Source organism: Rhizobium anhuiense (genome assembly GCF_003985145.1).
Lineage (GTDB): Bacteria > Pseudomonadota > Alphaproteobacteria > Rhizobiales > Rhizobiaceae > Rhizobium > Rhizobium anhuiense.
In genome coordinates, this window is the sequence record NZ_ML133521.1 from 907,175 (window position 1) to 1,256,117 (window position 348,943).

At 62.0% G+C, this 348,943-nt stretch carries 329 protein-coding genes, 3 pseudogenes and 2 riboswitches (1 of these 334 only partly in view); of the genes and pseudogenes, 143 read left to right on the plus strand and 189 right to left on the minus strand.

Annotation, left to right across the window (positions count from 1 at the left end; translation table 11 throughout):
• The 4 genes from kdpB to EEQ99_RS04425 form a co-directional block, all read right to left on the minus strand.
• Nucleotides 1-288, minus strand: partial view of a potassium-transporting ATPase subunit KdpB gene (gene kdpB, locus EEQ99_RS04415; protein WP_028755698.1) — the beginning only. The gene continues 1,773 nt to the left of window position 1, outside the view; only the first 288 of its 2,061 coding nucleotides appear in the window; its start codon is at nt 286-288; the stop codon falls past the left edge of the window.
• 44 nt (nt 289-332) lie between these two features.
• Nucleotides 333-488, minus strand: a complete 156-nt coding sequence (locus tag EEQ99_RS34460; protein ID WP_164735899.1) for a hypothetical protein — start codon at nt 486-488, stop codon at nt 333-335.
• Nucleotides 489-497: 9 nt separating this feature from the next.
• Nucleotides 498-2,201, minus strand: coding sequence for a potassium-transporting ATPase subunit KdpA (gene kdpA / locus EEQ99_RS04420; protein WP_127430055.1), 1,704 nt, complete (start codon nt 2,199-2,201; stop codon nt 498-500).
• A gap of 68 nt (nt 2,202-2,269) precedes the next feature.
• Nucleotides 2,270-2,359 carry a K(+)-transporting ATPase subunit F gene (locus EEQ99_RS04425; RefSeq protein ID WP_047614909.1) on the minus strand — a complete coding sequence of 30 codons (90 nt, stop codon included), beginning with the start codon at nt 2,357-2,359 and terminating at the stop codon, nt 2,270-2,272.
• 493 nt (nt 2,360-2,852) lie between these two features.
• Here EEQ99_RS04425 and EEQ99_RS04435 point away from each other — a divergent pair, with 493 nt between their 5' ends.
• On the plus strand, nt 2,853-3,896 hold the full coding sequence (locus tag EEQ99_RS04435; protein ID WP_028755700.1) for an NAD(P)-dependent alcohol dehydrogenase: 1,044 nt from the start codon (nt 2,853-2,855) through the stop codon (nt 3,894-3,896).
• A 25-nt stretch (nt 3,897-3,921) separates the two neighbouring features.
• Here the strand turns inward: EEQ99_RS04435 and EEQ99_RS04440 are convergent, their stop codons facing one another.
• From EEQ99_RS04440 to EEQ99_RS04455, 4 genes are all read right to left on the minus strand, one after another.
• Complete coding sequence (locus tag EEQ99_RS04440; RefSeq protein WP_028755701.1) at nt 3,922-4,491, minus strand: DedA family protein; 570 nt, start codon at nt 4,489-4,491, stop codon at nt 3,922-3,924.
• Between the two features lie 41 nt (nt 4,492-4,532).
• On the minus strand, nt 4,533-5,894 hold the full coding sequence (locus EEQ99_RS04445) for an FAD-containing oxidoreductase (RefSeq protein ID WP_028755702.1): 1,362 nt from the start codon (nt 5,892-5,894) through the stop codon (nt 4,533-4,535).
• The gene (locus tag EEQ99_RS04450) at nt 5,891-6,352 is read right to left on the minus strand and encodes a DUF4126 family protein (RefSeq protein WP_047612945.1); all 462 of its coding nucleotides are present in this window, start codon (nt 6,350-6,352) and stop codon (nt 5,891-5,893) included. Before EEQ99_RS04450 ends, EEQ99_RS04445 begins: the two co-directional genes overlap by 4 nt.
• A gap of 82 nt (nt 6,353-6,434) precedes the next feature.
• Nucleotides 6,435-7,622 (minus strand): acyl-CoA dehydrogenase, encoded by a 1,188-nt coding sequence (locus EEQ99_RS04455; protein WP_028755704.1) that lies wholly within the window; start codon nt 7,620-7,622, stop codon nt 6,435-6,437.
• Nucleotides 7,623-7,795: 173 nt separating this feature from the next.
• Between EEQ99_RS04455 and EEQ99_RS04460 the strand changes: the two genes are divergently transcribed.
• The gene (locus EEQ99_RS04460; protein WP_028755705.1) at nt 7,796-8,134 is read left to right on the plus strand and encodes a cupin domain-containing protein; all 339 of its coding nucleotides are present in this window, start codon (nt 7,796-7,798) and stop codon (nt 8,132-8,134) included.
• Here EEQ99_RS04460 and EEQ99_RS04465 read toward each other — a convergent pair whose 3' ends face one another.
• Nucleotides 8,135-9,085 (minus strand): LysR family transcriptional regulator, encoded by a 951-nt coding sequence (locus tag EEQ99_RS04465; protein ID WP_047614914.1) that lies wholly within the window; start codon nt 9,083-9,085, stop codon nt 8,135-8,137.
• 174 nt (nt 9,086-9,259) lie between these two features.
• Here EEQ99_RS04465 and EEQ99_RS04470 point away from each other — a divergent pair, with 174 nt between their 5' ends.
• The 7 genes from EEQ99_RS04470 to mmsB all read left to right on the plus strand — a co-directional run bounded on the left by EEQ99_RS04470 (nt 9,260) and on the right by mmsB (nt 16,461).
• The gene (locus EEQ99_RS04470) at nt 9,260-10,465 is read left to right on the plus strand and encodes an ABC transporter substrate-binding protein (protein ID WP_028755707.1); all 1,206 of its coding nucleotides are present in this window, start codon (nt 9,260-9,262) and stop codon (nt 10,463-10,465) included.
• A 5-nt stretch (nt 10,466-10,470) separates the two neighbouring features.
• Entirely contained in the window at nt 10,471-11,253 is a 783-nt protein-coding gene (locus EEQ99_RS04475) for an ABC transporter ATP-binding protein (RefSeq protein WP_028755708.1), read from the plus strand.
• Complete coding sequence (locus EEQ99_RS04480) at nt 11,253-11,954, plus strand: ABC transporter ATP-binding protein (RefSeq protein WP_028755709.1); 702 nt, start codon at nt 11,253-11,255, stop codon at nt 11,952-11,954. The genes EEQ99_RS04475 and EEQ99_RS04480 overlap by 1 nt, the downstream gene beginning before the upstream one ends.
• Before the next feature lie 4 nt (nt 11,955-11,958).
• The gene (locus EEQ99_RS04485; RefSeq protein WP_028755710.1) at nt 11,959-12,846 is read left to right on the plus strand and encodes a branched-chain amino acid ABC transporter permease; all 888 of its coding nucleotides are present in this window, start codon (nt 11,959-11,961) and stop codon (nt 12,844-12,846) included.
• Nucleotide 12,847: 1 nt separating this feature from the next.
• Nucleotides 12,848-13,837 (plus strand): branched-chain amino acid ABC transporter permease, encoded by a 990-nt coding sequence (locus EEQ99_RS04490; RefSeq protein ID WP_028755711.1) that lies wholly within the window; start codon nt 12,848-12,850, stop codon nt 13,835-13,837.
• A gap of 137 nt (nt 13,838-13,974) precedes the next feature.
• On the plus strand, nt 13,975-15,570 hold the full coding sequence (locus EEQ99_RS04495) for a GMC family oxidoreductase (RefSeq protein ID WP_028755712.1): 1,596 nt from the start codon (nt 13,975-13,977) through the stop codon (nt 15,568-15,570).
• Nucleotides 15,571-15,579: 9 nt separating this feature from the next.
• The gene (mmsB, locus tag EEQ99_RS04500; protein WP_028755713.1) at nt 15,580-16,461 is read left to right on the plus strand and encodes a 3-hydroxyisobutyrate dehydrogenase; all 882 of its coding nucleotides are present in this window, start codon (nt 15,580-15,582) and stop codon (nt 16,459-16,461) included.
• A gap of 13 nt (nt 16,462-16,474) precedes the next feature.
• Here the strand turns inward: mmsB and EEQ99_RS04505 are convergent, their stop codons facing one another.
• From EEQ99_RS04505 to EEQ99_RS04540, 8 genes are all read right to left on the minus strand, one after another.
• Nucleotides 16,475-17,233, minus strand: a complete 759-nt coding sequence (locus tag EEQ99_RS04505) for a fumarylacetoacetate hydrolase family protein (RefSeq protein WP_028755714.1) — start codon at nt 17,231-17,233, stop codon at nt 16,475-16,477.
• Between the two features lie 79 nt (nt 17,234-17,312).
• Nucleotides 17,313-18,692 (minus strand): FGGY-family carbohydrate kinase, encoded by a 1,380-nt coding sequence (locus EEQ99_RS04510; RefSeq protein WP_127430056.1) that lies wholly within the window; start codon nt 18,690-18,692, stop codon nt 17,313-17,315.
• Entirely contained in the window at nt 18,689-19,009 is a 321-nt protein-coding gene (gene rhaM / locus EEQ99_RS04515; protein ID WP_028755716.1) for an L-rhamnose mutarotase, read from the minus strand. Before rhaM ends, EEQ99_RS04510 begins: the two co-directional genes overlap by 4 nt.
• Nucleotides 19,006-20,013 carry an ABC transporter permease gene (locus tag EEQ99_RS04520; RefSeq protein ID WP_028755717.1) on the minus strand — a complete coding sequence of 336 codons (1,008 nt, stop codon included), beginning with the start codon at nt 20,011-20,013 and terminating at the stop codon, nt 19,006-19,008. Before EEQ99_RS04520 ends, rhaM begins: the two co-directional genes overlap by 4 nt.
• Nucleotides 20,010-21,011 carry an ABC transporter permease gene (locus EEQ99_RS04525; protein WP_028755718.1) on the minus strand — a complete coding sequence of 334 codons (1,002 nt, stop codon included), beginning with the start codon at nt 21,009-21,011 and terminating at the stop codon, nt 20,010-20,012. Before EEQ99_RS04525 ends, EEQ99_RS04520 begins: the two co-directional genes overlap by 4 nt.
• 9 nt (nt 21,012-21,020) lie before the next feature.
• Entirely contained in the window at nt 21,021-22,556 is a 1,536-nt protein-coding gene (locus EEQ99_RS04530; RefSeq protein WP_028755719.1) for a sugar ABC transporter ATP-binding protein, read from the minus strand.
• 72 nt (nt 22,557-22,628) lie between these two features.
• On the minus strand, nt 22,629-23,624 hold the full coding sequence (rhaS, locus tag EEQ99_RS04535) for a rhamnose ABC transporter substrate-binding protein (RefSeq protein WP_028755720.1): 996 nt from the start codon (nt 23,622-23,624) through the stop codon (nt 22,629-22,631).
• Nucleotides 23,625-23,672: 48 nt separating this feature from the next.
• A complete protein-coding gene (locus EEQ99_RS04540) occupies nt 23,673-24,485 on the minus strand; it encodes a DeoR/GlpR family DNA-binding transcription regulator (protein ID WP_028755721.1) in 813 nt (270 codons plus the stop codon).
• A gap of 199 nt (nt 24,486-24,684) precedes the next feature.
• On the opposite strand from EEQ99_RS04540, the gene EEQ99_RS04545 reads away from it, so the two are divergent.
• Complete coding sequence (locus EEQ99_RS04545; protein ID WP_097661271.1) at nt 24,685-26,781, plus strand: bifunctional rhamnulose-1-phosphate aldolase/short-chain dehydrogenase; 2,097 nt, start codon at nt 24,685-24,687, stop codon at nt 26,779-26,781.
• 217 nt (nt 26,782-26,998) lie between these two features.
• Nucleotides 26,999-28,291 (plus strand): L-rhamnose catabolism isomerase, encoded by a 1,293-nt coding sequence (gene rhaI / locus EEQ99_RS04550; protein WP_028755723.1) that lies wholly within the window; start codon nt 26,999-27,001, stop codon nt 28,289-28,291.
• 90 nt (nt 28,292-28,381) lie between these two features.
• Here the strand turns inward: rhaI and EEQ99_RS04555 are convergent, their stop codons facing one another.
• The gene (locus tag EEQ99_RS04555; RefSeq protein ID WP_047613475.1) at nt 28,382-28,840 is read right to left on the minus strand and encodes a carboxymuconolactone decarboxylase family protein; all 459 of its coding nucleotides are present in this window, start codon (nt 28,838-28,840) and stop codon (nt 28,382-28,384) included.
• Nucleotides 28,841-28,966: 126 nt separating this feature from the next.
• Between EEQ99_RS04555 and EEQ99_RS04560 the strand changes: the two genes are divergently transcribed.
• A complete protein-coding gene (locus tag EEQ99_RS04560; protein WP_097543453.1) occupies nt 28,967-29,836 on the plus strand; it encodes a sigma-70 family RNA polymerase sigma factor in 870 nt (289 codons plus the stop codon).
• A 266-nt stretch (nt 29,837-30,102) separates the two neighbouring features.
• On the plus strand, nt 30,103-31,311 hold the full coding sequence (locus EEQ99_RS04565; RefSeq protein ID WP_097543538.1) for an amidohydrolase/deacetylase family metallohydrolase: 1,209 nt from the start codon (nt 30,103-30,105) through the stop codon (nt 31,309-31,311).
• Between the two features lie 22 nt (nt 31,312-31,333).
• Here EEQ99_RS04565 and EEQ99_RS04570 read toward each other — a convergent pair whose 3' ends face one another.
• Nucleotides 31,334-32,182, minus strand: a complete 849-nt coding sequence (locus EEQ99_RS04570; RefSeq protein ID WP_097543537.1) for an IclR family transcriptional regulator — start codon at nt 32,180-32,182, stop codon at nt 31,334-31,336.
• 157 nt (nt 32,183-32,339) lie between these two features.
• Between EEQ99_RS04570 and EEQ99_RS04575 the strand changes: the two genes are divergently transcribed.
• A complete protein-coding gene (locus EEQ99_RS04575) occupies nt 32,340-33,197 on the plus strand; it encodes an SDR family oxidoreductase (protein ID WP_097543452.1) in 858 nt (285 codons plus the stop codon).
• Between the two features lie 41 nt (nt 33,198-33,238).
• Here the strand turns inward: EEQ99_RS04575 and EEQ99_RS04580 are convergent, their stop codons facing one another.
• Nucleotides 33,239-36,850: a hydantoinase B/oxoprolinase family protein gene (locus tag EEQ99_RS04580; protein ID WP_097543451.1), complete on the minus strand. Its 3,612-nt coding sequence runs from the start codon at nt 36,848-36,850 to the stop codon at nt 33,239-33,241.
• A gap of 88 nt (nt 36,851-36,938) precedes the next feature.
• On the opposite strand from EEQ99_RS04580, the gene EEQ99_RS04585 reads away from it, so the two are divergent.
• Entirely contained in the window at nt 36,939-37,466 is a 528-nt protein-coding gene (locus EEQ99_RS04585) for a winged helix DNA-binding protein (RefSeq protein ID WP_097543450.1), read from the plus strand.
• A gap of 59 nt (nt 37,467-37,525) precedes the next feature.
• Here the strand turns inward: EEQ99_RS04585 and EEQ99_RS04590 are convergent, their stop codons facing one another.
• Nucleotides 37,526-37,741 (minus strand): hypothetical protein, encoded by a 216-nt coding sequence (locus tag EEQ99_RS04590; protein ID WP_097543449.1) that lies wholly within the window; start codon nt 37,739-37,741, stop codon nt 37,526-37,528.
• Between the two features lie 127 nt (nt 37,742-37,868).
• Between EEQ99_RS04590 and EEQ99_RS04595 the strand changes: the two genes are divergently transcribed.
• A complete protein-coding gene (locus tag EEQ99_RS04595; protein WP_097543448.1) occupies nt 37,869-38,492 on the plus strand; it encodes a TetR/AcrR family transcriptional regulator in 624 nt (207 codons plus the stop codon).
• Between the two features lie 133 nt (nt 38,493-38,625).
• Nucleotides 38,626-38,814 (plus strand): hypothetical protein, encoded by a 189-nt coding sequence (locus EEQ99_RS04600; RefSeq protein WP_047612978.1) that lies wholly within the window; start codon nt 38,626-38,628, stop codon nt 38,812-38,814.
• On the opposite strand, the gene EEQ99_RS04605 is transcribed toward EEQ99_RS04600, so the two are convergent.
• Together EEQ99_RS04605 and EEQ99_RS04610 are read right to left on the minus strand one after the other, a co-directional pair.
• Nucleotides 38,811-39,245: a DUF1810 domain-containing protein gene (locus EEQ99_RS04605; RefSeq protein WP_097543447.1), complete on the minus strand. Its 435-nt coding sequence runs from the start codon at nt 39,243-39,245 to the stop codon at nt 38,811-38,813. The two genes, EEQ99_RS04600 and EEQ99_RS04605, sit on opposite strands and share 4 nt — an antisense overlap.
• Nucleotides 39,246-39,312: 67 nt before the next feature.
• Nucleotides 39,313-39,591, minus strand: coding sequence for a hypothetical protein (locus EEQ99_RS04610; RefSeq protein ID WP_052213315.1), 279 nt, complete (start codon nt 39,589-39,591; stop codon nt 39,313-39,315).
• Between the two features lie 273 nt (nt 39,592-39,864).
• Here EEQ99_RS04610 and EEQ99_RS04615 point away from each other — a divergent pair, with 273 nt between their 5' ends.
• Both EEQ99_RS04615 and EEQ99_RS04620 read left to right on the plus strand, forming a co-directional pair.
• Complete coding sequence (locus EEQ99_RS04615) at nt 39,865-41,235, plus strand: amidase (protein ID WP_127430057.1); 1,371 nt, start codon at nt 39,865-39,867, stop codon at nt 41,233-41,235.
• A 65-nt stretch (nt 41,236-41,300) separates the two neighbouring features.
• Nucleotides 41,301-42,161 carry a sugar phosphate isomerase/epimerase family protein gene (locus EEQ99_RS04620; protein ID WP_097543445.1) on the plus strand — a complete coding sequence of 287 codons (861 nt, stop codon included), beginning with the start codon at nt 41,301-41,303 and terminating at the stop codon, nt 42,159-42,161.
• Nucleotides 42,162-42,176: 15 nt separating this feature from the next.
• On the opposite strand, the gene betC is transcribed toward EEQ99_RS04620, so the two are convergent.
• Entirely contained in the window at nt 42,177-43,691 is a 1,515-nt protein-coding gene (betC, locus tag EEQ99_RS04625) for a choline-sulfatase (RefSeq protein ID WP_097543444.1), read from the minus strand.
• A gap of 95 nt (nt 43,692-43,786) precedes the next feature.
• Here betC and EEQ99_RS04630 point away from each other — a divergent pair, with 95 nt between their 5' ends.
• The 3 genes from EEQ99_RS04630 to EEQ99_RS04640 all read left to right on the plus strand — a co-directional run bounded on the left by EEQ99_RS04630 (nt 43,787) and on the right by EEQ99_RS04640 (nt 45,880).
• Nucleotides 43,787-44,689: a choline sulfate utilization transcriptional regulator gene (locus tag EEQ99_RS04630; RefSeq protein ID WP_097543443.1), complete on the plus strand. Its 903-nt coding sequence runs from the start codon at nt 43,787-43,789 to the stop codon at nt 44,687-44,689.
• Nucleotides 44,690-44,784: 95 nt separating this feature from the next.
• Entirely contained in the window at nt 44,785-44,988 is a 204-nt protein-coding gene (locus tag EEQ99_RS04635; protein ID WP_047613481.1) for a hypothetical protein, read from the plus strand.
• Nucleotides 44,989-45,088: 100 nt separating this feature from the next.
• On the plus strand, nt 45,089-45,880 hold the full coding sequence (locus tag EEQ99_RS04640; RefSeq protein ID WP_047612985.1) for an HpcH/HpaI aldolase family protein: 792 nt from the start codon (nt 45,089-45,091) through the stop codon (nt 45,878-45,880).
• A 3-nt stretch (nt 45,881-45,883) separates the two neighbouring features.
• On the opposite strand, the gene EEQ99_RS04645 is transcribed toward EEQ99_RS04640, so the two are convergent.
• The 11 genes from EEQ99_RS04645 to thiM all read right to left on the minus strand — a co-directional run bounded on the left by EEQ99_RS04645 (nt 45,884) and on the right by thiM (nt 55,922).
• Nucleotides 45,884-46,564, minus strand: coding sequence for a spermidine synthase (locus EEQ99_RS04645; RefSeq protein ID WP_063476043.1), 681 nt, complete (start codon nt 46,562-46,564; stop codon nt 45,884-45,886).
• A 71-nt stretch (nt 46,565-46,635) separates the two neighbouring features.
• Nucleotides 46,636-47,535, minus strand: a complete 900-nt coding sequence (locus EEQ99_RS04650) for an ABC transporter ATP-binding protein (protein ID WP_047614919.1) — start codon at nt 47,533-47,535, stop codon at nt 46,636-46,638.
• Nucleotides 47,532-48,335, minus strand: coding sequence for an ABC transporter ATP-binding protein (locus EEQ99_RS04655; protein ID WP_047614920.1), 804 nt, complete (start codon nt 48,333-48,335; stop codon nt 47,532-47,534). Before EEQ99_RS04655 ends, EEQ99_RS04650 begins: the two co-directional genes overlap by 4 nt.
• Complete coding sequence (locus EEQ99_RS04660) at nt 48,332-49,210, minus strand: ABC transporter permease (RefSeq protein WP_097543442.1); 879 nt, start codon at nt 49,208-49,210, stop codon at nt 48,332-48,334. Before EEQ99_RS04660 ends, EEQ99_RS04655 begins: the two co-directional genes overlap by 4 nt.
• 1 nt (nt 49,211) lies before the next feature.
• A complete protein-coding gene (locus EEQ99_RS04665; protein WP_097543441.1) occupies nt 49,212-50,189 on the minus strand; it encodes an ABC transporter permease in 978 nt (325 codons plus the stop codon).
• A 58-nt stretch (nt 50,190-50,247) separates the two neighbouring features.
• Nucleotides 50,248-51,894 carry an ABC transporter substrate-binding protein gene (locus EEQ99_RS04670; protein ID WP_063476046.1) on the minus strand — a complete coding sequence of 549 codons (1,647 nt, stop codon included), beginning with the start codon at nt 51,892-51,894 and terminating at the stop codon, nt 50,248-50,250.
• 43 nt (nt 51,895-51,937) lie between these two features.
• Nucleotides 51,938-52,960, minus strand: a complete 1,023-nt coding sequence (locus tag EEQ99_RS04675) for a glycoside hydrolase family 3 N-terminal domain-containing protein (protein WP_029868279.1) — start codon at nt 52,958-52,960, stop codon at nt 51,938-51,940.
• A gap of 24 nt (nt 52,961-52,984) precedes the next feature.
• Nucleotides 52,985-53,464: a GNAT family N-acetyltransferase gene (locus EEQ99_RS04680; protein WP_029868278.1), complete on the minus strand. Its 480-nt coding sequence runs from the start codon at nt 53,462-53,464 to the stop codon at nt 52,985-52,987.
• A 216-nt stretch (nt 53,465-53,680) separates the two neighbouring features.
• Entirely contained in the window at nt 53,681-54,490 is an 810-nt protein-coding gene (gene thiD / locus EEQ99_RS04685; RefSeq protein WP_029868277.1) for a bifunctional hydroxymethylpyrimidine kinase/phosphomethylpyrimidine kinase, read from the minus strand.
• Complete coding sequence (gene thiE, locus EEQ99_RS04690; RefSeq protein WP_029868276.1) at nt 54,487-55,122, minus strand: thiamine phosphate synthase; 636 nt, start codon at nt 55,120-55,122, stop codon at nt 54,487-54,489. The genes thiD and thiE overlap by 4 nt, the downstream gene beginning before the upstream one ends.
• On the minus strand, nt 55,119-55,922 hold the full coding sequence (gene thiM / locus EEQ99_RS04695; RefSeq protein WP_029868275.1) for a hydroxyethylthiazole kinase: 804 nt from the start codon (nt 55,920-55,922) through the stop codon (nt 55,119-55,121). Before thiM ends, thiE begins: the two co-directional genes overlap by 4 nt.
• A gap of 50 nt (nt 55,923-55,972) precedes the next feature.
• Nucleotides 55,973-56,069, minus strand: a riboswitch (TPP riboswitch).
• A 72-nt stretch (nt 56,070-56,141) separates the two neighbouring features.
• On the opposite strand from thiM, the gene EEQ99_RS34465 reads away from it, so the two are divergent.
• From EEQ99_RS34465 to EEQ99_RS04730, 7 genes are all read left to right on the plus strand, one after another.
• The gene (locus EEQ99_RS34465; protein ID WP_164735900.1) at nt 56,142-56,519 is read left to right on the plus strand and encodes a hypothetical protein; all 378 of its coding nucleotides are present in this window, start codon (nt 56,142-56,144) and stop codon (nt 56,517-56,519) included.
• A 255-nt stretch (nt 56,520-56,774) separates the two neighbouring features.
• On the plus strand, nt 56,775-57,413 hold the full coding sequence (locus tag EEQ99_RS04705) for an invasion associated locus B family protein (protein WP_097594828.1): 639 nt from the start codon (nt 56,775-56,777) through the stop codon (nt 57,411-57,413).
• Between the two features lie 12 nt (nt 57,414-57,425).
• Nucleotides 57,426-59,147 (plus strand): ShlB/FhaC/HecB family hemolysin secretion/activation protein, encoded by a 1,722-nt coding sequence (locus tag EEQ99_RS04710; protein WP_097594827.1) that lies wholly within the window; start codon nt 57,426-57,428, stop codon nt 59,145-59,147.
• A gap of 13 nt (nt 59,148-59,160) precedes the next feature.
• A complete protein-coding gene (locus EEQ99_RS04715; protein WP_029868271.1) occupies nt 59,161-59,628 on the plus strand; it encodes a hypothetical protein in 468 nt (155 codons plus the stop codon).
• A 45-nt stretch (nt 59,629-59,673) separates the two neighbouring features.
• Nucleotides 59,674-60,225, plus strand: coding sequence for a hypothetical protein (locus EEQ99_RS04720; protein ID WP_063476049.1), 552 nt, complete (start codon nt 59,674-59,676; stop codon nt 60,223-60,225).
• 98 nt (nt 60,226-60,323) lie between these two features.
• Nucleotides 60,324-69,701, plus strand: a complete 9,378-nt coding sequence (locus tag EEQ99_RS04725) for a hemagglutinin repeat-containing protein (protein WP_244604759.1) — start codon at nt 60,324-60,326, stop codon at nt 69,699-69,701.
• Nucleotides 69,701-70,501: a hypothetical protein gene (locus tag EEQ99_RS04730; RefSeq protein WP_025554451.1), complete on the plus strand. Its 801-nt coding sequence runs from the start codon at nt 69,701-69,703 to the stop codon at nt 70,499-70,501. The genes EEQ99_RS04725 and EEQ99_RS04730 overlap by 1 nt, the downstream gene beginning before the upstream one ends.
• Nucleotides 70,502-70,535: 34 nt before the next feature.
• Here EEQ99_RS04730 and EEQ99_RS04735 read toward each other — a convergent pair whose 3' ends face one another.
• Complete coding sequence (locus tag EEQ99_RS04735; RefSeq protein WP_025554449.1) at nt 70,536-71,120, minus strand: DUF1349 domain-containing protein; 585 nt, start codon at nt 71,118-71,120, stop codon at nt 70,536-70,538.
• A gap of 229 nt (nt 71,121-71,349) precedes the next feature.
• Here EEQ99_RS04735 and EEQ99_RS04740 point away from each other — a divergent pair, with 229 nt between their 5' ends.
• The 8 genes from EEQ99_RS04740 (at nt 71,350) to EEQ99_RS04775 (ending at nt 79,951) form a co-directional block, all read left to right on the plus strand.
• Nucleotides 71,350-72,876, plus strand: coding sequence for an ABC transporter substrate-binding protein (locus EEQ99_RS04740; RefSeq protein WP_025554447.1), 1,527 nt, complete (start codon nt 71,350-71,352; stop codon nt 72,874-72,876).
• An 83-nt stretch (nt 72,877-72,959) separates the two neighbouring features.
• Nucleotides 72,960-73,901 carry an ABC transporter permease gene (locus EEQ99_RS04745; RefSeq protein WP_164735901.1) on the plus strand — a complete coding sequence of 314 codons (942 nt, stop codon included), beginning with the start codon at nt 72,960-72,962 and terminating at the stop codon, nt 73,899-73,901.
• Complete coding sequence (locus EEQ99_RS04750; protein WP_025554443.1) at nt 73,901-74,773, plus strand: ABC transporter permease; 873 nt, start codon at nt 73,901-73,903, stop codon at nt 74,771-74,773. The genes EEQ99_RS04745 and EEQ99_RS04750 overlap by 1 nt, the downstream gene beginning before the upstream one ends.
• Nucleotides 74,774-74,822: 49 nt before the next feature.
• Complete coding sequence (locus EEQ99_RS04755) at nt 74,823-75,335, plus strand: RidA family protein (RefSeq protein ID WP_029723068.1); 513 nt, start codon at nt 74,823-74,825, stop codon at nt 75,333-75,335.
• Between the two features lie 70 nt (nt 75,336-75,405).
• Nucleotides 75,406-76,602: an aminotransferase class V-fold PLP-dependent enzyme gene (locus tag EEQ99_RS04760; RefSeq protein ID WP_025554439.1), complete on the plus strand. Its 1,197-nt coding sequence runs from the start codon at nt 75,406-75,408 to the stop codon at nt 76,600-76,602.
• Between the two features lie 17 nt (nt 76,603-76,619).
• Nucleotides 76,620-78,455 (plus strand): ABC transporter ATP-binding protein, encoded by a 1,836-nt coding sequence (locus tag EEQ99_RS04765; protein WP_025554438.1) that lies wholly within the window; start codon nt 76,620-76,622, stop codon nt 78,453-78,455.
• A 124-nt stretch (nt 78,456-78,579) separates the two neighbouring features.
• Nucleotides 78,580-79,398 (plus strand): bifunctional allantoicase/(S)-ureidoglycine aminohydrolase, encoded by an 819-nt coding sequence (locus tag EEQ99_RS04770; protein WP_025554437.1) that lies wholly within the window; start codon nt 78,580-78,582, stop codon nt 79,396-79,398.
• Nucleotides 79,399-79,417: 19 nt separating this feature from the next.
• Nucleotides 79,418-79,951: a GNAT family N-acetyltransferase gene (locus EEQ99_RS04775; RefSeq protein WP_025554435.1), complete on the plus strand. Its 534-nt coding sequence runs from the start codon at nt 79,418-79,420 to the stop codon at nt 79,949-79,951.
• 102 nt (nt 79,952-80,053) lie between these two features.
• Here EEQ99_RS04775 and EEQ99_RS04780 read toward each other — a convergent pair whose 3' ends face one another.
• A complete protein-coding gene (locus tag EEQ99_RS04780) occupies nt 80,054-80,971 on the minus strand; it encodes a LysR family transcriptional regulator (protein WP_049809800.1) in 918 nt (305 codons plus the stop codon).
• Nucleotides 80,972-81,096: 125 nt separating this feature from the next.
• Here EEQ99_RS04780 and EEQ99_RS04785 point away from each other — a divergent pair, with 125 nt between their 5' ends.
• From EEQ99_RS04785 to EEQ99_RS04810, 6 genes are all read left to right on the plus strand, one after another.
• Nucleotides 81,097-81,885 carry a transporter substrate-binding domain-containing protein gene (locus tag EEQ99_RS04785; protein ID WP_047613024.1) on the plus strand — a complete coding sequence of 263 codons (789 nt, stop codon included), beginning with the start codon at nt 81,097-81,099 and terminating at the stop codon, nt 81,883-81,885.
• 71 nt (nt 81,886-81,956) lie between these two features.
• A complete protein-coding gene (locus EEQ99_RS04790; RefSeq protein ID WP_047613026.1) occupies nt 81,957-82,667 on the plus strand; it encodes an ABC transporter permease in 711 nt (236 codons plus the stop codon).
• Nucleotides 82,668-82,670: 3 nt separating this feature from the next.
• Nucleotides 82,671-83,360: an ABC transporter permease gene (locus EEQ99_RS04795; RefSeq protein ID WP_047613028.1), complete on the plus strand. Its 690-nt coding sequence runs from the start codon at nt 82,671-82,673 to the stop codon at nt 83,358-83,360.
• Between the two features lies 1 nt (nt 83,361).
• Nucleotides 83,362-84,327: an agmatinase gene (gene speB / locus EEQ99_RS04800; RefSeq protein WP_097594824.1), complete on the plus strand. Its 966-nt coding sequence runs from the start codon at nt 83,362-83,364 to the stop codon at nt 84,325-84,327.
• A 1-nt stretch (nt 84,328) separates the two neighbouring features.
• On the plus strand, nt 84,329-85,825 hold the full coding sequence (locus tag EEQ99_RS04805; RefSeq protein ID WP_097594823.1) for a M81 family metallopeptidase: 1,497 nt from the start codon (nt 84,329-84,331) through the stop codon (nt 85,823-85,825).
• A complete protein-coding gene (locus tag EEQ99_RS04810; RefSeq protein WP_097594822.1) occupies nt 85,818-86,954 on the plus strand; it encodes an NAD(P)/FAD-dependent oxidoreductase in 1,137 nt (378 codons plus the stop codon). Before EEQ99_RS04805 ends, EEQ99_RS04810 begins: the two co-directional genes overlap by 8 nt.
• 12 nt (nt 86,955-86,966) lie before the next feature.
• Here the strand turns inward: EEQ99_RS04810 and EEQ99_RS04815 are convergent, their stop codons facing one another.
• The 3 genes from EEQ99_RS04815 to mug all read right to left on the minus strand — a co-directional run bounded on the left by EEQ99_RS04815 (nt 86,967) and on the right by mug (nt 88,736).
• Nucleotides 86,967-87,185 carry a hypothetical protein gene (locus EEQ99_RS04815; protein WP_047613034.1) on the minus strand — a complete coding sequence of 73 codons (219 nt, stop codon included), beginning with the start codon at nt 87,183-87,185 and terminating at the stop codon, nt 86,967-86,969.
• Nucleotides 87,186-87,245: 60 nt separating this feature from the next.
• Entirely contained in the window at nt 87,246-88,091 is an 846-nt protein-coding gene (locus EEQ99_RS04820; RefSeq protein WP_047613487.1) for a pirin family protein, read from the minus strand.
• An 81-nt stretch (nt 88,092-88,172) separates the two neighbouring features.
• Nucleotides 88,173-88,736: a G/U mismatch-specific DNA glycosylase gene (gene mug, locus EEQ99_RS04825; RefSeq protein ID WP_047613036.1), complete on the minus strand. Its 564-nt coding sequence runs from the start codon at nt 88,734-88,736 to the stop codon at nt 88,173-88,175.
• A 181-nt stretch (nt 88,737-88,917) separates the two neighbouring features.
• Between mug and EEQ99_RS04830 the strand changes: the two genes are divergently transcribed.
• Both EEQ99_RS04830 and EEQ99_RS04835 read left to right on the plus strand, forming a co-directional pair.
• On the plus strand, nt 88,918-89,403 hold the full coding sequence (locus EEQ99_RS04830; protein ID WP_063476070.1) for a DMT family transporter: 486 nt from the start codon (nt 88,918-88,920) through the stop codon (nt 89,401-89,403).
• Entirely contained in the window at nt 89,400-89,840 is a 441-nt protein-coding gene (locus EEQ99_RS04835; RefSeq protein ID WP_047613040.1) for a DMT family transporter, read from the plus strand. Before EEQ99_RS04830 ends, EEQ99_RS04835 begins: the two co-directional genes overlap by 4 nt.
• A gap of 40 nt (nt 89,841-89,880) precedes the next feature.
• Here the strand turns inward: EEQ99_RS04835 and EEQ99_RS04840 are convergent, their stop codons facing one another.
• The gene (locus tag EEQ99_RS04840) at nt 89,881-90,339 is read right to left on the minus strand and encodes a helix-turn-helix domain-containing protein (RefSeq protein WP_047613041.1); all 459 of its coding nucleotides are present in this window, start codon (nt 90,337-90,339) and stop codon (nt 89,881-89,883) included.
• 353 nt (nt 90,340-90,692) lie between these two features.
• On the opposite strand from EEQ99_RS04840, the gene EEQ99_RS04845 reads away from it, so the two are divergent.
• From EEQ99_RS04845 to EEQ99_RS04865, 5 genes are all read left to right on the plus strand, one after another.
• Nucleotides 90,693-91,895: an MFS transporter gene (locus tag EEQ99_RS04845; protein WP_047614933.1), complete on the plus strand. Its 1,203-nt coding sequence runs from the start codon at nt 90,693-90,695 to the stop codon at nt 91,893-91,895.
• Nucleotides 91,896-92,069: 174 nt separating this feature from the next.
• Complete coding sequence (gene msuE / locus EEQ99_RS04850) at nt 92,070-92,630, plus strand: FMN reductase (RefSeq protein ID WP_047613488.1); 561 nt, start codon at nt 92,070-92,072, stop codon at nt 92,628-92,630.
• A gap of 243 nt (nt 92,631-92,873) precedes the next feature.
• On the plus strand, nt 92,874-93,707 hold the full coding sequence (locus tag EEQ99_RS04855) for a MetQ/NlpA family lipoprotein (RefSeq protein WP_047613490.1): 834 nt from the start codon (nt 92,874-92,876) through the stop codon (nt 93,705-93,707).
• A gap of 90 nt (nt 93,708-93,797) precedes the next feature.
• Nucleotides 93,798-94,883 carry a methionine ABC transporter ATP-binding protein gene (locus EEQ99_RS04860; protein ID WP_097594820.1) on the plus strand — a complete coding sequence of 362 codons (1,086 nt, stop codon included), beginning with the start codon at nt 93,798-93,800 and terminating at the stop codon, nt 94,881-94,883.
• On the plus strand, nt 94,864-95,517 hold the full coding sequence (locus tag EEQ99_RS04865) for a methionine ABC transporter permease (RefSeq protein WP_097594819.1): 654 nt from the start codon (nt 94,864-94,866) through the stop codon (nt 95,515-95,517). The genes EEQ99_RS04860 and EEQ99_RS04865 overlap by 20 nt, the downstream gene beginning before the upstream one ends.
• Here EEQ99_RS04865 and EEQ99_RS04870 read toward each other — a convergent pair whose 3' ends face one another.
• Entirely contained in the window at nt 95,518-96,876 is a 1,359-nt protein-coding gene (locus tag EEQ99_RS04870) for an LLM class flavin-dependent oxidoreductase (protein WP_097594818.1), read from the minus strand.
• A 233-nt stretch (nt 96,877-97,109) separates the two neighbouring features.
• Here EEQ99_RS04870 and scpA point away from each other — a divergent pair, with 233 nt between their 5' ends.
• Nucleotides 97,110-99,248 carry a methylmalonyl-CoA mutase gene (gene scpA, locus EEQ99_RS04875; RefSeq protein WP_097594817.1) on the plus strand — a complete coding sequence of 713 codons (2,139 nt, stop codon included), beginning with the start codon at nt 97,110-97,112 and terminating at the stop codon, nt 99,246-99,248.
• A 1-nt stretch (nt 99,249) separates the two neighbouring features.
• On the opposite strand, the gene EEQ99_RS04880 is transcribed toward scpA, so the two are convergent.
• Nucleotides 99,250-100,410, minus strand: coding sequence for a fumarylacetoacetate hydrolase family protein (locus tag EEQ99_RS04880; protein WP_097594816.1), 1,161 nt, complete (start codon nt 100,408-100,410; stop codon nt 99,250-99,252).
• A gap of 17 nt (nt 100,411-100,427) precedes the next feature.
• Between EEQ99_RS04880 and EEQ99_RS34900 the strand changes: the two genes are divergently transcribed.
• The 4 genes from EEQ99_RS34900 (at nt 100,428) to EEQ99_RS04900 (ending at nt 103,324) form a co-directional block, all read left to right on the plus strand.
• Nucleotides 100,428-100,643, plus strand: a complete 216-nt coding sequence (locus EEQ99_RS34900) for a hypothetical protein (protein ID WP_127430059.1) — start codon at nt 100,428-100,430, stop codon at nt 100,641-100,643.
• Nucleotides 100,644-100,776: 133 nt separating this feature from the next.
• Nucleotides 100,777-101,787 carry a Gfo/Idh/MocA family protein gene (locus EEQ99_RS04890; RefSeq protein ID WP_097594815.1) on the plus strand — a complete coding sequence of 337 codons (1,011 nt, stop codon included), beginning with the start codon at nt 100,777-100,779 and terminating at the stop codon, nt 101,785-101,787.
• A 10-nt stretch (nt 101,788-101,797) separates the two neighbouring features.
• Complete coding sequence (locus tag EEQ99_RS04895) at nt 101,798-102,895, plus strand: Gfo/Idh/MocA family protein (protein WP_047613058.1); 1,098 nt, start codon at nt 101,798-101,800, stop codon at nt 102,893-102,895.
• Between the two features lie 18 nt (nt 102,896-102,913).
• Nucleotides 102,914-103,324, plus strand: coding sequence for a VOC family protein (locus tag EEQ99_RS04900; RefSeq protein WP_047613059.1), 411 nt, complete (start codon nt 102,914-102,916; stop codon nt 103,322-103,324).
• A 97-nt stretch (nt 103,325-103,421) separates the two neighbouring features.
• Here EEQ99_RS04900 and atzF read toward each other — a convergent pair whose 3' ends face one another.
• The 8 genes from atzF to EEQ99_RS04940 form a co-directional block, all read right to left on the minus strand.
• Nucleotides 103,422-105,221 carry an allophanate hydrolase gene (gene atzF, locus EEQ99_RS04905; protein ID WP_097594814.1) on the minus strand — a complete coding sequence of 600 codons (1,800 nt, stop codon included), beginning with the start codon at nt 105,219-105,221 and terminating at the stop codon, nt 103,422-103,424.
• 1 nt (nt 105,222) lies between these two features.
• Nucleotides 105,223-108,762, minus strand: coding sequence for an urea carboxylase (gene uca, locus EEQ99_RS04910; protein WP_097594813.1), 3,540 nt, complete (start codon nt 108,760-108,762; stop codon nt 105,223-105,225).
• Between the two features lie 3 nt (nt 108,763-108,765).
• Nucleotides 108,766-109,416 carry an urea amidolyase associated protein UAAP2 gene (locus tag EEQ99_RS04915; RefSeq protein ID WP_127430060.1) on the minus strand — a complete coding sequence of 217 codons (651 nt, stop codon included), beginning with the start codon at nt 109,414-109,416 and terminating at the stop codon, nt 108,766-108,768.
• Between the two features lie 12 nt (nt 109,417-109,428).
• The gene (locus EEQ99_RS04920; RefSeq protein WP_097594812.1) at nt 109,429-110,250 is read right to left on the minus strand and encodes an urea amidolyase associated protein UAAP1; all 822 of its coding nucleotides are present in this window, start codon (nt 110,248-110,250) and stop codon (nt 109,429-109,431) included.
• Between the two features lie 2 nt (nt 110,251-110,252).
• Entirely contained in the window at nt 110,253-111,077 is an 825-nt protein-coding gene (locus tag EEQ99_RS04925; RefSeq protein ID WP_097594811.1) for an ABC transporter ATP-binding protein, read from the minus strand.
• Nucleotides 111,074-111,892 (minus strand): ABC transporter permease, encoded by an 819-nt coding sequence (locus EEQ99_RS04930; RefSeq protein ID WP_127430061.1) that lies wholly within the window; start codon nt 111,890-111,892, stop codon nt 111,074-111,076. Before EEQ99_RS04930 ends, EEQ99_RS04925 begins: the two co-directional genes overlap by 4 nt.
• 65 nt (nt 111,893-111,957) lie before the next feature.
• Nucleotides 111,958-113,031, minus strand: coding sequence for a putative urea ABC transporter substrate-binding protein (locus EEQ99_RS04935; protein ID WP_028757493.1), 1,074 nt, complete (start codon nt 113,029-113,031; stop codon nt 111,958-111,960).
• A gap of 74 nt (nt 113,032-113,105) precedes the next feature.
• Nucleotides 113,106-113,214: riboswitch (guanidine-I (ykkC/yxkD leader) on the minus strand.
• Nucleotides 113,215-113,427: 213 nt separating this feature from the next.
• Nucleotides 113,428-114,345: a helix-turn-helix domain-containing protein gene (locus EEQ99_RS04940; protein ID WP_028757494.1), complete on the minus strand. Its 918-nt coding sequence runs from the start codon at nt 114,343-114,345 to the stop codon at nt 113,428-113,430.
• Nucleotides 114,346-114,431: 86 nt separating this feature from the next.
• Here EEQ99_RS04940 and EEQ99_RS04945 point away from each other — a divergent pair, with 86 nt between their 5' ends.
• The 5 genes from EEQ99_RS04945 to EEQ99_RS04965 all read left to right on the plus strand — a co-directional run bounded on the left by EEQ99_RS04945 (nt 114,432) and on the right by EEQ99_RS04965 (nt 120,626).
• Nucleotides 114,432-115,706 (plus strand): extracellular solute-binding protein, encoded by a 1,275-nt coding sequence (locus tag EEQ99_RS04945; RefSeq protein ID WP_028757495.1) that lies wholly within the window; start codon nt 114,432-114,434, stop codon nt 115,704-115,706.
• A gap of 83 nt (nt 115,707-115,789) precedes the next feature.
• Entirely contained in the window at nt 115,790-116,650 is an 861-nt protein-coding gene (locus EEQ99_RS04950; protein WP_028757496.1) for a carbohydrate ABC transporter permease, read from the plus strand.
• Entirely contained in the window at nt 116,647-117,483 is an 837-nt protein-coding gene (locus EEQ99_RS04955; RefSeq protein WP_028757497.1) for a carbohydrate ABC transporter permease, read from the plus strand. Before EEQ99_RS04950 ends, EEQ99_RS04955 begins: the two co-directional genes overlap by 4 nt.
• A 20-nt stretch (nt 117,484-117,503) precedes the next feature.
• Entirely contained in the window at nt 117,504-118,586 is a 1,083-nt protein-coding gene (locus EEQ99_RS04960) for an ABC transporter ATP-binding protein (protein WP_097594810.1), read from the plus strand.
• A gap of 36 nt (nt 118,587-118,622) precedes the next feature.
• Nucleotides 118,623-120,626 (plus strand): aldo/keto reductase, encoded by a 2,004-nt coding sequence (locus EEQ99_RS04965; RefSeq protein ID WP_097594809.1) that lies wholly within the window; start codon nt 118,623-118,625, stop codon nt 120,624-120,626.
• 41 nt (nt 120,627-120,667) lie between these two features.
• Here the strand turns inward: EEQ99_RS04965 and cydX are convergent, their stop codons facing one another.
• The 7 genes from cydX to EEQ99_RS05000 all read right to left on the minus strand — a co-directional run bounded on the left by cydX (nt 120,668) and on the right by EEQ99_RS05000 (nt 128,601).
• Complete coding sequence (gene cydX / locus EEQ99_RS04970; protein WP_097594808.1) at nt 120,668-120,790, minus strand: cytochrome bd-I oxidase subunit CydX; 123 nt, start codon at nt 120,788-120,790, stop codon at nt 120,668-120,670.
• A gap of 98 nt (nt 120,791-120,888) precedes the next feature.
• Nucleotides 120,889-122,043 carry a cytochrome d ubiquinol oxidase subunit II gene (gene cydB, locus EEQ99_RS04975; protein WP_097594807.1) on the minus strand — a complete coding sequence of 385 codons (1,155 nt, stop codon included), beginning with the start codon at nt 122,041-122,043 and terminating at the stop codon, nt 120,889-120,891.
• A gap of 5 nt (nt 122,044-122,048) precedes the next feature.
• A complete protein-coding gene (locus EEQ99_RS04980) occupies nt 122,049-123,629 on the minus strand; it encodes a cytochrome ubiquinol oxidase subunit I (RefSeq protein ID WP_097594806.1) in 1,581 nt (526 codons plus the stop codon).
• Between the two features lie 72 nt (nt 123,630-123,701).
• On the minus strand, nt 123,702-125,390 hold the full coding sequence (locus tag EEQ99_RS04985) for an amino acid ABC transporter ATP-binding/permease protein (RefSeq protein ID WP_127430062.1): 1,689 nt from the start codon (nt 125,388-125,390) through the stop codon (nt 123,702-123,704).
• Entirely contained in the window at nt 125,387-127,132 is a 1,746-nt protein-coding gene (cydD, locus tag EEQ99_RS04990; protein WP_063476087.1) for a thiol reductant ABC exporter subunit CydD, read from the minus strand. Before cydD ends, EEQ99_RS04985 begins: the two co-directional genes overlap by 4 nt.
• 4 nt (nt 127,133-127,136) lie before the next feature.
• The gene (locus EEQ99_RS04995) at nt 127,137-127,715 is read right to left on the minus strand and encodes a GbsR/MarR family transcriptional regulator (protein ID WP_047613087.1); all 579 of its coding nucleotides are present in this window, start codon (nt 127,713-127,715) and stop codon (nt 127,137-127,139) included.
• 286 nt (nt 127,716-128,001) lie between these two features.
• A complete protein-coding gene (locus EEQ99_RS05000; RefSeq protein ID WP_127430063.1) occupies nt 128,002-128,601 on the minus strand; it encodes a HupE/UreJ family protein in 600 nt (199 codons plus the stop codon).
• Between the two features lie 295 nt (nt 128,602-128,896).
• Here EEQ99_RS05000 and EEQ99_RS05005 point away from each other — a divergent pair, with 295 nt between their 5' ends.
• Nucleotides 128,897-129,928 carry a hydroxyacid dehydrogenase gene (locus EEQ99_RS05005; RefSeq protein WP_127430064.1) on the plus strand — a complete coding sequence of 344 codons (1,032 nt, stop codon included), beginning with the start codon at nt 128,897-128,899 and terminating at the stop codon, nt 129,926-129,928.
• A gap of 26 nt (nt 129,929-129,954) precedes the next feature.
• Here EEQ99_RS05005 and EEQ99_RS05010 read toward each other — a convergent pair whose 3' ends face one another.
• Nucleotides 129,955-130,977 (minus strand): Tim44 domain-containing protein, encoded by a 1,023-nt coding sequence (locus EEQ99_RS05010; protein WP_063476090.1) that lies wholly within the window; start codon nt 130,975-130,977, stop codon nt 129,955-129,957.
• Nucleotides 130,978-131,061: 84 nt separating this feature from the next.
• Complete coding sequence (locus EEQ99_RS05015) at nt 131,062-131,520, minus strand: YbaK/EbsC family protein (RefSeq protein WP_047613092.1); 459 nt, start codon at nt 131,518-131,520, stop codon at nt 131,062-131,064.
• A gap of 247 nt (nt 131,521-131,767) precedes the next feature.
• Between EEQ99_RS05015 and EEQ99_RS05020 the strand changes: the two genes are divergently transcribed.
• The 7 genes from EEQ99_RS05020 to EEQ99_RS05050 are packed head-to-tail and all read left to right on the plus strand — an operon-like array spanning nt 131,768 to nt 138,950.
• Nucleotides 131,768-133,114, plus strand: a complete 1,347-nt coding sequence (locus tag EEQ99_RS05020; protein WP_063476091.1) for an extracellular solute-binding protein — start codon at nt 131,768-131,770, stop codon at nt 133,112-133,114.
• Nucleotides 133,115-133,172: 58 nt separating this feature from the next.
• Nucleotides 133,173-134,474: a carbohydrate ABC transporter permease gene (locus EEQ99_RS05025; RefSeq protein ID WP_063476092.1), complete on the plus strand. Its 1,302-nt coding sequence runs from the start codon at nt 133,173-133,175 to the stop codon at nt 134,472-134,474.
• Nucleotides 134,475-134,476: 2 nt separating this feature from the next.
• Nucleotides 134,477-135,319 (plus strand): carbohydrate ABC transporter permease, encoded by an 843-nt coding sequence (locus EEQ99_RS05030; protein WP_047613097.1) that lies wholly within the window; start codon nt 134,477-134,479, stop codon nt 135,317-135,319.
• Nucleotides 135,319-136,374, plus strand: coding sequence for an ABC transporter ATP-binding protein (locus EEQ99_RS05035; RefSeq protein WP_047613098.1), 1,056 nt, complete (start codon nt 135,319-135,321; stop codon nt 136,372-136,374). The genes EEQ99_RS05030 and EEQ99_RS05035 overlap by 1 nt, the downstream gene beginning before the upstream one ends.
• Nucleotides 136,374-137,153, plus strand: coding sequence for a glycerophosphodiester phosphodiesterase (locus EEQ99_RS05040; RefSeq protein WP_097594801.1), 780 nt, complete (start codon nt 136,374-136,376; stop codon nt 137,151-137,153). The genes EEQ99_RS05035 and EEQ99_RS05040 overlap by 1 nt, the downstream gene beginning before the upstream one ends.
• Entirely contained in the window at nt 137,137-138,141 is a 1,005-nt protein-coding gene (locus EEQ99_RS05045; protein ID WP_047613100.1) for a LacI family DNA-binding transcriptional regulator, read from the plus strand. Before EEQ99_RS05040 ends, EEQ99_RS05045 begins: the two co-directional genes overlap by 17 nt.
• Nucleotides 138,141-138,950, plus strand: a complete 810-nt coding sequence (locus EEQ99_RS05050) for an inositol monophosphatase family protein (protein WP_127430065.1) — start codon at nt 138,141-138,143, stop codon at nt 138,948-138,950. Before EEQ99_RS05045 ends, EEQ99_RS05050 begins: the two co-directional genes overlap by 1 nt.
• A gap of 77 nt (nt 138,951-139,027) precedes the next feature.
• Here EEQ99_RS05050 and EEQ99_RS05055 read toward each other — a convergent pair whose 3' ends face one another.
• The 11 genes from EEQ99_RS05055 to EEQ99_RS05105 all read right to left on the minus strand — a co-directional run bounded on the left by EEQ99_RS05055 (nt 139,028) and on the right by EEQ99_RS05105 (nt 152,174).
• Nucleotides 139,028-140,683 (minus strand): sensor domain-containing diguanylate cyclase, encoded by a 1,656-nt coding sequence (locus EEQ99_RS05055; protein WP_127430066.1) that lies wholly within the window; start codon nt 140,681-140,683, stop codon nt 139,028-139,030.
• Between the two features lie 128 nt (nt 140,684-140,811).
• Nucleotides 140,812-141,675, minus strand: a complete 864-nt coding sequence (locus EEQ99_RS05060; protein WP_174824430.1) for a glycerophosphodiester phosphodiesterase — start codon at nt 141,673-141,675, stop codon at nt 140,812-140,814.
• A 165-nt stretch (nt 141,676-141,840) separates the two neighbouring features.
• Nucleotides 141,841-142,935 (minus strand): pyridoxal-phosphate-dependent aminotransferase family protein, encoded by a 1,095-nt coding sequence (locus EEQ99_RS05065; protein ID WP_063476098.1) that lies wholly within the window; start codon nt 142,933-142,935, stop codon nt 141,841-141,843.
• Nucleotides 142,936-142,946: 11 nt separating this feature from the next.
• Nucleotides 142,947-143,729 carry an ABC transporter ATP-binding protein gene (locus EEQ99_RS05070; RefSeq protein ID WP_063476099.1) on the minus strand — a complete coding sequence of 261 codons (783 nt, stop codon included), beginning with the start codon at nt 143,727-143,729 and terminating at the stop codon, nt 142,947-142,949.
• Complete coding sequence (locus EEQ99_RS05075) at nt 143,726-144,520, minus strand: ABC transporter ATP-binding protein (RefSeq protein WP_097594797.1); 795 nt, start codon at nt 144,518-144,520, stop codon at nt 143,726-143,728. The genes EEQ99_RS05070 and EEQ99_RS05075 overlap by 4 nt, the downstream gene beginning before the upstream one ends.
• Nucleotides 144,517-145,350: an ABC transporter permease gene (locus tag EEQ99_RS05080; RefSeq protein ID WP_127430067.1), complete on the minus strand. Its 834-nt coding sequence runs from the start codon at nt 145,348-145,350 to the stop codon at nt 144,517-144,519. The genes EEQ99_RS05075 and EEQ99_RS05080 overlap by 4 nt, the downstream gene beginning before the upstream one ends.
• Complete coding sequence (locus EEQ99_RS05085; RefSeq protein WP_097594795.1) at nt 145,347-146,336, minus strand: ABC transporter permease; 990 nt, start codon at nt 146,334-146,336, stop codon at nt 145,347-145,349. The genes EEQ99_RS05080 and EEQ99_RS05085 overlap by 4 nt, the downstream gene beginning before the upstream one ends.
• A gap of 40 nt (nt 146,337-146,376) precedes the next feature.
• On the minus strand, nt 146,377-147,987 hold the full coding sequence (locus tag EEQ99_RS05090; RefSeq protein WP_127430068.1) for an ABC transporter substrate-binding protein: 1,611 nt from the start codon (nt 147,985-147,987) through the stop codon (nt 146,377-146,379).
• Nucleotides 147,988-148,216: 229 nt separating this feature from the next.
• The gene (locus EEQ99_RS05095; RefSeq protein ID WP_127430069.1) at nt 148,217-149,614 is read right to left on the minus strand and encodes an LLM class flavin-dependent oxidoreductase; all 1,398 of its coding nucleotides are present in this window, start codon (nt 149,612-149,614) and stop codon (nt 148,217-148,219) included.
• 17 nt (nt 149,615-149,631) lie between these two features.
• Nucleotides 149,632-150,693, minus strand: a complete 1,062-nt coding sequence (locus EEQ99_RS05100) for an ABC transporter permease (protein ID WP_127430070.1) — start codon at nt 150,691-150,693, stop codon at nt 149,632-149,634.
• On the minus strand, nt 150,690-152,174 hold the full coding sequence (locus EEQ99_RS05105; RefSeq protein ID WP_127430071.1) for a sugar ABC transporter ATP-binding protein: 1,485 nt from the start codon (nt 152,172-152,174) through the stop codon (nt 150,690-150,692). The genes EEQ99_RS05100 and EEQ99_RS05105 overlap by 4 nt, the downstream gene beginning before the upstream one ends.
• A 233-nt stretch (nt 152,175-152,407) precedes the next feature.
• Between EEQ99_RS05105 and EEQ99_RS05110 the strand changes: the two genes are divergently transcribed.
• Together EEQ99_RS05110 and EEQ99_RS05115 are read left to right on the plus strand one after the other, a co-directional pair.
• On the plus strand, nt 152,408-153,454 hold the full coding sequence (locus tag EEQ99_RS05110; RefSeq protein WP_127430072.1) for a substrate-binding domain-containing protein: 1,047 nt from the start codon (nt 152,408-152,410) through the stop codon (nt 153,452-153,454).
• Nucleotides 153,455-153,532: 78 nt separating this feature from the next.
• Nucleotides 153,533-154,741: an acyl-CoA dehydrogenase family protein gene (locus tag EEQ99_RS05115; protein ID WP_127430073.1), complete on the plus strand. Its 1,209-nt coding sequence runs from the start codon at nt 153,533-153,535 to the stop codon at nt 154,739-154,741.
• 81 nt (nt 154,742-154,822) lie between these two features.
• Here the strand turns inward: EEQ99_RS05115 and EEQ99_RS05120 are convergent, their stop codons facing one another.
• Nucleotides 154,823-156,040, minus strand: coding sequence for an SfnB family sulfur acquisition oxidoreductase (locus EEQ99_RS05120; protein ID WP_097622796.1), 1,218 nt, complete (start codon nt 156,038-156,040; stop codon nt 154,823-154,825).
• A gap of 323 nt (nt 156,041-156,363) precedes the next feature.
• Between EEQ99_RS05120 and EEQ99_RS05125 the strand changes: the two genes are divergently transcribed.
• Entirely contained in the window at nt 156,364-157,698 is a 1,335-nt protein-coding gene (locus EEQ99_RS05125; protein ID WP_127430074.1) for an LLM class flavin-dependent oxidoreductase, read from the plus strand.
• A 63-nt stretch (nt 157,699-157,761) separates the two neighbouring features.
• Here EEQ99_RS05125 and EEQ99_RS05130 read toward each other — a convergent pair whose 3' ends face one another.
• Entirely contained in the window at nt 157,762-158,805 is a 1,044-nt protein-coding gene (locus EEQ99_RS05130) for a substrate-binding domain-containing protein (RefSeq protein WP_127430075.1), read from the minus strand.
• Nucleotides 158,806-159,043: 238 nt separating this feature from the next.
• On the opposite strand from EEQ99_RS05130, the gene EEQ99_RS05140 reads away from it, so the two are divergent.
• The 16 genes from EEQ99_RS05140 to EEQ99_RS05215 all read left to right on the plus strand — a co-directional run bounded on the left by EEQ99_RS05140 (nt 159,044) and on the right by EEQ99_RS05215 (nt 174,585).
• Nucleotides 159,044-160,078 carry a Gfo/Idh/MocA family protein gene (locus EEQ99_RS05140; protein WP_063476112.1) on the plus strand — a complete coding sequence of 345 codons (1,035 nt, stop codon included), beginning with the start codon at nt 159,044-159,046 and terminating at the stop codon, nt 160,076-160,078.
• An 11-nt stretch (nt 160,079-160,089) separates the two neighbouring features.
• On the plus strand, nt 160,090-160,992 hold the full coding sequence (locus EEQ99_RS05145; RefSeq protein WP_127430077.1) for a sugar phosphate isomerase/epimerase family protein: 903 nt from the start codon (nt 160,090-160,092) through the stop codon (nt 160,990-160,992).
• 62 nt (nt 160,993-161,054) lie between these two features.
• The gene (locus EEQ99_RS05150; protein WP_047613135.1) at nt 161,055-162,287 is read left to right on the plus strand and encodes an ABC transporter substrate-binding protein; all 1,233 of its coding nucleotides are present in this window, start codon (nt 161,055-161,057) and stop codon (nt 162,285-162,287) included.
• Nucleotides 162,288-162,461: 174 nt separating this feature from the next.
• Nucleotides 162,462-163,364, plus strand: coding sequence for a carbohydrate ABC transporter permease (locus EEQ99_RS05155; protein ID WP_127430078.1), 903 nt, complete (start codon nt 162,462-162,464; stop codon nt 163,362-163,364).
• Complete coding sequence (locus EEQ99_RS05160; protein ID WP_047613138.1) at nt 163,361-164,188, plus strand: carbohydrate ABC transporter permease; 828 nt, start codon at nt 163,361-163,363, stop codon at nt 164,186-164,188. The genes EEQ99_RS05155 and EEQ99_RS05160 overlap by 4 nt, the downstream gene beginning before the upstream one ends.
• Complete coding sequence (locus EEQ99_RS05165) at nt 164,185-165,255, plus strand: ABC transporter ATP-binding protein (RefSeq protein WP_063476115.1); 1,071 nt, start codon at nt 164,185-164,187, stop codon at nt 165,253-165,255. Before EEQ99_RS05160 ends, EEQ99_RS05165 begins: the two co-directional genes overlap by 4 nt.
• A gap of 226 nt (nt 165,256-165,481) precedes the next feature.
• A complete protein-coding gene (locus EEQ99_RS05170) occupies nt 165,482-166,504 on the plus strand; it encodes a LacI family DNA-binding transcriptional regulator (RefSeq protein ID WP_127430079.1) in 1,023 nt (340 codons plus the stop codon).
• A 38-nt stretch (nt 166,505-166,542) separates the two neighbouring features.
• Nucleotides 166,543-167,496 (plus strand): ABC transporter substrate-binding protein, encoded by a 954-nt coding sequence (locus tag EEQ99_RS05175; protein ID WP_097544007.1) that lies wholly within the window; start codon nt 166,543-166,545, stop codon nt 167,494-167,496.
• Nucleotides 167,493-168,314 carry an ATP-binding cassette domain-containing protein gene (locus EEQ99_RS05180; RefSeq protein ID WP_047613142.1) on the plus strand — a complete coding sequence of 274 codons (822 nt, stop codon included), beginning with the start codon at nt 167,493-167,495 and terminating at the stop codon, nt 168,312-168,314. Before EEQ99_RS05175 ends, EEQ99_RS05180 begins: the two co-directional genes overlap by 4 nt.
• A complete protein-coding gene (locus EEQ99_RS05185; protein WP_063476118.1) occupies nt 168,311-169,315 on the plus strand; it encodes an ABC transporter permease in 1,005 nt (334 codons plus the stop codon). The genes EEQ99_RS05180 and EEQ99_RS05185 overlap by 4 nt, the downstream gene beginning before the upstream one ends.
• Nucleotides 169,316-169,319: 4 nt before the next feature.
• Complete coding sequence (locus EEQ99_RS05190; protein ID WP_127430080.1) at nt 169,320-170,399, plus strand: phosphotriesterase family protein; 1,080 nt, start codon at nt 169,320-169,322, stop codon at nt 170,397-170,399.
• Between the two features lie 36 nt (nt 170,400-170,435).
• A complete protein-coding gene (locus EEQ99_RS05195) occupies nt 170,436-171,209 on the plus strand; it encodes a glutamine amidotransferase (protein ID WP_127430081.1) in 774 nt (257 codons plus the stop codon).
• A gap of 35 nt (nt 171,210-171,244) precedes the next feature.
• On the plus strand, nt 171,245-172,087 hold the full coding sequence (locus EEQ99_RS05200; protein ID WP_127430082.1) for a BtpA/SgcQ family protein: 843 nt from the start codon (nt 171,245-171,247) through the stop codon (nt 172,085-172,087).
• Between the two features lie 2 nt (nt 172,088-172,089).
• The gene (locus EEQ99_RS05205) at nt 172,090-172,737 is read left to right on the plus strand and encodes a TenA family protein (RefSeq protein ID WP_047613150.1); all 648 of its coding nucleotides are present in this window, start codon (nt 172,090-172,092) and stop codon (nt 172,735-172,737) included.
• Nucleotides 172,738-172,760: 23 nt separating this feature from the next.
• Nucleotides 172,761-173,654: a PfkB family carbohydrate kinase gene (locus EEQ99_RS05210; RefSeq protein ID WP_127430083.1), complete on the plus strand. Its 894-nt coding sequence runs from the start codon at nt 172,761-172,763 to the stop codon at nt 173,652-173,654.
• Between the two features lie 97 nt (nt 173,655-173,751).
• Entirely contained in the window at nt 173,752-174,585 is an 834-nt protein-coding gene (locus EEQ99_RS05215) for an inositol monophosphatase family protein (RefSeq protein WP_127430084.1), read from the plus strand.
• A gap of 19 nt (nt 174,586-174,604) precedes the next feature.
• Here the strand turns inward: EEQ99_RS05215 and EEQ99_RS05220 are convergent, their stop codons facing one another.
• From EEQ99_RS05220 to EEQ99_RS05235, 4 genes and pseudogenes are all read right to left on the minus strand, one after another.
• Nucleotides 174,605-175,684, minus strand: a complete 1,080-nt coding sequence (locus EEQ99_RS05220) for an ABC transporter ATP-binding protein (protein ID WP_127430085.1) — start codon at nt 175,682-175,684, stop codon at nt 174,605-174,607.
• Between the two features lie 34 nt (nt 175,685-175,718).
• Nucleotides 175,719-176,546 (minus strand): ABC transporter permease, encoded by an 828-nt coding sequence (locus tag EEQ99_RS05225; protein WP_047613158.1) that lies wholly within the window; start codon nt 176,544-176,546, stop codon nt 175,719-175,721.
• Nucleotides 176,543-177,433 (minus strand): annotated as a pseudogene (locus EEQ99_RS05230) (ABC transporter permease). Before EEQ99_RS05230 ends, EEQ99_RS05225 begins: the two are co-directional and overlap by 4 nt.
• Complete coding sequence (locus EEQ99_RS05235; RefSeq protein WP_127430086.1) at nt 177,433-178,578, minus strand: extracellular solute-binding protein; 1,146 nt, start codon at nt 178,576-178,578, stop codon at nt 177,433-177,435. The pseudogene EEQ99_RS05230 and the gene EEQ99_RS05235 overlap by 1 nt, the downstream one beginning before the upstream one ends.
• 187 nt (nt 178,579-178,765) lie before the next feature.
• Here EEQ99_RS05235 and msrA point away from each other — a divergent pair, with 187 nt between their 5' ends.
• Nucleotides 178,766-179,275, plus strand: coding sequence for a peptide-methionine (S)-S-oxide reductase MsrA (gene msrA / locus EEQ99_RS05240; RefSeq protein ID WP_127430087.1), 510 nt, complete (start codon nt 178,766-178,768; stop codon nt 179,273-179,275).
• Nucleotides 179,276-179,281: 6 nt separating this feature from the next.
• Here the strand turns inward: msrA and EEQ99_RS05245 are convergent, their stop codons facing one another.
• Nucleotides 179,282-180,154, minus strand: a complete 873-nt coding sequence (locus EEQ99_RS05245) for a LysR family transcriptional regulator (protein ID WP_063476130.1) — start codon at nt 180,152-180,154, stop codon at nt 179,282-179,284.
• A gap of 93 nt (nt 180,155-180,247) precedes the next feature.
• Here EEQ99_RS05245 and EEQ99_RS05250 point away from each other — a divergent pair, with 93 nt between their 5' ends.
• Together EEQ99_RS05250 and EEQ99_RS05255 are read left to right on the plus strand one after the other, a co-directional pair.
• Nucleotides 180,248-181,033, plus strand: coding sequence for an SDR family oxidoreductase (locus EEQ99_RS05250; RefSeq protein WP_127430088.1), 786 nt, complete (start codon nt 180,248-180,250; stop codon nt 181,031-181,033).
• 27 nt (nt 181,034-181,060) lie between these two features.
• A complete protein-coding gene (locus tag EEQ99_RS05255; protein WP_127430089.1) occupies nt 181,061-181,759 on the plus strand; it encodes a ribonuclease activity regulator RraA in 699 nt (232 codons plus the stop codon).
• Nucleotides 181,760-181,822: 63 nt separating this feature from the next.
• Here the strand turns inward: EEQ99_RS05255 and EEQ99_RS05260 are convergent, their stop codons facing one another.
• Genes EEQ99_RS05260 through EEQ99_RS05285 form a run of 6 tightly spaced genes read right to left on the minus strand, consistent with a single transcriptional unit; the run spans nt 181,823 to nt 189,054 of the window.
• Nucleotides 181,823-183,112, minus strand: a complete 1,290-nt coding sequence (locus tag EEQ99_RS05260; RefSeq protein WP_127430090.1) for an amidohydrolase family protein — start codon at nt 183,110-183,112, stop codon at nt 181,823-181,825.
• A 25-nt stretch (nt 183,113-183,137) separates the two neighbouring features.
• Nucleotides 183,138-184,082, minus strand: coding sequence for an ABC transporter permease (locus EEQ99_RS05265; RefSeq protein ID WP_127430091.1), 945 nt, complete (start codon nt 184,080-184,082; stop codon nt 183,138-183,140).
• On the minus strand, nt 184,079-185,128 hold the full coding sequence (locus EEQ99_RS05270) for an ABC transporter permease (RefSeq protein ID WP_097543991.1): 1,050 nt from the start codon (nt 185,126-185,128) through the stop codon (nt 184,079-184,081). Before EEQ99_RS05270 ends, EEQ99_RS05265 begins: the two co-directional genes overlap by 4 nt.
• Nucleotides 185,118-186,650, minus strand: coding sequence for an ABC transporter ATP-binding protein (locus EEQ99_RS05275; protein WP_127430157.1), 1,533 nt, complete (start codon nt 186,648-186,650; stop codon nt 185,118-185,120). Before EEQ99_RS05275 ends, EEQ99_RS05270 begins: the two co-directional genes overlap by 11 nt.
• Nucleotides 186,647-188,059, minus strand: coding sequence for an amidase (locus EEQ99_RS05280; RefSeq protein ID WP_127430092.1), 1,413 nt, complete (start codon nt 188,057-188,059; stop codon nt 186,647-186,649). Before EEQ99_RS05280 ends, EEQ99_RS05275 begins: the two co-directional genes overlap by 4 nt.
• Before the next feature lie 8 nt (nt 188,060-188,067).
• Nucleotides 188,068-189,054, minus strand: a complete 987-nt coding sequence (locus EEQ99_RS05285; RefSeq protein WP_047613180.1) for a BMP family protein — start codon at nt 189,052-189,054, stop codon at nt 188,068-188,070.
• Nucleotides 189,055-189,288: 234 nt separating this feature from the next.
• On the opposite strand from EEQ99_RS05285, the gene EEQ99_RS05290 reads away from it, so the two are divergent.
• The 3 genes from EEQ99_RS05290 to EEQ99_RS05300 are packed head-to-tail and all read left to right on the plus strand — an operon-like array spanning nt 189,289 to nt 191,461.
• On the plus strand, nt 189,289-189,918 hold the full coding sequence (locus EEQ99_RS05290) for a CDP-alcohol phosphatidyltransferase family protein (RefSeq protein ID WP_127430093.1): 630 nt from the start codon (nt 189,289-189,291) through the stop codon (nt 189,916-189,918).
• Nucleotides 189,915-190,535 carry a lysophospholipid acyltransferase family protein gene (locus tag EEQ99_RS05295; RefSeq protein ID WP_127430094.1) on the plus strand — a complete coding sequence of 207 codons (621 nt, stop codon included), beginning with the start codon at nt 189,915-189,917 and terminating at the stop codon, nt 190,533-190,535. Before EEQ99_RS05290 ends, EEQ99_RS05295 begins: the two co-directional genes overlap by 4 nt.
• On the plus strand, nt 190,532-191,461 hold the full coding sequence (locus EEQ99_RS05300) for a phosphatidate cytidylyltransferase (RefSeq protein WP_097543988.1): 930 nt from the start codon (nt 190,532-190,534) through the stop codon (nt 191,459-191,461). The genes EEQ99_RS05295 and EEQ99_RS05300 overlap by 4 nt, the downstream gene beginning before the upstream one ends.
• 18 nt (nt 191,462-191,479) lie before the next feature.
• Here EEQ99_RS05300 and EEQ99_RS05305 read toward each other — a convergent pair whose 3' ends face one another.
• The 9 genes from EEQ99_RS05305 to EEQ99_RS05345 form a co-directional block, all read right to left on the minus strand.
• Entirely contained in the window at nt 191,480-192,190 is a 711-nt protein-coding gene (locus tag EEQ99_RS05305; RefSeq protein WP_164735902.1) for a NapC/NirT family cytochrome c, read from the minus strand.
• 5 nt (nt 192,191-192,195) lie between these two features.
• Entirely contained in the window at nt 192,196-192,696 is a 501-nt protein-coding gene (locus EEQ99_RS05310) for a nitrate reductase cytochrome c-type subunit (RefSeq protein ID WP_097622801.1), read from the minus strand.
• Complete coding sequence (gene napA / locus EEQ99_RS05315) at nt 192,666-195,170, minus strand: periplasmic nitrate reductase subunit alpha (protein ID WP_127430095.1); 2,505 nt, start codon at nt 195,168-195,170, stop codon at nt 192,666-192,668. Before napA ends, EEQ99_RS05310 begins: the two co-directional genes overlap by 31 nt.
• Nucleotides 195,145-195,429 carry a chaperone NapD gene (locus EEQ99_RS05320; protein WP_097543985.1) on the minus strand — a complete coding sequence of 95 codons (285 nt, stop codon included), beginning with the start codon at nt 195,427-195,429 and terminating at the stop codon, nt 195,145-195,147. The genes napA and EEQ99_RS05320 overlap by 26 nt, the downstream gene beginning before the upstream one ends.
• Complete coding sequence (locus tag EEQ99_RS05325; RefSeq protein ID WP_097543984.1) at nt 195,422-195,925, minus strand: ferredoxin-type protein NapF; 504 nt, start codon at nt 195,923-195,925, stop codon at nt 195,422-195,424. Before EEQ99_RS05325 ends, EEQ99_RS05320 begins: the two co-directional genes overlap by 8 nt.
• Before the next feature lie 3 nt (nt 195,926-195,928).
• Nucleotides 195,929-196,123, minus strand: a complete 195-nt coding sequence (napE, locus tag EEQ99_RS05330; protein ID WP_097544073.1) for a periplasmic nitrate reductase, NapE protein — start codon at nt 196,121-196,123, stop codon at nt 195,929-195,931.
• Between the two features lie 151 nt (nt 196,124-196,274).
• Complete coding sequence (locus tag EEQ99_RS05335; protein WP_097594764.1) at nt 196,275-196,598, minus strand: chaperone modulator CbpM; 324 nt, start codon at nt 196,596-196,598, stop codon at nt 196,275-196,277.
• 2 nt (nt 196,599-196,600) lie between these two features.
• Nucleotides 196,601-197,515 (minus strand): DnaJ C-terminal domain-containing protein, encoded by a 915-nt coding sequence (locus tag EEQ99_RS05340; RefSeq protein WP_097543982.1) that lies wholly within the window; start codon nt 197,513-197,515, stop codon nt 196,601-196,603.
• A gap of 141 nt (nt 197,516-197,656) precedes the next feature.
• Nucleotides 197,657-198,124: a universal stress protein gene (locus EEQ99_RS05345; protein ID WP_127430096.1), complete on the minus strand. Its 468-nt coding sequence runs from the start codon at nt 198,122-198,124 to the stop codon at nt 197,657-197,659.
• A 160-nt stretch (nt 198,125-198,284) separates the two neighbouring features.
• Here EEQ99_RS05345 and EEQ99_RS05350 point away from each other — a divergent pair, with 160 nt between their 5' ends.
• The 3 genes from EEQ99_RS05350 to yghU all read left to right on the plus strand — a co-directional run bounded on the left by EEQ99_RS05350 (nt 198,285) and on the right by yghU (nt 200,522).
• Entirely contained in the window at nt 198,285-199,187 is a 903-nt protein-coding gene (locus EEQ99_RS05350) for an NAD(P)-dependent oxidoreductase (RefSeq protein WP_127430097.1), read from the plus strand.
• Nucleotides 199,188-199,233: 46 nt separating this feature from the next.
• Nucleotides 199,234-199,491: a hypothetical protein gene (locus EEQ99_RS34470; protein WP_164735875.1), complete on the plus strand. Its 258-nt coding sequence runs from the start codon at nt 199,234-199,236 to the stop codon at nt 199,489-199,491.
• A gap of 155 nt (nt 199,492-199,646) precedes the next feature.
• On the plus strand, nt 199,647-200,522 hold the full coding sequence (yghU, locus tag EEQ99_RS05360; RefSeq protein ID WP_063476155.1) for a glutathione-dependent disulfide-bond oxidoreductase: 876 nt from the start codon (nt 199,647-199,649) through the stop codon (nt 200,520-200,522).
• 83 nt (nt 200,523-200,605) lie between these two features.
• Here the strand turns inward: yghU and EEQ99_RS05365 are convergent, their stop codons facing one another.
• Genes EEQ99_RS05365 through EEQ99_RS05385 form a run of 5 tightly spaced genes read right to left on the minus strand, consistent with a single transcriptional unit; the run spans nt 200,606 to nt 206,574 of the window.
• On the minus strand, nt 200,606-202,120 hold the full coding sequence (locus EEQ99_RS05365) for an ABC transporter substrate-binding protein (protein ID WP_047613196.1): 1,515 nt from the start codon (nt 202,118-202,120) through the stop codon (nt 200,606-200,608).
• A gap of 19 nt (nt 202,121-202,139) precedes the next feature.
• Entirely contained in the window at nt 202,140-203,849 is a 1,710-nt protein-coding gene (locus EEQ99_RS05370) for a dipeptide ABC transporter ATP-binding protein (protein ID WP_127430098.1), read from the minus strand.
• Nucleotides 203,846-204,697 (minus strand): ABC transporter permease, encoded by an 852-nt coding sequence (locus tag EEQ99_RS05375; RefSeq protein ID WP_127430099.1) that lies wholly within the window; start codon nt 204,695-204,697, stop codon nt 203,846-203,848. The genes EEQ99_RS05370 and EEQ99_RS05375 overlap by 4 nt, the downstream gene beginning before the upstream one ends.
• A complete protein-coding gene (locus EEQ99_RS05380) occupies nt 204,694-205,632 on the minus strand; it encodes an ABC transporter permease (protein WP_047613202.1) in 939 nt (312 codons plus the stop codon). The genes EEQ99_RS05375 and EEQ99_RS05380 overlap by 4 nt, the downstream gene beginning before the upstream one ends.
• A gap of 51 nt (nt 205,633-205,683) precedes the next feature.
• Nucleotides 205,684-206,574: a proline iminopeptidase-family hydrolase gene (locus EEQ99_RS05385; RefSeq protein ID WP_127430100.1), complete on the minus strand. Its 891-nt coding sequence runs from the start codon at nt 206,572-206,574 to the stop codon at nt 205,684-205,686.
• Between the two features lie 128 nt (nt 206,575-206,702).
• On the opposite strand from EEQ99_RS05385, the gene EEQ99_RS05390 reads away from it, so the two are divergent.
• The 4 genes from EEQ99_RS05390 to EEQ99_RS05405 all read left to right on the plus strand — a co-directional run bounded on the left by EEQ99_RS05390 (nt 206,703) and on the right by EEQ99_RS05405 (nt 210,447).
• Entirely contained in the window at nt 206,703-207,500 is a 798-nt protein-coding gene (locus tag EEQ99_RS05390) for a helix-turn-helix transcriptional regulator (protein WP_047613206.1), read from the plus strand.
• A gap of 64 nt (nt 207,501-207,564) precedes the next feature.
• On the plus strand, nt 207,565-208,467 hold the full coding sequence (locus EEQ99_RS05395; protein WP_127430101.1) for a proline iminopeptidase-family hydrolase: 903 nt from the start codon (nt 207,565-207,567) through the stop codon (nt 208,465-208,467).
• Between the two features lie 82 nt (nt 208,468-208,549).
• The gene (locus EEQ99_RS05400) at nt 208,550-209,407 is read left to right on the plus strand and encodes a helix-turn-helix transcriptional regulator (protein WP_063476159.1); all 858 of its coding nucleotides are present in this window, start codon (nt 208,550-208,552) and stop codon (nt 209,405-209,407) included.
• A 101-nt stretch (nt 209,408-209,508) separates the two neighbouring features.
• Nucleotides 209,509-210,447: an NAD(P)H-binding protein gene (locus EEQ99_RS05405; RefSeq protein ID WP_052213333.1), complete on the plus strand. Its 939-nt coding sequence runs from the start codon at nt 209,509-209,511 to the stop codon at nt 210,445-210,447.
• 16 nt (nt 210,448-210,463) lie between these two features.
• Here the strand turns inward: EEQ99_RS05405 and EEQ99_RS05410 are convergent, their stop codons facing one another.
• Entirely contained in the window at nt 210,464-211,372 is a 909-nt protein-coding gene (locus tag EEQ99_RS05410; RefSeq protein WP_047613208.1) for an acetamidase/formamidase family protein, read from the minus strand.
• Between the two features lie 161 nt (nt 211,373-211,533).
• The gene (locus EEQ99_RS05415; RefSeq protein ID WP_047613209.1) at nt 211,534-212,151 is read right to left on the minus strand and encodes an outer membrane protein; all 618 of its coding nucleotides are present in this window, start codon (nt 212,149-212,151) and stop codon (nt 211,534-211,536) included.
• Nucleotides 212,152-212,554: 403 nt separating this feature from the next.
• On the opposite strand from EEQ99_RS05415, the gene EEQ99_RS05420 reads away from it, so the two are divergent.
• Nucleotides 212,555-213,787 carry a protein-L-isoaspartate(D-aspartate) O-methyltransferase gene (locus EEQ99_RS05420; protein ID WP_127430102.1) on the plus strand — a complete coding sequence of 411 codons (1,233 nt, stop codon included), beginning with the start codon at nt 212,555-212,557 and terminating at the stop codon, nt 213,785-213,787.
• A 10-nt stretch (nt 213,788-213,797) separates the two neighbouring features.
• Nucleotides 213,798-214,250: a DUF421 domain-containing protein gene (locus EEQ99_RS05425; protein ID WP_064248489.1), complete on the plus strand. Its 453-nt coding sequence runs from the start codon at nt 213,798-213,800 to the stop codon at nt 214,248-214,250.
• 35 nt (nt 214,251-214,285) lie between these two features.
• Here EEQ99_RS05425 and EEQ99_RS05430 read toward each other — a convergent pair whose 3' ends face one another.
• From EEQ99_RS05430 to EEQ99_RS05460, 7 genes are all read right to left on the minus strand, one after another.
• Nucleotides 214,286-215,050, minus strand: a complete 765-nt coding sequence (locus EEQ99_RS05430) for a FadR/GntR family transcriptional regulator (RefSeq protein WP_047613211.1) — start codon at nt 215,048-215,050, stop codon at nt 214,286-214,288.
• An 85-nt stretch (nt 215,051-215,135) separates the two neighbouring features.
• Nucleotides 215,136-216,200: a four-carbon acid sugar kinase family protein gene (locus tag EEQ99_RS05435; RefSeq protein ID WP_097544703.1), complete on the minus strand. Its 1,065-nt coding sequence runs from the start codon at nt 216,198-216,200 to the stop codon at nt 215,136-215,138.
• Nucleotides 216,197-217,189 (minus strand): ABC transporter ATP-binding protein, encoded by a 993-nt coding sequence (locus EEQ99_RS05440; RefSeq protein ID WP_097544702.1) that lies wholly within the window; start codon nt 217,187-217,189, stop codon nt 216,197-216,199. The genes EEQ99_RS05435 and EEQ99_RS05440 overlap by 4 nt, the downstream gene beginning before the upstream one ends.
• Nucleotides 217,189-218,196, minus strand: coding sequence for an ABC transporter ATP-binding protein (locus tag EEQ99_RS05445; RefSeq protein WP_047613216.1), 1,008 nt, complete (start codon nt 218,194-218,196; stop codon nt 217,189-217,191). The genes EEQ99_RS05440 and EEQ99_RS05445 overlap by 1 nt, the downstream gene beginning before the upstream one ends.
• Nucleotides 218,193-219,152, minus strand: coding sequence for an ABC transporter permease (locus tag EEQ99_RS05450; RefSeq protein WP_047613218.1), 960 nt, complete (start codon nt 219,150-219,152; stop codon nt 218,193-218,195). Before EEQ99_RS05450 ends, EEQ99_RS05445 begins: the two co-directional genes overlap by 4 nt.
• 2 nt (nt 219,153-219,154) lie before the next feature.
• Complete coding sequence (locus EEQ99_RS05455; protein ID WP_047613496.1) at nt 219,155-220,111, minus strand: ABC transporter permease; 957 nt, start codon at nt 220,109-220,111, stop codon at nt 219,155-219,157.
• Nucleotides 220,112-220,240: 129 nt separating this feature from the next.
• On the minus strand, nt 220,241-221,878 hold the full coding sequence (locus EEQ99_RS05460) for an ABC transporter substrate-binding protein (RefSeq protein WP_047613219.1): 1,638 nt from the start codon (nt 221,876-221,878) through the stop codon (nt 220,241-220,243).
• 321 nt (nt 221,879-222,199) lie between these two features.
• Between EEQ99_RS05460 and EEQ99_RS05465 the strand changes: the two genes are divergently transcribed.
• The 4 genes from EEQ99_RS05465 (at nt 222,200) to pdxA (ending at nt 226,795) form a co-directional block, all read left to right on the plus strand.
• The gene (locus EEQ99_RS05465) at nt 222,200-223,105 is read left to right on the plus strand and encodes a dihydrodipicolinate synthase family protein (protein WP_028757420.1); all 906 of its coding nucleotides are present in this window, start codon (nt 222,200-222,202) and stop codon (nt 223,103-223,105) included.
• A gap of 11 nt (nt 223,106-223,116) precedes the next feature.
• Complete coding sequence (locus tag EEQ99_RS05470) at nt 223,117-224,301, plus strand: sialidase family protein (RefSeq protein ID WP_127430103.1); 1,185 nt, start codon at nt 223,117-223,119, stop codon at nt 224,299-224,301.
• Nucleotides 224,302-224,644: 343 nt separating this feature from the next.
• The gene (locus EEQ99_RS05475) at nt 224,645-225,778 is read left to right on the plus strand and encodes an iron-containing alcohol dehydrogenase (protein WP_127430104.1); all 1,134 of its coding nucleotides are present in this window, start codon (nt 224,645-224,647) and stop codon (nt 225,776-225,778) included.
• Nucleotides 225,779-225,808: 30 nt separating this feature from the next.
• Nucleotides 225,809-226,795 (plus strand): 4-hydroxythreonine-4-phosphate dehydrogenase PdxA, encoded by a 987-nt coding sequence (pdxA, locus tag EEQ99_RS05480; RefSeq protein ID WP_047615003.1) that lies wholly within the window; start codon nt 225,809-225,811, stop codon nt 226,793-226,795.
• A gap of 65 nt (nt 226,796-226,860) precedes the next feature.
• Here pdxA and EEQ99_RS05485 read toward each other — a convergent pair whose 3' ends face one another.
• The 7 genes from EEQ99_RS05485 to EEQ99_RS05515 all read right to left on the minus strand — a co-directional run bounded on the left by EEQ99_RS05485 (nt 226,861) and on the right by EEQ99_RS05515 (nt 232,006).
• Nucleotides 226,861-227,343 (minus strand): RES family NAD+ phosphorylase, encoded by a 483-nt coding sequence (locus tag EEQ99_RS05485; RefSeq protein WP_047615005.1) that lies wholly within the window; start codon nt 227,341-227,343, stop codon nt 226,861-226,863.
• Nucleotides 227,340-227,771 (minus strand): antitoxin Xre-like helix-turn-helix domain-containing protein, encoded by a 432-nt coding sequence (locus EEQ99_RS05490; RefSeq protein ID WP_047613499.1) that lies wholly within the window; start codon nt 227,769-227,771, stop codon nt 227,340-227,342. Before EEQ99_RS05490 ends, EEQ99_RS05485 begins: the two co-directional genes overlap by 4 nt.
• 159 nt (nt 227,772-227,930) lie before the next feature.
• Nucleotides 227,931-228,701 (minus strand): ABC transporter permease, encoded by a 771-nt coding sequence (locus tag EEQ99_RS05495; RefSeq protein WP_047613228.1) that lies wholly within the window; start codon nt 228,699-228,701, stop codon nt 227,931-227,933.
• Nucleotides 228,698-229,486 carry an ABC transporter ATP-binding protein gene (locus EEQ99_RS05500; RefSeq protein ID WP_063476181.1) on the minus strand — a complete coding sequence of 263 codons (789 nt, stop codon included), beginning with the start codon at nt 229,484-229,486 and terminating at the stop codon, nt 228,698-228,700. The genes EEQ99_RS05495 and EEQ99_RS05500 overlap by 4 nt, the downstream gene beginning before the upstream one ends.
• A gap of 8 nt (nt 229,487-229,494) precedes the next feature.
• Entirely contained in the window at nt 229,495-230,541 is a 1,047-nt protein-coding gene (locus EEQ99_RS05505; RefSeq protein ID WP_127430105.1) for an ABC transporter substrate-binding protein, read from the minus strand.
• A 56-nt stretch (nt 230,542-230,597) separates the two neighbouring features.
• On the minus strand, nt 230,598-231,035 hold the full coding sequence (locus EEQ99_RS05510) for a VOC family protein (RefSeq protein ID WP_127430106.1): 438 nt from the start codon (nt 231,033-231,035) through the stop codon (nt 230,598-230,600).
• A gap of 107 nt (nt 231,036-231,142) precedes the next feature.
• Nucleotides 231,143-232,006, minus strand: a complete 864-nt coding sequence (locus tag EEQ99_RS05515) for an AraC family transcriptional regulator (protein ID WP_047613232.1) — start codon at nt 232,004-232,006, stop codon at nt 231,143-231,145.
• Nucleotides 232,007-232,050: 44 nt separating this feature from the next.
• Here EEQ99_RS05515 and EEQ99_RS34475 point away from each other — a divergent pair, with 44 nt between their 5' ends.
• From EEQ99_RS34475 to EEQ99_RS05540, 5 genes are all read left to right on the plus strand, one after another.
• The gene (locus EEQ99_RS34475) at nt 232,051-232,227 is read left to right on the plus strand and encodes a hypothetical protein (protein WP_155295713.1); all 177 of its coding nucleotides are present in this window, start codon (nt 232,051-232,053) and stop codon (nt 232,225-232,227) included.
• A gap of 208 nt (nt 232,228-232,435) precedes the next feature.
• The gene (locus EEQ99_RS05525; RefSeq protein WP_047615008.1) at nt 232,436-233,446 is read left to right on the plus strand and encodes a sugar ABC transporter substrate-binding protein; all 1,011 of its coding nucleotides are present in this window, start codon (nt 232,436-232,438) and stop codon (nt 233,444-233,446) included.
• A gap of 64 nt (nt 233,447-233,510) precedes the next feature.
• Complete coding sequence (locus tag EEQ99_RS05530) at nt 233,511-235,061, plus strand: sugar ABC transporter ATP-binding protein (RefSeq protein WP_127430107.1); 1,551 nt, start codon at nt 233,511-233,513, stop codon at nt 235,059-235,061.
• Nucleotides 235,051-236,070 carry an ABC transporter permease gene (locus EEQ99_RS05535; protein ID WP_127430108.1) on the plus strand — a complete coding sequence of 340 codons (1,020 nt, stop codon included), beginning with the start codon at nt 235,051-235,053 and terminating at the stop codon, nt 236,068-236,070. Before EEQ99_RS05530 ends, EEQ99_RS05535 begins: the two co-directional genes overlap by 11 nt.
• 2 nt (nt 236,071-236,072) lie before the next feature.
• Nucleotides 236,073-237,074, plus strand: a complete 1,002-nt coding sequence (locus tag EEQ99_RS05540) for an ABC transporter permease (RefSeq protein WP_097630939.1) — start codon at nt 236,073-236,075, stop codon at nt 237,072-237,074.
• 15 nt (nt 237,075-237,089) lie between these two features.
• Here EEQ99_RS05540 and glpK read toward each other — a convergent pair whose 3' ends face one another.
• From glpK to EEQ99_RS05590, 10 genes are all read right to left on the minus strand, one after another.
• Nucleotides 237,090-238,592 carry a glycerol kinase GlpK gene (gene glpK / locus EEQ99_RS05545; protein WP_097622813.1) on the minus strand — a complete coding sequence of 501 codons (1,503 nt, stop codon included), beginning with the start codon at nt 238,590-238,592 and terminating at the stop codon, nt 237,090-237,092.
• A gap of 149 nt (nt 238,593-238,741) precedes the next feature.
• A complete protein-coding gene (locus tag EEQ99_RS05550; protein WP_097544686.1) occupies nt 238,742-240,466 on the minus strand; it encodes an ABC transporter substrate-binding protein in 1,725 nt (574 codons plus the stop codon).
• Nucleotides 240,467-240,547: 81 nt separating this feature from the next.
• A complete protein-coding gene (locus EEQ99_RS05555; RefSeq protein ID WP_018246653.1) occupies nt 240,548-240,844 on the minus strand; it encodes a DUF2160 domain-containing protein in 297 nt (98 codons plus the stop codon).
• A complete protein-coding gene (locus EEQ99_RS05560) occupies nt 240,844-241,755 on the minus strand; it encodes a carbohydrate ABC transporter permease (RefSeq protein ID WP_003552208.1) in 912 nt (303 codons plus the stop codon). Before EEQ99_RS05560 ends, EEQ99_RS05555 begins: the two co-directional genes overlap by 1 nt.
• Nucleotide 241,756: 1 nt before the next feature.
• Nucleotides 241,757-242,623: a carbohydrate ABC transporter permease gene (locus tag EEQ99_RS05565; protein ID WP_047613241.1), complete on the minus strand. Its 867-nt coding sequence runs from the start codon at nt 242,621-242,623 to the stop codon at nt 241,757-241,759.
• A gap of 2 nt (nt 242,624-242,625) precedes the next feature.
• Nucleotides 242,626-243,696 (minus strand): ABC transporter ATP-binding protein, encoded by a 1,071-nt coding sequence (locus tag EEQ99_RS05570; protein WP_047613243.1) that lies wholly within the window; start codon nt 243,694-243,696, stop codon nt 242,626-242,628.
• Nucleotides 243,697-243,705: 9 nt separating this feature from the next.
• Nucleotides 243,706-244,785 (minus strand): ABC transporter ATP-binding protein, encoded by a 1,080-nt coding sequence (locus tag EEQ99_RS05575; RefSeq protein ID WP_047613245.1) that lies wholly within the window; start codon nt 244,783-244,785, stop codon nt 243,706-243,708.
• A 41-nt stretch (nt 244,786-244,826) separates the two neighbouring features.
• Nucleotides 244,827-246,338 (minus strand): glycerol-3-phosphate dehydrogenase, encoded by a 1,512-nt coding sequence (gene glpD / locus EEQ99_RS05580; RefSeq protein WP_097630938.1) that lies wholly within the window; start codon nt 246,336-246,338, stop codon nt 244,827-244,829.
• Between the two features lie 234 nt (nt 246,339-246,572).
• Nucleotides 246,573-247,346 carry a DeoR/GlpR family DNA-binding transcription regulator gene (locus tag EEQ99_RS05585; RefSeq protein ID WP_063476188.1) on the minus strand — a complete coding sequence of 258 codons (774 nt, stop codon included), beginning with the start codon at nt 247,344-247,346 and terminating at the stop codon, nt 246,573-246,575.
• Nucleotides 247,347-247,444: 98 nt separating this feature from the next.
• Entirely contained in the window at nt 247,445-248,362 is a 918-nt protein-coding gene (locus tag EEQ99_RS05590; RefSeq protein WP_174824432.1) for a DMT family transporter, read from the minus strand.
• 72 nt (nt 248,363-248,434) lie between these two features.
• Between EEQ99_RS05590 and EEQ99_RS05595 the strand changes: the two genes are divergently transcribed.
• A complete protein-coding gene (locus EEQ99_RS05595; protein WP_097630936.1) occupies nt 248,435-249,364 on the plus strand; it encodes a LysR family transcriptional regulator in 930 nt (309 codons plus the stop codon).
• A 33-nt stretch (nt 249,365-249,397) separates the two neighbouring features.
• Here the strand turns inward: EEQ99_RS05595 and EEQ99_RS05600 are convergent, their stop codons facing one another.
• The 3 genes from EEQ99_RS05600 to EEQ99_RS05610 form a co-directional block, all read right to left on the minus strand.
• Nucleotides 249,398-249,865, minus strand: coding sequence for a GNAT family N-acetyltransferase (locus EEQ99_RS05600; protein ID WP_244604770.1), 468 nt, complete (start codon nt 249,863-249,865; stop codon nt 249,398-249,400).
• 100 nt (nt 249,866-249,965) lie between these two features.
• Entirely contained in the window at nt 249,966-250,487 is a 522-nt protein-coding gene (locus tag EEQ99_RS05605; protein ID WP_028756513.1) for a DUF992 domain-containing protein, read from the minus strand.
• A 335-nt stretch (nt 250,488-250,822) separates the two neighbouring features.
• The gene (locus EEQ99_RS05610) at nt 250,823-252,034 is read right to left on the minus strand and encodes an MFS transporter (protein WP_097630934.1); all 1,212 of its coding nucleotides are present in this window, start codon (nt 252,032-252,034) and stop codon (nt 250,823-250,825) included.
• A 195-nt stretch (nt 252,035-252,229) separates the two neighbouring features.
• Here EEQ99_RS05610 and EEQ99_RS05615 point away from each other — a divergent pair, with 195 nt between their 5' ends.
• Nucleotides 252,230-252,859, plus strand: a complete 630-nt coding sequence (locus EEQ99_RS05615; RefSeq protein WP_097630933.1) for a GNAT family N-acetyltransferase — start codon at nt 252,230-252,232, stop codon at nt 252,857-252,859.
• 192 nt (nt 252,860-253,051) lie between these two features.
• Here the strand turns inward: EEQ99_RS05615 and EEQ99_RS05620 are convergent, their stop codons facing one another.
• The 4 genes from EEQ99_RS05620 to EEQ99_RS05635 all read right to left on the minus strand — a co-directional run bounded on the left by EEQ99_RS05620 (nt 253,052) and on the right by EEQ99_RS05635 (nt 256,125).
• Nucleotides 253,052-253,216 (minus strand): DUF1328 domain-containing protein, encoded by a 165-nt coding sequence (locus EEQ99_RS05620; protein ID WP_028756510.1) that lies wholly within the window; start codon nt 253,214-253,216, stop codon nt 253,052-253,054.
• 99 nt (nt 253,217-253,315) lie between these two features.
• Nucleotides 253,316-253,906, minus strand: coding sequence for a hypothetical protein (locus EEQ99_RS05625; protein WP_028756509.1), 591 nt, complete (start codon nt 253,904-253,906; stop codon nt 253,316-253,318).
• Nucleotides 253,907-254,009: 103 nt separating this feature from the next.
• Nucleotides 254,010-254,402 (minus strand): VOC family protein, encoded by a 393-nt coding sequence (locus EEQ99_RS05630; protein WP_097630932.1) that lies wholly within the window; start codon nt 254,400-254,402, stop codon nt 254,010-254,012.
• Nucleotides 254,403-254,502: 100 nt separating this feature from the next.
• Nucleotides 254,503-256,125 carry an ABC-F family ATP-binding cassette domain-containing protein gene (locus EEQ99_RS05635; RefSeq protein WP_127430110.1) on the minus strand — a complete coding sequence of 541 codons (1,623 nt, stop codon included), beginning with the start codon at nt 256,123-256,125 and terminating at the stop codon, nt 254,503-254,505.
• 204 nt (nt 256,126-256,329) lie between these two features.
• On the opposite strand from EEQ99_RS05635, the gene EEQ99_RS05645 reads away from it, so the two are divergent.
• Together EEQ99_RS05645 and EEQ99_RS05650 are read left to right on the plus strand one after the other, a co-directional pair.
• Nucleotides 256,330-256,659: a DUF6665 family protein gene (locus EEQ99_RS05645; RefSeq protein WP_049813404.1), complete on the plus strand. Its 330-nt coding sequence runs from the start codon at nt 256,330-256,332 to the stop codon at nt 256,657-256,659.
• 119 nt (nt 256,660-256,778) lie between these two features.
• On the plus strand, nt 256,779-257,648 hold the full coding sequence (locus tag EEQ99_RS05650) for an aldose 1-epimerase family protein (RefSeq protein WP_097630930.1): 870 nt from the start codon (nt 256,779-256,781) through the stop codon (nt 257,646-257,648).
• Nucleotides 257,649-257,687: 39 nt separating this feature from the next.
• Here EEQ99_RS05650 and EEQ99_RS05655 read toward each other — a convergent pair whose 3' ends face one another.
• Together EEQ99_RS05655 and EEQ99_RS05660 are read right to left on the minus strand one after the other, a co-directional pair.
• The gene (locus EEQ99_RS05655) at nt 257,688-259,277 is read right to left on the minus strand and encodes a DHA2 family efflux MFS transporter permease subunit (protein ID WP_127430112.1); all 1,590 of its coding nucleotides are present in this window, start codon (nt 259,275-259,277) and stop codon (nt 257,688-257,690) included.
• 23 nt (nt 259,278-259,300) lie between these two features.
• Nucleotides 259,301-260,485, minus strand: a complete 1,185-nt coding sequence (locus EEQ99_RS05660) for an HlyD family secretion protein (protein ID WP_097544679.1) — start codon at nt 260,483-260,485, stop codon at nt 259,301-259,303.
• A 135-nt stretch (nt 260,486-260,620) separates the two neighbouring features.
• Here EEQ99_RS05660 and EEQ99_RS05665 point away from each other — a divergent pair, with 135 nt between their 5' ends.
• Nucleotides 260,621-261,268: a TetR/AcrR family transcriptional regulator gene (locus EEQ99_RS05665; RefSeq protein ID WP_127430113.1), complete on the plus strand. Its 648-nt coding sequence runs from the start codon at nt 260,621-260,623 to the stop codon at nt 261,266-261,268.
• Nucleotides 261,269-261,334: 66 nt separating this feature from the next.
• On the opposite strand, the gene uxuA is transcribed toward EEQ99_RS05665, so the two are convergent.
• Nucleotides 261,335-262,522 carry a mannonate dehydratase gene (gene uxuA / locus EEQ99_RS05670; protein ID WP_127430114.1) on the minus strand — a complete coding sequence of 396 codons (1,188 nt, stop codon included), beginning with the start codon at nt 262,520-262,522 and terminating at the stop codon, nt 261,335-261,337.
• A 43-nt stretch (nt 262,523-262,565) separates the two neighbouring features.
• Nucleotides 262,566-263,288, minus strand: coding sequence for a GntR family transcriptional regulator (locus tag EEQ99_RS05675; protein ID WP_028756500.1), 723 nt, complete (start codon nt 263,286-263,288; stop codon nt 262,566-262,568).
• Between the two features lie 166 nt (nt 263,289-263,454).
• Between EEQ99_RS05675 and EEQ99_RS05680 the strand changes: the two genes are divergently transcribed.
• Complete coding sequence (locus EEQ99_RS05680; protein ID WP_028756499.1) at nt 263,455-263,859, plus strand: DUF2934 domain-containing protein; 405 nt, start codon at nt 263,455-263,457, stop codon at nt 263,857-263,859.
• A 39-nt stretch (nt 263,860-263,898) separates the two neighbouring features.
• Entirely contained in the window at nt 263,899-264,150 is a 252-nt protein-coding gene (locus EEQ99_RS05685) for a hypothetical protein (RefSeq protein WP_028756498.1), read from the plus strand.
• Between the two features lie 137 nt (nt 264,151-264,287).
• Here the strand turns inward: EEQ99_RS05685 and EEQ99_RS05690 are convergent, their stop codons facing one another.
• Nucleotides 264,288-266,282: a polysaccharide biosynthesis protein gene (locus tag EEQ99_RS05690; protein ID WP_028756497.1), complete on the minus strand. Its 1,995-nt coding sequence runs from the start codon at nt 266,280-266,282 to the stop codon at nt 264,288-264,290.
• 123 nt (nt 266,283-266,405) lie between these two features.
• A complete protein-coding gene (locus EEQ99_RS05695; RefSeq protein ID WP_028756496.1) occupies nt 266,406-266,972 on the minus strand; it encodes a sugar transferase in 567 nt (188 codons plus the stop codon).
• Nucleotides 266,973-267,081: 109 nt separating this feature from the next.
• Between EEQ99_RS05695 and EEQ99_RS05700 the strand changes: the two are divergent.
• Nucleotides 267,082-267,162 (plus strand): annotated as a pseudogene (locus EEQ99_RS05700) (DMT family transporter); the annotation flags it as partial.
• A 141-nt stretch (nt 267,163-267,303) separates the two neighbouring features.
• Here the strand turns inward: EEQ99_RS05700 and EEQ99_RS05705 are convergent.
• The 16 genes from EEQ99_RS05705 to EEQ99_RS05780 form a co-directional block, all read right to left on the minus strand.
• Entirely contained in the window at nt 267,304-268,464 is a 1,161-nt protein-coding gene (locus EEQ99_RS05705; protein ID WP_097630924.1) for an amidase family protein, read from the minus strand.
• A gap of 12 nt (nt 268,465-268,476) precedes the next feature.
• Nucleotides 268,477-269,184, minus strand: coding sequence for an ABC transporter ATP-binding protein (locus tag EEQ99_RS05710; RefSeq protein WP_097630923.1), 708 nt, complete (start codon nt 269,182-269,184; stop codon nt 268,477-268,479).
• A complete protein-coding gene (locus tag EEQ99_RS05715) occupies nt 269,177-270,934 on the minus strand; it encodes a branched-chain amino acid ABC transporter ATP-binding protein/permease (RefSeq protein WP_244604760.1) in 1,758 nt (585 codons plus the stop codon). The genes EEQ99_RS05710 and EEQ99_RS05715 overlap by 8 nt, the downstream gene beginning before the upstream one ends.
• Nucleotides 270,927-271,760, minus strand: coding sequence for a branched-chain amino acid ABC transporter permease (locus EEQ99_RS05720; RefSeq protein ID WP_028756474.1), 834 nt, complete (start codon nt 271,758-271,760; stop codon nt 270,927-270,929). Before EEQ99_RS05720 ends, EEQ99_RS05715 begins: the two co-directional genes overlap by 8 nt.
• A gap of 51 nt (nt 271,761-271,811) precedes the next feature.
• Nucleotides 271,812-272,960 carry a substrate-binding protein gene (locus EEQ99_RS05725; protein WP_097630922.1) on the minus strand — a complete coding sequence of 383 codons (1,149 nt, stop codon included), beginning with the start codon at nt 272,958-272,960 and terminating at the stop codon, nt 271,812-271,814.
• 29 nt (nt 272,961-272,989) lie between these two features.
• Nucleotides 272,990-273,835 (minus strand): nitrilase family protein, encoded by an 846-nt coding sequence (locus tag EEQ99_RS05730; protein ID WP_097630921.1) that lies wholly within the window; start codon nt 273,833-273,835, stop codon nt 272,990-272,992.
• A 188-nt stretch (nt 273,836-274,023) separates the two neighbouring features.
• On the minus strand, nt 274,024-274,647 hold the full coding sequence (locus EEQ99_RS05735; RefSeq protein WP_028756477.1) for an ANTAR domain-containing response regulator: 624 nt from the start codon (nt 274,645-274,647) through the stop codon (nt 274,024-274,026).
• Nucleotide 274,648: 1 nt separating this feature from the next.
• Nucleotides 274,649-275,782, minus strand: coding sequence for a transporter substrate-binding domain-containing protein (locus EEQ99_RS05740; RefSeq protein ID WP_097630920.1), 1,134 nt, complete (start codon nt 275,780-275,782; stop codon nt 274,649-274,651).
• A 145-nt stretch (nt 275,783-275,927) separates the two neighbouring features.
• The gene (locus EEQ99_RS05745; RefSeq protein WP_127430116.1) at nt 275,928-277,376 is read right to left on the minus strand and encodes a M20 family metallopeptidase; all 1,449 of its coding nucleotides are present in this window, start codon (nt 277,374-277,376) and stop codon (nt 275,928-275,930) included.
• Between the two features lie 134 nt (nt 277,377-277,510).
• Nucleotides 277,511-279,055: an ABC transporter substrate-binding protein gene (locus EEQ99_RS05750; RefSeq protein WP_097630918.1), complete on the minus strand. Its 1,545-nt coding sequence runs from the start codon at nt 279,053-279,055 to the stop codon at nt 277,511-277,513.
• A 24-nt stretch (nt 279,056-279,079) separates the two neighbouring features.
• Nucleotides 279,080-279,943, minus strand: coding sequence for a serine hydrolase (locus EEQ99_RS05755; RefSeq protein ID WP_127430117.1), 864 nt, complete (start codon nt 279,941-279,943; stop codon nt 279,080-279,082).
• A 1-nt stretch (nt 279,944) separates the two neighbouring features.
• Nucleotides 279,945-281,573 carry an ABC transporter ATP-binding protein gene (locus EEQ99_RS05760; RefSeq protein ID WP_097630917.1) on the minus strand — a complete coding sequence of 543 codons (1,629 nt, stop codon included), beginning with the start codon at nt 281,571-281,573 and terminating at the stop codon, nt 279,945-279,947.
• Nucleotides 281,570-282,388: an ABC transporter permease gene (locus tag EEQ99_RS05765; RefSeq protein WP_017992060.1), complete on the minus strand. Its 819-nt coding sequence runs from the start codon at nt 282,386-282,388 to the stop codon at nt 281,570-281,572. The genes EEQ99_RS05760 and EEQ99_RS05765 overlap by 4 nt, the downstream gene beginning before the upstream one ends.
• Complete coding sequence (locus tag EEQ99_RS05770) at nt 282,385-283,329, minus strand: ABC transporter permease (protein WP_127430118.1); 945 nt, start codon at nt 283,327-283,329, stop codon at nt 282,385-282,387. The genes EEQ99_RS05765 and EEQ99_RS05770 overlap by 4 nt, the downstream gene beginning before the upstream one ends.
• A 178-nt stretch (nt 283,330-283,507) precedes the next feature.
• The gene (locus EEQ99_RS05775) at nt 283,508-284,413 is read right to left on the minus strand and encodes a LysR family transcriptional regulator (protein WP_127430119.1); all 906 of its coding nucleotides are present in this window, start codon (nt 284,411-284,413) and stop codon (nt 283,508-283,510) included.
• A 37-nt stretch (nt 284,414-284,450) separates the two neighbouring features.
• Nucleotides 284,451-285,425, minus strand: a complete 975-nt coding sequence (locus EEQ99_RS05780; RefSeq protein WP_174824433.1) for a LysR family transcriptional regulator — start codon at nt 285,423-285,425, stop codon at nt 284,451-284,453.
• A gap of 39 nt (nt 285,426-285,464) precedes the next feature.
• Between EEQ99_RS05780 and EEQ99_RS05785 the strand changes: the two genes are divergently transcribed.
• Entirely contained in the window at nt 285,465-286,838 is a 1,374-nt protein-coding gene (locus EEQ99_RS05785; RefSeq protein ID WP_127430121.1) for an MmgE/PrpD family protein, read from the plus strand.
• Between the two features lie 69 nt (nt 286,839-286,907).
• Here EEQ99_RS05785 and yghX read toward each other — a convergent pair whose 3' ends face one another.
• Nucleotides 286,908-287,795: a YghX family hydrolase gene (gene yghX / locus EEQ99_RS05790; protein ID WP_028756487.1), complete on the minus strand. Its 888-nt coding sequence runs from the start codon at nt 287,793-287,795 to the stop codon at nt 286,908-286,910.
• A gap of 319 nt (nt 287,796-288,114) precedes the next feature.
• Here yghX and EEQ99_RS05795 point away from each other — a divergent pair, with 319 nt between their 5' ends.
• From EEQ99_RS05795 to EEQ99_RS05820, 6 genes are all read left to right on the plus strand, one after another.
• Nucleotides 288,115-289,272: a Gfo/Idh/MocA family protein gene (locus EEQ99_RS05795; RefSeq protein WP_047613509.1), complete on the plus strand. Its 1,158-nt coding sequence runs from the start codon at nt 288,115-288,117 to the stop codon at nt 289,270-289,272.
• Between the two features lie 13 nt (nt 289,273-289,285).
• Nucleotides 289,286-290,170, plus strand: coding sequence for a carbohydrate ABC transporter permease (locus tag EEQ99_RS05800; RefSeq protein WP_047613282.1), 885 nt, complete (start codon nt 289,286-289,288; stop codon nt 290,168-290,170).
• Nucleotides 290,167-291,024: a carbohydrate ABC transporter permease gene (locus tag EEQ99_RS05805; RefSeq protein WP_047613283.1), complete on the plus strand. Its 858-nt coding sequence runs from the start codon at nt 290,167-290,169 to the stop codon at nt 291,022-291,024. The genes EEQ99_RS05800 and EEQ99_RS05805 overlap by 4 nt, the downstream gene beginning before the upstream one ends.
• Nucleotides 291,025-291,097: 73 nt before the next feature.
• Entirely contained in the window at nt 291,098-292,303 is a 1,206-nt protein-coding gene (locus EEQ99_RS05810) for an ABC transporter substrate-binding protein (protein WP_047613511.1), read from the plus strand.
• Nucleotides 292,304-292,393: 90 nt separating this feature from the next.
• Entirely contained in the window at nt 292,394-293,527 is a 1,134-nt protein-coding gene (locus EEQ99_RS05815) for an ABC transporter ATP-binding protein (RefSeq protein ID WP_097544666.1), read from the plus strand.
• A 9-nt stretch (nt 293,528-293,536) separates the two neighbouring features.
• Nucleotides 293,537-293,839: a hypothetical protein gene (locus EEQ99_RS05820; RefSeq protein ID WP_097544665.1), complete on the plus strand. Its 303-nt coding sequence runs from the start codon at nt 293,537-293,539 to the stop codon at nt 293,837-293,839.
• Nucleotides 293,840-293,871: 32 nt separating this feature from the next.
• Here EEQ99_RS05820 and EEQ99_RS05825 read toward each other — a convergent pair whose 3' ends face one another.
• Genes EEQ99_RS05825 through EEQ99_RS05835 form a run of 3 tightly spaced genes read right to left on the minus strand, consistent with a single transcriptional unit; the run spans nt 293,872 to nt 296,961 of the window.
• Nucleotides 293,872-294,972 carry a D-TA family PLP-dependent enzyme gene (locus EEQ99_RS05825; protein WP_097544664.1) on the minus strand — a complete coding sequence of 367 codons (1,101 nt, stop codon included), beginning with the start codon at nt 294,970-294,972 and terminating at the stop codon, nt 293,872-293,874.
• On the minus strand, nt 294,973-296,448 hold the full coding sequence (locus EEQ99_RS05830; protein WP_097544663.1) for a M81 family metallopeptidase: 1,476 nt from the start codon (nt 296,446-296,448) through the stop codon (nt 294,973-294,975).
• Between the two features lie 30 nt (nt 296,449-296,478).
• Nucleotides 296,479-296,961 (minus strand): hypothetical protein, encoded by a 483-nt coding sequence (locus EEQ99_RS05835; protein WP_047613290.1) that lies wholly within the window; start codon nt 296,959-296,961, stop codon nt 296,479-296,481.
• Between the two features lie 111 nt (nt 296,962-297,072).
• Between EEQ99_RS05835 and EEQ99_RS05840 the strand changes: the two genes are divergently transcribed.
• The 5 genes from EEQ99_RS05840 (at nt 297,073) to EEQ99_RS05860 (ending at nt 301,799) form a co-directional block, all read left to right on the plus strand.
• Nucleotides 297,073-297,462 (plus strand): RidA family protein, encoded by a 390-nt coding sequence (locus EEQ99_RS05840; protein ID WP_012555064.1) that lies wholly within the window; start codon nt 297,073-297,075, stop codon nt 297,460-297,462.
• 21 nt (nt 297,463-297,483) lie between these two features.
• On the plus strand, nt 297,484-298,347 hold the full coding sequence (locus EEQ99_RS05845) for a MurR/RpiR family transcriptional regulator (RefSeq protein ID WP_127430122.1): 864 nt from the start codon (nt 297,484-297,486) through the stop codon (nt 298,345-298,347).
• A gap of 25 nt (nt 298,348-298,372) precedes the next feature.
• Nucleotides 298,373-299,149: an SDR family oxidoreductase gene (locus EEQ99_RS05850; protein WP_047613294.1), complete on the plus strand. Its 777-nt coding sequence runs from the start codon at nt 298,373-298,375 to the stop codon at nt 299,147-299,149.
• Between the two features lie 163 nt (nt 299,150-299,312).
• Entirely contained in the window at nt 299,313-300,512 is a 1,200-nt protein-coding gene (locus tag EEQ99_RS05855) for an MFS transporter (RefSeq protein WP_097594721.1), read from the plus strand.
• Between the two features lie 84 nt (nt 300,513-300,596).
• Nucleotides 300,597-301,799: an ROK family transcriptional regulator gene (locus tag EEQ99_RS05860; protein WP_127430123.1), complete on the plus strand. Its 1,203-nt coding sequence runs from the start codon at nt 300,597-300,599 to the stop codon at nt 301,797-301,799.
• 91 nt (nt 301,800-301,890) lie between these two features.
• Here the strand turns inward: EEQ99_RS05860 and EEQ99_RS05865 are convergent, their stop codons facing one another.
• A complete protein-coding gene (locus tag EEQ99_RS05865; protein ID WP_127430124.1) occupies nt 301,891-302,805 on the minus strand; it encodes a DMT family transporter in 915 nt (304 codons plus the stop codon).
• Between the two features lie 154 nt (nt 302,806-302,959).
• On the opposite strand from EEQ99_RS05865, the gene EEQ99_RS05870 reads away from it, so the two are divergent.
• Entirely contained in the window at nt 302,960-303,820 is an 861-nt protein-coding gene (locus tag EEQ99_RS05870; RefSeq protein ID WP_483251937.1) for a helix-turn-helix domain-containing protein, read from the plus strand.
• An 80-nt stretch (nt 303,821-303,900) separates the two neighbouring features.
• Here the strand turns inward: EEQ99_RS05870 and EEQ99_RS05875 are convergent, their stop codons facing one another.
• Both EEQ99_RS05875 and EEQ99_RS05880 read right to left on the minus strand, forming a co-directional pair.
• The gene (locus EEQ99_RS05875; protein WP_127430125.1) at nt 303,901-304,902 is read right to left on the minus strand and encodes an NADP-dependent oxidoreductase; all 1,002 of its coding nucleotides are present in this window, start codon (nt 304,900-304,902) and stop codon (nt 303,901-303,903) included.
• Nucleotides 304,903-304,954: 52 nt separating this feature from the next.
• On the minus strand, nt 304,955-305,770 hold the full coding sequence (locus EEQ99_RS05880) for an oxidoreductase (RefSeq protein ID WP_127430126.1): 816 nt from the start codon (nt 305,768-305,770) through the stop codon (nt 304,955-304,957).
• Between the two features lie 90 nt (nt 305,771-305,860).
• Here EEQ99_RS05880 and EEQ99_RS05885 point away from each other — a divergent pair, with 90 nt between their 5' ends.
• Nucleotides 305,861-306,337, plus strand: a complete 477-nt coding sequence (locus tag EEQ99_RS05885) for a winged helix-turn-helix transcriptional regulator (RefSeq protein WP_097630902.1) — start codon at nt 305,861-305,863, stop codon at nt 306,335-306,337.
• Nucleotides 306,338-306,422: 85 nt separating this feature from the next.
• On the opposite strand, the gene EEQ99_RS05890 is transcribed toward EEQ99_RS05885, so the two are convergent.
• The 6 genes from EEQ99_RS05890 to EEQ99_RS05915 are packed head-to-tail and all read right to left on the minus strand — an operon-like array spanning nt 306,423 to nt 313,843.
• Nucleotides 306,423-308,444, minus strand: a complete 2,022-nt coding sequence (locus EEQ99_RS05890) for a beta-N-acetylhexosaminidase (RefSeq protein WP_127430127.1) — start codon at nt 308,442-308,444, stop codon at nt 306,423-306,425.
• Nucleotides 308,445-308,496: 52 nt separating this feature from the next.
• Nucleotides 308,497-309,441 carry an ABC transporter ATP-binding protein gene (locus EEQ99_RS05895; RefSeq protein ID WP_097630900.1) on the minus strand — a complete coding sequence of 315 codons (945 nt, stop codon included), beginning with the start codon at nt 309,439-309,441 and terminating at the stop codon, nt 308,497-308,499.
• The gene (locus EEQ99_RS05900; protein ID WP_127430128.1) at nt 309,438-310,253 is read right to left on the minus strand and encodes an ABC transporter ATP-binding protein; all 816 of its coding nucleotides are present in this window, start codon (nt 310,251-310,253) and stop codon (nt 309,438-309,440) included. The genes EEQ99_RS05895 and EEQ99_RS05900 overlap by 4 nt, the downstream gene beginning before the upstream one ends.
• Nucleotides 310,250-311,152 carry an ABC transporter permease gene (locus EEQ99_RS05905; RefSeq protein WP_127430129.1) on the minus strand — a complete coding sequence of 301 codons (903 nt, stop codon included), beginning with the start codon at nt 311,150-311,152 and terminating at the stop codon, nt 310,250-310,252. Before EEQ99_RS05905 ends, EEQ99_RS05900 begins: the two co-directional genes overlap by 4 nt.
• Entirely contained in the window at nt 311,152-312,132 is a 981-nt protein-coding gene (locus EEQ99_RS05910; protein WP_127430130.1) for an ABC transporter permease, read from the minus strand. The genes EEQ99_RS05905 and EEQ99_RS05910 overlap by 1 nt, the downstream gene beginning before the upstream one ends.
• A 19-nt stretch (nt 312,133-312,151) precedes the next feature.
• The gene (locus tag EEQ99_RS05915; protein WP_127430131.1) at nt 312,152-313,843 is read right to left on the minus strand and encodes an ABC transporter substrate-binding protein; all 1,692 of its coding nucleotides are present in this window, start codon (nt 313,841-313,843) and stop codon (nt 312,152-312,154) included.
• A gap of 381 nt (nt 313,844-314,224) precedes the next feature.
• Here EEQ99_RS05915 and EEQ99_RS05920 point away from each other — a divergent pair, with 381 nt between their 5' ends.
• The 3 genes from EEQ99_RS05920 to EEQ99_RS05930 all read left to right on the plus strand — a co-directional run bounded on the left by EEQ99_RS05920 (nt 314,225) and on the right by EEQ99_RS05930 (nt 320,350).
• Nucleotides 314,225-315,133, plus strand: a complete 909-nt coding sequence (locus EEQ99_RS05920) for a flagellin N-terminal helical domain-containing protein (RefSeq protein WP_063476216.1) — start codon at nt 314,225-314,227, stop codon at nt 315,131-315,133.
• Between the two features lie 282 nt (nt 315,134-315,415).
• Nucleotides 315,416-316,957: a DHA2 family efflux MFS transporter permease subunit gene (locus EEQ99_RS05925; RefSeq protein WP_127430132.1), complete on the plus strand. Its 1,542-nt coding sequence runs from the start codon at nt 315,416-315,418 to the stop codon at nt 316,955-316,957.
• Between the two features lie 105 nt (nt 316,958-317,062).
• Nucleotides 317,063-320,350, plus strand: a complete 3,288-nt coding sequence (locus tag EEQ99_RS05930; RefSeq protein WP_127430133.1) for a GH36-type glycosyl hydrolase domain-containing protein — start codon at nt 317,063-317,065, stop codon at nt 320,348-320,350.
• A 6-nt stretch (nt 320,351-320,356) separates the two neighbouring features.
• Here EEQ99_RS05930 and EEQ99_RS05935 read toward each other — a convergent pair whose 3' ends face one another.
• From EEQ99_RS05935 to EEQ99_RS05995, 12 genes and pseudogenes are all read right to left on the minus strand, one after another.
• Nucleotides 320,357-321,100, minus strand: a complete 744-nt coding sequence (locus EEQ99_RS05935) for a FadR/GntR family transcriptional regulator (protein ID WP_127430134.1) — start codon at nt 321,098-321,100, stop codon at nt 320,357-320,359.
• A gap of 337 nt (nt 321,101-321,437) precedes the next feature.
• Nucleotides 321,438-321,995 carry a GNAT family N-acetyltransferase gene (locus tag EEQ99_RS05940; RefSeq protein ID WP_127430135.1) on the minus strand — a complete coding sequence of 186 codons (558 nt, stop codon included), beginning with the start codon at nt 321,993-321,995 and terminating at the stop codon, nt 321,438-321,440.
• A gap of 291 nt (nt 321,996-322,286) precedes the next feature.
• Nucleotides 322,287-323,330, minus strand: coding sequence for a flavin-containing monooxygenase (locus EEQ99_RS05950; RefSeq protein WP_127430136.1), 1,044 nt, complete (start codon nt 323,328-323,330; stop codon nt 322,287-322,289).
• A 319-nt stretch (nt 323,331-323,649) separates the two neighbouring features.
• Nucleotides 323,650-324,021: an ArsR/SmtB family transcription factor gene (locus tag EEQ99_RS05955; RefSeq protein ID WP_127430137.1), complete on the minus strand. Its 372-nt coding sequence runs from the start codon at nt 324,019-324,021 to the stop codon at nt 323,650-323,652.
• 245 nt (nt 324,022-324,266) lie between these two features.
• Entirely contained in the window at nt 324,267-325,031 is a 765-nt protein-coding gene (kduD, locus tag EEQ99_RS05960) for a 2-dehydro-3-deoxy-D-gluconate 5-dehydrogenase KduD (RefSeq protein ID WP_280178053.1), read from the minus strand.
• Nucleotides 325,028-325,864, minus strand: coding sequence for a 5-dehydro-4-deoxy-D-glucuronate isomerase (gene kduI / locus EEQ99_RS05965; protein ID WP_127430138.1), 837 nt, complete (start codon nt 325,862-325,864; stop codon nt 325,028-325,030). The genes kduD and kduI overlap by 4 nt, the downstream gene beginning before the upstream one ends.
• Before the next feature lie 615 nt (nt 325,865-326,479).
• Nucleotides 326,480-326,626, minus strand: a complete 147-nt coding sequence (locus tag EEQ99_RS05970; protein ID WP_003548073.1) for a DUF1127 domain-containing protein — start codon at nt 326,624-326,626, stop codon at nt 326,480-326,482.
• Nucleotides 326,627-326,815: 189 nt separating this feature from the next.
• Nucleotides 326,816-327,799 (minus strand): 3'-5' exonuclease, encoded by a 984-nt coding sequence (locus EEQ99_RS05975; RefSeq protein WP_127430139.1) that lies wholly within the window; start codon nt 327,797-327,799, stop codon nt 326,816-326,818.
• 12 nt (nt 327,800-327,811) lie between these two features.
• A pseudogene (locus EEQ99_RS05980) lies at nt 327,812-329,211 on the minus strand (sensor histidine kinase).
• Nucleotides 329,208-329,882, minus strand: coding sequence for a response regulator transcription factor (locus EEQ99_RS05985; RefSeq protein WP_097622828.1), 675 nt, complete (start codon nt 329,880-329,882; stop codon nt 329,208-329,210). The pseudogene EEQ99_RS05980 and the gene EEQ99_RS05985 overlap by 4 nt, the downstream one beginning before the upstream one ends.
• A gap of 146 nt (nt 329,883-330,028) precedes the next feature.
• The gene (locus EEQ99_RS05990; protein WP_063476223.1) at nt 330,029-330,628 is read right to left on the minus strand and encodes a class I SAM-dependent methyltransferase; all 600 of its coding nucleotides are present in this window, start codon (nt 330,626-330,628) and stop codon (nt 330,029-330,031) included.
• 95 nt (nt 330,629-330,723) lie between these two features.
• The gene (locus tag EEQ99_RS05995) at nt 330,724-331,614 is read right to left on the minus strand and encodes a haloalkane dehalogenase (protein WP_063476224.1); all 891 of its coding nucleotides are present in this window, start codon (nt 331,612-331,614) and stop codon (nt 330,724-330,726) included.
• Nucleotides 331,615-331,703: 89 nt separating this feature from the next.
• On the opposite strand from EEQ99_RS05995, the gene EEQ99_RS06000 reads away from it, so the two are divergent.
• From EEQ99_RS06000 to EEQ99_RS06010, 3 genes are all read left to right on the plus strand, one after another.
• The gene (locus EEQ99_RS06000) at nt 331,704-332,126 is read left to right on the plus strand and encodes a MarR family winged helix-turn-helix transcriptional regulator (RefSeq protein ID WP_097622830.1); all 423 of its coding nucleotides are present in this window, start codon (nt 331,704-331,706) and stop codon (nt 332,124-332,126) included.
• 58 nt (nt 332,127-332,184) lie between these two features.
• Nucleotides 332,185-333,453, plus strand: a complete 1,269-nt coding sequence (locus EEQ99_RS06005; protein WP_127430140.1) for a flavin monoamine oxidase family protein — start codon at nt 332,185-332,187, stop codon at nt 333,451-333,453.
• A gap of 224 nt (nt 333,454-333,677) precedes the next feature.
• The gene (locus tag EEQ99_RS06010) at nt 333,678-334,709 is read left to right on the plus strand and encodes an aldo/keto reductase (RefSeq protein WP_097622832.1); all 1,032 of its coding nucleotides are present in this window, start codon (nt 333,678-333,680) and stop codon (nt 334,707-334,709) included.
• Nucleotides 334,710-334,817: 108 nt separating this feature from the next.
• Here the strand turns inward: EEQ99_RS06010 and EEQ99_RS06015 are convergent, their stop codons facing one another.
• Entirely contained in the window at nt 334,818-336,602 is a 1,785-nt protein-coding gene (locus EEQ99_RS06015; RefSeq protein WP_047613331.1) for a trimethylamine N-oxide permease, read from the minus strand.
• A gap of 248 nt (nt 336,603-336,850) precedes the next feature.
• Between EEQ99_RS06015 and EEQ99_RS06020 the strand changes: the two genes are divergently transcribed.
• From EEQ99_RS06020 to EEQ99_RS06035, 4 genes are all read left to right on the plus strand, one after another.
• On the plus strand, nt 336,851-339,220 hold the full coding sequence (locus tag EEQ99_RS06020) for a trimethylamine N-oxide demethylase (protein WP_063476226.1): 2,370 nt from the start codon (nt 336,851-336,853) through the stop codon (nt 339,218-339,220).
• A gap of 272 nt (nt 339,221-339,492) precedes the next feature.
• Nucleotides 339,493-339,702 carry a cold-shock protein gene (locus EEQ99_RS06025; protein ID WP_097630893.1) on the plus strand — a complete coding sequence of 70 codons (210 nt, stop codon included), beginning with the start codon at nt 339,493-339,495 and terminating at the stop codon, nt 339,700-339,702.
• A gap of 127 nt (nt 339,703-339,829) precedes the next feature.
• Nucleotides 339,830-340,051: a hypothetical protein gene (locus tag EEQ99_RS06030; protein ID WP_047613334.1), complete on the plus strand. Its 222-nt coding sequence runs from the start codon at nt 339,830-339,832 to the stop codon at nt 340,049-340,051.
• Between the two features lie 36 nt (nt 340,052-340,087).
• Nucleotides 340,088-340,468, plus strand: a complete 381-nt coding sequence (locus tag EEQ99_RS06035) for a DUF6481 family protein (protein ID WP_047613336.1) — start codon at nt 340,088-340,090, stop codon at nt 340,466-340,468.
• 40 nt (nt 340,469-340,508) lie between these two features.
• Here EEQ99_RS06035 and minE read toward each other — a convergent pair whose 3' ends face one another.
• The 10 genes from minE to EEQ99_RS06085 form a co-directional block, all read right to left on the minus strand.
• Entirely contained in the window at nt 340,509-340,769 is a 261-nt protein-coding gene (gene minE / locus EEQ99_RS06040; protein WP_003574994.1) for a cell division topological specificity factor MinE, read from the minus strand.
• Nucleotides 340,766-341,581 (minus strand): septum site-determining protein MinD, encoded by an 816-nt coding sequence (gene minD / locus EEQ99_RS06045; RefSeq protein WP_018448670.1) that lies wholly within the window; start codon nt 341,579-341,581, stop codon nt 340,766-340,768. The genes minE and minD overlap by 4 nt, the downstream gene beginning before the upstream one ends.
• 85 nt (nt 341,582-341,666) lie before the next feature.
• On the minus strand, nt 341,667-342,386 hold the full coding sequence (gene minC / locus EEQ99_RS06050; RefSeq protein ID WP_097544639.1) for a septum site-determining protein MinC: 720 nt from the start codon (nt 342,384-342,386) through the stop codon (nt 341,667-341,669).
• Nucleotides 342,387-342,596: 210 nt separating this feature from the next.
• A complete protein-coding gene (locus EEQ99_RS35355) occupies nt 342,597-343,199 on the minus strand; it encodes a methyl-accepting chemotaxis protein (protein WP_063476227.1) in 603 nt (200 codons plus the stop codon).
• Nucleotides 343,200-343,316: 117 nt separating this feature from the next.
• Nucleotides 343,317-344,654, minus strand: coding sequence for an NAD(P)-binding domain-containing protein (locus EEQ99_RS06060; protein ID WP_097544638.1), 1,338 nt, complete (start codon nt 344,652-344,654; stop codon nt 343,317-343,319).
• 83 nt (nt 344,655-344,737) lie between these two features.
• Nucleotides 344,738-345,778 (minus strand): heme-dependent oxidative N-demethylase family protein, encoded by a 1,041-nt coding sequence (locus EEQ99_RS06065; RefSeq protein ID WP_127430141.1) that lies wholly within the window; start codon nt 345,776-345,778, stop codon nt 344,738-344,740.
• 34 nt (nt 345,779-345,812) lie between these two features.
• A complete protein-coding gene (locus tag EEQ99_RS06070) occupies nt 345,813-346,778 on the minus strand; it encodes a PDR/VanB family oxidoreductase (RefSeq protein WP_097630892.1) in 966 nt (321 codons plus the stop codon).
• Nucleotides 346,775-347,380, minus strand: a complete 606-nt coding sequence (locus EEQ99_RS06075) for a dimethylamine monooxygenase subunit DmmA family protein (protein ID WP_097630891.1) — start codon at nt 347,378-347,380, stop codon at nt 346,775-346,777. The genes EEQ99_RS06070 and EEQ99_RS06075 overlap by 4 nt, the downstream gene beginning before the upstream one ends.
• An 11-nt stretch (nt 347,381-347,391) precedes the next feature.
• On the minus strand, nt 347,392-348,525 hold the full coding sequence (locus EEQ99_RS06080) for an aminomethyl transferase family protein (protein WP_097630890.1): 1,134 nt from the start codon (nt 348,523-348,525) through the stop codon (nt 347,392-347,394).
• Between the two features lie 173 nt (nt 348,526-348,698).
• Nucleotides 348,699-348,943, minus strand: a 245-nt coding sequence (locus EEQ99_RS06085; protein ID WP_280178055.1) for a formyltransferase family protein, incomplete at its 5' end; no start/stop codon positions are given.

The following is a 348,943-nucleotide window of genomic DNA, read 5'->3' on the forward strand; positions in this document are numbered from 1 at the left end:
CGAATCCGCCTGCGCCTTGCCGCGGCCTTCGGCGACGGCTTCGGCGAAATTGGCAAACAGCACGGTGAACCAGAGCCAGAGATTGATCTGGAACGAGAAGCCGAGATTGCCGTTGCCGGCCACAAGATCGCGCAGGAAAAGCACGGTGGTCAGCACCGAAACCGTGGCGACGACAAACATGACCGGATTTCTGGCAAGCGCCCGGGGGTTGAGCTTTTTGAAAGCGGCGCTCACCGCCGGAATGAGGATGCGAGAATCCATGATGCTCGCGGATTTTGCCTGGCTCACAAGAGACTCCAGCTTTGAAACGAGGATGGCGAACCGGAAGCCGGTCAGCCCTGTAGGATTTTGAAGATGGCGGCGATGACGAGGAGGCCTGCCATCATCACCAGGATGATGTCGGAGGCCTGGGGCCCCGGGCCATTCCCGCGTCCCGGCGCACCGGGACGTGGGTGGAAGGCATTGCGAAGCCTCTGACGGAGGATCATGGCATCACCTCAGAAGGTCTGGCCGGCGATCATGACCAGGTGCTCGACGATGGGGCCAAGGGCCAAGGCCGGGAAGAAGGTCAGGCCGCCGACGATCAGGATCGTGCCGACGAGCAGGCCGACGAAGAGCGGACCATCCGTGGGGAAGGTGCCCGCCGAGGCCGGAACCGACTTCTTGGCGATCAGCGAACCGGCAATGGCAAGAGCCGGGATGATGACCAGGAAGCGGCCCATCAGCATGCCGAGGCCAAGGGTGATGTTGTACCAGGGCGTATTGCCGGTCAGGCCGCCGAAAGCCGAGCCGTTGTTGGCCGCAGCCGACGTATAGGCATAGAGGATTTCGGAGAAGCCGTGCGGACCGGAAGTCCCGACCGATGCCACTGCGCTCGGAAGGACGCTTGCGATCGCGGTGAAGACCAGCATGGCGAGCGGCAGGCAGAGGATGGCGAGAACGGCCATCTTCATTTCCTTCGCCTCGATCTTCTTGCCGAGATATTCCGGGGTGCGGCCGACCATCAGGCCGGCGACGAAGACGGCGACGATGATGAAGAGCAGAATGCCGTAAAAACCGGCACCGACGCCGCCGACAATGACTTCGCCGAGCTGCATGTTGATCAGCGGGATGAGGCCGCCAAGGGCGGTGAAGCTGCCGTGCATGGCGTTGACCGCGCCGCAGGAGGCGGCCGTTGTGATGACCGCAAACAGCGAGGATAGGGCGATGCCGAAGCGGACTTCCTTGCCTTCCATATTGCCGCCGCCAAGACCAAAGGCATGCATCAGCGGATTGCCGGCGGCTTCCGCCCAATAGGTGACGGTGACGCCGGCGACGAACAGGACGCCCATCGTGGCGAGGATCGCCCAGCCCTGGCGCTGATTGCCGACCATGCGGCCGAAGACGTTGGTCAAAGCCGCGCCGATCGCGAAGATCGACACCATCTGGATGAGGTTGGAGATCGCATCGGGGTTTTCGAACGGATGGGCCGAATTGGCGTTGAAGAAGCCGCCGCCATTGGTCCCGAGCATCTTGATGGCAAGCTGCGAGGCGACGGGGCCGACGGCGATCGTCTGCTGCGCGCCTTCAAGCGTCGTCGCATTGACGTAGGGGCCAAGCGTCTGCGGCACGCCGAGATAGACATAGACCAGCGTCAGCACGATGCAGATCGGCAACAGCACATAGAAGGTGGCCCTCGTCATATCGACCCAGAAATTGCCGATGGCCTTGCCCGAGGCGCGCGAGAAGGCGCGGATGAAGGCAAGCGCAATGGCAATGCCGGTCGCCGCGGAGACGAAGTTCTGGACGGTGAAGCCGGCCATCTGCGTCAGATAGGACATGGTGCTTTCGCCGCCGTAATTCTGCCAGTTGGTGTTGCTGACGAAGCTGACGGCGGTGTTGAAGGAAAGCTCCGGCGGGACGGCTGCCATGCCGGCCGGATTATAGGGAAGGCCGGCTTGCAGGCGTTGCAGCGCGTAAAGCACGATGACGCCCAGAAGGTTGAACATCAGCATGGCGAAGGCATAGGAGGTCCAATGCTGCTCCTCGCCTTCGCGGGTGCCGGCAATGCGGTAAAGTCCCCGTTCGATCGGAACGAGGACGGGTGAGAGGAGGGTGCGCTCGCCGTTGAAGACACGCGTCATATAGCCGCCGAGCGGTTTGACGAGCACAAGAACGATCCCGCAGTAAAGCAGGATCTGAAGCCATCCGTTGAGGGTCATGGGGTAAACTTTCAATACCCGGCTGCATCTGAGGTCGCGCATGCGCGACCGAGAAGCGCCGGTTCTCTTCAAAAGCGTTCTGGGCGAAGGAGAGCGTAGGTGAGGTAAATGGTGAGAAACACGGTTACGGCACCGCTCAAGACATAGTCGAGGATCATCGTCGGTTCTCCTGTCAAAGCCTGTCGCAGGCTCTGGTATAGGCAAAGCACAGCGCGAAGAATATGATCGGCGTGGCGAGTAGAATGATATCCATCATGATCGTGACTCCTGTTGTTCTTCTTGGAGTCAGACAAGACAAAGGGCGCTATCCGGATTCAGGCCGGATCCAGGGACGTCGCCTTTCATGCTTTCTGGCGTGGAGATGATCTTTTCGATCTCTCGGACATCAATATGGAGCCGAACGGCATAAAGGTTCGAGACGGGCGACGGACCGTCAATATAAAAATCTTATAAATGCCCTTGCGAGGCCGACCGCCATCGGACCAGCGGGCGAGCCGATCCTCGGCTCTGGATCTTTGCTGTGAGCATTTTTTCATTTGTTGAGCAAAAGCCTTCGCAATCCGGTTGAATTGGGACGGCTTCGGGCCTTATAGTCAGCTTCGACGCTGCCCGATGGAGTCATGGGCAAGCCACTAGGGAAGGAAACCGACGATGACCAAAGTCCGCGCGCTTGTCCTCGAGCGCCAGCATGAGCTTGCGCTTCGCGATATCGATCTGCCGCTCGAAACCGGCCCCGGCGAGGTGAAGATCCGGATCCACACCGTTGGTGTCTGCGGTTCGGACGTGCATTATTATACGCACGGCAAGATCGGTCCCTTTATCGTCAACGCGCCGATGGTGCTCGGCCATGAAGCGGCGGGCACGGTGGTCGAGGTTGGGGCCGGCGTCACGCATCTGAAAGTCGGCGACCGCGTCTGCATGGAGCCCGGCATTCCCGATCCGAATTCCAAGGCAAGCCGGCTCGGCCTGTACAATATCGACCCGGCCGTGACCTTCTGGGCGACCCCGCCGATCCACGGCGTGCTGACGCCGGAGGTCGTGCATCCCGCCAATTACACCTTCAAGCTGCCCGACAATGTCAGCTTTGCCGAAGGCGCCATGGTCGAGCCCTTCGCCGTCGGCATGCAGGCGGCAGCCAAGGCGAAGATAACGCCTGGTGATACTGCCGTCGTTCTCGGCGCCGGACCGATCGGCACGATGGTGGCGATCGCCGCGCTTGCCGGCGGCTGCGCCCGGGCGATCGTTGCCGATCTCGCCCAGCCGAAGCTCGATATCGCCGCACAATACCAGGGCGTCATTCCGGTCAATATCCGCGAGCAGAACCTGAGCGAAGAGGTCGGCCGGTTGACCGACGGCTGGGGCGCCGATGTCGTCTTCGAATGCTCCGGTTCGCCGAAGGCCTGGGAGACGATCATGGCGCTGCCGCGCCCGGGCGGCGTCATCGTCGTCGTCGGCCTGCCGGTCAACCCGATCGGCTTCGACGTCTCGACGGCATCCACCAAGGAAATCCGCATCGAGACGGTGTTCCGCTACGCGCATCAGTATGAGCGGTCGATCGCGCTGCTTGGCTCGGGCCGCGTCGACCTGAAGCCGCTGATATCAGAGACCTTCAAATTCGAAGATTCGATCAAGGCGTTCGATCGCGCCGTCGAGGCGCGGCCAAGCGATGTGAAGCTGCAGATCGTGATGGAATAGAGCCAGTCTGCTCCCCAGTCTGCTCCTATGAGTGCCTGGCACTCAGTTTCATCTTGCGAAAGGCAAGCGCCGCGGCTGCGACGACAGCCGCGGCTCCGACTGCGATCAGCAGGTGGCGGTGAAGCGGAAGGTGGCCCAATGTCTGTTGGACGCCATGCCCGAAGAGATAACCGAGCCCCGTGAACAGCTGCCCCCACACCAACGCGGCTGCGGCATTCATGACGACGAATTTTCCGGTCGGAATCCGCGTCGTGCCGATGACGATCGGACTGATTGTCCGCAACCCCACCAGAAAACGAAACGCAAAGATGAAGCCGGTGGGATATCTTTCCAGAAGCCCGGTTGCGCGCGCCAGGGCCGGCTTTTCCATCAGCCGGCGGACAAAGCCCCATTGCGCGGCGTAACGACCGACGAAGAACCATAGTTGATCGCCGGCGAAGGAGCCCGCCGTTGCCGCAAGCGACGCCGCCCCATAAGTCAGCAGCCCGCGATGGGAAATCACGCCTCCGAGAAACGCGGCTGTTTCGCCTTCGAAGGCGGCGCCCAGGAAGATGGCCAGCAGACCGTAATTCTCGATCAGCAGTTCGATAGACACGCAGTCCGCCTCCAGCCGTCCTTGCCCCTGGGTTTCTACCGCTAAACCGGCTTCAAATCCCCAAGCAGGGTCGGGATCAGCTCCGACACCGTCGGATGGATCGGCACCGACCATTGCAATGCGGGATAGGTCGTTCCCGCATTCATCGCATCGATGAGGCCGTGGATCACCTCGTCGCCCTCGATGCCGAGGATCGCCGCGCCGAGGATTTCCTTTGTCTCGGCATCGGCAACCACCTTCATGAAACCCTTGGTCTCGCCGCGTTCATTGGCGCGGCCGACTCGGCTCATCGGCCGGGTCGATACCATGATCTTGCGTCCGGAAGCGCGCGCCTGTTTTTCCGTCATGCCGACGCGGCCGAGCGGCGGGTCGATGTAGAGCGCATAGGCCGGGATGCGGCTCGAGAGCTTGCGGTCGTCGCCATCGAGCAGGTTGGCGGCGGCAATCTCGAAATCATTGTAGGAGGTGTGGGTGAAGGCGCCGTGGCCGTTGCAATCGCCGAGCGCCCAGATGCCCTCGACATTGGTGGCGAGCCTGTCGTCGACGGTGATGAAACCGCGTTGATCGGTAATGACGCCGGCGGCATCGAGGCCGAGATCGTCGGTATTCGGCTTACGGCCGGTGGCGATCAGCACATGGCTCGCATCGATCCTCGCTGAATCGGTGGCGACCGTTATCCCGTCGCTGCTCCTGGCGAAGGCGATGTCGCTGACGCCGGTATGAATGTCGATGCCCTCCGAGCGCAGCACATCGGCGATCGCGTCGGATATATCCTCGTCCTCGCGCGACGCGAGCTTCGGGCCATGCTCGATGACGCTGACCTCGGCGCCGAAGCGGCGATACATCTGCGCGAATTCCAGCCCGATATAACTGCCGCCGATGATGGTGAGATGCCGCGGCACCGTGTCGAGCTGGATGATCGAGGTGCTGGTGAGGTAGTCGATGTCGTCGATGCCCGGCAGCGCGGGGATGACCGGCCGCGCCCCGACGTTGAGGAAGATGCGCGGTGCCGTCAGTGTGTCGCCGTTGACGCTGACGGTCTTCGGGCCTTCGAAACAGGCGTGGCCGTAGACCACCGTCATGCCGTCCATGCCGGCGAGCCAGCCGATCAGGCCGTTGCGGGCATTCATCGTCACCGTTTCGGCGCGAGCCCTGACCACCTTCATGTCGATGGCGATCTCGCCCGGGATATTGACGCCATAGGCGGCACCGGTTCTTGCGACATGGGCGGCGCGGGCGCTGGCGACCAGCGTCTTCGTCGGCATGCAGCCGGCATTGACGCAGGTGCCGCCGAGGAATTTGCGCTCGATCAACGCCACCTTCATGCCCTTTTCGACCATGCGGGCGGCAAGCGATGGACCGGCCTGGCCGGCGCCGATAACGATGGCGTCGAAGCTCTTCATGGCACGGCCGCCACGATCAGTACCGCGCCGATGACGGCGACGGCGTCTTCGATGAGAGCCGCCGGCAGGTCCTTGCCAAACGAGGCGGCAAGCCGGCTACGGGCGGCAGCGCCGCCATATGTGCCGATGACGGCGCCGATCACCCCGGCGATCAGCCCGCCGAAGAGCAGGCTACTGGCGGCGCCGATCGTCGCCCCTGCCAAGGCGCCTGAAACGATGCGGGCGCCGAACTGCATCGGCACCTTGCGCGACGGCGTGGACGGCAGCTGGTCGGCGATCAGTTCGACGATGGCGAGAACCGTGAAGATCCACGGCGTCCATCGGTACCCCATGAAGGCAAGCGGCGTCTGCGACACGTCGAACCAGCCGAGTGCTGCGCCCCAGGCGACGGCGGCCGGTGCGGTCATGGTGCGAAGGCCCGATATGACACCGATCAGCAATGCAAGAAGCAGAAACATGCATGACCCCCTTTTTGCCGGCGCTTGCCGCAATTAAGGAAAGTTGCACATTGTCAGGCGCGTGGCAATTCGCCTTCCCGGCCTAGTTCGCAAAGGCGGCGATGCCGGTGATTGCCCGGCCGATGATCAGTGCGTGGATGTCGTGTGTGCCCTCGTAGGTGTTGACCACTTCGAGGTTGACGAGATGACGGGCGATGCCGAATTCGTCGGAGATGCCGTTGCCGCCGAGCATGTCGCGGGCTGCTCGCGCGATCTCCAGCGCCTTGCCGCAGCTGTTGCGCTTGAGGATCGAGGTCAGTTCCACCGGCGGATGGCCTTCCTCCTTCATGCGGCCGAGCCGCAGGCAGCCCTGAAGGCCGAGCGAGATCTCAGCGGCCATGTCGGCGAGCTTCTTCTGGATCAGCTGGTTGGCGGCAAGCGGCCGGCTGAACTGCTTGCGCTCCAGCGTATATTGCCGTGCTCTCGCATAACAATCCTCGGCCGCGCCGAGCGCGCCCCAGGCGATGCCGAAGCGGGCCGAGTTCAGGCAAGTGAACGGTCCCTTGAGGCCGGTGACGCCAGGCAAAAGGTTTTCCGCGGGCACGAAGACACTGTCCATCACCACTTCGCCTGTTATCGACGCGCGTAGGCCGACCTTGCCGTGGATGGCGGGCGCCGAAAGCCCTTTCCAGCCCTTTTCGAGGATGAAGCCGCGGATGAGCCCATCCTCGGTCTTTGCCCAGACGACGAAGACATCGGCGATCGGCGCGTTGGAGATCCAGGTCTTCGAGCCGGTGAGGCTGTAACCGCCGTCGACCTTTCTGGCGCGCGTCGCCATCGAGCCGGGGTCGGAGCCGTGATCGGGCTCGGTCAGGCCGAAGCAGCCGATCCATTCGCCGGCGGCGAGTTTCGGCAGGTATTTCAGCTTCTGCGCCTGCGACCCGAAGGTTTCGATCGGCACCATCACGAGTGAGGACTGGACGCTCATCATCGAGCGGTAACCGCTATCGACCCGTTCGACCTCGCGGGCGATCAGGCCGTAGGCGACGTAACCGAGGCCGGCGCCGCCGTAGTCGGGAGAGATCGTCGGGCCGAGCAGGCCGAGTTCGCCCATTTCGCGGAAGATTTCGGGATCGGTCTTTTCATGGCGGAAGGCGTCGAGAACCCGGGGCGCCAGCTTTTCCTGCGCATAGGCGTGGGCGGTGTCCTGCACCATGCGCTCTTCACTGGTCAGTTGCTCCACCAGCCGGAATGGATCGGCCCAGTCGAAAACTTCGCGCGTATGCTGCATGGCCGCGTCTCCTCATCCCGGTTCTGGCTTGCCTCGCTTAAGTGGCCATAGACCCGCCAGCCGACCGCGTCAACAGAAGGCGGCAGTCTCGAAAAGACGGGCCGCGCCATCTTTTCAAAAGTCTCGGCATGCTCCACTTTGCCCGCGATCGATTCTGCAACGAGGAGGCGGAAATGTCGTCAAGCGATCTGTTCGTATCGGCCGAAGGCGCCGAATGGGTCAACCCGGAGCCCGGCGTCGTGAGGCGCATTATGACCTATCTGCCCGAGATGATGATGGTGGAAGTGGCCTTCGAAAGCGGCGCCGTCGGGGCTGCCCATTCGCATCCGCATATCCAGGCAAGCTATGTCGCCGAAGGCAGTTTCGAGGTGACGATCGATGGCCGGACCGAAGTCCTGCAGCAGGGTGGCAGCTTCATCGTGCCTCCCAATCTCGTCCACGGCGTCAAGGCCCTGGAAAAGGGCCGGCTGATCGATACGTTCACCCCGCACCGGGCTGAATTCCTGAAATAATCAGCTTTCCCTTGCCCGGCGCGCCGGGCCGGCGGCGGTGACATAGGGCGGCACGAAGCGCGTATCCTCGCCGCGCACCGCCTCGCGCAGGAAATCGATGACGGCGCGCACGCGCGGCGCCTGTTTCAGGTCGCGGTGGCAGGTAATCCAGTAATGGCGCTTGAGGTCGATTTCCTCGGGCAGCACGCGCACCAGTTCGGGATAACGGCTGGCGAAGAAATAGGGCAGGATGCAGAGGCCGAGACCGTTTCTCGTGGCGGTGAGCTGCGCGAAGATGCTGGAGCTCTGGAATTGCGGCTTGATGCGCGGATGCACGTCGCCGAGATAGTCCAGGCCCGGCGCGAAGATCATTTCCTCGATATAGCTGACGAAGGGATGCTCAAGCAGGTCTTCGCGGCAGGTGATCGCAGGCGCCTTCGCCAGATAGTCGCGCGAGCCGTAGATCTGCAGATGGTAGTCGGTCAGTTTCTCGGCGAAATAAGGCCCACCCTTCGGCTCGTCGAGCACGACGGAAAGATCGGCCTCCTTGCGCGACAGCGACATGATCTGCTGGATCGTCACCAGTTCCAGCGACAGATGCGGATGCTGGGCGGCAAACTGCGGCAGCACGGTCGCGAAGAAGAAATTGGCAAAACCTTCTGGCGCGCTGAGGCGCACCAGGCCGCGCTGCGCCATCGAGCCGTCGGCAAGGTCGGCGCGCAGCCGTTCGGTCTCCTGCTCCATCCTTTCGGCCGTCTCGACGAAGCGCGTGCCCATGGCGGTCAGCACATAGCCGCGCGGATTGCGCTCGAACAGCTTGACCTTGAGGGTGAACTCCAGCCGGTCGATGCGGCGCGAGACGGTGGCATGGCTGGAGCGCAGCTGGCGCGCCGCCGTCGACAGCTGTCCGGTGCGGGCGACGGCTAGAAAAAACTGCAGATCGTCCCAAGTAAACTGCGGTGGATTGTTCATCGCGATCCCCTCTGTTCAAAAATGAACAGATACTGTTTGGAATTAGTTGTAAACCACCCGTTGCCTCAGGGCGGAATTTCCGTGATCGTAAGGTGAGGGTCCGTCGTTCTGAGGAGTGCGGCTGGCCAAATTTGAACAGATCCGCAATCTGGCCAATCTCTGGGAGGAGAGAAAATGCGTAAGAATCTTATTGCATCAGTTGCATTTCTGCTTGCGAGCAGCACCGCAGTGCTCGCGCAGAGCGCGACCGACGGCAAGGTCAAGATCGGCATCCTGAACGACCAGTCGGGTGTCTATGCCGATTTCGGCGGCAAGTCCTCCGTCGAAGCCGCCAAGATGGCGGTCGAGGATTTCGGCGGCAAGGTGCTCGATGTGCCGGTTGAGATCGTCGATGCCGACCACCAGAACAAGCCGGATATCGCCTCCAACATCGCCCGCCAGTGGTACGACACCGAGCAGGTGGATGCGATCATGGAACTGACGACTTCGTCGGTGGCGCTCGCCGTGCAGGCGATCGGCAAGGAGAAGAAGAAGATCGATATCGTCACCGGTGCGGCGACGACCGATCTCACCGGCAAGGCCTGCTCGCCTTACGGCTTCCATTGGGCCTACGACACCCATGCGCTCGCCGTCGGCACCGGCGGCGCACTCGTCAAGCAGGGCGGCGACAGCTGGTTCTTCCTGACCGCCGACTATGCTTTCGGCTATTCGCTCGAGCAGCAGACCAGCGATTACGTCAAGGCGAGCGGCGGCAAGGTCGTCGGCGCCGTCCGGCATCCGCTGTCGAGCCAGGACTTCTCGTCCTTCCTGCTGCAGGCGCAATCATCCGGCGCCAAGGTGATCGGCCTTGCCAATGCCGGCCTCGACACCTCGAATGCCATCAAGCAGGCGGCCGAATTCGGCATCACCCAGGGTGGCCAGCATCTGGCGGCGTTGCTGTTCACGCTCGCCGAAGTGCACGGCCTCGGGCTCGAGGCGGCGCAGGGGCTGACGCTGACGGAAGGTTATTACTGGAACCGCGACGACGAGAGCCGCGCCTTCGCCAAGAAGTTCTTCGCCCGCACCGGCAAGATGCCGAACATGATCCATGCCGGCACCTATTCGGCGGTGACGCAATATCTGAAGGCGGTGCAGAAGGCTGGCACCGACGAAACGGAAGCCGTCGCCAAGCAACTGCATGAAATGCCGGTCGATGACGTCTTCGGCCGTGGCGGCACGGTCGGCGCCAACGGCCGCATGATCCACGACATGTACCTGCTGCAGGTCAAGAAGCCGTCCGAAAGCAAGGAGCCGTGGGATTATTTCAACGTGCTCGCCACCATTCCCGGCAAGGAAGCCTATATCGATCCCGCCAAGAGCGGCTGCGATCTGGTGAAGTAAGCACGATGGCGGTTTCCGCAATAGAAACTCAGGTAAAGCCGCGGGTGGTACTCTCCGCCCGCGGCCTGCGCCGCGATTTCGGCGGCTTCACGGCCGTCAAGAATGTCGATCTCGACGTGCATGACGCCAGCGTGCATGCACTCATCGGCCCGAACGGCGCCGGCAAGACCACGGTCTTCAACCTGCTGACCAAGTTCCTGCAGCCGACATCGGGCACGATCACGCTGATGGGCACCGACATCACCGGGACGCCGCCCGACAAGGTGGCGCGGATGGGACTGGTGCGCTCCTTCCAGATCTCGGCGGTCTTTCCACACCTCACCGTTCTCGACAATGTGCGGGTGGCGCTGCAGCGGCCGAACAATCTCTCCACGCAGTTCTGGCGGCCTCTGTCGGCGCTCGACCGGCTGAACGAGTGCGCCGAGCAACTGCTCGCCAGCGTCGGGCTCTCCAAGGAGCGCGATCATATCGCCGCCGATCTTTCCTATGGCCGCAAGCGCGTGCTGGAGATCGCCACCACGCTGGCGCTCGATCCCAAAGTGCTGTTGCTCGACGAGCCGATGGCCGGCATGGGGCTGGAGGATGTCGGCGTCGTTTCATCCATCATCCGCGAGGTTGCCCGCGAGCGCGCGGTGCTGATGGTCGAGCACAATCTCTCCGTCGTCGCCAATATCTGCCAGCACGTCACCGTGCTGCAGCGCGGCGAAATCCTCGCCGAGGGCGACTATGCCACCGTCAGCCAGGACGAGCGCGTCCGCGTGGCTTATATGGGCACGGAGGAGCATTGATGGCCGCTCTCCTCGAAGTCCAGGGGCTCAATGCCTGGTACGGCGAAAGTCACGTCCTGCACGGCGTCGACATGCGGGTGGCCGAAGGCGAGACGATCACCATTCTCGGCCGCAACGGCGTCGGCAAGACGACGACGCTGCGCACCATCACCGGCATCGTCCGCGCCCGCAAGGGCAAGATCAGTTTTGCGGGCAGCGATATGATGCAGGTGCCGCTGCACAAGACGGCGCATCGAGGCATCGGTTTCGTGCCGGAGGAGCGCGGCATCTTCTCGACGCTCACCGTTTCGGAAAACCTGCTGCTGCCGCCTGTCGTGGCAGAGGGCGGCATGACGCTCGACGAAATCTACGAACTCTTCCCCAATCTCTACGAGCGCCGCGGCAGCCCGGGCACCAAGCTTTCCGGCGGCGAGCAGCAGATGCTGGCGATCGCCCGCATCCTGCGTACCGGCGTCAAGCTGCTCATTCTCGATGAGCCGACGGAAGGGCTTGCCCCCGTCATCGTCCAGCGCATCGGTGAGGTGCTGAAGACGTTGAAGGAGCGCGGCATGACGATCCTGCTCGTCGAGCAGAATTTCCGTTTCGCCAGCCGTATTGCCGATCGCTTCTATCTGATGGATCATGGGCAGATGGTGTCGGAATTCCCGGTCGGTGAACTGCCGCAGCGCATGGACACGCTGCACAAGGTTCTGGGAGTGTGACCAGATGATGATGATCTTCGGCATTCCCCTGCAGGCGCTGTTCGGCCAGCTGCTGATCGGCCTGATCAACGGTTCGTTCTATGCGCTGCTCAGCCTCGGCCTCGCCATCATCTTCGGCCTGCTACGGGTGATCAACTTCGCCCATGGTGCGCAATATATGCTCGGCGCCTTCGTCGCCTACCTCTTGCTGACCTATGCCGGCATCGGCTACTGGCCGTCATTGATCGTGGCGCCCGTCATCGTCGGCCTTGCCGGTGCCATCATCGAGCGGCTGTTCCTGCGCCGGCTCTATGATCTCGATCCGCTCTACGGCCTGCTCTTCACCTTCGGGCTGGCGCTCGCGGTCGAGGGCACCTTCCGCTATCTCTACGGCTCTTCCGGCCAGCCCTATGCGACGCCGGCAGCGCTTGCCGGCGGGGCCAATCTCGGCTTCATGTTCCTGCCGATCTATCGCGGCTGGGTGGTCGTCGTCTCGCTCGTCGTCTGCCTCGGCACCTGGCTGCTGATCGAGAAGACCAAGCTCGGCGCCTATCTCAGGGCCGCCACGGAAAACGCCGTGCTGGTGCAGGTGTTCGGCGTCAACGTGCCGGTGCTCTTGACGCTCACCTACGCGCTCGGCGCCGGTCTTGCCGCCTTTGCCGGCGTGCTGGCGGCGCCGATCTACCAGGTCTCGCCGCTGATGGGATCGAACATGATCATCGTCGTCTTCGCCGTGGTCGTCGTCGGCGGCATGGGATCGATCATGGGCGCGATCATCACCGGCTATGTGCTCGGCATCGCCGAGGGTCTGACCAAGGTCTTCTATCCCGAGGCTTCCAACATCGTGATCTTCGTCATCATGGCGATCGTGCTTCTCATCAGGCCCGCGGGCCTCTTCGGACGGGATGCTTGACATGGCTGACATCACCGAAACCATCCGAACGGAAAAAAACCGAACCGCTCTGTCGGTGCAGGCGGGTTTCCTGCTGGCGGGGCTGCTGCTCCTGCTCTTGGCGCCGTTCTTCTTCTATCCGATCTTCCTGATGAAGCTGCTCTGCTTCGCCCTCTTTGCCTGCGCCTTCAACCTGCTGCTCGGCTATACCGGCCTGCTTTCCTTCGGCCATGCCACCTTCTTCGGGGGAGCGGCCTATTTCACCGCCTACACGGTGAAGACATGGGGCCTGCCGCCGGAACTCGGCATTCTGATCGGGGTGGTGGGTGCGGCGTTTCTCGGCCTGGTCATGGGCTTCTTCGCCATCCGCCGCCAGGGCATCTATTTTGCGATGATCACGCTGGCGCTGTCGCAGATGTTCTTCTTCTTCTGCCTGCAGGCGGAGTTCACCGAGGGCGAGGACGGCATCCAGTCCGTGCCGCGGGGCCATCTCTTCGGTTTCATCGATCTGAACAGCTCGACCAACATGTATTATTTCGTGCTGGCTGTTTTCATCATTGGCGTCTTGATCATCTGGCGTTTCATCAACTCACCCTTCGGCATGATCTTGAAATCGATCCGTGAAAACGAGCAGCGGGCGATCTCGCTCGGTTATTCCGTGGCGCGCTACAAGCTCGGCGCCTTCGTCATGTCGGCAGCGCTTGCGGGGCTCGCGGGTGCTGTCAAATCGATTGTCTTCCAGTTCGCAACGCTGACCGACGTTGCCTGGCAGATGTCGGGCGAGGTGATCCTGATGACGCTGCTCGGCGGCATCGGCACGCTGATCGGCCCGCTCTTCGGCGCCGGGTTGGTGGTGGCGCTGGAAAACTACCTGGCCACCTCGGAATTCCCGGTGACGATCATCACCGGCATCGTCTTCATGGTCTGCGTGTTGATCTTCCGCCGCGGCATCATCGGTGAATTCTACGCCTCGCGGCTGGGGCGGAAACTGGGCTTCGTCTATCGCCGCTGAACGGGCGGACCTCTCTTTTTCCAGGAAAGAATCCCTCTTTCCCGGGAAAGGAGACGGGCGGCGGCGCTGCGACTCTTCCTCTCCCCGCGCTGCGGGGAGGGGGAAGCGGCAAGCATCTGGAGTTTCGTGCAGGGCACATGGATCGTTACGACTACATCATCATCGGGGCAGGCAGCGCCGGCTGCGTGCTCGCAAACCGGCTGTCCGCCGATAACAGGAGCCGGGTGCTGCTGCTCGAAGCCGGCGGCAGCGACAACTACCACTGGATCCATATTCCGGTCGGTTATCTCTATTGCATCAACAATCCGCGCACCGACTGGTGCTTCACCACTGCGCCGGAAGCCGGTCTGAATGGCCGGGCGCTGAACTATCCGCGTGGCAAGGTGCTCGGCGGCTGTTCGTCGATCAACGGCATGATCTACATGCGCGGTCAGGCGCGCGACTACGACCTCTGGCGGCAGATGGGCTGCAGCGGCTGGGGCTGGGACGATGTGCTGCCCTTCTTCCGCAAGTCCGAGGATTTTTATCGCGGCGAAGACGAGATGCATGGCGCCGGCGGCGAATGGCGCATCGAGAAGGCGCGTGTGCGCTGGGCCGTGCTCGATGCCTTCCAACAGGCGGCCAGGGAAGCGGGCATCCCGGAGATCGCGGATTTCAACCGCGGCAGCAACGAAGGGTCCGGCTATTTCGACGTCAATCAGCGTTCCGGCATTCGTTGGAACACCTCGAAGGCCTTCCTGCGCCCGGCGATGAAGCGCTCCAACCTGACGGTGCTCACCAAGGCGCAGGTCCGGCGGCTGCTGGTGGAGGAAGGCGCCGTTGCCGGCGTCGAATTCCAGCATCGCGGTGAGGCGAAGCGCGCCTATGCCGCCAAAGAAACCGTCCTTTCAGCCGGTTCGATCGGCTCGCCGCATATCCTGGAACTGTCCGGTATCGGCAGGGGCGAGGTTCTCAGCCAAGCCGGCGTCGATGTCGTCGCGGAAGTGAAGGGTGTCGGCGAGAACCTGCAGGATCATCTGCAGCTGCGTCTCGCCTATAGGGTGACGGGTGTTCCGACGCTGAACGAGAAGGCGACGAAGCTGATCGGCAAGGCGGCGATCGGGCTTGAATATCTCGTGCGCCGCTCCGGGCCGATGGCGATGGCGCCGAGCCAGCTCGGCATCTTCACCCGCTCCGGCCCGGACCGGGAAACGCCGGATCTGCAATATCACGTGCAGCCGGTCTCGCTGGATAAGTTCGGCGATCCCGTCCATCCTTTCCCGGCGATCACCGCGAGCGTCTGTAATCTCCGGCCGGAAAGCCGGGGTTCGGTGCATCTGTCGAGCCCGGATTTTGCCGCCCAGCCGACGATCAGTCCGAAATACCTCTCGACGCAGCGCGATCGTGACATAGCTGTCCGTTCTATACGGTTGACGCGCAAGATCGTCGCGCAGCCTTCCTTTGCCCGTTTCAGGCCGGAAGAATTCAAGCCGGGGCCGAGCTATCAGACGGAGGCCGATCTGGAGCGGGCGGCGGGCGATATCGGGACGACGATCTTCCATCCCGTCGGCACCTGCCGGATGGGCGCCGACAGGGACAGCGTCGTCGATCCCAGGCTGAAATTCCGGGCGCTCGGAAAGCTCAGGATCGCCGACGCCTCGGTGATGCCGTCGATCACCTCGGGCAACACCAATTCGCCGACGATCATGATCGCCGAAAAGGCGGCAGCGATGATCCTCGAAGACAATCGATAGGAGAAGACCATGGCAAGGATCGCATTCATCGGGCTTGGCAACATGGGCGGGCCGATGGCGGCCAATCTGGTCAAATCAGGTCACGAGGTCCTCGGCTTCGATCTCGCGGCGTCGGTGCTGAAGGCGGCCGAGGAGAGCGGGGTCAAGCCGGCTAGCCATGCCAGCCAGGCGGTCAAGGACGCCGACATCGTCATCACCATGCTGCCACAGGGCAAACATGTGCTGACGGCCTGGGCCGATATCCTGCAGTCGGCTGCGCAAGGCACGCTGGTCATCGATTGCTCCACAATCGATGTCGAAAGCAGCCGCAAGGCGCATGAGATGGCCAAGGCCGCCAGCTGCCTGTCGCTCGACGCCCCCGTCTCCGGCGGTACCGGCGGGGCGACCGCCGGCACGCTGACCTTCATGGCCGGCGGCGCGGAAGAGGCCTTCACCAAGGCAAAGCCGATCCTGGAGGCGATGGGAAAGAAGATCGTCCATTGCGGTGAGGCCGGCGCCGGCCAGGCGGCGAAGATCTGCAACAACATGATCCTCGGCATTTCGATGATCGGCGTCTGCGAGGGTTTCGTGCTTGCCGAGAAGCTCGGGCTTTCGCATCAGGCACTGTTCGACGTCGCCTCGACCTCGTCGGGCCAATGCTGGTCGCTCAATACCTATTGCCCGGTTCCGGGGCCGGTGCCGACCTCGCCCGCGAACAACGGCTATAAGCCGGGCTTTGCCGCGGCTTTGATGCTGAAGGATCTGAGACTCTCCCAGGAAGCGGCGCTGACGAGCGGCGCTTCCACGCCACTCGGCGCGGAAGCAGCACAGCTTTTTGCGCTCTTCGAGAAGCTGGGCAATGGCGGAAAGGATTTTTCCGCGATCATTGAGATGTTTCGCGAGAAGGCTTAGGCACCGCGGTCAATCAATCCTTCGACACCGAGAAGCTGAGCCTGGCGTCACCGAGCAGGATGTCGATGTCGCCGGGTTCGGTCAGTTCGATCGCGCCGCTCAACGTGCCCGTCGTGATGAGCGCGCCTGCCTTCAGCGATGTCTCGGGGCGCAAACCGTCATTGGCGTAATCGATCAGCCAGGTGAGAACGTCGCCCTTCGGATGCTGCGCCGGGCCATCATAGATCGTGCGGCCGGCATGGGTGACCTTGAGCGGCGTTCCGCCGACGGTGTCGACGACGCTTTTTTCGAGCGTCGGACCGAGCACATAGCCGCTATTGCCGAGGCGGTCGGCGACGAACAGCAGAAACGAAACGCTGCCGCTCTCGCTGACGGCGCTGACCAGCAGCTCGGCGCCGAGATGGACAGCGGAGATCGCCCCGACCACTTCGGTGCGGCTGTAGGCTGTGCCCGCGCGGATCGGCAGGTCGCTGCCGAGGCGCACCGCGATCTCGGTCTCGAATTTCAGGCCCGGATACCAGGGAATATCAGCGCCCGAAACGGCTTCGGCATAGGGATGCAGCGGAGCAGCGACCGCTTGGCCCTGCGGCGAGACCGTCACCTTCCAGGCATTGCTGGAAACGCCGTCTGCGGCGGCCAGCAAATTCTGCACCTCCATCGCCTGATGCAGATCGGCTGGCAGCGCGAAAGTGCTCGTTGCCTCCTGGTGACCGGCCTGGTGCAGGCCGTGAAGCCTGGCTGCAAGGGCGCGCGGATCGAATGTCTCTGTCATGCTATCTCCTCGACCTGATTTTCGAGGTGCACACTAACCACAAGACAGGGATGAACAAGGTCCGTTCTTGGAAAAGCTCCTATTTCGTCGCCGCGTACCAGTGGGTGCGATAGGCGGCCAGACCCGGGATATCGGTCGGCGGAATATGCGTTTCGGCACCCGACGCCGGCCGGATGCCGGTCAGAAGGGCCGCCCCCTGGCTGGTGCCGGTCGAGCCCGGAAGGGCCATGACTTCACGACCGGTTAGGGCGGCGAGCAGCTTGAGATAGGTGCCATTCAGGGCAAAAGGCCCTTCGACGATAACCGGGCCTTTGGCGCCGATCAGACCGAGGCAGGCATCGGTCATCAAAGCGAGATAGAGGCAGGCAGTTGCATAGCGCTGCTCGCGGCTTGCCTCTTCGGCGCCGATCCAGCGGCTTGCCTTTCCCGGAAAAGGCCCGGAACCGGCGGCGATATTCGGCAAGAGCATCATGCCCTTGTCGATGACCGGGCCGATTGCGGCCTGGACGGCCTTTTCGTCGACTGGGCCGATTTCGGCAGAAAGGATCTCGAATTCCCGGCCGCCCATGAAACGCGACGAGGGGACGGCCCGGCCATAGGCATCGACATTGGCGAGCGCATCGCGGTTGGGGTCGAGATGGTCGAGATCGCCGCCGACGCCGAAATTGATCACCCATGTGCCGGTGGAGACGACGGCGAAGGGCGCCTCCCGATGGACCAGATGCGGCAGCAGCGAGGCATTTGAATCGTGAATGCCGCAATAGACCGGCACGGGTGCGGCAAGGCCGAGTTCTGCGGCGATCTCGGGCAGGACCGGGCCGAGCGCATCGAAGGCGGAGCGGATCGGCGCCATCAGGTCGCGGATCCCGAGCCTGTCGACGAGTGAGGAATAGCTGCCGACTCTCGGGTTCCACAGATCGGTATGGCAGCCGAGCGAGGTCAGCTCATTGGCGGCAACACCCGTCAACCGCGCCGTCCAATATTGCGCATAGGTGAGGATGGTCGCAGCTTTAGCGAATTCCTCGGGAAAGGCGGTCTTCTGGTAGTGCAGCTGCGCGCCGACATTGAGGCCCATCGCAAGGCGCGGCGAGAAGGTTTCGTCGAAGGAGGGACGCAACGCCGTATAGGCATCGCGGATCTCCTGCGGATATTCGTGCTCGTAGTCGATAACAGGCATGGCAAGCGCGCCGTCCCGGGCAAGGAGTGCTGCGGAAGCACCATGGGTGGTGATCGAAATGGCGTCGAAGCCCGGCTCACGCGCAAGGCTCTTCAGCGCATCGAGGGCGAAGGACCAGAGCGCCTCTATATCGTAGTGCGGATAGAGACCGGTTTTGATCGCGATGTTCGGCCGCTTCAGCACGGCGATTTCGGCGCCGGTCTCGCTGTCGAGCACGACGACCTTGGCATTGGTCTTGCCGATGTCGAGGACGGCGATGCGGTGATAGGAGGGGGCGTTCATGGCATATGGAAGAGGGTGACGAGGTCGCTTTGCACGGGCGAATTATCCGGATTCGTCGCCATGATATCGGCCATATGGGCCCACCATTTCTTCATCACAGGGTGGTCCGGCAGGCTCGCCATCGTATGGTCGGCCGGCCGCGTCAGCACGCCGAACAGCGTGTTGGTCTCGCGGTCGAGATGGATGGAATAGTCGCTGGCGCCGGACTTGTGCAGGAGATCGACCAGTTCCGGCCAGATCTCGTCATGCCGCCTGCGGTATTCGGCTTCCATGCCGGGATGGAGCTGCATCTTGAAGGCGTGTTTTTCTGCTGTCATCGGGAACTCATGAGCTTGACGCGGCGGGCGATGATCGGGATGGCGATGGTGATGATCAGAAGCAGGCCGATGAAGATCGACATGACGATGCCGGGCACGTTCAAGAGGCCGAGGCCGAAGGTGACGAGGCCCATGACGAAGGCGGCGATGACGACGCCACCGATCGTGCCGGAGCCACCGAGGATCGAGATACCGCCGAGCACGACCATGGTGACGACTTCGAGTTCCCAGCCCTGGGCGATCGACGGCCGGGTCGAGCCGAGGCGCGAGGTCAGGCAGACGGCGGCGACGCCGCTCATGACGCCGGTCAGCAGGAAGAGGATGAATTTGACGCGCTCGACCGGGATGCCGGAGAAGCGGGCGGCGAAGTCGTTATTGCCGATCGCATAGACCTGCCGGCCGAAATTCGTCGCATGCAAGAGGATGGCGAAGAGGATCGCCAGCACGATGAAGAGCACGAATTCGAAGGAGAACACCCAGACGACATAACCCTGGCCGAAATAGGCAAAATCGGCCGGGTATTTGCCATAGGCCTGGTCGCCGAGCACGATATAGGAAATGCCGCGGAACAGGCTCATCGTGCCGATGGTGACGACGATCGACGGCAGTTTCAGCACCGAGACCAGCACGCCGTTGAAGGTGCCGCAGGCAAGACCGGTGCCGATGCCAATCGCGACCAGGCCCGGCGTGCCGATCCCGACTTGCGCCGCCGCGCCCATCGCCGTCGAGGCGAGCGCGATGATCGCGGCGACCGAGAGGTCGATTTCGCCAGCGATGACCAGCAGTGCCATGGCGAAGGCGATCATCGCCTTTTCGGTAAAGTTGAAGGTGGCGTCCGAAAGGTTCCAGGCATCGAGGAAATAGGGCGAGGCCAAGGAATTGAAGATGAAGATCAGGACGGCGACCGCAAAGAGCAGCACTTCCCAGCTTGCAAGGATGCGGCGGAAGGGTGTGCCGAGGCGGTCGGGAATGACCCGCTTTTCATGTGTGGACACGGTGCTCATGCTGCTGCCTCCGTTCTGACCTCGGCTGCCGCGCGGTCGCGCAGGATGATGCGGCCGCGGTTGCGCTCGCGCCGAGCATTGAAGGCGACGGCGAGAATGATGACGGTTCCGGAGATCGCCATCTGCGTGAAGGGTGAAATGCCGATCACCGGCAGCGCATTCTTGATGACGCCGAGGAAAAGTGCGCCGAGCACGGTGCCGGCGACCGACCCGACACCGCCGGCAATCGAGATGCCGCCGATGACGCAGGCCGCGACGCTGTCGAGTTCGAAGCCGTTGGCGATATCGACATAGGCGACGGCGTAACGCGATACCCAGAGATAGCTCGCCAGGCCGGCGAGCGCGCCCGACAGGACGAAGGCGAGGAATTTCGTCCAGCCCGTATCGATGCCGGCATAGACGGCCGCGGTCGGATTGCCGCCGGTCGCATAGGCCGAGCGGCCAAACTGGGTATATCGGAGCAGGACATACATCAGGAGCACGATAACGATCCCCACCCAGCCGAGGACGGGCAGGCCGAGGATCGGCGTGCGCGGCACCGACAGGAAGACCGGCGTCATCTGATGGGCGTTGACCCAAGCCCCACCCGACAGCACGAAGGCCATGCCGCGATAGATGGTGAGCGTGCCAAGCGTGACGACGATCGGCGGAATTTCGAGCGCCCAGACAAGAAAGCCGTTGATGGCGCCGAGGCAGGCGCCAATGACGATCGCGGCAAGGATGAGCAGGACGAGCGGCAGGTCGGGATAGGCGGCATTCATCATCGCGATCGCCATGCCGGTGAAGGCGAGGTTGGCGGCAACCGACAGGTCGATCGATTTTGTCAGGATGACCGTCATCTGCGCCAGCGCCAGGATGATCAGGATGGAGGTATCGTTGAAAATGCCGGCGAGATTCTCCGGCGTTGCGAAATCGGCAGCGCGCGTCGAAAAGATCGCGATCATCACGACGATGATGGCGAAGAGCAGGGTTTCGCGTTTTCTGATCAGTCTTGCCATGTGTCTACCTCATGCATTGCCGGTGGCGGCGCGCACCAGCGCTTCCGGTGACAGTTCGGCGCGTTCGAAAATTCCGGCAGACAGGCCTTCCTTCATCACCAGCACGCGGTCCGACATGCCGATGATTTCGGGCAGTTCGGATGAGACCATGATGATCGACAGGCCCTCGGCGGCGAGTTCGCTGATGAAGCCGTGCACGGCCGCCTTCGAGCCGATATCGATGCCCTTGGTGGGTTCGTCGAGGATGATGACCTTCGGCGCGGTCGCCAGCCATTTGCCGATGACGACCTTCTGCTGGTTGCCGCCCGACAGCGTGCCGACCGGCACGGAAAGGGCCGCGGCGCGCAAATCCAGCCGCTCGGCATATTTGCGGGCGAGCGCGAATTCTTCGGCCGCCCTGAGGAAACCCCGGCGCGAGGTGCGGGCCAGTGACGGCAGTGTCATGTTCTGGAAGATCGGCATCGGCAGCGCCAGTCCATGGCGGCCGCGTTCCTCCGGCACGTAAACGATGCCGGCGCGGATCGCATCCTGCGGCGAATGGATGGTGATCTCGCGGCCTTCGAGCATCATCTTGCCGGAGAGCGGCCTGGTGATGCCGAAGAGCGATTGCGACAGTTCCGAGCGGCCGGCGCCGATCAGGCCGTATATGCCGAGAATCTCGCCCTGGCGCAGGGTGAAGGAGATGTCGCGGAACTCGGTGCGATGGCTGTAATGACTGATCTCGAGAACCGGGCCGCCAATGGCGACATCGATCTTCGGAAAGGCGTTTTCGACGTCGCGGCCGACCATCATGCGGACGATCTCGTCCTGCGGCGTCTCCTTGAGCCGGCCCTGGCCGACGGCGCGGCCGTCGCGGAAGACGACGAAGTCGTCGGCGATCTCGTAAACCTCGTCGAACTTGTGGCTGATGAACAGGATCGCCTTGCCCTGTTCCTTCAGGCCCCGGACGATGCGGAAGAGATCGTCGATCTCCTTGCGGGAGAGGGCTGCCGTCGGTTCGTCCATGATGACGATGCGGGCCTCGATCGAGAGTGCGCGCGCAATCGCCACCAGATGGCGCTGCGCGATCGAGAGGTCCTTCAGCCGGATCGTCGGATCGATATTGCTTTCGAGCGCGGTCAGCAGCGCCTTGGCGCGGCTGTTCATCGTCTGCCAATCGATGGTGCGCCAACGTGTGCGCGGCGCATGGCCGAGGAAGATGTTTTCGGCAACCGTCAGCTCGTCGAACAGCACGGTTTCCTGATGGATGGCGGTGACGCCGGCATCGATCGCGGCCTGGGCGCTGGCGAAGGTTACCGGCCGGCCGTCGACGAGGATCTCGCCTTCATTCGGCCGGTAGATTCCGGTCAGGATCTTGACGAGCGTCGATTTGCCGGCACCGTTTTCGCCGATCAGCGCCGTCACCGTGCCGGGATGCAGCGCGATGCTGACATTGTCGAGCGCCTTCACGCCCGGGAAGATCTGGGAGATGCCGCGCATTTCCAGAATGGCTGGCGCATCACCGGTTTTGCTGTCCGTGGCGGTTTGTTGAAAGGCGGCGTTCATCAAGCTTCTACCAGTGTCGAATGAGAATCCCGGCGGCCGTCGAGCCGCCGGGCTTTTATGCGTCGCTCCGGATCAGAAGACCTTGGAGAACTGGTCGATGTTCGAAGCATTGTAGACGAAGGGATCGGCCATGGCGGCTTCGCCGTTGTCGCCGACCTTGATCTTGCCCATGCGGCCGACTTCGATCTCGCTGCCCGGCTTGCCGTCGGTTTCGCCCTTGACGAGGCGATAGGCGATCTGCGTTGCGGAGTAGCCGAGGTCGATCGGGTTCCAGATGGCGAATTCCTTCGTGGCGCCCGACTTGATCGCGCCGGCCATTTCGGAAGGCAGACCGAGGCCGGTGACGTAGACCTTGCCGACAAGGCCCTTGTCTTCGACGACCTTCGAAGCAGCGAGAACGCCGACCGTCGTCGGAGCGACGATGACCTTGACGTTCGGGTTCGACTTCAACAGGCCTTCGGCTTCACGATAGGACTTGTCCGAGAGGTCGTCGCCATAAACTGTCGTGACGAGGTTGAGGCCCGGGAAATCCTTGAGCTGCTTCTTCATCTGGTCGATCCAGATGTTCTGGTTGGTCGAGGTGGTCGTTGCCGACAGGATGGCGAAGTCGCCCTTGCCGCCGTCGAGATGGTCCTTGGCGAGCGTCAGGCACATCTTGCCGATCAGCTCGTTGGACGACGGGTTGAGCTGCAGGATACGGCCTTCAGGCGCGACGCCCGAATCCCAGGAGATCACCTTGATGCCGCGTTGCGCCGCCTTCTTCAGCGCCGGAACGAGCGCGTCAGGATCATTGGCCGAAACGGCGATGGCGTTGACGCCCTGGGCGATCAGCGAATTGATGACTTCGATCTGGCCTTCGGCCGTCGTCGACGTCGGACCGGTATAGATGACCTCGACACCGCCGAGTTCCTTGGCGGCTTCCTGCGCGCCCTTGTTGGCGGCATCGAAGAAGCCGTTGCCGAGCGACTTGACGACGAGGCCGATCTTGATGTCGGCGGCGCTGGCCGTTCCCGCCATCATGGCGACGGCAAATGCCACGCCGATTGCGAGTTTCTTTGCGAGTTTCATGCTTTCATCCTCCCACTTGATTGACACTCTTCACACCTGGCCGGCGCCTCATGCGACCGACGAGGAATCCTCCTTGATTGCCTGTGCGACCGGGCTCGCGACAATGAGCCTGATGCCGGCATTTTCGATCATCCTGGCGGCTTCCTCCGGAATGCCGTCATCGGTGATCACAGTCGACACACGCTCGAGCGGGCAAAGAATGAGGCTCGAGCGGCGATGGAACTTGCTGGAATCGGCCATGACGACCAATTCGTCGGCCTGATGCATCAGCTTCTGTTCGCTCTGGATGATCAGCGCGTCGGCTTCCATGATGCCGAGCGGGCCGATACCCTGCGCGCCGATGAAGAAACGGCGGGCGTAGAAATTGCGGATCGCGTCATTGTCGAAGGGGGAGAGGATCAGGCTCTGTTCGCGATAGATCGCGCCGCCCGGCACTGTCACCGTGTTCTTCGAATGCTTGACCAGATGTTCGGCGATCGCGAAGGAGTTGGTCATCACCTGCAGGCGGTGCGCCGCCATGAAATGCACCATCTGGAAGGTGGTCGTGCCGCCATTGATGATGATCGCGTCACCCGGATCGCAAAGCTCGACCGCCTGGCGGGCGATTGCGCGTTTCTTGTCGATGTTGACCGATTCCGAAACACGGAAAGGGCGCCCGGCAAGATTGCCGAGCTGCGGTGGATGCACCGCCTCGGCGCCGCCGCGCACACGCCGGATCTTGCCCTGGACATGAAGAGCCGCGATGTCGCGCCGGATCGTCGCCTCGGAAGCCTCGGTCAGTTCGGAAATATCCTGAACCGTCACGACGGACTTTTCCTGAACGGCGCTCAGAATAATGCGATGGCGTTCGCGTTCGTGCATGGGGCTCCTCCTTCAATCGTTTATTTCCCACATATGACAATGTGTCAATCAAAAACGATCATAAATTTTCATATTGCGCTGCACAATAATCGAATTTGATCGTTTTCGATTGACAAGCTGCGTTTTGATGAGCGATACCGTCAACGAAAAGGGGCGCGAACCCTCGCGCCCCGATGACGATTTCATATGGGAGGATGACATGGCGGCGAACGTCCGGCTTCTGGAAAACCGGTGGGATGATGGTTACGCGGCAGGTCTCGACGAGCCCGGCAAGCTGCTTTATCGCTCCAACCTGCTCGGCGCCGACAAGCGCATCACCAATTACGGCGGCGGCAACACCTCGGCGAAGGTAATGGAAACCGATCCGTTGACCGGCGGCAAAGTCAAGGTGCTCTGGGTCAAGGGTTCGGGCGGCGATGTCGGCACGATCAAGCTCGACGGTTTCGCGACACTCTACCAGGACAAGCTGGAATCGGTGAAGGGCATCTACAAGGGCGTCGAGGATGAGGACCGCATGGTCGGCTTCCTGCCGCACTGCACCTTCAACCTGAACGCCCGCGCCGCCTCGATCGATACGCCGCTGCACGGTTTCGTGCCTTTCACCCATGTCGACCACATGCATCCCGATGCGATCATCGCGATCGCCGCATCGAAGAATTCCAGGGAGCTGACGCAGCAGATCTTCGGCGACGAGATCGGCTGGCTGCCCTGGCGTCGCCCGGGCTTCCAGCTCGGCCTCGACCTCGGCGCTTTCGTCGCCGCCAATCCGAATGCCAAGGGCGTCGTGCTCGAAAGCCATGGCCTCTTCACCTGGGCTGACGACGCCAAGGCCTGCTATGAGCTGACGCTCGATATCATCAACAAGGCGATCGTCTGGTTTGCCGGAAAGACCGAGGGAAAGACGATTTTCGGCGGCGCCGTCACGCAGAGCCTGGCCGTTGCCGAGCGCCGCGCCATCGCTGCCCGGCTGATGCCGGAAATCCGCGGCCGCATCGGCAAGCAGGAGCGCAAGCTCGGCCATTTCGACGATCAGGACGCCGTGCTCGAATTCGTCAATTCCAAGGATTTGCGCCCGCTCGGCGCGCTCGGCACCAGCTGCCCGGATCATTTCCTGCGCACCAAGATTCGCCCGCTGATCGTCGATTTCGATCCGGCCAAGCCGGATGTCGACGCGATCGTCGCCGGTCTCGACCAGGCGCTGGAGGACTACCGCGCCGATTACGCCCGCTATTACAACGACTGCAAGCATGACAATTCGCCGGCCATGCGCGACGCCAATCCGGTCATCTTCCTCGTCCCCGGCGTCGGCATGCTGTCCTTTGCTCGCGACAAGGCGACGGCCCGCATCGCCAGCGAATTCTACGTCAACGCCATCAATGTCATGCGCGGGGCGTCGACGGTCTCGGAATATCAGGGCCTGCCGGAGCAGGAAGCCTTTGATATCGAATACTGGCTGCTTGAAGAGGCCAAGCTCCAGCGCATGCCGAAGCCGAAGAGCCTCGCCGGCCGCGTCGCCTTCGTCACCGGCGGCGCCGGCGGCATCGGCCGGGCGACGGCGGCGCGCCTCGTCGGCGAGGGCGCCTGCGTGGTGCTTGCCGATATCGACCAGGCGGCGCTCGAGGGCACCGAAGCTGATTTCGTCAAGAAATATGGCGCCGACGCCGTCCGCAGCGTCCGGCTCGACGTCACCCAGGAACATGCGGTGATCGCCGCCTTCGTGGAAGCCTGCGTCGAATTCGGCGGCGTCGATATTCTCGTCTCGAATGCCGGCATTGCCTCCTCCGCGCCGATCGAAACAACCGAGCTGTCGACCTGGAACCGCAATATCGATATTCTGGCGACCGGTTATTTCCTCGTCTCGCGTGAAGCGTTCCGCCTGTTCCGCCGTCAGGCGCTCGGCGGCAACGTCATCTTCGTCGCCTCGAAAAACGGTCTTGCCGCCTCGCCGAACGCGTCTGCCTATTGCACCGCCAAGGCTGCCGAAATCCATCTCGCCCGCTGCCTGGCGCTGGAAGGTGCCGATGCCGGCATCCGCGTCAACACGGTCAACCCGGATGCCGTCCTGCGCGGCTCGAAGATCTGGAGCGGCGAATGGCGCGAGCAGCGCGCCGCCTCGTCGAAGATCGAGGTGGACGATCTCGAGGAACATTACCGCAAGCGTTCGATGCTGAAACTCAACGTGTTTCCGGAAGATATCGCCGAGGCGATCTATTTCCTCGCTTCGGACCTCTCGGCAAAATCGACCGGCAACATCATCAACGTCGATGCCGGCAACGTGCAGAGCTTTACGCGCTGATTTTGATTGACGGCGGATGCGTCGGCCCCTCACCCTAACCCTCTGCCCGTCATGACGGGGAGAGGGGACTTGCCTGACGAAGCGTTGGAGCGGGACGGAGACGGCGCGGCAAATTCCCTTCTCCCCGTCTGAACGGGGAGAAGGTGCCAGCAGGCGGATGAGGGGCTGCCCCTACGGCAAAGTCCCAATGTTTAAAATGCATAACCGGGAGGAAGACATGGCCGAATTCAGGATCGCGCAGGACCTGGTCGCAACGGATAACGACAAACGGGCAACCGCGCTGAAAGCCGATTACGAGGCGCTGGGCGCAGCGCTTGCCCGCCGCGGCGTCGATATCGAGGCGGTCACCCGCAGGGTTGCCGAATTCTTCGTCGCCGTTCCCTCCTGGGGTGTGGGCACCGGCGGCACGCGGTTTGCCCGTTTCCCCGGCACCGGCGAGCCGCGCGGGATTTTCGACAAGCTCGACGATTGCGCCGTCATCAACCAGCTGACGCAAGCGACGCCGAATGTCTCCCTGCATATCCCCTGGGACAAGGCGGATGCACGGGAGTTGAAGGCCAAGGGCGACGCGCTCGGCCTCGGCTTCGATGCGATGAACTCCAACACCTTTTCCGATGCGCCCGGCCAGGCCCATTCCTACAAATACGGTTCGCTCAGCCATACCGACGCGGCAACGCGGGCGCAGGCAGTCGAGCACAATCTCGAATGCATCGAGATCGGCAAGGCGCTCGGCTCCAAGGCATTGACGGTCTGGATCGGCGACGGCTCGAACTTCCCCGGCCAGAGCCATTTCACCAAGGCTTTCGAGCGTTACCTCGCCTCGATGGCTGACATTTACAAGGCGCTGCCCGATGATTGGAAGCTGTTCTCCGAGCACAAGATGTACGAGCCGGCCTTCTATTCCACCATCGTGCAAGATTGGGGCACCAACTACCTGATCGCCCAGACGCTCGGCCCCAAGGCCTACTGCCTCGTCGACCTCGGCCACCATGCGCCGAACACCAATATCGAGATGATCGTCGCCCGCCTGATCCAGTTCGGCAAGCTCGGCGGTTTCCACTTCAACGATTCGAAATATGGCGACGACGATCTCGATGCCGGCGCGATCGATCCTTACCGGCTGTTCCTGGTGTTCAACGAGCTGGTCGATGCCGAGCAGCGCGGCGTCAACGATTTCAACCCGGCCCATATGATCGACCAGTCGCACAATGTCACCGATCCGATCGAAAGCCTGATCAACAGCGCCAACGAAATCCGCCGCGCCTATGCGCAGGCGCTGATCGTCGACCGCAAGGCACTCTCCGGTTACCAGGACGACAATGACGCGCTGATGGCGTCGGAAACGCTGAAGCGCGCCTATCGCGCCGATGTCGAGCCGATCCTCGCCGAAGCGCGCCGCAGGGCCGGCGGCGCGATCGACCCGATCGCCGTCTACCGCGCCAGCGGTTACCGCAGACAAGTGGCGGCCGAGCGTCCGGCTTCCGCTGCCGGCGGCGGCGGTATCATCTGAGCGTCAATCGTCTCGCATGATCTGAGGTCATGCCAACAAAAAGCGGCCGCCGGCAGCGAAGAGGTGATGCACCGCCGGCGGCTCGCCGTTTTACGGCTTCCATTGCCCCGCGACCTGTCGGGTGGCGACGTTCAGCCGGTTCCAGACATTGATATTGGCGATGGCGACGACGAGGGCCGCAAGGCTTTTGCCATCGTAGTGCCGGGTCGCTTCATCCCAGATATCATCCGGCACCGGATCCGCCCGATCGCTGAGGCGGGTGATCGCCTCGGTGAGCGCAAGCGCGGCGCGTTCGGCATTGCTATAATAGGGGGCGTCGCGCCAGCCGGCGACGGCAAAGAGCCGCTCGTCGGTCTCGCCGTGTTTGCGGGCAATGCGCCAATGACCATCGATGCATACGCTGCAGCCGTTGATCTGGCTGGCGCGCAGATTGACCAGTTCGAGCAGCTTTGGCGAAAGACCGGTTTCTGTCGGCACCTTGCTGAGCGCATTGAGCGCCTGCATGGCCGCGGGAAGGACAAGGGCTGGATTTCCCATTCTCTCCTGCATGACCAATTTTTCCTGCATGATATGTCTCCTTGATGCGTTTGTCGTTTGACGATCCGCCGGCGCTGTCACATCGGCCGGGTTTCATGCGTCATGGCTCTGACGGAACGCAGCGGAGGAATGTGACACATGGACGAGAAAAAATGGCTGGCCGATGAATTCGAGGCGAACAGGGCGCATCTGGGGGCTGCCGCTTATCGCATGCTCGGCTCGCGCAGCGAGGCAGATGATGCCGTTCAGGAGGCCTGGCTGCGGCTCAACCGCACGGACACGACAGGGGTCGGCAATCTCGGCGGCTGGCTGACGACGGTGGTGGCGCGCATCTGCCTCGACATGCTGCGCGCCCGCAAGAGCCGGCGCGAGGAGCCGCTGGAGGCGCCGCTCCATGCCGGGATCGCCGATCCGGCGAAGGATCCGGAGCGTGAGGCCGCCTTTGCCGATTCGGTCGGCATGGCGCTGCTCGTGGTGCTGCAGACATTGGCGCCCGCCGAACGTGTCGCCTTCGTGCTGCACGACATGTTCGATCTGCCCTTCGACGAGATCGCCCCGATCATCGGCCGTTCGTCGGCCGCCACCCGCCAGCTCGCAAGCCGCGCCCGCCGCCGGGTGCAGGGCTTGGACGAAGCGCCTGATGTCGATCTCGGTCGCAAGCGGACGATCGCCGAGGCCTTTCTGACGGCGTCGCGGAACGGCGATCTGGAAGGCTTGATCGCGGTGCTTGCTCCTGACGTCGTCTTCCGGCCGGATGCGACGGCCGCCCGCTTCGGCACCATTGGCGAGATGCGCGGCGCAGCTCAGGTGGCCGAAGCCTTCAAGGGCCGGGCCCAGGCAGCCGAAATCGCCATCGTCGACGGCGAGCTCGGATTCGTCGTGCAGATCGCGGGCCAGCTGCGCGTCGTGGTGGCGCTGACGATCGACGATGGCAGGATCGCCGCGATCGACGCCATCGCCGATCCGGATCACCTGGAACGGCTCGACTATTCGATCCTTCGAGATTGAAAACAAACGTCAATTTTCCGGATCTTCGAAACAGGCGCGCTTCGAAAGGAGCGTGCCCGCTGGCGTTTCCTCAGTGGCGAGGGCCGTGTCATTTTCCTTGACAGCGGTGTGTCCGGCTTTATTCTATTATAAAGATTTATATAGCATAATTATGGAATTATGATGGGTATGCGCTGCGGCATCATCTCCAGCCCCCCACCTTTTCCATGATGACAAGAGATGACCGAGAGTGATCCCGGTCCGAGACTTCGAAAGGAATGCATATCATGTCCGGCGATCAGGCGAAGAAGCCGCTCCTCCTCACCAATGTCAGACCGATGGCTTTCGGTGCGGGCACATCCGAGGGGATGATCGACATTCTCGTCAATGCCGACGGCAGGATCGCCGAGATTGGTCCGTCGCTTGCGGTCTCGCAGGATGTGACGCGCATCGACGGCAAAGGCGCCTTCATCTCACCCGGCTGGGTCGACCTGCACGTGCATATCTGGCACGGCGGCACCGACATCTCCATCCGCCCCTCCGAATGCGGTGTCGAGCGCGGCGTCACCACGCTGGTCGATGCCGGTTCGGCCGGTGAGGCGAATTTCCATGGCTTCCGCGAATATATCATCGAGCCCTCGCGCGAACGCATCAAGGCCTTCCTGAATCTGGGCTCGATCGGCCTCGTCGCCTGCAATCGCGTCGCCGAACTCAGGGATATAAGAGATATCGATCTCGACCGCATCCTCGAAGTCTATGCCGAAAACAGCGAGCATATCGTCGGCATCAAGGTGCGCGCCAGCCATGTCATCACCGGCTCTTGGGGCGTGACGCCGGTCAAGCTCGGCAAGAAGATCGCCAAGATTTTGAAAGTGCCGATGATGGTGCATGTCGGCGAGCCGCCGGCGCTCTATGATGAGGTGCTGGAGATCCTCGGCCCCGGCGACGTCGTCACCCATTGCTTCAACGGCAAGGCCGGTTCGAGCATCATGGAGGACGAGGACCTCTTCACTCTCGCCGAGCGCTGCGCCTCCGAGGGCATCCGTCTCGACATCGGCCATGGCGGCGCCTCCTTCTCCTTCAAGGTCGCCGAAGCGGCAATCGCGCGCGGGCTGCTGCCATTCTCGATCTCGACCGACCTGCACGGCCATTCGATGAATTTCCCGGTCTGGGACCTGGCGACGACGATGTCGAAGCTGCTGAGCGTCGGCATGCCCTTCGACAAGGTGGTGGAAGCCGTCACCCATGCGCCGGCATCCGTCATCAAGCTGTCGATGGAAAATCGGCTTTCGGTCGGCTCTCAAGCCGAATTCACGATTTTCGACCTGGTCGATTCCGACCTCGAAGCGACGGATTCCAATGGCGACGTCTCGGTTCTCAACAAGCTGTTCGAGCCGCGCTACGCAGTGATGGGCGCCGATGCCTTCGCCGCCAGCCGCTACGTGCCGCGGGCACGCAAGCTGGTGCGCCACAGCCACGGCTATTCCTACAGGTAGGATTGGCTGAAGAGGGCGAGGATCAGCGGTTACGCCAGCCCATCAGCTTTTCGATCCGTTCCGCCGAACTGCGCACATGCGCGGTGTAGTGGTTCTCGTCGGAAAAGGCCTTCTGCTCCGGCAGCACGATGGAAATGGTGGCGACGCACTGGCCGTCGCGATCGCAGATCGGCGAGGCGATGCAGGCAACCGCATAATCCGATTCCCCCGCCTGGATCGACAGGCGCGACTCGAAGGCCTTGCCGGCGGCTTCCGACAGTGTGCCCGGGTCGATCTCGGCGCGGCCGGTCGGTGAGGAGCGGGCGCAGCGCTTGAACAGTTCGATGCGCTCCTCCTCGGGCAGGTGGCCGACGAGCAGGCGGCCGGAGGCCGTCCAGTTCAGCGGCACACGGGTGCCGACGCGCGACGCCACCTGGAAATGGCTCGGGCCGTCGGCCATGGCCAGCACCAGCATATAATCGCCGTCGCGGCCGCAGACCTGCACGGTTTCGCCGGCCTGGCGGCAGAGATCGTGCATTTCATGGGTGGCGATGCTCATGAAATCCAGCGATCGCGCATAGGCAAGGCCGTAATGATAGAGCCGCGCGCCGAGCCAGATCGAGCCGTCCGCCTGCCGCGTCAGCATGTTCTTCTCGACGAGATCGTCGACGATGACGTAGACGGTCGACAGCGGCGCCTTGACCGCCTTGGCGATGGCATAGACGCCGGCCGGCGATCCGGTCTCATAGAGATGATCGATCACCTGAAGCGCGCGATCGATACCGCTGACGCGCGCCCGCCGCGCGCCCTTGCCGCCTGCCTCGCCGGCAACGCCCTCATCTTCGGAGTAAACTGCGGATGATGTCTTTCCGTCCAATTCCACGCACCTCATGAAAACTGCGATCATGTTACATTACTATGGCATAGCTGTCGCCGTGGCAAATCGCAACATCTTGTAGGTTGATCGTCTGGGCGGATGTGGCGGAGGGGGAATGACGTTGGAACAACCAACCGCAGCCTGAGTTTGCCGTTAAACCCAGGAGGTCATGATGACGAATTATCCAACACCACCGTTCCCATCCCAGAAACAACCGATGCCGGGTTTTACTGCGCAGATGGACCCTATTCCCGATCACGGTGAGAAGAGCTATCGGGGATCCGAACGACTAAAGGGCAAGCGGGCGATCATCACCGGCGGCGATAGCGGCATCGGTCGGGCCGTGGCGATTGCCTATGCCCGTGAAGGCGCCGATCTGCTGATCTCCTATCTCGACGAGGATGAGGATGCCGATGAGACGAAACGGCTCGTCGAGCAGGCCGGGCGCAAGGCTGTGCTCGTCAGCGGCGACATCCAGGATCCCGCCCACTGCAGGCAGATCGTCGAGACGGCGGTCAAGGAACTGGGCGGTATCGACATTCTCGTCAACAACGCCGCGCATCAGGCGAGCTTCAAGAGTATCGACGAGATCAGCGACGAGGAGTGGGAACTGACTTTCAAGGTCAACATCCATGCGATGTTCTACCTGACCAAGGCAGCCGTCGCCCATATGAAGCCCGGCAGCGCCATCATCAATACGGCCTCGATCAATTCGGACAATCCGAACCCGACACTGCTTGCCTATGCGACGACCAAGGGCGCGATCCAGAATTTCACTGCCGGCCTTGCCCAGCTTCTGGCCGAAAAAGGCATTCGCGCCAATGCGGTGGCGCCGGGCCCGATCTGGACGCCGCTCATCCCTTCGACGCTGCCGGAAGAAAGCGTCAGCAATTTCGGCAAGCAGGTGCCGATGAAGAGGCCGGGCCAGCCGGCCGAGCTTGCCACAGCCTATGTGATGCTGGCCGATCCCTTGTCGAGCTATGTCTCCGGCGCGACAATCGCGGTCACCGGCGGCAAGCCCATTCTCTAATGCATGTCGCCCGGAAGTGTTCAGCGGTTCCTGGATAGGAGCTAAACCGGCTTGCCGTAGCCACCCCCGGTCGGCGTCGTGATGATCACGGCGTCACCGGCTGCGAGTATCGCCTGATCGCAGCCTTCCAGCTTTTCGACTTGGCCGTCGCCGCGGCGGATCTCGGTTTTCCCCAACTGCCCGTTTTCCCCGCCGAACAGGCCGAAAGGCCGGATGGTACGGTGCGAGGAGAGGATGCTGCAATCCATCGTCTCCAGGAAGCGGATGGTGCGCTCGGTACCGCCGCCGGAACTATATTGCCCCTTGCCGCCGGAACCGCGGCGGATGTGGAAATCTTCCAGCACGACGGGAAAACGGAATTCCAGCACCTCGGGATCGGTCAGCCGCGAATTGGTCATGTGGCTGTGCACGCCATCGGCGCCGCTGAAGCCGGTGCCGTCATTGAGCACGCCGGCGGGGCCGCCGGCGCAGATCGTCTCGTAATATTGATAGGTGGCGTTGCCGAAAGTCAGGTTGTTCATCGAGCCCTGGGCTGCCGCCAGTGTTCCGAGCGCTCCGAACAGCGCATTGGTCACATGCTGGCTGGTTTCGACATTGCCGGCGACGACGGCAGCCGGATAGGTCGGGCGCAGCATCGAGCCGTCGGGCACGATGATGCGGATCGGCCGGAGGCAACCGGCATTCATCGGGATCGGCTGCTCGACCATGACACGGAAGACATAGAGCACGGCGGCGCGTGTCACCGGTTCCGGCGCATTGAAATTGGTCGGCTGCTGTGCGCTCGTGCCGGTGAAGTCGACCGTTGCCTCGCGCGCTTTCCTGTCGACGGTGATCTTCACCTTGATAACGGCGCCCTGGTCGGTGGGGTAGGTGAATTCGCTGTCGCTCAGCCGGGCGATGACCCGGCGCACGCTTTCTTCGGCATTGTCCTGGACATGGCCCATATAGGCTTCGACGACGTCGAGCCCGAAATGGGCGACCATCTTGCGCAATTCGTGCACGCCCTTTTCGTTGGCGGCGATCTGCGCCTTCACGTCGGCGACATTCTGGGCAGGATTGCGGGCGGGGTAGGGGTGGTCCGTCAACATCGCCGCGAAGTCGGCCTCACGAAAACGCCCCTTATCGACCAGCAGGAAATTGTCGATCAGCACGCCTTCCTCATCGACCTTCGTCGCCCGCGGGGTCATCGAGCCCGGCGCCTTGCCGCCGATATCGGCATGATGGCCGCGCGAGGCGACATAGAAGAGGATGACCTCTCCGGCATCGTCGAAAACAGGCGTGACGACGGTGATGTCGGGCAGATGCGTGCCGCCATTATACGGTGCGTTGAGCGCGAAGACGTCGCCCGGGCGGATGTTGCCTTGGTTGAGGCGGATGATCGTTTCGACCGAACGGTCCATGGAGCCTAGATGCACCGGCATGTGCGGTGCGTTGGCGACGAGCGCGCCGGTGCGGTCGAAGACGGCGCAGGAGAAATCGAGCCGCTCCTTGATATTGACCGAATGGGCCGTGTTCTGCAGCGTCACGCCCATCTGCTCGGCGATCGCCATGAACAGGTTGTTGAAGACTTCGAGCATCACGGGGTCGGCGCTGGTGCCGATCGCCGCATTGCGCGACAGCGGGATCTCGCGGATGAGGACGATATGGTTGCGGCCGGTGAGCCTTGCCTGCCAGCCCGCCTCGACGACGATCGTCTGATGCGGTTCGATGATCAGCGCGGGGCCTTTGAGGACGGCGCCCGGCTTTAGCGCCTCGCGCTTGAAGATGCCGGCCTCGTGCCATGTTCCACCGGAATAGAAGCGGGTGGTGCGCAGCGCTTCCGGCACCGAGGCGTCCGCCTGAATGTCCGCCTCCTCGATGTCGGCGCCGCCGCCGATGCCCTCGACTTCGATGGAATCGACGACAACAGGCCGGTCGTCGAAGATGAAGCCGAACTGCTTCTTGTGGGCGACGGCAAAGGCTTGCGCCATCTCCTCCTGCTGCCCGAAGGCAACGGGCAGGGCCGTGTCGGTGCCCTTATATTGCAGGTGCAGTCGGGTGACGATCTCCAGATCGGCCGCCTCGACGCCTTGCAGCGTCATTTCCCCACGCACCTCCTCTTCCAGCTCGGCCCTGACGGCGCCGATCGTCGTCAAGGCCGTGTCGAGTTCGGTCAGGACGGCGCGCTGGCGCGTGGCGCGGATATCGGCGAGACCCATGCCATAGGCCGAAAGGATGCCGGAGAAGGGGTGGATCAGCACGGTCTTCATGCCGAGGCTGTCGGCCACGAGGCAGGCATGCTGGCCGCCGGCGCCGCCGAAGCAGGTGAGCGCATAGTCCGAAACGTCATAGCCGCGCTGCACGGAGATTTTCTTGATGGCATTGGCCATGTTCTCGACGGCGATGGCGAGAAAACCGTCGGCGACGTCTTCCGCCGTCCGCCCGCCGCCGATCGTCTGCGCCATCTCGGCAAAGGCGCTGCGCACCGCCTCGGCATCGAGCGGCTGGTCCTGCCCCGGCCCGAAGATTTCAGGGAAGAAATCCGGCAGCAGCTTGCCGGTCATGATGTTGGCGTCGGTGACGGCAAGCGGACCGCCGCGGCGGTAGGATTTCGGACCGGGCGTCGCCCCGGCTGAATCGGGACCGACGCGGAAGCGCGAACCGTCATAACTCAGGATCGAGCCGCCGCCGGCAGCAACGGTGTGGATCTTCATCATCGGCGCGCGCATGCGCACACCGGCGACCTCGGTCTCGAAAGCGCGTTCCAATTCACCGTCGTAATGCGAGACATCGGTCGAAGTGCCGCCCATGTCGAAGCCGATCATTCGGTCAAAGCCGGCGATGCGCGAGACCTCGACCGCGCCGACCACGCCGCCGGCGGGGCCGGACAGGATCGCATCCTTGCCCTGGAAGAGATGCGCGTCGGTCAGTCCGCCGGAAGACTGCATGAACATCAGCTTCGGGCCCTCTGCGTCGCCGGTGCCGAGCTCGGCGGCAACCTGATCAACATAACGCCGGAGAACCGGAGACAGATAGGCATCGACGACGGCGGTGTCGCCGCGCCCGACGAGCTTGATCAGCGGTGAAACGACATGCGAGGGCGAGATCTGCGTGAAACCGATTGCGCTGGCGATGGCGGCGGCCTGCTGCTCATGCTCGGGATAGCGGTAGGCATGCATGAAGACGATGGCGACGGCGCGCAGGCCGCTGGCATAGGCGGTTTCAAGCGCTTGTCGCAGGTCATGCTCGTTAAGGGCACGTTCCACTGTGCCGTCCGCCAACACCCGCTCGTCGGCCTCGATGACATCGGCATAAAGCAGTTCCGGCTTGACGATCTTCTTGGCGAAGATATCGGCGCGGGCCTGGTAGCCGATCTCCAGCGCATCGCGAAACCCCTTCGTCGTCACCAAGAGGGTTGGATCGCCCTTGCGTTCCAGGAGGGCGTTGGTGGCGACCGTCGTTCCCATCTTCACCGCGCCGATGAGGTCGGAAGGGATCGGTTCGCCCGGATCAAGGCCAAGCAATTCACGGATGCCGTGCACGGCCGGGTCGCGATAGGCTTCCGGATTTTCTGAGAGCAGCTTGTGGGCGATGAGCGAACTGTCCGGACGGCGTGCGACGATATCGGTGAACGTGCCGCCGCGATCGACCCAGAAATCCCATTGCCTGCCCATCGTCCGGTCTCCTGTTAAGCTGAAATTTTATTGACGATTTATCGATAAAATGTCAACGTTCTCCCTCTTGGATCATGGAGGGATGCGCATGTCGGATGGACACGGACGACGGGAAATCGGACCGATCGTCTCCTCAGCCCATCTCGCCGATGGCGCGCTTCCGGCCCTTTCGGAGCTCGAGTTCGGCCTTATCCTCGCCGGCAACGCCTTCGACCGCTGGATGGTACGCTGCATGACGGCCGCGGGCGAGCCCGGATGCGCCGCGATCGACGTGCTGGTGCTGCATTCGGTGGCTCACCGGCAGCGGCCGAAGCGGCTCGGCGATCTCTGCAGCGTGCTCGGTGTCGAGGATACGCATCTGGTGATTTATGCAATCAAGAAACTGGAAAAGCGCGGCCTGGTGACAAGCACCCGGGCGGGCAAGGAGAAGCTGGTTGCCGCTACCGAAAAGGGCGTTGAAACCTGCCTGAGATACCGGGCGGTGCGGGAGGCGCTGCTGGTGGAATCGGTCAAGGGGCTGGGTCTCGACGCCGCGGCGACATCGGCGGTGGCGGCGACACTCCGGGCGCTGTCGGGCCATTACGATCAAGCGGCAAGGGCCGCCGCCTCTTTCTGACGGCAGCCCTTGACGGGGGCAGGGAGAGATCCCCAGCTCTTTAATTTAGAACAGGTTGTTCAGCCGAAGCAGGGCATGGCCGGCAGATTGGCGCGGTTTGCAAGCGCTCCGATCACCTTGCCCACCGAAGTCGGCCGCGGTTCGCGTTTGCCGGCGGCCGTCTCCAGGAGTTGCTTGAAGTCTTCAAGCTTCACGCCGTCGGCGCGCAACACCATGGCGATCAGGGGGTCGCGAAGAGCTTCGGATATCGTCAGGTCGTCTCTGGTCTTTCTCATGGTTGTCCTCCTTTCGTGGGCGGTCGCCCGTGTTCCACTTGCCGCTGCCATACCCTCGGCATTGACTTTCGCAGTTCGTGGTGTTACCGGTAAGTAACAATGCATTTGTTACCGATCGGTCACATTGATGTCAAGGACTACGTCCGCAAAAAAATCAGAAACTTCGAATGAAATCTCCGTAGTCGTTTCAGAAGATCGCATCCCGCCGCGGGAGCGTATCGTCTCGACCGCCTCGGAGCTTTTCCGCGAGCGCGGCATTCGCGGCATCGGCGTCGATGCCATCGCCGACGCGGCGCTCACCAACAAGATGACGCTCTACCGGCATTTCGGCTCAAAGGACGAGCTCGTATGCGAAACGTTGCGCCGCGCCTCCGAAAAGGCCGGCGCCATCTGGCACGATCTGGAAGTGGCCTATCCCGGCAATCCGCGCGCCCAGCTCTACGCCTGGGTGGAGACGCGGGCGCAATGTCTGAACGGCGAGCCTGCCGGCTGCGATCTCGCCAATGCCGCCATCGAGTTGAAGGGCGAGGGCCATCCCGCCCACGAGATGATCGAGCGGCACAAGGCCGAACAGCGTGATCGCCTGGCCGCGCTCTGTTCGGCGGCCGGTGCACGCGAACCCGAGCTTCTTGCCGATACGTTGACACTGCTGCTCGAGGGTGCGCGCGTCACCCGCCAAGCCATGGGCACTGCCAACTGCTGCGGTCATTTCGCCAAGGCCTGCAACGCAGCGATTGCCTCTTTCGCCTGACCGCCACTCTAAAGCGCCGCGCGTCTTTTCAGACGCGCGAAGGACACCGTAGCATTTTGAACCATGCAGTCGGGGAACCTTACCGCTTCCGTGTCGTTTTTCCATCACCGGAGGGCAATGTGGAGGCAGGGAGATGAACTACGTCTATCTCAAGCGCCTATATGCCAAACGCGCCGAGCTCGAAGCCAAGCTGGAGCTTCATGATGCGCGCTATTGTTTCGGCGAGGAAGAAGTCGATGATGGCACCGACAGCGATCTGCGTCAGCGGTTGAGCGAGATCTCTGAGGAAATTGCGACGCTGGAGAGCAGGCCGGGCGGCTAATCCGCGCCAAGGATCTCCGTCGTCCGCTCGTCGAATTTTCCCTGATAGAAATGCTCGATCACCCGGTGGAAGGGCGACCCATGGTCGCTGATGGCGGCAAACAGGGTCATCGAGGAGCGCAGCTTGAGGTCGTCGGGCGAGCCCAGGATTTCATGCGCTGATCGGCCGTCAACCGACAAGATCGCCTCGACACAGCGCAACAGCCGGCTTGAGAGAATGGGATCGGCGAGATAGGCGGCGGCTTCCGCAGCCGAACGGATCGCATATTTTTCGGCCATTGCAGAGGTGCCGAGACCGGCGATCTGCGGAAAAATAAACCACATCCAATGGGAGGTCTTGCGCCCGGCCTTCAGTTCCGACAGCGCCTGTTCATAGACGCCGTTCTGGGCATCGATGAAGCGGTCGAAGTCGTAGTCGATGTCACCGGCCATGGTCCCTTTTCCTGCTGTCAACGCAGCCTGGGCCAAGGTCTCCATGCCCGGCGAGCTAGCTTTTCTGTTAGCAGACCCTTTCAGCGTAGGGGCTGCTGTCACGGCAATGGCCGTAAGCCGGATGATGCGGCGTGTTATCATCTGATGTGGCGGCAATGGCCGATGTCGTCATCGGGTCCGTACCACCGGAAGAATATGCGGCGAAGCCCGCAAAGCTCAAGAGAACCAAGGCTCCGACCACGACGATGCGCTCGAAGGGCGAAAGTTTCTGGGCGCTGACATGGTCGACATAGTCGCGCTCGCCCAAGCCGGTGGTTTCATCCTCTTTCGCATGGAGGGTCACCATATCCTGGCGACGGCTCAAAGTTTCACAATCTGTCATTTTAATTACTCCTGCAACACATGCGCAGCCGGCCTCTCAAGAATAAGCTCTCACCCTCATGCCGAAGCGGCTTCGCATGCGTGCAGCATGTGTGTCTTCGATCGTGGCAATTGAAGGGGCGATATGCAAACTCAGTGTTCAAAAAATCGCACTAATAAACGCAAAATATCGTGAAGCTCTGGCCCGTCGGAATGATCCGGGGTAGTTCAGAGGATCATCTTTTTTCTGGATCGTCTCATGAGCAAATCCTTCGGCGCGATGTCGGTCGCCCAGCTTTCTCTCCTCATTCAAGGCGGTGCGGCCGATCCGCTTGAAGTGGCCGAGACGGTCTTCGATACCATCGCGCATTATGCCGACAAGGCTGTCTTCACTGCACTTACCGAAAGCCGGGCGATGGAGGAGGCGCGCGCCGCCTCGAACCGTCTGCGGGAAGGGCGCTCGCTGGGATTGCTGGACGGAATTCCGATCGCCTGGAAAGATCTTTTCGACATGGCGAGCGTGCCGACGACAGCCGGTTCCGTCGTCCTGGCGACGGACGCGCCCGCCAAGCGCGATGCGGCCGTCGTCGGTTTGCTCAGGCACGCGGGCATGGTCGCCGTTGGGCGCACCAATATGAGCGAATTTGCCTTTTCCGGCCTCGGAATCAATCCGCATTACGGCACGCCGGTTAATCCGCGTGGCACCGATCTCCCGCGCATTCCCGGCGGCTCCTCCTCCGGCGCCGGCGTCGCCGTCGCGGCCGGGTTGGTGCCGGTCGCCATGGGCACGGATACCGGCGGCTCGGTGCGCATCCCCGCTGCATTCAACGGTATCGTCGGCTACAAGGCGACACGCGGCCGCCATGCGATGGCAGGCGTCTATCCGCTGGCAAAGAGCCTGGATTCGCTGGGGCCGCTCTGCCGCAGCGTCAGGGATGCGGTCTGGATCGATGCGGCGATGCGTGGATTGACGGCGCCGGCGGTCATTGAACGCCCCTTGCAGGGGCTGGAACTGATCGTGCCTGAGAATGTCGTCTTCGACGGAGCCGAACCCGGCGTCGTCGCTGCGTTCGAGGCGGCTCTGGAACGTCTCCAAAAGGCCGGCGCCCATGTCGCCCGCACTGTCATCCCCGCCTTCAACGAGATCTTCGATCTGATGACGAGATACGGTCCGCTGGTGACGGCGGAGGCTTTTGCACTTCACCGCGAACGCTTGGCCGGGCCGGATGCGGACAGGATGGATCACCGTGTCGTCATGCGCACGCGGCTCGGAAGCAAGACGACGCTGCCCGATTACCTCAGAATTCTTGAGGCGCGCAGCCGCCTGATCGCCGATGTCGAACGCCTTGTCGGCGACCGGCTGATCGCCTTTCCCACCGTTGCCCATGTCGCGCCGCCGATCGGACCGCTGGAGCAGGACGACGAGCTGTTCTTCGCAACGAACAACAAGACGCTGCGCAACACCGCACTCGGCAATTTCCTCGACGGGTGCGGCGTTTCCGTTCCCTGCGGCACGGGAGAGGCCGGTATGCCGGTCGGCCTGCTGCTGTCGGCGACCCGCCATCGCGATGAGGCGCTGCTGGGGTTTGCCCTTGCCGCCGAGGCGGTCATCCGCGGCGATTTCGCCTGAATTGCAATTGAACCGCCGGGCTTTTATTGCCATTGATGGCAGGGGGAGATCCTGGAGGAAGACACGTGCAGGTTTTGCAAAACGGACGTTTCGCGGTTTCGACATGGTCGCTGCATCGGCTGCTCGGCGCCGTGCATGCCTATAGCCCCGATCCTGATAAAAGTGCCGCGCCGAAGGAACCCTATGGCTCCGGCGTCGCAGCGCTGATCGACGTGCCGGCGGCACTCTCGGCGCGCGGCATCAACCGGCTGGAGATCTGCTCCTTCCATCTGCCGAGCCTCGATGCTGCCTATATAAGCGAGTTGCGCGATGCGATGGCGGTCTCGAACGTGTTGTTCCAGACGCTGCTCGTCGAGGACGGCGATCCGAGCCATCCCGAGACGGCCGAACGCGACGTCAAATGGATGGCGGAGTGGATCGATATCGCCGCTGCCCTTGGAGCGCAAAGGATGCGCGTCATCGCCGGCAAGCAGAAACCGACGGAGGAAAACCTTGCCCGCGCCGCCCGTCATCTGAGCTGGCTGGGCGGAAAGGCAGAAGGCAGCGGCGTGCGCGTCGTCGTCGAGAATTGGTTCGACCTGCTGCCGTCGCCCATCGAGATGAACTGGCTGCTGGACCGGCTGGACGGCAAGGTCGGCCTCAACGGCGACCTCGGCAACTGGGCGGCGCCGGCGAAATATGAAGGCCTGGCCGACATCATGGGCCGGGCGGAAATTTGCCACGCCAAGGCCGATTATGGCGTCACCGGCCTCGATGCCGACGATTATCGCAAGTGCCTGGAGATGTGCGAGCGGGCCGGCTATGACGGTCCCTTCACGCTGATCTACGACTCGCCCTTCTTCCCCGATGAATGGGACGGCATTCTGCTGCAAAAGGCGTTCATCGAGGATTTCCTGCGCGAGGTGCCGGCGCGCAGGACGGCTTAATCAGACGCGTTTCGCTCATTCCTGGCGCGGGAACCTCTGGTTTTCCTCCAGCACGTTGAGATCCATGTGGTTGCGCATATAGCGCTCCGAGGCTTTCTGCAGCGGCTGGTAGTCCCATGGATAATAGGCGCCGTTGCGCAGCGCTGCATAGACCACCCAGCGGCGCGCCTGGCTTTCGCGCACGGCTGCGTCGAAAGCGGCAAGATTCCATCGGCGCCCGGCCTGTTCGGCAAGCCTTGCCAAGATGTCGGCGTGCGCCGGGTCGGCCGCCAGATTGTCGAGTTCTTGGGGATCGGCCTCGAGGTCAAACAGCATCGGCGGGTCCTTCTCGCAGAGCGAGAGCTTGTACCGTCCGTCCCGAATGCAGACGAGCGGTGCTTCGGAACCCTCCGCGGCATATTCCATCGGCACCGGGCTGCGATTGCCGGTGCCTTCGGCAAGCAATGCCAGATCCTCGCCCTCGGTCCATGGTTTCAACGAAGCGATATCGATCCCGGCAAGACCGGCGAGCGTCGGCGTCACGTCGAGCGTGGAGACGGGCTGATCGATGCGTTTGGGCTTCCAGCCGGGGACTGCGATCATCAGCGGAACGCGGGCCGATCCTTCGAAGAAGTTCATCTTGAACCAGAGGCCGCGATCGCCGAGCATGTCGCCATGGTCCGAGGCGAAGAGAATGATCGTATTTTCCGCCATGCGCGTCCGTTCCAGGACGCCGAGAATCTCGCCGATCTTGTCATCGACATAGGAGACATTGGCGAAGTAGCCCCGCCTTGCCCGCCTGATTTGCTCATCGCTGATGTCGAAGGCATCGTGGTCACAGGCTTTCATCAGGCGCTGCGAATGCGGGTCTTGCCGCTCGAAGGCAATCGGCGCAACGGCCGGATCAAGGGCCGGGCAATCCTCATAAAGGTCCCAGAATTTGCGGCGCGCGACGTACGGGTCGTGCGGATGGGTGAAGCTGACGGTCAGGCACCAGGGGCGTCCGTCGTGGCCACGCGAGAGATCGAACAGCTTGCGGGCGGCATGGTAGGCGACCTCGTCGTCATACTCCATCTGGTTGGTGATTTCGGCAACACCGGCGCCGGTCACCGAACCGAGATTATGATACCACCAGTCTATGCGTTCGCCGGGCTTGCTATAGTCGGGTGTCCAGCCGAAATCGGCCGGGTAGATGTCCGTCGTCAGGCGCTCCTCGAAGCCATGCAGCTGGTCGGGGCCGACGAAATGCATCTTGCCTGATAGCGCCGTCTGGTATCCGGCAGCGCGCAGATGATGCGCGTAAGTCGGGATGTCGGAGGCGAATTCCGCCGCATTGTCATAGACGCGCGTCCGGCTCGGCAATTGTCCGGACATGAAGGAGGCTCGCGCCGGCGCGCAGAGCGGGCTTGCCGTATAGGCGTTGGTGAAACGCACGGAGCGCTCTGCCAATGATCTCAGATGCGGCGCATGAAGGAAATCCGCGGGGCCATCCGGAAAGAAGGTCCCGTTCAGCTGGTCCACCATCAGGATGAGGATATTCGGACGCGGCATGGAATTCCTCTTTTGCTATTTGAGAAATTTATTCAATCGCTTATTGTTGCGGCTGTAAAGACAGCTTTTTTCGATGGGTGACTAAAGGATTTTTTATGTCAGACCGCCCGCCCGAGCTTGGCTGGATGCGCATCTTCGTCGAGGTCGCGACACTCGGGAGCTTTTCGTCGGCGGCAGCACGTCTCGGGCTTACGCAACCGGCCGTCAGCTATCAGATGCGGCGGCTGGAAGAGCAGTTCGGGGTCGGCCTGTTGCGCCGCCAGCATCGCGGCGTCGAGCTGACCGCGGAGGGCGAGCGGCTTTTCCAGGTCGCTGCCAAGACCGTCGGTGACATCGATGCGCTGGCGCGAAGCTTCCGCACCGAGGCTCAAAGACCGGTCGTCAGGCTGAGAACAGACTATGCTTTTTCAGCCCTTTGGCTGATCCCGCGCATGCATGGCTTTCGCCAGCTTCATCCGGAAACGGATATACAGATCGTCGCGACCCAGCGGCTCGAGCCCGGCTTTCGTGACGACGCAGATGTAGTGGTGGTTTTCGGGACGCGGGCGGAATTCGGCGCCTTCGGATCGCTGCTGTTGCAGGAAAAGGTCGTGCCCGTCTGCACACGAGGATTTCTCGATCGCAACGGCCCGTTCGACGATCCGCAGCAGCTTGCCAGGACGATCCTGATCCACCTCGATTCGCCGATGCCGCCACCCTGGTTCGATTGGCGAAGCTATCTTGCCGAATTCTCCGTCACGCGCGATCTCCATGCCGGCCGCGGGGATATCAGCTTCAACACCTATTCGCTGGTCGTCCAGGCTGCTCTCAGCGAGCAGGGCGTGGCGATCGGCTGGATGGGGCTGGTCGACACGCTTCTCTCCGCGCATATGCTGGTGGAAGCCGGGCCGCCGCTCGAGGCGCCCGACCGCGGTTACTGGCTGATACCGCCGCAATCGGCAAATATTCATAGCGAAAGGCTCAGCACCTGGCTGGTGGATGAAGTCGGCAGGACATGACATTCGGGAATATCGTCGCGTTTGGGAGAGAAGCCTTGTCATCAACGATGCCGGTCGACATTGTGACACTGATTCATAAGAAGGGTTGCCGAAGCATGTGGCGCACAATCGGATATGTCGTGGGATTGCTGATGATCCTCTCGGGGCTGATCTGGGTCGCCCAGGGAAGCGGCTATTTTCCCTATCCGTCATCCAGCTTCATGATCAACCAGAGCATCTGGATTCTCTGGGGAAGCATCACGGCTGCAGCTGGGCTTGCCGTGACAATCATCGTTTCACGGCTGCGCCGGAGAGGATGAGCCGGCAGAACATGCATGGCTTCGAGGAAATTCGACACCGAAGAGCTCCTCGAGGTGAAATATCTGGCCGCTGACGGCCTGTCGAAGTAAGGAGGATGGCATGAGCGCAGCTGAAATCGACGGCTTTGCGGAGCGGATCAGGAGCCACCGGGGCGGCATGATCTCCGCCTGGGTCGGCATTCCCGACGCCACGCTCGTCAATCATCTGGCGCAGGAGGCCTTCGATGCCGTCGTGCTGGATATGCAGCATGGCATGTGGGACATGCCATCGGCGGCGAACGCCGTCGGTCAGGTGCGGCTTGCCGGCAAGCCGGCGCTGGCGCGCATTCCGGTCGGCGATTTTGCTTCCGCCTCGCGCCTGCTCGATGCCGGCGCCTCCGGCATCATCGCGCCGATGATCAATTCGGTCGAAGACGCGCAAGCCCTGGTGCGGACCACGAAATACCCGCCCGCCGGCGAACGCAGCTGGGGACCGTCGCTGGCGCTGAATTATACCGGCCTGTCGGGTGATGATTATCTGAAGAACGCCAACGCGCTCACCGTCGCCATCGCCATGGTCGAGACCCGGGCGGCGCTCGACGCGATCGACGGTATCCTGGGTGTTGCCGGCATCGACGGCATTTTCGTCGGTCCGTCCGATCTTTCGATCGCACTGTCGAATGGCGACCAGGTGGCGCCGAACGCCGCCGAGATCGACAGCGCCATGCAGCATGCGGTTTCGCGCTGCCGCGCTCACGGCAAATTCGCCTGCGCCTATGCCGGCGACGGCGAACGAGCCGGCGAACTCCTGAAATTCGGCTTCGATCTGGTCATTGCCGGTGCGGAGACCACGCAATTGCGCTCCGGCGCCCGCCGGGCCATCAATGCCGCCCGCCGGATTGCTTCTGCTTGAGCGTCATTTTGCCGGCTTGACGGCCAGCCAGATGACGTGGCGGGCGCCGCCGCGTTTGCCGTTGGCGCGGGTGCTGACCGCATCGACGGAAAAACCGCTGTCCTTGAGACGCCGCGTGAAATCCGGGTCGGGGCCGGACGACCAGACGGCGAGCACGCCGCCGGGGCGAAGCGCATCGCGGGCGGCGCGAAGGCCGGGGAAATCATAGAGCCGGTCGTTGGATTTGCGGGTCAGGCCATCGGGGCCGTTGTCGACATCGAGCAGGATCCCATCATAGGCAGCCTTGCCGGCGCGGATCGCCTCGCCGACATCGCCCCGATGGATGTCGACGCGCGGATCGTCGAGGCAGCCCTGGAAGACCTCCGCCATCGGCCCGCGTGCCCAGGCGACGACGGCCGGTACCAGTTCGGCGACGGTGACACCGGCATCTTCAGGCAGGACGGCGAGGGCGGCGCGCAGGGTGAAACCCATGCCGAGCCCGCCGATCAAAATCCTCGGCTTCGGGTGCGTCTTGATCCGTTCCCAGGAAAGCGTTGCCAGCGCTTCCTCCGAGCCGCTGAGGCGGCTGTTCATCAGCTCGTTGGCGCCGAGCATGATCGAGAACTCGCTGCCGCGCTGTTTCAGCCTGAGTTCCCCGCCTTCGCCGGGAATGGTCGCGGAATCGAGCTGGATCCAGGGCAGCATGACGGCTTCGCCTCATATGAAAGGAACCGTCCCCCTAGCATAGGCCGAGGAGTGAGGCCAGCAAGCTGGCCTTAGATCATCCGCATGAAATGTCCCTGCTCCACTTCGACGGTCTCGTCCTGCGGCACGGCCGAACGGCGGCGGATATCCTCCACTTCGTCGGGCCTCAGCCGGGCTTTCGGGTCCTCGAAGCGGACGTCGGGATCGGGCACGGCCGAGAGCAGCAGCCGCGTATAGGGATGCAGCGGATTGTCGATCACCTTGGCGACGCTGCCCCATTCGACGATCTGGCCGGCATACATTACGGCGATGTCCTCGGCGACATAACGGGCGGTGGCGATATCATGGGTGATGTAGAGCAGGCCGAGTTTCATCTCCTGCTTCATCTCGTTCAACAGGTTCAGCACGCCGAGGCGCACGGAGACGTCGAGCATCGAGGTCGGCTCGTCGGCGACGATGACCTCCGGCTTGACGGCGAGCGCGCGGGCGATGTTGACCCGCTGGCGCTGGCCGCCGGAAAGCTCGTGCGGATATTTCGGCGCGACGAGATCGGGATCGAGCCTGACGCGCTGCAGCAACTCGCGGACTGTCGCGTCGATCTCAGTTCCCTTGATGTCAGGACGATGCAGCTTCAGCGGCCGCCGGAGATGATGCGCGATGGTATGGGCTGGGTTCAGCGAGGCGAAGGGGTCCTGGAAGATCATCTGCACCGAACGGCGGTAGCGGGCGATCTCGGCGGATTTCGCCGCCTCGACCGGCCGGCCCTTGTAGAGGATCCGGCCGGATGTCGGCAGATATTCGCGCATCGCCATGCGGGCGCAGGTGGTCTTGCCGCTGCCGGATTCGCCGACGAGTGCCAATGCGCGGCCGGCATGCAGGGAAAACGAGATGGCGCGTGCCGCATGCACGGCCCCGGAGCCATGGCCGAAGGTCTTGCTCACCTGATCGAGTGCGAGAATGGCGTCTGTCATAGCAGCACTCCTCCATGCAGCGACGGGAAGGAGGCCCAGAGCTTTTTCGTGTAGTCATGCCTGGGCGTCCTGTAGATCGCCTCGGCCGTGTTCTGCTCCACCAGCCGGCCTGACAGCATGATGCCGATGCGGTCGCAGAACTGCACCATCAGCCCGAGATCGTGGGTGATGAACAGCACGGAAAAACCGAAGCGACGGCGCAGTTCGTTGATGCGCTGCAGGATTTCGCGTTGGACGACGACGTCGAGCGCCGTCGTCGGCTCGTCCATGACGACGAGTTTCGGATCGAGCGCCATGCAGATGGCGATGACGATGCGCTGGCGCATGCCGCCGGAGAATTGGTGCGGATAGTCGCGCATGCGGTCCGGCGCGATGTCGACGAGCGTCAGCATCTCGGCGGTACGCTCGCGGGCCGCTGCACGGCTCATGCCTTTGTGGGTGCGCAGCATGTCGTAGAACTGCGCCTCGATGCGCAGCACCGGGTTCAGCGAGTTCATGGCGCTCTGGAAGACCATGGCGACATCGCGCCAGCGGAAGGCGCTGAGCGCCTGCCGGTCGAGGCCGAGCACATCGCGGCCGTCAAGCAGGATGCGGCTTTCCTTGCGGATCAGCGCCGGCGGCTTGTGCAGGCGGCTGATGGCAAAAGCGATGGTGCTCTTGCCGCAGCCGGATTCGCCGGCAAGGCCGAAGACCTCGCCGGGCGCGACGTCGAAGCTGACATCATTGACGGCGCGGAAATCCTTCTCCTCGCCGATATAGTCGATGGTGAGGTTCCTCACCGAAAGCAGCGGCTGCGTCACAGGCGGCCCTCCCCGGAACGAACGAGCAGGGACCAGCGCTTCAGGTGATTGCCGGTGCGTAGTCGCGGATTGGCGATCTCGTCGACGGCGAAGTTCAACAGCGACATGCCGATGCCAAGGAAGGCGAGCGCGAAGCAGGGGGTGAGAATATCCCACCAGGCGCCGACCGAAAGGGCTGAAGCCTTCTGCGCATTATAGAGCATGGTGCCCCAGGAGATGGCTCGGGGATCGCCGAGGCCGAGGAACTCCAGTGTCGCCTCGGTGATGATTGCGAAGATGACGCTGCCGATGAAATTGATGCCGACGATTGAAATCACGTTGGGGAAGATCTCGAATGTCATGATGCGCCATTGCGGCTCACCCATCATCTCGGCCGATTTGACGAAATCCTTCTGCTTGACGGAGAGCGTTTCGGCGCGGGTGACGCGGGCTCCCCAGGCCCAGGAGGTGGCGCCGAGGATGAGGGCGATGACGAGGGGGCTTGCCTGGCCGATGAAGGCGGCGAGCACCAAGAGCAGCGGTAGGTTGGGAACGACCAGCACCATGTTGGTGAAGAAGCTGATGATCTCGTCGGTCCTGCCGCCGCGATAGCCGGAGATGATGCCGAGCGCGGTGCCGACGAGGGTGATCAGCAGGCCGGCGCCGAAGCCGACGGCAAGCGAAGTGCGGGCGCCGTAGATCAGCCGGGCGAAAACATCCTGGCCGATGCGGGTCGTGCCGAGGATGTGGTCGAGCGACGGCGGCTGATGCGGCCGGCCGGTGCGGGCGGCCGGATCGTATTGCGTGAGCAGCGGCGCGGCGATCGCGACGATGACGATGAGGGCGATGATGACGAGGCCAGCCAGCGCCTTGCGGTTTCGAAGCAGGGTCTTCATCTCACGCTCCCTTTAGCCGCGGGTCGAGCAAGATATAGCTGACGTCGACGATGAAATTGGCAATCAGCATGGTCGCGGTCATGATCAGAAGCTGGCCCTGGATGACGGGATAATCGCGGGCGAGGATCGCCTGGTAGAGAATGTTGCCGAGGCCGGGATAGTTGTAGACGACCTCCGTCACCAGCGAGCCGCCGAGGATGGTGCCGATCGCGATGGCAAGGCTGGAGACGGTTGGCAGCAGGGCGTTGCGCGCCGCGTACCAGAGCATCACATGCCGGTCGGAAAGACCCTTGGCGCGGGCCATGACGATATAGTCCTCACCGAGCAGGTTGATCATGTTGTTGCGCATGGTGACGGTGAAGCCGCCGATCAGCACGGTGCAGAGCGTCACCATCGGCAGGATGCCGTGATAGGCGACGCTGCCGATATATTGCAGGCTGAGGGCCGGATCGAGCGAAGGATCGGCGGCATAACCGTTCGGAAACCAGCCGAGCGTGAAGCCGAAAATGAAGAGCACGATCAGCGAGGTGACGACGGCCGGTACCGAGGTGGCGAAGATCGCGCCGACCGAGACGACGACATCGAACCTGCTGCCGCGCCGCCAGGCGGCGACGATGCCGAGCAAGGTGCCGAGCGCGAAGCTGAAAATCGTCGCCGTTCCCATCAGGCCGACGGTCCAGATGAGGGCATGGCCGAGCACCGACGTCACCGGCAGCGGGAAATATTTGATCGAGCGGCCGAGATCGCCGGTGAAGATGCTGCCGAGATAGGTGAGGTACTGCTGCCAGAGCGGACCGTCGACGAAGCCGAAAGTGAGCTTCAGCGCCTGCAGGCTTTCCGGCGGCAATTCGGTGCCGGCGCTCGAGAACATGATCTGCACGGGATCGCCCGGCATCAGCCGGGGCAGGAAGAAATTGATCGTCGCTGCCGCGATGAAGGCTGCCATGTAGAAGACGAGGCGGCGAAGCAGGAAAGCCATGGGAACTCCGTCGTCGCGGAAGCGGCGTTTTCTGCGCCGCTTCCGGAGATCATGATGCCTACTTGACCGGCTCGAGAGCGAGCAGGTTCAAGAGGCGTGCCGGATTGGTCCGCGAGATCGACGGATTGACGAAGGGGTTTTCCTTGGTCGACCACCCGGTGAAGCGCTTGGTGTTGTACTGATACCAGTTCGGATTGTTGAACACCGGAATCATCGGCATGTTTTCGGCGACGATGCGCTGCGCCTTGTTCATCGCTTCCTTCTGCTTGGCAAGGTCGGCGGTCTGGGTGAACTCGGTGACGAGTTTCTCGACCTCCGGGTTGAACCAACGCTGCGCGGTGAAGCGGGTCTTGCCCTTGTCCGAAGCGCTGAAGGCGCGCTTGTAGGGATAGTAGGGCGAGGCCGATGCCGGCAGGCTGTTGATCGCCGCATCGAAGGTGCCGTTGATGAGGTTGCCGGTCCAGACGGCTTCCTCAGGCGTTTCGATCTTGGCGTCGATGCCGACCGCCTGCATGCCCTCGACGGCGAGGTTGACGGTGTCGATCCAGTCGGTCCAGGCGCTGGGGACGATGATCGAGAAGGAAATCTTCGTGCCGTCGGGATTGTCGCGGAAACCGTCGCCGTCCTTATCCTTGTAGCCCGCCTCGTCGAGCAGGGCCTTGGCGGCATCGGCATCATAGGTTGCGAACTTGCCGAAGTCGGCCTTGACGGACGGGTCCGCCCAGCTCTTGTAAAGCTCGCCCATCAAGCCAGGATCTTCGTTCAGCGTCGGATAGCCGTAGCCGGCGACGTCGATCATCGTCTTGCGGTCGAGCGCCATGCTGACAGCCCGGCGGAACTTCAGATCGTTGAAGGCCTTCTTGTTGTTCTCGTTCGCCGTTTCCAAGTTGAAGAGGAAGGCGACCATGCTGCTCGGCGAATACCAATAGTGGAAATGCGCCGGATCCTTGGATACATAGACATTGTCGATATCGGGAATGAAGGAGACACCCCAGTCAAGCGTGCCGTCGGCTGTCGCGGTCAGCATCTGGTTGTTGTCGGCAAGCTGCGGGAAGCGCATGCAATCGACCTTCAGGTGCTCGTTGTCCCAGTAGTTTGGGTTGCGGCACTGGTCGTAGGTCTGGCCGGTAAAGCGCGGCACTTCCGTCAGCGGGCCACTGCCGACCGGGGTTTCGTTGGCGAAGGTGACGGGATCGGCGACATCCTTCCAGACATGTTCCGGGACGATCGGCAATTGCGAGATCTGCTCGGCGGCGAGCGAGCTCGGATTGGCGAGCGTGAAGCGCACCGTCTGGGCGTCGACCGCCTGCACATCGGTGATGAAGGTCCAGATGCTGACGAAGTCGAGCGCCGGGAACTTCTTCAGGTAATCATAGGTGAACTTGACGTCGGCTGCGGTCAGCGGCTTACCGTCAGACCATTTCAGGTTCGGGCGCAGCTTGAACTCGATGCTCTTCAGATCGTCGGAGAGCTTGAAGCTTTCGGCTAGACGATAGACCGGCTTGTTGCTGTCGAAGCGGTTGAAAATAACCAGCGGCTCGTAGATGAAGTCGAGCGTCGACTGGCGCGATGAGGTCTGGTTGAACGGGTTGAAGTTGCGAACCCAGGTCGTCGCAGGTTCGATATTCGCCGTCAGAATCGTCTGCGCCATGGCCGATCCCGAAAGCAGCGTCAGCGCGGCGGCGGCAAGAAGATATTTTTTCATGTTTTATTCCCCTTTTCTTATGCGGTGAGAGTTGACGGGCCGGTCAGGAGACCAGCGCGCTGGCAAACATGTCTTCGACTTCTGCGTGGGCGGCGCGGACATCGACTTTGAGATTGCCGAGGCGCGCCTTGCCGGCGACGATCCGCTTGAGGGCGGCTTCCGTCAGCGGACGGGCGGCCTTGGCGGCAGCTTCGCTTTCCGGAATGTCGCCGTGGCTGTGGAGCGCGATGTCGAAGCCTGCGTCGAGCACCTGTTTGACGCGTTCCGGCAAGGTACCGGAGAGCGACTCCATGAAGATGCAGTCTGATATCAGCACGCCCTCATAGCCCATGTCCTTGCGGATCACGTCGTGCATGATGGGCGAGACGGACGCCGGCAGCTCCGCGTCATAGGCCGAGTAGACGACATGGGCGACCATCGCCCAAGGCGTATCCTTCAGCGCGACGAAGGGTTTGAAATCGGTCGCGGTGAGCGTCTCGCGGCTGGCGTCGACCACCGGACGCTCCTTGTGGGAGTCGAGTGTCGCACGGCCATGGCCGGGAATGTGCTTGATGACGGGCATGTTGCCGGTCTCGAGCAGGCCATCGACCACCTCGCGGCCGAGGGCAGCGATGAAATCGGGATCAGGGCCGAAGGAGCGGGCGCCGATGACCGCGCTCGTCGTCTCGAAGACGAGGTCGAGAACGGGCGAGCAGCCGCTGGAAAGGCCGAGTTCCGTCATCATCGCGCCCATGGCCTGGGAGGAAAGGCGCAGTGCTTTTTTGCCGAGATCGAAATCGCGGCGCGCAAGTTCGGCAAACTGGCCGAAGCTGCGAAAGAGCGGCCAGGGGCCGGCATCGAGATGCTGAACGCGGCCGCCTTCCTGGTCGGTGAAGACAGGTGCGTCGTCGCGGCCGACGGCTTCGCGGAAGCGGGCGATCAGCCGCTTGGTCTGCTCCGGCTCGCGCTGATTGCGCCGGCCGACGAACAGGCCGAGCGGATTGGTGTCGCGAAAAAGGGCGAATTCATCATCCGAAATCGTGGGAGTGGGAAGGCCGACGAAAAGGGCGAGCGGGGTCGAGGACAATTCTGTAGCTCCGGGATCAGATGGTCATTTCGGCGTGCTTCTCAGCATGCCTTCGTAGATGCCCTTGTCGGGGGCGGGGATGATGGTTGCGCCTGCGGTCTTGGCGTAGAAATCGACCGGCCCGGCATCGCCGATGAAGGCATAGGCGTGGCCGAGCGTCTTCATCGTCTGCAGGCAGGCGGAGAAGAGGGCGAGCCCGATACCTTTGCCGCGCGCTTCCGGGTCGACGCCGGTCGGGCCGAAGAAGCCGCGCGCCGTCGTGTCGTAGCAGGCAAAGCCCAGCAGCTTGCCGTCGTCGACGGCGATCAGGCAGGCAACCGGCTGGCGGGAGAAGGCGACGGTGACTTCGCTTGCCCAGTTCTCGCTGAACTGTTCGCGAACCCAAGTGGCGATGAGATGCAGTTCCGGGGGGAGGGCCGGACGGATGGAGATGCCGACATCATCGGCTTTCCGTTTCAGGTCGGCGAGCTCAGCGGAATACAAGCTCACAAGCAGGTCTGGCACCTGTCACTCCTCCAGTTATTCCGTTATTGCGGAATGTATCCCCTTTTAGTGTTATAGATTTGGCCATCTGACCGGGCTTGTCAACAAGGTTTTTCAGAAGGTCAAAGGGACTGCCCGCACTGCAACTGCGGTTTCAACGCAAAGTAGCTGCCGAACGAAAAAACGGCCGGGAGGGCCGGGCCGTTTCGATTGGCTGCATCTATGCCGAGCGAGCGCTTATTCGCCGTCTTTCCACAGCGCATGAAAATGCTGCACCGGGCCGTGGCCGGAGCCGACGGTGAGGCTTCCGGCTGCCGCGACCGCGCCGGCGAGATATTGCTTTGCGATGGCGACCGCCTCCCGCGCCGAGGCGCCCTTGGCAAGTTCGGCGGCCAGCGCGCTGGAGAGCGTGCAGCCGGTGCCGTGCGTGTTCTTGGTCGGCACGCGCATGGCTTCGAACCAGTGCAGGCCAGCGGCGGTGGCAAGGACGTCAGGACTTTCGTCGCTATCGAGATGGCCGCCCTTGACCAGCACTGCGGCCGGGCCAAACGCCCGCAGCTGTTCGGCCTGCGCCGCCATCTCGGCTCGGTTTGTCGCCACCGGCTGGTGCAGCAGTGCGGCGGCTTCCGGCAAGTTCGGGGTCAGGAGTGTCGCAAGCGGCAGCAGCCGGCGGGTCAGCACGTCGACCGCCTCAGGCGCGAGCAAGGCGGCGCCACCCTTGGCGATCATCACCGGGTCGATGACGATCGGAATGTCGCGGTGGTCAGTCAGTGCACCGGCAACGGCATCGGCGATGCCGGCATTGGCGATCATGCCGATCTTGACGGCATCGACGCGCACATCGGCAAAGACGGCATTGATTTGGTCGGCGACGAATTGCGGCGGCACCAGATGCACGCCGCTGACGCCTTGGGTGTTCTGCGCCGTCAGCGCGGTCAGCACCGCCATGCCGTAGACGCCGCGGGCGGAAAAGGCCTTGAGATCGGCCTGGATGCCGGCGCCGCCCGAGGGATCGGAGCCGGCGATGGAGAGAACGTTGCGGATCATGCGCGGGCCTTTCGAATTTCTGCGGCGATGCGGCGCGTGGCCGCTTCGGGATCCGGCGTACCGCAGATGGCGGAGACGACGGCAAGGCCCTTGGCGCCCGCAGCAAATACTTGGGCGACATGATCCGCCTTGAGGCCGCCGATCGCAACCGACGGCACCGGCGAGGCCTTTACCAGCATGGCAAGACCGTCAAAACCGATCGGCTGCTTGTGATCGGCCTTGGTCGGCGTCGCAAACACCGGCCCGACGCCGGTATAATCGACCAGATCCGGATCGACGGCGGCGGCAAGCGCCGCGGTCTCGACCGAGAGGCCAAGGATCATGGCAGGGCCGATCATCGTCCGCGCCGTGCGCGCATCCAAATCCTCCTGGCCGATATGCAGACCGTCGGCGCCGATGGCGATTGCCGCCTCGACATCGTCGTTGACGATGAACAGGGCGCCGGTCCCGACAAGCGCCTGTTTCAAGGCGCGGCCGGTCTCGATCATCCCGACGGTGCCGGCATGTTTGTCACGCAACTGCACCATCGTCGCGCCGCCGGCAACGGCAAGGCGCGCCGTTTCCACCATGCCGATCCCCGCGCAGAGATCGGGGTCGAGGACGAGATAGAGCGAAAGGTCGAAAGCCTTCATGCCGCCGATATCCTTGCCCTGGCGTCAAGCGTTTCGGCGTCGAGCGCTGCCAGCGCATCGAGGAAGCGCCAGGAGAAGGAGCCGGGGCCGGCGGCGCCGAGTGCCGCGTCTTCGCCGGCGATGGCGAAGGTCGAAAGGGCGGCGACCGTGGCGCCGAAAATGTCCTCGGGCGCCGTTGCCGCAAAGGCGCCGACGAGGCAGGTGAGCGAGCAGCCGAGCGCGGTGACTTGCGGCATCAAGGCCGATCCGCCTTCGATGCGCACGGCCCGCTCGCCGTCGGTGACGAAATCCATGGCGCCGGTCACGGCGACGACCGCCCGCTGACGCTCGGCGAGCCATCGCGCCGAACCTTCCGCCTGCTCGACTGGGTCGCGGCTGTCGACGCCCTGGCCGCGGCTCTCTCCGCCGGCCAGCGCGATGATTTCGGAAGCGTTGCCGCGGATGATGGTCGGATGCAGCGCCAGGAGATCGGCGACGGCGTTGCGGCGGAAGGCCGTTGCATAATGAGCGACCGGGTCGAGCACCCAGGGCTTGGCGGCTGAAGCCGCCGCCTTCGCCGCCGCCTGCATGCCGTCGATCCATTGCGTCGACAGCGTACCGATATTGATGGTCAGCGCACTGGCGATCCCGGCGAATTCGCCGGCTTCTTCCGCGGCATGCACCATGGCGGGCGAGGCGCCCGCGGCAAGCAGAACATTTGCGGCGATGTTCATGGCGACGTAATTGGTGATGCACTGAACGAGCGGCGGCTTCTCGCGCATCGCCTTCAGCATCGCTCCGGGTGTGGTCTTGGTCTGCATATGGCCCCTTTCAGGCGGGGGCGGCCACGGGGCGGTTCGTGCGGGCGATGCCGCGACCCCGAGCGACTCCCTCCGCCGGCATTATCCGGTTCAGGTTCGAAGGGTGCTTCTCAGCCCGTCTGTCGACGAACGCCCCTGTCTCTCATCGCGTTTCTTTTCGCAGAGAACGGGGCTGATGTCACCTCGAAAATGACAATCATGCGACCGACGCGGCGCGCGATGGCTATGGATGATTTATGGGTCGGGATCGCCTTTCATGAAGGACGAGAGATCGCCGCCGATTCGGGTCTTGACCAGGTTTTCCCGAAAGTCGTCTGCCGGTTCTCTTCCGGGTTGGCCGGGTCCTTGCCTTTTCGCCATGCGGCTATCCTCTCCTTTTTCAAAAGGAATAACCGCAGCAACCGTGGGTGCAATCAATTTCTAAAATACATCTTCGTATTTGTGAGGGGTTGGCTGCCAGCATTGGTGAGGGTGCTGATGCGGGAAAGCAGTCTTTTCTTTGAAAGAATGAAGTTCATCTTCCCAAGACTTTTCTGCATTTGGAATAGCGCGAAGTTATTCACCCTATCCGTTCATCGATGGAATTTTTCAATGTAGCCGAGCACGAGAACAGCTTCGCGTAAGTTGCGTGTCGTCTCATCGCCTCGCCATTCAGTTTTATTCCGGCTGTCGAAATTTGGTGGCGATTTCGTTGCGGTAAGCCTCTCCCAGGGCGTGGAATCAAACTCCCAGAACGCGAAGTAAATATCTAACGGAAACTTTACCGTGCTGACACGCTTAGGTTGACCAAACGATGGATTGTAGCGATATGACTTTACACGCCAATAAAATCTTCCTGAAGTTGTATTTTCAATGAGAAAATTTTTGAAAGCCGATACGAAGTGTGGCCTCCAGACTGTCGCCTCCGTTCTGATATTCATCGCCTGGGCGAATCCTTCCTTTTCGCAAACTGCTGTTCCTGCCGATCAGGAAGCGGGGCAGGTGCAGGCGCCGGCGATAAAATCCCAGAAATTCGACGACTGGTATTATCGCTGCTCGGGTTCTGAAGGCACCGAGGCCTGCGAAGTCGCCCAGATCGCGCAAGTCGCCAAAGATGGCGAGAACGTCAATGTGCTGACGCTGGCGATCGCAGCTGCGCCGGCCGGGTCCCAAGGCAAGGGCGAGAAGGGCAGGGGCGAGAAGGGCAAGGGCGAGAAAGGCAAGCCGGGGCTGACGCTGACCGCTCTGCTGCCGCTCAACGTCTTCCTGCCCTCGGGCCTGTCGATCAAGGCCGACGGCAAGCCCGTTGCGAAACTTGACTACCGCAATTGCAACCAGGCCGGATGCTGGGCGCAGCTGGCGCTGGATACGAAGACGGCGACGGCGCTCAAGAAGGGCTCGACCGCCGAAGGGTTGGTGCGGCTGATGAACGGCCAGGACGTCAATATCCGTTTCTCGCTGAAAGGGCTGCAACCGGCCCTCGACGAACTTCAATCCATCGCCGCGAAGTAGCCGAATTTCAAAATGACCACTGAAATTCGATACTCCTTGGTCGCTGGCGCCGTCCTGGCGATGGGTGTCGCACCCGCTTACGCGCAGTCGCCTGCCGATGATTTCAACCGCCGCCAGGAGCAGCAGTCGCAGACGCAGCGGCTGGATGCCCTGCGCCGCGCCACACCGGGTGGCGGTGCGGATACGGAAGACGGCTCTTTGCCGGCCAGCCAGGCAAATGCGGCCTGTTTCGACATCACTCGCGTCGAGATCGATGGGGCAAATCTGCTATCGGCGCAGGAGATCGGCAAGGTGACGGCGCCTTACGGCAACCGATGCGTCGGCCTGGCGGAGATCAATGCCGTTCTCAGGGATGTGACGCACCTCTATATCGATCATGGCTATGTGACCTCGCGTGCCTACGTGCCGCAGCAGGATATCGCCAAGACCAGGGTCCTCCGTCTGCTCGTCGTCGAGGGCACGCTTTCCGACATCTATCTCAATGGCCAGAAAGTGACCGGCAACGGTTCGCTGGCGACAGCCTTTCCCGGGCTGATCGGCCGGGTCGTCAATATCCGCGATATCGAGCAGGGCCTCGACCAGATGAACCGGCTGCAGGCCAACGACGCCAAGTCGGCCATGCTGCCCGGCCCCAAGGACGGAACCTCCATCCTGAACATCGAAAACCACCCGCGCCGCCCCTGGCATGTCTCCTTGGGCAACAACAATATGGGCCAGGAAAGCACCGGCTTTTCCAGAAGTTCGGCATCGCTCGGCTTCGACGATCTGCTTGATATCAACGATCAGTGGTCGTTCTCCTACGAGCATAGCGGTCCGGACTATCCGTGGAGCAACGACGGAAACGGATATGGCAACAGCTATTCCGGCAATGTCAGCGTCCCCTACGGCTATTCCACGGTTTCGCTGAACGGCTCCTGGTACCAGTATGAAAGCACGGTCGAAGGAAATTTCTCATCGCTCGATACCTCGGGCAATTCAGGGCAGGCAGGCCTCGGCCTCGATCGCGTCGTCTTTCGCGACAAGGATTCGATCACGACGGTCCGCAGCAGCCTGACCTACAAGCAGACCAACAACTTTCTGCTCGGCAATCTGATCGAGGTCGGCAGCCGCCGCTATACGGTCGGCGATATCGGCATTTCCCACTCCCGCCGTATGTTCGGCGGCATTTGGGTGTTCGACGTCAGCTATGACAAAGGGCTCGGTCTCTTCGATGCCGTGGACCCCGGAGATCCGGGTGCCGGAAATGCAGACCCACGTTTTTCCAAATTCAACGCGACGGTCAGCGTGACGCAGCCATTCCAGGCCGCCGGCCGGCAGTTCGAACTGACATCGCTGGTCAGCGGTCAATATTCCCCCGACAATCTCCTCGGCGCCGAGCAGATCTCGCTTGGCAGCTACAGCAATGTCCGCGGCACCCGCGAAAGCGTGCTCTTCGGCAATAACGGCATGTTCAGCCACAACGAGATCGTCTGGAGAACGGGGTCCAACCAGGGTGGCGGCGCGGCTGCGAAGGCATTCGGCGAGCTGCGCCCCTATCTCGGCTTCGATTACGGCCACATCTACGCGCAACAGCGCCTCGATATATCAGGCGGCGATCTCGCCAGCTGGACGGCCGGCATCAGGACCGTCGGCGGCAATCTCAGCGCCGACCTCGGCTATTCCGACATTGTTGCAAGCAGCCTCGACGGGGTCGACGGCGGGCTCTTTTATTTCAGCGCATCGGCTCATTGGTAACGAAAGCAGGAAAATGATCATCCGCAGCATCTCGACGAACAAGTCCGTCAAAACCCTTTCAAGATCGACGGCGCTGATCCTTGCTTTTTCGATGGCGCTTGCCGGCTGTGCCGGACGGGAGGCGCGGCCGGTCGCTTCGACCAACCCGACCGACAGCGCCTTCGATTGCGCCGGCATCACCCGTGAATTCGAGGCGAACGAGCGGCAGATCACCTCGACGGTGAAGGAGCGGACCGATGCGCAAGGCAAGAACATCGTTCTTGGGGCGACCGGTGTGCTCCTGTTTCTGCCGGCGCTGTTTTTCATGGATCCGAAATCGCCTGAGAAGGTCGAGATCGACGCATTGCGCAACAGGAACAATGTCCTGACCAGCATTGCCAAATCGAAAGGGTGCCCCGCGCCCAAGTCCCAGTTGACCGAGCTCTACAAGCATCTCGACGCCAAGGCCAAGCCTGCATCGTCGTCGGACAACAGGAACTGAATTCGCTGACATTCGAACCTTATGCCTGAATCCCGGAGCTTCTGTATGCGTATCGTGCGTTTTCTAACCCTTCTGCTTCTGGCGGCGACGCTTGCGTCCTGCGTCACGACAACCGATCCCCGGCTGATTGCGGCTCTCCAACGAACCTCTGTGCGCGAAATCCGGGTTGAGTTGGCGCCCGACGTCAAGACATTCGGTTTCGGCGACAAGGCGGACCAGCAGGTGCCGGAGGCGGTTCGCACGCTTCAGGCGACGATGGCGAAGGAATTGATCGGCGTGCCCGGCGGCCCCACGCGCGGCAGGCTGGTCGTGACGCTGCACGTCTTCGATGTCACCACCAAGCAGGCCCGGATCATCGGCGGCCATGACAGCATGATCGATGGGACCGTGCGGCTGGAGAACGCCGAAACAGGGCAACTGATCGCCGAAGCGCAAAACATTCATGGCGAAGACCTCTCCATGCGCGGGAGCGGCTACGGCGTGATCGTCGCTGTCGCGATCAACGCGGCAACGACGTCAGGGGCGCCTGACATTATGGCGCAGCGCCTGTCCAAGTCCTTTACCCGCAATGTGAAGACCTGGCTCACCCAGAAATAGGCCTGCGATGAGGCTCAGTGCCGCCGCAGTGGCGGCGGCGCCGAGCGACGATTGATATCGAGACACAAAACCAGTTGTGCGTTTGGGAAGACAAAACGATGCGTGAGAAAACCGGTCCTGGTTCTGAAGCAAGGGGTCTTGGCTGCCGGCTCGGCAGATTTGCCAATCGCTCGCTTGCCGTCGTGCTCAGCGCACTCTTGGTCTTTCAGCCGATGCTGGCCAATGCCCAATCGGTTTCTGCGAGCACCACGGCGCCCGTCGCCAACCAGCCGGGCGTCGGCACCGCCCCGAACGGCGTGCCGCTCATCGACATCGTCACCCCGAATGCGAGCGGCCTGTCGCATAACAAATACGACAATTTCAACGTCGGCACACCGGGTCTCATCCTCAACAACTACAAGGGCGAGGTCGGCACCTCCAATCTCGGCGGCTTGACGCCGGGCAATCCCAATCTCAACACATCAGGTCCCGCATCGGTCATCCTCAACGAGGTCACCAGCGGCAACCGCTCGGGATTGAACGGCCCGATCGAGGTGTTCGGCGGCCGGGCGGATGTCGTCATCGCCAATCCGAACGGCATCACCTGCGACGGCTGCGGCTTCATCAACACGCCGCATGCGACACTGACCACGGGCGCGCCTCAAATCGGCGCCGATGGCAAGCTCAACGGCTTTACCGTCAATGGCGGCGACGTCACCATCGGGCCGAACGGCGGCAATTTCTCCGCCGGGTCTGGCGCCGTCGACCTCTTCGACATCGTTTCTCGGGCGGTCCACGTCAACGGTCCTGTCTATGGCAAGGATCTTCGCGTCACGGCTGGCCGCAATCAATTCGATTATGCCACCGGCAACGCCACGGCACTTGCCGCGACATCAGGCACGCCGGAATATGCGATCGACGGCACAGCACTCGGCGCCATGCAGGCCGACCGCATCAAGATCGTCGTCACCGAAAAGGGTGCCGGTGTGCGCATGAGCGGCAATCTTGCCGCCAACACCAACGAGCTGTCACTGTCGGCCGACGGCAAGATCTCGCTCGGCAACGTCTCCGGCCAGCAGGGCGTTTCGATCTCCTCGAAGGCGAAGGTGACGGCCGCCAAGGTGGCCTCTAAAGCCAAGGTCGCAGCTCAGGCGGGGCAGGGCATCACGCTGGATACGGTCGCCGCCGATGGCGACATCGTGCTGTCAAGCGGCAGCGGGCTGTTGAGTGTCGGCGGCGAGGTGAACAGCGCCGCCAACGTGCTGATGTCGTCGGCGGCCGGCATTGCCGCCGGCAGCATTACCGCCGGCAATGCGCTCTCTTTGTCCGCTACGTCGGGCGACATCCAGGTTGTCGGTGCGGTCAAGGGCACCGGCGCGCTCTCCATCACCGCCACATCAGGCGCGATCTCGGCTGCCTCGCTCGTCAGCAGCAACAATATCGCGCTTTCCGCCGGCGCCGATATCGGCGTCTCCGGCGATATTCTGGCGCAGGGCAACGTCACGGCGTCAGGCCGCTCGATCTCGGCCGATACGGTCGTTTCCGGCCTCGACATCGCTGCGACCAATGCGGCAAACGGCAGCACGGTTCTATCAGGCGCGGGTGACATCCAGCTTGCCGCCAGCGGCGGCGCCGTCGATGTCGAGGCACTCCTGTCGGCCGGCGATACGTCGGTCACATCAGCGGTGCTGACGGCCCAGAGCGTCATCGCGCATGGCGCCATTGCGATCAACGCGGCCACAGATGTAAGCGGTCAGATCCTCAGTGCCGGCAACATCGACATCACCGGCTCGGCCATCTCGGCCGACGCCATCATCGCCGGCATCGACTTTGCGGGAACGGAAGCGGCCGGCGGTAATATCGTGCTGACGCAGAGCGGCGATCTCTCCCTTGTCGCCAGCGGCGACATCGATGCCGGCACCCTGCTTGCGGCCGGCAATCTCTCGGCTTCCGCCGCCAACCTCAGTGCCGCTGCTATCACCAGTCATGGCGCGATCACGCTTTCCGGCAACACCGACGTCACCGGCCAGCTCCTTGGCGCCGGCGATATATCGATCAGCGGCGGCTCGATTGCGGCGGGCACGATCGTCGCCGGCATGGACTTTGCCGCCACCGCCGCCTCGCCGAGTGGCGCCATCGCCGTCGGCTCGGCCGGCGACTTGACGCTTGATGCCGGTAGCAGCGGGAGCGTCGATATCGACACGCTGCTTGCCGCAGGCGCGCTCCTCGTCGATGCCGGCCGTTTCCAGGCCGACAATGTCAGCGGTCACGGTGCCGTTGCCATCAACGCCGATACATCGGTCACCGGCCAGATCCTTGGCGCCGGCGACGTCTCGGTCACGGGTCCCGCCATTCAGGCCGGCGCCATCGTCTCCGGCGTCGATTTTGCCGCCACCGCCCAGTCGGCCAATGGCGACATCGCGCTGGGGCAGGCCGGCGATCTCACGCTCGAGGCGACGGGCACCGACATCAGCGCCGGCAACCTGCTTGCCGCCGGAAGCGTCGATGCCGGAGCAGCGGGTGATGTCAGCGCCAATGTTGTCGCCCATCAGGATATGACGATCGTTGCCGGCGGCACGATCGACCTTACCGGCCAGTCGCTTGCCGCCGGCAACGCCAGCCTCTCGGCGCGGGACATCACCGTCGATACTCTCGTTTCCGGCCTCGACTTCGCCGCCACCGCCGCATCCGCCGGCACGCTGAAGCTCCAGCAGACCGGCAGCATGAACCTTGCCGCAACAAGCGGTTCGATCACCGCCGGCAACGCCCTGCTGAGCAGCGGCGCTCTTTCGGCCAGCGCCAGCCAGAATATTGCCTATAACAAGCTCCAGAGCCTCGCCAGCGCTGCGCTCACGGCGTCGGGCGGCCAGATCAGCTACGGCAATCCCACCCGCACTGCCGGCAACCTGACGCTCAGCACGACCAATATCGATCTCTCCAATGGCCGGGCGAGCAACCTCGCCGCCGGCGGTACGCTGACGCTCAATGCGGCGAGCGCCAACCTTGCCAACAGCAGCCTCACTCTCGGCGGACTGGCTCTCAATCTCTCCGGCACGGCCGATCTCAGCGGCGCCCGGGTCAATGCCGTCACCAGTGCCGGCGGTTCGGGCGATATCGCCATCAAGGCGGGCGGTCTTACCACGACGGCCGGCACCGCGCTGCTCGCCGCCAACGACCTGACGTTGACACTGCCGTCGCTGACCAATGCCGGACAATTGGCAGCCCGCAACGATCTCACATTCAACATTTCCAGCAACTTCACCAACAATGCCACGGGCCTCGCCTATGCCGGCAACGACGCCACCCTCTTCGTCGGCGGCGTGCTCACCAACAATCAAGGCGCCATCCTCGCCAACCACGACCTTCAGATCGCCGGAGCGGCGGCCGGGCTGAGAAACACGGGCGTCACCAATATTTCCGGCATGATCCAGGCCGGAAACGACATGTCGATCCTGACCAGCAACCTGACCAACCAGCGGGCCGCCACACCGCAATGGACCACCGGGACGCTGGTGTCTTCAGGCGTCGTCAGCGGCTTCACGCTGAATCCCGTCGCCGCCGGCCTGCCTTTCGGCTATCTCGAGACCGCAGACCAGAACATGTACCAACTCTACGCCGGCGTCGATCCGGCGCTGTGGCAGGATTATGAGCCGCTGCTCTGGTCGAAGGCGACGCTTGCCGACGGCACGACCTATCATGCATGGACCTGGATTTCGGCCGATGGACCCGAAAAGGTCGGGCCGATCATCGACTGGATCAGGGACCGGGTGCCGACGGACGCGAACGGCAATCCCGTTGTCGATCCCAACAATCCGTCGCGTTATTTCATCGTCGACGAGGTAAATTTCAGCGGCTCGGACGAAAGCACCACCTATACCTGGGATTGGTCGTCCAATCTCAGCCAGTCGGTCTATGAGGACCGCTTGGTCGGCACGCTCAGCCCGGAAGCGACGATCCGGGCGGGCCGCAACCTTTCGATCGACGCCACGAATCTGACCAATGCCTACAGCTCGATCGAGGCCGGCGGCAACGCGACGCTGAAGGGCTCGACACTCAACAATACGGGCGTCACGCTCTTTCGCACGACGACGACGACCTGCAACGCGCAGGGCGCGTGCACGGCCTATGATGCCAATGGCAACGCCAATCCCTCGAAGAACATCGCCAACGGCTCGACGATCGTCAGCTCCGTCCAGGCGATCGGCGGCGTCTCGGCCAACATCAAGGCCGGTGGTGCGCTTTCCGTCGATTTCGGCAGCGTCAACAACACGTCCGCAGCCGGCTCGATGGCCGGCGGCGCCAGCGTGGCGGCGACAAGCAACCCCGGTGATCCGCTTTCGGCGCTCACCGGTCTGACGGCCGGCGGCGCGTTGTTCAACGTCAACGCGGCGCTCGGCGGCGTCACCGCCAACGGCGGCAGCCTGCTTGCCGGGCTCGGCAATATTGCCGAGCGCATCCGCGTCGACGGCGCAGCCCTTGCGGCCGCCGCCAAGCCGCAATCGGGCGGCTTCGGCGGCACCATACGCGGACAGATCTTCCTGTTCGAAACCCGCGCCGAATTCCTCGACGTCGGCAAGTTCTACGGCTCCGGCTATTTCATGAACAAAATCGGCTACGTGCCGGAGACGACGGTTCCGTTCCTGGGTGATGCCTATTTCGAGAACCAACTGATCGACACGCAGTTGCGGCAGCTTGTCGGCGAAGGCCTCGGCAGAAGCACCTTTATCGCCGGCAATGACGCCATCCAGCAGATGAAGACGCTGCTCGACGAGGGTGCCAACTATGCCAAGGAGCACGGCCTGGCCATCGGCCAAGGGCTCACGCCTGAGCAGGCGGCAGCCCTCACCAAGTCGATTGTCCTTTACCAGTGGCAGACCGTCGAGGGCGTGCAGGTGCTCGCGCCCGTCGTCTACGTCGCCGCTGCCGACCGGCAGAAGCTGACCGGCGCCGGCGCCGTCATGGCGGGCGGCTCGGTCGATATGAATGTCGGCAATCTCGACAATTCCGGCCTGATCGCATCCGCTGGCGGCCTGACCGTCTCCGGCAGCTCCATCCAGGGCAGCGGCACTTTCCTGTCGCGCGGCGACACGGCGCTCAATGCCACCAACGGCATCACGCTGGCCGCCCAGACGATGACGATCGGCGGCCAGAACGTCGTCAACACCAATGCCGGTGTGACGGCAGGCGGCAATCTGCAGCTCGCCGGCGGCAGCGGCGATCTGGCGCTGAAGGGCGTCAAGGTCAATGCCACAGGCAACGCCTCGCTCACCGGCAACAATGTCACGCTGGCTGCAGCCAAGGTCGATAATTCAGGCCAGCAGAATGCCACCGGCAGCCAAGTTGCCAGCGGCGCAGCCCTGACGATCAAGGCAACCGACAACGTCAACGTCATCGGCAGCTCCGCCAAAGCGGGCACGACGCTCGATGTGACCGCCGACAAGGGCTCGGTGGCCGTGGTGGCGACCGATGTCGCCCGCAACAACCAATCCGGCTACACCAGGACCCTCTCCACCGACCAGCAGCAATCGCAGCTATCCGCCGGCACGAATGCGACGATCAAATCAGGCGACGACATCCTGCTCTCCGGCTCCTCCGTCAAGGCCGGCGGCAATGTCGCGCTCAGCGCCGACGACGACATCGATATCACCGCCGCGCAGGAGCATTCCGCATCCACCTTCGGCAAGAAGTCCTCCTCGTCGATCACCCATGTCGGCTCGGAGATATCAGCCGGGGGCGACCTCTCGGTGACCGCAGGCAACGGCAGCGGCGATCACGACCTCAACATCGTTGGCAGCAAACTCGCCGCCGACGGCAAGCTCGCTCTCGATGCCGACGGCGACGTGACGATCGCCGAAGCCACCGACACCGCGACCCTCGACACCAAGCTTAGCACCAAGGGCGGTTCCCTCGGCAAGAGCGAGAAGACGACCACGCATCTGGAAACGACGACGGCCGTCGGCTCGTCGATTAGCGGCGGCGCAGGCGTAGATCTTCAGTCGGGCAAGGACATGGTCATTTCCGCCTCGAAGATCGAAGCCGGCAAGGACGACGGCACCGACCCGGCGGACCTCAACATCAACGCCGGCGGTGACCTGATCATCGCCTCCGGAATGGATACCAGCGCCAAGGACGACAAGGGCTCGCGTAGCGGCTTCCTGTCGAAAGGCTCATCCAGCCACAAGAGCTACGACGAGACGACGGTCGGCTCGCAGCTGAGCGCCAGCGGCGATGTCAATCTTGACGCGGGCAAGGCAGCTGTAATCGCCGGTTCAAAGGTCGATGCCGACGGCTCGATCAACGTCGCGGCCGACAGTGTCTCTATCATCGGGGCGCAGGAGACGCACGAGCTCGAGGAGCAGCACAAGAAATCCGGCATCGGCGTCGGTTCCGGCGGCGGGTTTATTTCGATCTACGGCAGTCAGCAGAACAAGGGCGCACAGGCCTCGACGCTGAATGTCGGCTCGGCGCTTTCCGCCGGCGAGGACGTCAACCTGACGGCGCGGGCAACCGACCTGAACATCATGGGCTCTTCGGTCGATGCCGAGCGCGACATCAATCTGTCGGCCGCGCGCGACGTCAACATCACACCAGGGGCGGAAAGCTTCTCGCAGTCGGAAGAGGAGAAGAAGTCCGGCTTCGGCCTGTCCTTCTCCGCTGGCAATGGCGGCTTCTCGGTCGGCATCGGCGCGCAGACGAGCAAGGACAGCTCGGCGCAGCAATCCGACACCAACGCCACGTCCATGCTCTCGGCCGGCCGCGACCTCAACATCTCCGCCGGCAACAATGTCAACCTGCAGGCCGCCCAGGCCTCGGCCGAGCGCGATGTCAACCTGTTCGCCACCAAAGACATCAATCTTCTGTCGGCCAATGACGTCACCAATTATCAGGAGGTGCACGAGAGGACGTTCGCTGGCGTGACGCTCAGCGTCTCCAGCCAGGTCGGAAGTGCCGCCCAGAGCATCGTGAACTCGGCGGAGCGGCTGTCGGATCCGGGCGGCGTCAATGCGCTGACCAACACTGCGATTGCCGGGCTTGGCTTCTATGAGGGACTCAAGGGCCTTAAGGGCGTCTCCGACGACCTCGTCAGCGGTAAGGGCCTGTCCTTTAGCATCGGCCTGAACGCAGGTGTCAACCATCAGCAGAGCGCGTCCTCGACGACGACGTCTACGCCTGTCGTCACGGATATCCGCGCCGGCCGCTCCATCACCATGGATGCGCAGAACGGCTCCATTACGAGCGACGGCGCCCAGATAGCGGCTGGCTATGACAAGTTCGGTCTGCCGACCATCTCCGACGATCCGTTGGCCGGCGACATCATCCTATCGGCGAGGAATGGCAACATCAATCTCAATGCCGCCACCGGCGCGTCGGATTCGACGAGTTCGAACAGCTCATGGAGCGCCGGCGTCGGCGTTAATTTTGGCTGCAACACGAAGATCGGCTGCGATGCCAGTGTCGGCGCCAGCGGCTCTTACGGCAAAGGCGGCTCCGACACCACCGCCGTCACCCACACCAACACCCATCTCAACGGCACCGGCGATGTTACCATTCTTACTAACGACCTTGCCCTAAAAGGGGCGACCGTTACGGGCAATTCCGTCGTGGCCAACGTCAGGAATCTGACAATCGAGAGCCTGGTTGATAGCGCCACAGCCAATGCCGATCAGCTCAGCCTTTCGGGCCAGATCGGTTTCGGTTCCACCGGCATCTCGGGCGTCACGCAGAGCGCTAAAGGCGATGCCATAGTCGTCTCGGAGCAATCCGGCATTCATGCCGGCACCGGCGGTCTTTCCATTGACGTGAGCGGTCAGACCTCGCTGGTTGGCGGCTTGATCACCAGCGAAGCGGTTGAGGGGCGCAATAGCTTCTCCACCGGTACGCTGACGGTCGCCGATATCGATACGCATTCGACCTGGAAGGCCGACACCTATGGCGGCTCGATCGGCACGAGCGGTCTTTCGCTCGCGCCGCCGGTCAAGGCCGGGGAGACCGAGACCGGCAAGGCTTATTCGGTCATCGGTCCGAACATTGGCATCATCATCACCGATCCGGAGCACCAGACGCAGGATCTCGGCACGATCCGTCGCGACACAAATAACACCAACACCTCGCTGCCTGGTCTGCCGGACCTGCAGAACATCCTAATGGATCAATACAAGACCCAAGCCGATCTTCAGGCGGCGCAGAAGACCATGGCGGGATTGGTCGGGGACATTGCATCCGAATTGTATAAACAAGCCGTCATCAACCACGATCAAGCAGGCATGGATTATTGGAGTGAAGGCGGTCTTGGTCGCGCAGCCCTACATGCGATCGGCGGCGGCATCCTCGGTGGAGTCAATGGCTGGGAAGGGGCTGTTAAGGCCGCTCTCGGGGGCGCCGCCTCCACGCTGTTCGGTCCGGCGATCGAGCGGCTTGTCAACGGCATGCTCAAAGGCACCAAGTACGAAGGAACAGAAGAAGGCGCCGCTCTCGCAAAGCTAATTGGCGCAAGCCTTAGCGCTGCTGTCGGCGGTGTAGCTGGCGGCGGGGAAGGGGCGGCCTACGGCGCCGCAAACTACCAAAACAACTATCTCAATCATGCCGACAACGACGCTCTTGCCGCCGCGAAAGCCGCATGTGACGGGGGCAAGGGTGATCCTAAAGACTGTGGAGAGCAAACGCGACTCGAACAGAAAGACACACAGCAGCAGGCCGCCTATGTCGCTTGCCGAGCAAACGGCTACAGTGGTTCCGGATGCGTTGCGGTCTTGAGTGACGTGGTTGCATCGCTGTCGAGCTACGCAGGTACAATTTCTTTTTGGGCGTCACAAAACGATCAGGAAGCCGCCAAGCAACTGCTAAATAACACCGGTGGGGTTGATCAAATCCTGAAAATTCTCGCGCCCAATGGCGTCGAGAATCTGACGGCCGAACAGAAGCGCGACCTTCCAGCGATTTACGGGCTCTTGGTCACAGATCCCGCCGGCGTTTTGGGTATCCCGTACATGATCCAGCAGGCAAACAATGGCGATCCTGCTGCCATGGCTCAAGTTGTCGCGTTGGCGACCAAGCTCAAGATCTTCGGATCTTCAACTCTGGGCGAGATTACCAAGACGAACGGGGCTGCCACAAATCCGCAGTCGAGTGTTTGGTCGCTCAATCCGATTGACAGGGGTAAATCAATCGAGTCATCGCTCGCACGAACCGAGTACAGCAATACGAATGGCTGGTTCAATATCGGTGCCGAGAATAATGGATATTTTCCGCTGATCGATTTCCAGAAGGGGAGTACGGTAGTCAGCCTGAAGACCATCGACACTACGGGATCGGCATGGATGGCCAGGATGAAAAATACGATTGACCAACTTGATGAGGCCGCCATAACGGTCGATGGCAGCCTAGCGACCAAAGTGCTCGATATACGAGTTCAGCCAGGCGGCGCGGACGCTGCGAAGGCCCTTGTCCGGTACGGCACAGATAAAGGCGTTACAGTGATAATTAAGGAGTTTCAATAGTGGAACGCACTAGGCGAGAGCGATTAGAGCTGATTTTCACCCTATTTCCCGATAGTGGGCGAACGACCGTCATCGCAGAAAAGCCGAGAATTGAAGTGGGTGAACGGCGACGTGGCGCGCTAACGGCGGTTGAAGCGCTGGAGACTATTCTCTCGGTGCTGCGTGCGCTTCAACTCGACGAAAAATTCCAAGCTCACGGGGCCTCTCTGCAACTCAAAAAACTCCTAACGTCAGCTAGAAATACTGGTCGACTCGGAGAAATCGAAACTTCAACGCTCATTTTTAATTACGGCGCCGTGGCAAACGCTGAGCTTTGCCACATCATAGTAACAGAGAAAGTCCCAGGCGCGTCAATCGATTGGGAGCGATGGACGTCGCCGTTTGTCGTGTCGCCTTACTTCGTTCAGGGATGGGTTGCTGACGTTGAATATAACGAATGGCAAAATGCTGAGGACACACTCCTCTACAAGGCCGAGAAGCGGGATTACTCCTCCTTGCCCATGCGCTCTAATGGATTGCCACCGCCGCTTGAACAGATGGTGATCGACATCTCGCAGAACCCTGGTCGTCGGCAATTTCGCTCGGGGTATATGGAAGCGGTAGGGGCAGTCATGTGGCTAAGTGAACTATTTTGGCGCTATGTCGGTGTCGATCACAAGGAGCGGCTGGCCGGGTTTTCAGGAGCCAAGATCAAGCAGGTAACAGATGATGTGGTCCGTATCATCGTCTCTGAAACCAGCTTTACCGACGATTCCACTCGTGATTTGCAGGAGCGCTTGCGCAACGTTTTGTATAAATAGGCATTTCCCACGCGCTATTTTCTGAAGTTGCCTCCTAGCTCAAATCATGCAGCCCCGTCGTAATCGCCGCCCCAATCGAAAACTCCGAAAACCGCACCCTCAACCCGCTGCGCTCCGGCGTGCAGGCGGTCGGTCCGACCTCGTAGTGCATGGCTGCCGGAAAGGGCGCTAACCGCAGCAGCGGCCAGAAGCTGCCATCACGTGAAGCCTGGATGCGCATCGCGCCGTTTTTGACGGTCACGCGGATGCGGAAATCCTCCAATTCCTTGAAGGGCTGCGCCACCGACCAGTCGGATTTGCCGTCGGTGACGACGGTGCTGAGGAAGGCTTCGCCGTCGGTGAATTCGACGCCGGTTTTCACCCAGCGTTTTTCATCGATGCGCACCATCAGGCCGGCCTGGTCGTAGAGGGTGCGGAATTCGCCCTGGACGCGGATTTGTGCGGTGAAGCCGTCGGCCCTCGGAAAGGCGAGGAAATGGCCGCTGTCGCGGATGAAACCGTAATGGGTCTCTCGCCAGAAATCGGTTTTCTCATCGGTCGTCAGGGTGAGGGCGGCTTCGTCTGCCCGCCAGTTGGCCGGCTCGTTCAGCCATTTTCCGGCGTTGAAATCGATGCTCATCCTGTTCTCCCGTTCCGTTGAAGCCTTGCCGCAGGGCGATCGCCTTACCTTGGCATAATGCCCGGCCGTCGTGCAGAGGGCGCGCCGCAGCCGAAGATGGTGTTTTTCCGGCGTCGTGCTACCCGCGAGGGCATAATCCGTCGCGCGTGCTTGACAGGATCGATGCATCTCTTATTCTCTTACAAAAATATGAATTACATAATTGTGGAACTAAATCGGGAGATCTCGCATGAAAACACTGGTCGCATTCCTGCTCGGCACTGCGCTCGTCGCCCTGCCTTCGACGCTCCTTGCTCAGGAAAAGGGCGGCGTCATCAACGTCGCGACGATCGGCGAGCCGCCGACGCTCGATCCGATGTCGTCGACGGCCGATCTGGTCGGCATCGTCACGCAGCATATTTTCGAAACGCTCTATACGTTCGACAAGAGCTGGAACGTCACGCCGCTGCTGGCCGAAAGCCTGCCCGAGATCAGCGCCGACGGCAAAACCTATACGATCAAGCTCAGGACCGGCATCAAGTTCCACGACAATAGCGACATGACCTCGGACGATGTCGTCGCCTCGCTTGGCCGCTGGATGAAGATCGCCTCGCGCGGCAAGCAGGTGGCCGGTTTCATCGACAAGATCACCGCCGTCGATCCGGCGACGGTCACGATCACGCTGAAGCAGCCCTATGCGCCGCTGACCTCGCTGCTCGCCTTCAACAATTCGGCCGCGATCATCATCCCCGCCGAAAAGCAGGACGAACCGATGAAGGAATTCATCGGCACCGGTCCCTATATGCTGAAGGAGCGCAAGGCCGACCAGTATATCCAGCTCGTCCGCTTCGACGGTTACAAGTCCCGCGAAGGCGACAGCAATGGTTACGGCGGCGCCCGCCATCAATATCTCGATGAGATCCGCTTCGTGCCGGTGCCGGATCCGAACACCCGCGTCGAGGCCGCCGTTTCCGGCCAGTATGATTATGTCGACTCGATCCCTGTCGAATCCTACGACAAGCTGAAGGCCTCCACCGCCTCGCAGCCGATCATCCTGAAGCCCTTCGGTTATCCCGTCTTCGTCTTCAACACGGCCGAGGGCATCAACAAGAACGTCGAAGTGCGCAAGGCCATCCGCCAGGCGCTCAGCATGGAAGACATGCTGGCCGCGGCTTTCGGCAGCACGGATTTCTACGCGCTCGACGGCGCCATCTATCCGAAGACCTTTGCCTGGTCGACGGATGCCGGCGTCGAGGGCGCCTATAACGTCGCCGATCCGGAAGGGGCGGCGGCTGCCGCCAAGAAGGCCGGCTACAATGGCGAACCGATCCGCATCCTGACCAGCCGCCAGTACGAGTTCCACTACAAGATGGCGCAGGTCGCCGCCGAATATCTGAAGCTTGCCGGCTTCACCGTCGATATGCAGGTGGTGGACTGGGCGACGCTGACGCAGCGCCGCGCCGATCCGAAGCTCTGGGATATCTACATCACCCATAGCCCCTTCCTGCCGGAGCCGGCCCTCATCGGCTCGCTCTCGACCAGCTCGCCCGGCTGGTGGGATACGCCGGCCCGCAAGGCCGCCGTCGATGCCTTCACCTCGGAAGTCGATCCGAAGAAGCGCGTGGCGCTCTGGGCCGATGTCCAGAAAGCCGTCTATGCCGACGCACCCTTCATGAAGATCGGCGACTTCAACGCCGTCTCGGCCGAGTCGACCAAGCTCGAAGGCGTCGATCCGGCGCCGTGGCCGTATTTCTGGAATGCTTCGATCAAGAAGTAAACATCGCCACCGGTACCGGCCTTCCGCGGCCGGTACCGATCGTCTTTTCTGCCGCATCCGCAAAGGCTTAAGGCCAGGCATTCATGATACGCTACATCTTCCAGCGCCTGTTCGGCATGATCGTCGTGATGTTTCTCGTCGTCACGATCGTCTTCGTCATCGTGCGCGTGACGCCGGGAGATCCGGCCGCCGTCATGCTCGGGCCGGATGCAACGCCGCAGGATATTGCCGACCTCCGATCCCGGCTCGGCCTCGATCAATCGCTCGGCCTGCAATATGTCTATTATATCGGCCAGCTGCTGAAGGGCGATCTCGGCCAGTCGATCTTCCTCAACATGCCTGTCACCTCGGCCCTGCTCGACCGCGCCGAGCCGACCTTCTTCCTGACGCTGTTCTCGCTTGCCATCGCCAGCGTCATCGCCCTTCCGATCGGCATCTATGCCGCCTATCGTCGCGGCTCCTTCGTCGACCAGGCGGCAACGACACTCGCCATGTTTGCCGCCAGCATTCCAAGCTTCTGGCTCGGCCTCATCCTGATGCAGTTTTTCGCCGTCCGGCTCAACCTCTTCCCGGTTTCAGGTTATGGCGGTCCCGGCTCGACCTTCTTCGACCGCATGTATCATCTGACGCTGCCGGCCTTCGCGCTCGGCATTGTCTCCTCGGCGCTGATCCTGCGCTTCACCCGCGCCTCGATGCTCGATGTGCTCGGCGACGATTATATCCGCACGGCGCGCGCCAAGGGGCTGATCGAGCGTCGGGTGATCCTCAAGCACGCGCTGAAAAATGCGCTGATCCCGATCCTGACGGTGATCGGCCTGACGGCGGCGGTGCTGATTTCGGGCGCCGTCGTCACCGAGACCGTGTTCGGCCTGCCGGGTGTCGGCAATCTCGTCGTCTCGGCGGTGCTGCGCCGCGATTATCCGGTCATCCAGGGCGCGCTGCTCGTCATCGCCGCGCTCTACGTGCTGATCAATTTTGCGATCGACATGCTCTATCTGCTGATCGATCCGAGGGTGCGCTACTGATGGCCGATATCGCAATCAAATCAGCCGTCGAGGGCGAGCGCAGCAAATTCCTCCGGCGCCTGCTGAAACGCAAGACGGTCGCCTGCGGCCTCTTGATCCTGACGATCTTCGTGCTTCTGGCGGTCTTCGCACCTGTCGTCGCGCCCTATTCGCCGTCGAAGCTTTCCATCGTCAACCGGCTGAAGCCGCCGAGCGGCATGTTCTTCTTCGGCACGGACGAGTTCGGCCGCGATGTCTTTTCGCGCACGATCTTCGCCGGCCGCCTGTCGCTGCTCGTCGGTGTTGCGGTCGTGACGCTCTCGGCCGTGATCGGCGTGACGCTCGGGCTACTGGCCGGTTTCTTCCAGAAGCTCGACACACCGATCGCCCGGCTGATCGACGCGATGATGGCGTTTCCGGATATTCTGCTGGCGATCGCGCTCGTCGCAGCCCTCGGTCCCTCTCTGACAACCGTGATCATCGCGCTGTCGATCGTCTATGCGCCGCGCCTTGCCCGCATCGTCCGCGCGTCGACGCTGGTTATTCGCGAACTGCCCTATGTCGAGGCGGCGAGGGCGCTTGGCATTTCGACCTTCCATATCATGACGCGGCATGTGCTGCGCAATCTGCTGTCGCCGATCCTCGTGCAGGCCACATTCCTCTTCGCCAGCGCCATGCTTGCCGAAGCCGGCCTGTCTTTCCTCGGCCTCGGCGTCAGCCCTGAGATCCCGACCTGGGGAACGATGATCGCCGCCGGCCGGCAATATATCGGCCAGGCCGATTGGATGACGCTGTTTCCCGGCATCGCCATCATCCTCTCGGTGCTGTCGCTGCAGATGGTTGGCGATGGCCTGAGGGACATGCTCGATCCAAGACTTCGCAAGGATCTCTAATCCGCCGACCGTGGGTCGGCCTATTCCAATTCGCCAAATCGAAAATTGCATGACAGGAGTTTGCGTGAATCAGTTTCCCACCGCCGCCGGCAAGGTCGAGAACTCGCCTTACGAGCGGCTTGCCGCCCTCGGCATAACGCTTCCGCCGCCACCGCCGCCGATCGCCAATTTCGTCACGCATGTGCTCGAAGGTAATATGCTTTATCTCTCCGGTCAGGGACCGCGCGAGGCTGACGGTTTCCTGCATGCCGGCAAGGTCGGCGGCGGCATCAGTGTCGACGAGGCCTATGGCCATGCGCGGCTGACCGGCATCAATCTGCTTGCCGTCATGCAGGAGGCGCTGGGTGATCTCTCCCGTGTCAAGCGGGTGGTCAAACTGCTCGGCATGGTCAATGCCGTGCCCGAGTTCGAGGATCATCCGAGCGTCATCAACGGCTGCTCGGATCTGTTGATCGCAGTCTTCGGGCCGGCCGGCGAACATGCCCGCTCGGCCGTCGGCTTCGGCTCGCTGCCCGGCAACATCACCGTCGAGATCGAGGCGATCGTCGCCTTGCACGGCTGACGAGAACTTTCATATTTGGAGTAGCGTCCCATCTTATCCCGCTACCCGCCCCAGAATTCTGGAGAACTTCATGTCCACTGATATGAGACCATCAATCGGTCTTCGCCCTGTCATCAACGTATCCGGCACGATGACGAGCCTCGGCGCCTCGATCGTCGTGCCGGAAGCGATCGAGGCGATGGCATCGATCCTGCCGCACTTCGTCGAGATCAACGACCTGCAGCGCAAGGCAAGCGGCGTCATCGCCCGGCTGACCGGCGGCGAGGCGGGCTTCGTCACCGCTTCCTGCTCGGCCGGCATTTCGCTGGCTGTTGCCGGGGCAATCACCGGCAACAATCTGCTGGCGATCGAGAGGCTGCCGGATGTCGTACCGGAGAAGAACGAAGTGCTGGTGCAGATGGGCCATGTGGTCAGCTATGGCGCACCCGTCGACCAGGCGATCCGGCTGGCCGGCGGCAAGGTCGTGCTTGTCGGCCAGGCGACCTCGACACATCGTTTCCACATGGAAAACGCCATCACCGACAAGACCGCAGCCGCCGTCTACGTCGTCTCGCACCATGTCGTCGATTACGGACTTTTGAACCTGAAGGAATTCGTCGAGATCGCCCATGCCAAGGGCGTGCCCGTCATCGTCGATGCGGCTTCGGAATATGATCTGAAGATTTTCCTGAAGCAGGGCGCCGATATCGCCCTTTACTCCGGCCACAAATTCCTCGGCGGTCCGACTACGGGCATCGTTGCCGGCAAGAAGGAGCTGGTGCGTCATGCCTTCCTGCAGAACATGGGCATCGGCCGCGGCATGAAGGTCGGCAAGGAGAGCATTTTCGGCGTCATGGCGGCACTCGAAGCCTGGGAGAACCGCGACCATGCCGGCATCCGGGAGCGCGAAACCAGCTATCTCAACCTGTGGAAGCGCACGCTCGACGGCCGCCCTGGCCTCACCACGCTGATCGAACCCGACCCGACCAACAATCCGCTCGATCGGCTGCGCCTGATCATCGATCCCGAGCAGGCGCATATCACTGCCTGGGATCTGGCCGATGCGCTTGCCAAGGGCAGCCCGCCGATCATCGTGCGCGATCACGAAGTGGAGCACCGCTATTTCTACCTCGATCCGTGCAATCTGCATCCGGGCGAGGAGAAGATCGTCGCCGAGCGCCTGGCGCAGGAACTCGACAAGGCGCGCGCCTCCAACGAGATCATCGCAACGCCGATCGAAAACCGCAGCAAGCACCGCTTCGACGGGCTGCTGCGCTGGCCGGATTGAACCGTAGAGGAGCAGACATGGCCAACGTCCAAGCGCAACCGATCCAGACGACGACCGACGTTCTTGCCGTCGACAGGCTGACGACGTCCTTTCTGGTGGATGGCGTCTGGAAACCGGTCGTGCGCGACGTCTCCTTCACCGTGGCGCCGGGTGAGACGGTGGCGATCGTCGGCGAATCCGGCTCGGGCAAGAGCGTCACCTCGCTCTCGATCATGCGGCTGCTGCAGGCGGAGACGAGCCGCGTCGAGGGCCGGGTCATGCTCGGCGGACGTGACCTGCTGGCATTGCCGGAAAATGCCATGCGGCAGGTGCGCGGCAATGAGGTGGCGATGATCTTCCAGGAGCCGATGACATCGCTCAATCCGCTTTTCACCATCGGCGATCAGATTTCCGAGGCGCTGCTCTGCCATTCCGATATGAGCAAGGCGGACGCCAAAGCCGAGACCATCCGGCTGCTGGAAAAGGTCCGCATTCCCTCGGCCGCCTCGCGCTTCGGCGAATATCCGCATCGTTTCTCCGGCGGCATGCGCCAGCGGGTGATGATCGCCATGGCGCTCGCCAGCCGGCCGAAACTGTTGATCGCCGACGAGCCGACGACGGCGCTCGACGTGACGATCCAGGGCCAGATCCTCGATCTCATCAAGATGCTGCAGGACGAGGAGGGGACCTCGGTTCTGTTCATCACCCATGACATGGGCGTCGTCGCCGAGATCGCCGACAGGACGGTGGTGATGTATCGCGGCGAGCAAGTCGAAAGCGGCGCCACCGCCGATATCTTCCACCGCGGCAAACACCCCTATACCCGGGCGCTGCTATCCGCCGTGCCGGTGCTTGGCTCGATGCAAGGCAGGCAAAGGCCCCTGCGCTTTCCGGTGGTCAACACGGCAACGGGAGAATCGGACGTTCCCGCCGAGGCCGCCGATACCGTCGCTGCAATGCCGGTCCTTGAGGTGAAGAACCTCACCAAGCGCTTCGACATTCATACCGGCCTGTTCGGCCGGTTGACCAGCCGGGTGCACGCGGTCGAAAACGTCTCCTTCGATCTTCATGCCGGCGAGACGCTGTCGCTCGTCGGCGAATCCGGCTGCGGCAAATCGACGACCGGCCGCGCCATCATGCGTCTCATCGAACCGCAGGCCGGTTCCGTTCTCGTCGAGGGCAGGGAGGTGCTCGGCCTCGACAAAAAGGATCTGCGCGAGATGCGCAAATCCGTGCAGATGATCTTCCAGGATCCCTTTGCCAGCCTCAATCCGCGCATGACAGTCGGTGCTGCGATCGCCGAACCCTACCTCGAACATAAGATGGGCAATGCGAAACAGGCAAAGGACGTCGTCGCTGATCTGCTGATGAAGGTCGGTCTGTCGGCGGATATGGCCGCGCGTTATCCGCATGAGTTTTCCGGCGGCCAACGCCAGCGCATCTGCATCGCCCGCGCGCTCGCCTTGCGGCCGAAGGTCATCGTCGCCGACGAAAGCGTCTCGGCGCTCGACGTCTCGATCAAGGCGCAGGTCATCAACCTGATGCTCGATTTGCAGCAGAGCCTGAACCTCGCCTTCCTGTTCATCTCGCACGACATGGCGGTCGTCGAACGCGTCAGCCACCGGGTGGCGGTGATGTATCTCGGCGAGATCGTCGAGATCGGCCCACGGGCCGCGGTCTTTGAAAATCCGCAGCATCCATATACGAAAAAGCTCATTGCGGCGGTGCCCGTGCCCGATCCCGACCGCCGCCATGAAAAGCGGATGGTGGCGAATGACGAGATCAAGAGCCCGATGCGCCCGGTCGACTATCAGCCGGCGAACGCCTCCTATCGCGAGGTCGGACCGGGACATCTGGTGATGGCCGATCGGTAGGTTATAGCACCCGCGCTTTTCGAGCCCCGAGCTCGGAGGGCGCCGCTCGACCCATTGGGAGTTGCCTAACGCGGCAACGGCGCATAAAGCAGATGCACAATCAAAAGCCGCGAAGCCTGGACCGATGAACAGAGATTATTATTCCAAACTCGGCGGACTGCCGCCGCAAACCGAGCTGCTTTCCAGCAAGGCCGTCTTCACCACAGCCTATGCAGTCATTCCGCGCAGCGTCATGACCGACATCGTCACCAGCGTCCTTCCCCATTGGACGGGGACGCGGGCATGGGTTCTCTCCCGGCCGCTCTCCGGCTTCTCCGAGACCTTTTCGCAATATGTGATGGAGGTCCAGCCGGGCGGCGGAAGCGATCGGCCGGAGCCCGACAAGCGGGCCGAAGCGGTTCTGTTCGTCGTCGAGGGCGACATCACGGTGGAACTCGACGGCGTCAGCCATGCACTTCGCAGCGGCTCGTTCGCCTATCTTCCGGCAGGTTCAGTCTGGCGCCTGAAAAACGACGGTTCGACCGCGGCAAAATTCCACTGGATTCGAAAGGCCTTTCAGGCGGTCGACGGGCTGGAACCGCCGCCGGCGATCTTCACGCATGAGGACGAGCACGCCATCTCGGCAATGCCCGACACCGATGGCCGCTGGGGGACGACCCGGTTCATCGATCCGGCCGATGTCCGCTACGACATGCACGTGAATATCGTGACGTTGGAGCCGGGTGCCGTGATCCCCTTCATGGAAACCCATGTCATGGAGCATGGTCTCTATGTGCTGGAAGGCAAGGCGGTCTATCGCTTGAACCAGGATTGGGTCGAGGTCGAGGCCGGCGACTTCATGTGGTTGCGCTCCTTCTGCCCGCAGGCATGTTACGCCGGTGGGCCCGGCCGGTTCCGCTACCTGCTCTACAAGGACGTCAACCGTCATATGACGCTCTGGTAGGATCTGTCGCGGAGGGACGATGAGGCTCGAAAGCGAACGACTGATCTTGAGACCCTGGCGGCAGGAGGATCGCAAACCCTTTGCTGCGATCAACGCCGAACCCGACGTCGTCCGATATCTCAATCCTCTGACAGATGAACAGTCGGATGCGATGCTCGACCGCATCGACCGTCACTTCGAGGATCATGGCTGGGGGTTCTGGGCGCTGGAGGAGAAGGCAGGCGGCGCATTGATCGGCCTCTGCGGCCTCAACAATGTTTCGCCGGCTTTGCCGTTTGCCCCGGCAGTCGAAATCGGCTGGCGGCTTTCAGCGTCGCGGCACGGCGCCGGATACGCGCGCGAGGCCGCGGAACGGTCTCTGGATTTTGCCTTCAACGATCTGAAACTTGACCGCATCGTCAGCTTCACGGTGCCCGCAAACAGCAGTTCCTGGGGTTTGATGAGGCGATTGGGAATGAACCGGATCGGTGACTTCGATCATCCCAATTTGGCCGAAGGGCATCCGTTGCGCCCTCACGTGCTCTACGAACTGCGATCACCAAACGGTATTTGAAAGCGGATATCAGGGCTCGTGCCGGCACGACGGCGCGGCAACCATGGAGCACGATAATTCATGATCAATTCATGGCTGTAACGATATATTGCAAAGCATAGCTCAGAGTCCGAAATCGATCTTCGAAAGCTCCTTCAGGAACAACGTCTCGGGCACCGAGAGCCCGATTTGCGGATTGGTGACGACATAGGCCGATGCGCAGGGCTCGTCCCGATAGGGCGGCAGGCGCCACAACTTTCCCTGGTCGACATACGGTTCGGCGAGATGCAGCGGCAGGAAGCCTATTCCGAGGCCGCATTCGATCATCCGCCGTATCTCGCTGACATAGCTCGACTGACCCCGTACCCGTTGACCGATCGAGGCGCTGGCGCGGTAGGCGGTGACATCGCCCATGTGCGTGCCGCCGAGCACATCTGCGGTGAAGCCGATAAATGGTTCGGCACGCAGTTGTGCGACGGTCAGGTCCCTGCGGCCAGCCAGCCGGTGGATTGCGCCGCAAAACAGGCCGAACCTCTCTCGCATCAACTCGCGGGAAGCCAGGAAATCCGGAATCACCCCGTCCGAGATACCGAAGGTACAATGGCCGAGTTCTACGGCACGGATGATGGCCGCCGTGGTGCTCACTGTGATTTCCAGATCCACGCCTGGATACCGTGCGAAGAAAGACGTCAGCGCACGATCCAAGGTCTCGTTCACCACTTGGTCGATCATGGCGATCTTCAACCTGCCGGACAACGCCGCCGGCGCCGCTTCGAAACCGACCGGCAAGCGGGAAATCGTAGCGAAAATCGATCGGACCTGTTCGAGCAGCATTTCGCCCGCGGGCGTTGGTATCAGGCCGGTACGACTGCGTTCCAGAAGCTTAGTGCCGGCCGTTTCCTCAAGCCGCTTGATCCCCTGGCTGATCGCCGGCTGGGTGCGGTGCATCACGTCGGCGGCCCGCGTCATGCTCCGTTCCTGCGCCACGATCATGAAAGTGTGCAGCAGGTTCCAGTCAAGTTGCCGGACGAAGTCGACCATCTGGCATGTCTCCATAAGCGAAATTTATTTCTAGAAGAAGAAATAAGAATTTTCAATATTCACCATCTTCCGGAATCCTGAACCGCCCTCGGAGCAAAGCCCGCACCCATCAACAGGAGACCGCCATGCGATATCTTAGAATCCTCGCCCTGATTGCCGCTGCCGCCGCGACCAATGCGGCGGCGGAAGACGGTGTCGTCCGAATGGGAACTGAGGGCTATTACCCACCGTTCGAGTATTTTGACAGCGCCGGCAATCTGAACGGCTTCGATATCGACATCGGCAACGCGCTGTGCGAGGCGATGAAGGTGAAGTGCGAATGGGTGTCCACCGATTGGGATGGGATCATCCCGGCGCTGAATGCCAAGAAATTCGACGCCATCCTCTCCTCGATGGCGATCACCACTGAACGCGCGAAGGTAATCAGTTTCACTGCTCCCTACTATTTCAACCCCGACCGCTTCGTCGCCTCCAAGGATTCGGGACTGAAGAACGCGCTGCCAGCCGATTTGAAAGGGCTGGTGGTCGGCACCCAATCAGGCACGACCGAGGTCGCGATCCTCAAGCAATATTTCCCCGAAGCAGAGGTGAAGCTTTATCCCAAGCTCGATGACGCTCTGCTCGACCTCGACAATCAAAGGCTTGATCTGGTCCTGGCCAGCCAGTTCGTGCTGGCGGATTGGCTCGCCAAGGACAGCGGCGCCTGCTGTGATTTCGTCGGAGAGGCCTTCGGCGATGACGGCATGAAGGGCACCGGGATTGCCGTCCGCAAGGACGATGAGGCGCTGCTGAAGCGGCTGAACGACGCGCTGGCCGAGATCCAGGCCAACGGCACCTATGGCAAGATTCGCGCGCGCTACTTCAAATTCGACATCATGACACAACCGAAGCTCGCCGGCGAAATCTTCAGGTAGTCCGCAACCAGGTTGGACGCCACACAGTCAGCGTCCAGCCAGCCCGCCAAGCAATCGGAAGATAATTCGCGATGGAGTTCATCTCACTGCTGTTATTCAGCGACGAGGGCTGGGGAGACGAGTTGCTGCGAGGCCTGAGTGTAACACTCGCACTCGCCTTCGCCACCGCTCCGCTGGCCCTGGTCCTATCCTTCCTGCTGGCTTGGGGCAAAAACGCCCGCAGCCCGATAGCCCGCTGGTTGGCGTTCGCCAGCACGACAGTCTTTCGCAGTCTGCCCGAGCTGTTGACCCTCGTCATCATCTACTACCAGCTCCAAGTGCTCATTGACTGGGTGGTGCATCTCGCTTTCCCGAACGCCAGCATTTCACTCAATGCCTTTGCGGCTGGCGTGGTGGCGCTGACGCTCGTTTTCAGCGCACTCGGCAGCGAAGTCGTCCGTGCCGCCTATCAGGCGGTCGGCAGGGGACAGGCAGAGGCGGCGGCATCGCTGGGCCTGCACCGGAGACAGGCCTTCTTCCTGGTCGTCCTCCCCCAGATGTGGCGGCATTGCATTCCCGCTTTCGGCAATCTGTGGCTGATCCTTCTGAAGGATACGTCGCTGGTTTCGATCATAGCGGTGAACGACCTCGTCCGTTACACCAATATGGCGATCTCGACGACCAAGAAGCCGTTCTTCTTCTATACCGTGCTCGCCCTGATCTACGTCGCGCTTGCTTTGCTCTCGGGCATCGGTCAGGCGCTGTTGGAACGACGCACGGCTCCTCGCGGTAGGGGGCGTTAGAAGATGCTGACGCTTCTCACCGACAATCTCGCCCTATGGGCGCAAGGGCTTCAGAATACGGTTACGCTTACATTGCTGAGCGCGCTCATGGGCTTCAGCTTGGCGCTGCCACTCGCACTGGCCCGGCTCAGTCGCAACCGGACAATCTCCGGCATGGCCTATGGATATATCTACCTCATGCGCGGCACGCCGCTGCTGGTTCAGGTTTTTCTGATCTATTATGGCCTTGGCTCCTTCAGCCGCGAACTGCGGGATATTGGCCTTTGGTGGTTCTTTCGCGATGCGTTCTATTGCGGCCTCCTCGCCTTCGCGCTCAATTCCGCGGCCTATCAGGCGGAAATTTTGCGCGGCGGTATCCAGGCCGTGCCGCGAGGGACGATCGAGGCAGGGCGGGTGCTCGGCCTTTCGACCGTGCAGATTTTCCGCAAGATCGTGCTGCCGATCGCCACGGCACGGATGCTGCCGACCATCGGCAATGAACTGGTGCTGCTGCTCAAGGCCTCGGCCATCGTCAGCGTGATCACCGTGCCCGATATCATGGGCCAGGCGCGATCCCTTTACGCCCAGAGCTTCGACCTCACCGTCTTCTACGTGGCGGCGCTTAACTATCTGGCCGTCGTCCTCCTGATCGAAGCGCTCTGGCGCCGCCTCGAGGGTCGCAACCGATGGCTACATTTCGCAGGAACAGTTTGAAATGAAAATACAATCCAATCAGAGCATCTTCGGCCATGAAGGTGTGTTCCAGACCGCGCCCGGTCCGGACGGGACCTATGTGGAAATGCCTTATTCCGGCATCCGCACCTTCCTTCGGCGCCGTCCCAGCCTGGATTTCACCGGCGTCGATCTTGTCGTCTATGGCATTCCCTTCGATCTGGCGACCTCCGGCCGCTCGGGTGCACGCTTCGGCCCGTCCGCGCTACGCGAAGCCTCGACCCAGTTGGCCTGGGGCGAGGTCTGGCCCTGGGGTTTCGACCCCTTCGACCGGCTCTCGGTGGTGGACGCTGGCGACGTGCCGTTCCGGCGCGGGCAGCCACAAAAGATGCTGGAAAACGCGGTGGAATTCGCCCGCCGGATCGTCGAGGAGGGGGCCGGAACGGTCATGCTGGGCGGCGATCACAGCACCACTTTCACCGCCTTGAAGGCCCATGCCGAGCGGCACGGGAAGCTCGCCTATGTCCAGTTCGACGCCCACCGTGACACGCAGGCGAGCAAGGAATTCGACCATGGCACATTCGTGCATCATGCAATGTGCGATGGATTGATCGACCCCGCTCACGCAATCCAAATCGGTATCCGCACCCATTACGACCATACCGACTCGATCACCGTGCTCTACCGTGACTGGCTGCACGAACATGGTTGGCAGGGTGCCCTTGCTCGCCTGCGCGAAGTGGTGGGTGACAGGCCCACCTATCTGAGCATCGACATCGACTGCCTCGATCCTGCCTTTGCTCCCGGCACAGGCACCCCGGTCGTCGACGGACTGGCGCCGCACGAGATCCTTTCGATCCTGCGCCGGACGACGGATGTCAATTTCGTCGGCATGGACCTCGTCGAGGTGGCGCCACCCTATGATCCGACCGGCGTGACAGCGCTCCTGGGCGCCTCGCTGATCCTGGAATATATCTGCGCCCGCGCGGCAGGCCGGCAAGGAGTATAAGATGGGCTTTCGCGTCGCTCTGATCGAATTCTCTCACGAAGGAAACACCTTCACCATTCGCTCGACCCCGATCGAGGCCTTCCATGCCAGTCGCTATTTCCAAGGTGTCGAGATTGTCACGAAGATGCGCGGCACCAATTCCGAGATTGGCGGCGCCCTCGATCTGGCCGAGGCGAGGGGTTGGGAGGTTGTGCCGATTCTTGCCGCTCATGCTCAGCCGGGCGGCACGGTCACCGAAGCCGCGCGCCGCACGATTACCGCAGATGTCGTTCACGGCCTTGAAACGGCCGGGCCGATCGACGGGATTTTCGTCGCACTCCACGGCGCGATGGTCACCGAGACATCCGAGGATGGAGAGAGCCAGTTTCTCGCCGCCATCCGTTCGGTGGTAGGGGCCGATCTCCCGATTGCGGTGACGCTCGATCTGCATGCCAATATCTTCGATGCAATGGCAGGGCTTGCCGATATCGCGGTAAGCTTCAGGACCTACCCTCATGTCGACATGCGTGAGCGCGGACGCGAGGCCTGCACGCTGCTTCATGCGGCAATGGCAGGCGAGACGGCGCCGCGCCTGCTCATCGCCCGGCCGGCGATGCTGGTCGGCTGTGACGACGGACGAACGACGCAGGACGGGCCGATGTGCCGGCTGCTGGAAGATGCAGCGCTGGAAATGATGACGCCGGGCATCCTCAACGTCTCCGTCAACGCCGGTTTCACCGATGCCGATGTCTGGGCGGCAGGCCCGAGCGTTCTCGTAAATTACGACGCAAAGATCGTCTCCGCCGTCACGGCTCAAGCAACTGCCGACAGGATCTGCGCGCGGATATGGGACTTCCGCGACGACTGGGCCCGGCCGATCCCTCTCTGGGAGTGTATCGCCCGGCTGAAGGCGCACAAATCCACCGACAAGCCGGTCGTGGTGGCCGACTTCTCCGACAACCCGGGCTCAGGCGGCTATGGCGACAGCACGACATTGTTGTCTGCACTGCTTGACGCAGGGCTGGGCAATATTGCTCTCGGTGTGCTCTACGACCCGGAGGCGGCTGACCTGCTGGCATCCGCAGGTGTCGACGCAGAATGCACGGTATTGCTCGGCGGCAAGACGGATCCGAGCATGGGCGGTGGGCCGATCGAAGTCACTGGCACTGTTGCGGCCGTCTCCGATGGGGCCTTTACTTTTGAAGGACCGATGTTCACCGGCCTTCCCGGCACGATCGGCCGCTCCGTTTCTTTCCGGGTCGGCGGGATAGAGGTGCTGATCGCATCTGAAAACCAACAGATGCTCGACGCCAACATCTTCCGCGCGCTCGGCATCGAACCGACGGCGAAGGCGGTCCTGGCGGTGAAATCCATGCATCATTTCCGCGGCGCCTTCGCCCCGCTCGCAAGTGAGATCCTGGTGACCGATGCCGGCGGATTATGCTCGCCGGATCTCACCCGCCGCAACTACCGCAATATTCGACGCCCAATTTTTCCACTGGATCCAATCAATGGCTGAACATTTTGACATTGCCATCATCGGCGGCGGCATCGTCGGCGCCGCACTGGCACATACCATCGGCAATCGCCGTTCGGTCGTGCTGCTGGAGCGGGAGGAGGCATGGGGCTATCATTCCACCGGCCGCTCGGCGGCGGAATTCTCGCTGCGCTTCCAGTCCGAAGGCGCGGGGCGGCTGATCCGGGCGAGCGCCGGATTTCTCCAGACGCCTCCGGATGGGTTCTGCGACCTGCCGCTCATCCGGCCGCGCGGAAACCTCTGCATTGCCCAGGCCGAGAAGGCCGGGCATCTCCATCACATCTTCGAAGCCGAGCGCAACAAAAGCGCGCCCATGGCCCGGCCGCTTCAATTGCTCACGGTTGCCGATGCGCTGGCGCTGGTCCCGTTTCTCGACCCCGACTGGGTCGCGGCTGCGCTCTATGACCCGGATTGCTGGGACATCGAGGTCGACAGCCTGCTGCAGTCCTATCTGAAATCGGCGCGACACGCCGGGGCCGACCTGCGCCGCAACGCCGAGGTGACGGGCGCCCGAATGGAAGGATCGGCATGGCGGCTGGAGACGAACGGCGCCGATCTGCTGGCCACGACAGTGGTGAACGCGGCGGGCGGCTGGGCCGATCCCGTGGCGCTCCATTTCGGCGCGACGCCTCTCGGCCTGGTGCCTTATCGCCGAACCGCCATCACCGTGCCAGTTGAGGGTTACGATGTTTCGGCCATGCCCGAAATCAACGAAATCGACGAGGATTTCTACTTCAAACCGGATGCGGGCCGCCTCCTGGTTAGTCCGGCGGATGAGACGCCGGTCACCCCGCATGACGCCTGGCCGGAAGAATTGGATATCGCCCAGGCGGCGCAGTATCTGAGCGACTGCACCAAGCTCGAAATCCATCGGATCTCCCATAGTTGGGCGGGCCTGCGCACCTTCGCACCGGACCGGCTGCCGGTCATCGGTGCCTCAAAGCGGGCGCCGGGCTTCTTTTGGCTGGCCGGGCTCGGCGGGTTCGGTATTCAAAGTTCGCCAGCGGTCGCTGCGCTCGCGTCGTCGCTGCTTCTGGAAACCCCGATTCCGGCAGCCCTGCGTCAGGAGGGGATCACTGCAGAAACTTTCTCGCCGATCCGCTTTGAATAATGGGCTTATCGGCTAAGTCGTTCGTCCAAGGGTGGAAAGTGCGTCCTGTAGCCTGAGTGCTGCCAGTGCCTCGGTTGCCTCCTCGGGAGGCCAGCCCGCTTCCAGCGCCGCAGCGAGGACCAGCGATTCGGTTTGCAGCTCGAGCTTCTCATAAAGCGGCTCGATGGCTTCGCGCGCTGTGACAACATGCTGGTCAGGCGGGGTGATGGGTGTCGCGGCAACCGTAGGCATGAAATGCTCCTCCTATTGAACGCTAAGGTTCGAAACCCGTTAGGGGCATCCTTGTTCCATTTATATCGCCTTTTCGGTGTTCGAGCGGCGATGCGAAAGATGACGACGCCACATCTGGCGGAATTTCCTCCATCGCAGGAACGCGCGAATGAGGATTGCCGGTGGGATCTTCTTGTGGTCGCCGACAGTTCCCTGCCTGGTGATCGCTGCGTTCGGATCGAGCAGAAACGCGACCAACATGCTTGCACTCTGCGCCTCTACTTCGAGCTTGTCATCCAATAAATGCAGCCCCTGCTCGCCTTCGGCGAATGTCTGCTTATCGGCGACGACACAACCGCTGAAGACATAGAAATAGAGGTCTCGGCCTTGCTTGCGCGGAAATTCCACCCTTGCGCCCGCGTCCAGCCGCATATCGAAGACGTCGATCGTGCTGCGGACATAGAAGGGCGCGCCCTCCGCTTCCGGCCCGACCAGGTGTCGCCAGGTGTTTGCCGCGGCAACTGGCACCGGTCCGTGTTGGACCTTCGGTTCGAGGTCGATGGCGCGAGGGCGAATGAGGATTTGCAGCATCCGCAGAGGCGGATCGGATGCCAGCGTTTCTTCGGAATGCCAAAAGCTTGCTCCGGCATTCATCACCATGAGATGGTCGCGGTCGATCACCAGTCGGCCTGCAGCCTTGTCGTCGTGACGCATGACGCCTTCGGGCACCCAGGAAATGATCTCGTCATTTCTATGCTCATGCATCGCGATCAGGCGACCGGGATCGAGGATGGATTCTACGATCATGGCGAGGGGGCCATGGCCGTGATCGGTCGGCTTCGGCGTCAACCAGCCCGGCATGTTGACGTGCGCGACGAAACCTCCCGCATCCCGCACCACGAAGGTTCGTTCGCCCTTGAGCAGCATCTCATCCTCCATGCAAGGCAATGATGACACTAGGCCATTAGCCATCTGCTGGAAGGGCGCGTCAGCGCATTCGTCCAGGCATTATGATGGCTTGAGCGTCGCTCTCAGCTCGAGATAGCGTTCGGTCAATGTCGTCAAGGTGAAGGCTCTGTTGAGGCCACTCGGATTTGGCAACAACCAGACGACGGCGCCGGCAAATTCCTCGGCTTGCCGACCCCATTCGACATTGGCTCGAAGACTGATTGCCGCATATGCAGCCTTTCCAAGAAAGGCCAGATTGGCCGGCGCAAACGTTCGTATCTTGCTTTCCAGAGCAGGTGCTGCGCTGAGGTAATCCTGCTTCTTAAGCTCGCCTGCGCTTTTCGTCGGGCGTGAAACCGCGGACGTCAGGCCACAGCCATATTGCAGCAACGCGCGCTCTTCATCTGCTCGCAGCAAGCGCGGCGTAAATCCAGCCAGATGCAAGACCCGCCAAAAACGGTTGCTCGGGTTCGAGAAATTATGTCCGTCGCGAACTGCGGACAGAGCCGGATTCAATCCGCAGAAAACCACGGAAAGGCCGGGCGCGAGGATTTCCGACAATCCGGTCCGTGGTATTGCAGGGTCGTCTGGACCATCGAGGTCCTCGGACGTGGCATCTGGCATTGTAAAACCATTGTTCGGATTAAATGGGTCGCGTCGATCGAAACGAGCTTCATCAGCGCCATCAAGGAGGGCCGATCCGAGAGACACACGGTGCTAATCATCTTGCTGAAAATGCCGATGAATGGCCTTAGTGGCAATTTGAAAAATATCGGGCGCAATCGATTCTTTGACAGGATCCGCAATGACCACCGAAGCAGCGCGTAATTCGCATCCCATCTATTTCATCGGTGCTTTTGCCACGGGTGGGCTCCTGACGTTCATGGTGCACTTCAACGGGGAATTGGCCCATTATGGCAATCCCCTGTTCTCCTCCTGGACCGCTCATGGCACAGGCATCATCGCAGCCGTCATTCTTCTCTTGCTGGTCCACCGCCGGCGCAGGCCGACGGTGGGAAAAGCCCCCAACGCGCCTTGGTGGGCTTACTTCGGTGGGATATCCGGCGCGGCAACGGTCATTCTGACCTCGACCGCGGTCAACTCGCCGCTCGGGCTCTCCGGCACCTTGGCCTTGGGTTTGGCAGGCCAGGTCGCCTTCAGCGTTGCGGCCGACAGTTGGGGACTGTTCGGTCTGCCGAAGCGGCGTCCAGATATGCGAGACATCGTAGCACTCGGCCTGGTCGTCACCGGGGGTGCGCTCATCATCCTGTTTGGACGAGGTGCGGCGTGACACTATTCATTCTCCTGGCGTGCCTCGGCGGCGCGCTCGTCGGTCTCAGCCGCCAGCTCAATGGGCGGTTGAGCATATCCACCACGCCGCTGATCGCATCCTTCTGGAATCATGCCATAGGCTTTGCCGTTCTCACATGCCTCGGTCTCTTCGTCGGGGGCCTGCTTCCTGCAGGCGCCGCCGAGGCGCCTTGGTATGCCTATCTGGGCGGCTCCATCGGTGTTGTTTTTGTGGCGGCGGGCAGTTGGGCGATTGCGCGCATAGGCGCGGTCAATTCGGCTCTGCTGATCATCGGTGGCCAGATGGTGACAGGGGTGGCGCTTGATTATATCAGCGCCGTTCCAACGTCGTTTTGGGCGAACGCGACCGGAATCGTCCTCATCGTCGGCGGCATGATGGTCAGCCGGAGGCGACGCAAAGGCGACGGCTCGCAATAACCAAGCGCTTCATGCGGTTATTGCCTGCCGATATGCCCAGCTATTCTCCGAGCGGAAGAGTGACGTCCGCTATGGAGGCGCCCAATGTCACACCGTGACTTTCTGCCTGCGCCATCGCCTTCACCAATGCGATGACCGTTTCGCGGATATTGCGGTCGGCGATCTTCAGAAAGGCGCGATTCAGCACCAATCCTTCCTTCGTTCGCAGGAATTCGGCGACCGGATCGGAATTCGCCGACAGATCCAGCCCTTGCAGCGTCAACGGCTCGGAATTCTCCTGTTCGAAAAAGAAACTTACCGAGGTGTGGAGCACATCGGCGATCCGCTGCAGGCGGCTCGCGCCGATGCGGTTGATGCCCTTCTCGTATTTCTGAACCTGCTGAAAGGTTACGCCGATCTGCTCGGCAAGCCGTTCCTGGCTCATCCCGAGCAACTGCCGACGCATTCTTATGCGCGCTCCGACATAGCTGTCTATTGCATTCGGTGTCTTGACATTCATCGCGTGTTTTCAGCCTCGATCGCATTTTCAATCGGCGCAGCTGTAGTATTCCCCGCTTCGGTTTTCCATGGTTGTTTTCATATAGCGTACCCAATATGCGATGATCGCGACTGACTGTGATATGAAAGCCCCCGTCCGGAAAGACATAAAGCCACGCTGGAATCGGTCGACAAAAGGGCAAATCAAACAAAAGCCGTACCAATCCCGATAAAACTGGGCTGTGATTGCCGCCCAGCTTACGCTAAATGCAATTCAGCGACCGCCGCTCGATAGTCTTCCCAGCCCCGATCGCCTAAAATCCATCGAAAAAAGACGCGGCACGGCACCGACCGGCCTGTGCAGGAGGAATATTGATGGCAACGGTTGCCGAAGGCGCGCCCCGTTTCGAAAAAACAACGATGTCTATCCTCATGGCGGTCAGCTTCTGCCACATGCTGAACGACATCATGCAATCGCTGCTCGCCTCGCTCTATCCGCTGTTCAAGGCGAATTACGATCTCGATTTTGTGCAGATCGGCCTCCTCACCATGACGTTCCAGGTCACCGCTTCGCTGTTGCAGCCGCTGGTCGGCATTGTCACCGACCGCTGGCCGATGCCCTATTCGCTGCCGGTCGGCATGGCGAGCACCTTCTGCGGCCTCATCCTGCTCGGCAACGCCGGCAGTTTCGCGCTGCTGCTGGTTGCCGCAAGCCTGATCGGGTTTGGCTCAGCCGTCTTCCATCCGGAATCCTCGCGCGTCGCCCGTCTGGCCTCCGGCGGTCGCCACGGTTTCGCGCAGTCCTTCTTCCAGGTCGGCGGCAATGCCGGCCAGGCGATCGGTCCACTGCTCGCCGCCTTCATCGTGCTGCCGCTCGGGCAACACAGCGTCTCCTGGTTTGCCGCCATCGCCATGGTCGGCATGGTCGTGCTGAGCTGGGTGGGCACCTGGTACATGAGCCACCGACGTCAGAATGCCAGCAAACCGGCGGTGAGCCGGGCCCTGCCGCTGCCGCAGAACAGGGTCGTCTGGGCGCTGCTGATCCTCGTGCTGCTGACGGCGACGAAGAATGTCTACATGGCGAGCGTGTCGAGCTACTTTACCTTCTATGTCATCGACAAGTTCGAGCTCAGCGTGCAGCAGGCACAGCTGATGCTCTTCCTGTTCCTCGGCTCGGTCGCCGTCGGCACATTCCTCGGTGGGCCGATCGGCGATCGCTTCGGTGCGCGGTTCGTCATCTGGTTCTCGATCCTGGGCGTCATTCCCTTCGCGCTCCTGCTTCCTTATGCGAATCTCCTCTGGACGGGCGTGCTCAGCATCGTCATCGGCCTGATCTTCGCTTCGGCCTTCTCGGCGATCGTCGTCTTCGCGCAGGAACTGGTGCCCGGGCGCGTCGGGCTGATTGCCGGCGTCTTCTTCGGCTTCGCCTTCGGGGCGGGGGGGCTTGGTGCTGCGCTGCTCGGCGATTTCGCCGATACCCACGGCATCGATTTCGTCTACCGGATCTGCTCCTACCTGCCGCTGCTCGGTCTCCTGACGGTCTTCCTTCCGCGCATACCCAAGCAGAAATCGGCCTAGAGTATTCCGGCTCGACGCATCATGCGGTTCACACGTCGCTATCGCGACAGGCACGAACGTATTTTTCTCCTCATATGGGGAAGAGGGATCACCATTCCTTTAATCCACTATTTTTATAGATAATATTCGTTGGAGAATGACATCGGTTTCGGCACGATATTGGAAGGAAATGGCATGTCTGCTCACAAACTGGTCGGCCTTGCGGGTAGCTTCAACCGCCCCTCGAAGACCTTCGCGCTCGTCGAAAACGTTGCCGGCCTCGCCGGCGAGAAATACGGCTTCGACAACACCATCTACGACCTGACCGATGTCGGCCCCTCACTTGGCCAGGCGCTGCGGCGTGACGATCTCGACAGCCGTGCCAAGGAGGTCATAGACGACATCGTCAATGCCGACGTGCTGGTCATCGGAGCGCCAACGTACAAGGGCAGCTATCCCGGCCTCTTCAAGCATCTGATCGACCTGATCGACCCGCATGAGCTGCGCGCCAAGCCGATCATCATCACTGCGACCGGCGGCGGCGACCGGCATGCGCTGATGGTCGAGCACCAGCTCCGTCCGCTCTTCGGTTTCTTCATGTCTCACACGCTGCCGACCGCCGTTTACGCGTCCGACCGTGACTTCACCGATTACCGTGTCTCATCCGAACCGCTTTCCAAGCGGATCGGGGAGGTTATCGGTGAGCTCTCGGCCTTCTTTCCCAGCCGGAATCAGGCGCTTATCGCCGCCGAATGAAGAGTTAGGGATAGGCTTGAAACGGCGCCGCGGAGGCGCCGTTTTCGTTTTTGGACCACCCTTCTCACGTCGTCATAATCCACAAATTTGATGGAAATTTATCCTGCCGATACCAATGGCAGGGCAAGAGTTTTTCCGACCTTTCCTCCACATCGGACAATCGTGCTTCGCTACCGATGCGCGCATTTGCCATGATCGGCCTGGTCGGGGCGCATGGCCTCACTCAGTCAGACGGGATATAAAATGACCAAGAATAAAAATCTTCACGACTTCCACCTTTCGCGCCGGGCGGCTCTTGTCGCCGTTTCCGCTGCCGCGCTCTTCACCTTTGCAGCACCAGCTCCTTCCTTTGCCGAGGACAAGTCGATCAAGGTCGGCATCATGGCCGGCGAGGATGAAGACGTCTGGCGCGTCGTCACCAGCGAGGCGGCCAAGAAAGGCCTGAAGATCGAGACGATCACCTTCAACGATTATACGCAGCCGAATGAAGCACTGGAGCGCGGCGAAATCGACGCCAACGCCTTCCAGCACCAGCCCTATCTCGACAACCAGATCAAGCAGCACGGCTACCACATCGCTCGCGTCGGTTATACCGGCGTCTGGCCGATCGGCCTCTACACCAAGAAGTACAAGTCCGTCGCCGAGATCCCGGAAGGTGCCGTCATCGGCGTGCCGAACGATCCCTCCAACGAAGGCCGCGCTTTGCGCGTTCTCCAGAACGAAGGCCTGATCAAGCTGAAGGACGGCACCGGCATTCTCGCAACTGTCGCCGACGTCACCGACAATCCGAAGAAGATCGAAATCAAGGAACTCGACGCGGGTATCGTCGGCCGCTCGATCGACGATCTGGATGCCGGTGTCGTCAATACCGACTGGGCGCTGAAGAGCGGCCTTTCGCCGGCCGAGCGCATTGCGCAGGAGCCGATTGCCGACAATCCATATCGCAACTTCATTGCCGTCAAGGCCGACAATAAGGATGCCGAGTGGGTCAAGACGCTTGTCTCTTCCTATCAGAACGAGACCGTCAAGGCCGAGTTCGACAAGGTTTACAAGGGAACGGGTCTCAGCGCCTATTGATCCGAAGCGGGGCGGGGGGTTAAGCCCTGCCGAGAGGCGGTCCAGGCGTTCCTTGCCCGGGCCGCCTTCAGTGTTTGTAAGGAAAAGCACATGAATTCCTTTGTTTCTACCACGGCGATCGAGACACAGCCGCAAGCGGCGGCCGAAGACGTGGTGAGGCTTGCCAATGTGAAGCGGCGGTTCGGAACCACGGCAGCACTCGACGGTATTTCGCTGACGGTGAAGAGAGGTGAGATCCTCGGCATCATCGGCCGCAGCGGCGCCGGCAAATCGACGCTGATCCGTTGCCTCAACGGCCTGGAGCGCGCCGATAGCGGCGAGATTCTCATCGAAGGCCGAGAAATCACCGGACTTTCAGAACAGGAACTGCAGCCGCTGCGCCGCCGCATCGGCATGATCTTCCAGCATTTCAACCTGCTTTCCGCCAAGACCGTCGAGGAAAATGTCGCGCTGCCGCTGAAGATCGAGGGTGTTGCAAAGAACGAGCGCTTGAAACGGGCGCATGAGCTGCTCGATCTGGTCGGGCTTGCCGACAAGGCGAAAGCCTATCCCTCATCGCTCTCCGGCGGGCAGAAACAACGCGTCGGCATCGCTCGGGCGCTTGCGGCCCGCCCGGCACTGCTTTTGTCCGACGAGGCGACGTCGGCACTCGATCCGGAAACGACCCGGTCGATCCTGGCGCTGTTGAGGGATATCAACCGTAAGCTCGGGCTGACCATTCTGCTGATCACGCATGAGATGGAAGTGGTGCGCGGCATTGCCGATCGCGTCGCAGTCATCGACGCCGGGCGGATCGTGGAGGAAGGGCAGGTCTGGTCGGTCTTCGCCAATCCGCAGGCTGACATCACCGGGAGCCTGCTCGGCGGTATCCGCCCGCAGCTTCCGGATCACATCGCCGGTCGGCTGTCGGCAACGACGGGGAGCGAGGCGATCCTCAGCGTTGATCTCGCCGGGCCGCAGGCGCAGGGCGCGCTGTTTGCCGAACTCTCGGCGGCGCTGCCGCATTCCTTCCGCCTCGTCCATGGTGGCATCGACCACATCCAGAACCAGCCGGTGGCGCGGTTCTTCATCGCCGTTCCCATGCGCGACCCCGCGCTTGCCGGAAAGGTCGAACAATTCCTGACGGCCCGGTCCGCCCGGGTGGAGGTGCTTGGTTATGACACCGATCATGCTTGAACTGCTTCTTCGCTCCCTTTGGGAGACGGTCCTGATGACCGTCGCCTCGGGAATGATCTCGCTCGTCGCCGGCCTGCCGCTCGGCCTTGCCCTGGTGGCGACGGCGCGCGGCGGCATCGCCGAAAATCTGTGGATCAATCGCGTGCTCGGTGGGATCATCAACGGCTTCCGCTCGGTGCCCTTCATCATCCTGCTGGTGGCGCTGATCCCGCTGACGCGGCTGATCGTCGGCACGGCGCTCGGCACCTGGGCGGCCATCGTGCCGCTCGCCATCGCCGCAACGCCCTATTACGCTCGCATCGCCGAAGTGTCGTTGCGCGAGGTCGACCGCGGGCTGATCGATGCCGTCCGCGCCATGGGCGGCAATCGCTGGACGATCATCCGTGAGGTGCTGGTGCCCGAAGCTTTGCCGGGCATCGTCGCCGGCTTCACCGTCACGCTGGTGACGCTGATCGGCGCCTCGGCGATGGCGGGCGCGATCGGCGCCGGCGGTCTCGGCGATCTCGCCATCCGCTATGGCTATCAGCGCTTCGAAACCAATGTGATGATCGCGGTGGTGGCCGTCCTCATCGTCCTCGTCTGCGGCATTCAGTGGCTTGGCGACCGGCTGGTCGCCAAGCTGGACCATCGATAGTCAGTGCCGGAACTGGGCTGCGGGATGCGCGGCGGGCAACCTGCCGTCCCCGCCGCCGAAAAGCTTCTGCCGCAAAGGTCCTTCCACGTAGTCCGCCTTGAAGAGACCGCGCTCCTGCAGCACCGGCACCACCAGGTCGACGAAATCGCGCAGGCTTTCCGGCGCCACGGTCCGCGCCAGATTGAAGCCGTCTATGCCGCCCTCCTCGATCCATGCCTCGAGATGATCGGCGATTTGCTCGGGCGAACCCACCACCGGCTTCATCCGGCTGCCGAGTATCATCTGGTCGATGATGTCGCGCAGCGTCACCGGCTTCGCCGCCTGTTTCGTGATGGCCGCAAGCGCCGACTGATTGGCGTTCGTCGAGCTTTGATCGATGACGTCATCGAGCCCATATTTCGAAAAATCGATGCCTACGGAGGCGGAGTAATGCGCAAGCGAGGCCTCGACGCTCGCATGGCGGCGATACTCCTCCAGCCTGTCCCGTGCTTCCTTCTCCGTCCGCCCGACGACAACAGTGATCAGGCTCAGGATCTTCAGTGCGTCGGCGCCGCGGCCGAATTCCTCGGCCTTCGCCCGCAGCGCATCCACCGTCGGCCGCATCGCCCTGGGGTTTGAGCCGGCGAGGAAGACGCATTCGGCGTGCCGGGCGGCAAAGTCCTGGCCGCGTGCGGAGGCGCCGGCCTGGAAGAGCAGGGGCGTGCGCTGTGGAGAAGGTTCGGAGAGATGGATGCCCTCCATCCGGTAATATTGACCGTCATGACGGACAGTGCGCACTTTGGAGGGATCGGCATAGATGCCGCCCACCTTGTCGCGCAGCACCGCATCGTCATCCCAGCTGCCTTCCCAGAGCTTGTAAACGATCTCGAGATATTCCTCGGCTGCGTCGTAACGCGCGTCATGTTCCGGCAGCCTGTCGAAACCCATGCTGCGGGCAGCACTATCGAGATAACCGGTGACGATGTTCCAGCCGATCCGTCCCTTGGTCAGATGATCGAGCGTCGACATGCGCCGCGCCAGCAGGAAGGGTGGCTCATAGGTGGTGTTGACGGTGACGCCAAAACCCAGATGTTTGGTGACATAGGCCATCGCCGAAATCGGAATGAGCGGATCATTGACCGGGATCTGCGCCGCCGTCGTGATCACCGGCGCCGGGCTTCCTCTGAAGATGTCATAGACGCCGACAATATCGGCAAGGAAGATGCCGTCCAGCTTGCCGCGTTCGGCGGTCTTGGCAAACTCCGTCCAATAGTCGAGATCGGTATAATGCGCTGAGCCGTCGCGCGGATGCGTCCACAGGCCGTGGTTGATATGCCCGACGCAGTTCATGTCAAAGGCATAGATCTGCATGGTCTTCATGAGGCGGGTCCCAAAACCGGCAATAGAAATCAAGGATTTGCCGCATTAATTATCCTAGAGCATGATGCCGAAAAGTGCGTGCGGTTTTCGCACGACATCATGCTCTAACTATATAATGTAGAACAGGATTCAGATTTTAGGCCGGCTCGGCCCAAAATCATCCTGTTCGGGCTCTATCGCACGAAGAGCCTGTGAAATGGTAGGGTTGGGATGAAAAAAGCCGGAGGAAACGCATGACGAAGAAGACGCTGTCGGATTGGGCGGAGCTTGCGCAAAAGGATCTGCGCGCTTCACCTGAAACGCTGACCTGGCAGACGCCGGAAGGCATCGCCGTCAAGCCGCTCTATACGTCCGAGGATCTGGACGGTGCCGAGCATCTCGGCTCGCTTCCCGGTTTTTCGCCTTTCACCCGCGGCCCACGCGCGACGATGTATGCCGGCCGGCCCTGGACGATCCGCCAATATGCCGGCTTCTCGACGGCAGAAGAATCGAACGCCTTCTATCGCCGCAATCTGACAGCCGGCCAGAAGGGCCTGTCGGTCGCCTTCGATCTTGCCACCCATCGCGGTTACGACAGCGACCATCCCCGCGTCGAAGGCGATGTCGGCAAGGCAGGTGTGGCAATCGACAGCGTCGAGGACATGAAAATCCTGTTCGACGGCATTCCGCTCGGAGAAATGTCGGTGTCGATGACCATGAACGGCGCCGTCATTCCGATCCTCGCCTCCTTCATCGTGGCCGGCGAAGAGCAGGGGGTGCCGCGGGCCGAGCTCTCCGGCACCATTCAGAACGACATCCTCAAGGAGTTCATGGTCCGCAACACCTATATCTATCCGCCAGAACCCTCCATGCGGATCGTTGCCGACATCATCGAATATACCGCAAGGGAGATGCCGAAGTTCAATTCGATCTCGATCTCCGGCTATCACATGCAGGAGGCCGGCGCGACGCTGGTGCAGGAACTCGCCTTCACGCTTGCCGATGGCCGCGAATATGTCAGGGCGGCGATCGCCAAGGGTCTCAATGTCGACGATTTCGCCGGAAGGCTCTCCTTCTTCTTTGCGATCGGCATGAATTTCTTCATGGAGGCGGCCAAACTTCGCGCCGCCCGGCTGCTCTGGACCCGCATCATGGAAGAGTTCCAGCCGAAGAAGACTTCCTCGCTGATGCTGCGCACCCATTGCCAGACGTCGGGCGTCTCGCTGCAGGAACAGGACCCCTATAACAACATCATTCGCACCGCCTTCGAGGCGATGTCGGCCGTGCTTGGCGGCACGCAGTCGCTGCACACCAATTCCTTCGACGAGGCGATCGCGCTGCCGACGGAATTTTCCGCCCGCATCGCCCGCAACACGCAGCTCATCCTCCAGCATGAGACCGGCGTCACCAAGGTGGTCGATCCGCTCGCCGGCTCCTATTACGTCGAAAGCCTGACGAAGGAGCTTGCCGACAAGGCCTGGGCGCTGATCGAGGAGGTGGAGGCGCTCGGCGGCATGACCAAGGCCGTCAATGACGGCCTGCCGAAACGGCTGATCGAGGAAGCGGCCGCGCGCCGCCAGGCGGCCGTCGACAAGGGCGAAGAGGTCATCGTCGGCGTCAACCGCTACAGGCTCGACAACGAACAGCCGATCGACATTCTGGAGATCGACAACAGTGCGGTGCGGATCGCGCAGATCAAACGGATCGAGGAAACCAAACGGCGCCGCGATGGCGGGGCCGTGCGCGAGACGCTGGCCGCCCTGGCGGAGATCGCCCGGACCGGCAAGGGCAACCTGCTGGAAGCCGCCATCGAGGCGGCCCGGGCTCGTGCCACGGTCGGCGAGATATCGGACGCGATGCGCGATGCCTTCGGCGATCATGCCGCGATCCCTAATGTCATCAAAGGCGTCTACGGCGAGGCCTATAGCGACGAACCGGAACTCGCCGTCTTGCGGACCCGCATGACTGAGGTGACGGAAGCGATGGGCCGCCGGCCGAAAATCATGGTCGCCAAGCTCGGCCAGGACGGGCACGATCGGGGCGCCAAGGTGATCGCCTCGGCCTTCGGCGACATCGGCTTCGATGTGCTCGCCGGTCCCCTGTTCCAGACCCCTGACGAAGCCGCCGGCGTCGCACTCAGCGAAAAGGTCAATGTCGTCGGCGTCTCGTCATTGGCGGCCGGCCACAGGACCCTGCTGCCGCAGCTGATCGACAGGCTGAGGGAAAAGGGCGGTGGCGATATCATCGTCGTCTGCGGCGGTGTCATCCCGCGGCAGGACTATGACTTCCTGCACGAACACGGCGTTGCAGCCGTGTTCGGGCCCGGCACGAACGTTCTCGAGGCGGCAAACTCCGTTCTCGACCTGTTAGAGGGCAAGCGGCGAAACCAGTAGCTTACAGCAATCCACGCTTTGCGAGGTTACTCATCAGCGCCGAAATGCCGAAGGTCCAGGGCGGGCATTCGGTGGAGAGCCGAACGGTGTTGACAAGCGCGCCGAGCCCTGCCGAGGAAATCTCGACGACATCGCCGATCTTGTGGGTGAAGCCCTGCTTCGGCGCGTCGCGATCCTGCGTCGGCGCAAACAGCGTGCCGAGGAAAAGCATGAAGCCGTCAGGATATTGGTGATGCGCGCCGACCGTCTGTTTAACGAGATCGGTCGGATCGCGGCTGATCTGCGACATCGAACTCTTGCCGCGCAGCACGAAGCCGTCCCGGCCGGTGACCTTCAGATCGAGTTCGGCCTTGCGAACATCATCCAGGCTGTAGCCGGCATCGAACAGGCGGATGAAAGGACCGATCGAGCAGGAGGCATTGTTGTCCTTGGCTTTACCGAGCAACAGTGCCGAGCGGCCCTCGACGTCGCGCAGATTGACGTCGTTGCCGAGCGTCGCGCCCTTGATTTCGCCGCGGCTATTGACCGCGAGCACGATTTCCGGCTCCGGATTGTTCCAGGTCGAGATCGGATGCAGGCCGACATCCGCACCCCAGCCGACCGAGGAAAGCACCGGGGCCTTGGTGAAGACTTCGGCATCCGGCCCGATGCCGACTTCGAGATATTGCGACCACATGCCCTCGTCGATCAGCGCCTGCTTGACCTTGGCAGCCTCCGGCGAACCCGCCTTCAGATTGGTGAGGCTGCCGCCGATCAGCGTGCTGACACGTTCGCGGATGGCGGCGGCACGTTCCGGATTGCCGGCAGCCTTCTCCTCGATGACGCGCTCGATCATCGACTGGGCGAAGGTGACGCCGCAGGCCTTGACGGCCTGCAGGTCGACGGGCGCCAGGAGATAGGGACGCGCTTCGTCCGGCTTGCCGGTGCTGTTGGCGACGATCTGCTCCACTGAACCGACCGCCTTGCCACTTGCGGCGCGGACGAAGCCGGCGGCGTCCTGCCGCTCGAAGAGAGCGCTCAGTGTCGGCGCCTCGCGCGAGGTGATGTCGACCAGCACGCCCTCGCGTGATGTCACAATGCTCGGTCCGGCAACGTCGGGATTCCAGACGCGGCCGACGAAAAGACCATCCGAAGCGGCGACATCGAGAAGAGCTTGAGACATGGTGATCTTCCGTCAAGGTGAGCGAGAAGCGCTCTTTTGAGAATTGCGGGGTGTTGCCGCCCTCCGACCCGGCGACCGCCGAAATCGATCACATTCATGAAGGCGGGGCAAGATGCACTGGGGAAAAAGACTTTTGCCCGATCGGCTCAAGCGGTGGTCTTTCCCGTAAATCCAATCGCAAAAGCCCGCAAAATAACTATTTAGATACAAAATACATCTTTTATTTCAAATAGTTAAATACATGGTGCGGCGATTTTTCCCCTCATCTCGCCTTGACAGGAGCCGGCTTTCGTTATCTGTTTTGCCCGACATGGAGGCTGCTGGCGTCAGCCGGCGCTCAGAGAATCCCGGGAGGATATTACAGCGATGTTGAGATTTGCCGTCGTCGGAATCGACCATGGGCATACGTTCGATCATGTGAAGGGATTGCTTGCCTCTGGCGGCGAGTTCGTCGGCTATTGCCCGCAGACTTCGGTGCCGGCATTGCGCGAGGCCTTCGAGAAGACCTATCCCGATGCGCCGCAGATCGACCGGGAAAAGCTGTTCGACGATCCGTCGATCGATGTCATCTGCATTTCAGCGATCCCGCGCGATCGTGCCGGGCTTGCCATCCGCGCGATGAGATCGGGCAAGGACGTGATGACCGACAAGCCTGGTGTGACGACCTTCGCCCAGCTTGAGGACATCAAGCGCACCGTCGCCGAGACCGGCAAGATCTTCTCGATCTGCTTTTCCGAGCGCCATTGCGTGCGCTCCGCCGTCAAGGCCGGCAAGCTCGTCGCCGACGGTGCGATCGGCAAGGTCATCCAGACGCTCGGTGTCGGTCCCCACCGGCTGCAACTGCCGACGCGGCCGAACTGGTTCTTCGATCCGGAAGCCTTCGGCGGCATCATCGTCGATATCGCGTCACACCAGGTCGACCAGTTCCTGTTCTATACAGGCTCGACCACGGGCGAGGTCATCGCCAGCTCGATCGGCAATTTCGGCATGCCCGACAAGCCGGCCTTCGAGGATTTCGGCGAGGTGCTTCTGCGTTCCGACAAGGCGGCGGGTTATGTCCGCGTCGACTGGTTCACGCCGGAGGCGCTGCCGACCTGGGGTGACGGGCGCCTGACCATTCTCGGCACTGAAGGCTATATCGAGCTGCGCAAATATATCGATATTGCCGGCCGGCCGGGCAAGGATCATCTCTTCCTGGTCAACGGCAAGGAAATGACCCATATCGATTGCAGCGGCGAAAAGCTCGATTATTTCGACGCTTTCACCACCGACGTCGGCAACCGCACGCAGACGGCGATGACGCAGGATCACGTTTTCGAAGTCTGCCGTCTTTCGCTCGAAGCCCAGACGAAAGCCGCGCGCATCGGCGCTCGCTGAGGAGGATATCATGACCAGGAAATTGCGCGTCGGTGTCATCGGCGCAGGCATCGCTGCGCGGCATCTGGCCGGCTTCGGCTGGAACAAGGAGCTTTTCGAGGTTCCCGTGCTCTGCTCGCTCGACGAGGAGCGCGGCAGGGCGCTGTGCGAGGAGTACGGCATAGCCGAATACACCCAGGATGCCGATTCGCTGTTTGCCCGTGACGATCTCGACATCATCGACATTTCGACGCCGCCGAGCTCGCATTTCGAACTCTGCCGCAAGGGCATCGAATCCGGCAAGCACGTGATCTGCGAGAAGCCGCTCTTCGGCTCGATTGCCGAGGTCGACGAGATGGGCCGCATCCTTGCTCGTTTCCCCGGCAGGAAGCTGATGCCGATCTTCCAGTACCGCTACGGCTCCGGCCTGCAGAAGCTGAAGCTGCTGATCGAGCGCGGTCTTGCCGGCAAACCGTTCCTGACGACGATCGAAACCCATTGGTGGCGCGGCCCGGATTATTATGCCGTGCCATGGCGCGGCAAATGGGCAAGCGAACTCGGTGGCGGTCTTCTTGGTCACGCCATCCACGCGCATGACATGCTGAATTATGTCCATGGCCCTTGCGCCGAAGTGTTTTCCTATGGCGCGACACTGGTCAATCCGATCGAGGTCGAGGACACGGCAGCCCTTTCGGTGAAGATGCAGAACGGCTCGCTGGCGACGCTGTCGATGACGCTGGGTTCGCGCAAGGAGATCTCGCGGCTGCGCTTCTGCTTCAACGACCTCGTCGCCGAAAGCATCATCGAACCCTATACGATGGGCCGTGATCCGTGGACGTTCGTCGCCGGAACGGAGGAGCATCAGGCGCGGATCGACGCGGCGCTCGCTGGCTATGTGCCAGGCGAAGATGGCTACACCCGTCAGTTCGAGCTCTTTCATAAGGCGATCGTTGAGGACAAGGAGCCGCCGGTGACGCTGCAGGATGCCCGCAATTCGCTGGAGCTGGTGACAGCCGCCTATTTCTCGCAGCGCACCGGCCGGCCGACGCCGATGCCGATCGCCGCCGATCATCCGCTCTATCGCTCCTGGCTTCCGGCGGGGGAGTGGCGCAGCGCCGCTACGGTCTGAATCGGGAAGGGCTCTCTCATGCTGAAATCCTTCGAGCATGTCGGCATGACGGTCGGCGATATGGACCGCGCTATCGATTTTTACTGCGGCCTGCTTGGCCTCAGCCTCGTGCTGCGCAAGACGATGGCGAATGGCATGCAGGTGGCGTTCCTCGATGCAGGCGGCGGCATGCTGGAGATCTTCGCGCCGCCCGGCGGCGCTTCGCGGGCGGTCGACGTGCCTGAAGATACGGCCGGCGTCCGGCACCTCACCTTCCATTTCGACAATGTCGAGGAGACCTTCGCCCGCCTTGAACAGGCGGGCGTCGAGATCAAGGAGCGGCCGCGCTTCGCCGTCCACTCCGAGATGCTGAACAAGATCGCCTTCGTTCGCGACCCCGACGGCATCATCGTCGAGCTTGCCGAACGCTCCCAGAGCCGCCAGGGTTGACGCAGGTGCTGCCGATCGCTTCGCTGCGGGCGGCCAGACCGTCCCGCAGCAGATCGATCAGGCGCCGGATGAGCTTTGCCGCCATGAAAGGCTCCCCTCAGCTCGCCAATTTGGCGCGGATATAGTTGCGCCAGCCGCCAAGCGCGGTGATTTCCTCGGCACCCTTCACCGCATGCGCTTCGCAGACGAAACCGGAGACGCTGGAGCCATCTTCGAGCACCAGCTTGCCGATGCCGAGGGGTGCCGGAATCTTCTGTACGAACCTGCCGAAAGCATCGGCCGGCAGTGCCCAGACCTCGACCTCCAGCCCCTGACCCTTATGGCCGGGTTCGCGCAGCAGCCCCGGTTTCGGCGGCGTGGTGTTGGGCAGAACGAAGAGGCGATAATCGCCTGATGTGCGGCAGGTCTTGACCAGACGCCCGCCGGCCAGTTCGTGATTGAGCGGCATGCCGGTCAGATGCGCCCCGACGACCGCGATTTCGATGAAACCGTCATCGCCAGGCGCAACACGACTGGCTTCGGGGATCGCCGCCTGCCGGTCGATGCCCATGCCGAAACCTGCGGCACGGTGCAGCGCATCGGCAAGCGGCGCCAGCGCATCGTCGGTGAAGGCGGGGGCGATCACCGTCACCCCACCTGGCAGGCCACCCTTTCCGAAACCGGCCGGAACGGCGATCGCAGCGCAATCGAGCAGGTTGACGAAATTGGTATAGCGGCCGAGGCGGCCGTTGAGCACGACGGGATTGGCCTGCATGTCGGCAACCGTATAGGTGGTCGGTGCGGTCGGCAGCAGAAGCACATCGGCCTTTTCCCATTCGGCTTCGGTCTTGCGGCGCAATTCTTCCAGCCGGTATCGGCCGTTGAAGGCCTCGACCGCGGTCTTGCCTCTGGCGCCTTCGATAATCCCGCGCACCGTCGGATCGAAATCGGCCGCGTTCGTGGCGAGGAAGGCCTCGACCGCCGCCAGGCGTTCGGCGACCCACGGCCCGTCATAGAGAAGGGCAGCCGCCTCGCGGAACGGCGCGTAATCGAACGGCACGATGGTCGCGCCGAGCGCTCTGGCCCGCTCGATCGCCTGATCGTAGAGCGCCTCCACCTCCTTGTCGCCGAAGAATTCCCGCTCGGCGCCAGCAAGGACGCCGATGCGCAACCCCGATACCGGCAGGTTCGCCGGCTTGGCGTGGCGGGAAAAAGCATCGGCGGCATCGAAGCCTTCGGCGACCTTGCGGATCGCAACACCGTCGCCGACGGTCGCGGCAAAGATCGTGATGCAGTCGACGCTCTTGCAGGCCGGTATGGCGCCGGTATTCGGCAAGAGACCCGGGGTCGGCTTGATGCCGACCAGATTGTTGAAGGCAGCCGGCACACGGCCGGAGCCGGCCGTATCGGTGCCGAGCGCAAAGGCCGCGAGGCCGGAGGCCACGGTGACCGCCGATCCGGAACTCGAACCGCCTGAGATATAGGCCGCATCGAAGACCGAACGCGGCGCGCCATAGGGCGAGCGCGTGCCGTTGAGGCCGGTCGCGAACTGGTCGAGATTGGTCTTGCCGATGACGAGCGCGCCGGCGGCCTTCAACCGTGCAACGACGGTGGAGTCCGCCTCCGGCCGATACGCATAGGCCGGGCAGGCAGCAGTCGTCGGCAGGCCGGCGGCATCGATATTGTCTTTCACCGCGAAGGGCACGCCCCAGAGCGGCAGGCTGTTTGCCTCGGGCGCACGTGCCATCAAGGCTTTGGCGGCGGCGCGCAGCTCTTCGTCGGGCACCGGGGTGATGAAGATTGCCGGATCTTTCGAGGCGGCACGCCGCGCAATCACCTCTTCGATGGCGTCGAGCGGCGTCAGGCCGGATTGATAGGCGGCGCGAAGGCTTGAGAGATCGAGAATGGTCGGCAGCATGTCAGCATTCCTCCAGAACGACGATGATATCGCCCGCTTTGACGTTTCTTCCCGGCCCGGCGCGCAGGTCGCGGACGCGGCCTGCCGCATGGGCGGTGACGTTGATTTCCATTTTCATCGATTCGATGATGGCGAGTGTATCGCCGGCCGCAACCGGGGCGCCCGGCTCGACCAGCAATTTCCAGATATTGCCGGGCACGGCGCTGGCAACTCCGAAGCAGCCGTCGGGAATATCCCCATCTGGGCTTTCGCCTGTGCCTTCATCGGTGACGAAGCTGTCGAGACCGGCGTCCTTCCAGCGCTGGCGTTCGGCCTCGAAGGCGGCCTGCTGCGTTGCCTTGAAGCGGCCGATCGACGCCGCATTCGCCTGCAATTCCTTCTCATAGGCGGCATAGGAGAATTCCGTCTCCTCGATCCGGATCGGATAACCGCCATGCGGGAAGGCGGCGCGCGCCTCCGTCAGCTCCTGATTGCTCACGGGGAAGAAACGGATCTGGTCGAAGAAATTCAGCAACCAAGGTTTGCCCCTGGCAAAAGCCGGTGTCTCCCGCCACGTGTTCCAGACCTGGATGGTGCGGCCAAAGAGCTGGTAGCCGCCCGGTCCTTCCATGCCGTAGATGCACATATAGGCGCCGCCGATGCCGACGGAATTTTCCGGCGTCCAGGTGCGGGCGGGATTATATTTCGTCGTCACGAGGCGGTGGCGCGGATCCGTCGGGGTCGCAACCGGCGCGCCGAGATAGACGTCGCCGAGACCCAGCACCAAGTAGCTGGCATCAAAGACGATATCGCGAACGGCCTGTTCATCGGCAAGGCCATTGATGCGGCGGATGAACTCGATATTCGAGGGGCACCAGGGCGCATTCGGGCGCACGAGCTCCTGATATTTGCTCATGGCAAGCTTCGCATCCGGATCGTTCCAGGAAAGCGGCAGATGCACGATGCGGCTCGGCACCGTGACCTCCTGGGCCGCCGGAAGCGTCGCCTCGATCTCGGAGAGCAGCCCGAGCAGGCGCCGGCGCGTCAACTGCGTGCCGTCATAATGGATCTGCAGCGACCGGATACCGGGGGTGAGGTCGATGACGCCGGGGAGGCGGGCCTCCACGACCGCCTGCATCAATAGGTGCACCCGCAGCCGCAGCGCGATATCGAGCGTCATTGGCCCGTATTCGACGAGCAGATTGTCGTCGCCCTGACGGCGATAGACGACCGAAACCGGGCCATCCTCGCTGGCGCCGACGATCGGCGAACCCATCTCTTCCGCGACCCGCCGCACCGCTGGACCGGCGATCGGATCTTCCGGCCGCGCTGCGGCATGAAAACGGATACGGTCGCCGGGCTTGAACTGGCCCATCTTCCACTGCTCGTCGCGGGCAATCACCGCCGGGCAAACGAAGCCGCCAAGGCTTGGACCATCAGGGCCAAGAATGATCGGCATGTCGCCGGTGAAATCGATCGCCCCGATCGCATAGGCATTGTCGTGCAGGTTGGAGGGATGCAGACCCGCTTCGCCGCCATCACGGCGCGCCCAAAGCGGGGCCGGGCCGATGAGGCGCACACCGGTGCGGGCGCTGTTGAAATGCACTTCATAGGCCGTCGAGAACAGCGTCTCGATATCGCTGTTCTCGAAGAAATCGGGCGCACCATGCGGGCCATAGACGACGCCGACATCCCATTCGCGCGTCAAGGCGGCGGGCTCCGTCGCAGGGCTTACCGGTTCGACCGGTGCCTGGCGCGCAAAATGCAGCACATGCCCTGTCTTCAGCGTACCAGTGGCGTTGCCGCCGAACTGGCCGAGGCCGAAGGTCGCGCGGGAGCCGAGCACAACGGGAGCGGCAAAACCACCGGCGACGGCGAGATAGGCGCGTTGTCCCGGTCCTTCGATAGAGCCGATCGACAGAACCTCACCCGCCCGGATTGTCACCGGGGCGTCATGTGGCAATTTTACGCCGTCGCATGTCATTGGCATCCGCGCGCCGGCAAGGGCGATCGTCTGGTCGGCATAAAACCGCAGTGTCGGGCCGGACACCGTCAACTCCAGCGAAGCCGTCACATCGGCATTGCCGACGAGGCGGTTGGCATGGCGGAAGGAGCGCTCGTCCATCGGTCCGCTCGGCGGCACGCCGACATGCCAGAGGCCGAGCCGGCCCGGCAGTTCCTGAATGCTCGATTGCGCGCCGGGCGCGAGAACCTCGACGACATCGGGAACGAAAGCGAAGTCGCGCAGCGCCGTCGTCGCCACCTTGGCGCCGGCAAGCAGTTCGGAAGCGGCGATCGCCCTGAGATAGGCGAGATTGGTCTCGATGCCGGATATCGATGTTTCGGCGAGGGCTGCCTTCAGCTTCGCGATCGCCGCCGGCCGGTCTTCCGCCGCCACGATCAGCTTGGCGAGCATCGGGTCATAGAAGGGCGTGACCTCGGTTCCCGTCTCGATCCAACCGTCGACGCGGGCATTGTTGGGGAAAACGACTTCGGTCAGCAGGCCGGCGCTCGGGCGGAAATCGGCATGCGGCATCTCCGCATAGATCCGCATCTCGATCGCCGCACCCTTCGGCGTCAGGGCCCGAGCAGCCGAGAGCACATCCTCGCCCGCCGCCTGACGGATCATCCATTCGACGAGGTCGATGCCGAAGACGGCTTCGGTGACGGGATGCTCGACCTGCAGGCGGGTATTGACCTCGAGGAAATAGAATTCCTCGCGCTGGGGATCGTAGATGAATTCGACAGTGCCGGCCGATTCGTAGGACACCGAGCGTCCCAAGTCGACCGCCGCCTTGTGCAGTCGCGCCCTTGTCTCCGCGGAAAGGCCAGGCGCAGGCGTCTCCTCGACGACCTTCTGGTTCCGCCGCTGCAGCGAGCAGTCGCGTTCGCCGAGCGCAATCACTCCGCCCTTGCCGTCGCCGAAAATCTGCACCTCGACATGGCGCGCTTCGGCAACGAAACGCTCGATATAGACCCGCGCGTCGCCGAAGCTGGCGCGCGCGGTCCGCTGCACGCTTTCGAAAGAGGCCTTGAGGCCGGCCGCATCGGTGCAGAGCTGCATGCCGATACCGCCGCCGCCCGCCGTGCTTTTCAGCATGACGGGATAACCGACGGTCTCGGCAGACGAAAGCGCCTCTTCGACGCTCTGCAAGAGATCGGTGCCGGGCAGCAGCGGCACGCCGCTCGCTTTCGCCAATTCGCGCGCCGTGTGCTTCAGGCCGAAGGCCGACAAATGCTCCGGCCGCGGGCCGATGAAGGCGATACCTTCGGCGGCGAGCCTCTCGGCAAAGCCGATATTCTCCGACAGGAACCCATAGCCCGGATGCACGGCCTCAGCGCCCGTCGCCTTGCAGGCGGCGATGACGGCATCGACGTTCAGATAGCTTTCCCCGGCAGGCGCCGGGCCGAGGCGGACGGCCTCGTCGGCGGTCAGCGCCGGCTTTGAGAACCGGTCGGCATCGGAATAGACGGCGACCGAGGCGATGCCCATCTGCTTCAATGTGCGAATGACTCGAACGGCGATTTCGCCGCGATTGGCGATAAGGACCTTGGTGAACATCGGTCAGTCCTCGCCGTCCCAGATCAGCACCCGGATCGGCGTCGGATCGAAGCCGTTGCAGGGATTGTTGATTTGCGGGCAATTGGAGATGACGCAGAGCACGTCCATTTCCGCCACCAGCTCAACATAGTCACCCGGTGCCGAGATGCCGTCGACGATGGTCATCTCGCCATTCGGCTTGATCGGTACGTTCATGAAGAAATTGATGTTCGGCACGATGTCGCGCTTGCTCATGCCGTGTTTGGTCACCTCGAGCACGAAATTGTCGCGGCAGGCATGCAGGTATTTCGTGCCGTGGCCGAAGCGCACGGTGTTGCTCTCGCAGGAGCAGGCGCCGGCTGATGTGTCATGGCGGCCGCAGCTGTCGGCGGTCATGACCAACATGACGTTGCCTTCGTTCGAGATGATCTTCGTGCCGGTGCCGATATAGGCGCCACCCTGCGCCCGCATCGTATCCTGGTTGGAATAACGCTCGGCAAAATCGTCGGCGCGATAAAACAGCGTGTCGATCGCCTGCTGGCCGTAGCTGTCCTCGATGCGGATGGTCTGGCCCTTGCGGATGATACCGGACCATGGCGCCTCGGCCGGAATGAAATGATCCTGCACGGCGTTTTCGGGGCTGCGCGAAGCTGAAGTCTTGATGAAATCGGTCATTACAATCCTCCCTCAGGCCAGCATCGCGGCATTGTTCTCAAAGCCGCGAAGGGCTTCAGCGGTCGCCGTGCGCGAGAGATCGTCGGCTGCGGGCGAAGGCGCGCGATAGCGCGTGACGATCACCGGCTTCGGCGCGTAGACCGGGTCGGGATCGAGCGGATGCGGGCAATTCGAGAAGCCGACGATCATGTCCATTTCGGCGCGCAGCTCGGCATAATCGCCGCTGTTGGAGAGCTTGCCGCGCCAGTGGAAGCCGCCGGCGTCGTCGACGCGGACAGGCGCAAAGAGATTGAGAATCCCCGGGATGTCACGCCTGGCAAGACCAAGCTTGCCGGCGACGAGCACGAGATTGTCGCGGGTGTTGCGGGTCCTGACGTGAGGATATTTTGTGGCATTCGAAGCTGCCGTCGATCCGCCCATCAGGCAGTCATGGGCGCCCGAACTGTCCTCGATCAGCGAAAACATCACTCGGCCCATATCCGAGAAGATGACGCGGCCCTTGCCGAGGGCGGTTGTCCACTGCACCTTGACCGTATCGACGAGATTGAGCCGTTCGCTGGTGTCAGCGGCGTTCCAGGCAACCAGCGCCACGGTCGATCCGCCTTCGCCCTGGTCGATGCGGAGCGCTTCGCCGCGCTTGACCGCAGTCGACCAATACCAGCCGCCGGGGATGGTTTCCTGATGGATGATCGCAGCCGCATCGATTGCGGGGGCGGGCAGGGGGCTCGGCGCCGGCAGGGCCTTCGGCGCAAATTCCAGCCCCTTCTTCTGATGTTCTTCGTAACGCTGCCGGTTGGCGGCGATCTCTTCGGGCGAACGTCTGACATGCATCATGGTTATTCTCCTGACGGACTGGAAGCCGGGTCGTCCCGGCGAGGGCCCAGAGAAATGACCGGGCCGTCCCGGTCGGGGCTGAAGACGGAGGGCGCGCCGGCAAGCCTGGGCGGCCAGATCGAAATGTCCTTGGTGATCGTCGCGCCGTAGCGCTCCTTTTCCTCCGGGCGGTCACGCCGACGCTCGAAGGCGACGACGCGCGTCGCCAGCGTGAAGGCCTCGCGCATGTCGTGCGTTACCATGACGACGGTCATCTGCGTTTCGTGCCAGAGCCGCTTCATCAAGGTGTGGATCTCGGCGCGGATGCCGGGGTCGAGCGCGCCGAAGGGCTCATCGAGCAGCAACACCTTCGGTTTCATGATCAGCGCCTGCGCCAGCGCCAGGCGCTGCTGCATGCCGCCTGACAGTTGCGCCGGATATTTGTCCTCGGCGCCGGAAAGGCCGACTTCACCGATCAGCCGCCGGGCTTCGTCAATGGCGTTGCGACGGGCAGCGCCGAAAAGCTTGGCCTTATAGCGAGACCCCGAGAGTTCCCGCCCCAGCAGCACATTGCCGAGCACAGTCAGATGCGGGAAAACCGAATAGCGCTGGAAGACGACGCCCCGATCCGGACCTGGCTCCTGCGGCAGAGCTTCGCCGTCCAGCAGGATCGTGCCGCGCGTTGGCCGTTCCTGGCCGAGCAGCATGCGCAGGAACGTCGACTTGCCGCAGCCGGAGGGACCGACGAGGGCGACGAAGGCGCGCGAGGCGACAGTCAGCGACACATCTTCCAGGACGATCTGGTCGCCGTATTCCTTCCAGACCTTTTCGATCACCAACTCGCTCATGCCTGCTTCTCCAGTTCCGACCAGGGGAAGACGGCAATGCGGATGCGATCGAGAATGTAATTCATGACCACGGCGAGCAGCGTGATCCAGACGACATAGGGAAAGATGACGTCCATCGAGAGGTAGCGGCGCACGAGGAAGATGCGGTAACCGAGGCCGGAATCCGACGAGATCGCCTCGGCCGCAATCAGGAACAGCCAGGCGGGGCCGAGCTGAAGCCGGAGGCAGGTGATCAGCCGGGGCAGGATCTGCGGCAGCACGACACGGAGGCCGATCTGCCAGGAGGAGCCGCCGAGCGTTTCAGCTTTGACGATCTGCTCACGCGGCAGCTCCAGCGCCTTCAGCGCAAGGTCGCGGATCATCGTCGGCGCAACGCCGATGACAATGAGCGCGATCTTCGAGGCTTCGCCGAGCCCCATGGCAATTAACAGGATCGGCAGCAGCGCCAGCGGCGGCACCATCGAGATGACGGCGACGAAGGGGGAGAGCAGCGCCCGGAGATATGGCAGCATGCCGATCAGCATGCCGATGACGAGCGCGGTGATCGTGGAGATGCCGAGACCTGCAAGCAGGCGGATCAGGCTCGCCCCCGTATCGGACCAGAGCAGATATTCGCCGGTGCGCGGATCGGCGACGAAGGCCAGGCGATCGATCGCATCGGCAAACCCGGCAAGACCGGGCAACAGCTTGTCATTGGCGTTTTCCGCCAGCCGTGCCGCCGAGCCCATCGTGTAGGCAACGATCAGCAGCACGAAGGGCAGCAGCGTCAAGGCAAGCTGCGCGCCCCGGCTCGGCCTCGTGTTGATCCAGCGCATGAGGAAAGCTCCGCTGATGAAGATTGGGCGGCGCGGTCAAGACCGCACCGCTGCTTGGACATCGCTCAGAGCGAACCGTCGGCCGCCGCCTTCATGTAAGTGTCGGTGAAGCGCAACTTGACGTTGCCACTGTCGCCGAGGATCTTGCCATCCGGCATTTCGATGCCGATGACGTCGGCCGATGGCGCGCCATTGCCGAGCAAGCCTTTTTCGAACAGGAAGTTGCGGACAAGATCCATTGTCTTCGGCAGGCTGCCTGAGGCAGTGAAGGCAACGGCATCGGCCGGCTTGGCAAACAGCTTGGTGGCGGCAAGCTGGGATTCGAAACCCTTGAGATCGGTGCCCGATGCCTGGCCCATCGCTTCGCGCGCAGCCTTGCCGTCGGCACTGTCGGCAGTCAGCAGTGCAGCGGTTTCATACCAGATGCCGGCGAGTGCCTTGCCGAAATTTGGATTGTCCTTCAGCACGCCTGAATTGGCGACCATCAGGTCGATGATCTCGCCCGGCACCTGCGAGCTGTCGAACACCTTCTTGGCGGTGGGATCCTCGAGGATGGTCGAGACCAGCGGGTTCCAGGTGACAACTGCGGTCACGTCAGCCGTCTTATAGGCGGCGACCATGTCGGCATCGGAGGTGTTGACCACCTTGACGTCGCGCTCGGTCAGCTTGATGCTTTCGAGCGCGCGGGCCAGCAGATAGTGCGAAACGGAAAATTCGACGAGATTGACGTTCTGTCCCTTGATGTCGGCAAGGCTTGCCTTGTCCTTGAGGATAACGGCATCATTGCCGTTCGAGAAATCGCCGACGATGACCGCTGTCGTATCAACGCCGCCGGCGGCCGGGATCGACAGGCCGTCCATATTGGTCAACGTCACGGCGTCGAAGGCGCCTGCGGTATATTGGTTCATCGATTCGACATAGTCGTTGAACTGGGTGACCTCGATCTTGATGCCGTATTTGTCGGCCCATTTCTTGACGATGCCGTGATCAGCAGCATAACCCCAGGGCATCCAGCCGACATAGATCGACCAGGCGACCTTGAAATCGGCCTTCTGTTCGGCCTTGGCGATGGAGCCGAGCCCGAGCGCCAGGGACGCCGTCAGGGCGGTGATCGATAGGATCTTCGAAAAAGTCTGCATTGAAATTCCCCTTTTGCTTTTCTTCAAAAGGGATCGGCAATGACCATCGTGCCGCCAATCCCTTGGCTTACGAGGTCTCCCGGGCTTTTGTCCCGCCGTGCACCCGGCGGGATGTCTCCCCTGCCGGTGGTAGCTCTCGGACCAGCCACGCCTTGCGACGCCGGAACCCTAGCCACCAACTCTGCAACTATCGAAGCAAAGTGCGTGCCAAATTATAAACCGTTGATTTTATTGAGAGGTCGATGGCGCCAATTCCCCAGAAAATGCAATAGTGCATGCACTTGCACAGAAAATGTGCGTATTCTGCCGCCAGCTTAGGCGCTGGTTCTTTTTTGCCCAGCGGAAAACAAGGGCCCAGGCAGAACGCACAGAACGCCGAATTGCGGCTGCCCTGAGTTAGTTCCGGAAAGCGCCGGCCGGGACCGTCGTCACCAGCCGGATGTCACGGCGGAAGTCCGACGGCGACATGCCGGCGATGTGGCGGAAGGATTTGTTGAAGGCGCTGATCGAGCCGAAGCCGCTGTCCATCGCCACCTGCAGCACGTTGGCGCCCTCGCTCATCAGCATCGCCTGAGCGCGCGACAGCCGCAGCAGCGTCACGTATTTGCTGAGCGTCATGCCAGTCGATCGCTTGAACAGGTTCATCGCATATTTCGGATGCAGATCGGCGGCGCGGGCGATATCGACCGAATCGATGTCCTGCAGGAAATTGGCGGCGATGAAATCGCACATGCGCGCGACGCTGCGCGAGGAATGCGGATAGGGGTGATCGCCGTCGAGATTGATGGCCGCCTGCGACGTCATCGAATAGGGTTCGAGCGCGATCCGCTCGATGCGCAGCAGCAGCTCGTCGACGGCGTGCTGGGCCTTGGCGGGATCGCCTGAGTTGGCATAACGGAACCAGCGGGTGAAGTTCTCGCTGTCGGCGGCATCCGTTGCCGAAGTCAGCAGCGTCTCGCCCTTCATCAGTCGGCTGGAAACGCTGATCGGCAAGCGCAGCCGGAAGAAATAGACGAGCGGCAGATGGGCGCCGGCATAGAGCGAATCATCCGAAGATTCGTCCATCTGATGCGGCTGACCACCCCAAAACAGGCACATTTCGCCGGCGTTCAGCCGGAATTCGTGGTCGCTCATCCGGTAGTGAACGGTTCCGCGCATCACGTAGTTGACCTCGACCTGCGCATGCCAGTGCGGCATCGCCATAACAGGCGGATGGGCATGAAACATCTGCAGCGCGGTCGGCAAACCCTCGATGCTGCTCGCGCCGGGCTGGTAGATTGCACGTGTGCCGACCTTACTTTCCGCCAAATTCATGTTCCCTTTTTAGGAGACACCCGCTCCCTTACAGATAGTCTAACCGCGTTCGTGAAAGATCGGCAATTGAAAAGGGAGGATTTTCAATGCGCTTCAAACTTCTCGCTGCGACCGCAGCTGTTGCATTGCTTGCTTCCGGCTCCGCATTCGCGCAGTCGGCCAATCTCACCATCTGGAGCTGGAATGTCGCCGCATCGGCATTGAAGTCCACGCTTCCAGGCTTCAACAAGCAGTTTCCCGATATCAAAATCACCGTTGAGGACCTCGGCAACAGCCAGGTCTTCGACAAGACGCTCGCTGCCTGCGCCGCCGGCGGCGACGGCTTGCCTGACATCGTCAGCATCGAGAATTTCGAGGCTGAAATCTTCTGGAGCCGATTCCCGGATTGTTTTGCCAATCTGAGAGAGCTCGGCTATACGCCCGAGATCCAGGCAAAATTCCCTGACTTCAAGCGCACTGAGCTCGAGGTCGGCGATGTCGCTTACGCCATGCCGTGGGATTCCGGCCCTGTCGCCGTCTTCTACCGCCGCGACCTCTACGAAAAGGCCGGCGTCGATCCGAGCACCATCAGCACCTGGGACGATTTCATTGCCGCCGGCAAGAAGATTTCCGCCGCCAATCCCGGCGTGGTCATGGCGCAGGCAGACTTCAATGGCGACAGCGAATGGTTCCGCATGATCGCCAATGAACAGGGCTGCGGCTATTACTCGACCGACGGCCAGAACATCACCATCAACCAGCCGGCCTGCGTCGCTTCGCTGCAAAAAGTGAAGGAAATGAAGGACGCCGGCACGCTGACGGCGGCCAACTGGGACGAAAAGATCCAGGCCAATACCGCCGGCAAGGCCGCAAGCCAGTTGTATGGCGGTTGGTATGAGGGCACCGTGCGCTCGACCTCTCCCGATCTCAAGGGCAAGTGGGGCGTCTACAGAATGCCGAGCCTGACGGCTGATGGCCCGCATGCGGCCAATCTCGGCGGTTCGTCGCTCGCCATTTCGGCGACGTCCGCGAATAAGGAAGCCGCCTGGAAATTCGTCAACTACGCTCTCGGCACGGATGAGGGTCAGATCACCATGCTGAAGGAGTTCGGTCTGGTTCCGTCGCTGCTTTCGGCCGAGAAGGATCCCTTCGTCAATGAGCCGCAACCCTATTGGGGCGGCCAGAAGGTCTGGGCTGATATCCTGGCGACACTGCCGAAGATCGTGCCGAGCCGCGGTACCGCCTTCCAAAGTGATGCCGAAGCCATCTTCAAGGCGACGCAGGCGAAGTTCTTTGCCGGCGGCTATCCCGATGCGAAGGCCGCTCTCGACGATGCCGCCAAGCAGATCGCTTCAGCGACCGGCCTTCCGATCGCGCAATGAATGACGATGCCGGGCGCTTCAGGCGCCCGGCTTTCCCCCGGCTTGCAAAGCGGCCGGTCATTCGTTCGTGAGGAGGAGGCTTGATGCCGTTCAGAACCCGGAGCGCCTATGCGTTCCTTGCCCCCTATCTGCTGGTCTTTGCCACCTTCTGGGTCTGGCCAATCATCAATTCGTTCCTGATTTCCTTTCAGAACACCCGCATCAACCCGTGGAAATACAGTTTCCAGGCCAATTGGGGCCGGCTCTTCTACGACCCGGCCTTCTACAATGCTCTTTACAACACGCTGATCATCCTGCTGATTCAGGTGCCGGTGATGATCGCGCTTGCGACGGTCATGGCCGTAATGCTCAATTCGCCGCTGCTGAAAGCGCGGCCGCTTTTCCGCTTCGCCTTCTTTGCGCCTGTCGTCGTCGGCGAGGTCGCCTATGCTGCCGTCTTCCGGCTGATGTTCAGCCTCGATTTCGGGATCATCAACAAGCTGATTTCCGCCGTCGGTCTCAGCCCGGTCTCCTGGTTCGACAACGCGAATGCCGCCATGGCGCTGATCATCCTCGCCGTCACATGGCGCTGGGCGGGCTACAACGCCATCATCATTCTCGCCGGGCTGCAGTCGATTCCCGACGATGTCTACGAGGCGGCGACTCTCGACCGGGTGAGCAAGATCCAGCAATTCTTTCATATCACCCTGCCACTTCTGAAGCCGATCATCCTCTTCTGCGTGGTTCTTTCGGTGATCGGCACCATGCAGCTCTTCACCGAGCCCTTCCTGATCACCAATCGCGGCGGTCCCGGCGGCGGCACCGAGACCCTCGGCCTGCTGCTCTACCGCCAGGGCTTCACTTCGCTGAACTTCGGCTATGCCTCGGCGATCGCCTATACGATGGCTGCCCTTGCCGTGGCGATCTCGCTTCTCAATCTCTGGGTCGGGAGGGATCCGAAATGAAGTCCAAATCGCAATCCCTTCTGCTGCGCCAGATCGCGTTGCATGCCGCACTGGCGCCGCTTGCGGTAATCTGGCTGTTTCCGCTCTGGATGATGTTCGTCTTCTCGACCATGCCCGACAACGGCATCTTCAGCCCTGATATCGTGCTCTGGCCATCGACCAATTTCGTCGAGAATTTCAAGAACCTGCAGGCCGATACCGATTTCATCGGCGCCATGGTGATCTCCGTCGGCGTCGCGCTCATCTATACCGTCCTGTCGGTACTGCTGACCTCGATGGCGGGCTGGGCGCTGGCGCGTTACCGTTTCGTCGGCCGCTCCATCGTCATCGCCATCATCCTCGGCACGATCACGCTGCCGTTTTCGGTGGTCGTCATCCCGCAATTCATCATGGTGGCACGCGAATTCAAGCTGGCAAACACCTGGGTGGCGCTGATCGTGCCACCGTTGTTCAATTCGCTCGGCGTGCTGTTCATGCGGCAATCCTTCTCGATGATGCCGGGCGAGCTCTTTGATGCGGCCCGGGTCGAGGGCGTCAAGGAATGGCAGATCTTCCTGCGCATCGCGCTGCCGCTGGCGCGTCCGACCATGGCGGCACTGGCGATCATCCTGTTCCTGGCCTCGTGGAACAACTACCTATGGCCGCTTCTGATCAATTCCAAACCGGGAATGATGACAGCGCCGGTGGCATTGGGAACGCTGATCGGCCTCACTAAGGTCTCTTGGGGCGGCATCATGGCCGGCGCGGTGCTGCTGACGGCGCCGATCCTCGTCGTCTTCGTGGCTCTCCAGCGCCATTTCATCGCCGGCATCGCGGCCGGCGCAATCAAATAATCGAACAATAGGGAGGCCGCATGGCAGAGCTTTCACTCAGCAACATCGTCAAGCGCTTCGGCGGCTTTGAGATCATCCACGGCGCCAATCTGGAGGTGAAGGACGGCGAATTCGTCGTCTTCGTCGGCCCCTCCGGCTGCGGCAAGTCCACGCTGCTCAGGATGATCGCCGGCCTCGAGGACATCACCTCGGGCGAGCTTCAGATCGGCGGCAGGGTCGTCAATGATGTCGAGCCGGCCGATCGCGGCATCGCCATGGTGTTCCAGTCCTATGCGCTCTATCCGCACCTGACCGTCGAGGAAAATCTGAGCTTCGGCCTGCGCATGAACGGCAATCCGAAAGCCGACACTGAACGGCGCGTGCGCCATGTCGCCGAGATCCTGCAGATCACCGAGTTGATGAAGCGGCGGCCGAAGCAGCTTTCCGGCGGTCAGCGCCAGCGCGTCGCCATCGGCCGCGCCATCGTCCGCGAACCCCAGGTCTTCCTGTTCGACGAACCCTTGTCGAACCTCGATGCGGAACTGCGCGTGCAGATGCGCGTCGAAATCTCCCGGCTGCACAAGCAGCTCGGCACGACGATGATTTATGTCACCCACGACCAGACCGAGGCGATGACGCTCGCCGACAGGATCGTCGTGTTGCGCGCCGGCAATATCGAGCAGATCGGCGCGCCGCTCGACCTTTACGACGACCCCGCCAACCAGTTCGTCGCCGGTTTCGTCGGCTCGCCGAAGATGAATTTTTTGAAGGCCGTGGTGATCGAGGCGCAGCCGGGCAGGGCGGTGATCGCGCTGGAAAGTGATACCAATACACGGCTGTCGCTGCCCGTCGCCGATCCGATCGAAGCCGGCGCGAAGGTGACGCTCGGCATTCGTCCCGAACATTTCGTCGATGCGGGCATGAGCGATGCCGACCTCACCGTCACCATCGACGTCGCCGAACACCTCGGCAATACCAGCTACATCTACGCCACCATCGGCCCCGAGCAACTGATCATCGAGCGGCCGGAATCCCGCGTCGCCGGCAATCGCGAGACGCTGACGGTCGGCCTTCCCGCCAACCGCACATTCCTTTTCGACGGCGCCGGCAGGCGGCTTCGCTAACCTATCCCAAGACCGAAAGACGAAAGAGGATTTTCCATGAGTTCAGATCAACCGATCCGCTGGGGCATCATCGGCCCCGGCACCATCGCCCGCACCTTTGCCGACGGCGTCGCCCATTCTCGCACGGGAAAGCTGGTGGCGATCGCCACCCGCAATCCTGCAAAACCCGGCCTTGCCGAAAATTTCCCCGGCGCCCGCATCGTCAATGGCTACGAGGCGCTGCTTTCCGACCCTGAGGTTGATGCCGTCTATATCTCCGTGCCCCATACCGGCCATGCCGAATGGGCGATCAAGGCCGCCCGCGCCGGCAAGCACATCCTGGTGGAAAAGCCGATCGCGCTGTCGGCCTATGATGCCGAAGCCGTTTACTACGAGGCGAAAAAGGCCGGCGTCTTTGCCGGCGAGGCCTTCATGTACCGCGTGCATCCGCAGACGGAGAAGCTGGTCGAGCTCGTCAAAAGCGGCGTCATCGGCACCGTCCGCATCATCCGTTCGAGCTTCGGCTTCAACATGGGCAGCTATAGGCCGGAACACCGGCTTTTCGCCAATGATACCGCCGGCGGCGGCATTCTCGATGTCGGCGGTTATCCGGTTTCGATGGCCCGGCTGATTGCCGGCGCGGCGCAGGGCAAGGCCTTCCTCGAACCGGAGAAGGTCTCGGGCGTCGCCCATCTCGGAGAGAGCGGCGTCGATGAATGGGCCTCTGCCGTGCTGAAGTTCCCGAACGAGATCATCGCCGAAGTCTCTTGCTCGATCATGGCGAATCAGGACAATGTGCTGCGCATCATCGGCTCGGAAGGCCGGATCGAGGTCCAGGACTTCTGGTTCGCCTCCGGCCACAAGGGCGGCGTCGGCAAGATCGAGATCTTCAAGGGCGGCAGCCGGGAAACCGTCGAGCTCAGGGAAGACCGCTGGCTTTACTCCTTCGAGGCCGATGCGGCGGGTGACGCCATCCGCGCCGGTAAGACGGAATTCAGCTCTCCCGGCATGAGCTGGGCGGATTCGATCGGAAACCTGCGCGTGCTCGACCAATGGCGTGCCTCGGTCGGTCTGGAATACGGCGTTGAGAAAGCCAGTAAGCGCACGGCAAACATATCAGGCGGCACGGTCGCGCGTGGCAACAGCATTCCGCAGCGTCAGATCCCCGGCATTTCCAAGCCGGCCTCGGTCGTCACGCTCGGCTTCGAGTTCTTCCCGAACTTCGCCTCTGCCTCGCTGACGCTCGACGCCTTCTACGAAGCCGGCGGCAATGCCTTCGACACGGCCTATGTCTATGGCGGCGGCAAGACGGAAGCGATCTTCGGCGACTGGCACACGAGCCGAAAGGTGCCGCGCGAAGAGATCGTGCTGATCGGCAAGGGTGCGCATTCGCCGCTCTGCTATCCCGATATGATCGCAAAGCAGCTCGACCAGTCGCTTTCCCGGCTGAAGACCGATTATGTCGACATCTATTTCATGCATCGCGACAACACCGACGTGCCCGTCAGCGAGTTCGTCGATGCCATGGATGCCGAGGTCAAGCGTGGCCGCATCCGCGGCATCTTCGGTGGCTCGAACTGGACAAGGGCGCGTTTCGACGAGGCGATCGCCTATGCCGAAAAGACCGGCAAGGCGGCGCCGGCAGCACTCTCCAACAACTTCTCGCTCGCCGAGATGCTCGATCCGATCTGGGCCGGTTGTGTCGCCGCTTCCGACGACGACTGGAAGAAGTGGCTGAACGAGAAGCAGATCCCGAATTTTGCCTGGTCGAGCCAGGGTCGTGGCTTCTTTACCGACCGCGCCGGCCGCGACAAGCGGGATGATGAGGAGATCGTGCGGGTCTGGTATTCCGAGCGCAACTTCGGACGCCGCGACCGCGCCATCGAGCTGGCCAACAAGCTCGGCCGCAATCCGATCCATATCGCGCTCGCCTATGTGATCGCCCAGCCTTTCCCGGTCATTCCGCTGATCGGGCCGCGCACCGTCGCCGAGCTGGAAGACAGTCTCTCGGCGCTCGACATCAAGCTGACGCCCGATCAGGTGAAGTGGCTGGAAGGTTGACCAATAGGAAAGGGCGCCGTTCAAGCCGCGCCCTTTCCATTCTACTTGCGTGACGCGGAAGCCCTCTTCCGGGCGGCATCGTCCATCAGCTCATACCACATGGCGTTGAGGACGGCGAAGGCGGCGGCCAGCGGCAGGCCGAGCATCCATGCAAAATACCACATCGTTTCGTCTCCTTCAGAGCAATTCCAGGCAAAGCGTGAAGCGCTTTTGCCGGGAATTGCGTAAAAACAAAAGGTTAGAGCGGTTCTACTGAGCCGCTCTAGTAAGCGTGGCTATTTTTGTCGGTGATGGACTTCTCATCGACCTTGCCCCACAGAACCTTGTAGACCCAGGCCGTGTAGGCGAAGATGATCGGCAGGAAGATCACCGTCACCACCAGCATGATGAACAGCGTCATGTGGCTGGAGGATGCATCCCAGACCGTCAGGCTCGATCGCGGATCGAGTGAGGAGGGCAGGATGAACGGGAACATCGACAGGCCGACCGTGGAGATGATGCCAAGGATCGCCACCTTGCTGAACAGCAGCGTCATGACCTCGCGCTTTGCCCGCATGGCAATGAAGGCCAGTGCCGCGCCGACGAAGCCGAGGACGGGCGCGATGATCATCCACGCATGGGCAGCGTAGTTGGTCAGCCATGCCCCTTTCTCCAGCGCCACGGTCTTCAGCAGCGGGTTGGAGGGACCGATCGGGCTGATATCGCTGGTGATGCGATAGCCGCCGACACCGATCCACAGGAAGAGGCCGCCGAGTGCGAAAAGCACGATGACGGCAAGAGCGGCGATGCTGCCATAGCGTCTGGCACGTTCGGCCACCGGGCCGCTTGCCTTCAACACCAGCCATGCCGCTCCATGCATCGTCAACATGGCTAGGGAAAGCAGGCCGCAGAGCAGCGCATAGGGGTTGAGCAGGGCGAAGAACGAACCTTCGTAGAAGATCCGCATATCGTCGGCAAAGCGGAAGGGCACGCCCTGCAGCACATTGCCGACGGCAACGCCGAAGATCAGCGACGGCACGAAACCGCCGATGAAGAGCGCCCAGTCCCAGCCGCTCCGCCACGTGGCGCTTTCCCGCTTCGACCGGTATTTAAAACCGACCGGGCGCAGGATGAGCGCGAAGAGGATCGCAAACATCGCCAGGTAAAAGCCCGAGAAGGAAACCGCATAGAGCGGCGGCCAGGCGGCGAAAATGGCGCCGCCGCCGAGGATCAGCCAGACCTGGTTGCCCTCCCAGGTGGCGCCGATGGTGTTGATCGCCACGCGCCGTTCCGTGTCGGTCCTGGCGACGAAAGGCAGAAGCGTGCCGACGCCGAGGTCGAAGCCGCCCGTCGTTGCAAAGGCGATCAGCAATATGCCGAGCAGCAGCCACCAGATGAGACGCAGGCTTTCATAATCGATGAGTTCGTGAAGGATCATGACAGTCACTCCGCGGCGGGGACGAGGGTTTCGGAAATCAGAACGGCTTCCGGCTCGTCGTCCGGCTCCGGTCCTTGGCGGATCGCCTTGATCATCAGGCTCATCTCGATGACGATCAGCACCGTATAAAGTGCGCCAAAACCGATGATGGTCAGAAGCACCGTGCTGGCGCCGAGACTGGAGACGGCGGCAGCCGTCGGCAACACGCCTTCGATCACCCAGGGCTGGCGGCCGAACTCGGCGACGACCCAGCCGAGTTCGATGGCGACCCAGGGCAGGGGGATCGCCAGCACGGCAATCTTCAGAAGCAGCGGATATTTGTCGAGATGGCGGCGCGCCGACAGCCAGAAGAAGGTGGCGGTCAACAGGATGAAGAAGATGCCGAGGCCGACCATGATGCGGAACGACCAGAACAGCGTCGGCACGTGCGGGATCGTATCACGCGCGGCCTGGACGATCTGCTCGTCGGTCGCCTGGCGAGGATCGTCAACGTAGCGCTTCAGAAGAAGGGCATAACCGAGATCATGGCCGAGATCCTCGAAGGAGCTGCGCGCTTCCTGCGCAACCTGATCCTGCGCCGGTGCCGAACGGATCTGCATCAGCGCGTCGTAAGCCTTGATGCCGTCGCGGATGCGGGTTTCGGCTTGCTGTTCGAGCTTGTCGATGCCGGGGATCTCGGTCGTCAGCGACCGTGTGCCGATCAGGCCCATGACCCAGGGAATATGCACGGCAAAATGCGTTTCGCGCGCCTCCTGATCGGGAAAACCAAAGGCGGTGAAGGCCGCCGGAGCGGGCTCCGTCTTCCACATGCCCTCGATCGCGGCGAGCTTCATCTTCTGGTTTTCGGTGGCGAGATAACCGCTCTCATCGCCGAGCACGACGACGGAAAGTGCCGAGGCGAGGCCGAAGGAGGCGGCCACCGTCATCGAGCGCTTGGCAAGCTCGATATGCCGGCCCTTCAACACATACCAGGCCGAGACGCCGAGCACGAAGATCGAGGCGCAGACGTAACCCGCCGACACCGTGTGGACGAATTTCGCCTGGGCCACCGGGTTAAAGACCACGTCGAAAAAGCTGGTGATCTCCATACGCATCGTCTGCGGGTTGAGCGCCGATCCCACCGGGTTCTGCATCCAGCCATTGGCGATGAGGATCCAGAGTGCCGAAAAATTCGAGCCGAGCGCCACCGCCCAGGTGGCAACGAGATGCCCGACCTTCGACAGCTTGTCCCAGCCGAAGAAGAACAGCCCGACGAAGGTCGCCTCGAGGAAGAAGGCCATGAGGCCTTCGATCGCCAGCGGCGCCCCGAAGATGTCGCCGACATAATAGCTGTAATAGCTCCAGTTCATGCCGAACTGGAATTCCATGACGATGCCGGTAGCGACGCCGATCACGAAGTTGATGCCGAACAGCGTGCCCCAGAATTTCGTCATCTGCCGCCAGATCTGGCGGCCGGTCATGACATAGACGGTTTCCATGATCGCCAGGAGCACGGACAGGCCGAGCGTCAAGGGCACAAACAGGAAGTGGTAAAGCGCCGTCAGCGCGAATTGGAAGCGCGATAGCGCGACGATATCTAGTTCCATTGTCTTTCTCCCACGGTCCCACGGGATACAAAGCGTTCCTCCGCGCCGGCCGGCGCGTGAGGGCATGCTTGCTCAATCCGGCCGAAGCCGGTTAAGCGCCTTTTCGAACGCCGCCTCTCCGCGGCGCGAAATCTCTGAGATGCGGCCGTCTTCGATGACGGCGATGCGGTCGGCGATATCAGCCTCGCGGCGGATATGCGTGGCGATCACCAGCGACCGGCCTGCCGCCATGTTCGACAGCCGGCCGATCACGTCACGGGCGGTGGCGCCGTCGAGACCCTCTGTCGGCTCATCGAGCAGCCAGAGCGGCGTGTCGCGCAGGAAGAGCCGGGCAAGCGCCAGCCGGCGCGACTGGCCGCCGGAAAGACCGATCCCGCCTTCGCCGAGCGGCGTATCGATCCCCCGCGGCATGGCCTCGATATCGGCAAGCAGGCCGGCGGCGGCGAGCACCTCAAGAAGACGGGCCTCGCTGGCATCCGGGTTCGCAAGACAGAGGTTGCCGCGCAGGCTGTCCTCGAAGAGTTCCGTCCGTTGCGTCAGCAGGGTCGCCGTTGTCACGGCAACACTTCCCGTCCGGGCCGGCAACTCGCCGGAAAGGAGAGCAAGCAGACTCGACTTGCCGGCGCCGCTGCTGCCGATGACGGCGAGACGTTCGCCCTGTTGAAGCGTGAGTTCGATACCCTCAAGCGCCGGCGCGGCGGAGTTTTCATGGAAGGCTGACACATCAGCCAGTGAGAAAGCATATCCCGGCAAAGGCGCTGCCAATGGTTCGGGTTCTGTCGCGGCGACAAGCCGCGGCGCGATCCGCGCTGCCGCGAGCAGCGTTCTGCCGAGTTCCAGGGCGCCGCGGCGTAGTGCTGCAAAAGGTTCGACCGCGGCAAAGGCGACGAGCAGGCCGAGCGCGGCGAGGGGAGCGGTAATCACCTTGGCTTCCGCAAGCGCTGCAACGGCAAGCAGCGATGCCGTCAACAGCAGCGTCGAAACGAGGCCGAAGCCGAATGTCAGGCCGGTTTCGACGCGGTTCAGCCGGTCGTCGGCGTGGGCGGCATAGCTGTCGGCTGCCATGATCGCGTGTCTCTGTGCGGCAAGCCGACCGGCCATCAGGAGATCGGTCTGGCCGGCGACGAGATCGATCGTCCGCGACCGCAACCCCTCAATGCCATGGGCGCGCCTGCGGGCATGTTTGCGCGCCCCCCGGCCGGCGATCAGAGGCAGGCCGAGCCCGGCGCCGGCGAGAAAAAGGCCGAAACACAGACCGAACACGGGATGCATCAGCCCCAGTGCGAGGCTTGCTGCCAGCGCTGCGCCGATCGCCACCGTAGCCGGCACGAGAATGCGCAAATAGAGGGAATCGAGTGCATCGATATCGGCCGTCAGCCGGAAGAGCAGCCTTGCGGGACGATAGAGCAGGGTGCGAGCCGCACTCGGTTCGGCAAAGCCGCGAAACAGCCTTTCGCGCAGGGCGGCGAGCACGCCGAGCGTTGCATCATGCGTCGCAAGCCTCTCGCCGTAGCGCGCGGCCGTCCGGACGATGGCGAGCAGGCGGATGCCGGCCGACGGCGCAAAGACGTCGAAGGTGATGGCGGCGGCGGAAAGACCGGCGAGCGAGGTGGCGGTGATGAACCAGCCGGACAGGCCGAGCAGGGCGATGCCGGCCGTCACCGTCGCCGCTGAAAGTGCTGCGCCCAGCAGCAGCGCACGCCGGCGTTCGGCAAAGAAGAGTCGCAGGAGCGGCTTGAGGTTTGTAGCAAATGTGCTCATTCGGCGGCCTCCCTCATGACGAGGTCAGTGTCGATGCGCATGATGCGATGCATGCGGGCGGCAAGCAGCGGATCGTGGGTCGCAACGATCAAGATACGGTCCCTGGCGAGCGAAAGTAGGCTCTCGGTCACCTCGGCGGCGGTGGCGGCGTCGAGATGCGCAGTCGGCTCGTCGGCAAGGATGATCCTAAGATGCGGATTGCAGGCGGCCCGCGCGATCGCCAGCCGCAGCGCCTCGCCGCCGGAAAGTCCGATTCCGCCCTCGCCGAGCGGCCGGCTGCCATAGGCCTCGGCAACCTTCCGCAGTCTCGCGGCATCGAGCGCATCCGTCAGATCGCCGCGCAGCATGCCGGGCCTGCCGAGCGCGATATTGCTAGCGATGGTACCGGCAAAAATATGCGGTCTCTGGCCGATCCACGCCATGCTGCCGCGCAGGACGGCGGCGGTATCGTCCGCAAGCTCGATGCCACCGATGACGATCCGGCCACCGGTGCAGGGCGCCAGTCCTGAAATCAACGAAAGAAGCGTCGACTTACCGGAACCGCTGGCGCCGAGAAGCGCCAGATGTTCGCCGGCTACGATATCGAGGTTGAAATCGTCGAGCACCAACGGTTCGTCGGCGGCGTAGCGAAAGGCGAGATTTTCAAGGTGGATATCAGGCGCTTTGGCGACGGCAGGTACCGCCGGCGCGACTTCGACTGCTCCTTGGATGGACAGGCCGTCGGCAGCGATGGCGTCCATGGCTTTCAGCGCCGCTTCGCCCGCCGCCCGATCGTGCCAGACGGCCGAAAGTTCACGCAACGGTTCGAAGAAGGCCGGCGCCAGCAGCAGGATGAACAATCCCTCCGTCAGGTCGAGCCGGCCTACCCAAGTGCCGAAGCGGATTTCGCCGAGCAGGCTGAAGCCGACGTAGACGGCTATCATCGCCACGCCGAGGGCTGCGAAAAGCTCAAGCACGGCCGAGGACAGAAAGGCGATCTTCAGAACCGCCATGGTGCGCACTCGCAGCGACTCCGCTTCCGAACGCAGCCGCAGGGCGGTTGCATCCACCGCGTCGAGCGCGCGGATCGTCGCCAGTCCACGCAGCCGATCGAGCAGGAAGCCGTTGAGGCCGCCGGTCGCAACCAGCTGTCTTTCGCTGGCCGCCTGGGCACGCCAGCCGATCAACGCCATGAAGATCGGGATCAGCGGCGCGGCGAACAGCAAAACCAGCGTGGCGATCCAGGAGACCGGAAGGATGAAGGCAAGGATGATGAGCGGCACGAGGCTCGCCTTCATGCGCGCCGGCTGAAAACGGGCGAGGTAAGGCACGATGAGTTCGGCCTGTTCGCCAAGCACACTTGCGGCTTTGCCGGAGGCCGGCCGGCTGCGATCGATCGGCGACGACATGGAAAGTGCCGCGGCGGCAATCTTCCGCCTGCGGCTGAGCTCGCCGCGCGCGGCATGAAAGGCCAGGCGGCCGCCGGCCGCGTCGAGACAGCTTCTTGCAAACCCGAGGACAAGGATGCCGAGGGCCGGCCATAGAACGTCATGCCATCCGCCGCCATCGGCGATGCGGCCGACCGAGACGGCCAGCAACCCGGCCTGCGGGATCCAGATGGCGGCGCCCAGCGCCTGCAGCATTGCCGCTCTGCGCAGCCCGCCTTTCGTACCGTTGGGACCTGTGACAGGCGAGACAGGATCGCCCTCCGGCATTGGCTCGGCCTCTTGTCTGTCCTTCGCGTCGAAGAAAGCAGTGCCCATGGCGCTAACTCTTGTTCGCAGGATTTGGCCGGCGGCTGCGGCCGAGCGAAACGACCCGGTCCTTGGCCTCCAGAAGCTTGGTCACTTTCGCACCCAGCGAGAGTAGCGTTGCGAGCCTTTCCGTTTCAAGTTGTTTTACGTCGTCATACCAATGCGTCAGCTGCTCGATCAGCGTGTGCATCTCGCTCATCCGCTGCTGCGCATGGCGCTCGGCGTCGCTCGCCGGCCGCTGCATCAGGATTTCGCGCAGAACAGACAGCGTCGGATCGACTTCCCGCTTCTTTCTCTCCTCGGCAAGCGTCCTCAATATGTGCCAGACATCATCTGGCGTCGTGAAGAAATCGCGGCGATCATCCGGCCTGTGTTTGAGAAGAACGAGGTTCCAGGCTTGCAGTTCGCGCAGGCTCATCGACACATTGGAGCGCGAGATACCGAGCGACTCGGCAATCTCCTCGGCGCAGAGCGGCGCCGGAGAAACGAAGAGCAGGGCGTAGATCTGGCCGACCGTGCGGTTGATTCCCCAGCGGGATCCCATTTCGCCGAAATGGAGAACAAAGGACTGGACGAGAGGCGGAAGGTTCATGGTCGTTTCCGTTGCGTCTGAGATTTCAGAAATTTCTGAAATTACTATACTGACTTTCGCGTCTCGCCGGCAATCGGCAAGGCGGCCCTGCGTCAATTTGGGTGTCCCGTCGTTGATCGTTGGCTATCTATAGCCGGGCGCAACGCCGCTGAATTTGACTTGGGTCAAATCCGGAGCCCTTTGCAGCGAGACGCAGAAACGCCCGGCGATGCGCTAGGCATGCCGGGCGTTCTGTCGGATTGAGATGTCTAGGACGCCGCCTCGTATTTGTTCAGAAATGCCAGGCTCAGATCAAGCCGGCCAGGATACCGACGCCCGATATGGCGGCAATGCCGCCTGCCGTACGCGTCACAAAAAGCCCCTGACGTTCACCGGCGCGGCCGATGAGGTAACCAAGCGTGAGGCCGGCGGCATGCAGCAGTGCGGTCGCGATCATGAAGCCGGCAGCATAGGCAGCACCGGCGGCATTTTCCGGCATTTCGGCACCATGTGCATGACCGTGGAAGATGGCGAAGAGGCCGATGACACCGAGTGTTGCGGCGAGCGGCGCCTTGACATTGAGCGCAACGATGGCGCCGAGGACGACGACGGAAAGCGCGATGCCGGTTTCAACGAAGGGAATATTGACGCCGGTAGCGCCGAGGAAACCACCAAGTGCCATCACCAAGACGAAGGTCGTCGGCACGAGCCAGGTGGCGCGGCCGCCCAGCTGAAATGCGAAAACACCGACCATCACCATGGCGAGGACATGATCGAGGCCAGAGATCGGATGGGCAAAGCCATGGCTGAAGCCGGCGGCTTCGCCGATGGCGGGATGGGCGTAGGCGGCGGCTGGAAGCGCTGCGGCAGCCAAGGCAAGCAGACCGCTCTTGAGTGCTGATTTCATTGCTCATTCCCTCATGAGTTTTCGAATATCCTGCGGCCGCCGAACACAGGTATGGTTCCAAGTCGCGTGCACCACGCTAGTTCAAAGAATTCCCGCCGTCAACGAAAATGCCGCGAAATAACAAGCCAATTCAATTGCTTATCTGATAGGCAGATGCCGCTTTCGACAGCGCCTCCCAACGCCGAGCGCCCCTCGTTTTCTAAAGTTCTTTTCCGCGAACTGGAAACGATCCCGCACAGCGGCTATCAATCGTCCGGCGGAGATGGCGAAAGCCGCCGCGATGGAGGAGATGCCTATGACGAATACCGAACGGCCGTTGGCAATCAGCGCCCCCGAGCCGCGCACGCTCGACCTGATCTTCAGCGACAAGGCGCGGGCCGAACTGCATGTGAAATACGAGATCGTCGAGGCCGACCCCGAGAATATCGCCGGGCTCGGCGACGGGATCCTCGGCAAGGCGCGCTACATCATCGGCCAGCCGCCGCTTTCGGCGGAAACGCTGGGACGTATGCCGGCCTTGCGCTCGATCCTCAACGTCGAAAGCAATCTTCTCAACAACATGCCCTATGAGGTGCTCTTCGAGCGCGGCATCCATGTCGTGACCACAGGCCAGGTCTTTGCCGAGCCGGTCGCCGAAATCGGTCTCGGTTTCGCGCTGGCCTTGGCGCGCGGCATCGTCGATGCGGATGTCGCCTTCCGCCAGGGCAGCGAACTCTGGGGCGGGGAGGGCAATTCGAGTGCGCGGCTGCTCGCCGGCTCCGAGATCGGCATTGTCGGCTTCGGCGATCTCGGCAAGGCGCTGCGACGAGTGTTGTCCGGCTTCAGAACCCGCATCCGGGTGTTCGATCCCTGGCTGCCGCAATCGATCCTCGAGGAAAACGGCGTCGAGCCGGCAAGCCTGGAGGACGTTCTGACGAAGAGCGATTTCATCTTCGTCGTCGCCGCCGTCACCAGCGAGAACAGGGGATTTCTCGGCGCGGAGGCTTTCGCCAGCATGCGCAAGGGCGCCGCCTTCATCCTGCTCAGCCGCGCCGATGTCGTCGATTTCGATGCGCTGATGGCGGCCGTCTCGTCAGGCCATATCGTCGCGGCGAGCGACGTCTACCCTGAAGAGCCGTTGCCGGCCGATCATCCGGTGCGGCGCCTGAAGGGCTTCATCCGCTCGGCGCATCGCGCCGGCGCACTCGACAGCGCCTTCAAGAAGATGGGCGAGATGGTGCTCGAAGACATGGACCTGATGGATCGCGGCCTGCCGCCGATGCGCTGCAAGCGGGCGGAACGCGAGACGGTTTCCCGCATGCGTTCCAAACCGGTCGCAGTGAATTAAAGAGAGTATCGGCTTTGCGCGCCGCATCACGCGGCGCGTTGCTCCGTGCCCTGGATCGCGGCGAGCTTCCAGTCGGCGCCCGGCTTGCGCACGAAGGTCCAGACCTCGACGCTTTCGCTCGGGCGGCGGTCGTCGCCGGAAACGACACGGCCGCTGTCGCGTTCGATCATGGCGTCGATCGAGGAGTAGCGCATGGCGAGCGTGGCAAATTCCTGCCCGTCCTCGCGCCAGGCTTCGGCAATGTCTCCCTGCAGCAGCTTGACGTCGGAAACGCGGTTGCGCACGCCGTTGGTGGCGTTTTCGCCGAGTTCCTCGGCAAGATAGGACATGGCCTCGGGCGTCGTCAGGCGCCGCAACGTGCCGTAATCTTCGGCGCCGTAGGCGGTCTGAACGCTGGTCAACAGTTCCTCGAACTGATCGAGATCGGCCTGCGCCAGCCCGATCTCGTCGCTCGGGCGGTTGCCGCGCGAAGACGAAGCTGAACCGGCGCCCGAACCGATCGCCGGGATGTGGAAGGACGAATTGCCGGCAGGCGACATGCTATAGGATTGCTGGCCATAGGACTGTGGCGAGGATCGGCTCTGGCCGCCGACGCCGTAGGAAGGCTGGCGGCGATTGGCGAAATAACGCATGGCGAGCATGACGGCGCCGCCGATCAGCGCGATCTGCAGCAGCATGCCGAGAAAGCCGAAGCCGCCGCCGAAACCGTGACCGAGCAGCATGCCGAGAAGGCCGCCGGCAATCAAGCCGCCGATCATCGAACGGCCGAAGCCGCCGAAGAGACCAGGGCGCTGGGTGCCGAAGGGTTGCTGCGCGGTCGCCGGTGCCGTGGTCGGTGGACGCGGCGTCATCGATCTTTCGATCGGTGCCGCAGTCCCGGGCGCGGTGCTGGTGACGGGCGGAGCCTGGAAGGTGCGCGTGCCGCGACTTCCGAAACCGCCGCTACCGGCGCGGCGCGCCTCGGCATCGTCGAGGGAAGCAAAAACGGTAGCGCTCGTCAGTGCGGCAATTGCCGCGATCTTGGCAAAACGCGAAACGGCACTCGGCATTCCTGATCTCCTGTCATGCACAATGACGGCATGTCGAGAGGTAATATAGGTAGTCTTTGCCCGGTGTGAAGTTCTTCGGCCATTTTACTGGCAGACATCGACCCAGCTGGCGCCTGTCAGCTCCGCCAGCCGTCCGGTTTCGATGCGCACGGCCGAATTCGTCGAGCCGGCCGCCGGCACGACTTCATCGAAGCGTTTCAGCGAGATATCGCAATAGATGGGCAGCGGCGAGGGCAGGCCGAAAGGGCAGACGCCGCCGACCGGATGGCTGGTGACCGCCACCACCTCTTCGGCGTCGAGCATGCGCCCCTTGGCTCCGAAGGTGTCCTTGAACTTGCGATTGTCGAGCCTTGCCGTGCCGCCGGCAACGACCAACATCATCTGCTCGCCGACGCGCAGGCAGATCGTCTTGGCGATCTGGGCCGGCTCGACGCCGTGGGCTTCGGCGGCAAGCGCCACCGTCGAGGAGCTCTCGGCGGTTTCGATGATTTCGATATCGGGTGCGTGGACGCTGAGAAAGGCGCGGACGGATTCGAGGCTCATGGCGGGACGTTAACGCAGGAAAAGCGCAATTTGAAGCGTAAAAGACGCCCGTCGAAAACCGCCGCTTGCAAGTCTTCCGGACATCGTCATAATAAATTTGCACACGTGCTCAATTTTGTCATTCGGCCGTTACGTTCAGTCCATAAAGCGGACATTGTCACGTTTTCGTGGGGTTTCGGAGCGGTCATCATCAGCAGTGCTGACCCGTCAAGAGGCTTCACACTGCTCTTCTAGGGAGACGAAGAAGATGACTATTCTGCCGAGCTTGAAATCCCTCACGATCGCGGCCACCATTCTGGCCTCGACCTCCGCTTTCGCCTTTGCCAAGGACGTTACCATCAGCGTCTGGGCCGGCGGTACCGGCCCGAACGACGTCTATCGCCTCGACGCCATCGAGATCGCGGCCCAGCAGCTGCAGCGCCAGGCCGCCCTCAAGGGCGAAGACCTGAAGATCACCGTCGACAAGAAATCCTACTCCGCCTGGGAGGACTTCAAGCAGGCGCTGACCCTTGCCGCGGAAGCCAAGACCGCGCCGAACATCGTCGTCAGCGGCCATGAAGACATCGCGCCCTGGTCGCAGGCCGGCCTTATCGTCCCGATCGAGGATTACGTCGATCTCGACTCCTGGCCGCTCAACGGCATCTATGAAAATCTGCTGCAGATCGCCTCCTACAACGGCACCGTCTACGGCATTCCGCAGGATGCCGAATCCCGCCCGATGTTCTTCTGGAAGCCTTACATGAAGGCGATCGGCTACAGCGACGCCGATCTGGATGCGTTGCCGCAGAGCGTCCAGGACGGCAAGTACACCATGAAGAACCTCCTTGAAGACGCCAAGAAGATGCAGGACAAGGGCCTGGTCCAGGCCGGCTACGGTTTCTATCCGCGCGCTAGCAACGGACCCGATTACTGGCAGTTCTACACCAGCTTCGGCGGCACGATGGAAGAAGGCGGCAAGCTCGTTTTCGACAAGGCGGCAATGACCCGCACCTACCAGTTCTTCGCCGATGCCGTTAAATCAGGCGTCACCAAGAAGAACCACATCGGCATGCCGGGCGACCAGTGGTGGAAGGAAGTCGCCACCGGCAAGGCCGGCATCTGGGACGGCGGCACCTGGCACTATGCCCGCCTTGTCAACCAGGAAGGTCTCAAGGATTTCTTCGGCAACGTGATCTTCACGCTGATCCCGGCCGGCGAAGGCGGAAAGGCCAACACGCTGACTCACCCGCTCGTCTACCTGCTGACAGCGGGTCACGACAAGGAAGACACCGATATCGCCGCCCAGCTGATCACGATCGCCTCCGAGCCGCGCATCAACGCGCTGCATGCGGTCAAATCGGCCCATCTCGGCATTTCCGAGGCGGAATCGCAAGTCGATTTCTACTCGGCCGACCGCTGGACCCGCGAAGCCACCGAGCGCCTGCTGCCGCATGCCAATGCCATGCCGAACAATTCCGATTTCGGCAAATATTGGAACATCATGTGGAAGAACCTCGAAGCATCCTGGACCGGCGCCAAGACCGTCGACGCCGCCATTGGTGATGCCGAGAGCGAGCTGAAGAGCACGCTCGGCGACAAGATCGTCATCCGCTAAGATCGAAGCTCCGGGCGGCGGCACCCGCCGCCCGGTCGGTTCGCGATGAGGGGCTTCCATGAAATCGTCCAGAACGCTCGGACTGGTGATGATCGCGCCTGCGGCGATCATGATCGTCCTGTTCTTCCTGATGCCGGTCGTTCTGACGGCAGTCTTCTCGATGACCAGCATGACGACGGCGACCGGCATATCAGGCGGTGTCTACCAGATCGCGCCCAATTCCCTGATCGCGCTGAAATCGGCGCTGCCCGACATCGCCGCCGAGATGGCCGAACCGCGTTACACGGTCGACGAAGCTGGCCTCAAGGCCGTCGAGGGCCTCGGACTTGCGCCTGGGATCGCGGCGGAATTGCGTGCCAAACATATGGGCGAGGTCTTTCCAGCGCGCCGGGACGTCGAGCGCATGCTCAAGGATCTCGCCGAGCGGCCTTCGACGCGCGAGGTCAAGCAGATCTCCGAACAGTTCAACCGCTCCGTCCTCAACACTCGCTTCGATAGCAAGGGGCAGCTCTTTTCGGCGCTGGATTCTCTGGGTTTCAAGCTGACCCCGGAAGAGAAGGAAACCGTCGCCACGGCCACCTATACCGGCTGGATCTGGACGACCGACAATTTCTCGCGCCTGGTCACTTCACCCGACATGGCGCGCGTGCTCTTGAATACCGTGCTCTATGTCGCGCTGGTGCTGACGCTTTTCAATGTCGGCTATGCGCTGCTACTGGCGATCTGGACGCATTACATGCCGCCGACGCCAGCCTCGATCTTCCGCGGCATCTGGCTCCTGCCACGCATCACCCCCGTCGTCATCTATGTGATGCTGTGGAAATGGCTTGCCTGGGATACCGGCTTCATTTCGATCCTGATGGGCAAGTTCGGCTATCCCCCGAAGAACTATCTGCTCGACAACGCCTATAATGCCTGGATCTTCGTTGTGCTGATCAACGGCTTCATCGGCGCCTCGATGGGCATGCTGGTCTTCTCCTCGGCGATGAAAGCCATTCCGAAGAGCCAGTTCTATGCGAGCGAGGTCGACGGCGCCTCACGCTGGCAGCAGATCCGCTACATCATTCTGCCGCAGATGCGCTGGCCGATCCTCTTCGTCACCTGCTATCAGACGCTGTCGCTGCTCGCCTCCTTCAATGAAATCCTGCTTGCCACCAATGGCGGACCGGGCAACTCGACCGAGGTCTGGGCGCTGGCCGCCTATCACACCGCGCTCAGGAATTATGCCGGCAATCTCGAATATGGGCTGGGTGCCGCCATGGCGCTGGTGCTCGTCGTCATCGGCGTGGTGCTGTCGCTCCTCTATCTGCGCGTCTTCAACTACGGCACGCTTGTCGCCAAGCCCCTGATCGAGGATTGACCATGGCCGAACAATCGCAGCCCTCGGCAAATTACCGCAGCTGGCCCGTCATATCGGCACTGACAATCGTCAGCCTGCCGCTGCTCCTGATGTATGCCTATCTCTTCCTCGACACCGTGACGGTAAGGCAGCCGGATGCCTTGCTGCCCTCCGGCTTGACGCTCGAGCACTGGCGTTTCCTGTGGCAGACGACGGCGGGCAAGGCGAACATCTGGCAAGTGACGGTGAATACGCTGCTCTTTGCAGCCTGCACCACCAGCGTCGTGCTCATCGTCTCGTCGATGGCGGGCTATGTGCTATCGCGGCTGAACGTCCCGGCGCGCGGCTTCTTCCTTGCCGGCGTCATGGTGCTGCATGCCTTCCCCTCGGTGACGCTGATCATCGCCATCTTCATCGTGCTGCAGATGATCGGCCTCTACAATTCGCTGATCGGCGTCATCCTGGTAAAGGCGGCGATCGACCTGCCGCTCGGCATCTGGCTGATGAAAGGCTTCTACGACACCGTGCCGTGGGAAATCGAAATGGCCGGCGTCGTCGACGGCGCCTCGCGTTTCCGCGTCTGGCGCAGCCTTGTGCTGCCGCAAGTCAAGCCCGGCATCATGGCGCTCGGCTTGTTCTCCTTCCTCTCCGGTTGGGGTGAATTTATCCTGCCGCAGGTGCTGGCGCCTGGCAATCAGGTGCAGGTGCTGTCGGTCTATCTCGCCGGCTTCCTCGTCGACGACAATAATTATGATTTCAACATGTTCAAAGCGGTCGGCATCTTCTACTTCCTCCCGGTTCTGATCGCCTATGCACTCTTCAACAAATATCTCATGAACATCTACGGCGGCGGGAGCAAAGGCTGATGCGCATCCTCCTCGACAATTTTTCGAAGAGCTTCGGCTCCACCAAGGTCATCGAGAACATGCGGCTCGAAGTCGGCGACGGCGAGATGCTGGCGCTGCTCGGGCCTTCCGGCTGCGGCAAATCGACGACGCTTTTTGCGGTCTGTGGCATTCACCGGCCGACCGGCGGACGCATCCTCTTCGGTGACCGCGACGTCACCGATCTGCCGAGCCAGGCCCGCAATGTCGGCGTCGTCTTCCAATCCTATGCGCTCTACCCGCACATGACGGTTGCAGAAAACATCGGCTTTCCCCTGAAGGTGAAGGGCGTGTCCGCCGCCGAAATCCGAAAGGAGGTCGACCAGATCGCAGCCCTCGTGCAGATCGGCAACCTGATGGGGCGCCGGCCGGCCCAGCTTTCCGGCGGCCAGCAGCAGCGCGTGGCGCTCGCCCGCGCGCTGATCCGCAAACCCGACGTGCTGCTGCTCGACGAACCGCTCGCCAATCTCGACGCCAAGCTGCGCCTCGAAATGCGCTCGGAAATCCGCCGCCTGCAGCGCGAGACCGGCATCACCGCCATTCTCGTCACCCATGACCAGGTGGAGGCGATGAGCATGTGCGACCGCATCGCCATCATGAAGGAAGGCGAGATCGTTCAGATCGCCACGCCGGCCCAAATGTACAACGATCCGAAGACAGCCTTCGTCGCCGGCTTTCTCGGCAACCCGCCGATCACCTTCCTGCGCGGCGTCGTCGACAAGGGCGCCTTCACGATCCCGGAAAGCGAGATCCGCGTGCCGCTGCCCGATACCATCGGCGCTGCCGAGGGCACGAAGCTGATGCTCGGCGTCCGGCCAGAGCATTTCACGCCGGCGGGCGACATCCCCGTGCCCGGCAAGATCACCTTCGCCGAAACGCAAGGCCGCGAGAACCTCTACGATGTGGCTCTTGCCGGCGGACCGCTGCTGCGCTCCATCCAGCCGGTACGCAGCGATATCCATGTCGGCGACGACGTCCGCTGGGCGATCGACAGCCGCGGCATATTCGTCTTCGATGAACATGGCAGGAGGCTCTGATGCCCCGCGATTTTTCGAGATTTTTCGAGCGTTACGGCTGGCCAGCGGCCAAGGGCCGGCTTCCCTTTTGCATCGGCCATCGTGGCGCCAGCGGCCATGAACCCGAGAACACGCTTGCCGCCTTTCGCCGCGCCGCCGAACTCGGCGCTGAGATGTGGGAGCTCGACACGCAGCTGACCAGCGACGGCGTGGTCGTCGTCTCGCATGACGATCATCTCGAGCGCGTCTTCGGCATCGACCGCCGCATTTCCGAAATGACGGCAGCGGAGCTTGCCGGACTCGATGGTGTCGACGTGCCGAGTTTTTCGGAGGTCGCCGCTCTCGGCCGCGAGACCGGGACCGGTCTCTATGTCGAGCTGAAAGCGCCTGGGACCGGCATGCGCTGCTGGCGGCATCTTGCCGAGATGAACCAGCGTTTCGCCTGTCTCGGCTCCTTCGACACGGCGCAGGTGCGCGAACTCCGTGACGCGGCCTGCGATTTTCCGCTCTCGGTGCTGATCCGCGTCGGCCACGATCCGCATGTGCTCGGCGACGAGGCCGGCGCCGATATCCTGCATCTGTGCTGGGAGAGGGCAGGCGAGCGTCCGCAGGATCTGGTCACCGAGGCGCTGATGCGCCGCGCCTTCGAGGCGGGCCGCGAGATCGTGCTCTGGCACGAGGAGCGACCGGCCATTCTCGACGACATCATGAAGCTTCCCGTTCTCGGCATCTGCACGGATCTGCCCGATCTGATGCGGTCGCCTGCGGTTAAGGAAAAAGCAGTTGGCAGACAGGGATAAGGGACCGCGCAAGGTAACCTCCTTCGATGTGGCGCGTGTGGCCGGCGTCTCGCGCGCCGCCGTGTCGCGCGCCTTCACGCCGGATGCCAGCGTCTCGCCGAAGACGCGCGAGAAAGTCTACCAGGCCGCCAAGGAACTCGGCTACCGGGTGAACTATCTTGCTCGAAGCCTGACCAACAAACGCTCCGATCTCGTCGGCGTTGTCGCTGCCGGCCTCGACAACCCGTTCCGCACGCTACAGATCGAGAATCTCGCAAGAGTGCTGCTCGCCCGCAATTTCCGTCCCATCCTGCTGCCGACCTCGCCGGAGGCCGATACTTCGACGGTCATCGGTCAGCTGCTGCATTACGCCGTGTCAGGCGTCATCGTCACCTCGGACGCACCGCCGACCGAGATCTGCGAGCAGTGCGCGGCCGAAGGCGTGCCGATCGTGCTGATCAACAAGGGCAATGACATCCCCTTCGTCGACCGCATCATTTCCGACGACCGGATGGCCGGCCATCTCGCCGCCACCCAGCTGATCGACAGCGGCGTGCGAAAGCCCGCCGTGATGGCCGCACCTGCCGTATCCTATACGGCGCGACGGCGCAGCGAGGCCTTCATCGCGCGTTGCAGGCAGCTCGGCGTCGAGGCGCAATTCCTGCAGGTAAGGATCAACAACTACCGGAGCGGTTATGATGCGGCAGCCGAACTTGCCGCATCGGGCATCGACGGACTGTTCTGCGCCAACGACTACATGGCCTGCGGCGTGATCGACCGCGTCATGCAGGGCCGCGGCCGCGATGACGCGCCGCCGCTCCGCATCATCGGCCATGACGACATTCCGCAAGCGAGCTGGACCGCTTACGATCTCACGACCATCCGCCAGCCCTGCGACGTCCAGGCTGAAAAGACGGTCGACCTGCTGATGAGCCGGATGGCCGAGCCGGACCTGACGGCGCGTGTCGAATTCACGCCGGTGACATTGATCAGAAGAAGGACTGCCTGATGAATTCCGCATTCGATGCCGCCGCCATCCGCGCTCGGGCGGAGGTCGCCATGTCAGTTGCCCTCGAGGTCGGACGGGAAGCGGCCCGGTTTCGGCGCGACTCTGACCCCGGCATTCTCGCCGTCGAGAACAAGGGATTGCAGGATTTCGTCACCATCGCCGACAGAAAGGCCGAGCAGGCAATCCGCGACGGGCTGTTGTCGCGCTTTCCGGACGATACTTTCATGGGCGAAGAGAGCGGCGGACGATCGGGCGAGGGCGGCACCTGGGTCGTCGATCCGATCGACGGCACCACCAATTATATCAGGGGTTTCCGGCACTGGGGCGTATCGATCGCCTTCGTCGTCTCGGGAAAGGTTGAGATCGGCGTGGTCTATGACGCCGCCGCCGACAAGGTCGTTCACGCCGTGCGCGGCGGCGGCGCCTTCAAGGACGGGCTTCCGGTGCACGCGGCTGCGACCGTCGATCCGGCCGATGCGCTCGTCATTCTCGGTCATTCCCGCAAGACGAGCTTTGAAGACCATCTCGCGCTTTCGCGGCGGCTCCACGAACGCGGCATGGATTATCGCCGCATGGGCGCGGCCGCGATCGACCTCGTCCGCGTCGCCGAGGGCGCTGCCGATCTCTATTACGAACGCCACCTCAATGCCTGGGACATGCTCGCCGGCGCGCTGATCGCCGAAGAGGCCGGCGCTGTGGTGGCGATGCCGCCGGTCGACAGGCTGCTTGCGCAAGGCGGGCCTGTCATAGCCCACGCGCCGGGGCTTGCCGGCGAATTCGCCTTCATCCTCGACATTGAAGGGCTATAAATAGACCATTCCCAAAGAGGCGACCCGCCCGATTTGGCGTAACTGCGACGTTGACCCGAAAGCTGCGGAAACGCCGGTTACGAAACAACGCGATTGCGGCCGCTCTTTTTCGCCGCATAGAGATTCTGATCGGCGATCGCCAGGATCTCGTTCGGAGAAGTGGCAGACAGGGTGCCGGCGACACCGATGCTGATCGTAATGTGCAACCCGTTGCAGATCTCGGACCAGGCCCACTGTTCAACGGCCAAACGCAGCCGCTCGCAGACATCGGCGGCGCCCCGGGGAGCGCCGGCGAGCAGGACGACGAATTCCTCGCCGCCAAAGCGAATTGCCTGATCGGTAATGCGCAGTTGGCCGCGCAATATGGTGCCAATGGCACTGAGGACCTGGTCGCCGATCATGTGAGAGAAGTTGTCGTTGACCGACTTGAAGTGATCGACATCCAGCATAGCGATGGAATATGGGCGCTTCTCGGACGTCAGCTCTTTGAAACGGCTGTCGAGATATTTGCGGTTATAGAGGCCGGTCAGCGGGTCCACATAGACGGCACTGGCAAGGATATCGGTTTGCTCCTGCAGCTTCTGATAGGAGGCCTCCAGCGTTTCTGCGCGCTTCGTCTCCGTTTCGGCAACTTCCTTGAACCGCTTGGTTTCATAGTAGATTTCGGCAAGGCGGGCGCGCTGCTGGGTTCTCTCGGCGCTATTGCGCAAATAGGCTTGGTGATATTTTTTATGGGCCGCCAGCGCCGGATCGAACTGTCCCAGCCCCTCATAGGCTTGCGACAGATGAAGATAGATCTGGATATAGGAATCGAAACTGCCGCCATCGTCTATCAGCTCCACCGCCTCGAGCAGCGGCGCTAGAGCTTCCGCGAATTTGCCGGAATTGTTGTAGATCTGGCCCAAGGTGTAGAGATATTGCTGCCTGTCCCTGACATAGCTGTTCTCCTGCAACAGCCGGTAGCGGACCATGCACTGGAGCGCCTTGTCATGCTCGCCCAGGTGGCTGTGGAACTCGGCTTTGTTGCCGAGACAGATGCGGGCAGCCCAGCGATCGCCAGTCTCGGTTGCGATGTCGAGCGCCTGTTCGGTCAGTTCCAGCGCTCTCACCAGCATCTGGTGGCCTTGCTCCGGCTGATCGAGCGCCTGCGCGATATATCCGGCTTCCGAATGAGCGCCGCCGAGATTGATGAGCCACCAGCATTCATAGGTCTTGTCGCCGATCGATCTGGCGAGTTCGACAGACCTCTCGCTCATCAGGATGGCCCGGTCGGGCTGCTTGTTGTACCAGAAGATAATTCCAATGACGTTGGTGGCCAGGCTTTGCGCTTTCGGGTCTGCTGTCTTGTCGGCCAGATCCAACGCGTGCGTGGCTTCTTCGATCGCTTCCTCCGGCAGGCCCAATTCCAGCAGCAGCCATCCGAAATAGGCCCGGGCATAGGCTTCCTGTCTGGGCTCCCCGTTCGTTTTCCAGAAGTCTACCGCCCGGCGGACATGCGTCAGGCCAAGTTCGGCCTTGCCGATCTGAAAACAGTACCAGCCAATGTCGGTGTCGCATTGAGCAGCGAGCCGATCGTCGCCCCGCGCCGTGGCATCCGCAAGGATCTGGCCGGCCAGTGTGAGTGCCTCGACGGAGCGGCCTGTGCACCCAAGATGCCACGCTTCCTGCAAGCTGGAATTTGCTTGTTGCGCAATTGCTTTAGTATCAACAACTTGCATATCGAACACCAACATTTGTCTGCTGGATATGGATAGCATCAGAAGTTTAAAATGATGCAAATTACGCAAAACATGCGACAGGCCGAGAAATAGAGTCCCGACAGCGGCTCACACCTTTCGAAATGATACTCCGATGCTTGTTGTTAGACTGCCATGCGGCGGCGCCAGGCGCGTTCGGTCGCCGGTGCCTCGTCGGTCGTGATCTGATCCGGCTTCAGGGCCATCAGCGCCGAGAAATTCAACCGTTCCGCTTCGCTGAAACCAGCCTCCGGATCCTTCAGGGTGAAGGTCCAGGCATCGACGCGTTTGCCTTGGTCCTGGCAGAGCGCGATCATGTCGAGACCGTCCCTGGCGGCGTCCAGGATCAGTGACCACTGCAAATAAATCGTGTCCGGTTCGGTCGGGCCGCGCAGGTCGGCGCGCAATTCCGCCTCGACAGCCTTCCAGCCGCGAGCCTTGCTGATATCGTAGAGCTTGTCGGTGGGATCGATGCCACGCAGCAGATGCGGAAGCTTCTCCTTGACCGCGACGATGAGATCGAGACTGCCGCCGCTAACGATCACCGAGGCGGCGATATCGCGGAAATGCGCGGCAAGATGCTCAATGCCCCTGGCGCCGATCGCCTCGTAGTCGTCCTTCATGTCGAATTGCAGCAGCGCGGCCGGATGGGCCGATTGCAGCATGGCGGCGAGATCTTCGCTGAGGATCAGCGGCCGGTCGCCCTCCTGCATCCTGATATCGCCGAGGTCACCAAGGCTTTTTTCGGCAATCGGTCCATGCCCGGTCGTTTCACCTTCGAGGTCCTCGTCGTGCAGCACGACGAAACCGCTATCGGCGCGCACGCGCAGATCGAGCTCCATCGAAGCGCCGGCGGCAAATCCTTCCGCCATGACCTCGGCTGAGAACAGCGGATCGGCAAACCGTTTGCGCAACCTATGCCATTTCAGGCGGGTGCGGTGCCCCTCATGCGAAATCTCCAGGCCCTGCGCATCCAGCAATCTCGTCATCTGCACCAAGTCTCCACGATGCCTCTCTCCTGCCTTGGCGAGCGACGATTATCAAGGACTGAATACGGCTTTATCGGGATGCCGGAGGGTTTTTGCCGGGCCAAGCGTAAGCCGGGCGGCGGCCTTGTGGTCATCGACATGCCGTCCCGGTTCCGGGAACATCTCTCAGCGGCTATAGGCCGACGAAATCGCCTCGGAAGCGGCTGATATATCCGCGAGATGACCGGCCTGCCTGAGGGCCGCGCCATAGGCCACGACATTCGACAGCACCGTCTGGAATGTGGCGCGCGGACCTGTGTGGTTCAGCCGCACGAGACGGGCCGGCGCGGTTCCGACACCTTCGGTCAGCTCGACCCCCAGTCGTCCGGCGGCAGTGATCAGCACGGCAGGTGCCAGCGCCTCCGGCACCGGCACCGCCGTCACCAGGTTCGACGCCTTTGCTGCCGGCACCCAGACCGGAGTTCCGAGTGCCGCAAGCCCCGCCCGTGTTGCCGATGCGGCAAGCGCATGGCGGGCGACCACATTCTCCAGGCCTTCGGCTTCGATGCGGTCGAGCGACGTTTCCAGCGCGAAGAATTCCAGCGGCGCCGGCGTTCCCGGCAGGCCGAACCGGCCGCTATCGACCCAGCTCTTCATGTCCGCCAAAGACAAGATCGAATCGCGCGGTGCGCCATCTCGGAGAATGAAATCCCAGGCACGGCGGCTGACCGAGAGCGCGGAGACACCAGCCGGACCGCCGAGTGCCTTCTGCGGGCCGATCACCGCGATGTCGATGCCGAGATCGTCGACATCGAGCCCGTGGCCGCCGACCGAGGCGACCGCATCGACGACGGTGACGATGCCGTGATCACGCGCAAGCGCCAGTATCTCGGGCAGGGGATTGAGAATGCCGCTGGCGGATTCGGCATGAACCAGAGCGAGCACATCGATGCGAGAACCGGCGTCGAGTGCTTTGGCGACGGCATCGATCTCGATCGGCAGGCCTGGTTCGGCGACGATATCGGCAACCGTTGCACCGCCCCGCCGCAGCCATTGCCCGAACCAACCGCCATAGAGGCTGGTGACGATGTTGAGTGCGGTAAGGCCGGGGCGCGCAAGGCTGACCGCTGCCGCCTCCAGCGCCACCACTGCCTCTGCCTGCACAAGCAATATGTCGCCACGGCTGCGCAATAGGCGGCCGATCCTGTCGGCAAGGGCTGCGTAGCGTTCCGCGGGATAGGAGGGTACGCCATGCAGGGGATTCCAACCAAGATCGGACATGGATACTTCCTTCAGCAGGGATCGGTCGCGAGACGGGGGACGGCGGCAACGAGCGCGCGAGCGGCATCGGATTGCGGCGCGGCAACGAGCGCCGCGGCCGGACCGGTCTCGACGATCCGCCCGCCATCCATGACGGCGATGCGGTGGGAAACGGCGCGGACGACGGCAAGATCGTGTGAAATGAACAGACAGGCAATGCCCTGTTCTTTCTGCAGATCGACCAGAAGTTCCAGGATCCTGCCGCGCACGGTGACGTCGAGGGCCGATACGGCTTCGTCCAGCACCAGCAGCGAGGGCCGTGCCGCAATCGCCCGGGCGATCGCCACGCGTTGGCGCTGGCCGCCGGAGAGCGAACGGACCGGCCGACCGGCATAATCGGCAGGCAGGCCGACGCGTTCGAGCAGCATGACGATCTCGTCGCGGCGGCGGTCTTTCGCGACGACCCCGTGGATGCGAAGCGGATCGTCGAGCACGGCGCCAACGCTCGCCAGCGGATTGAAGACTGCGAGCGGGTCCTGGAACACCATCTGCATGCGCGCCCGCCGGCGGCGCAACGACGCACCGTTCAGGGCAAGCCAATCCACCCCCTCGAAGCGGATCGACCCGGCATCGGCGCTGAGAAGCCGCAGCAGGAGGCGCGACAGCGTCGATTTCCCGCTGCCGGAGGCGCCGACGAGGCCGAGCGTTTCGCCGGCTGAGATCGTCAGCGACACATTGTCGAGGGCTGCAACCTGGCGCGCGCCGGAAGAAAACCCTTTCGACAGGTTCTCGACGGAAAGCAGCGCATCGTTCATGGCTGCACCTCTGCGATCAGCGGCGGCGTCGCGAGGTCGCGATGGCTGGCAATGAGGGCGGCGGTGTAGTCGCTTTTCGGCGCCGAAAGCACGGAACGGACGGGGCCAGCCTCGACCAGCCTCGCATTGCGGAAGACGGCGATGCGGTCGACGAAACCGGAGGCAAGCGCGATGTCGTGGGTGATGAACAGCAGCGTCATGCCGTCCTCGCGCACCAGCCCGTCGAGCAGACGGACGATCTCGGCCTGGACGACCACGTCGAGCGCGCTGGTCGCCTCGTCGGCGATCAGCAGCGCAGGCCTCGCAGCAATGGCCGCGGCGATCGCCACGCGCTGGCGCTGGCCACCGGAAAGCTGATGCGGAAAGGCCCGCATGGTCCTGTCAGGCTGCGGTATCCGCACCCGTCCGAGCAATTCCTCGGCCCTGACATAGGCTTGTTTCCAGCTGAGACCGAGATGGCGCCTGGCGCCCTCGGCGACCTGTTCGCCAATCGTCAGGACGGGATTGAGGCTGGAACCGGGATCCTGGAAGACGAAGCCGAAATCGCGCCCCGGGCGAGGCGGATGGCCGAGTCCGGGCCACAGCATCTCGCCACCGACCCTTGTGCCCTCCGGCAGCAGGCCGGTAAGGGCGCGGGCGAGCGTGCTCTTGCCGGAGCCGCTTTCGCCGATGATCGCCAGCCTTTCACCGGCTGTGATATCGAGATCGATACCGTCGAGCGCGGCTACGCCGTTCCTCCTGCGCTCATAGGTGACCGAAAGCTGTCTGAGGCTGCAGAAAATGCTGCTCATGGCGCGCTCCCGCCGTCATGACCAAGCGCCTTGCCGAGACCCTCGCTGAAGAGATGGACGCCGAGCACGGTCACGGCAAGGGCAGCGCCCGGTATCACCGAGAGATAGGATGCCGAACGCAGTACGCTGCGGCCCTCGGCAATCATCGAACCCCAGGTGGCGATATTGGGATTGCCGAGGCCAAGGAAGGACAGCGCGGCCTCGGTGAGAACAGCACCGGCGACGTTGGTGGCGGAAAGCGCCAGTACCGGCGGCAGCGCGTTCGGCAGGATTTCCCGAAAGGCGATCTCGGCCGGATGCATGCCGATCACCCTTGCCGAGGCGACATAATCCTGCTCGCGGATCGCAAGCACCTGCGCTCGCGTCAGCCGTGCCGGATCGGCCCAGGTCCCGAGTGCGATGGCAAGGACGACAATGGGCGTCGACACCCCGATGGTGCTGACGAAGGCAAGGGCGAGCAGGAAAGCCGGCACGATCTGGAAGGCGTCGACCACCCGCATCAGCGCCTCGTCAATAAGCCCGCCGGCAAAACCGGCCGCCATGCCGACGCAGAGCCCCAGCACCATGGCTGAAAACGCCGCCGCCAGACCGACGGCAAGCGACGTTCTGGCGCCGTAGAGCAGTCCCGCCAGGACGTCGCGGCCGAGACGGTCGGTGCCGAGCGGAAAAGCCGGATCGGTGAACGGCGCCAGCAGCGCGCGGCCGGCGATCCTCAGCGGATCGCCCGGCGAAACGACGGGAGCGAGCAGCCCGGCCGAAAGCAGGATGAGAAGGATCGCAAGTCCGGCCGCACCTTCCGGCGTGCGCAGCAGGCGCCGCAGCCAGTTCATACGCCGCCCTCCGATGCGCCGATGCGCGGGTCGAGCGCGGCATAGACGAGATCGACGAGGACATTGACCGATATGACGAGGACGGCACTGGTGACAACGATGCCCATCAACAGCGGCGCGTCGCGACCGTTGACCGCCTCCTGCGCCAGCCGGCCGAAACCGGGGATCGCAAAGACACTCTCGATCACCACGCTGCCGCCGAGCATGGCCGCCGATTGCAGCCCGAGCATGGTGACGAGCGGCAGCAGCGCATTGCGCGCCACGTGACGCAGCACGATACGGCTGCGCGACAGGCCCTTGGCGCGGGCGAAGAGCACGAAATCGAGCTTCCAGGCCTCGGCCATACCGCTGCGCATCACCCGCAGGAACAAGGCGAGATAGATCAGCGCGAGCGCGCCCACCGGCAGAACCAAATGATCAGCAATGTCGAGCGCGCGGGCAAATCCCGTCTTGCCGGAAGCGATTGTTTCCACGCCGGCGATCGGAAACCAACGCAGCTTCACCGAGAAAACGATACTGAGAACCAGGCCGAGCCAGAAACTCGGAATGGCATAGACGATCAGTGAGCCGATCGACAGCATCCGATCTCGCACGCTACCCGGCCGCGCCCCGGCAAGGATGCCGAGCGCCGAACCGACGCCGAAGGAAAGTGCCGTCGCGCTGCCCATCAGCAGCAGCGTATTGGGCAGGCGTTCTGTGATGAGCGCCCCGACCGGCCGGTTGAAGGCGACCGACCAGCCGAGATCGAGCCGCGCCAGCGAGGAAAGATAGAGCCAGAGGCGCGCAAACATCGACTGGTCGAGGCCGTAGCTCTCGCGCAGCGACTGCCTGAGTGCCGCATCGCCGCCGCCGATCGAGCCGAGATAGGCGTCGACGGCATCGCCCGAGGCGGATTCGAGCAGGAAAAAGGTGAAGATCACCACGATCAGCAGCACCGGAATGCTGCTGATTGCCCTGCGCCTCAGGAGGATGATGGCTCGTTTCACGCCGGACAGGGCCTCTGGAAGAGAATTGCTGCCGATCCTATCACGATTGCAGCGCGGTATCGCCCCAGTTCGAGACCGCCCAGCGCGGATTGTCCGCAACATTGAGCACGGTGTCGCGCGCGACGGTGATGAACCCCCATTCCACCACGTTGATCAGCGGCAGATCGGCGACGACGAGCTGCTGAAACTTGCGGTAGAGATCCGTGCGCGCCGCCGTGTCGACCGTCTCGGAGGCCTGTTTGATGACCTTGTCGAGCTCCGGATTGACGTAGCCGCCCTGGTTGGAGAAGGGCACGCCGGCTGGCGTCCCGGACTGAACGAGAATCGTGGTGGAGATCGCCGGATCGCCGCGGAAGACCGGCGGGCCGACGGCAAGGTCGAAGTCGTGGTCGGTATAAACAGCCTTCTGGTGCGCGGCCGCATCGGCATTAACGATCTCGGCATCGATGCCGATGACGGCGAGCGCTTGGCGAAGGTAATCGCCGAACTGGCGGGTCTCGTTGAAATAGGGTGCGGGGCGCAGCTTCAGCGAGAAACGGTTACCATCAGGCCCTTGTTTGTAACCGGCCTTGTCGAGAATATCGTTGGCGGCGGAGGGGTCGAACGCATAGGTCGCGACATCGGATGTATAGAATTCCGGCGCATTCTTCGGCACCGGGCCGGTCGCAGCGGCGGCGTAACCGAGGAAGATGGTGTCGACCACGAATTTCTTGTCGATCGCCTGGGCGATCGCCTGACGGACCCGGAGATCGGCCAGTTCCTTGCGGCGGTGATTGATCTCGACGACGAGCTGGTAGGTCAAAGCCTCGTAGCCTTTGGAGATCACCTTGATGCCCTCGACCTTGGAGATGCGGTCGAGATCGGCAAGCGGCACCGCCGAAAAGGCGGCAAGCTGGATTTCGTCAGCCTCGAGTGCTGCACCCGCAGCCTCGCGATCGGGCAGCACGCGGAAGATGATCTCGTCGAGTTTCGGCTGCTCCTTGTCCCAGTAACTCTCATTGCGCACCAGCCGGTAATATTCGCCGGATTTGTGTTCGGCGAACTTGAACGGCCCGGTACCGACAAGCGTGGTGTTAGCCGGATTGGTGGCAATATCGGTACCGTCGAAGATGTGTTTGGCGACGACGCTGGTGACGACAGGCAGGGCGTTACGGATCAGCTGGAACGGCGTCGGCTTGGAGAAGCGGAAGATGGCGGTGTAGTCATCGGGCGTATCGACGGCTTCGAGATTGGCAAAGACCAGACGGCCGAGATTCTGCAGCGGCTTCCAGATGTTGAGCGCCGAGAAGGCGACATCGACCGAGGTGAACGGCTTGCCGTCGTGCCAGGTCACGCCGTCGCGCAGCTTGAAGGTGACGGAGAGGCCGTCGGCCGACCCCTCCCAGGCGGTGGCGAGACGCGGCGCAAGCCCGTCCTTGCCGTCGAACGAGGCTTCGGCAAGCGGCTCGATCACCTTGCTCGCAACGAAGAAGACGCCGTTGGAGGCGACGATCGCCGGATTGAGGTTCTTCGGTTCGGAATCGGCCGCAACGATCAGCCGGCCACCGGCAGGCGCCGCCTGCGCCAGCGCCTGGCGAGCGAGCGCCGTCGAAGCGAGGAGCAGGGCGGTGCCCTTCATCAGTGTGCGCCGCGAGATAGATGGTACGGTCATGACCCCTCCTGATCGATCGAATTTCAAGCGCCCATATTCAGGGTGAAACGCCGATTGTCATAGAGGTTAAATTCTAAACCTCGGACACCGCGAGACATTTTTTGTCACCCAGAGCGCCGCGCGTCCAACAGGACGCGCTAAGGACGCTCTATCACTTTGATTGGCGCATCATCCTCCCCGAAAATCGGATCCGATTTTCGGGGAGGATGATGCGCCGGTCATTATTCACTCAGCCACTGGCGGCGACGCGGGTGGGCTCGCCGAAGAGATTGCGATAGGCAGCCCCGGGATGCGGCGCAACGAGCCGCGGCCCCGCTCCCCCGAGTTTTTCCCGCAGCGTTCCCTTGGCATAGTCGGTCTTGTAGACGCCGCGCTTTTGCAGTTCCGGCACCAGCAGATCGACGGCATCCTCGAAACTTTCGGGTGTCACGGCATAGGCGAGGTTGAAGCCGTCGACATCGGTGTCCTCGACCCATTCCTGCATCAGATCGGCAACCGTCTGCGGCGAGCCGACGAAGACCGGGCCGAAACCGCCGACGCCGACCCAGTCGGCCATTTCGCGCACCGTCCATTCCTTGGTGGGATCGATGGTGGTGAAGGTTTCGACAGCCGATTGCACCGCATTGGTATGGCGGTGCCGCAGCACCTCGTCCGGCCCGAACTGGCCGAAATCGATGCCGGTCCAGCCGGAGATCAGCGTCAGCGCGCCTTCGAAGGAGGCGTATTTGCGGTATTCGTTGAATTTCCGCTGTGCCTCCGCATCCGTTTCACCCAGGATCACGGTCTGCAGATTGAAAGCAAGGATTTCGCGCGGGTTGCGGCCGACGCGTTCGGCCGCCTCGCGGACATTGGCGACGTAACGCTTCAGCACGGCTTTCGACGGGGAGGCGACGAAGATGCATTCGGCATGGGCGCCGGCGAAATCCTTGCCGCGGCTGGAGGCGCCGGCCTGGTAGAGCACCGGCGTGCGCTGCGGCGAGGGTTCGCTCAGGTGAATGCCGGGCACGTTGAAATGCCTGCCGGAATGGCGGATCGGATGGACCTTTTCCGGATGGGTGAAGATGCCGGTTTCGCGGTCGCGCACGACGGCGCCATCCTCCCAGCTTCCCTCCCAGAGCTTGTAGCAGACTTCCAGATATTCCTCGGCGAGATCGTAGCGGTCATCGTGCTTCGTCTGCGCCGGCTGGCCGATATTGAGCGCGCCGCTGTTGAGGTAGGAGGTGACGATATTCCAGCCGACGCGCCCCTTGGTCAGATGGTCGAGCGTCGAGATGCGGCGGGCGAAGGTGTAGGGGTGCTCGAAGGAGAGCGACGCCGTCAGGCCGAAGCCGAGATGTTCGGTCTCGTAGGACATGGTGGGGATCAGCTGTAGCGGGTCGTTGACCGGCACCTGCGCCGAATGGCGAAGGGCGGCATCGACATTGCCGTTCAGCACATCATAGACTCCGAGCACGTCGGCGATGAACAGCCCGTCGAACTTGCCGCGTTCCAGCGTCTTGGCCAGATGCACCCAGTAGTCGAGATCCTTGTAGGTCCAGGACTTGTCGCGCGGATGGCGCCAGAGCCCCGGCGACTGGTGTCCGACGCAATTCATGTCGAAGGCGTTGAGCCTGATTTCGCGGGTCATGTCTTTCTTCCTTGGAATTAGGGATTGCTGCGGCCAAGGCCGTAGGTCAGCGCTAAGGCTCCGACGAGCACGGCGCCCTTGACGAAATCCTGGGTGTAATAAGGGGCGTTCAGCATGGTGAGACCGTTCAGCAGCACCCCGACGAAGACGGCGCCGGCAATGGTGCCGAGCACGTTCGGGCGGCGCAGATTGAGGACGGCAAAACCGATCAGCGCGGCGGCGACGGAATCCATCAGCAACGAGCCGCCGGAGGAGACATCGCCACGCCCGACGCGGGCGGCGATGACGATGCCGCCCAGCGCCGCCAGCGTGCCCGAAATCACATAGGCGAGCGTCTTCAGCCGGACTGTGGACGCGCCGGCAAGCCGGGTCGCGACCTCGTTGCCACCGGTCGCAAACAGCAGCCGGCCGATGCGGGTGCGTTCGGTGAGAATGAAAAGCGCGACGGCGACCACCGCCATCAGTACCACGGCAACCGGCAGGGTGCCGAGGATGCTGTAGCGGCCGATCAGAAGAAAGGCCGGGTCGTAGGCGCCGGTCGCCTTCGAGCCGTCGGGCAGGGTGAGGCCTGCCGAAATCGACCGGCCGGCGGTCGGGATCAGTTGCAGACCGGAAAGCAGGAACATCATCGCCAGCGTCGCCAGGAGATCTGGCACCTTCAGGCGCACGATCAGGAAGGCGTTGACGAGACCGATCAGGGCGCCGAAGGCGAGCACCAGCGGCACCGTCACATAGGCATCGAGGTGCCAGACGATCATCGCATAACTCGCCGCCATCACGCTCGATGCGGCGACCGCGCCGATCGACAGGTCGAAACCGCCGACAGCCAGCGTCACGGTGACGCCGGCGCCAAGAATGGCAACGACCGATACCGCCTGCAGAATGCTCATCAGATTGGCGATATTGATGAAGGCGGGCTCGGCGATGGTGAAGCCGATGACGAGAGCCGTAAGCAGGATGAACACCGCACCCGCCCGGAGGAACGCCCCGAAGGCGGCAAGACGACCATTATCGGCTTGCAGCGATGCCTTCGGCCGGGCGCTTGCCTGCGGAAGAGTGTCGTCGTCGATCGTCGTCATGCGGGTATTCCCTGGATTGCGGAGGCAAAAGCGGCCCCGTGTGCCGCGGGCCTCAACACGTGGCGGTCGATGACGAGGATGCGGTCGGCCACTTCATAGGCCTCCTCCGGGTCGGAGGTCGCGATCAGCGTCGCCCGGTCGGTGCGGGCGCGGATCGCCCGGATGATGTCATGACGGGCGCCGACGTCGACACCCTGGAAGGGTTCGTCGAGCAGCAGCAGCCGGCTCGGTTCAGCCTCCCAGCGGGCGATCACCGCCTTCTGCTGGTTGCCGCCGGAGAGCGACCAGATCGAGGCGAGGGGTCCGGCGGCCTTGATGCCGAGACGGACGATCGCCTGCTCGGCCTCGCGTCGTTCACGGCCACCGACCAGGAAACCGCGCGGATACCATTTGCCAAGATGCGGCAGGCTGATCGTCGCCGACAGCGAATGGCCGGGCCACGCCGGCGGCATCAGCGATGAACGGTGCCGGTCTTCGGCCGCCATCGCCACACCGGCGGCGATCGCTTCGGCCGCGTTTTTTGGCCGGTAAGACCGGCCGTCGAGCAACATCGCGCCGCGCTCAAGCGCGGTCACGCCGAAGATCGCCTGGAGCAACCGGCTCTTGCCGGCGCCGAGCACGCCGGTAACCGCCACCACCTCGCCCTCATGCAAGGACAGATCGAAGGGCTCAGCTTCGGGGAGCAGGCTGATGTCGCGCATCTCGAAAATCGCCGGACCGGTCGCAGGCCGCGCATCCGGCCGGGCCGCATCCAGTCGGCGGCCGATCATCGTCTCGATGGCGCTCGAAAAATCGATCGGCCGCGAGAAGGTGCCGACGACGCGACCGCCGCGCATGACGAGCGCATGGTCGGCGATGGCTTCGAGATCGGCGGTGCGGTGCGAGATATAAAGGATCGCCAGGCCGCGCTTGCGCAGGTTGAGAAGAATATCGAAGAGGCGGCGGCTTTCCTCTCCGGAAAGGCTCGCCGTCGGCTCGTCGAGGATGAGCAGATCGGCGCGGTTGGCAAGCGCCCGGGCGATCGCCACCAGTTGCCGGTCGGCGCTGCTGAGGTCGCCGAAATCACGATCGATCGGCAGGCTGAAGCCGGCGGCATCGAGCATTGCCTGCGCGGCGCGGCGGATGCCGGTGCGCGAGACGAAGAAGGGCGCGCTCCGATCGGCGAACCGGTTGAGCAGCAGGGCATCGGCAACGCTCAGGCCAGCCGCGCCGACGAGATCCGTCGATTGATGCACCGTGACGACACCGGCCTTTGCCGCGTCGGCCGGGCTGCGCGGCGCAAAGGGGCGGCCATTGAAACTGACCGTGCCGCCATCGGCCGGAAGGACGCCGGACAGGATCTTTACCAGCGTCGATTTGCCCGCACCGTTGGCACCCATCAGCGCCACGATCTCACCGCGCTCCAGCGACAGTTCAGCACCGGCAAGCGCCCGCGTCGACCCGAAACTGCGGGTGATATTTTCAATGTGAAGAAGCGGCATCGATCATGTCCGGGACTGCATTTGTATCAGGAGTGTGCCCCGTCCGGGTGGTCGAACTCCAGGCACGCCTTTCCCTCACAAACTGTCCCCGGGAAACAAAGAATCTCCCGCAGCCCGGAAAATCGGATCATTTACTCTACTAAAAACATAGAGATTATATCTAAATAATCCGATGCGTCGCGGGGCTCCCAACCCGTCAGACGACGCTTCCGATTGCTAGAAGGAACGCGACGATGAAATCCCTCGCACGGCTCGCACTGTCTGCCGCCGTCATTCCGTTCATTTTCATTCAAGGCGCAAAAGCCGACGGCCTGTCCGGCGCTCCGGCCCCCTTTGATAAGGGCGGGGTCAAGGTGGCTCTGATCAGCTACATCTCGGCCGGCGATTTCTTCCAGGCCTACCAGGCCGGTGCGGAAGCCCAGGCCAAGGCGCTGGATATCGACCTGCGCGTCTTCCCCGGACGGCAGGACGCCGCCGAGCAGCGCGAGCAGATCCTGCAGGCGATCAATCTCGGCGTCTCCGGCATCGTCATCGACCACGGCCTTCCGGAATCGCTCGGCGACGTCGTGCAGCAGGCGCTCGACAAGGGCATCAAGGTCGTGGCCTTCGACGTCAACCTCAACAACCCCAAGATCCCGCAGGTGGAACAGAGCGATCACGAGCTCGCCTCGCTGGCGCTCGAACAGGTGGTGAAGGACAACGGCAAAGACTTCAACGCCGGTTGTGTCTATGTCGCGGGTTTTGCGCCGCTCGACCGCCGCAATGAGGTCTGGGACAAGTTCAAGTCGGAGAATAAGGACGTGGTCGAAAAGGCCCGTTTCGGCAATGTCAGCGACACGACGGCGACCTCGACCGCCGACCAGGCGAAGGCCGCGCTCACCGCCAATCCCGATATATCGGTCGTTTTTGCCCCCTATGATGAATTCGCCCGCGGTGTGAAGCTCGCCGCCAACGATCTCGGCATTTCAGCTAAGCTGAAGATCTATTCGGCCGACGTCTCGACCGCCGATATCCAGGAAATCACCGAGGAAGGCAGCCCCTGGGTTGCGACCGTCGCGACCAATCCGGCCGTCGTCGGCGCCGTCTCCATCCGTGCCGCTGCACTCGAGATCGCCGGTCAGACGGTTCCCCATCAGATTACCGTGAAGCCGACGCTTCTGACGCAGGAGAGCCTGCGGGCGGCCGGCGTCAAGACGATCGAGGAACTGGCTGCGAAGGTCCCGGCCTTCAGCACGAGCGATGCGGCAACCGCGAGCTGGATTCCGGACAAGCTTTTCTGAGGAGGTCACCCTCGATCCTTCCGGCGGGAGCTTGACGCTCCCGCCGGATCATCTTTTTGGAGAATTGGAGTCCCGCCCATGAGCCAGTCCAATGTCGTCTTCGCGGTGAACCGCAATCCGACGCGAGAAGACCTCTTTGCCCGTGCCGAGGAGATCTCTGCCGACCTTTCCCGGCGCGCCGCAGACCTCGACCGTGAAGGCCGTCCGCCGCTCGCCGAGATCGTCAAATTGAAGAATGCCGGGCTGCTCAATGCGTTGCATCCCACCCAAATCGGTGGCGGCGGCCTCGACTGGGTCGATGGACTGAGGCTGGTGCGCATTCTCGCCCGCGGCGAAAGCTCGATCGGTCAGCTGCTCGGCTACCACTATGTCAACAGCCAGTATATCTATTGGGCCCTCGATGCCGCCCGTGCCCATGCGCTGGGCAGCGATACCGTCGCCAGGAACCTCTATTGGGGTGCGGCGGTCAATCCGCGCGATCCCGGGCTGATGCTGACTCGTCGTGGCAACGGCTATGTGCTGAACGGACGCAAATCCTTCTCCACGGCGGCACGGGTCTCCGACTACATCAACGCCAATGCCACGCTCGACGACAAGATCGCCGGCTTCGCCGTGCCGACCAATCGCCCCGGCTATGTCGCCAATGACGACTGGGACAATATCGGCCAGCGCCTGTCCGACAGCGGCAGCGTCGAGTTCCGCGACTTCCCGGTCTACGAGGAGGATTTCGTCGGTGCGCCAGCTGCCCCCGACGCAGCGCCGCCTGTATTGTCGACCTTCAACACGCCGTTCATCCAGCTGGTCTTCGTCAACTTTTATCTCGGCACCGCCGAAGGCGCGCTGCAGGCGGCCGTCGATTACGTCAGAACCACCACCCGGCCGTGGATCACGTCAGGCGTCGAGCGGGCGGCCGACGATCCCTATATCCTCGAACGCGTCGGCGAATTCACCGCGGCGCTGAAGGCCTCGGCAGCCCTTGCCGACCATGCGGCGTCAGCCGTGCAGGCGGGTCTTGCCCGTGGCAGCGACGTGACGGCGCGCGAGCGCGGCGAGGCGGCGGCGGAAGCTTATACCGCCAAGGTGCACGCCACCCATGTCGCGCTCGACATCACCTCGCGCGTCTTCGAGCTGACCGGCGCCCGCTCGACGGCAGACAAATACCGTTTCGACCGGTTCTGGCGCAATGTCCGTACCCACACGCTGCACGACCCAGTCTTCTACAAGGCGAAAGAAGTCGGTGAATTCGTGCTGAACGACCGGATACCGGAGGTCAGCCTCTATAGCTGAGGCGGCCACGGCTTCATCGACAATGAAAAACCCCACTGCCGGCAGCGGCGGTGGGGTTTTCGTTTGAAAGCGACGAAGGCTTCAGAGCGCACCGTTCTTCGGCGGCGTCACGCCGTTCAGATGGTAGTTGCCGACGACATGGTATTTCCAGCGCACGGGATCGTGCAGCGTATGGGTGCGGGCATTGCGCCAATGGCGGTCGAGATTGAGACCTGTTTGTACCGACGAGGTTCCGGCAAGCTCGAAGAGCGTATTCGCCGCCTCGATCGCCACCTCTGTTGTCAGCACCTTGGCGGCGGCAACCGCAAGTGTGGCCTCAACCACCTTTTCCTCGGTCGTCTCGACCTGCGCGGCATCGACCTTGTGGCCAGCGCGCTCGACAAGAGCGGTTGCGGCTTCCAGCCGGATGGCGATCTGGCCGACCTTGGCGATCGTCAGCGGGTCGTCGGAAGCGCGATCGAGGCCGCTATCCATCCACGGGCGGGATTTCGTCCTGACGAAATCAAGCGTTTCGGCAAAGGCCGCCCGCGCGATCCCGAGATCGACACCGGCATGGATGATCTGGCCGACGGAACCGATCGTCGTCGGCCGCTCGAAACCCTTGTGATGGAAGACCACGGAATCGGCGCTGACATAGACATTGTCGAGGATCGTCGTGCCGCTGCCGGTGGTGCGCTGGCCGAAGCCGTCCCAGTCGTCGACGATCTCGACGCCTTCGGTGCCCTTCGGCACGAAGGCCATTGTCAGCCGATCCTCCGGATCGAGCGCGAAGACGGTGACCCAGTCGGCGAAGAGAACGCCGGTCGAATAGAATTTGCGGCCGTTGATCCGGTAGCCCGGACCATCGCGGGTGATGCGCGTGTTGTAATGGCCGACCGTCTTGGTGCCGCGCTCGGAAAGCGCATTGCCGAAACGATCGCCGGCCAGCACACGGCCGAAGAAATAGCGCTGCTGCTCCTCGCCGCCATCGGTTCTAAGCGCCTCAAGAATATAGAAATGGTTCTGCGGGATCTGGCCGATCGAACCATCCGCCTCCGACAGGATCGCAGTGATCTCGGCAAGCACGGCGTTGGAGACGTCGAGCCCGCCATATTGCGCAGGCACGGTGATCGCGAGCAGACCGGACTGGGCGAGAAGATCGAGTTCGGTAAACGGCAGGATCCGGTCGGCATCGCGCTCGGCGGCGCGCGCGGCAAATTGCGCCGCCAGTCTGCGGGCGGTGGCGATCGCTTCCTCGTCGCTGCCGATACGGGCGGCCACGGGCCGGATCTGATCTGTTGACCTCAGCACTGTGTTCATCGATGTCTCCAATTCTGACGAGCCTATCGGTGAAAGAAATCGAGCGTCGAGATAAGAGCACAAATTCTATAGAAGCCATCGAAAATGAAAAGTGTTTGCTTATCAGTCTCCAACCGCCGCGATTAGGGTTTGCGTTCTGCACCGGCGCGGCCAAGGTAGCTTGGCAAGCGATAAAATTCCCACCCGGAATTGCCGCTTCCGGTCTCGATTTGATTTCGGCGACTTCCTACGTAACCGATATCCCGCTGCGTCGCCGCGACGGTTGCAGAAAGAACGCCCAATGCGGGGCAGGCGACCGCCTTGCCCGATCCATGAGGAAAGTCATGACCCCACGGCAGTTGCGCCTCGGCGCCTTCATGCGTCCCGTCAGCCTGCACACCGGCGCGTGGCGCTATCCCGGTTCCTATCCCGACGCCAATTTCAATTTCGCCCATCTGAAGTCCTTCGCGCAGGCGCTGGAACGGGCGAAATTCGACGCCTTCTTCATGGCCGATCACCTTGCCGTGCTCAACATGCCTGTGGAGGCGCTGAGGCGCAGCCACACCGTGACCTCCTTCGAGCCCTTCACGCTGCTATCGGCGCTGGCGGCGGTGACGGAGCGTATCGGCCTCGTCGCCACCGCTTCCACCACTTTCGACGAGCCCTATCACATCGCTCGTCGCTTCGCCTCGCTCGACCATATCAGTGGCGGCCGCGCCGGCTGGAATATCGTCACGACGTCCAACCCCGACGCCGCGCTCAATTTCGGCCTGGACGAACATGTGGAGCATGGCGAACGTTATCACCGTGCGCGGGAATTCTACGATGTCGTGACCGGGCTGTGGGACAGTTTCGCCGACGATGCCTTCATCCGCGACCGGGAGAGCGGCCAGTTCTTCGATCCGGAAAAGATGCATGTGCTCGCCCACAAAGGCGAGGAACTCAGCGTCCGCGGGCCGCTCAATATCGCCCGGCCGCCGCAGGGCTGGCCCGTCATCGTCCAGGCCGGCCAGTCCGATCCCGGCCGCCAGCTTGCCGCGGAGACCGCCGAGATGGTCTTCTGTTCGCCGCGCGATCTTGCCGCCGGCAAGGCGCTCTATGCCGACATCAAGTCCCGCATGGAAGCCATCGGCCGCAAGCGCGACCATCTGAAGATCCTGCCCGCCGCCTTCGTCATCGTCGGCGACAGCATCGAGGAGGCGCGCGCCAAACGCGCCACGCTCGACAGTCTGGTGCATTACGACAGCGCCATCGCGTCGCTTTCGATCGCGCTCGGTCACGACGCTTCGGGCTTCGATCCCGATGCGCCGCTGCCGGCCGATATTCCCGACACCAATGCCAGCAAGACCGGCCGCGCTCAGGTGCTGAAGCTTGCGGCGGAGGAAAATCTGACCGTGCGTCAGCTGGCGCAGCGCTATGGCGGCTATGCCGGCCTTGCCTTCGTCGGTACCGCGGCCAGTATCGCCGACGAGATGGAACGCTGGCTCGACGAGGAAGGTTCGGACGGCTTCAACGTCGTCTTCCCCTATCTGCCGCAGGGTCTCCTCGACGTCACCGAACGGCTGGTTCCCGAGCTGCAGCGCCGCGGTCTGTTCCGCAGCGAATACGAAGGCACGACACTGCGCGAACATCTCGGATTGCCGCGGCCGGAAAACCGGTTCTTCCCTGCTGGCACATGAGGCGTCGCCGCCGCTGGAATGGACGAACCTCGCTTCCGCTTTCCGGAAGCGAGCCGATAGCGCTCAGGCCATGACCCCGACCTGAAACGCATCGCTCTCACCCATTATCAGTTCGAGAGGCCAGACGATGTTGCGGCTCTCGTTCGGATAGAATTCCCGATAGGCCTGCATGTTGGCGAGAAGCATCCGGCCGAGCGCGACGCCGAGATCGTAGAGCGAGATACGGAAGCAGCTGAGCGACGGCTGCAAGAACCGTGCACGAGGAGCGTCGCGGAAGCCGATCACCGCAAGATCGCGGCCGGGCATGACACCTGATTCCATCAGGCGGCGGTAAAGGCCGATCGCCATCAGCTCATAGATCAGGATCACCGCCGTCGGCCGTTCTTCGAGCAGCAGCAGTTCATGGGCCGCCTGGTAACCACCCCGTTCGCTCGACTTGACGCGGATGACGAGTGCCGGGTTGAATGCGATACCGTGTCGTTCGAGTGCGCGGCGATAACTTTCGACAAAGAGATAACCGAGATTGGCTTCGCTCGACGGCGCGGTGATCGCGATCCGACGATGCCCCAGCGCGACCAGCCGCTCGACGGCATGGTCGGCCACGCCCTCGAAATCGAGATCGATCCATGGAAAATCGCCGGCCGAAAGGCTGCGGCCGAGCGCCACGAAGGGGATCTTCGCCCGCGACAGAAAGTCGATGCGCCGGTCGACGCGCTGCGTGTCCGCGATGATCATCGCATCGACGATGCGCCGTGCCACCATCCGCTTCAGATATTCGTGCGGGTCCTCGTCGCTCGGGCAGGGCAGCATCACGAGGTCGAGCTTGTGGCGGGCAAAGACGCTCTGCAGGCCGCTGGTGACGCCAAGGAAGAAGTTGTCGGCATTCTCGACCGTCTCCTTGCTGGATTCGATCATCAACCCGATGACCTTCGTCTCTCCCTGACGCAGGCTCCGCCCAGACTGGTTGGCGACATAGCCGAGTTCCTCGGCCGCAGCCAGCACGCGCCGGCGGGTTTCCTCGTTGACATCGGGCTTGCCGTTCAGGGCGCGCGAGACCGTGCCGATCGAAATATCCAGGTGGTCGGCGAGCTGGCGAATCCCTTTCATCGGTGGCGATTTTCCCCAGAGCATGATGCCGAAAAGTGTGCGCGGTTTTCGGACGACATCATGCTCTGTTTCTTTGGTTTAGATCAGGATTCAGATTTTAGGCCGACCCGGCCTAAAATCGTCCGGATCAATTTGGCATCTGACCTCTATTGACACGGCAAAAAGTTTCCGCATACAGTCGTAAACGTTTACGGAGTGCGTGTCACTAGGAGTTGGCGCCATTCTCTCGGAGGAAATCGTGAAATTTAGTGCCATTCTGTGCGGGTGCGGAGCTATGTCCAAAGGTTGGTTGCGCGCGATCGCTTCCAACCCTCTGCTGGCCGATGCCATCACCATTGTCGGCCTCGTCGACCTGAACCGGAAGACGGCGGAAACGCTTGCCGCGGAATTCGGCCTCGAGGACGCCGTCATCGGTTCGGACCTGGCTGACGTCATCGCCGCCACCAAGGCCGATCTGGTCTTCGACATCGTCATTCCCTCGGCTCGATACGACGTCGTCTCGACGGCGCTGAAGGCCGGCTGCCATGTGCTCAGTGAAAAGCCGATGGCCGCTTCGCTTGCCGAGGGCGCTACGCTGATCGATCTTGCCGCCGAGACCGGGCGCATCCACGCTGTCATCCAGAACCGCCGCTTCATATCGGGGGTCCGGCGTCTTCGCCGTTTCGTCGACAGCGGCGCGATCGGCGACCTTACCGGCATCCATTGCGACTTCTTCATCGCGCCGCATTTCGGCGGCTTCCGCGAAGAGATGGACAACGTCCTGCTTCTCGACATGGCGATCCACACCTTCGATGCGGCGCGCTACGTCGCCGATAGGAAGCCGCTCGCCGTCTATTGCGTCGAGCGCAATCCAAAGGGTTCGTGGTATCGGCACGGCGCCTCGGCCAACGCCATTTTCGAATTTTCCGACGACATCGTCTTCACCTATCGCGGCTCCTGGTGCGCCGAGGGTGAGCGAACCAGCTGGGAAAGCCAGTGGCGCCTCGTCGGCTCGAAGGGAATGCTCACCTGGGATGGCGAAGAGAATTTCAAGGCGGCCGTTGCCGGCGAAGAGCCCGGCCTTCTGCATGGCTTTGCAGCCGTAAACGTTCCCGGTCCGGAACACGATGAAGAAACCCATGGCCATGCCAGCGTCATCGCCGATTTCATCGCGGCGATCAGCACCGGCAAGCAGCCCGAGACGGTCAATTCCGACAATATCAGAAGCCTTGCCATGGTCTTCGGCGCAATCGAAAGCGCTAAGACCGGCAAGCGCGTCGAAATTTCAGCATAGGATGACATGACGTGAGCAACCCTGCAAAATCCATTCGCATCGGCACCATGGTCAGCGGCAACAAGGGCGATACCGCAAGCCGCATCGGCGATATCGCCGATATGGGCTTCGAAAGCTTCGAACCCTTCTTCTGGCAAACGACCAAGGGCCAGGACCTTGCCGAACTCGGCAAGCGTTGCCTCGATGCGATCGGCAACCGCGACATCACCATCTCGACGCTCGGCATGTTCGGCAATCCGCTTGAGGAAACCGAAATCGACCTCGAAACGCTGCAGGGCTGGAAGGATTGCATCGACAATGCCCATCACTTCGGCGCCACCTGCGTTGCCGGCTTCACCGGCCGCATCCGCGGCAAACCGCTGACCGACAGCCTGCCGCGCTACAAGCAGATCTGGAGCGAGCTTGCCAAGCGCGCCGCCGACAAGGGCATCAAGATCGCCTTTGAAAACTGCGCCATGGACGGCAATTGGGCGACCGGCGACTGGAACATCGCCCACAATCCCGATGCGTGGGAACTGATCTTCAACGAGACCCCTGATGATAATATCGGCCTGGAATGGGAACCGTGCCATCAGATGGTCTATCTGATCGACCCCTTGCCGCAGATCCGCAAATGGGCGCACAAGTTCTTCCATGTCCACGGCAAGGACGCGACCATCCGCTGGGAGGTCATCAAGGAACACGGTATCTTCGGCAAGGAGAAGTTCGTCTTCATGCGCACGCCGGGCTTCGGCGACAGCAACTGGACCGACATCATTTCCGAGCTGCGCCTGGCCGGCTGGTCGGGCTCGATCGACATCGAGGGCTGGCACGACCCTGTCTATCGCGACGCGCTTGAAATGACCGGCCAGGTCTATGCGCTCAACCACCTCAAGCATGCCCGGGGCGGCGAATTCGTCGTCGATCCGGCCTGATGACATCGTTTCCGGCAAGGAGGAATTGCCGGACACGGGGATAACCACAAAGGAGGAGAACCATGGCTATCCGCAAATATGCAATTCTGGGAGCGCTTGCCCTTGCAGGCGTCTCGCTGTTCGGTCTTTCGGCCAAGGCCGAGGACGTCACGCTGACGCTCTGGTCGCTTGACAAGGACACCCAGCCGGCGCCGAACCTCGTCAAGGAGTTCAACGCCCAGAACAACGGCATCAAGATCGAATACCGGCTGATCCAGTTCGACGACGTCGTCACCGAGGCGATGCGCGCCTATGCCACCGGCCAGGCGCCCGATATCATCGCCGTCGACAATCCCGAGCATGCGCTGTTCTCGTCGCGCGGCGCCTTCCTCGATCTTACCGACATGATCGCCAAGTCGACCGTCATCAAGCCGGAGAATTATTTCCCCGGACCGCTGAAATCGGTCGAGTGGGACGGCAAGTATTTTGGTGTGCCGAAGGCGACCAACACGATCGCGCTTTACTACAACAAGGATATGTTCAAGGCGAAGGGCCTCGATCCGGCGAAGCCGCCGCAGACCTGGGACGAGCTGGTCGAGGATGCGCGCAAGCTGACCGACCCCGCCAAGAACGTCTACGGTCTCGCCTTCTCGGCCAAGGCCAACGAGGAGGGCACCTTCCAGTTCCTTCCCTGGGCCCAGATGGGCGGCGGCAGCTATGAGCACATCAATGCCGACGGCGCGGTGAAGGCGCTGGAGATCTGGAAGACGATCATGGACGAGAAGCTCGCTTCTCCCGATACGCTGACGCGCGGTCAGTGGGATTCGACCGGAACCTTCAACTCGGGCAATGCGGCCATGGCGATCTCCGGTCCGTGGGAACTCGACCGTATGACGCAGGAAGCGAAATTCGATTGGGGCGTCACTCTGCTCCCAGTTCCGAAGGAAGGGGCCGAACGCTCCTCGGCCATGGGCGACTTCAACTGGGCGATCTTCGCCACCAGTAAACATCCGGCCGAAGCCTTCAAGGCGCTCGAATATTTCGCCTCGCAGGACGACAAGATGTTCAAGAACTTCGGCCAGCTTCCGGCCCGTTCCGACATCTCGATCCCCGAAAGCGGCCAACCGCTGAAGGATGCCGCCCTCAAGGTCTTCCTCGAACAGCTGAAATACGCCAAGCCGCGCGGTCCGCATCCGCAATGGCCGAAGATCTCCAAGGCGATTCAGGACGCCATCCAGGCGGCATTGACCGGCCAGATGAGCCCGAAGGACGCGCTCGACCAGGCCGCCGACAAGATCAAGGCAGTACTAGGCTGATCATTGGCTGCGAGCGAGCCGCTTGCTCCCTCTTCTCCCCGCGGGGAGAAGAGGGACCGGAAGCAACGCGTCTTTTAACCGGATGAGCCTCGGTTCATCTCTTCATTTCCTCCCGGCAGGGGCCGTCTTCCGCATCATGCGCCAGGCGGCCCCGTTCGGAGTATCGGAGGACCCATGAAAAGGATCCTGATGAGCGTCAGGGACGGTCGCGGTTTCGATATCGTGCTGGTCGCTTTCCCGCTCGGCTTTCTGTTCCTGATGGCGGGGCTGCCGCTGATCTACAATGTCGTGATGAGCTTCCAGGAGGTCGACATGTTCAGCCTCGGGACCTTCTCGCGTCCTTTCGTCGGCTTCAAGAATTATACTGACCTCTTCGCGCAGCCGGAAACGCTGCCGATCCTCTACAACACCATCATCTTCGTCACCGGCTCCATCGCCGGCCAGTTCCTGATCGGCTTCGGGCTGGCGCTGTTCTTCTGGGTCAATTTCCCCGGCGCCTCATGGATGCGCGGACTGTTCCTCGTCTCCTGGGTGATGCCCGGCCTCGTCGTCGGCGCCATCTGGAACTGGATTCTCTCGGGCGATTTCGGCGTGCTGAACTTCATCCTCAGGGAAAGCGGCATCATCTCCGGCAATATCTTCTGGCGCTCGGACCCGCATTATTCGCTCTATGCCGTCATCATCGCCAATATCTGGCTCGGCACCTCCTTCAACATGATCCTGTTGTCCGTCGGTCTCGCCGGCATTCCCGCCGATCTCTACGAAGCGGCCGAACTCGACGGCGCCAATATCTGGCAGCGCTTCTGGACGATCACGCTGCCGATGATGCGCTCGACCATCGGCGCGATCATCGCGCTCGGTCTGATCTTCACCCTGCAGCAGTTCGATCTCTTCGCCGCGATCACCTCGGGCGGGCCGAACAACTCGTCGAACGTCACACAATACTGGGCCTGGGATCTCTCCTTCCGACAATACGACTTCGCCAAGGGTGCGACGATCTCCGTCATCATGATTGTCTTCGTCATGTTCGCCTCCGTCGTCTATGTCCGGTCCACACGCCACGAGGTGCGCGGATGAATACGACCAACCGCGACCGCCTGATGCTCGCCATATCGGTCGTCATGGCGGCGATCTATCTCTTCCCGCTCTACTGGATGTACATCACCGCGCTAAAAAGCGGCTCGGAGATGTTCGCGACGCCGCCGAGCTTCTGGCCGGCCGCGCCGCAATGGGCCACCTATGCCTATGTCTGGGAAAGCCGTGACATGGGCCGCTATCTCTGGAATTCCCTGGTGATCGCACTCGGCTCCATGGCGCTCATCACCCTGCTCGGGGTCGGCTGCGCCTATGTGCTCGCCAGATACCGCAATGTCTGGGTGGATATCGGCCTGTTCCTCATCCTCATGCTGCAGGTCTTGCCGGCCTCGCTGATGATCACGCCGATCTTCGTCGGCTTTTCGCAGATCGGCATGCTGGACTATCCAAGGCTTGCCGTCATCATCGCGGTCGCGGCAAAGAGCATGCCCTTCTTCGTCATCCTGGTGCGCGCCACCTTCATGAGCGTTCCCCAGGAGCTCGAGGAGGCGGCCCTCGTCGACGGCAATTCACGTGTCGGCGCTTTCTTCAACATCGTCCTGCCGCTTGCCCGCAACGGCATCCTGGTCAGCGCCATCCTGATCTTCATGCAGGCCTTCGGCGAATTCGTCTATTCGAAGTCGATGATCCAGGCGGTCGAGCTTCAGCCGGCAAGCGTCGGCCTCAATTCCTTCATGGGGCCGAACACCAACGAGTGGAACAACATCATGGCCTACGCCACGATGTATGTGACGCCGATCCTCGCCATCTTCGTTCTCTTGCAGCGCCGCATCGTATCCGGCCTCACCTCTGGAGCCCTCAAATGACCACGCAGATCGAGCTCAGAGGCGTCAACAAATATTACGGCGCCTTCCATGCCCTGAAGAATATCGACCTTTCGATCGCCAAGGGCACCTTCGTCGCGCTCGTCGGCCCGTCGGGCTGCGGCAAGTCCACGCTGCTGCGCTCGCTTGCGGGCCTCGAAAGCATTTCGACGGGCGATCTGAGGATCGCCGGCGAGTTGATGAACGGCGTGCCGCCGCGCAAGCGCGATGTCGCCATGGTCTTCCAGTCCTATGCGCTCTATCCGCATATGACGGTCGAGGAGAACCTGACCTACAGTCTGCGCATCCGCGGCATCGCCAAGGCAGAGGCCAAGAAAGCCGCCGAGGACGTGGCGGCGACGACAGGTCTTTCACATCTGCTGAAGCGCTATCCGCGTGAGCTTTCCGGCGGTCAGCGCCAGCGTGTTGCCATGAGCCGGGCCATCATCCGCCATCCCAAGGCCTTCCTGTTCGACGAGCCGCTGTCCAACCTCGATGCTGCGCTGCGCGTCCACATGCGCAAGGAAATCCGGTCGCTGCACGACCGGCTGCACGCAACCTTTGTCTACGTCACGCACGACCAGGTCGAAGCGATGACGATGGCCGACCATGTGGTGGTGATGCGCGACGGCATCATCGAACAGCAGGGCGCGCCGCTCGATCTCTACGACCGGCCGGCGAACCGCTTCGTCGCCGGTTTCATCGGTTCGCCGGCGATGAATTTCATTCCCGCGATCGCTGCAGAAGACGGCAGGAACCTGATCCTGGATTTTGGCGCGGTGAAGCAAAAGCTTGCGATATCCCGCGCCATCGAACCCGGCCGCAAGCTCATCGCCGGCATCCGCCCGGAGCATATCGGCGTCGTCGCGCCCGGGCAGGGCAGTTTCGATATACCGATCGCCTTCGTCGAATCGACAGGCTCCTCGACCTTCATCGTCGCGGAGACCCAGCCGGAGCTGACGATCGTCGAAACGCGGCGCGACAGGGTCAAGGCGGGAGACACGATCGGCGTGTCGGTCGATCCGGATCAGATCCATCTCTTCGACGCCTCGACGGACCGTGCCATATAAGGGCAACGGCCTGTCGGCTGTAATTGTCATAAAATCGAACCGGGCACCACCGGCGCCCGGTTGCGCGACAAGCTCGACCCGACGATTGCCAACGAGGATCGCCGGTCGAGCTTCCATCGGTTTATAAGAAAACAGATCCCGCACAGTCATTGCTGTTGACAACAGCGAACATTCGATATTGTCTTGTAAAGCGTTTTACTAAACCGCTTTACAACAGGTCCAGTCAATGGCCAAGGGAACGACCCCAAGCTTGAAGGATGTTGCGGCCGCCGCCGGCGTGTCGGTCACCACGGTGTCCCGTTTCGTCAACGGAAGCCTCGATCTTCCCTTTCAGACGAAGAAGCGCATCGAGGATGCGATCCAGACGCTGAACTACCGGCCGAACCCGCATGCGCGCCGCTTAAGCAGGGGCCGCTCCGACACGATCGGCCTTGTCGTGCCCGATATCGCCAATCCCTTCTTCTCGACCCTTGTCGCCGCTGTAGAGCAGGCGGCCGATGAAAGGAAACTCGCCGTCTCGCTGCATGCCACCCTCAATCGGCCGGGGCGCGAAATCGAATATCTGCAGCTGATCGAGCGCAATCACGTCGACGGCTTGATCTTCATCACCAACCATCCGGATGACGGTGCGCTGGCCGCCCTCATCAACGGCACCGGCAAGGTCATCATCGTCGACGAGGACATTCCCGATTCGAAGGCGCCGAAGCTGTTCTGCGACAACGAGCAGGGCGGTTATCTCGCCGGCCTGCATCTGGCCGAGCAGGGTCATCGCCATGTCCTCTTCATTGGCGGCGACGAGCGCATGATCAGCGCCCGCAGGCGTTATGGCGGCCTGCTGAAGGCGCTCAAGGAGCGGCATGGCGGCGAGGCCCGGGCCGACCGCTATGCCGGCGAATATACGATCGAATACGGCCGGGCGGCGGCGGTCGACTATCTCGCCGGAGACCGAAAAGCGACGGCGATCTTCGCCAGCTCCGACGAGATCGCCATCGGGCTGGTCGAGGTCTTCAGAAGCCAGGGCGTCTCGATCCCTGATGACATCTCGGTCATCGGCTTCGACGATGTCGGCCCGCTTCATCTCTTTGCGCCACCGCTGACGGCCATCCGCCAACCGGTGCGCCAGATCGGCCGGCGGTCGCTGGAGCTGCTTCTGGAAACCAATTGGCACGAGTGGAAACCATCCGCTTCGGAGGAACTGGTGCCTGTCGAAATCGTGGTGCGGAACTCCGTTGCGCCGCCTGCGAAATAACAATCAGCAACGTCAAAAAACCAAAAGAGGATGAGAACATGACATTGAATTTGACGAGACGAACGATGATCGCAGCCGCCGGCTTCACGGCATTGACCTTTATCGGCCTGTCCAGCGCCGCGGCACAGGAAAAGAAGACCATCGCATTGGTGCAGATCAACCAGCAGGCGCTTTTCTTCAATCAGATGAATGAGGGCGCCCAGAAGGCGGCCGACGCCGCCGGCGTCAAACTGGTGATCTTCAACGCCAATAACGAGACAACAGCGCAGAACAGCGCCATCGAAACCTACGTCCAGGAAAAGGTCTCCGGCCTTGCCGTCGTGGCGATCGACGTCAACGGCATCATGCCGGCGGTCAAGCAGGCCGCCGATGCCGGCATTCCGGTCGTCGCCATCGACGCGATCCTGCCTGATGGTCCGCAGAAGGCGCAGATCGGTGTGGACAATGCCGCAGCCGGCGCCGACATGGGCAAATACTTCCTCGACTACGTCAAGGCGAACATGGGCGGCAAGGCCAAGCTCGGCGTCGTCGGCGCGCTGAACTCGTTCATTCAGAACATCCGCCAGGAGGGCTTCGAGAAGACCCTGAAAGGCGTCGACGGCATCGAAATGGCCGGCGTCGTCGACGGCCAGAACATCCAGGACAACGCTCTTGCGGCGGCCGAAAACCTGATCACTGCCAATCCTGACCTGACCGCGATCTACGCCACTGGCGAACCGGCCCTGATGGGAGCGATCGCCGCCGTCCAGAGCCAGGGCAAGCAGGACAAGATCAAGGTATTCGGCTGGGATCTGACTGCCGAAGCCATTGCCGGCATCGATGCCGGCTTCGTCGTCGCGGTCGTCCAGCAGGATCCGGCCGCAATGGGCGGTGCCGCCGTCGACGCGCTCGTCAAGGCTTCGGCCGGCGAAGCCGTCACCAAGACGATCTCTGTGCCGATCACCATCGTGACCAAGGAGAATGTCGAGCCGTATCGGGCCGTCTTCAAATGATCGAAAGCGGACAGCGTGACATCGCTGCCGCCGGTTCCGGAGGGGTCGCATCCTCCGGAACCGGAACATCCGGCGGCCCCCGATCCGACCCGCGCATCTCGCTGCGCGGCATCCGCAAGTCCTTCGGCTCGCACCAGGCCCTGCGCGGCGTCGATCTCGATATCTTCCCCGGCGAATGCCTGGGGCTTGTCGGCGATAACGCCGCCGGCAAGTCGACGCTGACGAAAATCATCTCGGGAACCTATATTCCCGATGCCGGCACCATCACCATGGAAGGCGAAGAGGTTCGCTTCTCCGGTCCCGCGGATGCGCGCGGCAGAAACATCGAAATGGTGTTCCAGGATCTCAGCCTCTGCGACCATATCGATGTCGTCGGCAATCTCTTCCTCGGCCGCGAACTCAGCCGCGGGCCGTTTCTCGACACCAGGACGATGCTGTCGGAAGCCCGTAAGATGCTGGATTCGCTTGAGATCCGTATCCCTAGACTGACCGGCAAGGTCGCCCAGCTCTCCGGCGGACAGCGTCAGGCGATCGCCATCGCACGCGCCGCCTCCTTCAAGCCGAAGGTGCTGATCATGGACGAGCCGACGTCAGCGCTTGCCGTCGCCGAGGTCGAGGCGGTTCTGGCCCTGATCAACCGCGTCAAGGCGAACGGGGTCTCGGTGATCCTTATCACCCACCGGCTGCAGGACCTCTTCCGGGTCTGCGACCGCATTGCGGTGATGTACGAGGGCACGAAGGTGGCTGAACGGCAGATCGGCAGCACCAACCTTGAGGATCTCGTTCATTTGATCGTCGGTGAAGGAGCCAGGCAATGACGGCTTATACGGAACGCGGCCATGGTTCGCGCGTCGCCGATTTCTTCGGCGAACATGCGCAGGTCCTGTCGATCGCCATCTTCTTCCTGGCCTGCATGATCTTCTTCTCGATCGGCAGTGAAACCTTCTTCACGCTCGGCAACATCCTGAACATCGTCCGGCAGGCGGCACCCATCCTGATCGTCGCCATCGCCATGACCTTCGTCATCATCACCGGCGGCATCGATCTTTCGGTCGGCTCGCAGGTCGCCCTCGTCAATGCGGTCGCAGCGATCGTCATGGCGATGGGGATACCCTGGCCATCCGTCGTCATCGGCATGCTCGTGCTGGGCGCCTTCATGGGATTGGTCCAGGGCTGGTTCACCGCCTATCAGGGCATTCCAGCCTTCATCGTGACGCTCGCTGGCCTCTCGATCCTGCGCGGCCTGGCGCTCTATCTGACCCAGGGCTATTCTATCCCGATCAAGGACGCGCCGGGCTTCTTCGCGCTCGGCCGGGGCGAAATCCTCAGCTTCCCGATCCCGGCCATCATCGCCGTCATCATCGCCATTCTCGGCTATGTCGTCATCACCGCGACCAAATACGGCCGGCAGGTCGTGGCGGTCGGTTCCAACATGGAGGCGGCGCGGCGTGTCGGCATGCCCGCCAAATGGATCATCGCCTCGGTCTATATCATCTCCGGCGTCGCCTGCGCGGTCGCCGGCCTGCTGATTGCCGCCCGGCTCGGTTCCGGATCGTCCAATGCCGCTGTCGGTTTCGAGCTGCAGGTGATCGCTGCCGTGGTGCTCGGCGGAACGTCACTGATGGGCGGACGCGGCACCATCCTCGGCACCGTACTCGGCACGCTGACCATCGCGGTCATCGGCAACGGCCTGATCCTGATGCACATATCGCCGTTCTTCACCCAGATCGTTACCGGTGCCATCATCCTCGTCGCCATCTGGCTGAACACGCGCATCTTCACGGCCAATTTCCATTTCGGAATGCGCAGGAAAGGATGAGGCGATGAGCGAGCAGACAGCTGAGAGCCTCTCCGAAGCGCATATCCGATCCGGCAAGGTGATGACCGTCACCGGCCCCGTTTCGGCCGATGCGCTCGGCGTGACACTGATGCACGAGCATATCCTCAACGACTGCCGCTGCTGGTGGCATGCGCCGAAGACCCCGGAGCGGCAATATCTCGCCGAAAGCTTCGTCTGCATGGAGATCCTCGGCGAACTCCGGCAGGATCCCTTCGTCAACAAGCACAATATCACGCTCGACGACGAACATCTGGCGATCTCCGAACTCCAGGATTTCGCAACAGCCGGCGGTCGCACGGTGGTGGAGCCGACCTGCAAGGGCATCGGCCGCAATCCGCTGGCGCTGCGGCGCATCTCGAAAGCATCCGGTCTGAACATCGTGATGGGGGCGGGTTATTACCTCGGTTCCTCGCATCCGGAAGGCGTCGCGGCAATGGGGGTTGATGACATCGCGCGGGAAATTGTTCGCGAGGCACGGGAAGGCGTCGACGGCACCGACGTCAGGATCGGCTTGATCGGTGAGATCGGCGTCTCCTCGGATTTCACCGCCGAGGAAGAGAAATCGTTGCGTGGTGCGGCGCGGGCGCAGGTGCTGACCGGACTTCCCCTGATGGTGCATCTGCCGGGTTGGTTCCGTCTCGGCCATCGCGTGCTCGACGTGGTCGCCGAAGAAGGGGCGAATCTCCGCCACACCGTGCTTTGCCACATGAACCCGTCGCATGACGACATTGCCTATCAGAGCGAGCTGGCGGAGCGCGGCGCCTTCATCGAATACGACATGATCGGCATGGATTTCTTCTATGCCGACCAGCAGGTGCAATGCCCGAGCGACGAGCAGGCGGCGCGCGCGATCGTGCGTCTCATCGAGGCTGGTTATCTCGACCGGATTCTGCTGTCGCACGACGTCTTTCTGAAGATGATGCTGACGCATTACGGCGGCAACGGCTACGCCTACATCCTTCGCCACTTCCTTCCCCGTCTTCAGCGCCACGGCATCGACAGGACGGTTCTCGACGAGATGATGCGCAGCAATCCGCGCCGCGTCTTTTGTGCCGGAGCCTAGCTCCACCAATTCAATCGATCACAGGTACGGCAGACCATGACAAAAAAAATCCTCCTTGTCGGCGAGAGCTGGGTCAGCTCCGCCACGCACTACAAAGGCTTCGATCAGTTCGGCAGCGTCACCTTCCATCTGGGCGCCGAACCGCTGGTCAAGGCACTCGCCGGCAGCGCCTTCGAGCTCACCTATATGCCGGCGCACGAGGCGGTGGAGAAATTCCCTTTCGAGATGACCGGGCTCGACGCCTATGACGCCATCATCCTCTCCGATATCGGCGCCAATTCGCTGCTGCTGCCGCCGGACGTGTGGCTGCACTCACGCACCGTGCCGAACCGGCTGAAACTTCTGAAGGCCTGGGTGGAGAAGGGCGGCGGCCTGCTGATGGTCGGCGGCTATTTCTCCTTCCAGGGCATCGACGGCAAGGCACGCTGGCGGCGTACCCCGGTCGAAGACACGCTGCCCGTCACTTGCCTGCCTTACGACGACCGCGTCGAAATCCCCGAGGGAACCGTCGCCGAAGTGGTGAAGCCTGAGCATCCGACGATGCGGGGTCTCGAAGGCGCCTGGCCGGTGCTTCTCGGCGTCAACGAGGTCGAAGTGCGCGACCGGGCCGATGTCGAGATCGTTGCACGCCTGCCTGACGATCAGGGCGGCCATCCGCTGCTCGTCCTCGGCACGCATGGCACCGGCCGGACGGCGGCCTGGACCTCGGATATCGGCCCGCACTGGCTGTCGCCTGCTTTCTGCGAATGGGAAGGTTATGGCCGGCTCTGGAAAAACATCCTCGGCTGGCTCACCGAAAAGCAGGCGTGATGCCTGCACGCGGCGGGAATTGGAAAGGGAATGACATGCAGGAAATTTCAGACAGGCCGTCCAACGTCATCCGGGACATCTTCGGCAGGGACAAGGTTCTGATCGGCATGATCCATTGCCCGGCCTTTCCGGGCGCCCCCCGCTACAGGGGTGCGGCAATGGACGCGATCTACGACGCGTGCATGCGCGACGCCGAAGCCTGCATGGAAGGCGGCCTGCATGGGCTGATCATCGAAAATCATGGCGACGTGCCGTTCTCGAAGCCCGAAGATATAGGCCCTGAGACGACGGGTTTCATGTCCGTCGTCACCGACCGGATCGCGCGCGCGGCCGGCATCCCGCTTGGTATCAACGTGCTGGCCAACGCGCCGATCCCGGCTTTCGCCATCGCCATGGCCGGCGGGGCCAAATTCATCCGCGTCAATCAATGGGCCAATGCCTATGTCGCCAATGAAGGTTTCATGGAGGGCAGGGCGGCCGAAGCCATGCGCTACCGCTCGCTGCTCAGGGCCGAGCATATCAAGGTCTTTGCCGACAGCCACGTCAAACACGGCAGCCACGCCATCGTCGCCGACCGCTCGATCCAGGAGCTGACGCGCGACCTCGCCTTCTTCGATGCCGATGGCGTCATCGCCACCGGCCAGCGAACCGGCCATTCGGCGACGATGGAGGAGATCGAGGAGATCGGCGCCGCCACGCATCTGCCGCTGCTCGTCGGCTCCGGCGTCAACAAGGACAATATCGTCGATATTCTGAGCCGCACCAATGGCGTCATCGTCGCCTCCTCGCTGAAGCACGGCGGCGTCTGGTGGAACCCTGTCGATATCGAACGCGTGCGGGCCTTCCGGGCAGCAGCCGAGCCAGGACTGGAGGGCTGAGCATGGCGGCAGAGAGCCTTTCAGCCCGCATCCTGCGCGAGAACGATGCCGTCTTCCGCGCGATGCTGAGCCACCGCTTCGTTGAGGACGTCAAAAGCGGCACGTTGAGCAGGGAGGCTTTCGAACGGTACCTCGTCTATGAAGGCGCTTTCGTCGACAGCGCCATCTCGATCTTTGCCTATGCGGCGGCGACCGCCAGGACGATGGCGCAGAAGCGCTGGCTGATCGCGGTTCTCGATGCGCTTGCCAACGAGCAGATCAGCTATTTCGAACGCACCTTCGCCAGCCGCGGCATCGATCCCTCGTCCTTCGACACCGGCATCGCCGAGGTCGAGGCCTTTCGCGCCGGCATGTTGGAGATCGCCCGCCGAGGCGGCTTCCTCGACACCGTCGCGGCGATGTTTGCAGCCGAGTGGATGTACTGGACCTGGTCGAAGGAAGCCGCCAATTGCCCGATCGGCGATCCGCTGCTGAAGGAATGGGTCGACCTGCATGTCGATCCGAATTTCGCCGCCCAGGCGCAATGGCTGAAGAATGAACTCGACATGGCAGGAGAAACGCTGGAAGAGGATGAAAAAGCGCGGCTCAGCGCGATCTTCGGCCGGGCGATGCAGCTCGAGATCGATTTTCACGATGCGCCTTACCTTTAGCTTCACCTTGCGAAAGCAGATGCATGCGCGCCTACATAGTCGGTAACGTCGCCATCGACGAAACCATCGCCGTTTCCGAACTTCCCGTCATCGGTGCCTCCATCCTTGGCAATGCCGGTGGCAGCGATCTTGGCGGCAAAGGCACGAACCAGGCTGTTGTCATGGCCCGCTGCGGCGTTCCGACAACGCTGGTGGCGCCTATTGGCAGGGATGCGCGGGCCGATACGATCCGCCATTATCTCGCCGACGAGCCGCTTCGGAGTGAACTGATCGAAATGGACGGTGTATCGAGTGATGTCTCGATCATCTTCCGGCTGCCCGGCGGCGAAAATGCCATCGTCACGACGACGGAATCGGCGCAGAGCCTGTCCCTCTCCCATGTCAGACGGATCCTGTCGACGGCCCGTCCCGGCGATCTGATGATGCTGCAGGGCAATCTGTCCGACCAGTCGACCCGCGACATCCTCGAACATACAAGAGCGATCGGCATGGTCACCGCCTTCAATCCCTCGCCGGTGCGTTCCTATTTCTCCGATCTCTGGCACCTCATCGACATCGCCTTCCTCAACAAGGGTGAGGCACAGGCTTTGACGGGAACGACAGGTGGAGATGCTGCCCAATATCTGCTCGGCCGGGGTCTGCGTGAAATCGTCCTGACGCTGGGCGGAGACGGCGCGACGCTCGTGAACCGGAACGGCAGCATCGACGTGCCGGCCCGCGCCTGCGATGTTGTGGATACGACGGGTGCGGGCGATACCTTAATGGCCGCAGCCCTGGCATCCTGCGCGTTGCGCGATCAGCGGCTGGACAGGCTGGCCATCGAGCACGCGGCCGCAGCCGCGGCCATCACCGTCTCAAGGCATGGAACAAGAAAGGCGTTTCCGACCATTCCCGAGCTTGAAGCGATCCTGAGATAACCGCCCCGCTATGGCGGGCAGCTTCATAAAACTATCATCAGCCTCTGCGAAGGGATGGGCTTCTCGCGATTCCCTCCGTTACATCCGGACATTACCCATGACATCACTCTCAATTTCCGCGCGTCTTTCCCCGACTGCCTCGTCCCGCCTCGTCGTACTTGCCGAAACCGCATTGAAGGCGGGCGAAACCGCCCGCGGCTCGTTGCGGCGGCGGACATCCCAGGAAATGCTCGCCAAGGCGCCGCGCGACTATCAGACCGAAATCGATGTCGCCGTCGAGCGGATCATCGTCGACGAGATGACGATAGCCTTCCCGGATTATGCCATCCAGGGCGAGGAAGCTGTCGGCAACCGCACGGCCGCACCGGAAACGCCGATCATCTATATCGACCCGATCGACGGCACCACCAATTACGCCTGGGGCATTCCGCATTTCGGCATGACGATCTCGATCGTCGAAAACGGCAGGCTGGTCATCGGCGTCGTCTATGACGCCATGCAGGACGAACTCTTCAGCGCCGAAATCGGCGGCGGCGCCTATCTCAACGGCGAACGCATCCGCTGCGCCAATGTCGGCGACATCGAGAACGTGCTTGTCGGCGCCGGCCTGCCGATCCCCGGCCAGGTCAAGGCGGTTGCCGAAGACACCTATTTCGACGCCATCAAACGCCTGATGGCCAACACGGCAGGCGTGCGCCGCCTCGGCTCGGCGGCGCTGTCGATCGCCTATGTCGCCTGCGGCCGTCTGGACGGGTTCTTCGAAGACGGGCTCGCGATCCATGATTTCGGCGCGTCAGCGCTGCTGGTCGAAGAGGCGGGCGGCATCGTCACCCGGTTTTCCGGGGCCGAAATCGACGGGCGAGGCGATATCCTGGCTGCCAGCAAGGCGCTGCATCCCTGGCTGCTGGAAGGTTTCCAGAGCAAGGCGTGAACCTGTGCATTCCGGCGGTTCAAACCCGCTGGAGCGCCTCGATCTCGGCTTTGGCGGCGGCCGGCATCGACTGATGGACGAGTTCATTGTCGCGGAAGACGAAAAAGCTGGCGAGGCTCGGTTCGACCCTCATCCCGGGCCGGATCCGATCGTCCGGCGCCACCATGGCCTTCAGACGGGTGCCGTCGGCAAGATCGACATCGACCATCTTGTGGGTGCCGAAATCGACGATGCGATGGACAGTCGCGGCCTCCGCCCGATCCGAGGGACGGATCGTCAGCGCTTCCGGGCGGGCTGCCAGCGTCACCGGCCCATCCTCGATGGGGATTGCAAGCGGGAAGAGCGGATGTTCGCAGACCCCATTTCTGGTGCGCCCCTGGACGAAATTCATCGAGCCGATGAAGCCGGCGACGAAGGCCGTCTGCGGCTGCCGGTAGATGGTGCTCGGCGGCGCAATCTGTTCGGTGCGCCCATCGCGCATGACGACGATGCGGTCGGCGAGCGCCAAGGCTTCATCCTGGCCGTGGGTGACGAAGAGCGTGGTGATGCCGAGGCGCTGCTGGATATCGCGCACCTCCTCCCGCAGCCTTTCGCGTAAGTGCTGGTCAAGGCTGGCGAAGGGCTCGTCGAGCAAAAGGATCTTCGGCTCGAGCACCAGCGAGCGGGCAAGGGCGACACGCTGCTGCTGGCCGCCGGACAATTGCGTCGTCATCCGCCTGCTGTAATCGGCAAGGCCGACCAGCGCCAATGCGCTCTCGACACGCTCGCGGACTTCCGCCTTCGGCAGCCGGCGCAGCTTCAGGCCGAAGGCGATATTGTTGAAGACATCCATATGCGTCCAGAGCGCATGGCTCTGGAACACCATGCCGGTCGGGCGCCGCTCGGGCGGCAGCGTCGTCACATCCTTCGCGTCGATGCGGATCGTCCCGCCGCTTGGGCGCTCGAAGCCGCCGATCATTCTGAGCAGCGTCGACTTGCCGGAGCCGGATGGGCCGAGCAGGCAGACGAGCTCGCCGTCGCCGACTTCGAGCGAGAAGTCGCGAACGGCAAAACTGGTCCCGAACAGTTTCGAAACGCCCTCGATCGCCAGATGTGCCATTCTCAAACCCTTCCCTGGACTGACGCGTGGCATTTCATGCGCCGAAACCTCTCGCAAAGGCGCCGGTGCCGATCACGCGGCGTGCAAACATCAGCGCGATGAAGGACGGCACCCACAGCATGACCGAGAGCACGGCGCCGTATTGCACGACGATCTGGTTGTTGATGAAGCTGATCATCAGCACCGGCATGGTGCGAATCTCCGGCGCGCCGATCAACCAGGCGCCTTCGGTCTCGTAGAAGGTGCCGACGAAGGTCAAAAGCAGCGCCGCTGATATCGTCGGTGCCGCCTGCGGCAGGGTGATCGACCAGAAAACGCGCAGCGGTGTGGCGCCGGCATCGCGCGCCGCCTCTTCCATGCGCCGGTCGACATTCTGGAAAGCGGCGACCGGGATCCAGATCATCAGCATCAGCGTGCCGACGAGCTGGATCAGCACGACGCCCCAGAAGGTGCTGATCAGGCCGAGCTGCAGGAAGATGCCGGCAATAGCGACGAGCAGGCCGAATTTCGGAAAGGCATGCGATGCGAGGAACGACAGGAACAGAATGTTCCTGCCGGGAAAACGCATGCGCGCGAAGGCGTAAGCCGCGGGAAGGCAGATGACGGCGGAAAGAATGGTCACCGTCGTCGTCAGCCGCAGGCTGAGGAAGAGCGCGTCCCAGACATCCCCCCGCGCCAGCGTCTGCCCCCAGAAACGCAGGCCGAACTGCTGCGGGATGACCGAGGGATAACGCCAGACTTCGGTGAAGGCCCATGTGCCGACGACGATCAACGGCAGCGCGATGAACAGCGTCAGCAGGCACGCGAAGAGCAAGCCGATCCAGTCGAAGCGAAGATCCATGCTCGATCTGCCGGTCGTCATAGCTGGGCCTCGCGGTTGCGGGCGATCGACCGGATGTAGAAAATGCCGAAAACCAGGCAGAAGCCGAATGTGATGACGGCCTGGGTCATGGCATCAAGCGGGTCGTTCATATCGGCGAAGGTGCGCTGCATGAACGGCCCCATCATCTCCGGCGATGCCGAGCCGAGCACATAGGGCAGGGTGAAGGCGGAAAAGATGCCAAGCACCGCAAAGGAAGCCGTCACCAGCAGCGAATTGCCCATGCGCGGCAGGATGATCGAGATGAAGACCCGAAACGGCCTTGCGCCGACATCGCGGGCGGCCTCGACGGCGCTGTTCGAGATGGAGGAGAGCCCGGCCGTCAGCATCAGCACCGTCAGCGGAAGATTGTCCCAGACAAGGCCGATGACCGGTCCCCACGGGGTCAGATAGGGCGTGCGCAGCTTGGGCAGGCCGACTGAATTCAGCAGCAGGTCGACGGTGCCGTTCGGCCCGATCGTCCGGATCAGCGCATAGGCGAGGATGATCGACGGCACGAACATCGGGAAGATCGCAAGAGCCTGCACATAGGCGGCAAGACGCCCCTGCGAGAAGCGAAGGTAAAGCGCGATCGGAAGGCCGATCGCCAGAAGCAGGATGCCGCAGACGGCGGTCGTCCAGAGCGTCAGCCAGAGATTGCCGAGGCTGTAGCCGTCGGTGAAGAAGAAGCGATAGGAGGCAAGCGAGACTTCTGTCGCTCCGTCAGGACCGCGAACGAAGATGGTGCCGACGACCGCCGAAAAGATCGGAAAGATGATCAGTCATGCGAGCAGGAAGACCGGCAGGGCGACGAGGAGGAGCCCGATGGAGCTCCCCATGTTGATGGACGGGTGACGGCTGGAAACCGCCGGCGCAGTGTCGGTGGACATCAGGTTCGGCTGATGCCCGGAGCGACGTTGCGGTACCAGCCGTCGGCGATTGCCTTTTCCCAGTCGCCGCCCGGGAAGGTCGGGATGGTCGATGGAATGACGTCGGCATATTTCTTGCGGAGATCGTCGGAGATATGGTCCCAGGAGATACCGGGGAAGCCGCCGATCTGAGTGATGATCGCTTCCTGCATTTCCTTCGTCAGCATGAAGGCGGCCAGCTTCAGCGCCGCATCCTTGTTGGCGCCATTCGAGAATACGGTGATGCCGGAAAAGCCGCCGCAAAGGGCGAGATCGGAAAGCTGCACGAGGCCGGTCGTCTCCGGCAGCACGCCCTGGGAGATCGCCTGCAGCACCTGGTCGGACCAGACCGGCACCATGGTGACGACGCCCTGGGCGAGCAGCTGGATCGACTGGGTGTTGCCGGCGGTATAGGCGCCCTTGTCGTAGAGCGCGGGCTCGAGGTCGTTGAGGATCTTCCAGGCCGGCGTCAGCGCTTCCGTGGCGAAGTCGGCGGTGAAATTGTCGATCTTGAACTTCTTCGGATCGCGGCCATTGGCCTCATGGATCGCCCGGCGGACGAAGTTGCCGCCCGAGCCGCCCTTGTCCGGACGGTTGTAGATGAACTGGCCGGGATTGGCCTTGATCCATGCGGTGAGCTGCTCCCAGCTCTTCGGTGCATCCTTCGGATCGAGCTTGGTGGTGTCGTAGGCGAGAAGCACCTGCGAACCGCGGTAGGGAAGCGAGTAAGGGGTATCGAAGGCAAGCGGATTGATATGGTCGTAGGCTTCGATATTCTCGGCGGAGAACTTAACCCAGAGGCCGGCATCGATGCCGCCGGACGGCAGGCGCGGATCGAACACCTCGAACAGGTCGGCCTGCGGATCGGTCTTCGTCTTCAGTGCGGCGAGCGCACGGTCGGCGATGGCGCGCAAACCGTTATTGTCGCCAGCATCGGTCACCTTCAGGGCAACGCCTGGATGCGCCTTTTCGAAGGCGGGGCGGATGGTGTTGTTCCAGAGGTCGACGATATTGGCATCCGAACCGCTGTAGAGATCGATCGTGCCGGCCGCGGCCGATGCGAAACGCGGAAGAGCCAGCAGACCGGCTGCAGCTGATGATGTGATCAGAAATTCGCGTCTATTCATAACCCGTCTCCATCAGGTGTCGAGGCTCAGCCTCCGCAGGAATGTTCAAGGCCTTGCTAGCGCCGGCGCGTAACATCGACATGACAGATCGGGCGTATCTGAGGGAAATTGCACAGCTGTGCTGAATTCCGCCGTATGGAAATCTTCGGCGGGAAACACTATCTCTCGGCAAACAAGGAGATATCCAATGACCGAAGAACGTGCAGTCCTCGCCGGCGGTTGCTTCTGGGGCATGCAGGACCTGATCCGCCGATACAAGGGCGTGATTTCGACTCGCGTCGGCTATACCGGCGGCGATGTGCCGAATGCCACCTACCGCAACCACGGAACCCATGCCGAGGCGATCGAGATCATCTTCGACCCCTCAAGGATCAGCTATCGGGAAATCCTCGAATTCTTCTTCCAGATCCACGACCCGAGCACCCGCAACCGCCAGGGCAACGATGTTGGCTTGAGCTACCGCTCGGCGATCTTCTACGTCACCCCCGAGCAGGAGCGCGTCGCCAAGGATACGATCGCCGATGTCGACGCCTCAGGCCTGTGGCCCGGCAAGGTCGTCACCGAAGTCGTGGCGGTCAGCGATTTCTGGGAGGCCGAACCCGAGCATCAGGATTATCTGGAGCGGATTCCGAACGGCTATACCTGCCATTTCGTCCGGCCCGGCTGGAAACTGCCGGTTCGTCAGAAGATCGCCTGAAATTGATCAGGCTCCCATCGCCGCGCGGCTGGTTTCCAGAAGCGCGGCGACGAGATTTGCCCGTGGCGAGGATCGCGTCGCCACGATGCCGACGGTGCGCATAGCGGACGAGCGGGGCAGGGGCAACTTGAGGATATCAAGGCCAGCCGGCCAGGGCGGCGCCCAATCCGGCACGATCGAGATCCCGAGACCGCGGTCTACCATCACCGCGATCGCCTCCAGCGCGTCGAGTTCGTAACGCTCGACCGGATGGATGCCGATCTCGCGCAGATATTCATCGGCGATGTGACCACCCCATTGGTTGCGGTCGTAGCGGATGAAGGGCAGGGTCTTCAACAATTCGAGCGGATCCACCCCCTTACAGTCCGGCGGAGCGATCAGCACCAGGGGTTCCTGGCGCAGCTTGTTGAAGGTCAGCGTCTTCTGCATCGGAAATCGCGGTTCGATGATGAAGGCCGCGTCCAGCGCGCCGTTCAGAACCTCGGCATAGAGGTCCATCGAAGAGCCCGGCTTGAGGAAGATCTCGATCAGCGGGTAATCCTGGGCGAGGCGGTGGAGAATGTCGGGAACGAGACCGGTCAGCGCCGTATTGATCGCCCCGATCCGCATCTCGCCCGAAATCGTCGCGGTGCCGGCCATCGCCTTCAGGTCGCGTGTATCGCGCACCAGCTCCCTGCAACGTTCGAGAATGGCAAAACCCGCCTCCGTCGGCCGCATGACGCGACCGGAACGCACCAGCAGCCGCACCCCGAGCTCGGCCTCCAATGCGCGGATGCGCTGGGCGACGGCCGCAGGCGTGAGGTTCAGTCGCTGGGCTGCCTCCGCCAGCGAGTGCCGCTCGGCAACGATAATGAAGGTTTCGAGAAAACGTGTGTCCATCGATAGTTTTTTTATCTCTTGAACGAAGCAGAAGCCATATTTTATTTATGGTCCACTGCTCCGAAAGATGGCCCGACCATGTGAGGAGATGAAATGGATTTCGGCTTGAAGGACAAGACGGCCCTGGTGCTTGGCGCCGGCGGCGGACTGGGCAGCGCGATTGCCGTCAAGCTTGCGCGTGAAGGCGCCAGAATTGCCGCGGCGGATATCGATCTCGCCGCCGCTGAGAAGACCACGGCTGCGATCGAATCCGAAGGTGGCAAGGCGCTGGCGCTGCAATGGAACCTTTCCGATCTCGGTTCGATCGATGCGCATGTCGCTGCAATCGAGCGCCAGTTCGGACCGGTCGATGTCCTCGTCAACAATACCGGCGGCCCACCGCCGACCACCGTCTCCGGCCAGGATCCGATGCTCTGGAACCAGTATTTCCAGAGCATGGTACTCTCCGTCATCGCCATTACCGATCGCGTGTTGCCGCAGATGCGGGCGCGCAAATGGGGGCGCATCGTCACCTCGACCTCGTCGGGCGTGGTCGCGCCGATTCCCAATCTCGGCATCTCGAATGCGCTGCGCCTTTCGTTGGTCGGCTGGTCGAAGACGCTGGCGCGCGAGGTCGGGCGTGACGGCATCACCGTCAACATCGTCCTGCCGGGCCGCATCGCCACCGGCCGCATCGCCTTCCTCGACGAGCAGAAGGCCAAACGCGAAAACCGCCCCATCGATGACGTCGTCACTGAGAGCACCGGCAGCATTCCGCTCGGCCGCTATGGCCGGCCGGAAGAATATGGCAATGTCGTCACCTTCCTGGCGAGCGAGCCTGCTTCCTATCTCACCGGATCGGTGATCCGCGTCGATGGCGGCATGATCCAGAGCATCTGACAGAAACCCAATTGGAACTGACAACCGATGGCCCTCAGCGCTGAAGCGATAGCAACCCTCAAGACCATTTCGACGGCGACATTAACGACCGTTCTTCTGAAGAAAGGCCTGCGAAACGTCTGGATTCGTGGTGCCGTTCCCTTGAAGCCCGGCCAGCCGCGCATCGTCGGCCCGGCCTTCACCCTGCGCTTCGTGCCCGCCCGCGAGGATCTGGCGACGCCGGCGTCCTGGGCCTCGCCGATTTCGACGCGCGCTGCGATCGAGGCGATGCCGGAAGGCTGCGTCGCCATCGTCGATGCGATGGGAGTCACCGAGGCCGGCATCTTCGGCGATATCCTCTGCGCCCGCATGCAGAAGAGAGGCGTTGCCGCACTCGTCACAGACGGCGTGGTGCGCGACCTTGCCGGCGTGCTCGACACCGGCCTGCCGGTCTGGTGCCGCGGCGTCGCAGCCCCCCCTTCGGTCGCCGGTCTGACCTTCGTCGCCTGGCAGCAGCCGATCGGCTGCGGCGGCGTGGCGATCTTTCCCGACGACATCATCGTCGTCGACCAGGACGGCGCGGTGCTGATTCCGGCCGATCTGCTCGAGGCGGTGCTTGATGACGCGCCGGAACAGGAGCGCATGGAAGCCTGGATCATGACCAGGATCGATGAAGGCGTGCCGCTGCCAGGCCTCTATCCGATGAACGCCGAAACCAAGGCGCTCTACGAGGCCTCGAAGAAATAGGCTCCGGGCCAGGTGGATCGAGGAGGGTCCGCGGTTCTGCGGCCCTTTTGCCGCCACAACACCTCAATAACGAGGCACGTAATCCAGACCGCCGTCGATCCGGGCCGGGCGCCTGTCCAGGAAAAGCTCGCCGATGCGCGGCGCCGAGCGGGCGATGACCTTGCCGCGACGGATCACCGCCAGCCGGTTCGGCTTCAGCCGCAGCGCTTCCAGCGTGTCGCTCGCCTGGAGGATGACCAGATCGGCGTTGCATCCCTTTTCCAGGCCGTAGCCTTCAAGCCCCATCGTCTTCGCCGAATTGACGGTCAGCGCGTCGAAGATCCTCTTCTTGTCGTCGATGCCGGCCATCTGTGCGACATGGATTGCCATATGGCCGACCTCCAGCATGTCGCCCGATCCCATCGAATACCAGGGGTCCATGACACAGTCGTGCCCGAAGGAAACATTGAGCCCGGCATCCATCAGCTCCCGCACGCGGGTCATGCCGCGGCGTTTCGGATAGGTGTCGTGCCGGCCCTGCAGCATGATGTTGATCAGCGGATTGGGGATGACGTTGATCTTAGCCTCCGCCATCAGCGGAATGAGCTTGGAGACATAATAATTGTCCATCGAGTGCATCGAGGTCAGATGCGAGCCGGCGACGCGTCCCTGTAAGCCGAAGCGGATGGTTTCCGCAGCCAGCGTCTCGATATGGCGCGAGAGCGGATCGTCGGTTTCGTCGCAATGCATATCGACCGGCAGGCCGCGATCGGCGGCGATGCGGCAGAGCGCCTCGACCGACACCGTGCCTTCACCCATCGTCCGTTCGAAGTGGGGAATGCCGCCGACGATATCGACGCCCATGTCGAGGGCGCGGTTGAGCGCGTCGATCGCGCCCGGCGAGCGGTAATAACCGTCCTGGGGGAAGGCGACCAGCTGCAGATCGATATAGGGCGCGACCTTCTCGCGCACCTCGATCATCGCCTCGACGGTCACAAGCTTGGGATCGCTGGTGTCGACATGGCTGCGGATGAAGAGCAGGCCCTGCGTGACCGCCAGATCGCAATAGCGCAGTGCACGATCGACCAGTTCCTCCTTCGTCACGATCGGGCGCAACTCTCCCCAGAGCGCGATGCCCTCGAGCAGGGTGCCGGATAGGTTCATGCGCGGCAGGCCGAGCGACAGGGTCGCGTCCATATGGAAATGCGGATCGACGAAGGGCGGGCTGGCCAGCCGGCCTGTCGCATCGATCTCTTCTCCCGCCTGCGCCTGGAGATTGGGCTCGACAGCGATGATCCTGCCGCCTTGGATGCCGATATCGACGCCCTTTCGGCCATCAGCGAGATTTGCATTTCTGACGATCAGATCGAACATCGGAGCCTCATTGGACAGAAGTGGTTCAGCGTTCGCCGCGACGATAGGGCTGCATCAGCGCCTGCGGAACACGGGCACGGCGAGCCATGACCGCAAGGGCGGCAATGGAAAGGATATAGGGCGTCATCAGAAAGAGCTGATAGGGCACAAGCCCGCTCAGCGCGGTTTGCAGCCGCAGCTGGAACGCGTCGAAGAAGGCGAAGAGCAGGGCGCCGAACAGCGCGCGGCCCGGCCGCCAGGAAGCGAAGACGACGAGCGCGATGCAGATCCAACCGCGCCCCTGCACCATGGTCGGGAAAAAGCTGTTGAACGCCGACAAGGTCAGGAAGGCGCCGCCCATTCCCATCAGTGCGCTTCCGGCAATCACCGCGACATAGCGCACCTTCATCGGATTGACGCCCTGCGCTTCCGCCGCATGCGGATTTTCGCCGGTCATGCGGATCGCAAGCCCGACCGGCGTGCGGAAGATGATGTAGGCCATCAGCAGGGCGATAGCGATCGCGAGATAGGTCGGCGCCGTCTGGGTGAAGAAGGCCGGCCCGATGAAGGGCAGCGTCGAAAGACCCGGAATGGCGATCGGCTGGAACGGCACGATGGTGGGCGGCGTATTGGCAAGCGGCACGATCAGCCGGAAGACATAATAACTGAAGCTGGAGGCAAACAGCGTGACGCCGAGGCCAGCAACATGCTGGGACAGCCCGAGCGTCACAGTCAGGCCCGCATGCAGCAGGCCGAAGACGCCGCCGGCAATGGCGGCAATCAGCAGGCCCGTCCAGAGATCGGCGCCGTGATAGACGGAAAGCCAGCCGATCATCGCGCCGAAGGTCATGATGCCCTCGATGCCGAGATTGAGCACGCCGGCCCGTTCGCAGAGCAGGGCGCCGAGCGTGCCGAAAATCAGCGGTGTGGCGATCCGCAGGATTGCCGCCCAGAGCCCAGCGGAGGCGATGATATCGAAGAGCTGCATCATCGCCGGATCCTGTATTGGGTGAAGAACAATGCGATCAGCATCGTCAGCAGCGACAGCGCCACGGTGACGTCGGCGATATAGGTCGGGATGCCGAGGCCGCGGCTCATGCCATCGGCGCCCACGAACATGGTGGCGGTGAAAATGGCGGCGAAGACGACGCCGAGCGGATTGAGGTTGGCGAGCATGGCGACGACGATGCCGGCATAGCCGAAACCGGGCGACAGGTCGGTCGTCACGTAACCCTTGACCCCCATCACCTCGATCGCTCCTGCCAACCCTGCAAGCCCGCCGGAGAGGCAGGCGACCTTCACCAGCGTTCTGCCGAGGGGCACGCCCGCAAAAACAGCGCCGCCCGGATTGAGGCCGGCCGCGCGCGACTGCATGCCGAACACGGTGCGCGACTGGATGAAATGGACGAGGATCGCCAGCGCGATTGCGATCGCAAAGCCGATATGCAGGCGCGAACGGGCGATCAGCTTCGGCAGCATGGCGTGATCGCTGACCGATTGCGACTGCGGCCAGCCGAAGGCGAGCGGATCTTTGAGAACGCCATCGATCAGCATCGAGACGAAGAGCACGGCGATGAAGTTCAACAGCAGGCTGGTGACGACTTCATCGACCGAGAAGCGCAGCCTGAGCCAGAGCGGGATCAGGATCAGCACCATGCCGGCAATGGCGCCGATCAGCAGTAGCAATGGAATGAGAATGGGGGCGGGAAGATTGCCGAGCAGTTTCGAGCTTGCCGCTGCAACGGCGATGGCGCCGAGATAGAACTGGCCCTCGGCGCCGATATTCCAGAGCCGTGCCCGGAAGGCGACGGCCGCGGCAAGCCCGGTCAGCATCAGCGGCGTTGCCCGCGTCAGCGTTTCGGTTGCCGACAGCCGCGAGCCGAAAGCACCGGTCAGGATGCGCCAATAGGCATCGAGCACGGGCGCGCCGGCAATTGATATCAGGATGCCCGAAAGCGCCAGGGCTGCGATCACCGCGATGACGGGCGTGACGATCAGCAGGGAAAGCGGACGGTGTTCGCGGCGCTCAAATCGCATGGCCGGCCTCCGGGTTTTGCTGCCATTCGCCGGCCATCATCAGCCCCAGCCTGCGCGCATCGGCGTCTTCAGCCTCGACGGGCGGCGACAGCCGGCCGCCGACGATCGCCTGGATACGATCGGCAAGCGCGATCACCTCGTCGAGGTCTTCGGAGATCAGCAGCACGGCGGTCCCCTGCCGGCGGGCTTCGAGCAAGCGGGCGTGCACGGCCGCCACCGCCCCTTCATCGAGACCGCGCGCCGGCTGCGCCGCAATCAGGATCCGCGGCCGCCGATGCAGGTTGCGGCCGAGAATGAGCTTTTGCATATTGCCGCCGGAAAGCAGCCGGGTGCGAATGGCAGGGCCGCCGCCGCGGACGTCGAACCCGTCGATAATTTCCCTGGCGAAGGCCATGCCCGCTTTGCGGTTGACGAGGCCACGGCGCGAAAAGGCCGATGAGGCGATGCGCTCCAGTACGGCGTTTTCCCAGATCGCCATTTCGCCGATCACGCCTTCCTCGTTGCGATCCTCGGGAATGCGGCCGATGCCGGCGTCGACGACATCGGCGACACCGAGATTGCCGACGGCTTCCCCGAACAGCAGAAGGTCGCCGGCACTGCGCGCCAGCATACCGGAGAGAAGATGCGCCAATGTCGCCTGGCCATTGCCCGAAACACCGATGATGCCGAGGATCTCTCCCTGGTGCAGCCGGAAGCTGATCGACTTCAGACGATCGACGCCGCCGCTGCGCACCGTCACATCGGCCGCTTCGAGGGCAATGGCGCCGGGTGTCGACGGCTCGCGCACGGGCCGCGTCACACGGTGCCCGACCATCAGTTCGGCGAGTTCCTCCTTGCTGGTGTCCGACGTCTTGCGTTCGGCGACCATCTTGCCGCCGCGTAAGACCACGATGCGGTCGGCCGCTGCCATCACCTCGTCGAGCTTGTGCGAGATGAAGATCAACGACAGGCCCTGGCGGGCCATTTCCCTCAGCGTCGTGAACAGTCGTTCGGCCTCGATATTGGTCAGCACCGCCGTCGGCTCGTCGAGGATCAGGATGCGGGCATCGTTATAGAGCGCCTTGAGGATCTCGACGCGTTGCTGCTCACCGACCGACAGGTCGCCAAGGCGCGCATCCGGATCGACCTTGAGGCCGAAGCGCTCGGATATCGCCAGCAGCTTCTTGCGCGCCGCGGAAGTTCCCGAGCGCCAGGACCACAGTCTTTCCGTGCCGGTCATGACATTTTCGAGAACGGTCAGATTGGGCGCGAGCGAGAAATGCTGATGCACCATGCCGACGCCGGCCTGGATCGCCGCGCGCGGCTTGCCCTGCGGCACCTCTCTGCCTTCGATCAGAATTCGGCCGGCATCCGGCATGTAATGGCCGAAAAGGATGCTCATCAGCGTGGTCTTGCCCGCACCGTTCTCGCCAAGCAGCGCCACGACCTCCCCCTTGGCAAGAGTCATGGAAATATCGTCATTGGCGAGATTGGCGCCGAAACGCTTGCTGACGCCTGTGATCTCCAGCACCGGCCCGGTCATGACGGCAGTCCCGCGACGGGAAACCGATGCTGCCACCGCCCCTCGGCCTCCAGGCGTGCGGCAAGCGACAGCAGACGCAGCTCGCGACCCATCGGCGCCATGATCTGCACCGGCAGCGGCAGGGCGTGCTCATCCTGTCCGAAAGGCAGCGTCAAAGCAGGAAAACCCGAAATATTGGCGAGGCAGGCAAGCGGCGCAAAGACCGCCATCCGCTCGAGATGCAGATCCGTGTCGGCATGATCGGACGGAAAGGAGCCAATCGCAAGAGGCGCAGACGAAAGCATCGGCATGAGGATGCAATCGACCTTGTCGAACAGAGTCCAGAGCTTATGGCTCACCAGAACGGCCTCGTTCAGCGTGTTCCATAGCGATGTGACCGAAAGCCCTCGTCCGCGCGCAGCAAAGGCCTGCGTCAGAAGCTCGGCCCTGCTTTCATCCAGAGCCGCCGCCTCGATGAACGCCGCGAGGTTGACGGAGACGATATCGGCGAAGACGCGGCCGCTTGACGTGACGCTCCCTTCGAACTCGGTCCAACTCAACGGAACGATCAGGTGTCCGTCATTCTCGAGCGCACGCGCCGCATCCTCGACGGCTGCGAGCCGATCACTATCCGTCGGATAGGCCGAACCGGTATCGATCAACAGGCCGATCCGCAAACGGCCGCTGTCGATATCGACAGGGGAGGGATCCGCAAAGGGACCTCGTGAATTTCCACTCAGGCTGCCGAAGATCAGCGCCGTATCCCGCACCGAACGGCAGACCGCGAGTTCGCTGGCGATACCGGCGAGGTGGTTGCCGAAGGAGGGGCCGCCCGGGATGGCGCCGCGCGTCGGCTTCATTCCGACGAGGCCGCAGCAGGCGGCGGGCACACGGATCGAGCCGCCGGCATCGGTCGCATGCGCAATCGCGACGATCCCGGCGGCGACCGCGGCCGCCGCACCGCCGGAGGAGCCGCCGGCGGTGCGGGCCGGATCGAGCGGGTTGCGGCAGAGAGGCCCGATTGCCGGTTCGCTGGCGAGCGACAGACCGAATTCCGGGCTCGTCGTCAGGCCGAACAGGCAGAAGCCAGCGTCGCGGAAACGAGCAGCGAGATCGGAATCCGCTTCGCCGCCCTTTCTTTCGAAGAGGCGGGAACCGGCGGTGACCGGCAGCCCGGCGAAGGGGCCGCCAAGATCCTTCGCCAAACTCGGCACACCGGCAAAGGGCCTGATGGAAAAGCGACCGGGCACGCTCCGCCGCTCCCGGTCACGCTCCTCTGCCGAGGCAAGGCCCATGGCGGCATCGACATAGGCGAGCGCGCCGAGCGGCGCCTGCCGCACTGCGGCCTCAAGAGAAGCCTGCATCGCCTCAGTTGCGCTCAGCTTGCCATGCCGGATCGCTGCCGCCAGGTCGGTCGCATCGCTTTGCATGAGCCGAATTACTTCGGCTCGTCCATCATCTTCGGAACCTCGAAGGTACCGGCCTTGATCTCCGCCCGCTTGGCTTCCATCGCAGCCTCCGCATCGGCGGGTGCCACGCCCTTCACGAAGACGATATCGCTGCCGCCTTCCTTCATCAGGCCGTAGGAGGTGTAGTTCCGACCGACCGGTTTTCCGGCCGCGACATCGGCGATCGCAGCGTTGAGGATCGGGCGGAAATACCACATGGCGTTGGCAAACACCGTGTCAGGGTAGCGCGGTGTATAGTCGATCAGCGAGCCGACCGATTTGATGCCGCGCTCCTTGGCAGCATCGGCGGTACCGATACGTTCGCCGAACAGGATGTCGGCGCCGGCGTCGATCTGGGCGAGACCGGCTTCGCGGGCCTTCGGCGGATCGAAGAAGGTGCCGATGAAGGAGACGAGGTGTTTTGCCTCCGGGTTGACGGCCTTGACGCCGGCCGCGAAGGCGTTGATCAGCATGTTGACCTCGGGGATCGGAATGGCGCCGACCGAACCGACGATATTCGACTTGGTCATCTTGCCCGCCAGCATGCCGGCAAGATAGGCGCCGTCATGGTTCCAGGTGCCGAAGACGCCGAAATTGTCGCCGGCCTGCTCGCCGCTCGAACCCAGCACGAAGGCGGTATCGGGATAGTCGGCCGCGACCTGCCGGGCCTCTTTCTCCACCGCATAGGCCTCGCCGATGATCAGCTTGTTGCCCTGTTCGGCATATTCGCGCATGGCGCGGGGATAATCGGTGCCGGAAACACCTTCGGAGAAGACATATTCGATAACGCCTTCCTTGGCCGCGTCCTGCAGGGCCTTGTGCAGACAGGAGTTCCAGGCATTTTCAACCGGCGAGGCATGAATGCCGGCAACTTTCAGCGGCGCGGCCGCTCTTGCCAGCGGGGCAAAGCCGCTGACCCCAAGCGCAATGCCGGATGCGATCACTGCCCGGCGTGAAATCAGGATATCTTTGGTCATTGATTGCTCCCTTTTTTACCATTTGGTTCAAAAATCATAGTAGCGCCTAAAAATGTGTCAAGCCGCGACTGGGCTTAAAAATCAGGCTGATCGGCCACCGCGACCTGACTGAAAAACCGAGACACGACAGGCTGCACGCCCGGCGCCACCGTGCTTGCCGGGCAGGATCTACAGGGGCTTGGCGCGACGACTCCGGCAGGATATGCATAGAACTATTGGGTTGGGGAAATTGGAATGGGTGATGAAGAAGACGCCTCGCGGCGGCCGATCGCGAGCCGGTCGTCGTCCTGGGCGATCGGCCTGAGTGCGTGGCTGGCACGCACCGGTGTCACGCCAAACAGCATTTCGCTTTTCTCGATCCTGTTTGCCGGCCTCGGCGCGGCGCTCATCCCCTTCACGGCCCATCCGATCGCCATGGTTTGTGCCGCGATCTCGGTGCAGATGCGGCTCGTCTGCAATCTGCTGGACGGCATGGTCGCGATCGAAGGCGGCAAGAAAACCAAGAGCGGGCCGCTCTACAATGAATTCCCCGACCGGATCGCCGACAGCCTGCTTCTCGTCGCAGCCGGTTATGCCTGCGGCTTTGCCTGGCTCGGCTGGCTTGCTGCGCTGCTCGCCGCACTCACCGCCTATATCAGGGTCTTCGGAGGAGCGGTCGGTCTTCTTCAGGACTTCAGCGGCATCATGGCCAAGCAGCGCCGCATGGCGGTACTGACGGCGGGCCTCGTCGCCCAGAGCGTGGAGACGGTGATATCCACCAGCCGTTGGTCGCTGCTCCTTGCCTCCGTCATCATCGCGGCGGGAAGCCTCGTCACCTGCACCACGCGCACGATAAGACTTGCCCGCTCGCTGGAGAGATTATGATCGCACTCGTCCGTCGCCTTCTCGTGCTCTTCGTCCGCATCGTGGTCGGCGCCCGCAGCGAGTGGCGGGGCTGTTCGCCCGACCCCCGCCGCCGCATCTATTTTGCCAATCACAACAGCCATGTCGACACCGTCGCCGTCATGGCCGCCCTGCCGTGGCCGGTGCGACGGCTGACCCATCCGGTTGCGGCGCGCGATTATTGGGGAACGACCGCCTTTCGCCGTTTCATCGCCGAGAAAGGCCTGCGCGCCGTCCTGATAGACCGCAAGCCTCTGCCCGACAGCAACCCGCTGGAGCCGATCGAGCGCCTGCTCGAGGAGGGGCGCTCGGTCCTGATCTTCCCGGAAGGCACGAGAAGCGCCAGCGATGAGATCGCCCCCTTCCGCAGCGGCATCTATCGCCTTGCATGCCGTTTCCCTGATGTCGATCTCGTGCCGATCCATCTCGACAATCTTCAGCGCATCCTGCCCAAGGGAAGCTGGCTGATCGTCCCGATCACCTGCACGGCGCGCTTCGGCAAGCCGCTGCGCGTCGAACCGGGCGAAGGAAAAGACGCGTTCCTGGCCCGCGCCCGTGCCGCGGTCATCGAGCTAGCAGACGGAGAACGCATCGCATGACCAGCCATTTCTCCATCGTGCTTGCCGCGATCCTCGGCCTGTTGGCCGTCGCCTCGGCCATTGGCTTCACCCTTCAGCGGCGGGCGACCGAGCCCGGATCCGTCGCTACCGTCCACAATCTCAATGCCCGAATTCGCTCATGGTGGATCATGGTCGCTATATTCGGCGGCGCGATTCTGCTCGGCGATACCGCGGTGGTCGTCCTGTTCGCATTCCTGTCCTTCATGGCGCTTCGCGAATTCTGGACGCTGACGCCATCGCGGCGCGGCGATCACCTGGCGCTGTTCCTGTCCTTCTTCGTCGTCCTGCCACTTCATTACCTGTTGCTCGGAACGGCGTGGTACGGCCTATTTGCGATCTTCATCCCGGTCTATGCCTTCCTGATCCTGCCGGCGGTGGCGACCTTGACGGGCGACGTCAACGAATTCCTGGCCCGGACCGCCAGGGTGCAATGGGGATTGATGCTGACGGTCTATTCGATCAGCCATGCTCCCGCACTTCTGATGCTGCAGACCGGTACGCCATCCGCCCTGCTTCTCGTCTATCTCGTCATCGTGGTGCAACTCAGCGACGTCTTCCAGTATGTCTGGGGCAAGCTCCTGGGAAAGCATCGCTTCTCGCCGAACATCAGCCCATCGAAGACGCTCGAAGGCCTCTTCGGTGGCGGCGCCTCGGCCATCCTTGTGGGAACGCTGCTCTATCGCCTGACGCCGTTCTCGCCGCTGCAGGCGGCGGCCATCAGCACGGTCATCGTCGTCGCGGGCTTCTTCGGCGGCTTCGTGCTCTCGGCCATCAAACGCGATCTGAACGCCAAGGACTGGGGCTATGTGATCGAGGGTCACGGCGGCGTGCTCGACCGGCTGGATTCCATCACCTTCGCAGCGCCGCTGTTCTTCCACATCGTCCGCTACTGGTACACCGTCTGACAATTCATCCGCGAAAGCCTATCTCGCATCCTCCATGGATGACGCGTGAGCCCTCGCCATGGCCTCCTGAAGGTCGGCGATAGGCGTCGCATTCACCATCTTCCTGCCCTCGAGTTCCTTCGGCATTTTCCAGCCGGGATCGATGCCTTCCATGTTCGGCAATTCGTGAGCGATACCCTTGTGGCAGTCGATGCAGGTCGCCTGGCCGGAAAGCAGATATCGGGTATGGATCTCGGCGGCGCGTTGTGTCTGCTTCTGCAGATCCATCGCCACCGACGAATGGCAGTTGCGGCATTCCAGACTGTCATTGGCCTTCATGCGCGCCCATTCATGCTGCGCAAGTTCCAGCCGCTTTTCCAGAAACTTCGGCCGGGTGTTGATCGTGCCGAATATCTTGCCCCAGACCTCCTTGGAGGCCTGCATCTTGCGGGCGATCTTGTCGGTCCATTGATGCGGCACGTGGCAGTCCGGGCATGTCGCCCGCACCCCCGATCGGTTGGAAAAATGGATGGTGCGCGAAAGCTCCTGATAGACGTTGTCGTGCATTTCATGACAGGAGGTGCAGAAGTTTTCGGTATTGGTCAGTTCCAGCGCGGTATTAAACGCGCCCCAGAAGAGAACGCCACCAACGAAGCCGCCCAGCGTCAGGACGCCGAGCCCGATCGTTGCCGCCGGCGTCGTCAGGATCGACCACGCCCACAGAACCGCTTTCCTGATAAATGCGATCATGACGGTCACTCGCTTCCGGCCGGCTTGAAACCGAGCTCGCTCATGTCCTTGAACGCATTGGGGACGAGTGGCTGGGTGTCCGCCTGCGGCACATGGCACGCCGTACAGAAGTAGCGGCGAGGGGAGACGTCGGCGAGCATCTGGCCGTCGCGCGTCATATAGTGGGTGACGCTGATCATCGGCGCGCCGCTATCCTGCGTGAACTCCCGCTTGTGGCAGGAGAGGCAGCGGTTGGCGTTGACCGACAGTTCGTAACCTTCGATCGAATGCGGAATGATCGGCGGCTGGTCGGGATAGGCGCGCATCCTGCGCTTGTCGTCGACGATCCATTTCGGCAGCGGCTTGGCGGCCCCTGTTTCCATCGAGGGCGTCGGGCCCTCCAGCTGGGGGACGGTTTGCTGCATCACCTGACCGAAGGCGGCCGTCGCGAGGAAAACGACGACGCCGGCTGCGATTGCCTGCCATTCCGGTCGCCTTAAACGGCGGGGAGAATCTTGACCGCGCATTTCTTGTAATCCGTCTGCTTGGAGATGGGATCGGTGGCGTCGAGCGTGACCTTGTTGATCAACTGGCTGGCGTCGAACCAGGGGACGAAGATGACGCCGGGCGGCATTCGATTCCTGCCCCTGATATCGATGCGCGAGCGGATCTCGCCGCGGCGGGAAACGATCCGCACCTCCGCCCCCTGATTGATGCCGCGCTTGCGGGCATCCTCGGCATTCATGAAACATCGCGCGCCGGGAAATGCCCGGTAAAGCTCCGGCACCCTCATGGTCATCGATCCCGAGTGCCAGTGTTCGAGCACACGGCCGGTAACCAGCCAAAAATCGAATTCGTCGTCGGGAGATTCGGCCGGCGGCTCGTAGGGCACGGCCAGAATGACGGCCCTGCCGTCCTTCTGACCATAAAATTTCACGCCCTCGCCGGGCTTCACATAGGGGTCGTAACCTTCCCGGTATCGCCAGCGCGTCTCCTGGCCGTTGACCACCGGCCAGCGCAGTCCACGGACCTCATGATAGAGGTCATAGGGCGCCAGATCGTGTCCGTGCCCGCGCCCGAAGGAGGCATACTCCTCGAACAAGCCTTTCTGGATGTAGAATCCGAACGCCTTGGCCTCGGCATTGTCGTATTCGGCGCTGATCTCATCAAGCGGAAACCGGTCGACCTCGCCATTGCGAAAGAGCACGTCGAAAAGCGTTTTTCCTCGATACGCCGGATTGGCATCGAGGATTTCCTTCGACCAGACCTCATCGGTGGTAAATCGCTTCGAGAATTCGACGATCTGCCAGAGGTCGGATCGCGCCTCGCCCTTGGCCTGAACGAGTTGATGCCAGACATGGGTGCGCCGTTCGGCGTTTCCATAGGCGCCTTCCTTCTCGACCCACATCGCCGCAGGAAGGATCAGGTCTGCGCTCATCGCCGTTATGGTCGGATAGGCATCCGAAACCACGACGAAATTCTCGGGGTTGCGATAACCCTGCCAGGTTTCGTTGCTCGTATTCGGTCCGGCCTGGACGTTGTTGTTGACCTGCACCCAATAGAAATTGAGCTTGCCGTCCTTCAGCATGCGGTCCTGCTGGACTGCATGATATCCTGGCTTCTCCGGAATGATCCCCTGCGGGACACGCCAGATTTCTTCGGCATGTTTGCGGTGCTCGGGGTTCGTCACCGTCATGTCGGCGGGAAGGCGATGCGCGAAGGTTCCCACTTCACGGGCCGTCCCGCAGGCCGAGGGCTGACCGGTGAGGGAGAACGGGCTGTTGCCCGGTTCGGAGATCTTCCCGGTGAGCAAATGCAGGTTGTAGACCATCTGGTTCGCCCAAACGCCGCGGACATGCTGATTGAATCCCATCGTCCAAAGCGACATCACCTTGCGGTCAGGATCGGCATAGAGTTCCGCAAGCTGCTCCAGGAATTCGGGATCGACCCCGGTGAGTTCGGACGTCTTCTTCAGCGTGTACTCGCTAACGAACGCCTTGAAGGCGTCGAAATCCATCGGTTCGGTCTTGCCGGGATCGCTGGCGTTGGCCGCTGCGATTTCAACCGGATTGTCCGGGCGCAGGCCGTAGCCGATATCGGTGACGCCTTTTGCAAACTTCGTGTGGTCGCGGACGAAGTCCTCGTTCACACGTCCTGTTTGAATGATGTGGTTGGCAATGAAATTCAGAATCGCCAGATCTGTTCCCGGTTTGAAAACGATGGGAATATCGGCGAGATCCATGCTCCTGTGCGTAAAGGTCGAAAGCACCGCGACGCGCACATGCGGTTGCCCAAGCCGGCGGTCGGCGAGGCGTGTCCAGAGGATCGGATGCATCTCCGCCATGTTCGAGCCCCAGAGCACGAAGGCGTCCGCGTTTTCGAAATCGTCGTAACAGCCCATCGGCTCGTCCATGCCGAAGGTCCGCATGAACCCGTAAGCGGCCGAGGCCATGCAGTGTCTGGCATTGGGGTCCAGATTGTTGGAACGAAAGCCGGCCCGCATCAGCTTTGTCGCGGCATATCCTTCAAAGATCGTCCACTGGCCGGAGCCGAACATGCCGACAGCCGTCGGGCCCTTGTCCTCGAGCACTTTCTTGCACTGCTCGGCCATCACGTCGAAGGCCTCGTCCCAGCTCACCGGTTCGAACTCGCCGTCCTTGGCGTAGCGGCCGTCCCGCTTTCGCAGCAGAGGGGTCTGAAGCCTGTCCTCGCCATACATGATCTTGGAGAGAAAATAGCCCTTGATGCAGTTAAGGCCGCGATTGACCTCCGCCTGCATGTCTCCATGCGTTGCAACGACCTGACCTTGCTTGACGCCCACCATGACGCCGCAACCGGTGCCGCAGAAGCGGCAGGGGGCCTTCGACCATTTGATTTCCAATGCACCGACGCCGCCGGGCACCGGCTGCGCGACAGCCGGCATCGCTATTCCGGCAGCGGCCGCGGCGATGGCGGCGGCCTGGGCCTTCAGAAGCTCACGCCTGTTCAATTCTCCCGTCATGGCCTTGCATCTCCTCCTCGACATGCTCGAACACCATGTTTGCCGCAATCACGCCGTCCAGGAGCGAGATTTGCGATAGACGATCGCCGAGCATGCCCGTGCTCGTTCCCTCGATAGTGACGACGATCTTTCCGTTGGCGTGAGCGTGGACTTCCACATTCCGCATCTCGGCGATGGCCGCCAGCACAGCCCCGGTGCGGGCCGGCATGGTCGCGATCACGGCACTCGATATGTGATAGCGCAGACCCCGCTCAGGCATCGGCCGCCTCCATCCCGCTCGGCTGCAACACGATGGCGTTGACGGGACATCCGGCGATGCACCCTCCGCATCCATTGCAAATGTCGGTGCGAAGTTCCGGAAGAAACGGGCCGCCGACGCGGGGCCGGAAACGGATCGCCTGCTGAGGGCAAGCTTCTCCGCAGGACTGACAGGTGATGCCGCGCTTCGCCAGGCAGGTATCACCAACCGCGGCGACATGGGCAAAACGATCGATCCGCTCTGTGGTGAAAACGGGTTGCGGGCACGATGCCGCGCATTCACCGCAAAACGTGCATTCGCCTCGCATAAAGTCGAGCAACGGCAGTCCGTCCACCAGACGGATTATCTTGGTGGGACATCGCTCCTCGCATCGTCCGCACCCCGTGCATGCCGCGGCAAGGCTTTGCATCGATGCTCCTGGCGGACAAATCCTGTGATCGGTCGTTGCCGGCCGGACTGAGAGGAATTGACGTCGAGACATCGGCACTTGGGACATGGCTCAATGCCCCGCCGGCGGCCCCGGAGGGCCGAACACGATTTGAAACATCCATACGAGGAAACCGTAGCCGCCGACGACACCCACGGCGACCAGAGGCCATATTCCGAATGCAAGGATAAGGAAAGCCAGCACTTCCGCCCGGCGCTTCGCGCGCGGATCGCTCTGCCCCGATGCTTTTTGAAGCAATTCAGACATGACAGGCCCCCAGGCGCGGACGATACCATGCCCAGTCATCCATGACCAGATGACTTGCATTCCACTAGCCTGCTGCCTCCTCTCGCAGGCAGCAGGCTCGCATTGTCGCCGTCATGGAGCGTCGTAAGAAAACGCCTGCACGCAAGTAACTCTAGACCCGGTCGACCTCCTCGAGGCTGTCGAACAGCCGGCGCTGAACATCCCGCTCCTGCCTGCCGATGGCGGTCATCAACTTGCCCATCGTTCCCCGCAGGCCGTGCAACTCGTCGACCAGCTCCATGACGATATCGACGCCGGCTTCGTTGACGCCCATGTTTCCCATGAGGTCCAGGATCAGCCGCGCTCGCGCGACGTCGGCGTCGCGAAATTGCCGTTGGCCGCCTGAGGTCTCGGGGATCAACCAACCCTGTTCGATCCAGAGGTCGAGCTGGTCGATGTCGATTTTCAAGTAAAGACGGAATTCGAGATCATCCATGATCAAGCCTCCATGTTCTTTCTCGGATCATACGAGTTTGCCGTCGCCCATTCCTTCACCAGGTCCGTCAGCCGCTCGTTGGGATTGTCAGGCAGCACGATCTTCAGGGAGACATAAACGTCGCCATGTCCGCCGCTGCGTTTTGCAACACCCTTGCCCTTGAGGCGCAGGACCTTGCCGGTGTTCGAATGCGGCGGCAGCGTCAGATTGACCGGCCCAGACGGCGTCGGCACACGAACCTTGCCGCCGAGCACGGCCTCATTGAGCGAGATCGGCAGTTCCAGGCGGATATCGTCGCCGTCTCGCGTGAAGAAGCGGTGCGGGCCTACACGGATTTCGATCAGGGCATCACCCGCCGGACCGCCTCCGATGCCCGGCTCGCCCTTGCCGCGCAGCCGCAAGGTCTGGCCATCGCGCGTTCCCGGCGGGATCTGCACGTCAAGCGCTGGGCCGCCAGGAAGCTTGACCTCGGTCCTGGTGCCGTTGACGGCCTCGAGAAAATCGACCTCCATCGAGAACTGGCGGTCCCGGCCACGACCACGGCTCTGGCCGCCTCCGGCCCGGCGTGAAAAGAAGTTGGCAAAGACATCGTCGGCATCGCCGAAATCGGCAAATCCGGCACTGTTGTGGTAGGGATCGCCAGGGCCGCTCTTCGAGGCATAGTCGCGGTAATAATTGCGCTGCGCCCGCTCGGCGCCTGAAATATCGATCTCGCCGCGGTCGAAACGCCCGCGTTTTTCCTCGTCGCTCAAGATCTCATAAGCGGTTGAAATTTCCTTGAACCGCTCCTCTGCCTTTTTGTCGCCGGGGTTGAGGTCGGGGTGAAGTTTCTTGGCGAGCTTGCGGAACGCGCTTTGAATATCCTTTTGCGTCGCATCCCGTTTCACGCCCAGAAGCTCATAGGGATCCTGGCTCATACATATCTCCTGAGGGCAGCGTATACTGCTGGTTGGCTTGGGGATGATATAGGTTGCCGGGCCGCCGCCGGGGAGGGTAAATTGGTCGCCGGACGATATCAGCGCGACAAAGCCACTGCGGTCACGCCAGCGCAGTGGAGATTAGAACAATGCCATGTCTTCGGCTTGAGACGCCGCGCCCTCATATGCGTGATCTAAACGCCGATCGATGAGAACCGAGCACCCGGCGTGGCGCACGACTTTGTCGACAATCGAGGAGAAGACGTAGTCGGTGATATCGGTCACATGCGACGACAGCAGGATGAGATCGGCCGACTTCTCCCTTGCGACGGAAACGAGCTGGGAAGCGGCAATGCCGATGCGAACCTCGATCGTCGCCAAAATCCCCATTTCCTTGCAGAGCGATGCAAGTTTCTTTTCGGCGTCGACGATGGCGGTCGTTTCGAATGCCTCGGGAAGCTCCGTCAGGTGACGGCGCGGGATATTCTCGATGACATGCATGACGACGATGCTTCCGCCTTCATCCGCCAATGCCGCAGCCCGGCGCAAAAGCCGGATTGCCGTTTGCCTCGAACCCGTGCCGATGCCGCAGATGATTGTTCGATACATTGAAATCCATATCCTCGAATGCGAATGATAGCGCCGATCATACCGGTCTCAACCGTCGCGGCATTGACGAATGTCAAGGAAAGGCCTCGCAACGGTAGCCCTCACAAAACCGCCATTTGCTTAGAACGGGACCTCCGGCTGAATCGTCGCAGTTGACGATATGGCCATCAGCAACAGTTCTAACCCGATGTCGTCACTTATTGAGGTTCACATGCCGCATTTTGCGATTATCGGATCGGGTGCGATGGGAAGCGCTGTCGCCAAACGGCTGATCGACCGCGGCGCCACGGTGCTGACCCATCTCGAGGGCAGAAGCGAGCAGACGATTGCGCGGGCAATGGCAGCCGGCATGGTACCGGTCGGACGCCAGGAGCTGACAAAGGCCGAGCTGATCCTGTCGATCGTTCCGCCGGCGCAGGCGATCAAGGTCGCCGAATTCGTCGCGGACATATCGTCGAGGATGCCGGCGCCGCCGCCCTTCATCGACCTCAACGCGATTGCGCCAAAAACCATGCAGGCTTTGGCGGCACGGTTCGACGGCAGCGGCGTGGAGGTGCTCGATGGCGCGATCATCGGCGGGCCGCCGGTTCCCGGCAAATCAGGTCCGACCATCTATATCAGCGGCGATCGTGCCGAGCGGAGCCGGCTGCTTGAGGATTGCGGCCTCAGGATCCGCAGGCTCGACGGACCGCTCGGCGCCGCCTCGGCACTGAAGATGTGTTATGCCGGCATCAACAAGGGATTTATCGGCCTCGGCACTGCCATGCTGCTTGCCGCATCGCGTTCGGGTGCTGCCGAAAGCCTGAAAGCCGAACTCTCCGAAAGCCTTCCCGACGTCGACCGCAAGCTGTCGAAATCCATTCCCGACATGTACCCGAAAGCCTATCGATGGGTCGCCGAAATGCAGGAGATTGCCGATTTCCTGGGAGAAGATGATCCGGCGGCGACCATCTTCCGCGGCATGGCGGAGCTCTTCTCCAGGATGGCTTCCGACGTGGAGGGCAGCCGTGTTCTTGTCGGTCAGCTGGACGAGATCCTTGGCTCCACGGAAACCGACAACTGACCTTTGCTGCCGGCACCCCACATCGGCGGAGCCGGCAGCAGGCCTCGTGCCCGATCCAGGCCATGCCTATATCGTCGCGAATTGCTCGACCTGTGCCCGGATCGCGACCTCGGTCGGCAAGCGCTCCACACGCGCCATAGAAGCCGTTGCAACCCTTGGGGCGGGCGAGCACATCGGTCGCATCCGCGGCATGGCGATCGGCCCGCCATGGCCGGGCGACACGATCCGCTTCGCCTTGCGGTCTGCCAGCGAACATCTGTTTTCAGCGGCAACAGGCAGGCGTCTTCCCGACGCGGATGCCTGAAGCAGCGGTTTTCTTCAGCTTTGCCAAGACTCTGACGATTGCGTGAAACCGCGCCGACACCTGTGACAAAACCTCATCGCCTCTGCTATGTCAGGAAAAATGCGGCAACCCAACCTGCGCCGCACTCTGTCTGACCAATCCCAGGAGTTTGAAAGATGAGCGGTTCTTCCGATTATACACCCCCGAAGGTCTGGACCTGGAACAAGGCGAATGGCGGCCAGTTCGCCAGCATCAACCGCCCGATCGCGGGAGCGACGCATGACAAGGAACTGCCGATCGGCCGTCATCCGCTGCAGCTCTATTCGCTCGGCACCCCGAACGGCCAGAAGGTCACCATCATGCTCGAGGAACTGCTGGCGCTCGGCCACAGCGGCGCCGAATATGACGCCTGGCTGATCAAGATCGGCGATGGCGACCAGTTCGGCAGCGGCTTCGTCGCGGTCAACCCCAATTCCAAGATCCCGGCGCTGATGGACCGCAGTGGTCCGAAGCCGATCCGTGTCTTCGAATCCGGCGCCATCCTCACCTATCTCGCCGAGAAGTTCGGCGCCTTCCTGCCGACCGAGCCAGCCGACCGCGCCGAATGCCTGTCCTGGCTGTTCTGGCAGATGGGAAGCGCCCCCTATCTCGGCGGCGGCTTCGGCCATTTCTACGCCTATGCGCCTGTCAAGATCGAATATGCGATCGACCGCTTCGCCATGGAGGTGAAGCGGCAGCTCGACGTGCTCGATCGTCGCCTTGCCGAAAGCGAGTATCTGGCGGGCAGCCAATATACGATCGCCGATATTGCCGTCTGGCCCTGGTATGGCGGCTTGGTGAAGGGCTGGACCTACGGCGCGGCCGAGTTTCTGCAGGTCGAGGACTATAAGAACGTGCTGCGCTGGGCCGACGCCATTCATAGCAGGCCGGCCGTGCAACGCGGCCGGATGGTCAACCGCCTCTCCGGCGAGCCCGCAAGCCAGTTGCACGAGCGCCACGACGCCAGCGACTTCGACACCAGGACGCAGGACAAGCTCGCGGCCGCCGAGTAGCAAGCGGCCTCATCCACGTGTCGCAGCAATAAATGAGGCTCCGCCGCCTTTACGGCGGCGGAGCATTTGCATGCTGCCCGAACTCAGTTCTTGACCGTATCTTCCAGGAAAAAACGGCCGAGCGGGTTCTGGTAGAAGTTCTCGATATTCTTGCGCGAGACGTTGATATAGGGGCTGTAATAGAGGTCGATCCAGTTGACGTCGTCCTTCGCCATCTTCTGCAATTCGACATACATCTGTTCGCGCTTCTTCGGGTCGAGCTCGAGACGAGCCTTGGCCACCAGTTCTTTCACCGCCTCGTTCTTGTAATTGGTCGAGTAGTTGTTGTTGGAATCGTGGCCGAGGACGAAGGTGGTCTTCTGGTCCGGATCGAGAATGTCGTTGGTCCAGTAGTTGACAGAGACGTCGTAGTCGCCGGCAACGATCATGTCCCATTCCTGGCTCGGGTCGACCTTCTGCAGATTGGCGGTGATGCCGGCCTTCTGCAGCTGCTGCTGGACGAGCACGGCCGTCTGTTCGTCGACTTCGTCGCCGGCGCGCACCAGATAGTTCAGCGTCAGGTCGGAGGCGCCAGCAGCAGCCAGCATCTCCTTTGCCTTTTCGGGATCATAAGGCCGCTGCAGATTGTCGGCATAGTAATAGAGCGCGCCCTTCGGAACGTAGGAATTGGCGACCGTGCCCTGGCCGAAGGTGACGGTATCGACGATCGCCTTCTTGTCGATCGCAAGATCCAGCGCCTGGCGGACTTCCTTCTTGCCGAGCGCGCCATGCGCATGGTTGATCAGAAGATGATCCTCGCGGGTCGAGGCATCGATATCGACGTTGAGGTTCGGGTCCTTCTTCAGCTCCTCGACGCGGGAGAAGGGAACGAAGATCGCCGTGTCCAGCTCGCCGGCCTGAACGTTCAGCATGCGGGTGTTGTCGTCAGGCACCGAGATCCACTCGACGCCGTCGAGCTTGACGCGGTCGGCCTGCCAGAAGTTCGGGTTCTTCTTCAGAATGACGCGGTCGCCGCGCCGCCATTCCTCGACCACGAAGGCGCCGGATGCGATCGGCTTCTCGCCGTAGGCATCGGCACCCAGCGTTTCCATGCCCTTCTTGGAGATGACGGAGGCATTCGGAAGCGCCAGCGTCGAAAGGAACGGCGCAGACGGGTTCTTGAGCTTGATCGTCAGCGTGTGCGCGTCGGTCGCGACCGCCGTATCGATCACCTTGTAGGAATCGCTCCAGAGCGAGGCGGGGTCGTCGCGGATGCGCAGCAGGCTGTAGGCGGCATCTTCCGCGGTCAGCGGCGAACCGTCGGAGAATTTCGCGTCGCGGATCTTGAACGTGTAGGTCAGCCCGTCATCCGAGGCGGTCCAGCTTTCGGCAAGGCCCGGCTCCAGTTTCGTGCCCGTCTTGTCGACGCGGATCAGCACGTCGTAGACGTTGGAGAACACCCAGTTGTCGATGTTCTGCGCGGTTTTGATCGGATCGAATGTCGTCGAATCCTCGCGGCGGCCGATGGTCAGCACACCGGCGGCTTCGGCATAACTTGCACTGAGCGTCAGGCCGGCGAGCAAGGCTGCAAGCCCGATTGATTTCCACCTGTTTGTCATGAATTCGTTCCCTTCGTTGTTATGGCATGCGTTTGATGGGCTGGATCGGTATCGATTGCGGATCGTCCTTGCCACCGGCGCCTTGCAGCAGCGGTTTGTCAGGATCGATGTCGGGAATGGCGGCGATCAGCGCCGCCGTATAAGGATGCTTCGGCCGCGCGAACACCTCTTCGGAACGGCCTTCCTCAACGATCTCGCCGCGATACATCACAACCACGCGTTCGCAGAGATTGCGGACGATCGCGAGATCGTGGGCGATAAACATCAGCGTGAGGTTCATCTTCGCCGTGAGCTCGCGGAAGAGCTCGATGATCTGCGCCTGGATGGTGACGTCGAGGGCGGCGACGCACTCGTCGGCGATGATCAGTTTCGGGTCGACGGCCAGCGCGCGGGCGATGCCGGCGCGTTGGCACTGGCCACCGCTCATGCTGCGCGGCTTGCGGCCGGCAAATTCGCGTTCGAGGCCGACGAGGTCGAGCAGAGCATTGATCCGCGCCGGGATATCGGCTTTGGCGACCTTGCCCTGCACCTTCAGGACCTCGGCCAGCATCTGCCCGATGGTCAGCCGCGGATTGAGCGCGTTATAGGGGTCCTGGAAGACCATCGCCGTCTCGCGTCTCAGCTTTGCGAGGCCCGCGCTCTTCTGCAGCGCCAGATCGACGCCGTCGAAAGTGACGTGGCCTGAGGAAAGCGGTGTGAGGCCGAGCACGGCGCGGGCAAGCGTGCTCTTGCCGCTGCCGGATTCGCCGACGATGCCGACCGTCTCGCCCGGCATGATCTGCAGGCTGACGCCGGCAACGGCGCTCACCGTCTTGGCGCCGCCCTTAAGCAGGGCGCCACCGGCTCTGAAACGTACGTGGAGATCATCGATTTCGAGCAAGGGCCTCGCCGGCTGGCCGGCCTCGGCAATTTCGGGCAGCGGCGCCGCTGTCTCGCCCGGCAGGGAAGGGTGGCTGTTGATCAGGTTGATCGTATAGGGATGCTGCGGCCGCGCCAGGATCGTCCGCTTCGGCCCCTCTTCGAGCAGTTTGCCGCCGCGCAGCACGGCGATGCGGTCGCAGGTCTGGGCGACGATGCCGAGATCGTGGGTGATCAGAATAATCGAAAGGCCGCGCCGGTCGCGAATGTCGATCAACAACCGCAGGATCTGCGCCTGGATGGTCACGTCGAGCGCCGTCGTCGGCTCGTCGGCGATCAGTACCTTCGGATTGCAGGACAGCGCCACGCCGATCATCGCCCGCTGCCGCATGCCGCCGGAAAATTCATGCGGATAGCTGTCGTACTGGCGCGCGGGATCGGGGAAGCCGACCTGCGCCAGGATATCTGTCGCCGCGGCGCGGGCCTCGCGGGCGCCGAGACCCTGATGATAGCGGATGCCCTCGGCAATCTGATCGCCGATCCGCATCACCGGGTCGAGATGGCTGGTCGGGTTCTGGAAGATCATGCCGATCTCGCCGCCGCGCACTTTCAGCATCTCGCCATCATCGACCCGCATGAGGTCGCGCCCTTCGAGCAGCACGCTGCCGCTCTCGATCTTCAGCAGCGAAGAGGGCAGCAGGCGCACCAGGGAGCGGCAGAACAGGCTCTTGCCCGAGCCGCTTTCGCCGACGAGACCGAGGATCTCGCCTTTGCCGAGATCGAGCGAGACGGCATCGAGCAGCGTGCGCGGGCCGGAATCGACATGCGCCCTGACGGTAAGATCACGGACGGAGAGTACGGAGCCGCTCATTCGTGCACCCCCAGCAGCTCGCCGAGCGCATCGCCCAGCATGCTGAAGCCGAAGGCGAGACAGACGATGGAAAGGCCGGGAAACAGCGTGATCCACCAGGCCGTGGTGATGAAACTCTGTCCTTCCGCGACCATGACGCCCCATTCGGCGATCGGCGGCTGGACGCCGAGGCCGAGATAGCTGACGGCGGCGCCGCTAAGCAGCACCAGCGTCGCATCCGACATCGAAAAGACGATCGAGCCGGCGATCGCGTTCGGCAGCAGATGGCGAAACATGATGCGCGTGCGGCTGAAGCCGAGGCTGACGGCGGCGACGGCATAGTCGCTGCTTTTCAGCACCAGCATCTGCGCCCGGATCAGCCGCGCATAGGAGACCCAGCCGACCAGCGCCATGGCGATATAGAAGCTGCCGAGGCCAGGGCCGAGAATTGCGATGATCGACAGCATCAGCACCAGGATGGGGAAGGCAAGAATGATATCGACAAGACGCATGAACAGCGCATCGACGATCCCACCGAAGAAGCCGGCAATCGTGCCGACCGTCGTGCCGATCAGGAAGGGAAAAATGACGCCGATCAGCGCCATCTGCAGGTCGAGGCGCGCGCCCCAGATAACGCGAGAGAGGATATCGCGGCCGAAATTGTCGGTGCCGAAGGGATGCAACAGCGAAGGCGCCTGCAGCCGCACATCGGCATTCTGCATGATCGGATCGTAGGGTGCGACAATGGGCGCGCCGATCGCCAGCAGGACGAAGAACAACAGCAGGCCGGCACCGACGGCAAGCATCAGCCGCCGGCCGAAGAACCGGCGCCAGCCGAGAGATGCGGGAGCAATCGCCTCGATGCTCATAGCTTCACCCTCGGATCGACGGCGACGGTGACGATGTCGGCGATGAAGTTGATGAGCACGGTGGCGCAGGCAAAGACCATGGCGACACCCTGGACCACCATATAGTCGCGCGAGAAGATCGCCCTGACGAGCAGCTGTCCCATGCCGGGCAGCGCAAAGACGCTCTCGACCACCACCGTGCCGCCGATCAGCCAGCCGATGTTGACGGCAAGCAGGTTGATCGTCGGTACCAACGAATTCGGCAGCACATGTCGCCAGAAGACGATGCCTTCGGGCATGCCACGGGCGCGCGCCGCCGTCGCGACATCCGATTTCAGCTGCTCGATCATCGCCGCCCGCAGGCTGCGCGTCAGCACGGTCGAAAGCGACAGCGCCACCGTCAGGCTCGGCAGCACGAGATGCGACAGCTTTTCGCCAATCGTCGCGCCGTAGCCCGAAACCGGCAACACGCCGAGTTCGACGCTGAAGAGGATGATCAGCATCAGTCCCAGCCAGAAGGGCGGAAAGCCGATGCCGAAGGTCGAGACGATGCGCACCGCATGGTCCGGCGCCCGGCCGGCATTGCGCGCAGCGATCGCCGCCATCGGCACCGCGATCAGCACCGACAGCACGACGCTCGCGGCGACGAGCGCAAGCGTCGGCTCGATGCGGGTAACGATCAGCTTCAGCACGTCGATCTTGTAGAGGATCGACTTGCCCATCTCGCCATTGGCGAGGTTCTTGAGGAAATAGACATATTGCAGCCACATCGGCTGATCGAGGCCGTATTGGGCGCGGATGCTGGCAAGGGCCGCCGGCGTGGCGCGCGTGCCGAGGATGTTGCGCGCCGGGTCTCCGGGGATCAGCCGGACCAGAATGAAAGTGATGATGCTGATGCCGAAAATGACGGGCAGGAACTGCAGCGGTCGCGTCAGAACGAATTTATAGCGATGCATGACGGCGATCGCCTCTCTGTTTTCGTCGGCTTCGCTCCGCTTTGTGCTGCATCAGTGTGCCTCGTGCCGGGCGAGAAAATCGAGAAGCGCCGGATAATAATCCTGCGGGTTCTCATAGAACGGCATATGGCTGGCATTGGCAAATACCTTCAGCTCGGCATTCGGCAGCGCAAGCTTCATCCTGAGCGCACAGGCCGGCGTCAACTCGTCATGCTCTCCCGTCGTGATGAGCACCGGCAGCGTCAGCCGCGGCAGATCGGGGATGCGGTTCCAGTCCTTGAGGTTGCCGATATAGAGAAACTCGTTCGGTCCCTGCATCGTCTCGTAGGGCGCCATGTTCCAATCGTCGAGCGAGCGGCGCACCGGCGCCGGCCATTCCGGCAGACGGCAGACGTGGCGGTAGTTGAGGATCGTGACGGCGGCGAGATATTCCGAATGATTGTAGGTGCCCTGCGCCTCGTGTTTCTGCATCATCGATACGGTTTCGGGACCGAGTGCTGCACGCAGCCGTTCCAGCTCCGAGATCAGATGCGGCATGTCGGCGACGGTATCCTCGAGAATCAGCGTCTTCAGGTTCTGAGCGTAAGTCAGCGCATATTCGATCGCCAGCCACCCGCCCCAGGAATGGCCGAGCATGTGGACCTTACCGAGCCCCAGCGCCTTGCGCACCGTTTCCGTCTCCTCGACATAACGGCCGATTGTCCAGAGCGAGAGATCGTCCGGCCGGTCGGAAGCGCCGGTGCCGAGCTGATCGAAAGCGACGACACGATAGCCCTTGTCGACGAGACAGGAATGCGCCTCGCGCAGGTAATCGCAGGGCAGACCCGGCCCGCCGTTCAGGCAGAAAACCGTCTCACTGCCGGCTCCGAAACTGTAAGCAACGATGCGATAACCATCGACATCGATCTCGAATCGCTCGTCCGGCTGTATTTCACGCCACATTGATCGCTCCGGCAGAAGGTTTCACTTGCTCAATATTTGGGCGTGGTTATTTTTTTATCGTAAATCGCGTTCCGTGCCAGCTATAAGAAGTGATAGGGTAGGGCGCCACGTCGAAACTGGAGCAGCCCGTGCTTGACGATATCGGAACGATCAGAGCGCAGTTCACAGCGCATGAAACGCTGGACGGCCGGATCGATCAGGCCTTCGAGGCGATGAAGCAGATCGGCTTCGAGGCGCTGATCTACGACTACACGCCGGTGCCCTACGATCTCGACGGCGCGATCATGATACCGTCGCTGCTGAAGCTCAGGAACATTTCCGACGACATGCACGACTACTGGTTCAATCAGGGCTATTTCCGTATCGATCCGGTGCAACAGGTGGCGCTGCGCACCTCCGCACCCTTCTTCTGGAACTACGACCCGGACGCCGACACGCTGATCAGGGGTTTCATCAACGAGGACACGGCGCCGGTGACGCGCTATTTGAGCGAACGCGACATGTCGACCGGCGTCACCGTCCCGGTCCATATGCCACGCGGCGACTATGCGACGGTCACCGGCATCCGCTTCGGCGGTAACGACGAGTTCGAACGGCACGCCCTGCGTTATATCGCCGACTTCAACCTGCTGGCCCACGTCTTCCATGAGAGCGCCTATACGCTTTTCGACACGCGGGCGAAAAGCGTCGGCACGATCCGGCTGACCGAGCGGGAACGCGAATGCCTGCGCCATTCGGCGGAAGGTTATTCCGCCAAGGAAATTTCCCGCATCATCGATCGTTCCGTGCCGACCGTCGTCATGCATCTGAACGCCGCGGCCAAGAAACTCGGCGCCCGCAACCGCACCCAGGCCGTGGTGCGCGCCACCCATTACCGCCTGCTCGAAGACCGGCCGACCCATCATTGGCCACCCTATAACTTGTGATAGCTGCCTTCACCGTTGCCGCCGCGTTATGCTTTTTTCATACGGCCAAGAGATGGAGACGCCCGTGGGCGAAGTCACGACCAAAGAAGCCTATTTGCCCTTTCGCGACTATCGCACCTGGTATCGCGTCACCGGTTCGCTTGCCAGTGGCAAGCTGCCGCTCGTCGTCGCCCATGGCGGACCTGGCTGCACCCATGATTATGTCGATTCCTTCAAGGATATCGCCGCTCTCGACGGCCGCCCGGTCATCCATTACGACCAGCTCGGCAATGGCAATTCCACCCGCCTTCCGGAAAAGGGTCCGGATTTCTGGACGGTCGGCCTGTTCCTCGAAGAACTGGATGCGCTGCTTTCCCATCTCGGCATTCAGCATCGTTATGCCTTTCTCGGCCAGTCCTGGGGCGGCATGCTCGGCGCCGAACATGCGGTGCGCCGGCCTGAAGGCCTGAAGGCGCTTGTTATCGCCAATTCGCCGGCCAACATGCACACCTGGGTTTCGGAGGCGAACCGGCTAAGGCAGGAACTGCCACAGGAGGTGCAGGACACGCTGCTGAAGCATGAGCTGGCGGGAAGCCTCGCCGATCCGGACTATATCGCCGCCTCGCGCGTCTTCTATGACCGCCATGTCTGCCGCGTGGTGCCGTGGCCGCCTGAAGTGGCGCGCACCTTCGCGATCATGGACGAGGACAATACCGTCTACCGCAACATGAACGGCCCGACCGAGTTTCACGTCATCGGCACGATGAAGGACTGGACGATCGAAACAAGGCTCGACCGCATCGAGGCCCCGACGCTGCTGATCTCGGGAAAATACGACGAGGCGACACCCCTGGTGGTAAGGCCCTATCTCGAACACGTTCCCGGCTGCGAATGGGTGCTCTTCGAAAATTCCAGCCATATGCCGCATGTCGAGGAAAAGCAGCTTTGCCTGACGACCGTTTCCACTTTCCTGTCACGGCACGATTGAGAACTCACCCAATCCGCTTCTTGCCGCGGAAATGACGCTTGGGATAGTCTCCGTCCCATTCGAAAGCGAATGGGACGGACCAATGAACGATCATCCGCAAGCAGGAAGCGCGACCATCCTTGCAACGAGCAGGGGGCGTGGCTGGCGCGGCTTGGAGGCCGAGCTGCTGCGCATTCCGCCCGGCCGCACCCATATTGCAGGGACACCCTATCATCGCCTCGGAATCCACGTCGGCCGACCTGTGCGAGCGCAATGCCGCTGTGACGGGCGGGAGCATCGCCGGCTGCAGAAGCATGGCGATATCGATGTGGTGCCAGCCGGCCTGGATGGCGTCTGGGAGGACGACGGCGAATGCATGATCCTGCGGCTGAAGATCAGCAAGGATCTTTTCCATCAGGCTGCCATCGACCTCGGACGCGATCCCGCGGAAGCGATGGCGCCGAAATTTCAGCTCCGCGATCAGCGGCTCGAGGCAATCGCCTGGGCCTTGAAAGCGGAGCTCGAAGCGGACGAGCCGTCCGACCATCTCCATGCCGATACGCTGGCAACAGCCTTGGCGCTCCGTCTGGTCGAGGCCGGCAGCGGCAGTTCTCGCCCGGCGGATGCCGGTAGAGCGCTCTCGCCCCGGCAGAAGCGGATACTTACCGACTACATCGAGGACAATCTCGACGCGCTGCTTTCGCTTGCCGAACTTGCCGGTCTTGCCGGACTCAGCCTCTCGCACCTGAAGACGCAATTTCGAAATAGTTTCGGCATACCGCCGCATCAATATGTGATGCAACGCCGGGTCTCGCGCGCCGAGGCATTGATTCGGACCTCCGGCCTGCCGCTGAGCCAGATCGCGCTGGCGGCAGGCTTTGCGCATCAAAGCCATATGGCAAACAGCATGAAGCGGCTGCTCGGCATCAGCCCAGGCACCATCGCCCGCTTGGTCAATTGACGAAAAATGGCCGATCCTGCAACGGATCGGCCGAATGCGCAGGCCAGATCCACGACATCAAGGCATCCTCTTTCGATAGCGAACAAGCGAAGGAGAGAACCATGTTTGTCATCTTCGGCGCCACCGGCAAGGTCGGCAAGGCAACGATAACAAAGCTTTCGGCCGAGGGCGCTCCCGTCAGGGCGGTGCTCCGTGATCCCGGCAAGGCTGCACCACTTGCAGCACTCGGATGCGAGATCGCCATTGCCGAGATTGGCGATGCCGATGCCATGGCCGGCGCGATGAGGAATGCGACAGCCGTCCAGCTCATCTGCCCAATCAATCCGCATGCTGCCGATGTCAGACGCCAGATGCTGCGATCAATCGAGCGGATGGCGGACGCGATCGACGCCGCCCGGCCGCCGCGCGTCCTGGCGATCTCGGATTACGGCGCACATCTGACGATCGATACCGGCATTACCAGCCTGTTCCATGCGATGGAGGAACGGTTCCGGCAATGCGCTACCGAGATGGTCTTTCTGCGCTCGGCCGAACATATGGAAAACTGGGCACGCTACCTGAAGATCGCTGGCGAGACCGGCATAATGCCGAGCATGCACCAGCCGCTATCGCGGCCTTTCCCGACGGTCTCCGCCGCCGATATTGGCGGTATGGCAGCCGACCTTCTGCTGGCCGGCGAGGAACACGGACATTCGCCGCGGATCGTCCATGGCGAGGGGCCGCGCGAATACACGGCGCTCGAGATCGCTGCGGCCTTGGGGCGGTTAATGACCCGGAGCGTCGTCGCACGCGAACTGCCGCGTGCCGATTGGCCGGCAACGCTGACGCGCGCAGGACTTTCGTACAATTACGCCGATCTGATCGTCAGGCTCGCCGATGTGCACAATAAAGGCCTGATCGGAGTGGAAGCCGGCGACGGCGAAATCCGCCGCGGCCGCACGGACCTTTCCGCTGCTCTTGAACTGTTTCTTCCCCATGCTCCGCGGGCTGAGGTAGTCGATCATGTCAGGCGTGGAGAGGAGCCCAACCAGGGATGGTAGGTTCCGATGATCTCTATCAGCCGACCAGCCATTTCTTGGCGACACGGCATGCCATCGTATAGGCCGGATCGAAGACGTTGCCGACGTCATAGCGCACCACCTGGCCGAGCAGATGGCTGGCCGCCGTCCTGTCCAGGCCATAGTCCGATGCCAGCCAGGTCAGCATTTCGCTGGTCGCATGCTGGAGCGCCTGATCGAGGGGCCGGGCATTGCCGATGGTGAAGATATCGTCGGCGGTTTCCCCGCGCGGCCAGACCAGGCCGGCCTTCTTCTCCACCGTCAGCCGCACCGTGACGTCGAAGGTGGTCTCGACACCGGTGCCGACGATCTCGCCATCCCCTTGCACCGCATGGCAGTCACCGAGAAAGAACAAGGCGCCGGGCGCCGCGACCGGGAAGCGGACCGTGGTGCCCGGGCCGAACAGCCGATAATCCATGTTGCCGCCATATTCGCCGCTGGTCGCGGTCGATATCGCCTGGCCGAGGCTGGGCGCCACGCCGAAACAGCCGATCATGGGGGCGAGAGGCAGAACGAAATTTTCGAGGCCGGAGACGGGCTCGGAAAGCCGGACGGTCAATGCCTCGCGGTCGATCGCCCAGATGGCGACATCGCGCGGCGGCAGGTCACGAACCGCTTCGGGATCGACGACATTGGCGGCAACGACGCTGCGTGTAAAACCCGTATCCCTGGTCGGGGTCATGCTGATGATCTCGACTCGCAACGCATCTCCGGGCTCAGCCCCTTCCACGAAGATCGGGCCGTTCATCGGATTGCCGCCAGGCGCCTGCTTGATACCGTCCTTGTCATGCCCGGCAGCGTCGAGCGTCTCGGTGACGACCGTATCGCCGTCGGCAATATGCAGGGCCGGCTGAAGAGAGCCGATGACATTGTGAAAGCTTGTCGGAATGAAGCGGTGCGTGGTCATGAGAATACAGCTCTCGCTCGTTTCGAATATCAGGAGCCTGCGGCTGGACTGCCCGGCGGAGAGAGTTCGAGACTAGATCAGAGATTGCCTGCAATGCCAATATTCGCACACCAGGAGATGATCACGCCTCAACCGATGTCGAGGCGTGATCGGATCGACGTTCAGAATTTGAAGCTGGTGCCGACCGTGACCTTTTGCTGATTGACCTCGAAATCGCCAAGCGCCGAGCCGAAATCCTTGCGTCCGAAGTCGTCATAACGATATTCGGCGCGCATCACTATATTGTCGGTCAGGGCATGTTCCACGCCGCCGCCGGCTGTCCAGCCGATCAGAATGTCGTCCTTCTTGCCAACGCCGGGCACGTCGACTTCTCCACCGGCCGCGGCCAAACCTCCGGTTCCGTAGATCAGTGTACGGTCCAAGGCATATCCCACGCGCCCGCGCGCCGAGCCGTCCCATTTGAGGGAAACGTCGCTCCCGTCCTTCCAGTTGTAGTTGAAGTCATTCTCGATACCGAAGACGAAGGGACCGTGCTGGAAATTATATCCACCATAGATACCCGTCGAACCTCCATCCAGATCCTGCTCGGAACCGTTGAGATAGCTCGCATGTGTCGAGGTGTATCCGCCTTGAAGCCCGAGATAAAATCCCGACCAGTCGAAGGCCGACTGGGTCTGTGCCTGCTGGATGTAAGCGGGATCTTGAACCACGGCATCGGCGGCAAAAGCCGGCACGGCCGAGAAAGCCACGGCGGCCAGCGTGATTATCTTTGTGTACATTAAAGTGCCTCGTCATTTCGATGATTGGAAAGGGCGTCAGCAAACCGGCAAGTCGGCTGGGAGCGATGCATTATGCTGCGGTTCGGTGTTGCGGTTTGCGCTTTATTGTTGCGATATGTTGTGACGGGGAGCGTCTTGGAACGCGGGGCGGCCGCGCGCGATTTAATACAAGCTATTGTAATTTAAAATATATTTTAGTTCCATAACATGCATTATGCAACTTTTTCATGTAGCGGGGTGGGTTCCAGGATGAAGTGCGACCCATCGGATGTCGCTTCACCCGCGCCCTCGCCGCTTGTCAAAATCTGCTCCGCGCAGGAACTCCCTCGTCGCCCATTTGTTTTACAGTCTGCACCATCAGGACGTTTGCCCAAGGTGCAATCGGCGACAGTGGAGCTGATCCGTGGACATGACGCGCATCCGAGAACGCATGGTGGAGCACCACGTAACCGGTCGTGGTATTCGCGATCAAAACGTCACCAGGGCAATGCTCATGGTGCCGCGCGAAAAATTCGTCGCTCCGGGCTCCGAGGAGTTCGCCTATGAGGATGCGCCGCTGTCGATTGGCGAAGGCCAGACAATTTCGCAGCCGTTCATCGTGGCTCTGATGCTCGAAAAGGCCGATCTGGATGCCGGCGACAAAGTGCTCGAGGTCGGAACGGGCTCCGGCTATGCTTCAGCCCTGATGAGCCGGATAGCAGGCCACGTCTATTCCATCGAGCGCCATGAAAGACTGGCGCTTCAGGCCAAGGAACGCTTCGAGAAGCTGGGATACCGCAACATTGACGTTCGCGTCGGCGACGGCAGCAAAGGCTGGGCGGAAGCCGCTCCATTCGATGCCATTATCGTTTCTGCGAGCGCACCCGAGGTGCCAAGCGCATTGAAAGAGCAGTTGGTCCTCGGAGGACGGCTCATCGTCCCGGTCGGCCGCGGTGAAGCGCAACGCCTGAAACGCCTCACGCGTACCGGAGCCGCCGCATTCGAGGAAGACGATCTCGGCGGGGTGCTCTTCGTTCCCCTGATTGGCGAAGACGCCTGGACTGCTACACACCCAATGTACACGGCGACGGCCCCGTCATCGCCGGAAACTTTTGCGTCCGAGCCAAACTCTCCGCAAGACGCAAAGGCAGGAGGCATGGGAAAGATCCTCCCATTGCCCGCATTACCGGAAGGTGTTCTCGATCATAGCGAATTTCAGCGACGGTTCTGGGCTATTCAACGTATTTCCTGGATCGTGTTCACGCTTCTTCTGGTTACCTGCTTGCTGGGTTTGCTGGGACGAGGTGGTCCGCTTTCACGGCAAACACTTCTGTTGCCGGACGGCTCCGTGGACTTTCCGGTCATCTCCCGATGGAATGCTCCGGAGTATATGACCGTGAACTTCACGCCGTCATCCGACGACAGGATCTTCACGATCGATGCGGCCTTTCTTCAAACCTTTTCGATTGAGGGCGTCGATCCGCCTCAAAAGGCGACCTTCGCGCGCGCGGGCCGAATAGGCTACGTGTTCCCCGCTGACCCGGCAGGACCGACGCAAATCGTGTTCCGTCTGCAAACGCAACTCCCCGGCCCTCTTCGCGCCACCATTGGCATGGGCGGGGAGATCCGCAGCCAATCCACTTTCATCTTTCCATGAGGACGGCACGGTGGATGCGGTATTACGCGGACTGGCAATCTATTTCACCCTGCTCGTGATCATCCGCCTGTCGGGAAGACGGACATTGGCGCAGATGACGCCGTTCGATCTGGTCATCGTGCTGGTGATCTCGGAAACCACGCAGCAGGCGATGCTCGGCGATGACTTCTCGATCACCAACGCCGTCATCTTGATCTTGACGCTGTTTACGACCGACATCGGCCTGTCCTACGTCAAGAGGTGGTGGCCTCGCGCAGCTCATATCATCGATGGCGTTCCGACCGTTCTGGTGACGGATGGCGTCTACGACGAACGCGCGCTCAAAGGAGCCCGGCTGCAGAAGGAAGATGTCATGCAGGCAGCGCGAAGCCAGGAAGGTATCGAGAGCGTGACGGAGATAAAATTTGCCATCCTCGAAGTGAGCGGCAACATCAGCATCATCAAGAAGCAGAAATCCGGCTGACTCATTTCGAGCGTTTAGCCGCTTGGGGATGCGCTTCAGAAGGACAGGTCAAGCACCCTGCCCTCGAACAGGCGGTCCCGGGAGCCTTCGAGATGCGCCTTCATCAGCCTCTGCGCATCGTCAGGCCGGCCATCGGCGATCGCCTTGTAGATGGCGTTGTGCTCTTCATAGACCTGTTCCAGCCCCTGGCGGGGACCGAGCAGGGAGAGGCCGTGGAGATGCATGCCGACGGCGATATGGGCCTTCAGCGCATCGATCGAGGCCGTGTAATAGTGATTGTTGGCGGCTTCGGTGACGGCACGATGGAACATGAAATCGGCGTCGGTGCGGTGAAGCTGATGGCTGGTCGCTTCACGCAGATCCGCAAGCGCGCTGGCGATCTTCTGGATCGCCTGTTCATTGCGCCGCTTGGCAGCGAAATAGGCCGCCGCCGGCTCGATCGTCAGGCGGAATTCGTAACAGCGCTGAATATCGGCGATCGTCTTGACTGGCGAATAGGCAAGCTGCGTCGTCGGCGATCCATGCGCGCTGACGAAAGTGCCGGCGCCCTGCCGGGCATAGACCATGCCCTGATCGCGCAGGCGTGCCAGCGCATCGCGGACGATCGGCCGCGACACACCCAGCATCGAGGCAAGCTCATGCTCGCCGGGAAGGCGTGAATCCGGCGGATAGTTTCCGCCGCGGATACGCTCGAGCAACTGGTCGAAGACGCGATCGACCAACTTGACGGCCTTGCCGCGTTCCGGCTTGCCCGGCGGGCCGGCTTCCGCGTTCAAAGATTCGCCATTCACTTCAGCCACGTCATTCTCCCCGGCGGTATCTTACTAGAGCATGATGCCGAAAAGCGTGAGCCGTTTTCTGACGACATCATGCTCTCATCCTGTTCTATGCCGCCCGATTCCAACGAACCAGTCTTAGCAAACTATCGGGCTTGCCGAAGCCCCCGGACTTCACGGCGCACCGAAAATGCCGACCATCGGCGGCCGTGACATCGAACCATGGCACGCCGGCTTCGATCTCGCCCTTCGGGGCGAGCACCCTGACCCCGAGCGCATGGAAAACGGCAAGCGCCGTGTCGCCACCCCCGAGCATCAGCATGTCAGGCCCGGTATCGTCGATAACCGTTTTGACGCCTGCCGCAAAACGGTGGGCGACCAGTGTTGCATCGGCTGCCATATCGCCGGAGCAGCGCAGCAGCGCCGGCAGCGCCATGCCCTCCCCGCCTTCGATCTCCCCCATCGGCGCGTCCACCACCATGCGCAGGACGCCCGAAGCTTCGAGCCGGTCCATCTGGGCTATGGTAATCGGGTCGCGCGAGCCGAAGGCAAATAGCGTACCTGGGGTCGCTGCAAATTCCGGCATTGGCTGTCGCTCCTCTTCGCCAAGCCGGCGGGCAAGTGCGGCGCCGAGACCCCGGGCGCCCACCGCAAGTGTCAGCCGCCAGTCATGATCGGCAACGATCTGGTCGAGATCCATGTCGTCCTCCGCATCGGCAACGGCAACATTGCCCGCGCGGCCGTTGAACAGATCGGCGATCGGCAGCGGCCCGTCGACGCCGCGGCCGACGACGCAGCCCCGGTAGGTCACGCGCTCCTGATCGGGAATGGCGGGCGCCACGAGAATGGTCTCCAGGCCGAGCACCTCCGCCAGCGCCAGGCTTTCCGCCGCGACATTACCCTTCAACCGGGAGTCGATCTTCTTCATGACGATATCAGGCTTTGCGCCGCGAAGCGCCCCAGTCGCGTGGCGCACCCTCTCGGCAGCTTCGCGCTCGCCAATGGCGCGCGATGCAGTATTGACGACGACGACATCACAACCGGTGGCGACCGCATCCTGAGCAGCCTCGACATCGACGGCGACCGAAACCGAGAGGCCGGCTTCGACGAAGGGCGTGCCGGTATCGAGCGCACCCGTCAGATCATCGGCGATGATAACGGCCTTCAGCGTCATGCGGTCTGTCCGGTGTTGACGGCGTGGCAGGCGACGAGATGGCCGGGTTTCGCCTCCTTCCACGCGGGAATGATTTTGCTGCAGACATCCATGGCGATCGGGCAGCGCGTGTGGAAACGGCAGCCCGACGGCGGGTTCAGCGGGCTCGGCACGTCGCCCTGCAGGATCTGGCGCTGACGCGTGCGCTCATGCTCCGGATCGGTATCCGGAACGGCCGACAGCAGCGCTTTGGTATAGGGGTGCAGCGGGTTGTCGAAGAGTTCCTCGCGGGTGGCAAGTTCGGCCAGCCGCCCAAGATACATGACGCCGACGCGGGTGCTGATGTGGCGCACCACGGCGAGGTCATGGGCGATGAAGAGATAGGTCAGCCCATATTTCTCCTGCAGATCCAGCAGCAGATTGATGATCTGTGCCTGGATCGACACGTCGAGCGCCGAGATCGCCTCGTCGCAGACGATGAATTTCGGCTGGCAGGCGAGCGCGCGGGCGATGACGACGCGCTGGCGCTGGCCGCCGGAAAGCTCGTGCGGGTAACGTTGGGCAAATCGCTTGGGCAGGCCGACATCGGTGAGCAGCGTCGCCACCCTCTCCTTCAGCTCCGCCTTGGTGCAGAGCTTGTGGAAGAGGATCGGCTCGCCGATCGCTTCGCCCACCGTCATCCGCGGATTGAGCGTCGAATACGGATCCTGGAAGACGATCTGCAGGTCGCGGCGGAAGGGCCGCATCTGCTTTTCGTCGAGCGTCGCGAGATCCTGACCCTTGTAGACGACCTTGCCGCTGGTCGCCTTGTAGAGGTTGAGGATGGTGAAACCGGTCGTGGACTTGCCGCAGCCGGATTCACCGACAAGGCTCAGCGTCTCGCCTTCCATGATGTCGAGGTTGACATTGTCGAGCGCATAAACGGTCGCCGAACGCTCCCCGAAGGCGCCGAGCTTGACGTGGAAATGCTTGACCAGGTTTTCGACCTTGAGCAGCGGTTCGGCACCCATCATGCGGCCTCCTGCATTCTCTGGACGACGAAACAGGCGGCGCGATGATTGCTGCTGCCGCTCAGCGGTTCGAGTTGCGGCACCTTCTCGTGACAGATGTTTTCCACAAGCGGACAACGCGGCGCAAACGGGCAGCCCTTCGGCCGGCGGCCAGGCTCCGGCGGCGTGCCGCCGATCGAGCTCAACCGGCTTGCCGGCGGGTCTGACAGTTTCGGGATCGAGGACAGCAGACCGCGCGTATAGGGATGGCTCGGGCGGGCATAGAGTTCGTCGACCGGCGCGTCCTCGACCACGGTGCCGGCATAGAGCACGGCGACGCGATCGACGAGGCCGGCGATCAGCGCCAGGTCATGGGTGATCCAGACCACCGACATGCCGAGCTTGGCGCGCAGATCCTTCACCAGATCAACGATCTGGGCCTGGATGGTGACGTCAAGCGCCGTCGTCGGCTCATCGGCGATCAGAAGTTTCGGGTTGCAGGCAAGGCCGATCGCGATCATCACCCGCTGGCGCATGCCGCCGGAAAGTTCGTGCGGATAGGCCTGCAGGCGCTCCTCTGGGCCGGGAATGCCGACCAGGCGCAGAAGCTCGACAGCGCGCGTGCGGGCTTCGGCCTTTTTCATGCCGCGGTGGTAGATCAGCGGCTCGCAGATCTGGTCGCCGACGCGCATGACGGGATTGAGCGAGGTCATCGGATCCTGAAAAACGAAGCCGATATCGCCGCCGCGCACCTTGCGCAGCTCTCGATTGGACATTGTCTGCAGGTCGCGCCCGTCGAACGTCGCCGATCCCCTGGTGACCTTGATCTTGTTCGGCAGCAGGCGCATCAGGCTCAACATGGTCAGGCTCTTGCCGCAGCCGGATTCGCCGACGACGCCGAGGGTCTCGCCCTTATCGACATGGAGATCGATGCCGTCGACGACGACGGCCGGGCCGTTACGGCCGTCGATTTCGACGGTAAGGCCTCTGACATCGAGCAGGCGGTCGGTGCTTTTGGTGTCCATCATTTGCTGCCCCGCGGATTGAGCGCGTCGTTGAGGCCGTCGCCGAGGAAGCTGAAGGCAACCGAGGCAAGGCCAAGCACGGCCGCCGGAGCGGCGAGAAGATGCGGATAATGCTGCCAGACGCGAAGCCCGTCCGAGATCATGTTGCCCCAGCTGGGCGTCGGCGGATTGACACCCACGCCGAGGAAGCTGAAGGCGCTTTCCAGCACCATCGCCGTGCCGAGACCGGCGCTGACCGAGACGATCAACGGCCCCAGCGCATTCGGAATGACATAACGCTTGATGATGATCCAGTTCGACAGGCCGAGCGCCTGGGCCGCGGTGATATAGGGCCGGCTGCGGATCGACAGCACCTGGGCGCGGACGAGACGGGCATAGGGCGGCCAGGAGATCAACGCCATCGACCCGAAGACGAGGATGAAATCCACCCATATCGTCTGGCGGTAGAAGGGATTGAGGGTCTCGAGGTAGCGCGCCTCCATCCATTTGCTGATCGGCGATTTCAGCGAGGCGTTGATGACGACGACGAGCAGCAGGTTGGGAACCGACATCGTCACATCGGTCAGCCACATGATGGCGCGATCGAAGGGATTGCCGAAGAAACCGGCCACCGCGCCGAGCGTGAGGCCGATCACCACCGCGAAAAAGGTGACGATGACGGCGACGAGGAAAGCGGTGCGCGTGCCGAAGACCACACGGCTGAAGACGTCGCGGCCGAGATCGTCGGTGCCGAAGAGGTGGCTCATCGACGGCAGTGCGTTGCGGGCGTTGAGGTCCTGGCTCAGATAGTCGTAGGGCGTGAGATAGGGCCCAAAGATCGCCGTGAAGGCGAGGATCAGGACGACGACGAGGCCGAAGATGGCAAGCTTGTTGCGCTTCAGCCGGTACCAAGCGTCGCGCCAGAGGCTGACCGGCGGCTCCTCGATGGTTTCAGCGGTGGAAAGAGGGACGGCGGACATGGTCAGCGGCTCCTTCTTGAATCATTGGCGCGTGGATCGAGCAGCGGGTAGAGCACATCCACCAGCAGGTTCGACACCATCACCAGGAACGATCCGATCAGCGTGATGGCCAGAATGACCGGATAATCGGAATTGATCAGCGCCTGCACGGTCAAGCGGCCAAGGCCCGGCAGGCCGAAAACGAGTTCGACGAAGATCGCGCCGTTGACGATGGTGATCATGATCAGGCCGAGCTGGGTGACGACGGGTGTGAGCACCGGCCGCAGGATATGGCGCAGCGCCACGACGATCTCGGGCACGCCCTTGGCGCGGGCGGTCCGGACGAAATCCTCAGACAGCACCTCGATGACGGCGGCGCGCGTCTGCCGCACGATCAACGCGATCGGCTGGAAGGACAGGACGAGCAGCGGCAGCAGTATCCGGACATCGAATATGCCGCCCCAGCCGTAGGGCACGCTTGCACCCGGCAGCAGCACGATGAGGCCGACCATCAGCAGCGGACCGGCGACATAGGCCGGGATCGCCCAGAGGAAGAGCGCCGAGCCCAGAATGGCATAGTCGATGCGCGAATTCTGGTTCAGCGCCGCGATCATGCCGAGCGGAATCGCAACGACGGCTGTCAGGATGATCGAACAGAGAGCCAGCTGGAAGGAGACGGGTGCAGCCGCCGAAACCATTGCCCAGACGGAGCGGCCCGAGGTCAGCGAATTGCCGAACTGGCCGTGCAGCAGGTTCCAGATGTAAAGGCCGAACTGTTCGATGAAGGGCTTGTTGAGGCCGGCACTTTCGCGAATGGCTTCGATGCGCTGCGGATTATAGGCGACATCACCGGGCGCGCGCAGGAAGATCAGCTTGATCGGATCGCCGGCGCCATAGAAGGCCAGCGCATAGACGGCCAGCATCACCACCAGAACCGACGGAATCCAGATGGCAAACCGGGTTAGCACGTAGCGCAGCAAGGCCACCTCCCACCTGTTGTTCGATGCGTTCCCGCTTTTGGCTGCGATCGCATCTCTTCTTCTTGAAACTTGCGCGAAGGCCTTGCAGCCTTCGCGCGGGTTAGTGCCGACAGGGACGGTTTCCGCCGATCAACCGATGGAAATGTTCCAGGGTTCGACCACCTGCCAGTCGAGGTTCTTTTCCAGGCCCTTGACGTCCTTGGTGGCCCAGCGCGACATCGCCTGAGAATACCACGGGATGAAGGCCCAATCGTCGCGGAACGCCTTCTGGGCTTGCTGGGCGAGAGCGATGCGCTGCGGATCATCCGCAGCCTTGGTCGTCGCTTCGGCAAGGGCGCTGTCGACCTTGTCGTTCTTGTATCCGCCGAGCTTGTTCTGTGCGTTCGACGAGGTCGAGGCGATGGAGCCCGCGAGATAAGAGACCGCATCGGGCACCCGGGTGCCGACGTCGTCGCGGAAGATCTGGACCGAGTTCTGGTCCGGACCGGCATAGGAGTCCTGCTGCGGCTTCATGTCGACGGCCGTGATGCCGAGATTCTGGCGCCACTGCTCGGCAATGAACTGGGCGGCGGCTTGAATGGCCGGCCCCGAGATGCCGACGAACAGGATCTTCGGCAGGCGCTCCGGCCCGCCATAGGTCGATTCCGCAAGCAGCTTTTTTGCGCCTTCCGGATCATAGGGATAGGGCTCGAAGCCGGAATTGTCAGCGCCCGGAACCGAATTGAGGATCTGGTCGGCCTTCTTGTGCGGCCCATCGGGATAGGACGCCTTGAACAGCCCGTCGCGATCGACCGCCATGATCAGCGCCTGGCGAACCTTCGGATCGTCCATCGGCGCACGGGAGATGTTGAACCAGAAGTGCTGGCTCGTCGGAATCAGTGGTCCTGCCGAGAATTCCGGGCCGAGATCCTGGATGATGGTCGAGGTGATGAGTTCGGTATGGGCGTTGAACTCTCCCGACTTGATCAGCGACGTCGCGCTGACATTGTCTTCGATCGAGGTGATGTCGATGCGTGCAAGCTTCGGCTTCGGCCCGAAGAAATTCTCGTTCGGCTCGAAAGAAAGCTTGCCGGCGTCGATATCGAGGCTCGTCAGCTTGAAGGGGCCGGAGAAGACCGGCTTACTATCCGGCTTGTACCAGTCGATGATCTCCTCGCCGTCGCTGCCGCGCGATTGCGATGCCTTGGTGATCGGCGCGATGTGGTTTGCGAGCCGCATGAAGAAGATCGGATCGGCGGCCGCCAGCGTCACGACGACCGTTCCCTCGTCGGGCGTTGCGACACCCGTCAACTCGTTGCCGGAACCGGCGGCGATTTCGGCATAACCCTTGACCTTGCTCAGCACCTGGTCGGCGCGCTGGTTCTTGGTGTTCGGCATCGAGGCGACTTCCCACGATCCCTTGACGTCGGCCGCGGTGATCTTGCTGCCGTCGGAGAAGACGGCCTTGGGGTCGATCTTGAAGGTCCAGACGGTGTTGTCGGCCGATTCCCAGCTGGTGAAGACGTAAGGCTTGATATTGCCTTGGCTGTCGAAATACATCGGCGAGGCCCACCAGATCGAATTCCAGCGGAATGTCCTGCCGCCGCCGCGCAATGGCGACCAGTCCTGGTCGAAGGCCGGATGCGCGACCTTCAACACCTGGCCTTCATCGGCCATCACGATGCGGGCATTCATCCCGAACACGGTCAGGCCGACGCCGGCCGCAAGGCCGAGCTTCAGCGCGTTGCGACGCGATAGATTGGTTTTATCCGTTTGGTCAAAAGACATGGCATTCCCTCCCACGGTGAATTCGGCAGCGCTCTCCCTGCACCTGCCAGGCGCAGCACAATCCGTCCCGTATCGTTCTCTCGTTATTGTAAATATGTCAACAAAAAATCGTTATTTTGATCCGAACAAAATTTCGTTGTAAAAATATATAAACAATAACAGATAGATAAGTTTTCTAATCTGCACCGCAGCACTTTGTCTTCTTGACAAAATGGCCGCAATGGAAAAGTTCTTTGCACTCCATCACGACAGATGAATGACATTTCCATGCGCCATCGGGCGGTTCATCGCCCCCAGACAGGACGCGCCGAGGAGGGCGAAATGAGCCATCACAGGATTACAGGCGTTTTCAGCGCATCGGCAACGCCGCTGACGGCAGACAATACACCTGATCTCGCCCTTTTCACCGATCATTGCCGGCAGTTGCTGGCCGAGGGATGTCATGGCGTGGCGCTGCTCGGCACGACGGGCGAGGCCAATTCCTTCTCCGCAGCCGAGCGCCGCACGATTCTGGAAGCGGCATTGAAGGCCGGCATTCCGGCCGACAGGCTTTTGCCGGGCACCGGTGTCGTCGCCATCCCCGAGACCGTGGAGCTGACCCGGCACGCGCTGTCGCTTGGCGTGACCAAGGTGGTGATGCTGCCGCCCTTCTACTACAAGGGCGTCACCGACGATGGGCTCTTCGCCGCCTATTCGCAGGTGCTGGAAAAAGTCGCCGATACCCGCCTGCAGGTCATCCTCTATCATATCCCGCAGGTCTCCGGCGTGCCGCTCTCCCTTCCGCTGATCGGCCGGCTGATTGCCGCCTTCCCGGAAACGGTCGTCGGCATCAAAGAATCTGCCGGTGATTTCAACAACATGCAGGCAATCATCGCCGCCCATCCCAGTTTTTCGGTGCTGGCGGGCGCCGATCCGCTGCTGCTGCCGCTCTTGAAGGCGGGCGGGGCCGGCTGCATCACCGCCACCTCCAATCTCGTGGCGAATTCGCTGCGCACTGTCTACGACCATGTCCATGACGAGACGCGTGCTGGCGATGTCGAGGCGGCGCAGGCCCGCATCAACGCCTATCGCACGCTGTCCAATTCCTACGTCCAGATCCCCACCATCAAGGCAATGGTGGGGCTGAAAACCGGCAATCCCGCCTGGAGGCGCACGCGCGCGCCGCTGATGCCGCTCGGCGATGCCGACTATGCCGCACTCGCCGATAGCTACGCCAAGCTGCCTTGAGGAGATCCGTCATGCGTTTTACCGGCCTGCCTCCGGAAGCCGTTCCTGCCCTGATGACAGGGGCCATCGCCCCTCACCCCACGATCGAGGGCCGCGCCGAGGCCTACCTGCCCTCCCCTTGCATCCAGAACCATGCGGCCAATCTTGCCTTTCTGCCAGACGGCACGCTGACCTGCGTCTGGTTCGGCGGCACCATGGAGGGCATGGGTGACATCTCGATTTACATGTCGCGGCTGGCGCCCGGCTCCGAGTGCTGGTCCGCACCGGAAAAGATGAGCGACGATCCGCAGAAATCCGAGCAAAATCCGTTGATTTTCAATGCTCCGGACGGAAAGATCTGGCTGCTCTATACCTCGCAGACCTCGGGCAATCAGGACGGTTCGATTGTCAAATGCCGGATTTCAAGTGATGGCGGCCGGAGCTTCGGCGCTGTCCGAATCCTCTGCGACAGCCCCGGCACCTTCGTTCGCCAGCAGATCGTCGTCAACGGCAGGGGCGACTGGCTGCTTCCGGTCTTCCGCTGCGTCGGCCTGAACGGCCAGCGCTGGAGCGGCGATGCCGACACGGCTGCCGTGCTGATATCGCGCGATGGCGGCGCGAGTTGGCAGATGCGGGATGTTCCGGACAGTCTCGGCGCCGTACATATGAACATCCTGCCGCTCGGCGGCGACGAAATGATCGCCTTCTATCGCAACCGTTTCGCCGTAAACATCCTGTCGAGCCGATCTTCCGATGGTGGCGAGAACTGGAGTGCGCCCGAACCCACCGACCTGCCGAACAACAATTCCTCGATTCAGGCCACGATCCTGAATGATGGAGCAATCGCAATGGTTTACAACCATTCGAATGCCGGCATGTCGGATGCGCGGCGCCAGTCGCTCTATGATGAAATCGAGGATGGCGCTGCCGGCGAGACCGTCGTTGCAGCCGATGGCGGCCGCAAAGCCATTTGGGGTGTTCCGCGGGCGCCGCTGAGCCTGGCGATATCGTGGGATGGCGGCAAGAGCTTTCCACACCACATCGATCTCGATACCGGCGACGGCTTCTGCCTCAGCAACAATTCGAAGGATTCGCTGAACCGCGAATTCTCCTATCCCTCGGTCCTCCAGGGTCGCAACGGCACGCTCCATATCGCCTACACCTACTACCGGCGCGCCATCAAATATGTCAGCCTCGCCCCGCAATCCCTGCCGTGAGCAAAGCGGCAGCCGGAAAATTGTAAACCTGCGTCCAATCGCATGCGAAAAATGCAGGATACAACGGCCGTCGACCGGCAGCGGGATGGTAGTTGACAACAGGATCGGATTATTCATCGCCGTCGGCGTGGCGGCCGGCCCTTTGCGCCGAACTGCAGTCGCCATCGATATAGACTCAATAACCCACTGATATATTTATTGATACTGATACGGAGCCCCGTCTCAAGGCGCAAGCAAGCCCATATCTGCCGATAAAAATCTCCACCCTTTGGAATGCCGGCTTGACATTGATCTTACAACTTTACATTAAAGAGAGGGACGATATTGCAGGGAGGACTGGTTCATGGCCAGCTTGGGTTCGCCAATCACGATCGTTCGGCCGCATCTGATCGAATTCGGCGTCGGCACGGCGGGAAAGCTCGGCAAATGGGCCGCCGATAAGGGCTATCGGCGCACACTTGTCATCTCCGATGCCTTCAACGCCTCGCGCATCGACGTGCTGGAGCTGAAGGGTGAGGTGGCAGTCTTCTCCGATGTGATGCCTGAACCGGATACGGCCAATCTCGAAAAGGTCCTGGCGGCGGCAAACGCCGCCGATGCCGAGCTGGTCGTCGGCTTCGGCGGCGGCAGCGCCATGGATCTGGCAAAACTGGCGGCCGTGCTTGCCGGCTCCACGCAGACGCTGCATGAGGTCGTCGGCCCGAACAGGGTGCATGGGCCGCGCAAGGTCGCTCTCGCCCAGGTGCCAACGACATCGGGCACCGGCAGCGAGGCCGGCATCCGCGCGCTGGTCACCGATCCCACCACGAAGGCAAAGCTTGCGGTGGAAAGCCTGCACATGCTGGCCGATATCGCCGTCATAGATCCGGCTTTGACGTTCAGCGTACCCGCCCGTACGACGGCCGCCACCGGCGTCGACGCGATGGCCCATTGCGTCGAGGCCTTCACCAACCGCAAAGCCCATCCGATGGTCGATATCTATGCGATCGAGGGAACGCGCCTCGTCGGCAAATATCTCGCCCGTGCTGTCAAGGACGGCAACGACACCGAAGCGCGCGCCGGCCTATCACTCGCCTCGCTATACGGCGGCCTTTGCCTGGGCCCGGTCAACACCGCCGGCGGCCATGCGCTCGCCTATCCCCTCGGCACCCGCTGGCATGTGGCCCATGGCGCGGCCAATGCGCTGATCTTCCCGCATGTGCTCGCCTTCAACACGCCGGCTGCCCCGGAAAAGACGAAGGCGGTGATGGACGCGCTCGGTTATGAGACCTCGGAGAACACCGCATCCGTCTTCGATGCGGCTTACGCTTTCTGCGCCGAGCTCGGCATCGAAATGAAGCTCTCCGGCCTTGGCGTGCCGGAGAGCGATCTCGATGCCATGGCCGACGACGCCTTTGCCATTCGCCGTCTGCTCGATAACAATCCGCGCGACCTCTCGCGCGCCGACATTCGCTCGATTTACGCCGCCGCTTTTTAGGCGGCAAAGTTTTCAGAAGGGACTCGCTCGATGGACAGGAATGCGAAAGTCGCCGTGACGCTGGGCGATCCGGCCGGCGTCGGCCCCGAAGTGATCGTCAAGGCCTTGGCAGCTCTTCCGATCGAAGAGCGCCGCGATTTCGTCATCGTCGGCAATGTCGAAGCGTTGGAGCGCGCCGACCGCGCCACCGGCGCCGGGCTGAAATTCGGCCCTGCAGATGCCGCCGGCAACGACAGGATCGCCGTCGACGAGGTGCCGCTCGGCGCGGCCCTGCCCGAAATCGGCAAGATCAGCCCCGTCGCCGGCGATGCCTCGGTGCGCTATATCACCCGCGCCGTCGATCTCGCCATGTCGGGCCAAGCCGATGTCATCGTCACCGCGCCGATCAACAAGGAGGCGATGAACCTCGCCGGCCATCACCATGACGGTCATACCGGGCTGCTTGCGCATCTCACCGGCTCGAAAAGCTCCTTCATGCTGCTCGCTTCCGAGCGGCTGAACACCATCCACGTCTCCACCCATATCTCGCTGAAGGGCGCGATCGAGCGCGCCAAGACCGAGCGGGTGCTGGCGACCATCGAAGCCGGCCACAGGCACTTCCTGCGGCTCGGCCGCAAGGCGCGCATCGCCGTCGCCGGCCTCAATCCGCATTGCGGCGAAAACGGCCTGTTCGGCACCGAAGACATGGAGTTTCTCGCGCCCGCCGTCGAGCAGGCGCAGGCAAAAGGCATCGACGTCGTCGGGCCGATCTCGGCCGATACGGTGTTTGCCCGCGCCTATAACGGGGCTTTCGATCTGGTCATCGCCCAGTATCACGACCAGGGCCATATCCCGATCAAGCTCGTCGCCTTCGAGACTGCGGTCAACGTCTCCCTCGGCCTGCCGATCGACCGCGTCTCCGTCGACCACGGCACCGCCTTCGACATTGCCGGCACCGGCAAGGCCAACCATGTCAACATGCTGTCGGCCATCGCCTATGCCAGGCTGATGGCCCGCTCGCCGCGGCGGGAGGTGTGATTGCGGCAATCCGGGAGAAATGCTGCGCCGGTCGTCACCGAAACGTTGATTGCACCCTCAACCCTTCAGATGCCGAACAGACGGCGATCCCAGAAGACGGGTTGGTGGAGGCTCGCGGTGATCGAGGGGAATTCCGGGTGGGCCGGGTTGATCAATATGTTGCGGTCGACGCGGGCGACGACGCTTGGCACCAGCAGGATGACGCTGCGTTTTTCCTGGCACCATTTTTCGCCGAAAGCCTTGCTGACAACAGCCGGCATGCTGTCCCAGCCGGGCAGCGCGGGCTCGGAGAAGACCTCGTAGCTTAACCCACGCGGTATTGTGATCGTCACATAGTGCTGGTTGGGCGGCAGCCGCCCGCTGCCGTGGACGAGCTTTTCGAGCAGCGCCGTCGAATAATGCTCGCTGGTGTAGATGATCGGGCTGCCCGATGTGTTCCACCGTCCCGGCGCGATGGTCGAGCCGGTGGCGTCGAAGATCGGATAGGTTCCGGCGGGATCGCCGATGCGGACGGATGTCAACGTCCGGTCGAGATGCTGTGCGCTCACGCAGCGCTGCCGTATTTCAGGCTTCCGAGGATATCGAGTACCAGCTCGCCGCCGATCTCGCTCTGGATGACCACGTCGATCGGCCGCCTGTCCTCCAACATTGCATGCGGGCGAAACAGGAAGTCGCGCGCCTCAGCCTCGCTCTGCCAGACATCGAGTGCCAGGCCCCAGACACGGGCAAGACGGGCGAGCTTTATGCCCTCGTCGGAAGAGAGCCGATGCTTGGACTTGCGCCGCTCATAGGTGGCCTTCGGAACGAGGCGGTATTTGAACTGGACATCATCGGGCGCCAGAAGCAGCGCCATGCGATCGAGCGCCTTGACCGGCAAACCTTCTTCGATGCTGGAGAGCAGGCCGAAGGCCGAACGCGATGCCGGTTCCCTGGCAGGCAATCCGAGAACATCGGCGATGAGCGCAAATCCCATCATGATCATGGATCCTTTTCACTTGAGGTTATATTTAGTCTCAAGTGATACAATGTTCAATAGCGCCGATCCGGCTTATCTTCGATAGCTGCCAAATATCTGCGTCTGCGTGATCGGCATCTGGACATGAGTTCGGACTGGTGGTTCGTTCGTACCGGGGCTTCAGCTTTGCCCCTGATGCAGCCGACGGAAAATCCGCTCGATCTGGGCAACGACGGCGAAAAAGACGATGCCGGAGAGAGAAGCGAGCACGACGGCGGCAAAGAGCCTTTCCGCCTGATAGTTGAATGTCGACTGGATGATGACAGCACCCAGCCCCTGGTTCGAGCCGATCCACTCCCCGACGATCGCGCCGATCACACAGGTGGTTGCCGAAATGCGCAATGACGCAAAGAGCAAGGGGGCGGACCGTGGTGCGCGCAGGCGCCAGAACGTTTCCCATCCGCTCGCCGAAAGCACATGCATCAGGTCAAGCTCGCTCGCAGTCGCCAGATTGAGGCCCCGGGCGGTATTCACCAGGGTTGGGAAGAAGCAGATGAGAGCGGCGATGATGATCTTCGGAAGCATGCCGAGGCCGAAGATGAGGATGATGATCGGCGCGAGCGCCAGCACCGGGATGGTGTTGAAGAGCAGGACGACGGGAAAATAGGCGGCCTGGAACCGCGGATTATAGACAAAGGCAATCGCCATGATCACGGCGAGACCGTTGCCCAGGAGGAAGCCGAGACCCGCCTCCCCCCATGTCGGAACGGCATTCGACAGCAGGAAGCGCCATTCGATGCCAAGCGTGCGCAGGATCGCCAGCGGCGTGGGAACGATATAACTGGGAATACCGAGAGCCGGCACCAGCCATTGCCAGGCGAGAAGCAATGAGAGGGCACCGATAACAGGAAGGCCGATCGCCTCGATGATGGATAACGGACGGTGCGTCATGCAGCCGAACTCCCCTCCTGCAGCAATTGGCGCAGACGGGCGGCGGTCTCCTGGACATCGAGGCTCTCACGCCGACAGAGGCCGCGCTCGTCTTTCAGCGGCGCAAGGTCGATCAGCGCCTGGACGCGGCCCGGATTGGCGGCCAGGACCAGCACGCGTCCGCCGAGATAGATCGCCTCGATGACGCTGTGAGTGACGAACAGGATGGTCGTGCCGGTCCGGCGCCAGACGTCCAGAAGCTCGTCGTTCAGTCGTTCGCGGGTGATCTCGTCGAGCGCACCGAAGGGCTCGTCCATGAGCAGGATATCCGGCTCGCATTGAAGCGCACGCGCTATGGCGACGCGCTGGCGCTGTCCGCCGGACAATTGATGCGGATAGCGGTCGGCCAGATGCGACAGGCCGACCAGCTCGATCCAATGGTTGGGCCGCGGATCGACCAAGCGCGAGACGCTCTTCTTCCCCACCTGGAGCGGCAGCGCGACATTCTCCCTCACGGTCCGCCAGGGTAACAGCGTTGCGTCCTGAAAGACGAAGGCGACCTCGCGCCGCCGGCGCGCCTCCGAAGCTGTCCTGCCGAGCACCGACAGCCGCCCGTCAAGCGGCGGAAGAAGATCCGCCACCGCACGCAGGAAGGTCGACTTGCCACAACCGGAAGGGCCGAGAATGGTCAGAAACTCACCCCTGCCGACGCTGAGGTCGACGCCGGACAGAATGCGGGTCGTCTCGACAGCGCCGGCATAGCCGATAGCCAGATCCTTGGTTTCGATGGCCGCTGCTTCAGGCAAATCCGCTCTCACGCAATCTTCGGGCGGTCGCCCGCCGTCATGTCCAGTATCTCCGTCGTATAGCAATCCTCCAGCTTCGGAGCGCCGCTCTTGAACTGACCGATCTTGTCATAGACGGAAATCTGCTCGGCAAGCGCGGCTGGATCGAAGCTGCCCCAGCCATCCTTGCCGGTCGCAGAGTCGAAGCTCAGCGACAATATACGCGGCACCGTCTTCAGCTCTACGGCAAGATCGAGCTGCGGATAGGCCTCGACTGTCAACTTCACCGCCTCTTCGGGATGTTCATGCGTCCAGGCCCAGCCCTTGGCGACGGCACGCAGCACCTTTGCCAGCGTCTCGGCGTTGCCGCTCACGGCATCGTCGGTGGCGAAATAGACATTGGCATAGGATGGCAGGCCCGTGTCCTTCATCATCAGATCGATGCGGTCGGGGCCGATGACGGAAAGGGCCTGCGTGTTGGTGATCCATCCGGTGACCGCATCCACCTGGCCGGTCATCAGCGACGTCATGTCGAAGCCGATATTGGTGATGGTCAGGCTCGAGGGATCGATATTGTTCTTCAGCAGGATGGCATCGAGCACATAACGGGCCGTCGGCTGGATGCCGATGCGCTTGCCGACCATATCCCTGACGGTGCGGATCGGCGCTTTGGGCAGCGAGTAGAAGGCGAAAGGCGCCATGCGGAAACCGCAGGCGAAGATCTTGATCGGCACGCCGGATGACCTGGCAAGAAGAAGCTGTGCTGAATCCGAGAATTGGCCGAGCTGCGCATCACCGGTGATCACAGGCGGCACCGTTGCCGAATTGGGACCGCCAGGGGAAAACTCGACGTCGAGACCCTCGGCCTCAAACAGGCCTTGCTTGACGGCAACGATATCGCCGATCTGTCCGTTGCTCATCAGCCAATCATATTTGATGACGACTTTGGATGCCGCGGCGTTCGAATGACGCGGTACGAATACGCTGATCCCCGCCGTCGCCGCGGCGAGAGCAAAGGCTCCGCCCTTCAGGACGGTACGCCTGCCGACCGCGATTTGTTTGTCATCCCCGTTCATTTGCTTGCCTTCCCCTTGTTGGTTTATCGGACGGCTGGCTGGGCCGCTTATGCTCGTTACTGCGGGTCGATGTCGCCGATCGGGCCGCCTTCGGACCACGCATAGATCTCCCAGAGATTGTCGTCGGGATCGGCGAAATAGCAGCATCGCGCATTCCAGACGTAATTCTGCGGCGGCGCGTGGAAGAGCACGCCCGCGGCCTTCAGCTCCGCATAGGCAGCATCGACCTGCTGTGGCGAGGCAAGCTCGATGGCCGCGCAGGCCTTGTGCACGCCCGGAGGCGCCCGGCGGTTTGAGACACCGGTATTCTCGGCGATATGCGCGATCTCCCAGAGCGCCAGCGTCACGCCCGCGCCTTTGAAATCGGCAAAGCCGGGAGCGCGGCGGCGCGGCTTGAAGCCAAGCCGCTCGACATAGAAGGCAGATGCTCTTTCGATATCCTCGACCAAAAAACAGATGTCGGTAATCGGATTGGTTTGGGCAAAAGCGGTCATACGGGCCTCCTGATGGGAAAAGCCTCGCAGACCGCAGCCTCAAGAGATTTCAAATTCGTGCGGTTATCTTTCGCAAAATTGCTGATTTGCCATCGGCGGGCGCCGGCTCAAAGACGGACCGAACGCTGGTATTCCTTCGGTGTCGCCCCCATCAGACGCCGAAAGACGCTGGAGAAATGCGCCTGGCTGGAAAAGCCTGTGGTATAAGCGATGTTTGCAAGCGTCTCCTTGCCATCGGCAAGGTAAAGTCGCGCCCGCTCGATCCTGCGTTCGAGGACGAAGCGATGCGGCGCCATGCCCGCCGCCCGTTTGAATTCCCGACTGAAGTGAAAGGGGCTCATATGGGCCACACCGGCCAGCTCCTCAACACTCAAATCGGATTTGCCAAGCAGGTCCTCGATGTAATCGATCACGCGCCGGAGATTCTCCGATGTCAGCGGACGATCGCCGGCTTCAGGTTTGGCGCCCAGCAGTTTTACAACACAACAGGCGAGCGCCATTCCCAGATGCTGCATCAAAAGCGGGTCGTCGCGCCCGGTCTTCTCGGCGGCAAATGCAAGAGAAAGCGCAACCTGCAGCGTTGTCGGATCCGTCGTCGCGCTCAGCGCATCACTATCCCAATGCTCGGGATCGAAGCGAGAACCCCCGATGCCGCTGTAGAGCGCCGGTGACTGGAAGATCGAGATATAATCCGCCGCATCGCCCTCGACCTCAAGGACCGTGGCAGCCGGTTGAAATCCCAGAGTGAAGGGCGGCCTCTCAACTTTGCAGAATGCCCCGCTTCCAAACCGATAGGCATATTTGCCGTGCGCCGTACGGTTGATCGAAATTCTATGAAGCGAGCCCCTTGAAACCATTTGCCCCGCGGCACTGCGATAGGTCTCGACGATCATGTCGCGTTGAACGAAGGCCTTGTAGCCTCCGAGGGATGGCCGGCTTATTGAGAAAATCTGCGGATCGATATCGGGCATTGTTTCATTCTCCCTGACAGGGAGAGAGGCAAGTTGCGCGCCAAATGGAAGCCAAGCTTCGCGCTGGATATCAACGTCGTGGGATAAAACCCGACCGCGCCCATGTAAATCGTGATTTTATGACTGCTGTCGCGCCACACGGCACCACGGCCTGGCAGGCGTTCACCCTCGGCAAATCTGGTCGCATGCGCAAGAATTATGCAGTGCGTGTTTCTTCCTGATCGGTGGCTGTGGACTGTCGACTCATCTGATCGCTCTCAAAACCGCCGAGACATCCGAAATCATTCCCGGTCATGGGAAACCGCAGCCAGGGATCAGCTTTCGTTCCCTCCACTCTTTTCCCCGGAGATCGTTCTTTTGGAAATTCGTTCCTCCTCATCCGCATTAATCCATTTAATCTATAGACATAATTAATTGGAGAGAATGGCAATGAGCATCGAAAAATCCGGAAGCGGTCTCGGAAGACGAGACCTGTTGAAACTGTCCGCCGCGGCCGGGGTTGCCGTCGCCGGTGCCTCCCTCATCGGGCAGAAGCCGGTTTTTGCAGCCGAAGAGCTGTCGCTGAAAGGCAAGCGCATAGCCATCAGCGCCACCGGCACCGATCACTTCTTCGACCTGCAGGCCTATAATGCCCAGATCGAAGAGGTAAAGCGCCTCGGCGGCGAGCCCATCGCCGTCGATGCCGGGCGCAATGACGGCAAGCTGGTTTCGCAATTGCAGACGCTGATCGCCCAGAAGCCGGATGCGATCGTCCAGATCCTCGGTACGCTCAGCGTCATCGATCCCTGGCTGAAGAAGGCGCGCGATGCCGGGATCCCGGTTTTGACCGTCGACGTCGGCTCGACCAATTCGATCAACAACACGACTTCCGACAATTGGGGCATCGGCAAGGACCTGGCGCTACAGCTCGTCTCCGATATCGGCGGCGAAGGCAATATCGTCGTCTTCAACGGCTTCTACGGCGTCACCCCCTGCGCGATCCGCTACGACCAGCTGGTCAATGTCGTCAAATATTTCCCGAAGGTGAAAATCCTCCAGCCGGAACTGCGCGACGTCATCCCGAACACCGTGCAGGACGCCTTCACGCAGATCACGGCCATCCTCAACAAATATCCGGAAAAGGGTTCGATCAAGGCGATCTGGTCGGCCTGGGACATTCCGCAGCTGGGCGCGACTCAGGCTCTGACGGCCGCCGGGCGGACCGAGATCCGCACCTACGGCGTCGACGGCAGCCCGGAAGTGCTGCAGCTCATCGCCGATCCGAATTCGCCGGCCGGCGCCGATGTCGCCCAGCAGCCGGCGGAAATCGGCCGCACCGCCATCCGCAACGTCGCCAAGCTGCTCGCCGGCCAGACCCTGCCGCGCGAAACCTATGTTCCGGCGCTGCTCGCCAACAAGACCAATGTCGGCGAAGTCACCAAGAAACTCGGCATCGGCTGACACTGAACACGAGCGATCCGGCCCTGCCGGATCGCTCGGAATCTGCCCGCCCGGAGAGATCGACATGACGGCCATTTCGTTGAAGCAGCCGGTCACGGCACGCAACGACATCATCCGCTTCGAAGGCATCGTCAAGCATTTCGGCGGGGCGCAGGCGCTTGCCGGCGCGTCGCTGATCGTCAGGCGCGGCACCATCCACGGTCTCGTCGGCCAGAACGGCGCCGGCAAGTCGACGCTGATCAAGCTGCTGGCCGGTCTTCACCAGCCGGATGGCGGCCGGATCGAGATCGAAGGGCGTACATTCGACAGGCTGACGCCGCATCTTGCCGAAGAGCTCGGCATCCACTTCATTCACCAGGATCGGCTGCTGGTGCCGACCTTCACCGTCGGCGAAGCCCTGTTCCTCGGCCGGGAACCGCGCATATCTGGCACGCCGTTCCTCGACCGGCGACTGATGCAGCGGCGCGCATCCGACATTCTCAACGACTATTTCGGTATCCGCTTGCCGAACAGCGCGCTGATCGGCGAATTGTCGACCGCCGAAAAGCAGATCGTGCAGATCACCCGCGCCCTCCTCAATCAGCCGAAAGTGCTCGTCTTCGATGAGCCGACCGCCGCCTTGGTGCGCCGCGAGGCCGATATCCTCTTCCAGCTGATCCGTCGTCTGCGCGACGAGGGCGTCACCATCATCTATATCTCGCATTACCTGAACGAAATCGAAGAGCTCTGCGACCACGTCACCGTGCTGCGCAATGGGCTTGATGTCGCCTCCCTGCCGATCGGGGACACCTCGGCCGGTGCGATTGCGCGGCTGATGGTCGAGCGCGACATCAAGGAGATGTTCCCGAAGCCACAGGTGACGCCTGGCGAGGAAATCCTCAAGGTCGAGCAACTGTCGGCGCCGGGGAAATATAGCGACGTCAGTTTCACGCTTCGCCGCGGCGAGGTGCTCGGCCTCACCGGCCTGCTCGGCTCCGGCGCCAAGGAGCTGGTCCGCGCGCTCTTCGGTCTGGAGACAGCGGCGTCCGGCCGTATCGAGGTCAGCGGCAAGGCTGCCCGTTTCACCAATCCAACGCAGGCGACCGGGCGCGAGATCGCGCTGGTGCCGGAAGACCGGCGACGCCACGGCATCGCGCTCGACCTCAGCGTCGCGGAAAATATCAGCCTTTCCAGCCTTGGCCGTTTCACCCGTTTCGGCTTTCTCGATCGCAAACGCGAACGGGACGAAGCCGATGCCCTGATTAGTCGGCTGCAGGTGAAAACCAATGGGCGCGATGCCCTGCTGCGCACGCTTTCAGGCGGCAACCAGCAGAAGATCGCCATCGCCAAATGGCTGAGCCGCCGCTCCGAGGTCTATCTCCTCGACGAGCCGACGGTCGGCGTCGATATCGGCTCCAAGGTCGAGATCTATACGCTGATCGGCGAACTCGCGGCGCGCGGCGCCGGTGTGATCGTGCTGTCTTCGGATCTGCCCGAACTCGTCGGCATCACCGACCGCATCCTCGTGCTCTTCCGCGGGCGGGTGGTGCGGGAATTCATCTCGTCGGAGACCACGGCGGATGCCGTGCTGGCGCAATCGACCGGATCATCCGAGGGACAACGCCATGTCGGCTGAAGTGGAATTCGCGCCTTCCGGTTTGTCTGCTGCGGAACCGCCTCCCCGGCCGGCCGGCAATATTGCAGCGGCCGCGCTACGCTTCGGATCGTTGATCGCCTTCGCCGCCATTCTGATCGTCTTCTCGCTGACTGCGCCCTATTTCCTCAGCATCGGCAATATCGGTAATGTGCTTGGCCAATCGGCCATCTCAGGCGTGCTTGCCATCGGTCTGACGATCGTGCTGATCGCCGGCGGCTCCAATGTCGTCACCGGCGGCATCGACCTGTCGCTCGCCGCCAATATGGGTCTCAGCGCCGCAGTCTATGCGAGCCTGACGCAGCTCGGCTACGGCGACGCGACGGCGATTGCGGCGGCGATCTTGACCGGGGCGCTAATCGGCACGGTGAATGCCATTGCCGTCGTCTATGCCGGCATCGTGCCACTGCTTGCCACGCTTGCCGTCATGAACGTCGTCGCCGGCCTGGAATTGGTGCTGACCGGCAATACCGTCCTGCCGGCCTCGACGCCCTTCCTCTCAGCGCTTTCGGCCTCGGATCCTTTCGGCATACCGGTTCTTGCCTATGTGCTCCTCGGCTTCACGGCGATCGCGACGGCGATCGTGCAATATACTCCGCTCGGCCTGCGTCTCTATGCTGTCGGTGAGTTTCCGGATGCGGCGCGTGCCGCCGGTCTGCCGCTTCGCCGGCTACTATCAGGTGCCTTCGTCGCCAGCGGCGTTTCCGGCGGCATCGCCGGCATCCTGTCCGTTTCCTATCTGAGCGGCAGCACGACCGGCGCCGGCGAGATGCTGCTGCCCGTCGTCGTCACCGCCCTGCTCGGCTCGGTCTTTTCGCGCCGGCTGGTTCCGACAGTCACCGGGACGCTGCTTTCGGCCCTTTTGGTCGGCTTCCTGGTCAACGGTTTCCAGTTGCTGAATATTTCGAGCACCCTGGTCAGCGGCGTCCAGGGCGTGCTCATTCTCATCGTCGTTTCCGCGACGACACTGCTGCGCCGGCAGGAGGCCTGACCATGTCGCTCCATATCCCTACCCCCGCCACGACAGGCTTGCCGCGTCTGATCGCCGGCGGCCTGGTGCGTTATGGGCTGATCCTCGCCCTGGTTGCGGTATTCGCCGCCTTTTCCCTGACAACGCCGACATTCACAACGCTGGCGAACCTGCAGAGCATACTGGTCAACAATTTCACGCTGCTTGCCATCGTCTCCATCGCCATGACCTTCGCCGTCGCCTCGGGCGGCATCGATCTTTCCGTGGGAACGGCAATGGATTTCGCCAGCTTCGCTTTCGTTTCGCTGGTTCTCGCCGGGCAGCCGGTGGCACTCGCCGCGCTGGCGGGACTGGCAGCCGGAGCGGTCGTCGGCGTCTTCAACGCGCTCTTGATCTCCGGGATCGGGGTGTCGCCGTTCCTCGCCACGCTCGGCACGCTGTTCATCGGCCGCAGCGTTCAACAACTGCTGACCAATGGCGGCAATCCGGTCTATCTGCCGCCGAACGGCGTGCCGGAGGCCTTCCGCTTCCTCGGCCACGGCACGGTCGCCGGCTTTCCGGTGCCGCTGGCCGCGGCCATCATCGTCATCGCAGCCGCAGCGGTGGTTTTTGCCCGCACGCGTTTCGGCCGTGTCATTCTGTCGATCGGCATCCAGCCGGGCGTCGTGCGCTATTCCGGCATCGCAGCGCCGGCCCATGTAACGGTGACCTTCATCCTGGTCGGGTTGATCGCGGCCATCGCCGGCCTGATCCTGACGGCAACCGTCACCACCTACATTCCATCCTCCGGCAATGCCTTCCTGCTCAATGCCATCGGCGCCACCTTCATCGGCACGACGCTCAGCCCGCTCGGGCGGCCGAATGTCGGCGGGACCGTCCTCGGCGCGCTGCTGCTCAGCGTCGTCGCCAACGGGCTGCTGCTGACAGACCTGAACTTCTATTGGCAGCAGGTCGGCACGGGAACGCTGATCTTTGCCGTGCTGGCCCTGAGCTTCATCAACAGAAAGGCTGCCGGCGGTGCGTAAGAGCCGGAAGCGGTTCTATCCCGCCGAGGCGTCCGAAATCATTCTGGAGACGGCATTCTTCCAGCCGATGATCTTGGTCTGCCGCTCGGTCTCCTCCATCGAAGGGCTGAAGCGGCGGTCGCAGGCCCAGGCCTGCGCAAACTCCCGCCTGCCGGGCCAGATGCCGGCTTTCGAGCCGGCAAGCCAGGCAGCACCCAGCGCCGTCGTCTCGCGGATCGCCGAGCGGTCGACGGGGTTCCCCGTCATGTCGGCGAGGCACTGCATGGTCCAATCCGAAGCCGCCATACCGCCATCGACACGCAGCACCGTTTCCAGCTGGTTGACCCCCCAGTCCTTCTTCATCGCCACCAGCAGATCGAGTGTCTGGTAGGCGACGGATTCGAGCACGGCGCGGGCAAATTCCGCCGGCCCGCTGTTTCGGGTCAGGCCGAAGATCGCGCCGCGCGCGGCCGGATCCCAATAGGGGGCGCCGAGGCCGGTGAAGGCCGGAACGATATAGACCTGCTGTCCGGGATCGGCCTTGGCCGCAAGCACCCCCGCCTCCGACGCCTGACCGATGATGCCGAGACCATCGCGCAGCCATTGCACGGCGGCGCCGGCGATGAAGATCGAGCCTTCGAGCGCATAGGTCGTCTCGCCGTCGAGCCGGTAGGCGATCGTCGTCAGCATCCGGTTGGAGGAGGAAACACGATCCCGGCCGGTGTTCAGCAGGGCAAAGCAGCCGGTGCCATAGGTGGATTTCATCATGCCGGGCTCGAAGCAGGCATTGCCCATCGCCGCCGCCTGCTGGTCGCCGGCAACGCCGAGGATCGGAAGCTCCGCACCGAGCAGCGCCTTGTCGACGCGGCCGAAATCATCGGCGCATTCCCTGACCTCGGGAAGCACCGCAGGGGGAATACCGAGAATGCCGAGAAGCTCCTCGTCCCAGGCACCGTCATCGATATTGTAGAGCAGCGTTCTCGATGCATTGGTCGCATCGGTGGTATGCACACGGCCGCCCGTCAGATTGTAGATCAACCAGCTGTCGATCGTGCCGAAGCAGACATCGCCTGCCTCCGCCTTCTCACGCAGACCGTCGACATTGTCGAGCAGCCAGCGCAGCTTCGTTCCGGAGAAATAGGGGTCGAGCAACAGCCCGGTCTTGGCGCTGAACAGCTTCTCGTACCCGTCGGCCTTCAGGCTCTCGCACATTTCAGCCGTGCGCCTGTCCTGCCAGACGATCGCGCGATGAAGCGGTGTTCCGGACTTGCGATCCCAAACGACCGCCGTCTCGCGTTGGTTGGTGATGCCGATCGCGGCAATGTCGCCGGCCTGTATGCCGGCATCTGCAATCGCCTTGCGCACCGTGTCGATCACGGACAGCCAGATCTCCGTGGCGTCATGTTCCACCCATCCGGGCTGCGGATAGTATTGGGTGATCTCCGCCTGCGCGGAGCCGGCCATTTTCATGTCGCCGTCGAAGATGATCGCGCGTGAGGACGTCGTGCCCTGGTCGATTGAAAGAATATAGCCGCTCATATCCGTCTCCGGCTCGCACGAAACCGCTCCGCCCGGCAAGGAGGGCAGACGCGGAGGTTTCATGAGAGAAAGATTGTGGGTGCCACCGGCCGTAGCCGGTGGCAGGAAGTGATGGCCGGAAGCTTTGTCGCCTCCGGCCGAGGTCCGCCTTACTTCGACTGCCAGCTCTTGACGAGTTCGTCGTAGTTGACAGTGACCGGCTTTTCCTTCTCATTCTCGATCTTCAGCTGCGGTGCAAGGTTGCCCTTCTTCACCGCATCCGCGTTCCAGTAAGCGAGGTCATGCTCTTCGGCGAGTTTCGGGCCGATATCGCCCTGGACACCCGATTTCTCGATACGGCCCATGACCTTCTCCTGCTCGCCGCAAAGAGAGTCCATGGCTTCCTGCGGTGTCTTGGCGCCGGCAGCGGCGTCACCGATGGCCTGCCACCAAAGCTGAGCCAGCTTCGGATAGTCGGGAACGTTGGTGCCGGTTGGCGACCATTGAACACGGGCCGGCGAACGATAGAACTCAATCAGACCGCCGAGCTTCGGAGCGCGCTCCGTAAAGCTCTTGTCGCGAATGGTGGATTCGCGGATGAAGGTGAGACCGAGCTGGCTCTTCTTCACGTCAACAGTCTTGGAGGTCACGAACTGTGCATAGAGCCAGGCAGCTTTCGCGCGGTCCGTCGGGGTCGACTTCATCAACGTCCACGAGCCGACGTCCTGATAACCAAGCTTCATGCCGTCTTTCCAGTAAACGCCATGCGGGCTCGGTGCCATGCGCCATTTCGGCGTACCGTCCTCATTCATAACAGGCAGGCCAGGCTTGACCATGTCTGCGGTAAACGCCGTGTACCAGAAGATCTGCTGCGCGACGTTACCCTGTGCCGGCACCGGACCGGATTCCGAGAAGGTCATGCCCTGAGCTTCCGGCGGTGCGTACGCCTTCAACCAATCGAGATACTTCTGGATCGAATAGACCGATGCCGGGCCGTTAGTATCGCCGCCACGCGCGACGCACGAACCGACTGGACGCGAATTCTCGTCGACCTTGATGCCCCATTCGTCGACCGGAAGACCGTTCGGCAGGCCCTTGTCGCCGTTGCCGGCCATCGACAGCCAGGCGTCGGTGAAGCGCCAGCCGAGCGACGGGTCCTTCTTGCCGTAGTCCATATGGCCGAAGACCTTCTTGCCGTTGACGTCACGGCCGGTAAAGAATTCGGCAATGTCTTCATAGGCCGACCAGTTGACCGGAACGCCGAGATCGTAGCCGTATTTCGCCTTGAAATCGGCCTTGTTCTTCTCGTCGTTGAACCAGTCGTAGCGGAACCAATAGAGGTTGGCGAACTGCTGGTCGGGAAGCTGGTAGAGCTTCTTGTCCGGCGCGGTCGTGAACTTGGTGCCGATGAAGTCGTCGATATCGAGGCCGGGGTTGGTAACGTCCTTGCCTTCGCCGGCCATCCAGTCGGTCAGATTGCGGACCTGCTGATAACGCCAGTGCGTACCGATCAAGTCGGAGTCGTTGACCCAGCCATCATACAGGTTCTGCCCGGTCTGCATCTGCGTCTGGATCTTCTCGACAACGTCACCCTCTTGAATGACGTCGTGCGTGACCTTGATGCCGGTGATCGCAGTGAAGGCCGGAGCCAGAACCTCGGACTCATACTTGTGAGTGGTCAAGGTTTCCGAAACAACCTTGATGTCCATACCCTGGAAAGGCTTCGCCGCATCGACGAACCATTGCATTTCCTTTTCCTGGTCGGCACGAGAGAGCGTCGACACGTCGCCGATCTCTTTGTCCAGGAAAGTCTTTGCCTCGTCCATGCCGGCATAGGCCGACCCGGTCATGGCCAGCAGTACCGCTGCTGTCGTCGTCAATAAATGCCTTCGCATGATATCCTCCCAGGGTTTTGCGATTGCAGTCTTCACGTCTCAGGCGGCCAGAAAAACCCCGGCCATCTGCATCAGTTTGCCTCACACGTAACGGAATACGCCGACGGCGTAGACAACGGAGAGAGCGAGAGCCCACCAGAGGCTTGATCCCGCGAGACCAAGCCAGGCAAGATGGATAAAGGCGCTGCCGAGCAGCGAAAGGAAAAGCCGGTCACCGCGCGTCGTCTCGAAGCGCAGGATTCCGATCCGCGGGTTGCCGCCCGGCACGGCATACTCCCAGACCCCCATGCCGATCAGCAGCAATGCGATAACGATGAAGAACGCGGCCGTCGGCCAGGTCCATGCCATCCATGAAAAATCGGGAAGTGAAAAGCCCATCAAACCCTCCCCAGGGCGAAGCCCTTGGCGATGTAATTGCGCACAAACCAGATCACCAGCGCCCCTGGGATCAAGGTCAGAACACCCGCGGCGGCGAGCAAGCCCCAATCCATGCCGGATGCGGAGACGGTACGGGTCATGGTGGCAGCGATCGGCTTCGCGTCGGTAGTCGTCAACGTTCGTGCGATCAGCAACTCGACCCAAGAGAACATGAAGCAGAAGAAGCAGGCGACACCTATGCCGCTCGCAATCAGCGGCGTGAAGATCTTCAGGAAAAACCGCGGGAACGAATAGCCATCAATATAGGCCGTTTCGTCGATTTCCTTCGGCACGCCGGACATGAAGCCTTCAAGGATCCAGACCGCAAGCGGCACGTTGAAGAGGCAATGCGCCAATGCCACGGCGATGTGCGTATCGATCAGTCCAAAGGCTGAGTAGAGCTGGAAGAACGGCAGGGCAAAAACCGCCGGCGGCGCCATCCGGTTCGTCAGCAACCAGAAGAAAAGATGCTTGTCACCAAGGAACCGATAACGGGAAAAGGCATAGGCCGCCGGCAGCGCAGCTGCCACCGAGATCACCATGTTGATCACGACATAGGTGATTGAATTGATGTAGCCGGAATACCACGCCTTCTCCGTGAAGATCGTCACGTAATTGGCGATCGTCGGGTTATGAGGATAAAGCGTCAGAGAATTGACGATTTCCGCATTGGTCTTGAAGCTCATATTGACGAGCCAATAGATCGGCAGCAGGAGCACGATGATATAGATCGTCGGAACCAGCCACCACCAGCGCGATTCCTCGCCGCGCCGGCGCATCAGACGGCTTACTTCATCGGAGGAGAGACCGCTTGCGACACTGGTAACGCCTGAGATTTTTCGGCTCGCTGTCGTTTCGTTGGAGGCGCTCATTTCAATTCTCCGCGTCGTGGCTTGTCATGACGGTGTAGAACACCCACGAAAGCAGCAGGATGATCAGGAAATAGATCAGCGACATAGCAGCGGCCGGACCGAGGTCAAACTGTCCGAGGGCGGTCTTGACCAGATCGATCGACAGGAAAGTGGTCGCGTTGCCGGGACCGCCGCCCGTGACGACAAAAGGCTCGGTGTAGATCATGAAACTATCCATGAAACGCAGCAGCACGGCGATCAGAAGAACGCGTTTCATCTTTGGCAGCTGGATATAGCGGAATACCGCCCAACGAGACGCACCGTCGATCTTGGCTGCCTGATAGAAAGCATCCGGAATGGAAACGAGGCCGGCATAGCAGAGCAAAACGACCAGGCTCGTCCAGTGCCAGACGTCCATGATGATGATCGTCACCCAGGCGTCGAGCGGATCCTGCACATAGTTGTAATCGATGCCGATGGCATTGAGGGAATAGCCGAACAAACCAATGTCGTTGCGGCCGAACACCTGCCAGATCGTGCCGACAACGTTCCACGGGATCAGTAGTGGCAGCGCCATCAGAACCAGGCACACCGGCACGCCGATGCCCGATTTCGGCATGTTGAGCGCAATGAAGATACCGAGCGGGATCTCAAGAGCGAGAATGATCAACGAAAAAACCAGATTTCGCTGCAGGGCGGCCCAGAAACGGTCGGAATGCAGGATTTGGGTAAACCAGTCCGTTCCGTTCCAGAAGAACTGGTTGTTTCCGAAAGTGTCCTGAACGGAATAGTTCACAACCGTCATCAAGGGAATGACGGCCGAGAATGCCACCAGCACGAGGACCGGCAGGACCAGAAACCACGCTTTGTTGTTCCAGGTTTTTTCCATGATCAAGCCTCCGGTCCGGCGCGCCAAGAGTCGGCATAGATACTGATACCCGACGGTTCGAAGGTCACCCGGGGATCAGCCGGAATTTCCCCGTCTTCAGGGACGACGATCGCGATCGGCTGGCCGGCAAACTGGGCGCGGACGATCTTCTGCCGGCCGATATCTTCCACCTTGCTGACGGTTACAGGCATGCCCTCGCGGCCGACCCTGATAAACTCGGGCCGGATTCCAAGCTCTACCTTGGCCGCTGCCGCAGTCTTTGGCGCATAGTCGAGCGTCAGCGCGTGCTCGCCGACCCGAACCGTGCGGCCTTCCACCTTGGCTGGCATGAAGTTCATGCCTGGAGAACCGATGAAGTAGCCGACGAAGGTATGGCTCGGACGCTCGAAGAGCTCGGCCGGCGTGCCGATCTGCACGATCTCGCCATCGTACATCACCACGACTTTGTCGGCGAATGTCAGCGCCTCCGTCTGGTCATGCGTGACATAGACCATCGTAAAGCCGAACTGCTTATGCAGCCGCTTCAGCTGCGACCGCAGCACCCACTTCATATGCGGATCGATAACGGTGAGCGGCTCATCGAAGAGAATCGCGTTCACATCCGAGCGCACAAGGCCGCGGCCGAGCGAAATCTTCTGCTTTTGGTCCGCCGTCAAACCGCGCGCGCGCCGCTTGGCCCAGTCTGAAAGATCAATCATCTCCAGTATTTCGCGGACACGACGATCAACATCAGGCTCCGCGACTCCGCGGTTGCGCAAGGGGAAAGCCAGATTGTCATAGACGGTCATCGTGTCGTAGATCACCGGAAACTGGAATACCTGCGCAATATTTCGCTGCTGCGTCGGCAGGTTCGTAACATCCTGTCCGTCGAAGAGAATTCGCCCTTCGGACGGTTGAATAAGGCCGGAAATGATATTGAGCAGCGAGGTCTTTCCGCAGCCTGAAGGTCCGAGCAGTGCATAGGCACCGCCGTCGTTCCACTCGTGGTGCACTTCCTTGAGAGCGTAGTCCTTCTCGCTCTTCGGGTTCGGCCCATAGGCATGTCGAATATGATCGAGGGTGATACGTGCCATGATCTTCTCCTAGCCCCTCTGCCCGGCAATGGTGATCGCCCGGCCGTCCGCGCCGAACGCCATCAGGTGGCGCGTATCGATGAAAACGGAGAGGTCCGTGTCCGGATCGATATTGTGGATGCCGTGCGCAAGCATCACCCAGCGGGTGCCGGCAAATTGTAGATGCACGAAACTTTCCGATCCCGTGATCTCCGAAATCTGTGTCCGTGCTATCAGCTGCGCCGAATCAGCCGTCTGGGCGGTTGGTGCAAGATGATGCGGGTGAAACGCGATCGTTGCCGGCCCGTCCGGCACGTTCTGAAGATGCGGCGGCACGGCAAAAATCACGGCGCCATCGCGCAGGAAATTGCCTTCCGATTTGACCAGATCAATAAAATTCAGCGGCGGGTCGGCAAAGGTTTTCGCCGTCGTCAGATCGAGCGGATTGCGATAGACCTCGATCGTCGGGCCGAACTGCGTGATCCGGCCCTCGTTGAGCGCTGCCGTATTGCCACCCAGCAACAAGGCTTCGGAGGGTTCCGTCGTGGCATAAACGAAGATCGCGCCGGACTGGGCGAAGATGCGCGGCAATTCCTGCCGCAGCTCTTCACGCAGCTTGTAATCGAGATTGGCGAGCGGCTCGTCCATCAGCACCAGGCTGGCATTCTTGACGAGGGCGCGCGCCAGCGCCGTGCGCTGCTGCTGGCCGCCCGACAGATTGAGCGGCGTGCGGTCGAGATAGGGCGTGAGCTTCAGGAGCTCGGCCGCCTTGCGCACGTCGCGGTCGATCGTGGCGGCATCCTTGCCTGATATGCGCATCGGCGAGGCGATGTTCTCGTAGACGGTCAGCGCCGGATAGTTGATGAATTGCTGGTAGACCATGGCAACGTTGCGCTTCTGCACCGGCATGCCGGTGACATCGACGCCGTCGAAATGGACGGAGCCGCCCGTCGGCCGGTCGAGGCCGGCCATCAGCCGCATCAGCGACGTCTTGCCCGACAGCGTCGGCCCGAGCAGGACGTTCAGCGTGCCTCGCTCGAGGACCAGATCGGTCGGATAAATGTGATAGTCCGCGCCCACCATCTTGGCGGCGTTCCGCAGTTCCAGCATTCCGATTCCCGTGCCTCCACGCAGCGGGGACCACAGGGCTCCTATCCGGCCATCGCCGGCATGGCAGCCATGTACTCCTCCAGTGACTGAGCCTGCTCCTTCGAAAGGCGCAGGCCATCCTTTGTTCTCCTCCACAGCACGTCTTCGGCGTGCCGGGCCCATTCCTGTTTAACGAGATAGGTGACCTCCGCCTCGTAGAGATCACCGCCGAACAACCGTCCGAGATCGTCGATGCCGCGGGCATCGCCGAGCAGCACCTCGGCCCTGGTGCCATAGCGGCGCACCAGGCGGCGGGCATGCTGATCGGCGAGGAACTGATAACGCCGTTTCAGCTTGTCAACTTGTGCCTCATAGCCGCGGACCGGGAAGTCGCCGCCCGGCAGATGGCTTTTGGCCGTCCACGGGGCGCCCTTGACGCCGATCGCAGCACCGATCTTCTCCAGCGCATGTTCGGAAAGCCGGCGATAGGTGGTGAGCTTGCCGCCGAAGACGTTGAGCAACGGTGCGGCACCTTCGCCTTCCAGCTTCAGCACATAGTCGCGCGTCGCCTCCTGTGCCTTCGAGGCACCGTCGTCATAAAGCGGCCTGACCGCCGAATAGGTCCAGACGATATCTTCCGGCTTGACCGGCTCTTTGAAATATTCCGACGCCGCATTGCAGAGATAGACGGTCTCCTCCTCGGAGATCCTGACATCCTTGGGATCGGCGGTATAGTCGCGGTCGGTGGTGCCGATCAGCGTGAAGTCGCCCTCGTAGGGGATGGCGAAGATGATGCGGTTGTCGGGGTTCTGAAAGAAATAGGCTCTCACATCGTCGAACTTCTTTTTCACGACGATATGGCTGCCTTGGACGAGGCGGACATGATGGGCTTCGTTCTGGCCGAAGGCGGAACGAATGACATGGTCGACCCAGGGACCGGCGGCATTGACCAGCATGCGGGCCTGATGGCTGTCATTGCGGCCGGTGACCGTATCGGTGGTCTCGATATGCCACAGGCCCTTCTCGCGCCTTGCCGACACGACTTTGGTGCGCGGCATGATGGTCGCCCCCTTGTCGGCGGCGTCGCGGGCGTTCAGCACCACCATGCGGGCATCGTCGACCCAGCCGTCGGAATATTCGAAGGCCTTGGCAAACAGCGCCTTCAGCGGCTTGCCGGCCGGATCGCGGCGCATGTCGAGCACCGAGGTCGGCGGCAGCAGCTTGCGGCCGCCAAGGTGGTCGTAGAGGAAGAGGCCGAGCCGGATCAGCCAGGCCGGACGGATGCCGCCCTTGTGATAGGGCAGCACGAAGCGCAGCGGCCAGATGATGTGCGGCGCCATCGCCCAGAGGATTTCGCGCTCCATCAGCGATTCGCGCACCAGGCGGAATTCGTAATGCTCGAGATAACGCAGGCCGCCATGGATCAGCTTGGTGGCGCCCGACGAAGTGCCCGAGGCGAAATCGTTCATCTCCGCCAGCGCCACCGAATAGCCGCGCCCAACAGCATCGCGCGCAATGCCGCAGCCGTTGATGCCGCCACCGATGACGAATATGTCGTGAATCTCCCGGCCCAATATCCCCTCCGAGCCCCGCTGCAGATTTCGCATCGCACAAAACTTGCGCAATTGCGAAAGTGACACCAGTTAAAACGAAAGAAATACGAATGTCAAACGAATGTTTCGGAGATCACCACCTTGATCTGGACGATTTTTAGGCCGGATCAGGATAAAATGAGAATTGTCATCTGAATCAAAGGCATAGAGCATCGTGCGCTTTCGAAAGGCGCTGACGCTTTTCAGCCCTATCCGCTAGCGCGATCTGCCGTTCGTTTCGATCAGCTTCACATTGTTTTCGAGGCAGAGATTGCGGATCGACGCCACCGGACAGTGGTCGGTGATGAAGGTATGGACCTGCGAAAGCTGGCCGATCCTGACCGGTGCAGTGCGTTCGAACTTCGTCGAATCGGCAACCAGGATGACATGCCTGGCATTGGCGATGATCGCTTGAGCCACCTTCACCTCGCGAAAATCGTAGTCGAGAAGCGCGCCGTCCACGTCGATCGCCGACGCGCCGATCACGGCGTAATCGACCTTGAACTGACGGATGAAATCGACGGCCGCTTCACCGACGATCCCGCCGTCCGAACCACGCACGACCCCGCCGGCGATCACCACTTCGATCGCCGGAAAGGAACGCAACCTATTGGCAACGTTGATATTATTGGTGATCACCATCAACTCGTGGTGATTGGCGAGCGCCTCGCCCACCGCCTCGGTCGTCGTTCCGATATTGATGAAGAGCGAGGCGCCGCTCGGGATCAGCTCGACCGCGGCAATGCCGATCGCCTGCTTCTCGGAAGCGGCGATCTGGCGGCGCGCCTCGTATTTGACGTTCTCGGTGCCGCTCGGGAATGTGGCACCGCCATGAATACGTGTCAGCACCTGTGCGTCGCAGAGATCGTTCAGATCCTTGCGAATCGTCTGCCGCGTCACGGAAAAGCGAGAGGCAAGTTCCTCGACCAGAACCCTGCCGCTCGATTTCGCAATCGCCACGATTTCGGTTTGCCGGTCGGTCAAGAACATGGGCGCATACCTTTCGTATCTGCTTTCGTTTTAAAGAAAGCGAAGGGCAGCGCAATGCCTATCTGTTACCAGTTCGCCCTCGCGGCTCGAATCTCACGCTATCGCTTCCGCATCACGTTGACGATGAGCACACCGAGGATTGCCATGACGCCACCGACCGCACCGAGCACCGTTGGCGTTTCGCCCAGCCAGACAAAACCGATTAGCGTGGCGACCGGCGGAACGCCGTAGAGGAAATTCGAAGCGCGGGCGGCCGTCAGCCGCTTCAACGCGATCGCCCAGGTGAGATAGCCGATCACAGTGGGGAAGATGACGAGATAGGCAACGCCCCAGTTCACTTCGGCCGGTGCGGCCGCGAGCGCCTGGATTGTCGCCGGGACGGCCGGAAACAGCGGCACGGAACCGATGAGCAGGATCCAGGCGGTGACGGCAAGCGCCGGCAGCCGTCCAAGCAGCGGCTTCTGCAGCACGCTGGCGATCGCCGAGCAGAGCGCTGCACCAAGGATCATGACCGCATTTGGATCGAGCTTGAAACCGTCGTCGGAGGCGACTGCAATCAGCGCTACGCCGCCGAAGGAAACCGCGGTACCCGCCCAGCCCCAGCGGCCAAAGCGCTCGCCGAGCGCGAATGTGGCAATCAGGGCAGTGAAGACGGGCATGGTGTTGATGATGAAGCTCGCCGGCCCTGCCGCAACCGTCTGCTCGCCGGTGTTCAACAAAACCGCATAGGCGGCGATGAAGAGCACGGCGGCAATGGAGAGGCGGAGGAAATCGCGCCTTTCCGGCATCGGCCGGTAGATGGCGAGGTAGACGAGGGCGATGGCGCCGGCTGCCACATAACGCGCCGTCGCCAGTTCGATCGGCGTCAGCGGTCCGAGACAGATGCGGATCACCACGAAGGAGGACGCCCAGAAGAGGATGGTAACGAGGATCGCCGCAAAGGCCACCATATCGAACCCGCCTTGCTGTTTCGCCGTAACCGGTGCGCTTGCCGCCATGCTCATTTTCGCCTCCATCTGTTTCTGTGAAATGGATTAGGCCTTCGATCCGTGCTTGAAAAGCATCGCAATCGATGATCAAATGTGCGTATGGTTCACAGCTCGCCCGTGCTTCCGCCCCTCGACACGCTCGAGACCTTTGCCCGCGCCGCCCGGCTCGGATCGTTTTCGGCCGCGGCCGAGGAAAGCGGCATCACCCATGGCGCGGTGTCGCGGCAGGTCTCGCGCCTGGAGCGCTGGATGGGCGTGCGGCTGTTTGCCCGCGAAGCCCGAGGTGTGCGCCTGACGCCGGAAGGTATGCGGTTTTTCGCGCGGGCGGAGGAAGCGCTGGCGCTGCTCGGCAATAGTGGCGAGCGCTGGCTGCCCCGCCGCAACAAGGCGGTAGTGCGCCTCTCGGTAACACCCTCCGTCGCCTCGCTATGGCTGTTTCAGCGCCTGCCGAAGCTTGAGGGAAACGAGTTGCATGTCGAGTTGACGCTCGAACACCGGCTGGCGGATTTCGGCGAAGGCACGGATCTTGCCATCCGCTGCGGAAAGGGGCCGTGGGCGGGCGTGCGCGCCCTACCGCTCTGGCAGGAGAAATCGTGTCCGATCGCTGCCCCTGCGCTGGCGGACCGGCTCGGACAGCGCTCAGATGCCTTGTCGCTGCTCGAACTGCCGATCCTGCACGATTCGAACATCGAAGGCTGGCGCCGCTGGCTCGCCCGCGAGGGTGTCGACTATACGCCGCGCGGCCATGACCGGCGCTTCGAAGACTATAATCTGGTGATCGACGCCTGTGCGCAGGGGCTCGGCATCGCGCTGGCGCGACCGCCGCTGTCGGATGCGGCGCTGGCGGCCGGGCGCGTCGTCACTGTCTCGGAACGGACGCTCGATTATCACGTGGCCTTTCACCTGATCCGCCCGGACGATGCGCTTCGAAGCCCCGCCATCGAATTTGCCAGCCGCTTCCTGCGTGAGGCCGGCCAAGACGCGGCGACGATCGCCGCCTTTATCGCACCCGGCCGGCCAAAGACGTAAGCGGAAGATGCGGCACCGGCCGCATCCGGGTCGTTATTCCTCCGGGAACCTCAGGCGCATTTCCTTCGCCAGTTCGAAACCGGCAGCCCTATAAACGGGTTCGCCGGCATCCGAGGCATGGATGACGACCGTCGTGCAGCCGATCGATTTCAGATAATCGACGGCCTTGTTGGTCAGCGCCAATGCGATGCCGCGCCGACGGAAGGCGTCGGCGACATAGACGGACCAGATATAACCGAACAGCCGCTGTTCCGGACGGATGACCTCCGGAAACGGCGATTGGTGCAGCTGGCAGGATGCAGAACCGGCGATTTCACCGTCGACGATCGCAAGGAACGAGGTCAGGCGGCGCTCTTCGCGACCGCTTCTGATGAAAGACAAGATCCGCGCCGCCGCATCGGAGCTGTAGTGTTCCGGTGGTGTGCCGTAGCTGTCCCAGATCTTCAGATAGTGCCCCACCAGGACCTCGTCCTCGTCGGGCGTTGCCATTCGAATATCCATCATGTCGTGATCCGGCTTGGGCATGCGAGGGCGCGAAATCGCTCCTCAGAAGAGTTGGCGCCTCCCCACCGCCATGGGCAGGAGGCGCCAAAAAAGAACATCAATTCGCTGCCGTTAGCGTCATCGAGGCGCTGCCTGCCGCAACGTTGAGGCCGAGCTGGCCGGTCAGGCTGACCGTCTGCAGATGGATCGAGCCGGAGGTACCGCCGACCAGGAGATTGGCGCCCACACCGGCGCCGAGCGTGGCTTCGGCGCTAGCGCCGACATAGAGGCCGGCGAGCGAGCCGCGGTGATAGCCGGCGGTCGGCGCAAACACGGCCCAGATCAGGCGGCTGCGCGTGGTGAAACCAAGGTCGATGCCAAGTTTTCTCACTTCGCCGGTATAACGATCCGAAAGCTCGTTGCCGACGGTCGACTGGAAGATGCAATCGGCTTCCTTGGATGAACCGAGCACATAACCCGTGCCGCCGCCGATATCGCAGGTGAGATAACCGATCTTCACGCCATTGCGCAGGTCCGGCTCTTCATATGTCCTGGTGGCGAGGTCGGCGGCATTGGCCACCCCCGCTCCGACAAAGGTCAACGATACCGCGGCAAAGGCCGTCGCAAGAATTTTGTTCATAAGTCTCTCCTTCTCAAATCGTGACGGGAGCATACCCGGCTACTCGCCACCAGATTCGGCAACAGATAACGGACGGAACCGCAAAACGATCCCGAACCGGCATCATTTACGCATCGCATGTCAAAGCGCATGGGAAGGCGCAAGCGACAAACAAGCCTACGGTTCAGCCCCCATTGGGACATTTCGAAGGCACCTTTTCGCGGCATTCGATTATTTCATGATCTTATCCGGAATGGTTGCCAGAAAGGCACATCGATCTCCAACCGGTGACATCCGGCTGAGCGGACGGTGACCACAAGGCTCGGTCCGGCCGCCTCTGTTCATTTGCGGCGCTACTATTTCTGCCGAAGCCAGAGTGTCAGGAAACCGGCAACGACAGCGGCAGCCGCGCTGAACAGTATGGGGCCCAGATAGCTACCGGTTTTATCGAATACGAGCCCCGCCATTGTTGGCCCCAGCAAAGCAGCCACACCCACGGCCGTATAGAGATAGCCCAGTATCGTTCCGATATGACGGGTGCCGAAGAGATTGGCGGCGACGGCCGGATAAAGGCCGACGCAGCCACCATAACTCGCCCCGAACAACAGGGCGAAAAGCACCATCATGGCCATGCCGTTGGCAGCGGACCACAGGACGAATGAGCCGGCAACAGCAAAGGTAAGAATTGTCAAAAGGCGCAAGGAACCGATGCGGTCGCCCAAACCGGCCAGCACGAGACGCCCAAAGATGTTTCCGACGCCGATGAGCGCTATAAGGATTGTACCGCTTTCAAGCGACAGACCCATGTCATGCGCTGCCGGGACGATATGCACATAGGGAATGAATGTGCAGAACGACACCAAGAGCAGCATGACGTAGAACAGGCTGAAACGGCCATCGCGCCATACGGTGAAAGGGCTGGGCCGGTCGCTGGATCGCAGTTCTGCAGGAATGCTGTTGTCTTGGCGTCTACGCACGAGCATTGCCGCCGGCAGACCGATTGCGGCTATGACGGCCGCCAAACCGATGAAACATCCACGCCAACCAAGCCCGGAGACAAGCCGGCCGATCGTAAACGGCAGCAACAGCGTGCCGAGGCCGAGGCCGGCCGTAGCAATGCCTGACGCGCGGCTCCGCTTGAGGATAAACCAAGACTGCACAGCTCCAATCGCCGGAACATAAGAGAGGCCGATTCCAAGCCCCACTCCGGCTCCGTACCAAACGTAGAGCGAGGTCAGTGACTGTGCCTGGCTGGCTCCGGCGTAACCGATGATCATTGCCACCAAACCCGTCGCTATGACGGCGCGGGACGACCAGCGATCGGCAAGCGGGCCGGCGATTGCGCCCAGCGAATAGAACACCAAAGCCGAGATGGAGAAGACAAGCGCGATCTGGCCACGCGATGCCGCGAATTCCTCGGAAAGACCGGGAAACACAGCGGAGAAGGCGTAGGCTGATCCGAAGGTTACAGCTGTCAGCGCATGCGCTCCACCGACGACCCACCATCCGCTTGGTGAGTCTGCGTCGTCGGACAGTGAAACAGGTGAAAATATGGATGGCAAAATCAATCGGCCTTTCAGATATTTATCGCTCGGAGTATTGCGCAGTCCCGCACCGACGCAAGCCGCAACGCAATGCCTGCATGACTTTCTCACGCGCGAGTTGTCACACCATCTGTAACGATAAATTCCTCGCGCAGGTCAGCGGTTCATGCGATGCAAGAAATCGACGGGAGGGCAGCGGATCGCAATTGGGTGATGGCTATGGAAACTGTTGAAAAATCGAATAATTCCAATCCACATTTGCCCGTGGGATATTCTTTGGTCCCCAAGGGTAAACTTGCAAATGCCGTCACCTGTCTGGAGATGACGGAGAAGCCGGCCTCCAGGGAAGCCAACCTTATTCCTGGGATCTCTCTCGAGCGGATGAAAGCTCCCGATCTTGTGGCATATCGGCAGCTTTTCCGGCTGGTCGGAGAGGACTGGATGTGGGTTTCACGCTTGGTCATGCCCGATGACAGACTGACGGCCATTCTCCAAGACCCGCTGGTGGAAATATACGTGCTGCTGGCGGAAGGAAGGCCGTCCGGCATGCTGGAGCTTGATTTCCGGCAACATGGTCAGTGTGAACTGGTTTTCTTTGGAGTTGCCAAAAGTTCGATCGGAACCGGCGCGGGGCGCTATCTCATGGACAAGACGTTATCGATTGCCTGGGCGCATCCCATCGAACGGCTTTGGGTCCACACCTGCCATTTCGATCATCCGAATGCATTGCCGTTCTATCAGCGGTCCGGCTTCAAGCCATATGCTTTCATGGTCGAAGTGACGGATGACCCAAGACTGAACGGCGTGCTGCCAAGGACGGCAGCCCCTCATATCCCAATCCTTGGCTAGGTGCCATTTATCGCAAAACGGCAACCAGACGCATTGCGAAGCTCGTTCCTGACGCGCATGATGGCCTGGGCAATCCGTGGTCATGTTTCATTCTGCCTTAGCGCAGAATTTTTAACTGCCCGCATCCCGGCACCAGTAAAAGAAAAACCCGGCGATGAGTTTCGCCGGGTTTTTCTACTTGATCTGTCCGCGTTATACTTTTCGCATTAGGCGCATGACGATCGATACGACGAACAGCACCAGGAAAATGAAGAACAGAACCTGGGCAATGGAAGCTGAGGCCCCTGCGATGCCGCCAAATCCGAGGACGCCGGCAATCAAAGCCACAACGAGAAACACCAGAGCGTAATAAAGCATCGCAATCTCCTTTTACGTTGCTGCGGAGATAACGGAGGCCGCCCCATTTGGTTCCCGTCGGCCTTGCCGCGGGTAGATGCACCGTCGCGCCGACCCCATTCAGCCGAGATGAAAGACGCCGTTATATGTCCGATCACCTTCATTCGGTTCGGGAGGTTCGGCCGCATCGAGATAGGCCTTGAGCGGGCCGGTCAATACGAACCAGATGCTTGCTCCGAGCATGAAATAGGCTCCCACCGGATCGTCGATGCGGGCGATGAACGGAAGGCAGGCGGATGCGAACAACACGATGATGCGCACCGACCACTCCGCCTCGCGTTTGGCGATGGCGCGCGCTCTCAGCGACTTGTATTCCCGTGCGCCGTAACCGCCTCCCCCTGCCTTTACCGCCGAAAGCAGCTTTCGCACGGAGGGCAGCGCCAGCATGACCAGTGCGGCAATGCTGAGCGCGAAAGGCTTGCCGGACACGACCTGCCCGCTCGCGATCAGCAGAAAGGAGAGCACGACGAGATTCCATGTCGGCTCCAGCAGCTCCGGCGGTTGCCGCGTGCGCAGATGCCAACTCCGCAGCAAGCCCGCCGCGCCGTGCAGTAGCGGCTGATCGATATAGCGATTGATCCAGTCCATGCCGATGCGCCCGTCCCCGATTGCATGAAGAGGGCTCCGAACACCACGGAATTTGGTCATCATCGTGGCGATAGCCGCCGAATCTGTTCTTCGCGTGAACGAAACTTGCCGAGACGCATCACAGTCGCAAAATCTGAAGGCGACCTCGGAACGCGGCGACACCAGCTTAGCGCAACTCCTGCGCGACCTCCCAGACATGGCCCGACGGATCCGCAAAGGCCGCCGTCCGGCGGCCCCATGGACGATCGACGGGACCATTGAGCAGCGTTACCCCGAGTTTGCGCAGTTCTGCGCAAACTGCATCGACATCATCGACCTTGATCGTCAGCAGTACGCGTGCCCCCGAACCGGGGGGCGACACGGCGGATGGCTCGACCAGCTGAGGCGCTTGCGCAGCATCGAGCAAGTTGATCATCGTTCCCGAGAATTTCAGCACGCAGGATACTGCGTCCTGATAGACGACATCAGGTGCAAAGACCTTTTGGTAGAAAGAGTTGGCCTCGTCGATATCATCGACGAACAGGGTGACGACTTCGATCCGATCCAGCTGCATAGGCATTTCTCCTCCGTTGCTCCAAGCGGCCAACGATATCGCTAGCCAGCTCTTCACTGGTCGTTTCGACGCCGACGGTTTCGACATGCCGGGGCAAAAATACCGGTCAGCTTCGCAGGCCGGGCGCCTCCTGGCCGGTGCGCGCCACATATTCGGTATAGCCGCCGCCATATTGATGGATGCCGTCGGGCGTCAGCTCCAGCACCCGGTTGGAGAGCGCGGCCAGGAAATGCCGGTCGTGCGATACGAACAGCATCGTGCCCTCATATTGCGACAGCGCCTTGATGAGCATTTCCTTGGTGTCGAGGTCGAGATGGTTGGTCGGTTCGTCGAGCACGAGCAGGTTCGGCGGGTCGAACAGCATCATCGCCATGACGAGGCGCGCCTTCTCACCACCTGACAGCACGCGGCACCGCTTCTCGACATCGTCGCCGGAGAAGCCGAAACACCCGGCCAGCGCGCGCAAGGGCCCCTGCCCCGCCTGAGGAAACCGGTCTTCCAGCGCTTGGAAGACGGTATGCTCGCCGTCGAGAATATCCATGGCGTGCTGGGCGAAATAGCCCATCTTGACGCTGGCGCCGAGAGCCACACTGCCTTGGTCAGGCTCGGCGGTGCCCGTCACCAGCTTCAGCAGCGTCGATTTGCCGGCGCCGTTGATGCCCATGATGCACCAACGTTCCCGCCGCCGCACCATGAAATCCAGCCCCTCATAGATGCTTCGACTGCCGTATTTCTTATGCACGTTCTTCAGGTTGACCACGTCCTCACCGGATCGCGGCGCCGGCTGGAACTCGAAAGAGACGGCCTGGCGGCGCTTGGGCGGCTCCACCCGGTCGATCTTCTCCAGCTTCTTGACGCGGCTCTGCACCTGCGAGGCATGCGAGGCGCGGGCCTTGAAGCGCTCGATGAACTTGATTTCCTTGGCGAGCATTGCCTGCTGGCGCTCGAACTGAGCCTGCTGCTGCTTCTCGTTCTGCGCCCGCTGCTGCTCGTAGAATTCATAATCGCCGGAATAGGCCGTCAACGTGCCGCCGTCGATCTCGATGATCTTGGTGACGATGCGGTTCATGAATTCGCGGTCATGCGAGGTCATCAGCAGCGCGCCCTCGTAACCTTTCAGGAACTCCTCCAGCCAGATCAGGCTTTCCAGATCCAGATGGTTGCTCGGCTCGTCGAGCAGCATGACGTCAGGACGCATCAGCAGGATGCGGGCGAGCGCCACGCGCATCTTCCAGCCGCCCGATAGCGCGCCGACATCGCCGTCCATCATCTCCTGGCTGAAGCTCAGGCCCGCAAGCACTTCGCGGGCGCGGCCCTCGAGCGCATAACCGTCCAGTTCCTCGTAGCGCGCCTGCACCTCGCCGTAGCGCTCGATGATCTCCTCCATATTGTCGGCCTGTTCGGGATCGGCCATGGCGGCTTCGAGCTCGCGCAATTCGCCGGCAACGATGCTGACGGGACCTGCGCCATTCATCACCTCGGCAACGGCGCTGTGGCCGGCCATCTCGCCGACATCCTGGTTAAAGTAGCCGATGGTGACGCCCCTCTCGACGGAGACCTGCCCCTCATCGGGCTGCTCCTCGCCGTTGATCATCCGGAAGACGGTCGTCTTGCCGGCGCCGTTCGGACCAACCAGGCCGATCTTCTCGCCTCGATTGAGGGCCGCGGACGCCTCGATGAAGAGGATACGGTGGCTGAGCTGCTTGCTGATATTTTCGATACGGATCATGATTTGCGCGGCGCCTGGAGAAGGAGATTTTGGCGCGCTTATGCCATGCAAGGAAACCGCAGGATAGCCCTGTTTCCTGTCCTCTCGATCAAGAGTACGACGCCGAAAAGCGAGAGCGGATTTCGGACGGCATCTTGCTCACCTTCTTTAATTTGGTACAGGATTGGATATTATCGGAACTCACGCCAACGGAGACCTGTGCCAATGAGCGTTCGTCCGCCGCAGTCCTTCCGACAATCCCAGCACGATAAAAGCGGCTTCAACGTCCTCGAATACGAGCTGATGTCGGAACGCGCGGATTCGCTCGGACGTCACGGGCTGAAGGTGGAGGCGACACTTGCCGCCCTGAAGGCCTGGGCTCCCGATCACCAGACCGCTGAGGAACGCGAGAGGCTTCTCAATGAAGCATCCGACGCCGTCTGGGCATTCTTCATCCAGCGTGAGATATGCGGGTTGCGGAACAACCGTGACGCTATTCAGCGCTACGGCATTCCGAATGAAGTGATCGCGAGATTAGGCGCGGTGCGGAAATAAGCACCGCGACGGCACTTCTATTGTCATCGTGGCTGCCGTCCCGCCTCTCTCTATGGGGTGGAAATACCCGGTGCGGAAGGGTATGGCTTGGTGCCGCACCAATGCGAAAGGGAGCCGCGATGCCAAGCTCAATCCGGATCGGGAATCAAGATCTCGCCGTCGAAGTCTCCTCGCTCGGCGCCGAGATGCAGGCGCTGACGACAAGCGACGGACGCTCGTGGTTATGGACCGGCGATGCGGCCTTCTGGACCGGGCGGTCGCCGATCCTGTTTCCGATCGTCGGCAAGGCGCCGGACGACAAGATAGCGATCGACGGCGCGGTCTATCCGATGTCCCAGCATGGCTTTGCCCGCCGCAGCGAATTTGCGCTTGCGGCATCCACCGCAACGATGTGCCGCTACGAACTCATCGCCTCGGAGGCGACGCGGGCGGTTTATCCCTTCGATTTTCAGCTGGCTCTGGTGCATGCGGTGGAGGGCCGGGCGTTGACGGTGACGACGGAGGTCACCAATCGCGATCAGAAGCCAATGCCGTTCGGCCTCGGGTTCCATTCGGCTTTCGCCTGGCCGCTGCCCGGTGCTGCCGGGCGCAACCATATCGTGACGCTCGACAATAAGGGGGAGCCGGGTCTTGTGCGGCTGGCGGGTGGCCTGATCAACCCTGCGCCTCTGCCCTCGCCGTTTGATGCCGGCCGGCTGGTGCTGGATCACGCGATGTTCGAGCAGGATGCGATGATCTTTCCGAGTGGGGCTGGCGAAGGCTTGAGTTATGGCGCCGAAGGCGGGCCGGCCATGCAGTTCCATTTCGAAAACCTGCCCAATCTCGCGCTCTGGACCAAGCCGGGTGCGCCTTTCCTCTGCATCGAGCCCTGGCATGGAACGGCCGCGGAAGCTGGAGCATCGCGCGAGCTTTCGGCGAGGCCGTCCACCACGATACTGGCGCCGGGCGCTGTGGCCCGCTTCGCCTTTACGGTCGAAATTCCGCAATAGTGAGAGCGCTCGCCGGGAAGGCGGGCGAGCGCTGTCGTTTCAGTGAGCGCCGGCGCCACCACCGGCACGCGGTTTTTGGGTGAGCAGCAGGGCGACGGCTGCGATGGCAAGAACCACGCCGATAACGGCGAAGGTATCGCTGAAACCCATGATCAGAGCCTGGCGTTTGACGACCTGACCCAGCGCCACGACGGCCTTCTGGGCTGCGACGGCATGGTCGGAGACGCCGTGCGACAGGAAGTAGCCTGTCATCTGGTCGAGGCGATTGCGGACTTCGTCGCGGCCGAGCGTCACCGACTGGCCGATGATGTTGGAATGGAACTGCTCGCGTTTGGTCAGCACCGTGCCGAGTGTCGCCGTGCCTACGGCGCCGCCGAGATTGCGCAGCATGTTGGTCAGGCCGGAAGCGGCGGCGGCATCTGCAGGTGCAATGCCGGCAGTGGTGATGGCGGTGATCGGGGTCAGCACCAGAGCCTGGCCGATGGCGCGGACAATGTTGGGGATCCAGAACTGATCGCCCGCGGTATCGGCCGAAAGCATGATGTTCATGAAGCAGCTGATCGCAAAGATCGAAATGCCGAGGAAGCCGATGTAGCGGGCATCGAAGCGCTTCATCATCATCGGCACGAGCGGGATCAACAGCAGCTGCGGCAGGCCGGTCCAGGCCAGCACGTTGCCGATCTGCTCGGCATTGTAGCGCTGCACCTGGCCGAGATATTGCGGCAGGATATAGACGGTGCCGAAAAGGGCGACGCCGACCAGCACGTTGACCGCAACGCCGATGCCGAAATTGCGCTGCTTCAGCAGGCTGAGCTTGACCAGCGGCTTCTTCACGGTGAGCTCGATCCAGATGAAGGCGACGAGGAAGACGACGGCGAGGATGCTGAGCTTGACGATAAAGGGCGAGGAGAACCAGTCCTCCTTGTTGCCTTCTTCAAGCACCGTCTGCAATGCCGACAAACCGATTGCCATCGTGACGATGCCCGGCCAATCGCCTTCCCTCAGCAGGCCGAGCTGCATCGGCTGCTTGTCGAGCGTCAGGGCAAGGGCGACTGCCATGATGGCACTCGGGATGGCGTTGATAAAGAAGATCGTCTGCCAGCCGTAATTTTCGGTGAGATAACCGCCGATGGTCGGGCCGATTGCCGGCGCGAAAGTGACCGAAAGCGCGAAGATCGCCAAGCCGAGCGGCTGCTGGTTCTTCGGCAGCTTGGTCAGCACCATGGTGAAGGCCATCGGGATCAGCACGCCGCCGGCAAAACCCTGCAGACCGCGCAGCAGGATCATCGTGCCGAGATCATGGGCGAAGGCGCAGGCGATCGAAAACAGCGGGAAGAGGATCGAATTCACCAGGATATAGCGGCGGAACGAGAAGACGTTGCTGAAATAGGCCGTCAGCGGAATGACGACGATCTCGCCGATCAGATAGGAGGTGGAAATCCAGGCGCCGTTGTCGACGCCTGTTCCGATCCCGCCCTCGATGTTGAGAAGCGAGGCATTGGTGATCTGAATGTTGAGGATCGCCATGAAGGCGCCGATCATGCCTGCGAGAACGGCGATCCAGTCCCGGGTGCTAGCCCCGGTCCTTTGTTGCGGAACGGCGATGGCTGTTGCTGTGATGGTGGACATGACACAAACTCCTCGCCGCTGGCCTAGCTGCGATCGTTCTTGGTATTGATATCAGGCTGAACGGACATGCCGGGGCGCAGATCGCCGTTTGCGGCGGCATCGCCGTCGAGCAGGATCTTCACCGGAATGCGCTGAACGACCTTGGTGAAGTTGCCGGTGGCGTTATCGGGCGGCAGCAGCGCGAATTCCTGGCCGCTTGCCGGAGCGAGGCTGTCGACATGGCCGTGATAGGTGCGGCCGGGGAACATATCGACCTCGATCTCGACCGGCTGACCGGCCCGGACGTCGGTCAACTGCGTTTCCTTGTAGTTGGCGATGACATAGGCAGCCGTCGTCGGCACGACCGACATCAGCTGAGTGCCGGCCTGGACATATTGTCCGACGCGCAGCGTCCGATTGCCGACGGTGCCGTCGACCGGGGCTGTTATCGTCGCATAGGAAAGGCTGAGCTCGGCCTGGCGCTGGACGGCCTGGCTGCGCGCAAGAGAGGCCCTCGCCTGGGCAAGCTCGGCATTGAGAAGATCGACCTGCTTGACGGCGGCATCGAGCGAGGCGCTGTCGCGCACGATGGTGGCCTGAGCGGCGGCGATCTGCGAGGCGGCCTGCTGGGCGGTCTGGACCGGGGCATAACCGCTGGTGGCAAGGTTCGAATAACGCTTGTTGTTCTGCTCGGCGAAGGTCTCGTTGGCGCGATCGACGTCGACGGTCGCGCGGGCCGCAGCGATCGTCGACTGCTGAATCTCGAGCGACGCCTGCTTGGCGCTGACGGTAGCTTCCGCGGCAGCGACATCGGCCTTGGCCTGATCGAGGGCCGCCTTGAAGTCGCGATCGTCGATGCGGGCAAGCGGCTGGCCTGCCTTGACGGTCTCGTTGTCCATGACGAGGACCTCGGCGAGATAGCCGGAAACCTTCGGGGCAATCGTGCTGTTGTCGGCCTTCACATAGGCATCGTCGGTCGAGATATGGAAGCGGCCGACCGTCCAGTAATCATGGCCGTAATAGGCGCCGGCGGCGATCAACACCAGTGCGGTGGCGCCAAGTAGCAGCGAGCGGCCGCCGCGCTTGCGGGCGGGCTTTTCCTCGGCAATCGGAGCGGCGGCTTCGGCGATGCGCGGCCGCTGGCCCGCGTCCAGGCTGGCCGGGGCGGCTTCGGCGACGGTTTCGGGAGCAGCGTTGTTGTTGAGGGCATGCAGCGTCTTGATGGTCATTGTCTTTCTCCGGATGACGGTCGCCGTCTCTTGGGCTGCGGCCTCTGAAGTCAGGTGGAATCCTAATTAGGAAACTTGATATTTTCCAAAATATGCTCTATAAAATCGATGTCAACAAGAATTTGGAAAATTGCGATGGTCCAAAATCAACAAATCGAGAAGAGGCCGCGCGGCAGGCCGCAGATACGCTGTGACGACGACACCAAGGGTCTGATCATCAAGGCAGCAAACACCCAGTTTCACGAGAATGGCTACGCGGCGGCAAGCATCGCCACGATCGCCCAGGAGGCTGGTGTTTCCACAAAGACCCTCTACCGGCTGTTTCCGACCAAGGCCGATCTCTTCGCCAGCATGATCTCCGAGCGTATCGTCGGTTTCCTGCTTGCGCTCGATCCCGCAACGCTCGCCACTGCAGACCTGAGGGACGGGCTGGAGCGCATGCTGATGGCCTATGGCATGCTGTCGCTCTCGAACGAGACGGTCACCATCATGCGCCTCGTGATCGGCGAATCGGACCGCTTTCCGGAGATCGCCACGTCCTTCTACGAACAGGCGATCCTGCGCACCAATGAGCTGATGGAGGACTGGCTGCGCCGCCAGGTCGAGCGCGGCCTCATTGCGCTCGACGATCCGCATTTGGCCTGCGGCATGCTGCGCGGCATGATGGCCATGGAGCCGCAGCGTGCGGCGATCCTGCGCCAGGAACCGCCGCCCAAGATCGAGGCGATCCAGGCGCGGGCAAAGATGTGCGCCGATCTTTTCTTGAAGGGTTGCGCGCTCTGAAGCGTCCTTCGGGCTTCAGAGCGCGATAATTTCCGCCGAAGGGCGCTGCGCGAACAGGGGACGCCCTCAGTTCGGCGGGGCGCCCAGCGCATGCAGGATGCCGCGCAGCTCGGCAAGGCCGCGCATGCGGCCGATGGCGGGGTAGCCTGGTGTGACGACCTTGTCGAGATCGTCGAGCATGCGGTGGCCATGGTCCGAGCGGAAGACAATGGTGTCCTGCGCGCTGCGGCGGCGGTCTTCCGCCACCAGTTCCCGGAGGACCGCGACCATATCGACGTCGCCTTCCAAATGCGCGCTTTCATGGAACGTCCGGCCGTCGCCTTCGCGCGTCGTGGCGCGCAGATGGGCAAAATGAATGCGCGAAGCAAAACGCCGGGCGATCGCCGGCAGATCGTTTTCGGCGCGCACGCCGAGACTGCCGGTGCAATAACACATGCCGTTCGCCGCCGATGGCACCGCATCGAAAAGAGCGGCATAATCATCGGCCGTCGAGGCGATGCGCGGCAGGCCGAACAGCGAACGCGGCGGATCATCGGGATGCAGCGTCAGCTTGACACCGCGCGCTTCGGCAGCCGGCGTCACCGCCTCCAGGAATTCGATCAGGTGCCGGCGCAGCCTGGCGGCATCGATACCGCTATAGGCGACCAGCTTTTCGCGGAAGGCCGGAATGGTCAGAGGTTCGGTGGTCGAGCCAGGCAGAGCCGAGGCGATGATACGGGTGATGTCGGCGATCTCGTCGTCCCTCATCGCCTCGAAGACGATACGCGCCCGTTCGCGGTCCTCCGCGGAATAGTGCTGCGCCGCATCCGGCCGTTCCAGAATGAAGAGATCGAAGGCCGCGAAGCGCTCGTGGTCGAAGCGCATGGCGGTGGCACCCGTCGGCGTCACGAAATCGAGTTCGGTGCGGGTCCAGTCCACCACCGGCATGAAATTATAGCAGACAATCGGAATGCCGCAGGCGGCCACCGCTTCGAGGCTGGCGATCCACGCCTCGATTTCGGCTTTGGCCTCCCCGCCCTTGCGTTTGACCGCGTCGGGGATCGGGATGCTTTCGACGACCGACCAGACGAGCGGCGAACGGTCGCCAGGCGTCGTCTCGATCAGAGACTGGCGCTCGCGCACTTCCGTTTCCGTCCAGGCCCTGCCGATCGGCACCTGATGCAGCGAAGAGACAATATTCGTCGCACCCGTCTGTCGGACGTCATCCAGCGTCACCGGCGCTTCCGGTCCGAACCATCTCCAACCCTGTCGCATCCTTCTTCCTTCCCTCGCCTTTTCGTTTCATGTTGGCCTGCCGTCAGCAGAAATAATCGGGGTAACGTGCGCGCAGTTCGTCGACATCGGGAATGACGGCGCTCAGGTGATGGGTCATCGCGCTGCGTGCCGCCACCGCATCATGGGCGGCGAGCGCATCGCGGATGATCATATGTTCGTGCACCACATTGTCCATGCGCCCGAGAACCGGCAGCGTCAGCCGTCGTGCTCGGTCGAGCTGCACCTTGACCGTTTTCAGGGTCGCCCAGATGCCGGGATAACCGGAGATCTGTGCGATTGCCTCGTGAAAGGCCTCATCGTCCTCATGGAAATTCGAGGCATTGCCGGCCGCAGCATGGGTCTGCTGCCGCGCGATGATGGCGTCGAGACGGGCAATGTCTGCGGCGGTGGCGGTAAGGGCCGCGGTCTCGACAGTCGCGCCTTCGAGCGCCTTGCGTACGACGACCGCCTCGGGGATCGCCGAAACCGGCACCCGCGACACGACGGTGCTCGACTGCGGATAGATATCGACCAGTCCGCCTTCGGAAAGCCGGAGCAGCGCCTCACGGACCGGCGTGCGGCTGACGCCGAAATCATCGGCGATCCGCTTTTCCTGCAGCAGCATGCCGGGCGGCATTCGCAATGACACGATGTCGGCATGCAGGCGCTCGTAGATTGCGCCGGCCGCGGTGATACGGCGCAATCTGCCGGCAACCTCTTGCGGGGCCGGGACGACCAAAACTTCGGTTTCTGATGCCTGCCGCATAACGATACCGGGACGCTGAACCTATCTGGCATACTAGTATATTAGTTTTATCCCCATGCCAAGACTCACTGCGGTCGAGTGACGGCATGAACCTGACGAAATCAGAAGCAAACTTTGTTTGGAACTTAGGTCGGTCGAGTTGGTTGAGAAATCCAAGGAGGCGCTCATGAAAAACCCAGCACGACGCAAGATACGCGAAAGCGCGACCGACGGTGACCGGCCGGAAGTTCCGTCCGCGACGAAAACAAGCGGACGGAAGATGGCTCGGCGAGCCGCAACCGATATCAACAAGCAGAGCGTCGCGTCGCCGGCAGCCACCCGCGAGGAGGAGATCCGAAAAAGGGCCCATTCTCTGTGGGAGAAGGAAGGAAGGCCGGACGGCAAACATCAGCATCACTGGAGCCTGGCTGAACATGAACTCGATGCACAGCAGGGCGAGGCTGACAATCCTCCAAGCCTTGCAGCATTGCGAGAGGCCTCACGCGAACATACGGATGCATTCCTCGTCAAGACGGATCTCGAAGACGCGGATCAACGCGAAGCCTCCCCCGGCACACGCGAGCAGGATTGAATTTTCTGCTTCGCGCCACTCTCAGGAAAGGTCCTCGACATGGCCGACAAACAGAACTTGAACGCCGGATTCACCGGCACGCCCACCGAGCAGCCGGAGGGATTGACCAAGGTCGCGAAGTCGGCCGCCAACGAGGTGAAGCGCGAGGTCTATGCCGTCGCCTCCGGCGCGAGGGATCACCCGCAAGCAGCAAGCGCATTGTTGCTCGCCACCGGCATGCTGGCATTCGGCCTCGGTTACCTCCTCGGTCGATCATCGGCGGAAAGTTCGACTCGCGCATACTGGCGATAATAACGGACAGGTCGATGAAGCACATGCATTGGCTCTTCAGCTAGCCCACTCGGCTGTCCACAACGGCTTTCCGACCGTGGGAACAACACCGGCGTTCGCGGCTGAGCGTCTGGCAGCCGGACGAGCTGCCGGATGTCTCAGGCGGCCGTAGTGGTTTCGGCACCGGTGAACGCGAGATCCGAGACCTCGCCCGTTGATGAATAGCCAGAGACGAGCTCCGCCAACATCGACCGCGCTGCGGTCATATCGTTCCGATCCAAGACGACATTGAGTGAGGTGAGCTTTTTCGAAAGCTCCGGCCAGAAGAGGAAATCCTCGCGCGCCTTCATGATCCGGGGATGTTCGGTCGTTTCTGGATTATCCCCGATCAACAGTTCTTCATAGAGTTTCTCGCCGGGCCTGAGGCCGGTGACGGAAAGCTCGATGTCCCCTTCGGCATTGTCCTCGTCGCGAACCGTCAGCCCGGAAAGCTCCACCATCTTGCGGGCGAGATCTGCGATGCGAACGGGCTCACCCATGTCGAGCAGGAAAACATCTCCGCCCTCGGCCATCGCGCCAGCCTGGATAACGAGTTGCGAGGCTTCCGAAATGGTCATGAAATAGCGGGTTATATCAGGGTGTGTCAGCGTCACGGGACCGCCTTCCTTGATCTGCTGCCTGAAAAGCGGCACGACCGAACCGGAGGAGCCAAGGACGTTTCCGAAACGCACCATGGAGAAATTCGTTTGCAGTCTGTCAGTCGTCGACTCTGCTGCGAGCGCCTGCAGAACCATCTCCGCCAGCCGCTTGCTGGCGCCCATCACATTTGTCGGACGCACGGCCTTGTCGGTGCTGATCAGCACGAAATTCGAGACGCCGTTCTTGTTCGCCGCGCGTGCCGTGACCAGCGTCCCCATGACGTTGTTCTTGATGCCTTCCACGGCATTATGTTCGACAAGAGGCACATGCTTGTAGGCGGCGGCATGATAAAGCGTCTGAGGTCGCCAGCTCTGCATGATATGCTCGATGCGATCCTGATCACGGACGGAACAGAGAATCGGGACAATCTGCAGATTTTCATGCTTGTACAGTTCGGCCAGCTTCTGCAGCTCGGCATGGATATTATAAAGCGCAAACTCATTCTGATCGACGAGGATCAGGCTGGAAGGGCTATTACGCAAAATCTGACGGCATAATTCGCCGCCGATCGAGCCGCCAGCACCCGTGACCATCACAACCTTGTTGCGCATCGCCTTGTCGAGCAAGGCCTGCCGCGGCGCAACCGCTTCTCTTCCGAGCAGATCTTCGATCTCCAGTTCACGGATGTCGGAGACGGCGATACGCCCCTGAGCCAGGGCCGTAAGATCCGGCAATGTGCGAACGTTCACCCTGGCTGTGCGAATATGCTCCAGGATTTCGTTGCGGCGCTGCCGCGATGCCGATGGAAGAGCAAGAAGCACATTGTGCACGCCAAGCGTTTCGGCGATCACCGGAAGATCCGAGGGATCGTAGATCGGCAGGCCGCCCATGATACCGCCCTTGAGGCGCGGATCATCGTCGAGATAGCCGACAACATTGAGTTCGGCACTGTTCGTCAGGGCACCCGCCAGCTGCCGCCCGGCACTCCCTGCCCCGTAGATCAGCACCTTGGCGACCGTATTCTTGTTAAGGATGCGCTGGTAGGCATCCCCGAGCCAGTAACGGATACCCAACCTCGACAGGCCGATCCCGATCAGCAGCAGGAAGGGCTGGAGAATGCCGACGGTTCTCGGAACGCCCGGGACGCTGAGCGCCGTAAATATCGTCATGAAGGCGACGCCGTAGATGGCAATGGCCTTCAGAACCGCGATGAAAGCCGCCAGGCCGGCATAACGGAAGATCGCCCGATACATGCCCATGACGATGAAGATCGGAAGTGCCATGCACAACGAAACAAAGACCGGCAACCACTGCACGCCGGTCAGCACCGTCCATTCGTTCAGGCGGAAGCAATAGGCGAGCCAGATCGTCAGAATGCAAAAGCAGGAATCCACCAGCAAAGCCAGTGCGCGTTTGGCAACACGCGGCATCGCCAGGAGAGGAGCGACGAGCGCTTGCATCGGCAGTAACAACCATCCTGAGCGCGGCGTCCCAGCGGGGGTATTTTCAGGCATTGCTTACCAGCGTCTCGCAGATCAATCAGACAACCACCTTCTTGTCACTTTCTCCAACGAGCGCAACTGAAATAATCGGAAATCAAGGCCTTCTGCACCGCTAGTCTATCAGAAGTAGGTAACTTAATGCCTGATACCCTTGCGGCGAATGACCTTCTCGGCGGTCAAGAACAGGATGCGCATATCGAAGCCGAATGAGCGCCGCTCGAGATATTCGACATCGAATTTCACCTTCTCCGGGATCGGCAATTCGTCGCGCCCGTTGATCTGCGCCCAACCCGTCAATCCAGGCAGGAGCTTGTCGACACCGTGCGCCGTGCGCAACTCCATCAGATCATATTGGTTGTAGAGCGCCGGCCGCGGACCGACGAAGCTCATCTTCCCCTCGAGAATGCACCAAAGCTGCGGCAGTTCGTCGAGGCTGGATTTGCGCAGAAACGAGCCGATGGGTGTCAGAAACCGATCCGGATTGTCGAGCAGATGCGTGGCAACCGTCGGCGTGTCGACACGCATGCTCCGGAATTTCGGCATCAGGAAGATCTGGTTGAAACGACCGATCCGTTTTGACCAGTAGAGAACCGGTCCTGGCGAGGTTAAGCGAACACAAAGAGCGACGATCAGGATCGGAACGAGCAGGACCACCGATGCAAGCAAAGCCAGGAAAAAATCCACCGCCCGTTTCAAACCCATGCTCCGCAGCTCTTCCGCCCCACCGACGACCATCCGCCATTTGCGATTTCGCCCTGCCGTATCGTCAAAAAGCGTTTCGCGTCAACTGCGGGACGCAGTGTTTCCGCAGTTTGTGGCGGCGGGCAGTTGGGCGATTGCCCGCATAGGTGCGGTCAATTCGGCTCTGCTAATCATCGGTGGCCAGATGGTCAGGCGGCGCGAAGGCGGCGGCACGCAATAGCCAAGCGCCATGCCGCGATTCCGGTGCCATTGCTGCGGCAATTTCATCGGCCGGTCGCAAGTCACGGGGACGGATGGACGGCGGGAAGGCCTCCCGGCCGCATTTGCTCTTTCACTCAGCCCTTAATCGCCCGGCCACATTCATAAGCGTCCTGTCGGCGCTCCTTGCGCCTAACAAGGAAAGCGAAACTTTCCCCAGGTAACCGGCAATTGGAAAAGCCAGTTGCGGACAGCCGCTAAGGCCCGAAAGACACAGAAGCTCGATGCAGGCGGAACGGAATCTAGCGAAGCTTTCTGCGCCGGCATCGCGCGCTGGCGGGCTCATGGCCAAGGTCGGAAGAGCGACAATCACATTTTCGCACAGCAATCGGTCGATCTCCGCGGAAAAGAGCTTGGCGATCGCACGTGCCTCACGCACCTCCTCGTCATCCAGACGAGATCCTGACAGAAGGCGCGCAGCAATATCGGGAGCAATTGCTTCAGGGCTCCGCTCGAAGAGTGTTTTGTTGCTGTCCCAGGCTTCCCTTTGCAGGATGGTGATGAACGCCGAAGCAAGGTCGGCGAGGCTGAACGAGGAGATCGCATCTATCCTGCGGACAGGTATGGCCGCCGATCGAAGGCCGGCGATCATCTCGTCGGCAACCGCGTCGTCGATGGTTGCGAAGATATCCGCGGAAATGAGGATAGATGATGGTCGGTCATCTGCCGCGGGCATGCCGACGGCGCTCATCACCGCAGCCATTGGTTCCAGGCTTCTCGTCATGAAACCCGGCACGTCAAAGCTTGGCGCCAGCGGACGCAGTGCCTGGTTGTCGAGGCTTCCATGTGTCGGGCGCCAGCCGATGAGGCCGTTGACGGCGGCCGGCAGCCGGATGGAGCCGGACGTGTCTGTTCCAAGCCCGATATCCGCAAGGCCCGCGGCAACCGCGACGGCCGAGCCGGACGACGACCCGCCGGGGATGAGATTGGGATCGCGCGGATTGATCGGCATACCGAAATGGATGTTGCCGCCGATCAGGGAATAGGCGAGCTCATCCGTATTGGTTTTGCCGACGAAGCAGGCGCCGGCATCGAGCAGCGTCCGGACCAGAGGCGCCGTCGATGTCTTGATGCCGGAGGCAGCAAGTACCGTGGCGTTGCCGGCCGCTGTGGGATAGCCGGCAACGTCGAAAAGGTCTTTGACCGCCAGTCGAAGGCCGGAAAGCGGGCCGATGGACGCGTGCCCGACATCTGCATCCGGATAGGGTATAAAAGCGCTCCATGGGTCTCGCACTTGCGCCGGCCCCTAGATCTTCAGATGTTGCAGGACACGGGCGCGGCTCTCCGGACCATTGAGGCTTTCGTCTTCGATCGCCCCGAGTTTGAGAATGGCCCAGCGGTCCGCCACCGAAAGGGCAAAATCCAGATTCTGTTCGACCAGCAGGATGGTCGTGCCGCGCTTTTCGCGGTCGTCCCTCAATGCCTTGGCGATGTTCTGAACAACGGAGGGCTGCAGACCTTCGGAGATTTCGTCGATCAGCAGCAGTTTCGGACGCAGCATCAGCGCCCGCGCGAGGATCAGCATTTTCTGCTCCCCGCCCGACAGCGTGCCGGCTTTCTGTGCCAGCCGATCCCTCAGGAACGGGAAATAGGCGTAGACCCGCTCCAGGGCAGATGCCAGATCCCGATCGCCTTTGAGCGCGAGGCGCAGATTGTCGCGGATGGAGAGGTCCTGAAACAACGGCAATTCCTGAGGGGCGTAGCCGATGCCGGAAGCGATCAACTCGGCGGGCTTCCTGTCGGTGATGGCAGCGCCATCGACCTCGATCTTGCCCTTGCCGACGCGCAGGAAGCCAAGGATTGTCTTCAGCAGCGTCGTTTTGCCCATGCCGTTCTTGCCCATGAGGGCGAAGATTTCGCCGGGCCGGATGGCAAGCGACACGCCATTGACGACATCCACCGCGCCATATCCGCTCGATACGCCGCTGAGTTTGAGTTTGAACGCGTCAGCCATGGGCGCCTCCTGCGTAGATGGTGCGAACCGTTTCGGAATTGACCACGTCATTCACCGTGCCGTCGAGAACGAGCTTGCCCTGGTGGAGAACCACGATGCGACTCGATATGTCGCGCACGAAATCCAGATCGTGTTCGACCAGGATGGCGGCGAAACCCATCTCGTCCGTCAGTTTCTTGAGGATGGCTCCGATGGTCATGCGCTCGGTCTTGGTAAGACCCGCCGTCGGTTCGTCGAGAAGAATGATGCGTGGTTCTAGAGCGACGACCATCGCCAGTTCGAGAGCCTGCCTTTGACCATGCGACAGCAGCAAGACCGGCTTGTCCAACATGTCGGCCATGCCGGTGAGCGTCAGGATCTCAGCTGCAGCGGCCGGCAGCATGATCTCGGCGAGCGATCGCATCGGACTGGGTGTCTCGCGGCTGAAACGCGCCATCTTGAGGCATTCGCCGATGGTCATGCTGTCGAAGATGCTGGCAACCTGGAATTTGCGGCCGACGCCGAGAGCGACGATCCGTTCCGGTGCATGACCGGCGATATTCGTGCCGATGATATCCACTTGACCTTCGATCTGCTGGGTACCGTCCGACAGGCAACGCATCAGCGTGGTCTTGCCGGCGCCATTGGGGCCAACCAGGCTGACGAGTTCTCCGGCGCCGATTTCAAGGTCGATGCCCTTGAGGACGGAGAGGCTGCCATAGGACTTGCCGAGACCGCGGATCGACAGAAGGCTTTTGCCTGCCAACGGACCGTCCTCGGCGACGATGCGCGTCGGCAAGGACTTCAGAGTGCTGCTGGAGTTGGCCGACTGCAGGAATCGCGTCACCAGGGAAGCGAGGCCGCCCGGCAAAAGGATGATCATGGCGACGAAGAGCGCACCGATGATCAATTGCCACAGGAAGGGCAGATCGCCCGAAAGGCTGGCGCTCAGATAGTCGATGCCGATTGCGCCGAACAAGGGTCCGATGATCGTTCCCCGGCCACCGAGCGCCGTCCAGACGACGAGTTCGGTTCCGAATACGAAGCCGGTATTCTCGGGTGCGGCGACACCGGATGCGTTGGCATAAAGGAAGCCGGCCAGGCCGCATACGCCAGCCAGAACGGCCGTCAGGACGATCTTCAGCCGAGCGGGGTTCATGCCGAGATAGGCGATGCGGGCTTCGTTGTCGCGAATTGCAACCAGCAGACGGCCGGCGTCCGACCGGACGAAGACGATGGCAAGAACGGCCAAGACCAGCAGGCACGCGCCCGACAGGCGAAAATAGCCGGGAAGCCCGAGCGGGAGGGTTTCGTAACCGACAAGGCCGCTCGACGAACCGGTCCAGGTGCCGCCGGAAAAGATGAGTTGGGTGACGACGATCGGCACCACGAGCGAGATCACGGTGGCATAGAGCGGTGTCGATCCGTGATAGAACGACAGCCAGCCGACGGCGAAGCCAAGCACGAGCGGAACGAACACGGCGGCGACAAGGGCGACGACGAAAAGCGCCGGGCTTGCGCCGATATGGGTGAGAACCATGGCGGTGGCATAGGCGCCCACGCCAAAGAATGCCGCCTGCCCGAAGGTGAGAACGCCCGTATAGCCCCAGAGCAAGTCGACGGTAATCGCCAGCATGGCGTAGATCATCGAACGCGTCAGCACGTTAAGGCTGAAGCGGCCGAGAAACATCGGTCCGATGACGATCAGCAGGAGAGCCGCGAGCGCCAGCGTCAGAAGAAGGACAAGCCGGAGTTTTTGTCTATTAGGCACGGGCAAATCCCTTCGGACGTATGCGCAGTGTGATCGCGCAGAGGACGGCCACGGTGATGCCGCCGAGGATTGGGCTGAAATAGGTGCTGACGAGCACTTGGGCGGCCCCGAAGATGAGGCAGGCGGCAGCAAGCGCAGTGAAAGAAGAGCCTGCGACCATCACCAGCATGAAGGCGCCCGTCAGCCAGGCGACGCCCATATTGGGATCGACGCTGGTCAGCGGCGCGAGCAGCACGCCGGCAAGGGCCGCAAGGCCGGTGCCGATCATGAAGGTCGCGAGCCGCACCTTTTCGGTATCGATACCGAGCCCGCGCGCCAGGGTTTCGTTCATGATGACTGCCCGGGCGGAGAGACCAAGCCTTGTCCCATCGAGCAGCAAGGTGAAGCCGAGACCCAGACAGATGGCGGCGACAATGGCGAAAAGACGGTAGGCCGAGTAGCCGGTGCCAAAGAGATCGAAGGTGCCCGGCAGCAGCGCCGGCGTGAACTGCACGTCGCGGCCAAACCACAGCGTGATCAGCTGGCCGATGACGATGCCAAGGCCCCAGGTTGCAAGAATGGCGTCGAGCGGGCGGCGATAGAGAGGCCGTACGATGAACCGTTCGGCAACACCGCCGAGGATCGCGCCGACCAGAAACGCAAAGGGGATGGCAAGCCATGGATTGAGACCGAACCCGCTGACGACAACAGCGCAGTAAGCCCCGATGGTCAGCCATGCGCCATGCGCGAAATTGATGATCTTCAGCACGCCGAAGATCGCAAGCAGCCCGGCGGCAACGATGAAGAGAATGGCCGCAGTGCTGACGATATCGAGAAAGAGCGTCATTTCTAGAACTCCGATGCTGGAGGCGGGGCGCCCTGCCCCGCCACGCTGGTTTCAGAGATTCGGGCACTGATCGCCGGGATCGACGTCCTTGAAGCTATCGACGACTGCAACGCTGCCGTCGTCCTTGACCTGGCCAAGATACATCGTCAGCGGCGCGTGGTGCTGCTTGTTCATGGAGATCTTGCCGCGCGGACCGGTGAAGGAGACGTCAGGAAGGGCTTTGAGCACGTCCGCCGTATCCGTGTTGCCAGCCTTTTCGACGGCTGCCTTGTAAAGGTAGATCGCTTCATATTGCGGCACGGAGAGATCGTTCGGCGTGCGCAGTTCCTTGCCGAACTTCTTGTCCATGGCCGAGAGGAAAGCCTTGTTTTCCGGGCTGTCGATGCCGGTGACGTAGGAGGCCGAAAGGAAGATGTCCTTGGCATCCGCGCCCATGCTCTTGGCGGTGCCTTCGTCGACCGCGAGATTGCCGTAAGGCAGGGTGACGCCAGACGAACGCAACTGCTTGGTCAAGGTCACGTTCGGTGCGCCGCCGGCCGTCGAGGTGATGATCGCATCGGCGCCGGAGGAGCGGACCTTGGAGATGATGGCCGTCCAATCGCTGCCGTCGATCGGCAGATATTCCTCGCCGACGATCTGAGCACCGGCTTTTTCGATATAGCCCTTGGCGAAGGTCAGCATGCCGCGTCCGAAGGCATAGTCCGAACCGATCAGGAAGAACTTCTTTGCGCCCTGTTTGCTGATGAAATTGTCGACGACAGGCGGCACCTGCTGTTCTGGAACCCAGGCATCGACGAAAAGATTGGCGTTGCAGGATTTGCCTTCGTAGAAGGACGTGTAGATGTATGGCACCTCACCCTTGGAAACGATCGGCAGGCCGGCATTGCGCGCAGCACTCGTCTCCATGGAGATGATGACGTTCACCTCCTTCTGGAAAACCAGGGAATCGAAGGCCTTCTGCGCGCCGGCCGCCCCTGATGCATCGTCGGCGATCTCAAGCTCCAATGGCCGCCCGAGCACGCCGCCTTTGGCATTGATTTCTTCGACGGCGAGCTCCGCAGCTTGGACGACGGACGGCGCAACCACGCTGTTTGCGCCTGAAAGCCCGACCGGCACGCCGATCTTGATCGGATCCTCGGCGAAGGCTGCGTTGGCGAATGCCGCAGATGCCAGTGTCAGGATTATGGTTTTCATTTGCATTTTGTTCCCCTTTCTTGAGTGGATTGACATTACCCGTAGACATCGGCTCGGCGGTCGCCGAGCAGATGATTGAAGCTGTTGAGCGTGCGGGTTTCCGTCACGCTCGACAGATCGATTTGCGCAAGGAGGATTTCCTCGCGATCGGCACTGGCCGGACCAGAGATCGGCCAACCCTGCGGGCCGACGATCAGGCTGCGGCCGATGAAGGACTGGCCGCGCTCGATGCCGATCCGGTCGGCGCAGGCGATGTAAAGGCCATTGGTGTGGGCGGCCGCCTTATGGAGGATATTGGCCATCGGCTCGGGAACGCCTTCGGCACCGGCCATCGGGACCCAGTTGGTGGGCACGCAGACCAGCTCGGCGCCGGCCAGGGCCAACTGACGAAACGTTTCCGGAAACCAGCCATCGTAGCAGATGGCAATGCCGATACGGCCAAAAGGCAGGTCGAATATCGGCAGTCCGAGATCGCCTTTTCTGAAAAGACGGTTTTCGTTGTTCCACAGATGGAGCTTGCGGTATTTGCCGATATATCCCTCGGGGCCGCAAAGAAGAGCACTGTTGTAAAACCGGTCGCCATCCTGCTCGGCAATGCCGCTGACGATGTAAAGGCCAAACTCCTCGGCAAGGCGGCGGAGCGTCTCGGCACTCGGGCCGCCGGGTACCGGGCCGGCCAATGCGGCAACCTCGTCGCCGTCACGGAAGTTGTAGCCGCTATCGGCCAGTTCCGGCAGAACGACGATCTCCGCGCCTTGGGTCTTCGCCGCCTTCGCCAGCCGCTCGATAGCCGCGAGATTACCGGCGCGATCACCGATGATCGGTTCGAACTGGACGGTTGCGACGGTTACCGTCCGTGCGGTTGAGGTCTTGACACTCAATCTTGTCTCCAAACGCAAAAAACCTCTGGCACGGAATTCAATCCGTGAACCAGAGGCTACATAGCCATGATGTGAATGCGGCAGCCCTGCCGCTGAGCAAACCTGCTCGTTGTCTTTAGGCTTGCACGAAAGAATGTGACCGTCAAGCCGCTTCAGCAGGCATTTTCAGCGACGCAAGCGTTAGCAACTTAAGGTTGAGTTTTTGCGCCAATGGAAAGTCCGAGGCTTTTCATGGTGTCTTGCGCGGCAATGATGGATTCGGCGATCGTCGCCATCGGAACGCGCTTTGACGTCGCCTGATCGCGCAAGAGCTTATAGGCCGCGGCCTCGTCGAGACCATTCATGGCCCGCAGCGCTGAAACGGCTTTTTCGACCAACCGGCGACTTTTCAAGGTTTCCTCGAGTTTCTGCACCTTGCCGGCGAGCCGCTTTTCGTAGCTCTGCCGATAGCGTGCAAGCGCAAATTGCGTCAGGATGCCGAGCGGCCGCAACGGTTTGCTGATAACGCCGTGGGCGTTGAGATCGATAATCGCCTGGAGGGCTGTCGGGCTCTCATAGGTCACGATGGCGATGATCGCCGTCTGCTGGAGGTCGATGATCTCAAGCGCGTGCTCGACATGCACATCCTCGACATGCAGGAAGACGGTATCCACGTCGGGAGGCAAGGCTGGCGGAAGCGGCCAGGTGGCCCGGACCTCGCAACCAAGGCGCTTGAGGTGAGCGATCAGCACGTTGCCGTCCTCGTCACGCGGATGGACAACCAGAACGCGTGCGCGCCGCAGATCCTGAACGATCCTACTCGGTCCCGCCATCTCAGGCCTCCAGCCAGACGTCTTCGAACCGCGACGCCGTCAGATACGGGTCCGGCCGGATCGGGCCAGGCGCCTGCCAGGCGATGTCGAAGAGCCCATCGGCGCGCGCCACGCCGATGCGGGGATGCAACCAGAGGTGACGAGTATCGGCGTCGAAGTTGATCCGGCCCTCTGGAGCAAGATAATCCTCCAGAAGGATTTCTTCGGAAATACGATGGGTCTCGAGCGAGCCGGCCCGGGCAAGTGCGCGGGCGAAAAGGTGAACCTGCGCATAGGCCGGTTGCGACCAGACGCTCGTGGTGAAGTCCTGGCCGAAACGGGCCTTGAATGCCCCCACGAAGCGCTCGTTCGCCTCGTTCTCGACCGTCTGGAAATAGGTCGCCGAAAGAATATGGCCGGTGCAGGCGTCGGCTCCGATCTCGCGAATTTCACTCTCGGCCATGGTCAGGCTGGCAATCGGAACCCGCGTCCGATCGATTCCGGCCTCGGCATACATGCGGTAGAAACACTGTGCCGGCCGGCCGATGATCGTCGAGAAGATGGCATCGGGCTTGAGACGGACGATATCGGAAATAACCGAACGCAAGGTCTGTTCGTCGGCATGAAGAGGAAGATATCGCTCGCTGACGACTTCACCGCCCTTTGCCTCTACCACATCCCGCATGACCCGATTGGATTCGCGCGGATAAATATAATCCGCGCCGACGAAGTAGATCCGGCGTCCATGGTGGCGCAGAAGGTATTCCGCAAGCGCGAAGGTGTTCTGATTGAGGGTGGCGCCGGTATACACCACATTCTCCGAATATTCGAAACCTTCATACATCGACGGATAAAACAGCAGTCCGTTGTGCCGTTCGACGATCGGCAGCACCGCCTTTCGGCTGGCCGACATCGAGGCACCGAAAATGATGTTGACGTCGTCATCGGCCAGCAGGCGCCGGGCCAGATTGCGATAGGCGGTTTGGTCCCCGCCCGGATCATAGGCGATCGGAACGATGGGCTTGCCAAGCACGCCCCCCGCCGCATTGACTTCCTCGATCGCAAGTGCGGTGCCAAGAAAGTGCTCGGTTTCCGTAATTTCGCTAATTCCGCTTCTGGAAAACAGCACTCCCACCCGCCATTCGGAGCTTGTCATCTTTGCCTTTTCCGACGTGTTGGAGGTTCGAAAGCGGTGAATGCCTCAGTTCCGCGCTTTCGACTTCCATACCCTTAGTGCTTTTTCATGGGATCCTGCAAGCGGGTGCGATGCAGGTCGCTGTCACAGCAGACGGAGACGGGAACTATCGGCCATGAACCGTTGCGGGCATCACATTGTCGGGGATCGGACATGTATAGGCTTTGCCGCTGGTCTTTTCTCGCCACTCGTCCGTCGCGGCTGCCAGGAGGTCGGGTGACGACATCAATGCGAGCCCCGTTGTCGCAAGCGTCTTGGCCGCATGTGCCATAGCCTTGTGCGCGGCCGGGCTTTTTCCCTGCGCGACGACCTGCCAGGTATGGGGATTGGTGCCGATCGCCCAGGCTGGCGCCCAGCATTGCGCGGTCGGCGTCACCCAGCTGACGTCGCCGACATCGGTCGATCCGGCCCGGAAATGCGATTGTCCTTCGAAATCGCGCAGACCGGTGTGCAAGGGCGTCGAGCCATCGACCTTGGCATTGGAGAACACATCGCCCTTGATCTGATAGAGGCGGATGCTGCTCCTGATTGCTTCCTCAGTGAAGGTAGCCTGGATTTTCCTGGCGAAGGCGATGTCGGCCTCGTCGAAGGCTATCGGCCCGAGCGCGACCATGTTCTCGTGCATCGCCGTTTCCAGCGTGATGTTGGGAAGAAGGTTGGTCGAGGCGGTGTCGAACACGATCTCGACTTCGGTTTCGGTCATCATCGCCGCACCTCGTGCAACTTTCTCGACGCGCCCGGCAAGCTCAAGCGCCTGCGGCATGTCGGGCGCCCTGATCAGATAGAGAACCTCGGCGCTAGCCTGCACGACATTGGCCGCCCTGCCGCCGGTGTCGGTGATCGCGTAGTGAACGCGGCAATCGTGCGGCATGTGTTCGCGCAGGAAATTGACGCCGACATTCATGAGTTCGACCGCATCGAGCGCCGAACGGCCGAGATGGGCGCTGTTGGCGGCATGTGCCGCGACACCCCTGAAGCGATAGTAATATTCGAGAACGGCAAGATTGTTCGTCGAGCGAACACCGTTGAACGGAGCCGGATGCCAGGTCAGGGCGGCATCGACATCATCGAATGCGCCGGCACGAACCATGAAGGTCTTGCCGGAACCGCCCTCCTCTCCCGGGCAGCCGTAATAGCGCACCGTGCCGGGCAGATTGTCCGCCTTGAGGTGGCGGGCAAGTGCAACCGCCGCCATCAACGACCCGACACCAAGCAGATTATGCCCGCAGCCGTGACCGGTTGCTCCCGCCGCCTGGGGATGCGGCTCGGCCACGTCGGCGGTCTGGCTCATTCCGGCCAGGGCATCGAATTCGCCGAGGAAAGCAATCACCGGCTTGCCGCTGCCGGATTCGCCGATGAAGGCCGTTTCCATGCCTGCGACGCCGCGGCGCACGGCAAAGCCGTTTTCCTCGAGTGCCCTGGCCAGCAATTGCGACGAGCGCCGCTCCTCGAACTTCAGCTCCGCGAAATCCCAGATACCGTCGCTGAGGGTGATATAATCCGGTTTCATCTTTTCGATCGTCGCGGCAATGGAGCTGATCGCGTCAAGATTCATGGCATTTCCTCGCTGTCTGTCCTGCCGCCACAGGGATGTGTTTCACCGGACCCGGCAGGGCTGCCTGCCGGCTCTCCTGTTCACTGTCGAAACGGGATCGCGGCGCCCGACCCACCGGGCGCGGCCGTTCATGCTCAATTGTCGAGCGAAACTTCCCAAAGACGGGCATTCGATTGCCAGACGGGCTGGCCCTTCAGCTTCTTGGTCGCGCCCCAGACATCGACCATGTCATAGAGGAAGATGCCCGGCATTTCCTTGAGCATCAGCGTGTGAAACTCGTCGAAGATCGCCTGACGCTTCGCCTGGTCGGGCTCCCCATAGGCCGCCTTCATCAACTCGACTGCCTTCGGGTCATCCCACATCAACGAAGCGTTCTTGTCCTTGTTGCCGACATAGAAGCCGTACATCAGCGCCGGATCGAGCCGCGGCGCGACCGATTGCGAGATGATCTGGTAGTTGCCGGAGCGGCGACGATCGACCTGCGTCGCATAGTCGAGCACCTCGATCTGCACGTTGAGACCTGCCTGCTGCATCATGGCCTGCGCCATCACCGCGGCCGGGAAGCTTGGCACGTTGCTGCGCTTGTTGGCGATGATGGTGATCGGCTCGCCCTTGTAGCCGGCGGCCGCAAGCTCCTTCTTTGCGGCCTCGATGTCGTAGGGCAGACGCTCCTTCTGGACATCGTCGAAGTAGAGCGAGTCTTGCGAAACCATCGAACCGTTGGCGGTGCCGGTGCCATTGGAGGCTGCCTCGACGAGCTGGTCGAGATCGAGTGCCATCGCCATCGCGCGGCGCACGCCGGGATTGCTCAGAACCTTGTCGCGCGTCTGGATGTAGAAGAGATTTTTGCCGTTGTTGCGCGCCACGATCAGTTGCATCGTGTCGCTCGTCTTGAATTCGGGAATGAGATCCGGCGAAATCTCCGCGGTATCGAGCACGCCGGACTGAAGCCCGGCCTTTACGGTCGAAGCATCGGGAATGACCATGAACTTGATGCCATCGACGAGAGGGCGTTTCGAGCCGACCATGCCGTCGGGTTTGCCGTCGTTCTGGGGCGAGACATAATCGTCGAACTTGGCGAGATGGATATATTCGCCCTTCTTCCATTCATCCCATTTGAAGGGACCGGTGCCGATCGGCTTGATGAAGCTTCCGTCCGCACCGACCGATTCCGGGGAGATGATCCCGGTGTAACCGCATTCGGGGCGCGACATCAGGCCAAGAAAGACCGCGGATGGCCTTTCCAGCGTGATGGTGACGGTCGAAGCATCGACTGCCTTGACCCCGGTAACATGCACGCTGCCGCTGCCGTCGAAGTCAGGAAGGCAGGTCCATTTCGTTTCGGGCTTGAGATAGCGGTTCCAGTTCCACACGACGTCATCGGCGGTCAATTTCTTGCCGTTGTGGAATTTGACGTCGTCACGCAGTTTGAAGCTGTAGCTCAGCCCATCCGCCGAGACTTCGAAGCTCTTTGCCAGCAGCGGCTTGACCTCGCCGTTGTTGGCATAGCCGACGAGCCCTTCGACAATATGCAGGATGACGCCATCGGTATTGCCGTCGCGATTGACGCCTGGATTGGCGCTGCGCAAATCGGAACTTTGCGCCACGACGATATCGCGGGCATCGACCACGCCGGCCATCGCCATCAACATGGTGCCTGCGAGAAGAAGCTTATGCATTGTTCTACCCTCTTTTATGGATTGTTAGGATCGGAGTTCATCCCAGCAGGCGCGTGAAAGCCTGCCGATGGTTTCGAGCGCGACCGTATAACCAGGTGTGCCGTCCGGCATTTCCTGCGGCACGTCGTCGGTATAGGCGGCGATGATGTAGAAGGGGGTCCCGTCGCGATAGACTATGCCGGCATTCATGCGGCCACGCTTTCCCGTGCCGCCCTTATGGGCGACGAGCACCCCGAACGGCAGCCGGGAAGGAATGGCATAGCGCAGGATCTGGTTCTTCAGGGTTTGAAGCGCGTAAGCGCACAGCGCCTGCGAGCAGCCGAGCCGGTCCGCAGCTTCCCGCGAATCCTGCGCATCCAGGATGGTCTGCAGCAGATAGACCTGATCCCGCGCCGTCGTCGTGGTGACGGCCTTCAAGGAATGATCGGGCGACAGCGCCAAGGGAGGGATGAGGAAGCGATGGTTGGTGCCTGTCATGCCGATCGACTTGCAATAATTGTCGACCTCTTCGAGCGTCAGCCTTTCGAAGACCATCTTGGTGCAGACATTGTCGCTCAGCACCATCATGCCGGTGATGGCATCGCGCAGCGATATGACGATTCCGGGGCTGAGATAGCGGAACATCCCGCTTGCCACTTCCTCGGCGAAACGCTTTTCGTAGGTAATCCGTTCGTCCAGATCCAGGCGGCCTTCATGCGCGGCCTTCAAGGCTGCCATCATGATCGAGGTCTTTCGGGTGCTGGCGGAGGGCGTTTCCTCGTCCGCGCCTCTGCCGATCGTTTCTCCGCTGCCGAGCGCACGCACCATGAAGCGTGTCACGAAAGGCTGGGCATCGCAGATCGCATTCAATCGCTCCGCAAGCTTTGCGGATTCAATCATCGTCGTCATATCAGTTCTCCAGGCGCCATTTGAGGATCACGCCGCCCTGAGCATTGTGGTCCAGAGCGGGGATGGCCGAGAGAAGCCGTTGTGTGTAGGCCTCCTTCGGGCTGTCGAAAACCGTATCGCGGTCGCCCTGCTCGATGATCCGGCCGTCCTGCATGACGACGACACGATCGGCCACCTGTTCGACCACGCCGAGATCGTGGCTGATGAACAGGCAGGAAAAGCCGTAGCGTTTTTGCAGATCGGACAGGAGTTCGAGCACCTGCGCCCTGACCGTCACGTCGAGGGCCGATACCGGTTCGTCGGCGATCAGGAATTTCGGCCGGCGCGCAATGGCCCGGGCAATCGCCACGCGCTGACGCTGGCCGCCCGAAAGCTCATGCGGGTAGCGCCCGGCGTAGTCGGCCCCAAGCCCGACTTCCTCCAGCGTCTCCAGGGCGCGCTTGCGCTTTGCCGCAGCGTCGAGATCGGGAACGAGCCGCAGCGCTTCTTCCACAAGCGCGACGATGGTCATGCGCGGATCGAGCGAGGAATAAGGATCCTGGAACACCATCTGGCAATTCAGCCGATAGTCCATCCAGTTGTCGTCGCGGCTGCGTCCTCTGAACCGGATATCGCCTTCGCTCTCCCGGACCAGTCCGGCAATGGTGCGGCCGAGCGTGGTCTTGCCGGAACCCGAACCGCCGACCAGTGCCACGACTTCGCCCTCGTGGATATCGATGCTGACGCCATGCAGCGCCCGCTTTGGCGTTGCCTTCTTCATCAGCGACCGCCGGCCCGGATAATCGACGACGATATCCCGTGCCGAGACCATCGGCGCCTTGGTCTTGTCGATCGTCCGGGTCTCTCCGCGGAACGGCAGGGAGCAAAGCAGTTTCTTCGTATAGGCACGCTGTGGTGCGTCGAGCAGCTCGGCGGTGCGTCCTTCTTCGACGATCACGCCCTTTTCCATGACAACGATGCGGTTGGTGTAGCGGGCAACCATCGGCAGGTCGTGACTGATCAGCAGCACGGCGGTGCCTTCCGCCTGCGTCAGTTCCACCATCAATTCCATGACATCGCGCTGGATCACGGCATCGAGCGCCGTCGTCGGCTCGTCGGCGATCAACAGCGCCGGTTTCAGCAGCATGACCGATGCCAGCATGATGCGCTGGCGCATGCCGCCCGAGAATTCATGCGGATAGGAAGTGAGCGCCCCGGCGGGATCGCGGATCCCGACCCGGTTCAGCATGTCAAGGATCCGGCTGCGCCGCTCTTCCTGCGAAAATTTCGTATGCAGCTGCAACCCTTCTTCGAGTTGGCGGCCGACGGTCATCGAGGGATTGAGCGAGGTCATCGGTTCCTGGAAGACGACACCGATTTCCGCACCGCGCAATTGGCGCAATTGCGCAGCTCTCATCGCAAGCACGTCGCGTCCCTTATAGGCAACGGAGCCGCCGATCACCTTGATCGGCGCCGGCAGCAGCGAGATCAGGGCGCGTGTTGCCAGCGTCTTGCCCGATCCGCTTTCCCCGACGATGCCGAAGATCTCGCCTGGCGCGATGTCGAAGCTCAAGTTCTTGACGACCTGCACACCGGTGCCGGCGACCTGAAGCGACAGGTTGCGGACATTCAAAAGCGTTTCCTTGGTCATTTCAGTCCCCTCATCCGCGGATCAAGCTTGTCTCGAAGAGCGTCGCCCAGAAGATTGATGCCGAGGAGCGTCAGGGCGATCGCCAGGCCCGGGAAGAGACCCAGCCAGACCGCCTGCTCGATGAATGGCCGGCCGGCGGCCAGCATGTTGCCCCAGGTGGGCGCCGGTGGCGGCACGCCGAGGCCGAGAAAGCTGAGCGCGCTTTCCGAAAGGATCGCCCAGCCGAACATCGAGGTCGCAAGCACGGTGATCGGGGCGATGCAATTGGGGAGGATATGGCGGAACATGGTGTAGAGCTCGCCATTGCCCATCACCTTGGAAGCCTCGATGAATTCCCGCTCGCGCAGCGACAGAACGGCACCCCGGACAACCCGGGCCATCGAGGGCGAATAGGCAATGCCCAGCGCGAAGATGATGCCATATTGGTTGGCGCCGAAGACGGCGAGCAAACCGAGCGCCAGAAGGATGCCCGGAAAGGCGAGAAGCGCATTGTTGACGGCCATGATGACTGCATCGATCCAACCGCGGGCGTAACCGCTGACGAGACCGATCAACGTACCGCAGACCGTCGCGAATGTGACCGTCAAGGTGCCGATCCAGACGCTCGCCCGGGCGCCGACGATCAGGCGGCTGAGTACGTCGCGGCCGAATTCGTCGGTTCCGAGCCAGTGGGCGCTGCTTGGCGCCGCCAGCCGCGCGGTGAAGCCGAGCTTCATCGGATCATAGGGGGTCCAGAAAAGGCCGATCGCAGCGGAGATGAGCAATGCGGCAATCAGAATGCTGCCGATGAAGCCGTTGAACGTGACGTTTTTCATTCGGCGACTACCCGCGGATCGAACAAGGGATAGAGCAGGTCGACGACCAAATTGACCAGCACATAGGAAAGCGAGACGAACAGCAGACACCCCTGGATCACCGGGTAATCGCGGGCAAAAATACTGTCGACCATCAGTCGCCCGAGCCCCGGAATGGTGAAGACCGTCTCGATGACGGCAATGCCGCCGAGCAGATTGCCGAGGATCAGACCGATGACTGTCCAGGTCGGGCCGAAGGCATTCTTGAAGGCGTGCCGCCAGAGGACGGCGCTTTCGGAAAGCCCCTTGGCCCGGGCGTGGGTGATATAGTCGAGACGCAGCACTTCCAGCGTCGAGGCGCGTGCCATGCGGATCAACACACCCATCTCGTGAATGACCAGGGTCATGATCGGCAGCACGAGATAGAGCAGGCCGCCGGTGAGGTTGCTGCCGATCGAGACATAGCCGAGCACCGGCAGCCAGCTGAGTTTCCAGCCGAAGAAAAGCAGAAGCAGGAGGCCGAGCCAGAATGTCGGGATCGACAGCAGGATCGTGGCCGTGCCGACCAGCGCAAGGTCCGTCAGACTGTTTTGCCGCCAGGCGGCGATGACGCCGGCCGGCACGGCGATGAGGCTTGCCAGAAGCACGGCGACGACGACGACTTCGGCGCTGACCAGAAAACGTGAAGCGACGAGCGGCAGCACCGCCTCGTCATTGACGATCGAGCGGCCGAAGTCACCCTGCACGACATTGGCGGTCCAGATCAGGAACTGCTCAGGCAGCGATTTGTCGAGGCCGAGTTCCGAGCGCATTGCCGCGATCTGATCCGGCTCAGCCATATCCCCCAGCATCAGTGCCGCCGGATCGCCGGGTATGAAGCGGATCAGGGTGAAGACAGTCACCGAAACGAGGACGATCGTCGGCAATGCCATCAGCAGGCGGTTCAGGACGAATTTCAGCATTTTTGTTCCCCGCGATGGGCGACGGACTGTGCCCGGCGCCATCGGTTTCGTTGCCGCAGACTATGATCGAATGAAGAAATATCCGCAATATTATGCGATTCCGTCATAAGTCTATGCGGAATACGACCGCAACCAAAGCGACTGCGTTCGCGTAAGGTTTCAGGCTAAAAATTTGATTTCAAACGCCTTTTTGCGAAAGCCGGATCTGTCGCTTCAAGGCGTCGCTCAGAGCGTGGGCAGCAATCGAGAGTGGCGTCCCGACCGCCCTCGCCAATCCGAATTCCTGGGTCGCGCGTGGCACGAAAGGACGGTGAACCACCGGCAGGTGGCGATAGAGATTGGCATAAAAGCTGCTGATGATCGTGACCCCAAGGCCATGCGCGACATAGGAACAGGCGGAACTGTTGGTATGTGTCTCGATCTTGACGATCTGCTTGATGCCGGCTCGCCGGAAGGTCTGGTCGAGCGCCATGCGGTTCGGCCGTTGGCGCCCGATCAGAATGAGAGGAACGTCGCGCAAATTCTTGACCGTGATTTCCTCCAGTTTCGCAAGAGGATGATCCTTCGGAACGACGCAGACGCTTTCGCCGGTGGCGACCCGCTCGACCTCGATGCCCGGTCCGCTCTCGCCCTCCATGCGCAGAAAGCCGAAATCGATCACCCTCTGCTCGACAAGCTTGTTGATCGCAGTCGTCGTCTCGAAGAAGGTCTCGATCCGCACACCGGGGAAATCCCTGATATAATCGACCAGCATGGCCGGCGCGAAATGCTCCCACATGCTGCTCGGCAGGCCGATGCGGACGATCTCCGGACCGGCGGCGCCGCTTCTTAGGTCCTCCGCATGACCCGACATCCGATCGACCGCCAGCAAGATGTTCTCGGCATCGCGGGCAAGAAGCAGGGCCTCGGGCGTGGGAATGAGACGGCCTTTGTCGCGCACAAAAAGCGACATCGAAAGATCCGCCTCGAGCTGCTGGAGGAGGCGGCTGACACCGGACTGGCTGAGACCCATCGTCTTTGCCGTGGCAATCGTCGACCCCGTCGCCAGAAGCGTGCGCAGGACTTCCAGTTGCTTGATATTCATGCGTTTGCGATCCCCCGGGACAGTCCAAGCACCGTCATCATGCCCAGTCCGAAATGCTTTGAAGGAAAAGGCTGGCGGCCTTGGGCATCGGAAATTTCTCGCCGCTGATCAGCGCGTAGGCAACCGGCAGTTCCGGTTCGAGCGGGATGAACTGCAGCGGCAGCGTCGCATATTCGCGGGCGATGATCTCACCGACCAGCGCAATGCCGAGCCCTTGGGCGGCCAGAGCGCAGGCACTCGCCACCGAATGCGCCTCGAGCAGGGGGCGTTGGCGGATGCCGGCCTTGTAGAACAACGCCTCCAGCTCATGGCGAACCGGCCGCTCCCTGTTCAGCATGATCAGATCCTGCCCCTTCAGCTCGCCGACCGACAATAGGCGGCTGCCGGCCTTGGGATGATCATTATGCAGGACGCAAACAATCCGCGACGACAGGATCTTCTCCTGTTTCAACCCCGGGCTCATCAGTGGCAGCCGCGCGAAACCGAGATCGGCTTCGCCGTCGGCCACCATCCGTTCGATTGCCAGATAGCTGCCGGACGCGACTTCGACGCGCATCGGACCATTGGCGGCGAGAAAATTCTTCACCAGCTTCGGAATGCGCGTCGAGGAAAGGCTGGAGGGAAAGGCGAGCCGCAGCATGATCTCGCGCGACCGACCGCTCTCGAGCTCCATCGCCGCGGTTTTCAAGGCGCGCAGCCGGTCGGAAATGGCCCGGATTTCCGGGCCGAGCTGCAGCCCCTCGCGGGTCGGTTGAAGCCGGTTCTTTTCCCGTTCGAAAAGCCGGACGCCGAGATACTCTTCCAGTTGCTGCAGCAAGCGGCTGGCGTTCGATTGCGAGATCCCGAGCTCGACGGAAGCGGCGATCGTCGAGCCCGTCGCGGCGATGGCGTCATAGGCCTCGATATGCTTCAGGCTGATCGCCGCACTCGTGTCTCGCGCCATTCTATCTCCAATGTCGATAGCCCTACCCGCGATCCGCATAAGATTGCGGCGCTGCGGAAAGTTGAACATTTTCCGCCGAGAACCAAACTCACGGAAAGACTTTCGTCAATGGCCACCATTCTCCGGAAGATCGCGGAACAGGTCCTGTCGCGAACAACGTTCTCAGACGTCGCCATGGAGCGGGCAAGAGATGCTGCGGTGGACACCATCGGCTGCATGATTGCCGGCCGGGGCGATGAAAGCATTGCGGCACTCATTCGCGCCTTCGACGGGGAAATCGCCGGAGGCGGCGAAGCGCGGCTCGTCACCGGCGGCTCCGCCTCGCCCTCTTTCGCCGCACTCATCAACGCAACCGCGGCGCATGCGCTGGATTTCGATGACAATTTCCATCCGGCGAGGGCGCATGCTTCCGCGGTGCTGGTGCCCGCACTGCTGGCGGTTCTGACCAGCGGCAAGGTGACAAGCGGAAGACGGTTTCTCGAGGCCTATTTGGCCGGGCTGGAAGCGCAGGCGGCGGTCGGCTTTGGCGTCAATCCCTCTCACTACAACAGGGGCTGGCACGCAACGGCGACGGTCGGCAGCATCGGGGCTGCGGCTGGCGTGGCACGGCTTCTCGGCGCCGACGAAGAGAGACTCGTCGCGGCGATGAGCCTGGCGACGAGCTTCGCCTGCGGCCCGAAAGGGCAATTCGGCACGACCGCCAAACCGCTTCACGCCGGCATTGCCGCGCGCCATGCCGTGGACGCGGCGCGCATGGCGCTGGCCGGCATGAGCGGGCGGCCGGATATCCTCGAGCGGCCGCAAGGTTTCCTCGATCTTTTCGGGGACGATGATGCCAAGGGCTGGCAGGGCCTGACCTTCGAGGAGGAACATATCATCGAAAGCCGAGGCGTGGTGACCAAGCGCCATCCCTGTTGCGCCTCGACCCATCGCGCCATCGACGCGCTTCTGGATCTGAAGCAGGAGCATGGGCTTCTGGCTGGCGACATTGCCAGGATCGAGACGAAAGTCGGCATATCCGCTGCCCGCAACCTCGCTTATCCCAACCCTGCCGACGAGATGCAGGCCCGCTTCTCGATGCAGTACTGCCTGGCGACAGCCTTCCTCAAGGGATCTCTTAGCCTTTCGGACTTTACGCGGCAGGAGATTGGGCGACCGGAAATCCGGGAATTCATGCCGTGCATCGAAATGCAGTCCTATTCGGCCGAAGAGGAAAAAGGCGTGGAGCGCCTCCCGCACGTCGTCACCGTCACGACGCGCGATGGGGGCATCTTGAGCAAGTCTCGCTTGCATGCAAAGGGATCGCTCGAAGCGCCGATGAGTGTGCATGAACGCGAAGTCAAGTTCATGGACTGCTTGCGCTGGGGAAATCGGAATGTGTCCGAGGCCTCTTTCCTGCAGCTTCGCAAGCTTGCCGATTTTGAAAACCTGTCCGGCGACGATGCCGTCTGGAGACTGATCACCGACCATCAGTCGCCTTGACAAGCCACGGCGGCGGATCGGCGGCGGGGAAAATCTCCCCGCCAACATCAACGTTCAGGCCGCGGACTTCTAGGCGAGGTATTTCGTAAACCAGTCGACCGTTCGCTGCCAGGCGAGCTTGGCTGCCGCTTCGTCGTAGCGAGGGGTGGAATCATTGTGAAAGCCGTGATTGACGTCGGGATAGATGTAGCCCTCGAATGTTTTTCCCGATGCCTTCAGCGCAGCTTCATAGGCCGGCCAGCCTTCGTTGATCCCCTTGTCCAGCCCGGCATAATGGAGAAGCAAGGGCGCCTTGATCTTCGGCACGTCCTCGGCGCGCGGCTGCCTACCGTAAAAGGGCACGGCTGCGGCAAGTTCCGGATAGGCCACCGCCGCGGCGTTGGCGACGCCGCCGCCATAGCAGAAGCCGGTGATGCCGACCTTGCCGGTGGTGAGATCGTTATGCATCAAAAATTCGACCGCCGCGAAGAAGTCGTTCATCAGCTTTTCCGGGTCGACCTTCTGCTGAAGCTCCCGCCCCTTTTCGTCATTGCCGGGGTAGCCTCCGACCGACGTCAGGCCATCCGGGGCAAGTGCTACGAAACCCGCCTTTGCCACGCGGCGCGCCACATCCTCGATATAGGGGTTCAGGCCCCTGTTCTCGTGAACGACCACCACGGCCGCAACTTTGCCGGTCACGTTTTTCGGGCGGACGAGATAGGCGCGCACATCTCCATTTCCCTTTGGCGAGGGATAGGTGATGTATTCGGCTGATATATCGGGATCGGTGAACTCGACCTGGGTCGCCAGCGCATAGTCAGGGCTCAGCGACGCAAGAATGGCGGCGGCCGTCACGCCGCCGACGGCGAATTTGCCGGCCCGGTCGAGAAACTCACGCTTGGTAATTCTCCCGTGGGCGTAATAATCGTAGAGTTCGAGAAGTTCCTGAGGGAAATCCTTGGCTGTCATACGCGTCATGATGGCTCCTCCTGCCTCCTTGTTCTCGCACCATCCTACACAGGTAAGCTCGCGACTCTTTTCAACATTTCGCGAGTTTCGCGTGAGCTTGTCGGCTGGGGCAACCGGCGCTGAATGACTGACTTGGCTTCGGGAGGATGCGCGCCAACGTCCATCTGGCGAACCGCGTCCGCCCAGTTGTTGCAAGCAATGGGCCGCCGGCTATCGATCTATGAAAATTAATTTCATACTCGCGCTTTGAGGCCCGTTTTCTATTGACGCCTCTCGATTTTTGTCCCAACTTAAAGAAAATAAATTACTAAATGGGAACTTGATCGGCATGAAAGTGGGAATCATTGGGCTAGGATTCCGGCTCGGCTATCTCGGCTATGTTTTCAAGGCAATCGATAGCAGCTTCGACATTGTCGGCTATGTGGATCCGGAACCCGCCGGACTTCCCGGATTGACGGAAAAGGGCATTTCAGTCGGCAAGGCCTATGGTTCGCCGGAAGAACTCCTCGCTTCCGAAAAGCTCGATCTGCTGATGATCGGCTCCCCCAATCACCTCCATCTCGACCATATCAGGCTCGGCCTTCAGGCCGGTCTAAAGGTCTTCTGTGAAAAGCCGATCGTCACGACCATCGCAGAAAGCATCGAGCTTGCCCATCTGATGGCAAAATTCGGCCACGAGCGGCTGATGGTCGGTCTCGTGCTGCGTTATTCCCCTCTTTATAAGGATCTCCGCGCCATCCAGGCCGAGGGCAAGCTCGGTCAGATCGTGTCGATCGAGGCCTCCGAACATATCGAGCCTTATCACGGCGCCTTCTTCATGCGCGACTGGCGCCGCTATGAGCGTTATTCCGGCAGCTTCATGCTGGAGAAATGCTGCCACGACCTCGATCTTTACAATGGCGTCGTCGGCGCGCGGCCCGAACGCGTCGCCAGTTTTGGCGGTCGCAAGAGCTTCATTCCGGCCAACGATCCGGCGCGCGAGGGCATCAACGACCTCGAACTTTTTCACCGCAAGCCGAGCGGATGGATGGGCTCGGACAAGGTCTTCGACAGCGATGCCGATATCATCGACTATCAGGTGGCGATCGTCGAATATGCCAATGGCGTCGGCATGAACTTTCACACCAATCTGAACGTGCCCGACCAGTTCCGCCGTTTCGCCATCATGGGGTCGCGCGGCATGGCCGAAGGCGATTTCGTGCGCGGCTATCTCGACGTTCACGAACAGCTGACCGGCAACAAGGTGGTCGAAAACAAATATGCCGCCACCGAGCTCTCCCAGCATTACGGCGCCGATGAACAGATGGCGAGCGACCTGCTTGAAAGCGTGCGCACCGGGCTCGAACTTCCCGTTTCCACGCTGAATGCGCTCGAAGCCGGCATTCTGGCTCTGGCGATGGACGAGGCGAGGATGAAGAAAACGGTCGTCGATCTCAGACCGATCTGGGACCGTTTCGACGAAGCCCTTCACGCAAGAGCGGCTTGAGGAGAGCGGCAAGATGAGTGTTCAAAGAAGCACGGTCATCTTCGCCTGGATCCTTCTTCTCCCGGCTGTCCTCTATGTTCTGGCGATCGTCGCCTATCCGCTGGTCGATACGTTCATTCTCTCCTTCACCGATGCATCGCTAAGGAAGACCACCAATTGGGTGGGCTGGATCAACTACGAGAAGATCTTCAATGAGCGGTTTGCGGAAGTCATCTTCCGGACCTTCATCTGGACGTTCTTCTCGGTCGCCCTGAAAATGGTGATCGGCACGTTCGGCGCATGCATGCTGAATGCGGCGGTGCCGGGGCGCTCATTATTCCGGCTTTTGACCATGCCGCCATGGATCGTGCCGATGGCCATTGGCATCTTCATGTGGGGCTGGATGTATAACGGCCAGTTCGGAATGATATCAGGCCTGTTGCAGCGCTTCGGTCTCGTCGACGGCCCGGTCGCCTTCCTCGCCTATGGCAGTACCGCCTTCTGGGCAACGATCATCACCGATGTGTGGATTGGTGTGCCGCTGGTGACGATCTACTTCCTGGCGGCGATCCAATCCATTCCGAAGGATCTCTACGAGGCTGCCTGGACCGACGGCGCCGGCCGCTGGTACCGCTTCCGCCGCATCACCCTGCCGCTGATGGTTCCGGCGATCATCACCATGTCGATGCTGTCGCTGATCGCCACCTTCAACTCGTTCGACATCATCTGGATCCTGACGCAGGGCGGACCGAGCGGCGAGACGACGACGATGATCATCGATACCTATCAGACGGCGATCGGTTCGAAGAAATACGGGGAAGGTGCAGCGCGCGCTGTGTTGATCTGCATCTTCCTGTCGCTCTTCTGCTTCGCCTATTTCCGCGTCACCCGCCGTCTCAATCCGGAGAAGCGCGCATGAGCAGTGCCGCCATGATCGACCGTTACCGCTGGTGGGAAATCATCCTGATCTATTGCGGCATCGCAATGTTTCTGTTCTTCGTGCTGTCGCCCTTCGTCGAGGGCTTCCTGGTGTCGCTGAAGCCGCTCGCCCAGCTCTTTTCCTCGCCCTACCGCTTCTGGCCGGAGAACGGCTCGTTCGAAGCCTACCGGACAATGTGGATCAGCGTGCCGGGCTTCGGGCGCTATATCTTCAACTCGTTCTTCATCTCGATCATCGTCACGCTGATCGTGCTCTGCCTCGTCATTCCGGCGGCTTACGCCTTCGCGAAGTTCGAATTCAAGGGCATGGGGATCCTGCTCGGCGCGTTCCTGACGGTGAACATGTTCTCCGGCGCCGTGCTGTTGATCCCGCTCTTCCGGCTGATGCGCAGCATGGGCGTGCTCAACACCTATCTCGCCATGATCGTGCCGGGCGTCGCCTTCCTGATCCCGTCGGCGATCTGGCTGTTGCGCACCTATATGATCCGCATTCCACAGGAGCTCAACGAAGCGGCCTACATGGATGGCGCCAGCCATTTCTACACGCTGCGGCGTGTCATCCTGCCCATTGCGATGCCGGGGATTATCGTCGTCGCCATAACCACCTTCATCGGCGCTTATGCCCAGCAATTCATCTTCGCGCTGACGTTCAACTCGAAGAGCGAATACATGCCCTTGCCGGTGGGGCTCTTTGCTTACTTCGGCAAGCAGGAGGTCATCTGGAACGAACTGATGGCGGCTTCCTTCGTCGGTATCGCGCCGGCGATGGTCGTCATCTTCTTCCTTCAGCGCTACCTTGTCGGCGGGCTGACCGCCGGTGCGGTGAAACAATAAGACCAAAAAACGAGTGAACAGCTAACACAAGAATGGGAGTCACGACGTGAGCATTACCATCAAGACAGGCCTGATGGCCCTCGCCTTGCTCGGTTCGACGGCATTGACCGCAGTCACTGCCCAGGCGGCCGACAAGGAAATCAGCTGGATCTATTGCGGCGACACGATCGACCCGGTCCACACCAAATACATCAAGCAGTGGGAAGAAAAGAACGCAGGTTGGAAGGTCACGCCCGAAGTTGTCGGCTGGGCGCAGTGCCAGGACAAGGCAACGACGCTCGCCGCCGCCGGCACGCCCGTTGCCATGGCCTATGTCGGCTCGCGCACGCTGAAGGAATTCGCGCAGAACGACTTGATCGTCCCGGTGCCGATGACCGATGACGAAAAGAAGAGCTACTATCCGCACATCGTCGACACGGTGACCTTCGAGGATACCCAGTGGGGCGTCCCGATCGCTTTCTCCACCAAGGCGCTTTACTGGAACAAGGACCTCTTCAAGCAGGCCGGCCTCGATCCCGAGAAGCCGCCGAAGACCTGGGCTGAAGAAATCGAGATGGCCAAGACCATCAAGGAAAAGACCGGCATTCCGGGCTTCGGTCTCTCCGCCAAGACCTTCGACAACACGATGCACCAGTTCATGCATTGGGTTTACACCAACAACGGCGCGGTGACGGATGCCGAAGGCAAGGTCACGCTCGACAGCCCGCAGATTCTCGCCGCGCTGAAGGCCTACAAGGATATCGTCCCCTACTCCGAGGAAGGCCCGACGGCCTATGAGCAGAACGAAGTCCGCGCCATCTTCCTCGACGGCAAGGTCGCCATGATCCAGGCAGGATCGGGCGCCGCCTCCAGGCTGAAGGAGACGAAGATTGCCTGGGGCATTGCGACGCTGCCGCTCGGTCCCGACGCCAAGGGGCCCGGCACGCTGCTGATCACCGACAGCCTGGCGATCTTCAAGGGTTCGGGGGTCGAGGAGAAGGCGACGGAATTCGCCAAGTTCATCACCTCGCCCGACGTCCAGTCGGAATACGAGCTGCAGGGCGGTGCCGGCCTGACCCCGCTGCGCCCGTCGGCAAAGGTCGACGAGTTCGTCGCCAAGGATCCTTACTGGAAGCCGCTCATCGAGGGTATCAACTATGGTGGTCCCGAACCGCTCTTCACCGACTACAAGGGCTTCCAGAACTCGATCATCGAGATGATTCAGTCGGTGGTGACGGGCAAGGCCGAACCGGAAGCTGCGCTGAAGAAGGCTGCCGGCGAAATCGAAGCGTTCAAGTAAACCGCTTTGGACTCTTTGGGATCGCGGGTGCACAGCCCGCGATCCCTCCCCGATCGAATGTGCGACAAGGCCGCCGGTGGAGACAGATTTTTGGGACAGCTCCTTCTCAACAAAGTTCAGAAGTTCTATGGCGACTACGAAGTTCTGAAGGGCGTGCAGCTCGAGGTGAGGAACGGCGAGTTCGTCGTCTTCGTCGGCCCGTCAGGCTGCGGCAAATCCACCCTGCTGCGCATGATTGCCGGTCTCGACGCGACGAGCGCGGGCGATATCGTTATCGATGGTATCAGGGTCAATGACCTGCCGCCGGTCAAGCGCGGCATCGCTATGGTGTTCCAGTCCTACGCGCTCTATCCGCACATGACTGTTTTCGAAAACATTGCCTTCCCGCTTCGCGTCGAAAGGATGGAAGAGGAAAAGCTCAAGGCCAAGGTGGAAAATGCCGCCCGCATCCTTCACCTCGAACAGCGTCTGCAGCAGAAACCCGGCATGCTGTCCGGTGGCCAGCGCCAGCGCGTCGCGATCGGCCGCGCCATCGTGCGCGAACCGAAGATCTTCCTGTTCGACGAGCCGCTTTCCAACCTCGACGCAGCACTGCGCGCCGACATGCGCATCGAGCTTGCCAAGCTGCACAGGCAGTTGAAGGCGACGATGATCTATGTGACGCACGACCAGGTCGAGGCGATGACCATGGCCGACCGTATCGTCGTGCTGGATTCCGGCGATATCTCCCAGACGGGCGCGCCGCTGGAGCTTTATCACAAGCCGGCAAACCAGTTTGTCGCCGGCTTCATCGGCAATCCGAAAATGAATTTTCTTCCCGTGACCTGCAAGGGCGTCAGCGCCAATGGCGTCGAGGTTGATTATCAGGGCCAGACAGCCGTTCTGCCCGTGACGCCGCGTGACGGCATGGCCGGCAAGGCTTTGACGCTCGGCATCCGGCCGGAGCATATCCAGCTCGGCGGCGGCGACATCGTCTTTACCGTGACGCCGACGGTCATCGAGCGCCTCGGGGCAAATACGGTCGCTTACGCCTCGCTGAACGGCGAGTCCGAGAATTTCTGCGCCATGCTGCCCGGCAGCGTCGGCATCCGCGCGGATGCGCCTGTCGCAACCGGCATCAATGCTGCGGACTGCCACCTGTTCGACGAGACGGGCATTGCCTTCGAGCGGCGCGTGGAACTGACCGAAATCGATATGAACCTCATCAATCCGACGGCCGCCTAGGACGGATACATGCCGCGCGGGCAAACAAGCGATGATTTTGAGCCGATCGATCAGTTTGTGCGAAGCGTGATGTCACGCGCAGATCTCGATGCTGAATCCGTTGAGGCCATTGGGCTTTATCTGGACAATCGAGAATATGAAATGGCTTTCGAGGGTCTGTTTTTAGAGCTTATCAAATCTCGAAAAACGATCAAACTAAACGCCAGTGAATGCATCGGCATGGCACGGCAGCTAAAGCTCGACAAAGAAACTGTATTTGACCACCAGTTCTGGTCAAAGTTTGAAACATACCTTCACGATATGCCCAAGTGACGCACTGAGCCCCGCCGAGCGACGTTCCTCCCTTACCAGACGAGGCCGCGGGCCGCGACTTCCTCGACGCGGGTGACGACGCCGCCGCGATGGAAGACCATCGTATCGAACAGGTTTGATACCACGCAGGTGTGGTTCGGGATGATGAAGAGCTTCTCGCCGATCTGCGGCCGGGGGCCGGTGCAATTCGCGAGGTCGATGACGCCGTGTTCTTCCGAGAGGCTGCTGATCCGCGCTTGGGGATAACCGACGATCAGGCCGTAATCGCTGAAGCCTTGAAGATCCGAGGTCAGCGCCTTTGAGCCGGCATCGATGACGGCGCGGTCGGCATTTGGGCGTGACACCACGGTCGCCAGCACATGCATGGCGCAATCGTCCTCGGTGCAATGGCCCATGCGCACCATCTGGCGGTCGTTGTAGATATAGGTGCCGGCGCGGTGTTCGGTGGCCGATTTGACGAGATGGGCCTCGAAGAGGCTGGGTGTGCCGCCATTGCTGACGATCGGGCAGGCAATGCCTTCGGCTTTCAGCTGTGCCAGCGTTTCAGCGATGAAGGCTTCCACGGCGGCCGCCGATTGCGGCTTCGGATAGGTCACGATGCCGCCGAAGGTCAGTCCGTCGGCGGCGGCGATGCGCTTGGCGAGCGAGGCCGCCTCCCCCGGCGTCTGTACGCCGCAGCGGCCGCCGCCGGTATCGCATTCGACGAGGACGTTCAGCGGCTTGTGGCCGGAGAAATGTGCTGCCAGCCCATTGACCGTCACTTCGCTGTCGGCGACGACCTTCAGCGCTGAAATCCTGTCGTTCAGCCTGGCCAGCCGCTCGATTTTCTGCGGTCCGAGGATATTGAAGGTGATGAGGATGTCCTCGAAGCCGGCCGCGGCAAAGACTTCGGCTTCCGTCACCTTCTGGCAATTGATGCCCTTGGCGCCTGCGGCAGTCTGCGCGACGGCCAGGGCCGGGATCTTGTGCGTCTTGATATGCGGCCGGAAGTTCAGCCCGTGCTGATCCATATAGGATTGAACGCGGGCGATGTTTGCCGCCAGCCTGTCTTCGTCGATCACGGGACGCGGCGTCGAGAGATCGGCGATCCTGTCGCCTGCCTTGGCGACGACGGCGAAGCTGTTGTCAGGCATCTAGGCGGCTCCGCGTTCTATCCCATGTGGATCGGCGACGATCGGCCAGATGGTCTTCGGTGCCCGCTGGTACGGCGTCGTTGCCGGATTATTGGGATAGGGCGTTCCGGCGGAGCAGTAAAGGATTTCCGCTGCGATCTTCGAGAAGGACGCGAAGAAGTGGTTGGTGGATTTGATCACCAGGATCTTCTGCCTCGTGGGATCGATGCCCATCACCGAAAAAAGGCTCGGATCGAAGCTTTGGGCGCGGGTGGAATTGAGGATGATGTCGATGCCGTCAAGCACGATATGGGCGGCATCGCCGAAAGGTGCGAGGCTCTCGCCGAACTGCATCTCGGCGTTCTTCAAGAGCTTGACGATCTTCACGGTGCCGTCGATGGGGTTGCCGGTGCCGGGCGCCGACTTGGCGCCGAAGCGCAGCGGAATCTCCGCCCCCTCGCCCGCCGCAAAACAGATCTGCACGGCCACCGGATCCCAGATCGTGCCGATCGCGGCGCTGGTGATGCCGCGGGCCAGGAGTTCGCCGAGGACGACGGTCGCATCCCCTGCCGTGCCGCCGCCCGGATTGTCCCAGACGTCGGCAATGACGACGGGCCATGCGGTGGCGGCCATCGCCCGCGACACGGCTTCCTTCTCGTCGATTTGCGGGACCATGAAGGTGCCGCGCTTGGAAAACAGTTCCAGGCCGAGTTCGCGCGCCAGAGCCGCGCCCTTTTCCGGCTTGTCGTCGGTGACGACAAGCAGCTTCGTTCCCATTTCGGGAACGTCGCCCACCATGAAGCCGTGGATCACCGAGATCGACAGGATGTCCGGATCATCCTTCTCGATCCGCATGATCTTGTCGACGAAGGAGCGCATCGGCTCGCGCGATGTCGGGAAGACGTCGATCATCTTGCAGTCGAATACCGACATATCAGGCTTGACCCGGCCTTCCAGTGTTTCCACGGCGATGCGCCAGAGATCCTCGGCGCGATCGACGAAATCCGTATGCGGAAATTCCTTGAAATAGACGGCGAAATCGAGCGCCGCGACGCGTTTTGCCGTGAGATGGCTGTGCGGATCGAGTTCGGCGCAGATCAGCACGTCGGGCCCGACCATCTCGCGCATGCGCGCGAGAAGATCGCCTTCCGTGTCCTCGTATCCGGCGGCCACCATGGCGCCATGCAGGCCCATGACGACAGCGTCGACCGGCATTGCCGCGCGGAGTTGATCGAGGATTTCGTCACGCAATTCTTCGTAGGTCGCCCGGTTGACGAGACCGGCGGGATCGGCCCAGGTGGCGGTTCCCTCGATCAACTCCCAACCTTTTTCTCGGGTGACGCGCCTTCCGACGGTGATCGGCGCGGTGCAGAGCGTCGGCGTTTCCGGATGTTGGCCGGGCGGGGCATAAAGCGAGGCTTCGAATGCGCGGCGATCCACGCAGATCGGGGAAAAGGTGTTGGTCTCGGTCGCCAGTGCTGCGGTGAAAATGCGCAAGAAAGTGGCCTTCGTGTTGTCGTCCCCGCGTCAACCCATCGGGTTCGGCAGGTAGCCGGTGAAACCTGAGATTTTCCAGCGTCCTTGGTGAAGCCTGCAATAATAAAGCGTCTGCCATTGCATGATATCGCGGGTGCCGTCAGGCTTGGAAATGCCGCCGTCGAATTTCTTGCGGACAAGCGCCATGTCGCCTTCGATCTCGATATCCTCAAGCGTCGTCGTGGTGAAGATCGCCGTGCGCGCATCTTCCGCGAAACTCTGTGCGGCGAAATCCCTGGCCTGCCTCAGCCATTCCTCGCGATAGGCCGACAGCGTCGGGAATGCGAGGCGCCACTTGTCGGGGCTGACGGCCTTCTGACCGTCGATGCCGATGAAGCCCTCTTCGACGAAGTCATGCTCGACCATCGACCAGTCGGCGGCCAGAAAGGCATCGATATCGCGCGGAACGAGCATTTCCCAGATCGCAGACCGGGCGCTGTCGGACGGGAAAGGATTTAGGAAAGGATCGCGCATGTTTGCCCCGGATTGAAATTCTTTTCATAAATCGCGTTTTTCACTGGTCAAATTCTGCTTTCTATGGTCATTTGTCAACTTATCAAGAAAATAATTTGCAAGGACTTCAGCATGCCCATCAAGCGCTATGGCACTGTTCAAACCGGCGCCGGCGGCAAGGCGCTGCCTTTCGCGCGTGCGGTCGAAGCCGACGGATGGCTGTATGTTTCCGGGCAGGTTGCGATGGAAGATGGCGAAATCATCGACGGTAACATCATTGCCCAGACCCACAAGACGATCGCCAATGTGCTGGCGATCCTCGATGAGGCCGGATACGGCGTCGAGGACGTCGTGCGCGTCGGCGTCTGGCTCGACGATCCGCGCGACTTCTGGACCTTCAATAAAATCTATCAGGAGTATTTCGGCGAACATCCGCCGGCACGCGCCTGTGTGCAATCGTCGATGATGGTCGATTGCAAGGTTGAGATCGACTGCGTGGCCTATAAGAAGAAGGATGGATAGCGCGCCATCGGGGGGACGGGTTTGGATATCTTTTCGACATTGCAGGAAGACAAGAGCCGGCTCTCCCCCTCCGAGAGCCGCATCGCGGAAATCATCGTCAACGACTTCGAGTTTGCCGTGAATGCCTCGATCATCGAGCTGGCGGAACGGGCCGAGGTATCACCGCCGACCGTCACCCGCTTTTGCCGTCGGCTGGGTTGCGAAAGTTTCTCCGACTTCAAGGTGCAGCTCGCCCGGACCGCCCATATCGGCGTGCGTTATCTGAAACCGGAATCGAAAAGCACCGATCCGGCCGATGTCGCCCAGGATATCATCACCAAGGCCCAGAACGCGCTGTTCCTCCTGCACCGGTCGCTTGATCTCGCCGCGATCGAAGCCGCCGTTTCGCATATCGCCAAGGCCGATATGATCTACGCCTTCGGCTCGGGCGGCAATTCGTCGATGATCGCGGACGAGCTCCAGAATCGCCTCTTCCGTCTCGGGCTGCGCATCACGGCAAGTTCCGACCACAGCATGCAGCTGATGATGGCTGCCGCGGCAAGGCCCGGCGACGTGTTGATCGGCTCCTCCTTCTCGGGACGCAATACGGAGCTGGTGCGGGCCTTCGAGCTTGCCCGCCAAGCCAAGGTGAAGACGATCGCCCTGACCCAGACGGCAAGCCCGGTTGCCAGGGCTGCCGAAATCGTCGTGCCGATCGACCTTCCCGAAGGCAGCAATATCTATCGCCCGACCTCCACGCGCATCGCCTACATCGCGACGGTCGATATTCTGTCGAGCCTGGTCGCCTACGCCGTTCAGCCAAAGGCGACGACCACGCTTCGGCGCATCAAGCAGCAGCTGGTCATTCACCGCGACGGCGACGACCGGCAATTGCTTGGAGATTGAGGTTCATGAACGGGAGCGACAGGAAATGACGCAGTCGATAGCCATCGTGACCGGCGCTGCAGGCGATATCGGCGCGGCGATCGCCGCACGGCTCGCCGATGACCACGACGTCGTGCTGCTCGCCGACATCGATGCTGCCGCTGCGGCTGCCGTGGCGTCAAAACTCGGGCCGGGCAACCGTTTCGTGGCCGTCGGATGCGACGTGACCAACGAGACGAGCATTGCCGAATTGGCAAGGCGTGCGGCGGAGATCGGTGTGGTTCGGACCCTCGTCAACAATGCCGGTGCGGCCCGCGCCACCAACCTGCACGAGACGACGCCGGAGATCTGGCGGGCGGACGTCGCGCTCAATCTCGAAGCGGCATTCTTATGTTTTCGCGCATGCGAGCCGATGCTGAAAGCCTCGAAGGGCTCCGTCGTCAACATCGCCTCGGTCAACGGCCTGCATGTCTTCGGACACCCGGCCTATAGCGCCGCCAAGGCAGGCCTTCTGCATTTCACCCGGTTGGTTGCCGTGGAATACGGCAAGTTCGGCATCCGCTCCAATGCCGTCGCACCCGGCACGGTGAAGACGCAGGCCTGGGAAGCACGCGCAAGCGCCAATCCAAATGTTTTCGAGGAAGCTCGCCGCTGGTATCCGCTGCAGCGCGTCGTCGATCCGAAAGACGTCGCCAATGCCGTGGCCTTCCTTGCCGGTCCTCTGGCCGCGGCGATCACAGGCGTCTGCCTGCCAGTCGATTGCGGCCTCACGGCCGGCCAGGCCGAACTGGCGCGGACCTTCTCGCAATCGGAACATTATTGAAATCCAGAGCGGTTCATCTTTTCATAGAAGCGCCGAACCGCTCTAACTTTTTGTTTTTACGCAATTCCGGACGAAAAACCGCTTCGCACTTTTCCTGGAATTGCTCTAGAGGAATACGAGAGGAGCAGGTTGTGAAGCCGGCTTACTTCGGATCGATGACCGCATGAGCCGCCTTTTTCCCGATGTCTTCCGCAATCCGGCGATCCGCGCCAGCATGATCGCCATTTTTACCTTCGGGATGGCGGGGGCGATGACCGCACCCTACCGTTCGATCGTCGGTATCCGCGAATTGGGCTTGAGCGACGGCCTCTATTCCTTCCTGAGTTTTGTCTCGGCGGCGGTGAACGTCGTCATCAGCATCCTGCTCGGCAATCTCGCCGATCGGCTGGGCGAGTACAGGTCGACGATGATCGGCGCCTGCCTGTTCGGCATCGCCGGCTACGGCATGGTCTACGCTTTTCCCACAGCCGCCGTCTTCGTCATCAGCGGCTTGCTGCCGCTGCCGATTTACGGGGCGCTGAACTCGCTGCTGTTTGCCAATGCGCGCGCGGCGATGCACGGCATGAACCGAAGTGACATGGTGACGGCCAACTCCGGTGTGCGCGCCATGATCTCGCTGTCCTGGGTGCTGATCCCGGGGATAACAGGCCTGATGCTGTCCGGCGCATCGAGCATGCTGCCGGCCTATCTCTTTGCCGCCATCTCATGTCTGCTCTGCCAGGCGATCATCATCTTCGCCCTGCCCAAGCGGTCGGCAACGGAGATGGCCGCGGTCCATCATCTCAGCTATCTCGGCGCGCTGCGCCAGGTGGTTTCGCCGCGCATCTCCGCGCATATTTGCGGGGTGGCGCTGATTACCAGCACGCTGCATCTCAATGACGCACTTCTGCCGTTGATCGCCACCGGTGCTGCGCATGGCAAGCTCAGCGACGTCGGCATTCTTGTCGGCATCGTCGCATTGCTGGAGGTCGTCTTCATCATCATCTGGTCGCGGATTGCCCGGAAGACCGGCCAGATGACGGCGCTTGCCGCCGGCACCGTCATCTATGCCGTATTCCTCAGCCTTCTCGGCTTTGCCTCTGAGCCGTGGCACCTCTATGGGCTCACCTTGCTCGCAGGCATCGGAGCGGCCGCGATCATCAGCTTTCCGATCACCTATCTGCAGGATCTCATCGCCGACCGGCCGGGGCTCGGCAGCGCACTGATCTCCGTCAACATCTTTGCCAGCGCCGGGATCGGCGCGCTGGTCTTTGCCGCCGGCACATTCATGACAGGCTATTCGGGAACCGCCATCCTGAGCGCCGTCACCGGATTATCCGGCATAGCGCTCCTCGGCTTCCTGCAAGGACGCAGAGCCCGTTGAGCAAATAGGACGTTGCGAAGAATGGAGCTTTCATCGCTGTTCGTCTTGTGACAAGGGTGACGCATCATTTCCTTTGAAGGCGACATGAAGGCGATCTCCGGCACGAATCTCGAGCAGGCCAAGTCTCACAACCGGCGTGTTGTGATCGAGGCGGTCCGCACGCACGGCCCCTTGTCGCGCGCGGCAATCGCGCGGATGACGGCGCTGACCGCCCAGACCGTCTCGAATATCGTCGAGGAACTGGAGAAATCGCACCTTCTCGTCCCGTCCGAGGCGCAGAAGCTGGCGCGCGGCCAGCCGATCATCCCCTACACCATCAATCCACGCGGCGCCTATTCGATCGGCCTCGAACTCGGCCGCCAGCGCGCGAGCGGCGTTCTGACGGATCTGTCCGGCGCCGTTTGCGCACGCATTGAACGCCATGTCGAACATCCCGATCCGCAAAGAGCCATGCCGGCTCTCCAGACAATCGTCGAGGATCTCCAGCAGGCCTTCGCATTCGACCGGAACCGGCTGCTCGGCGTCGGCATGGCCCTGCCCGGCCGTTATGCCGATGGCGGCACCACCTCTCTCAGCCCGCAGAGCCTGCCCGGCTGGCAGGACTTTCCTGTCGGGCATGAGCTGGAACAGCGGGTGAAGGTGCCGGTGCTCGTCGAAAACGATGCGACGGCAGCGGCGATCGGCGAGCGTCTTCACGGCGTCGCCCGCGGTTTGGGCAGCTTCGTCTATCTCTTCCTCGCCGGCGGCGGCGGCATCGGTGCGGGAATGTTCCTCGACGGCCACCTCTACAAGGGCAGCCGCAACAATGCCGGCGAGATCGGGCATATCATCGTCGAACCGCATGGCAAGCTCTGCAGCTGCGGCAAGCGCGGCTGTCTGGATCGCTACATCTCGCCGACCGTTGCCTACGAATTCATGGGCATTGCCAATGCCGAGGAGCTTTCGCCTGACGATCTCGACGCACTGATCGCCAGGGGCAGCGAAGGTCTCGATGCCTGGCTCGATCAGGCCGTCCAGCCGCTGCGACAGACCGTCGATTTTCTGGAACTGGCCTTCGATCCGCAGACCATCGTGCTCGGCGGCAGCATATCGACATCGCTGATGCTTCGGCTTGCAGAGCGGCTGGAGCCGCTGTACACCCCGATCGACCCCAGCCAGAAGCGCACCGCGCCTCGCGTCATGATCGGCATGACCGGCAAGGATACGGCCATCCTCGGCGCCGCCGCCCTGCCGATCTTTTCGGAAACCAATCCGCGCTTCGACGTCCTGCAAAAGCCGCTCGGCTAGCGCAGCGGCCCGAAAATCGGAATCGATTTTCGGAAAGCGCGACGCGTAGATTCAAAGTGCTAGAGCGCCCGGGAGGTTGCCGATGCCGGCCTCATCCGCCGGCCGGCTGCCTCGCATCTGCTTGCAGCGGGCGACGGGCGAGAGGTCGCGCAAAGATGACCACGTTCCCGAGAAGCGTCAGCGCCAGGCCGATCAGGCCCAGACCGCTCCAGTGGTAGCCTTCAAAGACCGTCGACAATGACAGGGCAACGATCGGGAACAGGACGGTGGCATAGGCAGCGCGTGAGGAACCGATGCGGGACACCAGCATCAGGTAGGTGGTGAAACCGATCACCGATCCGATCGCCGCGAGATAGAACAGGGCGGCAATATAGGTGATGTTGGGCCGCGCCACGATCGGCGTTTGCGTCACGGCAATCAGGAAGAGGAGGATGATCGCGCCGTAGGTCATGCCCCATGCATTGGCGGTCAGCGGTGAGATTCCGACCGCGCTGTTTCGACGCGATGCCATGTTGCCCAGCGAGAAGAAGAGCGTGCCAAGCGCTGCGAGCCCGATCCCTTTCAACGTGCCCGTATCGAAATCGACGACAACGTCCTGTCCGAAAAGCAGGAGGAGCCCGGTTGCTCCGAGCGCCGCTGCGAGAAGCGTGCGGCCCGTAATGCGGTCGCCGAAGAACAGGCGCGCATTGACGGCATTGTAGATCGTTGCGAGCGAAAAGATCACGGAGATTAGCCCTGACGGGATGGAGGCGGCGGCGCTGTAGAAACAGATGAAATTGAGGCTGAACAGGCAGAGCGCTTGCGCAAGGATGAAAGGTTGATCGCGCAAGGCAGGGAGCTTGAGCCGCCGCATGACAGCCAGGATGGCGACGAGGATCACTGCTGCGACTGCAAATCTGTAAAAGACCGAGACCAGGACCGGCACGGGACCGACCTGCATCGCAATGGCGATCCAGGTCGTCCCCCATATGAGGACGGTCGCGATGAAGAGAGCGGCATTTGCCATGGAGTGATCCTCGTTTTCGCGACCAATAGGCGAACCGCGCGCAGGGCTCTTGCACATTCTTGCTATGAAATCGCTTTGCCCGGACTTCCTGCTCGCCATGCGGGTCGTCGACCGGTATTGTTCGCAAGGCGTGGCCAGGCATGGGGAAGTATTGGTGAAAGATAGCCGTCTCTCGGTTTTCAGATTTTTGTCCGCATCTCCCAATGCGCGGATGTCACAATCCATCGATTTGGGTTTCGGGCGATCAGCGGCCATCTGGAACAATGCACACGACAGGATGAGCTATGAGCGGCCGAACGGTCATACGTTCAGTCTTTATCTCAGAGGCGGCGCCGGAACGCGTCGTCTGGACGGCAGCCCCGTGCGCGGCCGTCCAGGGGTCCTGTGCATCATGCCACAGGGGCACTCGTCCGAATGGGAAATCACCGACTTCTTCGAATTCGTGCATCTGTATGTTCCCGACGATCAAATGCGCCGGATGTTTTCCGAGACGTTTGACCGCGATGCTCGGCTCATGGCTCTTCCCGAAGTGACCTTCGCAGAGGCACCTGCCTTGGCGCACACGCTGCGGCAGATGACGAAAGCGATGTTGGCGGGCGGTCATCTGTTGGCTGAAGAAGCAATGACGCAGGCGATCAACGATCTTTTCGTTGATCCGCGTTTTGGCGGGATGCGTCCCTGCGCGATCAGCGGCGGGCTCGCTCCTCATGTGCGACGCCGTATTCTCGAGTATATCGAGGCCCATCTCGGTGAGACGATCCGCCTACAGGATCTGGCGACGATCGGGCAGCTCAGCGCCTTTCATTTTCAGCGGATGTTCCGGGCAAGCTATGGTGTGTCCCCGCATGGCTGGGTGGCCCATCGGCGTGTCGAGCGCGCCAAATCGATGTTGTGCGGCATGGACCCGATCGCGCAGATCGCTTCGGCCTGCGGTTTCAGCAGCCAGAGCCACATGACACGGGCATTCAAGTTGGGCACAGGCGTCACACCCTCTGCCTACCGGCAACGACAGTGAAGTCCTTCGCTCGACCGCACTTGTCTTTTCCGCAGCCAATCCGCGCTTGACGTCCTGCAAAAGCCCCTCGGCTAAAGACCTCACTTCACCGCGATGACGACCTTACCCTTCGCGCGTCCCGTTTCCACATAGTCCAGCGCCTGGTTGGTCTTCTCGAACGGGAAGGCCCGGTCGATGACGGGGCGGATGGCGCCCGCCTCGATCAGCGCGGTGATCTTGCCGAGTTGCGCGCCGTTTGCCGTCATGAAGAGGAAGGAATAGCCTATCCCCAGGCGTTTCGATTTCCGCCTGATGTCGAAGCTCAAGAAGCGCATGACCTGCTGCAGCAGCCAGCCGAAGCCGTTTTCCCTGGCGAAGTCGGGATCAGGCGGACCTGATATCGAGATCAGCTTGCCGCCCGGCTTGAGGACGGCGAGCGATTTCTCCAGCGTATCCTTGCCGAGGCTGTTCAGCACGACGTCATAACCCTTCAGCACCTTTTCGAAGTCGTCCTTCTTGTAATCGACCACCACGTCGGCGCCGAGGCTTTTCACCAGATCGATATTTGCCGTGCTCACGGTCGTCGCCACATGGGCGCCGAGATGTTTGGCAAGCTGGATCGCGATGGTGCCGACGCCGCCCGAGCCCGCATGGATCAGCACCCGCTGCCCCTTCTGCAACTTGGCGCGCTCGACCAGCGCCTGCCATGCGGTCAGCGCCACAAGCGGAATGGATGCGGCCTCTTCCATGCTGAGATTGGCGGGCTTCGGGGCGATATCGGCAGCGTCGATGGCGATATACTCGGCGAAGGTGCCGATGCGATCCTTGCCGGGGCGCGCATAGACCTCGTCGCCAGGCTTGAATTGCCGGACATTGGCGCCCACCCGGACCACGACACCAGCGACATCATTGCCGAGCACCAACGGAAGCCGGTAAGGCAGGATCAGCTTGAACTCTCCCTCCCGGATCTTGGCATCCAGCGGGTTCACGCTAGCGGCATGGATCTCGACCATGACGTCATTCTCGCGCAGCTGCGGTTCAGGGCTCTGGCCGAGCCTGAGGGCGCCGCCTTTCTTGTAGCGATCGATCAGGAATGCTTTCATGAAGGCGAACTTTCGTGTTTGTGATGAGCCGACAATGCGCGGCAAGCCAGGATCAATCGGGAAGTTTGTTGAATTTCCGCAGGCTCTTGTCGACGAAGGACTCGGGCAGGAAGCGGCGGATGAAACGCACCTGTCCTGCTGCTTTCCCGGCCGTGTAACGTCTCTTGGGCGATGGCGCATTGGCAGCCCGGACGACGGTTGCGGCGACCACTTCGGGCGCATCGCCCTTCGAGACGATCTCGCGCATCAGCTTCTCTGCATCGGCACGCACCGCATCATAGACGGCAAGCGGCTTGTCCGGCCGGGTGATGTTCTCCTCGAAAGAGGTGCGAGTGACGCCCGGTTCGACGAGCACGACGCGGATGCCCTGCGTTCGCACTTCATGGTCGAGGGATTCCGAATAGCCTTCGATCGCGTGTTTGGTTGCTGCGTAGAGCGCGTTGAAGGGCGCCGGGATCAGCCCGAGGATCGAGCTCAGGTTGATGATCCGGCCGCTACGCTGCCGCCGCATCACCGGCAGCACTGCATTGGTCATGCGCATCGTGCCGAAGACGTTGACGTCGAAGACGGCTTTGGCCTGCGCCGTCGTCGACTCCTCGGCACCGCCGAGCAGGCCGATCCCGGCATTGTTGACGAGCAGATCGATCCGTCCCGTGCGTTTCAGAACCTCGTCGACGACGCCCCGCACGGATTGATCGTCGATGACGTCGCAGACCAGCATGGTGATGCCATCGGCGGTATCAGACATCGGCTTCCGGCTGGTGCCGAACACACGGTAACCGTCGTGCCGCAGCGCTTTCGCCGTCACCAGCCCGATGCCGGAGGAAGCCCCGGTGACCAGGGCAACGCCGCGTTCTCTCTTGCTCATCAATGTCTGCCTTCGTTTTTGTCATGGAACATCTATGCGCAACCTGTTACTATCAAATTGATAGCAAGTCACTACTAAAAAGATATCGACATGAAGAATCTTTCGAATCAACCCTGTCTGATCGCCCGTAGCCTGGCGCTCGTCGGCGATGCGTGGAGCATGCTGATCATGCGCGACGCCCATGCGGGGCTGACCCGCTTCGATGAATTTCGCAAAAGCCTCGGCATCGTCCCGACGATGCTGACGGGGCGGCTGTCATCGTTGACCGAGGAAGGGCTCTTGGAAAAACGCCGCTATTCCGAGCGCCCGCCGCGCGATGAATATGTGCTGACGGAGGCTGGCCGCGACTTTCTGCCGGTGCTGTTTGCGATCGGTGCCTGGGGCCGCAAGCATCGCGGCGGCGGTGACGTCACCCGCTTCTTCGACGCCGAGACCGGAACCGAGATCGATCCCGTCACCATCGACCGCGCGACCGGCGCGCCGATTGGAACACGTCCGATTCGTATCGCCGCAGCCGAATGTCAGCCGCCCGCGGCAGATGAAGCGGCACCGGACAATTCCCTTTGAAAGCAATGTCAGTATCCCCCGCCATCACCGCCTCCGGCGATGGCAAGGGTGGTCGGCAAATCAAAACCCGTGGCCGATCCGGGCGCTACGACTGCTGCAGCCCGTAGAGCAGCGGCATCAGTCCTGCTAGCGCCCTGAAACGCTCCCACGACTTGGATGACGGCTTCGTCCAGCCCGTTTCAGCAAGGGCGGAAAGGCGGGGGAAGACGAGGCGGTCGAAAACGGCGCGATCCGTCATCGGCTCGGACCAGATGCAGGCCTGGATGCCGAGGAGCTTCTGTTTCTGTGCTGTCGTCCAGCCGCCGATGGGGTCGAAATTGTAGAGCTTTTCCGCATCCGAAGTCCCCGCCCAGCTGGCGCCGGGCTCGTCCCAATCGGGCCTGAGCGCCATGTCGAGGTAATAGACCTGCCCGGGGCAGACCACCATTTGATAGCCGCGTTCGGCAAGTTCGGCCGAGACCTCGACGTTGCGCCAGCTGCAGAGATAGCTCTTCGATTTGTCGATGACATCGCCGTGGGCGGCCTCTTCCCAGCCGCCGGTGATGCAGCCCTTGCTCGCAAGGAAGCGCTGGACACGATTCAGGAACTCCGCCTGCAGGATGGCGGCGCCCGAGCCGTGGATGTCGTCGGCGCCATGGGTATTGGTCACGACGTTCAGCCGCTTGGCATGCGCATCGGCCACCTCGTCGCCCGCCACGGTGCGCAGGCGCTCAAGCGCTTCCGGCGAGCCGGACCACGCGCCGAGCGGAACTTCGTCGGCGCCGAGATGGATGGTCTTGAACGGAAAGAGCTCGATGAGTTCCGAGAGGATCGTCTCGATGATCTCGTAGGTCTTCTCGCGGGCCGGGTTGATGCAATTGTCGGGAAAGCCCTGAACCGAATAGTAGCTGCCGACCTCGGCCGGGTCGCGCAGCTCCGGTATCGCCTGTAGCATGGCGTAGCAATGGCCGGGGACATCGATCTCCGGCACGATCTCGACGCCGAAGCTCTTAGCCTGGGCGACGATCTCGCGGATCGCAGCCTTGGTGTAATAACCGCCGGTGCGGGCAGGGCTCGAACCGAGCAGCGGCGGAACGGCCAGGCCATGGCCGCGCCAGGCGCCGACCGCGGTCAGGGCGGGATAGGCGTCGATCTCGACGCGCCAGGCTTCGTCGTCGGAAAGGTGCCAGTGGAAGCGGTTGAGCTTGTTCCAGGCCAGCACCGCCACGAGCTTCTTGACCTCGGCAGCACCGTAGAACTGGCGGGCGACATCGAGATGCAGCCCGCGCCAGCCCATCGACGGTTCGTCGACGATCTCGCCTGCGGCCGGAAACTGGAAGACTTGGGGATGCAGCCTTGCGCCGCGCCAGATCTGGCCGAGCGTGACGAGACCGTAGAAGAAGCCGCTCTGGCGGCTTGCCTCGATGGTGATCGTCTCACCTTCGAAACTCAGCCGGTAAGCCTCTGGTCCGAACCCGGTGGCCTCCTTCAGGACAACCGGAACCGCGCCTTCCGCCTCGCGCCGCACGATGCCTTCAACGGCGAAGAGATGCTCGACCAGCGCTGCGAAGCTGCGTGCTGCCGCCTCCCCTTCAGCGCTTTGCGCCTGCGGCGCAAAACCGGCCGGCAGCGGCCGGCGGGCAGTGACGGCCACATGGTTCGGCCAGGGGATGATTGACACCTGAACCGGCGCGTTGACGGGAACCGGATAGATCTCGGCGCCACGCTTCAGCGGCGCGTTGCTGACCGAAGATCGCGTCGGCTCTATGGTGAGCACGATCGTGCTGCCGTCGGAAAGCGCGAGATAGCCGCTCGTCGCGCCGTCCGTCCAGTGGCGGAACTGCCAGCTCAGCGCATAGACCGAGATCGTCCACGTCTCGCCGGCGCCGAGAACGAAATTGGCCGGCGGCTGGAATTCGGTGAAATTCGAGAGCCGCTGCGAAACCGTGGCGCCTTCGACACGACCTGCCGGATCGACACGACCCGGGCCGCTGACGCAAAGCGAGAAATTCGAAAGCGGCTCGGTGCCGAGGTTCTTGAGGCGCAGGACGTAGGAAAACTCCTTGCCATCGGCAGGCGGGTTCCAAAGGGTTTCAAGCCGCAGGGCTTTCGGTCGTGATGTGGACATGGTCACTCTTTCCTTTTGAGGATTGGCCTTTTGAGAATTGGCCTTTTGAAAATCAGCTCTCGAGCATTCCGGCATTCGAGCCGCCAAGCGCGCGCATGAAATGATTGGGGCCGACCTGCTCGACGACGGTGGACTCAGGACGGCTGAGCGAGCGCACCTTTTCCGCCTGTTCGAGGAAACGCGCGCTTCCGCCCGTCACGAACGGCCGGCTGCCATCCGGAACGGCTGAAAGCAGCAACCGCGTATAGGGATGGCGGGGATCGGAGAGGACGGCATCGGTATCGCCCCATTCGACCATTTGACCGGCGAACATCACGACGATCTCCTCGGCCACATGTGCGGCCGTCGCGATGTCGTGGGTGATATAGAGCATGGCCAAGTCGTTTTCACGCTTCACTGTGGCGAGCAGATCGAGAATGTCCTTGCGGATGGAGACATCGAGCATCGAGGTCGGCTCATCGGCGACCAACACGCTCGGCGCGACCGCCAGCGCGCGGGCGATGTTGACGCGCTGCCGCTGCCCGCCCGAAAGCTCATGCGGGAATTTTTGCCGGGTCAAATCGGGTTCCAGCCCCACGCTTGCCAGCAGGCTGGCAATCTCTTCGGCAAGATCCGCCCTCGCGCCGTTCTGCCGGTGCAATTGCAGCGGCCGCGCCAGATGATGGCTGACGGTGAAGGCCGGGTTGAGCGACGAGAACGGATCCTGGAAGACCATCTGCACCTCTCGGCGGTAGCGATGCTCATCCTTGGCCTCGCCGCGGGCGGTCAGATCCTGTCCGCGGAAAAACAGCCTGCCGCCGGTCGGCTTGTCCAGACGCGCGATGATGCGGGCGCAGGTCGTCTTGCCGCAGCCGGATTCGCCGACCAGCGCCAATGCCCGGCCGGGAAAGAGCGAGAAGGACACACTTTTCAGCGCCTGGACCGGGCCGAAATTGCGCTTGATGTCTTCGAGCCGGATCACGGCATCCGTGACAACAGCATCAGTCTCCGCTTTCATGCCAGGACCCCCGAGAGATGCGGATTGCCCGGAAGCTGTGGAATGGCATTCCAGAGCTTGCGGGTATAGGCGTGCAGCGGCGCCTGGGCGACCTGCCGCACGTCGCCCACTTCAACGAGTTCGCCCTTCAGCATGACGCCGATGCGCTGGCAGAGCTGCGCCATCAGATGCAGGTCATGGGTGATGAAGAGCACCGAGAAACCATAGCTCCGCTGCAGATCGACGACCTGCTCGAGGATCTCCCGCTGCACGACGACGTCGAGCGCGGTCGTCGGCTCGTCCATGATGATGAGTTCGGGCCTCAGCGCCAGGCAGATCGCAATGACGATGCGCTGACGCATGCCGCCGGAGAACTGGTGCGGGTAATCGCCGATGCGATGGGTGGGAATGCCGACAAGGCGGAACATCTCCTCGGCCCGAGCTCTTGATTCCTCGCGCGAACAACCGGTGTGCCGGGAGAGAACGTCGTGGAACTGCGCCTCGACCCGCATCAGTGGATTGAGCGAATTCATCGCGCTCTGAAAGACCATGCCGATGCGCTTCCAGCGGATACGCTGCAGCTCGCGTTCCGGCAGCCTCAGGAGATCCTGTCCGGTGAGCCGGATGCTGCCGCCGCTGATCCAGGCCGGCGCCTTGGAAAGACGGGTGATGGCATAGGCGATCGTGCTCTTGCCGCAGCCGGATTCACCGGCCAGCCCGAAGATCTCGCCGCGGCCGATAGTGAAGGAGACGTCCCTGACGGCGCGAAACTCTCCCTTGTCGACGAGATAGTCGACATTGAGCTTGTCGATTTCCAGCAGATTGTCGCTCATCGGCCAAGCTCCAGTTCCCGGTTGCGGGCGCGGGTGAGGCGGAACCAGCGCGTCAGCGCCGGGCCGGAGCGCAGCTGCGGATTGGCGATCTCGTCTAAGGTGAAATTCAAAAGCGCAAGGCCAAGCCCCGTCAGTGCGATGCCTGCTGCCGGCACGCCGATGTCCCACCATGCGCCGACCATGATCGCCGAGGAATTCTGGGCATTGTAGAGCATCGTGCCCCAGGAGACCTTCAAGGGATCGCCAAAGCCGAGATATTCGAGCGTCGTCTGGGCAACGATGGCGTAGATGATGCTGCCGACGAGGTTGATGCCGATCAGCGTCGTCAGGTTCGGCAGGATTTCCACGAAGATGATGCGCCAGGCCGGCTCTCCGATCATCTTGGAGGCCGTGACGAAATCACGGTTGCGAAGCGCCATCGTCTGCGAGCGCGTCATGCGGGCGCCCCAGGGCCAGGAGGTCAGCGCGATGATCGCCATGATCGTCATCGGCCCCACCGTGCCGGCGAAGGAGGCGAGCAGGATTAAGAGCGGCATGTTCGGCACGACAAGCACGGCGTTGGTCGCAAGGTCGAGCACCGCATCGGTCCTGCCGCCGGCATAACCGGCGACGAGGCCGATGGCCGTGCCGAGCACGGTGATGGCAATCCCCGTGGCAAAGCCGACGGAGAGAGAACTGCGGGCGCCCCAGACGAACTGGCGATAGACGTCCCGCCCCATCTTCGTGGTGCCCATGACATGTTCGATCGATGGCGGTTGGTGCGACCGCCCGACACGCGCTCCCGGCTCGCCGGGCGCGACGATCGGCGCAAACAGCGCCATCAGCCACAGGGCAACAATGATGACGAGGCCGGCCAGCGCCTTCTTCTGCCTGAGAATAGGCCGGAGTCCGAAGCCCATTATACGGCCTCCCGCAATCTGGGATCGACGAGCCCATAAATGAGGTCGACGAGGAAATTGGCGCCGAGCGTCGCGAGCGTCATCAGCAGTAGCTGTCCCTGGATGACCGGGTAATCGCGGGCGATGCTCGCAGTATAGAGCGTCAGTCCCAAGCCGGGATAGTTGAAGACGATCTCGGTAACGATCGAGCCGCCGAAGACGGCGCCGAGCATCAGCGCCAGGTTGGTCAGCACCGGAAGCATGGCATTGCGCGCGCCGTAACCGAACATGACCGTGAGGTGGCTGAGGCCCTTGGCACGCCCCATAGTCACATAATCCTCGCCGAGCACCGAGATCATCGACGAGCGCATCGTCGTCTGGAATTCGCCGATCAGGAACGGTGACAGCGTCAGCACCGGCAGGATCGCATGGGCAAAGACGCTGCCGACGAAGGTGAAATCGAAGGCAGGATCGAGGTTCGGATCATAGGCATAGCCGACAGGAAACCAGCGCAGCGAGACCGCGAAGACGAACAGCGTCGTCAGCGCCACGATGACAGGCGGCACCGAAATCATGATCACGGAGAGCGGCGAGACGATCGTGTCGAAGCGCCCGCCGCGGCGCCAGGCCGAGATCGCGCCAAGCACGACACCGACGCAGAGCGAAAAGATGATCGCGGTCGTCACGAGAAAGACCGTCCAGAGCGTCGAGCGGCCAAGAACCTGGACGACGGTCTGGGGATAATATTTGACCGAGACGCCGAGATGGAAGGTCGCAAGCCCCTTCACGTAATCGACGAACTGCCAGAGCATCGGCTGGTCGACCGCGCCGAAGCGCGCCTTGATCGCCTCAACGGCCGCGGGTGTCGCCCGCGGGCCGAGCTGGGCGACCATGGCATCGACCGGACTCCCCGGCATGAGCCGGGGAAGGATGAAGTTCATGACGATCGCGAACGCCAGGGCGACCGCATAGACGCCGAGGCGCCGGCTCGAAACGCGCATTTCCGCTCCTTCGCGAGGCTCAGCTGACCGGCTTGAGGCGCAGCAAATGCATCAGGCGCATGCGGTTATTGTCATGATCCTCCGGATTCATGACGGGATCCTTGTCGGTGACCCAGCCGGTGAAGCGTTTGCTGGAGAACTGATACCAGGTCGGCCCGTTGAACACCGGCACGACGGGGAAGTCGTCGGCAATCAGCAGCTGGATGTCGTTGAAGATCTTCTTGTGATCATCCTCCGACGTTGCCTTCAGATATTGATCGAAAAGGGCGTCCAGCTTCGGGTTCGAATAGCGCGAGGGCGCGCCGGTGATGCGCCCGCCATAGGCGGTCGACAGGCTCTGATAATAGCCGCGGAACGGGGTTGCGCCGTCGGCGCGGGAGTTCATGACGACCTCGAAGCTGCCGTCGATGATCTGCTTGCGCCATTGTTCGTATTCCGGCGTGGCAACCGACGCGTTGATGCCGGCGGCGCGCAGCCCTTCGACCGCGATCTGCACCGCGTCGATCCAGTCCGTCCAGCCGTTCGGAACGATGATCGGGAAGGCGATTGGCTTGCCGCCTGGCGTCGTGCGGAAACCGTCGGCGCCTTTCTTGTAGCCGGCATCGTCGAGGATCTTGTTGGCCTTCTCGGTATCGAAGCCCATGAAGGCGTCCTTGTCGCCTTCGGCGCCCTTGTTGCGCCAGGTCTCGAAGCGCGGCGGCAGGCCGGTCGCATGTTCGTTGACGACGGGATAGCCGAAGCCGGCAATATCGACCATCGATGCGCGGTCCATGGCAAGGCTGAAGGCGTGACGGAAATTCAGGTCCTTATAGGCCTCGAGGTTGCCTTCATTGCCGCTCTTGAAGTTCATCTGGAAGGCGACGGTTTCGGCCGGCGGCTGCCAATAGCCGTTGTGATCGGCATCGAGCGCGACGAAGGTCTTGTCGATCTGCGGGATGAAGGAGCCGATCCAGTCCATATTGCCTTCCGGCAGGATGGCAAGCATCTGGTCGTTGCCCGAAATCTGCGGCAGCCGGAGGCAGTCGACGTGCAGCGAGGCAGCATCCCAGTAATTCGGGTTGCGGCACTGCTCGTAGACCTGCGGCGTGAAGCGGCGCAGCTCCGTCATCGGGCCGGAGCCCACAGGCTTCTCGTTTTTGAAGGCGACCGGATCGGAAACGTCCTTCCAGATATGCTCGGGAACGACGGCCAGATCCGCAAGCGATTCCGGGAAATCGGAATTCACCGCCTTGAGATCGATCCTGACCTCGGTCGGCGACGGCGTTTCGACGGAGGCAACGCTCTCGCCGACGCCGACAGTGTCGAGGGCGGCGTTCTTCAGCATCAGATCGATCGTGTATTTCACGTCGGCCGACGTCAGCGGTTGGCCGTCTGACCACTTCACGCCTGACCGCAGCGTATAGGTCACCGATTTCATATCCTCGGAGAATTTATAATCAGTCGCCAGGCGAAACACCGGCTTGCCGCCATCCTCGGCATTGAAGATGACCAGGGGCTCGTAGATGAAATCCATCGTGCTCTGCCGGCGGCCGGCCAGGTCGAAGGGATTGAAGTTCTGCACCCAGCTGGTCTGCTCTTCGATGTGCATCGTCAGCACCGATTCAGCGGCTGCACCCCCCGCTCCAAAAACGACGAATGCCGTCAGGGCGGTTGCTACTGCCCAGCCGGCACACACGGAAATATTGCGGATTGCCCTCTTGCTCGATCTCATTCCAACGTTCCCCTTGTGCTTTATTTTTGGAGTCAATCAAATTGATTTAATATTGATAGTCAGTTTCCCGCCGACCCGTCAATTGCCGATCTCAAATTTCTGCAGCGACCTTTCGGCTCAGCTCTTCGGCAGAAATCAATGCAGGATTCGCCCGTGAGATGGCCGGCGGATCAGGGTCTTCCGAGGTTTCACGTCCCGTTTCGAGAAAAATATCGGGCCATGCGCGCCGCGTTAACCATTAAGGTACTTTTAAGTACGATAATTAACCCAACGGTGGCGAATTGATCGGAAACACGGATCGATAAGCATGAGGCTGCTCGCCACGGCCGGGATGTTCCCCGGGATGCAACACATTCAACCTCCGAAGCAGGCGAATTTCCCATGACGAGCATCAATACGAACAATTCAGCGATGTCTGCCCTTCAGACGCTGCGCAGCATCAACTCCAATCTCGAAACGACACAGAACAGTGTTTCCACCGGTTACCGGGTCGACACCGCATCCGACAACGCCGCTTACTGGTCGATCGCAACCACGATGCGGTCTGACAACAAGGCGCTCTCCGCCGTGTCCGACGCGCTCGGCCTCGGCGCAGCAAAGGTCGATACGGCCTATACGGCCATGGACAATGCGATCGACGTCGTCGACGAGATCAAATCCAAGCTCGTCGCAGCAACCGAGGACGGTGTCGACAAGTCCAAGGTCCAGGAAGAAATCAGCCAGTTGCAGGAACAGCTGGCGAGCATTGCCCAGTCGGCGTCGTTCTCGGGCGAGAACTGGGTTGCGGGCGCGGATGGCACGAAAAGTGTCGTATCCTCCTTCGTTCGCGACGGTTCCGGCGCCGTTTCCGTTAAAATGACGGAATACACCCTGGATACCAGCTCCGTGGGCAATGTGTTGTTCGGCATGAGCGGCGGGTCGATCGAAACCTCCACGGGGATTCTCGGAACGGCTGATGCATATGGCAATTCCGTCTATTCGCTCGATATCACGAACTTCACCACCGGTCAGATCCAGTCGGCCCTGTCGACCATCGAATCCGCGCTATCGGCAATGACCTCTGCCGGTGCGCAACTGGGTTCGATCTCGACGCGCATCGACCTGCAGGAAGACTTCGTCGGTGCGCTTTCCGATTCGATCGACTCGGGCGTGGGCCGGCTGGTCGATGCCGATATGGAGGAGGAGTCGAGCAAACTCTCCGCCTTGCAAACACAACAGCAGCTGGCGATCCAGTCGCTGTCGATCGCGAATTCGTCGTCGCAGAACATCCTGTCGCTCTTCCGCGGCTAATCGTCCTGGCCGCAAAAGGAGCCGGGCGCATAGAACGCCCGGACCGCATTCGCCGATCGAACATCGAGCCTGGCCTTCCCGGTCAGGCTCGATTGCGTTGGTGACGTATTTGTGTGGGCAGGCTCTATCGCTTCCGTCCTCATCCGAACTATGGTGTCGCGATTGGCGGAATCGCGGTCCATTTCTTTGCTTGAACCATGCCGTCGGTCGTCTCGATCGTAAACGCGATCAGCCTTGGCTTTCGCAGTCGGGAGCGAAGAATGCAGTGCGCGGGATCATCGCATGTCGGAACGACTTGAATCTGCCCGTTCTGGTGAAACGCCCGCCATCGTCTGGCTCGGCTTTCTGGCGATGTGCGTCGGCATGTTCATGGCGATCCTCGACGTCCAGGTGGTGGCGACATCGCTGCCGACCATTCAGTCGGCGCTCGGCATCGATCCGGATCAGATGAGCTGGATACAGACGGCCTATCTCATCGCCGAAGTGGTGGCGATCCCGCTCACCGGCCTGTTGACGCGGCTTCTGACGATGCGGTGGCTGTTCGTCACCGCCATCAGCCTGTTCGTCGCCGCCTCCGCCGGCTGCGCGGCCAGCGGCAGTTTCGGTGAGCTGGTCGCCTGGCGGGTGCTGCAGGGTTTTTCCGGTGGAACCCTGATCCCCTCGGTATTTTCAGCCGTGTTCATCCTCTTTCCGAACGAGCGACAGGCGCTGGCGACGACCATCGCCGGCGTGCTGGCGGTGCTGGCGCCGACCGTCGGGCCGATCGTCGGCGGATGGTTGACGCAGACCTATTCCTGGCATTGGCTGTTCCTGATCAACATCATCCCCGGCATCGTCTCGGCAATTCTGGCGGCGCGCTTCCTGCCGCGGCAGGCGGCCGATCCGTCCGAGCTTGGGCATCTCGACGTTCTGTCGCTTCTCTTGATGGCGACCGCGTTGACGAGCCTGGAACTCAGCCTGAAAGAGGCGCCGACCAGCGGCTGGACCTCGGCCTATGTGCTCGGCCTGCTGGCCCTCTGTCTTGCGTCGGGAGGCGCGTTCATAGGGCGAACGCTCTACCGAAGCCGGCCGATCGTCGATCTCGGCAATTTCGGCGACCGGAACTTTCTCGTCGGCTCGGTGCTGAGCTTCGTGCTCGGCATCGGCCTCTTCGGCTCGGTTTATCTCATGCCGGTCTTTCTCGCTTTCATCAGGGGACATGACGCGCTCGCAATCGGCATGACGATGCTGGTCACCGGCATTGCGCAACTGATCACCGCGCCGATCGCGGTGGCGCTGGAGAAGCGCATGGATGCGCGGCTGCTGTCGGCCGCCGGTTTCGCCCTGTTTGCGATCGGTGTCGGAATGAGCGCGTTTCAGGATCCCCGCTCCGATTATGACGCGATGTTCTGGCCGCAGGTCGTGCGCGGCGTCGCCATCATGTTCTGCCTGCTGCCGCCGACGCGGCTGGCGCTCGGCACGCTTCCGCCGGATCGCATCCCCGATGCGAGCGGTCTTTTCAATCTGATGCGCAATCTCGGCGGGGCGATCGGCATCGCGCTGATCGACACCATCATCTACACGCGCTCGGAACCGCTGGGACAAAGCCTCTGGACCCGTCTTCAAACCGGCGATATCGAGGCTGCGACATTTGTCGGCGCACCTCTCCAGGCCATATCGGGACATAGCGGCAGCTTCGATGCGGACACGACGGCGGTGCTCGATCCGCTGGTCCAGACCGCGGCAAGCGTCCAGGCGATCAACGAAGCCTGGCTGGTCATCGCCGTCATGACCGGCTGCGCCCTGCTCTCAGTCCCCTTCGCCAGGCGGCCGGCGTCAACGTGAAAACCAAGGTGATAAGTTGCCGATCTTCCGATCGCCGGTAAGATTTCTCTCAATCATTTTGCGTCATCCTCCAGTTCCCCTCTGAAGCCAATCGACGAGATCTCAATGGCCCCGGACCTTACGCGCAGTTTTCAAATGCCCCGACGCGAGGAGCTTGGCCTCGTCACGATCAGCAACGGGTCCGGCCTGTCGGTATCGGCCCTGCCGAACGGCACGCTGTTTGCCATCGAATATGCCGACGACAAGGGATCGGTGCAGATCAACCAGATCCAGGGCTCGCCGCTGTTTGGCGGCATCGGTCGCCTTTATCTGCGCATCGGCGGCGCGGCACCCGAGGTCGTCGAGATTGTCGGGCCACGCGCCAATGGCGGCTTCGGGCACGATGTGACGAGCCTTTCCTGGAGCGGCGAAACAGGCGATATCGGCTACGCCGTCCGTCTTGAGCTGCATCCTTCCGAAACGGCCTGGTTCTGGCGCGTCTCCATCCGGCATCTGAAGGAGGGAACGCTGCCGGCGGATCTGGTGCTGATCCAGGACGTCGGTCTCGGCGATCGCGGCTTCCTGATGAACAGCGAAGCCTATGCCTCGCAATATGTCGATCACCATATTGCCGATCATCAGACATTCGGCCCTGTGGTGATGAACCGGCAAAATCTCAAGCAGTCGGGCGCCCGCAATCCCTGGCTCGCGCAGGGCTGCGTCGATGGCGCGGCTGCCTATGCCACGGATGCGATCCAGCTGGTGCAGGCGAAGAACCGTCTCGATGATCTGCTGGTCGGCCCCTTCGGCACCAGCCTGCCAAGCAAACGGCGCCAGCAGGAGACGGCATGTCCCGCCATCCAGTCGAAAGCGCTCTCCGTGCCGGCAAGCGGTGTGACCGCGACCTTCTTTGCCGTCTTTGCCGCCGATCATCCCGAGGCGTCGAGCGATGCCGATCTTTCGCGGCTCGATGGGCTGGCGACGACGGACAATACGGCCGCCGATATCGCAGAGGCGGCGCCGGTGCGCAGCCTGCTGCAGGATGCCGCCCTGCTGAAGGCCGAAACGCTCGACAAAAACGCGATCAGCCAGCTTTATCCCCAGCGCAGCCTCGAAGAGCGGGGCGGCGGAAAGCTGTTGTCGTTTTTTGTCTCCGACGGCGTTTTGAACCGCCATGTCGTGCTGCGCGACAAGGAACTCATGGTGGCCCGCCGCCACGGCGCGATCGTTCGTAGCGGCCAGAATATGCTGCTCGACGATGCGACGCTTGCCGCGACCTGCTGGATGCAGGGCATTTTCGCCGCGCAGCTGACGATCGGCAACACCTCCTTTCACAAACTCTTTTCCGTGTCCCGCGACCCCTACAATCTGACGCGCGCCAGCGGGCTGCGCATCATGGCGGATCTTGGCGCCGGCTGGCAGCTGCTGGCGGTGCCGTCGGCTTTCGAAATGGGTCTCAGCGATTGCCGCTGGATCTATCGCCTCCCCGAACGCACGATCATCGTTTCGGCGGTCGCCTCCGGCGAGGATGCGGCGATGCAGTGGACCATTTCCGTCGAGGGCACGCCGTGCCGCTTCCTGGTGTTCGGCCATGTCGTGCTCGGCGAGCGCGAATATGATGCGGGCGGCCAGATCGAATTCGACACCTCGGGCAAACGCATCCTTTTCCGGCCGGACCCGGCCTGGCTCTGGGGCGAGCGTTATCCCGATGCCAGCTATTGGCTGGTAAGTTCGACACCCGAGGCCATCGAGGAGATCGGCGGCGACGAACTGCTTTATAGCGATGGGGTGGCGCGCAACGGCGCCTTCGTCGCGCTCCGATCCCGACCGACGCAGGTGCTTTCCTTCGCCGTCGTCGGTTCGATGACCGATGCGGCGGAAGCCGAGCACCTGGCGCAACGCTATGAGGCCGGCGTCACCGACGAGGCCATGCTTGCGCCGGCATCAAGATTCTGGCGCAACGCCGTGCGCGGCGTAACGATCGGCAGCACCTTGCCTGATCTTGCGGCGCAGACGGCCCTGCTGCCCTGGCTCGCGCATGATGCCATCGTTCATCTGAGCGTGCCGCATGGCCTCGAACAATATACCGGCGCTGCCTGGGGTACACGCGACGCCTGCCAGGGTCCGATCGAATTCCTGCTCGCCTATGAGCATGATCGCGAGGCCAAAGAGGTGCTGAAGACCGTCTTCAGCGAACAATACCTGGAGAAAGGCGACTGGCCGCAATGGTTCATGCTGGAGCCCTATGCCAATATCCGGGCGGGCGATAGCCACGGCGATATCGTCGTCTGGCCGCTGAAGGCGCTCTGCGACTATATCGAGGCGACCGGCGATCTCGCCATCCTCGACGAGAAAGTCTCCTGGCGCGATGAAAAGACGATGGCCAGGGCGAGGGAAGCCGATACCATCGCCATCCATGTCGAGAAGCTGCTCGATACCGTCCGCGAAGCTTTCATCCCGGGAACGCATCTGATCCGCTACGGCGAGGGAGACTGGAACGATTCTTTGCAGCCGGCCGATCCGCATCTGCGCGACTGGATGGTCAGCAGCTGGACCGTCGCCCTGCTCTACGAGCAGATCGTCCGCTATTCCGCGATCCTGCGCCGCCTTGGCCATGGTGATAAGGCCAAGGGCTTGAGGAAGATCGCAACGGCGATGCGCCGGGATTTCAACCGCCATCTCGTGCGTGACGGCGTCGTTGCCGGCTACGGCATCTTCGATCCCGCCCATGACGGCGTCGAATTGCTGCTGCATCCGAGCGATCGGCGCACCGGCCTGCACTTCTCGCTGATCTCGATGACGCAGGCAATGCTCGGCGGCCTGTTCACGCCGGCGCAGAGACGCGATCATATGAAGCTGATTAAAGAGCATCTGCTCTTCCCCGACGGCGTGCGGCTGATGGAGAAGCCGGCGACCTATGCCGGCGGACCCGAGACGCTGTTTCGCCGAGCCGAATCCTCCTCCTTCTTCGGCCGCGAGATCGGCTTGATGTATGTGCATGCGCATCTGCGCTATTGCGAAACGCTGGCGCTGGAGGCCGAGATGGAAGAGCTCTGGAAGGCGATCGCCGTCGTCAATCCGATTTCGATCACGTCAGCGCTGCCGCATGCGTCGCTGCGCCAGCGCAATACCTATTTCAGCAGCAGCGATGCGGCTTTCCATGACCGCTACCAGGCGGCGGCCGAATGGGAGCGTGTCAAGGCGGGAGAGATCGCCGTCGACGGCGGATGGCGCATCTATTCGAGCGGCCCCGGCCTCTACACCAGGAGCTTCGTCGAAAATATCCTGGGCTTCAAACGGCGCTTCGGCCGGCGCAAACGCAAGCCGCTTCTTCCGGCGATCCACGCTTCCGTCGATCTGCACACCGACCACGCCGCCTGGCGGCGGCTGATGAAGCCGAAGCCTGAGCTGTAAAAAGGATTATACCGTAGCGTCGCGTAGCTCTTCGAAGCGCGCCGCACTTTTCGACAGGTGGGTTCGGATAGCCCGGCGTGCGGCGGCCTCCTCGCGGTCACGGATCGCCGCGAATATCGCGTGGTGTTCCCGGCGCATGCGTGCCGCATGGCGCTTGCGCTCGGCTGCCGTCATCTTGTCCAGGCGCGCCCATTGCCGCGGCACCATGATGTCCCCGAACGTATCGAAAAGGCGGCTGTAATAGGAGTTCTGCGTCGCGACCAGAATGGACCTGTGAAAGGCGTAATCCTCCTGCGCGCCGTATCCGCCCTCCTCGAGCGCCCTGTCGAGGGCATCGAGACGATCCTGCATGCGGTCGATGTCCTCCGACGTGCGCCGCAGCGCGGCAAGGCCGGCGGCTTCGTATTCGATCCCCATGCGCAGCTCCAGCACGCGCAGAACCTCGTCGATCGATTGCAGGTCGTTGGGAATGATGGAGAAGGATCGGGTCGTCGGATCGTTCGCGACGAAAGCCCCAAGGCCTTGCCGCGTGGTGATCAGGCCTTTCGCGCGCAGCGCGGCGAGCGCTTCGCGAACGATCGTCCGGCTGACGCCGGTCGCCTGCATGATCGCCTGTTCGGTCGGCAGACGCTGGCCGGGTTTCAGGTCGCCGGACTCGATCTGCGCCGTCAACGTATCCGCAAGGCCGCTGCGCAGGTTATTGGCCGGCTGCCGCATGGTGTTGAAGACCGCCTTGTCCCTGTCCGTCATCCCTATTGAATCCTGCGTGTCGATGCGGCTGCGCCGGCCTCATTTCCTTTTGCTAACGCATGCCGGCAGGAAAGGCAAAACGACGCCGGTCACGGCTCTGGCTTTTAGTTTGTGATTTCAAACCAGCGGCGGCCGAGTTGCGGCTAACTGGCCGAACAGACAATCCTTGCGCCTGAGGTTATTAGTGGCACTTCCTCCTTTCTAAAAGCAATGCAGTTTCGCTCTTCGACGAGTAAAGACGTGGTCTCATCGCAGTCGGCCGACCATGGTTTGTGATCAGCGGGCACTGCTGAAACGAGAGCCGTCACTGTTACGTCTTTATCTTCACGAGAAAGGCCTAGACCTCGCGGGACGGAAGCAATGCCTGGGCTGCAAATTCGTCTTTCGTGATCTCGTAAAAGACGTGGAGGACTGGCGTTCCGTCAGGCATTCTGATGATTTCCGTCTCTTCGATCAGGCGCGTGCCGAGCTTTTCAGTTGCCCGGCGCGAACGCATGCTTGCCTCCGCAATGCGGAAGTAGACAGTATCGACGAACCGGAATGCGTGACTCATCAAAATCCGCTTAATTTCGCGGTTCCAAGCGCCGCCCCAATAATCCCTGGCGAGATAGGACCAACCGATTTCCGCCTTGGAAGATTTCACATTGGGCATGTTAAAGCGAGACGAACCAATGATCCGGTTCGCAGCCTTGTCTATCACGGCCAGCGCCCCGCCTGAATCAAGGGCGGCATTAAAAAGCTCAATGAAAACGTCTTTCCGCCAGCGATTTGATGCCGGATGCAACTCCCAAAGCAGCGGATCGGATGCGACCGCATAAAGTGCGTCAAAATCCCCTTGGGTAAGCGGACGAATATGGACGCGCTGATTTTCGAAAACCGGTTGCCTGTCAAACATGTTTGCCTTCTTGAAAATTCTGCGGAAGTCGAACGAATGTTAATGGAGAATCGCCGGGCGACATAAATATACCACGACCACATTTCGCCTTCAGCGCTCAGACGCGCAATCGTGGATGCCGCCTATGCCGCGGCCCTCGCAGCTGGAGGAGTGGACAATGGTGCGGTCGCCTTGGCATAGGTTTCCGGTCGCAGGTGTCGGTCTATCATCAGCATCATCTCGTGAATCGTAACGCTGGGCGGAGCTCTTCGCCATGTTTTCCGCCGGCATCACCACGGATAGCGGCGGCCATCAGCGTCGCTTCATTGCCCTGACGATATAGGCGGCATCCGGGCCGACGCCGCGCAGGGTGGCGGACGCAAGATTACGCTGATTGGGGATGCCGACAAAGAACAGACCCGGTACCAGATCGGCAACCCCGTTGTGCTGCCTGGGCCGGCCGTCGACATCGAGCGCGCCCAGCAGCTCTGCGAGGAAGCTGGCCGTGGGGCGGTAGCCGGTCGCATAGATCACGGCATCAATCTCATTCTCCTCGCCATCCGGCCAAGCGACCCCGTTTTCGGTATAGCGGCTGAACATCGCGCGGTGTCGCGGACGGCCCGCCGCGATGATGGCCTTATAAGTGCCGTTATCGAGAACCGGCGTTCCCTCGCCATTGAACAGGCGGGTGCGGTCAAAGCGCGTCAGCCAGAGCCAATAGTGCAGGTCCACGCCAAGCACGCGCGCAGGCAGATATTTGATTGGTTGCCGCGTGGCGAGGGTCACGTCCGCGCAATCCGCCAGCTCGGCCGCGATCTGGACAGCGGAGTTGCCCCCTCCCACCACAACGATGCGCTTTCCCTCGTATCCTGTCGGGTTACGGTAGGCGTAGGCGTGGAGGGTTGTTCCCTTGAATGTGTTTTCGCCGGGTATCTTCGGCCAGTTTGGCGTGGCGAAACCGCCTGCTGCGACGATCACGTTGGCAGCTTCGAACACGTTGCCGCCATCGTTCAGAGCCGTGAATAGCTGACCATCATGCCGCACCGATACGATGTTGCAGCGCGTGCGGATTGGGAAGCCGAAACGGTCGGCATAGGCCGCAAGATAGGCGCTGACCTCATTCTTGCGCGGACATTCACCTGCCGCCTTGGGGAAGGCCATTCCGGGCAACTCGGAGAAGCGCCGCGGCGAAAAGAGTGTGAGGCTGTCATAATAGAGGTTCCACGCTCCACCGACGGCGTCGGACGCTTCCAGAACAAGGAAGTTCAGACCCGCGCGTTGTAGGTGCCAGGCGGCCGCGAGCCCCGCCTGACCTGCGCCGATGACCAGTGCATCCAGATTTTGAACAGCTGTCATTTGGAAAATACCTCTTTTGCAACCTACGTCGCGATAAGCGTTCTTCAGAATGGAGAGGGAGCGTAGAAATTCCTGATCCCGACCACAGGGTGGTCACAGCAGGCCGCGAACCTCCCGAGCGATTGCACGCGTCGGCAAGATGGATCGGTGCGGTAGAGATGCGCCGCCAAGAAGGACTGGAATGCCAGTGCTTGTGCAGCTCATGAAAGTTGTCGCGGCGATCAACATGGCGCGCCTGCGATCCGAGGCTGCACGGGAGCAATAAATAGTACATGCATCTGTGCGTCCTTATGCATATTTATGGCAAAACTCTATCGATCTATCGCGGCTTGGCCGGGCAACACAGCGGCAGCAGAGCTCTGAGCTGGCCCAGGATTGCCTCAAAGCGCTGGACGCTGGCGGAAGCGTCAAGTTCATAGAACACATGCCGCCCTTCCTGGCTGGCGCACACGATCCCCCCGCGTTCGAGCACTTGGAGATGCCGAGAGATCACCGAGCGGTCCTGCGGAAGCTCTTCGGCGATGGCACCAACATCCGATCGGCCCTTTCGGATCAGGACCAATATGATCTCGATGCGGACGGGTTCGCACAGAGCGCGGAAGAACTGCGCATCGAGGATGCGGGCAATTTTGTCGGCCGCAGCTTGGCGACTCATAGAGGAGCTATCGATTGTGGTGGAATTCTGCGTCATTAAGAATGTATATGTGCACATTCATGCACGCGTCAATAGGTTAGGCGATGTAGTCACCCAAAAGTGGCGCCTGGGCTGTGCCAGCATAGGCGTTAGTCCTCCTCCAGCGCTTGTTCCTCACGCTCCGCCAAGCCCTCAAGCTCGCGATCGAGCAACGGCAGCTCTATGCCGACAGCGCCGCGTATCTTCTCAGACGCGCGGCGCTGTCGCACTTTGAACTATGCAGTCGTCGTTCAATGGGCGGATCACCGCGCCAGCCAACCGCCATCGACGGGTAGCACCGTTCCATGCACGTAGTCGGACGCCGACGATGCCAGGAATACGGCAGCACCGCCGAGTTCGGACGGCGTTCCCCAGCGCCCGGCCGGGATGCGGGCAAGGATGGCGGCATTGCGGTCGGCATCCTCGCGCAGCGCCGTGGTGTTGTTGGTCACGAAGTAGCCGGGGGCGATGGCGTTGACGTTGACGCCCTTGCCGGCCCACTCGCAGGCCAGCAGCTTGGTCAGTCCGGCAAGCCCGCTTTTCGAGGCGGTATAGGACGGGATCCGGATGCCGCCCTGGAAGGAGAGCAGCGAGGCGATGTTGATGATCTTGCCCCTGCCCTTCTCGACCATATGGCGGCCGGCCGCTTGCGACAGGAAGAAGGCGGTCTTCAGATTGACGTCGATCACCGCATCCCAGTCCTCCTCGGTGAAGTCGAGCGCATCGGCACGGCGGATGATGCCGGCATTGTTGACGAGGATGTCGAGGCCGCCGAAAGTCTGGATGGTCTCGGCGACGATCCCCTTTACCGGTTCGATGCTGGCGAGATCGGCCTTGATGACATGGAAGCGGCTTCCCGCTTGCTTCACCAGCGCCTCGGTTTCGTCCATCGAGGAGCGGCCGACGGCGACGATCGACGCGCCGGCCTCGGCCAGCGCCGCCGCGATCGCCTGGCCGAGGCCGGTATTGGCGCCGGTAACGACGGCAGTCCTGCCGGACAGGTCGAAGGGATTGGCCACGGCGCTCACCTCAGATCCGCAATGGCGATATGGTCCATGTCGGTGAAGCTCTTATTGTCGCCGGCCATCGCCCAGATGAAGCTGTAGTTCTTGGTGCCGGCGCCCGAATGGATCGACCAGGGCGGCGAGATGACCGCCTGCTCGTTGGCGACGAGCATATGCCGGGTCTGTTGCGGCTCGCCCATGAAGTGGAAGACGCGCTGCTCGGCTTCGAGATCGAAATAGAGATAGGCTTCCATGCGGCGGTCATGCGTATGGGCCGGCATGGTGTTCCAGACGCTGCCCGGCTCGATCATGGTGAAGCCGAGCGTGAGCTGGCAGGACTGGCAGACGTCCGGATGGATGAACTGGTAGATCGACCGCTTGTTGGCCGTCGCGGCTTCACCGGGCGTCAGGTGACGGGCCTTTTCGCGGGTGAGCAACACGGTCTGGTGCGTTTGATGGGCCGGAGTCGAGACCAGATAGAACTTTGCCGGATTGGCGGCATCGGCGCTCTCGAACCGGATATCCTTGGCACCCTTGCCAGCATAGAGGCAATCATACTTGGCGAGATCGTAGCTGGTACCGTCGACGACGATACGGCCGGCGCCGCCGATGTTCAGCGCGCCGAGTTCACGCTCGGCAAGGAAGGTTTCCTGTCCGATCGCCGTCGGCGCCGTCAGTGTCAGCCCGGTATCGAGCGGTGTGGCGCCGCCGATGACCATGCGGTCGTAATGGGAATAGGTGAGCCGGATCTCGCCGCCCTCGAAGATCGTCTCGACCAGAAAGTGACGCCGCAGCGTTTCGGTGTCGAAATTGCGCACTGCCTCGGGATGGGAGGCATGTCTGACGTCGGTCTGCATGTCGAATTCCTCAGTTTTCGTTGTCGTCAAGCGTTGTTGCTGTCGCGAAAGCCGGCTCGGTTCGACCGTCCGCTCCGCTCGGCAATGAACCATACGGTTACATAGTTGTACGACAAGTTCGGAGTCAATATGTTTCTGCAGGCTCGCGCGCGGCAGCAAGCGGACCGGGAAAATAGGGAATAAAATCAACAATAAACGGGAAAACTGTCACCTCCCAAGCGACGGATCGCAGGTGCTCGTTTCTCAGCCCCGCTAGAATTTCTGTCGGCCAAAACGAAAAAGCCTGCCGCGGGAGGAGGTGCGGCAGGCTTTCGAAAAGAACCGAACGACAGCTGGGAGGAGGAGTGCTGTCGTTCCACAGACGACCCTGGGAGGAGGATGGGGCGCCTGTATATCGAAGGGATGCGGGAGGAGGTGCATCGCTTCGATAGAAATAATCATACTTATTTCTTGCCCAGTTGATAGGCATTTCTTTGCAAGGCAGCTATGCGTTATGCGAAAAGCGGGCACCTCGACTGCCCGTGATCCATCCACCGGAAACACAAAAGCAAAGCGCCCGCTCGGGAGGAAGCAGGCGCTGGGCACAGTCTCGAAAATGCGTAGTCTTAGTTGCCGTTAGCGGGCGATGGCTGCGCGGGCGACATTGCGGATTTCGCTGCGGCCGATGCCGAGGTCGTCCAGTTCGCGTGCGGACATGCGACCCAGTTCAGCGACCGTCTGACGGTACTTGCGCCAGTTGTTAAAAGAGCGTGCTACGTTCATGATGATCCCCTTTCCGTGGGCTTTCGAAGCCTAGCTGCCAGTCCTTGGCGCTTCGTTCGCTTCGATGAGTTCTATATAGTACGAGACCTTCGATTGTTGCAGCGCCAATGCATCACTGCACCTATGCGATGCCTGCATGGGTCGCTATCTATTGGCGATTTCGCGGTCACGATCGGAACCGCTTCGCGATCAGGATTTGAAGCGATCGAAGGCCGTCAGCCGCACGAGCGGTGGTTCTGCTTCTTTCCACCGGTAAATCTCCGCGCGCAGATAGGAAAGCTCGTCACCGAGGCCGTCTTCGTCGACCTCGATCCACCACGACTTCAGCCGGCCATCGCTTCCATCAGACCAGCGATAGCCCCTCGCCTTCAGGTGGTCCTTCATCTCGAACGGGCTGTGTTCGGCAAAGATACGGATGCGCGAACGCTGGCTGGCGCGATAAAGCTCGGTGAACGGGCTTTCACTCTCGCCGCCCTGCTCTCGATCCAGAATTTCCAGCAGCGCGTGGCAATCGTCCACCGCGCGATGGCCGTCATGGAAATATCCGGCCTGGCCGACGAGATAGCCGAGCTTCGTGCCCTCGAAACCGCGGGCGCTCCAGTCGATCTCCGACACCGAGCATGCCCAGGCCTTGCCGGCGAAAACCGTCGAGAAGGCCTCGCAGAACGGCCGGTCGAAACCGGCATTGTGGGCAATGATCAGATCCGCCGGCTCGATCAGGGACCGCAACGCCTGGATATCGATGACCTGTCCTTCGACCATCGCATCGGTGATGCCCGTCAGCCGGGTGATCTCGGGCGGGATCGGCCGGGACGGTTGTTGCAGGCCGCCATAAATGCCGACGACGTCGCCGATCACGCCGTCATCGTCGAAGGTGAAGGCGACGGCGCCGATTTCGATGATCTCGTCGTTGCGGTGGTTGAGACCTGTCGTCTCGGTGTCGAGAACGACGCCGAGCCGCGAAAATCCCGGCCGTCTGACGGGCGCAATCGGCCGGGCGGCCAGTTTTCTCAGGATGCGATAATTGCCGCTCTCTTCCAGCGTCCGCGCCATGTCTTCTTGGGAAGAGCCGGCCGGCTGCGACGGCGGCCGGCGCGATGGACCGCGCGCCTTGGCGATCGCGGGCGATGCCTTGGCAAACATGTCGAGTTGCGAATCTCTATGCACGCTCATCGAATCTATATGTCACGGAGAGGCGATTGAATCCATCACTCGCGCCAGCCGCTGTGGAGTGTCCCCACCTGCGGCCCTCTCCAGCGGGAAGCTCAGCCGGCAGACCGCGCCGGGATTGCGGTTGTCGATCGTCACCTCGCCGCCATGCAAACGGATGATGTCGCGAACCAGATTGAGGCCGAGGCCAGCGCCGCGTCCGTCATGATGGCGCTTGAAGAAGGGCTCGAATATCCGATCCCGGACATCGGCGGGAATGCCTGGTCCCTCGTCGCTGACCTCGATCCAGTTGCAGCCTGACGTCAGCGAGATGATGCCTTTCCTGCCGCCGTGGTTGATCGCGTTCTGCAGGATGTTCATCAGGGCGCGCTGCAGCGCCAGAGGATCGCCGTCGATCTCTCCGGCGCCGTCGACCTCGAACTGCACCGTATAACCGGCGGCAAAGGCCAGCGGCGCCATCTCGATGATGACCTTGCGCGCCAGCTGCCCCAAATCGACCTTGCTGAACTGGACCTTGCCCTGTTTCAGCCGCTGAAGATCGAGCATCTGCTCGGTGAGGACGGCGAGCCTTGCGGCATCTTCCAGAAGGTCGGTCTTGATCGAACTGTGCGGCAGGGATCCAATTCTCGTATTCAGAATGGCGATTGGCGTGCGCAGTTCATGGGCGGCGTCGGTCAGAAACCGTTCCTGCCGCTCATACCCTCGTCGAGACGGCCGAGCGCGCGGTTGACGGCACGCACCAGCGGCGCGATCTCGTCGGGAATATCGTCTGCCGAGAGCCGGCCGCCGCGCTGGTCGATATCGATCGTATCGGCCTGGAGCGCGGCCTGGTCGATCCCGACCAGCGACCTTCGCACGACGAGCGGCGTTGCGATCAGCGCTCCCAACGCCATCACCGCAACGATGGGAATCACCATTTTCGCAAGGATCAGCGAAACGCCGAACAGGAAAGGGGCGAGCGGGTTGGGGCCGTCGGTGCCGGTCAGGAACTGCACCTGTCCCCCATCCATCGCAATCCACTTCATCCTTGCCGCCGGACGGTCGTGGTCGCCGAGATTCTCGCCGAAGCGCGCCTGGCCGACATGATCGAGCGTATTGCCGATGCTGGCATATTCTTCCGGAATCCGGCCCTCGGTCAAAACATGCCCCTGCATGTCGCGAATGGTGTACCAGAGATCGGGCGCATCTTTCCGCAACTGCCTGATATCCTCGGTCTCCCTTAGGCCCAACGCTCCGGTGGGCTGGCGGAAGACGGCCTGGTGCAGAATCTCGATCGTACCTTCCGTCGACCGGTAATCCCATATCTTGGCCACCGAGATCAGCACGATCATCACCAGGATGAGCACGACCGACTGGACGGCAAGAAGCCGCCAGAACAGCCGCTTGTGCAGCGAATAGGAGCAATGTTTGCTCATGATGCCTCACGCAGGAGATAACCCACGCCCCGGATAACGTTGATGACCACGCCCGCCTCCGACGCTGCCAGCTTGCGCCGCAGCCGCGATATGTGGGAATCGAGCGCGTTCGACTGGATCTCGTCGTCGAAGCCGAAAACCGCTTCCATCAAGGCCGGTCGCGGCACCATGCGGCCGGCCCGGCGCACGAGGCATTCGAGCACCAGCGCTTCCCGGCGCGGCATTTCCAGACGCCGGCCGGAGACGATGATCTCGCAATAGGTCGGATCGAATGAAAGCCGGCCGATCGAGATCAGCGCGGGGCGCAAGGTTTCGGAGCGGCGCATGACGGCACGCAGCCGCGCCAGAAGTTCGTCGAAGACGAAGGGCTTGGCGAGGTAATCGTCGGCGCCGGTCTCCAAGCCGGTGATCCTGTCTGGAACCTCTCCCTTGGCGGTGATGACGATGACCGGTAGCGTCAATCCCCTTTTGCGGATCTTCGGAATAAGCTCAAGACCGTCGCCGTCTGGCAGCTGCCGATCCAGGAGGACGGCGTCATAGGCGCCGTCGCCGATCACCAGTTCGGCGTCGCCCAAGCTCGAAACGTGGTCCATCACCATGTCGTGCCTGGTGAGCGCCCCTCGGAGTGCTGCGGCCATTTGAGGTTCATCCTCGATCAGTAATATGCGCATCTCACATTCCTGTCGCAGGGCCTATGGGGGCTTGTCGGGGCCGTCGATCCATAGGTGGAAACCATATCACCCTCAAGCAAGTCTGCGGTGCCCGTGGCGTATCGAATGCAAGAGCGCCGCTTCGTCGCAAAGGATCGTATCCGTCATCATGCGCGGCGCTGCTCGATCAGGGCCATTGGCTGGTAGCGGCGGCTGATGCGATAGACCGCGGCCGGCGGAATATTGCGCAACGTCCAGCCGATCTTTTTTGAGACAAGGCCGAGGGCGTCGAGGATTTCGGCAGGCACCGGGCATTTCGGCCCGTAGGTGAATTGATAGAAGGCGCCGTGCGGCCTGAGGTTGGCAAAGCAGTCCTCGAGCAGCGCCTGCACGTCGTCCGGCCGCATGGCAAGAAGCGGAAGCCCGCTGACGACGCCGCCGAAGAAACTTCCGGAAAGCGACGTCTTCCACATCTGCCGCACGTCCACCTGCAGCACCCTGGCATCGGGAAAGCGGTCCTGCAACAGCGTGGCGAAATCACGCTCGTATTCCACCAGCGTCAGATCCCGCTCGGCAATGCCGCGTTGCAAAAGGGCCGCGGTGAAAACGCCGGTGCCCGGACCGAGTTCGAGAACCGGCCCGGTGAGCGCAGAAATTTCCTTGGTCATCAGGCCCGCAAGGCGGGGGCCTGATGGTGTGATCGAAGCGATGCGCAACGGCGCGCGAAGCCAGGCGAGAAGAAAGCGTCGTCGATCGAAACGGGGCATTGGACCTTCACAGCGGCTGATTGATCCCGCCCATGAACCGGCTCAACATTGCAACAGTCTGTCATGGCGCAGTCACGGTGACGCAGACGCAGATTTTATACCTGAGACTCGACCTTCGGCTGCGCTGCCCTGAGACCCCTCCTGTCGATCCAGCTTTTGATTTCGGCGGCAATCGCCTCGGGCTGGTCCTCGGGGGCAATGTGGCGCGAAGGCCCGCACCCCCTGGTCTCCAGGCCTGCGATGTTGTCGCGGCACCACGAAATCATCTCGCTGCCGATCAACAGCGTTTCGGCAGGCCCGTCGAAGGTCAGCAGCAGCTTGGGAGTCTGAGGACTGGCGGAAAGCCAGCGGTCATAGTTCTCGATCCTGGCGACCACATCGGCCGGCTCGCCGTTGATGGGCATAGCGCGCGGCCATTCCAGCAGCGGGCGCCGGCTGTTACGGTCCGGATAGGGAGCGCGGTAGACATCCCAGTCGGCATCGCTAAGCCCTTTCAGCGTGGTTGCACGCAAGGCCTGCTCAATGAAGAAATTTTCATCGAGGACCTTGGCCTCGCCTGTTCCGGCGCCCCGCAACAGTTCATAACGCGCCTTTCCGCCGCCTGGCAGATCCTCCCAGCTCATCGGCCGCAGGATGGTTTCCATGAAGGCGATGCCGCGCACACGTTCGGCGTGGCGCGAAGCCCAGTCGAATGCCAGCGCACCGCCCCAGTCGTGGCCGACGAGCACGACGTCGTCGAGGTCAAGCGCCTCGAACCAGGCGTCGAGATAGGCGATGTGATCGCCATAGCGATAGTCGATATCGGGTTTGCCGGAGCGTCCCATGCCGATCAGATCGGGCGCCAGGCAACGGCCTGGCCCGACGCCTGGCATGATGTTCCGCCAGAGATGCGATGAAGTGGGATTGCCGTGGAGGAAGACAATCGGGTCGCCCTCCCCCAGTTCCTCGTAGGAGATGAACGAGGTGAGAATATCGATGGTCGGCATATGGAGCTCCGCGCTTTCGTGCTATATAGGCAGGCAACTGTCCATTTATCATATAGACAGGTAACTGTCTATATTGCCGCGGGGGTTTCATGGCGTCTTCGTCCCTTGGCCTGTTGTTGCGTCTGGTCCATCAGCATTGGACACAGGCTGTCGAAGCGGCACTCGATGAGGCCGGCTACGGAGATATCCGCCCGCCGCACGCCAACGTCTTCACCTTCGCGCGACCCGAGGGCATTCAGGTCAGCGAGCTGACCAAGCTCGCCCGTGTTCGCAAGCAGACGATGACCCAGGCCGTGGAAGAACTCGAGCGCTTGGGTTATGTCGAGCGCCGGCCCGATCCGAACGATCGGCGCGGCCGGCTGGTGTTTCTGACGGAAAAAGGCCAAGGAGTCAGGCCGATAGCGATGGCGGCGGGCCGGCGCGTCGATGAAAGCTGGGCCGCCTTGACCAGCCAGCAGCAAATGGACGATCTGCGGACAGCGCTCCGGCGGCTGCTGGCACAGTTGCAATAGCGAAGCGGCACTGCCTTGCCCCTTTCCACTTAACCGTCGCACGACCGAAGGAAAATAGATGCCTGGTGACGATAGCAAGGGTGCCGACGCGGATGTCGTCATCATCGGCGGTGGAGCTGCCGGTATTGCCGCCGCCCGTCGCCTGCAGGCGCTCCGCCCGGACCTGTCCATCCTCCTGCTTGAAGCCGGCGATCGTCTCGGCGGGCGCGCCTGGACGGTTGGACTGCCTGACGCCGATATTGCGCTCGATCTCGGCTGCGGCTGGCTGCATGGCGCGCGGACCAATGCCTGGACTGCGATCGCCGGCGAGGTCGGACTGACGGTCGACCGCACGCCGGCGCCCTGGAACGACGGCGGACGCCAGCTTCAGCGTGATGGCGCGGAGGCGCGTGCCGCAAGGCAGGCGATCGGCGCCTATTTCGAGCGTCTCGAGAGCCATGAGGGGAATGACGCCGCCATGGCCGAATTGCTCGAGCCCGGCAATCCCTGGAACGGCCAGATCCGTGCGATCGGCACTTATATCACCGGCGCCGAGCTGGAGCGGTCGTCAATCGTCGATTACAACAGATATGATCCCGGCCCCGGTCCCGACTGGCGGGTGCGCGAGGGTTATGGAACGCTGGTCTCGCGTTACGGCAAGCCGGTTCCGGCAAGGCTCGGCACCGAGGTGACGCGCATCGACCACCGTCATGCCGGCCGTATCGGCATCGAGACGAACCAGGGTGTGCTCCGTGCCCGCGCCGTGCTGGTGACCGTGTCGACGAATGTGCTTGCCGCCGGCAGGATCGCCTTCGACCCGCCTGTGCCTGATAAGATCGAGGCGGCAGCCCGTTTGCCGCTCGGCCTCGCCGACAAGCTCTTCCTGAGGCTCGCAAATCCGGAGGCGCTGCCGGCGGATACGCATATGCTCGGTTCCACCAGTCGTGGCGCGACCGGCACCTATCAGCTCCGGCCGTTCGGCGCGCCTGTCGTCGAGGCCTATTTCGCCGGCGACCTCGCGCATGATCTGGAAGGGCAAGGCAGCGAGGCCGCCTTTTCCTTCGCGTGCAACGAATTGGCAGCGCATTTCGGCGCTGACATTCGCAAGCAATTGTCGGTCGCCGCACTGTCGGCCTGGGCCGCTGTGCCCCATATCGGCGGCTCCTATTCCTATGCCGAACCCGGCGCGTCCAATTTGCGCGGCCGTCTCGCCGCGCCGCATGACGGGCGGATCTTCTTTGCCGGCGAAGCCTGTTCGACGTCGCGCTATTCAACGGCGCACGGCGCCTACGAGACCGGGGTTGCTGCGGCCGATCTGATCGCCGGCTCGTTTTCGCAAAATCCGTAACCGTCGCCGGCTGCGACGGCAGGCGGGAAAATTTTTTCTCACTTGTCGCGAGGGCGGGATTGGCTATGCTCCCCCTCGCCCCTGCGCTGCGAGCTCAGGGCGCGGTACGTCATCCGGCGGCAAGCGGCCGCCTCAAGCTCAATATTGTCATTGATTGCAGGAGCCCCGGCTTCTACCCCGACCGTTTGCGCGTCGGCTGCGGGTATCCGCATGAGGAGGAAGAAATGGACTATCGCAAGCTCGGTCCCAGCGGGACCGTCGTCACCGCCTATTGCCTCGGCACCATGACGTTCGGCGCGGAGGCTGACGAGGCCGCCTCGCATAAACTGCTCGACGATTATTTCGCCTGGGGCGGCAATTTCATCGATACCGCCGATGTCTACAGCGCCGGCAAGTCGGAAGAGATCATCGGAGGCTGGCTGAAAGCGCGCCCGACCGAGGCCCGCCAGGCGATCGTCGCCACCAAGGGGCGTTTCCCGATGGGCAACGGACCCAACGATATCGGCCTGTCGCGCCGGCATCTCGGCCAGGCGCTCGACGATTCTCTGCGCCGCCTCGGCCTTGAGCAGATCGATCTCTATCAGATGCATGCCTGGGATGCGCTGACGCCGATCGAAGAGACGCTGCGCTTTCTCGACGATGCGGTTTCCTCCGGCAAGATCGCCTATTACGGCTTCTCCAATTATGTCGGCTGGCACATCGCCAAGGCCTCGGAAATCGCCAAGGCACGCGGTTATACCCGCCCGGTGACGCTGCAGCCGCAATATAACCTGCTGGTGCGCGACATCGAACTTGAGATTGTCGCGGCCTGCCAGGATGCCGGCATGGGCCTGCTGCCGTGGTCGCCGCTCGGCGGCGGCTGGCTGACCGGCAAGTACAAGCGCGACGAGATGCCGACGGGTGCTACCCGCCTCGGTGAAAACCCCAATCGCGGCGGCGAATCCTATGCGCCGCGCAATGCGCTGGAGCGAACCTGGGCGATCATCGCTGTTGTCGAAGAGATCGCCAAGGGGCATGGCGTCAGCATGGCGCAGGTGGCGCTCGCCTGGACGGCGGCACAGCCGGCGATCACCTCGGTCATCCTCGGCGCCCGTACGCCCGAACAGCTCGCCGACAATCTCGGCGCCATGAAGCTCAAGCTCTCCGATGATGACATGGCAAGATTGAACGAGGTGAGCGCCCCTCAGCCGTTCGACTATCCCTACGGCAAGGGCGGCATCAACCAGCGCCACCGCAAGATCGAGGGCGGCCGCTGAGTCTCCGCCCATAACCGGATGAGTCGTCTCGCCCGGTCTGCAACACCAACGAAGAAAGCCGCCATGTTTCCATGGCGGCTTTTCGGCCTTGCTGCTTGGGAGGCGATTTTAGGCCGGAAGCTGGAAGATCACGTTGGCGATCAGGACGATCGCCAAGCCGCCAGCGAGCGCCAGGTAAGGCAGGATGCCGGCTTTCTTGACGCCGAGATCCTGGCCGACCAGACCGAGATCCTCCATCGCGCCGGCCGGGAACTTGCCGCCGTCGCGCACATAGTGGCGATAGGCGAAGACGGGCAGGATCAGGGCGGCGAAGATGAAGCCGACCCAGAGCGCATTGGAATAGCCCCATACCTTGGCGCCGGCGCCGAGGAAGAGGGCGTTGACGAAGGCGAGCACGGTGTTGAGGCCGATCAGCCACGTCGGCGCCTTCCAGGGGCGTTCGATATGGCCGGAATCCACCCGGTGGATCCAGCCGGAGTTGAGGTTCAGGAAGTTGAAGATGATGTAGCCGACATTCGAGACGGCGAGCACGAAGAAATAGCCGCCGACATCCGAGGCGATTGCCAGCAGGAAGAGATTGAAGGCGAAATCGGTCCACATCGCCCGCGTCGGCGCGCCATTCTCATTGACGTGGTCGAGGTATTTCGGCAGCCAGCCGTCCTTCGAGCCCTGGTAGAGCGTGCGCGAAGAGCCGGCCATCGCCGTCATGATGGCGAGGAAGAGCGCCATGATCATCAACACGACGAGCAGTTGGGTGACGACCCGGCCGGCGCCGATCAGGCCGCCGAGCGCTTCGGCAACGCCGGTGCCGTCGACGATGCCGGGGGCGAGCATGCCTGCATGGCCGAGAACGCCCTGGAAGGCGAAGGGGACGAGGAAGAAGAACAGGCAACAGGCAAGGCCGGAATAGAAGATCGCCTTGAAGGTGTCGGTCTTCGGGTTCTTCAGTTCGCGGGTGTAGCAGACCGCCGTCTCGAAGCCGTAGGTCGACCAGGCGGCGATATAGAGGCCGCCGAGGAAGAGCGTCCAGCCGCCGTTGCTCCAGGTGCCGTCGGCGGCGGCATAGGCTGCCGTCGGCGGCACGAGGCCGGTGACGTTGGTGGCAAGGATCTGGCCGCTGACGATCGGGTAAAGACCGATGATCAGCAGCGGCACCAGCACGATGATGGCCAGCCACTTCTGTACGCTGGCCGTTTCCGAGATGCCGCGATGCTGGATCGCGAAGATGATCAGCATCAGGATGCCGCCGATGAAGAAGGTGGCATTGATATTGGCGGTGGCAAGGAAGGGGATGTTGAAGGTGACGAGCGACCAGTTGCGGATCGCCGGCGTGAGCGCCGCGACACCGTCGGTGCTGAGCAATGCCTTGACGGCGTCATCGGGGGTGGTGCCGGCATGGGCGGCGATATATTCGGCGACGCGGGGGCTATCGGCCGTGATGGAAGCGGCATGGGCGGCGATCCAGTCGAGGACCATTTGCGAATCCGCCGCCGGAATCGGGTAGAAGGCATTGAGGATGTAGCCGGCGGCGATGGCGCAGCCGAGCGACAGCACCGGCGACCAGGCAAACCAGTTGCACCAGACCGACAGCGGCGCGATGAATTTCGAATAACGCAGCCAGGCGGTGGCGCCATAGACCGAGGCGCCGCCGGATTTGTTGCCGAACATGCCGGCGATTTCGGCATAGGTGAAGGATTGCAGGAAACCCATCACCATCGAGATGATCCAGACGACGAAGGCGAGCTTGCCCGTCGTGCCCGCGATACCGCCGATGGAGAAAAGAACGAGCGGCGGCACGCCCGCAGCCACCCAGAATGCGCCCTTCCAATCGAGCGCGCGTACAAGCTTACCCTCGGTGCCGGATGCAATTCCGGCCTCCACAACATCTGTCATCGGTGAAATTCCCCATTCGATTTGTTCCGGACGTATCTTTGTACGTCTCCCTGAACGTGTCTCCCTGACAGTCTCAAGCCGGCCCGGATGATTTTGGCGATCCGTGTTCCCGACGGATTCCCCGAGTCTCAACTCTTTATGCATAGTGAAGATATTTTCTTTTTAGTCAACATGACTTTACTTTCCCGAGGCATTTTGTAACCTGTATGGGTGTGCCCCAGGGTACGCCGATCCCCCATGAGGGCAGCATGCGAGAACTTCATCCTGCTACGAGCGGCCTGCGCCCGGCGACTGCGAGCCTCGTGCATTATCCCGGCATTCCCACCCTGCCGGAGGGAACCGAGCGCTACCGGGCAAAGGGCGGCGGATCGGTCGTCCTGCGCGTCGCGCCGGGCGACCGCGTCAGCGTCATCGACAGCGAGGGCGGGCAGGTCTGCGAGATCTCTTTCCTCGACGAAAAGGGACGATTCCGGGCGGCCGGTCTTGGTGCGGCATTCAGCAATTCAGCCGAGGGTTTGAAGGCCATTCTTCAGGCAGAGCATGAGAGCGCCGCACGCACGCGCGTAGCGCTTCAGCGCCGCGGCGCCGATCTGGCTTCGGCCGGAGCGCTTCGCATTTTCGGGGCGGGATCGACCCCGGGCAGCCAAGCGGATTTCACGATTGCCATGAAGGGCCTGCTGATTGTCGCGGCACCCGCCGCAGCCATGTCGCCGGAGGCGCAGGATACGGCGACGCCGATCGAGATCAGGATCAAGCGCAGCCTGCTGATCCGCGATTACGCCTCGGCCCTGCCGGAACCGGTCGCCGATCCGGTCGAGGATATCCGCATCCGGGCGGCGACCGCCGCTGCCTATTTCGTACGTGCCGGCGAATTCATCCAGATCATCGACGTCTATGGACGCCAGTGCACCGATTTCCAGGCGTTTGCCGCCCGCAAGGTCGACAAAGGCCTCGATCTCGCGCTTGATTCCACCGTCACCCGCACGCTGCTCGGCCGCAGCTATCCCATGCCTGGCCTGCCCTCCAAGGCCTTCGACCGCGACTTCGAGCCGCTGGTCGAGATCGTCCAGGATACGGTCGGGCGCCACGACGCTTTCGCGACCGCCTGCAATGCGCGTTACTACGACGACATGGGCTATCCCGGCCACGTCAACTGCACGGATAATTTCAACGCGGCGCTGGCGCCCTACGGCATTGCCGGCCGCAAGGGCTGGGAAGCGCTGAACTATTTCTACAACACCAATATCGACCACAACAACCAGCTCTATCTCGACGAGCCATGGTCGCGTCCCGGCGATTACGTGCTGATGCGGGCGCTGACCGATCTCGTCTGCGTCTCCTCGTCCTGTCCCGACGATATCGACGCGGCGAACGGCTGGGATCCGACGGATATCCACGTCCGCACCTTTTCCGGAAAAGAGAAATTCTCACGAGCGGTAGCCTATCGCATGACCCCAGATGCCGACGCCGAACTGACGCGCGAAACCGCCTTCCATCCTCGCCTCTCCGCCTTGACGCGGGACTACGCCGAATATCGCGGCTACTGGCTGCCGAACCGCTTTTCCAGCGAAGGGCCGGTCGAGGAATATTGGGCCTGCCGCGAGCGCGCCGCCGTCATCGATCTCTCGCCCTTGCGGAAGTTCGAGGTGACGGGGCCGGATGCCGAGGAACTGCTGCAATATTGCCTGACGCGCGACGTGCGCAAACTGTCGACCGGCCAGGTCGTCTATTCCGCCATGTGCTACGAAAACGGCGGCATGATCGATGACGGCACGCTGTTCAGGCTCGGCGACAAGAATTTCCGCTGGATCGGCGGCGATGATTTCAGCGGCATATGGCTGCGTCAACAGGCCGAGAAGAAGGGCTTCAAGGCCTGGGTCCGCTCCTCGACCGACCAGATGCACAATATCGCCCTCCAGGGGCCGAAGAGCCGCGATATCCTGAAGCAGATCATCTGGACGGCGCCGCGCCAGCCTGAAATCGGCGAGCTCGAATGGTTCCGCTTCACCGTCGGTCGCATCGGCGGCTTCGAGGGCGCCCCTGTCGTCGTCTCGCGCACGGGCTATACCGGCGAGCTCGGCTATGAGATCTTCTGTCATCCGAAGGATGCGCTGACGGTGTTCGACGCCGTCTGGGAGGCAGGCCAGCCGCACGGGTTGAAGCCGATGGGGCTGGAGGCGCTCGACATGGTCCGCATCGAGGCGGGCCTGATTTTCGCCCATCACGAATTCACCGACCAGACGGACCCGTTCGAGGCCGGCATCGGTTTCACCGTGCCGCTGAAATCCAAGCAGGATGATTTCATCGGCCGCGAGGCATTGATCCGGCGCAAGGAGCATCCGCGCCACCTGCTCGTCGGCCTCGACATCAAGGCCAACGAGGCCGTCGGTCATGGCGATTGCGTCCATATCGGCCGGGCCCAGGTCGGCGTCGTCACCAGTGCCACGCGCTCGCCTGTTCTCGGCAAGACCATCGCGCTCGCCCGCATCGACGTGATGCATGCAAGCCCCGGCACCGAGGTCGAAATCGGCAAGCTCGACGGCCACCAGAAGCGCCTGCCGGCGACGATCGTGCCGCTTTCGCACTACGACCCGCAGAAGACACGGCCGCGCTCGTAACCCCTGTTTTTTGAGGGCGGAGGCGGCGATCGGCCTTTTTGGCATGCAAGGCGGCCGATATACAACCTGGCGGAGATTTCACTACTCTGAAAAACTAAAAGTTGACAAACTCGGCTTGGATGACTATATCCCGGTTGTCGATATTGCTTGTTTGACTTTTGTTATCGCACGCTGGCAACGTGCCCTGGACGAACTTCCCTCTTCAAAATCGAGATCATCATCCGTCGTGCTTGCGCACGTGCGGTCTGTCAATTGCTATGAAAGGGTTTGTTATGACCACTGGCACAGTTAAATGGTTCAATTCCACCAAGGGCTTCGGCTTCATTCAGCCTGATGACGGCGGCGCTGACGCCTTCGTTCACATCTCTGCCGTCGAGCGCGCCGGAATGCGCGAAATCGTCGAGGGCCAGAAGATCGGCTACGAGCTCGAGCGCGATAACAAGTCGGGCAAAATGTCCGCTTGCAATCTCCAGGCTGGCTGAGCTGAAATCTGCTTTCCTTTGACCGCGGATGTACCGGCACTGCCGAAAGCATGATACTATCAAGGTCAGGCAATTTGCCTGGCCTTTTTGCTGCGTTCGCTGAGCGGCGCATGAATCCAGGACGGATATGACAGAGTCACATAGCAAATCACGCAAGCAGGCGGAGATTGCCTTTGGAAACGCGCAATCGCAATTCCTGGCGCGAAGCCGTGCGGTTGAGGAAGTCGATCAGACGGTGCGGGCCCGCGAAGAAAAGACCTTGCGGTTACGCGAAGCCCGCGAGGCCAAGGAGTTGCAGGATCGCTTGACAGCGGTTACCGCTCTTGCCGCAAAGAAAAAGAAAATCTGACCTTCGGGCCAGACATCCAACAGTCAGGAAACAGATTTGAAAAACGCCAGAAACAACGAGCTTGCCGATCGCCGCAGCGCCGCTGCCGAAGCCAAGGCCGCTCTCCTCAATGCGTATCGTACCGCCAAGGATACGGCTGAACCCACCCGGCTCGCCAAGCAGGCGGAGCGCCAGGCCATTGCCGCGGCCAGGGAAGAACGGCGTGCTGCGCGCGAACGGGTCAAGCTCGAGGAACTGGAGCGGGCTCAGGCCGCAGAAGCCGAGCGTCAGGCTGCCGCCGAGGCCGCCGCACGCGCCGAGGCCGACGCGCGCGAAGCGGCTGACAAAGACCGGATCGCCCGCGTGATTGCCGATGAAGCGGCCCGAAAGGCCGAACGCGACCTGCGCTACGCCAATCGCAAAGCCAGAAAGTCCTGACTGTCGGCGCCGCCTGTCGACACGACAGGCAGCGCTATCTTCAAGCCGCCTGCACGGCTGCATTCAGCGGGATTTCGACGTCGATTTCCAGCGTCGAGACGTACTCGTTGCGATCGATCGTCACCTGCACCTTGTCATGGTCGAGCTGCACGTGTTTTGCGATCACCGCCAGGATTTCCTCACGCAGCAGCGAGACCAGGTCCGACCCCGCCGAGGAGCGTTCATGGGCGAGAAGGACCTGCAGCCGTTCGCGGGCGGCCGGTGCTGTTCTCTGCTTGTTGAAAAGACGGAAAATATTCATGCTGCCCTCCGTCCGAAGATCTTGCCGAAAATATTCCTCTTTTCCTCTGGGATCGCGATCGGCACCGTCTCGCCGGCGAGCCGGCGAGCGGCATCGAAATAGGCCATAGCAGCCGCGCTGCGGCTGTCTGCCAGCGTGACTGGCGCGCCGATGTTGGAGGCACGCAGGACATCCATGCTTTCGGGTATGATGCCGAGCAGCGGGATGGAAAGGATTTCCAGGACGTCGTCGACCTTGAGCATGTCGCCACGTTCGGCGCGGTTGGCGTCGTAGCGGGTGAGCAGCAGGTGCTTTTCCATCCGCTCGCCGCGTTCGGCCTTGGCGGTCTTGGCATCCAGCAGGCCGATGATGCGATCGGAATCGCGCACCGACGAGACTTCCGGATTGGTGACGACCACGGCAACATCGGCGTGGCGCATGGCAAGCGTCGCGCCGCGTTCGATCCCTGCGGGGCTGTCGCAGATGATCCAGTCGAAATAGCGCTTCAGGTCGTTGATGACGCGCTCGACGCCCTCGGCCGTCAGATTGTCCTTGTCGCGCGTCTGCGAGGCCGGCAGCAGGAACAGCGTTTCCAGCCGCTTGTCGCGGATCAGCGCCTGGGTAAGCTTGGCGTCGCCCTGGATCACGTTGATCAGGTCGTAGACGACCCTGCGTTCGGCGCCCATCACGAGGTCGAGATTGCGCAAGCCCACGTCGAAATCGACGACGACGACTTTTTCATTGCGTTGCGCCAGCGCCGCTCCCAATGCGGCGGTCGAGGTGGTCTTGCCAACCCCGCCCTTGCCTGACGTGACGACGATCACTTTCCCCATCATTGTCTCTCCTTTGCCGTGGCCCCAGTAATTCAAAGTGTTACAGCGTCCTTTGCGGCTCTCGAAGAGACGCGCAGCGCTGCCGTCAGATCAGTTTCTCTGCCATGATCGCGTCCTCTTCGAGCCAGAGCTGAACAGCCTGTCCGCGAAGATTGGGGGCCATGTCTTCCGCCATTTTGTAGATGCCGTCGATTGCAACCAGCTCGGCCTCGAGCTTGCGGCAAAAGATCCGCGCCGATGCGTTTCCGATGGACCCCGCCATGGCTCGGCCACGCAGGGCGCCATAGATATGCACGGACCCTCCGGCGATGACCTCGGCACCCGAGGCGACCGATCCGATGACGGTGACGTCACCTTCCGGGAATATTACCGATTGTCCGGAGCGCACCGGCTCCCGGATGACGATCGATTGCATGGCCGGACGCGTCTCCGCCGCTGCCGGTTTGACCGGCGTATCGACGCTCTCTTTGGCCGGAACCTCGATATCGGAAACCGACCGGCCGCCTTTGAGCGCCGGCGGCATGCCGGAGCCGAGGATCGAAGGCCGCGCGCCTTCGATGCCCATGATGCTGACATTGCGCTTGGCAAGTTCGGCAATCAGGTCCTTCAGCTGCGAGCGGTCGATCTGCAGGTCGGTCAGGTCGAGCACGACAGGCCGGCCGAGGAAGAACCCGGCCGAACGCGCGGCCAGATCGTCCAGCCTGATCAACCAATCATCGATGGGAAGATCCGGGGACAGCATGACCGCGAGGAAAGAGCGGCCCTTGATGCGGATAGAGCGAGCGTCTGTTAGCACTTTGGTCATCTATGTGAAGAAATCGTTGACCATGTCTAGCGCTGCTATGGTTAACAAAAAGTTAACGCGGCCTTAACATTACCCATAATGACGTGAGGGTTTTCAAGGGCGAGATTGCGCCAAGCCATTGCAAACGCTTTGTATTCTCCAGCAGTGCCGAACAGTTAATAATGCGGCTTTCGACGTCAGCCGCAAATCTGCCGCTGCGCCGGGTGACGCTCAGCCTTCCGCCTTGCGTTGCGCGTTGGAAATGGCGCGTGCGGCCTCTTCCGAGGAGTTGGCGAGCGTGCGCATCTCGGCGGCCAGCACGGCAAAGCCTGATCCGGCGGTGCCGGCGCGGGCGGCCTCGATGCCGGCATTGACGGCGAGCAGCTTCAGGTAACGCAGCGATTGCAGGATCTCATTGGTCTTCGAGGCGGTGACGCGCATGTCGGCGGTCTGCTCATCGATTCGCTGATAGAGTGATTCGATGTTGATGATGCTGCCTTCGAGATAGAGAAGCTCGCCTTTCTCGTCCCAGATGCCGCCGCCGGTCTCGGTGACCCAGATGAGATGACCCATGGCGTGACGGATGCGGTATTCCATCGTCCAGTCCGTGCGCTTCTCCAGCGCCCGACCGACGATCTCGTCCATCAGAGGCACGTCTTCCTCGTACATGATCGAGGTGAAGGTCCGCGTGCGATTGCCGATGATCTCGTCGGTGGGATAACCGAAGATGCGCTCGATGCCGTCGGTCATTTCAAGCATGGTGTAGTTTTCGTCGGCGCGGCAGCGGTAGAGAAAACCGTTCATGCGCCCGAGAATGCTCGTTTGAAAATCCATGAAGGCCACATCCGAAGAGAAGAGTTGCAGATGGATTTATGTCGTCTCATTTAATACGGCGCATGCGCCGGAAGAGAACGCACGACCACCCTCCTCCGGCAATGCAGGCCTGCCTCATCAGTTGCGCAGATATTCTTCCATGGAATCGTCGAGCGCCTCGACCCAGGGCGTGTGATGCGTCGGCGACATGTTGCCGGTCATCAGCGACCGGTAGGCATGATCGCGGAAGCCCATGATATTGTGGGCCTTGTGATGTTCCCACTCCATGAAGGTCCGGTTGGTGCCCTCGATGTCGAAGGAGGGATAGTCGGTTTCATCAAGCAGTTCCTTCACATAGTCGCCCTGATACCAGATCATCTGCTCGGCATCTTCAAGCGTTTCCTCGCGGGCGCGCCACATGTCGAAATTGGCCTTCAGCGCCTCTTCCGACGGCAGGGTGATGCGCCCCATCATTACGTCGCGCGCCCACCAGGCCTGCACGTCGAACATGTTGAAGGTGTAGAACTGGTCCTGCATGCCGATATAGAAAAGCTGCGGGTTCTTGTCGAAGATCACCCCCTTGTAGAGGCTGTCGGCCCAGAGGCGGTTGGCGGTCTTCAGCCGGAGATCGTCGGGCAGGAAGGGGAAGTGGTGCTGGTATCCGGTGCAGAGGATCACAGCATCGACCTCCTTGCTCGAGCCGTCGAGGAAATGCGCCGTGCGGTTTTCGAGCTTGGTCAGCAGCGGCCGTTCCTCGAAATTCTCCGGCCATTTGAAGCCCATCGGTTTTGAACGGTAGCTCGTCGTCACCGATTTCGCGCCGTATTTCCAGCATTGCGAGCCGATGTCTTCGGCCGAATAGCTGCGGCCGACGATGAGGATATCCTTGCCCTTGAACTCCAGCGCGTCGCGGAAATCATGGGCATGCAGCACGCGGCCGTTGAAGGTCTTCACACCCTCGAAATAGGGCACGTTCGGCGTCGAGAAATGGCCGCTTGCGACGACGACATAATCGAATTCCTCGTCATACATCCGGTCCTCGATGCGGTTATGCGCCGTCACCGTGAATTTCTTCGTCTGATCGTCGAAGCGGACCATGCGCACCGGCGTGCTGAAGCGCACCCAGTGGCGGACATTCGCCTTCTCGACGCGGCCCTTGATGTAATCCCAGAGCACGGCGCGCGGCGGATAGGAGGCGATCGGCTTGCCGAAATGCTCCTCGAAGGAATAATCGGCGAATTCCAGGCATTCCTTCGGGCCGTTCGACCAGAGGTAACGATACATGCTGCCATGGACCGGCTCGCCATATTCGTCGAGGCCGGTGCGCCAGGTATAGTTCCAGAGCCCGCCCCAATCCGACTGTTTTTCGAAGCAGACGATCTCCGGGATCTCGGCACCCTTCTGGGCGGCCGATTGAAAGGCGCGCAGCTGCGCAAGCCCGGAAGGACCGGCACCGATGACGGCTACTCTTGTCATGAAGCATTCCCCTCTTGATTATATGTCATTGCCTGTTTTGCGCGTCTGAAACCGCACGCGGCGCTGGTGCGCACCGCTGCGCGTCAGTCGGGATAGATGCCGGGGCTGGTCGGAGCTCCGTCGTCATATTTGGAAAGCCAGTCGATCGTCGTCTCGCGGAAGCGGGTGAGGCCCTTGTAGTCGATGAGCTCTGGCGGCAGCGTCTTCAGCACGCGCGGAAAGCGGCGCGCCCATTTCGGCACGGTGGCGAGCTCTTCCATGTTCATCAGGTAGCAGCGGATGACGAAGAGGATGGCGTTCGAGCGCGGCAGGCGCCAGAGGCTCTGCAGTTCGACGCGCAGATGCACCTTCTCGCCGACATTGTCAGGCGTCACCGTGGTGCGATCGGGACCCCATTTGTGGTAGTTCTCCGGGCTGGTGTCGAGCCGCGGATTGATCGTCATCGTCCAGTTGAAACGCCGTGTCGGTTTGCCCTGCTGCAGGTTCAACAGGAATTTCAGCGCCCGGTCGAAGACGCCGATCTGGTGGGCGAGCGGCACCGGCCCGTGCCATTCCATGAAATTCATGCCGATATCGAAATCGAGCGACCAGTCGGCCTGCGTCGTCACCATGCCGGCGTCCATCCAGAGATTGCCGTCGCGCTGATCGACGATGCAGAAGTCGCCCTGGGCCTGGCGGGTGATATATTCGAAGGGTTCGCAGGGCAGCGTCGAGGCATCGCCGAAGGTGAAGCTGTCGTCGATGCCGAGCGGGCGGTTGATCCAGCGCCACTGATCGCCGTTGCGGATCAGCGTGAAATGGTCGGGGTAACCCGCCGCCTGCTCTTCCATCAAAAGTTCGAGCGTATCCCATTGCGCGCTCATCATGTGCGGCAGCGCCTGATAACGCAGCGGATCCTCCTTCAGAACCAATGCCCGGTCGTGCATTTCGGCGACGTAATGCTCGTCGACGTCGATCAGGTTTTCGTAGACGGTGCCCGTCCGGCCGCACACATGCGGCTCCATGTTGACGGAATACATGTATTCGTCGCGGTCGAAGGGAAACGGGAAACGCCGGATGTTTTCGGGGCTGTTGCGGTAGCTGAAGTCGTTCCGGAAGGTTTCCTGCTTGAAGGCGATTGCCATGTTCGGTCTCCTTGTCCCGCTTTATCAGATGCCGCTAGAGATCGAGATGCAGCGTGTTTCCCTCGAAGCGGGACACGCAGATCATCACCTTGCGGCCGGATGCTTTTTCTTCGTTCGTCAGATAGACGTCATGGTGCAACAGCTTGCCGTCGCAGGTGACGACACCCGTCTCGCATTGACCGCAGGCGCCGCCGCGACAGAGGAAGGGCGCGTCGACGCCCGCCGCCTCGATCGCCTCCAGCATGCTTTCGTGATGGCCGACCTTCACGGTCTTGCCGGAGCGAATCAGTTCCATCGTGAACGGTTTGCCGGGCAGAGATGACAGGAACCGTTCCGAATGCAGGTTCTGTTCCGGCCAGCCGGCGTTAAGGCCTGTTTTCAGCACGCCGTCGATCATGCCTGTGGGGCCGCAGACATAGAGATGCGTGCCAAGCGGCTGGCTGTCGAGCAGGCGAGTCAACGGGATGGTGCCGCCTTCGGCGTCGCAATAGATCTTGATGCGATGCCCGCCGTAGCGCTCCAGCAGTTCCCGCCAATAGGCGCCGCGGTCACGCGTGCGGATGGCGTAGTGCAGCTCGAAATTGGCGCCTTCGCGGGAAAACTGTTCCATCATCGCGATGAAGGGGGTGATGCCGATGCCGCCGGCGATCAGAAGATGCTTGCGCCCGCGCCAGTCCGGCTGGAACAGGTTGACGGGGTAGCTGACCTTCAGCTCGTCGCCTTCGCTGACCTTCTCATGCATGAAGGTGGAGCCGCCGCGTGAATCCTCGACATGCAGCACGCTGATCTCATAGGCCGTGCAGTCATGCGGCGGCGACATCAGCGAATAGGCGTTGCGGCGCATGTGGCCACCATCGTTCATCGAGACGATGACATGCGCGCCGCCGGAGAAATAGGGCAGCGGCTTGCCGTCCAGGCGCTCGAAGCGAAATCGTTTGACGCGCTCGGCGATCGGCGTGATCCGCGCCACGCGAACCGGAATTTCAGTACCACCGCTCAAAGGAACAACTCCTCCGGATCAGGCGCGCTGCCGGGCTCTTCGGCATCGATATTGACGCCCTGGAAGGCCGCAAGCCGGCGTGAATAATGGTCGCGCACCAGAAGCGGGAGCCCGCAATGGCTGCAGGCAAAGGGGCTGGTGGTGACGTCGTCGGTGATGCCCTTGCAATGGACGCATTGCACGCGTCGGGCCAGCGAGCCGCGATGCTCGGTGATGACGGAGGCATGGTCCATGCCGTATTCGAGCGCCAAGAGCATCGCCTGACCGATGAAGCCTTCGGTGCCCGAGATATAAAGCCGCGTGCCCATATGGGCGGTGGCGAGCGAGCCTTTCAACCGGAAGAGCAGCGTTGCGATGGTCGGGGCGGTGAAGAACATGTCGGCGCCGAGGTGGCGCAGCGCCTCGTCCAGGCCGGACCCTTGCGAGCCGCGGGCGACATAGAGGATTTCGCTACGGGAAAGCGCCGTGTCGTCAAGCGCCGGCTGCTGATCGAGGAGAGCCTTGGCGCCCTCCCCTTCGAGCGCGAAAATGTGCCGCCGGGCGTTGGGCTGGATGGTCAGTCCCGTGTAGACTGGTCGGCTCTTGATGCCTGCAACGAGCATTCGCGTGCTCCTTAACCTACGGCAGTCCTCTTCTTCTTCTCCGGATCGTCGAAGGGAAGCGTATGGGCGGTGGCGCCCGCCTTGAGGGTCTTGCCGCGGACTTCGAGTTTCGTCCCATGCACCGCCTTGTCAACGTCGAGACGGGCGATCGCCATGGATTTCTTCGTCAGCGACGAATAGCTCGGGCAGCTGATGACGCCGACCTTCTTGCCGTCGGCAAAGACCTCGTCGCCGAGATCGGCCGGTCCGTCGGCATCGATCAGCATGCCGAAGATCTTGAAGCGTTCCCTACCCTTGAGGCGGGCATGTTCCTCGGCGCCGCGAAAGCCCGTCTTGCCGGGGCTGACGGTAAAGTCGAGGCCGAGTTCCCAGAGGCTGTCGCCGGGCGGCTGATCGGCGAAGGGATACATCTGCGAATTGTCGTAGGGGTAGAAGAGCAGGTAGCTTTCGACGCGCAGCATGTCGAGAACCGAGAAGCAGCAGGGGATGATGCCCATCTCCTTGCCTTCCTCGACAATCCGGTCCCAGACCATCACGGCGTCCTGGCCGCGCACGAAGATCTCGTAGCCGCGCTCGCCGGTATAGCCAGTGCGAGAGATCATCACCGGCGCGCCGAATAGCGTCGTCTGCATGTGGTGGAAATATTTGAGGTCGCGGATGCCGGGCACGTATTTGGCGAGATAGTCGACCGCGAGCGGACCCTGCAGCGACAGGTCATGCAGGTCGTCGTCGAAGAGCACGGCGCAATTGCGGCCTGCCGCCTGGCGAACGACTTCCTCGTGGCCGGAGCCGGAGCCATGCACCAGCATCCAGGAATTCGGGCCGGTGCGATAGACGATGCAGTCGTCGGTGAAGTGGCCGCGCTCGTTCAGCATGGTCGCATAGACCGAGCGGCCGGGATAGATCTTCGTCAGGTCGCGGGTGGTGATGTAGTCGAGCACGGCGATGGCGTGCGGGCCGACCAGGTGCACTTTCTTCAGGCCCGAGACATCCATGATGCCGGCCTTGGTGCGGACCGCGACATGTTCTTCCGACATGTCCTTGTCGTAGGTCCAGGCGGTTCCCATGCCGCTCCAGTCCTCGAGCTTCGATCCCAGAGCGCGATGCCGATCCGCCAAGACGGAGAAACGCCATGATAAAGCCATTTCCGTTCCCTCTTATTTCCTCTACGGAATATTTATTTCCTGACTATATAAGTCTTTCGCGCCGTGGCAAGCCCGCCCGGCATGCATTTCCCAAACTTTCGGCGGCACTCGCCGCAGCTTTAACGTCCTGCATGACCGATGCGACTGCGTGCTGCCGTCGATGGCCGTCTCTCTCAACCCATGCGTTCGGAGGCGTAGCTGCCGGGGCTTGCCGGGAAGACCACGGTGCGGTTGCCGTTGATGAAGGTGCGGTGATGGATATGGGCGTGGATGGCGCGCGCCAGCACCTGGCTTTCGACGTCGCGGCCGATCGAGACATAGTCGTCGGGCGACTGCGCATGGGTGATGCGCGCCGTGTCCTGCTCGATGATCGGGCCTTCGTCGAGATCGGCGGTGACGTAATGCGCCGTCGCCCCGA

Coding starts and splice junctions, on each gene's coding strand:
- EEQ99_RS04815 (WP_047613034.1), bottom strand. CDS start 87,185: ATGCCTACGGTTGCCGCGACACCCATCACCCCGCCTGACCAGCATGTT.
- EEQ99_RS04425 (WP_047614909.1), bottom strand. CDS start 2,359: ATGATCCTCGACTATGTCTTGAGCGGTGCCGTAACCGTGTTTCTCACC.
- EEQ99_RS05400 (WP_063476159.1), top strand. CDS start 208,550: ATGAACGATCATCCGCAAGCAGGAAGCGCGACCATCCTTGCAACGAGC.
- yghU (WP_063476155.1), top strand. CDS start 199,647: ATGAGCGGTTCTTCCGATTATACACCCCCGAAGGTCTGGACCTGGAAC.
- EEQ99_RS05160 (WP_047613138.1), top strand. CDS start 163,361: ATGAATACGACCAACCGCGACCGCCTGATGCTCGCCATATCGGTCGTC.
- EEQ99_RS04935 (WP_028757493.1), bottom strand. CDS start 113,031: ATGCAGACTTTTTCGAAGATCCTATCGATCACCGCCCTGACGGCGTCC.
- EEQ99_RS05060 (WP_174824430.1), bottom strand. CDS start 141,675: ATGACGAGATTGCTGGATGCGCAGGGCCTGGAGATTTCGCATGAGGGG.
- EEQ99_RS05660 (WP_097544679.1), bottom strand. CDS start 260,485: ATGACCATCAAGACGCTGCATGCCCTCAACAACAACGCTGCTCCCGAA.
- EEQ99_RS05215 (WP_127430084.1), top strand. CDS start 173,752: ATGACATCACTCTCAATTTCCGCGCGTCTTTCCCCGACTGCCTCGTCC.
- EEQ99_RS04605 (WP_097543447.1), bottom strand. CDS start 39,245: ATGGCCGGTGACATCGACTACGACTTCGACCGCTTCATCGATGCCCAG.
- EEQ99_RS04510 (WP_127430056.1), bottom strand. CDS start 18,692: ATGAACGCCCCCTCCTATCACCGCATCGCCGTCCTCGACATCGGCAAG.
- EEQ99_RS05900 (WP_127430128.1), bottom strand. CDS start 310,253: ATGAGCGACAATCTGCTGGAAATCGACAAGCTCAATGTCGACTATCTC.
- EEQ99_RS05540 (WP_097630939.1), top strand. CDS start 236,073: ATGTCGCTCCATATCCCTACCCCCGCCACGACAGGCTTGCCGCGTCTG.
- EEQ99_RS05835 (WP_047613290.1), bottom strand. CDS start 296,961: ATGCGCGATCCTTTCCTAAATCCTTTCCCGTCCGACAGCGCCCGGTCT.
- uxuA (WP_127430114.1), bottom strand. CDS start 262,522: ATGCGACAGGGTTGGAGATGGTTCGGACCGGAAGCGCCGGTGACGCTG.
- EEQ99_RS05865 (WP_127430124.1), bottom strand. CDS start 302,805: ATGGCAAATGCCGCTCTCTTCATCGCGACCGTCCTCATATGGGGGACG.
- EEQ99_RS05460 (WP_047613219.1), bottom strand. CDS start 221,878: ATGTCTTTTGACCAAACGGATAAAACCAATCTATCGCGTCGCAACGCG.
- EEQ99_RS04820 (WP_047613487.1), bottom strand. CDS start 88,091: ATGCTGCTCAAGGGCGAACGAACCTTCGTGGTGCGGGATGCGGGAGGT.
- EEQ99_RS05680 (WP_028756499.1), top strand. CDS start 263,455: ATGAAAAACCCAGCACGACGCAAGATACGCGAAAGCGCGACCGACGGT.
- EEQ99_RS04615 (WP_127430057.1), top strand. CDS start 39,865: ATGAGCAAATCCTTCGGCGCGATGTCGGTCGCCCAGCTTTCTCTCCTC.
- EEQ99_RS05600 (WP_244604770.1), bottom strand. CDS start 249,865: ATGGATATTCGAATGGCAACGCCCGACGAGGACGAGGTCCTGGTGGGG.
- EEQ99_RS04475 (WP_028755708.1), top strand. CDS start 10,471: ATGGCGGTTTCCGCAATAGAAACTCAGGTAAAGCCGCGGGTGGTACTC.
- EEQ99_RS04485 (WP_028755710.1), top strand. CDS start 11,959: ATGATGATGATCTTCGGCATTCCCCTGCAGGCGCTGTTCGGCCAGCTG.
- EEQ99_RS05765 (WP_017992060.1), bottom strand. CDS start 282,388: ATGAAAAACGTCACGTTCAACGGCTTCATCGGCAGCATTCTGATTGCC.
- EEQ99_RS05010 (WP_063476090.1), bottom strand. CDS start 130,977: ATGCCGAGTGCCGTTTCGCGTTTTGCCAAGATCGCGGCAATTGCCGCA.
- EEQ99_RS05625 (WP_028756509.1), bottom strand. CDS start 253,906: ATGATGACCAAATTCCGTGGTGTTCGGAGCCCTCTTCATGCAATCGGG.
- EEQ99_RS05095 (WP_127430069.1), bottom strand. CDS start 149,614: ATGACCCGCGAAATCAGGCTCAACGCCTTCGACATGAATTGCGTCGGA.
- EEQ99_RS04940 (WP_028757494.1), bottom strand. CDS start 114,345: ATGAATTTGGCGGAAAGTAAGGTCGGCACACGTGCAATCTACCAGCCC.
- EEQ99_RS05855 (WP_097594721.1), top strand. CDS start 299,313: ATGAGCCGCCTTTTTCCCGATGTCTTCCGCAATCCGGCGATCCGCGCC.
- EEQ99_RS05495 (WP_047613228.1), bottom strand. CDS start 228,701: ATGACGCACCGTCCGTTATCCATCATCGAGGCGATCGGCCTTCCTGTT.
- EEQ99_RS04775 (WP_025554435.1), top strand. CDS start 79,418: ATGAGGCTCGAAAGCGAACGACTGATCTTGAGACCCTGGCGGCAGGAG.
- EEQ99_RS04495 (WP_028755712.1), top strand. CDS start 13,975: ATGGATCGTTACGACTACATCATCATCGGGGCAGGCAGCGCCGGCTGC.
- EEQ99_RS06025 (WP_097630893.1), top strand. CDS start 339,493: ATGACCACTGGCACAGTTAAATGGTTCAATTCCACCAAGGGCTTCGGC.
- EEQ99_RS06080 (WP_097630890.1), bottom strand. CDS start 348,525: ATGGCTTTATCATGGCGTTTCTCCGTCTTGGCGGATCGGCATCGCGCT.
- EEQ99_RS05370 (WP_127430098.1), bottom strand. CDS start 203,849: ATGAGCGGCTCCGTACTCTCCGTCCGTGATCTTACCGTCAGGGCGCAT.
- EEQ99_RS04855 (WP_047613490.1), top strand. CDS start 92,874: ATGACCAAGAATAAAAATCTTCACGACTTCCACCTTTCGCGCCGGGCG.
- EEQ99_RS05555 (WP_018246653.1), bottom strand. CDS start 240,844: ATGGGCTTTTCACTTCCCGATTTTTCATGGATGGCATGGACCTGGCCG.
- EEQ99_RS05825 (WP_097544664.1), bottom strand. CDS start 294,972: ATGCCTGACAACAGCTTCGCCGTCGTCGCCAAGGCAGGCGACAGGATC.
- betC (WP_097543444.1), bottom strand. CDS start 43,691: ATGCCGCGTCCGAATATCCTCATCCTGATGGTGGACCAGCTGAACGGG.
- EEQ99_RS05250 (WP_127430088.1), top strand. CDS start 180,248: ATGGATTTCGGCTTGAAGGACAAGACGGCCCTGGTGCTTGGCGCCGGC.
- EEQ99_RS05710 (WP_097630923.1), bottom strand. CDS start 269,184: ATGGCTGACGCGTTCAAACTCAAACTCAGCGGCGTATCGAGCGGATAT.
- EEQ99_RS04470 (WP_028755707.1), top strand. CDS start 9,260: ATGCGTAAGAATCTTATTGCATCAGTTGCATTTCTGCTTGCGAGCAGC.
- EEQ99_RS05915 (WP_127430131.1), bottom strand. CDS start 313,843: ATGAGATCGAGCAAGAGGGCAATCCGCAATATTTCCGTGTGTGCCGGC.
- EEQ99_RS05775 (WP_127430119.1), bottom strand. CDS start 284,413: ATGAATATCAAGCAACTGGAAGTCCTGCGCACGCTTCTGGCGACGGGG.
- msuE (WP_047613488.1), top strand. CDS start 92,070: ATGTCTGCTCACAAACTGGTCGGCCTTGCGGGTAGCTTCAACCGCCCC.
- EEQ99_RS05380 (WP_047613202.1), bottom strand. CDS start 205,632: ATGCATCGCTATAAATTCGTTCTGACGCGACCGCTGCAGTTCCTGCCC.
- EEQ99_RS05655 (WP_127430112.1), bottom strand. CDS start 259,277: ATGTCCACCATCACAGCAACAGCCATCGCCGTTCCGCAACAAAGGACC.
- EEQ99_RS05880 (WP_127430126.1), bottom strand. CDS start 305,770: ATGAGCAAGAGAGAACGCGGCGTTGCCCTGGTCACCGGGGCTTCCTCC.
- EEQ99_RS05040 (WP_097594801.1), top strand. CDS start 136,374: ATGCCCCGCGATTTTTCGAGATTTTTCGAGCGTTACGGCTGGCCAGCG.
- EEQ99_RS05665 (WP_127430113.1), top strand. CDS start 260,621: ATGGTCCAAAATCAACAAATCGAGAAGAGGCCGCGCGGCAGGCCGCAG.
- EEQ99_RS05515 (WP_047613232.1), bottom strand. CDS start 232,006: ATGCCCGATATCGATCCGCAGATTTTCTCAATAAGCCGGCCATCCCTC.
- EEQ99_RS05805 (WP_047613283.1), top strand. CDS start 290,167: ATGAGCAGTGCCGCCATGATCGACCGTTACCGCTGGTGGGAAATCATC.
- thiE (WP_029868276.1), bottom strand. CDS start 55,122: ATGAAGGCTTTCGACCTTTCGCTCTATCTCGTCCTCGACCCCGATCTC.
- EEQ99_RS05575 (WP_047613245.1), bottom strand. CDS start 244,785: ATGCTGGAACTGCGGAACGCCGCCAAGATGGTGGGCGCGGACTATCAC.
- napA (WP_127430095.1), bottom strand. CDS start 195,170: ATGACGGGAGAATTGAACAGGCGTGAGCTTCTGAAGGCCCAGGCCGCC.
- EEQ99_RS05595 (WP_097630936.1), top strand. CDS start 248,435: ATGGTTCACAGCTCGCCCGTGCTTCCGCCCCTCGACACGCTCGAGACC.
- EEQ99_RS04585 (WP_097543450.1), top strand. CDS start 36,939: ATGTCGGATGGACACGGACGACGGGAAATCGGACCGATCGTCTCCTCA.
- EEQ99_RS04805 (WP_097594823.1), top strand. CDS start 84,329: ATGGGCTTTCGCGTCGCTCTGATCGAATTCTCTCACGAAGGAAACACC.
- EEQ99_RS04640 (WP_047612985.1), top strand. CDS start 45,089: ATGAGCGCAGCTGAAATCGACGGCTTTGCGGAGCGGATCAGGAGCCAC.
- EEQ99_RS05165 (WP_063476115.1), top strand. CDS start 164,185: ATGACCACGCAGATCGAGCTCAGAGGCGTCAACAAATATTACGGCGCC.
- EEQ99_RS05290 (WP_127430093.1), top strand. CDS start 189,289: ATGGGTGATGAAGAAGACGCCTCGCGGCGGCCGATCGCGAGCCGGTCG.
- EEQ99_RS05695 (WP_028756496.1), bottom strand. CDS start 266,972: ATGGGTTTGAAACGGGCGGTGGATTTTTTCCTGGCTTTGCTTGCATCG.
- napE (WP_097544073.1), bottom strand. CDS start 196,123: ATGTCTGAATTGCTTCAAAAAGCATCGGGGCAGAGCGATCCGCGCGCG.
- EEQ99_RS04480 (WP_028755709.1), top strand. CDS start 11,253: ATGGCCGCTCTCCTCGAAGTCCAGGGGCTCAATGCCTGGTACGGCGAA.
- EEQ99_RS05475 (WP_127430104.1), top strand. CDS start 224,645: ATGGCCAGCTTGGGTTCGCCAATCACGATCGTTCGGCCGCATCTGATC.
- EEQ99_RS04555 (WP_047613475.1), bottom strand. CDS start 28,840: ATGCAGGAGAGAATGGGAAATCCAGCCCTTGTCCTTCCCGCGGCCATG.
- EEQ99_RS05490 (WP_047613499.1), bottom strand. CDS start 227,771: ATGATGGGATTTGCGCTCATCGCCGATGTTCTCGGATTGCCTGCCAGG.
- EEQ99_RS04995 (WP_047613087.1), bottom strand. CDS start 127,715: ATGAACCTTCCGCCTCTCGTCCAGTCCTTTGTTCTCCATTTCGGCGAA.
- EEQ99_RS05225 (WP_047613158.1), bottom strand. CDS start 176,546: ATGACGACCGGCAGATCGAGCATGGATCTTCGCTTCGACTGGATCGGC.
- EEQ99_RS05235 (WP_127430086.1), bottom strand. CDS start 178,578: ATGAATAGACGCGAATTTCTGATCACATCATCAGCTGCAGCCGGTCTG.
- EEQ99_RS06005 (WP_127430140.1), top strand. CDS start 332,185: ATGCCTGGTGACGATAGCAAGGGTGCCGACGCGGATGTCGTCATCATC.
- EEQ99_RS05905 (WP_127430129.1), bottom strand. CDS start 311,152: ATGGGCTTCGGACTCCGGCCTATTCTCAGGCAGAAGAAGGCGCTGGCC.
- EEQ99_RS04795 (WP_047613028.1), top strand. CDS start 82,671: ATGCTGACGCTTCTCACCGACAATCTCGCCCTATGGGCGCAAGGGCTT.
- EEQ99_RS05175 (WP_097544007.1), top strand. CDS start 166,543: ATGACATTGAATTTGACGAGACGAACGATGATCGCAGCCGCCGGCTTC.
- EEQ99_RS05305 (WP_164735902.1), bottom strand. CDS start 192,190: ATGATCGCATTTATCAGGAAAGCGGTTCTGTGGGCGTGGTCGATCCTG.
- EEQ99_RS05210 (WP_127430083.1), top strand. CDS start 172,761: ATGCGCGCCTACATAGTCGGTAACGTCGCCATCGACGAAACCATCGCC.
- EEQ99_RS05295 (WP_127430094.1), top strand. CDS start 189,915: ATGATCGCACTCGTCCGTCGCCTTCTCGTGCTCTTCGTCCGCATCGTG.
- EEQ99_RS04920 (WP_097594812.1), bottom strand. CDS start 110,250: ATGATGCATGTCAGACGTTCGCCCGAAGAGATCGCCGCCAACCGGCAG.
- EEQ99_RS06060 (WP_097544638.1), bottom strand. CDS start 344,654: ATGACAAGAGTAGCCGTCATCGGTGCCGGTCCTTCCGGGCTTGCGCAG.
- EEQ99_RS04645 (WP_063476043.1), bottom strand. CDS start 46,564: ATGCTGCCCTGGATCCAGCTCGATTCCGCGACCATTCCCGGCGAAGGC.
- EEQ99_RS05405 (WP_052213333.1), top strand. CDS start 209,509: ATGTTTGTCATCTTCGGCGCCACCGGCAAGGTCGGCAAGGCAACGATA.
- rhaI (WP_028755723.1), top strand. CDS start 26,999: ATGGCCGAATTCAGGATCGCGCAGGACCTGGTCGCAACGGATAACGAC.
- EEQ99_RS05785 (WP_127430121.1), top strand. CDS start 285,465: ATGGCCACCATTCTCCGGAAGATCGCGGAACAGGTCCTGTCGCGAACA.
- EEQ99_RS05080 (WP_127430067.1), bottom strand. CDS start 145,350: ATGAACTGGCTGCGGCGCCTGCTGCGCACGCCGGAAGGTGCGGCCGGA.
- EEQ99_RS04915 (WP_127430060.1), bottom strand. CDS start 109,416: ATGACCGATTTCATCAAGACTTCAGCTTCGCGCAGCCCCGAAAACGCC.
- EEQ99_RS05200 (WP_127430082.1), top strand. CDS start 171,245: ATGCAGGAAATTTCAGACAGGCCGTCCAACGTCATCCGGGACATCTTC.
- EEQ99_RS05275 (WP_127430157.1), bottom strand. CDS start 186,650: ATGACCGGGCCGGTGCTGGAGATCACAGGCGTCAGCAAGCGTTTCGGC.
- EEQ99_RS05120 (WP_097622796.1), bottom strand. CDS start 156,040: ATGAACACAGTGCTGAGGTCAACAGATCAGATCCGGCCCGTGGCCGCC.
- EEQ99_RS04810 (WP_097594822.1), top strand. CDS start 85,818: ATGGCTGAACATTTTGACATTGCCATCATCGGCGGCGGCATCGTCGGC.
- EEQ99_RS05570 (WP_047613243.1), bottom strand. CDS start 243,696: ATGGCACGTATCACCCTCGATCATATTCGACATGCCTATGGGCCGAAC.
- EEQ99_RS04785 (WP_047613024.1), top strand. CDS start 81,097: ATGCGATATCTTAGAATCCTCGCCCTGATTGCCGCTGCCGCCGCGACC.
- EEQ99_RS05280 (WP_127430092.1), bottom strand. CDS start 188,059: ATGCAAAGCGATGCGACCGACCTGGCGGCAGCGATCCGGCATGGCAAG.
- EEQ99_RS04745 (WP_164735901.1), top strand. CDS start 72,960: ATGATACGCTACATCTTCCAGCGCCTGTTCGGCATGATCGTCGTGATG.
- EEQ99_RS04635 (WP_047613481.1), top strand. CDS start 44,785: ATGTGGCGCACAATCGGATATGTCGTGGGATTGCTGATGATCCTCTCG.
- EEQ99_RS04840 (WP_047613041.1), bottom strand. CDS start 90,339: ATGAATGTCAAGACACCGAATGCAATAGACAGCTATGTCGGAGCGCGC.
- EEQ99_RS05970 (WP_003548073.1), bottom strand. CDS start 326,626: ATGAACGTAGCACGCTCTTTTAACAACTGGCGCAAGTACCGTCAGACG.
- EEQ99_RS04575 (WP_097543452.1), top strand. CDS start 32,340: ATGACGAATTATCCAACACCACCGTTCCCATCCCAGAAACAACCGATG.
- EEQ99_RS06065 (WP_127430141.1), bottom strand. CDS start 345,778: ATGGCAATCGCCTTCAAGCAGGAAACCTTCCGGAACGACTTCAGCTAC.
- EEQ99_RS05985 (WP_097622828.1), bottom strand. CDS start 329,882: ATGCGCATATTACTGATCGAGGATGAACCTCAAATGGCCGCAGCACTC.
- EEQ99_RS05000 (WP_127430063.1), bottom strand. CDS start 128,601: ATGAAATCAGCACTCAAGAGCGGTCTGCTTGCCTTGGCTGCCGCAGCG.
- rhaS (WP_028755720.1), bottom strand. CDS start 23,624: ATGAAACTCGCAAAGAAACTCGCAATCGGCGTGGCATTTGCCGTCGCC.
- EEQ99_RS05325 (WP_097543984.1), bottom strand. CDS start 195,925: ATGTCCCAAGTGCCGATGTCTCGACGTCAATTCCTCTCAGTCCGGCCG.
- EEQ99_RS34465 (WP_164735900.1), top strand. CDS start 56,142: ATGGCTATGGATGATTTATGGGTCGGGATCGCCTTTCATGAAGGACGA.
- thiD (WP_029868277.1), bottom strand. CDS start 54,490: ATGATCCGCAACGTTCTCTCCATCGCCGGCTCCGATCCCTCGGGCGGC.
- msrA (WP_127430087.1), top strand. CDS start 178,766: ATGACCGAAGAACGTGCAGTCCTCGCCGGCGGTTGCTTCTGGGGCATG.
- EEQ99_RS05020 (WP_063476091.1), top strand. CDS start 131,768: ATGACTATTCTGCCGAGCTTGAAATCCCTCACGATCGCGGCCACCATT.
- EEQ99_RS04490 (WP_028755711.1), top strand. CDS start 12,848: ATGGCTGACATCACCGAAACCATCCGAACGGAAAAAAACCGAACCGCT.
- EEQ99_RS05385 (WP_127430100.1), bottom strand. CDS start 206,574: ATGTGGCGTGAAATACAGCCGGACGAGCGATTCGAGATCGATGTCGAT.
- EEQ99_RS05560 (WP_003552208.1), bottom strand. CDS start 241,755: ATGAGCGCCTCCAACGAAACGACAGCGAGCCGAAAAATCTCAGGCGTT.
- EEQ99_RS04560 (WP_097543453.1), top strand. CDS start 28,967: ATGGACGAGAAAAAATGGCTGGCCGATGAATTCGAGGCGAACAGGGCG.
- EEQ99_RS04710 (WP_097594827.1), top strand. CDS start 57,426: ATGACCACTGAAATTCGATACTCCTTGGTCGCTGGCGCCGTCCTGGCG.
- EEQ99_RS05445 (WP_047613216.1), bottom strand. CDS start 218,196: ATGATGGACACCAAAAGCACCGACCGCCTGCTCGATGTCAGAGGCCTT.
- EEQ99_RS05990 (WP_063476223.1), bottom strand. CDS start 330,628: ATGCCCCGTTTCGATCGACGACGCTTTCTTCTCGCCTGGCTTCGCGCG.
- speB (WP_097594824.1), top strand. CDS start 83,362: ATGAAAATACAATCCAATCAGAGCATCTTCGGCCATGAAGGTGTGTTC.
- EEQ99_RS05995 (WP_063476224.1), bottom strand. CDS start 331,614: ATGCCGACCATCGATATTCTCACCTCGTTCATCTCCTACGAGGAACTG.
- EEQ99_RS05745 (WP_127430116.1), bottom strand. CDS start 277,376: ATGAATCTTGACGCGATCAGCTCCATTGCCGCGACGATCGAAAAGATG.
- EEQ99_RS04570 (WP_097543537.1), bottom strand. CDS start 32,182: ATGAGGTGCGTGGAATTGGACGGAAAGACATCATCCGCAGTTTACTCC.
- EEQ99_RS04950 (WP_028757496.1), top strand. CDS start 115,790: ATGCCGTTCAGAACCCGGAGCGCCTATGCGTTCCTTGCCCCCTATCTG.
- EEQ99_RS04595 (WP_097543448.1), top strand. CDS start 37,869: ATGTCAAGGACTACGTCCGCAAAAAAATCAGAAACTTCGAATGAAATC.
- EEQ99_RS04765 (WP_025554438.1), top strand. CDS start 76,620: ATGGCCAACGTCCAAGCGCAACCGATCCAGACGACGACCGACGTTCTT.
- EEQ99_RS05125 (WP_127430074.1), top strand. CDS start 156,364: ATGACCCCACGGCAGTTGCGCCTCGGCGCCTTCATGCGTCCCGTCAGC.
- EEQ99_RS05800 (WP_047613282.1), top strand. CDS start 289,286: ATGAGTGTTCAAAGAAGCACGGTCATCTTCGCCTGGATCCTTCTTCTC.
- minC (WP_097544639.1), bottom strand. CDS start 342,386: ATGACCAAAGTGCTAACAGACGCTCGCTCTATCCGCATCAAGGGCCGC.
- EEQ99_RS05345 (WP_127430096.1), bottom strand. CDS start 198,124: ATGTATCGAACAATCATCTGCGGCATCGGCACGGGTTCGAGGCAAACG.
- EEQ99_RS05875 (WP_127430125.1), bottom strand. CDS start 304,902: ATGAAAGCATTCCTGATCGATCGCTACAAGAAAGGCGGCGCCCTCAGG.
- EEQ99_RS05415 (WP_047613209.1), bottom strand. CDS start 212,151: ATGTACACAAAGATAATCACGCTGGCCGCCGTGGCTTTCTCGGCCGTG.
- EEQ99_RS05955 (WP_127430137.1), bottom strand. CDS start 324,021: ATGACGCAGAATTCCACCACAATCGATAGCTCCTCTATGAGTCGCCAA.
- EEQ99_RS05195 (WP_127430081.1), top strand. CDS start 170,436: ATGACAAAAAAAATCCTCCTTGTCGGCGAGAGCTGGGTCAGCTCCGCC.
- EEQ99_RS05055 (WP_127430066.1), bottom strand. CDS start 140,683: ATGTTGGTGTTCGATATGCAAGTTGTTGATACTAAAGCAATTGCGCAA.
- EEQ99_RS04435 (WP_028755700.1), top strand. CDS start 2,853: ATGACCAAAGTCCGCGCGCTTGTCCTCGAGCGCCAGCATGAGCTTGCG.
- EEQ99_RS05885 (WP_097630902.1), top strand. CDS start 305,861: ATGAAGAATCTTTCGAATCAACCCTGTCTGATCGCCCGTAGCCTGGCG.
- EEQ99_RS04505 (WP_028755714.1), bottom strand. CDS start 17,233: ATGACAGAGACATTCGATCCGCGCGCCCTTGCAGCCAGGCTTCACGGC.
- EEQ99_RS04790 (WP_047613026.1), top strand. CDS start 81,957: ATGGAGTTCATCTCACTGCTGTTATTCAGCGACGAGGGCTGGGGAGAC.
- EEQ99_RS04580 (WP_097543451.1), bottom strand. CDS start 36,850: ATGGGCAGGCAATGGGATTTCTGGGTCGATCGCGGCGGCACGTTCACC.
- EEQ99_RS05070 (WP_063476099.1), bottom strand. CDS start 143,729: ATGAACGATGCGCTGCTTTCCGTCGAGAACCTGTCGAAAGGGTTTTCT.
- EEQ99_RS04890 (WP_097594815.1), top strand. CDS start 100,777: ATGTTGAGATTTGCCGTCGTCGGAATCGACCATGGGCATACGTTCGAT.
- EEQ99_RS34460 (WP_164735899.1), bottom strand. CDS start 488: ATGATCCTCCGTCAGAGGCTTCGCAATGCCTTCCACCCACGTCCCGGT.
- kduI (WP_127430138.1), bottom strand. CDS start 325,864: ATGCAGACCGACGTCAGACATGCCTCCCATCCCGAGGCAGTGCGCAAT.
- EEQ99_RS04525 (WP_028755718.1), bottom strand. CDS start 21,011: ATGGCAAGACTGATCAGAAAACGCGAAACCCTGCTCTTCGCCATCATC.
- EEQ99_RS05155 (WP_127430078.1), top strand. CDS start 162,462: ATGAAAAGGATCCTGATGAGCGTCAGGGACGGTCGCGGTTTCGATATC.
- EEQ99_RS05890 (WP_127430127.1), bottom strand. CDS start 308,444: ATGTCCACATCACGACCGAAAGCCCTGCGGCTTGAAACCCTTTGGAAC.
- EEQ99_RS05365 (WP_047613196.1), bottom strand. CDS start 202,120: ATGACAAACAGGTGGAAATCAATCGGGCTTGCAGCCTTGCTCGCCGGC.
- EEQ99_RS05650 (WP_097630930.1), top strand. CDS start 256,779: ATGCCAAGCTCAATCCGGATCGGGAATCAAGATCTCGCCGTCGAAGTC.
- EEQ99_RS04540 (WP_028755721.1), bottom strand. CDS start 24,485: ATGCACGAACGCGAACGCCATCGCATTATTCTGAGCGCCGTTCAGGAA.
- EEQ99_RS04770 (WP_025554437.1), top strand. CDS start 78,580: ATGAACAGAGATTATTATTCCAAACTCGGCGGACTGCCGCCGCAAACC.
- EEQ99_RS06030 (WP_047613334.1), top strand. CDS start 339,830: ATGACAGAGTCACATAGCAAATCACGCAAGCAGGCGGAGATTGCCTTT.
- EEQ99_RS04665 (WP_097543441.1), bottom strand. CDS start 50,189: ATGGCTTTCCTGCTTCGCCGCCTCGTCTTCTACATGGCAGCCTTCATC.
- EEQ99_RS05265 (WP_127430091.1), bottom strand. CDS start 184,082: ATGATGCAGCTCTTCGATATCATCGCCTCCGCTGGGCTCTGGGCGGCA.
- EEQ99_RS05535 (WP_127430108.1), top strand. CDS start 235,051: ATGTCGGCTGAAGTGGAATTCGCGCCTTCCGGTTTGTCTGCTGCGGAA.
- EEQ99_RS05940 (WP_127430135.1), bottom strand. CDS start 321,995: ATGTTTGACAGGCAACCGGTTTTCGAAAATCAGCGCGTCCATATTCGT.
- EEQ99_RS05590 (WP_174824432.1), bottom strand. CDS start 248,362: ATGGAGGCGAAAATGAGCATGGCGGCAAGCGCACCGGTTACGGCGAAA.
- EEQ99_RS05015 (WP_047613092.1), bottom strand. CDS start 131,520: ATGAGCCTCGAATCCGTCCGCGCCTTTCTCAGCGTCCACGCACCCGAT.
- EEQ99_RS05105 (WP_127430071.1), bottom strand. CDS start 152,174: ATGCCGCTTCTTCACATTGAAAATATCACCCGCAGTTTCGGGTCGACG.
- EEQ99_RS05860 (WP_127430123.1), top strand. CDS start 300,597: ATGAAGGCGATCTCCGGCACGAATCTCGAGCAGGCCAAGTCTCACAAC.
- EEQ99_RS05615 (WP_097630933.1), top strand. CDS start 252,230: ATGGAAACTGTTGAAAAATCGAATAATTCCAATCCACATTTGCCCGTG.
- EEQ99_RS05025 (WP_063476092.1), top strand. CDS start 133,173: ATGAAATCGTCCAGAACGCTCGGACTGGTGATGATCGCGCCTGCGGCG.
- EEQ99_RS04720 (WP_063476049.1), top strand. CDS start 59,674: ATGCGTATCGTGCGTTTTCTAACCCTTCTGCTTCTGGCGGCGACGCTT.
- EEQ99_RS05050 (WP_127430065.1), top strand. CDS start 138,141: ATGAATTCCGCATTCGATGCCGCCGCCATCCGCGCTCGGGCGGAGGTC.
- minE (WP_003574994.1), bottom strand. CDS start 340,769: ATGAATATTTTCCGTCTTTTCAACAAGCAGAGAACAGCACCGGCCGCC.
- EEQ99_RS05350 (WP_127430097.1), top strand. CDS start 198,285: ATGGCCATCAGCAACAGTTCTAACCCGATGTCGTCACTTATTGAGGTT.
- EEQ99_RS05530 (WP_127430107.1), top strand. CDS start 233,511: ATGACGGCCATTTCGTTGAAGCAGCCGGTCACGGCACGCAACGACATC.
- cydD (WP_063476087.1), bottom strand. CDS start 127,132: ATGGGCACTGCTTTCTTCGACGCGAAGGACAGACAAGAGGCCGAGCCA.
- EEQ99_RS05525 (WP_047615008.1), top strand. CDS start 232,436: ATGAGCATCGAAAAATCCGGAAGCGGTCTCGGAAGACGAGACCTGTTG.
- EEQ99_RS04860 (WP_097594820.1), top strand. CDS start 93,798: ATGAATTCCTTTGTTTCTACCACGGCGATCGAGACACAGCCGCAAGCG.
- EEQ99_RS05645 (WP_049813404.1), top strand. CDS start 256,330: ATGAGCGTTCGTCCGCCGCAGTCCTTCCGACAATCCCAGCACGATAAA.
- EEQ99_RS06000 (WP_097622830.1), top strand. CDS start 331,704: ATGGCGTCTTCGTCCCTTGGCCTGTTGTTGCGTCTGGTCCATCAGCAT.
- EEQ99_RS05935 (WP_127430134.1), bottom strand. CDS start 321,100: ATGACGGACAGGGACAAGGCGGTCTTCAACACCATGCGGCAGCCGGCC.
- EEQ99_RS05620 (WP_028756510.1), bottom strand. CDS start 253,216: ATGCTTTATTACGCTCTGGTGTTTCTCGTTGTGGCTTTGATTGCCGGC.
- EEQ99_RS04870 (WP_097594818.1), bottom strand. CDS start 96,876: ATGAAGACCATGCAGATCTATGCCTTTGACATGAACTGCGTCGGGCAT.
- EEQ99_RS04455 (WP_028755704.1), bottom strand. CDS start 7,622: ATGCAGCATACGCGCGAAGTTTTCGACTGGGCCGATCCATTCCGGCTG.
- EEQ99_RS05375 (WP_127430099.1), bottom strand. CDS start 204,697: ATGAGCATCGAGGCGATTGCTCCCGCATCTCTCGGCTGGCGCCGGTTC.
- EEQ99_RS05630 (WP_097630932.1), bottom strand. CDS start 254,402: ATGCCTATGCAGCTGGATCGGATCGAAGTCGTCACCCTGTTCGTCGAT.
- EEQ99_RS04530 (WP_028755719.1), bottom strand. CDS start 22,556: ATGAACGCCGCCTTTCAACAAACCGCCACGGACAGCAAAACCGGTGAT.
- EEQ99_RS05850 (WP_047613294.1), top strand. CDS start 298,373: ATGACGCAGTCGATAGCCATCGTGACCGGCGCTGCAGGCGATATCGGC.
- EEQ99_RS05255 (WP_127430089.1), top strand. CDS start 181,061: ATGGCCCTCAGCGCTGAAGCGATAGCAACCCTCAAGACCATTTCGACG.
- EEQ99_RS05270 (WP_097543991.1), bottom strand. CDS start 185,128: ATGCGATTTGAGCGCCGCGAACACCGTCCGCTTTCCCTGCTGATCGTC.
- EEQ99_RS04450 (WP_047612945.1), bottom strand. CDS start 6,352: ATGTTTCTGCTTCTTGCATTGCTGATCGGTGTCATATCGGGCCTTCGC.
- EEQ99_RS05690 (WP_028756497.1), bottom strand. CDS start 266,282: ATGCCTGAAAATACCCCCGCTGGGACGCCGCGCTCAGGATGGTTGTTA.
- EEQ99_RS04945 (WP_028757495.1), top strand. CDS start 114,432: ATGCGCTTCAAACTTCTCGCTGCGACCGCAGCTGTTGCATTGCTTGCT.
- atzF (WP_097594814.1), bottom strand. CDS start 105,221: ATGCTGCCGACCATTCTCGATCTCTCAAGCCTTCGCGCCGCCTATCAA.
- EEQ99_RS05340 (WP_097543982.1), bottom strand. CDS start 197,515: ATGAGCCAGGATCCCTATGAGCTTCTGGGCGTGAAACGGGATGCGACG.
- EEQ99_RS04865 (WP_097594819.1), top strand. CDS start 94,864: ATGACACCGATCATGCTTGAACTGCTTCTTCGCTCCCTTTGGGAGACG.
- EEQ99_RS04465 (WP_047614914.1), bottom strand. CDS start 9,085: ATGAACAATCCACCGCAGTTTACTTGGGACGATCTGCAGTTTTTTCTA.
- yghX (WP_028756487.1), bottom strand. CDS start 287,795: ATGACGCGTATGACAGCCAAGGATTTCCCTCAGGAACTTCTCGAACTC.
- EEQ99_RS05920 (WP_063476216.1), top strand. CDS start 314,225: ATGACGAGCATCAATACGAACAATTCAGCGATGTCTGCCCTTCAGACG.
- EEQ99_RS04930 (WP_127430061.1), bottom strand. CDS start 111,892: ATGCGCTGGATCAACACGAGGCCGAGCCGGGGCGCGCAGCTTGCCTTG.
- EEQ99_RS05565 (WP_047613241.1), bottom strand. CDS start 242,623: ATGGAAAAAACCTGGAACAACAAAGCGTGGTTTCTGGTCCTGCCGGTC.
- EEQ99_RS05585 (WP_063476188.1), bottom strand. CDS start 247,346: ATGTTCTTGACCGACCGGCAAACCGAAATCGTGGCGATTGCGAAATCG.
- glpK (WP_097622813.1), bottom strand. CDS start 238,592: ATGAGCGGCTATATTCTTTCAATCGACCAGGGCACGACGTCCTCACGC.
- EEQ99_RS04980 (WP_097594806.1), bottom strand. CDS start 123,629: ATGGAACTAGATATCGTCGCGCTATCGCGCTTCCAATTCGCGCTGACG.
- pdxA (WP_047615003.1), top strand. CDS start 225,809: ATGGACAGGAATGCGAAAGTCGCCGTGACGCTGGGCGATCCGGCCGGC.
- EEQ99_RS05755 (WP_127430117.1), bottom strand. CDS start 279,943: ATGACGACGATGATTGAATCCGCAAAGCTTGCGGAGCGATTGAATGCG.
- EEQ99_RS05450 (WP_047613218.1), bottom strand. CDS start 219,152: ATGTCCGCCGTCCCTCTTTCCACCGCTGAAACCATCGAGGAGCCGCCG.
- EEQ99_RS35355 (WP_063476227.1), bottom strand. CDS start 343,199: ATGGATTTTCAAACGAGCATTCTCGGGCGCATGAACGGTTTTCTCTAC.
- kdpA (WP_127430055.1), bottom strand. CDS start 2,201: ATGACCCTCAACGGATGGCTTCAGATCCTGCTTTACTGCGGGATCGTT.
- EEQ99_RS06075 (WP_097630891.1), bottom strand. CDS start 347,380: ATGCTCGTTGCAGGCATCAAGAGCCGACCAGTCTACACGGGACTGACC.
- EEQ99_RS05130 (WP_127430075.1), bottom strand. CDS start 158,805: ATGAAAGGGATTCGCCAGCTCGCCGACCACCTGGATATTTCGATCGGC.
- EEQ99_RS05205 (WP_047613150.1), top strand. CDS start 172,090: ATGGCGGCAGAGAGCCTTTCAGCCCGCATCCTGCGCGAGAACGATGCC.
- EEQ99_RS04705 (WP_097594828.1), top strand. CDS start 56,775: ATGAGAAAATTTTTGAAAGCCGATACGAAGTGTGGCCTCCAGACTGTC.
- EEQ99_RS05260 (WP_127430090.1), bottom strand. CDS start 183,112: ATGTTCGATCTGATCGTCAGAAATGCAAATCTCGCTGATGGCCGAAAG.
- EEQ99_RS05975 (WP_127430139.1), bottom strand. CDS start 327,799: ATGAGCGTGCATAGAGATTCGCAACTCGACATGTTTGCCAAGGCATCG.
- EEQ99_RS04960 (WP_097594810.1), top strand. CDS start 117,504: ATGGCAGAGCTTTCACTCAGCAACATCGTCAAGCGCTTCGGCGGCTTT.
- EEQ99_RS04590 (WP_097543449.1), bottom strand. CDS start 37,741: ATGAGAAAGACCAGAGACGACCTGACGATATCCGAAGCTCTTCGCGAC.
- EEQ99_RS05725 (WP_097630922.1), bottom strand. CDS start 272,960: ATGCAAATGAAAACCATAATCCTGACACTGGCATCTGCGGCATTCGCC.
- EEQ99_RS06020 (WP_063476226.1), top strand. CDS start 336,851: ATGCGAGAACTTCATCCTGCTACGAGCGGCCTGCGCCCGGCGACTGCG.
- EEQ99_RS05335 (WP_097594764.1), bottom strand. CDS start 196,598: ATGGATGATCTCGAATTCCGTCTTTACTTGAAAATCGACATCGACCAG.
- mug (WP_047613036.1), bottom strand. CDS start 88,736: ATGCCAGATGCCACGTCCGAGGACCTCGATGGTCCAGACGACCCTGCA.
- EEQ99_RS05750 (WP_097630918.1), bottom strand. CDS start 279,055: ATGCATAAGCTTCTTCTCGCAGGCACCATGTTGATGGCGATGGCCGGC.
- EEQ99_RS04715 (WP_029868271.1), top strand. CDS start 59,161: ATGATCATCCGCAGCATCTCGACGAACAAGTCCGTCAAAACCCTTTCA.
- EEQ99_RS05100 (WP_127430070.1), bottom strand. CDS start 150,693: ATGACGACGATCGACGACGACACTCTTCCGCAGGCAAGCGCCCGGCCG.
- EEQ99_RS04895 (WP_047613058.1), top strand. CDS start 101,798: ATGACCAGGAAATTGCGCGTCGGTGTCATCGGCGCAGGCATCGCTGCG.
- EEQ99_RS05820 (WP_097544665.1), top strand. CDS start 293,537: ATGCCGCGCGGGCAAACAAGCGATGATTTTGAGCCGATCGATCAGTTT.
- EEQ99_RS05675 (WP_028756500.1), bottom strand. CDS start 263,288: ATGCGGCAGGCATCAGAAACCGAAGTTTTGGTCGTCCCGGCCCCGCAA.
- EEQ99_RS05005 (WP_127430064.1), top strand. CDS start 128,897: ATGACGAATACCGAACGGCCGTTGGCAATCAGCGCCCCCGAGCCGCGC.
- EEQ99_RS05170 (WP_127430079.1), top strand. CDS start 165,482: ATGGCCAAGGGAACGACCCCAAGCTTGAAGGATGTTGCGGCCGCCGCC.
- EEQ99_RS34475 (WP_155295713.1), top strand. CDS start 232,051: ATGGAAGCCAAGCTTCGCGCTGGATATCAACGTCGTGGGATAAAACCC.
- EEQ99_RS05285 (WP_047613180.1), bottom strand. CDS start 189,054: ATGACCAAAGATATCCTGATTTCACGCCGGGCAGTGATCGCATCCGGC.
- EEQ99_RS04660 (WP_097543442.1), bottom strand. CDS start 49,210: ATGAAGACCCTGCTTCGAAACCGCAAGGCGCTGGCTGGCCTCGTCATC.
- thiM (WP_029868275.1), bottom strand. CDS start 55,922: ATGCAGACCAAGACCACACCCGGAGCGATGCTGAAGGCGATGCGCGAG.
- EEQ99_RS04955 (WP_028757497.1), top strand. CDS start 116,647: ATGAAGTCCAAATCGCAATCCCTTCTGCTGCGCCAGATCGCGTTGCAT.
- EEQ99_RS05505 (WP_127430105.1), bottom strand. CDS start 230,541: ATGAACGGGGATGACAAACAAATCGCGGTCGGCAGGCGTACCGTCCTG.
- EEQ99_RS05735 (WP_028756477.1), bottom strand. CDS start 274,647: ATGGCGGGACCGAGTAGGATCGTTCAGGATCTGCGGCGCGCACGCGTT.
- EEQ99_RS04880 (WP_097594816.1), bottom strand. CDS start 100,410: ATGTCTCAAGCTCTTCTCGATGTCGCCGCTTCGGATGGTCTTTTCGTC.
- EEQ99_RS05435 (WP_097544703.1), bottom strand. CDS start 216,200: ATGACGCTGAAGGCCGTTATCATCGCCGATGATCTGACGGGTGCGCTC.
- EEQ99_RS05185 (WP_063476118.1), top strand. CDS start 168,311: ATGACGGCTTATACGGAACGCGGCCATGGTTCGCGCGTCGCCGATTTC.
- EEQ99_RS05110 (WP_127430072.1), top strand. CDS start 152,408: ATGAAATCCCTCGCACGGCTCGCACTGTCTGCCGCCGTCATTCCGTTC.
- EEQ99_RS05090 (WP_127430068.1), bottom strand. CDS start 147,987: ATGACCGTACCATCTATCTCGCGGCGCACACTGATGAAGGGCACCGCC.
- EEQ99_RS05840 (WP_012555064.1), top strand. CDS start 297,073: ATGCCCATCAAGCGCTATGGCACTGTTCAAACCGGCGCCGGCGGCAAG.
- uca (WP_097594813.1), bottom strand. CDS start 108,762: ATGTTCACCAAGGTCCTTATCGCCAATCGCGGCGAAATCGCCGTTCGA.
- EEQ99_RS05030 (WP_047613097.1), top strand. CDS start 134,477: ATGGCCGAACAATCGCAGCCCTCGGCAAATTACCGCAGCTGGCCCGTC.
- EEQ99_RS04735 (WP_025554449.1), bottom strand. CDS start 71,120: ATGAGCATCGATTTCAACGCCGGAAAATGGCTGAACGAGCCGGCCAAC.
- EEQ99_RS06010 (WP_097622832.1), top strand. CDS start 333,678: ATGGACTATCGCAAGCTCGGTCCCAGCGGGACCGTCGTCACCGCCTAT.
- EEQ99_RS05470 (WP_127430103.1), top strand. CDS start 223,117: ATGCGTTTTACCGGCCTGCCTCCGGAAGCCGTTCCTGCCCTGATGACA.
- EEQ99_RS05925 (WP_127430132.1), top strand. CDS start 315,416: ATGTCGGAACGACTTGAATCTGCCCGTTCTGGTGAAACGCCCGCCATC.
- EEQ99_RS05245 (WP_063476130.1), bottom strand. CDS start 180,154: ATGGACACACGTTTTCTCGAAACCTTCATTATCGTTGCCGAGCGGCAC.
- EEQ99_RS04845 (WP_047614933.1), top strand. CDS start 90,693: ATGGCAACGGTTGCCGAAGGCGCGCCCCGTTTCGAAAAAACAACGATG.
- EEQ99_RS05465 (WP_028757420.1), top strand. CDS start 222,200: ATGAGCCATCACAGGATTACAGGCGTTTTCAGCGCATCGGCAACGCCG.
- EEQ99_RS05795 (WP_047613509.1), top strand. CDS start 288,115: ATGAAAGTGGGAATCATTGGGCTAGGATTCCGGCTCGGCTATCTCGGC.
- EEQ99_RS04965 (WP_097594809.1), top strand. CDS start 118,623: ATGAGTTCAGATCAACCGATCCGCTGGGGCATCATCGGCCCCGGCACC.
- EEQ99_RS04740 (WP_025554447.1), top strand. CDS start 71,350: ATGAAAACACTGGTCGCATTCCTGCTCGGCACTGCGCTCGTCGCCCTG.
- EEQ99_RS05180 (WP_047613142.1), top strand. CDS start 167,493: ATGATCGAAAGCGGACAGCGTGACATCGCTGCCGCCGGTTCCGGAGGG.
- EEQ99_RS04565 (WP_097543538.1), top strand. CDS start 30,103: ATGTCCGGCGATCAGGCGAAGAAGCCGCTCCTCCTCACCAATGTCAGA.
- EEQ99_RS05035 (WP_047613098.1), top strand. CDS start 135,319: ATGCGCATCCTCCTCGACAATTTTTCGAAGAGCTTCGGCTCCACCAAG.
- cydX (WP_097594808.1), bottom strand. CDS start 120,790: ATGTGGTATTTTGCATGGATGCTCGGCCTGCCGCTGGCCGCCGCCTTC.
- EEQ99_RS04760 (WP_025554439.1), top strand. CDS start 75,406: ATGTCCACTGATATGAGACCATCAATCGGTCTTCGCCCTGTCATCAAC.
- EEQ99_RS04600 (WP_047612978.1), top strand. CDS start 38,626: ATGAACTACGTCTATCTCAAGCGCCTATATGCCAAACGCGCCGAGCTC.
- EEQ99_RS05510 (WP_127430106.1), bottom strand. CDS start 231,035: ATGACCGCTTTTGCCCAAACCAATCCGATTACCGACATCTGTTTTTTG.
- EEQ99_RS04650 (WP_047614919.1), bottom strand. CDS start 47,535: ATGACAGACGCCATTCTCGCACTCGATCAGGTGAGCAAGACCTTCGGC.
- EEQ99_RS04725 (WP_244604759.1), top strand. CDS start 60,324: ATGCGTGAGAAAACCGGTCCTGGTTCTGAAGCAAGGGGTCTTGGCTGC.
- EEQ99_RS04630 (WP_097543443.1), top strand. CDS start 43,787: ATGTCAGACCGCCCGCCCGAGCTTGGCTGGATGCGCATCTTCGTCGAG.
- EEQ99_RS05075 (WP_097594797.1), bottom strand. CDS start 144,520: ATGAGCAGCATTTTCTGCAGCCTCAGACAGCTTTCGGTCACCTATGAG.
- EEQ99_RS04460 (WP_028755705.1), top strand. CDS start 7,796: ATGTCGTCAAGCGATCTGTTCGTATCGGCCGAAGGCGCCGAATGGGTC.
- scpA (WP_097594817.1), top strand. CDS start 97,110: ATGACGAAGAAGACGCTGTCGGATTGGGCGGAGCTTGCGCAAAAGGAT.
- EEQ99_RS04520 (WP_028755717.1), bottom strand. CDS start 20,013: ATGAGCACCGTGTCCACACATGAAAAGCGGGTCATTCCCGACCGCCTC.
- EEQ99_RS05720 (WP_028756474.1), bottom strand. CDS start 271,760: ATGACGCTCTTTCTCGATATCGTCAGCACTGCGGCCATTCTCTTCATC.
- minD (WP_018448670.1), bottom strand. CDS start 341,581: ATGGGGAAAGTGATCGTCGTCACGTCAGGCAAGGGCGGGGTTGGCAAG.
- EEQ99_RS05635 (WP_127430110.1), bottom strand. CDS start 256,125: ATGATCCGTATCGAAAATATCAGCAAGCAGCTCAGCCACCGTATCCTC.
- EEQ99_RS05115 (WP_127430073.1), top strand. CDS start 153,533: ATGAGCCAGTCCAATGTCGTCTTCGCGGTGAACCGCAATCCGACGCGA.
- EEQ99_RS05310 (WP_097622801.1), bottom strand. CDS start 192,696: ATGCGCGGTCAAGATTCTCCCCGCCGTTTAAGGCGACCGGAATGGCAG.
- mmsB (WP_028755713.1), top strand. CDS start 15,580: ATGGCAAGGATCGCATTCATCGGGCTTGGCAACATGGGCGGGCCGATG.
- EEQ99_RS05320 (WP_097543985.1), bottom strand. CDS start 195,429: ATGCCTGAGCGGGGTCTGCGCTATCACATATCGAGTGCCGTGATCGCG.
- EEQ99_RS06015 (WP_047613331.1), bottom strand. CDS start 336,602: ATGACAGATGTTGTGGAGGCCGGAATTGCATCCGGCACCGAGGGTAAG.
- rhaM (WP_028755716.1), bottom strand. CDS start 19,009: ATGACAGCAGAAAAACACGCCTTCAAGATGCAGCTCCATCCCGGCATG.
- EEQ99_RS05930 (WP_127430133.1), top strand. CDS start 317,063: ATGGCCCCGGACCTTACGCGCAGTTTTCAAATGCCCCGACGCGAGGAG.
- EEQ99_RS05910 (WP_127430130.1), bottom strand. CDS start 312,132: ATGCGCGTTTCGAGCCGGCGCCTCGGCGTCTATGCGGTCGCCCTGGCG.
- EEQ99_RS05810 (WP_047613511.1), top strand. CDS start 291,098: ATGGCCCTCGCCTTGCTCGGTTCGACGGCATTGACCGCAGTCACTGCC.
- EEQ99_RS04610 (WP_052213315.1), bottom strand. CDS start 39,591: ATGGTGACCCTCCATGCGAAAGAGGATGAAACCACCGGCTTGGGCGAG.
- cydB (WP_097594807.1), bottom strand. CDS start 122,043: ATGATCCTTCACGAACTCATCGATTATGAAAGCCTGCGTCTCATCTGG.
- EEQ99_RS05065 (WP_063476098.1), bottom strand. CDS start 142,935: ATGTCCGATCTTGGTTGGAATCCCCTGCATGGCGTACCCTCCTATCCC.
- EEQ99_RS04445 (WP_028755702.1), bottom strand. CDS start 5,894: ATGAAGAGCTTCGACGCCATCGTTATCGGCGCCGGCCAGGCCGGTCCA.
- EEQ99_RS05950 (WP_127430136.1), bottom strand. CDS start 323,330: ATGACAGCTGTTCAAAATCTGGATGCACTGGTCATCGGCGCAGGTCAG.
- EEQ99_RS05740 (WP_097630920.1), bottom strand. CDS start 275,782: ATGACAAGCTCCGAATGGCGGGTGGGAGTGCTGTTTTCCAGAAGCGGA.
- EEQ99_RS05410 (WP_047613208.1), bottom strand. CDS start 211,372: ATGACCACGCACCGCTTCATTCCGACAAGCTTTCACAATGTCATCGGC.
- EEQ99_RS05895 (WP_097630900.1), bottom strand. CDS start 309,441: ATGAAAGCGGAGACTGATGCTGTTGTCACGGATGCCGTGATCCGGCTC.
- EEQ99_RS04750 (WP_025554443.1), top strand. CDS start 73,901: ATGGCCGATATCGCAATCAAATCAGCCGTCGAGGGCGAGCGCAGCAAA.
- EEQ99_RS05220 (WP_127430085.1), bottom strand. CDS start 175,684: ATGGCACATCTGGCGATCGAGGGCGTTTCGAAACTGTTCGGGACCAGT.
- EEQ99_RS04985 (WP_127430062.1), bottom strand. CDS start 125,390: ATGAGCACATTTGCTACAAACCTCAAGCCGCTCCTGCGACTCTTCTTT.
- EEQ99_RS05760 (WP_097630917.1), bottom strand. CDS start 281,573: ATGACCAAGGAAACGCTTTTGAATGTCCGCAACCTGTCGCTTCAGGTC.
- EEQ99_RS04900 (WP_047613059.1), top strand. CDS start 102,914: ATGCTGAAATCCTTCGAGCATGTCGGCATGACGGTCGGCGATATGGAC.
- EEQ99_RS05550 (WP_097544686.1), bottom strand. CDS start 240,466: ATGCGAAGGCATTTATTGACGACGACAGCAGCGGTACTGCTGGCCATG.
- EEQ99_RS05190 (WP_127430080.1), top strand. CDS start 169,320: ATGAGCGAGCAGACAGCTGAGAGCCTCTCCGAAGCGCATATCCGATCC.
- EEQ99_RS05685 (WP_028756498.1), top strand. CDS start 263,899: ATGGCCGACAAACAGAACTTGAACGCCGGATTCACCGGCACGCCCACC.
- EEQ99_RS04925 (WP_097594811.1), bottom strand. CDS start 111,077: ATGAGCGAGTTGGTGATCGAAAAGGTCTGGAAGGAATACGGCGACCAG.
- EEQ99_RS04545 (WP_097661271.1), top strand. CDS start 24,685: ATGGCGGCGAACGTCCGGCTTCTGGAAAACCGGTGGGATGATGGTTAC.
- EEQ99_RS04755 (WP_029723068.1), top strand. CDS start 74,823: ATGACAGGAGTTTGCGTGAATCAGTTTCCCACCGCCGCCGGCAAGGTC.
- EEQ99_RS04780 (WP_049809800.1), bottom strand. CDS start 80,971: ATGGTCGACTTCGTCCGGCAACTTGACTGGAACCTGCTGCACACTTTC.
- EEQ99_RS04830 (WP_063476070.1), top strand. CDS start 88,918: ATGACCACCGAAGCAGCGCGTAATTCGCATCCCATCTATTTCATCGGT.
- EEQ99_RS04670 (WP_063476046.1), bottom strand. CDS start 51,894: ATGAAAAAATATCTTCTTGCCGCCGCCGCGCTGACGCTGCTTTCGGGA.
- EEQ99_RS05440 (WP_097544702.1), bottom strand. CDS start 217,189: ATGGGTGCCGAACCGCTGCTCAAGGTCGAAAACCTGGTCAAGCATTTC.
- EEQ99_RS05780 (WP_174824433.1), bottom strand. CDS start 285,425: ATGTTCAACTTTCCGCAGCGCCGCAATCTTATGCGGATCGCGGGTAGG.
- EEQ99_RS05605 (WP_028756513.1), bottom strand. CDS start 250,487: ATGAACAAAATTCTTGCGACGGCCTTTGCCGCGGTATCGTTGACCTTT.
- EEQ99_RS05300 (WP_097543988.1), top strand. CDS start 190,532: ATGACCAGCCATTTCTCCATCGTGCTTGCCGCGATCCTCGGCCTGTTG.
- EEQ99_RS05770 (WP_127430118.1), bottom strand. CDS start 283,329: ATGCTGAAATTCGTCCTGAACCGCCTGCTGATGGCATTGCCGACGATC.
- EEQ99_RS05150 (WP_047613135.1), top strand. CDS start 161,055: ATGGCTATCCGCAAATATGCAATTCTGGGAGCGCTTGCCCTTGCAGGC.